General features: G+C 43.5%; 423 protein-coding genes, 1 tRNA gene, 2 pseudogenes, 3 riboswitches and 1 other annotated feature (2 of these 430 running past the window's edge). Of the genes and pseudogenes, 339 read left to right on the top strand and 87 right to left on the bottom strand.

Annotated features, from left to right (window positions below):
* Positions 1–653, bottom strand: the 5' portion of a protein-coding gene (locus MKY14_RS12245) for an ABC transporter substrate-binding protein (RefSeq protein ID WP_076281412.1). It extends 346 nt beyond the left edge of the window; 653 of the gene's 999 nt are visible here — the first part of the coding sequence; the start codon lies at positions 651–653; its stop codon lies off the left edge, out of view.
* Between the two features lie 213 nt (positions 654–866).
* Between MKY14_RS12245 and MKY14_RS12240 the strand changes: the two genes are divergently transcribed.
* The 9 genes from MKY14_RS12240 (at position 867) to MKY14_RS12200 (ending at position 12,739) form a co-directional block, all read left to right on the top strand.
* On the top strand, positions 867–1,925 hold the full coding sequence (locus MKY14_RS12240) for a FecCD family ABC transporter permease (RefSeq protein ID WP_076129506.1): 1,059 nt from the start codon (positions 867–869) through the stop codon (positions 1,923–1,925).
* A gap of 62 nt (positions 1,926–1,987) precedes the next feature.
* Positions 1,988–2,962 carry a FecCD family ABC transporter permease gene (locus tag MKY14_RS12235; RefSeq protein ID WP_370510750.1) on the top strand — a complete coding sequence of 325 codons (975 nt, stop codon included), beginning with the start codon at positions 1,988–1,990 and terminating at the stop codon, positions 2,960–2,962.
* A gap of 42 nt (positions 2,963–3,004) precedes the next feature.
* Positions 3,005–4,720 carry an ABC transporter ATP-binding protein gene (locus MKY14_RS12230; RefSeq protein ID WP_076179717.1) on the top strand — a complete coding sequence of 572 codons (1,716 nt, stop codon included), beginning with the start codon at positions 3,005–3,007 and terminating at the stop codon, positions 4,718–4,720.
* Positions 4,721–4,762: 42 nt separating this feature from the next.
* Positions 4,763–5,803 carry an NAD(P)/FAD-dependent oxidoreductase gene (locus tag MKY14_RS12225; RefSeq protein ID WP_076129508.1) on the top strand — a complete coding sequence of 347 codons (1,041 nt, stop codon included), beginning with the start codon at positions 4,763–4,765 and terminating at the stop codon, positions 5,801–5,803.
* A 144-nt stretch (positions 5,804–5,947) separates the two neighbouring features.
* A complete protein-coding gene (locus tag MKY14_RS12220; protein ID WP_340976531.1) occupies positions 5,948–7,573 on the top strand; it encodes an AraC family transcriptional regulator in 1,626 nt (541 codons plus the stop codon).
* 132 nt (positions 7,574–7,705) lie between these two features.
* Complete coding sequence (locus MKY14_RS12215; protein ID WP_340976529.1) at positions 7,706–8,731, top strand: iron-hydroxamate ABC transporter substrate-binding protein; 1,026 nt, start codon at positions 7,706–7,708, stop codon at positions 8,729–8,731.
* Between the two features lie 159 nt (positions 8,732–8,890).
* The gene (locus MKY14_RS12210) at positions 8,891–10,402 is read left to right on the top strand and encodes a spore germination protein (protein WP_340976527.1); all 1,512 of its coding nucleotides are present in this window, start codon (positions 8,891–8,893) and stop codon (positions 10,400–10,402) included.
* On the top strand, positions 10,399–11,604 hold the full coding sequence (locus MKY14_RS12205; protein WP_339168922.1) for a Ger(x)C family spore germination protein: 1,206 nt from the start codon (positions 10,399–10,401) through the stop codon (positions 11,602–11,604). The genes MKY14_RS12210 and MKY14_RS12205 overlap by 4 nt, the downstream gene beginning before the upstream one ends.
* A gap of 37 nt (positions 11,605–11,641) precedes the next feature.
* A complete protein-coding gene (locus MKY14_RS12200; RefSeq protein WP_076281415.1) occupies positions 11,642–12,739 on the top strand; it encodes a GerAB/ArcD/ProY family transporter in 1,098 nt (365 codons plus the stop codon).
* A 6-nt stretch (positions 12,740–12,745) separates the two neighbouring features.
* On the opposite strand, the gene MKY14_RS12195 is transcribed toward MKY14_RS12200, so the two are convergent.
* The 3 genes from MKY14_RS12195 to MKY14_RS12185 form a co-directional block, all read right to left on the bottom strand.
* Positions 12,746–12,976 (bottom strand): hypothetical protein, encoded by a 231-nt coding sequence (locus MKY14_RS12195; RefSeq protein ID WP_076220622.1) that lies wholly within the window; start codon positions 12,974–12,976, stop codon positions 12,746–12,748.
* 142 nt (positions 12,977–13,118) lie between these two features.
* Positions 13,119–14,078 carry an ABC transporter substrate-binding protein gene (locus tag MKY14_RS12190; RefSeq protein WP_445254057.1) on the bottom strand — a complete coding sequence of 320 codons (960 nt, stop codon included), beginning with the start codon at positions 14,076–14,078 and terminating at the stop codon, positions 13,119–13,121.
* A 160-nt stretch (positions 14,079–14,238) separates the two neighbouring features.
* Complete coding sequence (locus MKY14_RS12185) at positions 14,239–15,825, bottom strand: AraC family transcriptional regulator (RefSeq protein WP_339168915.1); 1,587 nt, start codon at positions 15,823–15,825, stop codon at positions 14,239–14,241.
* Between the two features lie 149 nt (positions 15,826–15,974).
* Here MKY14_RS12185 and MKY14_RS12180 point away from each other — a divergent pair, with 149 nt between their 5' ends.
* From MKY14_RS12180 to MKY14_RS12165, 4 genes are all read left to right on the top strand, one after another.
* Positions 15,975–16,334, top strand: a complete 360-nt coding sequence (locus MKY14_RS12180; protein ID WP_340010768.1) for a (2Fe-2S) ferredoxin domain-containing protein — start codon at positions 15,975–15,977, stop codon at positions 16,332–16,334.
* A 243-nt stretch (positions 16,335–16,577) separates the two neighbouring features.
* The gene (locus MKY14_RS12175) at positions 16,578–17,732 is read left to right on the top strand and encodes an AI-2E family transporter (RefSeq protein WP_076127413.1); all 1,155 of its coding nucleotides are present in this window, start codon (positions 16,578–16,580) and stop codon (positions 17,730–17,732) included.
* A gap of 19 nt (positions 17,733–17,751) precedes the next feature.
* Positions 17,752–19,224, top strand: coding sequence for a carboxylesterase/lipase family protein (locus MKY14_RS12170; RefSeq protein ID WP_340976524.1), 1,473 nt, complete (start codon positions 17,752–17,754; stop codon positions 19,222–19,224).
* Between the two features lie 23 nt (positions 19,225–19,247).
* On the top strand, positions 19,248–19,652 hold the full coding sequence (locus MKY14_RS12165) for a VOC family protein (protein ID WP_076127416.1): 405 nt from the start codon (positions 19,248–19,250) through the stop codon (positions 19,650–19,652).
* Between the two features lie 48 nt (positions 19,653–19,700).
* Here the strand turns inward: MKY14_RS12165 and MKY14_RS12160 are convergent, their stop codons facing one another.
* Positions 19,701–21,203: an N-acetylmuramoyl-L-alanine amidase family protein gene (locus MKY14_RS12160; RefSeq protein WP_076192328.1), complete on the bottom strand. Its 1,503-nt coding sequence runs from the start codon at positions 21,201–21,203 to the stop codon at positions 19,701–19,703.
* 207 nt (positions 21,204–21,410) lie between these two features.
* On the bottom strand, positions 21,411–22,583 hold the full coding sequence (locus tag MKY14_RS12155) for a PstS family phosphate ABC transporter substrate-binding protein (RefSeq protein ID WP_076278361.1): 1,173 nt from the start codon (positions 22,581–22,583) through the stop codon (positions 21,411–21,413).
* 209 nt (positions 22,584–22,792) lie between these two features.
* A riboswitch (FMN riboswitch) is annotated at positions 22,793–22,941 on the top strand.
* Between the two features lie 126 nt (positions 22,942–23,067).
* Here MKY14_RS12155 and MKY14_RS12150 point away from each other — a divergent pair.
* The 13 genes from MKY14_RS12150 (at position 23,068) to MKY14_RS12090 (ending at position 41,969) form a co-directional block, all read left to right on the top strand.
* Positions 23,068–24,024, top strand: coding sequence for a DMT family transporter (locus MKY14_RS12150; protein ID WP_076104422.1), 957 nt, complete (start codon positions 23,068–23,070; stop codon positions 24,022–24,024).
* Positions 24,025–24,268: 244 nt separating this feature from the next.
* Positions 24,269–27,826: a glycosyl hydrolase 53 family protein gene (locus MKY14_RS12145; RefSeq protein WP_340976522.1), complete on the top strand. Its 3,558-nt coding sequence runs from the start codon at positions 24,269–24,271 to the stop codon at positions 27,824–27,826.
* 139 nt (positions 27,827–27,965) lie between these two features.
* The gene (locus MKY14_RS12140) at positions 27,966–29,711 is read left to right on the top strand and encodes a sensor histidine kinase (RefSeq protein WP_076127421.1); all 1,746 of its coding nucleotides are present in this window, start codon (positions 27,966–27,968) and stop codon (positions 29,709–29,711) included.
* Positions 29,712–29,729: 18 nt separating this feature from the next.
* Positions 29,730–31,370 carry a response regulator gene (locus tag MKY14_RS12135; protein WP_076127424.1) on the top strand — a complete coding sequence of 547 codons (1,641 nt, stop codon included), beginning with the start codon at positions 29,730–29,732 and terminating at the stop codon, positions 31,368–31,370.
* A 107-nt stretch (positions 31,371–31,477) separates the two neighbouring features.
* On the top strand, positions 31,478–33,196 hold the full coding sequence (locus tag MKY14_RS12130) for an extracellular solute-binding protein (protein ID WP_076127426.1): 1,719 nt from the start codon (positions 31,478–31,480) through the stop codon (positions 33,194–33,196).
* Between the two features lie 234 nt (positions 33,197–33,430).
* Positions 33,431–34,321: an ABC transporter permease gene (locus MKY14_RS12125; protein WP_036676126.1), complete on the top strand. Its 891-nt coding sequence runs from the start codon at positions 33,431–33,433 to the stop codon at positions 34,319–34,321.
* A gap of 27 nt (positions 34,322–34,348) precedes the next feature.
* Positions 34,349–35,227: a carbohydrate ABC transporter permease gene (locus tag MKY14_RS12120; RefSeq protein WP_036676128.1), complete on the top strand. Its 879-nt coding sequence runs from the start codon at positions 34,349–34,351 to the stop codon at positions 35,225–35,227.
* Between the two features lie 2 nt (positions 35,228–35,229).
* The gene (locus MKY14_RS12115; protein ID WP_340033350.1) at positions 35,230–36,276 is read left to right on the top strand and encodes a glycoside hydrolase family 53 protein; all 1,047 of its coding nucleotides are present in this window, start codon (positions 35,230–35,232) and stop codon (positions 36,274–36,276) included.
* Positions 36,277–36,500: 224 nt separating this feature from the next.
* The gene (locus MKY14_RS12110; protein WP_076127430.1) at positions 36,501–37,157 is read left to right on the top strand and encodes a stage V sporulation protein AA; all 657 of its coding nucleotides are present in this window, start codon (positions 36,501–36,503) and stop codon (positions 37,155–37,157) included.
* Between the two features lie 2 nt (positions 37,158–37,159).
* Complete coding sequence (locus MKY14_RS12105; RefSeq protein ID WP_036676132.1) at positions 37,160–37,585, top strand: stage V sporulation protein AB; 426 nt, start codon at positions 37,160–37,162, stop codon at positions 37,583–37,585.
* A 645-nt stretch (positions 37,586–38,230) separates the two neighbouring features.
* Positions 38,231–39,931, top strand: a complete 1,701-nt coding sequence (locus MKY14_RS12100) for a spore germination protein (protein ID WP_076127621.1) — start codon at positions 38,231–38,233, stop codon at positions 39,929–39,931.
* A 126-nt stretch (positions 39,932–40,057) separates the two neighbouring features.
* Positions 40,058–41,392, top strand: a complete 1,335-nt coding sequence (lysA, locus tag MKY14_RS12095; protein ID WP_076127432.1) for a diaminopimelate decarboxylase — start codon at positions 40,058–40,060, stop codon at positions 41,390–41,392.
* A 145-nt stretch (positions 41,393–41,537) separates the two neighbouring features.
* Positions 41,538–41,969 (top strand): peptidylprolyl isomerase, encoded by a 432-nt coding sequence (locus tag MKY14_RS12090; RefSeq protein ID WP_036676135.1) that lies wholly within the window; start codon positions 41,538–41,540, stop codon positions 41,967–41,969.
* A 54-nt stretch (positions 41,970–42,023) separates the two neighbouring features.
* Here MKY14_RS12090 and MKY14_RS12085 read toward each other — a convergent pair whose 3' ends face one another.
* Positions 42,024–42,779: a YwaF family protein gene (locus tag MKY14_RS12085; protein ID WP_076127434.1), complete on the bottom strand. Its 756-nt coding sequence runs from the start codon at positions 42,777–42,779 to the stop codon at positions 42,024–42,026.
* 243 nt (positions 42,780–43,022) lie between these two features.
* On the opposite strand from MKY14_RS12085, the gene MKY14_RS12080 reads away from it, so the two are divergent.
* Positions 43,023–46,490, top strand: a complete 3,468-nt coding sequence (locus MKY14_RS12080; RefSeq protein WP_340976520.1) for a collagen binding domain-containing protein — start codon at positions 43,023–43,025, stop codon at positions 46,488–46,490.
* Between the two features lie 114 nt (positions 46,491–46,604).
* Here the strand turns inward: MKY14_RS12080 and MKY14_RS12075 are convergent, their stop codons facing one another.
* From MKY14_RS12075 to MKY14_RS12060, 4 genes are all read right to left on the bottom strand, one after another.
* On the bottom strand, positions 46,605–48,077 hold the full coding sequence (locus MKY14_RS12075) for a stalk domain-containing protein (protein WP_340976519.1): 1,473 nt from the start codon (positions 48,075–48,077) through the stop codon (positions 46,605–46,607).
* A gap of 14 nt (positions 48,078–48,091) precedes the next feature.
* Positions 48,092–49,471 carry an MBOAT family O-acyltransferase gene (locus MKY14_RS12070; RefSeq protein ID WP_340976518.1) on the bottom strand — a complete coding sequence of 460 codons (1,380 nt, stop codon included), beginning with the start codon at positions 49,469–49,471 and terminating at the stop codon, positions 48,092–48,094.
* Between the two features lie 127 nt (positions 49,472–49,598).
* The gene (locus MKY14_RS12065) at positions 49,599–50,702 is read right to left on the bottom strand and encodes a sensor histidine kinase (RefSeq protein WP_076192231.1); all 1,104 of its coding nucleotides are present in this window, start codon (positions 50,700–50,702) and stop codon (positions 49,599–49,601) included.
* On the bottom strand, positions 50,699–51,409 hold the full coding sequence (locus MKY14_RS12060; protein ID WP_076219853.1) for a response regulator transcription factor: 711 nt from the start codon (positions 51,407–51,409) through the stop codon (positions 50,699–50,701). The genes MKY14_RS12065 and MKY14_RS12060 overlap by 4 nt, the downstream gene beginning before the upstream one ends.
* A 418-nt stretch (positions 51,410–51,827) precedes the next feature.
* Here MKY14_RS12060 and mscL point away from each other — a divergent pair, with 418 nt between their 5' ends.
* The 21 genes from mscL to MKY14_RS11955 all read left to right on the top strand — a co-directional run bounded on the left by mscL (position 51,828) and on the right by MKY14_RS11955 (position 70,945).
* Positions 51,828–52,223: a large-conductance mechanosensitive channel protein MscL gene (gene mscL, locus MKY14_RS12055; RefSeq protein ID WP_076127447.1), complete on the top strand. Its 396-nt coding sequence runs from the start codon at positions 51,828–51,830 to the stop codon at positions 52,221–52,223.
* Between the two features lie 188 nt (positions 52,224–52,411).
* Positions 52,412–52,585, top strand: a riboswitch (FMN riboswitch).
* A gap of 218 nt (positions 52,586–52,803) precedes the next feature.
* Positions 52,804–53,904 (top strand): bifunctional diaminohydroxyphosphoribosylaminopyrimidine deaminase/5-amino-6-(5-phosphoribosylamino)uracil reductase RibD, encoded by a 1,101-nt coding sequence (gene ribD / locus MKY14_RS12050; protein ID WP_340976516.1) that lies wholly within the window; start codon positions 52,804–52,806, stop codon positions 53,902–53,904.
* A 54-nt stretch (positions 53,905–53,958) separates the two neighbouring features.
* The gene (ribE, locus tag MKY14_RS12045) at positions 53,959–54,627 is read left to right on the top strand and encodes a riboflavin synthase (protein WP_076127451.1); all 669 of its coding nucleotides are present in this window, start codon (positions 53,959–53,961) and stop codon (positions 54,625–54,627) included.
* A gap of 62 nt (positions 54,628–54,689) precedes the next feature.
* Positions 54,690–55,943, top strand: a complete 1,254-nt coding sequence (locus MKY14_RS12040) for a bifunctional 3,4-dihydroxy-2-butanone-4-phosphate synthase/GTP cyclohydrolase II (protein ID WP_076127453.1) — start codon at positions 54,690–54,692, stop codon at positions 55,941–55,943.
* A 36-nt stretch (positions 55,944–55,979) separates the two neighbouring features.
* Positions 55,980–56,447, top strand: coding sequence for a 6,7-dimethyl-8-ribityllumazine synthase (gene ribH / locus MKY14_RS12035; protein WP_036676377.1), 468 nt, complete (start codon positions 55,980–55,982; stop codon positions 56,445–56,447).
* A 136-nt stretch (positions 56,448–56,583) separates the two neighbouring features.
* The gene (locus tag MKY14_RS12030) at positions 56,584–57,375 is read left to right on the top strand and encodes a segregation and condensation protein A (protein ID WP_036676147.1); all 792 of its coding nucleotides are present in this window, start codon (positions 56,584–56,586) and stop codon (positions 57,373–57,375) included.
* Positions 57,344–57,946 (top strand): SMC-Scp complex subunit ScpB, encoded by a 603-nt coding sequence (scpB, locus tag MKY14_RS12025; protein ID WP_076127457.1) that lies wholly within the window; start codon positions 57,344–57,346, stop codon positions 57,944–57,946. The genes MKY14_RS12030 and scpB overlap by 32 nt, the downstream gene beginning before the upstream one ends.
* A 181-nt stretch (positions 57,947–58,127) precedes the next feature.
* On the top strand, positions 58,128–58,835 hold the full coding sequence (locus MKY14_RS12020) for a DUF2953 domain-containing protein (RefSeq protein ID WP_076127459.1): 708 nt from the start codon (positions 58,128–58,130) through the stop codon (positions 58,833–58,835).
* Between the two features lie 89 nt (positions 58,836–58,924).
* Positions 58,925–59,413, top strand: a complete 489-nt coding sequence (ytfJ, locus tag MKY14_RS12015) for a GerW family sporulation protein (RefSeq protein ID WP_076127461.1) — start codon at positions 58,925–58,927, stop codon at positions 59,411–59,413.
* Positions 59,414–59,654: 241 nt separating this feature from the next.
* Positions 59,655–60,860 carry a D-alanyl-D-alanine carboxypeptidase family protein gene (locus MKY14_RS12010; RefSeq protein WP_076192224.1) on the top strand — a complete coding sequence of 402 codons (1,206 nt, stop codon included), beginning with the start codon at positions 59,655–59,657 and terminating at the stop codon, positions 60,858–60,860.
* A 36-nt stretch (positions 60,861–60,896) separates the two neighbouring features.
* Positions 60,897–61,562 carry a nucleoside recognition domain-containing protein gene (locus MKY14_RS12005; protein WP_076127464.1) on the top strand — a complete coding sequence of 222 codons (666 nt, stop codon included), beginning with the start codon at positions 60,897–60,899 and terminating at the stop codon, positions 61,560–61,562.
* Positions 61,563–61,569: 7 nt separating this feature from the next.
* On the top strand, positions 61,570–62,103 hold the full coding sequence (locus tag MKY14_RS12000) for a spore maturation protein (protein ID WP_036676158.1): 534 nt from the start codon (positions 61,570–61,572) through the stop codon (positions 62,101–62,103).
* Between the two features lie 60 nt (positions 62,104–62,163).
* Positions 62,164–62,508 carry a peptidoglycan recognition protein family protein gene (locus tag MKY14_RS11995; protein WP_076306186.1) on the top strand — a complete coding sequence of 115 codons (345 nt, stop codon included), beginning with the start codon at positions 62,164–62,166 and terminating at the stop codon, positions 62,506–62,508.
* Between the two features lie 20 nt (positions 62,509–62,528).
* Positions 62,529–63,287: a pseudouridine synthase gene (locus tag MKY14_RS11990; protein WP_036676166.1), complete on the top strand. Its 759-nt coding sequence runs from the start codon at positions 62,529–62,531 to the stop codon at positions 63,285–63,287.
* Positions 63,288–63,407: 120 nt separating this feature from the next.
* Complete coding sequence (locus MKY14_RS11985; protein WP_038572444.1) at positions 63,408–63,929, top strand: redoxin domain-containing protein; 522 nt, start codon at positions 63,408–63,410, stop codon at positions 63,927–63,929.
* Positions 63,929–65,614 (top strand): cytochrome c biogenesis protein ResB, encoded by a 1,686-nt coding sequence (gene resB / locus MKY14_RS11980; RefSeq protein ID WP_076127467.1) that lies wholly within the window; start codon positions 63,929–63,931, stop codon positions 65,612–65,614. The genes MKY14_RS11985 and resB overlap by 1 nt, the downstream gene beginning before the upstream one ends.
* Positions 65,611–66,873, top strand: a complete 1,263-nt coding sequence (gene ccsA, locus MKY14_RS11975) for a cytochrome c biogenesis protein CcsA (protein ID WP_076184036.1) — start codon at positions 65,611–65,613, stop codon at positions 66,871–66,873. The genes resB and ccsA overlap by 4 nt, the downstream gene beginning before the upstream one ends.
* A 76-nt stretch (positions 66,874–66,949) precedes the next feature.
* Positions 66,950–67,666 carry a response regulator transcription factor gene (locus MKY14_RS11970; RefSeq protein WP_036676174.1) on the top strand — a complete coding sequence of 239 codons (717 nt, stop codon included), beginning with the start codon at positions 66,950–66,952 and terminating at the stop codon, positions 67,664–67,666.
* Positions 67,667–69,103 (top strand): ATP-binding protein, encoded by a 1,437-nt coding sequence (locus tag MKY14_RS11965; protein ID WP_076302768.1) that lies wholly within the window; start codon positions 67,667–67,669, stop codon positions 69,101–69,103.
* 118 nt (positions 69,104–69,221) lie between these two features.
* Entirely contained in the window at positions 69,222–70,715 is a 1,494-nt protein-coding gene (gene glpK / locus MKY14_RS11960; protein WP_076213562.1) for a glycerol kinase GlpK, read from the top strand.
* Between the two features lie 20 nt (positions 70,716–70,735).
* On the top strand, positions 70,736–70,945 hold the full coding sequence (locus MKY14_RS11955) for a DNA-binding protein (protein ID WP_076127474.1): 210 nt from the start codon (positions 70,736–70,738) through the stop codon (positions 70,943–70,945).
* Between the two features lie 76 nt (positions 70,946–71,021).
* On the opposite strand, the gene MKY14_RS11950 is transcribed toward MKY14_RS11955, so the two are convergent.
* The 6 genes from MKY14_RS11950 to MKY14_RS11925 form a co-directional block, all read right to left on the bottom strand.
* Entirely contained in the window at positions 71,022–72,014 is a 993-nt protein-coding gene (locus MKY14_RS11950; protein WP_076127476.1) for a ketoacyl-ACP synthase III, read from the bottom strand.
* A gap of 54 nt (positions 72,015–72,068) precedes the next feature.
* Positions 72,069–72,419, bottom strand: a complete 351-nt coding sequence (locus MKY14_RS11945; RefSeq protein WP_076127478.1) for a hypothetical protein — start codon at positions 72,417–72,419, stop codon at positions 72,069–72,071.
* A gap of 205 nt (positions 72,420–72,624) precedes the next feature.
* Positions 72,625–72,993 carry a carboxymuconolactone decarboxylase family protein gene (locus MKY14_RS11940; protein ID WP_036676184.1) on the bottom strand — a complete coding sequence of 123 codons (369 nt, stop codon included), beginning with the start codon at positions 72,991–72,993 and terminating at the stop codon, positions 72,625–72,627.
* A 10-nt stretch (positions 72,994–73,003) separates the two neighbouring features.
* Positions 73,004–74,644: a thiamine pyrophosphate-binding protein gene (locus MKY14_RS11935; protein WP_139329858.1), complete on the bottom strand. Its 1,641-nt coding sequence runs from the start codon at positions 74,642–74,644 to the stop codon at positions 73,004–73,006.
* Between the two features lie 155 nt (positions 74,645–74,799).
* A riboswitch (cyclic di-GMP riboswitch) is annotated at positions 74,800–74,896 on the bottom strand.
* A gap of 174 nt (positions 74,897–75,070) precedes the next feature.
* Positions 75,071–76,321: a methyl-accepting chemotaxis protein gene (locus tag MKY14_RS11930; RefSeq protein ID WP_340976513.1), complete on the bottom strand. Its 1,251-nt coding sequence runs from the start codon at positions 76,319–76,321 to the stop codon at positions 75,071–75,073.
* Between the two features lie 121 nt (positions 76,322–76,442).
* Complete coding sequence (locus MKY14_RS11925) at positions 76,443–77,399, bottom strand: helix-turn-helix transcriptional regulator (RefSeq protein WP_076127480.1); 957 nt, start codon at positions 77,397–77,399, stop codon at positions 76,443–76,445.
* A 154-nt stretch (positions 77,400–77,553) separates the two neighbouring features.
* Between MKY14_RS11925 and MKY14_RS11920 the strand changes: the two genes are divergently transcribed.
* Positions 77,554–78,387: an SDR family NAD(P)-dependent oxidoreductase gene (locus MKY14_RS11920; protein WP_076127482.1), complete on the top strand. Its 834-nt coding sequence runs from the start codon at positions 77,554–77,556 to the stop codon at positions 78,385–78,387.
* 375 nt (positions 78,388–78,762) lie between these two features.
* Here MKY14_RS11920 and serA read toward each other — a convergent pair whose 3' ends face one another.
* Positions 78,763–80,355 (bottom strand): phosphoglycerate dehydrogenase, encoded by a 1,593-nt coding sequence (serA, locus tag MKY14_RS11915; protein ID WP_036676193.1) that lies wholly within the window; start codon positions 80,353–80,355, stop codon positions 78,763–78,765.
* A gap of 242 nt (positions 80,356–80,597) precedes the next feature.
* Positions 80,598–80,828 (bottom strand) — a binding site (T-box leader).
* Positions 80,829–80,938: 110 nt separating this feature from the next.
* The gene (locus tag MKY14_RS11910; RefSeq protein ID WP_076127483.1) at positions 80,939–81,844 is read right to left on the bottom strand and encodes a hypothetical protein; all 906 of its coding nucleotides are present in this window, start codon (positions 81,842–81,844) and stop codon (positions 80,939–80,941) included.
* Positions 81,845–81,959: 115 nt separating this feature from the next.
* Here MKY14_RS11910 and MKY14_RS11905 point away from each other — a divergent pair, with 115 nt between their 5' ends.
* Genes MKY14_RS11905 through MKY14_RS11895 form a run of 3 tightly spaced genes read left to right on the top strand, consistent with a single transcriptional unit; the run spans position 81,960 to position 83,790 of the window.
* Positions 81,960–82,553 (top strand): CPBP family intramembrane glutamic endopeptidase, encoded by a 594-nt coding sequence (locus MKY14_RS11905; RefSeq protein WP_036676197.1) that lies wholly within the window; start codon positions 81,960–81,962, stop codon positions 82,551–82,553.
* Positions 82,550–82,954 carry a hypothetical protein gene (locus MKY14_RS11900; RefSeq protein WP_340976511.1) on the top strand — a complete coding sequence of 135 codons (405 nt, stop codon included), beginning with the start codon at positions 82,550–82,552 and terminating at the stop codon, positions 82,952–82,954. Before MKY14_RS11905 ends, MKY14_RS11900 begins: the two co-directional genes overlap by 4 nt.
* Before the next feature lie 17 nt (positions 82,955–82,971).
* Positions 82,972–83,790: a metallophosphoesterase gene (locus MKY14_RS11895; RefSeq protein WP_340976510.1), complete on the top strand. Its 819-nt coding sequence runs from the start codon at positions 82,972–82,974 to the stop codon at positions 83,788–83,790.
* A gap of 149 nt (positions 83,791–83,939) precedes the next feature.
* Here the strand turns inward: MKY14_RS11895 and MKY14_RS11890 are convergent, their stop codons facing one another.
* The gene (locus MKY14_RS11890) at positions 83,940–84,827 is read right to left on the bottom strand and encodes a polysaccharide deacetylase family protein (protein ID WP_282579788.1); all 888 of its coding nucleotides are present in this window, start codon (positions 84,825–84,827) and stop codon (positions 83,940–83,942) included.
* Between the two features lie 103 nt (positions 84,828–84,930).
* On the opposite strand from MKY14_RS11890, the gene MKY14_RS11885 reads away from it, so the two are divergent.
* The 39 genes from MKY14_RS11885 (at position 84,931) to MKY14_RS11695 (ending at position 119,504) form a co-directional block, all read left to right on the top strand.
* Positions 84,931–85,302, top strand: coding sequence for a hypothetical protein (locus MKY14_RS11885; protein WP_076127486.1), 372 nt, complete (start codon positions 84,931–84,933; stop codon positions 85,300–85,302).
* 234 nt (positions 85,303–85,536) lie between these two features.
* Positions 85,537–86,151: a genetic competence negative regulator gene (locus MKY14_RS11880; RefSeq protein ID WP_036676203.1), complete on the top strand. Its 615-nt coding sequence runs from the start codon at positions 85,537–85,539 to the stop codon at positions 86,149–86,151.
* A gap of 152 nt (positions 86,152–86,303) precedes the next feature.
* On the top strand, positions 86,304–86,999 hold the full coding sequence (gene prsW, locus MKY14_RS11875) for a glutamic-type intramembrane protease PrsW (protein WP_076127488.1): 696 nt from the start codon (positions 86,304–86,306) through the stop codon (positions 86,997–86,999).
* 322 nt (positions 87,000–87,321) lie between these two features.
* On the top strand, positions 87,322–88,680 hold the full coding sequence (ypeB, locus tag MKY14_RS11870) for a germination protein YpeB (RefSeq protein WP_076127490.1): 1,359 nt from the start codon (positions 87,322–87,324) through the stop codon (positions 88,678–88,680).
* A 134-nt stretch (positions 88,681–88,814) separates the two neighbouring features.
* Positions 88,815–89,468, top strand: a complete 654-nt coding sequence (locus tag MKY14_RS11865; protein WP_036676209.1) for a flagellar brake protein — start codon at positions 88,815–88,817, stop codon at positions 89,466–89,468.
* 207 nt (positions 89,469–89,675) lie between these two features.
* Positions 89,676–90,386: a (d)CMP kinase gene (gene cmk / locus MKY14_RS11860; protein ID WP_254848699.1), complete on the top strand. Its 711-nt coding sequence runs from the start codon at positions 89,676–89,678 to the stop codon at positions 90,384–90,386.
* A complete protein-coding gene (locus tag MKY14_RS11855) occupies positions 90,383–90,970 on the top strand; it encodes a lysophospholipid acyltransferase family protein (protein WP_036676211.1) in 588 nt (195 codons plus the stop codon). Before cmk ends, MKY14_RS11855 begins: the two co-directional genes overlap by 4 nt.
* Positions 90,971–91,144: 174 nt before the next feature.
* Entirely contained in the window at positions 91,145–92,467 is a 1,323-nt protein-coding gene (rpsA, locus tag MKY14_RS11850) for a 30S ribosomal protein S1 (protein ID WP_170914203.1), read from the top strand.
* A 176-nt stretch (positions 92,468–92,643) separates the two neighbouring features.
* The gene (gene der, locus MKY14_RS11845; RefSeq protein WP_036676212.1) at positions 92,644–93,969 is read left to right on the top strand and encodes a ribosome biogenesis GTPase Der; all 1,326 of its coding nucleotides are present in this window, start codon (positions 92,644–92,646) and stop codon (positions 93,967–93,969) included.
* A gap of 12 nt (positions 93,970–93,981) precedes the next feature.
* Positions 93,982–94,599: a glycerol-3-phosphate 1-O-acyltransferase PlsY gene (gene plsY / locus MKY14_RS11840; RefSeq protein ID WP_036676213.1), complete on the top strand. Its 618-nt coding sequence runs from the start codon at positions 93,982–93,984 to the stop codon at positions 94,597–94,599.
* Positions 94,592–95,632: an NAD(P)H-dependent glycerol-3-phosphate dehydrogenase gene (locus MKY14_RS11835; RefSeq protein ID WP_076127494.1), complete on the top strand. Its 1,041-nt coding sequence runs from the start codon at positions 94,592–94,594 to the stop codon at positions 95,630–95,632. Before plsY ends, MKY14_RS11835 begins: the two co-directional genes overlap by 8 nt.
* Before the next feature lie 66 nt (positions 95,633–95,698).
* On the top strand, positions 95,699–95,974 hold the full coding sequence (locus MKY14_RS11830) for a stage VI sporulation protein F (RefSeq protein WP_038572437.1): 276 nt from the start codon (positions 95,699–95,701) through the stop codon (positions 95,972–95,974).
* A 197-nt stretch (positions 95,975–96,171) separates the two neighbouring features.
* A complete protein-coding gene (locus MKY14_RS11825) occupies positions 96,172–96,351 on the top strand; it encodes a DUF2768 family protein (RefSeq protein ID WP_036676218.1) in 180 nt (59 codons plus the stop codon).
* Positions 96,352–96,385: 34 nt separating this feature from the next.
* On the top strand, positions 96,386–96,754 hold the full coding sequence (locus MKY14_RS11820; RefSeq protein WP_076127495.1) for a 2Fe-2S iron-sulfur cluster-binding protein: 369 nt from the start codon (positions 96,386–96,388) through the stop codon (positions 96,752–96,754).
* A gap of 30 nt (positions 96,755–96,784) precedes the next feature.
* Positions 96,785–97,531 carry a DUF3939 domain-containing protein gene (locus tag MKY14_RS11815; RefSeq protein WP_254847661.1) on the top strand — a complete coding sequence of 249 codons (747 nt, stop codon included), beginning with the start codon at positions 96,785–96,787 and terminating at the stop codon, positions 97,529–97,531.
* 437 nt (positions 97,532–97,968) lie between these two features.
* Positions 97,969–99,447, top strand: coding sequence for a stage IV sporulation protein A (gene spoIVA / locus MKY14_RS11810; protein WP_036676222.1), 1,479 nt, complete (start codon positions 97,969–97,971; stop codon positions 99,445–99,447).
* A gap of 377 nt (positions 99,448–99,824) precedes the next feature.
* Positions 99,825–100,097, top strand: coding sequence for an HU family DNA-binding protein (locus tag MKY14_RS11805; protein WP_036676223.1), 273 nt, complete (start codon positions 99,825–99,827; stop codon positions 100,095–100,097).
* A gap of 116 nt (positions 100,098–100,213) precedes the next feature.
* Positions 100,214–100,462 carry a trp RNA-binding attenuation protein MtrB gene (gene mtrB / locus MKY14_RS11800; RefSeq protein WP_051490908.1) on the top strand — a complete coding sequence of 83 codons (249 nt, stop codon included), beginning with the start codon at positions 100,214–100,216 and terminating at the stop codon, positions 100,460–100,462.
* Positions 100,463–100,556: 94 nt separating this feature from the next.
* Complete coding sequence (locus MKY14_RS11795) at positions 100,557–101,099, top strand: hypothetical protein (RefSeq protein ID WP_076127497.1); 543 nt, start codon at positions 100,557–100,559, stop codon at positions 101,097–101,099.
* A gap of 91 nt (positions 101,100–101,190) precedes the next feature.
* Positions 101,191–102,084 (top strand): heptaprenyl diphosphate synthase component 1, encoded by an 894-nt coding sequence (locus tag MKY14_RS11790; RefSeq protein WP_232061419.1) that lies wholly within the window; start codon positions 101,191–101,193, stop codon positions 102,082–102,084.
* A gap of 9 nt (positions 102,085–102,093) precedes the next feature.
* Positions 102,094–102,840, top strand: a complete 747-nt coding sequence (locus MKY14_RS11785) for a demethylmenaquinone methyltransferase (RefSeq protein ID WP_076127632.1) — start codon at positions 102,094–102,096, stop codon at positions 102,838–102,840.
* The gene (locus MKY14_RS11780) at positions 102,833–103,705 is read left to right on the top strand and encodes a UbiA-like polyprenyltransferase (RefSeq protein ID WP_076127498.1); all 873 of its coding nucleotides are present in this window, start codon (positions 102,833–102,835) and stop codon (positions 103,703–103,705) included. Before MKY14_RS11785 ends, MKY14_RS11780 begins: the two co-directional genes overlap by 8 nt.
* Positions 103,705–104,307, top strand: coding sequence for a UbiX family flavin prenyltransferase (locus MKY14_RS11775; RefSeq protein ID WP_036676229.1), 603 nt, complete (start codon positions 103,705–103,707; stop codon positions 104,305–104,307). Before MKY14_RS11780 ends, MKY14_RS11775 begins: the two co-directional genes overlap by 1 nt.
* 4 nt (positions 104,308–104,311) lie before the next feature.
* Positions 104,312–105,172 (top strand): menaquinone biosynthetic enzyme MqnA/MqnD family protein, encoded by an 861-nt coding sequence (locus tag MKY14_RS11770; RefSeq protein WP_076127500.1) that lies wholly within the window; start codon positions 104,312–104,314, stop codon positions 105,170–105,172.
* The gene (locus tag MKY14_RS11765) at positions 105,169–106,137 is read left to right on the top strand and encodes a polyprenyl synthetase family protein (protein ID WP_076127501.1); all 969 of its coding nucleotides are present in this window, start codon (positions 105,169–105,171) and stop codon (positions 106,135–106,137) included. Before MKY14_RS11770 ends, MKY14_RS11765 begins: the two co-directional genes overlap by 4 nt.
* 99 nt (positions 106,138–106,236) lie before the next feature.
* Positions 106,237–106,680, top strand: coding sequence for a nucleoside-diphosphate kinase (gene ndk / locus MKY14_RS11760; RefSeq protein ID WP_076127503.1), 444 nt, complete (start codon positions 106,237–106,239; stop codon positions 106,678–106,680).
* A 27-nt stretch (positions 106,681–106,707) separates the two neighbouring features.
* Complete coding sequence (locus MKY14_RS11755) at positions 106,708–107,511, top strand: CheR family methyltransferase (protein ID WP_036676236.1); 804 nt, start codon at positions 106,708–106,710, stop codon at positions 107,509–107,511.
* Between the two features lie 110 nt (positions 107,512–107,621).
* On the top strand, positions 107,622–107,783 hold the full coding sequence (locus tag MKY14_RS11750; RefSeq protein WP_179088774.1) for a hypothetical protein: 162 nt from the start codon (positions 107,622–107,624) through the stop codon (positions 107,781–107,783).
* 192 nt (positions 107,784–107,975) lie between these two features.
* Positions 107,976–109,145, top strand: a complete 1,170-nt coding sequence (gene aroC, locus MKY14_RS11745; RefSeq protein WP_076127505.1) for a chorismate synthase — start codon at positions 107,976–107,978, stop codon at positions 109,143–109,145.
* Between the two features lie 2 nt (positions 109,146–109,147).
* On the top strand, positions 109,148–110,251 hold the full coding sequence (gene aroB, locus MKY14_RS11740) for a 3-dehydroquinate synthase (protein ID WP_076127506.1): 1,104 nt from the start codon (positions 109,148–109,150) through the stop codon (positions 110,249–110,251).
* Positions 110,245–110,619, top strand: coding sequence for a chorismate mutase (gene aroH / locus MKY14_RS11735; protein WP_076127508.1), 375 nt, complete (start codon positions 110,245–110,247; stop codon positions 110,617–110,619). Before aroB ends, aroH begins: the two co-directional genes overlap by 7 nt.
* 432 nt (positions 110,620–111,051) lie before the next feature.
* Positions 111,052–112,617 (top strand): anthranilate synthase component I, encoded by a 1,566-nt coding sequence (trpE, locus tag MKY14_RS11730; protein ID WP_076127509.1) that lies wholly within the window; start codon positions 111,052–111,054, stop codon positions 112,615–112,617.
* A 40-nt stretch (positions 112,618–112,657) separates the two neighbouring features.
* Entirely contained in the window at positions 112,658–113,698 is a 1,041-nt protein-coding gene (gene trpD, locus MKY14_RS11725) for an anthranilate phosphoribosyltransferase (RefSeq protein WP_179086816.1), read from the top strand.
* Positions 113,688–114,518 carry an indole-3-glycerol phosphate synthase TrpC gene (trpC, locus tag MKY14_RS11720; RefSeq protein ID WP_076127512.1) on the top strand — a complete coding sequence of 277 codons (831 nt, stop codon included), beginning with the start codon at positions 113,688–113,690 and terminating at the stop codon, positions 114,516–114,518. Before trpD ends, trpC begins: the two co-directional genes overlap by 11 nt.
* The gene (locus MKY14_RS11715) at positions 114,511–115,188 is read left to right on the top strand and encodes a phosphoribosylanthranilate isomerase (RefSeq protein WP_076127514.1); all 678 of its coding nucleotides are present in this window, start codon (positions 114,511–114,513) and stop codon (positions 115,186–115,188) included. Before trpC ends, MKY14_RS11715 begins: the two co-directional genes overlap by 8 nt.
* Positions 115,185–116,384 (top strand): tryptophan synthase subunit beta, encoded by a 1,200-nt coding sequence (gene trpB, locus MKY14_RS11710; RefSeq protein WP_076127515.1) that lies wholly within the window; start codon positions 115,185–115,187, stop codon positions 116,382–116,384. Before MKY14_RS11715 ends, trpB begins: the two co-directional genes overlap by 4 nt.
* Positions 116,381–117,205, top strand: coding sequence for a tryptophan synthase subunit alpha (trpA, locus tag MKY14_RS11705; protein ID WP_076127517.1), 825 nt, complete (start codon positions 116,381–116,383; stop codon positions 117,203–117,205). Before trpB ends, trpA begins: the two co-directional genes overlap by 4 nt.
* A gap of 60 nt (positions 117,206–117,265) precedes the next feature.
* Complete coding sequence (gene hisC, locus MKY14_RS11700; RefSeq protein ID WP_340976506.1) at positions 117,266–118,363, top strand: histidinol-phosphate transaminase; 1,098 nt, start codon at positions 117,266–117,268, stop codon at positions 118,361–118,363.
* 46 nt (positions 118,364–118,409) lie between these two features.
* The gene (locus tag MKY14_RS11695; RefSeq protein ID WP_036676253.1) at positions 118,410–119,504 is read left to right on the top strand and encodes a prephenate dehydrogenase; all 1,095 of its coding nucleotides are present in this window, start codon (positions 118,410–118,412) and stop codon (positions 119,502–119,504) included.
* A gap of 464 nt (positions 119,505–119,968) precedes the next feature.
* On the opposite strand, the gene MKY14_RS11690 is transcribed toward MKY14_RS11695, so the two are convergent.
* Entirely contained in the window at positions 119,969–121,273 is a 1,305-nt protein-coding gene (locus MKY14_RS11690) for a CynX/NimT family MFS transporter (protein WP_081393605.1), read from the bottom strand.
* 217 nt (positions 121,274–121,490) lie between these two features.
* Positions 121,491–122,057, bottom strand: coding sequence for a helix-turn-helix domain-containing protein (locus tag MKY14_RS11685; RefSeq protein WP_038572428.1), 567 nt, complete (start codon positions 122,055–122,057; stop codon positions 121,491–121,493).
* Positions 122,058–122,250: 193 nt separating this feature from the next.
* On the opposite strand from MKY14_RS11685, the gene MKY14_RS11680 reads away from it, so the two are divergent.
* The 12 genes from MKY14_RS11680 to MKY14_RS11625 all read left to right on the top strand — a co-directional run bounded on the left by MKY14_RS11680 (position 122,251) and on the right by MKY14_RS11625 (position 131,305).
* Positions 122,251–122,430, top strand: coding sequence for a hypothetical protein (locus tag MKY14_RS11680; RefSeq protein ID WP_076127519.1), 180 nt, complete (start codon positions 122,251–122,253; stop codon positions 122,428–122,430).
* Between the two features lie 551 nt (positions 122,431–122,981).
* Positions 122,982–123,569 (top strand): RNA polymerase sigma factor, encoded by a 588-nt coding sequence (locus MKY14_RS11675; protein WP_036676255.1) that lies wholly within the window; start codon positions 122,982–122,984, stop codon positions 123,567–123,569.
* A gap of 152 nt (positions 123,570–123,721) precedes the next feature.
* Positions 123,722–124,168 carry a hypothetical protein gene (locus MKY14_RS11670; RefSeq protein ID WP_051490909.1) on the top strand — a complete coding sequence of 149 codons (447 nt, stop codon included), beginning with the start codon at positions 123,722–123,724 and terminating at the stop codon, positions 124,166–124,168.
* Positions 124,169–124,346: 178 nt separating this feature from the next.
* Entirely contained in the window at positions 124,347–124,934 is a 588-nt protein-coding gene (locus MKY14_RS11665; protein ID WP_076127520.1) for a histidine phosphatase family protein, read from the top strand.
* Between the two features lie 89 nt (positions 124,935–125,023).
* A complete protein-coding gene (locus tag MKY14_RS11660; RefSeq protein WP_076101463.1) occupies positions 125,024–126,109 on the top strand; it encodes a hypothetical protein in 1,086 nt (361 codons plus the stop codon).
* A gap of 245 nt (positions 126,110–126,354) precedes the next feature.
* Positions 126,355–126,534 carry an IDEAL domain-containing protein gene (locus MKY14_RS11655; protein WP_036676261.1) on the top strand — a complete coding sequence of 60 codons (180 nt, stop codon included), beginning with the start codon at positions 126,355–126,357 and terminating at the stop codon, positions 126,532–126,534.
* A 184-nt stretch (positions 126,535–126,718) separates the two neighbouring features.
* Positions 126,719–127,138: a DUF2487 family protein gene (locus tag MKY14_RS11650; RefSeq protein ID WP_076127523.1), complete on the top strand. Its 420-nt coding sequence runs from the start codon at positions 126,719–126,721 to the stop codon at positions 127,136–127,138.
* Between the two features lie 239 nt (positions 127,139–127,377).
* On the top strand, positions 127,378–127,932 hold the full coding sequence (locus MKY14_RS11645; protein ID WP_076127525.1) for a QcrA and Rieske domain-containing protein: 555 nt from the start codon (positions 127,378–127,380) through the stop codon (positions 127,930–127,932).
* A 5-nt stretch (positions 127,933–127,937) separates the two neighbouring features.
* Positions 127,938–128,609: a menaquinol-cytochrome c reductase cytochrome b subunit gene (gene qcrB, locus MKY14_RS11640; RefSeq protein WP_036676266.1), complete on the top strand. Its 672-nt coding sequence runs from the start codon at positions 127,938–127,940 to the stop codon at positions 128,607–128,609.
* A gap of 26 nt (positions 128,610–128,635) precedes the next feature.
* Positions 128,636–129,508 (top strand): menaquinol-cytochrome c reductase cytochrome b/c subunit, encoded by an 873-nt coding sequence (locus tag MKY14_RS11635; protein WP_076127526.1) that lies wholly within the window; start codon positions 128,636–128,638, stop codon positions 129,506–129,508.
* A 91-nt stretch (positions 129,509–129,599) separates the two neighbouring features.
* Positions 129,600–130,247, top strand: coding sequence for a DUF1405 domain-containing protein (locus MKY14_RS11630; protein WP_076127528.1), 648 nt, complete (start codon positions 129,600–129,602; stop codon positions 130,245–130,247).
* Positions 130,248–130,402: 155 nt separating this feature from the next.
* Positions 130,403–131,305, top strand: coding sequence for a sporulation protein YpjB (locus MKY14_RS11625; RefSeq protein WP_076127530.1), 903 nt, complete (start codon positions 130,403–130,405; stop codon positions 131,303–131,305).
* Positions 131,306–131,365: 60 nt separating this feature from the next.
* Here the strand turns inward: MKY14_RS11625 and MKY14_RS11620 are convergent, their stop codons facing one another.
* Complete coding sequence (locus MKY14_RS11620) at positions 131,366–132,235, bottom strand: YitT family protein (protein ID WP_076127532.1); 870 nt, start codon at positions 132,233–132,235, stop codon at positions 131,366–131,368.
* 167 nt (positions 132,236–132,402) lie between these two features.
* On the opposite strand from MKY14_RS11620, the gene MKY14_RS11615 reads away from it, so the two are divergent.
* The 26 genes from MKY14_RS11615 to MKY14_RS11490 all read left to right on the top strand — a co-directional run bounded on the left by MKY14_RS11615 (position 132,403) and on the right by MKY14_RS11490 (position 157,576).
* Positions 132,403–132,732, top strand: a complete 330-nt coding sequence (locus MKY14_RS11615) for a nucleotide pyrophosphohydrolase (RefSeq protein ID WP_036676271.1) — start codon at positions 132,403–132,405, stop codon at positions 132,730–132,732.
* A gap of 59 nt (positions 132,733–132,791) precedes the next feature.
* Positions 132,792–133,313 (top strand): tetratricopeptide repeat protein, encoded by a 522-nt coding sequence (locus MKY14_RS11610; RefSeq protein WP_036676272.1) that lies wholly within the window; start codon positions 132,792–132,794, stop codon positions 133,311–133,313.
* 34 nt (positions 133,314–133,347) lie between these two features.
* Positions 133,348–134,151, top strand: coding sequence for a 4-hydroxy-tetrahydrodipicolinate reductase (gene dapB / locus MKY14_RS11605; protein ID WP_036676273.1), 804 nt, complete (start codon positions 133,348–133,350; stop codon positions 134,149–134,151).
* 15 nt (positions 134,152–134,166) lie between these two features.
* Positions 134,167–134,589, top strand: a complete 423-nt coding sequence (gene mgsA / locus MKY14_RS11600; RefSeq protein ID WP_036676275.1) for a methylglyoxal synthase — start codon at positions 134,167–134,169, stop codon at positions 134,587–134,589.
* Positions 134,586–135,278: a bacillithiol biosynthesis deacetylase BshB1 gene (gene bshB1 / locus MKY14_RS11595; RefSeq protein WP_076127533.1), complete on the top strand. Its 693-nt coding sequence runs from the start codon at positions 134,586–134,588 to the stop codon at positions 135,276–135,278. Before mgsA ends, bshB1 begins: the two co-directional genes overlap by 4 nt.
* Positions 135,279–135,514: 236 nt before the next feature.
* Positions 135,515–136,675, top strand: coding sequence for an N-acetyl-alpha-D-glucosaminyl L-malate synthase BshA (gene bshA / locus MKY14_RS11590; RefSeq protein WP_076127535.1), 1,161 nt, complete (start codon positions 135,515–135,517; stop codon positions 136,673–136,675).
* Between the two features lie 10 nt (positions 136,676–136,685).
* Positions 136,686–138,035 carry a CCA tRNA nucleotidyltransferase gene (locus tag MKY14_RS11585; protein ID WP_340976505.1) on the top strand — a complete coding sequence of 450 codons (1,350 nt, stop codon included), beginning with the start codon at positions 136,686–136,688 and terminating at the stop codon, positions 138,033–138,035.
* Positions 138,025–138,825: a biotin--[acetyl-CoA-carboxylase] ligase gene (locus MKY14_RS11580; protein WP_340976504.1), complete on the top strand. Its 801-nt coding sequence runs from the start codon at positions 138,025–138,027 to the stop codon at positions 138,823–138,825. Before MKY14_RS11585 ends, MKY14_RS11580 begins: the two co-directional genes overlap by 11 nt.
* A 336-nt stretch (positions 138,826–139,161) precedes the next feature.
* On the top strand, positions 139,162–140,028 hold the full coding sequence (gene panB, locus MKY14_RS11575) for a 3-methyl-2-oxobutanoate hydroxymethyltransferase (protein WP_076127540.1): 867 nt from the start codon (positions 139,162–139,164) through the stop codon (positions 140,026–140,028).
* On the top strand, positions 140,029–140,919 hold the full coding sequence (panC, locus tag MKY14_RS11570; RefSeq protein WP_076306198.1) for a pantoate--beta-alanine ligase: 891 nt from the start codon (positions 140,029–140,031) through the stop codon (positions 140,917–140,919). It begins immediately after the preceding gene.
* On the top strand, positions 140,912–141,295 hold the full coding sequence (gene panD / locus MKY14_RS11565; protein ID WP_036676288.1) for an aspartate 1-decarboxylase: 384 nt from the start codon (positions 140,912–140,914) through the stop codon (positions 141,293–141,295). Before panC ends, panD begins: the two co-directional genes overlap by 8 nt.
* 112 nt (positions 141,296–141,407) lie before the next feature.
* Complete coding sequence (locus MKY14_RS11560; RefSeq protein ID WP_076127543.1) at positions 141,408–142,049, top strand: tetratricopeptide repeat protein; 642 nt, start codon at positions 141,408–141,410, stop codon at positions 142,047–142,049.
* Between the two features lie 126 nt (positions 142,050–142,175).
* Positions 142,176–145,037, top strand: a complete 2,862-nt coding sequence (gene dinG / locus MKY14_RS11555) for an ATP-dependent DNA helicase DinG (protein WP_076127545.1) — start codon at positions 142,176–142,178, stop codon at positions 145,035–145,037.
* 130 nt (positions 145,038–145,167) lie between these two features.
* A complete protein-coding gene (locus MKY14_RS11550) occupies positions 145,168–145,821 on the top strand; it encodes a redox-sensing transcriptional repressor Rex (protein WP_036676294.1) in 654 nt (217 codons plus the stop codon).
* On the top strand, positions 145,808–147,109 hold the full coding sequence (locus tag MKY14_RS11545; RefSeq protein WP_076183988.1) for an amidohydrolase: 1,302 nt from the start codon (positions 145,808–145,810) through the stop codon (positions 147,107–147,109). The genes MKY14_RS11550 and MKY14_RS11545 overlap by 14 nt, the downstream gene beginning before the upstream one ends.
* A 172-nt stretch (positions 147,110–147,281) precedes the next feature.
* Positions 147,282–147,800, top strand: a complete 519-nt coding sequence (locus MKY14_RS11540; RefSeq protein ID WP_076278333.1) for a cell wall elongation regulator TseB-like domain-containing protein — start codon at positions 147,282–147,284, stop codon at positions 147,798–147,800.
* Between the two features lie 411 nt (positions 147,801–148,211).
* Entirely contained in the window at positions 148,212–148,754 is a 543-nt protein-coding gene (locus MKY14_RS11535; RefSeq protein WP_076127549.1) for a hypothetical protein, read from the top strand.
* Entirely contained in the window at positions 148,747–150,249 is a 1,503-nt protein-coding gene (locus tag MKY14_RS11530; protein ID WP_076127550.1) for an AAA family ATPase, read from the top strand. Before MKY14_RS11535 ends, MKY14_RS11530 begins: the two co-directional genes overlap by 8 nt.
* A gap of 133 nt (positions 150,250–150,382) precedes the next feature.
* Positions 150,383–151,255, top strand: a complete 873-nt coding sequence (locus tag MKY14_RS11525; protein ID WP_036676304.1) for a 3-hydroxyacyl-CoA dehydrogenase family protein — start codon at positions 150,383–150,385, stop codon at positions 151,253–151,255.
* Positions 151,252–152,460, top strand: coding sequence for an acetate/propionate family kinase (locus tag MKY14_RS11520; protein ID WP_036676305.1), 1,209 nt, complete (start codon positions 151,252–151,254; stop codon positions 152,458–152,460). Before MKY14_RS11525 ends, MKY14_RS11520 begins: the two co-directional genes overlap by 4 nt.
* A 21-nt stretch (positions 152,461–152,481) precedes the next feature.
* Positions 152,482–153,780 (top strand): asparagine--tRNA ligase, encoded by a 1,299-nt coding sequence (gene asnS / locus MKY14_RS11515; protein WP_036676308.1) that lies wholly within the window; start codon positions 152,482–152,484, stop codon positions 153,778–153,780.
* Between the two features lie 31 nt (positions 153,781–153,811).
* The gene (locus MKY14_RS11510; RefSeq protein ID WP_076302747.1) at positions 153,812–154,564 is read left to right on the top strand and encodes a DnaD domain-containing protein; all 753 of its coding nucleotides are present in this window, start codon (positions 153,812–153,814) and stop codon (positions 154,562–154,564) included.
* Positions 154,565–154,635: 71 nt separating this feature from the next.
* The gene (locus tag MKY14_RS11505; protein ID WP_305954008.1) at positions 154,636–155,244 is read left to right on the top strand and encodes an RNA polymerase sigma factor; all 609 of its coding nucleotides are present in this window, start codon (positions 154,636–154,638) and stop codon (positions 155,242–155,244) included.
* Complete coding sequence (locus tag MKY14_RS11500; protein ID WP_339187817.1) at positions 155,235–155,732, top strand: hypothetical protein; 498 nt, start codon at positions 155,235–155,237, stop codon at positions 155,730–155,732. The genes MKY14_RS11505 and MKY14_RS11500 overlap by 10 nt, the downstream gene beginning before the upstream one ends.
* Before the next feature lie 15 nt (positions 155,733–155,747).
* On the top strand, positions 155,748–156,854 hold the full coding sequence (locus MKY14_RS11495; protein ID WP_076127557.1) for a hypothetical protein: 1,107 nt from the start codon (positions 155,748–155,750) through the stop codon (positions 156,852–156,854).
* On the top strand, positions 156,851–157,576 hold the full coding sequence (locus MKY14_RS11490; RefSeq protein WP_081388300.1) for a hypothetical protein: 726 nt from the start codon (positions 156,851–156,853) through the stop codon (positions 157,574–157,576). The genes MKY14_RS11495 and MKY14_RS11490 overlap by 4 nt, the downstream gene beginning before the upstream one ends.
* Before the next feature lie 50 nt (positions 157,577–157,626).
* On the opposite strand, the gene proC is transcribed toward MKY14_RS11490, so the two are convergent.
* Genes proC through proB form a run of 3 tightly spaced genes read right to left on the bottom strand, consistent with a single transcriptional unit; the run spans position 157,627 to position 160,933 of the window.
* Positions 157,627–158,496 carry a pyrroline-5-carboxylate reductase gene (proC, locus tag MKY14_RS11485; RefSeq protein ID WP_076308388.1) on the bottom strand — a complete coding sequence of 290 codons (870 nt, stop codon included), beginning with the start codon at positions 158,494–158,496 and terminating at the stop codon, positions 157,627–157,629.
* 49 nt (positions 158,497–158,545) lie between these two features.
* Entirely contained in the window at positions 158,546–159,793 is a 1,248-nt protein-coding gene (locus MKY14_RS11480; RefSeq protein ID WP_076192177.1) for a glutamate-5-semialdehyde dehydrogenase, read from the bottom strand.
* A 36-nt stretch (positions 159,794–159,829) separates the two neighbouring features.
* A complete protein-coding gene (gene proB, locus MKY14_RS11475; RefSeq protein ID WP_076308387.1) occupies positions 159,830–160,933 on the bottom strand; it encodes a glutamate 5-kinase in 1,104 nt (367 codons plus the stop codon).
* 432 nt (positions 160,934–161,365) lie between these two features.
* Here proB and MKY14_RS11470 point away from each other — a divergent pair, with 432 nt between their 5' ends.
* On the top strand, positions 161,366–161,563 hold the full coding sequence (locus MKY14_RS11470) for a hypothetical protein (RefSeq protein WP_076308386.1): 198 nt from the start codon (positions 161,366–161,368) through the stop codon (positions 161,561–161,563).
* Positions 161,564–161,648: 85 nt separating this feature from the next.
* Here the strand turns inward: MKY14_RS11470 and MKY14_RS11465 are convergent, their stop codons facing one another.
* On the bottom strand, positions 161,649–162,560 hold the full coding sequence (locus tag MKY14_RS11465) for a LysR family transcriptional regulator (RefSeq protein WP_076101451.1): 912 nt from the start codon (positions 162,558–162,560) through the stop codon (positions 161,649–161,651).
* Positions 162,561–163,229: 669 nt separating this feature from the next.
* On the opposite strand from MKY14_RS11465, the gene leuC reads away from it, so the two are divergent.
* The 18 genes from leuC to mglC all read left to right on the top strand — a co-directional run bounded on the left by leuC (position 163,230) and on the right by mglC (position 188,096).
* Positions 163,230–164,654 (top strand): 3-isopropylmalate dehydratase large subunit, encoded by a 1,425-nt coding sequence (gene leuC / locus MKY14_RS11460; protein ID WP_076127568.1) that lies wholly within the window; start codon positions 163,230–163,232, stop codon positions 164,652–164,654.
* Positions 164,655–164,683: 29 nt separating this feature from the next.
* The gene (gene leuD, locus MKY14_RS11455) at positions 164,684–165,286 is read left to right on the top strand and encodes a 3-isopropylmalate dehydratase small subunit (protein WP_076127570.1); all 603 of its coding nucleotides are present in this window, start codon (positions 164,684–164,686) and stop codon (positions 165,284–165,286) included.
* 186 nt (positions 165,287–165,472) lie between these two features.
* Positions 165,473–167,065, top strand: a complete 1,593-nt coding sequence (locus MKY14_RS11450) for an N-acetylmuramoyl-L-alanine amidase family protein (RefSeq protein ID WP_081391820.1) — start codon at positions 165,473–165,475, stop codon at positions 167,063–167,065.
* A gap of 150 nt (positions 167,066–167,215) precedes the next feature.
* A complete protein-coding gene (locus tag MKY14_RS11445) occupies positions 167,216–168,658 on the top strand; it encodes an N-acetylmuramoyl-L-alanine amidase family protein (protein WP_076127574.1) in 1,443 nt (480 codons plus the stop codon).
* Positions 168,659–168,774: 116 nt separating this feature from the next.
* On the top strand, positions 168,775–169,434 hold the full coding sequence (locus tag MKY14_RS11440; RefSeq protein ID WP_076281440.1) for a GerMN domain-containing protein: 660 nt from the start codon (positions 168,775–168,777) through the stop codon (positions 169,432–169,434).
* Positions 169,435–169,521: 87 nt separating this feature from the next.
* On the top strand, positions 169,522–172,254 hold the full coding sequence (locus MKY14_RS11435; RefSeq protein WP_340976502.1) for an S-layer homology domain-containing protein: 2,733 nt from the start codon (positions 169,522–169,524) through the stop codon (positions 172,252–172,254).
* A 313-nt stretch (positions 172,255–172,567) separates the two neighbouring features.
* On the top strand, positions 172,568–173,248 hold the full coding sequence (gene nth / locus MKY14_RS11430; RefSeq protein WP_036676333.1) for an endonuclease III: 681 nt from the start codon (positions 172,568–172,570) through the stop codon (positions 173,246–173,248).
* 32 nt (positions 173,249–173,280) lie between these two features.
* Entirely contained in the window at positions 173,281–173,547 is a 267-nt protein-coding gene (locus MKY14_RS11425) for a hypothetical protein (protein ID WP_036676334.1), read from the top strand.
* Positions 173,548–173,891: 344 nt separating this feature from the next.
* Complete coding sequence (locus MKY14_RS11420; RefSeq protein ID WP_340976500.1) at positions 173,892–175,958, top strand: dynamin family protein; 2,067 nt, start codon at positions 173,892–173,894, stop codon at positions 175,956–175,958.
* On the top strand, positions 175,853–177,577 hold the full coding sequence (locus MKY14_RS11415; protein WP_340977044.1) for a dynamin family protein: 1,725 nt from the start codon (positions 175,853–175,855) through the stop codon (positions 177,575–177,577). The genes MKY14_RS11420 and MKY14_RS11415 overlap by 106 nt, the downstream gene beginning before the upstream one ends.
* Positions 177,578–177,726: 149 nt before the next feature.
* Positions 177,727–178,917 (top strand): formate-dependent phosphoribosylglycinamide formyltransferase, encoded by a 1,191-nt coding sequence (purT, locus tag MKY14_RS11410; protein ID WP_076192169.1) that lies wholly within the window; start codon positions 177,727–177,729, stop codon positions 178,915–178,917.
* A complete protein-coding gene (locus MKY14_RS11405) occupies positions 178,907–179,371 on the top strand; it encodes a GNAT family N-acetyltransferase (RefSeq protein ID WP_232061416.1) in 465 nt (154 codons plus the stop codon). The genes purT and MKY14_RS11405 overlap by 11 nt, the downstream gene beginning before the upstream one ends.
* 194 nt (positions 179,372–179,565) lie before the next feature.
* Entirely contained in the window at positions 179,566–181,218 is a 1,653-nt protein-coding gene (locus MKY14_RS11400) for a response regulator (protein ID WP_076183962.1), read from the top strand.
* Positions 181,219–181,220: 2 nt separating this feature from the next.
* Complete coding sequence (locus MKY14_RS11395) at positions 181,221–183,050, top strand: sensor histidine kinase (protein ID WP_081387836.1); 1,830 nt, start codon at positions 181,221–181,223, stop codon at positions 183,048–183,050.
* A complete protein-coding gene (locus MKY14_RS11390; RefSeq protein WP_076127584.1) occupies positions 183,047–184,069 on the top strand; it encodes a substrate-binding domain-containing protein in 1,023 nt (340 codons plus the stop codon). The genes MKY14_RS11395 and MKY14_RS11390 overlap by 4 nt, the downstream gene beginning before the upstream one ends.
* A gap of 197 nt (positions 184,070–184,266) precedes the next feature.
* Positions 184,267–185,337, top strand: a complete 1,071-nt coding sequence (locus MKY14_RS11385; RefSeq protein WP_340976499.1) for a galactose ABC transporter substrate-binding protein — start codon at positions 184,267–184,269, stop codon at positions 185,335–185,337.
* Positions 185,338–185,483: 146 nt separating this feature from the next.
* Entirely contained in the window at positions 185,484–186,995 is a 1,512-nt protein-coding gene (locus MKY14_RS11380; RefSeq protein WP_076101437.1) for a sugar ABC transporter ATP-binding protein, read from the top strand.
* A 93-nt stretch (positions 186,996–187,088) separates the two neighbouring features.
* Positions 187,089–188,096 (top strand): galactose/methyl galactoside ABC transporter permease MglC, encoded by a 1,008-nt coding sequence (gene mglC / locus MKY14_RS11375; RefSeq protein ID WP_076127586.1) that lies wholly within the window; start codon positions 187,089–187,091, stop codon positions 188,094–188,096.
* A gap of 408 nt (positions 188,097–188,504) precedes the next feature.
* Here mglC and MKY14_RS11370 read toward each other — a convergent pair whose 3' ends face one another.
* A complete protein-coding gene (locus MKY14_RS11370; RefSeq protein WP_340010700.1) occupies positions 188,505–188,681 on the bottom strand; it encodes a hypothetical protein in 177 nt (58 codons plus the stop codon).
* A 500-nt stretch (positions 188,682–189,181) separates the two neighbouring features.
* Between MKY14_RS11370 and MKY14_RS11365 the strand changes: the two genes are divergently transcribed.
* The 3 genes from MKY14_RS11365 to MKY14_RS11355 all read left to right on the top strand — a co-directional run bounded on the left by MKY14_RS11365 (position 189,182) and on the right by MKY14_RS11355 (position 192,550).
* Positions 189,182–189,457 carry a hypothetical protein gene (locus tag MKY14_RS11365; RefSeq protein ID WP_340010698.1) on the top strand — a complete coding sequence of 92 codons (276 nt, stop codon included), beginning with the start codon at positions 189,182–189,184 and terminating at the stop codon, positions 189,455–189,457.
* Positions 189,458–189,556: 99 nt separating this feature from the next.
* Positions 189,557–191,521, top strand: coding sequence for a WG repeat-containing protein (locus MKY14_RS11360; protein ID WP_340976498.1), 1,965 nt, complete (start codon positions 189,557–189,559; stop codon positions 191,519–191,521).
* Between the two features lie 312 nt (positions 191,522–191,833).
* Entirely contained in the window at positions 191,834–192,550 is a 717-nt protein-coding gene (locus tag MKY14_RS11355; RefSeq protein ID WP_036685704.1) for a CAP domain-containing protein, read from the top strand.
* 133 nt (positions 192,551–192,683) lie between these two features.
* On the opposite strand, the gene MKY14_RS11350 is transcribed toward MKY14_RS11355, so the two are convergent.
* Positions 192,684–192,756 (bottom strand) — tRNA-Lys (locus MKY14_RS11350).
* Between the two features lie 239 nt (positions 192,757–192,995).
* Between MKY14_RS11350 and MKY14_RS11345 the strand changes: the two genes are divergently transcribed.
* The 7 genes from MKY14_RS11345 to MKY14_RS11315 all read left to right on the top strand — a co-directional run bounded on the left by MKY14_RS11345 (position 192,996) and on the right by MKY14_RS11315 (position 201,838).
* Positions 192,996–193,835, top strand: coding sequence for a GDSL-type esterase/lipase family protein (locus MKY14_RS11345; protein WP_076127595.1), 840 nt, complete (start codon positions 192,996–192,998; stop codon positions 193,833–193,835).
* 102 nt (positions 193,836–193,937) lie between these two features.
* Entirely contained in the window at positions 193,938–194,918 is a 981-nt protein-coding gene (locus MKY14_RS11340; RefSeq protein ID WP_036685707.1) for an ABC transporter ATP-binding protein, read from the top strand.
* The gene (locus tag MKY14_RS11335) at positions 194,911–195,900 is read left to right on the top strand and encodes an ABC transporter permease (protein ID WP_036685819.1); all 990 of its coding nucleotides are present in this window, start codon (positions 194,911–194,913) and stop codon (positions 195,898–195,900) included. Before MKY14_RS11340 ends, MKY14_RS11335 begins: the two co-directional genes overlap by 8 nt.
* 169 nt (positions 195,901–196,069) lie before the next feature.
* Complete coding sequence (gene parE, locus MKY14_RS11330) at positions 196,070–198,052, top strand: DNA topoisomerase IV subunit B (protein WP_076127597.1); 1,983 nt, start codon at positions 196,070–196,072, stop codon at positions 198,050–198,052.
* Positions 198,053–198,230: 178 nt separating this feature from the next.
* Positions 198,231–200,672 carry a DNA gyrase subunit A gene (gyrA, locus tag MKY14_RS11325; RefSeq protein WP_076127599.1) on the top strand — a complete coding sequence of 814 codons (2,442 nt, stop codon included), beginning with the start codon at positions 198,231–198,233 and terminating at the stop codon, positions 200,670–200,672.
* 192 nt (positions 200,673–200,864) lie between these two features.
* Positions 200,865–201,296 carry a MarR family winged helix-turn-helix transcriptional regulator gene (locus tag MKY14_RS11320; RefSeq protein WP_076127601.1) on the top strand — a complete coding sequence of 144 codons (432 nt, stop codon included), beginning with the start codon at positions 200,865–200,867 and terminating at the stop codon, positions 201,294–201,296.
* A complete protein-coding gene (locus MKY14_RS11315; protein WP_305954006.1) occupies positions 201,293–201,838 on the top strand; it encodes a hypothetical protein in 546 nt (181 codons plus the stop codon). The genes MKY14_RS11320 and MKY14_RS11315 overlap by 4 nt, the downstream gene beginning before the upstream one ends.
* An 842-nt stretch (positions 201,839–202,680) precedes the next feature.
* Here MKY14_RS11315 and MKY14_RS11310 read toward each other — a convergent pair.
* Both MKY14_RS11310 and MKY14_RS11305 read right to left on the bottom strand, forming a co-directional pair.
* Positions 202,681–203,427, bottom strand: coding sequence for an RluA family pseudouridine synthase (locus MKY14_RS11310; protein WP_076219226.1), 747 nt, complete (start codon positions 203,425–203,427; stop codon positions 202,681–202,683).
* A gap of 3 nt (positions 203,428–203,430) precedes the next feature.
* Positions 203,431–204,294 (bottom strand): class I SAM-dependent methyltransferase, encoded by an 864-nt coding sequence (locus MKY14_RS11305; protein WP_340010694.1) that lies wholly within the window; start codon positions 204,292–204,294, stop codon positions 203,431–203,433.
* A gap of 231 nt (positions 204,295–204,525) precedes the next feature.
* Here MKY14_RS11305 and MKY14_RS11300 point away from each other — a divergent pair, with 231 nt between their 5' ends.
* The 4 genes from MKY14_RS11300 (at position 204,526) to MKY14_RS11285 (ending at position 207,200) form a co-directional block, all read left to right on the top strand.
* Entirely contained in the window at positions 204,526–205,356 is an 831-nt protein-coding gene (locus MKY14_RS11300) for an AraC family transcriptional regulator (protein ID WP_340976496.1), read from the top strand.
* Positions 205,357–205,441: 85 nt separating this feature from the next.
* A complete protein-coding gene (locus tag MKY14_RS11295) occupies positions 205,442–205,807 on the top strand; it encodes a VOC family protein (protein ID WP_076127607.1) in 366 nt (121 codons plus the stop codon).
* A 171-nt stretch (positions 205,808–205,978) separates the two neighbouring features.
* Entirely contained in the window at positions 205,979–206,431 is a 453-nt protein-coding gene (locus MKY14_RS11290) for a flavodoxin (RefSeq protein ID WP_076127609.1), read from the top strand.
* Between the two features lies 1 nt (position 206,432).
* Positions 206,433–207,200, top strand: coding sequence for a hypothetical protein (locus MKY14_RS11285; protein ID WP_340010690.1), 768 nt, complete (start codon positions 206,433–206,435; stop codon positions 207,198–207,200).
* 94 nt (positions 207,201–207,294) lie between these two features.
* Here MKY14_RS11285 and MKY14_RS11280 read toward each other — a convergent pair whose 3' ends face one another.
* Together MKY14_RS11280 and MKY14_RS11275 are read right to left on the bottom strand one after the other, a co-directional pair.
* On the bottom strand, positions 207,295–208,140 hold the full coding sequence (locus MKY14_RS11280) for a GNAT family N-acetyltransferase (protein WP_340010689.1): 846 nt from the start codon (positions 208,138–208,140) through the stop codon (positions 207,295–207,297).
* Positions 208,141–208,221: 81 nt separating this feature from the next.
* Positions 208,222–208,515 (bottom strand): GNAT family N-acetyltransferase, encoded by a 294-nt coding sequence (locus MKY14_RS11275; RefSeq protein ID WP_076308376.1) that lies wholly within the window; start codon positions 208,513–208,515, stop codon positions 208,222–208,224.
* Between the two features lie 1,354 nt (positions 208,516–209,869).
* Here MKY14_RS11275 and MKY14_RS11270 point away from each other — a divergent pair.
* From MKY14_RS11270 to MKY14_RS11185, 18 genes are all read left to right on the top strand, one after another.
* On the top strand, positions 209,870–210,772 hold the full coding sequence (locus tag MKY14_RS11270) for an ArsR/SmtB family transcription factor (RefSeq protein ID WP_076281450.1): 903 nt from the start codon (positions 209,870–209,872) through the stop codon (positions 210,770–210,772).
* Between the two features lie 234 nt (positions 210,773–211,006).
* Positions 211,007–212,755, top strand: coding sequence for an ABC transporter substrate-binding protein (locus MKY14_RS11265; RefSeq protein WP_076281451.1), 1,749 nt, complete (start codon positions 211,007–211,009; stop codon positions 212,753–212,755).
* A gap of 64 nt (positions 212,756–212,819) precedes the next feature.
* Positions 212,820–213,773 (top strand): ABC transporter permease, encoded by a 954-nt coding sequence (locus tag MKY14_RS11260; RefSeq protein ID WP_076130810.1) that lies wholly within the window; start codon positions 212,820–212,822, stop codon positions 213,771–213,773.
* Positions 213,774–213,789: 16 nt separating this feature from the next.
* Positions 213,790–214,713 (top strand): oligopeptide ABC transporter permease, encoded by a 924-nt coding sequence (gene opp4C / locus MKY14_RS11255; RefSeq protein ID WP_036685740.1) that lies wholly within the window; start codon positions 213,790–213,792, stop codon positions 214,711–214,713.
* Positions 214,714–214,724: 11 nt separating this feature from the next.
* Positions 214,725–215,708: an ABC transporter ATP-binding protein gene (locus MKY14_RS11250; protein WP_076281452.1), complete on the top strand. Its 984-nt coding sequence runs from the start codon at positions 214,725–214,727 to the stop codon at positions 215,706–215,708.
* A complete protein-coding gene (locus tag MKY14_RS11245) occupies positions 215,701–216,666 on the top strand; it encodes an ABC transporter ATP-binding protein (protein WP_036685744.1) in 966 nt (321 codons plus the stop codon). Before MKY14_RS11250 ends, MKY14_RS11245 begins: the two co-directional genes overlap by 8 nt.
* 210 nt (positions 216,667–216,876) lie before the next feature.
* The gene (locus tag MKY14_RS11240; RefSeq protein WP_076278770.1) at positions 216,877–217,485 is read left to right on the top strand and encodes a 50S ribosomal protein L25; all 609 of its coding nucleotides are present in this window, start codon (positions 216,877–216,879) and stop codon (positions 217,483–217,485) included.
* A gap of 324 nt (positions 217,486–217,809) precedes the next feature.
* Positions 217,810–219,657, top strand: a complete 1,848-nt coding sequence (locus MKY14_RS11235) for a fibronectin type III domain-containing protein (RefSeq protein WP_081386409.1) — start codon at positions 217,810–217,812, stop codon at positions 219,655–219,657.
* A gap of 270 nt (positions 219,658–219,927) precedes the next feature.
* Positions 219,928–220,572, top strand: coding sequence for a YhbD family protein (locus tag MKY14_RS11230; protein WP_076301777.1), 645 nt, complete (start codon positions 219,928–219,930; stop codon positions 220,570–220,572).
* Between the two features lie 12 nt (positions 220,573–220,584).
* Positions 220,585–221,271 carry a hypothetical protein gene (locus MKY14_RS11225; RefSeq protein WP_076130804.1) on the top strand — a complete coding sequence of 229 codons (687 nt, stop codon included), beginning with the start codon at positions 220,585–220,587 and terminating at the stop codon, positions 221,269–221,271.
* On the top strand, positions 221,264–221,935 hold the full coding sequence (locus tag MKY14_RS11220; RefSeq protein ID WP_076305541.1) for a hypothetical protein: 672 nt from the start codon (positions 221,264–221,266) through the stop codon (positions 221,933–221,935). Before MKY14_RS11225 ends, MKY14_RS11220 begins: the two co-directional genes overlap by 8 nt.
* 40 nt (positions 221,936–221,975) lie before the next feature.
* Positions 221,976–223,523, top strand: a complete 1,548-nt coding sequence (locus MKY14_RS11215; RefSeq protein WP_340976494.1) for an MDR family MFS transporter — start codon at positions 221,976–221,978, stop codon at positions 223,521–223,523.
* Positions 223,524–225,504: 1,981 nt separating this feature from the next.
* A complete protein-coding gene (locus tag MKY14_RS11210; RefSeq protein ID WP_076130774.1) occupies positions 225,505–226,464 on the top strand; it encodes an ABC transporter permease in 960 nt (319 codons plus the stop codon).
* Between the two features lie 17 nt (positions 226,465–226,481).
* Complete coding sequence (locus MKY14_RS11205) at positions 226,482–227,378, top strand: carbohydrate ABC transporter permease (protein ID WP_036685756.1); 897 nt, start codon at positions 226,482–226,484, stop codon at positions 227,376–227,378.
* 91 nt (positions 227,379–227,469) lie between these two features.
* Positions 227,470–229,305 carry an ABC transporter substrate-binding protein gene (locus MKY14_RS11200; protein ID WP_076301774.1) on the top strand — a complete coding sequence of 612 codons (1,836 nt, stop codon included), beginning with the start codon at positions 227,470–227,472 and terminating at the stop codon, positions 229,303–229,305.
* Between the two features lie 133 nt (positions 229,306–229,438).
* Entirely contained in the window at positions 229,439–231,184 is a 1,746-nt protein-coding gene (locus MKY14_RS11195) for a sensor histidine kinase (RefSeq protein WP_076276063.1), read from the top strand.
* Positions 231,177–232,583 (top strand): response regulator transcription factor, encoded by a 1,407-nt coding sequence (locus tag MKY14_RS11190; protein WP_076278767.1) that lies wholly within the window; start codon positions 231,177–231,179, stop codon positions 232,581–232,583. The genes MKY14_RS11195 and MKY14_RS11190 overlap by 8 nt, the downstream gene beginning before the upstream one ends.
* Positions 232,580–234,247, top strand: a complete 1,668-nt coding sequence (locus tag MKY14_RS11185; RefSeq protein ID WP_076278766.1) for an extracellular solute-binding protein — start codon at positions 232,580–232,582, stop codon at positions 234,245–234,247. The genes MKY14_RS11190 and MKY14_RS11185 overlap by 4 nt, the downstream gene beginning before the upstream one ends.
* 53 nt (positions 234,248–234,300) lie before the next feature.
* Here MKY14_RS11185 and MKY14_RS11180 read toward each other — a convergent pair whose 3' ends face one another.
* Positions 234,301–234,720 carry a MarR family winged helix-turn-helix transcriptional regulator gene (locus MKY14_RS11180; protein ID WP_076130769.1) on the bottom strand — a complete coding sequence of 140 codons (420 nt, stop codon included), beginning with the start codon at positions 234,718–234,720 and terminating at the stop codon, positions 234,301–234,303.
* A gap of 164 nt (positions 234,721–234,884) precedes the next feature.
* Here MKY14_RS11180 and MKY14_RS11175 point away from each other — a divergent pair, with 164 nt between their 5' ends.
* Positions 234,885–236,345: an MFS transporter gene (locus tag MKY14_RS11175; protein WP_340976491.1), complete on the top strand. Its 1,461-nt coding sequence runs from the start codon at positions 234,885–234,887 to the stop codon at positions 236,343–236,345.
* A gap of 33 nt (positions 236,346–236,378) precedes the next feature.
* Here the strand turns inward: MKY14_RS11175 and MKY14_RS11170 are convergent, their stop codons facing one another.
* Both MKY14_RS11170 and MKY14_RS11165 read right to left on the bottom strand, forming a co-directional pair.
* Positions 236,379–237,446 carry a glycosyltransferase WbsX family protein gene (locus MKY14_RS11170; RefSeq protein ID WP_340976490.1) on the bottom strand — a complete coding sequence of 356 codons (1,068 nt, stop codon included), beginning with the start codon at positions 237,444–237,446 and terminating at the stop codon, positions 236,379–236,381.
* A gap of 13 nt (positions 237,447–237,459) precedes the next feature.
* On the bottom strand, positions 237,460–238,497 hold the full coding sequence (locus MKY14_RS11165; RefSeq protein ID WP_312151270.1) for a glycosyltransferase family protein: 1,038 nt from the start codon (positions 238,495–238,497) through the stop codon (positions 237,460–237,462).
* Positions 238,498–238,704: 207 nt separating this feature from the next.
* Here MKY14_RS11165 and MKY14_RS11160 point away from each other — a divergent pair, with 207 nt between their 5' ends.
* Positions 238,705–239,115, top strand: a complete 411-nt coding sequence (locus MKY14_RS11160) for a hypothetical protein (RefSeq protein WP_248548519.1) — start codon at positions 238,705–238,707, stop codon at positions 239,113–239,115.
* A gap of 89 nt (positions 239,116–239,204) precedes the next feature.
* On the opposite strand, the gene MKY14_RS11155 is transcribed toward MKY14_RS11160, so the two are convergent.
* Together MKY14_RS11155 and MKY14_RS11150 are read right to left on the bottom strand one after the other, a co-directional pair.
* Positions 239,205–240,560 (bottom strand): PFL family protein, encoded by a 1,356-nt coding sequence (locus tag MKY14_RS11155; RefSeq protein ID WP_248548616.1) that lies wholly within the window; start codon positions 240,558–240,560, stop codon positions 239,205–239,207.
* 17 nt (positions 240,561–240,577) lie between these two features.
* Positions 240,578–240,847 carry an ACT domain-containing protein gene (locus MKY14_RS11150; protein ID WP_036685776.1) on the bottom strand — a complete coding sequence of 90 codons (270 nt, stop codon included), beginning with the start codon at positions 240,845–240,847 and terminating at the stop codon, positions 240,578–240,580.
* Positions 240,848–241,064: 217 nt separating this feature from the next.
* On the opposite strand from MKY14_RS11150, the gene MKY14_RS11145 reads away from it, so the two are divergent.
* The 5 genes from MKY14_RS11145 to cysI all read left to right on the top strand — a co-directional run bounded on the left by MKY14_RS11145 (position 241,065) and on the right by cysI (position 250,238).
* The gene (locus tag MKY14_RS11145; RefSeq protein WP_076130764.1) at positions 241,065–242,696 is read left to right on the top strand and encodes a diguanylate cyclase; all 1,632 of its coding nucleotides are present in this window, start codon (positions 241,065–241,067) and stop codon (positions 242,694–242,696) included.
* A gap of 61 nt (positions 242,697–242,757) precedes the next feature.
* A complete protein-coding gene (locus MKY14_RS11140) occupies positions 242,758–243,129 on the top strand; it encodes a response regulator (protein ID WP_076130763.1) in 372 nt (123 codons plus the stop codon).
* Complete coding sequence (locus tag MKY14_RS11135) at positions 243,116–246,376, top strand: ATP-binding protein (protein ID WP_340976487.1); 3,261 nt, start codon at positions 243,116–243,118, stop codon at positions 246,374–246,376. Before MKY14_RS11140 ends, MKY14_RS11135 begins: the two co-directional genes overlap by 14 nt.
* A 234-nt stretch (positions 246,377–246,610) precedes the next feature.
* Complete coding sequence (locus tag MKY14_RS11130; RefSeq protein ID WP_340977042.1) at positions 246,611–248,467, top strand: assimilatory sulfite reductase (NADPH) flavoprotein subunit; 1,857 nt, start codon at positions 246,611–246,613, stop codon at positions 248,465–248,467.
* 46 nt (positions 248,468–248,513) lie between these two features.
* Positions 248,514–250,238: an assimilatory sulfite reductase (NADPH) hemoprotein subunit gene (cysI, locus tag MKY14_RS11125; protein ID WP_076276070.1), complete on the top strand. Its 1,725-nt coding sequence runs from the start codon at positions 248,514–248,516 to the stop codon at positions 250,236–250,238.
* A gap of 1,244 nt (positions 250,239–251,482) precedes the next feature.
* On the opposite strand, the gene MKY14_RS11120 is transcribed toward cysI, so the two are convergent.
* The gene (locus tag MKY14_RS11120) at positions 251,483–253,156 is read right to left on the bottom strand and encodes a cellulase family glycosylhydrolase (protein WP_340976484.1); all 1,674 of its coding nucleotides are present in this window, start codon (positions 253,154–253,156) and stop codon (positions 251,483–251,485) included.
* 399 nt (positions 253,157–253,555) lie between these two features.
* On the opposite strand from MKY14_RS11120, the gene map reads away from it, so the two are divergent.
* Positions 253,556–254,302 (top strand): type I methionyl aminopeptidase, encoded by a 747-nt coding sequence (gene map, locus MKY14_RS11115; RefSeq protein WP_036685786.1) that lies wholly within the window; start codon positions 253,556–253,558, stop codon positions 254,300–254,302.
* Between the two features lie 54 nt (positions 254,303–254,356).
* Here map and MKY14_RS11110 read toward each other — a convergent pair whose 3' ends face one another.
* Entirely contained in the window at positions 254,357–254,761 is a 405-nt protein-coding gene (locus MKY14_RS11110) for a CBS domain-containing protein (RefSeq protein WP_038572361.1), read from the bottom strand.
* 178 nt (positions 254,762–254,939) lie between these two features.
* Here MKY14_RS11110 and MKY14_RS11105 point away from each other — a divergent pair, with 178 nt between their 5' ends.
* The 6 genes from MKY14_RS11105 to MKY14_RS11080 all read left to right on the top strand — a co-directional run bounded on the left by MKY14_RS11105 (position 254,940) and on the right by MKY14_RS11080 (position 260,874).
* Entirely contained in the window at positions 254,940–257,048 is a 2,109-nt protein-coding gene (locus tag MKY14_RS11105) for a methyl-accepting chemotaxis protein (protein WP_076129908.1), read from the top strand.
* 684 nt (positions 257,049–257,732) lie between these two features.
* A complete protein-coding gene (locus tag MKY14_RS11100; protein ID WP_036685790.1) occupies positions 257,733–257,933 on the top strand; it encodes a cold-shock protein in 201 nt (66 codons plus the stop codon).
* Between the two features lie 64 nt (positions 257,934–257,997).
* Entirely contained in the window at positions 257,998–258,225 is a 228-nt protein-coding gene (locus tag MKY14_RS11095; RefSeq protein WP_038572358.1) for a hypothetical protein, read from the top strand.
* A 207-nt stretch (positions 258,226–258,432) separates the two neighbouring features.
* Positions 258,433–259,242, top strand: coding sequence for a GNAT family N-acetyltransferase (locus tag MKY14_RS11090; protein WP_076129907.1), 810 nt, complete (start codon positions 258,433–258,435; stop codon positions 259,240–259,242).
* Between the two features lie 8 nt (positions 259,243–259,250).
* Positions 259,251–260,354, top strand: coding sequence for an LCP family protein (locus MKY14_RS11085; RefSeq protein WP_081386408.1), 1,104 nt, complete (start codon positions 259,251–259,253; stop codon positions 260,352–260,354).
* 37 nt (positions 260,355–260,391) lie between these two features.
* Positions 260,392–260,874, top strand: a complete 483-nt coding sequence (locus MKY14_RS11080) for a DinB family protein (protein ID WP_179086268.1) — start codon at positions 260,392–260,394, stop codon at positions 260,872–260,874.
* On the opposite strand, the gene MKY14_RS11075 is transcribed toward MKY14_RS11080, so the two are convergent.
* Positions 260,871–261,080 carry a hypothetical protein gene (locus tag MKY14_RS11075; protein ID WP_076100132.1) on the bottom strand — a complete coding sequence of 70 codons (210 nt, stop codon included), beginning with the start codon at positions 261,078–261,080 and terminating at the stop codon, positions 260,871–260,873. The two genes, MKY14_RS11080 and MKY14_RS11075, sit on opposite strands and share 4 nt — an antisense overlap.
* Before the next feature lie 279 nt (positions 261,081–261,359).
* Between MKY14_RS11075 and MKY14_RS11070 the strand changes: the two genes are divergently transcribed.
* On the top strand, positions 261,360–261,719 hold the full coding sequence (locus MKY14_RS11070; RefSeq protein ID WP_076129905.1) for a hypothetical protein: 360 nt from the start codon (positions 261,360–261,362) through the stop codon (positions 261,717–261,719).
* Between the two features lie 39 nt (positions 261,720–261,758).
* Here the strand turns inward: MKY14_RS11070 and MKY14_RS11065 are convergent, their stop codons facing one another.
* A complete protein-coding gene (locus MKY14_RS11065) occupies positions 261,759–263,030 on the bottom strand; it encodes a serine hydrolase domain-containing protein (RefSeq protein ID WP_340394130.1) in 1,272 nt (423 codons plus the stop codon).
* Between the two features lie 66 nt (positions 263,031–263,096).
* Here MKY14_RS11065 and MKY14_RS11060 point away from each other — a divergent pair, with 66 nt between their 5' ends.
* From MKY14_RS11060 to MKY14_RS11045, 4 genes are all read left to right on the top strand, one after another.
* Entirely contained in the window at positions 263,097–263,780 is a 684-nt protein-coding gene (locus tag MKY14_RS11060; RefSeq protein ID WP_076183131.1) for a response regulator transcription factor, read from the top strand.
* 2 nt (positions 263,781–263,782) lie between these two features.
* A complete protein-coding gene (locus tag MKY14_RS11055; protein ID WP_076304844.1) occupies positions 263,783–265,057 on the top strand; it encodes a HAMP domain-containing sensor histidine kinase in 1,275 nt (424 codons plus the stop codon).
* A 159-nt stretch (positions 265,058–265,216) separates the two neighbouring features.
* Positions 265,217–265,990 carry an ABC transporter ATP-binding protein gene (locus MKY14_RS11050; protein ID WP_076183127.1) on the top strand — a complete coding sequence of 258 codons (774 nt, stop codon included), beginning with the start codon at positions 265,217–265,219 and terminating at the stop codon, positions 265,988–265,990.
* 2 nt (positions 265,991–265,992) lie between these two features.
* Positions 265,993–268,335: an ABC transporter permease gene (locus tag MKY14_RS11045; RefSeq protein WP_340976481.1), complete on the top strand. Its 2,343-nt coding sequence runs from the start codon at positions 265,993–265,995 to the stop codon at positions 268,333–268,335.
* Between the two features lie 64 nt (positions 268,336–268,399).
* Here the strand turns inward: MKY14_RS11045 and MKY14_RS11040 are convergent, their stop codons facing one another.
* On the bottom strand, positions 268,400–268,828 hold the full coding sequence (locus MKY14_RS11040) for a VOC family protein (RefSeq protein ID WP_076281467.1): 429 nt from the start codon (positions 268,826–268,828) through the stop codon (positions 268,400–268,402).
* A 408-nt stretch (positions 268,829–269,236) separates the two neighbouring features.
* Between MKY14_RS11040 and MKY14_RS11035 the strand changes: the two genes are divergently transcribed.
* On the top strand, positions 269,237–271,930 hold the full coding sequence (locus MKY14_RS11035) for a glycoside hydrolase family 6 protein (protein WP_445669866.1): 2,694 nt from the start codon (positions 269,237–269,239) through the stop codon (positions 271,928–271,930).
* A 57-nt stretch (positions 271,931–271,987) separates the two neighbouring features.
* On the opposite strand, the gene MKY14_RS11030 is transcribed toward MKY14_RS11035, so the two are convergent.
* Positions 271,988–272,383, bottom strand: coding sequence for a DUF2871 domain-containing protein (locus tag MKY14_RS11030; protein WP_076129897.1), 396 nt, complete (start codon positions 272,381–272,383; stop codon positions 271,988–271,990).
* Positions 272,384–272,569: 186 nt separating this feature from the next.
* On the opposite strand from MKY14_RS11030, the gene MKY14_RS11025 reads away from it, so the two are divergent.
* From MKY14_RS11025 to MKY14_RS10965, 13 genes are all read left to right on the top strand, one after another.
* Positions 272,570–273,124 (top strand): GNAT family N-acetyltransferase, encoded by a 555-nt coding sequence (locus MKY14_RS11025; RefSeq protein ID WP_081387118.1) that lies wholly within the window; start codon positions 272,570–272,572, stop codon positions 273,122–273,124.
* Between the two features lie 147 nt (positions 273,125–273,271).
* On the top strand, positions 273,272–273,934 hold the full coding sequence (locus MKY14_RS11020) for an MgtC/SapB family protein (RefSeq protein WP_094903188.1): 663 nt from the start codon (positions 273,272–273,274) through the stop codon (positions 273,932–273,934).
* Between the two features lie 465 nt (positions 273,935–274,399).
* Positions 274,400–275,557, top strand: coding sequence for an ROK family transcriptional regulator (locus MKY14_RS11015; RefSeq protein WP_340976480.1), 1,158 nt, complete (start codon positions 274,400–274,402; stop codon positions 275,555–275,557).
* 28 nt (positions 275,558–275,585) lie between these two features.
* Positions 275,586–276,590, top strand: coding sequence for an asparaginase (locus MKY14_RS11010; RefSeq protein ID WP_340976479.1), 1,005 nt, complete (start codon positions 275,586–275,588; stop codon positions 276,588–276,590).
* An 89-nt stretch (positions 276,591–276,679) separates the two neighbouring features.
* The gene (locus MKY14_RS11005) at positions 276,680–278,284 is read left to right on the top strand and encodes a glutathione ABC transporter substrate-binding protein (protein ID WP_340976478.1); all 1,605 of its coding nucleotides are present in this window, start codon (positions 276,680–276,682) and stop codon (positions 278,282–278,284) included.
* A gap of 112 nt (positions 278,285–278,396) precedes the next feature.
* Complete coding sequence (locus tag MKY14_RS11000) at positions 278,397–279,320, top strand: ABC transporter permease subunit (RefSeq protein WP_036689023.1); 924 nt, start codon at positions 278,397–278,399, stop codon at positions 279,318–279,320.
* A 147-nt stretch (positions 279,321–279,467) separates the two neighbouring features.
* The gene (locus tag MKY14_RS10995; protein WP_438357062.1) at positions 279,468–280,298 is read left to right on the top strand and encodes an ABC transporter permease; all 831 of its coding nucleotides are present in this window, start codon (positions 279,468–279,470) and stop codon (positions 280,296–280,298) included.
* Positions 280,299–280,311: 13 nt separating this feature from the next.
* Positions 280,312–281,313 carry an ABC transporter ATP-binding protein gene (locus tag MKY14_RS10990; protein ID WP_076278748.1) on the top strand — a complete coding sequence of 334 codons (1,002 nt, stop codon included), beginning with the start codon at positions 280,312–280,314 and terminating at the stop codon, positions 281,311–281,313.
* Positions 281,310–282,302, top strand: a complete 993-nt coding sequence (locus MKY14_RS10985) for an ABC transporter ATP-binding protein (RefSeq protein ID WP_094903192.1) — start codon at positions 281,310–281,312, stop codon at positions 282,300–282,302. Before MKY14_RS10990 ends, MKY14_RS10985 begins: the two co-directional genes overlap by 4 nt.
* A 41-nt stretch (positions 282,303–282,343) precedes the next feature.
* A complete protein-coding gene (locus MKY14_RS10980) occupies positions 282,344–283,783 on the top strand; it encodes a leucyl aminopeptidase family protein (RefSeq protein WP_076307630.1) in 1,440 nt (479 codons plus the stop codon).
* 24 nt (positions 283,784–283,807) lie between these two features.
* Positions 283,808–284,500 (top strand): copper homeostasis protein CutC, encoded by a 693-nt coding sequence (locus MKY14_RS10975; RefSeq protein WP_076307631.1) that lies wholly within the window; start codon positions 283,808–283,810, stop codon positions 284,498–284,500.
* A gap of 28 nt (positions 284,501–284,528) precedes the next feature.
* Complete coding sequence (locus MKY14_RS10970; protein ID WP_076307632.1) at positions 284,529–285,479, top strand: ROK family protein; 951 nt, start codon at positions 284,529–284,531, stop codon at positions 285,477–285,479.
* Between the two features lie 49 nt (positions 285,480–285,528).
* Positions 285,529–286,806 (top strand): alpha-L-fucosidase, encoded by a 1,278-nt coding sequence (locus MKY14_RS10965; protein ID WP_076307753.1) that lies wholly within the window; start codon positions 285,529–285,531, stop codon positions 286,804–286,806.
* Between the two features lie 392 nt (positions 286,807–287,198).
* Here MKY14_RS10965 and MKY14_RS10960 read toward each other — a convergent pair whose 3' ends face one another.
* Entirely contained in the window at positions 287,199–288,194 is a 996-nt protein-coding gene (locus tag MKY14_RS10960; RefSeq protein ID WP_076129887.1) for an HAAS signaling domain-containing protein, read from the bottom strand.
* Positions 288,181–288,528, bottom strand: a complete 348-nt coding sequence (locus tag MKY14_RS10955; protein WP_076129886.1) for a PadR family transcriptional regulator — start codon at positions 288,526–288,528, stop codon at positions 288,181–288,183. Before MKY14_RS10955 ends, MKY14_RS10960 begins: the two co-directional genes overlap by 14 nt.
* A 265-nt stretch (positions 288,529–288,793) precedes the next feature.
* On the opposite strand from MKY14_RS10955, the gene MKY14_RS10950 reads away from it, so the two are divergent.
* The 8 genes and pseudogenes from MKY14_RS10950 to MKY14_RS30815 form a co-directional block, all read left to right on the top strand.
* Entirely contained in the window at positions 288,794–288,958 is a 165-nt protein-coding gene (locus MKY14_RS10950; RefSeq protein WP_175617275.1) for a hypothetical protein, read from the top strand.
* 126 nt (positions 288,959–289,084) lie between these two features.
* Entirely contained in the window at positions 289,085–289,780 is a 696-nt protein-coding gene (locus tag MKY14_RS10945) for a response regulator transcription factor (RefSeq protein WP_076105240.1), read from the top strand.
* Between the two features lies 1 nt (position 289,781).
* A complete protein-coding gene (locus MKY14_RS10940) occupies positions 289,782–291,122 on the top strand; it encodes a sensor histidine kinase (protein WP_340010656.1) in 1,341 nt (446 codons plus the stop codon).
* Positions 291,123–291,220: 98 nt separating this feature from the next.
* Positions 291,221–291,934: a CPBP family intramembrane glutamic endopeptidase gene (locus tag MKY14_RS10935; RefSeq protein WP_340010654.1), complete on the top strand. Its 714-nt coding sequence runs from the start codon at positions 291,221–291,223 to the stop codon at positions 291,932–291,934.
* 80 nt (positions 291,935–292,014) lie between these two features.
* The gene (locus tag MKY14_RS10930; protein WP_076190567.1) at positions 292,015–292,482 is read left to right on the top strand and encodes a MarR family winged helix-turn-helix transcriptional regulator; all 468 of its coding nucleotides are present in this window, start codon (positions 292,015–292,017) and stop codon (positions 292,480–292,482) included.
* A gap of 87 nt (positions 292,483–292,569) precedes the next feature.
* Entirely contained in the window at positions 292,570–293,541 is a 972-nt protein-coding gene (locus MKY14_RS10925) for a ring-cleaving dioxygenase (RefSeq protein ID WP_076190569.1), read from the top strand.
* Between the two features lie 26 nt (positions 293,542–293,567).
* On the top strand, positions 293,568–294,629 hold the full coding sequence (locus MKY14_RS10920) for an LLM class flavin-dependent oxidoreductase (protein WP_340010652.1): 1,062 nt from the start codon (positions 293,568–293,570) through the stop codon (positions 294,627–294,629).
* Positions 294,630–294,723: 94 nt separating this feature from the next.
* Positions 294,724–295,260, top strand: a pseudogene (locus MKY14_RS30815) (DNA glycosylase AlkZ-like family protein); the annotation flags it as partial.
* 48 nt (positions 295,261–295,308) lie between these two features.
* On the opposite strand, the gene MKY14_RS30810 reads toward MKY14_RS30815, so the two are convergent.
* Both MKY14_RS30810 and MKY14_RS10910 read right to left on the bottom strand, forming a co-directional pair.
* Positions 295,309–296,172: an IS3 family transposase gene (locus tag MKY14_RS30810; protein ID WP_256715073.1), complete on the bottom strand. Its 864-nt coding sequence runs from the start codon at positions 296,170–296,172 to the stop codon at positions 295,309–295,311.
* Positions 296,173–296,183: 11 nt separating this feature from the next.
* Complete coding sequence (locus tag MKY14_RS10910) at positions 296,184–296,501, bottom strand: transposase (RefSeq protein ID WP_340976474.1); 318 nt, start codon at positions 296,499–296,501, stop codon at positions 296,184–296,186.
* A gap of 86 nt (positions 296,502–296,587) precedes the next feature.
* On the opposite strand from MKY14_RS10910, the gene MKY14_RS10905 reads away from it, so the two are divergent.
* Positions 296,588–297,073 (top strand): winged helix DNA-binding domain-containing protein, encoded by a 486-nt coding sequence (locus MKY14_RS10905; RefSeq protein WP_340976473.1) that lies wholly within the window; start codon positions 296,588–296,590, stop codon positions 297,071–297,073.
* A 507-nt stretch (positions 297,074–297,580) separates the two neighbouring features.
* Here MKY14_RS10905 and baiCD read toward each other — a convergent pair.
* Positions 297,581–299,506: a bile acid Fe-S flavoenzyme BaiCD gene (gene baiCD / locus MKY14_RS10900; protein ID WP_340976471.1), complete on the bottom strand. Its 1,926-nt coding sequence runs from the start codon at positions 299,504–299,506 to the stop codon at positions 297,581–297,583.
* Positions 299,507–299,687: 181 nt separating this feature from the next.
* On the opposite strand from baiCD, the gene MKY14_RS10895 reads away from it, so the two are divergent.
* Both MKY14_RS10895 and MKY14_RS10890 read left to right on the top strand, forming a co-directional pair.
* Positions 299,688–300,209: a PadR family transcriptional regulator gene (locus MKY14_RS10895; protein WP_036688994.1), complete on the top strand. Its 522-nt coding sequence runs from the start codon at positions 299,688–299,690 to the stop codon at positions 300,207–300,209.
* A gap of 213 nt (positions 300,210–300,422) precedes the next feature.
* Complete coding sequence (locus tag MKY14_RS10890) at positions 300,423–300,701, top strand: hypothetical protein (RefSeq protein ID WP_076278739.1); 279 nt, start codon at positions 300,423–300,425, stop codon at positions 300,699–300,701.
* Positions 300,702–300,767: 66 nt separating this feature from the next.
* Here the strand turns inward: MKY14_RS10890 and MKY14_RS10885 are convergent, their stop codons facing one another.
* Complete coding sequence (locus MKY14_RS10885) at positions 300,768–302,036, bottom strand: alkaline phosphatase (protein ID WP_076129878.1); 1,269 nt, start codon at positions 302,034–302,036, stop codon at positions 300,768–300,770.
* Positions 302,037–302,163: 127 nt separating this feature from the next.
* On the bottom strand, positions 302,164–302,772 hold the full coding sequence (locus MKY14_RS10880) for a methyltransferase family protein (protein WP_076190577.1): 609 nt from the start codon (positions 302,770–302,772) through the stop codon (positions 302,164–302,166).
* Between the two features lie 107 nt (positions 302,773–302,879).
* Here MKY14_RS10880 and MKY14_RS10875 point away from each other — a divergent pair, with 107 nt between their 5' ends.
* Positions 302,880–303,410, top strand: a complete 531-nt coding sequence (locus MKY14_RS10875) for a hypothetical protein (protein WP_076190579.1) — start codon at positions 302,880–302,882, stop codon at positions 303,408–303,410.
* Here MKY14_RS10875 and MKY14_RS10870 read toward each other — a convergent pair.
* Positions 303,380–303,928 carry a MepB family protein gene (locus MKY14_RS10870; RefSeq protein ID WP_340976470.1) on the bottom strand — a complete coding sequence of 183 codons (549 nt, stop codon included), beginning with the start codon at positions 303,926–303,928 and terminating at the stop codon, positions 303,380–303,382. The genes MKY14_RS10875 and MKY14_RS10870 overlap by 31 nt on opposite strands.
* Positions 303,929–304,092: 164 nt before the next feature.
* On the opposite strand from MKY14_RS10870, the gene MKY14_RS10865 reads away from it, so the two are divergent.
* From MKY14_RS10865 to MKY14_RS10825, 9 genes are all read left to right on the top strand, one after another.
* Positions 304,093–304,284 (top strand): cysteine-rich CWC family protein, encoded by a 192-nt coding sequence (locus MKY14_RS10865; protein WP_076129911.1) that lies wholly within the window; start codon positions 304,093–304,095, stop codon positions 304,282–304,284.
* A gap of 85 nt (positions 304,285–304,369) precedes the next feature.
* Positions 304,370–304,939 carry a 5' nucleotidase, NT5C type gene (locus MKY14_RS10860; protein WP_076129874.1) on the top strand — a complete coding sequence of 190 codons (570 nt, stop codon included), beginning with the start codon at positions 304,370–304,372 and terminating at the stop codon, positions 304,937–304,939.
* A gap of 219 nt (positions 304,940–305,158) precedes the next feature.
* Complete coding sequence (locus MKY14_RS10855) at positions 305,159–306,859, top strand: molecular chaperone HscC (RefSeq protein WP_340976469.1); 1,701 nt, start codon at positions 305,159–305,161, stop codon at positions 306,857–306,859.
* Entirely contained in the window at positions 306,856–308,340 is a 1,485-nt protein-coding gene (locus MKY14_RS10850; RefSeq protein WP_340976467.1) for a J domain-containing protein, read from the top strand. Before MKY14_RS10855 ends, MKY14_RS10850 begins: the two co-directional genes overlap by 4 nt.
* Before the next feature lie 16 nt (positions 308,341–308,356).
* A complete protein-coding gene (locus MKY14_RS10845) occupies positions 308,357–309,034 on the top strand; it encodes a DUF1266 domain-containing protein (protein ID WP_051491590.1) in 678 nt (225 codons plus the stop codon).
* Between the two features lie 689 nt (positions 309,035–309,723).
* Positions 309,724–310,347: a TetR/AcrR family transcriptional regulator gene (locus MKY14_RS10840; RefSeq protein ID WP_076129871.1), complete on the top strand. Its 624-nt coding sequence runs from the start codon at positions 309,724–309,726 to the stop codon at positions 310,345–310,347.
* A 42-nt stretch (positions 310,348–310,389) separates the two neighbouring features.
* Complete coding sequence (locus MKY14_RS10835; RefSeq protein ID WP_179088350.1) at positions 310,390–311,637, top strand: MFS transporter; 1,248 nt, start codon at positions 310,390–310,392, stop codon at positions 311,635–311,637.
* A 34-nt stretch (positions 311,638–311,671) separates the two neighbouring features.
* Positions 311,672–314,011: an ABC transporter permease gene (locus MKY14_RS10830; protein WP_340976466.1), complete on the top strand. Its 2,340-nt coding sequence runs from the start codon at positions 311,672–311,674 to the stop codon at positions 314,009–314,011.
* A gap of 14 nt (positions 314,012–314,025) precedes the next feature.
* Positions 314,026–314,790, top strand: coding sequence for an ABC transporter ATP-binding protein (locus MKY14_RS10825; RefSeq protein ID WP_076304866.1), 765 nt, complete (start codon positions 314,026–314,028; stop codon positions 314,788–314,790).
* Positions 314,791–315,033: 243 nt separating this feature from the next.
* Here MKY14_RS10825 and MKY14_RS10820 read toward each other — a convergent pair whose 3' ends face one another.
* Positions 315,034–316,896 carry a rhamnogalacturonan lyase gene (locus MKY14_RS10820; RefSeq protein ID WP_340976465.1) on the bottom strand — a complete coding sequence of 621 codons (1,863 nt, stop codon included), beginning with the start codon at positions 316,894–316,896 and terminating at the stop codon, positions 315,034–315,036.
* Between the two features lie 156 nt (positions 316,897–317,052).
* Here MKY14_RS10820 and MKY14_RS10815 point away from each other — a divergent pair, with 156 nt between their 5' ends.
* Together MKY14_RS10815 and MKY14_RS10810 are read left to right on the top strand one after the other, a co-directional pair.
* Positions 317,053–318,096 carry a phosphotransferase gene (locus MKY14_RS10815; RefSeq protein ID WP_340976464.1) on the top strand — a complete coding sequence of 348 codons (1,044 nt, stop codon included), beginning with the start codon at positions 317,053–317,055 and terminating at the stop codon, positions 318,094–318,096.
* 136 nt (positions 318,097–318,232) lie between these two features.
* A complete protein-coding gene (locus MKY14_RS10810; protein WP_076281488.1) occupies positions 318,233–318,985 on the top strand; it encodes a hypothetical protein in 753 nt (250 codons plus the stop codon).
* A 23-nt stretch (positions 318,986–319,008) separates the two neighbouring features.
* On the opposite strand, the gene MKY14_RS10805 is transcribed toward MKY14_RS10810, so the two are convergent.
* Both MKY14_RS10805 and MKY14_RS10800 read right to left on the bottom strand, forming a co-directional pair.
* Positions 319,009–320,274 (bottom strand): MFS transporter, encoded by a 1,266-nt coding sequence (locus tag MKY14_RS10805; RefSeq protein ID WP_076218184.1) that lies wholly within the window; start codon positions 320,272–320,274, stop codon positions 319,009–319,011.
* A 47-nt stretch (positions 320,275–320,321) separates the two neighbouring features.
* The gene (locus MKY14_RS10800; RefSeq protein WP_340976463.1) at positions 320,322–321,233 is read right to left on the bottom strand and encodes a LacI family DNA-binding transcriptional regulator; all 912 of its coding nucleotides are present in this window, start codon (positions 321,231–321,233) and stop codon (positions 320,322–320,324) included.
* A 641-nt stretch (positions 321,234–321,874) separates the two neighbouring features.
* On the opposite strand from MKY14_RS10800, the gene MKY14_RS10795 reads away from it, so the two are divergent.
* A complete protein-coding gene (locus tag MKY14_RS10795) occupies positions 321,875–322,426 on the top strand; it encodes a polymer-forming cytoskeletal protein (RefSeq protein ID WP_076183054.1) in 552 nt (183 codons plus the stop codon).
* Between the two features lie 620 nt (positions 322,427–323,046).
* On the top strand, positions 323,047–323,292 hold the full coding sequence (locus tag MKY14_RS10790) for a hypothetical protein (RefSeq protein WP_036688955.1): 246 nt from the start codon (positions 323,047–323,049) through the stop codon (positions 323,290–323,292).
* Positions 323,293–323,354: 62 nt separating this feature from the next.
* Here the strand turns inward: MKY14_RS10790 and MKY14_RS10785 are convergent, their stop codons facing one another.
* Positions 323,355–323,972 carry a histidine phosphatase family protein gene (locus tag MKY14_RS10785; RefSeq protein ID WP_340976462.1) on the bottom strand — a complete coding sequence of 206 codons (618 nt, stop codon included), beginning with the start codon at positions 323,970–323,972 and terminating at the stop codon, positions 323,355–323,357.
* A 158-nt stretch (positions 323,973–324,130) separates the two neighbouring features.
* Here MKY14_RS10785 and MKY14_RS10780 point away from each other — a divergent pair, with 158 nt between their 5' ends.
* The 8 genes from MKY14_RS10780 to rbsB all read left to right on the top strand — a co-directional run bounded on the left by MKY14_RS10780 (position 324,131) and on the right by rbsB (position 331,406).
* Entirely contained in the window at positions 324,131–325,033 is a 903-nt protein-coding gene (locus MKY14_RS10780) for a LysR family transcriptional regulator (RefSeq protein ID WP_312148331.1), read from the top strand.
* A 62-nt stretch (positions 325,034–325,095) separates the two neighbouring features.
* Entirely contained in the window at positions 325,096–325,563 is a 468-nt protein-coding gene (locus tag MKY14_RS10775; RefSeq protein WP_076127369.1) for a DinB family protein, read from the top strand.
* Positions 325,564–325,710: 147 nt separating this feature from the next.
* Positions 325,711–326,691, top strand: a complete 981-nt coding sequence (locus tag MKY14_RS10770; RefSeq protein WP_076127368.1) for a LacI family DNA-binding transcriptional regulator — start codon at positions 325,711–325,713, stop codon at positions 326,689–326,691.
* A gap of 27 nt (positions 326,692–326,718) precedes the next feature.
* Entirely contained in the window at positions 326,719–327,597 is an 879-nt protein-coding gene (rbsK, locus tag MKY14_RS10765) for a ribokinase (protein ID WP_340976461.1), read from the top strand.
* A 2-nt stretch (positions 327,598–327,599) separates the two neighbouring features.
* The gene (rbsD, locus tag MKY14_RS10760; protein ID WP_340976460.1) at positions 327,600–327,995 is read left to right on the top strand and encodes a D-ribose pyranase; all 396 of its coding nucleotides are present in this window, start codon (positions 327,600–327,602) and stop codon (positions 327,993–327,995) included.
* Between the two features lie 21 nt (positions 327,996–328,016).
* Positions 328,017–329,498 (top strand): sugar ABC transporter ATP-binding protein, encoded by a 1,482-nt coding sequence (locus tag MKY14_RS10755; protein ID WP_076190602.1) that lies wholly within the window; start codon positions 328,017–328,019, stop codon positions 329,496–329,498.
* Positions 329,499–329,500: 2 nt separating this feature from the next.
* Positions 329,501–330,469 (top strand): ABC transporter permease subunit, encoded by a 969-nt coding sequence (locus MKY14_RS10750; RefSeq protein WP_340976458.1) that lies wholly within the window; start codon positions 329,501–329,503, stop codon positions 330,467–330,469.
* A gap of 13 nt (positions 330,470–330,482) precedes the next feature.
* A complete protein-coding gene (gene rbsB / locus MKY14_RS10745; RefSeq protein ID WP_076183044.1) occupies positions 330,483–331,406 on the top strand; it encodes a ribose ABC transporter substrate-binding protein RbsB in 924 nt (307 codons plus the stop codon).
* A 69-nt stretch (positions 331,407–331,475) separates the two neighbouring features.
* Here the strand turns inward: rbsB and MKY14_RS10740 are convergent, their stop codons facing one another.
* Positions 331,476–333,341: an LTA synthase family protein gene (locus MKY14_RS10740; RefSeq protein WP_340976456.1), complete on the bottom strand. Its 1,866-nt coding sequence runs from the start codon at positions 333,339–333,341 to the stop codon at positions 331,476–331,478.
* 206 nt (positions 333,342–333,547) lie between these two features.
* Here MKY14_RS10740 and MKY14_RS10735 point away from each other — a divergent pair, with 206 nt between their 5' ends.
* A complete protein-coding gene (locus MKY14_RS10735) occupies positions 333,548–334,096 on the top strand; it encodes a sigma-70 family RNA polymerase sigma factor (RefSeq protein ID WP_340976455.1) in 549 nt (182 codons plus the stop codon).
* Entirely contained in the window at positions 334,086–335,378 is a 1,293-nt protein-coding gene (locus tag MKY14_RS10730; protein WP_340976454.1) for a DUF4179 domain-containing protein, read from the top strand. Before MKY14_RS10735 ends, MKY14_RS10730 begins: the two co-directional genes overlap by 11 nt.
* A 620-nt stretch (positions 335,379–335,998) precedes the next feature.
* On the opposite strand, the gene MKY14_RS10725 is transcribed toward MKY14_RS10730, so the two are convergent.
* Together MKY14_RS10725 and MKY14_RS10720 are read right to left on the bottom strand one after the other, a co-directional pair.
* Positions 335,999–336,370: a hypothetical protein gene (locus MKY14_RS10725; RefSeq protein ID WP_340976452.1), complete on the bottom strand. Its 372-nt coding sequence runs from the start codon at positions 336,368–336,370 to the stop codon at positions 335,999–336,001.
* Positions 336,371–336,629: 259 nt separating this feature from the next.
* The gene (locus tag MKY14_RS10720) at positions 336,630–337,034 is read right to left on the bottom strand and encodes a hypothetical protein (RefSeq protein WP_340976451.1); all 405 of its coding nucleotides are present in this window, start codon (positions 337,032–337,034) and stop codon (positions 336,630–336,632) included.
* A gap of 480 nt (positions 337,035–337,514) precedes the next feature.
* Between MKY14_RS10720 and MKY14_RS10715 the strand changes: the two genes are divergently transcribed.
* The 3 genes from MKY14_RS10715 to MKY14_RS10705 all read left to right on the top strand — a co-directional run bounded on the left by MKY14_RS10715 (position 337,515) and on the right by MKY14_RS10705 (position 339,251).
* The gene (locus tag MKY14_RS10715) at positions 337,515–338,030 is read left to right on the top strand and encodes a GNAT family N-acetyltransferase (RefSeq protein WP_076127348.1); all 516 of its coding nucleotides are present in this window, start codon (positions 337,515–337,517) and stop codon (positions 338,028–338,030) included.
* Positions 338,031–338,078: 48 nt separating this feature from the next.
* On the top strand, positions 338,079–338,567 hold the full coding sequence (locus MKY14_RS10710) for an LURP-one-related/scramblase family protein (protein WP_076183031.1): 489 nt from the start codon (positions 338,079–338,081) through the stop codon (positions 338,565–338,567).
* Positions 338,568–338,825: 258 nt separating this feature from the next.
* Positions 338,826–339,251, top strand: coding sequence for a collagen-like protein (locus MKY14_RS10705; protein WP_340976449.1), 426 nt, complete (start codon positions 338,826–338,828; stop codon positions 339,249–339,251).
* A gap of 200 nt (positions 339,252–339,451) precedes the next feature.
* Here the strand turns inward: MKY14_RS10705 and MKY14_RS10700 are convergent, their stop codons facing one another.
* Positions 339,452–340,351, bottom strand: a complete 900-nt coding sequence (locus MKY14_RS10700) for a LysR family transcriptional regulator (RefSeq protein WP_340976448.1) — start codon at positions 340,349–340,351, stop codon at positions 339,452–339,454.
* Between the two features lie 136 nt (positions 340,352–340,487).
* Between MKY14_RS10700 and MKY14_RS10695 the strand changes: the two genes are divergently transcribed.
* The 4 genes from MKY14_RS10695 to MKY14_RS10680 all read left to right on the top strand — a co-directional run bounded on the left by MKY14_RS10695 (position 340,488) and on the right by MKY14_RS10680 (position 342,667).
* Entirely contained in the window at positions 340,488–340,799 is a 312-nt protein-coding gene (locus MKY14_RS10695; RefSeq protein ID WP_340010623.1) for an antibiotic biosynthesis monooxygenase family protein, read from the top strand.
* Positions 340,800–340,953: 154 nt separating this feature from the next.
* Entirely contained in the window at positions 340,954–341,439 is a 486-nt protein-coding gene (locus MKY14_RS10690) for a GNAT family N-acetyltransferase (RefSeq protein WP_076127339.1), read from the top strand.
* Positions 341,440–341,630: 191 nt separating this feature from the next.
* Positions 341,631–342,071, top strand: a complete 441-nt coding sequence (gene fabZ / locus MKY14_RS10685; protein ID WP_340976446.1) for a 3-hydroxyacyl-ACP dehydratase FabZ — start codon at positions 341,631–341,633, stop codon at positions 342,069–342,071.
* Positions 342,068–342,667, top strand: a complete 600-nt coding sequence (locus MKY14_RS10680; RefSeq protein ID WP_076218168.1) for a chorismate mutase — start codon at positions 342,068–342,070, stop codon at positions 342,665–342,667. Before fabZ ends, MKY14_RS10680 begins: the two co-directional genes overlap by 4 nt.
* Before the next feature lie 171 nt (positions 342,668–342,838).
* Here the strand turns inward: MKY14_RS10680 and MKY14_RS10675 are convergent, their stop codons facing one another.
* A complete protein-coding gene (locus tag MKY14_RS10675; RefSeq protein WP_076127333.1) occupies positions 342,839–343,258 on the bottom strand; it encodes a hypothetical protein in 420 nt (139 codons plus the stop codon).
* 324 nt (positions 343,259–343,582) lie between these two features.
* On the opposite strand from MKY14_RS10675, the gene MKY14_RS10670 reads away from it, so the two are divergent.
* The 4 genes from MKY14_RS10670 to MKY14_RS10655 all read left to right on the top strand — a co-directional run bounded on the left by MKY14_RS10670 (position 343,583) and on the right by MKY14_RS10655 (position 346,475).
* The gene (locus tag MKY14_RS10670; protein WP_076127331.1) at positions 343,583–344,821 is read left to right on the top strand and encodes an ATP-binding protein; all 1,239 of its coding nucleotides are present in this window, start codon (positions 343,583–343,585) and stop codon (positions 344,819–344,821) included.
* 122 nt (positions 344,822–344,943) lie between these two features.
* Positions 344,944–345,597: a DUF421 domain-containing protein gene (locus tag MKY14_RS10665; protein WP_076190621.1), complete on the top strand. Its 654-nt coding sequence runs from the start codon at positions 344,944–344,946 to the stop codon at positions 345,595–345,597.
* A gap of 94 nt (positions 345,598–345,691) precedes the next feature.
* The gene (locus MKY14_RS10660; RefSeq protein WP_340976445.1) at positions 345,692–345,961 is read left to right on the top strand and encodes a hypothetical protein; all 270 of its coding nucleotides are present in this window, start codon (positions 345,692–345,694) and stop codon (positions 345,959–345,961) included.
* A gap of 40 nt (positions 345,962–346,001) precedes the next feature.
* A complete protein-coding gene (locus MKY14_RS10655) occupies positions 346,002–346,475 on the top strand; it encodes a GNAT family N-acetyltransferase (protein ID WP_340976444.1) in 474 nt (157 codons plus the stop codon).
* Positions 346,476–346,543: 68 nt separating this feature from the next.
* On the opposite strand, the gene MKY14_RS10650 is transcribed toward MKY14_RS10655, so the two are convergent.
* Both MKY14_RS10650 and MKY14_RS10645 read right to left on the bottom strand, forming a co-directional pair.
* The gene (locus tag MKY14_RS10650) at positions 346,544–347,959 is read right to left on the bottom strand and encodes an MDR family MFS transporter (protein WP_143759977.1); all 1,416 of its coding nucleotides are present in this window, start codon (positions 347,957–347,959) and stop codon (positions 346,544–346,546) included.
* Positions 347,960–348,041: 82 nt separating this feature from the next.
* Positions 348,042–348,467, bottom strand: coding sequence for a MarR family winged helix-turn-helix transcriptional regulator (locus MKY14_RS10645; protein ID WP_076218165.1), 426 nt, complete (start codon positions 348,465–348,467; stop codon positions 348,042–348,044).
* 271 nt (positions 348,468–348,738) lie between these two features.
* Here MKY14_RS10645 and MKY14_RS10640 point away from each other — a divergent pair, with 271 nt between their 5' ends.
* Positions 348,739–348,819, top strand: coding sequence for a YjcZ family sporulation protein (locus tag MKY14_RS10640; RefSeq protein WP_232061537.1), 81 nt, complete (start codon positions 348,739–348,741; stop codon positions 348,817–348,819).
* A 96-nt stretch (positions 348,820–348,915) separates the two neighbouring features.
* Here MKY14_RS10640 and MKY14_RS10635 read toward each other — a convergent pair whose 3' ends face one another.
* Both MKY14_RS10635 and MKY14_RS10630 read right to left on the bottom strand, forming a co-directional pair.
* The gene (locus MKY14_RS10635; protein ID WP_076278718.1) at positions 348,916–349,971 is read right to left on the bottom strand and encodes an ankyrin repeat domain-containing protein; all 1,056 of its coding nucleotides are present in this window, start codon (positions 349,969–349,971) and stop codon (positions 348,916–348,918) included.
* A 295-nt stretch (positions 349,972–350,266) separates the two neighbouring features.
* Positions 350,267–351,157, bottom strand: coding sequence for an AraC family transcriptional regulator (locus MKY14_RS10630; RefSeq protein WP_076276114.1), 891 nt, complete (start codon positions 351,155–351,157; stop codon positions 350,267–350,269).
* Positions 351,158–351,305: 148 nt separating this feature from the next.
* Between MKY14_RS10630 and MKY14_RS10625 the strand changes: the two genes are divergently transcribed.
* Genes MKY14_RS10625 through MKY14_RS10610 form a run of 4 tightly spaced genes read left to right on the top strand, consistent with a single transcriptional unit; the run spans position 351,306 to position 353,229 of the window.
* On the top strand, positions 351,306–351,914 hold the full coding sequence (locus tag MKY14_RS10625; protein WP_254848725.1) for a DMT family transporter: 609 nt from the start codon (positions 351,306–351,308) through the stop codon (positions 351,912–351,914).
* Positions 351,896–352,210 (top strand): DMT family transporter, encoded by a 315-nt coding sequence (locus MKY14_RS10620; protein ID WP_254848724.1) that lies wholly within the window; start codon positions 351,896–351,898, stop codon positions 352,208–352,210. Before MKY14_RS10625 ends, MKY14_RS10620 begins: the two co-directional genes overlap by 19 nt.
* Before the next feature lie 43 nt (positions 352,211–352,253).
* Positions 352,254–352,586: a chaperone CsaA gene (csaA, locus tag MKY14_RS10615; protein WP_076127315.1), complete on the top strand. Its 333-nt coding sequence runs from the start codon at positions 352,254–352,256 to the stop codon at positions 352,584–352,586.
* Between the two features lie 49 nt (positions 352,587–352,635).
* The gene (locus MKY14_RS10610; RefSeq protein WP_076276116.1) at positions 352,636–353,229 is read left to right on the top strand and encodes a hydrolase; all 594 of its coding nucleotides are present in this window, start codon (positions 352,636–352,638) and stop codon (positions 353,227–353,229) included.
* A gap of 70 nt (positions 353,230–353,299) precedes the next feature.
* On the opposite strand, the gene MKY14_RS10605 is transcribed toward MKY14_RS10610, so the two are convergent.
* The gene (locus tag MKY14_RS10605; protein WP_036688882.1) at positions 353,300–354,112 is read right to left on the bottom strand and encodes an undecaprenyl-diphosphate phosphatase; all 813 of its coding nucleotides are present in this window, start codon (positions 354,110–354,112) and stop codon (positions 353,300–353,302) included.
* Positions 354,113–354,660: 548 nt separating this feature from the next.
* Here MKY14_RS10605 and MKY14_RS10600 point away from each other — a divergent pair.
* The 4 genes from MKY14_RS10600 (at position 354,661) to MKY14_RS10585 (ending at position 362,017) form a co-directional block, all read left to right on the top strand.
* Positions 354,661–354,897, top strand: a complete 237-nt coding sequence (locus tag MKY14_RS10600; protein ID WP_340976442.1) for a hypothetical protein — start codon at positions 354,661–354,663, stop codon at positions 354,895–354,897.
* Positions 354,898–355,269: 372 nt separating this feature from the next.
* The gene (locus MKY14_RS10595) at positions 355,270–356,778 is read left to right on the top strand and encodes a hypothetical protein (protein ID WP_143766408.1); all 1,509 of its coding nucleotides are present in this window, start codon (positions 355,270–355,272) and stop codon (positions 356,776–356,778) included.
* 12 nt (positions 356,779–356,790) lie between these two features.
* Entirely contained in the window at positions 356,791–357,549 is a 759-nt protein-coding gene (locus MKY14_RS10590; RefSeq protein ID WP_076190642.1) for a DUF6063 family protein, read from the top strand.
* Complete coding sequence (locus MKY14_RS10585) at positions 357,536–362,017, top strand: hypothetical protein (RefSeq protein ID WP_340976441.1); 4,482 nt, start codon at positions 357,536–357,538, stop codon at positions 362,015–362,017. Before MKY14_RS10590 ends, MKY14_RS10585 begins: the two co-directional genes overlap by 14 nt.
* 81 nt (positions 362,018–362,098) lie before the next feature.
* On the opposite strand, the gene MKY14_RS10580 is transcribed toward MKY14_RS10585, so the two are convergent.
* The 3 genes from MKY14_RS10580 to MKY14_RS10570 form a co-directional block, all read right to left on the bottom strand.
* A complete protein-coding gene (locus tag MKY14_RS10580; protein WP_256717183.1) occupies positions 362,099–362,983 on the bottom strand; it encodes a DMT family transporter in 885 nt (294 codons plus the stop codon).
* A complete protein-coding gene (locus tag MKY14_RS10575; protein WP_076190650.1) occupies positions 362,983–363,834 on the bottom strand; it encodes an AraC family ligand binding domain-containing protein in 852 nt (283 codons plus the stop codon). Before MKY14_RS10575 ends, MKY14_RS10580 begins: the two co-directional genes overlap by 1 nt.
* An 85-nt stretch (positions 363,835–363,919) precedes the next feature.
* Positions 363,920–365,383: an ATP-binding protein gene (locus MKY14_RS10570; protein ID WP_340976440.1), complete on the bottom strand. Its 1,464-nt coding sequence runs from the start codon at positions 365,381–365,383 to the stop codon at positions 363,920–363,922.
* A 197-nt stretch (positions 365,384–365,580) separates the two neighbouring features.
* Between MKY14_RS10570 and MKY14_RS10565 the strand changes: the two genes are divergently transcribed.
* On the top strand, positions 365,581–366,303 hold the full coding sequence (locus tag MKY14_RS10565; RefSeq protein WP_076281544.1) for an MOSC domain-containing protein: 723 nt from the start codon (positions 365,581–365,583) through the stop codon (positions 366,301–366,303).
* Between the two features lie 92 nt (positions 366,304–366,395).
* On the top strand, positions 366,396–368,468 hold the full coding sequence (locus MKY14_RS10560; RefSeq protein WP_340396912.1) for a serine hydrolase domain-containing protein: 2,073 nt from the start codon (positions 366,396–366,398) through the stop codon (positions 368,466–368,468).
* Positions 368,469–368,524: 56 nt separating this feature from the next.
* Here MKY14_RS10560 and MKY14_RS10555 read toward each other — a convergent pair whose 3' ends face one another.
* A complete protein-coding gene (locus MKY14_RS10555) occupies positions 368,525–368,956 on the bottom strand; it encodes a flavodoxin domain-containing protein (protein ID WP_076127296.1) in 432 nt (143 codons plus the stop codon).
* Positions 368,957–369,382: 426 nt separating this feature from the next.
* On the opposite strand from MKY14_RS10555, the gene MKY14_RS10550 reads away from it, so the two are divergent.
* Positions 369,383–369,724, top strand: a complete 342-nt coding sequence (locus MKY14_RS10550; protein ID WP_076127294.1) for a DUF4181 domain-containing protein — start codon at positions 369,383–369,385, stop codon at positions 369,722–369,724.
* Positions 369,725–370,025: 301 nt separating this feature from the next.
* Here the strand turns inward: MKY14_RS10550 and MKY14_RS10545 are convergent, their stop codons facing one another.
* Positions 370,026–370,835, bottom strand: a complete 810-nt coding sequence (locus tag MKY14_RS10545) for a lipase family protein (RefSeq protein ID WP_340976439.1) — start codon at positions 370,833–370,835, stop codon at positions 370,026–370,028.
* 133 nt (positions 370,836–370,968) lie between these two features.
* Between MKY14_RS10545 and MKY14_RS10540 the strand changes: the two genes are divergently transcribed.
* The 5 genes from MKY14_RS10540 to nagA all read left to right on the top strand — a co-directional run bounded on the left by MKY14_RS10540 (position 370,969) and on the right by nagA (position 376,577).
* On the top strand, positions 370,969–372,258 hold the full coding sequence (locus MKY14_RS10540; RefSeq protein WP_076218429.1) for an L-cysteine desulfidase family protein: 1,290 nt from the start codon (positions 370,969–370,971) through the stop codon (positions 372,256–372,258).
* Positions 372,259–372,457: 199 nt separating this feature from the next.
* The gene (locus MKY14_RS10535) at positions 372,458–373,924 is read left to right on the top strand and encodes a protein adenylyltransferase SelO (protein ID WP_076190660.1); all 1,467 of its coding nucleotides are present in this window, start codon (positions 372,458–372,460) and stop codon (positions 373,922–373,924) included.
* A gap of 38 nt (positions 373,925–373,962) precedes the next feature.
* The gene (locus MKY14_RS10530) at positions 373,963–374,445 is read left to right on the top strand and encodes a DinB family protein (RefSeq protein WP_076190662.1); all 483 of its coding nucleotides are present in this window, start codon (positions 373,963–373,965) and stop codon (positions 374,443–374,445) included.
* A gap of 175 nt (positions 374,446–374,620) precedes the next feature.
* Positions 374,621–375,406, top strand: a complete 786-nt coding sequence (locus MKY14_RS10525; protein WP_076218423.1) for a DeoR/GlpR family DNA-binding transcription regulator — start codon at positions 374,621–374,623, stop codon at positions 375,404–375,406.
* Positions 375,407–375,428: 22 nt separating this feature from the next.
* Positions 375,429–376,577, top strand: coding sequence for an N-acetylglucosamine-6-phosphate deacetylase (gene nagA / locus MKY14_RS10520; protein WP_339168591.1), 1,149 nt, complete (start codon positions 375,429–375,431; stop codon positions 376,575–376,577).
* On the opposite strand, the gene MKY14_RS10515 is transcribed toward nagA, so the two are convergent.
* On the bottom strand, positions 376,566–377,336 hold the full coding sequence (locus tag MKY14_RS10515) for an AraC family transcriptional regulator (protein ID WP_076127284.1): 771 nt from the start codon (positions 377,334–377,336) through the stop codon (positions 376,566–376,568). The two genes, nagA and MKY14_RS10515, sit on opposite strands and share 12 nt — an antisense overlap.
* Positions 377,337–377,355: 19 nt before the next feature.
* On the bottom strand, positions 377,356–377,937 hold the full coding sequence (locus MKY14_RS10510) for a LysE family translocator (RefSeq protein WP_076278710.1): 582 nt from the start codon (positions 377,935–377,937) through the stop codon (positions 377,356–377,358).
* Positions 377,938–378,053: 116 nt separating this feature from the next.
* Here MKY14_RS10510 and MKY14_RS10505 point away from each other — a divergent pair, with 116 nt between their 5' ends.
* The 14 genes from MKY14_RS10505 (at position 378,054) to MKY14_RS10440 (ending at position 393,691) form a co-directional block, all read left to right on the top strand.
* Entirely contained in the window at positions 378,054–378,608 is a 555-nt protein-coding gene (locus tag MKY14_RS10505) for a GNAT family N-acetyltransferase (protein ID WP_076281548.1), read from the top strand.
* Positions 378,609–378,797: 189 nt separating this feature from the next.
* On the top strand, positions 378,798–379,277 hold the full coding sequence (locus MKY14_RS10500) for a DUF6530 family protein (protein WP_038572158.1): 480 nt from the start codon (positions 378,798–378,800) through the stop codon (positions 379,275–379,277).
* Positions 379,278–379,319: 42 nt separating this feature from the next.
* A complete protein-coding gene (locus tag MKY14_RS10495; RefSeq protein WP_340010599.1) occupies positions 379,320–379,679 on the top strand; it encodes a GIY-YIG nuclease family protein in 360 nt (119 codons plus the stop codon).
* 189 nt (positions 379,680–379,868) lie between these two features.
* Positions 379,869–380,867 carry a Gfo/Idh/MocA family protein gene (locus MKY14_RS10490; protein WP_076281549.1) on the top strand — a complete coding sequence of 333 codons (999 nt, stop codon included), beginning with the start codon at positions 379,869–379,871 and terminating at the stop codon, positions 380,865–380,867.
* Positions 380,868–380,869: 2 nt separating this feature from the next.
* On the top strand, positions 380,870–381,787 hold the full coding sequence (locus MKY14_RS10485) for an AraC family transcriptional regulator (RefSeq protein ID WP_248548564.1): 918 nt from the start codon (positions 380,870–380,872) through the stop codon (positions 381,785–381,787).
* Positions 381,788–381,804: 17 nt separating this feature from the next.
* Complete coding sequence (locus MKY14_RS10480; RefSeq protein ID WP_340976436.1) at positions 381,805–382,887, top strand: Gfo/Idh/MocA family protein; 1,083 nt, start codon at positions 381,805–381,807, stop codon at positions 382,885–382,887.
* 137 nt (positions 382,888–383,024) lie between these two features.
* A complete protein-coding gene (locus tag MKY14_RS10475) occupies positions 383,025–383,729 on the top strand; it encodes a response regulator transcription factor (RefSeq protein ID WP_076127275.1) in 705 nt (234 codons plus the stop codon).
* 3 nt (positions 383,730–383,732) lie between these two features.
* A complete protein-coding gene (locus MKY14_RS10470) occupies positions 383,733–385,118 on the top strand; it encodes a sensor histidine kinase (RefSeq protein ID WP_340976435.1) in 1,386 nt (461 codons plus the stop codon).
* A 90-nt stretch (positions 385,119–385,208) separates the two neighbouring features.
* Positions 385,209–385,742, top strand: coding sequence for a hypothetical protein (locus tag MKY14_RS10465; protein ID WP_076182931.1), 534 nt, complete (start codon positions 385,209–385,211; stop codon positions 385,740–385,742).
* 138 nt (positions 385,743–385,880) lie between these two features.
* Complete coding sequence (locus MKY14_RS10460) at positions 385,881–387,002, top strand: FtsW/RodA/SpoVE family cell cycle protein (RefSeq protein ID WP_340976434.1); 1,122 nt, start codon at positions 385,881–385,883, stop codon at positions 387,000–387,002.
* 30 nt (positions 387,003–387,032) lie between these two features.
* A complete protein-coding gene (locus MKY14_RS10455; protein ID WP_248548567.1) occupies positions 387,033–388,052 on the top strand; it encodes an LCP family protein in 1,020 nt (339 codons plus the stop codon).
* 178 nt (positions 388,053–388,230) lie between these two features.
* A complete protein-coding gene (locus tag MKY14_RS10450) occupies positions 388,231–389,406 on the top strand; it encodes an MFS transporter (protein WP_076276134.1) in 1,176 nt (391 codons plus the stop codon).
* A 252-nt stretch (positions 389,407–389,658) separates the two neighbouring features.
* The gene (locus MKY14_RS10445) at positions 389,659–392,829 is read left to right on the top strand and encodes a GNAT family N-acetyltransferase (protein WP_340976433.1); all 3,171 of its coding nucleotides are present in this window, start codon (positions 389,659–389,661) and stop codon (positions 392,827–392,829) included.
* Positions 392,816–393,691 carry an amidohydrolase family protein gene (locus tag MKY14_RS10440; protein WP_076104960.1) on the top strand — a complete coding sequence of 292 codons (876 nt, stop codon included), beginning with the start codon at positions 392,816–392,818 and terminating at the stop codon, positions 393,689–393,691. Before MKY14_RS10445 ends, MKY14_RS10440 begins: the two co-directional genes overlap by 14 nt.
* Positions 393,692–393,828: 137 nt before the next feature.
* On the opposite strand, the gene MKY14_RS10435 is transcribed toward MKY14_RS10440, so the two are convergent.
* Positions 393,829–394,218, bottom strand: a complete 390-nt coding sequence (locus MKY14_RS10435; protein WP_076127262.1) for a hypothetical protein — start codon at positions 394,216–394,218, stop codon at positions 393,829–393,831.
* Between the two features lie 273 nt (positions 394,219–394,491).
* On the opposite strand from MKY14_RS10435, the gene MKY14_RS10430 reads away from it, so the two are divergent.
* Together MKY14_RS10430 and MKY14_RS10425 are read left to right on the top strand one after the other, a co-directional pair.
* A complete protein-coding gene (locus MKY14_RS10430) occupies positions 394,492–394,881 on the top strand; it encodes a BlaI/MecI/CopY family transcriptional regulator (RefSeq protein ID WP_076143756.1) in 390 nt (129 codons plus the stop codon).
* Entirely contained in the window at positions 394,881–396,710 is a 1,830-nt protein-coding gene (locus MKY14_RS10425) for a M56 family metallopeptidase (protein ID WP_340976432.1), read from the top strand. Before MKY14_RS10430 ends, MKY14_RS10425 begins: the two co-directional genes overlap by 1 nt.
* Before the next feature lie 667 nt (positions 396,711–397,377).
* Here MKY14_RS10425 and MKY14_RS10420 read toward each other — a convergent pair.
* Positions 397,378–398,004: a glycoside hydrolase domain-containing protein gene (locus MKY14_RS10420; RefSeq protein ID WP_340976431.1), complete on the bottom strand. Its 627-nt coding sequence runs from the start codon at positions 398,002–398,004 to the stop codon at positions 397,378–397,380.
* A 254-nt stretch (positions 398,005–398,258) separates the two neighbouring features.
* On the opposite strand from MKY14_RS10420, the gene MKY14_RS10415 reads away from it, so the two are divergent.
* Entirely contained in the window at positions 398,259–399,377 is a 1,119-nt protein-coding gene (locus MKY14_RS10415; protein ID WP_175617282.1) for a copper amine oxidase N-terminal domain-containing protein, read from the top strand.
* A gap of 77 nt (positions 399,378–399,454) precedes the next feature.
* Here MKY14_RS10415 and MKY14_RS10410 read toward each other — a convergent pair whose 3' ends face one another.
* On the bottom strand, positions 399,455–400,009 hold the full coding sequence (locus tag MKY14_RS10410) for a helix-turn-helix domain-containing protein (RefSeq protein WP_076127257.1): 555 nt from the start codon (positions 400,007–400,009) through the stop codon (positions 399,455–399,457).
* A gap of 114 nt (positions 400,010–400,123) precedes the next feature.
* Between MKY14_RS10410 and MKY14_RS10405 the strand changes: the two genes are divergently transcribed.
* The gene (locus MKY14_RS10405) at positions 400,124–400,705 is read left to right on the top strand and encodes a LysE family transporter (protein WP_076127255.1); all 582 of its coding nucleotides are present in this window, start codon (positions 400,124–400,126) and stop codon (positions 400,703–400,705) included.
* Positions 400,706–400,722: 17 nt separating this feature from the next.
* On the opposite strand, the gene MKY14_RS10400 is transcribed toward MKY14_RS10405, so the two are convergent.
* Entirely contained in the window at positions 400,723–401,712 is a 990-nt protein-coding gene (locus MKY14_RS10400; RefSeq protein ID WP_076127253.1) for a ketoacyl-ACP synthase III, read from the bottom strand.
* Positions 401,713–401,961: 249 nt separating this feature from the next.
* Between MKY14_RS10400 and MKY14_RS10395 the strand changes: the two genes are divergently transcribed.
* A complete protein-coding gene (locus MKY14_RS10395; protein ID WP_340976429.1) occupies positions 401,962–402,813 on the top strand; it encodes a CAP domain-containing protein in 852 nt (283 codons plus the stop codon).
* A gap of 425 nt (positions 402,814–403,238) precedes the next feature.
* Here MKY14_RS10395 and MKY14_RS10390 read toward each other — a convergent pair whose 3' ends face one another.
* The 3 genes from MKY14_RS10390 to MKY14_RS10380 all read right to left on the bottom strand — a co-directional run bounded on the left by MKY14_RS10390 (position 403,239) and on the right by MKY14_RS10380 (position 407,369).
* Complete coding sequence (locus MKY14_RS10390) at positions 403,239–404,345, bottom strand: GerAB/ArcD/ProY family transporter (RefSeq protein ID WP_076127252.1); 1,107 nt, start codon at positions 404,343–404,345, stop codon at positions 403,239–403,241.
* Between the two features lie 268 nt (positions 404,346–404,613).
* Positions 404,614–405,783: a Ger(x)C family spore germination protein gene (locus MKY14_RS10385; RefSeq protein ID WP_179088771.1), complete on the bottom strand. Its 1,170-nt coding sequence runs from the start codon at positions 405,781–405,783 to the stop codon at positions 404,614–404,616.
* A 5-nt stretch (positions 405,784–405,788) separates the two neighbouring features.
* A complete protein-coding gene (locus tag MKY14_RS10380; protein WP_256715792.1) occupies positions 405,789–407,369 on the bottom strand; it encodes a spore germination protein in 1,581 nt (526 codons plus the stop codon).
* A gap of 336 nt (positions 407,370–407,705) precedes the next feature.
* Here MKY14_RS10380 and MKY14_RS10375 point away from each other — a divergent pair, with 336 nt between their 5' ends.
* The 7 genes from MKY14_RS10375 to hcp all read left to right on the top strand — a co-directional run bounded on the left by MKY14_RS10375 (position 407,706) and on the right by hcp (position 415,549).
* Positions 407,706–408,920, top strand: coding sequence for an MFS transporter (locus MKY14_RS10375; protein ID WP_340976428.1), 1,215 nt, complete (start codon positions 407,706–407,708; stop codon positions 408,918–408,920).
* 129 nt (positions 408,921–409,049) lie between these two features.
* Positions 409,050–409,775, top strand: coding sequence for a LytR/AlgR family response regulator transcription factor (locus MKY14_RS10370; protein WP_076190714.1), 726 nt, complete (start codon positions 409,050–409,052; stop codon positions 409,773–409,775).
* The gene (locus MKY14_RS10365; protein ID WP_340976427.1) at positions 409,776–411,098 is read left to right on the top strand and encodes a GHKL domain-containing protein; all 1,323 of its coding nucleotides are present in this window, start codon (positions 409,776–409,778) and stop codon (positions 411,096–411,098) included.
* A gap of 110 nt (positions 411,099–411,208) precedes the next feature.
* On the top strand, positions 411,209–411,817 hold the full coding sequence (locus MKY14_RS10360) for a CPBP family intramembrane glutamic endopeptidase (RefSeq protein WP_076306918.1): 609 nt from the start codon (positions 411,209–411,211) through the stop codon (positions 411,815–411,817).
* Positions 411,818–412,016: 199 nt separating this feature from the next.
* Positions 412,017–412,574, top strand: coding sequence for a cysteine hydrolase family protein (locus MKY14_RS10355; protein ID WP_076127240.1), 558 nt, complete (start codon positions 412,017–412,019; stop codon positions 412,572–412,574).
* A 188-nt stretch (positions 412,575–412,762) separates the two neighbouring features.
* The gene (locus tag MKY14_RS10350) at positions 412,763–414,163 is read left to right on the top strand and encodes an MFS transporter (protein WP_340976426.1); all 1,401 of its coding nucleotides are present in this window, start codon (positions 412,763–412,765) and stop codon (positions 414,161–414,163) included.
* 93 nt (positions 414,164–414,256) lie between these two features.
* Positions 414,257–415,549 carry a hydroxylamine reductase gene (gene hcp / locus MKY14_RS10345; protein WP_076127238.1) on the top strand — a complete coding sequence of 431 codons (1,293 nt, stop codon included), beginning with the start codon at positions 414,257–414,259 and terminating at the stop codon, positions 415,547–415,549.
* A gap of 137 nt (positions 415,550–415,686) precedes the next feature.
* On the opposite strand, the gene MKY14_RS10340 is transcribed toward hcp, so the two are convergent.
* Positions 415,687–416,445, bottom strand: a complete 759-nt coding sequence (locus MKY14_RS10340) for an SDR family NAD(P)-dependent oxidoreductase (RefSeq protein WP_076127236.1) — start codon at positions 416,443–416,445, stop codon at positions 415,687–415,689.
* Positions 416,446–416,580: 135 nt separating this feature from the next.
* On the opposite strand from MKY14_RS10340, the gene MKY14_RS10335 reads away from it, so the two are divergent.
* The 9 genes from MKY14_RS10335 (at position 416,581) to MKY14_RS10295 (ending at position 425,689) form a co-directional block, all read left to right on the top strand.
* Positions 416,581–416,952, top strand: a complete 372-nt coding sequence (locus MKY14_RS10335) for a MerR family transcriptional regulator (RefSeq protein ID WP_076127234.1) — start codon at positions 416,581–416,583, stop codon at positions 416,950–416,952.
* Between the two features lie 288 nt (positions 416,953–417,240).
* Positions 417,241–419,172, top strand: coding sequence for an AraC family transcriptional regulator (locus MKY14_RS10330; protein ID WP_076127233.1), 1,932 nt, complete (start codon positions 417,241–417,243; stop codon positions 419,170–419,172).
* Between the two features lie 410 nt (positions 419,173–419,582).
* Entirely contained in the window at positions 419,583–420,155 is a 573-nt protein-coding gene (locus MKY14_RS10325; protein WP_340976425.1) for a hypothetical protein, read from the top strand.
* A 68-nt stretch (positions 420,156–420,223) separates the two neighbouring features.
* On the top strand, positions 420,224–420,841 hold the full coding sequence (locus MKY14_RS10320; protein WP_076304557.1) for a hypothetical protein: 618 nt from the start codon (positions 420,224–420,226) through the stop codon (positions 420,839–420,841).
* A gap of 180 nt (positions 420,842–421,021) precedes the next feature.
* Positions 421,022–421,771 carry a hypothetical protein gene (locus MKY14_RS10315; RefSeq protein ID WP_076190734.1) on the top strand — a complete coding sequence of 250 codons (750 nt, stop codon included), beginning with the start codon at positions 421,022–421,024 and terminating at the stop codon, positions 421,769–421,771.
* A gap of 37 nt (positions 421,772–421,808) precedes the next feature.
* On the top strand, positions 421,809–422,375 hold the full coding sequence (locus tag MKY14_RS10310; RefSeq protein ID WP_076127226.1) for a hypothetical protein: 567 nt from the start codon (positions 421,809–421,811) through the stop codon (positions 422,373–422,375).
* A 63-nt stretch (positions 422,376–422,438) separates the two neighbouring features.
* The gene (locus MKY14_RS10305) at positions 422,439–422,990 is read left to right on the top strand and encodes a DUF4303 domain-containing protein (protein ID WP_340976423.1); all 552 of its coding nucleotides are present in this window, start codon (positions 422,439–422,441) and stop codon (positions 422,988–422,990) included.
* Between the two features lie 61 nt (positions 422,991–423,051).
* A complete protein-coding gene (locus MKY14_RS10300) occupies positions 423,052–424,446 on the top strand; it encodes a hypothetical protein (RefSeq protein ID WP_340976421.1) in 1,395 nt (464 codons plus the stop codon).
* 34 nt (positions 424,447–424,480) lie between these two features.
* The gene (locus MKY14_RS10295) at positions 424,481–425,689 is read left to right on the top strand and encodes a hypothetical protein (RefSeq protein ID WP_340976420.1); all 1,209 of its coding nucleotides are present in this window, start codon (positions 424,481–424,483) and stop codon (positions 425,687–425,689) included.
* A gap of 102 nt (positions 425,690–425,791) precedes the next feature.
* Here the strand turns inward: MKY14_RS10295 and MKY14_RS10290 are convergent, their stop codons facing one another.
* On the bottom strand, positions 425,792–426,265 hold the full coding sequence (locus MKY14_RS10290; protein WP_340976419.1) for a hypothetical protein: 474 nt from the start codon (positions 426,263–426,265) through the stop codon (positions 425,792–425,794).
* Positions 426,266–426,532: 267 nt separating this feature from the next.
* Here MKY14_RS10290 and MKY14_RS10285 point away from each other — a divergent pair, with 267 nt between their 5' ends.
* The 3 genes from MKY14_RS10285 (at position 426,533) to MKY14_RS10275 (ending at position 429,423) form a co-directional block, all read left to right on the top strand.
* Positions 426,533–427,801, top strand: a complete 1,269-nt coding sequence (locus MKY14_RS10285) for a hypothetical protein (protein WP_340976418.1) — start codon at positions 426,533–426,535, stop codon at positions 427,799–427,801.
* Between the two features lie 287 nt (positions 427,802–428,088).
* A complete protein-coding gene (locus MKY14_RS10280) occupies positions 428,089–428,694 on the top strand; it encodes a YkoP family protein (protein WP_339281159.1) in 606 nt (201 codons plus the stop codon).
* A gap of 78 nt (positions 428,695–428,772) precedes the next feature.
* Positions 428,773–429,423 (top strand): polysaccharide deacetylase family protein, encoded by a 651-nt coding sequence (locus MKY14_RS10275; RefSeq protein ID WP_175617280.1) that lies wholly within the window; start codon positions 428,773–428,775, stop codon positions 429,421–429,423.
* 20 nt (positions 429,424–429,443) lie between these two features.
* Here the strand turns inward: MKY14_RS10275 and MKY14_RS10270 are convergent, their stop codons facing one another.
* Positions 429,444–430,283 carry an AraC family transcriptional regulator gene (locus tag MKY14_RS10270; protein WP_076190747.1) on the bottom strand — a complete coding sequence of 280 codons (840 nt, stop codon included), beginning with the start codon at positions 430,281–430,283 and terminating at the stop codon, positions 429,444–429,446.
* Positions 430,284–430,554: 271 nt separating this feature from the next.
* Between MKY14_RS10270 and MKY14_RS10265 the strand changes: the two genes are divergently transcribed.
* From MKY14_RS10265 to MKY14_RS10240, 6 genes are all read left to right on the top strand, one after another.
* Positions 430,555–431,427 (top strand): chitosanase, encoded by an 873-nt coding sequence (locus MKY14_RS10265; protein ID WP_076127377.1) that lies wholly within the window; start codon positions 430,555–430,557, stop codon positions 431,425–431,427.
* Positions 431,428–431,512: 85 nt separating this feature from the next.
* On the top strand, positions 431,513–433,552 hold the full coding sequence (locus MKY14_RS10260; protein ID WP_340976416.1) for a metallophosphoesterase: 2,040 nt from the start codon (positions 431,513–431,515) through the stop codon (positions 433,550–433,552).
* Complete coding sequence (locus tag MKY14_RS10255) at positions 433,530–434,102, top strand: fibronectin type III domain-containing protein (RefSeq protein ID WP_340976415.1); 573 nt, start codon at positions 433,530–433,532, stop codon at positions 434,100–434,102. Before MKY14_RS10260 ends, MKY14_RS10255 begins: the two co-directional genes overlap by 23 nt.
* Before the next feature lie 528 nt (positions 434,103–434,630).
* Positions 434,631–435,005 carry a hypothetical protein gene (locus MKY14_RS10250; RefSeq protein WP_076182861.1) on the top strand — a complete coding sequence of 125 codons (375 nt, stop codon included), beginning with the start codon at positions 434,631–434,633 and terminating at the stop codon, positions 435,003–435,005.
* Between the two features lie 172 nt (positions 435,006–435,177).
* On the top strand, positions 435,178–436,329 hold the full coding sequence (locus MKY14_RS10245; RefSeq protein WP_340976414.1) for an alkaline phosphatase: 1,152 nt from the start codon (positions 435,178–435,180) through the stop codon (positions 436,327–436,329).
* A 24-nt stretch (positions 436,330–436,353) separates the two neighbouring features.
* Positions 436,354–436,809, top strand: coding sequence for a stalk domain-containing protein (locus MKY14_RS10240; protein WP_340977040.1), 456 nt, complete (start codon positions 436,354–436,356; stop codon positions 436,807–436,809).
* 131 nt (positions 436,810–436,940) lie between these two features.
* On the opposite strand, the gene MKY14_RS10235 is transcribed toward MKY14_RS10240, so the two are convergent.
* Entirely contained in the window at positions 436,941–437,987 is a 1,047-nt protein-coding gene (locus tag MKY14_RS10235; RefSeq protein WP_076182853.1) for a DUF418 domain-containing protein, read from the bottom strand.
* Between the two features lie 184 nt (positions 437,988–438,171).
* Between MKY14_RS10235 and MKY14_RS10230 the strand changes: the two genes are divergently transcribed.
* The 4 genes from MKY14_RS10230 to MKY14_RS10215 all read left to right on the top strand — a co-directional run bounded on the left by MKY14_RS10230 (position 438,172) and on the right by MKY14_RS10215 (position 442,506).
* Complete coding sequence (locus tag MKY14_RS10230) at positions 438,172–439,320, top strand: VanZ family protein (protein ID WP_076127204.1); 1,149 nt, start codon at positions 438,172–438,174, stop codon at positions 439,318–439,320.
* A gap of 153 nt (positions 439,321–439,473) precedes the next feature.
* Positions 439,474–440,241, top strand: a complete 768-nt coding sequence (locus MKY14_RS10225; protein WP_038572078.1) for an ABC transporter ATP-binding protein — start codon at positions 439,474–439,476, stop codon at positions 440,239–440,241.
* Positions 440,228–442,147, top strand: coding sequence for an ABC transporter permease (locus tag MKY14_RS10220; protein WP_340976413.1), 1,920 nt, complete (start codon positions 440,228–440,230; stop codon positions 442,145–442,147). The genes MKY14_RS10225 and MKY14_RS10220 overlap by 14 nt, the downstream gene beginning before the upstream one ends.
* A gap of 5 nt (positions 442,148–442,152) precedes the next feature.
* Positions 442,153–442,506 carry a YxeA family protein gene (locus tag MKY14_RS10215; RefSeq protein WP_076278684.1) on the top strand — a complete coding sequence of 118 codons (354 nt, stop codon included), beginning with the start codon at positions 442,153–442,155 and terminating at the stop codon, positions 442,504–442,506.
* 82 nt (positions 442,507–442,588) lie between these two features.
* On the opposite strand, the gene MKY14_RS10210 is transcribed toward MKY14_RS10215, so the two are convergent.
* Both MKY14_RS10210 and MKY14_RS10205 read right to left on the bottom strand, forming a co-directional pair.
* Positions 442,589–443,983: a sensor histidine kinase gene (locus tag MKY14_RS10210; protein ID WP_340396856.1), complete on the bottom strand. Its 1,395-nt coding sequence runs from the start codon at positions 443,981–443,983 to the stop codon at positions 442,589–442,591.
* A gap of 6 nt (positions 443,984–443,989) precedes the next feature.
* Entirely contained in the window at positions 443,990–444,691 is a 702-nt protein-coding gene (locus tag MKY14_RS10205; RefSeq protein ID WP_076127196.1) for a response regulator transcription factor, read from the bottom strand.
* Here MKY14_RS10205 and MKY14_RS30805 point away from each other — a divergent pair.
* The 13 genes and pseudogenes from MKY14_RS30805 to MKY14_RS10140 all read left to right on the top strand — a co-directional run bounded on the left by MKY14_RS30805 (position 444,663) and on the right by MKY14_RS10140 (position 458,262).
* Positions 444,663–444,929 (top strand): hypothetical protein, encoded by a 267-nt coding sequence (locus MKY14_RS30805; protein ID WP_445669865.1) that lies wholly within the window; start codon positions 444,663–444,665, stop codon positions 444,927–444,929. The genes MKY14_RS10205 and MKY14_RS30805 overlap by 29 nt on opposite strands.
* Before the next feature lie 96 nt (positions 444,930–445,025).
* A pseudogene (locus MKY14_RS30800) lies at positions 445,026–445,525 on the top strand (MMPL family transporter); the annotation flags it as partial.
* 327 nt (positions 445,526–445,852) lie between these two features.
* The gene (locus MKY14_RS10190; protein WP_042129113.1) at positions 445,853–446,716 is read left to right on the top strand and encodes a MurR/RpiR family transcriptional regulator; all 864 of its coding nucleotides are present in this window, start codon (positions 445,853–445,855) and stop codon (positions 446,714–446,716) included.
* Between the two features lie 573 nt (positions 446,717–447,289).
* The gene (gene murQ, locus MKY14_RS10185; protein WP_076278682.1) at positions 447,290–448,195 is read left to right on the top strand and encodes an N-acetylmuramic acid 6-phosphate etherase; all 906 of its coding nucleotides are present in this window, start codon (positions 447,290–447,292) and stop codon (positions 448,193–448,195) included.
* 57 nt (positions 448,196–448,252) lie between these two features.
* Entirely contained in the window at positions 448,253–449,707 is a 1,455-nt protein-coding gene (locus MKY14_RS10180) for an ABC transporter substrate-binding protein (protein ID WP_340976407.1), read from the top strand.
* 104 nt (positions 449,708–449,811) lie between these two features.
* Positions 449,812–450,714 carry a carbohydrate ABC transporter permease gene (locus MKY14_RS10175; protein WP_060622964.1) on the top strand — a complete coding sequence of 301 codons (903 nt, stop codon included), beginning with the start codon at positions 449,812–449,814 and terminating at the stop codon, positions 450,712–450,714.
* A gap of 18 nt (positions 450,715–450,732) precedes the next feature.
* A complete protein-coding gene (locus MKY14_RS10170) occupies positions 450,733–451,593 on the top strand; it encodes a carbohydrate ABC transporter permease (protein ID WP_340976406.1) in 861 nt (286 codons plus the stop codon).
* The gene (locus MKY14_RS10165; protein ID WP_076278681.1) at positions 451,593–452,813 is read left to right on the top strand and encodes an anhydro-N-acetylmuramic acid kinase; all 1,221 of its coding nucleotides are present in this window, start codon (positions 451,593–451,595) and stop codon (positions 452,811–452,813) included. Before MKY14_RS10170 ends, MKY14_RS10165 begins: the two co-directional genes overlap by 1 nt.
* A complete protein-coding gene (locus MKY14_RS10160) occupies positions 452,814–453,785 on the top strand; it encodes a GNAT family N-acetyltransferase (protein WP_076278680.1) in 972 nt (323 codons plus the stop codon).
* 2 nt (positions 453,786–453,787) lie between these two features.
* On the top strand, positions 453,788–454,495 hold the full coding sequence (locus tag MKY14_RS10155; RefSeq protein WP_076106428.1) for a PIG-L deacetylase family protein: 708 nt from the start codon (positions 453,788–453,790) through the stop codon (positions 454,493–454,495).
* A 98-nt stretch (positions 454,496–454,593) separates the two neighbouring features.
* Entirely contained in the window at positions 454,594–455,736 is a 1,143-nt protein-coding gene (locus tag MKY14_RS10150; RefSeq protein ID WP_340976405.1) for an exo-beta-N-acetylmuramidase NamZ family protein, read from the top strand.
* A gap of 17 nt (positions 455,737–455,753) precedes the next feature.
* Positions 455,754–457,316 (top strand): glycoside hydrolase family 3 protein, encoded by a 1,563-nt coding sequence (locus MKY14_RS10145; protein WP_340976404.1) that lies wholly within the window; start codon positions 455,754–455,756, stop codon positions 457,314–457,316.
* A gap of 28 nt (positions 457,317–457,344) precedes the next feature.
* A complete protein-coding gene (locus tag MKY14_RS10140; protein ID WP_076220044.1) occupies positions 457,345–458,262 on the top strand; it encodes an N-acetylglucosamine kinase in 918 nt (305 codons plus the stop codon).
* Positions 458,263–458,358: 96 nt separating this feature from the next.
* On the opposite strand, the gene MKY14_RS10135 is transcribed toward MKY14_RS10140, so the two are convergent.
* Positions 458,359–459,567, bottom strand: coding sequence for a GNAT family N-acetyltransferase (locus MKY14_RS10135; RefSeq protein WP_340010565.1), 1,209 nt, complete (start codon positions 459,565–459,567; stop codon positions 458,359–458,361).
* Between the two features lie 342 nt (positions 459,568–459,909).
* On the opposite strand from MKY14_RS10135, the gene MKY14_RS10125 reads away from it, so the two are divergent.
* Complete coding sequence (locus MKY14_RS10125; protein ID WP_143762392.1) at positions 459,910–460,050, top strand: hypothetical protein; 141 nt, start codon at positions 459,910–459,912, stop codon at positions 460,048–460,050.
* A 348-nt stretch (positions 460,051–460,398) separates the two neighbouring features.
* A protein-coding gene (locus tag MKY14_RS10120; protein WP_340976403.1) for a DUF1648 domain-containing protein crosses the window boundary here: on the top strand, positions 460,399–461,373 show its 5' portion. Its footprint extends 114 nt past the window's final position; 975 of the gene's 1,089 nt are visible here — the first part of the coding sequence; its start codon is at positions 460,399–460,401; its stop codon lies off the right edge, out of view.

Genomic DNA, 461,373 nt, shown 5'->3' with positions numbered 1-461,373 from the left:
GTCCATAGCTCCCCTTTATCAGTCAGCTCATAGATTCCAAAAGTATCATTTTCATTTACGACACCTTTAAGCTTCTCGCGGCCTTCAGCAGCCTTTTTCTCAAAGTCAGCAATAAATTGTTCAGCTTTGTCAGGCACACCTACAATGTCACCGAACAGTTTAACAGTTTCATAGATATTTGTAGCGGTTCCGTATGGAATATGAATGGTTGGAGCAATTTTGGATAAAGCATCGTAGTTATCATCGTACATAACGACGATCAGGTCAGGTGTAAGTTCCAGAGCTTTCTCGGCGTTAACCGGAGCACCGACATCTTGTGTGTTTGTGAGCAGGTCTTTCAAGAAGGGATTATCAAAGGTACTAGGTTCGACACCTACAACATTTGCTCCTACGGAGAGCAACTCCCCACCATAATAATCTGTAATAATCCGCTGTGGTTTTACAGGTATCTGTACAGTACCTTTAGTGGTTTCATAGCTACGCATTTCAGCTGCTGAAGCCTCAGGAGCAGCCGTTGGCTCAGTGCTTGGTGCTTTAGTTGCTTCTGTTGTCTTATTAGATGAAGCGTTGTTCGTTCCCCCGCAAGCTGTCACAAATACAGACAATAACATTATGAGTGCCAGGATGGGGAAGAGGGTCTTTCTTTTTAGCATGATAAACCTCCCTATATATATGTACCAACAAATAATAATGAGAATCATTATCACTATTATTTTCAATTTGAACTTTATCAAATCCTAGAATTCCTGTCAATGCAATAAAATAAATGCCTCCTATTAAATCTATCTATTGCCAAACCTAGGAAGGCTCATTTACAATAGCATAGTGATAATGAGAATCAATTTCATAGAAATAGGGTGGCATTCATGAATCAACAGATATCTTCCAAGATTAGACCTAATAAAGGGTCAGCCATACAAGAGTTCCGTTCACGTCCTTGGGCTGCCACGTTAATCTTGGTTGGCGGTCTGGTACTATTAGCACTAGGTATCGCTGTTTCAGTCTCCTTCGGAGCGGCTGATATTAAGCTTTCTGTGGTGTGGGCAGCCGTGTTTCACTTTAATCCGGAGATCATGGATCATCAGATTATTAGAGAATTACGATTACCCCGTGTACTTGGCGGGGCCATGATAGGGGCAAGCTTTGCAGTTGCGGGTGCCATTATGCAGGGGATGACCCGAAATCCACTCGCAGATTCAGGTTTGATGGGCATTAACTCAGGCGCAGGATTTGCGCTGGCGCTTTGTTTTGCATTTTTCCCGAATTTATCGTTTATGTATTTGATCCTATATTCCTTCGTTGGTGCCGGAGTAGGGGCTGGGGTTGTGTATGGGGTCGGATCATTGGCCAAGGGAGGGCTGACTCCTGCTCGTCTGGTGCTGGCGGGTGCTGCTTTTAGTGCACTGCTGTCAGCGCTGAGTGAAGGGGTAGCTTTATATTTTCATATTGGGCAAGATTTGGCTTTCTGGTATGCGGGAGGCGTGGCTGGGACGAAATGGATTCAGCTTAAAGTCATGTTCCCTTGGATAGGAGCGGCGTTAATTGGGGCTATGGTATTATCCCGGTCGATCACAATGCTCAGCCTAGGTGACGATGTTGCTAAAGGGCTTGGCCAGCGCACAGGGCTTGTTAAGCTGGCAGGGACTTTAATTGTATTGATTCTGGCTGGATCATCAGTTGCCGTAGTAGGAGCCGTTGGGTTCATTGGACTAATTATTCCCCATTTGACCCGTTTTTTTGTAGGTGTGGATTACAGATGGATCATTCCATGTTCAGCTATTCTAGGCAGTCTGCTTGCAGTATTTGCAGATTTAACAGCGCGGATGATTAATCCCCCTAATGAAACGCCGCTGGGAGCCATTATTGCACTGATCGGTGTACCGTTCTTCCTTTATCTTGCACGTAAAGAAAGGAGGGAACTGTAATGATAGAGAAAACTTCATTCGATTCCTTCCAAGCCGCCAAAAATAAACGTGGCTTAGTTATAATGATTATTTTAGCTGTACTGATTGTTATTGCTTTTATTATTAGTATGAATACAGGATACATACGTTTGACACCTATGGAGCTGCTTAATACGTTATTCGGTAAAGGGACGGATAAGCAAGAGTTAATCTTGTTTCAATTTCGGTTACCGCGTATTGTGATCTCCGTTCTGATAGGCGCAGGTTTGGCTGTATCCGGAGCTGTGATGCAGGGCGTCTTTCGTAATGCTTTGGCCGACCCCGGCATCTTAGGGATTAACGCTGGCGCAGGAATTATGGTTATGCTGTTAATTTCTTTTTACCCAACGGCAACCGCGGCTCCGGTGTATCTGCTGCCTATGGTAGCGTTTGTTGGTGCGGCAATTACTGCTGCCTTGATTTATGTCTTAGCTTATAAACGGCATGAAGGAATAAAACCCATGCGCCTGTTGCTGACTGGTGTAGCGGTTGCAGCTGGAATGAGTGCAGCGATGATCGTGCTGACTCTTCGGCTGGATCCGGAGAAGTATCAGTTTGTGGCTACTTGGCTTGCCGGGAGTATTTGGGGCACAAGCTGGAAGTTTGTACTTTCTTTACTTCCGTGGATCGTAATTCTCGTGCCGTATGTCATCTATAAAGCAAGGGTAATGAACGTCCTTAATTTGGGTGAACAGACAGCCGTAGGACTTGGGGCTGCTGTAACCAAAGAACAATTCCGGCTTCTTGCGGCTGCGGTTGGTCTAGCTGCGGCAAGTGTTGCTGTGAGTGGCGGGATTGGCTTTGTCGGCCTTGTCGGCCCCCATTTGGCGCGACGGCTAGTTGGACCCAAACATCAGCTCATGCTGCCAACCTCAGCGCTGCTCGGCTCACTGCTAGTCATTATAGCGGATACCATTGGACGCTGGATCTTACAGCCATCTGAGATCCCCACTGGAATCGTTGTTGCTGTAATTGGAGCGCCATACTTTTTGTATTTGCTAGCCCGTACTAAATCTTGATGAAAGAAGATGGTCACTCACCGGAAGGAGCGAATTTTTACAATGTTGCGTCGTTTTTTTGCTTACTATAGACCCTATAAGGGATTGTTTATTCTTGACTTCTCCTGTGCTATTGCTGCTGCACTGCTGGAACTAGTCTTCCCGTTGGCCGTTAACCGGGTAGTGGATGATATGCTGCCAAGTGGGAATTGGAAATGGATTCTCTATTCTTGCCTCGGTTTGCTGGGGATCTATATCGTCAGCGCCTTTATGCATTTTGTCGTCACTTATTGGGGGCATAAGCTGGGGATTAATATCGAGTCGGATATGAGAAAAAAGCTGTTTGATCGTGTACAGAAGCTCTCTTTCAACTTCTTCGATAATAATAAAACAGGCCATTTGGTCTCACGGATGACAAATGATCTGATGGACATCGGTGAGATTGCCCACCATGGTCCTGAAGATTTATTCATAGCAGTGATGACGCTGCTGGGTGTATTCGGTATCATGCTTAGCATTAATTGGAAATTAGCGATTCTGACCTTTGTAATTGTCCCGCTGATGATTTATTTATCCATGTACTTCAGTCGCAAAATGTCCAAAGCGTTCCACATTATGTTCGCGGACATTGCTGACTATAACGCACGCGTAGAGAACAATGTAAGCGGGATCCGTGTTGTGCAAGCTTTTGCTAATGAGAATCATGAAATTTCCCGCTTTGCGGTTAATAACGAACGCTTCCGTATTACGAAGCTAATGACCTACCGAATTATGGCTTGGAATTCATCCTTTAGCTTTGTGCTCATGAAGCTGGTCTCGTTATTCGTTCTTGTGTGCGGAACCTATTTTGTAATCCAGAAGCAGATGACCTACGGTGAATTTATTGCCTTTGTGATGTTGTCTAATGTCTTCTTAGGACCTTTGCAACAGATTAATTCGGTCATTGAGACCTATCCTAAAGGGATCGCTGGTTTCAAACGTTATCTTGAACTGCTGGAGACGGAGCCAGATGTTGATGACGCAAAAGACGCTAAGCCAGTGTCTCATCTGTCAGGGAATATAACCTTCCAGGATGTAGCTTTTGCTTATAGTGATAAGGAAAAGGTGCTAACCAATGTGAACTTATCGATTTCAGCAGGAGAGACCGTTGCGCTTGTGGGTCCATCCGGTGCTGGTAAGACAACACTTTGCAGCTTGCTGCCACGCTTTTACGATGTAAGCGAAGGCAACATCTCTATTGATGGAATAGATATTCGCTCCATGACGTTAGAATCACTTCGTTCCCATATCGGGATTGTACAACAAGATGTATTCCTGTTTGACGGAACTATCCGTGAGAACATTGCTTACGGCAGATTGGGAGCTTCCGATGAAGAAATCTGGGAGGCTGCTGGGCGCGCTCAGCTGGAAGAACTGATTAAATCTCAGCCCGCCGGGCTGGATACAATGATCGGAGAGAGAGGCGTCAAGCTTTCTGGCGGCCAGAAGCAGAGGTTGTCCATCGCCCGGATGTTCTTGAAGAATCCGACGATTCTCATTCTGGACGAAGCTACATCTGCACTGGATACTGAAACGGAGTCCGCTATACAAGAGGCGCTCGCAGAGTTGTCTGAGGGACGCACAACACTTGTTATTGCTCATCGCCTTGCAACGATCAGAAATGCGGACCGGATTGTTGTCGTTGCGGAAGGTGGCATCGCAGAACAAGGTAAGCATGAGGAACTGCTGCAGACTGCCGGAATTTACAGCCGATTGCATGAAGCGCAGTTTGGAGCTTAAGTAGCTGAAGGGATCACTAGAATATAATTTTGGAGGGACACAATGAATAAACAACTGGAATTATACGATGTAACCATTATTGGTGGCGGACCTGCTGGGATGTATACAGCTTTTTATAGCGGAATGAGAGACTTGAAGACAAAGCTAATTGAAGCGAAGGATGAGCTCGGAGGAAGAATGCTTATCTATCCCGAAAAAATGATCTGGGATGTAGGAGGCGTAACCCCAACTCTTTGTCATCAACTAATCGGTCAGCTCAAGGAGCAGGCTCAAACCTTCGATCCGACTATTGTGCTGGGTCAGCAAATTATGAATCAAGAGAGACAAGAGGATGGAACGTACATCCTGACCTCTTCTACTGGGGAACAACATTGGACCCGCACAGTCATTTTGGCCATTGGTTACGGAATTCTGCAGATGGCAAAGCTTGAAATTGAAGGTGCAGATCGTTATGAGGTGACAAATCTTCATTATACCGTTCAAGAGCTGGAGCCGTTCCGCGGTAAAAGAGTGCTAATCTCCGGTGGAGGCAACTCCGCAGTAGATTGGGCGAATGAATTGGAGCCTATCGCTGCAAGTGTGACGATTGCACATCGCCGTGAACAGTTTGGCGGGCATGAGAAAAACATTGTACGGATGAAGGAATCCTCAGTCAATGTCCGTGCGCCATATGCAGTAAGCCAATTACACAGCAGTAATGGTGAAACGATAGATCAGGTTACGATCAGTCATATAGAGACAGGTGAAACAGAGCAGTTTGAAGTGGATGCTGTCATTGTGAATCATGGTCTGAAAAGCGATTTTGGTCCGTTAAAAGAATGGGGCCTTGATATGGGCGAATGGTGTGCGAATGTAACTGATAAGCTAGAGACTAATCTTCCGGGTATATTCGCAGCAGGTGACTTTGTGGATTATGCAAGCAAGGTTCGTTTGATCGCAGGTACTTTCACTGATGCGGCTCTGGCGCTTAATAGCGCTAAGCTGTACATAGACCCAACCGCGGCCAAAGTCGCTTACGTATCTTCTCACAATGAACGGTTCAAAGAGAAGAATAAAGCGCTTGGAGTCGTTGACGACCACTAAGGATAGAGGCTTTTCAAACCATAAAATCTGAAGTTTTATATAAGGCGTATAGGGGATCTTATCCATTTCGAGCGGAGAGGAACCTTATACGCTTGCTTTATATTTTATGAGTTATTAAGTCTAGAAGTCTGGAAGGGAGCAGGAATGAAGCTATCTAATAATAACCCGGTTCATAGAATTTATCTGTTAAAAGAGGCAGGAAAACGCCAATGCGGCGGCGGTCACATTAGTAAACCCCAGATTGCCCAGTCCCCACTCTTCCTGACACCAATAGAAGCTATCGTTCAAATAACCATAGAAGGAGAGACAGTAGCTCTTAAAAATGGTGAAATTCTTTTTCTAAGCGCAGGTGCGACTTATCAAATTAATGCTCCATTAGAGACCGTTATCTCTGTTCTAGCAATCTCCTATGAGGTATATGGGCTAAGTAATAGCACGGAGCAAGAATTGGTCTATGGACTTTGCCGTGAAATTTTTCCGGTCAATGGGATTTTACCTATACGTACGACAAATAAAATAACCCGCTTATTCAGCGAATTGGAAGACGTTGCTGCCAATAATTTAGAAACACAGGCAGATAGAATTCAATCCTTGCTGCATCAGCTACATCAATTGGTCGTAGAGGCTGATGCTGAAGCAGACATTACGGATAGTTCATATTTCAGAATGCTCTCTTTTATCCACCAGAATTTGCAAAGGGAGATTACGCGGGAGATGATGTCTCGAATGATGGGCTTCAATCCTCGTTATTTCTCAGTATGGTTCCGCAAGCAGACGGGTTGGAGCTTCACCGAATATGTAGCGCATTTAAGAGTAAATAAAGCGAAAAAACACTTGATGTCCAGCAAAGCAACCATACAGGAAATTTCGCAAAAAGTAGGCTATACAGATGGACTATATCTGAGCCGCAAATTCAAGCAAGTCACCGGGATGACCCCAACAGAGTTCCGTTTGCGTCCCAAACCAAAGCGGATAGTAGCGTTGCAATTTTTAGGGGATTTACTTGCGCTGGGTGTGAAGCCTGTCGCGGTTGAAGAAGATGTGATGAATTACTCCTTGCTTTTGCTGCCGGAACTGGCGGGTGTACGATCATTTGAGTTGCAGGGATGTCCGGAGGAAGCAGAATGGCCTGGGCTGGAAGCCGATTTAGTTATTGCACCAACCTATCTGAGCCCCCGTCAGCTTAAATGCATGGAGAGGTTGGGTCCACTAGTTACGGTAGAGTGTGATAAAATGGACCGCTTGGAACAGATTCGTTTATTCGGCAGACTGCTGGGAGAAGAGGAGCGGGCAGAGGCATGGATAAGGCACTATCATTTGAAAATAGATTTGGCCAAGCAGCGCTTGTCCTCACTAATTGAATCTGGTGAAACGGTAGCGGTGTATGAGATCAGGCAAGATAACAGTATTTATATCTGGAATCATACAGCCCGCGGGGTGTACAATCTGTATCCAATGCTGGGGTTAACTCCACCGGACAAGGTAAGGTCAGATGTTCTGGAGCGGAATGATCATTTATGCATCTCACTGTCGGAATTACCAATATACGCGGCTGACCATATGTTTGTGGTTGTATCAGGACAAGAGGACTGGATGTCGAGGACACGTAAACGGATTAGTAAAAGTGCGGTTTGGCGCAATCTTCCAGCATTCAGGAATGAACGCATATATTACCTGAAGCTTGAGGAATTTTGGGGCAGCGAAGGGCTTGCGCTCGAACGCCAATTGGAGATACAGACAGATTTGTTAACCGGCCATAATTTAAGCTGACAATCGTCCATAGCAAAATTGATGTATTAGCGTGTATATATGTTTTCCCGCGGAGACGGTATATTAAACAAAGATCTAAATGATATTGATTATCAATATCATAATAATATAAAGTCTCAAGGGGGATTTTCATTGTACAAAATAATATCGTTAGGAAAAACAAGCATGATAGCCGTTATGCTTACGCTGGTGCTGCTGTTGAGCGCATGCGGACAAGCAGCTAATCAGGGGAATGCTCCAGCTAGCACGTCGGCTGAAGTGGCTAAAAGCACTAATGATTCTGTAGTTGCCAGCTCGGAGCCGGCTGCTGATGTAGAGTACTGGACATACGAAAGCGATAAAGGCCCGGTGCAGATTCCACGCAATCCACAAAGAGTTGTGATCCCGGTACAAGACTTTATTGGTGATCTTCTGACGCTTGGCGTGACGCCCATTGCCGTTGCCGGGAATGACATCTTGAACCATCCATATTTCAAAGAGGCACTGACCGGTGTTGAAGTAGTAGGCGATGACATGACGGTGTCCCTGGAGAAAATAACGAGCCTCGAACCGGACTTGATTATCACCTATCAGGAAGATACCTATGAGCAAATCTCTAAGATTGCTCCAACGGTCTTTATTCCTTGGGGCAAATACGACTATAAAGAACGATTGATCGAGATCGGGAAAATCTTGAACAAGGAGCAGCAGGCTGTAAAGTGGGTGGCGGATTTCAATCAGAAGCTGGAAGCGAAGAAAGCGGAATTGGCTGATCTGATCGCAGCTGATAAAAAAGTGGCGATCTTTGAAATTGCCGGTAAAGAGCTGTATTTATACGGTTCGTCATATGGGCGTGGTGGAGAGATTATATACAACGGATTGGGGCTGCATGCACCTGATCTTGTCCAAGAGGCAGCCTTTAAAGAAGGCTGGGCTTCCCTCTCACTCGAAGCGTTGCCCGAGTACTTAGGTGAAGCTGATTATATCTTCCAAGGCTTCAGCCGTGGTGTGGAGCAGGATAAGCTGGACATTCTGGACAGTGTCTTCTGGCAAAGCCTACCTGCTGTTAAGGCGGGTCATGTATTCACCTACGATCTTAAAACTTATTATCTCTCCGATGCTTATGCGCTGGACAAGCAGCTGGATGAGATAGTTACGTTGCTGAAGTCTCTTCAATAAGTTAATTTCAAAAGAGTAAAAGGGGATGTTCGCGGAGCTATAGTAGCTCAGGGACATCCCTTTTGCGTATTCATTTTTCAATCTAAGGCAGATTACAAATTCCATTAGTTGCATAAAAAAGCAATCAAGAACAAATAGTATGGGCAGGAGGTGTTGATTATGGAACCCTTGAACTCTACTATTTTGGACGATAATCTTAAAGAGCTTCAAGAAAGACTTGGCCATAGCCCTGATATTGTTATTCGTAGAATTAAATCCACCACCACACAGGTTGAGGTAGCTGCTGTATATATTGAGGGGTTAATAGAAAAATTGATGGTCAATGAGTTCGTGGAGCATGCGATGTCGTTTGATAAACTAAGTGAAGAACACCCGGTGGTAAAATCCGCTGAAGATATCTTTTTGTATATGAAAGAAGTGGCGAGAGGAATCGGAGAAGAACAGACGCTTGAAGATTGGGATGTGCTTTTTGAGGCTTTATTCTCTGGAGATACCATTCTTTGGGTCAACGGGATAAGGGAAGCTATCAGAGGGAATACAAGCGGCGGTGAGGTTAGAACGGTATCGGACGCTACAACTCAAGTAGCCATTCGTGGCTCCAAGGAAGGTTTCACAGAATCTATTGGGACGAATATCTCTCTAGTGCGCAGGAAAATAAAAAGCCCTAATCTCTGGGTAGAGTCGATGAAGATAGGTGACGTCACGCAAACGAATGTATCTATTATGTATATTCATGGAATCGTCAATGATAATACCTTACAGGAGCTCAGAACTAAGCTGCAAAGCATTGATATAGACGGGATTCTGGAATCTGGATACATTGAGCAATTTTTAGAAGACACTCCCTTTTCCCCATTCCCAACATTATATAATACGGAACGTCCTGACAGTGTTGCAGGAAATCTTTTAGAAGGACGAGTTGCTATTTTTGTGGACGGGACCCCGTTTGTGCTGATTGCACCTACAACCTTTTTTATGTTTTTACATGCCGTAGAAGATTATTACCAGCGTTATGATATTACGACTTTGATCCGATTATTGAGATTTATTTGCCTTGTTATTTCGTTATTTGGCCCAGCACTCTTTATTGCGATTCTAAATTTTCATCAAGAAATGATCCCAACAGCCCTACTTATTAACTTTGCTTCGCAAAGGGAGGGGGTTCCATTTCCGGCTTTTATTGAGGCTATGCTGATGGAATTTACTTTTGAGATTATACGTGAAGCAGGAATTCGTATGCCATCCCCTATAGGTCAAACTGTATCGATCATTGGGGGCTTAGTGTTAGGACAGGCAGCCGTACAAGCCGGTATTGTCTCTCCTGCAATGGTTATTGTAGTTTCACTTACAGGAATATCCAGCTTTGCTACTCCTGCTTTTAATATGGCTCTTTCCATACGCATCTTGCGTTTCATCATTATGTTTATCGCAGCCTTTATGGGGCTTTATGGAATAACGATCTTTACTTTTATTTTGGTTGCTCATATGTGCAGCTTGAAATCGTTGGGTTTTCCATATATGTCTCCGTTTGGTCCTTTTATCGCTGAGAATCAGAAGGACGCGATCTTGCGTGTGCCCTTGAAATATATGAAAACTCGGCCGCGTCTTATTAGCCAAAAAAATAATACTCGACTTAAGGTGAATGATGGAAAGCCGGGGAGTGGCAAATGAAGGTCGGATGGATGATGCGTTCATTTATTTGTATATGCTGCTTAATGTTGCTGACAAGCTGCTGGAACAGTCGGGAGTTAAACAATTTAGGCATTGTGACCGGTATAGGTGTGGATAAAGTGCCGAATAAAGAGGAATATCATGTTACTTTTCAGATTGTGAATCCATCCTCAACAGCCACAAGTGCAGGAGCTAGCACCGGACAACCCACGGTCACTATTTATTCTTCTACGGACCGTACGATCTTTGGTGCTTTTCGCAAGACTTCAAAAAAGGCGGCAAGACAGATGTTTTTTGCACACACGCAGCTATTAGTTTTAGGCGAATCTACAGTGAAGAGCGGTATTGATGGGATTTTTGACATCTTTGAAAGGTCCCATGAGCTGCGGCTCAACACGAATGTTATTGTAGCCAGAGATACGGAAGCATCCTCTATTCTGAAACTATTGCTTCCCGTAGAAAGCCTGCCTGCAATTGGGATTATTAAAAAGAGTAAAAATACCGCTAGAATATATGGAGAAAGCCGGGATATCAATGTTTTTGAGCTAATTAATGGTATCAGTGGGGAAGGGTCAGTGGTGATATCCGGAGCCAGAATTCTTGGAGACGCTGAAGAAGGAACTAAAAAATCCGGGATGGAGCAAACTCAAGTAAAAGCACTTGTCACAATGAGCGGGCTAAGCGTATTGAAAAAAGGGGTTCTTCAGGGATGGCTGGATGGACCTCTTGCCCGGGGGGCACTGTGGGTACAGAACGAGATTAATGAAACCAGTATTAATGTAGATTCAGATGAGGCTAAAGATTCGATAGCTGTGAACATTAATTATTCAAAAACAAAAATTAAGATTGAACTCCGCAATAAAATACCCGTCATTCATGTGAATGTTGTGGAAGAGGGGACACTTAATGAGACTCAGAGTTATATTGAGCTAAGTGATAGAGAGGTAATCGTTCAATTGGAACAACAAGTGGCTCTTAAAACTAAACAGGAAATAACCCAAGCCTTACAGGCTGCTCAAACTATGAAATGCGATATTTTCAATTTTGGGAATGAACTGAAGCGCACAAATCCAAAAGCATGGGAGACTGTTAAGGACGATTGGGAGTCAGTGTTCGCGGAAGCGGAAGTCGACGTTTCTGTGGAGGCATATATTCGCAGTGTAGGAATGAGATTAGAGCCGCAATTGTTAAAGGAAAAATGACAGGGTTTAGTTGAGAAAGGTGGGAGAAGGCCACTTTATGAAAAAAGAAACCATCAGCGCGAGTCAATTATTTGCTTTGATTTTTTTGTTTGAATTGGGAACGGCCCTTGTGGTACCGATTGGACTTGAAAGTGGCCATGCTGTCTGGATTGCTATTCTGTTAGCTTTGCCCGGTGGACTTCTTTTGTATTTGATTTATGTTTATTTATACCGGCAATATCCGGGCATGATTATTAGCGGGTATACAAGAAAGATACTGGGCAATGTTATAGGCTGGCCGTTAAGCTTAACATACATTCCAATCCTTCTCTTCAATGGCTCCCGAAATCTGCATGAATCAGGTGAGTTGTTAATAGCTGCTTCTTACGACAGAACACCCGTGTTCATCATTTATGCAATGATGGTTGTTGCGGTAATTTACATCTTAAACAAGGGGATTGAGGTGTTTGCGCGGACAGCTGAGATTTATATGCTGATTATAATATTGTTGGGCTTGACCAGTTGCTTTTTGGTTATTGCCGCCGGACTTGTAAAACTAGATAACTTGTTTCCGTTACAGGCCTCGGATTGGAAGAATGCATTAAAATCAGCCTATCTGAATATATGGCTATTTCCGTTCGGGGAGATGGTATGTTTCACTACGATTTTACCTCATATCAAAAAAACCAAGGTAGCAAAAAGAACCGGAATCATCGCAATGACTTTATGCGGATTATTACTCAGTTTTACCCATGCCATCGAAATATCCGTTCTAGGAACAGAAATCTACAGTAGAGCCAATTTTCCGATGTTCACTACGATAACGTTAGTAAACCTGGCTAATTTCATTCAACGTTTGGACGCGCTTGTGCTCTTAACCTTAATCATTGGAGTATTTTTTAAAATGTCAGTATATTGCTATGCTGCAATGGTAGTCACTGCAGATCTATTCAAGGTGCAAGACAGCAGGAAGCTCGCTGTTCCCGTTGGTATTGTTGTTTTGTTCGGGGCTTTTATTAGTTCAGCGAATTATCCGATACATATGGACGAAGGAAGGATATTTCTGAAATATATTTTGCCGTATTTCTGTGCCGCTGTACCTATTCTCTTGTGTATCGTTCATTACATCCGCAGAAAATTAGGAAGCATAGGTTAGTTTATTTTATTTGATGGATTTATTGCTCCTATTTCGGATAGAGGATGTAATTGTATTAACAAAAGGTAAGGAGATAAAAACGAGCATAGTTATTGATTCCTGTATGCTTGTAGCTGCAAAGGAGTCATAGATCGTCCGCATTGAAGTGGTGAGGGTTTCTCCTGATAAAAGGTCGATGATTACTGCCATCAGCAACCCCATAAAAGCAAGCATGAAATATAGTGATAGTAATTTCATAATGATCAACTCCATTTGCTAGATTAATCTTAGGCTAAATGTATTATTACCTCTTGAGTGTTTTTGTAGTCAAAAGAAATAACAAATCCCCTACAGCTCCAACGTTGTTGGAAGCAGTAGGGGATTCTAATTTAAGCGCATTTTATTGTGTAAGCCAAGCAGCCAGCTCTTCGGTCTGGGATAACACGGCAATTGGATCATAGTACCAGGACCGTTCTTCTTTCCATACATAGAGATGGCCATTTTTGACAGCGGGTAGGCTACTCCAGATTGGATCAGCTTTGTAATCAGCTTCTGTACGGTTATTGGAAGTTAAGATAATATAATCTCCTGCGTATTTAGCGAGTGCCTCTGTAGAGATTTCCGCCCATTGCTTCTCCATAATTTCTGCGGCCACAGCTGTAGGGGGCTTGCGACCCAGCGCCTGATAGACAGGCTGTCCGCCTCGGCCAAAGTTATCGCCATAGGCCCAAATGGATTTGCCGCCGTCTTCCATGATGGAAAACGTTGCATCTGCAGGGAGTACTTTGTCTACTTTGGCTTTAGCTTCAGCTATCCGTTTGTCGTAATCTGCAAGCCAGCTTTTGGCTTCCTCTTCTTTACCAAGGAGTTCTCCGAAATAGGTTAATTCGGCATGAGCATCTTTCAGATCACCATATGGCACAACGATGGTTGGAGCAATTTTGCTTAGTGCTTCATAGCTTTCAGCTTGTCCAGAAATAATCAAATCAGGATTAAGTGCGATGATTTTTTCAGGTGACATTTTGCCGTAAGTTCCAGTGTCTGCAACTCCAGTAAGTGCCTCCTTAAAATACATATTCTCCAGTGTTAATCCGGGAGCACCAACAGGGATGGTATCTAGCGCAATCAGACTGCCCAGATATTCCTCAGCGACAATCCTTTTAGGTTGAACAGGAATTTCAATATCACCATTTATAGTAGTGACCTTTTTTAGAGCAGCTGTTTCCGTAGTTTCTGTTGGTTGACTAGTTTCGGTAGGTGCTGTAGTAGCCGATGATGTGTTGCTGGTGTTACTGCCAGTATTCCCCACAGAATTATTGGAATTCCCGCAAGCTGATACGACTAGAATTAATGCCAGCATGAGGGGAAAAAGAAGCCAATGGGATTGTTTGGTGCTATTTTTTCCTGGATTATGCAATTTGTTGTTCCTCCTATGTATATTGATTATCATTCTCAATAAGAACTTTACAAGCTTCACCGGGTATTTACTATGGACGGATATGATCTCAGCTTATGCAAATTTATGATGTCATTACCCGTAGCAATTCTTGAAGCTGTGCCTGTGAGGACAGTGGGTCAAATCCGTAGAACATATCACCTTGGTTCAGAATATATACCCGTCCGTTACGTACTGCATCTAATTGCTTCCAGGCTTTAGAATGTAGTAGGCGAGTAAAACGTTGTCTTCCCTCAGATGATGAAGGGATGCTGGTGATAATAATATGGTCAGCAGGGAACGATACGATATCCTCAATGGATGCCTCTAAGTACCCGGAATCTGTGATCCCTTTTTCAATAATTACGGAGGGGGGCTTGAAGCCAAGATCACCGTATAGAATTTGGCAACCTCTGCCGAAGCTGCTACTGAAACAGTAGGCGGATCGGGAGCTAACCTCCCACACGATAGCCGTACCTCTCTCCATTCCTATTGCATGGTTTAATAACCCGTTGGCGGTAAGACAAAGTCTGTCATAATGACTTAACCATTGTTCAGCACGCTGTCGTCGATTCACAACCTCGGCAATCAGAGCAAATTGCTCTCGCCAACTCATTTGCATAAAGGGCAGCTCAATAACCGGAGCAACAGGAGTCAGAATCTTATTGTCGGGTAGACTGTAGCCGATAATGACGTCTGGTTTTACCGCAGCTACTGAGTCATAGAGTAATGAAAATTTACCTTCGCTCATTTGAAGCTGCTTGGAAGCGGGAACTTGTTCCAAGCTATGCTGCCATTCGGAATAAACCCCGAGTTGAGGCATGATTTCCAGTACTCGCAGGCTAGCGGTGTGATTATAGTTCAAGGCAACGACCCGTTTATTCTTATTCTGGTAGGCTTTAGGTGAAACGCCAACAAGCTGCTTGAATTTTCGGCTCAAATAAGTTCCCTCTTCGTAACCAACCTCATGTGCCAAAGTAGTCAGATTGGGGGAACTGGTGAGAATTCGTTGCTGGGCTTTTCGGATTCTTAATAGTGTAATATAAGCACTGAAGGATAGACCTATTGATTTGCGAAAGGCTCGCGAAAAGTGCTCAGGGCTCACTTCAGCTAAAGCAGCCATTTGATCCCGTGTGATATCTTCATTGTAATGAGCTTCTATATACTCCGTCACTTGCTCCATCCAACTGCTTGATCTTTCTTTACGGGATGTCAGTTCACTATGAAGCTCCACTAGGAACTGGGTGAATAGCTGCTGGACCCTAAACGGCTTTTGCTTATCAGCGTCTATCCAAGCACTGTAAAGCTCACCTGCCAAGGCTGTCAAACGTGTAGAGGCATGGTGGACAGGGGAGTTGTCATTTATAAAAATGTCCTCATCTTTACTCTGGGGTATACAGGAATACTCCATCCATATCCCCTTTAACTGTAATTCAGGTTCCATCTTCAATAAAGAAGAACTACTAAGGGCTATTAAGCTTCCGGCCATGACCTTGTGTAGCTTACCGTCTATTTCAAGAAAACCTTTCCCATCCCAGATCATCATAAGGCTGGAATTAGTAGAAGAAATGTTTGAGGCTGTGTAGTTGGTTATTCCCGATAAGCTGATGACCCGAAGGGGCATATAAAAAGGATGGGATGAATAAGGCATCCCGTCGGATTGGATCTGCATGTAGTAATCCCCTTCTTTTCATTGATAATCATTCTCATTTATAGTATAACAGTCTTTCTTACTATTGACTATAATGATGCTTATGATAGTGTTTAAAATAATCCACGAACGGAATAGGGTTAGCTGATAAGAAGGGGTTGAAGTCATCCATGACGACCTGGAATTTACAAGGAACTGTAAGTCACTTATTAATATGTACCGGTAGCAGCTGCAAGAAACACAAAGGTGAAGAGGTAGCTGAAGCGATAGAAGATGAGATTGAGAAGCAGGGCGCACAAAGTCTTATACATACGACTGTGACCCGTTGTAATGGAAGATGTTCAGATGCTTGTGTGGTGATCGCTTATCCCGAAGGTGTGTGGTACAAAGAGATTACACCTAAGCTGGCGAAATCATTAGTGCGGAAACATTTGCAGGGGGAGAAGCTTGAAGATCACGTGTTATACACCTATGATGGACAATTGATTGCTTCAAATGAAAAGGACGCTAAAGGGAAAAAGAAAAAATAGCAAGGCTTGGGAGTACCTTTTAGTTGCGGTTCTAACCCTGTACAGAGGAATATCTCGTGCAGGGTTATTTATTTATAAACAGGGGAGGATTATGATTGAATCGGATCATGACCAGACTCGTAATAGGACTGTGTGCTTAATTAAGGACATCAAATTTGACTTGCAGGGCTAACGTTGACTATGCTATTAAAAAGTGAATGAAATAACACAGTATATATGATGGTTTATAGGGGAGAGGGTACGATGGAGAGGCTGCAGGTGTGGCCAGAGAAGTTCAAAAAATTTTTTCTGAATAATAAATTTGTAGTAGTGCTGCTCATTATGCTGCTGGTTGGAATTAATATTCTGGTATTCTCCAAAATACCGTTTATTTTTAAGCCGATATCAGTATTGCTGCACACCGTGGCCGCACCATTATTACTGGCAGGTATAGCTTATTATTTGCTGAATCCGTTGGTAGATCGGATGGAGAAAAGATCCCGAATAAAACGTGTATATGCAATAATCATCCTATATTTGTTGATTGCTGGTATCATCACGCTGGTTTTGTTTATGGTCATTCCAATTATACGGACTCAGCTATCAGGATTGATCGACAATTTTCCAAGGTATAGTGAATTAATTCAAGAACGGTTTATGGATCTGACCGGAACGGAGTTCTTTGGGCAAGTTCAAGACAGTATCGGAACGAACCTTAGTGAGATAACATCTAAGATAACAGCGTGGGGCAGTTCTTTTCTGAATAATGCCTTGACGGGTGTTGGCAGCTTTGTAGGAGCCCTTACAGAGATTGTCTTGGCGGTTGTAACGACGCCATTTATTTTGTTCTACTTGCTTCGCGATGGGAAAAAATTGCCGGATTATATTCTGAAGTTTGTACCTACTTCTCTGCAGCCGCAGACTCGTATGGTCATGTCGGAGATGAACAGTCAGGTATCCTCTTACATACGCGGGCAAATTATTGTCAGCTGCTGTATTGGTCTGCTGCTCTATATTGGCTATTTAATCATTGGTTTGGAGTACTCTCTCGTTCTGGCTATTGCTGCTGCTTGTACAGCAGTTGTTCCTTATCTGGGCCCGGCAATCGCGATTACACCTGCCCTAATTGTGGCGATGGTCACTTCTCCATTTATGCTGCTGAAGATGATTATCGTGTGGACGGCTGTTCAGCTGATTGAAGGAAAATTCATCTCACCACAGATCATGGGCAAGACGTTGAAGATTCATCCGATAACCATTATTTTTGTAATTATATTCGCAGGTAAAATGTTTGGGATTCTGGGGATTATCCTTGCAGTTCCGGGTTATGCGGTACTTAAGGTGGTATTTACACATCTTTTTGAATGGTTCCGGTTTCGATCCGGCTTATATAAACAGATTGAAGAGAATAAGGAATAATGTGAAAGGGTGAAATGTAATGGGAGGACCAATAGCAGTAACCTCTTACGGTAAGCTTCAAGGAATACAGGAGGGGGACGTGAACATTTGGCGCGGGATCCCTTTTGCAGCCCCACCTGTTGGAGAACTTCGGTTTCGTGCACCACAGCCACCAGAGGCCTGGGATGGGATTAGAGATGCTTCTGAATTTGGTCCAGTTAGTCATCAGCCAGCGGATACGAGAGGTACTCGGTTCGGTGGCAAGACGCCGCTTCATTCCGAGGATTGTCTGTATTTAAATATTTGGGCGCCAGCAGTTCATGATGAGCCCCTGCCTGTTATGTTCTGGATTCACGGGGGGACGTTTGTGACCGGGGCTGGAAGTCAGCCGCAGTTTGACGGCACAAGCTTCGCTGAGCGAGGCAAAGTAATTTTAGTGACCATTAACTATCGGCTGGGTCCATTTGGATTCATGAATTTGTTTCCATTTGGCCATGGGCTTGCTTCTAATCAAGGATTATTGGATCAAATTGCTGCGCTGGAATGGGTAAAACTGAATATTGCTGCTTTTGGCGGGGACCCGCAGCGGGTAACTGTATTCGGAGAGTCAGCAGGGAGTATGAGTATCGCAGCCCTTTTGGCTATGCCAGCAGCGAAGGGGTTGTTCGCTGGCGCGATTATGCAAAGTGGGGCTGCTCAGACGCTGCCTAACGAGCAAGGAAAGTACATTGCAGCTGCACTGCTAGCTGAATTAGGGATTGCCCCAGATGGAGATGCCAGTCTTCTGCAAACATTTTCTTCTGAACAAATTATCGATGCAGCCGCAAGAATGACTAAAAAGTTAACGGGTGGCTCAATTGGCATGTTATTTCAGCCTGTCATTGATGGGGATATACTTCCTGTAGAACCTGCACAGGCTGTGGCAGAAGGATCGGCACATGGTATTCCGCTATTGATCGGAACCAATCGTGATGAGGGCAACTTGTTCTTCAGAGAAGAATCACCTGAGGCAGACTTTGACGAATCACTCAAGGCGCTGGAGCAGATGATGGGTACTGGGAGTCTGAAGGAAATTGCTAACCATTATTCTTCCACCTGGGAGGGACAAGCTGAAATTCTAACGGATCTTTACTTCTGGACAACCTCGGTGTCTCTGGCGGAAAACCAATTGAATTATGCACCAGTCTGGATGTACCGTTTTGACGGCACGATCCCAGGTCATCCTTTGTTAAATAAAGCTGTGCATAGTGCAGAAATCGTTTATGCCTTTAATAATCTATCTCATCTAACCCATCTTAGGGCAGAAATTAATCCAACGATGCAGAAGTTGGCTGAAGTTATGCATGACGCTTGGATTGCTTTCGCTCATCAAGGAAATCCGGCTACAGCAGAGAGGGTATGGCCGAAATACAATCTGGAGGAACGGGCTACCTTGATCTTTGATGAAGATACGCATGTAGCTTATGATCCTGAGTCAGTGAAACGCAAAAGAATTGTCACTATGCTGGCTTAAGAAGATTGAGAGGCTGAATAAAGATGCAGGTAGAAGGTTTTAACCATGTGACCGTAAATGTCAGTAATTTAGCAAATTCCCTGAATTTCTACACAGGAATTCTGGGCCTTCAGCTAGTTCATAGAGGTAAAACTGATGCTTATCTGGAATGGGGAAGTGCCTGGATATGTCTTCTTGAAAAGCCTGATTATATGTCGATTGCAAATAATGTGGTTGGGGTAGACCATATTGCTTTTAGTATTGCAGAGGAACATTTTGAGGAAGCCGTCCAAGGATTGCTAACCCAGAATGTGCCCATAATTAGAGGACCAATCAAACGGGGAATAGGCTGGACGGTCAATTTTCTAGATCCAGATGGTATACAGCTAGAGCTGCATACCTCGAATCTGCGGGAACGAATGAGTGTTTGGAACACTGCTACTGAATAAAAGATGGGTGTCCTATCAGCCTAAACGGCTAATGGGACACCCATTTTTTTAACGACCTAAATATTCTTTGATTCCTAAAACTACTGCTTCGGCTATTTTATTTTGGATGTCCGGGGTAAACAGCAATGCTTCATCCTTGGTATTGCTTAAGTAACCACATTCTAATAATATTGCTGGCATTTTGGTTTCTCTTGTTACATGATAGTTAGCTTGACGAACCCCTCGGTCCTGCAGTCCTGTAGCAACTGCGAGGTATTTGTGAACGGTTTGAGCGAATAATAAGCTATCATTGCGTGTGTAATAGGTCTCTGTGCCACTAGGGTTACTTTTACTGCCCGCCGGAATACTATTGGCATGAACAGAGATAAATAGATCGGCTTTTACATTGTTGGCGAGGTTAGATCTGTCCTGTAGAGTTGGGTATGTATCGCCACTGCGCGTGAGTATAACCTCGATATTTGGTTCTTTCTTTAGTAATTCTGCAATTTTCAGTGCTGTCGGTAAGGTGAAATCTTTCTCTTTAAGCTTGTTAACACTTGAACTCCCTGGATCTTTCCCACCATGTCCTGCATCGATGACGATTATCTTCTTGTCTGTGTTGCCGGTAGAAGGTGGAGGAGTTATAACCGGTACTTCTGGTAAGGTGGTTTCAGGAAGCGTAACGCTAGTCCCATTAAGATCCACAATAATAAGTCCATCATTAGCATTTATCAGACTGTAGCTATTAGCGCTGTTTAGATCAATTACGATCCGAATGGTAGATGGGGAACTGCTGAATAATGAATAGCGAACGGCAGAGACATTAGGATAGTCAGTAACCGTTAACTGTCCGCTTTGGTTCTTTCCTACGGACAGATTCTGATGGAAGTCGGTTCCAAAGCCAGTATTCGGTAAATCCACGACAATTCGGTCTTTGTCTGTCATAGTGAACACGGTAGGTTTTATACTGCCGTTCACTGCAATAACCAGCTGGTTATCGATGAAGCTTAGATTGGTGACTGTAGCTACTGAGCTATTCCCTTCATTTGCTGTATTCCCGTTTGATCCGTTGTCTGAAGGTGCTGTTGGAGTGGGTTGTGGAACCGTAATTTCCGGATCGCTTCCCCCAATCTCAGGTACTGGAGAGGTTAAATATACGGTTTTGGTTACATTGTCCCAACCGACAGTAGTTCCTGTCTGTTCCCCAACAAATCTTAAAGGAACAAGGGTTGTGCTGCCACTGAGAAACGGAGGATTGTCCAGTTTGACTTGTTTCCCTGAAGCTTCTGCCATCGTATTATCCACGATCAGCTTTAAAGTAGTTCCCTTTTGCTCAATGATCGCCGTCTTGGTCACATTATCCCATTTCACGGTATAACCAAGCTGTTCCGCAACAACACGAAGAGGAACCATTACACTGCCATTTACAATTTGTACCTGTGCCTCTTTTGAAATCTTAAGATCGTTGCCGTCTAGGTTGATGTGTGTTTCCGCAGAGCCGGCATAACCAGTTCCTGGATGAACCAGCACCAACAAAAGCAGCAGTAACGCCAAAAAACCAAACTTTTTCATCTGCAATCCCTACCATCCCCGTTTATTGGTCTCTAGCAATTCTTACTTTTTCTTCCTTTGATGCCGTTTAAGGCTCGTATAAAGTATAAACGACAATAGTTTCCAAAAGTTGCGCTCTACAACAGATAAAAAGGAAAATTTTCGGTATAAAAATAGAAAAAGAGCCTTCCCAAACATTTGGGATAGCTCTCATTTGCTAGAGAGATTTTATTTTAACGATGTATAACCTGTTTTCTCTACCAATTTCTGACCTTGAGCAGATTGAATCCAATCCAGAAAGGGCTGAATATTAGGGTTGTCGCTTCCCGCGGTCACTGCATAAAATACTGTTGCCAAAGGGTACTGTCCACTACGAATACTTTCCTTGTCTGGTTGGATACCATCGATGGCCAGCAGGGCTATTTCCCCGTTTCGATTCATTTCTGAGGCGTAAAATAAGAAGCTGTAGCCCAGTGCATTTTTATAGTTACGATAGCTGGAGGTTTGTTGAATGATACCGCTCATAATATCCGCTACGTCTTCTTGAGGCGGCTTCATGAGTGGAGTGTCCTTCATAAACTTTTGCAACATCGTCTGGCTTCCGCTATCTTCAGGCCGTTGAAAAGCACGGATTCGGTTATTAGCTCCGCCTACATCTTTCCAATTTGTGACCTTGCCTGCGTAAATATCTTTAAGTTGAGCGGTGGACAGTCCGGTTACGTCGTTTCGTTTGTTTACAAAAAATACGAAGGCCTCGCGGCCGATCGGCGTAAGCTTCAGTTCGACACCTTTTCTTTTAGCTTCTTTTTGTTGTGCAATTGACGGAGCCGCTACAAATATAATATCGGTTTCTCCTTCAATTAATCTCTTGTAAGCTTCAGGCGTGCTGCTGCAAATTACTTGACTTGTTTGAAAATCATACGGATTATAATAACCCTCAGGATAAGTAGATTGAACGAAAGCTGAATACAGTGGATAAAGTGCGGTTGCGCCGTCCAATCTTGGGAGATCGCTATCGATATGATAGGAAGAAGGTTCGTCCAGATTCACTGCTTTGGTCTTCTCAGCAAAGGGTTCATACTGTAGCAGATTAACCTCCCGATCATCGACCATGGCAATTCTGTTGACGTACGCTTGCTTGATTTCATATCCTGCGGTCGCGAGCAGACTAAGTCCGAGGATAGATAACAATACAATATTGCTTGTTCTTCGGGACAATACATTAAATATGATGAGTACAACATAGATGGCTAATACGATCGCTAAGATCGCCACAAGTGGGGTATAAAACAGCAGTCCTCCGTAAAGCGCAGTAATTATAGCACCTATGAATCCTAAAAAAGCTATTCCTCCAACGGCAAAAATGGAGAACAATAATTTCGTCCAGAATGCTTCTTTCATAACAACCTCCTCGACATGATTACTAAACTATGGAAAAATCAGCATAATTTCATTATACAGAAGTTTTTTGGATGAAGCAGTAGAACAATTACGAACAAACATGTAATAAAATGCTGCGAAACATGAAAGTAATGTGTACATTTTCATAAAGTACTGGACGAATGGCAAGAAGAGGTTTATTCTGAGATTGTGAAAAAAACAACGGAATACAAGATTCTCGGGGTAGGGTGAAATTCCCGACCGGCGGTAATGTTCAAAGCGAACTGAGCCCGCGACTCACTTGTTCTGCTTGCAGAGAAGTGACTGATCTGGTGTAAATCCAGAGCCGACGGTAAAGTCCGGATGGGAGAGGATCATAAGATAAAGACGCTAGGAGTCTATCCTTGTACGTCTTTATTGATAATGCCCCCGAGTTTACCTTTTTGGTAATTCGGGGGTTTTTGGTCTCTTATCGAGGGTTTGTATCGACAAGGAGAAGGAAATTATGAGTAATGTTACAGCTTCATCATCAACTAAGGTTGGCAGTACATCAGCGCTACGCAGTGGATTTTGGCTCGTTGTGATTGGTGCAGCATTATGGGGCGTTGATCCGCTCTTTCGTATCATCCTGTTAAAATCCTTAACCTCATCGCAAATTGTTCTTCTGGAGCATGTGGTGCTTTTCTTGGCTGCTTCACCTGTTCTTTGGCGTCACCGGGCGGAGCTTAAAGGAATTGGATTTCGCCAGATTGGTGCTTTATTGATTGTTTCATGGGGAGGCTCTGCCGGGGCGACGATTCTATTTACGATGGCACTTTCCAGTGGGGATTTGAATGCAGTGCTGTTACTGCAAAAGCTTCAGCCAATATTCGCTATCGGTCTCGCTGCTTTAATTCTTAAAGAACGTTTGCCAAAAAATTTCGGACCACTCATTGTGTTGGCGCTGGTAGGAACCTATCTGCTGACCTTTGGCTGGAGTATCCCTTTCGGACATGTGAATAACTTTATTGGGGTTAGCAGTCTGATGGCCTTGGGAGCAGCTGCACTGTGGGGGGGATCGACAGTCATGGGACGTTATCTGCTCGGTTCTATGAAATATGAGACAGTGACTTCGCTGCGGTTTATCCTTGCGCTTCCTTTACTTTTCGTTATTACTACGCTAGAAGGTGCTCCGTGGCAGATTCATGGCGGGTTTGGTGCATCGGCAGCTATTGCGGTTAATTTATTGCTGCAAGCTTTGCTGCCAGGACTTCTTAGTATGTTGTTGTATTACAAAGGACTTAGCACGACCAAAGCTTCCTTCGCCACATTGGCTGAACTCAGCTTTCCTATGACGGGAGTAATCATCAACTGGATTGTGTTCCAACAGCTGGTCACTATCCCGCAGATTCTCGGATTTGCCTTGATCTGGGTCGCTTTATTCTTTTTATCTAATCAACAGTCCAAACCACAAACGCTCTGAGCAGATTGAAGTGGAATGGTTCTACCTATATAAAGATGATTCGAAGCGGTATGGCTTTCGGATCATCTTTTTTTGTATGTGATTTTACTCCTTGCTTAGATCAAATCGACTGCAAAAACTGCTGAAATGTTTCTAACGTAACATATAGCAGAGTTAATAAAGCGTTTACAATTAGGGAGTGCACAAAATGACTGTGCTGCTGAGTACATAATCCATGATTAAATTATTTAGGAGGAAGCAGACATTGAAGAAATCATTTGTATTATTTATGATTCTGACCTTTCTTATTTCCCCTTTTACGTTTGGGCAGTCTGCTCAAGCGGCAGGAGATGAGAATATTGCCCTAGGAAAGCCTGCTATATCCGATAGTGAGCTTGCAGGATATGAAGCGGGTAACGCAGTAGATTCCGATGAATGGAACACACATTGGACGGCGAATGACGGGAGCTTTCCTCATTGGCTGGAAGTAGATTTGCAAGGTGCATATGATTTGTCAGGTGCAACCGTCATCTGGAATGCATGGAGTTACATTAATCAATATACGATTGAAGTATCACGTGATCATAAGGTATGGACAACAGTTGTGGACAAAAGTCAGAGCAGCAGTGTAGAGCAAACTCAGTACAATGCTTTTAAGCTGCGGAATGTTTCTTATGTAAGGGTCAACCTGACCGGCATCAACGGTGGAAAATGGGCAGCCATTAATGATCTGAAGGTCTGGGGTGTTCCCGCAGCCAGCGCGCCGCATGAGCCGGCACAGGGTGAAATACAAACTGTTCTGCCAGTACGGTTGGACACGGAAATTGGGCAAGCCCCTGAGCTTCCAAGTGTTGTAACTGTGGTATATAGCAATTCTGACACGGAGGATGCTCAGGTTGCTTGGGATGTGATCCCACCAGCAGAGTATTCCCGTCCCGGAACCTTTACAGTAAGCGGTTCTATCTCAGGTACTGTGCAGAAGGCAGTGGCGAAGGTAACAGTAGTAGGTGACAGCAGCACGCCTATTGTTGGATTTGAGAGTATAAATGTCAGCACAATTACGGATGTGCCTGCTTTATTGCCATCAGCGGTAACGGCTATATACGAAGATGGGTCAAGCAAACAGCTGCCTGTAACCTGGGATGACCTTACTGAAGCGGAGTACGCGGTTGAAGGAACTTACAGCGTAATGGGGAAAGTTGCAGGGACAGACCTACAACCCACAGCTGATATTCAGGTTACTCCGCTTGTGCTGCAATCCGGGTTCATAAAAGGTGCGGACATTTCCACACTGGAAGCGATTGAGGATGCCGGTGGAAAGTATTACGACAATGGAGTAGAAAAGGATTTGCTGGATATTCTTAAAAGCCGGGGTGTAAATTACATTCGGCTGCGTTTATGGAATGATCCTCAGGAAGCTGGCGGCTATAATGACCGTGAGCATGTTGTGGAAATGGCGCAGCGTGTCAAAGCCAAAGGCTTTAAGCTGTTGCTTGATTTCCACTACTCTGATTTCTGGGCTGATCCCGGAAAGCAAAACAAGCCGGGAGCATGGGCGGATTACTCCTATGATGAATTGAAGCAAGCGGTATATGACTATACCAAAGATGTTATGGATGAGCTAAAAGAAAAAGGAGCTTCACCCGATATGGTCCAAATCGGAAATGAGATTAATGGGGGCTTGTTATGGCCTGATGGCAAATCCTATGATCAAGAGAATGCTTTTGAGAAGGTTGTTCCGCTTCTGGAGAGCGGAGTGAAGGGAGTTAGAGACAGCGAGGGTGCAGGTCAGGATATCAAAATTATGATCCATCTTGCTGAAGGTGGCAAAAATGATATGTTTCGTTGGTTCTTTGACGAATTAACGCAGCGGAATCTTGATTATGATGTGATCGGCGCGTCCTTTTATCCGTATTGGAGCGGAACGATGGATAGCCTGCAGTTTAACTTGGACGATATCTCTAAACGATATGGTAAAGAAGTGATTGTGACGGAAACCGCGTATCCTTACACGCTGGAGGACGGCGACAATTTTGAGAATAACATCGCCCGCCAAGATCAGCTAGACGGCAGTGGCTTCCCAGCTACGGTTGCAGGTCAAATGGCTGAGGTCAAAACAGTAATGAATGTATTGTCCAAAGTACCCGATGGTAAAGGAACAGGCTTGTTCTATTGGGAACCAGCTTGGATTCCAGTGCAAGGTGTAGGCTGGAAGGTAGGCGAAGGAAATGCTTGGGAGAATCAGGCAATGTTCGATTTTGCAGGGAATGCACTCTCTTCATTAAATGTCTTCAAAACCCCGGTGGCCGGTGAGGGGGGCGAAGAGGAACCCGGAACGGGAGGGAATCCCGGCACTGGCGGGGAACCCGGAACGGGAGGGAATCCTGGCACTGGCGGGGAACCCGGAACGGGAGGGAATCCTGGCACTGGCGAGGAACCCGGAACGGGAGGGAATCCCGGCACTGGCGAGGAACCCGGAACGGGAGGAAATCCTGGCACTGGTGAAGAACCCGGAACGGGAGGAAATCCCGGCACTGGTGAGGAACCCGGAACGGGAGGGAATCCTGGCACTGGTGAAGAACCCGGAACAGGGGTTAATCCTGATCCTATCATCACCGTCAGAGATTCAAGCGTTGTAAATTCAGCAAATAAAGCAGTGGTCGAACATACAGCGGCAGGACAACTTCAGGTGAAGGCACAAGCAGGAATTTCCGGCATAGCTGAGATCACGCTAAGTATAGAGGATATCAATAAGGCGCTGTCGACGCTTCCGGCGGATGGAAAACTGGTTATTTCTGTTCTGCCATCGACGGGAGAGCTTAAGGGAGCAGTCGTTCATCTTCCGTTGAGTTCTATACTAGAGCAGGGCAAACATCCTCAAATAGTAATTGTATATGGGACGGCCTCTGTTACGGTTTCTACGGAAGCTAGTGCAGGAATTATTAAGACGGGAGCTAAGGAACTAACGCTCTCACTGGTTCAGGTAGCTACGCCAACCTTGCCTTCACCATTGGTAACTGGAGCAAAAGACTACCCGGCCTATAACATCCATGTGTCAGTAGACGGGACTTCTATCGATGTTTTCAAAAAAGGAGCAATATCGGTAGCCTTCCACTACAAGCTGAAGCTCGGGGAGCAGAGCCAGCGGATTGCTGTTTATTCGATACTTGCTGATGGAAAACTCGAAGTTATCAAAGCTGTGCGGTACAACCCAACCGCGGAACAGATTGTGTTTAATCCAAGTCATTTCAGCATTTATGCTGCGGGGTACGCAGAGGTGGGGTACACAGATTTAAAAGCAGCAGATTGGGCCACGTTAGCGATTGAATCCTTGACGGCTAAAGGGATCGTGCTAGGAATAGGAAACGGGATCTTTAATCCGCAAGGGGAGGTTACACGCGCTGAATTTGTCAGCATGCTGCTGTCCGCGCTGGAGTTAAATGCAGAAAGAGGAACAGGCAGTTTTAAAGATGTGAACCTTGATGCGTGGTATAGCTCTGCTGTGAATACTGCTGGGAAATTGGGTGTTGTACAAGGACATGCGGATGGCACTTTTGGCCCGAATGATAAATTGTCCCGTGAAGAAATGGCAGCTATTTCATACCGTGCGCTTAAGTTGGCGGAGAAAGTGAACGGTCAGACGGATGTGAACGTTATTTCTTTTAAAGATAAAGACCTGATCTCGTTGTATGCCAGTGAAGGGATAACAGCGCTTGCGCAGGCTGGGATTATCAATGGATTCGAAGATGGCAATTTCCGCCCGCAAGCCCATACAACACGCGCTGAAGCGGCTTACATCATACTCAATCTTTTGCAGCAATAATAGGCAGACAGGCAATAACTGTGCTCGAAAAGGCAGTTAGGGCCTGTCTTTACCACATTTTTTAGATATTTATCTTTTCGCAAGTAGGGATTGTTTGTACAATAGGGGCTATGACATTTGAGCCGGAGAGTGAAGGAACGTGTATAGATATAATTTATTTACCAAAATCGTGAGTATCATGGTCATTATGCTGATCCCGATAACCATCCTTTACTTCTATTCCAATAAAACGACCACGGATGTGCTGCGTACGGAGTTAAATACTTCGAATAATAATCAGCTTAGTTTTTTTCAGAATCAGGTAGAAAGTAATATGGAGTTATTGTCCTCGTGGCCGATTCTGCTGATCCATGATCCTGATATCCTCAGCCTTAAGGATACTTATCTGGAAAAAGGGCGTTTGAATCTGGATACGATAAACCTGATCAAACGGATTCAGACCAAAATCAGCATTCAAGAAAGCTCCTCCAATTGGAAGAGTAAGCTATATTTATACTCCCCGTCCATTCATCGTATGGTGTCTGAAAATGATGCGAAGTTATACGAAGATGAGGATCTGAAGCGGGAAGTGAAGTCGGGCTGGCATGTGGAGAAGATTGAAGGGCAGGAGGGTGACCGCTTCGTATTCTCATGGTTTTCTTTTACACCTTTTATGTCAGAATTCGCTCCGGAAAAAGTCAAAACGGTTATGAAGGTAGAGTTCGACAGCCGGAACATAGAGGATATGCTGGATAAATTCAAAAGTGATGGCAGAAGAGATCCTTTTTATTATAAGCAGGGAACAGGACTTATTTTTAACCGCAGTGCCGACAAGGTGTTAGCTAAAGAATTGGTAGACAGGCTGGAAGAGACCCAGCTGAAGCCTAGTGAGAATCGCACGGTCAAAATAGAAGGTGAATCCTACAGTGTAAATATCGTCTATTCGGACAAAATGGGCTGGTATTTGATCGACTATATGCCGCTGACTGAAATCCTACATCCGATCCTGACCTCTAATCGTTTATTTTATTTTGCGATCAGTGCTTTGTTGTTAATGAGCTGTCTCGTAGCCTATCTATTATATGTTCAAGTGCAGGTGCCTATAAGGTTATTGGTTGGAGGCTTTCAACGGTTGAAGCAAGGGGATTATTCTGCGCGAGTGGAGATTAAAGGGAAGAATGAATTCAGCTTCCTGTCCGGCCGGTTTAACAGTATGGTAGAACAGATTCAGATGCTGATCGAGAATGTGCTGATGGAGAAAATCCATGTTCGCGAAGCCCGCTTAAAGCAGCTTCAATCACAGATAAATCCACATTTTTTCTATAATTGCTTCTCTTTTATTACAAGTATGGCGAAGCTCGATAATATGGGGGCAGTCGTTGGGATGTCGCATAATTTGTCCCGATATTACAGATACACCACTCGTCAGGAACGTGATTTGGTTGCGCTGTCTGAAGAGGTGGAATTTGTGAATCATTATCTGGAGATCCAGAAGATGAGGATGAGCAGACTTCGTTATGAGATCAATATCCCACCGCAAATGCGCAAAAGAGAGCTTCCGCCGCTCGTACTGCAGCCTTTGGTGGAGAATGCGGTTATACATGGAATTGAGCCCGTCGCCAAAGAGGGACTGGTGCGGATTACGGGTTCCTGTGCAGGCAGAGAAATGACGCTTACGGTTGAGGATGATGGTCAGGGCATGACGCCAGAGAGAATTATAGAACTGGAAAATAAACTAAGCAGGGCGATGGATGAAGAAATGGGCTGCGGTTTATGGAATGTGCATCAGAGAATGCGGCTGCGTTTTGGGGAGACGTCTGGCTTGCGCATCTCGCCTTCTCCGCTTGGAGGATTACAGGTGACACTGCAGTGGTTGCTGCCCTACACAGACAATGAAATGGAATGACATCTAGGAGGGGAAAGAATGATAGAGCTGTTGTTAGTTGATGATGAGCCCTATGTTACGGAAAGTTTAGCTCGTACTATTCCATGGGCTGAAATCGGGGTAAAGCAGGTGCATCAAGCGGCATCGGGTGCTGAAGCTCTGCAAATTATGGAACAGCAGGCTATAGATATTATGGTTACGGATATTTCAATGCCAGGAATGACTGGCCTGCAATTAATTGAAGCCGTGAGCGAGAAATGGCCAAATATTCGGTCCATTTTATTGACAGGTTATTCCGATTTTCAATATGCGAAAAAAGCTATTCAACTGCAGGCATTTGATTATATTTTGAAGCCGGTAAGTGATGATGAGTTTATCAAAAGCGTATCCAGTGCGATTGAATCTTTGAAAGACGAATGGGAAGCTCATGATAGATATCATTTGCTGCTGTATAATCGCAAAGCCGATTACAGTGTTTTGCGGGCTAATCTGATGCACGAATTGCTTCTTGGCAGGGTGCTGTCTGAGCGGACGCTAGCCATTAAGCTGAAGGAATATGAAATCTCCTTCCAGCCGGATGCTGAAGCGGCGATGCTGCTGATTCAGCTGGGTAAACATTATGCCGCAATGGATCACCATTCGGTCTCTCTCATGGAATATGCGATCGGCAACATTGCCGAGGAGCTTTTTAAGGAACAGTTCCATGTCTGGTTCTGCAAAGCGCCGCATGATTGCTTGATTCTGCTTGTTGAATTAAAGCCGGCAGTACAGCAGGAATTGGAGCAAATGGCTAACTATGAAGCTGCAAGGCAGCAAATCCTAAAAGCGGTGATCGCGAATTTCCGAATTAGTGTAAGCAATTACCTCAAGGGTGAGATTTCACTGATTGTAACGGAGTGGTTCACCTTTCCAGAGGGGATGACGGCTGCCTATCGAAGCGGCCTTAGCTCGATGTATTTGGCAGCACATGATGAATCCAGCTCCGTGCTGTTTTTGGATGACCGCCAGCATCAGGAGACGATCAGCATCAAATCGCTCGAATGTCTTTATCGTCCACCTACACTCATTCATCTGTTGGAATCCAAACAATGGGATACAGCAAGGCAAAAAATTGCTGACGTGTTCCGGGATATGGAGAATGCACGGTTTTCCAGTGAACATCTGTACGAGGTCTTTCTATCGATAACGAATGCATTTATGTATATAGCGCATAAGAGTGGTCAGTTCATCTCCAAGATCGACCAATACGCTTTAGATCCGTTGTTGACGCAGAGTATTATTGTTTCTTTTGATAAGCTTAAAGATTGGGCGTTTGATATGCTCGATAAGCTTCAGAAGGAGCTATCCGAAAGCGATCAGAATACGAAAAGTTATATTATCAAGCAGGTGCATGAGCTGGTAGGAAACCATTCGGGGCATGAGCTGTCCGTCAAAACCATTGCCGATCATGTATATTTGCATCCAGTCTACTTGTCCAAGATTTATAAAGCTGAGACTGGGGAAGGACTAGGGGACTATATTATTCGGATGCGGATGGAACGGGCACTTTATCTGCTTAAAAATACGAATAAAAAAATCTATGAAATTACCTCTGAGCTTGGATATCAGAATCCGCAATATTTCAGTAAGATGTTCAAAAAACACTACAATATGACACCAAATGAATTCCGGGACGGATAGAGGTTGAGAAAGGTGCAGAAACCTTGTTTAAATGACGTATTCGGGCTCAGCGTCGTTCCCTATAATTAAAATGTAACCAACACTTATGGAATCCAAGGGGGAACAAAATGAGCGCGATGAAGAGAAAAAGATGGCTGCCGCTCCTGTGCATGAGCATGCTTTTGGCGGGTAGCCTTGCGGGCTGTTCAGGCAATAACGCTGCTAACAGTAAAGACACTGCTGGAGATAAAGCAGCTGGTGAAGCGACTGCAAATACAGCTTCCAATTCTGAAAACGCCTACAAGGATAAATACGATCCTGAGGTGACATTTACAACCGCATGGGGCGTGGACCCTGAGCTTAAATTCAAAAACGGTGAAAGCATTGAGAATAACGTGGCTACAAAATGGGCTAAAGAAAAATTCGGCATCAACATTAAGTCCCTTTGGTCCATCACAGATACGAACGGCGCATTTGGTACGAAGCTGCGTTTATCCATGTCTTCAGGTCAGGACATGCCTGATGTGGTAACCATCGGTACAGCCGACAACACGATTGCACAGGATTTGATCGATTCCGGCATGTATGCAGATGTAGGAACTTTGTTTGATAAATATGCTTCAGATACTTGGAAAGAAGCGATGGCACAGGATCCTAACGTTTGGAACCAATACAGCCGTGATGGCAAAAGAATGGGCCTGCCTGTTCTCGATTATGCATATAACCATGATTACATTCTGTGGATCCGCCAAGATTGGCTGGATAAGCTGAATATGCAAGCCCCTAAGACGATCGATGAGCTGGAAAAAGTGATGGATGCGTTCAAGAATCAGAACCCTGATGGTTTGGCACCAGACAAGGTAACTCCACTTAGTATCGGCTTCAAAACAACGATGAACACTTGGATGGGCGATCCATCTTGGATCTTTGGTGCTTACGGAACCTTGCCACAGCAATGGAATCTAGATGCTGATGGTAAACTAGAATACGGCTCAGTAAATGCTGGCATGAAGCAAGGGCTTGAAAAACTGAAGGAATGGTTGGCGAAAGGTTATATTCCTCAGGAAGCAGCTCTTTGGGATGAGAACAAAACTGCCGAACCAGCAGTTGCAGGTACAGCAGGGATTCTCCCGGGTCCTTACTGGATGAGCGGCTGGCCGCTTCAGGATACCGTGAAGAACTCTCCAGATGCAGTATGGGCTCCAATTGAAATTCCAGCGGGTCCAGATGGAAAGGTTATGCGTCATGGCACACAATTCACTAACGGTGTAACTTTGATCAGCACGAAAATGAAAAATCCAGAAGCCTTCTTTACTTATCAAAACTATCTGTTCGATAACTTTGCTAATCCAACGCCAGGCAGTGAACTGGATAACGGTCTTTTTGCAGGATATGACTATGAGCTAGACGCGAACGGCAAGATGATCGAAAATGATAAAATTGCTGGCGGTTATGTGAATAGTGTTCGTTATATGCTGGTTCGTGACGGTGCCCGGATCCCGGATGCCCAAATGAAAGCACTCCTTAACCTGGCAGATGGCGCAGAGCCAACAACCCGTCTGGAGAAGGACGTAGCTGTGAATTATGGTAAAGATACCCCTGCGGCTGCCAAAGTTCTGCTGGCGCAAGAGGATAAATCCTTTAAGAATATGTTCACAGGTCCTACGACCGAAACTATGAAATCGAAGATGGACTATCTGAACAAAATTGAGAACCAAACGTTTAATGAAATTATCTATGGCAACAAACCGCTGGATGCATTTGATTCCTTTGTAGCAACCTGGAAATCAGGTGGTGGCGATCAAATCACTAAAGAAGTTAACGAATGGTATGACAGCGTAAAATAAGGTTTGGATTTAGTTTGACTAGGTAAAAAGCAGTAAACGGGACCGTCTCTTCAGCCGTAGCATTAGGCTTTAGGGAGGGTCCCTGTTTGCGTTTGAAGTCTTCTTTTTTCAATGTGATAAAGAGATTGCTTTTGTACCATATATATTGGTTTTGCCCGCTATTTGAGGAATTCGGGCGTTGCTATAATTTGAGTATGGTTACAGAAGAACTTGACACGATATGGGGGACCAAGGATGAGAACACTAAAAAAAACATGGCCTTTTCACTTGATGTTATTGCCGGCGATGATATTCCTGATCATCTTCAGCTTTATTCCAATGGGCGGAATTGTGATGGCATTTCAGGATTATAAGCCATGGCTTAAAATTTCAGGCTCGGCATGGGTTGGATTGGACAATTTCCGTTATCTATTTGAACGTAATGACAGTATGCAGGTCATTTGGAATACATTGATTATTGCTGTTCTAAAAATGATTTTCAATCTGGCTGTACCGTTTGTATTCGCCATTTTGTTAAATGAGATTCGCAAGGTATACATACAGCGTACTATTCAGACACTGGTATACTTGCCTCACTTTTTATCTTGGGTTATTCTCGGCGGGATCTTGCTGGATTTGCTTGCTACAGATGGTTTTGTCAATCAGATCTTAGGCAGCATGGGCTTCAAACCAATCTTTTTCTTAGGCGATAACAACTGGTTCCGGTTCACAGTTATTCTCACAGATGTGTGGAAGGAATTTGGTTATAATACGATCGTTTTCTTAGCTGCTCTAGCAGGAATCAATCCATCATTATATGAAGCTGCTGAAATAGACGGCGCTAACCGCTGGAAGCAGACACGTTTTATCACAATGCCATCTCTATTGCCAATGGTTGTAGTGGTAGGTACCTTGGCTCTCGGAAATGTATTGAACGCAGGGTTTGACCAGATTTTTAACCTCTACAATCCACTGGTCTATCAGAAAGGCGATATTATTGATACCTTCGTGTACCGCACGGCTATTCTGAATGGTGAGATGGGCTTTGGTACGGCAATCGGACTGTTTAAGTCGGCCATTAGTATGATCCTAATTCTCGTCTCGTACAGTTTGGCTAAGAAGTGGGCAGGATATCGCATTTTCTAATCTACCAAAGGAAGAGGGAGACAACTTATGTATTACAAAACAAGAGGTTATCGTATATTCAACGTGTTTAATACTTGCTTTCTAATCCTGCTCGCACTGATGTGTATTGTACCTTTGATTCACGTGCTGGCTGTATCCTTTAGCGCGAAGTCGGCAGCGGATGCCAATTTGGTAGGATTATGGCCAAAGCAGTTCTCTCTGGAAGCTTATAAAAAGACAATAAACAATCCAATCTTTCTACACTCCATCTGGGTATCTGTTCAAAGAACCATACTCGGGACTGGACTTACACTTTTAATTACTTTTTTGGCAGCCTATCCGTTATCCAAAGAAAACTCAGCCTTCAAGGGCCGTAATGTTTACTCTTGGTTGTTCGTTTTCAGTATGGTGTTCAACGGCGGATTGATTCCATTTTACATTGTGATTCAAAAGATTGGTTTGATGGATTCCTTCTGGGTACTTGTTCTGCCAGGTGCGGTAAATACGTTCTTGGTGATTCTGATGCTGAACTTCTTCCGTGGTATTCCAAAAGATCTGGAGGAGGCCTCGCTAATAGACGGAGCCGGACATTTCCGTACGTTGTTCAGTATTTACTTGCCGATTTCTCTGCCGTCGATCGCTACGATTGCCTTGTTCAGCATGGTATTCCATTGGAACTCCTGGTTCGATGGACTATTGTATTTGAATAATTCCAAGCAATTTCCACTGGCGACATTCCTGCAGACGGTTATCATTCAACGGGATATGAGCTCCATGAGCATCAATCCAAAGGAAATGGAGCTGATCTCGCAGACGACGGTGAGAGCCGCGCAAATATTTATCGGAGCCGCTCCAATTTTGATCGTATATCCTTTCCTGCAAAAATATTTTGTTAAAGGGATGACACTTGGTTCTGTAAAGGAGTAGCAATGATGACAACCACATTTATCAATGGAATGGATATCTCGTTTCTGGATGAAATTGAGCAGGGTGGAGGAGCGTATTACAGCGGTGCTGAAGAGTCCGTTGAGAACGCTGAGGATTTGCTCTACATTCTGAAAGACAATGGCGTGAATGCCATCCGGCTGCGGATTTGGAATGATCCTCCGGGCGGCTTCTGCAATCTAGAACGTACGCTGATTATGGCTAAGCGAATTAAAGAAGCAGGACTTAACTTTCTGCTGGATTTTCATTATTCGGATAAATGGGCAGATCCTGCTAATCAATCGAAGCCAAAAGCTTGGGAGAACCTTGATTTTACGGGTTTAACATCAGCCGTGTATGAGTATACTCGTGAGGTTCTTGAGCTTTTGCAATCTCAAGGCACTATGCCCGACATGGTGCAGATCGGTAATGAGATTACTCCAGGCATGTTATGGAATGAAGGCAAGGTGGATGGTGAGTGGGATACTACGGAGCAGTGGGAACAGTTCATTACACTGGTTCAAGCAGGAATAGCGGGCGCAAAAGCTGTTGCTTCTGATTTGTCCGTCATGATCCATATTGACCGTGGTGCTGATCATCCAGCCAGCCGTAACTTTTATGATCGGTTTTTCGAGCATGGCGTAAATTTTGATGTGATCGGATTATCTTTTTATTCTTGGTGGCACGGCACGCTGGATGACTTGCGATCTAACCTGAATGAATTGGCGGTGCGGTACAATAAGGATATTATTGTTGTTGAAACAGCTTATCCTTGGACGCTGAATGCACCTGAAGGTTTCCCCTTAATAGTAAGTGAGGAAAAGCAGCTGCATGAAGGTTATCCGGCTACAGTAGAGGGACAGACTAAGTATATGAAAGATTTTATTAGTGTAATTGAGAATATACCTAACGGTAAAGGTATCGGGTTTTATTATTGGGAGCCAGCCTGGGTTCCTTCGCAAAAGGAATGGTCCGTGGGACATGAGAATGGATGGTCCAATCTGACCCTGTTTGATTTTGCGGGAGGGAAATTGGATTCGCTCGAATTCTGACGTATTTAGGATTGAAACAAGAAGACAGCTTAAGGTAATTACCTTGAGCTGTCTTCTTTTTAATTTCCAGAAGAAGGGTTAGCCTTTCCTGATACCTATAAACAAGCAACATTTCAGTATTTCAAGAAATTGATTCAGAGCAGCAAGAGTAAAAATAAGGCTTTACTCCCATACTACCGTTATCTTGGACCTGAGCTTCACCATAACCTTTAGGAGGAATGCGGATGAAACAACATTCTGCTCCCACCATCTATATACAGCTTAAAAATCGGGTGATGGTTCCCAAGGGTAAAGGTGTCACGTTGGGTGATATTGCTTTTTTGATAGCGGAGCCTGAGCTGAAAGAGTCGTTGGAGACAATTCTCTTAATGAAGCCGGAGCAAAGTGACGGCAATCTGATTTTGATTGATCTGTTGATGGTTATCCCCCGGATATATGAACTTATACCGAATGCGGACATTGAACCGATCGGTGAAGGGAGGACGATTGTGCAGATTGAGAGTCAGGTGGAGAGACGGAAACCTTCGGTGGCGATGTTTGTTTTAGTGTGGCTGCTGCTTTTCTTTGGGTCTGCTCTGACGATTATGAACTTTCATGCTGATGTAAATATGCTGGAGGTACAAATTCGAATTGTGGAGATGCTAACGGGTCATCGGGATGAGCATCCCTATATATTTCAGATTGCTTATTCTCTGGGCATCGGGTTTGGGATGGTCATTTTTTTCAACCATTTATTTAAAAAGAAGTGGAATGAGGAGCCTACTCCGCTGGAAGTGGAAATGTATCTGTATCAGAAGAACATCGACCAATATGTCATCAATGAGGAATACAGCAAGATGAGGCGCCGCAGTGAAAACCAATCTGAGAATAGGGAGGACTGAAGATGACGGCACCTATAGCACTGGGACTAAATTTGCTGCTGGGCATTGCGGGTGGTATTGCTGTAGGCGGTGGAGTGATCGCTCTATTTGTTGTGCTGGATATGGTGCCGCGTCTGGCGCAATTAACCTCTTCTTACGATAAAGTTCATTGGTATGAAGGCGCAATGGTTGGTGGATCTTTAGTAGGTACTGTTAGTGATTTTTGGAATTGGAAAATTACCTCAGGTCCTCTAGTTGAACTTGGTGTAGGACTATTTGATGGGATTTTTGTCGGGATGCTCGCTGCAGCATTGACCGAGGTATTAAATGTGCTGCCGATACTCGCTAAACGCTTAAATATGACACATTATCTATTCGGTCTGTTAATGGCGATGGTGAGTGGGAAGGTTGCGGGTTCTTTGTTCGACTGGTTTGTATACCGACAGTAAACAGGGGGTTAGGAAATGAGCAAGTTTATACACAGCGGTGATTCTGCACCGGAAGATGACCATCTGGAAGATAATGCTGCAGCTGCTGCAGCAATGAAGACAACTGCAGAGGATCTAGTTGCAGATCACACAGATCCTGAGGGCGCTTCAGCTATCGGTGAAAGTGAAGATTCAGCGGGAAATTCTACAACATCTGAAACTAGCCAGGACCAGCAGGATGCAGAGGCATCAGCCGAATTAGGTACTGAGCAGCAGGATGCAGAAGTGACTGCGGAGCAGGGAACAGAGCAGCAGGATGCAGATGCCACTGCGGAGCAGGGAACAGAGCAGCAGGATGCAGAAGCGACTGCGGAGCAGGGAACAGAGCAGCAGGATGCAGAAGCGACTGCGGAGCAGGGAACAGGGCAGCAGGATGCAGAAGCGACTGCAGAGCAGGGAACAGGGCAGCAAGATGTGGATGCGACTGCGAAGCAGGGAACAGAGCAACAGGATGCACAAGCGACTGCGGAGCAGGGAACAGAGCAACAGGATGCACAAGCGACTGCGGAGCAGGGAACAGAGCAGCAGGATGCAGAAGCATCGGATGAGCTCGGCAATCAGGAGCCAAGTGAGCCGAGTAAAGGTTTTTTTGCCAGGTTATTTGGTATGGATTCAGAGGATTCAGAATCAGATGATGAGGCACAGGATCAGAATGCTCAGGCAGCAGGCGGAACAGGTAACGATGCTGGTACTGGGGAGGAGTCTCAAGCTCAACCGAAGCCTTCAAAAAAGCAGGCGCAGCAGCAGTCTCAGAACAAAAGTAAAGATAAGCTACAAAACAAACGCGATAGTGAGCATTCTAACTCATTAAAGGAATCCGTTATTTATTGGCAAGGCAATGATCATATCCCAGGTTCTCTACAAGAAACAAAAAACACGCTGACCGAAGTGATGGGGCTGGGAACAAGTTTTGATGTGACGTTTAGAGAAATGTCCTTTGGGGGACATAAGACAGCTTTACTCTGCTTAAGCGGATTCACCAACGAAGATGTAACGGATGAAATTCTGAAACGACTAACCTACCTTTCTTCAGAAAATTTGTCCGCAGGTGTATTAGGTAGCTTTATGAACGAATACATCCCTCATATTCAAGTTGAAGAGGGTAGTGTATTAAGTGAATGTTTCGATAAAGTATTAAAAGGAATGAGCGCACTATTTATTGAGGGTGAGAACAAAGTTATCCTAATGGATACTAGATCTTACCCCATGCGAAGTCCTGATGAACCCTCGATTGATCGGGTGGTGCGTGGTGCGCGCGATGGTTTTACAGAAACCCTGCTTAGTAATATTTCACTTGTAAGAAGACGGATACGTGATCCGGGGCTGAAGCTTGAAATGTTTCAAGTAGGACGGCGGACACGGACAGATGTCTGTGTGGCTTACATTGATGATATCGTTGATAAAACGCAAGTAACGTCAGTCATCGATAAAATCAACAGCATCGATATCGATGGTATTCCACTGGCGGATAAGCAATTGGAGGAAGCGATTATCGGCGGAGGGTGGAACCCTTATCCTATGGTGCGTTATTCTGAACGCCCTGACGTTGTAGCCTCCAATTTATTAGAGGGACGGGTCATATTATTCGTGGATACCTCGCCCATTGTAATTGTTCTTCCGACTACCTTTTTTGATCTTTGCCAGCATGCGGAGGAGAATCGCCAGACTCCTTTTATGGGGACATATCTGCGGTGGGTCCGTTTCATCGGCATCTTCGCTTCCATGTTCCTGCTCCCATTATGGATGCTGCTTGTTATCCATCCTGAGTTAAAGCCTGCTATGCTGGATTTTATCGGGCCGCAAAAGACAGCGAGAATTCCTATTCTCGCTCAGTTTCTGATTGTAGAGCTTGGGGTTGATTTACTGCGGATGGCCGCCGTGCATACCCCAACACCTTTAGGCTCAGCGATGGGTCTGATTGCAGCCATATTGATTGGTGATATAGCGGTGCAGAGCGGTCTGTTTGTAAACGAAGTAGTACTGTATATGGCGGTAGCCTCAATCGGTATGTTTGCGACTCCGAGTTATGAGCTGGGTCTGGCGAATCGTATAGTCAGGCTTGTGTTATTAATTGCTGTAGCGGCGTTCCAGGTACCAGGCTTTATGATTGGCACGACGTTACTGACTATCTTCTTAACGACTCATCGGTCCTATAACTCCTCATATATGTGGCCGTTTATACCTTTTAATGCAAAGGCAATGAGTGAAATTCTATTGCGAAAACCGGTTTTAAGTTCGAAGGAAAGACCGTCTTTTAACAAAACCAGAGACAATACCAGAATGCCGCCATCTCAAGAGAATGAATAACAATCGTAGGAAAATACAAAACTACTGCAAATTAGTCCATTCAATGGAGTTCCCACTGTCTGTTATACTGAATACACTAAGACAGGGTGGAACCTTGATATTCCACAGAAATTGGAGGACTAAAGAATGTTTCTACACGGTACTAGCCGCATTAACGATGCTGGGCATTTGGAGATCGGCGGATGTGATGTAACTGAATTGAAAGCGGAATATGGAACCCCGCTATATATATTGGACGAGCAATTGGTTAGACAACGTTGCCGGGAATATATGGATGCTTTTAAAGCCTCCGGCCTTGGTTTCCAAGTAGCTTACGCAAGCAAGGCGTTTTCAGTAATGGCAATGGTTCGTTTGGCTGATGAAGAAGGTTTGTCACTGGATGTTGTATCTGACGGCGAACTATATACAGCTTTGCAAGCTGGCTTCCCGGCAGAACGTATTCATTTTCATGGCAACAATAAGACATCTGAAGAGATCGAAATGGCGATTGATGCCAAAATCGGCTGCTTTGTAGTCGATAATCTGGTAGAGCTTAACCTTTTGCAGTCCATTGCCGCACGTAAAGAAGTTAATGTGAACATCTTATTGCGGGTGACACCAGGTGTAGAAGCGCATACTCATGAATATACCGCAACGGGCCAGACAGATTCCAAATTCGGCTTTGATATCGGTAATGGATCGGCCTATGAAGCAGTGAAAGCAGCAGTCAGCAAAAAGAATATCACGCTGCTTGGTGTGCATTCCCATATTGGTTCGCAGATCTTTGAAACCGATGGTTTCCAGCTAGCTGTTGAGCGTGTGGCAACTTTTGCCCGCAGTGTTAAAGAAGGCTTGGAAGTGGACTTCCGTGTAGTCAATCTTGGCGGAGGTTTCGGCATTCGTTATGTCGAGGGAGATACCCCATTACATGTTTCTGAATATGTTGCAGCGATTACGGATGCAGTGAAGACTCATTTTGTTGGAATTTATAGTGCTTTGCCGGAAATTTGGGTGGAGCCGGGCCGTAGTATTGTTGGAGATGCAGGTACTACATTGTACACTGTAGGATCCAACAAGGACATTCCTGGCGTGCGTAAGTACGTTGCTGTTGATGGTGGAATGACCGACAATCCACGCCCTGCTTTGTATCAGTCTAAATACGAGGCATTGCTTGCTAACCGTGCTAACGAAGACGCAACTGAGACTGTCTCCATCGCTGGTAAATGCTGCGAGAGCGGAGATATGTTGATCTGGGATGTAGAGCTGCCGAAGGCTGAAAGCGGCGATTTGTTGGCTGTAGCCTGCACAGGTGCGTATAATTACTCCATGGCCAGCAACTATAACCGTCTTCGCCGTCCGGCTTTAGTATTCGTACAGAACGGACAAAGCGATCTTGTAGTGCGTCGTGAAAGCTATACGGATCTTATTGCCAACGATATTGTACCAGAGCGTATCGCCAAACAGACAGTTGTTGCTAAGTAATAGCCTGCTGCTGTAAGGTGGGTAAAGTTGAGCAGCATATAGAGCAAGCAGGAAAGTCTCCTGCTTGCTTTGCTTTGTGCGTGGTTTCATAGTAATATAATTGAGGTATTCTAAATTTGTTAATTTTGAAAGGGGTCATTTACATATGGCAAAGCAAGCGAAAATCACTCTAGAAAATGGCGGCGTAGTGCTGCTGGACTTGTTCGATCAAGATGCACCTAACACTGTAGCCAACTTTGAAAAGCTGGCAAAAGAAGGTTTCTACAACGGATTGACATTCCACCGTGTTATCCCTGGTTTCGTTGCTCAAGGCGGATGTCCTAACGGAACTGGCTCTGGCGGCCCAGGTTACACAATCAACTGCGAAATTAACCCAAACAAACATGAACGCGGAACACTTGCAATGGCACATGCAGGTAAGAACACAGGCGGAAGCCAGTTCTACATCTGCTACGCTCCACAACCACACTTGGATGGAGTACACACTGTGTTTGGTAAAGTAGTAGAAGGCATGGATCTTGTTGATGCTTTCAAAGGACGCGACAAAATGACTTCGGTAGAAATCATCGAAGCTTAAGATTTAATAGTTAAAAGCCAGTCTCCGAATATCGGGGCTGGCTTTTTTGTGTTGTTAAAGAATCCGCCTAACCTGTCTACGCCGTGAATTGCGCCGCTCTGGCAGCCAGAAGAATATCAAATACATAGCTAGAAACACAGTGAAGGCAAACAGCTCTTCAACAAGCAGGTAATAAGGATAAGGTCCAAAATAATCCAATACGGAATAGGTACTAGGTTTCTGGGATAGGAACATGTAGTTTGAGCCTAGGAAGTAATTAGCAGTCCAGATGCAGGCAGCCACAATATTGAGGCCGAGCATGGTGATGAGTAAAGATCTCCAAGTCGGCTTGTAGCCCTCAATCCAGGTCATGTAAAGAGACGCGAGAATAATAGAACCATGAGCTATAAAAAACAGGAGAAAGCGGAAATGAGGGAACGGATAAACTAGGTTAGGGGTGAGCAACGCAATAAATGCTCCGCCGATCCCGGCAAAGTAGAGAAAGGAATAAAGGGTTCGACTGCGTGAAATTAACATGATAATAGACAGCAGTAGAGTGATTCCACAGAGCTCGAACGGTAATGAGGAGCTGGAGCGCCAGATGTTCTGAGAGATGTACCACATTTGCAGCCCGGCTTCTGAGACTACAAGTAGTATGATTAGCAGCAAACGCACGCTTTGCCGAAGTCTTGAATCTGTACGAATTTCAAACCGTAACCCATAGAGCAGTAGACAACTTAACGTAATGATAGACAGCGCAACCCAATGCGAAGATGAGAACATGATGAAATCCTCCGCGTGCTGGCGATCAAAAAAAGATGAAAGCTGCATAGACGAACCTCCTTTGAACGTGAAAACATCCATCAAAAATAAAGTTTGAGAATTTTAATAATCTTGATTCTAGATATCCATAAAATGGGTATATATGTATATGTTCTGTCAACTCCACCACATAAGGAAGACTTTTCATTATATTAACATAAGATGGGGCGTAGGGCGCGGAATTACATATGAAGCTTTTGAACATGCAGGGGTGGAAAACAATTAGAACAAGAAAATGGAGGCAACAGGAACATGTTTAAGAAAAAAATAAGTGTAATGGTCATTATTTTGATGCTTGTGGCCCAATATGCCTATGGCATCGGATTTGCTCCGCAAGTAAAAGCGGCTGCGATTGATGACGAAAGAAATATCATCACCAGTGTTTCAATGGCTGTTTACGGGCCAGATGGAATCACGGTCACGAACAGCGTATACGAACGAGATGCTAATGTTACCTTGGATTATAATTGGTCTCTTCCTAAAAATCATAATTACAAGCAAGGTGACACTTTTACTTTTCAGCTTCCAGAACAGTTCCAGTTATTTAATGATTTTAACGGACCGTTGGTCTCTGAGGATGGAGATGTAGGGAGCTTTGAAGTCAGGCAAATTTCACATGAAGTGATAATGACTTTTAATGACTACATAGAAACGCATGATGACGTGCAGGGAACGCTGCGGTTAAATACTAAATTCGATAAACAGCAAATCTCGGGCAGTACTATACAGAATATTTTATTTCCCGTGAGCGGCGGTATTCAGACAGTGACAGTTAATTTTAAACCCAGTGTTGGATCGACTATAGAGAAGAGAGGTATTCCCGAAGGCTTCAATGCGAACCAAATATTATGGACTGTTGATGTCAATAAGTCTTTGGAAGCCGTGGGGAATGCCATTGTGACGGACCCCATCCCTTCAGGCTTATCATTAAATACTCCAGTCACAGTGAGCGTGTATCAACTGAGCATTCAATTGGATGGTTCAGTAACGGAAGGAGCATTGCTCGACACAAGCAAATACTCTGCAGAGCTCTCCGGAGGGTCATTGATTGTCCGTTTTACGGAGCCTGTGATTAAAGAGGCTTACCGTATTGTATATTCCACAGGGATTACTAATGACCATCAGCTAAGCTTCACCAATACTGCAACTTTTTCAGGAAATGGGCAAGAGCCTGCCAGCTCGACTGCCACAGTAAATGTAGAACGTGGAGGAAGCTTGAAAAAGTATTCTACGAGCTATGATGGGGGCAAACAGATCATTTCCTGGGCAATTGAATATAACTACAATGAAAAGAATATCCCGCAAGGAAACGCTGTGTTAACAGATTTGTTCGATGATTCTCAAGAGCTGGTAACCGATTCGCTAAAAGTATATGCTGTGCAGCTGGATTCTTCCGGTGGTGCAACGTTAGGCAAGGTTTTGACAAAGGATGTTGACTACACGGTTGTTTCCACGTCAGACGTTCATAAGTCTGGATTTGTATTGCAATTTGCACACGATGTTACTTCACCATATCGAATCGAATATAAGACAAAAGCGATAAAACGCGTGTTTGAGGATGCCACCATAACTAATACAGTATCTGATAGTACGTATAGTGATCAGGCTACCCGATTAATCCGGTCTTCCATTCTTTATAAGACTTTATCAACCGTAGATTATCAGAATAAAACATTGGGTTGGAAGGTCACATTGAATAGTGATAATTACCCGATGAGCCATGTTACAGTTACCGAATCCTTCCCATTTGGCGGCCTAAAGTTTATTCCAGAATCACTGGTGATTAGAAATCTGAATGGGAATGTTTTAAATCCAAATAACTATGATCTAGTGTACAACTCACCTGTCGAGCCTAATAAAGGCTTCAAGGTAGTGTTTAATTCACCGATATCTGGTCTTTATACGATTAGCTATTCTACAGAATTTAACAAGGATTGGATTTGGGCTAAAACTGAAAATTTCAATAACAAAGTTCGGTTAGACTGGATGGACACTACTGAAGCCTTACGCACGATAGAAGCAGAAGGGTTATTCATTCCTAGACCTGAGGCGAAAAGCAATGGATTTAAAGGGGGAGCCTACGATGCTTCAACTAAAAAAATTATTTGGACGATAGGCGCCAATTATAACGGCAAAACCCTCGAAGCTCCGGCGCTTGTTGATATTTTAAAATCAGGCCAGACCTTGGTTCCGGGTTCACTAAAAGTTTACACTATGAATATTGCAAAGAATGGTGAGCCTACCAAGGGTACAGAAGTGAATCCTAATAAATATAGCTATAGCGTAAATAGCGATAATGAATTAAACGTTATTTTTACAGATAAGATTAACTCCGCTTTCTACATTGAATTTAATACAAGTCTTGAAGGGCAAATAATAGGCACTACTGTTGATAATAAAGCTAATCTCTATGATGGAGCAAAAGTGGTTTCCAAAGATTTGACCGCCTCCGTAAAAATTCCTTTTGGAGAGGATTATGTGCTGAAGGACGGTACACAAAACGGGGATAAAATTGACTGGAGCCTGCAAATTAACCGGGGGCAGTCCACAATAAAGGATGCATTAATCAAAGATACTCCTAGTGCTAATCAAATTTTGCTGCAGAATTCATTCCATCTGTATCCTACGGCTGTAGCTGTGAACGGAGATATCACGAAAAGCGGTCCTGAACTGATTCAGGGTATTGATTATAGCGTTGTTATCACAACGGATGCCGATGGAAAACAATCCTTTGAGTTAAGCTTTGCCTATGAAATCAGCAGGGCTTACATTCTCGAATATCAATCCCTGATTGTGGCTAACACTGGAGACAAAGTAATAAATACTGTACATTTCAGTGGTTTTAACGGCAGCGAAATAAGTAAAGAAACCTCTAAAGAAATTATTGTCGGGGTCTCCAGCGGTTCTGGCACAGGCAGCGGGGGAAGAGGCACTCTCAATATTAAGAAGCTAGATGCTGAAGATAACATAAAGGCGCTTGGTGATGCGACTTTTGCATTGTATCGACTAAATGGCACGGAACGTGTACTGATTAACAGTCTAACTACAGATGCAGAGGGTACAGCTACATTTAATAAAATATGGCTGGGTAGCTATGTATTGGTGGAGACAGCAGCTCCAAATGGTTACGTGCTCGATACATCCGAGCATCCAGTGGAGATTCGTTCCTCGTCAGCGATTCAACTGGTGATTACGAATCAAAAAGCAGTGGAGCCCACGCCTACGGTAACGCCAGAACCAACCGATGCTCCAACAACAACACCAGAACCAACCGTAACACCTGCACCATCAACAACGCCAGCACCGACGGTTTCTCCATCACCAGAAGCGACTGCTGCACCTACACCCATCCCTACAAGCAGCACATCTGGAGGTTCGGTGGTACCCACGTCTACAAGCTCGCCCGTACCCGAAGTAATTATTAATGATCCAGCTGTTCCTGCTGGTCCTGGAAATGCGGCCGATCTAGGATCCGCGACATCAACCGATGAGGGAACTCCTGAGCAAGAGATTACCGAAGAAGAAATTCCATTAGGAGAAGTTGATATCGACGATGAAGAAGTACCAAAAGGTACAGTGAACAATAGCACTTCGGGTGCTCCTCAGCTGCCGAAGACAGGTGAGAACAGTCCTTTGCCTCTGTATCTGTCGGGAATAGGGTTGATAACCATAGGATTTGTTATGAACCGAGTATTTAGACGTAGAGGTAAAACAGAGTGATCGAGATTAGTGTGATTTGAGATTTTTATGCAAAAGCACCCAGCATGATAAATGCCGGGTGCTTTTGTGCTTTTTTTTTGGAAATTTTATGGCTGATTCTTAAGTGTACCGGCGTTATCTGAGGTTATACCGCAGCCATTCGCCTTCCTTTTCACTTGAGAGATTCCAGCCGAGCTGTTCCGCAACAAAGGCTAGCGGGACTAAAACTTTTCCTCCTGCCAGTAGCGGCGCAGCATCAATGGTGAGAGCTTTCCCGTTCACGAGTGCTTTGACACTGCCCACAGTCATAGTAACGGTGTTCTCGGCGGAAGTAAGCGATACAGTTTTAGTGGCCGCATCCCACGTTATGGATGCACCCAGGGCTGTCCCGATATCTTTGGCGGGCAGCCATAATTCTTTATTTCCTTGCACTAAACGGATGTTAAGTGCTAGTGGTAATCCATTTACTTTTACACTGCTGCGATAAACTTTTCCGTTATTATCCATAACGGCGCTTTCCGCCTGTGATTCCAGCGAGCTATTAAGCGCCTTTATGTTGCTGGAAGTTACCCGATATTTGGAATTGTCCTGTCCGATAGCTTCTGCTATCCACGTGTTAACCTCACCATTATGATGGCTTAAATCCTTATAGAGGTCTAGGTTGAATGTCCAATCCGCTTCGGCTTGGAAATCGTATAGCTTCACATTTGGAAACTGTTCAAATTGCTCGAATATCCATTGCCGCATGACAAGCTGATTGTTAAAGCGAACGGGATTGCTGGCAGACCAAGCGACCTGACGCATAACGCTGTAGGGTGGGTAGTAGAAATAAAACTGGACATCGGGATATTCCTCCAGCAGAGGACGGATATACGTATTAAAATAGCCCTTTACTTGCTCAATGCTTTCCTCGTTAGTACCGTAATCCAGCTCCTTGTCACAAGCCATTAGGTAAGATTCTGCAACGTATTGCTTGCCAAACACTACTTTGTTATCCCAGTTGTATAAATATTCCAAATTCTGTTTAGCTTCACCACTCAGGTTGTTTTTGATGCTGCTTATAAATTGTTTATATACAGATGAATTGAACCAGTATTTGTAGTCGGTCCATAGTTTGCCGTCATACAGATAGTCAGGGAAATCTTCCTCATCTTCGGCTGTGGCGAGTTTCAAAGAGAAATAATCCAAACCCCAGAGCACTTGTTTTACTTTGCCTGTCTCCAAGGCAAGTTTGGCAATTTTATAATGCTCATCGACTGTGGATCCTTCCATAGATAACTTTAAGGTTGTCCCACCTAAGCTGGCATCTACTTGAGAGGGAAGAAAGTTCTCTGTCATAGACGTGCCGATGATAATGTTGTCGTAGTCGTAATTTTTAGCTAAACCCGGATTCTGATAACGTTCTTCTTCTGACAAGAGTGGGGTATACCACGATGGACGGTGATAGAATTGTAATGGGTCGATAAAAGCAGTAATCAGCGCCGTTAGAAGCGCTAACAAGCTAAAACATAGCAGGAAATAACCTATGAAACGTTTCGATTTAGTATGAATCCCGGGGGATTTACGTGGGTTGTTATTATTCTGAAGCCGTGATGCAAGCATCATCATTCCTCCTTACAGTTCTAGAAGTTAAAGTATAAAAAGGTTGTAATTCGGTTGAAGAATAACAGCGAGAACATAATGATAAATGCCATCACAAATGCTGTTTTCCAGCTATACTGAAAATTACGTTTGTTCAACAGATGAAGGGGATTCCAGAGAATGATCGTCATTAAGATGAGAATCAGGATGATTGCCCATTTAAGCGATCCAATAGATTGCATAGATACCCCGTTAAGTCCACTCATCCCTTTCAACAAACGAAATGCCTGCGATATATGTTCTGCACGGAAAAATACCCATGTGATGTTCACAAATATGAAAGTCAGCAACCATGATAACCACTTGGGAAGGGAAAAGCCCCAGCGTCCCCAACATTTCTCTACAGCTTGTCCTACTCCATGCAAGAGCCCCCACAGGATGAACAGCCAACCCGCACCGTGCCAGAAACCACCGAGCAGAAAAGTAATAATGACATTTCGGATCGAAATCCAGAAGCTTTTCCGGTTGCCGCCAAGTGGAATGTAGATATAATCTCTAAGAAAATGGCTGAGCGTAATATGCCAGCGTCTCCAGAAATCGCGGATGCTTACGGCTCGGTAGGGTTCATTGAAATTTTGCGGCAGATGGATGTTGAACAGCAGTGCTATTCCAATCGCCATATCGGTATAGCCGCTGAAATCATAGTAGATTTGTAAGGTATAGGAAAGGATAGCCACCCATGAATCTACAAAATATGTTGCCGCTGCAAAACCGTTATCAGCATAACCAGCTAGGGTATCCGCTAGGATGACTTTTTTTCCTAATCCGATGCTGAAGAAGAGGGTCCCCTTCTGTATGTTGTTCCAATTCCAAACCTTATTTCGCAGTTTATCGAATTGGGGCATCATATCCTTGTGATGAAGGATAGGACCGGAGATCAGATGCGGGAAAAAATTCACAAATAGTGTGTAATTCAAAAGATTGTACTCACGCGCTTGGTTCCGGTAAACATCAACGAGGTAGGCGATTTGTGTAAAGGTAAAGAAACTTATGCCTAAAGGCAATATAAGATGGTGCAGAGAAAGGTTGCTTGCGGTTACCTCATTCCAATTTTCTATAAAAAAATCCGTGTATTTGTAATAGCTGAGTAATAGAATATTTGTGCTTAAGCTAAAGATTAGCAGCGGCCGGCGACGCTTAGCTGTTGTGGAATGAATGAAATGGCCCATAACATAGTTAAAAAAGATGGATAACAAGATTAGAGGAACATATTTTATGTTCCAATACCCGTAAAAAACTAAAGAGGCGAGGGTAAGCCATACCTTAGCACAGAGTGTGAGACGAAGACGATTCAGAATAAAATATCCGGCCAGCACGATAGGCAGAAAACCAAACATAAAGGGATACGAATTAAATAGCATAACAACAATCCTCACTTATAGCAGATTTAGTATGAAATCACTATAAGTCAGAGATCTTAAGGCTTTATGTTATGAATTCTTATCATTTTCTTAATGGTTGAGATTGTACAAAAAATCCCCGCAAGCATCATTCGCTCACAGGGAAAGAGGTTTCAAATTCAGTTTGTTTGCGTGTGCTTTTGGCTGTAATGGTTCCGCCGTGAAGCTCTGCAATACTCTTGGCTATGGCGAGCCCTAAGCCACTTCCGCCTGTCTCTCGGGAGCGGGATTTATCGACACGATAAAAGCGTTTAAATAAGTGGGGGAGGTCGGATGCAGGGATAGGAGTACCGTAATTCGTACACAGAGCAACTATTCTATCGTCTTTTCTAACAACAGAAATGTCTAGAATTTTCCCTTCCTTACCGTATCTTACGGCATTGGTAAATAGGTTCTCATACAATCGCACCAGCTCGTCCGCATCTCCGTTGATAATCAGAGGAGCTGTATCCGTATGAATGCGGTAGGTCATATCTGCTTGTTCCAGTACGGGTGCAAATTCTTCAATCAGCTGTTCGAGCAGCTTGCCGAGATCTACAGGCTCAATATTTAGCGGTAATCCGCTGCTGCTGACGCGAGTGTATTCAAATAAATCGTCGATTAGCTTTTTAAGAGTCAAAGATTTCTCATAGGCAATATTCACATAATAACGCAGCTCAACCTCGTTTTTATAACGATCCTTCTCCACATATTCAAGGAATCCGAGAACAGAGGTTAGTGGGGTTCGGAGGTCATGGGACACACCTGTGATTAGGTCGTTTTTGGCTTTTGCAGCGGCTCGTTCTTCCTCTATAGCAGATTTTAGCTTGCCAGCCATAGTGTTCATATTTTCAGCGAGCTTTCCGAGTTCATCCGTACCTGTTACCGGCACCGTGAAAGATAAATTGCCATCCGCAATGGCCTGAACTCCGCTCGTAATGTTATGAAGATTCTTAGTTGTATTTCTGGACAGCTTTAGGATGAAAAAAATAAATAAAGGAATCCCTATAAGAATCACAACTGGCGTTGATCCAATGGTATTGATCACCCAGAGAATGAGTCTGACTCCCCAAAAGGAGCGTGAAGGATTTAACCACAGCAATAGTGAAGTGCCATAATAGCCGCCCATTAAGATTAAAGCGGTGAGTGCTAGGCTCGTTAAGCTGAAGCCAACTATTTTCCAGGATAGGGTATCGAATCGTTTAAAGTTCAACTAGAAGGACCTCCTTTTTCCAGTTTGTAGCCAACGCCCCATACCGTTTTTAAGTATTGTGGTTTACGCGGATTTTCTTCTATTTTTTCTCTGATTTTACGAATATGCACCATAAGTGTATTGTTGCTTTCCAGGAATTGTTCTTTCCATACTTTGGCGTAGATCTGCTCCATGCTTAGGACTTGTCCCTTATTACGGGCGAGCAGCTCTAGAATCGCAAATTCTCGCGGGGTAAGCTTAACTGGGTGATCATCCACACTTACTTCATGCGTAACCGAATTAATAACCAAGCCATCAATGATGATTTCATCCTGTTTGGCGTTTAGATCTGCCATGTAATTTCGAGTTCTGCGCAGCTGGGATTTAACACGGGCAACTAACTCCAGCGGACTAAAAGGTTTCGTAACATAATCATCTGCACCTACGCTTAGTCCGGTGATTTTATCAAGTTCCTGCCCTTTAGCAGATAACATGATGATCGGAAATTTTTGCGTTTCACGAATTTTAATACAAGCCTCAATGCCGTCCATATTAGGCATCATGATATCAAGAACCATGAGGTCTATAATCTCTCTATTGATAATTTCGAGTGCTTCCAGCCCGTCTTTGGCAGTTAACAGCCGGTAACCCTCGTTCTCCAGATAGATCTGCATTAGTTTAATAATCTCGGCTTCGTCGTCCACCAATAGCAGCGTTGCGTTGTGCATTTCTCAGCGTCCTTTCTTGCTTGTAAAGCGCAATTCTTGCTATAAGAAGTATACAACATTTTCTTGTTTGGAAGCCTCATTTGAAGACCAGTGAAGGCAAAGATACTGTATAGCAGCTAATAAATTAGTGGAATAAAAGACCAAATCCGCCACAGCATTATGCCAGTTTGGTTTTTCCTTTTAGTTTGCTCTGATCGCTGTACCTCAATCCATGTGTTGATCTGTAGATAATACATTCTCAGCCATGGCTCTATCATGTAAGAAATAATTCTTATACTTTATTTAACAGGAAACTTCTTAACAGCGGTGGCAGATAAAAGTAAAGGGAAACTTAATAGTTTCTTAACAAGTCTTAAGAAATAGGAAGCTACTATGCTATAATAATTTCAAATTATATATGTTGGGGGTTATTTGGTATATGTGGAAAGAATTTAAAGCTTTTGCCTTAAAAGGAAATGTTCTTGATTTAGCGGTTGCGGTCATTATTGGAGCTGCATTCGGAAAGATTGTAACTTCATTAGTAAATGACATTATTATGCCAATTGCAGGTTTGCTTACGGGTGGTATAGATTTAAAGGACCGGGTGCTTGAAGTCACTACGGACCTGAAAATACCTTACGGACTATTTTTACAATCGGTTGTGGATTTCTTTATTATTTCGTTCTCCATCTTTCTGGTGATCAAGCTCGCCAATAAATTTCAGCGCAAAGAAGCCGTTAAAGTTGAAGTGGTAGAGACTCCAGCACCTGCAGAGGATATCGTGCTGCTTACGGAAATTCGTGATCTTTTGAAACAACAAGAACGTGGTTTGTAATCCTGAAATATAACCAAGAAGCGCCAGGAGTCCTTGTCCTGGCGCTTCTTGGTTTCCTTTTATAAACTCAGTACAATCTATAATCTAGTTACAAATATCAAGTAAATATAATAAACGCACTTGCATTTCGCTGGTGTAAGTGATAATTTTGTTAGTAAGGAAAACTTGAACCTCAATTAAATAAAGGATCAATCCTTCAGGGCAGGGTGTAATTCCCTACCGGCGGTGATGCTGTTGTAGAAGTAACTTATTCAGTTCATCTACAGTGCTCAGTCCGCTACCCGGCTCGCGTTGTTGACGCGAACGGTGGACCTGGTGAAATTCCGGGACCGACAGTATAGTCTGGATGGAAGAAGGAGAGGTTGACCGCTTGTCTGCAATGGACTGGCGGATCGCAGTGTTTTCATATAATCATGTGCGATATTTCACAATACCCGTCAATTGACGGCTGTTTAAGCACACTTTTATTTGGACTGCCGATGAACTCTCGCATAACCCATCTTGAACTCCTCCTGGAGAATGAGATGGGTTTTTCTGTTTTTTTAGCTTAGGAATTGACAGCAGTGGATAGGAGGAAGAGATGGACAACATGAATGATGAGTTTTATATGTCGCTAGCACTGGACATGGCCGAACGTGCCCAAGGACAGACGGGAATTAACCCTGTTGTTGGCTGCGTTGTGGTGAAGAATGGAGCAATGATTGGACTCGGAACTCATTTACAGCGAGGTACGGGGCATGCCGAGGTGCACGCCTTGAATATGGCAGTTGGGCAGGCACAGGGCAGTACGGCATATGTCACACTAGAACCGTGCAGCCATTATGGAAAAACTCCACCTTGCAGCCAAAGGCTGATCGATGAAGGGGTAGCTAGGGTTGTAGTTGCTTGTGAAGACCCGAACCCTCAGGTGGCAGGGCGCGGAATTCAAATGCTGCGTGATCAAGGGATTGAGGTCGAAGTAGGTTTGTTGCGTGATCGTGCGCTTCGATTGAATGAGCGTTTTATCAAATATATTTTGACAAAACAACCTTTTGTTACGCTGAAGAGTGCAAGTACACTTGATGGCAATCTAGCTACCAAATCTGGTGACAGTAAATGGATTTCGAATGGGGAAGCGCGGGAGATCGTACATACGCTGCGGCATCGGCATCAGGGTATCATGGTCGGTGTGAATACAGTGATTGCTGATAATCCCTCTCTGACAACAAGAACAGAAGTGCCTGGCATTAACCCGACGCGGATCATCATTGATTCCGGGCTACGTATTCCTCTGGATTCGGCAGTTGTATGTGATGGTCAAGCGCCTACACTTATTGTAACAACCGATGCTGCAGATCCTGCTAAAAAGGCTGCACTGCTGGAAGCAGGCGTTCAAATCGTTGTGTGCGGAGCAGGTCCAAGAGTGGATCTGAAGGCGGCAATGATATCCCTTGGCGAAATGGAGATAGGCTCTATTTTACTGGAAGGCGGGGGGACGCTGAATGGTGCGATGCTGGAGAGCGGGCTAGTGGATCGTGTGATTCTTTTCTTCGCTCCAAAAATTGTCGGCGGTGGTGCAGAAGCGAAAGGAACTTTCGTATTTCCGGGTGTAGAGCTGATGAAGGATGCGATCTCACTTGAAGGATTGGAAGTAAAAGTGCTAGGAGATAATGTATGTATCAGCGGTACTCCGGTACGCTAACAAAAGCTATGCAAGAAGTGAATTTAGGAAGTAATGCTTTTTAGGAGGGATATCATGTTCACCGGATTAATTGAAGAGGTTGGTGTTTTGCGCAGTGTCTCCGCCGGTGGGGAAATGATGGTGCTGAATATTGCCGCTTCGGTCATCATGGATGATCTAAAAATCGGTGACAGTGTGTCCGTCAATGGGGTTTGTCTCACGGCGACAACTTTGGGCGATCATTCCTTTACAGTGGATGTAATGCCGCAGACCTACCGGAATAGCAATCTGAAGGAGCTGAAGCCCGGCAGCCGGATGAATCTGGAACGAGCGATGGCAGCCGGCGGGCGTTTTGGAGGGCATATTGTTCAAGGACATGTTGATGGCACTGCCATTATTAAAAGTGTAAAACGTGATCAGAATGCTGTTGTATTCGAGATTGCACCGGATCGTAAATCACTATTTAAATATATTATCCCCAAGGGATCGATCACGATCGACGGCATTAGTTTAACTGTAGTGAAGACTACAGCCACATCGCTTGCAGTGTCCATTATTCCGCATACGTTAGGGGAAACAGTTCTGACGCACAAACGGGCCGGGGATAGTGTAAATATCGAGTGTGACGTACTTGGCAAATATGTAGATCATTTATTGCATTATGGCTCAGCCGCCCAAGATGAGGAAGGCGAGAGCCGCTCCGGGATTAGTCATGATTTTTTGGCGGCGAACGGGTTTGTTTAAATAAAGAGTTTGCTTACGAAGAAGGGAATAATCTTTCGTAAAGCTTTTAGGAGGATAGGATCATGAGCGAGCAATCGAAAAAGGAAAGTGTCTTGGATCCGATTGAAGAAGCAATATATGACTTAATGCGCGGTAAAGTCATCATTGTAGTGGATGATGAAGATCGTGAGAATGAAGGGGATTTTATAGCCCTTGCTGAACGTGCGACACCAGAGGTCATCAATTTTATGATTACTGAGGGACGTGGATTGGTTTGTATGCCTATTACCCAGGAGCGTGCGGCAGAACTTGAACTGCAAGCTATGGTAACCCACAATACCGATAATCACGGTACGGCTTTTACCGTATCTGTTGACCATAAAGATACAACCACTGGGATCTCTGCGGGGGAAAGATCTTTGACCGTTAAAGCCATGATCGATCCAAAAGCGAAACCTGCTGATTTCCGCAGACCGGGGCATATGTTCCCGCTGATTGCGAAAAAAGGTGGCGTTCTGCGCCGCTCCGGACATACGGAGGCTGCTGTTGATCTAGCGCGGATGTGTGGCGCTTATCCAGCCAGTGTCATTTGCGAGATTATCAAGGAAGATGGCTCAATGGCCCGCTTACCTGATCTAATCGAAATTGCCCGCAAGCATGATCTTAAGCTGATCAGTATCAAGGATCTTATTCATTATCGCAACGAAAAAGAACAACTCGTCACACGCGAAGTGTCTGTACGACTTCCTACCGATTTTGGAGATTTCCAGACCATTGCTTATACAAATGAAGTGGATGATAAAGAGCATGTAGCTTTGGTAAAAGGCGATATTTCCGGCGATGAGCCAGTGCTTGTACGTGTACATTCCGAATGCCTGACTGGTGATGTATTCCACTCCCATCGCTGTGATTGCGGCCCGCAATTTGAAGCTGCACTGCGGCAGATCGAAACTGCCGGTAGGGGCGTGTTACTCTATATGCGCCAAGAAGGCAGAGGCATTGGCCTTATCAATAAGCTTCGGGCTTACAAGCTGCAAGAGGAAGGTCTTGACACTGTAGATGCGAATCTAAAGCTTGGTTTTCCAGCAGATTTGCGTGACTATGGAATTGGAGCACAGATTCTGAAGGATCTGGGTGTGCGCCAAATCCGTCTGCTCACGAACAACCCGCGTAAGATCAAAGGGCTGGAGGGTTATGGGTTGGAAGTCGTTGAGCGCGTGCCGATACAAATGCCGGAGAACAAGGACAACACCAATTATCTCCACACGAAGCAAGCGAAGCTTGGACATATGCTGTCTTTTGACGATATTGAACAAAATGAGGATTCGAAAGCTTAACCATACATTATAAAAAACGAAGGGTAGATGATGGATATGCCAAAATATTTAGAAGGTCACTTAGTTTCTGAGGGGTTAAAATACGGAGTTGTTGTAGGACGTTTTAATGAATTTATTACCAGCAAGCTTTTGTCAGGTGCACTTGATGCCTTTAAACGCCATGGTGTTGGTGATGATGAAGTGGATGTTGCTTGGGTTCCAGGGGTATTTGAAATTCCGTTGATCGCGCAAAAAATGGCTGAAAGCGGCAAATACGACGCTGTAATCACCTTAGGAACGGTTATCCGTGGTTCCACTACACACTATGATTATGTATGTAATGAAGTTGCCAAAGGAGTAGCCGCTATCAATCTTAAGACCGGCGTGCCGACCATTTTTGGCGTAGTTACTACTGAAAATATTGAACAGGCCATCGAGCGTTCAGGAACCAAAGCAGGCAATAAAGGCTGGGATGCTGCGACTGCTGCGATTGAAATGGCGAATCTTAACAAGCTGTTTAAGTAAGTCAGCTATTGACGAATCAGTCGAATTCGTGCTTATTTATAGTATAAGAAGAAAGCATGGATTATAAGAGCCCTTTCTACTTGTGTAGCGTCCAGACGGGCGCTGCACTTTACTTTTTTTGGCGGGAGGATGCTTCGTGACTGTATTGTACAAGCTGGAGACGTTTGAAGGTCCGCTGGATCTGCTCTTGCATTTAATTGATAAGGCGGAAATCGACATCCAGGACATTCCGGTCGCCGAGATCACCGAACAGTATATGGAATACCTGCGTAGCATGCAGGAGCTTGAATTGGATATTACGAGTGAATTTCTCGTGATGGCCGCTACCCTTTTATCTATAAAGAGCAAGCTATTGCTGCCCAAACCACCGGTCATTGAGATCGATGATTTTGAATATTACGAAGAGGATGAATTTGATCCACGAGCTGAACTTGTTCAGCGACTGATTGAGTATCGTAAGTTCAAGAGTATTGCTGTACATTTAATGGATATGGAGAGCGAGCGGAGCTTGATTTTTACGAAGGAGCCTGAGGATTTGGGTCCATTCGTGCCAGAAGAGATTGATCAAACGCTAAAAGGACTACATACCTCAGACTTAATAGCCGCTTTTCGTAAAGCGCTAAGTAAGGCTGCCAGAAGGTCTTCTTACCAGCGGATCACCCGGGATGAAATATCGGTAAAAGATCGTATACGTGATGTATCAGATGCGCTGCAGCGCAGAGGAACAGGCGGTAAGCTGCATTTCTCGGCACTGCTTCACGATGAAATGGCACGGCACGAAATCGTAGTTACTTTTCTTGCGATTCTGGAACTGATGAAAATGAAGGCGATTTTTTGCTACCAAGAGAAATTGTTTGATGACATCGTAATGGAGTGGAGAGGAGGAGAACACTTCAATGGATTACAAAACGCTGAAATCGATTATTGAAGGCCTGCTGTTTCTATCAGGGGATGAAGGAATCTCCGTACGCCAAGTGGCTGAAATTACGGAACAGCGCCCAGAGCTTGCGGCTGGAGCATTAGAGGAACTAAAAGAAGATTATGTAACACAGGAGCGGGGCTTACAGGTAGTGCAAATTGCCGGGAATTATCGGCTGGCTACATTGCCTGATCATGCCCACTATTTTGAGCGTCTGGCCTATTCACCATCCAGATCAACCTTGTCTCAGGCTGCCTTAGAGACTCTCGCAATCGTGGCTTATCGCCAACCGATTACGCGGGTGGAGATTGAAGAGATCCGGGGTGTGAAGTCGGAACGCGCAATTCATACGCTGAATAACAAGGATTTGATTCATGAGGTTGGTCGTGCGGAAGCGGTAGGCCGGCCAATTTTGTACGGGACGACTAAATCCTTCTTGGAGAGCTTTGGTCTTGCCAGTCTAAAGGATCTGCCGGAACCGACAAATTTTGAGTCCACGGATAATTTGGAAGAAGAGACACAGCTATTGTTCAATAAGCTGGATACTCAAATGACTTTTGAGGATGTCGAGCTGCCTTAGTTCGTACGAGAACGCTAATAATTGTATTGAAGGGACTGCCCTTAAACCATTTATGTGGTTTGGGACAGTCCCTATTTTTATTTAAGCTCATATTTTTTATGCAAACCCCGAATTTTTTCCAGCTTAAATTGCCATACTAAACCAAAGGTTCCCATTATTAAGGTTTCTTGGAGGTAAATACGTGACGTTATGGCTTGCAATTCCCCTTGTTTTGCTTGTACTGGCACTGATCCTGGTCCTGTCTTCATCTATCGATTTCCGCATACGGTGTTATAAACATGGAAAAAATGACCTGCTCGAATTAGATGTTACCTCTCTTTTTGGTTTGATAAAGCTTCACTATGAACTTCCCCAATTGGTCTTTAAGGGATTGGAGCAGGGTGTGTGGGGAAAGTTTAAAGAGACAGGGACTGCGACGACAGGTGTAGATACCGTAAAAGAAGAGATATTTGATAAAGAAAGAGTAATGCACTGGCGCGCCAATGTTAACCAAGCTGTGAAATCTACACGCGGCTTGAAGGAATGGTTAAAAGAGACTGTAGCTCATGTCAAAATATCAAAGCTCGATTGGTCCACCGATTTCTCTCTTGGTGATGCAGCAGACACTGCGACCGCATCGGGAGCGGTTTGGGGCCTGAAATGGAGTATTGTTGGTTTTATTTCGCAGTGGGTGAAATTGCAGCAGCATCCTCGAATTTTTGTTAAGCCTGTTTTTGAAGATGAGCTTTGTTTTGCAATGGAGTTTGTCTGTAAGGGGAAAATGTCAGTCGGCTATACTTTGTATGCCTTAATGCGGCTATCTCGGCGTGTCTTGCGTGAAAAAGGCGGGATCGGCCATTGGAGAAATCTGCTGAAACAGATGCGTCAGGAGCCACACGGGAAAGTTTAAAATGAAAGTTACATACAAATGGGCGGATGTGGGGATGATATACGCTGTAGAAGAAAGAGAAATCGTACTCAATTAAAGGAGGAAACAATATGAGCGACCATCCTATTCAAGGCCTAATGCAAACAGCGATGGAAAATATCAAGGGTATGGTAGATGTGAATACCATTGTCGGTGATCCAGTACAAACCCCTGACGGCAGCATTATCCTGCCTATCAGTAAAGTTGCCTTTGGATTTGCTGCTGGTGGTAGTGATTATCGAGTAGAAGATTCTATAAGTGGTTCAAGCTCCCAAGGTGGAGTCAAAATGCTTCCATTTGGTGGAGGTAGCGGGGGAGGCGTCTCCATTCGACCGATCGCTTTTTTAGTGGTAGGTAAGGATGGAGTGAATATTGTCCCTCTGGACAATCAAACTCACCTATTCGAAAAAATCATCGATGCAACACCAGGGCTCATCGACAAAATTCAAACGATGTTCCAAACCGGCAATGCTGCAGCTCAAACGCCGCCAACACCTGCCACACCGGCAGCAGCACCTGTTAAAACCGATCCAAGTACATCTCAATCTTCAACTCATTAGGTACACATAATTCTACAAATAGCCTCGGGGATATCGCCATACACAGGCGGTGTCCCTTTTTTGACGTGCCAGAAAGTATATTTTGATCCCCAAATTACCTGAGAATGTATCGAAGCAAAGCCTCACGTTGTGGGGATATTTTGTGTGGAACATCCTAAGGAGTGGACATACCCTAAGGCTGGTCCGCATACACTTGTACAACATAAACACTTTTACTTAAGATCCGATAAGAAGCCGGAGGATGAACATGAAGACAATAACCCGTAAATGGCCATTCGCCTTAATATTGTGCCTTTCGCTGCTGCTTCTGGCGCCGCTATCTTCAATTCAGGCCGAGAACAGCTCTATCTCTACACATGCAAGAGCAGCGGCACTGATTGATGTGGAATCTGGGCGTATTTTGTACAGCAGCCGTGGGGATGAGCCTATGCTTATTGCCAGCTTGACCAAAATTATGACCGCCCTCGTCGCCATTGAGAATGGTGATTTAGCCTCTAAAGTCAAAGTAGGAAAAAATGCCTATGCGAAAGAAGGCTCTTCTATTTACTTGCAGCAGGGAGAAGAGATGACGCTGGAAAATATGCTGTATGGCCTGATGCTGCGCTCAGGGAATGATGCAGCAACGGCGATCGCTGAGCATATCGGTGGTTCTGAGGAAGGTTTTGTATACCTTATGAACGCTAAGGCTGAGGAGCTAGGGCTAACCCATACTCATTTTGCTAATCCCCATGGTCTTGACGCTGAAGGGCATTATTCAAGTGCTAACGACTTGGCTGTTCTGACCGCTTATGCTCTTCATAATCCTGTATTTAAAGAAATTGTGAAGACGCAGGAGAAAACTGCAGACAATCCAAATGAGAAATGGGATTACAAATGGAGAAACAAAAATAAGATGCTGTATTTATACGAGGGAGCGGACGGTGTAAAGACAGGTTATACCAAAAAAGCACTGCGCTGCCTTGTCAGCTCTGCCACCAGAAACGGCCAGCAGCTTGTCGCAGTTACTATAAATGACGGCGATGACTGGAATGATCATGCTTCCCTGCTAAACTTCGGGTTTAATCACTATCCGCTCAAAACACTGATCGAACGTGGTGATGCCGTGACGGGCTATAACTTTGTAACCTCCAAAACCTTTGCTTATCCACTTGGACAAGGTGAACAAAATAGAGTGATCACGAAACTTGTTTTAAATCAGAAGGAAAGTGCTTCAGCCGAAGCTACACGAGCGAATTTTGGATTGCAAGGGGCGCTTGTGCTGGAGCTGGGCGGAAAAGAAATAGGTCGCGTGCCGGTGTATACTCCTGAGAACCTGCCTCCTGAGCAATCTGCTTATATGAAAAAGTACAGTCCAACACTAGCACAGGCTTATCCGGCAAATAATTGGTTCCAGGCGCTGGGCAGTGCACTGAAGGCTCTATTTGAAATGGGAGCGAGTTCGAAATAAGAAAATGGGCTGATGAATGAAGAAGGAGGCGTATCCATGATTAACGGGATTTGGCTAGGAATGATCATCATCGGTTTTCTGTTCGCCGCCGTTAACGGCAGAATGGATGAGTTTACAGCCGCCGTATTCGACGGAGCCAAGAGTGGGGTAACGGTAAGTTTTGGCTTAATCAGTGTGCTTGTGTTCTGGCTTGGGATTATGAAGATAGCAGAAGATGCAGGTTTGCTTAAAAAGATTGCCAAGGTGCTTGGCCCTGTCGTAGCTTTTTTATTCCCTGATGTGCCGAAAGGGCATCCTGCCATAGGATATATTCTCTCCAATATGAGTGCTAATCTGCTCGGACTAGGCAATGCCGCAACGCCAATGGGCATCAAGGCGATGCAGGAGCTGCAAAAGCTCAACCCTGATAAAGAGACCGCGACACCAGCCATGTGTACTCTTCTAGCGCTTAACACAGCAAGCATTACGCTTATCCCGGCCACACTGATTGCCATCCGGTTAAACTATGGTTCAGCCGATCCCGCAGGCATAGTAGGTACAACACTTGCAGCAACGGCCGTGGCTACACTTGCAGCGATTGCGGCAGACCGGTTTTTCCGAAGGTTGACTTTATTGCGCAAACCGCCGAAGCCCCCTTCAGCAAAGTCCGGGGTTCCTCCTTTGGCGAAGACAACACTCCCTAATTCCTCATTGAAAGGGTGAACGTGATTTGTACCAGTTTATCAGTCTCATATCGGCATGGGCGATTCCGGTCATGATCACGTTCATCCCGCTCTATGCTTTTACGCGCAAAGTGCCAGTCTACGAATCCTTTGTTGAAGGTGCGAAAGATGGGTTTGGCACGGCCATTGCGATTATTCCCCATCTTGTGGGGATGCTGGTTGCGATCAGCGTTTTTCGCGCTTCCGGTGCGCTGGATTTTTTTATGGGCTTCATATCCCCAGCCCTGCGGGGGCTTGGTGTTCCGGCAGAAGTATTGCCGCTTGGTCTTCTGCGGCCGCTTACGGGGACTGGGTCGCTTGCTTACACTACGGATCTAATCCGTGTGCATGGCCCGGATTCTTTAATTGGTATGATTGCTTCCACCATACAGGGGAGCACAGATACTACGCTTTATGTTTTGACCGTTTACTTTGGAGCTGTAGGCGTACGGAATGGCCGTTATGCGCTTAAGGTTGGCCTGTTCTCCGATGTTGTCGGCTTTGTCGCCGCGATCGCTGTGTGTTTGCTATTATTTGGATAGTCACCCCATTGCCCCCCTGGACATATGCTATTGCAGCAATGTGGAGGGGGGCATTCCGCAATGAACTATAAAGGTTTTATTCTGCATCATTCTAGCTGCACATCCATTAACGGTAAAGGTTTTGACTTCTGGGTAGGAGTGGATGGCGCAATTTATGCAGCACCGCTACTGACAGATCCGGAGTATATTCATATTTGTTTGGAAGGTGATTTTGGTAAGAAAGTGGGCGATCCTCCAATATCCGGAAGGCAGGAGCAGCTTTTTGCAACGGCTAAACTCGTTTTAGAATTAGTAGAACGCTACCAAATCTCCCCTTTAATCATCGAACCCCACAATAATTCCTGCCCAGGAGCATCTTTTCCTTGGAATGAACTTGTGATTTATCCCTCTGATGGTTATCATTGATCTGAGGTGACTAGTCGAATATGGAAAGATTACAGAAAATTTTGGCGCAGGCCGGTGTGGCGTCCAGACGCAAGTGTGAAGAAATGATTTTGGCCGGTAAAGTGGAAGTCAACGGGGAACTCGTAACTACGCTTGGCACGAAGGTGGACCCCGCAACAGATATTATTAAAGTTTCCGGTAGACTGATCCGGGGCGAGAACAAAATCTATATTATGTTCAACAAACCTAAGGGAGTAATCACAAGCGCTTCCGATCCAAAGGGTCGTAAGGTTGTAACTGACTACCTAAAAGGAATTACTGAACGGGTTTACCCTGTAGGCCGGCTCGATTACGATACGGAAGGTTTGCTGCTGCTGACGAATGATGGGGACTTTGCTAACTTGCTGACTCATCCGAAGCATCATGTACCTAAGACGTATCATGCTACGGTCAAGGGTATACCGCATGGCACTGCATTGGACAAGCTGAAAGCTGGCATCAAGCTGGAAGATGGCATGACAGCGCCTGCGGAAGTAGAGTACAAGGATATTGATGAGGCAAATAAGGAAGCGGTTATCAGCATCACGATTCACGAGGGACGTAACCGTCAGGTACGACGCATGTTTGATGCGATTTCACACCCCGTACTCCGTCTGAAACGGATTTCATTCGGGGATATTATGCTGCAAAATCTCAAACGTGGCTCTTACCGTCATTTGACCAAGGATGAAATTAACCATCTGCAGCAAATTGCCAAAGCAGGATTGCTTAAAGAAAGAACTCCACGTAAAGAGTCATAAAGACACAGAATATTCACAATTAAACCCCCTAAAGCTGTGACGAAATTCGCTATAATGTTCATAGGATGTTCACACCTTACAACATAAGTATGAGTTGCGTCACAGAAGGGGGCTTTACGTGTGGGTAAAGCAAGAAAACCAATTCAAATCGTGATTCTGTTTCTAATTGTTATAGTGGGCGGTTATGCCATCGGTTCCTCTGTATTTGGGGGAAGCGGCAAACCAGAGGAAGGGAGCAAAGCACCTTCCTTTGATTTGCTTGGGCTTGACGGTCTGGCTCATACCCTAGACGAATATAAGGGCAAGACTATTGTGCTTAATTTCTGGGGCTCTTGGTGTGCACCTTGTGTCAAAGAAATGCCGGCTCTCCAAGCGCAATGGGAGAAATGGAAGGACAAAGACGTAGTGGTCTTAGGCATTAATGTGGGCGAAGACCGGATGACTGTCGAGAATTTTGTGAAGCAGGTAAACATCGATTTTCCGATTTTGATGGACACTGGACGTGATGCTGTACGAAGTTATGGTATTTCTCCGCTGCCAACTACCTTATTCATTAATTCCAAGGGTAAAATTGACAACATTCATATCGGCCAGCTTGATTTGAATTCACTTGATGATCAAATTGGGAAGCTGGTGGATTGATGAGTGAACGCGAGGCATTTATAACCAATACCAAATGTGAATGTGGTCACCAGAACCCTGTAGGTACTGTTTTATGCGAAGCATGCGGGAAGCCGTTGGGGAAGGAATCAGACTGGGGCGAGAATTTGGAAATGCGTTACGATGGCGTAGCTCGCCGATCTCAGCGCGTTAACCCGGGGATTATTGATCGGGTGTGGAACTTTTTCTCTTCCGTCAAAATAGCGATCTATCTGATCGTGTTGACACTTATAGGCTCTATGCTGGGGACGATTTTCCCGCAGGAGAGTACTTTTCTTAATATTGATGCCTCAGTTTATTACAAGCAAGAGTACGGAACAGCCGGATATATTTATCACAAACTTGGACTTTCACATACATACGAATCCTGGTGGTTTGTAACTCTACTCGTAATGATCGGCGCTTCACTTGTGATCTGTAGCTTGGATCGAGTACTTCCGCTCTATAAGGCCTTAACCAGACAAAAGATTCGGAAACATCGTCAGTTCTTAACTCGGCAAAAAGCTGTGTTAGTGACTGAAGTACAAGAGGAACCAGAAGCTTGGGTAGCCCGGGTAATTCAGCCTATGCGTAAAAAGGGCTATCGCGTGAAGACGGATGGAGGGGCTCTGCTGGCAGAGAAACATCGCTTCAGCCGCTGGGGACCTTATGTAATACATATTGGCTTAATTATTTTTTTACTTGCTGTATTAGCAAGAGGATTGCCGGGACTGAACATGGATCAGCATCTTGCTTTCCCGCAAGGGGAGATCACACAGATTCCGGACACCACCTATTATTTGAAAAATGAGAAATTTACCGTGGAGTTTTATACGGAGGAAGAGATGCCTGAGGAATTTCGCGGCAAAAAAATACTTCCAAAGCTATTCCAGACCCAAGCTGTGCTTTATGAATGCACCGCGGATTGTGGAGACCCTTCGAAGGAACCGCAGCTATCCGAGGTGACGAAACATGATATCCAAGTAAATTCACCTTTGGATTATAAAGGATTGAAAGCGTATCAGTTTGATTATGATCTGACCCCTGTGCTGCGTTCGGTACAGCCTGAGCTTAAGAATTCCACCACTGGCGAGGCGTACGGCAAATTTAAGCTGGACATGAAGAACCCTCAGCGGGCAATTCAGGCGGGTCCTTATACTTTAACTTTGAAAGAAAAGTATATGGATTTTGGTCTAAATGAGGAGGGTCAGCCGATTTCCAAATCACCTTATCCGAATGCACCTGCTTTTTTGTTCCTGATACAAGGTCCGGATCTCCCGGCGGAAGGGCAGCAGTATTTCTATTTTCCTAAACAGGTGGATAAGGCGCAGTTTCAACAGGCTGCCATTAACGATAAGCTTGGCGGGAGCAATAGATTTCTTGAGCTTGAAGTGGACAACATGAGCGACGTTGATTTTTCGGAATCGACTACTTACTTGAATATACGTATTGATCGTGCAATGCCGTTTGTATGGCTAGGTGCAGCAATCGTGATGCTGGGTTTAGTGCTTGGCTTCTACTGGCAGCATAGACGTATCTGGCTTACCGTTGCTAACGGGGAGCTTATCCTCGGAGGACATACGAACAAGAACTGGTTCGGGTTCCGCCGTGAGATCGTTTCTATTTTAGAAAAAGTAGATCTGGTAGTCGATGAAAAATCATTAGATAATGGAGGAGGCCTTTCATGAGCTTGCTCGACATCAGCAGCGCTGTCTTTATTGCCGCATTTTTATTATACAGCAGTTCGTTTATGTTATTCACTATCGCCATCATGGGTCGCAAGTGGTCAGGCCGCAAGCCGGAGGAACATACCGCACGTTGGGGCAAAATTGCTTTTATTTTCTCTTCAATAGGTCTTATCTTTCATCTTATTTATTTCTTTACACGCTGGGCGGGCTCAGGGCATATTCCGGTCAGCAACATGTATGAGTTCATGACTTTTTTATCGATGATGGTGATGGTTGCCTTTACTGTGATGTACGCTATTTATCGTAAGGTAATCTTGGGTCTTTTTGCAGTTCCAATCAGTATTATTGTGATGGCTTATGCCGCAGTATTTCCACAGGAAGTACAGCCGCTGATTCCATCTCTTCAATCGAACTACTTAAAGATCCACGTAACACTGGCTGCACTAGGTGAATCCTTCTTCGCAGTAGGGTTTGCGGCGGGACTGATGTATCTGCTGCGAACAGTCAATTTTTCCAGTAAAGAGAAGGCGGATCGCAAGCAACAGAGGCTGGTCGAATTTACTCTCTTTTCAATCATTGTTATAATTGGGTTTCTGGGTTCTGTTTTTGCATTCCGCGGAGCAGGCTATGAAACTGTTTTTGTCCGTCCGAACGTTACGATTGACAGCCCCGGGCAGGAAAATAGTACAATAGAGAAAGTGAGTTATCGAATGCCGCCGATTGTGGCACCTCACAATAGCGAAATTGAGAGCTTCCAGTCGTTTCTTGGCATAAAAGAACCACTCTTTGAGGCACCATCTTGGATGAATGGTGTAAATGCTGGACGGAAGTTTAATACTGTAATTTGGTCACTCCTTTCCGGATTAATCCTCTACGGAGTTCTTCGCTTGATCGTACGTAAACCGCTGGGCACTGCTTTACACCCAGTGATGGACGGAATTGATGAGGGCGATCTAGATGAGATTACGTATAGGGCGATAGCCATTGGCTTTCCTATTTTCACATTAGGCGCTTTGATCTTTGCAATGATATGGGCGCAAATCGCTTGGGGAAGATTCTGGGGATGGGATCCTAAGGAAGTATGGGCGCTTGTCACTTGGCTCTTCTATAGCGCTTATCTTCATTTACGTTTGGCTCGTGGATGGCAAGGAAGAAAATCTGCCTGGCTGGCTGTGCTTGGCTTCCTGGTCGTAATGTTTACTCTGGTTGGCGTTAATTTAGTCATCGCCGGACTTCATTCTTACGCGGGGACGGACTGAGCATAGTTTACCTGTTAACGTTGCACAATGGTTTAAAGGTTACGTTCTACTGTATTGATGAAGGGGTTGTAGTGAAATGGCAGATCATTTAAACAGAATTCTGGTAGTGGATGATGAGGAACGCATTCGCCGCCTGCTAAAGATGTATCTTGAAAAAGAAGGTTATGAAATCGATGAAGCGGAAGACGGAGAAATCGCTCTTCGTAAAGCAACAGCAAATGACTACGGTCTGATTTTGCTGGATGTTATGCTGCCTGGCATCGATGGGATGGAAGTGCTGACAAGACTCAGAGGAGTGAAGTCAACACCGGTCTTAATGCTTACAGCTAAAGGGGAAGAGATCAACCGTGTTCAAGGCTTTGAGATGGGCGCAGACGATTACGTTGTGAAGCCCTTCAGTCCACGTGAAGTCATTTACCGGGTGAAGGCTATTATGCGCCGTTCTTCGGCGACTGCTTTCTTGTCCAAGGAGAGCAATTCCAGCAATAACATTGTATTTACTCATCTTATTATTGAACATGATGCTCACCGTGTGACTGCTGGTGGTGAAGAAGTAAGTTTGACACCTAAAGAATATGAACTTCTGCATTATTTGGCTATTTCGCCTGATAAAGTATTTTCTCGTGAAGAACTGCTTAAGGATGTCTGGAATTATGAATTTTTCGGAGATTTGCGTACTGTAGATACTCACGTAAAACGTCTTCGTGAAAAACTGAATAAAGTATCACCGGAATCTGCAGCGATGATTACGACCGTATGGGGCGTAGGTTACAAACTAGAGGTACCTAAATAAGTGAACTTCTGGAGAAGTCTTGTCGGCAAACTGTGGGTTACGATCATCTGCCTGGTCGCTGTCGTGCTTATTACCTTGGGGTTATTTTTGCTTCCCTACATAGACAGTAACTTTGCCAATTCCGGAGATATCAAACGTTTATTTATGTATACTTGTATGATCGGATTTTCTTTGACGACATTTTTTGCGTTGTTTTTGTTTACCAAAATCACTCAGCCGATGCAGCGTGTCATTGAAGCTGCGAATAACATTCGACGGGGTGAATACGGAACAAGGCTTACGCTTGTCACAAGTGATGAAATTGGCCAGTTGGCTACTTCCTTTAACCATATGGCTGAGGAGCTTGAAGAGAACATTCGCAGTCTGCATCATGAGAAGGGGCATCTGTCTAGCGTACTGCGCAGTATGAGCGATGCTGTGATCACCTTTGACATTGAAGGGCAGATTATTTTGACCAATCCGCACGGCCAAGCTCTGCTAGAGAGCTGGAGCGATTTGCAGTGGGGACATGCGAGTGATGCTGAGCTCCATCCCGAAACGGCTGAGAGCAGTGTTCCTCCTCCCCTGCGTCCTTTATTTTTAAGCACCTTGAAGCAAGGTGGCGATGACCGCTCCAATGTACATGTACGGCAGGGCGTCTGGTCTGTTCATATGGCACCGTTATATTCTGAAGGCAGTATCCGGGGAGTAGTTGCTGTACTGCGGGATGTGACGGAAGAGGTGCGTCTGGAAAAGATGCGCAGAGACTTCGTAGCTAATGTCTCCCATGAAATCCGCACACCATTGTCGATGATGCAAGGGTACAGTGAGGCTTTATTGGACGGGATGGCTTCATCCCCTGAAGAAAGCAGTGAGCTGATCCAGGTCATTCATGACGAATCACTGCGTATGGGGCGTCTGGTTAAGGATTTGCTTGATCTTGCCCGAATGGAAGCCGGACATACGGATATGATGAAAGCTCAGGTGGACATGAACGAACTGCTGGAACGAGTCTACCGTAAATTTTCTGTACGTGCGAAAGAGCGCGATATCCATCTTCACTTACAGCAAGAGAGTGATATTGCTGTTCTGAAGGCGGCGGATGAGGATAAGCTGGAACAAGTCTTAACCAATTTACTCGATAATGCTTTTCGCCACACACAGGGTGGCAAAAAAATCACGGTTCATACAGGAACTTGTGTATTAGAAGGCCGTCGTTATCTTGAGATTAAAATTCAGGATGAAGGGGTTGGAATTCCACCAGAGGATCTGCCGTATATATTTGACCGCTTCTACAAAGCTGATAAGGCGCGTGTACGGGGAGAATCAGGTGGAACGGGACTTGGGCTTGCGATTGTTAAAAATATTGTAGAGTCGCATCACGGGACCATCTCAGCTTCAAGCAAACTAGGCGAAAGTACAACCTTTACGCTAAGACTTCCTGTCGAAAAACAGTAATTCCAAACACAATGTGTGATAGCGCCTCTGACAGCAGAGGTGCTTTTTGTTGAAACAAACACATTAATCTTGTTCATCGTGGAACATATCTTGTAGGTTTTGCTTGGGAGGGCATAGAATGATTTTATCTTTAGACCAAGGTACTACCAGCTCACGAGCCATATTGTTCGATACGGAGGCTAAATGGGTCTCACAAGGTCAATATGAAGTTAAACAATCCTTCCCCCATCCAGGCTGGGTAGAGCATGACCCTGAGCAAATCTGGGCGTCACAGCTCGCAGCGGCAAGAGATGCGATTGCGCGGGGTGGCATAGCAGTTGAGGAGATCTCTGCCATCGGAATAACCAATCAGAGAGAAACAGCTTTAATCTGGGATAAAATAACGGGCAAACCGATATACCCTGCGATTGTGTGGCAGGACAGGCGTACTGCAGAGCAATGTGAAGAACTTAAAAGTAAAGGGCTGGAGCAAGTTATTGCGAGCAAGACGGGCCTTGTTGTAGATGCTTATTTCTCAGCTACCAAAATCTCCTGGATACTGGATCATGTGGATGGCGCCCGAGAGCGGGCGAATCGAGGGGAACTTCTAGCGGGGACGATCGACAGCTGGTTAATTTGGAGACTTACTTGCGGAGCCGTACATGTCACGGATGTTACCAATGCCTCACGTACGATGCTGTTTAATCTTCATGAACGGTGCTGGGATGAAGAGCTAATGGAAGAGCTTCGTATTCCGCGTGCCATCCTGCCAGAAGTAAGAATGTCTGGCGGCGAATTTGGAGTAGCAGACAAACAGTGGTTCGGGGCAGACATTCCAATTCGCTCTGTACTTGGAGATCAACAGGCCGCATTGTTTGGACATACTTGTCTAGAACCCGGCAGTGCCAAAAACACCTATGGTACAGGCTGTTTTATTCTAATGAACACAGGCACAGAAGCTGTAGCCTCCAGTCATGGCTTGTTGACCACTGTAGCTTGGGGTATGGGAGATGAACTCTATTATGCCCTAGAGGGCAGTGTGTTCGTGGCCGGAGCGGCTGTTCAGTGGCTGCAGGAGGGTCTTGGTCTTATAGAGGAGCCAGCAGGCTCAGAAGATAAAGCACGGGAAGTAGAGGACAGTGAAGGGGTTATCGTTGTGCCTGCGTTTACCGGACTCGGGGCACCCTATTGGGATATGTATGCCCGTGGAGCCATATTTGGCCTTACTAGAGGCACTACCTCAGGACATCTGGTACGAGCTACATTGGAGTCCTTAGCCTTTCAATCTAGAGATGTAATAGGAGCTATGGAAAAAGACGCAGGCATGCCATTGACCGGCCTTCGTGTGGATGGCGGAGCTGTGCGTAACGATTTGCTGATGCAATTCCAGTCTGATATCCTGGGCAGTGAGGTTACTAGAACAACCTATGCGGAGACAACAGCTTTGGGTGCGGCGCTTCTGGCCGGGTTAACGTCCGGAGTCTGGACACGTGCTCAGCTAGAGAGCTTCAACAAGGCTGAGAGGGTCTTCTCGCCTGAGATGGGTATAACTGAGCGGGAAGGTCGTTACAACGCCTGGAAGGACGCTGTAGCGCGTACCATGGGTTGGGAGAAGCATGAAGGATATCAGTGATAAAGGAGCTGTATATATCTATGGTTAACGGAACCGAATCTGATCTGCCGGGCGGACTATCTAAGCCGGCGCTTCGAGCCCTGCATGGGGCTGGATATGTTCAGCTTCAACAATTCAGCAAGCTTACAGAAGCAGAGCTTCTGCAGCTACATGGATTGGGGCCAAAGGCGATCGTCCTATTACGGAGTGCTCTCGCGGAAAAGGGGCTCACCTTTGCAAGTAAGTCCTGATGTTGCGTTCATATTTATATTAAAAAACGGCAAGCTTAGGTGAATCCCTAGCTTGCCGCTTTTTGTTATACAGCTCCTAATATTCAATAACAAATGCTACATTTTGCCAACCGGCGCCCACTGTCCAGAACAGGACTTTATCACCACGTTCGATCTTTCCAGTAGTTACAGCTTTATGTAGAGCAATAAATGGGCTGCTGGTAGAGGTATATCCGAATTCATCCCCTATGTATACCGCTACATTGCGATCAATGCCGACTTTCTCACACATCTCTAAGATATTAGGCAATGAAAACTGTGAGAAGCAGGCTGCTTTAATGGCTTCAGGCGCGATATTGTTGTTAGACAGTAGAGTACGAATAGACTCAGAAGCAGCATCTATGCAAATGGAATTATCAAAAGGAATAAACTTCACATTAAACTCTCCAGCCGCTACACCTTGTTTACCCAGTTTAGCCAGGCCTGCGCACGGGAACTTGGAATTATCGCAAACACAAGGATCCGTTTGGTAGATAGAGTCAATGAAACCGACCACATCCTCAGCTTGTTCAAGAATGACTGCCGCCGCTGCATCACCGAAGTTAGCGTAATAGACTGGATCATTCTTATCGGCATGAGGGGTTACATAATCGGAGCCGATGACCAACGCTCGTTTAATCCTAGGATTCGCTTGCATCTGACGGCTAACCTGTTCCACAGAAGCCGTCATACCCGCACAATTAGCATTACTGTCAATGCAGATCGTATGGGATGCGCCTTTGATCAAACGGTGAATCATTAATGAGTTGGTAGGAAAGATATACTCAGGAGTTTGACTTGCATAGGCAATAAGGTCGATATCGGCACCTGTGAGACCACTTTTCTCCAGAACATTCCTGGCAGCCTCAAAAGCCATCGTAAGGGAATTCTCATCCGCATCCTTAATACTATACCGTGTAATACGACCTAATGCGGATAATAGACCTCGAATATCAATGCCTTTTTCGTCAAAATGCTTAATGAAAAAGTCGTTACCAACTATATTGCTGGGATGATAGATATCAATGCCTTTAATACGAATTCCGGTCATAATACGCCTCCAGGAAAGCAGTAAAATGTGGCCTACATATTAAGATTAAAAGATCTAGACTGTAACCGCAGAAATGATCTCGATGTTATCGAGTCCAGCTTTACGGCCAAGACGGGAAAGCTGCATTTTGAGGATCGGGTTATTTTCAAGCGTTAGATTTACTTTTACAAATCCATCATTCTTAAACATTACAAAGCAGCTTTCTAAAAGAGGTACAACATCTGGTGCAGTTACATTTAGCTTTCTGCAGTCGATTTTTAGTTCATAGTCAGCTGGAGTAATTGGATTGATAGTTTGTTGATAAGCTTGAATAGATTTTAGACCATCTTCTTCAGAAAATGTTCCATCTAACTCAATGTTAATAACCTTGTTTGTAGTGTCTGTCTTCAAAACGAAACTTCCCATGCCTAAATCTCTCCCATAGATTGAATTTGTCCAAAACAGTTCGACTGCAATATCCAGCCATGTATATCCATTTAGCTGTTTTATAAAAGTCAAAATTCGACACTATACAGCAAGTAATGGGATATTCCGACTCTATTATAGGCATATTTTTCAAGTGTATGCAATAATAAAGTCGAATTTTGTATATTGTTGTCGAACTGTTGAGTTATTGGATTTCTTCTATGGTTGCAAGCAGGATATTAAAAGCTGTGATGATTCTAGGTGCCCCTATAACGGGTACTAAGTGTAATAGAATACCTTTAAGCTGTTCTACGGTAACTCCAACACGAAGGGCCATGACATAATGAACGCCCAACTGTTCGAATTGACCCATTGAAATTAAAGATGAAATGACAGCGATTTCCTTCCAGTCAGGGGCTATAGTATTACGTTGAAAAATATCGCCATAGGCATTCCCCATAATAAATTCAGCCAAGTCAGGGAAGTGGTCTTTAATTGGAGCTAGTGCTTTTGCGCCATAGTCTCCTGATAGATTCGTGAAGTGGTTGAGACCACTGTTGATATTTTCCTTCATGGTTAGCCTCCTAGTTTAGGTTCAAAGTACGGTGTGCAGTCGGAGGGACTTCATCACGGTCTGTTAGTAGTTCAATAACGGCAACATGGTTTAGAGCTACCGCATCTTTAATTGCAGCTGTGAATTCATCCGCAGTCTCACATTTGTAGCCTTTAGCACCTAGAGATTCAGCGAATTTTACGGCGTCCATTGGTACTTCATATAGAGTTCCATCGATACGACCTGTGGTTTTCTCCATACCCTTAAGAGCCATATCTAGTTGCTTATTATTGACCACGATAAAGATGACAGGGATATCTTTGCAGACAGCGGTGTTAATCTCAGCGCCGAGCATCATGAAACAACCATCACCTGTAATGCAGAGGACAGTTTCTTCAGGAGCTGCAACCTTTGCACCAATAGCCATGCCGATCGAATTACCCATGCAAGCAAAATACGCATCAAAAACAAAGCTGCCCGGTTTCTTAACCTTGTACCATTTTGCAGCGTGGAATCCATGACTTCCATCATCAACGAAAATTGAATTATTATAAGGGATCAAATCACTTAAAGTGCTCATTACCGAAGCAAGGGAAAGATTCTTGAGGGTTGGAAGCTCTTCTGAATAATCCGCATCGGCCAAAGCCTCACGTTTGGTGATTGTGCTTGGGTCAATATGATTTAGGCAGTGCACCAAATTATCGCGCAGGTCCCCAGTGACCGGTATCGTTTTGGACAATAGTATTTTTCCGACAAAGGTTGGATCAATATCAAATTGAATTAAAGTTGCTGGATGATTCTCCCGTTTAAGATTACAGATGGTCATATCACTTAAACGTGATCCAAGCACTATAAATAAATCGCTTTTATTCAATAAATCGTCCCCGTGGGTCGAACCGCCAACGCCAATAGGACCATGATAGAGTGGGTGATCCCAGACTATAGCCCCTTTTCCACCAGGAGATGTTACTACAGGAATATTAAAAGTTTCTGCGAGTTGAACAAGCTCTTTATGTGCTCCGGAGCGGTTAATTCCTTTACCCGCAATAATCAAAGGATTCTTAGCAGCTTGAATAGCATCGATGACTCTATCGATATTAGCTTGACTAATTAGAGACTCTCTTTCTGGGATTACTATATTGCATTCTTCCAATACTTCAGTTTGTACATCAAAAGGAATACAAAGATGAACAGGACCCCGTTTGGTCAGGGCCACAGAAATCGCATGATTAAAAATAGTACCAAAGTGATCCCCACGTTCAACCAATTTACTGAACAAGGTGGCAGGTCTGAACATATCAGCTAAATCAGCCAGAAAAGAGGTGGAGTCCTGACATTGAGGAATTCCAAGCTCTGTAATGGATTGGTGGCCGGTAATAAATAGGACAGGTAGGTTGTTAGCTTTCGCATGTGCTGCTGCTGTAAGCAGGTTAGTTCCCCCAGGACCCGAAGTACCAAATGCTACGCCTAGGTTACCCGTTTTCAGCGCATACCCTGCTGCTTCGAATCCGGAGCTTGCTTCATGTCTGCCGGGAATAAATTCAATACCGTAATCCACCATCTTTAGAACTATTGGACAAATGGATTTGCCAATGATCCCAAAAGAATGGGTGACTCCAAGGTTACGTAGTGCTTCCGCCATGTAATCTGCGACTGTCTTCAAAAGAAACACCTCACAAGTTTTTTGATATATATTAGTTATTAATCTACCGGATAGATACGATAGATCAATATACTCAAAAAGTAAAAACCTGTGCTCTATAGTAAGCACAGGTTGGTGGCATAAGGCGCCGCTAAGACTGAACAATAGTTCAGCCGTCCTGGTTCCTCTGCAACCTGGCAATCATGGCCTCAAACGAAAAAATGAGGCTGTAGATCCATGGTTTTGCGTCATCCTCTTTCGAGGATTTTGCCAATATTAATTTATAGTTGATAAGAATAATTTTCCTTTACAATATATTCCTCATTAATTTTTGTCAACATAATCCGCTAAAAAAACTCGAAATTTGACGAAAGTCTTGTCCAAGAGATGAAGTTTTGCCTCGCGAAAAAAACTGCCACCTAAGACTCAGCTTAGGTGGCAGTTGATAGTTTTGAACTAGAATTTAAAGATATGAATGGTTTTTTGCAGATTAAATACGGCCTGGGTCATTTTTTCCGTTTCTTCTGCAACAGACTGCAGGGCATTAATCTGTTCATTCATAGCCGCCGATACCTCTTCCGTGCCAGCAGCAGTTTCTTCGGTGATTGCTGAGATATTCTCAATTGCACTGGAAATTTTCAAGGCACTTTCTAGCATAAGATCACTCTCCGCAGAGAATGAAGAGATTTGCTCGGTAATGTACTGCACGCTTTGTACAATTTGTGCGAAAATATGGGCAGATTGAGTGATCATTTCATTCTGAACCTGCACAACCTCTTCATTGATGGCAATATTATCGATGGCTTGTTTAATATCTGACTCAATGCTGCGGACCAAGCCGAATACTTCTTTTGTGGATGCCGTAGATTCTTCAGCAAGCTTGCGGACCTCTTGAGCTACAACGGCAAAACCCCGACCATGCTCTCCGGCACGAGCAGCTTCGATGGAGGCATTCAGTGACAGCAGGTTGGTCTGCTCAGCGATCTCTGTGATGGTCTTGGTGATCATCGTAATCCCGCGGGCATTTTGTGAGAGAGCTTCAATAGTATCAGCCACTTTTTGTGTAGCCTCTATGTTTTTACGCATGCCTTCAGCCTGTGTATCTACGGATTGGCGCCCTTGCTCAACAAGTTCTAAGGTATGTATTGAACGTCTGTTCATTTCTTTGGTGGAGTTCGTATAATTGGATACTTTGGTCTCAATGTCTTTAATGGATTCTGTCATATCAGCGATATCCGTAGATATTTCATTTGCACCAAGAGCGAGCTCAGTAGAAGAAGAGGCTACTTGTGCCATGACAATTTTCAGCTTCTGGTTCTTATCTTCGATTCCGCGGCTTGCATCCATAACTTGACGGGTGATCTGCGATGCATCGGTCAGAATCTTCTTGAGCTTATCAATCATTGTGTTAAAGGAGCGGCTTACGTCACCCATTGAGCCATTTTCGTCCGCTCTGCTAGTGAAATCGCCCTTCGAAATACTGTGAGATACATTAGCAATATCATCAAAAGATGATGTAAGCGTTCTCTCCACGAAGCGAGCAACAGGTAAAGTCAGACCTGCAAGAACAACTACTAGTATAATTCCTACGAGAAATTGACCTAGAATCATTAACGTAACTAAGACAGGAATAGCAAACAGTGCGGCAACGAGGTAACATCCGGCAACAATTCTTTGTTTTAACGGAAGTTTGTGCATCCAGCTCATTGGTAAAATGTCCCCCTTATTAAATTTTATGTAATGGTGTTATTATAGGGGATTTATAGGTCATTGGTCTATAGAGAAGTGTCATAAATCTTCTTTAAGTAGTAGATATTTAGAATTCATGTCAAAATTCCTCATATATTGTGGAAATTGTTTTAATAGCAGACTTTACCATTCCTACTAGTTCGATAGGAGCTAAAACAATAACTGAAGGAGAGAAAGAGAGTACGATACGACAGGCAGATTCTATAGCATTAAACTCGGCCTCCACGTTCATCCACCCAGTATTAGCAGAGGGTTCTACTAAAGTTATAGTTACATATCTTTCACGTTGTAATTCTTTAAGAATAGACTCATTCACCTTTAAGTTCACTACATATTTTGGCAGTGCTGCTTTAAAAGCTAAAGTCGATTGTTCCCAGTAGCTTTTTAAATCAAAAGCCTCAGGTCTGACAAATGATTCATAAGTTGCGTCAGCTTGTATTAATCTCGACACGCGAAAAGTCCGCATTTCACCCTCGGTTCGTGCCACTACATACCAAACTCCACGTTTTGCGACTAACCCGAGAGGTTCAATGAAACGCTCCTTCATCTCGTCATTCCGTGGGTAAGTGATCTTTACTTTACGGTCTTCCCAAACAGCTTCCTGCAGGACAGATAGGAACGGATATGTCTCGTCGGAAGGGTGCCAGCTGGCACCATCTATATGAATGCGCTGGCTCAGGTAACTGGCTGGATTATTCGGCCTGGATGGGGAAGCAGCCTCCAGCTTAAGCACGGCAGAAGAGAAGTCGTTTTGTATACCCAGATCTTTTAAGATTGAGGAGTCTGCGGACAGCAGCAGAGTAGCAATTTCTGAGGGCTTCATACCCGTTAAGGAGGTCCGGTATCCTTCTGTGAGCATCCAACCCCCTTCGCGTCCCCGTTCGGCAAGAATCGGTATTCCCGCTGTACATAAGGCTTCCATATCTCTAAACACAGTTCGTTCAGACACTTCTAAGGTCTGGGCTAGCTCACGGGACGTCATCTTTCCACGATTTTGCAGCAAAAGTAAGATGGATAACAAACGATCGGCTCTCATTAAGGGAACATTCCTCCTCCTAATAAATGTTAGTTAGTTCTTAATTAATTATTATATATGTCAGTTGATGTCATATTAAAGAATTATACTTATATAAGGTAAGGATTAAATACAGAACATTTAGAGAAAAACAAGTGTAGAAAGGATTGAGAACATGACTTTAAAAGGAAAAGTAGCATTGGTCACCGGAGGCAGCAGAGGTGCTGGTAGAGGAATTGCATTGGAGCTGGCAAGGAAAGGTGCATTCGTTTATATTACGGGCAGAACGACAGAGGCTTCTGGCATAGAGCATAGCAAGCGGAGCATTGATAACGTACTTAGGGAAATAAAAGCGGAGGGAGGGTCCGGCAGCGCCATACGATGTGATCATACAAAAGATCAGGAGACAGAGGCGGTCATTCGCCAGATTGCTTCAGAGCAAGGAAAGCTTGATATTTTAGTCAATAATGTATGGGGCGGCAACGATTTACCTATTGAGCAGAAGTCTTTCTGGGAGCTTCCTACAGCGCATTGGGACAATATGTTTAATGCGGGTGTGAGGGCACAGTTGATAACAAATTATTATGCAATACCATTAATGCGTGAGGCAAAAGCTGGCGGTCTAATCATCCACACAACCTTTTGGGATCATTACAAATATCTTGGAAACTTCTATTATGATCTTTCTAAAAACTCACTTGTCCGCATGGCCTACGGGTTATCGAATGAGCTTAAAGAGGACAACATTGCAGTTATTCCGCTTACTCCGGGCTGGATGAGGACAGAGGCGGTGTTGGAGAGCATGAACACGGATGAGGAGCATTGGCATGAGGTTGAAGAATTGCAGATGACTGAATCCACAACCTATATCGGTAGAGCAGCCGCTGCTCTAGCAGCCGATCCTAAGGTCATGTCTATGACCGGACAACCGCAGCAGGTTGCTAAGCTGGCTGAAAAGTATGGATTTACAGACATCGATGGTCGGACTGTTCCCGCATTCTTAGTCTAAACAGCAAACTTGATCTGTTTGATCCCATATGTGCGTGTGAAGCAGTATAGGACACAGCTGATCTATAATGCAGTATTTTCGTATATTTAGAACGCTATCGGTCCCCATAGACGCTATTGATAGGGCAAAACACCTGATTTAGCTTTCTTCTTGAGGAATAGTGGCACTAGAGTCCGAAACCCTGCTTCAAAGGCGAAATTATTGCATATAGGGTCATCTGGGTCCGTAACCTCAAGGGTGTCCGTAAGCCTCCACGAGGGAACTCGATTCGATATTGTAAATGAAGCCGAAACGGGTCAACGATCAACAACAAAAGCAGCGAAACTCCTATAAGAGGAGAATCGCTGCTCTGTTGTTTGATTTCTATCGTATTGCTTACAGAAGAATGATTTCTTCGGCAGTGTTGATTTCTGGTAGACCAGCAAGCTTCACAAGCACATGAGTAGGTACAGCTTTATCAACGGTCAGCAGCATGATTGCTTCGCCACCAACGATTTTACGTCCCACTTGCATGGAGGCGATATTGACATCATTTTCGCCCAGCAATGTGCCCACAAGTCCGATAATCCCTGGTTTGTCGTTATGGGATACTACAATTTGATGTCCTTCAGGAGCGATATCAACCGGGAACTTGTTCACTTGAACAATTCTTTCTCCATAACCTTGCAGCAATGTTCCGGCTACGAGACGTTCTTGGTCGTGATCTGTTTTAAGGGTCACGGTAATCAGATTAGTGAAGCCTTTAGTTTTGGACGCTTTAGTTATTACTACATTAACGTCGCGTGTTTTTGCCAAGTGCATGGAGTTAACGATGTTAACATCCTCAGCGAAGTGGCGGGAGAGCACGCCTTTCACAATATAGCGGGTAAGTGGTTGGGTATCGACATCTGACAGATCACCCGCATACTCAACATGGATTTCACGAATAGCACTATCTGTAATCTGGGTAACAAAGCTGCCCAGCTTCTCACCAAGTGTGAAGTAAGGCTGGAGTTTGTTCATTACGCTTGGAGCAACTGGAGGAATATTTACAGCATTGATGAACGGTTCATTACGCAGAATATGCAGTACTTGTTCCGATACATCGATCGCTACATTCTCCTGAGCTTCAATTGTAGAAGCGCCCAAGTGAGGAGTCACGATAATTTTTGGATGCGACAAGAATGGGTGATCTGCTTGTGGCGGTTCTTTTTCGAATACGTCAAATGCAGCGCCAGCAACAATACCGCTATCAATAGCTTCTACTAACGCCATTTCATCAATTACACCACCACGGGCACAGTTGATGATGCGCATTCCCTTTTTCATCACTTCAAATTGCGGGCGGGAAATCATATGGCGTGTTTCCGGAGTAAGTGGAGTGTGCACAGTAATGAAGTCTGCTCCGCGGACTACATCGTCAACGGAAGCTAATTTTACTTCCAGTTTCTCAGCACGCTCAGCAGTTAAGAAAGGATCAAAAGCAAGGATTTCCATGCCGAAAGCTTTGGCACGTTTTGCCACTTCGCTACCGATTCTGCCCATTCCCAGTACACCTAATGTTTTGCCGCGAAGTTCTACACCCACGAAGGTTTTTCTATCCCAGGTTCCACCAATTGTTTTTGCATAAGCTTGTGGAATGTGACGGGCCAAAGCCATCATCATTGCAAAAGCATGCTCACAAGTTGTAATGGTATTTCCATCAGGAGCGTTGATAACAACAACCCCACGTTGAGTAGCAGCTTCCAGCTTGATATTATCTACACCCACACCTGCACGACCAATGACCTTTAAGTTTTTTCCAGCTTCGATAATTTTTTCAGTTACTGTAGTTTGACTGCGGACGAGTAGACCATCATATTCACCGATGATTGCAACGAGCTCATCTTCACTGAGACCTGTTTTTTTGTCTACAACTACATCTGTTGCGTCCATCAATTGCTGAATGCCCAAATCACTGATTGGATCCGATACTAATACTTTAAACATGGTTTCTTATCCCCCTTAAAGTTGAAAAGCTTTATATGTCGAGGACGCCCTGATGGGCAGTCCACAATACCAGAAGGTTCACGAACTAGTAGAGAAAAACATGTAATAATAGTAGATCAACGCGGTGTCGCACAAAAGAAACAGCGTGCAAGAGTACCGCGAAATCGGTAACTTTGGGCATAAGGTAGTATTTATGGGGATTAAGGAATTAAAAAAACTCCCAACCCCATACTACTGCCGTAGTAAGGGACGAGAGTTATCTTCGTGGTACCACCCTAATTCACTGCAACTTGGAAGAAGCAGCCTCATTGGCCTGCATAGGCCACACTGTTAACGGAGTTGATCCGATTGTACCTACTTTAAGGTTCGATACAATATCTCAGGAGCGCTAAAGATAGCTGTTCGTCACCGGTTTGCACCAACCACCGGCTCTCTGAAGACTTCCAGGATCTTTGTTCCATCATCGGTTTTGAATGATTAATTTTTTCATAATGTAACATGGTATGCAAGTTGTGTCAATAGGCTTTGCAAGCAGCGTTTCTTGAAGTGAACTTCATTTTTCGTTATGATTCAATAACTGGTTCTATTCAAAAAAGAACGGAAGCTGTGGAAGTGTCTCCCTGTTATAATACTGTTCCCGCCATTTTACAAAATCCTGTTCCTGCACAGCACCTGTAGAAATCAACAAGGTTACTGAGGACTGGATATCCGAAAGATTTAATGAGCTTGCAGTGCCTGAGTAAATCATATCGTCTATTTTAGCAGTGATGTCCTGAGGATCATAACCTGCAAAAATTCCGCGATTCAGCATCATGTCAGCGATAGAAGCATTCTTCAAAAGAAGCGGCATTTTTTTCCACTGGATGAAAGACATCGTTTTTAGTTCGCCAGGTGCAGAAGGTATTTTCTGGTTTGTCTTAGAGCCCCATTTTAGCATAGAATCATAGAAGTTCTTTTGTGCTAACAGACCGTACTTCACGGCGCCTGTTGTAAATTCATCATTTTTCAATAACTTGGCTGTCTCTGCACCAGAGGCACTGGTAGAGACTTTGCCGGAGGCCTTAGAAAATAAAGTTAAGCTTTTGAGTACATTGACCTGTGACTGATGTAATAGAGGAGAGTTAGTGAAAATTGAATCTTGATTAACTCTTTCATATTGCTGGTCTGCTAGAATACTTAGATTCTTCATTACTGCCGCATTCATACGAGCATCTGTGCTGCGCGCTAACTTATCTACTTGAATGTTCCAATTCCGCTTGAATTCCCGATAGGGCAAAAATACGTTATGATAGAAAGTAACAAGATCCTGCTGTTGATACGAGCCCGTGAATTCTACTAATCCATTCATGCTTGATTGATTGTCATATTTGGCTTCAGTTTTGTCTGCGCCAACCTTGACGCCAGTAAAAAATGCGGCGAAGGCGCAAACTAGGAAAAACAAAAAAACTAGCGTGTATAACATTTGATTGCGGGACTTACGTTTGCTCATAATAAATGCTCCTTTTTCTGGGGGGATTATCCTATGTATTATGTATTGATAGCAACACTATGGACGGTTTCTCTCTCGGAGCGGCCCGAAAAAAATAAAGAACAGGCAGGTCACGATGAAAAAATTCAAATTTGGCGAGATTAAGGTTAAAAAGGTAGAACCAGGCCAGTTGACAGACCGTCTTCTGCTGCTCAATCTCTATATCACTCAGGGGCTCACATTAATTATCGGTTTGATATGGATATTATTTCAGAAAAGAAATCCTTTTCAGCTATTAATTATTCCAGAAAAAGTACATTTTGTGGCATGGGGCCTTGGTCTTGCTGCTGCAATGCTAATAGTTGACTATTTATTGACACATATTGTCCCTGAGGAAAGCATGGATGATGGTGGAATAAACGACCTTTTATTTCGAAATCGCCCTGTGTGGCATATTATCGTCATAGCAGCAATTGTATCGGTATGTGAGGAGCTCTTATTCCGCGGAGCCATCCAATATTCCATTGGCCCTTATTGGACGAGTATAGTATTTGCTCTTATTCATGTCCGTTATTTACGTCACTTTGTACCTACCGGCTGGGTATTCTTAAGCAGTTATGGTCTTGGATATATTTACATTCAATCGGGCAGCCTCTGGGCCCCTATACTATGTCACTTCTTCATCGACCTGATCTCAGGTCTGGTGATCCGCTATAGGAGGGAATCATGAGTGAGGAATTAAGCCGGGTAAAGTCTCGACAAAAACAACACAAAAGTGAAAGCAAACATCCTGGCAAAGGTAAAAAAGAGAAGCGGACTTCGGAGGCTGTAAAAAAGGTTACTCCTGAAAAGAAGTCTACTCCTATAAAGAAAAATGCTACCGCTCGGGTTTCTACGGCAACTTTATCAAGAAAAGCTCGCCGCCCAGCAGGTTCTGCAAAGCGCTCTTCCACAGGAAGTAAAGAGAAGGACGAAGAATCTGTTCCTTCTCGTTCAGATACTTATTCTTCAGAAAAAGTTCGTTTAAGCAAGATGTTTGTAAATTCTTTGATTTTTACCTTTGTTATTTTGCTAATCGGGCTGCTTTGGTGGGGAATTGAAGGAGCGCCTCCGCTGAGTACATTATGGTGAGCACATGGGCATGGGGAATGGCTTTGGTCATTTTATTGATAGCTGCGGCCGTTGTCATAATCATGGTGATTAATGCTTTTAGAAACAGAATTATTACCGAGGAAATAATGCTAGATTCGCTACCTGAAGAGTTTGATGGATTTCGTATCTTGTTTATAACAGATATCCATCGCCGCCGCCTTCCTTCCGCGCTTCTGACACCATTAAAGGGTGGGGTAGATGTTGTTTTTCTGGGAGGAGATCTAACGGAAAAAGATAGTCCTTTAAATCGTCTTGTCGATAATATGACTCTAGTTACTTCTATTGCGTCTACCTATGTAGTGCATGGAAATCATGATTATCGGGCTAATATTTCAAGGGTAGATGAGATTATTCAGGACAGTGGTGCAAAACTGTTAATGGATGAAAATGTGGCTTTTGAACGTGAGGGAGCTAAACTTTGGTTAACCGGAATTGATTTTCCGAAAAATGGGGGCAAAACTCCATACGGTCCTTTTCCGCCATTAACCACAACCCCTTCTGCTGAAGACACGTGTCGTATTATTCTTGTACATGATCCGCTTTGGTTATCGAAGCGCCAGAGTGTGCCAGCGGACCTGATTCTGGCAGGTCATACGCATGGGGGGCAGGTGATCCTTCCATTTGTGGGTCAAAGACATGTAGAGCATTTCTATCATAAATATGACGCTGGAAAGTTTAGTTGGCCAAGAGGGGACGGTTCCGCAAAAAATGCCCTGCTGCTGATCAGCAGAGGGTTTGGAACAGCACATCTGCCACTTCGTTGGGGCAGTCCTGCTGAAATGCATGTGCTGACACTGCGTAAATCAACCCAATAGGGCTTACTCTTTCCAGTAAGGAAAATTGGTAGCGTAAAAAGAGGGTTCCAAAGCCATGCAAATGGCTTTTGGAACCCCCTTCTATTTTTGTTTGATTCGAAAACAATTGCACTGACGAAGCAACTATCGGACATGTAAAGATGAGAAGATCAACGCATTTTTAGCTCAATGCTGCGCGGATCAACAAAGCTGTAGCCTTTACCCTCAAGTGTAGTGAGCAAGGTATCCAGTCCCTCAACGGTCCATGGTAGCTCATGCATCAGGATATTACTGCCGGAATGCAGCTGATCGGTAACATTACTGATCAATTTTTCTGTCTTACCCGTTTCCTTTTCTTTCATTTCCCAGTCAAGTGAGCCTACAGACCAGGTCATGTATAACATTCCATTCTCAGCCGCGACCTTCTTGCCAACATCCCCGCCGGCACCATGTGGCGGACGGAAAAAGTGAGGAGCTTCTCCCAATGTTTCTTTGACAATATTTTGAACATCTTCGATTTGCTTTTTAACCTCAGTATAGGACTTGTCTTTCAATACAATATGATCCCAGCTGTGGTTGCCGATAATTCCACCGCGGTTATGTATTAACTCCAGAAGCTCAGGATGCTCCTTAACACGATAACCATTTACGAAAAAGATGGCTTTAGCTTGATGTTTGTCCAGAACATCCATCAAAGGGTTAATCATTGCAGCATCTTTAGGACCGTCGTCAAAAGTGAGCAGAACCACTTTTTTATTTGTAGCTTCCTCATTAGGGACGATGTCGTAATTTTTGTTCATATGGTACAGCAGTGGAATTTCAGCGGATGCTTCACCCTTACTGGCTGTACTATTTCCTGTAGTACCTCCATCTGCTGTTGCTTCAGGGGTAGGACTGGCTGTTGCTTCAGGTGCTGGCGCCGTAGTTTCTGCGCTTTGTGTAGCTGCCGCCGTGGGCGGATTGTTTGTGGTGTTTGTTTCCTTGGCTGTATTTCCATTTGCACCGCTGTTGCCACAGGCTGTAAGCAGCAAGGTAGCCAATAGGAGCACTGATGTCATTTTACCCACTTTTTTCAACTCGCTTTCTTGTTATTAGGTTGTATGAGCCGGAATCTTTCCGCGAACACTAAACATGATTTTACCATACAAGGAGGCTGGAAATATGAATACTTCGTCATTTTTATGCGGGGTGCTGATGGGCGCCGCAGCCAGTATGATTATGTCCAAAAAGCGGAATTCTTTAATGTCTTCGCTAGGGCAATCGGGTGGTTCCATGAGTGGGGCTGCAGATAAAGCAAAAGAAAAAATAATCGGTATGGCCACGACTGGTTTTGGTAACACTGCTGTTTCAAGCAGTAATGCTCAAAGTAACGGTTCAAGCAGCGCAACCTCTGATCATAAGACTGAATCACCAGTGAAGTCGAAGGAATCCAATCTTAAATTGTTAAAGGAATTCATTCGCAGCAATCCTGAAGTAAAGAGCGAAGTAGAGCAGATTCTTAAAGAAACGCATACAACCATACCGGGATTGTAACCGTAAAGGACTCCATCAGAATCATTTTGGGGATGAAATATTCCGCAGAATGATTCTTTTTTATTATTCAGGGCCTTGAAAATGGTTTATTCAATAGAGAGGATTTTATATATTTATTTACGTGCATTTATCTCGGCAAAATGATAACATACTTACATAGTAACCATTTTTGGCTCATTACTCGGGACTCATCATACATTATAATAAATGAGCTTGCAAAAGGAGGATCCTGTCATGAGAATAGAGCGATTAAGTCAAGATAAGATACGGATTTTCCTCACTTTTGACGACCTGAGCGAGCGGGGCATCCAGAAGGAAGACATGTGGCAGGAAGTTCCTAAGGTTCATGACCTGTTTACGGAGATGATGGATCAAGCATATAGTGAACTAGGTTTTGATGCCACGGGTCCGCTTGCCGTAGAAGTTTTCGCATTGCCCGCGCAAGGCATGGTCGTTATAGTGACCCGAGGAAAATATGATCACCATCAGTACGGTGCGTCCGGGGAAGAAGAATTGCCAGAAGAGATTTATGAAATGGAAGTTACTCTTGAACAAAGCGACTCCATTGTATATGCATTCCGCGATTTCGAGGTTCTGGTTGAAGCGGCTCATGTGCTCATCGGTAATATTACTTCCCAGGGGAAACTGTATTCTTATAACAATAAATGGTATCTGTATTTCGATCCAAAGGAATTTGAAGAAACGGCGTTGTCAGGTCTTGTTGGCGTACTTGCTGAGTTTGGAGATTCCTCACCGGTCACAGAAGCTGTTCTCGATGAATACGGGAAAACAGTGATGCCGGAGAATGCGGTCCAGTTATTGTGCACTCATTTTAAGCGTCAGGAGTAATTAGGCAAGACTAGGGGCTGATGACCATTGTTTAGGCCGATCAGCCCTAGTCTTGTTGTTGGTGATATGTCGGTCATTCTTGTATCAAAGTTATCATCTACCTTGCTGTGTAACGGCAGTAATAGGGTTTAGGGGTGTAGGGAGGTTATTCGGTGCTCGTGTTATCGGTCATTACGTCGGCAGTAGCGCCGGGACTTGCTCTGTTGACCTTTTTTTATCTGAAAGACAAGTATGATCAAGAACCGCTTCATGTAGTCATTAAAGTATTCTTGCTCGGCCTTCTGATTGTGTTTCCAGTAATGATCATTCAGAGAGGGCTGATGCTGGGACTAAATGGTGGTCCCTACGTGGAGTCGTTTCTCATATCCGCTGGCGTGGAAGAATGTCTAAAGTGGTTTGTGCTGTACCATATGATTTACAATCATACCGAATTTGACGAGCCATATGATGGGATACTATACGCTGTGGCGATTTCGCTCGGCTTCGCAACAATAGAAAATATAATGTACGCTTGGTATAGCAACGCTTCAATCGGATCAATGTTTCTAAGAGCACTTCTTCCGGTTTCTGGACACGCTATGTTTGGTGTGATCATGGGCTACCATATGGGAAGGGCGAAGTTCTCAAAAGGAGTTCATACCCGCAGAATTCTGGTGTTTTCTCTCCTGTTGCCATGGATGTGGCATGGGATATATGACTTTATTTTGAGTACGACAGCCAACTATTGGATATGGTTTATTGTGCCTCTGATGGCTATCCTATGGTATGGAGGTATGGGAAAGGTTGCTAGGGCCAACAGCCGTTCTCCTTTCCGCTTTCTGAAACGTGAAGAAGAGGTTAACCTATAATCGAGATGGACACACTTATATTCGAAGGGCAGTTCCTAGTAAGGAATTCCAGAGAGGAGAGAGGTGTCTTTTTTTGCGTATAAAAGTACGTATCGTTTGCAAACAGTGCGGTGAGACCTACATATTAAGAGGGATTAAAGAGCATGGTGTCATTCAAACCGGCTTTAAACAATGCCTTTGCAGTAATAGCAGTGGCTTTGAGATTGAAGAGAGAGCATGAACGGACGTTATAGTCACATTGTGTAGCAACTTCAGTGCATAAGACTCCTAGTTTATTGTCAAACTAACGCCAATAAGCTATCGAAAGGAGTCTTGTAGCCCTATGTACAAAAGATTAAGTGCTGTAATGTTCCCGCTGACCGCGCTGCTGCTGATTGGTGCGCTTGTGTGGGGTTATCAGGAGAATCAGGAGAAGAATTCAATACTAATTAAGGCGGAGAACCAATATCAACGCGCCTTTCATGATTTGTCCTATCATGTGGACCGTCTTCATGGTGAGCTTGGAAATACGCTTGCGGTTAACTCTGCTTCTAATGGGATGCACCGCAAAGGACTTGTGAATGTGTGGCGGATGACTAGTGAGGCCCAAAATGAGATTAACCAGCTGCCGCTGACCTTGCTGCCATTTAGCAAAACAGAGGAGTTTCTGTCCAAAATCTCCAACTTTTCTTATAAAGCCGGGATTCGTGACTTCACTAAAAAACCTCTGACAGATGGAGAGCTGAGCAATCTAAAAGCATTGTACAAGAACTCAGGAGAAATCTCTAAGGATTTGCAAGAGGTACAAAATAAAGTCATTGGCAATCGGCTGCGCTGGATGGATGTTGAAACGGCGTTGGCGACAGAAAATAAAGCGGAGGACAACACGATTATTGACGGCTTCAAAACGGTAGATAAACGTGTAGGGGCATACCCTGAGCTAGACTGGGGTCCTTCAGTAGCAAGCATCTACGATAAACGTTCCGTCAAAATGCTCGGAGGTACCCCCGTGACTGCCGAAGACATCAAACGTAAGGCGTTGAAGTTCGCGGATGCGGGTTCCAATGCTAAAGTGGATGTTAAAGAAAATGGGAAGAACACCGAATGGCCATCCTATACAGCAACTGTTAGCGCTTCGAATAAGAAGCACACCATTAGTATGGATTTCACCAAAAATGGCGGGTTGCTGATCTCTTATTATGACAACCGTGAGGTTGGCCCTGCCAAAGTTTCTATTAAAGAAGCAGTTACCAAAGCAGAGCAGTTTCTTGAGAAAAAAGGATATCCCCATATGACTGCAGTCAGCGCTGATCGTTACGATAATATCGGGAATTTGACCTTTGTAACCAAACAGAATGATGTATTGATTTATCCTGAAAAGATGACCATTCGTATGGGGCTGGATACAGGTGATACCATCGGTTTTGAGGCCAGCGAATACGTCAATGAGCACAAGGACAACCGGAAGCTTCCAAAACCAAAGCTTACCCTTGCAGAGGCGAGGAAATTTCTGAATTCTGATTTCAAGGAGCAATACAATCGCTTGTCCTGGATTAAAAATGATGATTCCGTCGAGGTCTTGACTTACGAGTTCGGTGGAGGAGTTAATGGCTCAAAGTATCGTATTTACATTAACGCCGAGGATGGCATTGAAGAGTCTGTGGAAGAAATCAGACCTTCTTCGGGGTCTGAGGCAAAATAAAGGGAGGGCGCATCCAGCAGTTGGGTGCGTCCCTTTTTTTTTGCAATATCTATAAAATATATCTGACTGGCTGATATTCCCATGCTATAATCAGGGGTAGTGATAATTACTAAACTGATGTGGCGGTGACATCTTTGTATCCTAAAATTAACGAATATCTATACATACAGGTTGCTTCCAGTGACGCTGCTGAAGCAGAAGTTGAATATAGATCAAGAATTGCAGAGACGGAAGAAGACGCATTCCTGATTGAAATTCCTATGCAGGAGAGCAATGGTCGTCTAAAAAGGCTCTTTATGGGGGACGAGCTTTCGGTTTATTTTTTAACTGAGGGTGGCATCAAAAATTACTTTAATACTTATGTACTGGGCTTTAAAGAAGATGTAATTCGTATGGTCCGGATTCAAAAGCCGGAGACAGATTCGATTTTTAAGATCCAGAGAAGAAGCTTTTTCCGAGTGAATGCAGATCTAGAGCTTGCTGTGAAGGATAGCCTTGGCAAACGGTTCCTGGTTCGTACAGATGATATTGGTGGTGGAGGAATCTCCTTTTTGGTGGATAACCAGGTTAAGCTGGAGGTTGGTAATAAATTGTCCTGCTGGGTACTGGTGCCTTATCGAAACGGAAGCACAGAGCATGTCAATTTTGAAGGTGAAGTAGTGCGCATTAAAAAGCTAGAGAATGGACGCCTTTTAGCGATGTTGAAATTTGTCGCTATTTCAGATTTGGAACGCCAGAAAATTATCCGTTATTGCTTCGAACGTCAGTTTGATTTCCGCAACAGATAAGCATTTTTTACAGCTCTATTAAGCTGTCTGATTTTGCACTGAAGTATAAACTGTGGTATAATTTTATAAGTCGCAGGCAATGCCTGCTTTTTTCTTGATAATATCATCAAGCATAACAATTTATGTGTGCTCCTTGATATTGCAGGAATAGTTTTCGTAACGCTAGATGCTTTTTTTATGAAAGAGTGTTTGAGGAGGAATGCCCCGTTGGATAGGCAGGGTACACATACTTATGACAGAATAAACGTCGCCATCGACGGACCTGCCGGGGCAGGCAAGAGCACTGTAGCCCGATTGGTAGCCCAGAAGTTGTCTTATATCTATGTCGATACTGGTGCAATGTACCGGGCAATCACCTGGTATATGATCCAAGAAGGCATTGAACCGGAAGATCAGCATCGAGTGAACGAGAAGGTTCGCGACATGGTGATTGAACTTATTCCGGAACGAGACATTCAGAAGGTGCTGATTAATGGGGAAGACGTGACCCCACATATTCGGAGCCTTCAGGTTAGCGGCCTTGTGTCGCAGTATGCGAAGATCGAGGATGTAAGATCCAGACTGAGTCAATTGCAGCGTCAGATGGCGCTTCGCAAAGGCGTGGTAATGGATGGCCGCGATATCGGTACAACCGTGCTGCCGGATGCCGAGGTAAAGATTTTTATGACGGCAAGTGTGGAAGAACGAGCTCTCCGTCGTTATAAGGAACTGAGAGACGCGGAATCGGTGACGCTTCAGCAGCTTGAACACGATATTGCAAAGCGGGACCGTCTGGATGAAGGACGGGAGATTTCACCGCTGCGCCGTGCAGAGGATGCTATTCTTCTGGATACGACCTTAATGAATATCGATCAAGTTGTGGAGGCCATTGTATCCCACTGTAGATCTCATGTTGACGGGGAGAGAAATCATTTATGATTTATGCAATTTGTGTTGGATTGCTTCGCTTGATTTACGCAATCCTTTTCCCACTTAAGATTGTGGGGAAAGAAAATGTGCCAAAGGAGGGCGGGGTACTGCTCTGCGCTAACCACATTAGTCTGCTTGATCCAATGACTATTGGAATTAAGCTGGACCGTCAGGTAAAGTATATGGCTAAGGCTGAACTGTTTGAGGTTCCGGTGCTTGGCTGGCTCATTAATAAATTGGGTGCTTTTCCGGTGAAACGTGGCGGCGTAAGCAAAGAATCCATAAAAACGGCCCTTAACACACTTCGTAATGGTAATGTCATGGGTATCTTCCCGGAGGGTACGCGTAACTCTGATGCCGGAGTGGCCAAGAAGGGTGCTGCTAGCTTTGCACTTCGAAGTGGCGCAGCAGTTATTCCAGCGGCTATTATCGGCCAGTATAAACCCTTTCGACGCATGGTCGTTGTCTATGGTGCTCCTGTAGACCTTAGTCAATTTGCCGGTGCGGGGAGCGAATCTCTCGAGGCTGTTACCGATGTCATTATGGATCGCATCCGTGAGATGAAAGAGACAGGTAAACCAAGTGCTAGTTAAGGGATGAGCAGAACAACAAATTTTGCTCAATGTTTTGATTAAATAACGGCATAGCCGCTATTTTTTGGAACATACTATCATCAAGTGTAAGTGAAATATTATGCATTGCTTGTTTTGAACTCTGCTATACGCAGGTTTAAATAAATGGGGTTTTGAATCGAGGAGGCTAATCACATGTCTGAAGAAATTAAAAATCAGGAAGCTGCGGAAAAGAATGAATCCGTAGAAGCGGTGGATTCCGCTGTGACAGAAAATAACGGAGCTGTAGAAGAAGTTGCTGCCGTTAACGAAGAAGAAGTGACTAACCAAGCTGACTTGGAAATCATTTCTCTGAAAAAAGGCGATACCGTGAAAGGAACAATCGTCAAAATCGAAGATAACCAAGCTTATGTAAGCATTGGATATAAATACGACGGTGTGATTCCAATTCGCGAATTGTCCGCAGTACAACTGGACAACGCTGCTGCAGCAGTAGAAGTTGGACAGGAAGTAGAATGTAAAGTTGTCAGCATCAACGACAACAAGGAAAGTCTTGTTCTTTCCAAACGTGCTGTTGATAGTGAAAAATCATGGGAAGATCTTGAGAAATACTTCGCTTCCCAAGAAGCTTTCGAAGTTACTGTGGCTGACGTTGTTAAAGGCGGCCTCGTAGCTGATGTTGGAGCTCGCGGATTTATCCCAGCTTCCATGGTAGAGCGTCACTTCGTTGAAGATTTCAGCGATTACAAAGGGCGTACCTTGCGCGTTAAAGTGAAAGAACTTGACCGTGAGAACAGCAAAGTAATCTTGTCTGCTAAAGAAGTTCTTGAAGAAGAATTCGAAGCTAACAAGCTGAAAATTATGGCTGAACTATCTGAAGGCCAAATCATCGAAGGTACAGTACAACGTCTGACTCAATTCGGCGCATTTGTTGATGTGGGCGGAGTTGACGGTCTTGTACACGTATCTGAAATCGCTTGGAGTCACGTAGAGAAACCTTCTGATGTAGTATCTGAAGGTGATAAAGTACGTGTTAAAGTATTGAAGGTTGATCCTGAAAAAGGAAAAATCAGCCTGAGCATCAAAGCTGCTGCTCCAGGTCCTTGGGACTCTGCTGCTGGCGAAATCAACATCGGTGATGTTGTAACAGGCGTTGTAAAACGTCTTGTGAACTTCGGAGCATTCGTAGAATTGCTTCCGGGTGTGGAAGGTCTTGTGCATATCTCACAAATCTCCCACAAACACATCGCTACTCCACACGAAGTATTGAAAGAAGGACAAGAAGTTCAAGTGAAAGTTCTGGACTTCAATCCATCCGAGAAACGTGTTAGCCTGAGCATCAAAGAAACTGAAGAAGCTCCAGCTCCATCTGCTAGACCTGAACGCAGCAATAGCAGAGACAGAGCTCCTAAAGAAGTTCTGAACAACCCTAACGTTTCCCTTAGCAACGAAGGCCTTAGCTTTACGCTTGCTGAACGTTTTGGTGACAAGCTGGACAAATTTAAGGGTAATAACTAATCCCTAAACGAGCTTTTGAATATACGGGTAAAGTAATCGGCGAGCCCTCGATACGGGGGTTCGCCGATTGTCTTTTTTTCGGAACTGGTCGGATTGATGAGAGTTAACATGATTGTTAGCCAATTTAAATGTTTTTTGCTATGATGAGTAACGTAAGGATGACAGGAGGAATGAATATGGCAAGACCCGTTGTGGCAATCGTTGGGAGGCCTAACGTCGGAAAATCGACGATATTTAATCGGCTGATTGGCGATAGATTAGCCATTGTAGAAGATAAGCCGGGGATTACACGTGACCGGATTTATGGTATTTCAGATTGGAACGGTAAGTCGTTCAGTGTGATTGATACCGGAGGTATTGAAATTGATGGAGAAGATACAATTCTGAAATCAATCCGTGTTCAAGCGGAGCTGGCGATTGAAGAAGCGGATGTTATTGTATTTATGTGTGAGGCGAAGAGTGGTGTGACGAATTCAGATGAAGAGGTAGCTCAGATTCTGTTCCGTTCAGGTAAACCAGTCGTTCTTGCCATCAACAAAGTGGATAATATGAAGCGTGCGGATGATATTTATGAGTTCTATAGCCTTGGTTTTGGCGATCCAATCGGAATTTCTGGTAGTCACGGAACCGGACTCGGCGACTTGCTAGATGCTGTAGTTGAGCGCCTACCTGAGAAAATAGATGATGAATACGATGAGGATGTCATTCGTGTAGCTTTGATTGGCCGTCCGAATGTAGGTAAATCCTCTCTGGTTAACGCGATTTTGGGCGAAGAACGTGTTATCGTCAGCGATATTGCAGGGACAACAAGAGATGCTATCGATACTCCTTTTGAACGTGATGGGCAACGTTATGTGCTTATCGATACGGCAGGTATGCGTAAAAAAGGCAAGGTATACGAGAACATTGAAAAATACAGTGTTATGCGTGCTATGCGTGCGATTGAACGGGCTGATGTGGTCCTCGTTGTAATTAACGGCGAAGAGGGCATCATCGATCAGGACAAGCATATTGCTGGTTATGCACATGAAGCTGGTAAAGCATCTATTTTTGTTGTCAACAAATGGGATGCCATTGTGAAAGACGATAAGACTATGCAGAACTTCGAGACGAAGATTCGTGACCATTTCTTGTTTATGAGTTACGCACCGGTTGTCTTTTTGTCGGCTTTAACCAAACAGCGTTTGCAAAAACTGCTGCCTGTTGTACAGCATGTATCTCAACAGCACGCACTGCGCATTACTACACATTTGGTGAACGACGTTGTATCTGATGCAATCGCGATTAACCCTCCACCAACTGACAAAGGCCGTCGCTTGCGTATTAACTATGTAACGCAGGTTGCGGTTAAGCCGCCTACGATTGTGGTGTTCGTGAATGATCCGTCGCTGATGCATTTCTCCTATGAACGTTATCTGGAGAATAAAATTCGCGCAGCATTTAATTTCGAAGGAACACCAATCCGTCTCTTTACACGGCGCAAATCCGAAAACGAAGGTTAGGGGAGAAGAAGTGTGGCGCTTGAACTTCTGGTTATCGTTGTAAGCTATTTGCTTGGTTCTGTCAGCTTTAGTGTACTGCTTGCAAAGTTGCTAAAGGGAATTGATATCCGTCAATACGGAAGCGGAAATGCGGGAGCTACCAATACACTGCGTGTATTGGGTAAAGGTCCTGCAATACTAGTGCTGTTGCTGGATGTGCTGAAAGGGGTGGCCGCTGTATGGTTAGGAACCTGGGTCGGCGGTTGGGGAACCTGGGTTCCGGCTCTTTGCGGAATCGCTGCCATCATCGGACATAATTGGCCGCTCTATTTTCGTTTTCGTGGGGGGAAAGGCATTGCTACTACGATCGGTGTTATGGCTACGCTTTGTTTATGGCCAGCGCTGCTCGCCGGTATCATCGCCATCCTGTCTATCTTTATCACACGTTACGTGTCCCTTGGCTCATTAATTTTTGTAGCACTGACACCAGTGGCTTTATTGTTGACAGGATTTACACAACCTGTGCTCTGGACCAGTATTATTATTGCGGTCTTCGCCTTCTGGCGGCACCGGACGAATATTGTAAAGATCGTAGAAGGCCGTGAGAACAAGATAGGCTCAAAAGTTAAAGGAGGGAATCGTGTTGTCTGATAAAGTTACCGTACTTGTAGCGGGGAGCTGGGGAACTGCGCTGGCTAGTGTGCTGGCTGCAAACCACTCGGAAGTTTATCTGTGGACACGCAACTCTGATCAAGCTGCCGAGATCAATGGCTCTCATACGAATAATAAGTATCTGCCTGGCATCGCATTGCCAGCTAACATTATTGCAACTACGGATATGGAAACGGCAGTGTCCGGTTCTAAGGCGGTTGTAATTGTAGCTCCGTCTTCAGGAATGCGGCAGGTTGCTCGCAGTCTGAAGCCATTCTGGAAGGATGACATGTTATGTGTTCATGCTACGAAGGGCTTTGAGTCGGAGAGCAATAAGCGGATGTCCATCGTAATTGCAGAGGAACTAGGCTGTGACGAAGGGCAGATCGTCGTCCTCTCCGGTCCAAGTCATGCAGAGGAAGTTGTACGCCGGTGTCCTACAACTGTTGTAGTTGCTTCACCTGATGACAAACGTAGCGCCGAAGCGCAGGAATTGTTCATCAACAACGATTTCCGTGTATATACGAATCGTGATCAGGTAGGGGTAGAGCTTGCCGGAGCTCTTAAGAATATTATTGCCCTTGGTGCAGGTCTATCCGATGGCCTTGGATATGGGGACAATGCTAAAGCAGCGCTTTTGACCCGTGGACTCGCCGAGATATCTCGGGTGGGAGTTGAGCTTGGAGCCAATCCTTTGACCTTTGCCGGCCTTGCCGGAATTGGCGACCTTGTTGTGACGGCTACTAGTCAGCACAGCCGTAACTGGCGCGCTGGGTCCATGCTTGGTCAAGGCAAGCCGCTGGCCGAGGTGCTGGAATCCATGGGGATGGTAGTCGAAGGTATACGTACTACCGAAGCAGCTTATGCAATTTCGCTCAAGCTGGGTGTGCAGATGCCGATTACGGATCAGATTTATCATGTGCTCTTTCAAGGAAGAAGCCCACGCAGTGCGGTTGAAGCCTTGATGGGTCGTGATCGTAAGCCTGAGCTTGAGTCGATCTCCCAGGAAACTTGGGAGCAGTGGCATTCCTGATCCTGTTCACCTTTTTCCGCAAATTCTCATATGTTGTAATGGGGATTGACGGAGGAGGGATGAAAAGTGAGCAGAGATTTTTCCAAGGATGCATTGAACGCCATTAACAAAAAGGCGGGCAAGAACATTACGGAAAGTGCCGTCAAAAAGCTAGCCAGTACGGTAAAGCCAGGAACTACGCAGAATGAAGCCCAGCTCCGCCAGTTAATTAAGCAGGTGTCATCAATGGCGAAAGTGCCGGTCAGTGAAGCTACTGTGCAGGAGATTATCAATGCCGTTAAAAAAGGCGGTGCAGGTTCCAGCACAATGGAGTCTTTAATGAAAATGATGCTTAAAAAATAGCTTTAAGTTGGGTGAGCAAAAGAAAACGGATCAATGAACGATTCCGTCGTCTTTTGCTTTTTTTTATATTCCTGATAATTTTCACGAAGCGTAATTTATTTAAAATAATACATAAAAAATGATGTTTTTTTACAGAAAAGGATAAGGTCATGATATAATAGTCCCTAATAAATTACAGGCGAATGGGGGCTTTGACCATGGATCCGATGACGAAAATGTGGTTATCCCTGATTGCGATGCTGATTATGGGATTATCAGTATTTCTTATAACTTTTGCTCGGAGCAAAACCAAGGGATTGCTTAAGGCTGTACTGTCTATACTTGCTTTTGTCATCATGTTAGTGGGCCTATTGGGCGGAGTTGTTTCAATTATGTAAGCAGTTACATAGTGTTGAGGAAGGAAGTAACATCATGAAATCACAAAAAGGAGTTACCGTTGTATTTCAACCAGAAGGTCGTAAAGCTGTTGTGAACCGTGGCATTTCGTTATTAGAGGCCGCTCGTAAAGCAGGAGTGCCAATTACAACTAGATGCGGAGGCAAAGCAGGCTGCCTGATGTGCAAGGTTACAGTCGCGAAGGAAGAGGCTGCTGCAGTAAGGCCTCCCGGAGAGATTGAGCGGCGTAAGCTTGGATCGGCCTTAGAAGAAGGAACGCGTCTGGCCTGTCAGGCTGCCGTATGGAGCGACGTAACCGTTCAGGTGCCGGAAGATCCACTGAAGGCTGCGGTGCGCCGTAAGCTTGAAGCAGCGCGGCGTGGGGAAGAAGATGAACTGTGGTAGCGTAAGAATGTCACCGTGGGAGGGACTCGGTTGGAGTTTATAGGATATAAAATGAAACTGAAGGCAGGGGCCAAGCTTTTGCTAGGGATGGTATCGCTCGCGCTTACGCTTTCGGGCTGTCTATACCCAGGTGAAGAGAAGCGGGCTAGTGTTAATTATCGGGAAAGTGTTAAACGGATACAAGCAGCCGTTGATGATTATCAACAGGAGGAAGGGGTACTGCCCATTCTTAATGCGGATGAAACTACTCCAAGGTATGAGAAGTTTCGTATTGACCTGGGGAAGTTGAATAATAAGGGATATTTGGATGATATACCGGCTACCGCTTTTGAGCAGGGTGGAAGTGCTTATTTTCTTATTTTGAATGAGGAAATTGATCCTGTGGTGAAGGTGATGGACCTTGTTACGGTTCAAAAGGTGAATGACGTGCAACGACAGGTTAACCGCTATAAATCAGCTCATGGCGGCAACCTGCCTGTGCTTGATGAGCTATACCCCGGATTGTATACCATTGATCATAAGCAGGCGGGTACAAGCTCTATAACCTTAACTAGCGTCTATTCCGGTCAAGTTCTTGACTTTATCATGGATAAGGATGGAACTGTCTACGTAGATTATGTTTTTGATATCATGGCTGCCGTCGATAAGAAGGGTGGAGAGCACGACAAGAATCAGGACTTGCGACTGGATCTGGAGGAAGCTTCATATTACGTTCCCGTAAAGTCTTTGCCGTATCTATGGATTAATAATCAGCCGATCCCACAGCCTCCAAGTTAGAGTTATAGTTTAAAAGCGTCTAAGCTTCGGTTTTATCCGGGGCATTAGGCGTTTTTTGTTAATAACCTTTTAATCTCAGCATCCACTAAAAATAGTTCTATCAACGAATCCTACCTCATAAGATGGATGAGTAAGCTTCCGGGCGTCAGACGCCTTGCGGCGCGCAGACTTAACTTTTTTTGAAATTACATTGTGAAATGCGCGAATATGGGTCATAAATTCGTTCCGGATACATATGATGATACTAGTCCAAATGCATGTCCGAGCATTCGGAGTTTAGCGCGGGGCAAGTACGTCCCGGTCGAAAGCAGCTAGGCTTCGGGCGGGCATACGATAAGTCCGGTTGATGTCCTGCAAGGGTCAGATTACCGGCGGAACGCGAAGTCGATGCTCTTCAGGCATTTTTTCTTCGGAGTAATATGAGGAGGGGATCTCTTTTGGAAAAAGTGGATATTTTCAAGGACATTGCCGAGCGTACCGGCGGAGACATTTATCTTGGCGTCGTCGGCGCGGTTCGCACGGGGAAATCGACATTTATCAAGCGCTTCATGGAAACCATTGTCCTGCCAAACATCACGAATGAGGCTGATCGAGTAAGAGCTGTGGATGAGCTTCCGCAAAGCGCAGCAGGCAAAACGATTATGACGACAGAACCGAAGTTTGTGCCAAACAACGCAGTCCAAATCAAGGTTGCGGAAGGGCTTGAGGTTAATGTTCGTCTGGTAGACTGTGTGGGTTACGCTGTAGAGGGTGCAAAAGGTTACGAGGATGAAAATGGACCACGAATGATCTCTACACCTTGGTTTGAAGAGCCCATTCCTTTTCAGGAAGCGGCAGAAATCGGGACACGTAAGGTTATTCAGGAGCATTCAACACTAGGTGTAGTGGTAACAACAGATGGTACGATTGCAGAAATTCCGCGGAACTCGTACGTGGACTCTGAAGAGCGCGTCATTGCAGAGCTGAAGGAAGTGGGTAAGCCGTTTGTGCTTGTCATTAACTCCACCCGGCCACGCAGTGAGGAAGCGCAGCAGCTCCGTAACGAGCTAGCCATCAAATACGATATCCCAGTTATGACGCTAAGCGCCGCAAACATGAGCGAAGATGACGTAACTGGTGTGCTGCGGGAAGTGCTTTATGAATTCCCAGTGCATGAAGTAAATGTAAATCTGCCAAGCTGGGTTATGGTGCTTGGAGAAAACCACTGGCTGCGTAGTAGTTATGAGAACTCCGTTCGCGATACTGTAAAAGACATTCGCCGCCTGCGGGATGTTGACCGCCTCGTATCTCAGTTCACCGAATATGACTTTATTGATAAAGCTGGCCTAAGTGGTATGAACATGGGTCAGGGTGTAGCAGAGATCGACCTGTATGCTCCAGAAGAGCTGTACGATCAAGTTCTGATGGAAGTGGTGGGGGTTGAGATCCGCGGTAAGGATCATCTGCTCCAGCTTATGCAGGAGTTCTCACATGCGAAACGAGAATACGACCGATTCTCAGAAGCTTTGGAAATGGTCAAGACTACTGGCTATGGTATCGCGGCTCCATCTTTAGCCGAAATGGCACTCGACGAGCCAGAACTGATTCGTCAGGGCTCTCGCTTCGGGGTTCGCTTAAAGGCTACGGCACCATCCATTCATATGATTCGGGTGGATGTGGAGTCTGAATTCTCGCCAATCATCGGAACGGAAAAGCAAAGCGAAGAGCTGGTTCGTTATCTGATGCAGGACTTTGAGAATGATCCTATTAAGATTTGGGAATCCGATATTTTTGGCCGCTCCCTGCACTCCATTGTAAGAGAAGGAATTCAAGGCAAGATAGCTATGATGCCGGATAATGCGCGCTACAAACTGCAAGAAACGCTTGGCCGCATTATAAATGAGGGTTCCGGCGGACTTATTGCAATTATTCTCTAAGCTGAATATAAATAAATTCAAAGAGTGGGAGAAATCCTGCTCTTTTTATTTGTATATATCCTAAAACTTGATACCTAGTTCCTATAATAACGGTGAATCTGACTCAATTATTCTGATGAAATAAAGACCTTAACTGCTCCTATAGGTCTAACAAATTAGATTGAATTTAGATAAATATGCAAGTATAGATGATAATTTCTGCTCCTTTTTTGAGTAACAGCTTGAATTTATGGATGGGCTGTATTACTATAAGTTTGTTGCGCTTCAAGGTCTAAGGGCGCCAAAGTTAAGTTTTAAACGGGATTATCACGTATATTTTACGTTGAAACGGAAACAGTGTATGATACCGGAGAATTTACTCAGGGAGGTGAGAAAACATGAATAAATCAGATTTGATCAATGTAGTTACAGAAGCAACTGAACTTCCCAAGAAGGATGCTACTAAAGCTGTAGATGCGGTTTTCGAAGCAATTACAGAAGCACTGCAAAGCGGTGATAAAGTACAACTGGTTGGATTCGGAAACTTTGAAGTGCGTGAGCGTTCTGCACGTAAAGGCCGTAACCCGCAAACTGGTGAAGAAATCGAAATTCCTGCAAGCAAGGTACCGGCATTCAAACCCGGTAAGGCGCTGAAAGACGGAATCAAATAAAGATTTCTACATACCTATCCCATAGTCTTTTTAAGAACAACTATGCCGCCCTCCAAGGCGGCATTTGTTTTTTGAAATACTATGAACTGTATAATAGGTTTAGAGGAGGATGAGTGATGATGGATAAAAATACGGGTACTACTCCGCTTCCAACGGGCAGCGACTATATTGTGGTTAAGGCTAAAGATAATGGCGTTCAGGTCATTGGGTTAACCAGAGGTACAGATACACGTTTTCATCATACAGAGAAGCTGGATAAGGGCGAGGTATTGATTGCCCAGTTTACTGATCATACCTCAGCGATGAAGATCCGCGGTAAGGCTGAAATATGGACAAAGCACGGACAATTGGAAAGTGAAAGCTGAAAAGCAGGCATAGCCTGCTTTTTTTCAAAATATAGTAAAGATAAATGATCGTATTCCGCTAAGAGTGGGAATTATGGATAAGGGGGGCGTGTTCATGAACAAGGCCTGGTGGGTTGGAGCCGTATTACTCTTGACTGCAACCTCTGCTGTAATATTGCCCAAAGTGGCAGATATGGATTCAACCCTACAGCAGCGAAATGGTGCAGTGGAGACTTTTACTGGCGGCCATAACACGGTGCTAGACAACGATAATCTTGTTGATGTTCTTGGCGCACTTCCATTGACCTTACCCATTGATAGCGTAGACTGGGAGGATCACGTTCTGTCTCTGGATTTAAAAGTGAGCGGAAATGATCATGAACCCCAGGAGCTTTATCGAAATATGGCACAGACTATTTCTTTTGCTTTTCAAGAAACCTTGAATGTGGATCAGCTCCTGCTGCGCATCGTGGTCATGGATAAATGGCTGGATAGCCGCCGGCTGCTGCTAGCAGGGGATATCAGACGCGCGGAGTGGTCCGTTGAACTCCAGAATGAACTTCAGTCTGCGGGTAATTCCCCCATTTCCGAGCGTCTCAAGACGGGCTTCCGTATTAGTGAGACTGAGCTCTGGAAGAAGCAGTTCATTTATCCTTGAGAAGAATAAAAGAAACTCAGTTGTATCACAGTGCGTGACAAAAAAACATGTGATATAATAGACAAGATTGTGAACAAAGGAATTAATATAAATGTCAATGGCTTCGGAGGCTGAAATGAAACCGTACTGCATACCGCAACTGGCAAAACCCTACACCGACTACGACATGATTCAGAAGCATACGGATTTGCCGCCGTTTTCTGATGGCCGGGGTCATTTGTTATATATTTTTCTAAACCATGGATCTTCTGTAAAAGGAAGTACTGGTGAGTTGTATACGCTCGTAACCGCACTTATTCAACTTGGACTAGATACACATGAGGTAATTGACCGCTCGAATGATAGACGCGGTGGAGATCCTATGCGTTCCCGTCAATTAAAGGTATTGGCTGGTGATTATTTTAGTAGCTGGTTTTACCATCTGCTTGCAAAGAGTGATCAGATTGAGATGGTTGGAATCTTGAGTAAGGCGATTGCTGATTTCAATGTCTTGAAAGCGAACCTCTATGTGAAGATGAGAGGAATCCGTCTTTCGGCTGAACAATACTTGCGGCACATGGTACAGCTCAATATGCGGCTGTTCCTTTCTTTTACGCCCATGATCGAGAATTCCTTAGTGGAATTGTGGGAGAAGTTATTGACAGAGTTCAGTCAGTGCGAAACGGTTGCCATAGAGCTTCAGCGTTGTGATAACCTTGAGAATGCAAGCAATGGTTATTGCTACTGGAAGATGCTGGAGTCAGCGACAGAGGAAGAACGCAAACAGCTTCAAGACCAGAACCTTGATCAGAAGGACTGGAAGATGCTGAAGATGAAATATAAATGTGATTCTCTGCTGACGGACAAGCTCCATCAGTCGATTCAGTCGATTCAGGGACTATTACAAAGCGTTAAAGACGAAAGCCTGCTTAGAGAGCTTGAGATAGCGCTGGATCGTATTCTCCTGCAGATGAAAGTCTCAGGACAAGCAGCCGTGGAGGGTTAGTGGATGACTATGGACAAAACTACAACTGCTGTGGGTGATAACAGCAAGCCGAAGGAACAGTTTGTGCACTCGGTGTTTGAGAGTATTGCAGGTAAATATGATTTGATGAATGACATCTTAAGCTTTCGTCGGCATAAGGCTTGGCGTAAGTTCACGATGAAGAAGATGGGTATGAAGCGCGGGGATTCAGCTGTAGACTTATGCTGCGGCACTTGCGATTGGAGCATTGCCTTGGCCGAAGCCTCACAGACAGGGAATGTGATAGGGCTCGACTTCAGTGCAGGCATGCTTGAAGTGGGGCGCCGTAAGGTGGAGGAGCGCAAGCTTCAGGACCGGATCTCTCTCGTACAGGGCAACGCTATGGAGTTGCCTTTTGAAGACAACGCATTTGATTATGCAACGATTGGTTTTGGACTCCGCAACGTACCGGATCTTGTTCAAGTGCTGAACGAGATGAAACGGGTGGTGAAGCCCGGAGGAATGGTGGTCTGCCTGGAGCTTTCCAAGCCGATGAAACAACCGTTTAAAGGTATCTATTTCTTTTATTTTCAGCGTGTACTCCCATTGCTGGGCAAGTTATTCGCTAAAAGGTATGAGCAATACAAATGGTTGCCAGAATCGCTGGCGCTGTTCCCTGACCGGGAGCAATTAGCTGCTATTTTCCGTGAAACCGGACTGCAAAAAGTGGAATCCTTCCCCTTGACCGGAGGCATCGCGGCATTACATATTGGGCTCAAGGAGAACGGGAATGTTTAAGAAAATCGGTATCTTTTTACAAATGATCAAGTTTGAACATACGGTATTTGCTTTACCTTTTGCTTTTATGGGCGCTTTACTTGGTTCCGTTGTCATGTTTGGCACGCTACCTACCTGGAGCCAGATTGGTTGGATCGTAGTGGCTATGTTTGGGGCACGGAGCGCTGCTATGGGGCTGAATCGACTGATTGACCGGATAAGTGATGCTAAGAATCCACGCACAGCGGGAAGAGCTATTCCTGCAGGATTATTGAAGATCGGTGAAGTCGTCATTTTTATCGGCATTTCGTTTTTCTTACTCTTTTGGGCAGCCTTTAAGCTGAATCCTTTGTCAGCCAAGCTCTTGCCAATCGCAGTTTTCCTTCTTGTCATTTATTCATTTACTAAGCGCTTTACATGGGCCTGCCATCTTATCCTCGGTCTGACCATTGCGCTTGCACCTTTAGGCGGTTGGGTAGCTGTAACTGGTAGTGTGAATTGGACTTCAATGGTATTTTATTTCACTATTGTGTTTTGGACTGCAGGTTTTGATGTAATTTATTCTTGTCAGGATGTTGAGTTTGATCTAAAAGAGGGCTTGAAGTCCATTCCGGTTCGGTTCGGGGTTCAAGGTGCACTCTTTATTGCCCGCGTATTTCACATTCTCACGGCGATTGGATTCGTATCGTTGCTGTTTATGACGGATTTAAGCTGGTGGTATGTAGCAGGCATGATCATCGCATATATCATTCTCTTTTATGAGCACTACATTGTATCTCCGAGTGACCTGAGCCGTCTGCAGACTGCTTTTTTCACTATGAACGGCGTATTGAGCATCGTGGTGTTCTCTTTCACTTTGATTGACTTGGTGGTGCAGTTCTACTAATGACGCTTACTAAACCGAAAAACATCGTGGTTGGAATTACAGGAGCAAGCGGTGCGATATATGGTGTTCGTCTAACTGAAACCTTGCTGTCACTGGGCTACTCCGTGCATTTGGTAGTTAGTAATGCGGGCTGGCGCGTATTTAAAGAAGAACTTGGCTATATCGCATCAGACCGGGAGGGCTTTTTGAACGAAAGGTTCAAAGGCTATCCCGGTTCTCTGCTTTATCATCCTGTTGCGGATATCGGCGCATCCATTGCAAGTGGTTCGTTTCGTGTGGAAGGGATGATTATTATGCCTTGCTCTATGGGAACATTATCCGCGGTAGCGAATGGGACCTCTGATAATCTGATGACACGTGCTGCTGACGTTATGCTCAAGGAAGGCCGCCCACTGGTGCTTGTACCTCGTGAGACTCCACTGCATGCTATTCATCTAGAGAATATGTTGAAGCTGTCCCGTCTGGGAGTTCGGATGATTCCCGCAATGCCGGCTTTTTATTTTGGGCCGCAAAGTATGGATGATCTGATTAATTTCATGGTGGGCAAAGTGCTTGACAGCTTTAATATTGAACACAATTTATTTCGAAGATGGGGGGATTGAAAGGATGGACAATAACAGCCACACCATCATTGGCAAAATCAGCTATACCAACTCATGGCCGGTATTTCACAATTTTCATCCCTCTGCACTGAAATATCCTGCAGAGATGGTGAGTGAGGTACCTGCCATTCTTAATCAGGGGATGAGCCGTGGAACTATTCATGTAGGTGCTTTATCCTCCTTTGCTTATGCTGAGGCCAGTGACAAATTATTACTTCTACCTGATTTATCGGTTAGCGCGGACGGTCCTGTGAGATCAATATTCCTTTTTTCCAGGGTGCCATTTGCTCAGATTGGCAGCGGTAAGATCGCTGTTACGAATACTTCTGCAACCTCAGTAAATTTGCTGAAAATTTTAATGGAAAAAGCTTTTGGCAATAAACCGGAGTATATTAGCGCTAATCCTGATTTGGATGACATGATGCATGAAGCGGATGCCTGTTTATTAATTGGTGATAATGCTATTAAGGCCTCATGGCAGGATCAAGGTTATATCGTTACTGATCTAGCTGAGGTTTGGAAGGAATGGACGGGCTTAGGGATGACCTTTGCGGTCTGGGCAGTGAATCGAAAGGCTGCGGAGGACAAACCGGAAGCTATTTCTGAGATTGCAGAGGCTTTTGCCGAGAGTAAAATGCGGGGATTGAGAGATTTAGATCCTATTGTACAAGCAGCTTGTTCTAACATTGGAGGAACAAAGTCTTATTGGGAAGGGTACTTCCGCAATTTATGTTATGATTTTGGAGAAAGGCAGCAGCAAGGTTTGAACCTCTATTTCCGCTATGCCTATGAGATGGGCCTGCTGCCGCAGGAAGTGAAGATGGAGATTTGGAGCCATAAACTGTTGACACGGGTGAAAGAATGAAACGACTGCAAATATTCGGATTACTGAACAGAGATATGGATCAGATTGAAAAAGAGCTGTACCGCAGTGTACAGGGGGATGACGATCTGCTTACAGAAACCTCCCTGCATTTATTAAAGGCAGGCGGCAAAAGATTACGTCCCGTATTTGTCCTAATGGGCGGGAAATTCGGTAAGTATGATCTGGAAAAACTGAAACGGGTGGCGATACCGTTAGAGTTGATCCATAGCGCTTCACTGGTCCATGATGATGTGATCGACGATGCAGAATTGCGCCGTGGTGAACTCACCGTGAAAGCAAAATGGGGCGATAAAATTGCCATGTACACTGGTGACTACATATATGCAAAAGCGCTGGTTATGACTACGGAGCTGAAGAATCCACGAATTCATCAAATTCTGTCTAAGGCGATGATCGAAATGTCGATCGGAGAGATGGAGCAGATTCGTGACTTTTTCAACAGTGAGCAAAGTGTACGTCATTATCTACGGCGTATCCGCCGCAAAACAGCCCTGCTGATTGCAGTTAGCTGCCAACTCGGCGCTCTTGCTGCTGAGGCAGATCCAGAAGTAGCTCGTCTGCTTTATAATTATGGATATAACGTGGGTATGGCGTTCCAGATTCGTGATGATTTACTGGATCTCTCAGGCACAGAGAAACAGATCGGTAAACCTCCGGGCAGTGATATGCGGCAAGGAAACATTACACTTCCAGTGATTTATAGTCTTGAGGATGAGCGACTGCGCGAGTCATTGCTTGAGGAACTGAAGTCTATACGTGAGGGACATAGCACGGTAGGACATGCGATTGATCTCATTCTTTCCGGAGACGGAATCGCCCGTTCTGAGGAGCTCGCTTCACGTTATATCGACAAGGCGCTGGCGGCGCTGGAACAATTGCCTAACAATAAGACTAAGCGCAATCTGCGCGATATTGCGTATTTTATAACAGGAAGAAGTTATTGATCTTCTGGTGAGATTGAAATTAAACGTTTCCAGAAAGCAATGTTTCTGTTAAGATAGCGTCAAAACAACCCTTCAAATGGGAAAATGGAGAGTGCTTCTATGGAAAAGACGTATCTGATGGTCAAGCCTGATGGAGTTCAACGTGGATTAATAGGGCGTATTGTTGCCCGCTTTGAGGATAAGGGGTTTAAATTGGTCGCTGCTAAACTGATTACAGTGAGTGAGGATCAAGCGAAAAGACATTATGCTGAGCATGCAGGCAAAGACTTTTTTTCAGAGCTGGTCTCTTTCATCACTTCAGGTCCAGTGTTTGCAATGGTATGGGAAGGCGATGATGTCGTAACTTTATCCCGGACACTCATAGGCAAAACAAAAGTTGGAGAAGCTCTGCCAGGCACGATTCGTGGCGACTTTGCCAGCCATACACCACTTAATTTAATTCATGGATCAGACTCGCCTGAAAGTGCAGAACGGGAAATTGCTAATTTCTTTGCTCCAGATGAACTGAATCAGTATAACAAAGACATCGCAGTCTGGATGTAAGGTCCAGGTGGGAGGCAGGGGATTAACATGTCTGATCGTAATGTTGCAGCATTAACAACAGATCCAGATTATAGCGGATTTATTCACAACGTTAAACAAAGCACCGGAATTGATCTGGCTCAATATAAAGAAGCGCAGATGAAGCGGCGTTTGACGACTCTTCGGATGAAGAATGGGTATCATACCTTCAGTGATTTTTTTGCAGCGATGATGAAAAATAAGGACTTATTTTATGAATTTTTAGATCGAATGACGATCAATGTCTCTGAGTTCTGGCGGAATCCGAATCGCTGGGAAGTTTTGCGGGATATTATCCTCCCTGACCTCCAGCAGTCGGGCCGCAAATTAAAGCTGTGGAGCGCGGCATGCTCCACAGGCGAAGAGCCTTACACGCTGGCTATGATTTTGTCGGACAAGAATATATTGGCGCAGACAGGTATTCTTGCCACTGACATTGATGATGGCGCTTTATCCAAAGCAAAGCAGGGTCTTTATTTGGAACGTTCTTTAAAGGATGTGCCGAAAGACGTGGCAGCACGTTATTTTACGCCGGAAGGCCCTGTCTTCAAGGTCAGCGATTCACTTAAGAAAAACATAGATTTCCGCAAACAAAATTTGCTCTTGGACAAGTTCGACGAAGGTTTCGATCTTATTATTTGTCGCAATGTAATGATCTATTTTACTGAAGAGGCGAAGAACAAGCTCTATCATAAGTTTTCGGCTAGCTTACGTCCGGGTGGTTATTTGTTTGTGGGCAGCACAGAGCAAATCTTTACACCGGCTCAATATGGCTTTGAATCGACGGAAACTTTTTTCTATCGTAAAAAATAAATACTTTTTGCTCCTTCGCCATTAACTTCAAAGGTATACTTTCGCAAAAGTTCAGTGATACTGGATAGTAGAATCTGTACGCTAAGTGAAAGGAAAGGAAAGTTAAACCGATGGACAAAAGCAAGGTCATTGCCGCGTACAAACGAGGCTTTATCACCGTTCGTGAGTGCGGGCAAATTCTCGGTGTGGAGGAAATGCAATTGGAGCGCCTTCTGCAGCTGGAAGAGCGTAAGTCTACATTCCCTTCACCAAGCCAGCGGCTCGGCAGCTAACAAGCTGAGGACCGAGCCGAGGAGCGCCATTCATACTCTTAAGGGTATGGATGGCGCTTTTTATTTCGGTATACATACAGTGTTTCTAGGGAGATCCCTTTCTTGTCAAAGCGGATTCCCTATACTATAATGAGCAAAGATCATAGGATTTTAGCGGTTTACAGTTTAAAAGTATAAAAGGGGGAAGACATCATGAGTTTACGCTATTTAACAGCGGGGGAAACGCACGGCCCCCAGCTAACGGCTATTATTGAGGGATTGCCAAGTAATTTAACTTTGGATTTTGAAGAGCTTAACTTTCAATTGCATCGTCGACAAAAGGGATACGGACGTGGACGTCGCATGCAGATTGAGAAAGATACGGCACAGATTGTAGGTGGAGTACGTCACGGCTATACTACGGGTGCTCCGGTAGCCTTGGTAGTAGAGAACAAGGATTGGACTCACTGGAAGAACATTATGAATATTGAACCTATTCCAGGCAGTGATGAAGAAAAACGCCGGGTAAATCGGCCGCGTCCTGGACATGCAGATTTGAATGGTGGATTGAAGTACAATCATACGGATCTTCGCAACGTTCTGGAGCGCTCCAGTGCCCGCGAAACCGCAGCCAGAGTCGCATGTGGCGCTGTAGCCAGACAGCTGCTGGCAGCTTTTGGTGTGAAAGTAGCAGGTCAAGTCATTCGCATTGGTGAAATTGAGGCACCTGCAAATGATCTGCCTATCGATGAGCTGATTGAACGGACAGAACAGTCTTCTGTCAGAGTTGTCGACAAAGAAACAGAACAGAAAATGGAGGCTTACATAGATCAGATCAAGGAAGAGGGCGACTCCATCGGTGGAATCGTTGAATGTATCGTCGAAGGACTGCCCATTGGACTTGGCAGCTATGTACAGTCAGACCGGAAGCTGGACGGGGCGATCGCTGGGGCAGTGATGTCGATTAATGCCTTCAAAGGCGTTGAAATCGGCATTGGATTTGAAGCAGGAAAATTGCGTGGATCGCAAGTCCATGATGAAATTATGTATGAAGCTTCTAAAGGATACTATCGCGCAAGCAATCGTTTAGGCGGTTTTGAAGGCGGGATGACGAATGGCATGCCGGTAGTGGTTCGTGGTGTTATGAAGCCTATTCCTACCTTGTATAAGCCACTTCAAAGTGTAGATATCGATACGAAAGAACCTTTTACTGCTCAAGTAGAACGTTCGGATGCATGTGCAGTTCCAGCGGCATGTGTGGTTCTGGAAAGCGTAGTGGCATGGGAAGTTGCTAAAGCATTTCTTGATAAATTCGGCGGGGATTCTCTCGAAGAAATTAAAGCGAATTATGGAAACTATCTTGCACAATTGGAGAGTTATTAATCATGCGTACAATCAATGTAGATTTGGGAGATCGTTCTTATCCAATCCACATCGGTAGTGGTCTGCTGCAGAACATTGCCCAGTACTGTGCTGAGGCTGGACTGTCCACTCGTAGCCCGCTACTGGTTGTGAGTGATAGTGAAGTAGCTCCACGGTATTTACCGACGCTTGAAGAAGCTCTACGTCAGCAAGGTTATACCGTAGTAAGCCATATTATGCCGGCAGGGGAAGCATCCAAATCATTAACCGTGTATGAAGAGGTTATGACGACCGCGATTCAAGCGGGACTGGATCGCAACTCAGCGGTGTTTGCTTTAGGTGGCGGGGTTGTTGGTGATTTAGCTGGTTTTGTAGCAGCTACCTACATGCGCGGAATAGGATTTCTACAAATTCCAACGACGATTCTAGCCCATGACAGCAGCGTAGGCGGCAAAGTGGCTGTCAATCATCCACTAGCCAAAAATATGGTTGGTGCGTTCTATCAACCTTCGCTGGTGCTTTACGATTTGGATACCCTTCGCACGCTTCCGCCGCGCCAAGTCTCTTCTGGCTTAGCTGAAGTAGTGAAGCATGGTCTGATTATGGACAAAGAATTCGCATATTGGTGCCGTGAACATGCTGATGAGCTGCTTGCTCTGAATGCTGAAGCCCTGGGTTATGCCCTTGAGCGCGGTTGTGCGATCAAAGCTCATGTCGTGGCGAACGATGAACGTGAGCATGGACTTCGGGCGATCCTAAATTTAGGCCATACGATCGGCCATGCTATTGAAGCGGTTGGCGGATATGGTGTGTTTTTGCACGGTGAAGCGATTGCGATTGGTATGGCGGGTTCGGCGCTGCTGGCTGTAAAGCTTGGACGTGACCGATCCATTTATGAGGATACAGTATCTATGTTATCTGCCCTTTCACTGCCTATACAGCTTCCTTCTGAATATGATGAAGAGGAGCTAATGGAAGCGATGATGCATGATAAGAAATTCAAAGAAGGCAGAATGACTTTTATTGTGCCTGATGCCATAGGAGCCGTTAGTATTGTAAACGATGTACAGGAATCGCTTGTGCGAGAGGTTCTCGCAGAGCTTAAAAAGGAGGGGAAACCGTGGTAAATCGAGGGATTCGCGGAGCAACTACCGTGATTAATAACGAAGAAACAGAGATTTTGCGTGAAACCGTTGTGCTGCTGCGGGAGATCGTTGAACGCAATAATGTTATAGCTGAGGATATTAGCAATGTATGGATTACGATGACCAATGATCTGGATGCTACTTTTCCGGCAAGAGCCATACGTGAGATTGAGGGCTGGGAAATGGTGCCGCTTATGTGTTCTACGGAGATCCCGGTCAAAGGCAGCCTGCCGATGTGTATCCGGTTAATGGTGCAGTTTAATACGGATAAATCACAGCGTGAGATCCGCCATGTGTATCTGAATGAAGCTCAGAAGCTTCGTCCGGATTTGTCGCAGAGTAAGTCTTAAATTTGAGTTGTGGGTTGTCAATGACCCTTGTCATCATGTATAGTGTAATTAGCCGAGTATAGAAGAGTTTAGTTGAGTTGAGATGAGTATAGTTGAGCAGAGTGCAAGAAATTTTTGCGAATATAAGAAAGTATAAGCTTTGTTCTATACATTCTTATATTTCACGCATATACGCTTACCGTCCTTATAAGGACGCTGAAGACGTTTATGCTTGATTAGCAGTTTTTGTGTACGCAGAGTCTTTATTTTGATATGTACGGGAGTGATATTTCACATCTCTGATGTATCTTATTTAGAGATAAGTCTGTAGGCACAATATAACGATGCTGATCATTGCTCAAAAACATATACTTACTTACACAAACCCTCTACTTTGGTAGAGGGTTTTTCTGTGTTTCGGAAAGATTTATATAACTAAGGGGGCATCTAAAAATGACGAATCCGAGTGTTCAAGAGGTGGTAAAGCTGTCGCAGGATTATAATCTGATTCCTGTTGTGAAGCGGCTGCTGGCTGATATGGAAACACCTATCCGGTTATTCCAACGTTTTGCTGAACGTGACCGCGCGTTCTTACTAGAAAGTGTAGAGGGTGGCAAACAATGGGCCCGGTATTCGTTCATCGGCAGCGATCCCTTTTTAATGATATCGGGAAAAAAGGGTGCGATTAACGTAGAGATCGACGGTAAGAAAAAACAGCTGCATGGAAAGCCGATTGAGGAGCTTAAGGCGCTGCTTCGTTCATACCGTAGCCCTAAGCTGGATGAGATGCCGCCTTTTACTGGAGGAGCTATCGGATTTTTTGGATATGATCTGCTGCAATATTATGAGAAGCTGCCTGAGCATCCAGTAGATGATCTCCAAATGGATGATATCCGGTTTATGTTCTGTGATCGCATCATTGTTTTTGATCATGTGAAACAACAAATTCTCCTAGTTGGTAACCTGCATGTTAAAGACGGTGATACGGACTCAGATATCAAATCCAATTACGAAAGCTTAAGTCGTAAGCTTGAGGATATGGCCGAAGAGCTGCAGAAGGAAGGGCCTAAGGAAAATGTGAACCGCCGCAGTATTCCGCAGGATATTGAGCTGGGTGAGATTCATTCCAACCTGACTAAAGAACAATATATCAACAACGTAGAACAAGCGAAGGAATACATTCGGGCTGGCGATATTTTTCAAGTGGTGTTGTCGCAGCGCCTGCATATTGAAACGGAAGTTTCTCCACTGCATGTATACCGGATGCTCAGGACGCTTAACCCATCTCCATATATGTATTATTTGAAAATGGATGAAGAGATTATTGTTGGAACCTCACCGGAAGCGCTCGTAAAGGTAGATGGAAATCGTGTGGAGACACGGCCGATTGCCGGAACAAGACCAAGAGGTGAAAGTGAAGCTTCGGATCGTGCTTACGCCGCGGAGCTGCTGGAGGATGAAAAAGAACGTGCAGAGCATTTGATGCTAGTTGATCTAGGTCGTAATGATTTAGGAAGAGTGTCCAAATTCGGTTCTGTAAAATGTGATTCCTTTATGGAAATTGAAAGATACTCTCATGTCATGCATATGGTTTCGAATGTGTCAGGCACGCTTAGCGAGGATAAAGATTTCTTTGATGCCTTTCTCTCCTGTCTGCCAGCCGGTACTGTCTCAGGAGCACCTAAGCTACGGGCAATGGAGATTATTGCTGAATTGGAGCGAGAAGCCCGTGGTGCTTATGCGGGGGCGATTGGATATTTGGGATTCTCGGGAAATATGGATTCATGTATCACCATCCGTACAATCATCTTCCGTAAGGGCAGAGCATATGTGCAGGCTGGGGCGGGTATCGTTTGGGACTCGGTTCCGGAGAAAGAGTATGAAGAGACGGTGAATAAAGCGAAGGGCATGCTAAAAGCTATTCGTATGGCAGAGGCTATGTTCCCACCCGAGATAAAAGAGAAACAAGTCATCAATCAAGATTACATGTACGCATATACCCCTGAACAGGTGGTTTGATTAATAAAAAAGATTACATTAAGGCTGGAGGATGAACATTATGGATGCAACAAAATTGATACAATCAGGAATCGCTGGACTAATCGAAGGCAAAAGTCTGACACGTGTAGAAGCACGGGATATAATGGGTGCAATCATGCTGGGAGAGGCTTCACAGGCGCAAATCGGATCACTGCTGACCGCTTTACGGATTAAGGGAGAGACCGTGGAGGAGATTACGGGGTTTGCGGAAGCCATGAGAGGTTTCGGCACACCTGTCCTTACTGAAAAAGCGCGTCTGCTAGATACATGTGGTACGGGCGGTTCCGGCATCCATAAGTTTAATATTTCTACCGCCTCAGCGATTATTTCATCAGCGGCTTCGGTACGAGTTGCCAAACATGGCAACCGCTCAGCTTCCGGTAGAGCAGGAAGTGCAGATGTACTTGAAGCTTTGGGCGTCAACATTCATCTGAATGCGGATCAGGCCCGGGAATGCTTGGATCGAATCGGCATTTGTTTTTTATTCGCGCAAATCTATCATCCTTCGATGCGGCATGCGGCGGCACCGCGTAAAGAGCTTGGAGTGCGGACGATTTTTAATATGCTTGGTCCGCTTACGAATCCCGCTGGTGCTGACCGTCAGCTGCTGGGGATTTATGATCGGAATAAGACAGAGACGGTGGCTAATGTACTGAAGGAGCTGGGGTCCAAGCGTGCGATGGTTGTTAGCAGCTTGGATGGTCTGGATGAAATCAGCATCTCGGCCCCTACATTAGTGTCTGAGCTAAAAGAGGGCATCGTAACCACGTATGAGGTAACGCCAGAGGCATTAGGTCTTAACAGACATCCACTGGAGACTGTGCTGGGTGGAGATGCAGCTGAAAATGCGGCGATTATTACCTCGGTCCTTCAAGGGCAGATGAATCCTTATCGCGATATCGTTCTTGCTAACGCCGGAGCCTGTATATATGTTGCTGGTCTGGCAGATACCATGGCCGGAGGCGTAGAGAGAGCAAAAGATGTAGTGGATTCAGGCAAGGCACTATCCAAGCTTAATCAGCTTGTAGCTATGACGGAGGAACTTAATTATGTATCTTGATAAAATTGTCGCGACTAAGATTAAAGAGGTTGAACTGCTCAGTAAAAACTTTTCGCTGGCACAAGCAGAGCGTGATATTGCGCTTCTTCCGGCAACAAGAGGCTTTCGTAAGGCTCTGACCCAAGGGAAGAACAGAGATATGGGCTTGATCGCTGAGGTGAAGAAGGCTTCTCCTTCCAAAGGGTTGATCCGTGAAGATTTTGATCCTGTTTCCATTGCAAAAGGGTATGAAGCTGGAGGTGCAGATTGCTTATCTGTTCTGACGGACACAGAATATTTCCAGGGCAGCGCAGCTTATCTGCAGCAAGTGAAGGAAGCTGTAAATCTGCCGCTGCTTCGCAAAGATTTTATTATCGATGAGAAGCAGATCTACGAAGCACGTCTTCTCGGAGCGGATGCGGTGTTGTTGATCGTCGCTATTTTGACACCGGCACAACTGTCTCATTTTATAGATATAGCTTCAGAGCTTGGATTGGATATCTTGATTGAGGTGCATGACCAAAATGAACTGGCGGTTGTACTGAGCACAGAAAAGATAACCCAACCTAACGTTCTTCTTGGAATTAATAACCGTAATCTACGTACCTTTGAGACCTCTTTGGAGACAACAGCCGAGCTGGCAGCTCTTGTGCCGCAAGGTGTTCCAGTGATCAGCGAAAGCGGAATTTCCGGGTCAACAGACATCGACTACCTAAGAACTACTGGTGCTCACGGAGTGCTCGTTGGGGAGTATCTAATGCGTCAAGCTAACGTAGAGGATGCGGTTAACGGTTTGCTCGGGGAGCTTCCTAACGGAAAGGACCGTGTCCGGCATGGCTGAGACATTAGTAAAAATCTGTGGACTTCAGGACGTTGAAGTGCTAAAATCTATGTTGCACTTACCACTAGATTATATCGGATTTGTTTTTGCACCTAGCCGCCGGAAGGTGTCCATAGAGCGTGCTGCCGAACTGATTGCAGAGCTTCCAAATTGGAAGACTGGTCAAATCCCTAAGGCTGCCGGGGTTTTCGTTAATCCGAAGCTGGATGAGTTGAACGAATTGCTGTCTGTGGTGCATTTAGATGTAATTCAGCTTCATGGACAGGAGAGTCCAGCTTTTTGCCAGCAGGTTCGCCGAGCTTATCCACAGGTTCAGGTATGGAAGGCACTGTCCGTTGCGGATCAAGAGCGGGATAAAGCTGAAAATGAATATAGCTTGGAAGATTACGCAGCTGCAGTAGATGCGGTTTTATTAGATACTTATGATCCATTGCAGAGCGGCGGCTCTGGCCGAACCTTCGCATGGAACAAATTACCTGCTTACCAAGAAATTGCAGTACAACATGACTTGCCCTTGTTTGTGGCTGGAGGGCTTCATTCAGATAATGTTGGTGAATTGCTTGATACCTATGCCCCGTATGGGGTAGACGTGTCGAGTGGAGTAGAGACTGACGGCATTAAGGATATTCAAAAAATGACAGCTTTTGTGGAAAGGGTGAAGCAATCATGATACAAGTACCGGACCAGCATGGACGTTTCGGTTCATTCGGAGGCCGCTTCGTGCCCGAGACTTTGATGAATGCATTGATTGAGTTGGAGGAGGCTTACCGTAAGTTTTCGGCAGATCCAGCTTTTCAGGAAGAAATAGATTATCTATTAAAGCAGTATTCCGGACGGGAGACCCCGCTGTATTATGCGGAGCGTCTGAGCAAACATCTGGGAGAAGCTAAAATATATCTGAAGCGTGAAGATTTGAATCATACAGGTGCCCATAAGATTAACAATGCGATTGGTCAAGGGATTCTGGCCAAAATGATGGGAAAAACGAAGGTAATCGCTGAGACGGGTGCGGGTCAACATGGTGTAGCCACAGCTACAGTTGCAGCTTTGCTAGGAATGGAATGTAAGGTGTTTATGGGGGAAGAGGATACACGTCGCCAGGCCCTTAACGTATTCCGGATGAAGCTGCTTGGTGCAGAAGTGATTCCCGTTACTTCCGGATCTCGTACTTTAAAAGATGCCGGCAACGAAGCGCTTCGCTACTGGGTTAGCAATGTAGATGATACCTTCTATATATTGGGTTCAGCTGTAGGACCACATCCTTATCCGATGATGGTTCGTAACTTTCAGCGGGTTATTGGGGATGAAACACGGCGCCAGATTCTGGAGGCTGAAGGAAGGCTGCCGGATGTGCTCGTAGCTGCTGTAGGCGGTGGCAGTAATGCCATCGGTATGTTCTATCCATTTGTTGAGGATGAAAATGTCGGTATGATTGGTGTAGAGGCGGCTGGTAAAGGCATTGATACCCCTTTTCATGCGGCAACAATGAGTAAAGGAACTCATGGCGTATTCCAGGGATCGATGAGTTATCTCCTGCAGGATGAGCATGGACAAGTAACAGAAGCACATTCCATCTCCGCAGGCCTGGATTATCCTGGTGTGGGTCCTGAACACTCCTATCTAAAAGATATCGAACGCGCAAAATATGTCCCGATTACAGATGCAGAGGCGCTAGATGCACTGAAGCTGCTATGCGTAACGGAAGGCATTATTCCAGCGTTAGAATCGGCGCATGCGATAGCACATGTTGTAAAAATGGGTCCAACCCTTACTAAGGATGATATTGTTGTCATCTGCCTGTCAGGCCGGGGAGACAAAGACGTAGAATCCATTATGGCGTATACAGAAGGGAAGGGAACTGAATGACAACCCAAACTACAAACCGGATGGATTTGGTATTCCGGAAGCTTAAAGCTGAGAACCGGACCGCATTGATTCCTTTTCTGACTGTTGGAGATCCAGATTTGGAGACTACTCTTGCCATCATCACTGAACTGGAGACAGCAGGGGCAGATATTCTGGAGCTAGGAGTACCATACTCTGATCCGCTTGCAGACGGCCCTGTAATTCAGCGAGCATCTGCCCGGGCACTGCGGGGTGAAGTTCACCTGCGCACTTGCATGGAGACCGCGTTAAAGGCTCGTGAAGCCGGCAGCAGTTTGCCATTTATCTTGTTTTCTTATTACAATCCTATCCTGCAAATGGGTCTAGATACGTTTTTTGCTGATCTGAACAAGCATGAAATTAGCGGACTTATTATCCCGGATCTTCCCGTTGAGGAATCAGCGGAGATGCGGCGCCGTAGTGATGAAGTTGGAGTCAACCTCATTCCTTTAGTTGCACCCACCTCAAGCGAACGTATTGCAAAGATTGTATCCGGTGCGAGCGGGTTTATCTATTGTGTCTCTTCATTAGGGGTGACTGGAGAAAGATCCTCTTTCCATGCGGATGTAGAAGCCTTTATTGATTCCGTTCGTCAAGCTACGGATCTGCCAGTGGCTGTAGGATTTGGGATCTCTACTGGCGAACAGGTTGCCCGTTTTGCTCAGATTTGCGATGGTGTTGTAGTAGGGAGTGCCATTGTCCGCAAAATAGAAGAGGTAATTCCGTTGCTCGATCATCCTGCTACGCGGAATGAGGGACTGTTGCAAATTCGAGAATTTGTGGCACAATTAAAAAGACCATAACAGTGTCATTCTGACCTGTGTATAGTGGAGTAATCAACTATGGAGAGCGAGGACTATTGTATGAATCCAAAACCGAATATAGTTAATCTCCCTGTCTACAAACCAGGGAAACCTATAGACGAAGTCAAGAAGGAGCTTGGCTTAAGTGAGGTTATTAAGCTTGCATCCAATGAGAACCCTTATGGAGCTTCACCGAGTGCAAAAGAAGCAATTCTAGCAGAACTTGAGAATCTTTATCTTTATCCGGACGGCTCAGCCGTTGAATTGACTTCAGCACTTTCCAGCCGTCTTGGCGTGAATAACGACAATATTATTTTTGGCTGTGGCTCAGATGAGATTATTGCACTTATTGCTCGTGCCTTTTTCTTACCGGGTGATGAGACAATCATGGCGGACCAAACCTTCTCCGTGTATAAGAGTAACGCAGACATCGAAAGTGCGGTATCTATTGAGGTGCCACTTGTAAAAGGTACACATGATCTGGATGGGATGCTGGCCCGTATAACGGACCGCACTAAGGTTATCTGGATCTGTAATCCGAATAACCCAACAGGTACGATTGTTCCAGAGGAAGCTTTGCTTTCTTTCCTGGATGCTGTGCCTTCCAATGTAATGGTTGTCCTTGATGAGGCATACTGTGAGTATGTAACAGATCTTTCATACTCCAATGGTATCCAGTTACTGACTCGTTACAAGAATCTGGTTGTGCTTCGCACATTCTCCAAAATTTATGGCTTAGCTGCATTGCGTATTGGATACGGTGTTGCGAGTCCTGAGATCATTTCGTTGATCAACAAGGTACGTGAGCCTTTTAATACCTCACGACTTGCTCAAGCTGCAGCTCTTGCTGCTTTGAATGATCAAGATTACGTACAGGAATGCCGTCGTCTTAATAGCGCGGGTATTGTCCAATTGCAAGGTGAATTCAAACGTCTGGGTCTAGAATCCTTCCCGGCACACGGGAACTTCATCATGGTAGATGTTCGTAAGCCTGCTACAGAGGTCTTTGATGCTTTGATGCGTAAAGGAATCATCGTAAGAGCGGGTCATCAGGTTTATCCGACTTATATTCGGGTTACTGTAGGCTCGGCTGAGCAGAATACAGCTTTTATCACCGCGCTGGAACAAACTCTTATAGAGAGTGGAGTACGCGCTTAGTAATAACAGCAAGTCAAGACTAAAGAAGGCAGGTAGTTCAAAGAACATGACGACAAAAATAGCAATATTCGGTGTCGGTCTGATCGGAGGCTCACTGGCCCTTTGCTTTAAAGGCAAGGAGGGCCTGACCGTCGTTGGCCATGCCCACCGTCCTGAATCCGCGAGTAAGTATATTAGCAGAGGTGTGGTCGATAGTGCCACATTGTCTGTGGAGGAAGCGGCAATCGATGCCGATTTCATTTTTTTATGTGTGCCGGTGGGTATGCTAGAGGATTATTTGCAGCAGTTAAGCAAATTGCCGCTCAAGCCCGGCTGCATCATTACAGATGTTGGAAGTACGAAAGCTAGTATTGCCGCATGCGCGGTCTCTTTGGATATTCCTGGAGTACATTTTATCGGCGGTCACCCTATGGCAGGATCAGAGCGTTCAGGTGTTGAGGCAGCTTCATCGCTGTTGTTTGAGAATGCCTATTACGTATTAACGCCTCCACCGGGAGTGCCAGACGAGGCTTATCATGCGTTGGAGTCCTTACTCCACCTTACTAGAGCGCAGATTGTACGCCTTAATCCAGAACGTCATGATGAGATTGTAGGCGCCATTAGTCATTTGCCACATATTATTGCCGTTGCGCTGGTAAATCAGATTAAAGCTTATGATGATACTGACTCCTTGTATAGTACGTTAGCTGCAGGGGGCTTTCGGGATATTACACGGATTGCGTCCAGTGATCCAATTATTTGGCGTGATATCTTGTTAAACAATCGTTCAGTGATGCTTCGTTTATTGAAGGATTGGAACGAGGAAGTTTCTTCTTTTGTTCGTTTGCTGGAAAGTGAAGATGGTGTAGGGATTGAAGAGGCATTTCATGAAGCCAATGGCTTCCGTAGTCAATTGCCTGAACGGCGTAAAGGTATGATAGCACCTTTATTTGACCTACATATTGATGTACCGGATCATCCGGGGATTATCGGTCGTATTGCTACAGAGCTGGGGGATCAAGGAATTAACCTTAGCAACGTACAAATTATCGAAAGCCGTGAAGATGTTCCGGGGATTATGCGTCTCTCTTTCCGTCAGGAGAACGATATGGAGCGGGCGAAGATCCTGTTGCAGCATCATGATTATACGGTATACGTGTAGTATTAAGGTTAGTTCGGGTTCATTTTTAAATCATAAAAAACAGTAAAATAGCGATTCTCATGTGAATAGAGAATCGCTATTTTTTTGTTTTTTGGGTTATTGGTTGCTTATTTCAACATGCCGTCAGTATCGTCATCGGCATCGGTACCACCATAAGTACCAGTATAAGTACCAGTATAAGTACCACCTAGTACTTACGGACCCTAATGACGTTATTTGCTCGTTTTTTGCCTTTGAAGCAGTCTTTCGGACTCCACAGACGCTATTTCACATAAAGAGACTTATATTGGGTGTTTTTCGTGCCAATAGCTACTATGCGGTCCGTTAGCATCCCAAATGTGGATTAATGCTGCGTTTAAGGTCAACTGTGTCCGATAGCGTCTTCGTACAAGCTAAATGTTTTTTGATCAACGAAGCAAAGAAAGGAGTGCCGCAAAATGCTTCCGGATTAATACCCGAAGACTCTAATTTAGGTTTGGTTTGTTGCAACTGTTCCCCAACTCGCTTTCTTCATTTCGATCAGTATTTCTTCCAAGAAATTCTCTGGTACTTGAGTTTGTTTCTTCGTAACTAGCTTGGTTACCTACAAAACGATTTCTTGCTGCTCCTAGACCGACAATAAAGAGTAAGACCGAAGCTCCAAGCAGTATGAAAAGTGGCACGTTCCAACTATTTGTCGTGTCATGCAAATATCCTATAAGGGCAGGACCAATTGCGGCAAGCAGATATCCGATCGATTGCGCCATACCAGACAGTTCCGCTGCTTGATGCGCATTTTTAGTACGTAAACCGAAAAACATCATGGACAAGCTAAAGGCACAGCCTCCACCAATTCCGAGTATGATGATCCACAACAGAATGATGTTGGAGCTTCCGTAAAGCAGTCCGAGCGTTCCCGTCAAAAGCAAAATGGTTGTAATGAACACTAACGAACGTTGATTTGACATTCGCCCTGCAATAACGGGGACAATAAAGGTAAATGGAAGCAGTGCTAACTGCATTATTGAGAGGTACCATCCTGATTGGCTTGAGTCAATGCCTTGCTGTTTTAAAATTTCAGGCAACCATGCGATCAGCACATAGAAAATCATAGACTGCATCCCCATAAACAAGGTTACTTGCCAGGCAAGAGGGGAACGCCAAACATTCACATCATTGCCGGTCATCTGTTGACTCGTCGAGGCTGTTTGCTTCGTACGCTTCCTTAATTGAGGCAACCAGCAGAGGATCGATACAAAGCTTAGGATCCCCCAAATTCCCAATGCACCCTGCCATTTTAAACCTGCGTTTGCAGCTAGCGGTACACTGATTCCCGAGGCGATCGCTCCAGATAAACTCATTGAAATTGCAAATACACCAGTCATGGCACCGATTTTATTAGGGAAATCACGTTTGATTAAACTTGGCATTAATACATTACAAACGGCAATTGCAAATCCAAGAATTGCAGTTCCAATATACAGATTTGCAGCCCCAGATAAAGAACGTATTACAATTCCAACAGTCAAAAAGATCAGGGCAAACAAAATTAAAAGTTCAACTCCATACCTACGTCCTAGTTTTGGTACTAGAGGCGATAATAAAGCAAAGGTAAGTAAAGGTACCGTTGTGATCAAGCCTGCTAAAGTATTGGAAATATGAACGTCATCCCTTATGAGACCCACTAAAGGACCGACCGAGGTTAAGGGAGCACGTAAATTTGCGGCAATAATAATAATGCCGAGTAGTAGCAGCCCTAAAGATGATGGTACGAATTTTTTATTCGGCATTCTTCATTTTCCCTCCCAGAATTAATGCGTACTAATATCCGCGCGGACAATGAAAGTATAGTATAGTATATTAAATTTAACAATAAGTATTTTAAAGTTTACTTTATTGAGATAGTTCTATAACTTGAAATGCTTATATTAGATAAAAAAATACAACTCAGAGTTTCCATTTAGAATGGAATACTGAGTTGCATGTAATAGGTGAAATTTTCGACTTTTAGAAACCATATTTTAAGGAGATATGGAGCACTGTTTCGCTATTCGTATGATTGGTATAAGAGTGAGGGCGATCTGCACGAAAACTGATCGTATCATATTGATTTAATGTGTACATTTCTCCATCGACTCGTATTTCAATGGAACCAGTCATTACTGTCGCAATTTCAGTTGTATTCACATGATGACCTTCAGGGTGATACGAACTATTTGGCTGTAAGTAAGCCCGACACATTTCAATATCGTTGCTTACATTTTTAAAGACGGGTTCTATGATCCAATTCTTTTGATCATTAGAAAACCGAAGACCTTCGCCTGCTCGATACAAACTAACAGGGTCTTCAGATTTGAACAAAGCTAATAGGGGCAAAGATATGCCTTTTGAAATTTTCCATATTATCGCCAAAGTTGGATTTGTCTCGCCACGTTCGATATTCCCCAGAGTAAGTTTACTTACGCCCGTTAATTCCGCTAAGTCGTCTAAGCTCATGTTTTTTTCTTTTCTGTACTTTTTCAAGGCACCGCCGATTTGTAGTACCAGTTGTTTTGATTCATCGATTTCATCCATTTCAAATTCACCTCAACAAATAACTTTATAGCTAGTATATTGTTTATCCTGACTCTTTTCCATACGATTAGGATTAGAGGGTGGATTACACACGCAGCTATGCAAATGACGTCTATGTAACGAACCTGCCCGTAGGCTTATCACCTTCCCCGGTTTAATCCTTTATTTTTGCAAAAGGAGGGATACCAATGGGGTGAGCGCAGAGGAGTCTATATTTGTAGGTGATCATCCAATGAATGACGTACAAGCGAGCCGTAACGCAGGGCTGCAAGCCATTGGGAAACGTAATGAGCAGATATCTCTTCAAGTGGACGTAGACGGGGTAATAGATGATTGTGGGGATTTGTGGAAGCTAATTCGCTCGCTATATTAAAAATAATCTAATATAGATCATCTAAAAAAAAGGTAGAGCGCTTTCAGGACAAAAAAAGACCGCTTACAAAGTAAGCGGCTACAGTTCACAATAAATTGGAACCGTTAAGTATTGGATAGGAGTGGAGAGAAACCATACTGTACTTTTATTATATGTATACGTTTACATTTTGTCAACAGTTTTTAAAAATTGATAAATGTGTTATTTTTAAAGCCGGATTCTAAGTCAGAAATCCAATGTCGGGTCTTGCTGGCGAGTCGACCTATCTAAAGTCTATTAATGTCATCCTATGAGAATATGTGGTACAATAGAGCAGGTATGTTTCTAGATTCGTTTCTATATTTATGTAAAATTAGAAGTATGCCTTATTTCTTTTTGTCTTCTTCATATACATCATGCCTTAATTATCGGGTAGTTGAATATACATAGGTGTATTTCATAAAAAAACTAAAAATTTGCAGTAACACCGCAACTTTTAAAGCCCAAACCGGTATAATAAGTACGGACCGGATGGGAAAAGACGTGCAAGGGCGAGGAGGGCCAATCTCACCATGACGGATTCCCAGTTGATCCAGCAAATCAAACAAGGAAACACGGAATTATATTCAGAATTAATGCGTCGCTATCAACGTAAAATACTAGCATTTGTATATCATATGCTTAGAAATTCACATATGGAGCTTATCGCAGAGGACCTTTGTTCGGAGACCTTCTACAAGGCATTTCGTAGCTTGCATTCCTTTCGAGAGGTAGATGCTTCATTCTCAACATGGCTGTACACTATCGCCCGCAACACTGTTCTAAGTGAGCTTCGCAAGAACCGTGCCGGTAATGTATCTCTGGAAGAGAGTGGATATACACCAGTAGCACCGTTTGAAGTTGCACCCGAGCAGGCTGCATTGCGCAATGAACGGATGAATTTGGTCCGTGAGGCGATAAATAATCTTCCCGAAAAACAACGCTCTGCACTTATCCTACGTGAATATGATCAAATGGACTATCAAGAAATCGCAGAAATTTTAGATCAGAGTGTAAGCTCAGTGAAATCATTATTGTTTCGTGCCAGGAGTAGTGTGAAGCTTCAACTCGAATCCTATTTCAATGAGCCTGAAGTTGAAGAGCAGGTTGAGAGGGTGTAAGGCGAATGAATTGCAGGGAAGCGCAAGAATGTATTCCGCTCTTGTGGGACGCTCCCCCCACACATCCTAGGCGGATTTTACTTGAAAGACATATTGAAACTTGTCCTTACTGCGCTGCAGAATGGGCTCTATGGCAAGAGAGCAGCCTGCTTATGCAAGATTTGAGGGAAGAGATCAGTGAAGAGCGTGCTGAAGCCATAAATGTTAAGGTCATGGAGCGGATTTATTTAGAGAGTCCATGGTTGATGCCCGGTGACGGGAAATCTGCTGGGACCTCTGCTATTGTTCGCCATCGGCTTAGCTTATGGATCGCATGCTTTCTGGCAATATTTCTGTCCAGCGTTCTTTATTTTACGATGTTCAGAACTCCAGGTGATGCAGTTGTTGCTCAGAGTGGAATTGTGGAGACAGGTGTCGCTGGATCCTCGATGGAATGGCAATCAACGTATCCAATTTTGGGCTCTGAAGGTGGGATCATTGAACCCCTTGTAGTAAGTATGGGACCCACTCATCCTCAATACTGGATGATGTTATCAATGTTAGGTGTAGGCTTTGCAGTATTTTCATTAACTAGGCTGAATCGTTATCGCCGATCATAGAGGGTTATTAGACGTATGTCTTTGCTTCCGTTGTTTATAATATTCAGAACATTGAATGAGTCCCTTTACTTAATGTAATGAGGGGCTTTTTGCATTGTAAAACTCATAAAAAGAAGACTTTTTATTTCATCCATGTTACATTAAGAGACAAATACTTTGCTGAAAAGGGGGAGGCAACATGCTAATCGGCTTGATACGCCATGGATTGACGGACTGGAACGCGATAGGGAAAATACAGGGACAAAGTGATATTCCACTTAATGATGAAGGACGGATGCAAGCTGCAATGCTTGCTGACCGCTTATTACAGGAACCGTACAGCTGGGACTGCTGCGTTACTAGTAATCTTTCCCGCGCTGCTGAGACCGGTAAGATTATTGCTGACAAGTTAGGGATTCCGCTATTAGAACCTGATCAGCGTATCCGGGAACGTGCTTATGGGCAGGTAGAAGGGCTTACTGCCGCAGAACGTGAAGAGAAGTGGGGGAAGGAATGGAGCCAGCTCTCCCTCGGTCAAGAAACCGACGAACAGCTTCAGGCTCGGGCTCTTGCTTTTATGGAAGATATTTCTGCATTGCATCCCAATCGGAATATACTCGTCATATCCCATGGAGGATTTCTTGCTCAGCTGTATACTGCTCTTTACAAGGATAAGTATTCTGAACGAATTGGCAATCTATCCTTGACGATTCTGGAGAAGAAAGAGCGGGAATGGAACCCTATTTTATATAATTGTACTCGCCATATCCTGCAAAATCAGCATTAACCCGGGCTTCGGGTTATTTTTTTTGCAATAAAGGGAATAAAATAGGCAGTATTCCCCATAATGGTAGTAAAACGGTGAGGCGATAAAACATGAATCTGGCGGATATGCTTACTTATGCAGATATTGGACAGCTGACCGCCATAGCGGGCCGCTACCGGTGTGAATGCAAACAGAATTCCAAACACGACTTGATCCAAAGTATTTTGATTATGCTTGGAAGCAGAAGTTTTATGGAGTCTCATATCCGGGAATGCGCTCCGGAGGATTTACGGTTTTTGAATACATTGCTTTTTGATGAACGCACCTACTTTAGTCTTGAGGATTTATTGGCTGTGGCAAGGCAAGCATCTTTTGATGCACCTGAAGGAAAAACTGGAGGTTTCCGGGAGATGGTCTCACGCTTCAAAAGTGGAGGCTGGCTCTTTAGTGGTTCCTCGCAGCAGACCAGATATTTGTACCAGGTACCCAAAGATTTAAAAGAGCGTTTTCGGGAGACGATGAGTGCACATATCAAAGAGAGCATCGCAACTAGCCCTGAACCTGTGATGTATCGCAGTGAAGGAGAATTAATGATCAGTGATCTGGTAATGCTGCTGAGATATATTAAGGACAATGAGCCAGAACTGAATCAGGAAGGGGCAATGTATAGGCGTTATCAGCAAGGTGTGATGAACGCGCTTCATATTCCGGAGGAGCTTCTTAGCAAAGGCGGTTGGAGGTTTGGTTATGGGAGAGCTTGTGAGCATTATCCTCCAAGATTTGCGCTTTTGTATGACTATATTCGTCACCGCCGCTGGATCTCTGAGGAAGGCTTCCGGCTAAGGCTTACTGCGACCGGTGAGGCTGTGTTAAACGATGGAAAATGTGATTCGTTGATGCAGATATTCTCTTTTTGGTTAAGACTATATAAAGGGGCTGTGCCAAATCTACCTTCACTTGTGTATTGGATAAGCATCAGCGCCGGTAATTGGGTGACAGTACCTTCTTTAGTGGATGGTGTGGGGTGGCTAATTAAACCGTTTTATTATGACAGTGCTGCTTCTATTCTAGAGCAACGTATAATACGGATGATGGTGCACCTAGGGATGCTTAAATTGGGCGAGACTTCTGGTGGACTCGCTGTGATGATGACGCCATGGGGGATAGAGACAGCCGTGCCTAAGTATCTTCGGTAGAGGTGCGTGTGCGAAATGCTTATGGGGATTACATACGCAGATGTAGGAATCCGTTATTGTTGCTGATGGGTACAATAGAGGAAGTATTGAGCGGAATGGGCAAATATGTAGAACGAAGACAGGATTGATGAATATGCTTTAGTAGGTGCCGATTCTCTTGAAACCGAAAACATAATCATCTTGATGGATATCAAAATATCAAATAACAAGAAAAAAGGATCTCTTAAACAGCGGAGGTGTATCGAATGGACAAAATGAAGGCTACGTATGAAGTGATGCTAGGACTTGCGGCAGAAATGGTGTGGGATGAAGCGCTGCGAAAGCGTCGCTCCGACATCTTGCACCGTGAGATTGACACGGCGCTGGCTACCGGAGATGAGATGGCTTTCCGAAATCTTACTGAGGAACTTAAAAGTTTGGCATAAAGAAATGCGCTTAGCGCATTTCTTTTTTTGCTTATAATCTACTCAATTTGCTTAATCGAACGAAAATATAAAATCTAAATCTGGACGTTCCTCCTCCTCCTTCAATATAATGGGTTCTATAACTTCAGGAAGCTTTGCGAAAGAACGGAAAAATTAACAATTATACATAGGGAGATGAATGGGAATGAAATTCAGCGATTTTGAAGTGGACACTTGGGAAGAAAATCAAAAATTCTATGATACATGTCTCATACCTTTTACAGGATTAAGTGGACTTGAGAGTCCTCCTGAGACCGTTCAGGCACTCGAAAGATTACGTAATTTCATGGATATGGTGGAAATACCGTTCAAAGGGCGGATCGTGACTTACCCAGCCATTCAGTACGCTGGAGAGGGCTATGTGAATTTAATTAATGAGATTTGCCAAAAAGTCAAATCCAGTGGTTTCCAGCATGTAGTGGTGTTGACAGCGGATGTACCTCTCCAAGAAAGCCAAATCTATGAAAGCGATTTAGTTCTCTCTCTGCCTATCATTGAGGCTTCTCAAGAAGGGAGGAATAACAGTGAAATTAGTATGAAAATTCAAGACATGTGGCGGGGATGAACTCCTTATAAATGTGACAGAAAATCAACAATTATAGGTTGAAACCGCTTTTTAGCCTGTCACAAATTAGACAATATTCTTGACGGGTTTTGGAGCCTAAGCTATTATTAGGTTGAATCCAAATGGTATGTGATGTATTTCATTGAAAAGATTTGAAAACGGATTATTTATATTGAGACATCTCTGATCGGACACCACAGATACTTTCTTATATCTTGAGAAGGGGGTTATATAACAGTATGAGCAGCCATAATGAACAACAGGAGACATGGCCTGAACAACCACCCAGCCGTAAAGAGATGTCGCGCAGGCAATTTTTGACCTACACGCTTGGTGGCGCCACTGCTTTTATGGGGGCGGGTACAATTCTCCCCATGGTCCGTTTTGTCGTGGATCCGATATTACATAAGAAGGGTGCTGGAGATTTTATCAAGGTTGCTGAGATAAGCAAAATCACCGAAGAGCCCCAGGAATTTACTTTTGAATTGAAACAGAAGGACGGATGGTACGACAGTACAGCGACACTCACTGCGTGGATCCGGAAAGACGCGAAGGGTGATATTTATGCGCTTTCACCGATTTGTAAACATTTGGGATGTACGGTCGGGTGGAACAACGATAAAGCTCATCCGGACGAATATCACTGCCCTTGCCATGGTGCACGTTATACAAAGCTTGGCAAAAATCTCGAAGTTGCTCCTAAGCCGCTTGACCAGTATAAAACGAAATTCGATAACGGGTGGGTGCTTTTGGGAGACATTGTGCCAAATACAGTAGCTCGTGAGGAGGCGTAGTTCTGATGTTTAAAAATGTCTATAACTGGATTGACGAACGTCTGGATGTTACGCCGATTTGGAGAGACGTGGCCGATCACGAGGTTCCTGAGCATGTTAATCCGGCCCATCATTTCTCTGCGTTCGTGTATTGCTTTGGCGGACTGACCTTTTTTATTACAGTCATACAGATTTTATCAGGTATGTTCTTAACGATGTATTATGTTCCGGACATTATTAATGCTTATGCTAGTGTTGAGTATTTGCAGACAAGTGTTGCATTTGGACAGATTGTCCGCGGGATGCATCACTGGGGCGCAAGTCTAGTAATTGTTATGATGTTCCTTCATACAATGCGCGTCTTCTTTACAGGCTCTTACAAAGCGCCGCGCGAGATGAACTGGGTAGTTGGAATGCTGATTTTCTTCGTAATGTTGGGACTTGGTTTAACAGGTTACTTGTTGCCTTGGGATAATAAAGCTTATTTCGCAACAAAGGTAACTCTTGAAATAGCCAATTCTGTTCCAGTGATGGGGCCGGTGCTGAAGGAACTGATGCAAGGTGGAACGATTGTTGGTGCCGAAACCTTAACTCGTTTTTTCGCATTACATGTATTCTTCCTCCCAGCGGTGCTTCTTAGTCTGCTCGTAGGACACTTTATTATGATCCGCAGACAAGGGATTTCCGGACCGTTGTAAGTTAATCTGAGAGAGGAGGAATACGGATGGCGCATGGAAACAATTCTAAGGAAAAGGTTGTATATGTCGGTGATTCCAGAGTTCGCAGAGGGAACGGATTTATCACACCTCCGGACTACACGGCTTACCCCGGCAAATCGGAAGCCTTTATCCCTAACTTTCTACTGAAGGAATGGATGGTCGGAGTCGTTGTACTTGTAGGAATATTAGTCCTTACTATTTCAGAGCCAGCTCCGCTAGGGTTTCCAGCAAATGCTAGTGCTACGGTTATCCCGATTCCTGACTGGTATTTCTTGTTCCTCTATCAGTATTTGAAGCTCCCATATGCTTCGGGCGATTATATCGTTCTGGGTACACTAGGAGTTACTGGTGTAGCTTTTGGTTCACTTCTGTTGGCTCCTTTTCTGGATACGGGTAGAGAGCGTCGCTTTTACCGTAGGCCGATTGCTTCATCTTTAATGTTCTTGTCACTTGCAGCAATTGTTTATTTGACCAATACAGCCTGGACTGAATACAAACATGAAATGGCTGAAACGGATCAGATTCCTGAAGATGTTCAAAGGGAAGAAAAGGCGGCGGAGAACAGGGCAAAGGGTCTTCCGACCTCCAGTGCCGTTAAGCCAAAAGAAGTAGCGATTGTGGACAAGGATGATCCTGCTATGGGGCTCTTCAAGCAAGCCACTTGTATCTCCTGTCACGCAGCGGATTTGAAAGGGGCGGGCGGACCTTCACTTCGTGGAGTTGGAGACACTCATGACAAAGAAGCAATCCTTACTATTATAAAAGAGGGTCAAGGGCAGATGCCGAAAATGTACGATACCGCCTTGGGAGCAGGTCTATCAGAAGCGGATATTGATACCTTGGCCGGCTGGCTTGCCAAACAAAAAAGCGAACAGTAAAATAATGATAACGCAACCTGATCGTGCATGCGGTCAGGTTTTTGTATGTCTAAATGCAAAGTGCCATTACTTGGGGAGGTTAATAATCTGTATGCCAGTTCATTGGTTTAACAAACTGTTTAAGAACCGGGGAATTATTTGGTTGTTATTTATCGTAAATTTCCTGGGTACAATTTATGGTTACATATGGTATGGCAATCAACTGGAGTTCACTGCGGCTAATTATCCACACTGGCTGCTTCCATTTGTTCCGGATAGTCCAACCGCAAGTTTGTTTTTTACCTTGGCTCTGTTGCTGATGCTCTTCCCTCCAAAAAGCTACACAGGAAACAATGTAAGGGAACTTATTGAGGCTTTGGCGGTCGTTACGTCAGTGAAGTACGGGATATGGGCAGTGAGTATTATTTTTGCCGGGGGTTATCACGGTGATGTTTTGGTTTGGAAAGATTGGATGCTGGTAATCTCCCATACGGGGATGGCAGTTGAAGCATTGATTTATGCGAGGTTTTTTTCTTTCCGCAAAATGATCCCATTAGCCCTGCTTTGGACACTCGCCAACGATATGCTGGATTATTCTTACGGAATCTATCCGTGGTTACCTTCTGTTTTGAACGATTATGTTATACAGGTACAGTACTTTACAATGGTGCTTACGCTGCTTAGTGTTGCAGCTGCTTGGTTGTTTAGTAGAAGACAAAGACCGGTAGAGTCAATCTATCAGTTCAAGAATAGACGTTAGTAAGCAGTTCTATCCCTTGTCCCCCTGCCATACATTTAGAATTATAAGAAGTATAAGTTTTATACTATGCTTTATCCTTATAATTTTACGAGAAACGAATATCGTCTTTAAAAGACGACAACGTCGTTTCTTCTTAAGTAGGAGGGGGATGTCTCATGCTCCGCGGGAGATATTATGTAGTGGTTGTTCTAGTATTCTGCTGGCTGCTGTCCAGTATGGATGTTGTGAAGGCTTCAGCAGCGCTAGGGGATGCTGGTGAAGGGTCTGGCAAAGCTTCGAAGCAAAGCGCCGACATTAGTTCGGGCAACGGTTTGGCAGTAATGAGCGGAAAGACTGGAGCGCAGCAGCTGGAACAAGCTGCTGAGGCATTGTATGGGTATGTTTTGGAAGGAGATGTAATGAAGGTCCGACAGGAGACCGAAGCGATCTCCAAGATCTTTGTGTCCTCATCCTTTGAAGGAATGACCTCTGTGGAGGGTATTAATGCATTGTCAGGGGTCATTATGGACCTGAAGGCTACCGTGGCAGGCGCGAAAATAAATCCACAGCAATGGGAAGCGGCAGCCGCCAAGCTACGTCTAGCTGCCAACAGTCTTAATCATCCGCGCCAGCCTATTTGGCTTCAGTACTACAAGCTGATTCGCGAGGATTTAAATGCGATGGAGCAAAGTGCGGTTGCAAATGATTTGGCGGGCTGGAAAACAGCTCTGGAAAGACTGCAGGGCAGGTATGATAACATCCGGCCGGCAGTGATTGTCTCCCGCCAGCCTGAAGTTGTGAATGCTTTTGATTCCTGGCTCTCATATGCGGCCGGCATTCCTTCGTCCTCACAAAAGGTTGAACGTGCCCGCCTGCTTGAAATTGTATCTTATGGTCAGGATGCGGTAAGAGTAATGTTCGGAAAAGAGAAGGATGAACCTGCTTTGTCCTTGCCGCTGGCATCGCAAGAATTTGGGATTTGGGGAGGGTTAGCCGCAAGCTTCATTATAGCTGCGTTAGCCTATGTAGCCTATCGCAAGTACCGAGGTCAGAATCAGAATTGGAAGCCGATTCCGTAGGATGAAATTATAAACAGCAAAAAGGAGTGTGGGCTTGAAATGGCCTACACTCCTTTTTATTTAGGTTTCTCGAAAGCCTTCTCCATGTACGTCGTGTACATCACTAATAATTACGAAGGCGCGTGGATCAACGGATTTGACCAGCAGACTTAGCCGGCGGATTTCTTGCCTTGAGACTACACAGTACACCATATATTTGGCTTGCTTGGAATAAGCACCAATGGCAGGGATGAGGGTTACACCACGGTCCATTTCGGCTGTAATCAGATCGGCAATTTGTGGTGCTTCATCACTGATAATTGTAAATGCCTTGGCAGCATAGGCGCCTTCTTGGATAAAATCTATCACTCGTGATGAGATAAAAACTGCGACGAGTGTGTAAAGTATTTTTTCTTTAGGAATGTAGAGGATGGAAGAGCCAATAATAATAATGTCGATGGCCAAAATAATCTGCCCCATGCTCCAGCCAAAATTCCGTCCCAGAATTCTTGCGACAATATCAACACCACCTGTTGTACCCCCAAATCGGAATACAAGCCCAAGCCCCGTTCCAAGCGTTACTCCTGCGTACAGTGCCGCAAGAATAAAGTCGTGTTCGGTACTGAAGGGGATAATCCATCCCGCAGTAATCATTCGTTCGAAAACCCACAGGAAAAAGGTCAACGCCCCGATCCCTACACCTGTATACACAATTTGCCGCCCGCCTAGGACTTTCCAGCCCAGCAGAAACAAAGGAAGGTTGATCAGCAGTGTGGATAAAAAGATGGGAATACTAAAGGCATAATTAAGGAGAAGTGTGATCCCGGTTACGCCGCCTTCCATCAACTGATTAGGAATGATGAAATACAGTAGCCCGAAGGCATATACTGCGGCTCCGAGCAAGATGGGAGCGACTGTCTTGCTGATTGTAATTACCTTTTTTGAATTCATGAAATCCCTCGTTAGGCCTTTTGTAGGCAGTTTTTCTTTTCCTATAATAAGTATACCTTTTCTTGCGTGTGTTAAAATATTCAAAAAAGATTGTCTTCAAAACGTCTTTACGATAACATAGGGGCAAACAGAAGGCAAGATATACAGAGGGGGAGAAGTTACATTTTATGGACAAAAGTCTTGGTGACATACAGCGTGAAGTAGACGCTTATATATCGCAGTTTAAGGAAGGGTACTTCAGTCCACTCTCTATGCTGGCCCGCATGTCCGAGGAAGTCGGAGAACTGGCTAGAGAGGTCAATCACGAGTTCGGCGAGAAGCCTAAGAAGTCTGATGAAGCTGAGAATTCCATTGAACTTGAACTGGGAGATATTCTGTTTATTACCGTTTGTTTTGCAAATTCTCTCGGGATAGACCTGACGGAAGCGCATAATAAGGTAATGCATAAATTTAATACCCGTGATGCGGGACGTTGGACACCGAAAGACACCGATTAGGCCTCTATAACATATGCTGTACCAAACGAACGGGATTTAGCCGTGAGGATGGTGTGTATATGGATCATAAGGATTATGTAAGAGAGGCCTACCGCTCGATATTGCGCAGTGACTTTGCCGAAGCTATTGTTTGCTTCGAGTCTGCAATTGCAGCAAGCCCTGCTGATGCCGAGGTTAGATATCGTTGTTCCATAACGTATGCCCGCAGTGGTATGCTAGATAAAGCTTTAGTTCATGCTCAGGCTGCTGTAAAGCTGGACACCAGCAAACCTGAGTATAGTCTGCATCTGCAGCATTTGCAGGCTATGATGCATGTACAAGAAGCCAAACGGTTGATAGAAGATGAAGATAACAAAACTCGCAACCCTTATCATCCGATTACACTGCTCAAAGAGGCTATTACCCTTGATCCATTATATGGGGATGCTTATGTATGGCTTGCTATCGCGCATAGCCGAGTGAATGAACATTTACAGGCTATGACTGCCTTAAAAGAAGTGATTTCGTTACATCCGGATGATTCTGGCTTGCGGGAATTGATGAGAGACCTTCAGAAATCCATACAATCGTATATGCAATAACTATATAACTAGTGAGAGCGAGGATGGAAAAAATATGAATAACAAGATCAGGGTCGTTGTATCCGGCGCAGGCGGAAGAATGGGTAAAGAGGTTGTTAAACTTGTATTGCAGGACGAAGAGCTGGAGTTAGCAGCAGCAGTAGATCGTTCTTCGGGCGATATTGATGCAGGGCGTCTGGTAGGTCTGGAAGACTCAGGCGTTATTGTAACTTCTGATCTTGAGGCCGCCCTCGCGGGAAGCAACGGAGATGTCCTTGTCGATTTCACTACACCGCAGTCAGCGTATACGAATACAGCGCTAGCTATTAAGTACGGAGTGCGTCCGGTTATCGGTACAACCGGATTCACACCGGAGCAGATGGTGGAACTGGACAAGCAGTGTCAAGAACAGGGGATTGGCGGACTTATTGCTCCGAATTTCTCCATTGGAGCTATTCTATTGATGAAATTTGCGGCACAAGCTTCAAAGTACTTCCCGCATCTGGAAATTATAGAGTATCATGGTGACCAGAAACTGGATGCTCCATCTGGAACTGCGGTCAAAACCGCAGAGATGATTTCGGAAGTTCGTGAGGAACTTCGTCAAGGTAATCCTAAAGAGGAAGAAACCATTGAAGGTGCCCGTGGTGGTTACTATAACGGATTCCGGATACATAGTGTCCGTCTTCCTGGTGTGTTTGCTCAAGAAGAAGTGATTTTTGGTGGATTCGGACAATCTTTGAAGATTCGCCATGATTCTTATGAGCGTGCAGGATATATGCCAGGCGTTAAGATGGGTATTGAAAAGGTAATGGGATATACAGGCTTGATCTATGGATTCGAGCACTTTATAGAATAGACAGGAGAGAACACCATGTTAAAGATCGCATTTATTGCCCACGATCGTAAAAAAGATGAAATCGTAAATTTTGTATTAGCTTATGAACATGTATTTGAAGGTCATGAACTATTTTCTACAGGGACTACTGGCCAACGGATTATGGATGTAACTAACTTAAAAATTCATCGTTACATGTCTGGTCCATTAGGTGGAGATCAGCAAATCGGTGCCATGGTAGCACAGGATGAACTGGATCTTATTATTTTCATGCGGGATCCATTAATGGCGCAGCCACATGAACCTGATATTTCAGCTCTGCTTCGTCTGTGTGACGTATACGGGATACCGGTAGCTACGAATATTGCCACAGCGGAGGTTCTTGTGAAGGCGATTGATCGTGGTGATTTTGCTTGGCGTGCACTGGTTCACAAATACAAACCGGGTGTTGATGAATGAAGCTGGACATTCTTGTATTTGGTGCGCATGCAGATGATGCGGAGATTGGTATGGCAGGAACAATTGCAAAACATACCGCTGCGGGACTTAAGGTGGGACTTTGCGATTTAACAGCCGCGGAAATGTCATCGAACGGTACAGTAGAACTTCGCAAGCAAGAAGCGCAGCAAGCTGCAGACCTTCTCGGAGCATCCGTGCGGACAAACCTGGGTCTGCCAGATAGAGGGCTTTTTATTACAGCAGAGCATGTGGCGGCTGTGACTGCTGAAATTCGCCGCTTTTCTCCTACGATAGTTTTTGCTCCTTATTGGGAGGATCGTCATCCCGATCATATCGCCTGTAGCAAGCTGGTGGAAGAGGCTGTTTTTAATGCCAAGCTACGTAAATATATGCCGGACAAGCCGGCAATTCCTGCTCCACAGCTGTACTTCTATTTTATCAATGATTTAGGACGTACCGATCTTATTGTTGATGTTACTGAACAATATGGCTTGAAGGAGCAGGCATTGTCCTGCTATCGCTCCCAGTTCACCAAACCTCCGGGTGCGGATACTGTATCCACACCGTTAACGGAAGGCTACATTGAACGAGTCCGTTCGAGAGATATGCTGCTTGGCCAGCGCAGACTGATTCCTTATGCAGAAGGGTTTGCAACCAAGGTACCTCATACGGTGGAATTGTTTACTTAAGAAACGGATATAACGAAGTTTGTATGATAATATAATAAGCTGATTATGATTGATCCAGGAGCGCTTGGAATGAATACCCCATTGCGCTCCTGAGAGCTTTTTTTGAACAGCTTAGAGAAATGAAGTCCTGTGTGATTTTGAAAGAAACGGTGTTCGCTTCGCTTTTTTGAAAGCGGCCGACAAACAATAGATGATTCATTACACGAATCAATACTGGAGAAGAAGGAGACAGGAAGATGGAACGTATGCTAAAAATAGGAATTACCTGTTATCCGTCTCTTGGCGGTTCAGGCGTAGTTGCGACTGAATTAGGTAAACTCTTGGCCGAGAAGGGTCATGAAGTTCATTTTATTACACATAGTATCCCGTTCCGATTGGGAACGTTTCAGAAAAATATTTTTTACCATGAGGTAGAAGTAAACGATTATTATGTATTCCGCTATCCTCCGTACGATCTAGCGCTTGCTACGAAGATGGCTCAGGTTGCCAAAATGCAAAATCTGGATCTTCTCCATGTTCACTATGCAGTGCCACACGCAGTGTGTGCTTTCCTTGCAAAGCAAATGCTTGGGAACGATATGAAGGTTGTAACGACTTTGCATGGTACGGATATAACGGTGCTTGGTCAGGATGAATCGCTTAAAGATTTGATTCGTCTGGGGATTAATGAAAGTGATGCCGTTACGGCGGTCTCTCAGGATCTTATTAGAGAAACAAGGGACGTACTCGATATTACCCGCGACATTGATCTCACTTATAACTTCGTGGATCATCGGGTCTATTATCCGCGTGATGTAACGGATCTGCGGGGAGATTTCGCAGCGCCTGATGAGAAGATTTTGATGCATATCAGTAATTTCCGTCCTGTAAAAAGAGTCAGCGATGTTGTTGACGTTTTTGCAAAAGTGAATCGTGAACTGCCTTCACGCCTGCTGCTTGTAGGTGAAGGTCCGGATCTTCCCAAAATTCAAGCCAAAATTAGCGAAATGGGTCTGGAAGATAAAGTTCGTTTTCTGGGAAGGCAGGATGAAATCGCTCAGGTGATCTCTTTAGCTGATCTGCTTCTGCTACCTTCCGAGAAGGAAAGCTTTGGTCTGGTTGCTCTGGAAGCAATGGCTTGCGGCGTACCGACGATTGGCTCGCAAACCGGAGGCATCCCTGAGCTTATAGAGCATGGAAAGACTGGATTCCTTGCACCGATTGGCGATACAACGGCTATGGCTAAATATGCAGTTAAACTCCTGTCGGATGAACGTATGGTGCAACAGTTCAGAGAAGCTTGTCTACAAACAGCCTGCAAAGATTTCTGTAAGGATTCGATAACGAAACAATATGAAGATATTTATTACCGGGTGCTGGGGCGCAAGGTACTTGGACTGGACCCGGTTCGGGGGTAAGGAGTCATATATGGAATGGACAATGGCACCTTCTGCGATGGCAATTGCAGCGGAGATTGTAATTTCCGAGTTAACCCAAAATGGTCACGAGGCTTATTGGGTTGGAGGATGTATTCGCGATGAGCTATTGGGTAGGCCAGTGCATGATATGGATATTACAACCTCAGCACTGCCAGAGGAAGTGATAGCTATCTTTGCGCGCAGTGTGCCAACAGGATTAGCTCATGGTACGGTCACCGTGATACAGGATGGTTGTGGGTTTGAAGTGACGACATACCGGACAGAGAGTGGTTATGTAGACCACCGTCGTCCTGAGCATGTTTATTTCGTCAACGATGTGAAGGAGGATCTTCGTCGTCGTGATTTCACGATCAACGCGATTTGCTGTGGATTAAATGGGGAACTTATTGATCCTTTTGAGGGTGAGAAGGATCTACAGCTGCAGGTGATTCGCTGTGTAGGCGATGCGGAGGAGCGGTTTGACGAAGATGCGCTTCGCATGCTTCGCTGCATTCGTTTTGCAGCGGTGCTGGATTTCTCCATCGCGAAGAACACGTGGAGGGGCCTGATGCGCCAGCGGGATAAGCTGGCGCATATTGCTGTGGAGCGTGTCCGCGCGGAGCTGGACCGCATCGTCGAGGGGCCGCATCCTCTGCGCGGCCTCGGCATGCTAGCGCGCTGCGAGCTGCTGGCGCGCGGCAAAGCCCCGTTCCCCTGGACCGGAACCGATATGGCGGCTGCTGCCGCCTTAACGGCCGGGATCGGGGAACTGGAGAGCGCCCGCCTGCGGTGGGCGCTTCTCCTCCATGCCCTGAAGCAATCGGCCCAAGAGGCCGATGTGCTGCTGCGGGCATGGACGTTCTCGGGGACGACGCGGAGCGGCGTCGTCCAGGTGCTGCGGGTCCGCGAAGCTTGGACCGCTGCGATAGAGGCCCTGCCGCCGGGTACGGGCGGCAGGGAAGGTCTGCGGCGGCAATGGATCGCCGCCGTGCTGGCCTTCGGCGTGGAAGCTGCCGAAGGGTGGCTCTCGCTGCTGGCGATCCTGCCAGCAGCCGCACCTGCACTTCCTACTGCGGCCTCTTCTGCCTGTTGCGTCGTGGAATCGACAGAGGCCTCAACAACACCTGCCGCTGTAAATGTACAAGCGGCAAGAGAATGGATCGCTCAAATGCCGCTAACCAGCCTTTCAGAGCTTGAGATTACAGGCAATGAGCTGGTGGAGGCTTTGGACAAACGTCCGGGACCATGGCTAGGCAAAATGTTAAATGGACTCCTGCAAGCGGTCGCTTCAGGTGATTTACCTAACGATAAACAATTATTACTGCTTGAAGCAAAAAGGATGGATGGACATGAGCGATGATAAAGCGCTGTCGCTAACTGAGCTGAAGCGAGAGACCTCCGCTTCGAATTGGGTAGGCGACATTCAGTTGCTGGAATCTGTGGTGTCCACTCAAGAAGAAGCTAAGTTTTTAGCGGAAAACGGCGCGCCGGAAGGGACAACTGTCATCGCGGAAGAACAGACGGGCGCCCGAGGCCGAATGGGAAGAAAGTGGTTTTCTCCCCGTGGCAAGGGCATTTGGATGAGTATTGTGTTACGGCCCCGATTACCCTTGTCGGAGACTCCGCAGCTGACATTGCTGGCTGGGGTTGCCGTCTGTAAGGCAATTCGACGGGTAACAGGTGTAGATGCCGGCATCAAATGGCCGAATGATCTGCTCGCAGGCGGTCGTAAGATTTGTGGGATTTTACTGGAATCTTCTCTAAGAGAAGGGGAGCTTCATTATTGCATTGCTGGAATTGGCATTTCCGCGAACATGACAGAGGAAGATTATCCTGATCATCTGCAGGAGGTCGCGACTTCACTTCGGATTGAGCGGGGGGGTGCTCCAGTTGACCGTTCTGAGCTGGTAAAAGCAGTTTTGGACGAGCTGGAGATGCATTACAATTTGTACATGAAGCAAGGTTTTAAACCCATCAAAGAACTATGGGAGTCCATGTCAGTGACTTTGGGCCGCCAGATCGCACTGAATAGCCCTCAGGGGCGTTCCGAAGGTGTGGTAGTGGGTTTGGATGAAATAGGTGGTCTGCTGCTTAAAAACAGCTTAGGAGAGATCTCTAACGTATGCTCAGGTGAAATTGAACTTTTATAATATTTTTTATATGACAAGGGTATCATCCCTTGTCATATTTTTTTCGTGTAATTCCGAGTTTTTTTTGTTATACTATGGGTCGGAGGCGGTATCGTTTAACGAACTGTACTCTTGAACTGAAGAACTTTTTTATATTTTTATTATTGGAAATACCTTCATAACTGCGTTTGACGGTTACGTTGGATTCTGCTCTGAGCCGTAAGGACCGAGACAGAAGGGACGATCGCAAGTGACTCTTTTTTGCCCTTCGGACCTTTTTAGCAAATGATTGCTAAAAGGTTTTTTTGTTGCGATTTTTACGGGCAGGTTACTTAAAAAAGGAGGACGAAAAGAGAAATGGCAAACAAACAAGCGCTAAATATTGTAAAAATGAAAAAAATGAAAGCAGAAGGTGTGCCACTGAGCATGCTGACCGCTTATGATTATCCGTCTGCAGTTCTTGCAGAAGAAGCAGGTATCGACCTTATTTTGGTTGGTGACTCTCTTGGGAATGTAGTCCTTGGATACGATACAACTTTACCGGTAACGATTGAAGATATGGTGTACCATACCCGCTCGGTAACTCGAGGAGCACAAAGCACCTTTATCGTGGCGGATATGCCATTTATGACTTATCACGGAAGTGTAGATGAAACTCTGCGGGGAGTGCGCAGATTAATGCAGGAAGGGCGGGCTCATGCCGTCAAAATGGAAGGTGGACTCGAGATTTGTGAGACTGTAGCTACGGTGGTAGCTGCGGGAGTCCCTGTACTGGGACATATCGGGCTTACTCCGCAATCCGTGAATATGATTGGTGGCTACCGGATTCAAGGCAAAGATGCCAAAGATGCGCAACGCCTGATGGATGAAGCTAAGGCGCTTGAGGCCGCAGGTGCTTTTGCAATCGTTCTGGAGCTGGTAACGGAAGAAGTAGCCCAAGCGATCTCTGAAGCGCTTAGCATCCCAACCATTGGGATCGGTGCAGGCCGTTACTGTGATGGACAGGTATTGGTTTTCCATGATTTGCTGCGGTATGCCTCACCTTACCGTGAGAAACGTTTTGTCAAAACCTATGCGGATGTGGGTAATGTAATCCGTGAGGGCATCAGCCAATATGTGAAGGAAGTGAAGGAACGTTCCTTCCCAGATGAAAGTCACGTTTTTAATGCAGATGAAACGGTTTTGGAATCTTTATATGGCGCTGCAAGAAAGGAAGGGAAATAAATGAGAGTCGTCAGAAGCATGGAGCAGCTGCGCGAAGCTTTGGAGTATATGAGACAAGGCGGGCACGCCCCGATTGGGTTCGTTCCTACGATGGGATACTTGCATGACGGACATGCCAGTCTGCTTCGCCGGGCTGGAGAAATGAGCAACACAGTGGTAATGAGCATTTTTGTGAATCCTTTGCAATTCGGGCCAAACGAGGATTATGATTCCTATCCGCGTGACGAGCGTCGTGATTTGGAGCTCGCTGAACGTGAGGGAGTAGATATTGTATTTATCCCCAGTGTGGAAGAAATGTATCCGCAGCCTACTCGGACTACGGTCTCGGTATCGGAGCTTACTACCCGGCTTTGTGGGGCATCCCGCCCTGGGCATTTTGATGGTGTAACCACAGTGGTTAATAAATTCTTCAATATCGTACAGCCGGATTATGCTTTCTTTGGGCTGAAGGATGCTCAACAAGTTGCTGTGCTTCGCCGAATGGTGTCCGATCTTAATATGAATATCGAAATTATTCCTTGTCCGATCGTTCGTGAAGGGGATGGACTTGCACTCAGCTCACGTAACGTATTCTTGTCTCCAGAGGAGCGTAGTCAGGCATTGGTGTTATCTCGATCCTTACGTGAAGCACGTCAGTCTATTGAAGAAGGAAAAGTAACAACCGTTGCTGAAGTGCGGGAATTGTTGACATCGGTTATTTCCAGCTCCCCTCTAGCGGTGATTGATTATGCGGAGATCTTAACATTCCCTGATCTTGAAGGATTAGAGGATGAAGCTCTTTTATCAGAAGTGGATGGGGAAATTATAATAGCGCTCGCCGTGAAGTTTGGCAGAACACGCTTGATTGATAATAATGTATTTATTCCAAAGGAGGTTGCTGCACTTGTTTAGACATATGATGAAATCCAAAATTCACCGCGCAACAGTAACGGAAGCGAATTTGAACTATGTAGGCAGTATTACCATTGATGAGAGCTTGATGGAAGCCGCGGACATTCTTGAGAATGAAAAAGTTCAAATTGTGGATAACAATAATGGTTCGCGACTGGAAACCTATGTAATCCCTGGACCGCGTGGAAGCGGAGTGATCTGTCTTAATGGTGCCGCAGCTCGTCTTGTTCAGCCGGGCGATACAGTAATTATCATTTCGTATGCGATGTTGTCCTCAGAAGAATTGGAGTCACATAAGCCAACGGTGGTATTCGTGGATGAGAATAACAAACCAGTGAAGCTGGCTGATCATGAATTGCATGCTACAATCGCTTAATGTATGGACTTACGCCATGTAATGAATGGCAGGGATGAAAGACCCCGATCTCGCAGAAAATGAAGTCAGGCAAGCTGAACTGATTTCATCTTCAGTAAGGGGGGGATCGCCCATGTTTCAACATTTGTTTGCTGAAATGAACAAGGTGCTTCAGGAGATCGTAACAGATTACCCTACAGCGGAGGGTGCCCGCCGGAACGAGCTTTTATGCAATTATAATATGCTGCATAGACTGAGCGACAAAGTGATGGATGAATGGCTCGCTTTTGCTGAGAAGCTTAGTTCCTTTCGCGAAAGTGCGGATTTTACAGCAGTGGTCGAAGAGGAAGTGCCGGAACAGGAAGCACCAGAGCTATGTATGGATTCCTTTGTAAGAGGTCAGGGGTATTATAAGCTGCTGATGTATGGAAAGTGTATTGATCAGTTTAAAGAAGTTATTGCGCAATACCCGGATAGCTTGGCTGCTCGATTATATTTAGCCATCTCTTATCTGCAGGAAGGTGACGGTGAGGCCGCTTGGAGTCATCTGAACCATATGCTGGGCTTGATACGGGAAACCAAGCTGAAAGCCATGGTTTATAATGCTTTAGGCTGCATACGAGCCTCACAGGAACGTTTCAATGAAGCGCAGGAATTGTTTGATCTTGCTTTGCAACATGACCCTGCGCTTCCGGAACCAAACGTTAACTTAGAGGTATGCCGCCGTCGTGGAGGGAAGCTGCATTTTGGAAATCAGCTGGTTTCCCTTTTGTAAAAGAATAACGGTTTTGGAAATTTCCATTCAAGCGATGCATCCCCTGAACCAGTGGTGTGCATCGCCTTTTTTCGCAACTTCTGTTATGCTGATTAAGAGTCTCAATTGAAAGGGAATAGAATTATAATGAAATTTGCCGTGCTTGATTTTGAAACAACAGGAACCCAATCCGTGGGTGAAATTATCCAGGTTGGCCTTGCAATTATAGAAGAAGACCGGTCCATCTCCCGGGTATATGGTTCCTATGTCAAGCCCGGAACGCCGATTCCTCCTTTTATAACAGGTCTGACGGGGATTACCGATGATGATGTTAAGGATGCGCCTGAGCTGGATGAGATGATGATGGAGCTTGTTCCGCTCTTGGATGATGTTGTGCTTGTAGGGCATAATGTCGCTTTCGACTTCCATTTTTTACAAAATGCTTTAGATCGTTGTGGTTATTTGCCATTTCAAGGGCGGATTTTGGATACGATTGATTTTCTGAAAATTTGCTTTCCTTCGCTCACATCTTATCAACTAGGCTCTGTCAGTGCTCATTTTGGAGTGACACATGATCGTCCGCATCAGGCAGATAGTGATGCACTTGCGACTGCTTTAGTGCTGCTGAAATGTCTGGAGGAGCTCTACGAGCTGCCGCTGCTTACGATCCAGAGACTCTGTGAGCTGTTTACCGAAGAGGATAGTGATCTGGGCTGGTACTTTGATGGTCTGCTGCGAGAGCGGGAAGCGGAAACGCTACAGCCCGAAGGTGATCTGACTTTCTATCGTCAATTAGCGCTTGCAGTAGGAGATTGGACGGAGTTAGCGCCACCTAGAGATGAGCATGCTGAGAATCCGCTAGCGAATTTATCTTTTACTGATTATATGGACGAAGTAACCAAACGACTTAAAGACACATTACCGCAGTATGAAAGCCGGGAAGCTCAGGATATTATGATCAATGAGGTGATGACGGCACTTGCCGAAGACAAACACCTACTGATCGAAGCGGGCACAGGAACCGGTAAATCGCTCGGTTATTTGTTGCCTGCCATTTATCAAAGCGTTCGCACCAATGAAAAAGTCATGGTCAGCACTCATACCATTAATCTGCAGGACCAATTGCGCGAGCGGGATATCCCTTTGTTAACGCAGGTAGTTCCTTTTCCGTTTAAAGCTGCTATTTTTAAGGGAAGAGGGCATTATTTGTGTCTGCGTAAGTTTGAGCATAAAATTAATAAAAAGGACTTTATAAGCCCAAGGGAAGATGCGCTTACTGCCGCTCAGATGATTGTATGGCTCACTCAAAGTGAATCAGGGGATGATGAAGAGCTGAATTTAAGCGGCCGGGGCGGTGATTTCTGGGAGACGGTGGCAAGCGATACCGATTCCTGTCTGGGCCGTTCTTGTCCTTGGTTCCGCAAATGTTATTATCATAGGGCCAAGCATGAAGCTGGGATTGCTGACGTGGTTATTACGAACCACTCCAAGCTATTCGCAGATGTTAAGGCTGGGCACCAGCTGCTTCCGGCTTACGAGCATCTTGTCATTGATGAAGCACATCATTTAGAAGATGTGGCTGGTAAACATCTTGGCATGCATATGAAGCATTTCACTGTGGCACACACATTATCGCGGCTGTATAAAGATAGCCGAAACGGACAGCTTCCTGCTCTTCGTCAAATATTACAGTCGTCAGGCAGTGAAGAGGCTTCAGAATGGAGCGGAGTCATCGATCGGATCTACCCGGATCTGCTTACCGTCAAAGAAACCTGGGATGCACTCAGCGACAAGCTGTTCAGCCTTTTGCCGGAACGCAGTGATGCAGGGGCAGGGGAAGCGGGACAACTGGTTATGCGGTTGATTCCCGCCCGTAAGCCGAAGGATTGGGATGAATTGGTTGCGCTAGAGAACACTATGAATCTGACGTTAAGCGACATCATCCGTAAGGGTGATAAAATGCTTAACGAGATGCGCGACCAGGAAAGCCAATCTTCAGCAGACAGTCTTGTTACTGATATTAGCGGTTTATTTAAGGATTTGGCTTCCATCCGTGAGCAAGTAAGATTCTTTATGGGGCTGAATGACGATAATGTAGTATATTGGCTGGAGGCAAATGGAAATTACCGCAGCAAATCACTGCAGATGTATGCCGTCCCTGTGGATGTTAGCAGCCAGCTTAAAGAGTTGTTCTTCGATAAGAAAAAAAGCATCGTGCTTACCTCGGCGACGCTGTCTGTAGATAAGTCTTTTCAATTTATGATTGATAATCTCGGACTTAACGAAGCTGCAGAAGAGGGACGTCTAATGACCTCACTCCTTCCATCTCCCTTTAAGTATCGCGAGCAGGCACTGCTAGTTATACCGCGTGATTTTCCTAGTGTGAAGGGGAGTGTGGGCGATGCTCGATTTGTCGATACACTCGTACAGTCATTATCGGAAGCTGCTAAAACAACACGTGGGCGGATGCTGGTTCTGTTTACTTCTTATAAAATGCTGCGTCAGGTATATGATCCGCTTAAAGAGGCTTTGGCCTCACAAGAGATTACGGTGCTTGGTCAAGGCGTGGAAGGTGGCAGCCGGAGCAAGCTGATCCGCCGCTTTCAGGACAGTGCAGCATCCGTATTGCTGGGGACGAGCAGCTTCTGGGAAGGTGTAGATATTCCAGGTGAAGCACTGACTTGCCTGGCCATCGTGAGACTTCCATTTCAACCGCCGAATCACCCGTTGGCGGAAGCGAAGTCGGAGTTATTACAGGCCCAGAAGAAGAATCCGTTCATGAAATTATCTGTTCCTCAAGCGGTTATTCGTTTTAAGCAGGGATTCGGAAGACTGGTTCGCACGGCGCAGGATCGCGGAATAGTTATTGTTTATGATACAAGGGTTATTGAATCTCATTACGGGAAGTATTTCCTTTATTCATTGCCTGGTCCCAAAATGGAGCATATGCTTACTGATCAAATGGTCCCACGCATAGCGGAATGGCTAGAGGATGGCGGCGCTTCTTAAAACGCTCGTCTTCAGTTTAGCTCCTCCTTATCCTTAAGGGCGGTGTGTTACAGTACCGTCCTTAATAAGGAGAGGTAGACGTTTGAATATGGATTTTCACAAGAACATTACTATTTTTAGGAGGAAAAATATGAAATCGGATAAAATATCAGAAGCCGTTGTTCGCAGACTGCCTGTGTACTTGCGTTTTTTGAATGATCTCCAGAATCGCGAAATATTAACAGTTTCCTCTCAGGAACTTGGACAAAAGCTTGATCTTAATCCCGCACAGATTCGTAAGGATTTAGCATATTTTGGTGACTTCGGCAGAAAAGGTATCGGCTATGATGTAACGTATCTTATTGAGAAAATCCGTCATATCCTGAAGCTGGATCAACAGCTTAATGTAGCTTTAGTTGGAGCAGGTAATCTCGGACATGCCTTGTCTAATTACAATGCATATCTTAAAGATACTATGAAAATCACGGCTATATTTGATTCGTACGCTCCTAAGGTTGGACGTAAGATCAACTCCCTTACTGTGCAACCGATGGATGAACTAGGCAGCACGATTCGTGAGCAAGGTATTCGCATTGCCATTATTACCGTACCTGATTCAGAAGCTCAAAATGTAGCAGATATTCTCATTTCTTCTGGGATTGAAGCGATTTTGAACTTTGCCCCTGTGATTCTGAAGACACCACCGAATATCCGGGTGCATGCAGCTGATTTTACAACTGATCTGCAAAGTCTTGCTTATTACTTGCGGGATGGAAAGGAAGAAAGCGAACATGAACAACAATAAAACGATAATTAAGGGCGGGTATTTTCTGACTCCGGGAACGGATGAGCCGGTTCTGAGTGGATATATGACTATTGAAGATGATTTAATCACTTACATAGGAAAAGAAGAGCCTCAGATGGAAGCTGGAGTGCAAGTGGTTGATGGCAGCCGTCTGCTGTTCATGCCTGGACTTGTAAACACACATGGTCATGCGGCGATGTCTTTGCTGCGTGGATATGGAGATGATTTAGCGCTACAAGTGTGGCTTCAGGAGAAGATGTGGCCGATGGAGGAAAAGTTCACCGGTGATGATGTATACTGGGGAACCTCCTTATCTGTATTGGAAATGCTGAAGGGTGGAACTACGACCTTCCTCGATATGTATGATCATATGGACCGAGTAGCCGAGGTAGCTGAGTTATCAGGTATCCGTTCCGTATTGATGCGTGGTGTGATCGGGTTATGTCCAGAGGATGTACAGAATCACAAGCTTGCGGAAGCGATTTCTTTTGCCCGTAACTGGCATGGAAAGGCTGAAGGTAGAATTACTACTATGATCTCGCCGCACGCCCCTTATACTTGCCCTCCGGACTTCCTGGTTAAGTTCGTGCAGGCAGCGCATGATCTGGATTTACCGATGCATACGCATATGTCCGAAACGAAACGTGAAGTGGAACAAAATGTGGCGGATTACGGGTTGCGTCCTGTAGCTCACTTAGAGAAGCTTGGCATGTTCACACGTCCATCGATAGTTGCACATGGTGTTCATTTAAATGATGAAGAGATTGAGATCTTGGCTCGCCATAATGTGGGTGTATCTCATAATCCGGGCAGTAATTTGAAGCTGGCTAGCGGAGTGGCTCGGGTTACTGATCTTCTAAAAGCTGGTGTGAAGGTGTCTCTTGGCACGGATGGCGCGGCAAGCAACAATAACTTGGATATGTTTGAAGAGATGCGGCTTGCAGCTCTCATTCATAAGGGTGTCAGCGGTGATCCAACGGCTGTTCCAGCTCCAGAGGCTCTGCGTATGGCTACAGAATATGGCGCGCAGTCCATCTTTTTAAATAATGTAGGCAGACTTGCTGTAGGGATGAAAGCAGATTTCATTGCTATTGATATCGATCAGCCGCATTTGCTGCCACACACAGATCTGTTGTCTCATGCAGTTTACTCTGCTAGCGCTAAGGATGTTGAGCATGTGTGGGTGAATGGTAAACAGGTCATCAAGCATGGACAATGCTTAACCCTGGATGAGGAAGCTATCCGGCGTAAAGCGCAAGAAGCCTTCGAAGGTTTATTGAAGCGTTAAGTCTGGAGAATAACGAATAAATAATAGGCTGCGACTTTTTGCTTTTAGCAAAAGTTGCGGCCTTTTGTGTATTTTTAAGGCTGGGAAAGCTAGAAAATTATGAAATTTTGGATAAACACGCGGGTGTGTTATATAATCAAAAAAGATATATTACTAGAAAGGGAGCTGTACCTTGAAGAAAAGGAAAAAATGGATCCTCCTGGGGTCAGTTCTGATTCTGCTCCTGGGGTTTGGACTTATCCAGTTCTATGCCTATATTATGAAAGATCAATGGAACGAGCGTGATATCGCTAAGGATGTTGCCAAAACCAGAGCGGGTCTAACAGAGGTAACCAAAGCACAAAAATCGGTTTGGGATGAAAATGCAGTGTACTGGGTATTAACTGGGAAAAATGAAGCCGGGACTGCTCTTATGGTCTGGGTCCGCTTTACGGTAGATGGAAAATTTGCTGAAGGCGACGACGCAGTGTTTGCTGAGGAACTAAGTAAAGGAACCTCGGAAGCCCAAATACGCGGCATTATCAAAGCTGATCTTCCGGACATAACGATTGAACGCTTGCTGCCGGGAGTATATAACGGAGAGTATGCTTGGCAGCTTTTTTATAATCAGAGCGGTCGGTATTATTATCAATTTTATCGCTTTTCGGATGGGTCCCGAATGGGCGAAGGTTACAGTTTACCTAAAAGTTAAGCTGAACATAAGGAAATTAAGGGTGGCATAGTAAACAAGCGAACTTATTATAAGTTCGCTTGTTTACATTTATTTGATGTACAAAAGTGATATACTAAGTGATATACTGAATGGGTAGTTATCACCGAATATTCTCTTAAATTCACATACGAAAATAGGCCGATTGATTAAAAATCAAGGCCAGTTTTGTCGAAAGTGAGGAATTTATTTGGTATTGATGTAAATATTTAAAAAATTAAATTTTAAATATATTCACATTTATTTTGAAATTAGTATATACACCTGTGATATACTACTACTTGTAATTAGGAACAGCAATAAGAGACTTCAGTCTCTCTGATGAGCTCTCAAGTAGCTATAAATTATTATAATGAGCTTTATATTTTGTCATCTTTGAGAGGAGGACGTTTCTTGAAATTACGTCTTGTACCTGTGCTGATAACGTCTCTACTGTCGGCTACTCTATTGTTTGGTGGCTTCTTTTTGTATCGTCAGTTTGCAATGCAGGAACCACTTCAGAAGATTGTATCTCAATATGAGGGCGTCAATAATTCTCATATCAGTATTAACCGCAATGAGGTCACTTTGAAACTTGATCTCCAGCCAGGCACGAAATTACGTGAACTGGTTCAGTACGTCTCCCAAGAAGGAAAATCGATGATTGATGGACGTACACTAAAACTTGATGTAGAACAGAACTCCAGTGAACTGCTGGATGAATACTGGGATAAAGCGATGTTCTCTGTAGCCGAAGCTATGGAGAGCCGTAAATATACACTTATACCCACAGAACTTGATGGACTCAAAGCGCAATATCCACAATATAAAAATGTGATAGCCTCAACAGAAATTGATGACAATAATGTCTATGTAAGCTTGAGTAATGGAAAAGAAAGCAAATTTATTATTTTGCCGCGTAAACCTGCGACATTGGGGGTATGGAATAATGCCTAAATACCTTAAAGAAATTCTAATCGGATTTATTCCTGTCTTGTTTATTTTTATGGCTTTTCTAGGCATTAATATATTCCCGATTGTAATTGCTGCTGGGATGCTCACGGCTTTACTTATCATTGCTCATTTAAGAGGCGGACTTGCGGTAAATGCAGGTGCCGGGAAGAAACGCAAGAAGGATGGACCTTCAAAGCTTACTTTTGAAGAAATTGGCGGGCAAGACAATGCAAAACAGGAGCTTCGTGAAGCGTTGGATTTTTTGATCCGGCATGAGGAAATCAGCAAATTCGGGATTCGGCCTTTGAAAGGGATTCTGCTTACAGGCCCTCCAGGAACAGGTAAGACCCTTATGGCTAGAGCAGCAGCACATTATACAAACTCTGTATTTGTGGCAGCATCAGGCAGTGAGTTTGTAGAAATGTACGTAGGTGTCGGTGCCGGCCGTATCCGCGATTTGTTTAAGGATGCCCGTACCCGCGCCCTTAAGGAAAACAAGCAAAGCGCTATTATTTTCATAGATGAAATTGACGTAATTGGCGGTAAGCGTGAGGGCGGACAGCAGCGAGAATATGATCAGACCTTGAATCAGCTGTTGACTGAGATGGACGGGATCTATAACAACGAAACACCACGCATTCTACTGGTAGCAGCCACTAACCGTAAAGAAATGCTTGATTCAGCATTGCTGCGTCCTGGCCGGTTTGACCGTCATATTCAAGTGGACATGCCTGATAAAAAAGGCCGCAGATCGATTCTCGAATTGCATGCCAAAAATAAGCCGCTTCATGCCAATGTGAACCTCGACAAAATTTCCGAAGAAGCCTATGGTTTCTCCGGTGCTCAGCTCGAAAGTGTTATGAATGAGGCAGCAATTTATATGATGCGTGAGGAATTGACAGAGGTTGAGCAGCGGCATCTGTCGATGGCGATTGACAAGGTTATGATGGGGGAAAAAACGGACAGAGAAACTAACCACGAAGAGAAAAAACGTGTGGCGATCCACGAATTGGGACATGCCATTATGGCAGAACTGCTTCGTCCGGGAAGTGTCAGTCAGGTTACGCTGACTCCGCGGGGGCAAGCCCTTGGTTATGTACGTCACAATCCTCAGCAAGAGCAGTATCTGTACACCAAAGATTATCTCGAAGATCAGATTATGATCGCACTTGGTGGAGCGGCTGCAGAAGAAATGTATTATGGCGGACGAAGCACAGGTTCACGTGGCGATTTTGATCAGGCCCTGAATATTGTCGAAACCATGATGAAATCCGGATTGACTTCGTTGGGTATTGCCAAGCTGGAAATGGTTACCACTGAAGAGCTTATGAAGGAAAACAGTAAAATATTGGACGAGTTGATGGTACGTACTCACGACCACCTTGAAAAGCAACGAAATGTATTTGATTACTCCCTTGACATTTTAATGAAGGAAGAAGTGCTCTCTGGAGAGCAATTTCGATGTCAATTTCGTGACAGCGTGCGTTTACCAGCATAAATATTTATGCTGGTTATTTTTTTTTACTTTTCAGGCATGCTAAGATATCATTATATGTCGGGCTTTATAAATTTTTGCGACAGACAAGGTACAATACAAAAGTATAGATACCTGAAAGGATGGAGACTTTTTTATGAATTTCAAGAAAATTGGTGTCATCGGCGGTGGCACAATGGGACAAGGGATTGCCGAAATGCTGGCAGCCAAGGGCCTGGATGTATTGCTGGTGGAGAAAACCCCTGAGAAACTGGACTACTCCTACGAAATGATCGAGACAAGTCTAGATAAGCAACTGGAGAAATGGGCGATCACTCAAGCTGAGAAGAAGCTGATTCTTAGCCGTATTCAAAAAGTGACACATTTCGCAGAGCTGAGCTCTTGTGACATGGTTATCGAAACAATCGTTGAGGATTTAGAAGAAAAGAAAAAAATATTGAATCAACTGGATCAAGTATGTCCAAACCACATTATTCTTGCCAGCAATACGTCAACACTTAGCTTGACTGAACTTGCAAGTTCTACAATGTATCCGGAACGCGTGATCGGAATGCATTTCATATACCCTGTAGCTAAAGTGGATCTTGTTGAAATTGTACGCGGTCTGAAAACTTCAGATGCTACTTTTGAAGATACAAAATCCTTTGTTGATGAAATTGTTGAGAAAAAAGGTGTAATGATTTATGAATCCCCAGGATTTGTAACATCACGCCTCATTTGCTTGTTTATCAACGAAGCTATGCATGTACTGCAAGAGGGCGTTGCCTCCGCACAGGATATTGACGATGCTATGCGTATTGGTTATCAATTCCAATATGGACCGCTTGAAATGGCTGACAGATTTGGTCTGGATTCGGTTCTTGCTGCACTCGAAAATATGTTCCGTGAATATGGTGAGCTGAAATATCGTCCTTCCACGATCCTTAAGAAGATGGTGCGTGCAGGACAATTAGGTATGAAATCAGGCGAAGGCTTCTTCCAGTACGACAAGGATGGTGACCGTATATGAATATTCTAGTAATTAACTCCGGTAGTTCTTCTTTAAAATATCAATTGTACAATATGGCTGATGAATCCGTTTTGGCTAAAGGTTTGGTGGAACGTATCGGGATGGATTCCTCCATTCTGAACCATAAACCTACTGGTAAAGCTGAAGTAACAGAAGTAAGTGAAATTTTGGAGCATAACACAGCGATTCGTAAAGTTCTAGCTTGCCTAACGGATAAAGAGCATGGCGTTATTGAATCCATTAAAGAAATCAATGCTGTGGGTCACCGTGTAGTACATGGTGGTGAATTCTTCAAAGCTTCCGCACTTGTGGACGCTGATGCCAAGACTAAAATTCGTCAGTTGTTTGACCTTGCACCCCTGCATAACCCAGCAGCAATGATGGGGATTACGGCTTCTGAAGTAAATATGCCGGGTGTACCGCAGGTTGTTGTATTCGATACTGCATTCCACCAAACAATGCCTGAAAAAGCTTATATGTACGCGATTCCTAGAGTACTGTACAATAAATATAAAGTTCGTCGTTATGGCGCACACGGTACATCACACGACTTCGTAAGCAAAGCTGCTGCGGAGTACTTGGAGCGTCCGTTGGAAGATCTGAAGATCATTACTTGTCATATCGGTAACGGAGGTAGTGTAACTGCAGTTCAAGATGGAGTGTCTGTGGATACTTCGATGGGTATGACTCCTCTGGAAGGTTTGATGATGGGGACTCGCAGTGGTGATCTTGATCCAGCAATTGTTCCTTACGTGATGAACAAGGAAGAATTGTCCGTAGGCGAAGTTAACTCCATGTTGAACAAACATAGTGGACTCCTAGCTATTTCGGGCGTAAGCAGTGATATGCGTGATATTATTGAGGGTATGGAAAAAGGTGAGCCTAATTCCACGCTAGCTTTTGAAATGTATGAGTACCGCTTGCGCAAGTATATCGGTTCTTATGCGGCTGCTATGAACGGTGTAGATGCTATCGTATTCACTGCTGGTGTTGGTGAAAATGCTTCATTGCTACGTGAGAAACTGCTAAATAACCTTACGTTCCTGGGTATTGAGTTGGATGTTGAAGCTAATAAAGTTCGCTCCGGCGACCCGCGTCGTATCTCTACGGTAGATTCCAAAGTGCAGGTGCTTGTAGTTCCGACTAACGAAGAGCTTGTCATCGCACGTGATACAAACCGTATTGTGCAAGGAATTAACGGCTAAATTAGAGGAGAGATTGAAGGCATGGCTAACAAGAGTGTAATCAAGAACGTGAATGAACATGTTGGAGAAAGTGTTGTTATCGGTTGTTGGGTAAACAACAAGCGCTCCAGTGGTAAAATTCAGTTCCTGCAGCTTCGCGATGGTACAGGTTATATTCAGGGAGTTGTAGTGAAATCAGAAGTGCCTGAAGAGGTATGGGATGCAGCTAAGAGCCTCACACAGGAAAGCTCATTGTATGTGACCGGTATTATTCGTGAGGAGCCTCGCAGTCAATCCGGTTTTGAAATGACTGTTACCGGAATTGAAGTTCTGCACCTTACAGAGAATTATCCAATTACTCCGAAAGAGCATGGCGTTGATTTCTTGATGGATCACCGTCACCTCTGGCTCCGTGCCTCGAAGCAGCGGGCTGTTCTGGTTATTCGTGCGGAGATTATCCGGGCAATCCAACAGTTCTTCAACGAGAGCGGATTTACAAAGGTGGATCCTCCGATTCTGACGCCAACGTCAGCAGAGGGAACTACTAACTTGTTCCACACGAAATACTTCGATGAGGATGCTTACCTGACCCAAAGCGGACAGTTATACATGGAAGCTGCAGCTATGGCACTGGGCCGTGTATATTCCTTTGGACCCACCTTCCGTGCGGAGAAATCTAAGACTCGTCGCCACTTGATCGAGTTCTGGATGATCGAGCCTGAAATGGCCTTCACAGATCATGAAGAAAGCTTGAAGGTTCAGGAAGAGTTTATTAGCTTCGTAGTACAATCCGTATTGAAGAATTGCCGTGCGGAGTTGGAAGCGGTAGGCCGCGATATTTCCAAGCTGGAGAATATCAAAGCACCATTCCCACGCATTACTTATGACGATGCGATCAAGTTCTTGAATGATAAAGGCTTTGAAGATATTGCTTGGGGTGATGATTTTGGTGCACCTCATGAAACAGCAATCGCTGAAGCATACGATAAACCTGTATTTATTACTCATTATCCTGCTTCATTCAAAGCGTTCTACATGAAGCCGGATCCAAATCGTCCTGAAGTCGTACTGTGTGCTGATATGATCGCTCCTGAAGGTTATGGAGAGATTATTGGGGGTTCACAGCGGATCGATGATCCTGCGCTGCTTGAAGAGCGTTATAAAGAGCACAATCTTTCGATGGATTCTTATAAATGGTACATGGATCTGCGTACTTACGGATCTGTACCTCACTCCGGTTTTGGACTTGGGCTTGAGCGTACTGTAGCTTGGATCTGTGGTCTTGACCATGTACGTGAGACTATTCCATTCCCACGTACACTGTACCGCCTCTACCCATAAGTTCTTAGGATTTGAACAAAGGGGGAAGCACATGGACGGCAAGACATGGAGTACCTGGAGCGAAGGCGTCTCCTTCGGTCTGGAGAACGGAATGGCCGTCATACCTTACGCTTTACTGAAGTATTACCGGAAGCTGAATTTAAGCGGAAGTGAAGCGATGCTGCTGATTCATCTGCTCTCCTTCAGGCAAGTGGAAGGGATTGAGTTCCCTTCTCTGGAGGAGCTTCAGGTCGTAACTGGTCGTAGCATTTCCGTTCTGGCCGGAGAATTGCAGAAGCTCATGAAGGAGGGTTTCATTAGCATCGATGGAGACAACGATGAGCTAAGAGATATCCATTATGAACGCTACAATTTCTCAGGGCTATATGGAAAGCTAGGTGCTTATCTTGCGACAGCTGTACAAGAAAATGAGCAAGATAAGGACAAAGGGGCATATGCAACATCAGCTCCCCGGGCTGCTGCGTCAGGTGGAGGATTCGGAACTCCCCCCACATCTCCTTCTTCACTTGGAGATAAAGAGGAGAGCCGGAATCTATTCAGTATTTTCGAGAAGGAATTCGGGCGCCCGCTGTCTCCAATGGAATGTGAGACGATTTCCAGCTGGGTGGATCAAGACCGATATCCTGAGGAGCTGATTCTGTTAGCACTCAAGGAATCCGTATTTGCGGGGAAGGTTCATTTTCGTTATATCGACCGGATATTGCTGGAATGGGCCCGTAACCGGGTCAAGAACGCTCAGGATGTTAAGACGTATACACAAAAATTCCGCAATGGTGGAAGATAGATCGTTTAGGAGAGAACCGTATTGCTTTAGCTATTGCTAGAGTCTGTACGGTTCTTTTTTTATTTTTTTAGATAAGTGCAGGGGGAGGCGAAGATCTCAGCGTCTATTGCTGTGGGAAGGAGGGGAGAGTCATTGAGGAAGAGCTATTAATCAAGCGGATTTGCCAAGGAGACGAAGATGCGTTTCGCCAGTTTGTAAATACATACAGTCAGCACATATACAAAATCACCTATTCTGTATTACGTGAAGTCAAAGGGGCTGAAGACGCTGCTCAGGAAGCTTTTCTTCAGATGTATAAATCTCTCCCTGACTACCGTTATCAAGGCTTAAAATCATGGATTACGCGGATCGCCTTAAATAAGGCTATTGATGCCAAACGTAAACGTGATCGGCTACGAGAGTTACCTGTTGACTATGAGCTTGTGCTGAGCCAGACACCTTCTAATGAGGAGGATGTACTAGCCACTGTTGTCCGTCGTGACCGGATGAATCGTCTGTCGGGTGAGATCAACAATTTACCGGAGGGTCATCGGGAAATTATGGTGGCTTATTATCTGGAAAATAAAAAATATGAGCAAATTGCTGCTGAAAATGAAATTACTTTGAAGACGGTGGAGTCCAGACTATATAGGGCGAGACAATGGATGCGAAAACATTGGAAGGAGGACGAATGGCTATGATGAAGAGTGGAGAAAACTTAATTCGCCGCGAGCAGGCAAAAGCTTATCTTGAAGGGCAAGAAGATAGTATAGAGCGAGATGAATGGGAACAATTGCTGCTCAAGGATGAAGACACATTTGTTTCATACATAGAGATGCTGGATGAGCTAAAGGAGGATCTGCCTTCATTGGAGAATTCGTCTGCTTTTACTGAGAGAGTTATGGGAGATTGGGTGGCTACGGTGAGATCTTCAGTAGTCATAGAAGAAGTAGCGGGGCAAGAAGAAGGATCACGGCGTTATCGCTGGTATGATAAAACAATCTTTCATTATGCCGTTGCTGCTTCGTTAACGCTGTTGATTATGTCTTCCGGGATGTTTGATAAGTTACTCACGGGTGAAATGGAGCTTATTGTCCCTAAGAAAGATAATTCGCCATCTTATAGCGAACAATTCATGCAAGCCACCAGCGGATGGTTGAGCCGGATTATGGACGGAAGACAGAAATGAGAGGAGAAATGAACAATGCAACAGCAGCGTAATAAAATTAAGGGTCTTTTTCTTAATATGATTCCTGGAGCAGGTCATTATTATATGGGAAGACGACCACAAGGGATTGTTTATTTTTTGCTAAGCTTTGGTGTGTTATTTATGTCATTCTTAATCGCTATGGCTGAAGGGGATGAGGGGATTCTGGCATTGGGCGTGATCGGATTCTTACTTCTATGGATTCTTTCGATGATTCATCTGGTGATTAAATTACTGCAAATGCCCACTCCAATTGTAGCGCCTGATGGATCAATGCTGGATTTTAGTTCTACTATGCCCGTAAAGACGGAGGATAATGAACGTGTGCATGTCATCTTATTGTCTTTCATTCCTGGATTGGGTCATTTTCATATGGGGCTGATGCAGCGTGGACTATCCTTTCTGATTTCATTTTTCGGATTCATGACCGTTATGTTATTCTTGGCTGGAATTACTTCGAGTGATGCATTTTTGCTGCTGTTTGGAGTATTGCCAGTAATTTGGCTGTATTGCATGTTTGATGCAGTTCAGTTGATCCATCGTAAACAAGCAGGAGAAATGCTTGTTGACCGCACATTATTCGAAGAGATGGAGGCTGGACGTGAGGAAGGACGACGCAGCAAAGTATTAGCGACATTACTATCCGCATTTCCTGGCGCTGGACAGATGTATCTGGGACTGCAAAAAAGAGGGCTCCAGCTCATGCTTCTTTTCTTAGGAAGTATCTATGTCATGGATCTATTGCGGTTAACATTGCTCTTTTTCCTTATCCCGGTCATTTGGTTCTATAGCTTATTCGATGGCTTACAGTTAGTTAGCCGATATGGACGTGAACCTTTGCAGGATAAGCCGGTTATCGAAGGTTTCTTAAATCATCAAGGCTGGCTCGGAGCAGTCCTGATGTGTCTCGGATTATACTTTATTGTTGTGAATGTCGCAGTTCCTGCCATCGATATCAGATTTCCAGAATGGCGGCTGGAATATCGCGTAAATGAATATTTTAAGACCATTGTCGTCTCCGTGTTATTGATTGGTGGTGGGGTGAAGCTGATGACTGGAAGTAAGAATAATAAAGGTAGAAAAGGGGCGGGGGGTCAATCTTGAATAATCCAGTAGAAGTAGAGCCGGGAGTCATGGTAACTAGCGAGTTTCCAGTGAACGAAGGGAAATCTAGAAGTTGGCGTGTAGGTACGTTGTCGATGGGACTGAGCCTTTTATTTCTCGGGGCATTAATAATGGTCTCGCAGTGGAAAGGAGCGGATGTGTTCGAGACAACACTTGCTTGGTGGCCGCTCATTTTTATCTTACTTGGTTTAGAAATTGTAATTTACACCTTATGGTTCCGTGGTAAAGGGAAAATGTACTATGATGTGCTAAGTGTTCTGTTCGTCGGATTTCTGGCAGTGTGCTGTTTAGTATTCGCAGGAGTCAGCTCTTTAGGATTAACACAGGAACTTAGACATGTGATCTCCTCTACGGAGGAGAATTATTCCTTGCCGGAATGGAAGGGGAATGTTCCACAGGGTGTAGGCACACTTATAATCCAGGCTGCCGAACCTTATGGAATTATGGTTGATCGAACGGCTGGGAACGAGTTGAATGTATTTGGGAGTTATTCCACGGCAGAAGGGCAACTCAAGCAAGAGCAAGAGAAGCGGCTGTTGCAAACTAAGCAAGTTGGAGACACATTTTACGTCATCTTAGGAGACATACCTAGACATCTAGTATTCGATAACTCCAGGAATGCATTGAACGTGACCGTTGCGGCTCCTGTAAATCTAAAGGTAATCGTAAGAGATAATTATGGAAATGTTGTAACAAGGTAAAAAAAGATCGCTTCCCACCCGATGAGGGGATGGGCTGCGATCTTTTTTGGTTAAGAACGAAGCTCTTTCTCTAGGGCAGCACCCATTTCACGTGAGCGCTCGGCACATCGGTTAACGGCAGCAATCACAGTTTCAAAGAATTCCCCTCGTTCAAGCACTTCTATAGCTGCTTGTGTTGATCCGTTAGGGGAAGTAACCTTCTTACGAAGTGCTGCGGGTTCTTCTCCCGTCTGTTGTACCATTCGGGCAGCTCCCAGCACAGTTTGAACAGTTAATTCGGTGCTTTGATCAAGTGGTAGCCCACCACGGATACCAGCGGCGATCATGGCTTCCATCATGTAATAGATATACGCAGGCCCGCTGCCTGAAATTCCGGTCAAGGTTTCCATACGTTCCTCATCAATGACTGTTGTAAGCCCGACAGCCTCAAAGATATTAAGAGCAAGGCGACGGCCTCTTTCGTCTACTTCTTTGGAGAAGGCTAGACCAGTGGCACCCAGACCGATGGAACTGGAGGTGTTAGGCATTGTGCGAACAATAGGCTGTGCTTTGCCAAGTAGACCTTGAATGGTTCGAATAGATAGACCTGCAATGACAGAAACTACGATTTGATCCGGAGAAAGAAGCGGGCCTAGTCCGCGTAAGGATTCGGCAGCATCTTTAGGTTTCATTGCCAGTACTATTACTGGTGCGTTCCGTAAGTATTCTACTTTTTGTTCGGGATCATTTGTGCCTATTACACCATAACGGCTTTTTAATTCTGCCAGACGTTCACTGCTGCTGCGATTGAGCATGATGACATTATCGGGCTTTACGATATTGCGGCTAATCATCCCGCGAACGATGGCTTCTGCCATGGAGCCTGCGCCATAAAAAACAATATTATGATTCATGAGTGGAACTGAAGGTTGCTGACACATGGCTAAAATCCTCCTAAAAGTTGTGTGATAGAATACTTAAACGTGTATACTAACCCCGAATTTGTCCCGTTCCGTAGATCTTATATTTGGTTGAAGTTAGTGCAGGCAGACCCATCGGGCCACGTGCGTGGAGTTTCTGGGTACTAATACCAATCTCTGCACCGAATCCAAATTCAAAGCCATCCGTGAAGCGGGTTGAGGCATTGTGATAAACAGCGGCAGCATCCACTTCTTGTAAAAAGCGTGTGGCGTTCTCCTGATCTTCCGTTACGATACATTCCGAATGTTTCGTGCCATACTGGGCGATATGCTGCATAGCTTCTTCCATATCACTGACGATTCTAATATTAAGGATATAATCATTGTATTCTGTAGCATAGTCTTCTACGGTTGCAGGTAATACCCATGGGACATGAGAGATGGTTTGTTGACAGCCACGAAGTTCTACATGAACCTCACGGAATGCTTCGGCTAAGGATAACAGATATTTGCTCGCGTAATCCTGATGAACGAGTAGTGTTTCCATAGAGTTACATACCGAAGGGCGCTGAGCTTTGGCATTTAAACTAATGTCCTGTGCCATTTCTGGCAAGGCAGTTGCGTCGAGATAAGTATGGCAGATGCCTGCTCCAGTTTCAATTACGGGAACGGTTGCGTTAAGGACTACATTTTGAATAAGAGAGCTGCCTCCGCGCGGGATAATCACATCTAAAAGTCCGTTCAGCTTTAGCATTTCATCTACTGAAGAACGATTTGGGTCTTCAATCAGCTGAAGCGCGTTAGGCGGCATTGAGGTTTCAGCAAGAGCATTGTGCAGAACCTCGACAATTTTACGGTTGGAGGACAGGGCAGAGGAGCCCCCGCGCAGCACAACAGCGTTGCCGGTTTTGAGACATAGACCCGCAGCATCAACAGTCACATTGGGACGTGCTTCGTAGATGATGCCGATCACACCAAGCGGAACGCGCAGCTTCTGGATGTTGAGGCCGTTAGGACGTTCAATGCTTTCTAGCGTGTCACCGATAGGGTCCGGTAATACAGCGATTTGTTGCAAGCCTTCGGCAATGCTGTTAATCCGGTCAACATCTAATGCCAGCCGGTCGAGCATGGATTCCGGAGTTCCATTAAGTCTTCCTCGTTCCAAATCCTCCGCGTTGGCGGTGATAATGGCGGGAGCTTCGCGGCGAAGTGCATCGGCCATGACCAGCAGTGCTTCATTCTTCTGGCCAGTTGTTAAGCTTGCTAGAACTCCTGTTGTCTCCTTGGCTAATTTACTCTTATTAATAACTTCACTCATGACGTTTCCTCCCTATATTTGAATTGAAAAAAATGCTTATCTCAGTGTAATCCATTCGTCACGGTGAATGACCTCAAGCCGGTGTACTTCTCCCAGCTTCGGTACAATTTCACGGCTTGGCAGACCTTGAATGCTGCGCAGCTGAGCATCATCGTAATTTACAATCCCACGTCCAAGCAATTTGGAGTCGGGTCCAAGGACTTCTACAACATCTCCTGCGTGAAAACTACCTTCTGTCTGTTTGACGCCTACAGGCAACAGGCTGTGTCCGCCATGTAGCAAAGCTTCTACAGCCCCTTCGTCCACGTATAGGGAGCCGAGAGGGGTAGACATAAAGCCTAGCCATTGTTTTTTGACGGGAAGAGAGGATAGCTTCGTTGCAAAATAAGTGCCCCTGCCTTCTCCCGTTGCAGCAAGCTGTAAATCACCAGGTTCGGTGGCTCTCCCGACAAAGACAGGAACACCACCCCGAGTAGCAATCTTGGCCGCATCGATTTTGGATCGCATACCGCCTGTTCCAACACTAGAGCCAGCTCCACCAGCAATAGCATATATCTCTGGTGTAATGTCATCTACGAACTGATAACGGACAGCATCCGGATGCTTGCGGGGATCTCCACTGTATAAACCATCCATGTCGGTTAAAACAAGCAGTCTAGAGGCTTTTAACAGGTTAGCTACGAGCGCAGAGAGGGTATCATTATCGCCAAATTTCAGTTCATCTACGGAGACAGTGTCATTCTCGTTAAATACGGGCACCGCTCCTTGACGAAGTAGCTCTTCTACAGTCATCATAGCGTTATTCATGGCTCTGCGGCTGCAGAAATCGGTGCGAGTCAGCAATATTTGCGCGGTAGTAATTCCATGCTGGGCAAAAGCTTCCTGATAAGCCTGCATCAGCAGTACCTGACCCACAGCCGCAGCGGCCTGCTTCTCATGCAGCAGCTTCGGACGTGCTGGATAACCGATACTGCGGAAGCCGGCGGCTACCGCACCAGAGGTTACTAACAACACCTCACAGCCGTTTTTCTTCAACTCGGCAATCTCTGAGGCAAAAAAGGAGACTGCTTCACGATTCAAGCCGCCCTCGGGTCCGGTCAGCGAGCTGCTGCCTATTTTGACCACGATTCGCGTCATCATTTCTATCCACATCCTCTTCGTTTATTAAGTCCTGAAAACAACAAAAAGCCCCCATCCTTAGACTTAGCAAAGGACGAAAGCTTATAAACTTCCGCGGTACCACCTTTATTGATGAGGGATCATCCGACTTCATTCTCATAACGGGAGGATCCGTCCTGTTAGACACAGGCCGCTCGGGGGTAGGATTCGGAACGAAAACCGCGGTAAATTCTTTCAGCCTGTCGGAATCTACTCTCTAGGCGCGGTTAGACTCATTCTTACTGGTCCCGTCTGCACGTTTCACTTATTTTCAATAGAATACCATGGAGCTGGTTGCATTGCAAAGGGAAAACGTAGGATATATTTCTTCATGCAGAAAGCTCTATATATTATGTTTAACCTCAAAGAGAAGGGGTAAAGAACTTATAATCTGTTACCAGGAGGTGGATTAAATTGACTAAAGACAACAATGCCGAGCAGGGACAGAATCAAGATTCAAACGAAGTAGCAGAGCTTCAGAATAGTGTGACTCGTGAATTTGTGGAAGAGCACACCGGGGCTCCAATTGATAAGGGATTGGCTGATTCAAGTAAAGCACGTGTGTCGGATGATCAGAACCGCCTGATTACACAGCGTAATTTGCGTAAATAATCTAGTACTGTTAAAAGAGGTTTACCTGAAAAAGTGCCCCGGCAACCACGCGAATGGTTACTGGGGCACTTTATTTGTATATATTCTATTCTTCCGTTAATTCAGACACGGTTGATTTGAATGTTTCTACAAAAGCCTTTGCGGCCTTGGATAAATATCGTCCGCGTCGATATGCTACAACTAGCGTACGACTAGGCACCGGATCAGCGAGCGGTAAGTAGACTGGAACAAATTCACTCCGCGGTGCACGAGCGATAAAACGAGGAACAAGAGTCACGCCCATACCTGTTGCCACTAGGGATTGAACGGTTTCCATATTATTGCTCTCGAAAACGATTCGTGGCTCGAATCCGGCTTTCCGGCACAGCTCCACAGTCATTTTGCGGAAGCCCTGACCTTCCTTAAGTACGATGAAAGGTTCGTCCTTAAGCTCTTCAAGTGAGGTCCGTGTTCCATCTAAGATTCGTTTAGCGAGCGGATGTTCAGGAGGGACGGCAAGATCAATTCTTTCCTCTCCAAGCTCTTCATAAGCTAGAGCAGGAATTTCGAGGGGTAAGGAGAGCAGGCTTAAATCGGTCTGACCACTTGCCGTGAGCTTCTCTAGGTTCATCGACGAGTCTTCTAGCAGCGTAATTTCTACCTCAGGATAATTTTGTTTGAAAACTGGAAGCACATGCGGCAGAAGATGTGCTCCTGTAATCGGCATACTGCCCACAACTACACGTCCAGTGCGCAGTTCTGATATGTCGGACATCTCTTGTCGCAGCAGCTCCACTGCGTCAATGATAATCTGGGCTTGTTCAACGAATTTAGAACCTGCGTAGGTCAGCTCAACTGAGCTGGTATTACGCTGAAAAAGCATTACGCCGAGCTCTTTTTCCAGTTTGGAAAGCTGCTGGCTGAGCGAGGGCTGGGCAATATGCAGCTTGTCCGCTGCACGTGAGAAGTTTTTTTCGGCTGCGATTTGCAGCACATACTGCAGTTGTCTCAGTTCCATATATGGACTCCTTAGGGAAATGATTTACTTATAAGTATATCCTATTGGATTATAGTTTTGTATAGGCAACCCGAAGGAGCATTCACTTCTTCGCTCCCCAGAATTTGCCGGGCCTGTTTTCAAGAATTATCCCTACTACACTGATCGAAGTATCCGATATCCTCTCACAATATATTTATTGCGCCGGATCTTGAGAGTATCTATGAGATAACTGCATTCTGTGCAGCTATTTCGTATGCAAAAGGGATGATTTTGGTTTTAAGTGTATTCTATACAACTAAAAACCAGAGTTCCCAGCTATAGGGCGATAATTCAAGAAAATAGCTGCACAAAATACACTTATATTCATTAACGAATGATTCACAGGAATATAGCTGTACAAAATACAACTAAACGCTCCTACACATCCCGGTTGCGCAACGCTCCTACACATCAAGCTTGCGCATCGCTCTTACACATCAAGCTTGCGCCTCGCTCCTATACATCCCGGTTGTGCATCGCACCTACATATTGCGCCTCAACACACCCTAACTCAGCTTATAGGTTCAGACTATCACTTTTATAGATATCATATCTTGGAATTATAAAGACAGGGGTGTTATATTTAGATCATTCAAGAGAGACTCCACGCTCTCTTCCAATGAACGATTCTATTAATGAGGTGAAATTATGAGCAACAAGACAATGTTTGAAAAGATTTGGGAGAATCACGTTATTCATCAAGAGGAAGGCAAACCTAGCATTATTTATATTGATCTGCATTTGGTTCATGAAGTTACTTCTCCGCAGGCTTTTGAAGGGCTTCGCCTCAGCAACCGGAAGGTTCGCCGTCCTGAGCTGACTTTCGCAACGATGGATCATAACGTACCAACTAAAGATCGTTTTAACATTAAAGATCCAATCTCCAAACAACAAATTGATACCCTTTCTAAGAACTGTGCTGATTTTGGTGTAAGACTGTTCGATCTGAACGATATTGATCAAGGCGTTGTACACGTAATGGGTCCTGAAATCGGCTTGACACATCCTGGAAAAACTATCGTTTGCGGCGACAGCCATACCTCCACGCATGGTGCATTCGGCGCGCTGGCATTCGGTATCGGAACTAGTGAAGTTGAACATGTAATGGCTACCCAATGTTTGCAGCAATCCAAAGCTAAGACTATGGAAGTACGCTTTACAGGCAAACGTAACCCTGGCGTAACAGCAAAAGATATGATCCTGGGTGTTATTGCTAAATACGGTACTGATTTTGCCACAGGTTATGTAATTGAGTATACAGGCGAAGCTATTCGTGAATTGTCGATGGAAGAACGTATGACTGTCTGCAATATGTCGATCGAAGGCGGAGCAAGAGCTGGCTTGATTGCCCCTGATGAAACTACTTTTAATTATCTGCGTGGACGTCAATACGTACCGCAAGGCGAAGCTTATGATGCTGCTGTAGAAGCATGGAAGAGTCTTGTAAGTGACGAGGGCGCCCAGTACGATACGGTTGTTGAATTTGATGTGGAAACATTGATTCCACAAGTGACCTGGGGGACTAGCCCGGGCATGGGAACTGACATCAACTCCAGCGTTCCGAATCCGGCGGACTTCACCACTGAAAATGAACGTAAAGCTGCTGAAAAAGCGCTTGAATATATGGATTTGACTCCTGGAACACCTATTTCCGAAATTCCGATTGATTATGTATTTATCGGTTCCTGCACTAACGGGCGGATCGAAGATTTGAGAGCTGCAGCAGTGGTAGCTAAAGGTCATAAGGTGTCTGAAAAGGTTACTGCCATTGTTGTTCCAGGCTCGGGCCGTGTTAAGATGCAGGCTGAGAAAGAAGGACTTGATAAAGTCTTTACTGACGCTGGCTTTGAATGGCGTGAAGCGGGATGCAGCATGTGCTTGGCCATGAACCCGGATGTTCTGCAGCCTGGACAACGCTGTGCATCTACCTCGAACCGTAACTTTGAAGGACGCCAAGGACGCGGAGGACGTACACATCTTGTATCTCCAGCTATGGCAGCCGCAGCTGCGATCAAAGGTCGTTTCACTGATGTACGTGATTGGAATTATAAGACGGAAGCCGTCAGCTCATAGAACTAGAGAGAACACGGGAGGATAAAACTATGGATGCTTTTAAAAAATTAACAGGAATTGTTGCACCAGTTGACCGGGTAAATGTAGATACGGATGCGATTATTCCAAAACAGTTTTTGAAACGGATTGAACGGACGGGATTTGGACAGTTTTTGTTCTATGAATGGCGTTTTGATGAAGAAGGTAACGATAATCCAGCCTTCGAAATGAATAAACCACGTTATCAAGGGGCTTCTGTTCTGATCTCACGCGCTAACTTTGGCTGTGGATCCTCTCGGGAGCATGCACCATGGGCGATTATGGATTACGGGTTCAGAGTTGTAATTGCACCTTCTTATGCGGATATCTTCTACAATAACTGCTTTAAGAACGGCATTCTGCCGATTAAGCTTTCGGAAGAGCAAGTGGATGAATTGTTCAAACGGACAGCTGAGCATGAGGACTACAAGCTGACAGTTGATCTTGAGAACAATGCTTTACAAGATGAATTCGGACTGAGCATCAGCTTTGATCTGGATGAGCACCGTCGTCAATTCCTGCTGCAAGGCTTGGATGATATCGGTTTGACCCTTCAACATGCAGATGAAATTGCTGCTTATGAAGAGCGTCATGCTGCAAAGCTATTCTCTTAAAAAGAGGATATAACTGGTCTGATTCTTAAACTTTACAAAAAATACGCAAAACTTCTATTTCCGGGTGTCGGAAATAGAAGTTTTTTTGCTATAATCGATATATTCATTGGTCATTAAGGAAACATTTGGTGATTTCTGTCGTCTAAATACTTATCTAGGATCTATTACTTGCAGAAGGAGCGGAAAATGAGAATGAGAAGAGCTGGGCTTCGTGTATTGCTGCTTTTGTTACTGCCTTTATTATTTTTAACATCCACCGGACAAGAAGCTGCCGCAGCTGGTAGCAGCACAGGCAGAATTATTATGGACAATCAGGAACTTGCTTTGCCAAAAGGAATTAAACTCGAAAATGTAAATGGTAGCGTTATGATTCCGGTCAGAGTGGTAGTAGAGAATCTTGGATTCGAGGTGTTATGGGAGCAGCAGACCCGGAAAGTAACCGTTCACCAGGATGGTAAAAGCATTGAGCTGGCGGTAGGACGGAAAACAGCTGATGCAGATGGGGTGACATTTGATTTAAATGCAGCTCCTAAGCAGAGTGGCGGCACAGTACTTGTTCCAATTCGTTTCGTAAGCGAGCAGTTCGGCTTAAAGGTGGGCTGGGATAATGTTGATAAAACCGTCTATTTGACAGGTGGACAAGTTAGCAATCCTGCAATGACACCTGAGGGGAATACTACCAATCCAACAGCAACTAATACACCTGCTCCAACTCCAAGTGCTACGCCGGGAAGTGACAACGGGACAACTGCTGGCAGTGTAGTAACTTCACCCAGCCCGACACCAGTTCCACAAACAACTACGGCACCGGGAAGCACAGCAGGAATTCCAACAGGCCCTCTAGTAAACGGGGCAGTATTCACTGAGAACCGACTTATTATCGCTGTGTCGGGGGCTACTAAGCCAAACGTTACAAAAATGAGCAACCCTGATCGAATCGTCGTAGATTTTCCGGGTGCTGCGTTCGATCCGAATTTCATTGGAAGTCTTACGGGTGTTACCACCACTGGCGGTCCACAGGGGAAGCTGGACGTTGCCGGCTACCCGCTCGTTTCTGAGATCCGTTATGCACTGTTCAGTGTGAGTCCGTCCACTGTCAGATTCGTAATTCAAACGGTTGGAAATCAACCGTACCAGCTTAGTACGGATGAAAGCACCGGGCTGGTTACGATTGATTTGAATGTAACTAACAGCGGAGGCAACACCACAGGGGCTAATGGAACGTTAGGTAAGCCAATTGTAGTTCTAGATGCGGGTCATGGCGGAACTCAATCAGGTGCTGTCAGTCTCACAGGTAAGCTGGAAAAAGACTTCAATCTGGCCGTCATCCGCAAAGTACAAACGCTGTTAACGCAGGAAGCATTAGTTGACGTGGTGTTTACTCGAACTGACGATGCTACATTGGGGCTTCAGGATCGCGTGAAAATTGCGGAGGCTGCTAAAGCGAATCTCTTTATTTCAGTGCACGCGAATTCGCTAGAGGTTGGATATCCAAATAGAGATAAAATAAATGGCAGTGAAACCTATTATTCTCGCAGTGATAGTCTGCCTCTTGCTCAGATTATGCATAAGCATTTATTAGCCGCTACTGGTTTTAAAGACAACGGGATTCGTACGAAAAGCCTTCATGTTACACGGGAAACCACAATGCCAGCAGTCTTGCTAGAGGTAGGATATCTTACAAATTCAGGAAATGAATCGGCGATGTATAGTGAGCAGCTTCAAGAGAAATTAGCGAGAGAAATTGTTGCCGGAATTAAGGAATATCTGGGGCTTTAACACTTGCGGTTGGTGAGATTTCTCAATTTTTATGGAATATATTCGCAACCTTTATAGATTACCAGCGTCTAATAGAGGTCTGAGGTTGACGGAGACAGGGGCACCACGATCGCCATTCACAGGCGAATACTAGATTCTTAGAGGTGAAGAATGAAGAAATTCAGTTTGATGTTGTTATTGTTGCTCTTTGTGTTGGTTTTGCCTGAGCATGGACATGCTGCTGCCGCGAATAGCAAGATTTATCTGGACGGCAAAGAGATTACTGCAGGGCAAAAAGTACCGGTTGAAAATGTGAATGATACTATCATGGTACCGTTGAGATTGATCTCCGAGAGTCTTGGTTATACCGTGGGCTGGGATCAAAAAAGCAAAACGGTGACGATTGAACAGCAAGGGAAGGTCATCAAACTTATTGTTAATCAAAAGACAGCTTCGGTTGATGACAAAACAGTACAGCTTACCACTGCGCCTGTCCTGCGGAGTGATACGACACTTGTACCTATACGGTTCATAAGTGAGCAGTTTGGTCTCACCGTCACTTGGGATAATGCGAAGAAGATCGTGTATCTTATTACCCCAGGATCCTCAAATGAAAACGGCAGTTCTGATGGGAACTCTGGAAATGGTGGATCTGAAGTTGTTGTTCCGCCGGTAGATCCTACTAAAAATTTAACCATGATAAATGGTTTGAGCTTTAGTGAGAATCGTTTAAGCATTGCGATGGAAGGTAATTCCGAGCCAAAAGTAAGTGTAATGACAGGGCCGGATCGGTTAGTTATTGATTTTCCTAATGCCACTTTCTCAGATCTGTTTGGTACGGGACAAGTTCTTGATCCTGATCTGAATGGTAAACTGGAAGTGAAGGATTATCCTGATGTATCAGGTGTCCGGTATTCGCTTTATAGCTCCAATCCTTATACTGTACGTTTTGTAATTGATTTGAATTATCCTAAGAATTATAACATCAGCGTATCTGGGACGGATTCTAAGTTGGTTATCATTGACCTGAATGCAGAAAGTACGGATGATACTTCAACACAGCCAGGTAATGATGGCAAGAAGCTCGTAGTACTGGATGCGGGGCACGGAGCCAAAGATTCTGGTGCAGTAGGAGTAACAGGAAAATACGAAAAGAATTTTAATTTAGCTATAGTACTTAAGACAGCAGCATTGCTGAAAAAAGAAAGTAATATCGATGTCGTACTGACACGCAGTGACGATACATTCTTGGAGCTCAAGGATAGAGCGGCTATGGCTAATAATTTAAAAGCAGATCTATTCATTTCTGTACATGCTAACAGTTCCGCATCTTCTGCGGCAAGCGGGACAGAAACGTATTATCAGCGGGAAGCCAGTAAGGCCTTAGCGAAAGTAATGCATAAGTATCTTGTTGAGGCTACAGGGCTTAGTGATCGCGGTGTACGATACGGAAATTTCCATGTCATTCGTGAAACGAAAATGCCTGCTGTTCTACTTGAAGTAGGATACCTTAGCAATAAGAAGGATGAGACATTGCTCTTTACGGAAGCATTACAAAATAAAGTTGCTGCTTCAATAGTGAGTGGGATCAAGGAATATTTGGGTATAAAATAACAGACCAGTGGCAGACGAGCGCCGCAAAGTCAGCTTTCTGCTTTTATCAATAAAAAGGCAAGAAGTGGTTTTGCGGTACCTGTCTGCCCGTATTCATCTAGAGGAGGCGTTTATTAATGTTTAAACAAAAATGGACTATGGTTGGGGTTGCTGCGCTACTTCTACTAGTGATAGCTGGCTGTGGAGATAAGCCTACTGCAGCTCCTGCTAATGGAGTGGAGCAAGATACTACAAACGTTGTAAGTGGTGCGGGAGAAAGTACCCCAGCTCCATCTGATGATCAGGAAACCGAAGTGGCTAGCACTCCGCAACCGACAGCAGATAATACTAATGCAGAAACTCAGCCATCTTCGAAGCCGGTAGAAAATGAGACACAAAAGCAAAGCCAGAGTATTGAAGTTTATTACACTGATTCGCAAATTATGGATTTAGTGCCTGCTAAGACTACGATTAACTACTCTGACGATGTTGAGAAATATACAGAGACGTTCAAAGCACTGCAAAGTAGTGAGAATACAGATCTTGTACCTTTGTGGGGGAAAATTGAACTGAAATCATTAAAATTCGTAGAGGGTCAAATCGTAATGGATATTCATAAACCAGATGAAGCTCAGCTTGGTGCGGGTGGAGAATCCTTTGCCATTACTTCACTTGCCAAAACTTATTTTCAATTTGCGGAAGTAAAGAGTATCGAAGTTTTAGTTGATGGTGAAAAGGTAGAAAGTCTAATGGGCCATGTGGATCTATTGCATCCTATGACTAGAGATAATTCTTAATTGGTTATGCAACAAAGGAATTAGGTATCTAGCTGACGAATTTTTAAACATACTATTTATTTGAGTCATAGAGAGGGGAATAATCTATTGTCCGCGCAAAAAAGGTCAAAACGTCCATTGAAGGCTTATTCTAATAAAGCAGTGTCGGCTGTTATGGCTGGCGTTATGGTTTTTGGTGGTGCAAGTGCAGTGTTTGCAGACACAGCTGCCACTACACCGACATCAACCACTACACAATCTGTAGGGATTTTTAGCGATGTAAAGACAGGCTTCTGGGCTGAAAAACATATTTATAAACTCGCTTCACAAGGAATTGTGGTTGGAAATAATGGATTGTTCCGTCCGGGTGATTCTGTAACTCAGCAGGAAGCATTGCTTATGGCCCTGCGGTTTATGAAGCTGCAGGATAAAGTGGATGCTTCTTCTGCGGTAGCGTTGCCTACCGATTTTAAAGTTACGAATTATTACAAGGATTATGTTGTGTTAGCTTTTCAACAAGGATTACTCGATAAAGCAACCGAAATGGCTCCAGATAATCTGAAGACTTCTTGGGGAGAGCGTAAAGCATCCCGGGAATGGATTGCGGAGCTGTTAATCCGCTCCCTTGGAAAAAGCGCAGATGCAGCAGGGGCCGCTAGTGAGCCAACAGGCTTTGCGGATGATACCAAAGTGTCTGCCAACAAACGTGGTTACATCAACGTTGCCGTTGATTTAGGCCTAGCAAACGGACTTGATGGCAATCGTTTTGATCCGCAAGGTGCTGTAACACGTGCGCAATTGGCGACTTTTTTCAGTCGTGCTGAAGCTCACAATACGGTTGAATACGACAACGCGGTATCAGGAACGATCAGTCAATTAGCTGATGGGAAACTATCCGTCTATAACAACGGAAAGACTTCTACATATACCCTGGGAGCAAGCACTGCTTATTACACAAGTGCCTCTGAAAGCAGAATCAATCTAAGTGATGTCCAACCCTACACTAAGGTTACTGTAATTGGTGCGACATATAACGCGGCTTATGTTGAAGTGACTGACCCTACACAACAAGTAGAGACTCTGTCAGGAAACTTCGCCATGGTAGCTCCAGGTAATAAGCTTTGGTTAAAGTCACCAACAGGGTTCACTGAATACTACTACGATGAGACTACTTCCTTTGTAGATGTAAATGGAGCTGGAATTGAACCTGCTTCGCTGGTAACAGACAGTGTAGTTTCACTGCAACGTGAAACGTACAGTGGTTCGCATAAAGTAGTGAAGGTTCAGGTGACTTCAGGGGTCATTAACAAAACAACAACAGGCACCATTCAAAGTGTAGATCTTACTGGCAAAAGCATTACTTTCAAAAATACCGCGGGTACAGTAGAAACTTTTAAATGGGAAGATGGAACTTCATTATTCAGCTCCCAAGCATCAGTGCTGAAACCTGCAGATTTGAAGACAGGTAATGCGGTGAAATATACGATTCAAGATAATGTGATCCGCACTGTAGAAGTGACGGAAGGTGTTGAACGGACAGTTGAGGGGGTACTTACCGAGCTGACTAGTTCCACAGTTGTTTACAAAAAAGCAGACGGAAATCGTGAGGTTAAACTGCTTGGCACTAAACCGACGATTGTTATTCCGAACATGAGTGGAGCAGTAGCTGATGATCTTATTGCTGATGCAGTAGGTGGGGACAAGATTCAGGTTACCTTAAACAGCAGCGATCAAGTCACCAAAATTGAAGTGTTAAGCCGCCAAATTGAGCAGTATAGTGGAGCAACAATTGTGGATTACAATAGCAAAACACAGCTCCTTACAGTTATGGACAGCAGCAAAAAAGCCCATGTGGTTCAGTTGGATGAGAAAACAAAGCTGATTTATGAAGGTGCATTGCCTAACTTAACTAATATGGGTGCGAAACTTATCGAGAACCGCAAAGTTAATCTGAAGGCAATAGGACAGCGGGCTTTGTCTTTGGAAATTGTCACAAAGTACGAAGGAACTTTAACAGCTGTTAATTCTACGTCGAAAACTCTTGTTTTGAAGCTTAATGATGGACAAAGTTTAACGATGCCTTATCCGCAACTTGTTGATCTCTTTGGTAAGACTAGTCCTTCCCTAAGTGATATTCCTATTGGAAGCAATGTAACGGCTTCACTGACTACAGGTCAGGATCTGATAGCGGTATTGAAAGTGAAGACTGTGCTGCAAGTTGAAGCGGCAACCGTGAATTCTGGAACCAACCGTTTGGGCATCAAATGGAATGGGGGAACCAGTGATATTAATACTTTGGCAATCCCGTTGACCAATGAAGCTGGTGAGAGCATTAAGCTAACGGATTTAAAAGCGGGAGATTATCTTAATGTGACCTTTGATGGTAGCTCACCGCTGGCTATTCAAGCAGTTAAGCTCACAACAGGTCAGGTAAGTTCTGTAGATGCCGCTGGGAATAGCGTAGTCGTGAAGGATTATGCTGGAGCTGCACAGACCTTAGCGGTAAGTGGAGGAGTCAAAATCATTCGTGACGGCTCGACAACGACTGCTCTTAGCAACTTGACGGCAGGGGACAGAGTAGAGATTCGCAAGGATCCGGATGGATCTACAACGATTCGTATTATGTCTCAGCTCAGTAGAACATTCTCACGTTATGAGAGTGCAACAAACTCATTGGTGACGAAGAGACCTAATTTGAACGATAAATATCAATTCTTTGTTCCTGCTAATGTTTATATTCATCAGGGAGATTCGACTTTATCCGTGCAATCTTTGAAAGAAAATGATAATATTATAATGTATTTCAATAATGATATTTTGGTTGAAATTGTGAAACAATAGTTGCAATGGTGGATTTCTGAGTGAATCACCGTCTTGACACAGGGGGCTTTACCTGCGTCAAGACGTTTTTTTTGAAATATAAGAAAGTATAAGTATTGCTCCTATACTGTATGTCTTATATTTCTCGCTTAAACGCTTACTGTTCTTATTAGGACAATCCAGGCGTTAATACTTGAAATATAATGCCAGTATCGTATCTGTTGAAATGTATGAATCCATACGTTATAATACATACTTTGCTTATATTTCTAACATTTGAGGTGAGACGCTCGATAGAATTTTCTGAGCGTTTTTGCTCCGTGGAGGGGACACTATGAAAGCTGCAGACGTCCGCCACATTTTGGATACGATTGGAGATTTGTTTCCGGATGCACATTGCGAGCTGAATCACAGTAACGCTTTTGAATTGACAATAGCGGTGCTGCTGTCAGCCCAATGTACGGATGCAACGGTGAACAAAGTGACCGAGGACCTGTTCCAAAAGTACAAAGCCCCCATCGATTATATTTCTGTGCCGCTGGAGGAATTGGAGGGCGATATCCGGCGCATCGGCTTATATCGCAACAAAGCTAAGCATATCCAAAGCCTGTGCTCTATACTCATAGAACAGTATGGCGGAGAAGTGCCTGAGGCACATGACTTGCTTGTAACGTTGCCAGGAGTAGGTCGTAAAACCGCTAACGTAGTAGTATCCAACGCATTTGGAGTTCCTGCCATTGCTGTGGACACTCATGTGGAGCGGGTTGCTAAACGACTTGCATTGGCAGGCTGGAAAGATTCTGTCCTGGAAGTGGAGAAAAAGCTGATGAAGGCTGTGCCACGTGATGAATGGACGCTCACGCATCACCGGCTAATCTTTTTCGGACGATATCACTGTAAGGCTCAGAATCCAAAATGTCAGGTTTGTCCGCTCCTTGATGTATGTCGAGAGGGCAAAAAACGTATGAAAACGGCTGTCGTCAGGAAAGCTAAAGATCATACGCCAAAAAGTTAAAAGTTAGAGTTGAAGAAGAGGATGGGATAGAGATGAAATGCATTTCTGTATACACAGATAATTTTGAGGTATTCTCGGATATTTTTGACCGCGTAGTGGAAAGCCCGCTGGAAGAAAATGAAGAGCAAGAAGTAGAGGGCATTACGATCAGTCATTCCGGTGATGTGCCTGAGCACTATCTGGAGCGTATGTCTGTAAAACCAGAGGTTGTCGTAATGAGAGACAAATCTCGTGGATTGACTATTCTGCAGCACGGAAAAGTTTTTGAAATTCTGTTGCCTGTTTTGGAAACTGCATAATTGAGAAGTGACCTGAAATGGAGTCGGCCCTTGGGGCTGGCTCCTTTTTTTATTGAATATCCATATATTTCTACGAGAAACGACTGTTGGCTTTACAGGACGACAACCACGCTTCTTTTTTGGTATCATTTCGTAGGAGATGATAGGTTATTTTGTAAGTAGTGTGTATTTAATTTGTGTCAAACTGGTGATAAACTGTAATTATTATTTATAAAAAATGTTCCGCGCTAAAGTTCAGAAATTGCACCTATATAAGTTTTGCATAAAAAAGAGCTTAAATCAGTATTCATGAATGGATTAAGATCAGTGCATGATTAGAAGGTAACTGTGGAGGTGGAATGTCTGTGGGAGCGGAACAGGTTAGAACTCAGAGAGAAACATTAAGTGAAACAGCATCGCAGCTTTCCCGGCTGAAAGATTTAATGCGCCACTGGGGCGATGAGAGTGCTGAACGAATATATGAAGATTTACAAAATAAAGAGGGTGGGAATGAACTGACCCTTGCTTTTTGTGGGCATTTCTCGGCAGGGAAATCCAGCATGATTAATCTTTTATGCGGCAGCTCAGTGTTGCCTTCCGGACCTGTGCCGACTAGTGCCAATATTGTTTCTATTCGTAGCGGGGCTCCACGAGTGCTTATCTATCCAAGGGTTGAGGGAAGTGAAAATGAATCTACCCCTGTAGAGACAACACCAGAAAGATTACAGGAATATTGTCGAAATGGCGGAGAATATTCCGCGATTGAAGTCTGGAATGAGATTCCTCTTCTAGGGAAGCATGGTGTTCTATTGGATACGCCTGGCGTGGATTCGACGGATGATGGCCACCAGGCAGCCACTCGTTCCGCGCTGCATTTAGCTGATGTCGTCTTTTATGTTATGGATTATAACCATGTTCAGTCAGAGAATAATTTGGCTTTTGCCAAAAATCTCAGTGACTGGGGCAAACCGCTCTATCTTATTGTTAATCAGATAGACAAGCACAGAGAACAAGAAATTTCCATTGAAGAATATAAACGCCAGCTTGAAAATGCTTTTGAGCAGTGGGGGATTCATTGTGCGGGGATTCTGTTTACCTCACTCAAAATGAAAGAGCATCCACTGAATCATTGGGATAATCTGCTGAACCTTATAACAGAGCTGTTGGAGCACAGGGAACAATTGCTTCAATATAGCTTGTCACGTTCCATTCATCATACAGCAGATTCTTCGCTAACCGCGTTCCGTGAAGACCAGCAGGAGGAACGGGAAACTTTTTTAGCTGAGCTAGAGGGTGCAGAGGTTACAGTTGTGATGGAAGAGCTGAAATCGCTGGAAGAAGAGAAGGCACTGCTTGAGGAGCTGCCTCAGCAATCACGAGCTAGCCTGCGAAGTGATCTTGATGCCTTACTCAATAATGCTAACTTAATGCCTGCGGATGTTAGAGAGGCGGCAGGGAGCTATGTGGAGAGTGTCAGCCCAGGCTTCCGCTTAGGTTTGTTCTCTACAGCCGGACGGCGGGAGAAGGAACAAGGCAAACGACTGGATGCCTGGCAAGGATTACTGGTCCGAGAGGTTTCCGCTCAGCTGGAATGGCATCTGATTCAGCTGGTACGTCAATGGGCGGAGAATCTCGGACTGTGGGCAGAGGAGGCAGAGACGACTCTGAAGCAAGGGTTCCCGGCGGTGAGCCAAGAATGGCTGGCGGCTGCAGTTAAGCCGGGAACGGGGAATAGCGGCGAGGCGCTGCTCAATTTCTGCCGCACACTTGCGGCAGATCTGAAGAGCCAATTCCGCCGCGCTGCGCTGTTAGTTGGCGATGAGCTGCTGGCGAAGCTGCCATCGCTTATCGAGGAGCAGCGCGCGGAACTCCAGCGCCGCGAACAGGCCCTTACGCGGCAGGCGAGCGCTGCCCGCGCGCTAGCCGCCCTGGACCGCGCGGCTGACGCCCGCGCGCACGAGCTAGCGGCGCTGCTGCCGCCGCGCCGGACCCTCACACCCGGCATCCTGCCGGAGGTGAGGGTCACCCCGCGTGCGGCTGCGCAGAGCGCCGCACCGCGGGCGACCCAGCCGCGCGAACGCGCCGCGGCTGGAAGTGCCGCCGCCGCAAGCTGGGCGGCGGGAACGGCTTCGCCGGCGGGCGGCCGCCGCCGGCTCTCGGCGCCGCTGACGCGCTGGCGGGCGCGGCAGAGCTGCTGCGCCGCGAGCCAGCGATGGCATCGGCGGCTCGCAGTCTGGCCGCGCGGGCGGAGGATCTCGCCGGCGGCCGCTTTACCCTTGCGCTGTTCGGTGCGTTCAGCGCAGGCAAATCTTCCTTCGCCAACGCTTTGCTCGGCGAAGAAGTGCTGCCCGTATCGCCACACCCTGCCACGGCCGCAGTTAACCGCATATTGGCGCCGGAAGGAGACTTCCGCCATGCCAGCGCGGTTGTAACGATGAAGAGCATGGCGGATTTCTGGGATGACATCTGCCATTCCTTCAGCGTGCTGCAGCTTGGAGAGCCGCAACAGGATACGTGGACAGCAGTACTTGCGAGCCTGCCAACACGGGGAATTCACCCCTCTGCGCTGCCGCATGCAGGATTTCTAAGAGCCGCAGCATCCGGTTGGGCTGAAGCTGAGCCGCTATTAGGAACGGTACGGACGGTTGATTTGGATGAATATCGAAACCTAGTTGCGGAAGAGACCCGGGCTTGCTTCGTGCAAGGGATTGACCTGTATTATGCCTGTCCTTTGACGGAGAGCGGGATTGTGCTCGTAGATACACCAGGAGCAGATTCACTGCATGCACGCCACACTGGCGTAACCTTTAGTTACATGAAAAATGCGGATGCGATCTGTTTTGTGACCTATTATAACCACGCCTTTTCGAAGGCGGATCGCGGCCTCTTGGCCCAGCTGGGCCGCATTAAAGACAGCTTTGCTCTCGATAAAATGTTCTTTATTATCAATGCTTCTGATCTCGCTTCAAGCGAAGAAGAACTAGATGAGGTTAAAGCACATGTCGTTCAAAATCTGCGTGCCGGAGGTTTGCGGTCTCCGAGAATCTATGCTTTGTCCAGCTTGCTTGCTCTAGAAGCTAAAACTCAACATAATCACGATCTTTATGAAACCTCCCGCTTCAATGAATTTGAGCAAGCATTATCCAGCTTTGCTGGTGATGAGCTTCCACAGCTTTCACTTAACGCAGCTGCTGAGAGCATCGCATCGGTTCGGCGCCGGGCTGAGGAATGGCAGAATCTGGCTTCCAAGGCGGCGAGCGAGCGTGAAGCCGGGTTAAAAGAACTGCAGGAACGGCGGCAGTTCGCCATGAAGCGGTTATCTCTTTTGGAGACTGAGGAACGTCCTAGCAGAGATCTTATTCATGAAAGTGAAGAACTGATCTATCATGTGTGCCAGCGGATTAGCTTCTCCTTCAACAGAAATTTTCAGGAATCTTTTCATCCCTCCTTACTGCGTGAGGATGCAGGGAATTTAAAAGCCATTTTCTCTGCCTGTGGTGCCGAACTAATGCGTACTACTCAGCGCGAGCTTGAGCAAGAGCTATGGGCAACAACGCTGCGGCTAGAGAGCACGGGACGCAGGCTTGTACATGAAGCTGCTGAAGCGGCAGCTACAGAGCTACTCTTTTCCACGGAGGAATTTCATCTTATGGAGAATGAGGAGCAGGCTTGGCCATCTCCTAAGGATCTGGAATGCCAGCTTCAGCCTGTGCAGTGGTCCGCTTTATGGGGCCATTTCAAATCCCCGCGTTATTTCTTTGAGGGAACTGGGCGGGAATTAGTCAAAGGTGCGGCAGAGCCGCTTTTGAAAGAAGCGGTTAATCTTGCAGCGGCAGTGCAGAAGGAAAAATTAATTGCTCATTACGTCGAGAATATCAGCAGAGAATTAAAATCTGCTGCCGAAAGCCTGCAAGAAGGGCTTGCGGAGCAAGAGAAAGCGATGTTAGATCTCCTTAAAGGGGGTGAGACTGCAGATCATTGGGGCCAAATAAGCCACCAATTATCACGTCTAGAACAAACTTTCGTTGATAAAGTCGACAAAGTTCTGTGAAGTTTGTAGGAAAATGTCGAAGAACACTTGCAATCTGACGTATGATGGATGAAAATAAAGAAGCCTGAAAATATACAATGAAACTGTTACGTTTTCTGAAATTCATAAAAACGAGACAGTCAATTTGCCGAAAGAGGTTGGAATCGACAATGTGGGGAGCTCCTTTTTCAGCTCAAAGCCGCAAGCTGTTGCTGCTGGGCAGCGGGGAACTGGGTAAGGAAGTCATAATTGAAGCTCAACGCCTTGGCGTAGAGACCGTAGCTGTAGACCGTTATACCGATGCACCGGCGATGGGTGTAGCTCATCGTTCACATGTAATTGATATGCTGGATGCAGAGGCGCTGAAAGCGCTGATTCGCTCTGAGAAACCGGATGTCATTGTTCCGGAGATTGAGGCAATTGCGACTCATGCTCTTCAAGAGCTTGAAGAAGAAGGCTTTTTCGTTGTTCCGACGGCGCGGGCGGCTCGGCTGACCATGGACAGAGAAGGGATTCGTCGTCTTGCGGCTGAAGACCTTGGACTGCCAACTGCTGATTACCGTTTTGCGGATAGTCTGGAAGAGCTGCAACAAGCTATAGCCGAGTTAGGCACTCCTTGTGTCATTAAGCCGATTATGAGTTCTTCTGGCAAGGGTCAGAGCGTATGCAAAAGACCTGAAGATGCAGAAAACTGCTGGAACACTGCTTTGGATGGAGCGAGAGCTAAAGGAACACGGGTTATCGTGGAGGCTTTTGTTACTTTTGAGAGCGAGATTACTCTTTTGACGGTGCGATCTGTGTCTGGTACGGTATTTTGTCCACCTATTGGACATATTCAGAAGGATGGAGATTACGTGGAATCCTGGCAGCCTCACTTTATGAAGCCAGAGCTGCTTGAAGAAGCGCAATCTATTGCAAAAGCAGTAACGGATCAGCTCGGAGGTTTCGGTATTTTTGGAGTGGAACTTTTTTTGACAGATCGAGGCGTATTGTTCAGTGAAGTGTCACCTAGACCCCATGATACGGGGATGGTCACGATGGCGACGCAGGATTTATCTCAATTTGCAGTGCATGTCAGAGCTATTCTTGGTTTTCCTGTCCAGTCAGTACAATTGCTGACACCTGGTGCCTCAGCTACGCTGAAGGCTGATGGAGAAGGACGAGCCTTTGCTGTGACCGGAATTGGTGAAGCTTTGGAACTGCCTAGGACTCAGGTTCGCGTATTTGGTAAACCGGAAGTTCGTCCTGGTCGGCGGATGGCAGTAGCGTTAAGTGCGGCGGAAGATGTGGAAATCGCGCGGACGATAGCCAAGCAGGCGGCGTCTATGCTAAAAGTGGAGGTATATGAGGATGAACAGTAGTACCATGGCACCTGTACTGGAAATTCGCAAATGCGGCTTGAATGATCTGGAGAGAGTTACAGCGCTTCTGCGGGAATTCGGCTATCCAACAACGCTAAGCGTGATGAAAGAGAGACTGGAAAGCATGGAGAACAGCAATCTCCAATGCACACTTGTAGCAGAGCTGAACAATGAAGTTGTGGGTATGATCGGCCTTAGACAGGTAAGCTCGTATTACAAACAGACAGATTGTATCACTGAGATTACTGCACTTATCGTATCAGAAGAACTCAGAGGAAACGGACTCGGTAAAAGACTTGTGGCCGCAGCAGAAGAATGGGCACGTGAGCAAGGTTGCTGTCAGCTTTTCCTTAGAAGTGGCAACCGCGTAGAACGCGCACCGGCACATGCTTTTTATCGTCATATCGGTTTCGAAAAGACAGCAGGCTATCGCTTTAACAAAGCGTTGCTATAATACTTATAGGTTACCGATCATCCCCATCCCAGCTACGGCGGGATGGTTTTTTTTTGCTCTGGAACTCTTTTTTTATATGTATTTAATATATTAATACCTAAAACTATTTAAATAACTTAACCATAGATGGATTGGTTTGAATCATATACAATAAAATTTATGACATCTAAAACGTTTCCAAAGAGGGATGAGACATGTATAAGCTAGTTCTTGCTGAAGATGAAGAAGACGTTAGGGAAGGCGTTATCGGGCAGATTGACTGGGAGCGTTACGGATTTGAGATTGTCGAGCAGGCGGAGAATGGACGGGAAGCTGCGGATGCCATAGACCGTTTGCTGCCGGATGTGGTAGTTACCGATATCCAAATGCCTTTTATGAATGGACTTCAGCTGGCTGAATGGATTCGTAGTCATCATCCTAACACTAAGATTATCATTTTGACTGGGTATGATGAATTTGAATATGCTCAGAAGGCGATAAAATTGCAAATTGATGAGTATATTTTGAAACCGTTCTCTTCACAGGAATTAATTGAAGTATTGCTTAAGGTTAGAGCCACTATCGAGGCTGAAATTGCAGAAAAAGAAAATGTATTTGTACTCAGTGAGCATTACCGGAAAAGTCTGCCTGTGTTAAGGGAGCAATTTTTATCGTCCCTTATTTCGCGTAGATTGCGTACGGATGAAATTGCTGAGAAAAGCACTGAATATGGCATAAAATTAACGGGACGGTGGTTTCAGGCTTCGGTAATTAGTGTGGATTATATTCGTCCTGAGCGGGAATCTGCTGGGGGTGCAACAGGCGGACAAATTTCTTTACGAGACACTGGTGAAAAGAATTTACAGCTATTCGCTGTGCTGAATATTGCTGAAGAAATATGCTCGAAGCATGGTTTTGGAAGGGTGTTTATTCATCGTGATGAGGTCGTATTGCTCACAATCCATGAAGAAGGGGAAGAAACTGATATTACTGGAAAGACATTTGAGCTTCTTGAAGAAATCCGCCAGAACGTACAGCGTTTTCTGAAGCTGACGGTCACGGCAGGCTCCGGAACGGTCTGTTCATCGCCTGCTTTGTTATTTAATTCTTTTGGGGATGCCTTGCAGGCATTAGATTATCGGCTTATTCTCGGCAATAACCGGGTGATCTGGATTGAGGACGTTGAGTCACGTTCCAGCACACTGCTAACCTATGATGAACTAACCCAGCAATCCTTAATCCGGACGATTAAACTAGGTACGGTGCAAGAACTCAAAGAGGTTGTTGAGGATTTATTTGCCGGTCTTGACGCAGAGCAGGTGTCTACACAGGATTATCAGATTTTTTTGCTGGAGATTTTTACATCTATCCTGCGAGTGGCTAAAGAATCCGGCAGTGAGGCTGCAAAGTATATTGGTTCTGGCATTTCGTCGCTAACTGCCATCAATAAATTTAATAGTATGGCCGAAGCCAAGCAATGGATTATTGCAGTCTGTAGCGGTTTAATGGATACGATTGCATTAGAACGTCAATCCTCCTATAAGCTGCTTATTGATGAAGCTAAAGAATATATACGCAGCCACTATGTTGAATCTGATATTTCCATCGGCAAGGTTTGTCAGCATTTACATATAAGTACCGGCTATTTTAGCAGTATTTTCAAGAAGGAAATGAAAATGACGTTCGTTAGTTATCTTTTGCAAATTAGGTTAGAAGCAGCCAAGGAACTTTTGCGGTCCACGGAGCTGAAGGCCTTTGAAATTGCAGAAAAAATAGGTTTTGCCGATCCTAACTATTTCAGCTTTTGTTTCCGCAAAAAATATGGCCAATCTCCTAAAGAGTATAAAAACAGCTCCAGAGGAGGGTAAAGATGCTGAAGGATAAACCATATTCCTTTCCTCTAAGACCGCAGCATCCCAAAGGTGGAAAACGTCGGTTGTCCTCCAAGCTCCGAAGCATTCAAGTTACGATTACACTCACTTTTACATCTGTTGCCGTGCTAGTAGCTGTAGTTGTAAGTCTTATGCTGTACAACAAGTTTGCCAAGACCGCAGAAGAGAATGCCAATATGAATATGCAGCAGATCATTGAGCAAGTGAATTACAATCTAGGTCTTTATGTTAAGGGAATGCGCAATATTTTTGAGACAGCGGAGGAGCAGATTACGAATAGCCCTTCCGTGGATTCCGCTTTATTGACGGAAAGAATGGCTATGCTAATGGGGAGCAGAGAGGATCTGGTCTCGGCGGCTGTTTTTACCCCACAGGGGAAATATGTCGTGGGAACACCCGGTCAGAAGCTGCGCAGTAACACACAGCTGGAGACTCAGAGCTGGTTTACGACGGCGCAAAGAACATCAGAGCTCTCCTATTCCGCACCTCATATTCAGAATTTGTTCAAAGGTCAATATATCTGGGTTGTGTCTATCAGCAAATTAATTCAATATAAGGAGAACGGAGTCTTAAAAACCGGCATCCTGCTGATGGATTTTAACTTTCGAACCATTGATGAGCTGAGCAAGCAGGTTAAGCTTGGCAAAAGAGGATACGCTTACATCCTCGATCAGCTAGGAAATATTGTGTACCATCCCCAGCAGCAGCTGATTTACGCTGGCTTAAAATATGAGAATGTGGAGCCAGTACTGGAATATGCTTTTCGTAGCTATTTGGATGAGTCTACGGGTGAAAAACGTTTTATCACCGTAAGGACACTGGAACAGACAGGCTGGAAGATCGTGGGCGTGGCTTATTACGATGAGATTGTAACCACCAAACGTGATCTAAACACTTTTTTATCCTGGTTTTTAGCGGTAGTCATTTTATGCGTAATTATTGTATCCGTCTTTTTGTCTGCACGTATTGCCCGCCCTATCCGCAAGCTGGAACGGACGCTTCAGCAGGTGGGCGAAGGGGATCTCAACACCCGAATAGATGTCAGTGGGGCGTATGAGGTGGAACAGCTGTCCAAACGGTTTAACCTTATGCTGCAACGTATCCGTCAACTGATGGATCAGATTATTTATGAACAGGAAACCAAACGTAAAGGTGAGCTTGAAGTACTGCAATCCCAGATCAATCCGCACTTTCTGTACAATACCTTGAATTCTGTGATCCGGCTCGCTGAACGCGGCAAGACTGAGGAGGTAGTCACGATGATTCAGTCCTTATCGAAGTTTTTCCGGATTAGCCTTAGTAAAGGGAATAATATGATTACCGTGCAGGAAGAGCTTGATCATGTTCGTCATTACCTTGTGATTCAGAGCTTTCGGTTCAAAAATAAGTTCCGCTACGAGATCGAGGCTCAGGATGAAGTGCTGCAGTGTCAGACGATTAAGCTAATTTTACAACCTATTGTGGAGAATGCCCTGTATCACGGGATTGAAATGATGCCTGATGAAGGTTTTATTTCGATCCAAGCGGAGCTGAAGGATGATCTTGTCATCATCCGCATTCGTGATAATGGACTGGGAATGTCCGAGGAGACTATGAAGGTTCTTTTGACTGGCGGCAGTAAGAGTATGCATGGCTCCGGGGTAGGCGTTAGAAATGTTAACGAGCGTATTGAGCTGTATTATGGGCGTGATTATGGTCTTTCTTTTGAAAGTGAAATTGAAGAAGGCACTACGGTTACTCTTATCTTCCCGGCACTCACAGCAGGCGAGGGCAATCCTGGACATGAGGAGGATGAGACATCGGTATGAGAATCGTTCGTTTTTGGCTAACCCTGCTGGTATGTGTGATGTTATGGACAACCATCACCTCTTGTTTTAATTCGGCACCTAATTATATCAACACGAACAAAACCCGCAATATTCATCTTATTGTAAAAATGAACAAAGGCGACTATTGGAATACAGTTAGATTGGGGGCAGAAGCCGCGGCACAGGAATTTAATGTGAAACTAACGTTCAAAGCTCCGAATGCTGAGAGTGATATTGCGGAACAGGTCAGAATGGTTGAGGACTCCATTAAAGAAAAAGCGGACGTTATTATTTTAGCTGCCAGTAGCTATATGGGACTTGCACAAGTGGTTGATCGGGCGGCATATTCCAAGATTCCCGTATTGTCTGTGGATGCAGAAGTCGGTTCGGCCAGAGTAAGAGCCTATGTGGGTTCAAACGGCTATGAAGCGGGACAAAAGTCTGCAGAAAGACTCATTCAGCTGCTAAATGGATACGGGGAGGTTGGCATCATTAACTTCACAAATTCATCTTTGGGGGCGGAGCAGGAGTCTTCAAACGGCATTGAATATGGTGCTAGGGACGCGGAGGAGCGGGAAAAGGGATTTTTAAATTACGCTGCCCGATATCCGAACATACAGGTAGTAGAGATTTCTTATACCACGTCGAGTATTAGTGATGCTGAAGAGCTGACACGGTTAATGCTGCTGAAACATCCAAATCTTCGCGGGATCGCCAGCTTGAATGAGACAGCTTCACAGGGGGCGGCAAAAGCTATCCAGAGCCGAGGGCTGCATAATATTAAAATGGTTGCGTTCGACAGCTCCCCGTCAATGATGGAGTTGCTGCAGGAGGGTACGGTTCAAGCGACCGTAATCCAAAATCCTTTTAGTAACGGGTATTTAGCCGTAAAACATGCCGTTGAGGTAATCGAAGGAATGGATGTTCCTGAACGTGTCGATACGGGCACTAAACTCATTGATTTGGACAATATGCTGTGGCCTGAGAATCAGAAATTATTATTTCCCTTCGTCAGATAGTGGACGGTTTATTTTTGAAAAGACGAATGCCATCCTTAAAATGGGAGGTATTCGTTTTTTGGGTTCAGTAGAATTTTTATAAAAGTGAGTAGGATTTTATATTCGAAACCGTTTTCACCTAAGGCATAATATGGATGTGCCCGAGAGAATTCAGGGTTAAACCAAAAAAAGAAGTATAAACAGGAGGTCAATGAATAATGAAAAAAATCACTTCCGTTCTTTTAGCAAGCGCAATACTGGGTGCCGCCCTGGCAGGCTGTGGCAATAGCAACAATAATGCAGACAGTGGTAAAGCTACCAACGCTCCAAAAACTGAAAATGCGGGCTCTTCCACTGAAACGCCAAAAGTAGGGGTAGCCATTTACAAATTTGACGATACCTTCATGACAGGTGTTCGTAACGCAATCGACACTGCTGCCAAAGGCATTGCTACTGTAGATATCGTAGATAGCCAAAATTCTCAACCCACACAAAATGACAAAGTTGACTTGTTCATCACCAAAAAATATAAAGGCATGCTGATCAATCCGGTTGACCGTACTGCGGCTGGCGTTATTATCGAAAAAGCAAAAGCGGCAAATATTCCGGTGGTTTTCCTGAACCGCGAGCCGCTGCCAGAAGATATGAAGAAATGGGATAAGGTTTATTATGTAGGCGCTAAAGCGGAAGAATCCGGAACTATGTCCGGTCAACTGATCGTGGACTACTGGAAGGCACATCCTGAAGCAGATAAAAACGGCGACGGTGTCCTCCAATACGTAATGCTAAAAGGCGAACCGGGGCACCAAGACGCTGAGCTTCGTACTACTTACTCCATCCAAGCAATTGAAGATGCCGGCATCAAGGTAGAAAAGCTGGCTGAAGATACTGCGATGTGGGACCGCGTAAAAGGGCAAGAAAAAATGGCAGCGTTCCTTGGCTCCCATGGCGACAAAATTGAAGCTGTGCTTGCGAACAATGACGATATGGCTCTCGGTGCCATCGAAGCTCTGAAAGCTTCAGGTTACTTCACGGGTGATAAATTCATGCCGGTAGTAGGTGTAGATGCTACTGCTCCTGCGATTCAAGCGCTGCAAGATGGAACGATGCTTGGTACCGTGCTGAATGATGCGAACAACCAAGGTAAAGCTGCGATCACAGTTGCTGCTCTGCTTGCTAAAGGAGAAACACCTACAAAAGATAACGTAGGCTTTGATATCACAGACAACCAATACGTGTGGATTTCCTATAAAAAGATCACCAAAGAGAATATCGATGACGCCAAATAATAACGCTCTAATCTAGATGGAATTCATGATCATATGGCAGCAACGGGGAGCGGATATTCGCTCCTCGGATTTCTTTCAGGCAGGGAACAGGATGAAACCGCTGTGCCTCTCATGAAAAAAGAAAAAAGCGTAGGGGGCGTAACAACATGGAAAAAGCTGAGTTTTTGCTAGAAATGAATGATATTACTAAAGAATTCCCCGGCGTCAAAGCGCTGGATGCAGTTAGTTTAAAGGTCAGACCAGGTTCGGTGCATGCCCTTATGGGCGAGAATGGTGCGGGTAAGTCCACTTTAATGAAATGTCTCTTTGGTATTTATTCACCGGATGCCGGTGAGATTTTTTTGGAGGGTGAGAAGACCTCTATCGGAAGCTCAAATGACGCTTTGAAAAATGGGATCTCCATGATTCACCAAGAGCTGCATCCCGTGCCGTTCCGAAGTGTGATGGAGAATATCTGGTTAGGACGTTTCCCAACCAAAGGGATTGGACCTTTTCAGTTTATTGACCATAAGAAAATGTACACTGACACGGAGAATTTGTTTAAAGATCTGGATATCGATCTGAATCCCGAGACATTAGTGGGTAAGCTGTCTGTATCCAAAATCCAATCCATTGAAATTGCGAAGGCTGTCTCTTTTCACTCCCGCGTTATTGTAATGGATGAACCTACTTCCTCCCTGACCAGTGTGGAGGTGGAGCATTTATTTCGGATCATACGGGACCTTAGGAGTAGAGGCGTAGCTATTATTTATATATCTCACAAAATGGAAGAGATTCTCGAAATTTCTGACGAGGTTACCATTATGCGGGACGGTAAAAAAATCGGAACCTGGCCAGCGGCGGAATTGACTACAGATCTTATCATTTCCAAAATGGTCGGCCGCGACTTGACCAATCGATTCCCAGAACGTTTTAACGTGCCTGGCGAAGTATATATGAAGGTTGAAGGATTAACCTCCCCTGAAGAAAGATCGTTTAAAGATGTTTCTTTTGAATTAAGACGAGGTGAGGTTTTAGGGATTGGTGGTCTGGTAGGCGCTCAGAGAACAGAGGTTATTGAGGCATTATTCGGCCTGAGGGCTATCAAATCGGGGACGATTTCTATCGATGGTAAGCGCATTCATATCCAATCTCCCAAGGATGCTAAGAAACACGGAATGGCTTTGCTTACGGAGGAACGGCGTGTCACCGGTATTTTTCCAGTCTTGTCTGTTCATGAAAATGGCGCAATCGCTAATCTGCATCGATACCAGAAACTACTACTTCTACTAGATGGAAAAAAGAAAAAAGAAGAAGTCGATAAAATGATTGAAAAATTACGGACCAAAACTCCAACAACCAAAACGCTGATCATGAATCTTTCTGGTGGGAATCAGCAAAAAGTGCTGCTCGCCAGATGGCTTCTAACCGAGCCCGAAATCCTGCTTCTGGACGAGCCGACTCGCGGTATCGACGTAGGGGCTAAATTCGAGATTTATTCGATTATTGCCGACTTGGCGCAGCAAGGGAAAAGCATCATTATGATCTCCTCAGAAATGCCGGAGCTGCTCGGAATGTCTGACCGTGTAATGGTCATGTCGGAGGGTAGGCTTACCGGAATACTAGAAGGCGAGCAAGCTACGGAAACCGAAGTTATGCGGCTCGCTGCACAGCATTAGGATAGGATTTCAATGATAGTTTTGCTGGGCGAAACTAGATTTGGTTTACGAAGAGAAGTACTCTTCGCGTAACTTTAAGGAGGAACACTACTAATGAACGCTAAACGAGCCCAATCTTTTATTACTCAAAATGCTATTTATATTGTCTTGGTAATTCTAATTATGGGTATTGCCTTATATGAGCCGGCCTTTATCTCTGTAAATACTTTACGGGACATTCTAATTCAGTCGTCAACACGGATTATCATCGCGCTTGGTGTTGCCTTCATCCTTATCACAGCTGGGACGGACTTGTCTGCTGGACGTGTGGTTGGTTTTACAGCGGTAATCTCTGCTTCGATGCTGCAAATTCCGGATTATTCCCGGCGCTTTTTTCCTGATCTGCCGCAGGTGCAAGTGTGGCTTCCGATCCTTATAGCTATTATCGCTGGCCTTCTCTGCGGACTAGTCAATGGTATTGTCGTCTCCAAGCTGAACGTCCCGCCGTTTATCGCAACACTGGGTACGATGGTTATCGTCTACGGCTTGAATTCCTTGTACTTTGACATGGACCCCAACCAATCACAGCCGATTGGCGGTCTGCGTCCAGATTTCACTACAATCGGTTCTGGGTTTATCGGCAAGGGGCAATATTCAATCCCGTATATCGTGCTGATAGCCTTGGGTGTCGCCGCCATCGTATGGGTGGTGTTCAATAAAACTAAGCTGGGCAAGAACATGTACGCTATCGGCGGTAACATGCAGGCAGCTAAAGTATCTGGCATCGATGTTTCCAAGAACTTGATCTACATCTATGCGATTGCTGGAGCCCTTTATGGTTTGGCGGGTGTGCTGGAGGCTGCCAGAACAGGTGGCGCAACCAATAACTATGGTAACATGTATGAGCTCGATGCGATTGCTGCTTGCGTCGTGGGCGGGGTGTCCACAACCGGTGGTATCGGAACAGTGCCAGGTGTTCTGGTCGGTGTTATTATCTTTACCTTAATCAACTACGGCCTGACCTTTATCGGCATCAGCCCTTACTATCAGTTGATTATCAAAGGTCTGATCATCATCGCCGCGGTCGCGTTTGATATGCGGAAGTATTCTTCGAAGAAGTAGTTGTGTGGGGAATGTATGGTGATTATAGCGTTTGCTATTTATGGCAAACGCTTTTTGGTTTGTCCATTTTCGCTTGCGGATATAAGCAACTCGTAAGAATCAGTTCATAAGTACCAATTCATAAGTACTGAACGTCGCCCCCTTGCTCCTCGCATAGGAAAACTACGCACGAGCACGAAAACTACCCACTAAAATGCCACCACGACCAAATAGTGTCACCACCACTAACACACAGATCATCAATGGCTACTACCAACATGAAACAAACATACCACTAAAACTACCCGCCAAAATGCCACCACGACTAAACAGCGCCAGCAACACTAACATCAACATTACTTACCACCACCAACTTCAATCAACATTGCCACCCCTGCTCCATCAAATCTAATATTCCACCAATAGGACTTACTCCACCCAATAGTTGCACCATAACCGCCACGGTACTACTACAGCATCATTACCATCACCAATTAATATCATCAATACAAACACGGCTATTAAACTCCACTCAACATCATCAGGATCAACACCGCTATCACCGCCACAAATCAATATCAGCAGCAATAACACTACCATCGCCATCAGGAGCACCACGAAAACACATCATATTCATCATAGCTCACCAACAATATCAACAAACTAATATTAGTAACAGAACAGAAGCACCATGAGTGAAAGAACGGTATAAATCCCGTAGAATTGGCTGAAACGAGCTACGTGGGGCGAAAGAACGGTATAAATCCCGTAGAACTAGCCGACCTGAGCTATGTGAGGTGAAAGAACGGTATAAATCCCGTAGAATTGGCTGAAACGAGCTACGTGGGGCGAAAGAACGGTATAAATCCCGCAGAATTAGTTGAAATGAGCCACGTGGGCCGAATGAACGGTATAAATCCCGTAGAATTGGCTGAAACGAGCTACGTGGGGCGAAAGAACGGTATAAATCCCGTAGAATTGGCTGAAACGAGCTATGTGTGGCGAAAGAACAGTATAAATCCCGTAGAACTAGCGACCTGAGCTATGTGAGGAGAAAGAACGGTATAAATCCCGCAGAATTAGCTGAAATGAGCTAACGTGAAAGAATGAGAGGCAAAAATGCCTTAGAATACGCCGAACCGAGCGACGGAGGAGGAAAGAGAGGCATTAATGCCCTAAAGTACGCCGAAACGAGCTACAGTGGAGGAAAGAGAGTCATTAATGCCCTAGAATACGCCGAAACGAGCTACGGAGGAGGAAAGAGAGGCATTAATGCTCTAAAGTACGCCAAAACGAGCTACAGTGGAGGAAAGAGAGGCAAAAATGCCCTAGAATTCGCCGAAACGAGCAACTATGGAGGAAACACGGTATTTTTATCCTAGAATGCTCCTCTCCCCCTAACCCCAAAGATCAAAAAGCACATAAACCAACGTTCTCCCATATTCTATAGGCAAATGCCTTTGTTAAAGGGGAGCGACTGGATGTTAAGGATTAGGTTGAATGAGCTGGGGAAAGGGAATGACAATGGTCTGATACAGGCGGATGTATGGAAATGGGATGGCATTGGCTGGAACGAATATATTACTCAGCAGGATGAGGATTTCATACGCACGGAAGAGGAGTTGTTCGTCACGATTCCGGCAGAAGCGGGATTATATCGTGTAGATTACTCTAATAAGCCTTTTGAGGCGCCATACTTATTGCCGGAGTGGGTGGGGGACGATCTGCGGACCACGGGTCTCCATCCGGCGCCGTTTAATCTCAAAGAGGGCACACTTTGGGGATATATTAATGACGAAGGCCGTGTTCAGATTGAACCCCGGTACGAATATGCTGAGGATTTTCAGAAGAACGGTCTTGCCGTAGTTCAGCGAAAAAATAGCAGCGGGCTCATTGACAGCACTGGAAGAGAACGAGTGAAGCCGATCTATTCATTTATTGCGCCTTTTTCGGAAGAGCGCGCCGTAGTGTCGGATGCTAAGGGGTACACTTTTATTGATGAAAAAGGCAAAGAAGTGACGTCCGCCCGGTATGATTATTTGAACTCATTACATGAGGGGCGTGCACTATTTTCAAAACAAAATACGACCGGCGGCCAATCGCTATATGGATATGTGGACGCGCAAGGCAAAGAGGTGCTGCCCGCGATTTATGTAGATGCCAATGATTTTATGAACGGCGTGGCTTTGGTTAAAATCAAAGAAGGAGAGTATGCGCTCATCGATCCGGATGGGAACATTCTGCATACGTATAACCATCCTTTCGTTGGAAGTCCGGGAGAAGGTTTACTAGCCTATCAAGCGACTGAAAACGGTAAATATGGCTATTTAAATACGGATGGTTCTGTAGCCATTCAACCGCAATTCACCTCTGCTTTACCTTTTTCAGAGGGACGCGCGGTGGTGAATACCGCTGAGAATTATGGCAACGCCTACGGACTGATTGATAAACAAGGAAAAATGATCATCCCGGCAAAATATTATGAAGTATTGCAGCTAGGTGAAGGCAGAGTAGCCATAGGAACGCCTGTATTCCCCAGCCAGCCTTATCGCGGATCACGTTACGTAATTGCAGATGCGGAAACGGGAGCGGTCCTGAGCAATCACACCCTGCTTGGCGTGAACAATTACCAGGAGGGATTGGCGTCTGTATTTGATGCTAAAGATACCTATTTTATCGATAGAAGTGGAAAAAAGGCAGCCCAGCCCCCAGTTATTCCAGGGGCAGGAACACTCACCCTTAGCGGACGTTTGATAAGAGCAGATGTAGATCAACGCACATCTTATTATGATCGGCAGGGAAAGCAGGTTTGGCGCCAAAATGGAGTCATTCCGCTGAGACCTCCCTATTCCGTAGTGGAGAAGAAATACAAACCGAACAGGGATTATCTGGTGTATTATCCGGTCGTTGAGGGGATTGCAAGTGCGGAAGTTTCGCGAGAGGTTAACGATAAGCTGCGCAAGCTATCCCTTGCTGAAGACGTTGGGAGTGGAGGGGTTTCCCAGGACTTTAGTTATAATGGTGATTTTTCAGTCTCTTTCTTCCGTAAAAACCTGCTGGTGCTGGAGCTGACCGGTTATCGTTTTCCTTTTGGAGCAGCACATGGAATGCCTACCAAAATCTATCCGCATATTAATTTGCGCAGCGGCAGGTTCTATAAGCTGGGGGATTTGTTCAAGCCAGGCAGCAGATATGTGGAGAAGCTCAGTAAAATTGTGGGCAAACAGATCGAGAACGATCCACAATATTCATATGTTTTTCCGGATACGTATAAAGGAATTACCTCGGATCAGCCCTTCTTTGTAGATAATGAAGCGTTGTATCTATATTTCGCACCTTATGAGATCGCTCCGTATTCTGCAGGTTTTCCAACCTTCCGGATTCCTTATGCGGAAATCATGGGATTGATCTCTACGGAGGGCGAGTTCTGGCAATCGTTCCATTAATCGTCAGGTATCCATAGGTTTGCTGAAGTTGCCGTCCTTTCGGGGAGGGCGACTTTTTTTGCTTTTTCTCGCTTTTTTTCGCGAATAACAGGTGAAATGGTATTTTTAGGCAGGAAAACAGCGGAAGAAAGCGAATGTATCTAGGAATCGGAAATCTTACAGTCAAGACTATTATATGTAAAAAATTAGAAGCGCACATTTGAGAGATTTATGCTACAATGACTGAGGAACAAATTACAACTTTGTAACATTTGTAGATGGTCACTCTAGGCAGAAGCATATATTACACGCAAGAAAAAAGGAGATGGCAGATTGAAGAACAAGACATTAAAAGCAATCATCGGTGGTAGCGTGGCAGCTGTTATGGCACTTAGTATTTCTCTTCCATTGGAAGCAAATGCGGCATCGAATGAATCGACAGTAACAATAAAAGGCACAAGTTATGAGCAAATATTACAATATTTTAAACAAGCTAATCTTGAGGGATTCCCTTTTTCGAATAGCACAATCGTGGTGACTAAGCCGCAAACTGGAACAGTACCAAACAAAGACAACACGACCACAACTACAACTACAAAACCGGTTACAAAGCCAGCAGACACAACTACTGTAACTAAGCCAACAGATAATACAACTACAACAGGTGCTGTGAGCAATAAAGGAACCTATGTTCAGCAAATCGTAACGCTGGTAAACAAAGAACGTGCAGCAGCTGGTTTGTCACCTGTAGCTGGATTGGACAGCCTGCACAAAGTTGCCGCTACAAAAGCTACAGATATGCGTTCGAATAACTATTTCTCACATACTTCACCTACGTATGGTTCACCTTTTGATATGATGAAATCCTTTGGCATCACTTATAAAGCCGCAGGTGAGAATATCGCAATGGGACAAAAAACACCAGAGGAAGTAATGAAGGCATGGATGAATAGTCCAGGTCACCGCGCTAATATTTTGAATGCTAACTTCAATTATATCGGTGTAGGTTATGATAATAATTACTGGGTTCAAGAGTTTATTGGTAAATAATACGAGTAGATGCTTCAGGAAGAAATCGTTCTCCGATGTAAGTCGGGGAGCGGTTTTTTTTGTGTGGTGAAGATTAAAAATGCAACAAAAAAAGAAGCAAGGAACTTGTCCTTACTTCTTCTGTCTAGCTCTATGGGTTATGCAGGGGTCGAACCTGCGACCTGCCGATTAAGAGTCGGCTGCTCTACCAGCTAAGCTAATAACCCGTAATGTCTAAAGAGTCAACGGTAAATATTATATAATGGCATTAATTAAAAAGCCAGTATTTTTTTATTTTCAAAAAAGTCCACACTCGTTCCTCGGCAAAAACACTGTAGCAGCGGGATTTTTTTCTTTGCTAGACATTTGCAAAACTTGTATGGAAGAATTATGTTTATGTAACATAGTTAAGATCTTTGTAAATTGTGGAACAATACATAATAGAACGGCATACGGAGGGATAGCTTTGAAGGATTCGAAATGGACATGGCGCAGCGTCAGCTTGATTTCCATAGTAACAACTATAGTTTTGATGGTTGGTTTAGTTTATGCGGTTAAAGATATTATCTATCCGGTCGGAGAGGTTACCGAGAGCAGCTTGCCTCAGCAAACAGCCGCACCGGTGACGGAGACTGTCAAGCTCCTCAAAATTGTTGCGCTCGGGGATTCGCTTACCAAGGGGACCGGTGATAACACCGGAGAAGGGTTTGTTAAGCGTACGGTTACTGGTTTATCTGCAAAAGGTGTCACAGTAGACTTTTTAGGCAATATGGGGATTAACGGGTTGACTACTGCGGGGCTGTTAAGCAAACTGAACGAAGATGGTGTGGAGTATGCCTTGCGCATGTCGAATGTTGTTTTGCTATCCGTCGGAGGAAATGATCTGTTTAAGGATTCGGATATTCTTGAGAATAATGGGGCGCAACAGGGCAACACAACTTCATCAACCTCTGGGCAGGAGCTGACTCCAGAGTCTTTATTAGCCGCTCTGCCAGAAGCAGCAGCTAGACTGGAGAAGATTCTCGATAAAATCTCACAGATCAATCCGAATGCGCAAGTTTACTATATGGGGCTGTATAATCCCTTTGGCGATATTCCAGAATTACTGGCACCAGGCAATCAAGCGGTAACGAAGTGGAATAATACGGCAATGGATATTATTAATGAGCATAGCAACATGACCTTGGTTCCTACGTTTGACTTGTTTAACAGACATTTGGACAAGTATCTATCCACCGATCATTTTCATCCTAATGGTGATGGCTATCAGCGAATCGGAGAACGGTTCATACAGGCTGTGCAGTAGTATATAGGTGAGTGTTAAATTTTGCAGTAAGATCATGTAGGTAAATGCCCTTTGAGCAAGTACAAACCGAGAAAATGACAGTCACAAGGAGCTAAATTAAATATGACAAAAGCGAATAGTGAAGACTCCGGCACAGTCGTCTTGTCTGTGGACGGGGTACGTAAAAAAATAGGACGAAAATGGATTATAGATGATGTCACTTTCGATGTGAGAAAAGGGGAGATTTTCGGCTTTCTCGGGCCTAATGGGGCTGGGAAGACGACCACGATCCGCATGCTTGTGGATTTGATTCGACCTACTGAGGGCAAGATTACAGTATGTGGGTACAATGTGAACCGAAATCCGGAAAAAGCATTGCAATATGTAGGCTCTATCGTTGAGAATCCTGAGGTATATACCTATTTGACCGGGTGGGAGAATTTGCAGCATTTTGCCCGGATGCAGCCTGGCGTAGACAATGAACGTATTAGCGAAGTGGTAGATATTGTTCGATTAGATCAGCGGATACATGATAAGGTAAGTACATACTCGCTTGGGATGAGACAACGATTAGGCATTGCGCAGGCGCTGTTGGGACGTCCACGGCTGCTTATTTTGGACGAGCCGACGAATGGACTTGACCCTAAAGGCATTAAAGAGCTGCGAGAATTCATTCGCAAGCTGGCGGATGAAGGGCTGGCGGTGTTCGTATCGAGCCATCTGCTTAGTGAAATTCAGCTTCTTTGCGACCGTGTAGCGATTATTAGTAAAGGGCGTGTATTGGCAGTAGGTGCGGTAGATGAGCTGATCGCTCGTAATTCGCCGTATGTACTTTGGGAGCTGGAGCCTTTTGCTGAGGCCCGGGAAATGCTGGCTGATCGTTCAGATATTCAAATTCAGAAACTGGAAGACGTCACATTAGATGACTCAATTATTGCCGGGATGGGCCCCAATTCTTTAATAACGATCATGGATCAGGATCTGATCCCCGAGATTGTGGCCGTAATGGTTACTGCTGAAATTGAGGTGAGAGCTGTGCATAAAATTAATCCGACACTGGAACAGCTATTCTTGAAACTAACGGAGGGTGAGAATGTTGAGTAACTTGCTTCCGCTAATCCGTAATGAGTGCTTGAAGATTATAAAAAAGAAACGGTTTTATGTTATACTGCTGATTCTGATTGTACTGGTGCCTATGTTCACCTATGCACAGATGCGTTCAGCCGAACGGAGTCGGGAGAAATTTAATTCCGATTGGCGGCTTGAGATCCAGCAGCAGATTATCGATAATCAAAATTCACTGGGCAGTGACCGGATTCCAGAGGAATGGAAGACTTATCGGCGAATATTTGTACAACAGCTTCAGTATTATCTTCACCATGACGTTAATCCGAATGAACCTAGCGGGGTTACCTTTACCCGTGAATTTATGGATAATTCGGTTACATTATTTATTCCGTTGCTCATTATGGCGGTGGCCTCAGATTTGGTCTCGGCCGAAAGGACAACCGGAACTATCAAAATGCTGTTGACTAGGCCGGTCAAGCGTTGGAAGGTGCTTTTTAGCAAAATGACAGCACTGCTAATGTTTGTTTCGCTTATCGTACTTTCCACATTTGCAATCAGTTACTTTATCTCTGGTCTCGCCTTTGGTTTTAAAGGTTTTAACATTCCTGTTTTTACAGGCTTTAAAATCAGTGGTGATTCGCTAGATATGTCTACTGTACATGCAGTGCCCCAGTGGAAATATATGCTTATGCAAGGTGGTTTGATTTGGTTCGTCAGCGTAGTGGTTGCACTGCTCGCGTTCATGATCTCGGTGCTTGTTCGCAGTACTGCGGCGAGTATAGTAGTTATGATGGCAGCGCTGATTGCAGGTAGTATACTGACCAATATGGCCTCTGCCTGGACAACAGCAAAATATTTATTTATGGTAAATCTTGGACTGACCAGCTATTTGTCTGGTACTCCCGCCCCCATTGAAGGGATGTCCTTGTCATTTTCCATGGCTGTGCTGGCTGTATGGGGGGCCGCTTCGGTGATCATTTCATTCGCCGTCTTTACGAAAAGGGATATTTTGAATTAGAATGAACAAAGTGACCAAAACGTTTGTTTGCATTTCTTAGAAATATAGGAGAGTATAATTTCACGTTATATTCTATCCTTAGGTTTTTGGCAGTAACGGATACCGTTCTTAACATAAAGGACGGCCAAGCCGTTTCTTCTTAGTATAGAGAAAAGAAGGAGGAGCATGAATGCTCGAACAGATCGATATGTTTGCTGAAGTTTCTAATAACGGCGAGAATGGCCGTACTGGATACGATGCTGACGACATTCAAGTGCTCGAAGGTCTGGTTGCAGTACGCAAACGACCTGGCATGTATATCGGCAGTACGAGTTCTTCAGGACTACATCATTTAGTATGGGAAATCGTAGATAATGCCGTAGATGAGCATTTAGCCAAGTATTGTACAAAGATTGACATACTGCTTCGCAAGGATGGCTCGGTAACCGTTAGCGATAATGGACGGGGGATCCCAACTGGAATGCATAAGACAGGGGTACCTACCCCGCAAGTTGTATTTACAATTTTGCATGCGGGCGGTAAGTTCGGTGGATCGGGTTATAAAAAATCAGGCGGTTTGCATGGCGTAGGGGCTTCTGTCACAAACGCTTTGTCTGAATGGCTCGAAGTAGAGATTTATCGTGAGGGCAAAATCCATCGGCAGCGGTTTGAGTACTGGGTGGACAAGAAGGGCAAGGAGCATGTTGGCGAACCTGTAACTGGTCTTGAAGTTCTGGGTAACACCAATAAAACGGGTTCGAAAATTACTTTCAAGCCAGATATTCGTGTCTTCCCAAATGGAATTGCTCTGAATTATGACACGCTGGCAGAGCGGGTTCAGGAGATTGCTTTTCTGAATTCCGGTTTGCGTATTACACTGCAAGATGAGCGGAGCAACCGTCAGGATGAGTTCTTTTATGAAGGTGGAGCCAGTCAATTTGTGCAGTTCCTCAACGAAGGTAAGGATGTTCTCCATGATGTTATCCATTTCAGTGCAGAAAAGGATGATATCGAGGTAGAAGTAGCTCTGCAATACAACGGAGGCTACACAGAAACCTTGGCTTCCTTCGTAAACTCCATTCCAACTCGCAGCGGAGGCACACATGAGACCGGCTTTAAAACTGCGTACACTCGTGTATTAAATGAATATGCCCGCCGCACGCAATTGCTTAAAGAAAAAGATAAAAACCTGGAAGGTAATGATCTGCGGGAAGGCATGATGGCTGTTATCAGTGTAAAAATGTCCGAGGTTGAATTTGTTGGACAGACGAAGGATCAGCTTGGCAGTGCTTCCGCCCGTAGTGCAGTAGATTATATCGTTTCTGAAAATATGGCGCGTTTCTTGGAAGAGAATCCACAAGTTGCGCAGAGCCTGCTGAAGAAATCGATTCAAGCGTCGAAAGCGCGGGAAGCGGCACGTAAAGCCCGCGATGAGATCCGCACAGGCAAGAAACGCAGCGAAAGCTCGAATCTTGGCGGTAAGCTGTCTCCTGCACAATCAAAGGACGTTACACGTACGGAGCTGTTCATCGTGGAAGGTGATTCCGCCGGTGGTTCGGCTAAGCAAGGCCGTGACTCTAAGATTCAAGCGATATTGCCGCTAAAAGGTAAGCCGATGAATCCGGAGAAAGCTAAGCTGCTGGACATCCTGAAGAACGACGAGTATAAAGCAATTATTTCTACAATAGGTGCTGGAATTGGTCCGGATTTCACCGTCGAAGACAGCAATTATTCTAAAATTATCATTATGACCGATGCCGATACCGACGGAGCGCATATTCAGGTACTGCTGCTGACATTTTTCTATCGTTATATGAAGCCTTTATTAGATGCAGGTAAGGTCTTTATCGCTCAGCCTCCACTTTATAAGTTGACCCGCAAAACGGGTAAGCTGGAGACTGTAAGGTATGCCTGGAGTGATGAAGAGCTGCAAAATTACTTAAAGGAATTCGGCAAAAACTTCGAGCTTCAGCGTTATAAAGGATTGGGCGAGATGAACCCCGATCAGCTGTGGGAGACAACGATGAATCCAGAGTCGCGTACGCTGCTTCAGGTACAGATTGAGGATGCCGCTAAGGCGGAGCGCCGTGTTTCAACACTTATGGGTGACAAAGTCGATCCACGTAAACGCTGGATTGTTGAAAATGTCGATTTCACCGAAATTGTAGAGTAATGTCAGTGCTGCAAGTGACGATAATCCCGATTTTCTAAGAGCTTGGTGATTTATGGGACCTAGGGGGATTTTGGAACTGTAGGAGCGATAATGCCCGGAATTCCAAAAAGCTCTGAAGTACCTGAGAATCACCATACTATTTTAAAACGGGCAGTTTGAGGAACAGAAGGTGAGCAAAGTGAGTAGTTTATCAGAACAATTTTTGCCGGCATTTCTGGAAGAGGTCGTCGGTGACCGCTTTGGTCGGTATTCCAAATATATTATTCAGGACCGGGCAATCCCCGATGTCCGTGATGGACTTAAACCCGTGCAGCGCCGGATTCTTTATGCGATGTACGACTCCGGCAACACCCCTGACAAGCCATACCGCAAGTCAGCCAAAACTGTCGGAGATGTAATGGGTAATTACCATCCACATGGTGACTCCTCTATTTACGATGGTATGGTACGTATGGCACAGCCTTGGAAGATGGGGCATGTGCTAGTTGACGGTCACGGCAACTGGGGCTCTATGGACGATGACCCAGCAGCGGCAATGCGTTATACAGAAGCACGGCTGTCTCCCATTGCAATGGAGATGATGCGTGATATCGAGAAGCGGACGGTCTTGTTTAAAGATAACTTTGACAATACCGCCAAAGAGCCTGTTGTGGTTCCTTCCCGGTATCCGAATCTGCTCGTAAATGGCACGAGTGGGATTTCTGCTGGTTTTGCCACTGAAATTCCGCCACATAATCTGCGTGAAGTAATTGACGCTTGTATCGCAGTGATGCAGAAACCAAATATTGAGCTGGAAGAAATTATGACCTTCATGAAAGGTCCGGATTTCCCTACAGGCGGCACAATCATGGGCGGAGACGGCATCATGGATGCTTACCGCACAGGTAAAGGCCGTATTTACCTGCGCTCCAAAACAGAGATTGAGAATATGCGGGGCGGCAAGCAGCAAATCGTGATCACGGAAGTTCCATTCCAGATTGTAAAATCACGGTTGGTTACTTCCATGGAGAATATTCGGCTGGAGAAAAAGATCGATGGCATTGCCGAGGTTCGTGATGAGAGCGGTCGTGAGGGACTGCGGATTGTAGTCGAACTCAAAAAAGAGGCTGATGCTCAAGGCGTGTTGGCGTATCTGCTCAAAAAAACCGATCTTCAAATCACCTATAACTTCAATATGGTTGCTATTGTTAACAAAGCACCTCAGCAGCTTGGTCTAAAAGCCATCCTGGAAGCTTATATCGCGCATCAGCGTGAAGTTGTGACTCATCGCACCCAGTTCGATCTGGAACGCGCTGAAGACCGTGCTCATGTCTTAGAGGGCTTAGTTAAAGCACTAAACATTCTGGATGAGGTTATCGCTGCGATCAAAGCGTCGAAAAATCGTCAGGATGCTCAGAACAATCTCGTATGGATGTTCGGCTTCAGTGAACGCCAAGCCGATTCGATTCTTACTTTGCAATTGTATCGTCTGACCAATCTGGAGATCACTTCACTCCAGAAAGAGTTAGATGAAATGATGGCAAAGATTACACATCTGCGCGGCATTTTGGATAGCGACAAAAAGCTAGTTGCTGTAATTCGTAAGGAACTGCTGGAGATTCGCGACAAATACGGCATTGATCGCCGTTCTCTGATCCAAGGCGAAGTCGAGGAGCTCAAGGTTAGCCTTGAAGCGCTGGTCAACGCGGAGGATGTGCTCGTTGCTCTTTCAGCAGATGGATATATTAAGCGGACTAGTATGCTTTCCTTCACCCGTTCTGGTGGGGAGCGTCATACCTCAGGCGTCAAAGAAGGCGATCATATCGTCAGGCTGCTGGATGTAAATACCCGTGACAGTCTGCTGGTATTTACCCGCAAGGGGCAATACTTCTTGCTTCCTGTGCACCAGATTCCGGAGTTTAAATGGAAAGAGCCTGGTACAGCGATTGTGAATGTTATTGGATTGTCTAAGGGAGATGGAATCGTTAGTGTGATTCCGGTGAATAATCTAGATGATCCGCAGCAGAGCCTTGTGTTTGTCACCCGTCGGGGTCAGGTGAAGCGTACAGAGCTCAAGGAATACTCTACAAGCCGTTCTGGAGCTGTAGCGGCCTGTAAGGTAGCCGAGGGTGATGAGATCATTACAGTGGCTTCTAGTACGAATGACAAGGACATTGTGCTGGTCACCCGTGAGGGAATGAGTATCCGATTCCATGAGAATGAGGTTAACCCTATGGGTCGCGTTGCATCCGGTGTAAGAGGAATTCAGCTGCGCGAGGGCGACGAGGTGATTTCCTGCTTCTGGGTCAGCGAAGATGAAGGCGAAATCCTTGCTATTTCTGATATTGGTTATGCGAAACGTTCATTACTTGTGGATTATCCATCACAAAGCCGTGGTGGCAAAGGAATGCCAACCTTCGAATTCAAGGAAGGCAAACGAATACGTCCAAATGGCAGCAGGTTAGCAGGGGCTTTCTATTGCAAGGAGCCGTTGGAACTGAATGCCGTTACCCGTGAGAATGCCCACCATACGTTCTCCTCTGAATCAGCGCCGCTGGGCGAGCGTCGTTCTACAGGCAAACAGATTGTAGCTGTGGAGAAAAAGGATGAGATCATAAATCTTTTCCCATCAGTTCATTAAAACTAGCGATTAACAAGTGATTTTATAACGGCGTTTAGTCCGCTCTTTTGGAGGGTTGACTAAGCGTCGTTTTTTATTTTTTTATGCTGAAGGTCCGGCAGATTTATTTTTTCTTCGTTTGCAGGAAATGGAAGTTGTTTCGCGAAAATGTAGATATACCGGATAGAACCGCGAGGAAAGGAAGGAATAAGTGTGCATGCTTCTGAATTCAGTAAAATTTGGCATAAGATTTTAAAAGATTATAAATTACATATGGACAGTAATCTTGCTCCAACGCTGACGGATGCCCAACTTACTGTACTTGAACTGCTTCAGGAACGCGACGCCATGAAGCCTTCTGATCTGGCTCCACATTTGGCGACCAGTCCTGCAGCGGTTACGATGTTACTTGATCGGATGGAGAAACATGAGCTTATTGTGCGGGAAAGAGATGCTTCGGACCGGCGGATTGTATGGGTAAGCATAACGGAGACTGGAATGGAAGAAACTGCACGGGGTCTAAAGATCCGCAGTGATTTTTTTGCGGAAGCGCTTGATCCGATCTCCTCTCATAACCAACAGTTACTGCTCTACTTAATGGGCAAAATGGTTGTTACAACTACACCGGAGGGTTCTACACCTTGAAGCAAATAGCTTGGCTGTATCACTACTATGATGAATCTACAGGTCCATTTCAAAATCTGTCTGATCTGCCATCCCAAGAAGCGGAACAGGTTCTGAATGATCTACGTCAGCGTAATAAAGGTTTTGCGAGTAAGCGTTCAGCAGATTATCTAGATATTCGCCGGGGTCTTGAAGCAAAGGCCAGGGAATTATTTATAATAAAAGGTGGTAAGCCTTCTAGAGCCTGTCCGCATTATATGACGCTGGGAGAATGTCCGTGGTTATTAGACTGGTATCCTAGAGGTAAAAGCCTGCAAATTACTATTGAGCAGTTTGATCCTGCTTCGATCAGTTTCACTTACGGGGATTTGTTTCCTACTATGAGATATAAAGATGGCAAACCTTATCGCAATCAAGTTTATACATGGGACGAGATTATAGATGTAATCGATAAATTCGGTATGCCACAGGAATGGAATGCCAATGGTGACAAGGGACCTGAACGATATATTGAGGTTCAAATTTGGGATGATAAGCCTTTAATAAATATGATAGGGTATTAGATTTGGATCTACACCCCATTTAGAATATATGTATAAAGAGCCGATGGAAGCAATGCGGAAAATGTTGAAGAAGATAGAGGCGTTTAGAAGAATTAGATGAATGTAGAAATATATAGAAATATATAGATATATATAGAAGTATATAGAAGTATATAGAAACATTTAGAAGCGTTTGAAAGTATATATAGGTATTTAGTGGCATCTAGAAGTAAGAGAAACATGTAGAGGTATCTAAATGTATTTAGTTGTATTTTGTACAGCTATTATTTGTAAATTACTCGAGCATTGAGATATAACTGTATTTTATACAACTATTTTCTTGATTTACTTCTCTTTTTACAGTTTCCCTGATTTTTAGTTGTAAAGAGTACACTTAAAATCCGACCTACTGTTTTTTTATTCGGAATAAGTGTATAGAGTGCAGTTATCTTACTTTCATTTCAGATTCCAACTAGGATCCACTACTGTACCACTACTGTACCACTGCTGATCCATCGCTAAACAGAGCGGTGGACCGTTAGCTAAGTTCAGGCTGGAAGGTGGAAAGGATGTTTAATCTCTCAAAATGATGTTTAATCTCAAAGGGATGTTTAATCTCGAAGGGATGTTTAATCTCGAAGGGATGTTTAATCTCAAAGGGATATTCCATGCCCGGCTGGAATAATCGGACTAAGCATTCGTGCGGAGCTAGGAAGAACACTCCAACGTGGACCCTCTTCCCATAGTCTCTGATCAAGTAGCAGACGCAGAACCAAAAACAAGGCAGTGATTCTCCACTAACCGGAGAATCACTGCCTTGTTTTAAATAACAGGGTTTGTTTCATTGCCTAAAAAGGGCTGCTTCAGGACAGCCCTTCTTGTAGTGTTTCACGCGGCCACAGATCCCAAGGATGGGTTTGTGGGGGCAGAGAGATGAGTTCCACTTCTTCTTTAGTAACAGGGTGAGGGAATCCTACAAGTGCTGACCATAACGCAATTTGTTGCCCCGGTCTGTTCACTGAAGCCCCGTACTTCTGATCACCGTATAATGGACAGCCGATCGAACTCAGCTGCACCCGAATTTGGTGGGAACGCCCTGTAAGTAAATCAATCTTAAGCAGGCTGTATCCTTCTGCACTGTCAAGCACTGTGTAATCCAGAATTGCTTCCTTGCCGCCGGGAGTTCCTTTTCGAACCACAGTGACGGTGTTACTCTTTGCGTCTTTAAGCAGCGTATCTGTAAGACGGCCACGAGTGGCTGGCGGTTTACCATGCACGACTGTTAAATACACCTTATGAAAGCCGTGAGTACGGACACTCTCGGATAGTCTTGAAGCCGCTTTGGAAGTCTTGGCAAAAATCATTGCTCCCCCAACCGGTCGATCCAAACGGTGGACCAGACCGATATAGACGTTGCCGGGTTTGTTGAAACGTTCCTTCACATCTTCTTTCAGCAGGTTCAGCAGGTCAGGATCTCCTGTTGCATCCTCCTGAACAGGAATATTCACGGGTTTTACAATCCCCAGAAGATGGTTGTCTTCGTACAAGACTTCAAAGCGTTGCGATCCGCCGCTTACAGCCTCATTGTTGCCGGAACTATGCTGTGTCATGGCTTACGCCTCCCAGCGACCCAGGATACCACATGGCAGATTCATGCCGGAGGCGGTGATCGGAAGACCGATTTCGCCGGAGGTAAGTTTTCCGCCATAACGTTTGCCCATGGTCATAGACAACATGTTGCGCAGTACAGTTGGAGAAATTCCTGTGGTGTAGGAATTAATGAGCATGAACAAAGGGTTGTCGCTCATAATCTCCATACAGCTCTCAAGGAAAGGATACAAGCTTGATTCAAGCTTCCACATTTCTCCACCAGGTCCTCTTCCGTAAGAAGGAGGGTCCATAATAATCGCGTCATATTTACTGCCGCGGCGTTGTTCACGTTGTACGAACTTGAATACATCATCCGTGATAAAGCGGACTGGACGTTCTCCAAGACCAGACAGCTGAACGTTTTCTTTCGCCCACTGCACCATACCTTTGGCTGCATCCACGTGAACGACAGACGCACCGGCACTCGCCGCTGCCACAGTAGCTCCACCTGTGTAAGCAAAAAGATTCAGCACTGAGATTGGACGGTTAGCCGCTGCAATCTTGTCCATCATCCAGCTCCAGTTGGCTGCTTGTTCCGGGAATAGTCCTGTATGCTTGAAGTTTGTAGGACGTAAGTGGAATTTTAATTTACCATAGCTAATCTTCCAATCGTCCGGAATGGTTTTTTTCATTTCCCATTGTCCGCCACCAGCGGAGGAACGGTGATAATGTCCGTGCACATCACGCCATTTAGCGGTCTCATTATTTAGAGGCCAAATAATCTGTGGATCAGGACGACGCAAGATAATATCGCCCCAGCGTTCGAGCTTCTCTCCACCGCCTGTATCAATTACTTCATAGTCTTTCCAATCGCTCGCTATATACATGATTTAATCCATCCTTCAAAAAAATTCATTTAGCCTTTATTGTACAACATTTCACCTGATTGCTACAAACAAATTACGCCTCAGCCAGCTTCACCAATTATTTTGTCCAATGCTAATGAGGTGTATAATATTCCCATACTTATGCGGCTTTTCAACTGGTGCTTCATGACTTGATTGTGTATGATCAGATAGTAGAGTTCTTACCCTATTTACGATCGGAGAACTAAAGCTATGTTTAATCTCTCACCGCTGTATTTCCCTATAACTGCAAAACCCAACCACACTAGTGAGTTTCTGCCCAGCCATGCCTTGCAGCCGTTTATTCGCTGTTTTTGGGGTTCTGTAGATGTGGAGTCTATACAACAACCTGAGACGGAGACAATAATTCCGGACACCTGTATGGATATTATTTGGGATTTGGATAGAGAATCAGGCAATACAAACACTTTTTTCTCCGGCATTAATGACACTCCATTTGAAGTCTCTTCAGACAGAAAGTCAGGGGGGAGTTCAACCTTTGGTATCCGATTTCATTTCTGGGCGGTTCATTTTTTTGCAGATGATCATCTGCGGAATGTCTTGAACGTACATGTCGATGTAGAACAATATTTTGGCACTTTTAAAAAAGAGCTTGGTCATCTATTGGAGAAAGTAAACTCGATGGACGAAAGGATTGCGGCCGCTGAAGCCTATCTGCTTCGTCGTCTTGAGCGTAGAGGGCGGACTAACGATCGGATGATGAACGCAGTCTATACTATGGTTAAACAAAAAGGGATTGTGACCGCAGAGGATTTGGAGACCAGTTCTAATTTAAGCAGACGACAACTTGAACGGCTTTTTCAAGAATATATAGGTGTATCGCCCAAAAAAACAGCAGATCTCGTGCGGTTTCAGAATGTATGGCGGGAGATGTGTCATTTACCTGGGCAGACAAAGAATATGCAGGATCTTATTTTCGCGTATGGTTACAGTCACCAGTCCCATTTTATCAATAATTTCAAAAAATATGCAGGAAGAACCCCACTTGAAGCCTTGGTCTATGCAGGCCGAAGAATGTCGTGATTTTGCAATACAAAGCGTGTCAACCTTGTTAGACTAAACCCAAGTAAGAAATGAGACATATTATGAGAATGAGAGGGGACAAGTTATGATTTCGTCTTTTGAAGGGACTAACATTTACACTAAAGATACTGCGGTGTCAGCTAAATTTTATACGGAGGTACTAGGAATTCCTATGCCTTTCGAAGGTTACGGTAATTTCGACGGGGCAAAGCTTGGCTTTGGCAAGAAACAGCCGGGAATTATTATTTGGGATGCTGCAAAGTGGGAAAATCTTACGACAGGTTTTGTTAATTTAGTATTCGGCTGTGATAATCTGGATGAGACATACGAGCAGTTGAAAGCTAAGGGACTGGATTGTCAGCCACCTGTTACGATGGAATATGGCGGTAAAGAAATGAATTTTCGTGATCCTGATGGGAATCACATAACCTTGCTGGAAGGTGCTTATTAAGCTTCTTTTTAAGAAAAATGAGACGGAGCGCAAACCTCAACCGTGTGTAATAACGGGGAGTTTGCGTTTTTTTAACTTTATTTATTGACAATGATAATCATTATCAAATAGAATGAGGTGAAGCGTATATGATTTAAATTTAAGGTGTTAGTAGGGGAGGAACAGGAGTTTATGGCTAAAGTGCTTGTGGCATATGCTAGTTTAACTGGCAACACTGAGGAAATGGCTGAATTGATTGTAGAAGGAATACGCCAAGCAGGCGGTGAGGCTGTTTTGAAGTCGGTCACTGAATGTAATGCGATTGAGATAAAATCATATGAAGGCGTTCTGCTAGGGGCATACACTTGGGGAGACGGAGAGTTGCCGGATGAATCTCTTGATTTCTATGAGGAGATGGATGAACTTGATTTGACTGCTATGAAGTCAGCAGTTTTTGGTAGTGGAGATACAGGCTACGCCATTTATTGTGGGGCAGTGGATGTTATCGAGGAGAAGCTAAAGGAGCGTGGAGCAGTCATTTTGCAAGATAGCCTAAAGATTGAGTATGGCCCTAATGCTGCCGAAAAAGAAGCCTGCCGTCAATTCGGACGTCAATTCATTGAAGCCTGTATGGCGGTAACCTAAGATGGGTGGGCCAGTGGGAAGTTGGTTTAACAAACCAAGGGATGTACATATCCCTCCGTATAAACGGCTGCACGATTATCGCATGGAGCATATTATGCTGGGCGGGACTGAGAATTTAGCTAGCGGAGCTCCAGCGACGGGGCTCCCACGCTGGCGTCAGCAGGTTCAATATGCTGTGGGGCATACACTTAATGACTTCTATAGTCTGTTGCCGGAAGTGCGAAGAGAGACACCTATACAATTTCTGTTAGAACGCCGATGGCCTCCTAGGGGAGATGCTTTTCCCTCCCTTTTGCAATATTGGGATATCAAAACGAGTGTAGCTGATGAGCTTATGCGTATCGTTTCAAGCAATCATCTACAGGAGATTCCAGTGATGTTATATGAACAGTGGCATGTCCCAGTTCCAGCGCTGAAATTGGAGTTATCGATGATTACGCAGCTGGCTTGGAACTCTTCAAAAAGTGGCCGAAGCGTGAACATTCAGAAATTTATGGTTAATGGCAATGAGGATATCATCACTGGATTTATGCATATGGCCAATGTTTTTTGCCATCATGCTTATGGTGAGCCAGCGGAGACCGTGGAAGTTTTCTCGCTGCTGGATGGACGTAAATACTGCTTTGATGGAGAGGCAATCTCGATTATGGAGTCACTGGATTATGTGCGTCTGTTATCCGTATATCTTGAGCGGGAAGTGTTAGCTGACGGTTCCTTAAGCTGCAGCGATCGTAGAAATGAGAGAGGCGAAGCGAATTATTTACTATAATAAATAGACCTCCTTATCTGCAGGTTAGAACACCAGCAAGTAAGGAGGTCTTATTGTGACTGCTTTATTAAAATCTCAAGAGTAGGTCTGGGGATTAGTCGATATATCGGTAATAATCCTGTTTATTCTGAATGACAAAGCCGCAGCTCTCATACAGCTTAAGTGCATTGGGATTATCCAGTGCGACCTCCAGATTTACACCATTATAATTTTTGCGCTCTCGTTCGATGGTCTGAAGAAGGGCGCTGCGGCCAATGCCAAGCCCACGTAGCCTTTTGTCGACTGTAAATCCATAGATCCAGGATTCATTATCTTCAGTCCACACTCGCATTTTCCCAACAGGCCTGCCGTCCATCTCGATCATAATATTCTCTTGCATACCTTCCTGTTTGTGCAACTCATACTGCTCTGCAGCATCTTCTGTCTTCATATCAAAACCTCCACAATCCAGTTCGACCAGAATGTGTGCCTCTTCTTCACGAGCTGGCCGTAAGACGACAGTCCCTGTTGCTGAGCTGACATCAGATGACACCATGGAATTGCCATCCCATTTCATTTGATATTCAGCGTGATTGAACTGCAGAGGCAAGGTTTGCAGGAAAGCAGTTCCAGATGAAGAAGCGGCGGGTGCATTTAGAAGAAGAGTAGAGACTTTATTGCGCTTGATTATGGTTTGTGCTCGGTTCCACAGAGAGGTGAAGATTCCGCGTCGACGGTAGCCTGGCCGAACCATGCCACAGACCTCCATATCGCTTCCAAAACCATAGAGTCCCAAGAAACCGACCAGTAATTCGTCCTCATAAGTCACGAGCCATTCCGTATCACCTGCGCTTGATGGCTGGCGGAGCATATCCCAATTCAGTTTTAATGAAATTCCTTCATATTGCTCACAGCGTTGTTGTAATTCCTCAATATTCTTAAAAGTGTCGGCAGTCGTCAAACCCGTTTCCCCCTAAAGTGTATTTGAACTATTATAAGTTCGCATAGTTACTAAAAAAGCTTCGCGGAAACGGGAGCAGGTTTAAGCTCTCCCGCCAGTATTCCCGCTCAGCACGTCTTTGTACTCCGGGTGCTTCTCGAATTGATGCGCAGCATAGGAGCATACGGGTACAATTTTTAAATTCTCATTCCGAGCCTTGTCCACAACAGCACGTACAAGCTCTTGTCCAGTACCTTGCCCGCGCAGTTCTTCGGAGACACGAGTGTGGTCAATGACCAATTCCCCGGTTCCTTTATCCAAACTGTATGTGATTTCGGCAAGGTCCTTACCGTCATTAGCAACAAAAAAACGTCCGTTTTCATTTTGAATTTGCATCTTATGGCTTCACTCCTAATTAGTTATTGCCTATATTTTACTACCATGAATTGCAAAAAGCGAGGAGCGAACCAGATTGATTGTTCTTCGGGCTGATTGTTGTTTTCCTTGTTACCCGAGGATCGCTGCACTGCATTTTTGTTCATGTGGGCAACATGGCTATAGCAGAATATGAGCAAGTGAGAGTTAACTAACCTCGAGTATTTGTTTTGGTAAGCTGAAAACTGGGAACGCTGGGAACACTGGGAATGCTGGGAATGCTGGGAACGCTGGGAACGCTGGGAACGCTGGGAACGCTGGAACCCCGGAACCCCGGAACCCCGGAACCTCGGAACCTCAGAACGCTGGATCCATGGAACCCCGAACCCCGAACTCTCGGTTGTCCTAACCCTCTGCGGAATCTAACGGACCCAATTGACGCTATTTGCACATTTTTAGTCATTTGAGCAAAGTTTCGGACCCCAGTGCAGCTATTCCTTTGGAATAGGCACGAAATAGGCCTATTTTATGCCCATAGCGCCTATGGAGTCCGATAGCATGCTGAAAAGAGGATAATACTGCAAATAAGGTCAACTGTGTCCGATGGAAGAGTATCCTAATCTCCCGCAGGAGCTTACGGACCCAATAGACGTTATTTGCACAAGGTCAACTGACCGATGGAACAAAATCCTAAACCTCCGTAGAACCTCTCGGACCCAGCAGACGCTATTCGCACATATTTAGCCTTTTGAGTAAAGTTTCGGACCCCAGTGCAGCTATTCCTTTGGAATAGGCACGAAATAGGCATTTATAGTGTCAATAGCGCCTATGGAGTCCGATAGCACACAAAAAAGGGGATAATACTGCGAATAAGGTCAACTGTGTCCGATAGTGCAGAGTTTTGATCTCCCGCTGGAGATTACGGACCCAGCAGACGCTATTAGCACAAGGTCCACTGAGTCCGATAGAGCAGAGTCTTGATCTCCCGTTGGAGATTACGGACCCAGCAGACGCTATTAGCACAAGGTCAACTGAGTCCGATAGTGCAGAGTCTTGATCTCGCGCTGGAGCTTAAGGATCGAGCAGACGCTATTAGCACAAGGTCAATTGTGTCCGATAGCGCAGAGTCCTGATCTCCCGCTGAAGCCTACGGCAGACGCTATTAGCACAAGCTCTACAGAGTCCGATAGCGTCCACGCTAACGGAAATAACAGCTAAACCACCGTGCAATAAAAAAAAATTTGGCGCTGAAATAACAGCTAATGAATTTTTATGCACTCCCGTTTATAGAGTAGCTTGCGTATTCTCAGGATAATACAATAAGATTAAGAGAATATCTCACTACTGAAAAGAACCGCTAGCAGGAGGAATCATTGTGGAATACAAGGTTGAGGTTGAATTTGGATCGATTTATGAATTGTTGAACAGCTTACATACTTATCTCTGCAAAAAATCCTATAAGAAGATTGATTTAGGGGTAGCGTGGGCTAATGAAATTGAAAGCACGCTCAGTGAAGAGCTGTTATCCCGTCTGAAAGAAACCGAACTAAACAATGAGTGGAAAATGTTGAATCTGCTCATTTACTGTTGTCCATTTAAAGATGAAGTAGACAGTGTGTTGAACTGGATTGAAGGGTTATCGGTTGGTGAGTTATATGAGACCTTATCAAAGTATGTAAAGGTATTTCCAAGCCATATGGAGGATTACCGTAACCGCGTAGTATTTTTACTCTCCGAGTGGAACCGCCAGTACTTTAGCCAATGCAATCCTGCGATTTTGAGAAAACTGCAGCAGCATGCGGATGCCAAGAACATGGAGCTTAATGGACTGGACACTGCGGATTTCGTGAACAAGACGACCAACGGATTTTACTTCATGCCTACGGATGGGCTTAAGAAGCTCGTACTGATTCCACAGTATCATTTTCAGCCTGCTAATATTATCTATTGCTACGGTGAATTAACGATCTGCCATTATGCGGCGTGGATATCGATGGAGAATGAGGAAATCTCCCCTTTTATGTACAGAGCGATCCGTAGTCTGAGTGAAAAAAGCCGGCTAAAAATCCTCCAAGCCCTGAGTGGTGGCCGTAAGACGTTTACCGAAATTGTTAAGCATGCGGGGATCTCGAAGGGGATTGTGCATGATCATATTTTTAATCTTCGTTGTGCAGGTTTACTTCATGCCTATATTGAAGGGGAGAATGTCACCGGATACAGTCTGCGTCTTGAAGGCATTCATCGGATGAATGAGCAGCTATTCGAGTATTTGAAATAATGATTTTTTAAAAATATAACCGCCTGAAAGCCAGGACTTCTCTTATGCAGAGAGGGTTTTGGCTTTTTTTATTTGTTTTAATTATCGCCTAATTCTGTTTATGGAGAATTTTTTTGAAGTTCTCTCTTTACAGAACTAAAAAACCTTTCTATAATGAACATCAGATGTTATTCATACTTAACGGGTAGGAATTATAGTTATTATTCTATTCAGAGAGAAAAGGGAGATAGGTACATGAGAAAAAATGCGATTGTAATCACTTCATTACTGCTTACGGGGTCACTGTTACTTTCTGCTTGCGCTAACAACAGTAATAACGAATCCTCATCCGCAAACAATGCGGCTGCAGTCTCCAATTCAACCAATGTGGAAGCAACCACTGCACCAGAGATCGTTCCTGCGGGTGCTCTAAGCGAACCTTTTACTGCCACGGATTTATCCAAACTTCCAGCGGTGGCCCAGAAACGTACAGATACCATTATCGTCGGGCTTACGGACCCAAGCGGAGCGTTCACTCCTTATTTTCAACAAAGTGGTTATGATGGCAATGTCTCTTCACTGCTATACGCTTCTCTCGTAACTGTTGATGACAAAGGCGTTCCAACGCCGGAACTTGCGGAGAGCTGGGATGTTTCGGATGATCAGCTTACATACACTTTCCACTTGAGAAAAGATTTGAAATTCAGCGACGGTTCACCGTTAACAGCGGATGATGTGGCATTTACATGGACGATCCAATACGACAAATCGTATGATGGTAGCTCCCAGCTTCCATCGCTAAATGTTAAAGGCGGCAAAGCCTATAAGGAAGGTACATCCCCTACAGTTGAGGGCATTAAAGTAATTGATCCACAGACGATCTCAGCAACCCTTGAGCAACCAAACGCAACGGCGCTGGTACAGCTCGGCTCGAATGTACTGTCGAAAGCTTACTATGGCAAGGACTATAAAATTGGAAATCTTGAATACATTAAAAAGCTGCATGAGAAGCCACTTGGCGATGGACCTTACAAGCTGGAAAAATTTATTCCAGGTCAAGAAGTGCGTTTTGTAGCAAATGAGAATTATTTCAAAGGTAAACCAAAGACGGAGCATTTCATCTACAAAACTACGGAAGGCGACGTATGGCAGTTCGTAGAAACTGGTGAAGTGGACTACGCTTCCTTTAGTGCGACAGACGAGAATATCGAGAAGCTGAAAGCACTCGGTTTTGTGAATATTATTCCTTACACTCCAAGCACCTATGGTTACTTGCAAGTTAACCTGAAGCATGAGCAGCTCAAGGATAAGCTTGTACGTCAAGCTATTGTGTACGGTTTGGATCGTCAGAGTATTTATGTGGATGCAGCACAAGGTGCAGGGTCTATTGCCAACATCCCGGCATCGCCGATTTCCTGGTCTTACACTGAGGAAGGTATTAATCCTTACAAATATGATCCGGAAAAAGCAAAACAATTACTCGATGAAGCTGGGTGGACGGTAGGCGCGGGGGGAATCCGTGAAAAAGATGGCAAACCGCTGTCCATCCATTACCTCGGTTCGAAGAGTAAAAACACAGATATTTTCATCGCTGTAGCTAAAGAGAATTTTGAAGCGCTGGGTATCGAATTCCAGCCTGAGGTTTTCGCAGACTTTAACTCACTGGTATCGAAAGTAGAAGGTGGGGACTACGATCTCGTATCCTTCTCCACAAGCATGTTGACTGATCCGTCTGACGGGTTCATGCAATTCTTCGATGGAGAAATCACAGATTATGAAAATCCGAAATTCCTGGAGCTGTACAACAAAGCCTTGGCCACTACTGATATTGAGGCGCGCAAAGCGGTATATAAAGAGCTGTATCAGCTTTTCAATGATGAACTGCCTATTATTTTTACAAGTTATAAAAAGACAGTATACGCCTATAACGGACGTATTGAGAATCTATCGGTCAGCCCGTTCATCGGTCTTGCTGGCAGTCTGCCAACTTGGAGCCTGAAATAAATAAACCAGTGTCCCCTGCCCTGACTGGATTCAAGGGCAGGGGACGAATCATAAGGAGTCTGTCATGAGCGCTTATTTATCGAAAAGACTGTTGTACATGGTCATCATCTTATTTGCGGCATCATTATTGATCTTCTGTCTGTATGCTTCAACTCCCGGTGACTTCATAACCGGAAATATTAAATTGACCGCTGAACGCAAAGCTGAGCTGCGTGAAATCTACGGCTTAAATAAGCCTGTGCTTGAACGGTATGGGATCTGGATGAAGAATGCGCTGCATGGTGATTTCGGGTATTCCTTAGCCCAACAAAAGCCTGTGCTGCAGCTTTTTAATGATTATATTTGGAATTCCTTTCTGCTGGCTGCCGTATCTACGTTTCTGACGTGGGTGATTGCGGTCATTATTGGCGTCATCTCGGCCTATAAGCAATATTCCTGGTTCGATACACTCGTGATGATCGCTATATTCGCAGCCATGTCGCTACCGTCATTTTTTATAGGCTTATTCCTGATCAAAATCCTGGCCGTCGATCTCAAGTGGCTGCCTCCAGGTGGAATAATCACCACGGGTAGTAATGCTACGGGTTTGGCTTACTTTAAGGAGATCGTAACGCACATGACCCTTCCGGTTGTGGTTATGACCCTTCTGGGATTAGGTTCGCTCACTCGTTATTTCCGCAGCAATATGATCGATGTCTTAAAACAGGATTATATCCGTACGGCACGCGCCAAAGGCCTGAAAGAACGCAAGGTGCTCTTTACACACGCCTTACGTAATGCCTTGCTGCCCGCAATTACACTGGTTGGTTTTGAGCTTCCGGCACTATTTGGCGGATCACTTATTATTGAGAAAATATTCAATTGGCCTGGGATTGGCCAACTGTATATGCAGTCCTTCGGACTAAGGGACTATCCTTTGCTGATGGGCTTTACGATGTTTATTGCCATACTTACCGTCATAGGAACGTTGCTTTCGGATGTTTTGTACCGGATTGCCGATCCTAGAGTTCGGCTATAGAGAGGAGGAAGCTGACGTGGCAGTTCAAAGTAATGTAGCTGGGATTGCGAAGCCGCAGACCACCAAAGGAAAATCCTCTTTATTCCGGCAATCCATGCGGAGGTTGCTGAAGAACAAGCTGGCGGTATCCGGATTTGTGGTGGTGATCTTTATGTTTGCGCTTTGTTTTATTGGTCCGCTGTTCTCACCCTATACGGATAACAAAATTAATATGGCTATGATGAACAAGGCGCCCAATATGAAGCATTGGCTGGGCACTGATGCATTGGGCAGAGATATTCTGACCCGGGTAATGCAGGCGGGGCGCATTTCACTGACCGTGGGACTAGCGTCAATGGTTCTTTCGGTGTTTATCGGTGCTCTTTTGGGGGCTATTGCTGGGTATTACCGCGGTATTGCCGATCAAATCATAATGCGGATTGCGGATCTTCTGTTGACGGTTCCGAGTCTGCCACTGCTCTTTATTTTTGGTGCGTTATTATCGGAGTGGAAGATCCCAACGGATTATCGGATGTATATCGTTATGCTGATGCTTAGTATTGTTAGCTGGCCGGGTATGGCACGTATGGTACGGGGGCAAATGCTTAGTCTGCGTGAACGTGAGTTTATGCAGGCGGCGGTAGTATTAGGCCTCCGTGACCGGCGTAAATTGTTTAATCATTTGCTGCCGAATATCGTTCCGTTGCTGATTGTTATGGCTACCCTTAACATCGGTGGTGCTATATTGAGTGAATCGGTTCTTAGCTTTTTTGGACTAGGTGTTATGCCGCCAACTCCAACCTGGGGCAATATGATTGATGCTGCGAATAATATGATCGACTTTCAGGATCGGCCGTGGTTGTGGATTCCACCAGGGTTATCGATCTTTGCGACAGTGATCGCGATCAATATCTTTGGGGACGGACTCCGGGACGTGCTTGATCCTAAACAGAAGAGGTAGGTGACCCTCAGATGAGTGATTTAATGAATATAGACGGTCTAAGTACATACTTCTTCACGGAAGAAGGAAAAGTGAAAGCCGTTGATGATGTAAGCTTCCGTGTTCGCGAGGGAGAGACGGTATGTATCGTTGGAGAATCGGGCTGCGGCAAAAGCGTGACCGCGATGTCCATCATGGGGCTTGTTGAGGAACCCGGGGGCAAGGTAGCCCAAGGGAAAATTGATTTTCAGAGTGAAGATTTGTTGAAAATGGACAAAAACACACTGCGGACCATCCGCGGGAATGAGATCGCGATGATCTTTCAGGAGCCCATGTCCTCCCTTAATCCTGTAATCAAGATCGGTGAGCAAATCATGGAGCCGCTGATTGTACATTTGAAGATGAACAAGAAACAGGCGCGCATCCGGGCGATTGAACTGATTAAGCAGGTAGGCATATCACGACCAGAGCAAATTGCTGATAGTTACCCGCATGAATTAAGTGGAGGTATGCTGCAGCGGATTATGATTGCTATTGCCATTGCCTGCAGTCCAAAGCTATTGATTGCTGATGAACCGACTACGGCGCTGGATGTAACGATTCAAGCGCAAATTCTGGATATGCTGCGTGAAATTAAAGATAGCTCGGGCATGTCCATTCTACTAATCACCCATGATCTTGGCGTAGTGGCAGAGATGGCCGATTATGTGATTGTTATGTATTCCGGAAAGATTGTGGAGGAGGGTGAAGTTGTTGAATTGTTCAACAACCCCAAACATCCCTATACAAAAGGGCTGCTCAAATCGAAGCCGGTAATCAATCAGCGACAGGATGAGCTGTATTCCATACCAGGTCAAGTGCCAAATCCGCTTGAGCTGGTGCCGTCTTGTTATTTTCATGACCGCTGTGAGCATTGCATGCCTGTATGTGTCAGCCAGCAGCCCCAGCTTAAAGAGGTGGCCAGCAGACAAAAGGTAGCTTGCTGGTTGTATGAGGAGGCGGTTGTTCATGCCTGAAGCACTGCTTGAGGTCAATCATTTAAAGAAATATTTTCCTGTTACTAAGGGGCTGCTTAACCGAACCGTTGGGCATGTAAAGGCTGTTGACGATATTAGCATCACACTTCAACCTGGGGAAACGTTTGGGCTTGTAGGGGAATCTGGGAGCGGCAAAAGTACAGTCGGACGGACGATTTTACGGCTAACGGATAAAACGGCAGGTGAGATCAAGTTCAAAGGGATAGACATTCACTCCCTGTCGCCCGCTGAATTGCGCAATATTAGACCCCAAATGCAGTTGATCTTCCAAGATCCTTATAGCTCACTTAACCCACGGGTTCGTATAGGTGATGCCATTGGTGAAGCTTTACTGGATCATGGTTTATGCTCAAGATCCGAGGTGCGAGATCTGGTGCTTGAAGCCCTAGCGGCTTGCGGGTTATCTTCTTATCATATTGATCGCTTTCCGCATGAATTCTCCGGGGGGCAGCGGCAGCGGATCGGGATCGCCCGTGCGCTTGTTTTGAATCCTGAGCTGATCATTGCAGACGAACCAGTTTCAGCACTGGATGTTTCCATCCAAGCACAGATTATTAATTTATTCAGTAAGCTCCAGCAGAGTCGAGGGTTAACGTATTTGTTTATCTCCCATGACTTGAGTGTTGTGGAGCATTTGTGTTCAAGAATCGGTGTCATGTACCTGGGCTCTATGATGGAGACGGCTTCAAGAGATGAACTGTTTAAGAATCCGCTCCACCCGTATACCAAAGCGCTGCTGTCGGCTGTTCCGATTCCTATTCCAAAGCTGAAAAGGGAAAGAATTGTACTTAAGGGAGATATTCCGAGTCCGGTAAACCCGCCTTCTGGCTGTAAATTCCATACCCGTTGTCCCTTTGCGCAAGAGGTTTGCAGATCTGAAATCCCGGTATTTCGTGATGTTGGCAGTAACCATTTTGTAGCTTGTCATTTAGTTTAATCGTTGTCACAAATATAGCAATGATTTACTCCTAAGACATGAATAATTAATGTTGAATTGTATAATAATACAATTTGACCTTATTTTTGCCTGGGCTCAAAAGTCGTGAGAGGTTTCAAAGCCAGGTCAATGGGGTAATTAGAGAGTGGTTAGGTTAGGCGTACATATCTAATCGGTCTAGTATAAAATCCCTACTTAGGAGGAATCATCGTGAATACAACAGTACGTTTGACAGAAAGATCCGGCTCCACTTCTTCACAGCGCAGAAAAGGCTTTGTACCGGTAGTCGTGTACGGTGCAGGTTCAGATAGCCAGTCCTTTACAGCGGATGCTAAGACAATTTCAGGTATTTTAGCCAGCAACCCACGGGCTGTTCTTACTTTGGAATTGCCAGACTCGGGCAAAAAGAACGTGGTTATTCAAGAAATCCAACGTCAGCCAATTTCCAAACAACTGCTGCACATTGATTTTCAGCAGATTGATATGAAGGCCAAATTGGATACAAAAGTAGCGTTCCACTTTACAGGTGAACCGGTAGGTGTGAAGAGCGGCGGCGTGCAACAAATCGAATTGCATGAGCTGGATATTCGCACACTTCCAGATAAAATAGCTGCATCCTTTGAAGTGGATATCAGTGGACTAGATATTGGTGATCAATTGCTGGTATCTGATTTGCCGAAGCATGAAGGCTGGGAAGTATTGACGCCTGAGGACACATTGATTGTCCGTATTTCACCTCCAGCAGCGCAAGAGCCAACAGAAGAAGATACTGCTGAACCCGCTGTAGCTGAAACTTCTGGCGAAGATAAAGCAGAATAGTATAGAGATAAATAGTAAAGAGCAGATAGAATCCTTGTAAAGGAGCTGTCTGCTCTTTTTGTTTTGTCTTCATAAATATGAATTCATAAAAATGATGCTGGTCTTTCGTATGATTTCTCAAATGGCAATTTTGGTTGTTTCGCCTCATTTAGTTAAAAATTTACATAAAATCGTTGACGAATGGGTTTCTAAGCCTGAAAATGAGGACAATTACCATGGTAAAATATTCAAAAGTCCCTGTTATTGCTGTTTGAAAACGCTTTAGTTTTTATGCTTCAAAGAACTCTTATTGCCTAGTTCATCATGATTAAGAGGAGGAAAGTTATGAAGATGAGGAAGCTGTTTTCGATCTTAATGACAAGTTTGCTGGTGCTTGGGGTAGCTCTACCCTTTGGTGGAAAAGCGAATGCAGATGCTGCAAGTGACGCTTCAAATCGTGCTTTAATCTGGCTGAAGGCCCAGCAGGATGCAACAGCGGGGTATGCTTTTGAGGGACTGGTAGATAGCTTTGAAGATTTCTGGGGACCAAACAACCCCAAACAGATTGTATACACATATGATCAAGCGGTTGCAGCTATCGCCTTTATTGTAAAGGGTGAACGGACGCGGGCAGAGCAGGTTTTGAACAAAATGCGGGACATTCAAGATCCATCAGGCTTCTGGCTGAATTCTTATTGGTATAACAACGGCTTCGGAGAAGAAATCCGTAAACATGTGGGACCCGTTGTATGGATGGCAATGGCTGCTATGGCTTATGAGAAGCAATATAATGATTCACGGTATCGTCCAATGGCGCTCAAAGCACTAGATTGGAGTTTACAGTATAAAAAGGCTAATGGCAGTATCGCAGGGGGATGGAGTGGTTGGAGTAATTCCGATGAGCCTTGGAGCTCAACCGAGCACAATATCGATATTTACCGGGTATTGCAGTATTATGCTTCGGTGGATTCCTCAAAGGCAGCTACTTATAACAGTGCGGCTTCTGGAGTCAAAACCTTCCTGGATAATTATGTGTGGGATGACACAGTCAAACGTTTCAAGGGGGGCTGGAAAAACGATACAAATCTGATCGACCCCAAAATACCTTTAGACGTGAATCCTTGGGGAGTATTAGCTTTAGGCGTATCCGGAACACATAACTACGGCGCAAGCTTAACCTATGTGGAAAATGCCTCCGGCACCCCGGGAACACTTGCGAATCCGCGTTACAAGCAGACGCTTACTTACAATGATGCTGGGAATACGCTCACCGGATATGATTTTGACTGGACAGATGAAGTATTGCCAGCGTATGACGATAACGGAAATCAAATTGGCAATACGGGTGCTGACGTATGGTTTGAAGGAAGCGCATTCATGTCGCTCGCTTATTATCTGCAAGGCAATGCCTCAAAGGCAGACGCTATTAATACAGAGATTATTAAAAAACAAGGCACAAGCGGTGCTTCGCTTGGGGGTATTCCCTACTCGCTGAAAGGGTCCAGCAACAGTTATTGGGTGATGGCGCAGCAAAACTGTGTTTCCAGCACAGGTTGGTTAATAATGTCCCTGCACCGGTTTAATCCATTCACAGGTCAATATTTGACGGGTGGTGGTAATACTGGGGATACAACCGCGCCAACCGCTCCCGTTAATCTAACGGTAACCAGTAAGACGGATACAGGAGTTAGCTTAAGCTGGTCCGCTTCTACCGATAATGTTGGCGTTACAGGTTATATTGTTTATCGCGGAACACAGCAGGTGTCCACTGTGGGGGGAACTACAGCTACTGTTAGTGGACTTACTCCAAGCACAGCCTATACGTTTACAGTAAAAGCCACGGATGCAGCAGGTAATTTATCCTCCGCTAGTAATACCGCAACAGTTACTACTAATCCCACTGGAGGCAGCGGAGGCGGTGATCATGTGACGGCTGACTTTACAGCAGGGGTAACGAGACTTTCTGCTACAGAGGCGAGTATCTATATTACACCTGTAACCAGTGCCCTTTATGTAGATGTGCATTACAAGATTAACGGGGGTTCCCAGCTTAATTACAGGATGACTAATAACTCAGGAACATGGAAGCAGACGGTGAGTGGATTAAGCGCTGGCAGCAGTATTGAGTACTGGTTCACTTACGAAAAATCCGGCCCGCAATATGATTCAGCACATTATACTTTTGTTCAGTAAGATTAGCAGATCGTAAAAATCATTCTAAGAGAAGGCTGTTCCATGCTGCTATTTAAAGCGGCGGGGGCAGTCTTTTTTTGTGGAAAAAATAGTGAATGACCGTTAAATCCTTCTCAAGACGGAGGTCTGCTCTTAAGGTATGCTTTAAAATCTTTGGGGGAGACGTTAGGACACGATGGTTACTAGCGTAGATAGGTATGAGGGGAGTTTAATTTATTGGTTTTACAACGTAACAGTGTTATGTTACGATGGCTTCAAGGAGTGATAAGCATGGAAGAGGATTTGATCTCAAAGAAGCAGCTATTGGATTTAACCGGTATATCTTATGGGCAATTGTACCGCTGGAAGCGGAAGCAGTTGATTCCAGAGGAATGGTTTATCCGTAAATCTACGTTTACTGGACAGGAGACTTTTTTTCCAAAAGACATGATTTTGTCCCGTATCGATAATATTGTGAATATGAAAGATGGACTTTCTTTGGATGAAATGGCTGATAAGCTATCAGATAAGGCTTCTTTTGACAGAGTAAGTGTATCTGCTGCGGAAATTATAGAACGTAACATTGTTTCGTCGATGACGCTGGCGAAATTTGGAGAGAGGCTCGGTGTCAAGAATGGATATAGCTTCGATCAACTCACTTATTTATTGGCTGTAGATCGCCTGCTTAGTGCAGGGGAGATGAGTATGGAGGAAGCAGAGCTGCTGTTTCGAACCTTAATGGATAAAGCCTCCAATCTTGAGAGTGGCAGCTGGGAGTTATTTTTTATCCGCAAAATGGGGGTGTCATCCTTTATTCTGGCTCAGGCACCAGCGGAGTTATGGTTCGATGAAGGGGTAAAGCTGGTCAGTAAAATACTAAGTGCAGATGTAATAGAACAATTGAAAGGTAAGCTTGCTTTTAAGCTTGTTGAATAGGGGGTTAGTGTAATGGACAAACGAGAGCTGCCGGATCTGATTATAAACGGAGTCAGCGGGGGGGCAGGAGGTACTTATAACAGCGTGCGAATCGATGGTGTAGGCAAAGTAACGGGACCTATCGTGACGCGAATTTTTAAAGGAAACGGGCATATGAATTTGAAGAATGATCTCTCGGCGGAAGAAGCGGAATGCAATGGAACGATGAAAGTGCTGGGCCATTTGCGTTTTAACTCCCTAAAAGTGGACGGAATGATTACTGTCGGGGAGAGCATTCGGGGAGAAAGCTGCACACTTCATGGAATGCTGAATATCAAGGGTGATTGTGAGCTTGAGGATTTTGCGGGGGAAGGAAGCTTTAGTGTCGGAGGTTTACTTAGTGCAGGACATGTAGACTTCAAACTGCAAGGGCAGGGAAAGGCGCATGAAATTGGTGTGGAGAGTCTAGTGATCCGGCAAACGAATAGTGGAGTCTGGAGCAAAATGTTAAGTGGAATCATCCCTAAATTAAGATCGGAGCTGCGGGCTCGGACTATTGAAGGAGATTTTATTGATTTGGAATATACAACGGCTGATGTTATCAGGGGCAATATTGTGATTGTAGGTCCAGGCTGTACTGTCGAACGGATAGAGTATCGTGATCAGATCACAGTACATCCTGAAGCAAAGGTTGGAAAGGTGGAGAAGATCGGTGACTGAAGAAACAATTCGGAGTAATTTGAAAATAATGGGCACAACGACCTCAGCGGGAGGCTTTTTTCGGGATATTAAGGTTACTGGGGAAGGTCATTTTGCAGGGGATGTAGATTGTGAGAAGCTGAGCCTGACTGGAAATGCCAGGGTAGATGGAAACCTGCTAATGACCAAAATGAAAATAACCGGTGAGATGACACTTATGGGTAATCTTGAAGGTGATTCCTTGCGGGGGCAGGGGGAAATTAAAGCAGCCTCCGTAAAAATCGACGATATTCATCTTAACGGTAATTTGGAGGTTAATGGTAATTGTGAAGGTGAACATCTGCGTATTTCAGGCGCTCTCAATGTGGCAGGACTGCTAAGTGCGGAGCAACTGGAGATCAATTTATATGGTCTAAGTAGAGCGAAAGAGGTTGGAGGCAGTGCTTTAACGATCAAAAAAAGCAAGACCGGAAAATTCCTGCATTTGATGAAGCAGAATCCTAAAGTGCTTTTTGAGGCTGGGCTCATTGAAGGCGATACGATAGAGCTGAATAATACAAAAGCAAATATTGTCAGAGGAGATCGGGTAATCATCGGTGTGGACTGTGAGATTGATACTGTGGAATACCGTAGTGCTTTGGAGATTCACAAGAATGCAATAGTGAGGCATCAAGTAAAGCTGTAACACATAGTTATAGATCTTTTGACAATGGGGAGTGGAATAAATGAGTGCTGCCAAAGCGCCCAATCTGGGCATTGTAATCGCAGGTCTGCTGTTGGGAATACTGATGGCCTCCATGGACAGCACCATCGTTGCTACAGCAATGGGCAATATTGTTGGGGAACTAGGCGGTATGGACAAATTTGTCTGGGTAACATCAGCTTATCTCGTAGCTGAGATGGCGGGGATGCCTATCTTTGGCAAGCTGTCTGATATGTATGGGCGTAAAAAGTTTTTTGTTTTTGGGATTATTGTATTTATGGCGGGTTCAGCGCTTTGCGGGACGGCAGATACGATTACTCAGCTGGCTGCTTATCGGGCGATTCAGGGAATTGGAGGCGGCGCGCTAGTGCCGATTGCTTTTGCCATAATGTTCGACGCCGTACCGCTGGAGACACGGGGCAAGCTGGGCGGTGCATTTGGTGCGGTATTTGGATTATCAAGTATTTTTGGTCCATTGCTAGGCGCGTATATCACCGATCATATTGCTTGGCAGTGGATATTTTATATTAACTTACCGCTTGGACTGTTGGCTTTTGTGATGGTCGTTTTCTTTTATAAAGAGTCACATGAGCATTCCAAACAACCTATTGATTGGCTGGGTGCGGGCACATTGCTGGGCTCTGTCATCTGCTTAATGTTTGCGTTGGAGCTGGGTGGAAAAGAATACGCTTGGGGCTCATCGATGATCCTCGGCTTATTTGCAGCTTTTGCTATATTGGCGGCAGTGTTCCTTTTTGTAGAGACGAGAGCGAAAGAGCCGATCATTTCCTTTGCGTTATTCAAAAAAAGACTGTACGCCGTCAGCATTCTGTGCGCGCTATTTAGTGGTGCTGCATTTATCGTGGCTTCCGTATATATCCCGATCTTTATCCAAGGTGTATTAGGGGGTTCGGCTACCAATTCGGGACTTGTCCTGCTGCCGATGATGGTCGGCTCAGTAATTACCGCCACAACGGGAGGATTCCTGATGGCAAAAACCAGTTACCGCAATCTGCTGATTCCTACGTTTGTACTTTTGGTGATCGGCACAGGACTGGTAGCAACGCTTACTCCGGAAGCTTCACGTCTCTTGGTTACCTTGTATATGATTTTAATCGGATTAGGCATTGGCGCTTCCTTCTCTGTGTTAAGCACGGCAGCCATTCATGGTCTGACTGCGCAGCAACGCGGCTCCGCCAGCGCAACACTGAATTTCATTCGTTCGCTTGGCATGACCATCGGAATAACCACATTTGGCATTATTCAAAGCCATTATTTCTCGGGCAGTCTAACTAAGTTGCTCACAGCAAATGGAGGAGGAGCTGCTTCTGCGGGGGCTGCTGGGGTTATGGATTTTAAAGATCCGCATTCCCTGCTGTCGCCTGAGACTAGAGCACTGATTCCACCGGAAATTTTGAGCAAAATTACAGAGGGACTTTCCTCTTCCATTGCGAACACCTTCGCTTGGGCGGTTATTCCTGCTGCGTTAGCTTTGCTGGCCTCCTTTTTTATGGGGCGCCAGAAAATGGATGCCTCCGCGGAGGGGAAAGATCAGACGCCCGGGCATTAGGCTGTGGCGAAAGGCGCGGGCATTCGAATGACGAGCGGAATGTAGTGCGCATTATGCGGAATGCAGTGAATTGGTTGTAAACAAACTAGGGTTGTAAAGTGATGGAGCAGCTTCTCATTTGAGAGGCTGCTTTTTTATGTGTGGTTGGGAGTACAAATGAGCATGAACCCTCGAAGTAAAGGAGCTGAGTTCGAAGGTTGAGTAAATGCGATGAATCCGGAAAATAAGAGCATCTGAGTCCGATAGCATGAGGGAATGTCATGGATTCAAGAATGAGTCAGACTGCATGAGGGAATGCGATGAATTCTTGATAGAAGTGCGCCTAAGAATGATGCGTGGAGTGTTGCGGACCGTATAGTCGCTATTGCTGATTTTTTAGCTACTTTGCCGTAGTTTCGGACTGTATAGCTCTTATCGGTATGCATATGCTCGTATTTGGGCTATATTTGTGTGGATAGCTGCACCTGAGTCCGATAGCGTGAGCAAATTTGATGGATCCAAGAATGAGTCCGACAGCGTGAGGGAAAGCGATGGATCTCCGAAATAAGTGTATCTGGATCCGACAGCGTGAGCAAATGTGATGGATACGTGATAGTAGGGTGCCCAAGAATGATGGATGGAGTGTAGCGGACCGTATAGTCACTATTACTGATTTTTGAGCTACTTTGCCGTAGTTTCGGACTGTATAGCTCTTATCGGCATGAATTTGCTCACATTTGGACTATATTTGAGTGAATAGCTGCACCTGAGTCCGATAGCACGAGGAAAAGCGCTGAATTCCGGAAATAAGTGCATCTGGGTCCGATAGCGTGAGCAAATGTGATGGATCCAAGAATGAGTCAGACAGTATGAGGGAATGCGATGTATTCTCGTTAGAAGAGTTCCTGATTTAGCTGCATGAAGTGTGTTGCGGACCGTATAGTCACTATTGCTGATTTTTGAGCTACTTTGCCGTAGTTTCGGACTGTATAGCTCTTATTGCCACGGATTTGCTCGCAGTTGGACTATATTTGTGTGAATAGCTGCACCTGAGTCCGACAGCACGAGAAAAAGTGTTGAATTCCGGAAATAGCTGCACCTGAGTCCGATAGCGTGATCAAATGTGATGGATCCAAGAATGAGTCCGACAGCATGAGGGAAAGCGATGGATCTCCGAAATAAGTGTATCTGGATCCGACAGCGTGAGCAAATGTGATGGATACGTGATAGCAGGGTGCCCAAGAATGATGGATGGAGTGTAGCGGACCGTATAGTCACTATTACTGATTTTTGAGCTACTTTGCCGTAGTTTCGGACTGTATAGCTCTTATCGGCATGAATTTGCTCATATTTGGACTATATTTGAGTGAATAGCTGCACCTGAGTCCGATAGCACGAGGAAAAGCGCTGAATTCCGGAAATAAGTGCATCTGGGTCCGATGCCAAAACTATGAAGTGTGAAAGACCATAACAAATGAAGAGGACAAAGCGCACCATAGTTGATGTAGCGGACGAAGAGGACAAAGCGCACCATAGTTGATGTAGCGGACGAAGAGGACAAAGCGCACCATAGTTGATGTAGCGGACGAAGAGGACAAAGCGCACCATAGTTGATGTAGCGGACGAAGAGGACAAAGCGCACCATAGTTGATGTAGCGGACGAAGAGGACAAAGCGCACCATAGTTGATGTAGCGGACGAAGAGGACAAAGCGCACCATAGTTGATGTAGCAGACATAGCGACCCTTAACAAAGCATATCCATCAGCGGCAGGATGACGGAAATTTCCGTCATCCTGCCGCTTTTTATAAGCCCAAAGGCATGTAGGCTCTCCATCACTAGACCCATAGCGATTAGGTAGAAAATGGTCGAAATAGATGCGAATTTGGTTCACAAGCATCAGACGGTTCTCCAGTGAGGCCGTTCTGTGATCTATCTCGTCATACGTAAAGGTTCTGATACTATGAAAACGTAATCAAAATCTGGGTATAGGAGATTCCGACATGGGGGTACCTTCTGGTGAATTACTTCCCAGCGTCGATCCGGTTCATCGATCCCGCTGGAAGATGAAGAACAAACATAAGTTGTTCTTCATGGCTTTTCCGTTTCTTGTTGTCACCTTTATTTTCTATTATCTGCCGATCAGCGGATGGATTTATGCATTTTATGATTTCATTCCCGGAATACCGTTGTCTGACACGCCATATGTCGGGTTGAAATGGTTCAAGACGATTGTATCCAATCCAACACAGACCGCAGAGGTTGTGCGCGTGCTGAAGAACACTCTTGCCATGAGTTCACTTGGACTAATTACCTCGATATTTCCAGTGATCTTTGCGATTTTCCTGACCGAAATTAAGTCAGGCTGGTATCGCAAGATGGTGCAGACGCTAACCACGATTCCGAACTTTATCAGCTGGATTCTGGTATATGCATTGGCCTTCTCGTTGTTTTCCGTTGATAACGGGGTCATCACACACATTTTAGTGCAGCTTGGAATCGTTGATGAGGGTTATAACTTTTTAGCCTCCAGCTCAAATATTTGGGTCACGATGATCATTTGGTATTGGTGGAAATCGTTAGGCTGGGGTGCCATTCTCTATCTTGCTGCAATCGCAGGCATTGATCAGGAGTTGTATGAAGCCGTAGAGGTGGATGGTGCAAGCCGGTTCCGTAAAATCTGGCATATTACCATTCCGGGTCTTATCCCAACCTTCTTTGTCCTACTGCTGCTCTCCATAGGTAACCTGGTCAATAACGGGATGGAGCAGTACTTTGCCTTTCAAAATGCGATGAATAAAGATTCCATAGAAGTGCTGGATCTTTATGTATACAATATTGCGTTCGCTAACAACTTTCCGTTTGCCACAGCTGTCAGTATGCTGAAGTCGGTCGTTAGTGTAATTCTACTGTTCGCGGCAAACACATTATCCAAGATGGTGCGTGACGAATCTATCATTTAAGGCAGGGGTGATCCCATTTGAGAAAGAAAAAACTAACTTCTGGAGAATTAATCTTTCAAATTATTATCTACACACTCTTTGGATTGTTCACCCTGTCATGCATTTATCCATTCTACTATTTGTTCATTAATACGATCAGTTCGAATGATCTTAGCGCAGCAGGGTATATCAAATTTTATCCAAGGCAGATCCATTTTGATAACTATAGTAAGGTTCTAAGAATCAGTGGTTTAGGTCATGCGGCTACAGTCTCTATTTATAGAACAGTTGTTGGTACTTTGCTCACCGTTGGATCTTCGGCATTTCTTGGGTACTTGTTCACCAAAAAGGAAATGTGGGGCCGGAGTATTTGGTACCGCAGTGTTGTAGTTACGATGTATTTCAGCGCAGGGCTGATCCCATGGTATATCACCATGCATAACTTGCATCTGACTAATAATTACCTGGCTTATATTTTGCCAACCATTATTACTCCTTTTAATATCATTTTGGTCAAAACCTTCGTCGAGGCTATTCCTCCCTCACTTGAGGAGTCGGCGTCAATGGATGGAGCAGGTTACTTCCGGGTGTTCTGGAGTATCATTGTTCCTCTTACGACACCAATCTTGGCTACGATTACGATTTTCTCAGCGGTGAATCAGTGGAATGCCTTTATTGATACGGCGTTTCTGATGACAGATACGAAATACTTTACGCTCCAGTTCTTATTATGGCGTTATTTGAACGAATCCAGCTCGCTCGCAGCCTTAATTCGTAATTCGCCAGATATGGCCGCTAGTGCAGCGAATATGCAGACTCCAACCTCTGTGCGGATGACTGTAACGATGATCGTCGTATTGCCGATTTTGATCGTGTATCCGTTCTTCCAACGCTTTTTCGTCAAAGGAATTATGATCGGTGCGGTTAAAGGCTGATGGGTTGCCGCTCTGGACCAGAACTGGGTTTTCCTCTGCAATAAGCAGAGTTGAACTATAAGTGAAGAGATGAAAGGGAGGGTATAAAGCAATGAGAATAAGAAGAGCATCGCTTGTCATGCTATCCGTAATCCTGGTCTTCGTTCTTGCAGCATGTGGCGGGGGGAATAATACGGCTAACTCGGGCAAAAACACGAGCACAGAGAAACCTACGTCGGCTGCCACGAATGCCCCGGCGGAAGAGACAGCAGCACCGGATGACGGAGCGCTTGATCATTCCAAGCCGCTGAAGCTGACTGTATTCTCAACAACCGCTAACTATGCCGGTCCACAGACCGGATGGTTTGCAAAAATTATCAAGGATAAGTTCAACATCGAAATGGACATTGTAGCTTCAAACCTGACTGGTGGAGATACCAAAATCTCTGCAATGATGGCTTCCGGAGATCTTGGAGATATCATCATTTTCGGTGACGACAAGAACCACTATCCAAACGCCATCAAAGGAAAGCTGCTCTTGGACTGGACACAGGACGGTCTTTTGGACAAATACGGAAAAGACATTTCCAGCACTTTTCCAAAAGCTATTGAGAAAGCAAAGGTAGCTTTTGGCGGTGGATCATCAGTCTTTGGTATGGGGAACAGCGTAGCTTCTAACCCATCCGGACCTTCTGAAGGAAAAGATATGACTTGGGGTCCAGACCTGCGCTTTGATCTTTACCAACAAATTGGAGCGCCAGAAATTACAAAGATTGAAGATTATCTGCCTGTGCTGAAAAAAATGCAAGAGCTCGAGCCTAAGAATGAACAAGGCAAAAAAACCTATGCTTTCTCGATGTGGTCTGATTGGGATGGCAACTATAAAATGACATTGGCTAAACAGTTCGCAAACATGATGGGCTATGACGAAATTCCTGATACTGCTGTGTATGTTAAGGCAGATGAAGAAAAGTATTATGACTTCTTATCCGAAGATAGCTGGTACATGAAATCGCTCAAACTGTATTTTGAAGCTAACCAGATGGGGCTGGTTGATCCGGACTCTATGACGCAAAAATTTGACGATGTTGTTGCGAAATACAAAGATGGTCGTCTATTGTTCTCTTGGTTCCCATGGCTTGGAGCTGCTAACTACAATACACCAGAAAGAACAGCCGAAGGTAAAGGTTTTGCGCTGGTTCCGTTCAAAGATGAATTGATGTATTCCACAGGCTTCAATGTTTACGGTGGTAACGGTATTATTGCAATCGGCGCAAAAGCTAAGGAGCCTGCTAGAATTATGGAATTCATTAACTGGATGTACACACCGGAAGGTGCAATGATTTCTGCAGGAAGTGGTACAGCAGTACCTAACGGACCTCAAGGTCTGACTTGGGATATTGATGCAAACGGCAAACCTGCAGTGACTGATTTTGGTTGGAAAGCTTATACTGATCAACAGAATACTCAAGTTCCTGCTGAATACGGCGGGGGTGACTACTACTATGGCTCCAATCAAATGAACTTCTCGTTTGTGGTTCCGGCGATGGTGAATCCAGAGAATAGTGAGCCATTCGATCATAATCTGTGGACAACAACCCTAGAGCGTAACCCATCCAAGCTTGATAGTGACTGGAGAGCGAAAATGGGCGTCCTGACTCCTAAGGAGTATTTTGAGAAAAACAATCTATTGGCTGTAGCACCACAAGGCTTCACTGGCAAAGAACCATTAACCATGGATAAAACAGTGGAACAAAAGAATAAACAAATCGGTACGGTTATTCAACAGATTTCCTGGAAAATGGTCTTTGCTAAAGATCAAGCGGAATACGATAAGTTGAATAAAGAAATGCATGATAAGGTAAATGGTCTTGGGTATTCCGAAGTTATGGATTTCTCGATTAAAAAGGCTGAGGAATTGTTCGAGGCCCGTAAAAGCGTTAAATAAACACGGCTAGTAACTATAAATAAGGCGGGGCGGCGTGGAGGCTGTTCTGCCTTATTCTATTCAATTAAGGATAAATGTGGTATTCTCACATTAATATAAAACGCTTTCAGATAGAAAGAAGAGGATAATCCAGATGGTAAGAGTACCCCTGCGGAGTCATACTCCAGCTGTCAAATCCTTACGTAATACCTTATTTATCTATCTAGTAATCGGAACACTACTTCCGCTTCTCTTAGTAGGATTCGTAACCTACACCTCTATTTACTCCATCCTTTCAGGTAAAATTGGCAACGGGATCAGCGCTAGTCTGAGACAGGAAGCCTCAAGCCTGGAGAATGCCATCGACAATATGGATTTTGCCTCCAAACAGTTTGCTCTGGACGGTCAGATTGTGCAGGAGATGTCCTCATTTATTCAGGAAAAACAGATTTTTCGCAAATCGCAAATGATGAATTCCATCAACCAGAAGATCAATCTAGTCAATTTTACGAACCCTTATATTGGACTTACAGCCTACATTATGCCGGACAGCGATGATCCCGTTCTGTTCACCAACATGAGCGCACGCAGAAATTTTGATATCAGTACATTGCCGTCTTTTATGCGATATAACGGGGCTGACTATTATGGACCACATCCCACTATGTACGCTGTTGGTGATAATCTCGTATTCTCGGAGCAGCGGATTGTCCGTGTGCCGGGCCAGCATAAGCTTTATATTTATTTGGAGACGAATTATAGTTTGTTTCGCAAAATCTTCAATCAGGAGTCCTACGGGATGAAAGTAAATCATCTGCTGGTCAATCAGCAAGGTAATAGTACAAAAGTGATCGATGGCAAACTTCCGCTAAGTATTATTAAAGCTGCGGGAAGCAACTCCAATCTCACCCATGAAACGCTAAGCGGATATCATCTTTTTCGTTACGCGAGTCCTCAGGGCTGGAAACTTATTGCTGTTGTGAAAAAATCAGAATTCAACAGTGAAATTTACTCTTGGTTTTATAAAATGATCTTACTTGCCTTCTCCACCCTTCTTTTTGCCGGATTTCTGGCTTGGATCATCTGGAGGAAAATTTATGGTCCGTTGCGTAAGGTCAACCTTGAAATCAACCGAATGGCGGAAAATGTTACCGCTCCGGTAGCCTATACGAATGTGGAAGAATTTGATTTCGTGCTTACCAACTTTCAGCAGATGAAAAAACAGGTGAATGAGCTGATTGTTGCGGTTGCCCATAATGAGAAACAGAAAAGCCAATTTGAGATTGAGAAGTTGCTCAGCCAGATCAATCCTCATTTTTTGCATAATACCTTAAATACGGTACAGTGGATGGCCCGGCTAAACGGCCAGAAGGAGATCGACAAGCTGGTCACTCTTCTTGTAAAGGTGCTGCATTATAATCTGGGAAAGCAAAGCATCATTGTTACCATTGGCGAGGAAATTGAAGCGATTCGAAATTATATGGAGCTGCAGCGTATTCGTTATGATTATGAATTTGAATTTAACGTTGAAGCTGATGAGGATGTATTGTCTGTGGCTGTCCCGAGATTTTTGCTTCAGCCTCTGGTGGAGAACTCGATTTATCATGGATTAAGCGATAATGGCAAGGTAGATGTTGAGATAACGAAACATGGTGAAGGAGAAGTTCAGTTATGTGTAAAAGATAACGGCGCTGGGATGGATGCAGATACATTAGATCAGCTGTTGTCTGATGATGGAGCGAAAAAACGGGGACTTGGAATTGGTTTTTCATATGTGAACCGGATGCTTAGAACCTATTATGGAGAACAAATGAAACTAGAGATGTTCAGTAAGCCAGGAGAAGGTACGGTTGTATCCATTGTGATTCCGAGGAAAGGTAAGGAGGACTTCGATGATTAAGGCTGTAGTTGTCGATGACGAGAGACTCGTGCGAAAAGGCTTCATTTCCCTGATCGACTGGTCATCCTTAGGGATTGTTATAGTTGGGGAGGCAGGTGATGGTAAATCTGCTTTGGAGCTGCTTCAACAGCAGGAAGTAGATTTATTATTTGTGGATTTGACCATGCCAGGCATTTCAGGCTTCGAGCTTATTAAAATGGTTAGACAACGGTTCGCAGGCATTCGCTGTGTTGTCCTTACTTGTCATCATGAATTTGACTATGTTCAGGAGGCTATGCGTTTAGGAGCCGTTGACTATATTGTAAAAACACTGCTTGAGATGGAAAATGCGGATGAAACCATCAGACGTCTTGTCGATCGTATTAAATGGGAGGACAATACACGGGATGCTCTGGTTCGTGGGGAAAGTAAACGTATGGCTGCTGATAAGGCTCTGCTGTATTTGCCCCTAAATCATCAGTGCAATGAAGAAGAATTATTTCAGCTGTCCAGCGTGAAAAATAATCCGCTTATTACTTTTCATGAAATGTGGATGTCGCCCTTATTGCATCGTTTCTCAATAGATGAGAGCAAACGTGAACTAAAGATCCAGCTATCCGGACGATGGCAGACCGCGCTGATCAGTGGATTGAGAGATCAACCGTTACAGGAATTAGAGGAACAGCTCACTGCGAAATTACGCCGTATTCTATTTTATCATCCTGAACCTGAGGATTTGACCTCATTGAAATATGAAGACATAAAGAAGGAACCAGGGGCTCCCTACTCAAAACAAGAGGCGGATAATCTGCTGGAGCAAGCACAGAATCTAAAGTGGACAATTGATGGAAATGAGTGGGAGAAATTTGTAGCAAACATACTTCAGCAGAAACCCCGTTCTGATCAGTTTCTGGCGTTTGCACACTCTCTAATACAAAGCTGGAGTTCTTTACTATTAAAGCCTGAAGATGCTGCTCAACTGGAAAGGGACATCTCCCATAATCTGAACTGGTGCCATTGGAAGAACTGGCTGCGGCGATTTTCTGATCATGTGGGACGAAGAATGCTGGAACTTGGATTAACTAAAGAGGTTATGTCCTGTCTTATTCGTGCAGTTCGTTATATGCAGAGCCATGCAGGTGACAAAATCAATCAGAGCGACGTAGCAGCCGTCATTAATATGAGCCGTGGTTATTTCAGCCAATGTTTCGCTCGTTTTGCCGGAGAGACATTTGGTGAATGTTTACGGGGAATGCGGCTGGAGCTTGCCAAATCACTGCTGCTGGAGACTACACTTCCCGTCTGTGAGATTGCTTCGCGGTCCGGTTTTGAGGATGATCGTTACTTCAGCAGATTGTTCAGAGAACGTATTGGTAAATTACCAAGTGAATTCCGTGCGGAGGGGAAAAACCAAATATGAAATTTTGGAAATCTATCCTCCTAGTGTTTATGGTCATTGGAATGACATCATGTCGTGACAATATTGGCATTGTAGATTCGGTTGCAAGCCCTCAGGCAGGGGATGAAGCTACTTCTATCGCTTATAGCAAATATGAGGATCCGATTGTGATCCGAGTAGGGTTTAAGGTTCCCGACTCGCGGCTTAATACAGGTGACAGCAACGATAACAATCCAATCACCCGTTATTTAGAGAGCATTACGAATATCAAAGTGGTTCACTCCTGGGAAGCGAAGGGTGAGGATGCTTTTACGCAAAAGGTACAGCTTGCCATTGATAGCAACGATTTGCCTGATGCCATGGTTGTGGATCGGGATCAACTGAAGAAATTAATTGATAATGATATGATTGAAGATTTGACAGAGACTTATAAAATATATGGATCTGAACTTATCAAGGATATGTACAATTCTACAAAGGGGGAGGCATTAGAGGACGCTTCCCGCGATGGTAAACTATATGGATTACCGAATGTAGCTATTGATGCTGACTCTCCCGTGCTGCTCTGGGTACGTCAGGATTGGCTGGAGAAGCTGGAGCTGCAGCCTCCTCAAACTTTTGAAGACATCGAGAAAATTGCCAAAGCTTTTATTGAAAAAGACCCTGATGGAAATGGAAAAAGAGATACCGTCGGTCTAAGCGGCTACAAAAATATCGTATATGGAACTAAACCATTAGTTAATGGTCTGGATGCTGTGTTTAGTGCATTTCACGCTTTCCCCACGAATTGGATTAAGGATAACAACGGCAATATCGTGTATGGCTCCATTACACCAGAGACCAAACAAGCGCTTGCTAAACTTGCTGATTGGTATAAACGCGGGTTGCTGGATCCGGACTTTGCACTATATAAGGAAACTCAGGAGCCTATTATTACAGGTAAATCCGGGATGTTTTTTGGTCCTTGGTGGATGCCTTATTATCCTTTATCAGAGGCAGTGGCTTTGGATACGAAGGCAGAATGGAGAGCATATGCAGCTCCAGTTGACGATTCCGGTAAGTTTGTCGCTCATTTAGCGCCGGTAACAGATCGATATCTTGTTGTGCGTAAAGGGTTTGAACATCCTGAGGCTGTAATCAAGCAATTAAACGTGTTTACAAGACTCGAAAGAAGACAGGATCCTAATCAAGAGGAGGTAAAAAAGCTGGGTGATTTCTCTGCGCAGACAGGCATTCAGCTGCGTGCATATTATCCGTTCGATCTTCTGATAGATTATAGGGATGCGATTGAGAAACATTATGCTGATATCCAGCAGGCTTTGCACGGAAAGATAGACCCGGATACATTAAATTCTGATACCCGGCTCATTTATGATCAATGGGTAGCAGAAACAGAGCAGCCCAAAAAAGATCTTGAAGGCTGGAAAGCAGCAAATGCGTATAAATACGGAGTAGCTGTGTTAACCTCAACTGCTATAGAGGGAGTGCGTGGGGTCTTTTATGGGAACACCCGACTTATGAAGACTAAATGGCCGGAACTGCAGAATCTGGAGAATGAGACGTTCTTAAATATCATTGTGGGTGATTCACCGCTTAGTGATTTTGATGCGTTTGTAGCTAAATGGAAGAGTATGGGCGGAGAAGAGATTACGGAAGAAGTTACTGAGCTCGTAAAGCAAAAGTAAACGTGGGATGCCTCAACAGCCTAATGGCTGTGGGACATCCTTTTTCTTATGTTCTATTCTTCGTTTTTGCTGATTTTTTGCAGCAGGAAATGTAGTTGCTCTACTTCTTCATCGGTTAAATGGCCCACAAGGCTTTTATTAAATTCATCTAAGATGGACTGTAAAACTGGGAAGAAATCGATGGCTTTTGGGGTAGGATATAGAAGGTGAGAGCGTCGATCATTAGGATCGTCTTTGCGCTCGATATATCCCGAATTCTCTAATTGCTTCACAGAACGTGCTGTAGTTGCTTTATCGAACTTCAATTCGGCAGTTAACTGATCCTGAGTAATGCCTGGCCGAGAGAGAATCAATTTAAGAAAGCTATGCTGTCCACCACTACCGATTCCATAGGGGACAAATTGCTTAACCAGTTTCTTTTGATTTTGACGGTGAAGATGGGAAATTAGCTTCCCGATAGGCTCTCTTGCCAATATAGACACCTCTTTGGGTTATATGTTCGTTCATTTGTTGCCTTGAAATAAAGTGTACAATAAAGTCGTTGCGCACGCAACTAAATTGTTGTACACTGGGTATGGCGAGTTTGGTTGCGTGCGCAACTAAACAGTGATTATTAATATTTAATGAGGTGTTAGTTATGAGTTCTGTAAGTGCAACCTATCAGGAGGATAAAGAAATTCAGAAGAAGCGCTGGATGATCTTAATTGTTCTGAATATTTTTACGTTTATGTCCACCCTTGATGGTAGTATTGTCAATATTGCTCTGCCTGAGCTATCCAAACAACTGAAGCTGCCCATGGCGCAAATCGAATGGGTAACAACAGGATATTTAATGGCGATCTGTGCGGCGATCCTTTTCTTCGGCAAGCTTGGAGATATCGTAGGAAAGATTCGAATTTTTAAGATTGGCACGATTGTATTTGTTATTGGATCTATGCTGTGTGGGCTTAGTGTAAGCTTACCAGCCTTAATTGCTTCGCGCGTAATTCAAGCCTTAGGTGCTTCGATGACCATGGCGAACAGTCAGGGAATTGTTACGGATATCTTTCCTGCCACGGAGCGTGGTAAAGCCCTTGGTTTCATTGGTACATTCGTGTCTCTGGGAAGTATAGCCGGTCCAAGTCTAGGCGGGATTATGGTTTCCACCTTAGGCTGGGAGTATATCTTTTGGGTAAACGTCCCTATTGGCCTGATCGCTATATTTTTTGGCTGGAAGGTATTGCCTAAGGATTTAACGAGAGTGAAATCTTCGATTGATGTGCCGGGCAGTTTACTGTTCGCTGTCTTTATCATTACTTTGTTCGCAGGATTATTACTAGGTCAACAGCTTGGATATGGTAACAGCTTAATTGTTACATCAATAATTGTTGCAGTAGTCAGCTTCGTTGCTTTCATATGGATGGAGCTTCGCAGAAAAGAACCGCTGTTGCAGCTGTCATTATTTAAGAATCCGTTGTTTTCTTTAAGTATCTTATGTGGTTTTCTCGTATTTACAGCGAATTTCTGCTTCAATATTATCGCGCCGTTTTATGCACAGAACATGCTTAATTTATCGCCATTCTATGCAGGCTTTTTGTTAATGCTGCTGCCGATATGTATGGTAGTCGTGGCTCCAATGAGTGGAGCGCTATCGGATAAAATAGGCTCGGAATTTTTGACTTTTGCAGGGCTGGTGGTCATGGTTATTGCGCAGTTCGGATTAGCACAGCTTCATGTAGGAAGCTCTGTTGTGCTGGTAGGTGTGTGGATCGCTATGCTGGGGATAGGAAGTGGTCTATTTCAATCGCCGAACAATTCGCTTGTCATGTCTAAGGTACCAAGAACACAGCTTGGTTCTGCGGGTAGTGTCAATTCGTTAGTTCGTAATGTGGGTATGGTTGTCGGCATAACAATTGCTACTACAATACTTTTTCAAGTGATGAGCAGTAAAGCCGGCTATAGGGTGACAGGGCTAGTTCCTGGTCGGCCAGAGTTATTTATCGAGGGCATGCATGTAGTGTTTGTAACCTCGGCATCGATATGTCTAGTGGCTGCTTTATTAACTGGCTGGAGATTGGTGAGTGCAAGAAGTGCCAAAGTGCAGTCATCTGAAAGATAACATAAAATGAAAAAGATCCTTCTGGCGCTACGGCTAAGAAGGATCTTCTTTGTGATGAAACTGTAAGGCTTCCTTAACGGCTTGCAAGTATTGATATTGATAACGTACATCCGGTTCTAGGTAGGCCCCTTCAGCCCATTCATTCCAGGCGTTGATAAAAATATATTCACTTTTGAACATTTTTTTGGCGCGCTCAATTTGTCGTGAAAGGTATTGGCCGAATTTTTGAGGATTAGCGCCTAAGGTGCTTTGTCCGGCAGGGCCTTTACGTGGTGTGTTATCCCAGTTGACAAAGGCTCCCGGATATATGATTTCTCCGTCTCTATGGGGTGTCCGCTCCAACATGGATTCCCATAACTCATCATAATCAATTACGATATGCCTCTGATCCTCCACCTGCTTTGAGCTCCATAAATGCTTAACCCCGCCATGTGCGAATGTGTAATGCGGCTCAAATTCCAGACTGGCATCGAATCCTTGCTCTTTCTTTAGGGGGAAACCGCCCAGTGTCCGGACCAGATGAAGTCCTTTAAGTCCGTTCTGCAGAGCCAATTCGCGCCAATATTGAAGCATTTCTTCACAGTGCGGGATACTAGCAGACCGATAAATGATAAAGACAGGCTTATCCTCCACCCGGATATAACGATCATCTTTGAAGGCTTCCAGTAAAGCATAAAAGTGCATTCGCCAATCCCGTTCTTCTCCGTATTCCTGTGGCATCAGGACATCCTCTTCGGTGCCATCCCAGCTACGTGTCCAGGGTTCGTTAGCCCAAGAAAGGCAAAAGGGGAAGTCAGGCTCTTTGCTCGCAAGAATCTGCTGAACCGGTTGTTCCAGCAGTCGCCTGCCATTAAACCAATAGTGATAATAACAAAAACCGTAAATGCCATGAGCCCTTGCGGTCTCTGCCTGCCATTGTTTCACTTTAGGATCCGTTAAATCATAGTAGTTATTATTTAATGGCTTCTTGGGCTGATCATGTTCAGGATAAAGGGCTGCAGCCTTCCTGACATTTGTCCATTCTGTAAAACCCTCACCCCACCAGGAATCGTTCTCTGAGATCTGATGAAACTGAGGCAATACAAAAGCAATGCATTTCAAGTCAGGTCACCCCCTATGGTTCCTTGAATATTTTTCTCAGCAGTAACTTTCCTTGCTGGATATAAGAATGGTTATATTTAAGTTCCTTTAGGGCACGAGAGGCAGAAATTCTTCTTTCTTCACTATGTGAAAAATAGTGCTTAAAGCTATCGGAGAGCTCTTTGAAGTTCTGGAAACGAATGAGATCTTCTTCTGCAATTCGGTAATTATGAAGATGGGGATGATCCTCCACTAACTGAAATACACCGCAAGCGGTGACCTCCATAATCTGCTGCACAGAACCAGTGCAATTGATGACGATTTTTGCTCCATTATAATAGCTGGACATATCTTTACTATGGGTGATATCAATGAAATTTCTGGGGGGTTCCCAACCACGCCCGTCGATCATTACCTTAAGGCCTTGAAGTAGGTCTGAATACGCCAACGTGTAAAGCACACTATCGATTTGAAAATCGCCCAGAATGAGTACATCACTCTTATAACAGTCCTCCACACGTCTTGGATAATAGAGATCCGTATCCGCAGCATATGGGAGATAGCTGGAGTGTTTGCCCCATAAACCCTGGTAATAGATCAGATTAGCTATGTTCTGTGTGAAAATATAATCGAATAACAATGCCAGATTACGTTCTGTTGGAGTAAGACAAGCGGCATCTGCCATCCATACCGCTTTGGGAACATTGGAAGCTTTCAGAGCAGGGAGGTTCTCCTCCGGAAATAGGGTCTCCGATCCTAGAGCTAATATTAGATCAGGTTGAAAATGGGCTAAATATTCCTCCAGATTATGCTGGAATTTAATAGCAAGTACTTCTTTGACCAGATGCCTTAGTTGATCTTTAAAAAGTCGTACATTAGGCATTTTACCGCTTGCCTCTGTAGGAACCAGCAGCAATATTCTTAATTGTTTGAGTTCCCGTTGCAAAGGCTCTGCTCTATAAGAGTTCATCTCTAGGATGAGGTTATGGTGTTGCGATGGATTAACTTGGCTGATGGTGACTTCGTGACTTGAAGGCCTTTCAGGAGTGAGCCTATTAGCTGTCTTCTTCATAATTCCTCCTGTGTTCTGTGGAGCCAGTCGTCCGCTCTAGCACCGAGTCTTGCTAATCATTATATGTGTAGGGGGTTATTTTGACTTTAGGTATAAGACCATTAATCAGAGTCTCGAAGATAAAAAGCGGATTTAGTGAAAGCTGTATATCTATCTATGACAGGGCTGGCTTGTTTAACATAAGATATACTATAAAACCTGAAAGGGATGATCGCCTTGCCAACCTTCGATAGCGTTCTAGTTACAGGAAGTCAGACCATTCAAAATGATCTGCACGTTAATGGAAATGAGACTATCGATTCGAATCTGCATTTGAATGGTAGTCAGACTATAATGGGAAGCCTAAATGTGAACGGCAGTGAATCCATACTCGGTCATCTGGGGGTTACCGGTGAAATTAGCGGGGCAGGCACCATCAGAGCTGCAACCCGGTTGATCGCTACGAACCAAGCAACATTGCCACCAGGCGCTCCTACCAGCCTGCAACAGGTTCGATACTTTTCTGTAGGTGCTGTAGGTCAGACGGGTCTCGTGCTGAAGGGCACAGATGGAAATGATTATGTATTATTTATCGATTTGACTGGCGGAACGCCTAATATCGGCATTCAACGGGCTTAATCAAGATAAACTAATATTCTAAGCTTTAGAATATAAAAAAACAGCAAGTCTCCTAAGTACAAATAGGGACTTGCTGTTAGAGGTTTCTATTAATTCTTAAAGCTATGAATTGGTGCAGGGATTCGTCCGCCACGATTAACGAAATTCGCGCAGTTGAAGCCATTCACTGCCATAACTGGTGCATATCCGAGCAGGCCGCCAAATTCGACCATTTCACCAACGTCCTTGCCGATTACTGGAATCACGCGAACCGCAGTGGTTTTGTTATTCACCATGCCGATTGCAGCTTCATCCGCGATGATGCCGGAAATGGTCTCCTTGGTAGTGCTTCCTGGGATAGCGATCATATCCAGTCCTACGGAACACACACAGGTCATAGCTTCCAGCTTCTCTAGTGTAAGGGCACCCCGCTGAACCGCTTGAATCATGCCATGATCTTCACTGACCGGAATAAAGGCTCCACTAAGTCCACCTACATAGGAGGAGGCCATTACGCCACCTTTTTTAACATTGTCATTTAGGATCGCCAGAGCAGCGGTTGTTCCCGGAGCGCCAGCTTCCTCCAGACCCATGACTTGAAAGATTTCGGCAATGGAATCTCCGATTTCTGGAGTAGGAGCTAAGGATAGATCGATAATCCCAAAAGGAACATTCATCCGTTTGGAAGCCTCTTGAGCAACTAGCTGACCGACACGTGTGACTTTGAAGGCTGTCCGTTTAATGGTTTCACATAAGGTTTCAAAATCCTGCCCTCTAACCTCTTCAAGCGCACGTTTGATGACACCAGGACCGCTGACGCCAACGTTGATGACACATTCCCGCTCTCCAACCCCGTGAAATGCTCCGGCCATAAAAGGGTTGTCCTCAACGGCATTACAGAAGACTACCAGCTTGGCGCAGCCGATGGAATCCCGATCCTTGGTGCGTTCCGCAGTTTGGATAATGATATCACCCATTAATTTCACAGCATCCATGTTGATTCCACTTCTGGAGGAACCGACATTGACCGAGGAGCAGACTCTTTCAGTGACTGCCAATGCTTCTGGAATACTGTCGATCAGAATACGATCGCCTTTGGTGCAGCCTTTTTGTACAAGTGCAGAGAAGCCGCCGATAAAGTTAACGCCTACCTCTTTTGCAGCCTTGTCCAGGATTTCAGCAACAGGTACATAGGTATCTGTCTTCACCGCACCAGCGGCAATAGCGATGGGTGTGACAGAAATCCGTTTGTTAACGATAGGAACCCCAAATTGTCTTTCCAGATCTTCACCCGTCTTTACGAGCTTTTCAGCGGATCTGGTGATTTTGTCATATACATTTTGATTAAAGGTGCGCATATCCGTGTGGGCACAATCCATGAGGCTGATCCCCATCGTTATGGTACGCACATCCAGATTCATTTCACGAATCATCTTATTCGTTTCTTGTACTTCCACTAGTGATATCATGGTCAGCCATCCTCCTAGATTCGGTGCATAATATTAAAAATATCCTCATGCTGAAGCTTGATTTCCACGCCAATCGATTCGCCAAGCAAATGTAATTCCTCTACAATATTCTCAAAAGCTTTAGTTGAGCTAGAAATGTCTACAATCATCATCATGTTAAAATAATCTTGAACAATCGTCTGCGAAATATCCAGAATGTTCAAATTGTGTTCGGCTAGATATGTACATACTTTAGCGATAATCCCTACTTTATCTTTTCCTAATACAGTAATAATCCCCTTCATGAATACAGCCTCCCTTTGTATTTGTTGATTTCACCGTGTATACGGAATGAACCATTCCAACTATTATTGCAAATGATGAAACAAGCTTCAACCAAAGGTTTTTTGTCAGTTTGATTAAATATTTGTTTTGGCAGCTGAAATTATAGAAAATTCATTTGACAGCCTATAAAAAATGTGATGAACTGAGAGTTTGATATGATAGTCTGAAGGAGTAAATATGACTACACAAAAATATAAAGACATGGTTGAGCAAAGAACGAAGATGACCCTCCAGGAATGGACGGAACAGGCGGAAGTGAAGGAAAAGGACATTTATCGTTTCTTGCATAATTTAAAAGGCACTGCTGGAACTGTCGGATTACCAGATGTCGAACAATTTGCCGAGGATACGCTGCCCTATTTCATGGAAAGCAGTCTTAAGAGTTGGTCAGTCGAGGAATGGGGGGATTATTTATATCCACTGATTCCATTGTTTAATGTCCATTCATTGGCAGCTTCAAGCTCTGTCAAAGCATTGGATAAAAAGGGACCTGCTGAGACACTCACGCAGAATGATATTCTTCTTATCGACGATGATGTAGAGTTAGTTGCTTATCTGAAAGAGTCGTTGGAGAGGCAGAATTACTATGTAAGCATTGCCTTATCTGCTGAACGGGGACTCAAAATCTTTTATGAAACGAAACCAGATCTCATTCTGCTGGATATTCTTTTACCGGATAAAAGCGGGATTGAGGTGTTGAACCAAATTATCGGCAAGGCTAAAAAAGAACGAATTCCCATTATTATTATAAGTGGGGAGTACTCCAAAGCGACGCAAATGCAGGCGTATTCGCTGGGGGTGATGGATTTTTTACCGAAGCCTGTAGATATTGATTTATTTCTGGTATTGATCAAAAATCGCTTTCAGCTCAAAAGAGAATGGCAGGAGTCCATCATCGTCGATGATTTGACCGGCGCATTTAATCGCAAACACTTCAATCAAGTCATGAAGCAGCTGATTGGTGATTTTAAGCGGACCAACCGCGTATTTTCGTTAGCGCTGATTGATTTGGATTATTTTAAAAACGTTAATGATACATATGGTCACCTAATCGGAGACGAAGTGCTGCAGGGCTTTTCCGAGCTTGTGAAGAATTCCATCCGTCTGGAGGATACCTTTTGCCGTTATGGGGGAGAAGAGTTTGCAGTATTTTTACCTCACACGGATGCGGAATCTGCAATGTTGGTTATACAACGTATTCAAGAGCGGTTTGCGGCGACTGACTTTTTTGCGAAAAATGAAATCTTTCATGTGACTATCTCTAGCGGGATTTCTGAGGTAACAGATGCCGAGAATATAGCCGATAAATTGATTGAGGAAGCAGATCAGGCTCTTTATGCCAGTAAGCATGCTGGAAGGAATCAGACAACGCTTTATTCGGACCATTTATCCACTACTAAAAAGCATTCGGTTCTGAATGTGATTGTTGTGGATGATGATACGCTAATTCGGAGAATTGTGACCAGTCAGTTCGCCATTTGGGAGCCGGAGAATATTGCTGAGGTGAAGGTTAGCAGCTATGCGAATGGGCTTGATTTCCTGCAATCGGATTGGTATGCCGTGGATGAGAAGTATATTATTTTGCTGGATGGTGTGATGCCTGATCTGGATGGAGTAGAAGTTCTGGAAAGAATCCGCAAAACGTATCCGGAAGTAAATATATTAGTGATCATGTTGACGGGAAGAAACAATCAGGCGGATATTGTACATGCCCTGCAGATGGGTGCCGATGATTATGTAGTCAAACCGGTCCATATGCCTGAGTTATTGTCGAGGATAGAGCGGTTGGCTCATAGATTTTTGTTCTAATTGGGTTCTGAATATGTTGTGAGCACCAGGAGAGATCTAAAGCGGAGGGAACTAGGCAGCTATGCAAAAGGTAATGGTAGTGGATGATGAAGAAGTATTACGAATGTTAATCGTAGACACCTTAGAAGATTTGGAAGACGTGGAGATCCACACTGCCGAGAACGGATTAGAGGCGCTTTCAAAATTGTCACAGGATCATTATGATTTGGTGATATTGGATTATATGATGCCTGAAATGACAGGGATTGAAGTCCTAGGTCAACTGGATGATGAGAAAAAGAAGGCTACAGCTATTTTAATGTTAACAGCCAAAGCCCAAGATGTAGATCGTCTTCGAGCGGTAGATGCAGGCGCACGTTATTTTATGCCAAAACCTTTTAGTCCGATGGAACTCTTGCAGATTGTGGAGGGGATCCTAAGTGACAAAGGGTAGCAGCTCTAATCACAGTATTAAAAATAGATATTTTCGTATCATTGCCTTGGTTTTTTCGTTAATCATTCTTATGGGATCTGTATTTTTGTTTTTCATAAACAATGAGCAGAACAAATTAAGTAGAGACCGTGAAGTTCTGCAAAATAAGGCGGACACGATTAACGAATTGGCGACTGCGTTAAATGAGGTTTTTTTCCGAGCGAGGGGATTCAGCGCACTTAAGAGTGACAATGAATTAGAGCTCTTAAACTTAGGACTTGTTAACTTTGATAAGATTCTGGATACCTATTCTAATCTCAATTTATCTCCGGAAGAAGCCTTGTTTAGAGATGGTTTGAAAGCATTTTATGTTCAGTACAAAACTAAAGTTTTGCCGGAAGCGATTCGGTTTGTCGAGGCAGACGATTATGTGTCTTTGAGAGCTCTATCCGCAGATGGCAACACGAAATCAGTAAATGATTTTTTAATGTATACAAAAGAGTACAAGCAACGATCCGATGCCGCATTAAATACTATGGCTATGGATTACATCAAACGTGCCAATGAGTTTACCTTTATCGCATTCTTTTTCAGCACGATTATTCTGCTAATCTTCACCTTTATGATCTGGCGGATTCTGAAGAACCTAATAGATCCTATTCTGAAGCTGGAAGGGGCAACCCATTCCCTGGCTGCAGGAGAAGAAATTCTTCTGGGCAAGCTTAAGAATCAAGATGAAATTGGCCGACTTTATGATGCTTTTCTAAATATGGCTAGAAGTATTCAAGATAAAGAAGAAGAATTGATGATGCAGAATGAAGAGCTGCATGCGCAGCAGGATGAACTTCAGGATCAGCAATATAGGCTGCAGCGCTCGCTTAGTGAAATTGAGAGTATGATGAAAGCCTTGGATCAATCGTCTGCGGTGGGGATCCTTACTGCTAAAGGTGTCTTTACCTACGCGAATGATAATTTAAGTGGATATACCCGCTATAAAAAGTCTGAGATTATCGGTTACACCTATAAGTTATTTGAACTTTATAATCTCTCTGATGAGGGTTATCAGAAAATCTTTAACAAATTAAATACAGGCGGAGTGTGGAACAATGAGCTGCAGATTCTAGCCAAAGACGGATTGCCCATCTGGCTGCATCTGACGATTGTGCCTTACCTGAATGAAGAGGGTGTGATTTATCAATACATCCTTATTGCGAACGATATCACCTCAATGAAAAGCGTGCAGCAGGAGCTAGCCGAAACGTTAAAAAACACAGAACAGACCAAGATGATGCTAGAGCTAAATAATCAGCTGAATCATGATATTACTTATACTTTGGATAAACATGAATTTGCCGATAAGTTTATTGAGTTTATGCATCGCCTGTATGCCTTTGATTCGAGTTTCTTCCTGCTTGTGAAAGATAATATCGCGGCTGTGAAAGGCATTCCCCAGGAGAATGTGGAGCGTTATCTTGATCATGAGAATAATGAGATGTTATATCGCTTGCAAGCGGAAAAAACGTACCTAATCAAGCGCCTGGCCACACAATCAGAGCAAGGGATTTCTGCGAGTGAGGTCTATGTTTACGACTTCTACACTACTGTTGTGAACGCAGAGGATGAGATTCTTGCAGTGTTCTGTGGCAGCCGGATTGGTCATTCCTTCAGCAAAGAAGAGATTAATGAGGTTCAAGGGATGATGAACCGCGTAGCGCTGGCGATTGAACGTTTATTCATGTATGAAGAGATTGAACATGGACGAAAGCTGAATCGGGACATCGTAAATAATGTGAACGAGGGCATACAATTTGTGAATACAGAAGGTATGCTCCTGCAGATGAATAAAGCGTTGAGCAACATTTTTAATTATGAGTGGACAGAAGGAGCTTTGATTCCCCGTCAGAAATGGATGGATTATTTCATTGAGCACTCGAATGAGAATCATGAACTTCGGATGTTTTTTGAAAAAGCGATTGCTGAGGATGCTCTGGAATCCAGCAGCATGCAATACTCCATTGGAACTGAATCGATGAAGCATATTGATGTGTATGCGATCCCTGTATTCCGTCGCGAGCTGCGTATTGGTACATTGTTTGTTTACAGAGATATCACTAGAGAATATGAGCTGGACCTTATGAAATCTGATCTTGTCAGTACGGTAAGTCATGAGCTAAGAACACCGCTATCGAGTGTACTTGGTTTCACAGAACTGTTATTATCTAAGACCATGAAGCCTGAGAAGCAGCTTAAATATCTGGAGACGATTCATAAAGAAGCTAAACGACTGACGGAGCTCATTAATGATTTTCTTGATTTGCAGAGAATGGAGTCAGGTAAGCAGCAATATATCACGGAGCATTTGAATCTCAGTGAAATTGTATTAGGCGTAATTGATCAATATAAACTGAGCAGTACCCATCATGTACTCCTAGTGGATGAGGCTTTGAATGCGGATGTTGACGTGGACAAGGATAAGATTGTCCAAGTTCTGACGAATCTGTTAAGTAATGCGATTAAATTCTCGCCTGATAACAATGAAGTTAAAGTACTGCTGCATAACGAGTCGGATAGAATTATTGTACGTATCCAGGATAATGGTCTTGGCATTCCTAAGGATCAAATAGGACAGCTATTCCAAAAATTCAGAAGAGTGGATAATAGCGCCTCTAAAAGAATTGGAGGAACAGGACTCGGGCTTGCCATCTGTAAGGAGATCATTGAGAAGCAAAAGGGAAATATCGGTATAGATTCCGTTGAAGGAGAGGGCACTACCGTCTGGTTTAGCCTTCCTATTCTCCATGCGGAAGCGAGCCGGCAACAGGATGAGCTTAATAAATGGAGCACCGATAAAGAGCACAAGCCTAATGTGATGATCGTTGAAGATGATTACAGTCTATCGTTGCTTTTATCAGAAGAGCTTAAAGGGAAGGGCTTCCGTGTTACCCATCATTACCATCCACAGCAAGCTTTTGATCAGGCCTTGAAAACACCATTTGTGGCGATTGTGGTAGATTTGATGTTGGGTGAAGAGCTGGATGGCTGGGATTTGATCCGAATGCTTAAAGAAGATCCAAGAACTGAAAATATACCTATCGTTATTTCTTCTGCTCTGGATCAATCGGATAAGAATCAATTAAACGATGTAATTCAAAAATATTTAACTAAACCTTATCCACCCGGCGAGCTGTCGAATACGCTTGAGGAGATAGTGAAGATTAAGACGGGGAGCGGCGAGGTGTTATTTCCCGAAAGTAAGCAAAAATTATAGCTTTTATTTATCACAATATTTTATAAATAGTATCACTTTTTATAATGAAACCGATCAAAACAGGTTAAATCATACTGTTTTGATCGGTTTTTACGTACTTTATAGATGATTTTTCAATAAAATACAATTATTAGGGTAAATCGACATCATTGATCGTTTACAATTATTGTGATAGCCTGATTTCATGAGGTACGGATCATCAGAAGATTTCATGTTTAGGAGAGGTGGATATTGTTGCAACTACAGGTAACGAACAGTCCTTTTAACGAGAGCCAAGTCGAGCTACTCAATCGTCTTCTACCATCCTTAACGGAGACACAGCAAATATGGCTTAGCGGTTATTTGTCAGCCATGGGCTTTACTACTGCACCATCGGCAAGTGCCGGGGTTCAAGCAGTACAATCAAATACGATAGGAAATGTGGAAGGTAGTACCGTTAGTCAACCTGCAGTTTCACGTGAAGTGACCGTGTTGTTTGGGTCCCAGACAGGGAACTGCCAACGGCTGGCTGGGAGCTTGTCCCGCAAGCTGGAGGAGCAAGGATTTCAGGTCACACTCGCTGCGATGAACAGCTTTAAGCCCAATGCGCTTAAGAAGGTTGAGAACCTCCTATTGCTGGTCAGTACACATGGTGAAGGCGAGCCGCCAGATAATGCACGGATGTTCCATGAATTTCTCTATAGCAAAAGAGCTCCTCAATTAGAGAATCTGAAGTTCTCAGTGCTGGCACTGGGGGATACCTCCTATGAATTCTTTTGTCAGACCGGCAAGGACTTCGATCAGCGGCTTGAGGAACTTGGCGGCAAGCGGTTAAGTCCGCGTGTGGATTGTGATCTTGATTATGATGATTCGGTTACCGAGTGGTTTGAAGGCGTCATTAGTGCTTTAAATGCACATTTAAATGCTCCGGCCATTGCGGCAAAAGCGGTTCAAGCTGCAGAAGACGCAGATTCTCAGGAGCCTTTGTATACCCGCAACCATCCTTTTAAAGCGGAAGTATTGGAGAATCTAAATCTGAACGGACGTGGTTCTGACCGTGAGACCCGCCATTTGGAGCTATCCCTAGAAGGTTCTAACATACAATTTGAGCCAGGGGATGCGCTGGGTGTCTATCCGGAGAATCATCCTGAATTGGTAGACGCTATTATTCATACTATGGGCTGGAATCCTAATGATATTGTTCCATTTAATAAAAAAGGGGAAGACGGCACCTTACGTGAGGCCCTTCTTCACCACTATGAAATCACTGTATTGACCAAACCGTTACTTGAACAAGCGGCGAAGTTATCTTCTTCTAACCAATTAAGTGATCTATTGTCGCCAGAACGTGCGCAACAGCTTAAGGAATATATTCAAGGCCGCGATCTGCTCGATTTGGTTCAGGACTTCTCTCCATGGGAGGGTTCGGCCAGTAGCTTTGTGACTATTTTGCGCAAGCTTCCGGCACGACTCTATTCAATTGCCAGCAGCTATAAAGCTAATCCAGATGAGGTTCATTTAACGGTTAGAGCTGTACGTTATGAGGCACATGGCCGTGAGCGTTATGGGGTCTGCTCGGTACATTGTGCTGAAAGAGTCCAGCCGGGAGATACGTTGCCCATCTACATTCAACATAATCCGAACTTTAAGCTTCCGACGAATCCTGATGCACCGATCATTATGATTGGACCGGGCACAGGTGTTGCACCCTTCCGCTCTTTCCTGGAGGAACGTGGTGAGCTTGGGGCGGAAGGTAAATCATGGCTGTTCTACGGAGATCGGCATTTTGTGACGGACTTCCTCTATCAGACGGACTGGCAGAGAATGCTTAAAGACGGCTTGTTAACTAAGCTGGATGTTGCTTTCTCCCGTGATACCGAAGAGAAAGTATATGTTCAGCACCGCATTCTGGAAAAGAGCCGCGAGGTCTACGAATGGCTGCAAGCGGGAGCTCATATTTACATTTGCGGAGACGAGAAGCATATGGCACATGATGTTCATTCTGCTCTGATTACTGTCATCCAGCATGAGGGTGGTTTGAGTCCTGAAGAAGCGGCAGCTTATTTGGATAATATGCAGCAGGCGCAGCGCTACCAACGTGATGTTTACTAATGGATAGAGGAAAGTTATCGAATGACTTCGGGGGGAGATAACAACAATGGCAAACAATGAAAAGGTTAAGCCGATCGGCGGGCCTCCAAGCGATGTTGAGCACATTAAGCAAGAGAGTAACTATCTGCGGGGCGCGCTTGTTGAGACATTAAGCAATCCAATTACCGGAGGCTTGCCGGAAGATGATAATCGGCTGCTGAAATTTCACGGAAGCTATATGCAGGACGATCGGGATTTACGCAACGAGCGCGAACGGCAAAAGCTGGAGCCTGCATTCCAGTTCATGCTTCGTGTAGTTGCCCCAGGCGGGGTAGCGACACCAGAGCAGTGGCTAGTGATGGATGATCTGGCACAAAAATACGGCAATGGAACCTTACGTCTGACTACCAGACAGGCGTTTCAAATGCATGGGGTACTCAAATGGAATCTTAAGAAAACCATTCGCAGCATTAATGATACGCTGATGACGACGCTGGCAGCTTGCGGCGATGTTAACCGTAACGTAATGAGTAATCCGAATCCTTACCAGTCAGAGGTGCATGCAGAGGTCTACGAATGGGCGCGCAAAGTAAGTGATCACTTATCACCACGTACGCCTGCTTACCATGAAATCTGGTTGGACGGTGAGAAGGTAGTAGATAGCTTAGGCGAACGTGCGGAAGTAGAACCGATCTATGGTCCGGTATATTTACCGCGTAAATTCAAGATTGGTCTAGCGGTGCCCCCTTCTAATGATGTGGATGTATTCTCGCAAGATCTGGGTTTTATCGCTATTCTGGAAAATGAGAAGCTAGTCGGCTTCAACGTTTCTGTAGGCGGCGGTATGGGGATGACTCATGGCGATACCAGTACTTATCCTCAGTTGGGACGTATTATTGGTTTTTGCCGTCCGGAACAGTTGATTGATGTGGCAGAAAAGACCGTAACAATCCAGCGGGATTATGGCAATCGCTCTGTCCGCAAAAATGCACGGTTCAAATATACAATTGACCGCCATGGTCTGGAATGGTTCGTAGACGAACTGCATGAAAGACTCGGATGGCAGCTTGAAGCAGCACGTGATTATCATTTTGATCACAACGGAGACCGTTACGGCTGGGTGAAGGGTACCAACGGAAAATGGAATCTGACACTTTATATCCAAAGCGGACGGATTCATGACCAAGAAGGATACACCTTGATGAGTGGCTTGCGGGAGATTGCTAAGATTCATACTGGAGATTTCCGGCTAACGCCGAATCAGAATCTAACGATTGCCAACGTCACTACTGCCAAAAAACGCAAAGTAGCTGAGCTGGCTAAACAGCATGGACTAACAGATGGAGCACATCTTTCTGCATTGCGACGCAGCTCCATGTCCTGTGTAGCACTGCCAACCTGCGGACTTGCGATGGCTGAAGCGGAACGCTATCTGCCTTCGTTGATAGATAAGCTGGAGCTTGTTATAGATAAGGCTGGTTTGCGTGACGAGGAAATTGTGATCCGAATGACCGGCTGCCCTAATGGCTGTGCTAGACCGGCGCTGGGTGAAATCTCGTTTATCGGCAAGGCTCCTGGCAGATACAATATGTATTTAGGAGCAGGCTTTACGGGTGATCGCCTCAATAAAATGTATAAAGAAAACATAGATGAGAAGGAGATCCTAGAGACGCTTGAACCTATTCTTCACCGATATGCCAAAGAACGTCAACAAGGCGAGCATTTTGGAGATTTCGTGATCCGTGCAGATTATGTTAAAGCCGTTACCTCTGGACTTAATTTCCATGACTAAATGAAAGTAGATTTAAAAATGTCCCGGGGCCAGTTGATGGCTGCCGGGATTTTTGTGGTTTGGTCGTAGTTAGATGCGCGGGGTGTCGTGTCGTACACATAATGCTCCAGAGGTAAAGAACGGTAGGTGAGTGCAGACGAATAGAAGATGAGTAGTAGATGAGGGGCAGATGAGCGCAGACGAGTATTAGATGAGCGATAGTAGAGCAGTAGATGAGCAGTAGATGAGCAGTAGATGAGCGCAACGAGCGGCAGTAGACTAACAAGGTGACGGACTCAGGAGCCCTTATTTCCTGAAATCTTGCCAATTTGCCGAGTATTCGGACCCCAGCGCCGTTATGGGGATGAAAAGAGACAGGAACCGGCCTTTTTCAGAGGAATAGCGTCTCTCCAGTCCGAAAGTTGCTCAAAACGGCTTAAATCGCACAAATAGCGTCATCTGAGTCCGAAAATCATGACAAAGCGCTCCAAAGGTAAAGAACGGCAGATGAGCAGCAGATGAGTGCAGAAGAGAAGTAGAAGAGTTGTAGAAGAGTAGTAGAAGAGTAGTAGATGAGCAATAGTAGAGCAGTAGATGAGCGCAACGAGCGGCAGTAGACTAACAAGGTGACGGACTCAGGAGCCCTTATTTCCTGAAATCTTGCCAATTTGCCGAGTGTTCGGACACCAGCGCCGTTATGGGGATGAAAAGAGACAGGAACAGGCCTTTTTCAGAGGAATAGCACCTCTCCAGTCCGAAAGTTGCTCAAAACGGCTTAAATCGCACAAATAGCGTCATCTGAGTCCGAAAATCACAACAAAGCGCTCCAAAGGTAAAGAACGGCAGATGAGCGCAGACGAGCGGCAGTAGACTAATATCAGAGTAGTGAAAGGGTTGAATTAGATAGTGGGACAGAGTGAAATTAGCGCAGTAGGAGCAATTGTAGAGTAATACGCAGAACAGCAGGAGCAATAGTGAAGTAACGCAGAACAGCCAAATAAAAGAGCAGCAAACGACTAGCGGAACAATAGACGAGCGACAGTAGACTAACATCAAAGTAGTAACAGTCCAGCGGTAGACTAACATCAGAGTAGTAACATTCCGGGAGCAGGCTAACAGCAGTAGATCACCGTTGACTGACAAATCTAGCAGCTGCTTTTATTTGATCTACAATAATCTAGTAAGATCCCAACATCTGCGCTACAACAGATTCAATTTAAAAACCAGCAAGTCTCCAATTCCGGGAGGCTCGCTGGTTTGTGTTTTTAAGGAGCGATGCCAGAGATCAGTACATCGTTTTGATACAGGGTTACTTTGTTCCAAGTGCTGAAGGAAACTTTGGTTGGATCGAACGAATAGTCATTTGCTTCATTGAAGTTAGACCAGTCGCTTTTGTGCACGCGTAATTGGATTTCTCCTGATTGTCCACCGGCAGGTATGGAGCCCGCGCTAGCATTGAAAGTAAGCTCAACGTAAGAGTCGGCGTTCGTCCCACTTGTGGACCCGAGGGCAACCGATATATTAGAAGCACCGACCTGCGCCCAATCGATTACTCCATTGAGAGAGGCGCTTCCATCTTTAGTAAAGTAATAACGAATTTTCAGTCCATTTAAATTGACTGCCGTTGTTCCGTTGTTATAGATGTTGAAGTAGGGCTTGATTGAGTTATCAGTAGCATTGGTATCTGCTGCACGGTAGTAAAGTGCCAGATTACTGGATGGCGAGCCGGTAGGAGTGGCTGTAGGTGTAGGTGTTACTGTAGGTGTAGGTGTAGGTGTAGGTGTAGGTGTAGGTGTAGCTGTTGGTGTAGCTGTTGGTGTTGGTGTAGGTGTAGGTGTAGGTGTAGGTGTAGGTGTAGGTGTAGGTGTAGGTGTTGGTGTTGGTGTTGGTGTTGGTGTAGTGCCACCATCCGGCACAGGTTGGTAACCAGGTGTTGTGTAAATTTTATTAAGCACGGAGGTTGCTAAGGTTCCGTTTGCTCCATTAACGACTGTATTTCCCCAGTTGCTGAGTGTTCCTGCTGGACCGCTGGCTAGATCCAGATATTCAACGCCTCCGCCATTACCATACCAGGACCAGGCGAGCCAGCCCACCTTTTTTTCCTTAGTGTAGCTCATAATGGTGGCTTCATCGACATCTCCACCCGTGTGCTTGTCACCGAATTCGCCGATAATCACAGGGGCTCCAATAGCCAAGGCACTATCGATATTACTCTTAACTGTAGCAGCATTACCTCCAGCATATTCGTACATATGAATTGAGAAAATAGTGTTTTTTAAGGTATCTGAATTAAATACAGCCTGACCACTAGTGAAGATAGATTGTGGGTATTGACCCCATCCCGCTGCATCTACAACTAAAGTGTTCTTAATGCCCGCATTTCTTAACGCAGGAATTGCCGCTTGGTATCCACTAGCCCATGTTGCAGTGTTCCAAGAACCGTACCATTCATTAGCAATATTCACAATGACACGATCTTCTTTACCGATCAAAGCATCCTTGATGCTGATCCAATAGTTTACTGCAGCGTTAAGATCAGAGGTGTTGTCTGAGCCCGTAGCATCATGCACTTCCAGCATGGCAATCATTTTATACTGATCACAAAGCTTTAGAATATTTTGGACATCAGCTAAAGTATCGAGAGACCACTTGCTGCCATTAGAAAGTACAATTCTGACGGTATTGGAGCCAGTCGCTGCGATGGCCGGTATTGCAGTAGCCAGATCGTTTTTGTACCAAGTGTGTGCATGATTCACCCCGCGCATTACAAAAGGACTGCCGGTGGCATCGTATAAATTGGTACCGCTTACATAAAAACCTTTAACAGAAGTGTTTGCTGCCGCTGCCTGCTGTTGAGGTAAAGAAATAGAAAGAGTAAGGATACTAATTAATACTAACAAACTGATTTTCCGGAACGAAAAATGCTTTCTGAATTTCATCAACATTTCCTCCTTAATCAAATAGGGTTGCTTCTTTGATTATGCGTATCCTCCAGGTGGTTGCAGTAAATGCACTCAATTACAGGCATGTATCACCTCCTCAGTTATTTTGAATATAACATATAAAGGAATTTTTAGGAATAATAAATAATTTAACGATAACAATAACTTTATGTTTTATTAGAAAGATAAGAGAAATTGCTGATAAGGCACTCGTCTTTCATCTAACATTCTCATAAGAAATGATGTTATTTTTAGATTCAGGAAGGAAAATATAATTTTTTTTGCCTAATGATTTGGATTTCTCGCGATTTTCTTTCATAATATAAAGGGTAAACTAAATACAAAAGAAGAACCGTTGCCCGAGAGCGATGTGTTCTGTACAGAAGAGGCGATATTATGATTATCATGAAAACGATGGAAGAGATCGAAAAAATGCGTGCGGCGGGAAAAATTCTCGCTGAATGTCATCGTCAAATTGCGCAAATTTTGCAGCCTGGTATTACGACCTGGGAAATTGATGAATTTGCAGAAAAATTTATATTGTCTCAAGGAGCTACTCCTGAGCAAAAAGGATATAATGGGTACCCGTACGCAACCTGTGCATCTGTAAATGATGTAATATGCCACGGATTCCCGAAAAAAGAGCCGCTAAAAGACGGGGATATCGTAACCATTGACATGGTTGTTAACTTAAACGGCTGGTTGGCAGATTCGGCCTGGTCTTACGGGATTGGCAATATTAGTGAACAGGCGACCAAACTTCTAGACACTACTAAGGAATCTTTATTCCGTGGAATCGAGCAGGCGGTTGCAGGCAACCGTATTGGCGATGTTGCGCATGCCATCCAAGTTTATGCAGAGTCTAACGGGTTTTCTGTAGTGCGTGATTTTATTGGCCACGGGATCGGTTCAGAAATGCATGAAGCTCCGGAAGTACCTCACTATGGTCCAGCAGGGAGAGGGCCTCGTCTTAAAGAGGGGATGGTATTTACCATTGAGCCCATGCTGAACACAGGCAGTTACAGAACAAAAATTGATGCGGATGGTTGGACTGCGCGTACCATTGACGGCGGATTGTCAGCACAATATGAGCATACTTTAGCGATTACCCCACAAGGAACGATTATCCTGACTGAACTGTAATTTTGATGAAAAATAAAATGACCAGTCTCCGTAATGGAGATTGGTCATTTTTTATTAATCTGTAATGTTGCGAGTGTAATATTCAATGATATCTTTTCTCCTAATAATTCCAACAAATACACCCTCATTATCAATCACAGGAACGAAATTCTGATCCGCAGCAAGCGTCAGCATATCCTCCATTTCTGCATTAATGAGAACACTTTCGTTATGAACATGCTTTTGGATGTCGCTTACTGGAACTTCCCCTATATTGTCAAAGGTTAAATCTGCTGTGTTTTTCAGCTTCCACAATAGATCACCCTCCGAAAGTGTTCCTACATATTTTCCTTCATTATCAATAATAGGGATAGCCGTGTAATGGTGCTGTTCTAATTGTTCTAAGGCTTCCAGCATGGATAGTGAGTTAGTGATATAGGCGACTTGATCTTTTGGCAACAAAAAAGAGGATATTTCCATCGGCATGAACTCCTTTGTATTATGTTATTTTTTGATTAGGCTACTTTTATTTAAACATACTTTTGGAATGGATAGAATTTTAAATTTTCACCCCTTGAATTATAGGTAATAAGTCCTATTGAATAGAGGTCGTATTTTGTCGATTAAAGATATATTATCCTAGAGTGGAGTTGTTCAGATGGCATTGTATCGAAGGCTTTCATTAACGTTTAAATTTGTTATGGTGGTAAGTTTAGTAATTATTGTGATCTTTTTCTTTAGTTTAGTCGCAAACCTGGCTAATCTGCGTAGTGTGAGCATATCCAACGGTGAACTTCAGGCAGAGGTCGCAGGAAAAAGTTATGCGGAGACCATTCAGAATAGAATGATAGACATTCAGTCGACGGGTGAAGCGCTCGCTGAAGTACTCCTTGAATCAAGAGAACGTCAAACCTTGGACCGTGAAGATGTTGTTTCTACAATGAAAACTATGCTTGAGCACAGACCAGAAATTTTTGGGATGAGCATATTATGGGAACCCAATGCTTTTGATCAGAACGATCAGGCTAATATAAATAAGATGCCATATGATGATGGTACGGGGCGTTTTATTCCTTATGTCTTTAGAAATCAAGGTGCAATAAAGGTTGAACCCTTAAAGAATTATGATGTAGAAGGTGCGGGTGATTATTACCTTTTACCAAAAAAAGAGAAAAAACCGGTATATATTGAACCCTACTCCTATGAGACGACTGGTGGAGCTATAGAGATGATTTCGGTCATGCTACCAATTTTGGATAAAACGGGTGCATTTCTGGGGACTGTAGGGTTCGATGTTTCGTTAACCCAATTGCAGGAAGAAGCCGTTAACTATAAACCTCTGGGAGGTTATGTTTCTTTAATCACTGGTAATGGCAAATATGCAGCCAACCCAAATGATCCTCAAAGTGTACTCAAAGAATTTGGTGATACAGAAGATAAAACAGTACTGTGGAAGCGTGTGAAGAATGGGGAGGCCAAACTGGGATACACGATAAATTCCAAGGGAGAAGACGTGCTGCGGACTTTTGTTCCGATACCAATGCCTGGAAGTGACCAGGTCTGGTACACACAGACAGCGATCTCTAAGGATGTTATCATGGCTGATTATGAACAAGCTAAAACAGAATTTTTTATCATTATGATTATTGGGATTTTGATTTTAGCTGTTATTGTTGGTCTTCAACTATGGTTAATGGTAGTTAAACCGCTTCGTTTGTTATCTGAGAAATTGCAGCTGATGTCTCAGGGGGATTTGACTCAAACCCTGCAGGTTCGAAATGATGATGAATTCGGCAAAATGGCTACACATTTTAATCATATGACCCATAAGCTTCGAGAAATGTTTGGACTTGTCGCTGATCTATCAATGTCCGTGGGAGCTACCTCTGAAGAGCTGACAGCTAACGCTGAGCAGACTGGGAAAGCTGCTGAACAAATTGCTGTGGCAATTGGACGAGTAGCCGAAGGAGCGCAGCTGCAGAATGATTATGCGGGTGATTCTTCAATGGCGATGAGCGAGCTGAATGTTGGAGTGCAACGGATCGCTGACTCTTCGTCATCGGTGTCTGCGTCTGCAGATGAAGTTACCGATCAGACGAAAAAGGGCAGTGCCCAGCTGCAAATGGCAGTGAATCAAATGTCGGAGTTAAAGCTGTCTGTAGATGAGACAAGTCTGGCGATTGAACGTTTAGGCGAACGATCTGCTCAGATCAGCGGGATTATCGGCTTGATTTCGAACATAAGTAAACAGACCAATCTGTTGGCACTAAATGCGGCTATTGAGGCGTCCAGAGTGGGTGAACATGGCCGAGGTTTTGCGGTGGTGGCCTCAGAAATTCGCATGCTGGCAGATCAGACTAAAAAAGCTGCCGAACAAGTTACTGCTTTGGTTGAAGATGTGGTGCAAGATACTAATCAAGCTTCACAAGCGATGGCTGTCGGCAATGAAAAAGTAATTCTTGGTGTGCAGAGTGTATCTGATAGTGATCTTTTATTTACGTCGATTCTGACAGAGATGACACAGGTAACCGATCAGATCCAAGAGGTCTCAGCAGCTGCACAGCAGATGACCGCGGGGACGGAGCAAATTTCAGTTACCGTTAAACAATTAGCCGATCTTGCTTCGGAAGCTTCCTCGGACTCCCAAAGTGTGGCAGCAGCCTCTGAGGAGCAGCTTGCTTCTATGGAAGAGATCTCAGCCTCGTCGGAGTCACTCAGCTCAATGGTGCAAGACCTGTTGGATAAATTATCTTACTTTAAAATTTAGATTGCCTTTTCAGATATATAGAGAAGGGCTGGCACCTAAAACTATGAAAATGACTGCTGTGTCGAAAGCACATGCTTAGTCACTGGAAAATACGCTTAGTAACCTGCTAACGGACACAGTGGTCCTTAAACGTACGATTATCCGATATTTGGAATGTTATCGGACTCCAGTGCAGCTATTGGCCTAAAAAATGCTTATTATGAGCCTCTTTCCAAGGAATAGCGTCACTGGAGTCCGAAATCTAGCGGTAAAGAATTAAAACATGTAATAACGTCTACCGAGTCCGAAAGCCCCGTAGGATAATGAATGTGTAGTCGTAGTAGGCCGCGAATGACCAAAAAACGCCGAACAGCGATTCTTCGATAACAGAAGAATCGCTGTTTTGTTGATTTTAGGATTTTGAAAGTGAGGAGGTCAGTCTCCGCTCGTAGAATCAATTATGGCACAGCTCCTTCTTACCTCCCATTTTCTTCATAATGCAGTAGAGTATCTATTTGGTGTTAGCTGTGTTATAATCAATCTATCGAAAGTATTTACCTGGCGAATTCACATAGCGTAGAGGGTTATTCTTTAGACGTTAATAACCTTGTACCATATGTGAATTTTTATTTTTTTAGAGATTTTGCAAGAGATTTTTTGAGGATAAGAATAACATGTAAATAAAAATAAGGTGGTAATTATATTATGCAAACAGGAACAGTGAAATGGTTTAACGCAGACAAAGGTTTTGGTTTTATCGAGGTTGAAGGTGGAGAAGATGTATTCGTACATTTCAGCGCAATTACTGGTGACGGATTCAAGTCCCTGGATGAAGGACAACGTGTAGAATTTAACGTAGTTCAAGGTAATCGTGGTCAACAAGCTGAGAATGTTGTAAAACTGTAAGTAGTAAAATGAATCCCCAAACGTCTCGTTTGGGGATTTTTTTATAGAAAGGTGGCGGATGTAAATGCAGGTGTTTGAAGACTGGAATTTAAAAGTTAAGAAAACCTTTAACGCTACAAGTAACAAAGAAGTATTGACGGTGTCTGAAGCGGGAAGCTTGCTCGGGCTGTCTAAAGACCAAATGAAAAGTTATGTAGATCAGCATAAGTTGACTAAAGTTCCGATCATGAGAAGTGTCGTCAGATATCTTTTACTCAAGAGTGAGATCGATATGATTGTGAAAAAAACCTAAGATCATCATTAATAAATAGGGTAGACCAATCCTTGATAGGATATGGTCTTTTTTTGTCTCACAAATTTCTTATAAATAGAAACTTATCGACCCTAAGATCGTCTATAATAATGGGATATTTTAGGTAACAGTGTCATCCAGCAAAAAATACCCTCACATACTGTTGGTTATCTATCAAAACATTACGTGAGATCTAAGGAGAAAATTATGAAACGACTAGAGCGTAAAGATTATTACAAAGCTATTGAGCCTTTAGGAAAAGTGAAAATAAATACGATGTTTGCTGAGTCCGTGGTTAAACAAGTCATACCTGGCAGCGTATATGTTGACGATATCGTTAACCCGCGTGCTTTTTACATTGCTCACCCTTGTGGAATGTCTTTATTAATTGGAGAGTCGGATAATGAAGAGTTTAAGCGCGATCTTTTTGATTACATAACCAATAAAAATATGATTCGGCATCATCAAGAGTTGCTGCAGGCTGATCCAGCGGGAGGCTGGCCGGAAGTTATCGCTCATTGGAGTGAACAGGAAATGCTCCATAGAAATACAAGGGTCAACTTCAGCTTTAACCGCGAGAAATATCTGAAACAGAAAGCTTCTTATCTTAACCAAGACCTTGAAGTGGTGCGAATGAACAAAGAACGGTTTTTGGCGGCAACAGGAGGTGTCAATCCTAAGGCGTTTTGGAGGAATGAAGAGCAATTTCTTGCTGAGGGGCTGGGCTTCAATATTCTTGACGCTGGGGAAATTGCCTCTACGGCATTTTCGGGTTTTGTTAATGAGCATCAACTGGAAATTGGCATAGAAACTTCAGAAGCACATCGGGGGAAGGGCTATGCCTACGCGGTCTGTTCAGCCTTAATAGAATACTGTCTAGAACATCAGCTTGAGCCGGTGTGGGCGTGTCGTCTGGATAACGAGGGTTCTTTCAACTTAGCGCATAGATTAGGCTTTGAGACAACCTACATGATTCCCTATTATCGGCTGGTAGAATCCGTCATCAGGAAGGGTTAAGGATCCGAATGAAAAATAAACAGACTACCCATTCAGCTTCTTCATTTTCTTTAAGTAGAATTGAGAAAAAAAAGGTGAAGAAGAAAACTAAGACCAGCAAGAAAAAAAAGATCTGGTTATTTACGCTTGCTATCGTACTTATTGCTGGGCTAGGATCTTATGTTTTTCGTAAAGAACTGCTGATTTTCGGATTTAATAATGTTGTGGCTCCGACTATTGAACACACGCTTGATGGATCATACGTTCCTTTAGAAAATAATGAAAACGCTGAAGCTCCTGGATTACAACCAACGGCGGATAACAAGGATCGTCCATTTTCTATCCTCCTACTGGGTACTGATCAGCGGGGAAAAGAGAACGGGCTTTCTGATTCGATTATATATACTGTGATCCGGCCAGTTGATCATAAAGTATTGTTCGTGTCGATCCCTCGTGATTCCTATGCAGAAATTATCGGAGCGGAAAAGGTTAAAGGAGCTAGGAAAGAAACCAAGATTAATGCAGCTCATTCCTATGGCGGTCCTCAGATGAGTGTAGACACCGTTAAAAATTTATTAAACGCGCCTATCGAATATTACGCTACTATTAATTTTAACGGTCTTGTGGGCGTTACAGATGCTCTAGGGGGTGTTGAACTTCCGATTACCAAGGTGATTGAGAACAAGAGCCCGGATCATGAGAAATTAAGAATTGAACCGAACAAACCGATTTATTCTGGCGCTGAAGCATTAATGTATGTAAGATACCGCGAGGATTCTGATTTTAAACGAACGGAGCGGCAGCGGATCTTTTTGAAATCTGCGCTTGAACGGATGAAGAGAGTAGATAATATCCTTAATATACAGAAAATCATCGAAATAGCAGGCAGTAATTTCCAAACCAATATGAAGTCAGACTTTATTCTTGATTTGGCGAAAAGAGTAATTCTTGAAGGGGGTACTCCTGAGATCACAAGCCATATGTTGCAGGGTGAGGGCAGACGGAAGGATCAATGGTATTACATCCTTGACGAAAATGATGTGAAGCGTACCCATGAGTTGATTGAGATTTGGCTGAATCCTGACTCTACCGATACGGATCTGGCCGCAGCTTCTGCGGATGACGCAGCATAGATGTTGTGACTGAATTATTTTATTTTTCATGTGGAGGTTGATCTCTCTGGCTGCAAAAACAAATGAGCAAATGTTACTCGAATTTAAGTCCCTCATCCCGTTCGTAGAATCTTTAGGTGAAGTATCAGCTAAACATTGGAATCAGCCTATTGCAGCTGGTAAATGGACTTTAAAGGATATCATCTGTCATCTCATGTTATGGGATAAATATTTTTATGAAGGTGCGATTAAGAAAATAATTCTCCGGGAACCGATCACAACCAAGCAGTTGGATTTTAACGAGTTTAATGCTAACGCTGTAGAATATGCTAAATTATTATCTGAACAAACATTAATTGAACAATTTGTACGTTATAGAACTAAAATCATAGATGCAGCTGTAGGCTTAACGGAAGAGGAATTCAATCAGGAATATAAGGATGGAGATCGCAAAAAATTCAGCGTTCGCAAGTACTTGAGAAGTTTTATCCCACATGATAAGCATCATAAAAAACAGATTGAGCAGTTCTTAAAACCTTAAAACTTGGCGCGATTTTGAACTAACTTCATGGATTGGCGTATGAGGATAGGACCAAACATGCTTCCGGCAGAGGCGGCAATTAAGGAATGGAAGGGGAATTTTATAGCAAAATAAAAGACCCATCCAGCAACAATATCAATAAGGATGAACTTCTTGATCTCGGATAATGGTATGGTCACGAAGACAATGGATTGTTTGTTTCTCACAGCAATGACCTCCTAATTTTAAGAAAACATCTTATAAATCCACTGTTCATTCTATTTTGGAACTAAGATGTCCCATTCCGTCTAAATCTACAATCGCATCGTAAAAAAAGGAAGTATGCCTTGCGGATCTTTTTCGCAAAGTGTACTTCCTTTTTTGTATGTGAGGATATTATCTGACTAATATTTGGCAGGGTATGGAAAGTCACAGAAGATATATTCAATCACTAGTACAATGTAAGCGTTATCTTTCGCGAAATTATATCCTAAAGGAGCTAAGCTATGAGAGTGAAGAGACTATCTTTTAACCAGCTTGTGTTTATCTGTTTAGGTTTTCAATACTTGTTAATGCGTTTGTTCTCTGCCGGCGAGGCGATCGTTATCACATCGATAGAGCTAGTAATATATATTGTTTATACTGTCGCCACCCTTGCCGGATTGTTTCTCCGGAGCAGACGAATTGATAGTGAAGCTGTATCCGGGTTGTCGTCGTTATTTTTCAGCGTGTTATGGACGGTATCTTTGTTCTCACAGTTTCGGAAAGAAAGTTATCCAAATGCTTTAACAATCATTAATTCGCTGGGGGTGTCTGCAGCGGTAATCGTGATGCTCACACAATTTATTATTTTGGCTAAGGCTTAGGCTTTAGCTGAAAAAAAGGCGGGTGCCCCAGCAGCCATTTCATGGCTTATGCGGCACTCGTTTGTTTTTTTTCATCCCCAGAAATGAAAGCTCACCCTGTTCATTCCGTTTAAATTCAAATTCACTGTCATGCTTGGTATGATGGAATCTTTTTTCAGAGATAGGATAGAACGGTGTAACCTCATCATCATTCCAGACAAAATAATATTCCTGGCCCCTACGCTCCACGCTCGCTTTGCAGCCAAATCCCTCATAGGTCCCCATATATTCAGCATACATGCTATCATCAAGTGGAAAGGCTCGCGGGAATATCGGCATTTCGGCAGGCTCACCGAATACTAATCCAGATAGAGATTCCGTTAACTTGGTAATGGGGACACAATCATAATTGGTCAACATGATGACGGTTGTCTGCTCTTCTGGATATCTGTGCATTTCACTTCGGAAGCCGCGATAAGCGCCACCATGATACATTCTTTTGCGATCATATCGTTCGTCCAAAAACCAACCAAATCGATATTTGAGATTACTTGAATGAAAAGCCATCTCCAGAGTATCGTGGGATACTAATTGATCGGAGTATAACGCTTGGTCCCACAGGAAAAGATCAGCAGCCGTCGAATACATGGCACCCGCTGACAGGATAGAGCTCATATGTATGTATTCACCCTGAGTATACTCTCCCCATGAGGAATGATAAGGTGAGGCTAATTTTGAAATGATTTGCTGATTGTTATAAACTCCTGTATTTACCATGCCAAGAGGCTGTAATATAAAAGTAGTGATATAATCTTCAAATGTCATGCCAGTAATCTTTTCAATGATCATTCCTAATAAATAATAACCCGAATTATTATAGGAAAACGATGTGCCGGGCATAAATGCAGGCGGTTGACTCACAAATAGCTGTAACATCTCCAAGGGAGTCAGCTTCAGTTTATTTAATTTTTGATTATATTCGGGTAGAGAAGTGTAGTTGGCTATACCCGAGGTATGTCCCAGCAGATGAAGGATGGTCATCCCCTCGAATGCATGCTGTTCAGGAAGATATTTTAAGATCGGATCTTCCAGTCGCAGACGTTTTTGTTCTTTTAGCATCAGAATCGCCATGCCAGTGAATGACTTGGTTAGCGACCAGATCCGGAATTTGGTATCTATAGCGTTCGGGACCTGATGTTCAAGATTCGCATACCCATATGCTTTTTGTAGCTTGATTTCTCCATGCTGAGCTATCAAGACTGTGCCGCTCAATGGCCAGCTTTGTTCGTATTTATCTAAAAATTGCTCCAGACGCTGGGATTGTTTATCCACAGGTAACCCCTCCTTAAAGGCATATTCTAACATAATACTAAATTCTGTTGAAGCGGAGAGAAATCCATGAGATATGATTGTTTAATTATTGATGATGAAACTGAACTTGCGGAGACCACCTGCGAATATTTTAATTTGTTCGATGTTCAAACCGCGTTTGTTACAAGCGCTGATGCCTGTCGAAGCTTTTTACGTGAGCATCAGGTCTCAATGTTACTGCTAGATATTAATTTAGGCGGTGAATCCGGCTTCCAGTTATGCAAAGAGCTGCGTCAGACGATGGGGATTCCTATCTTGTTTATTAGTGCCCGCTCGAGTGAAGATGATGTATTGATTGCTCTTGATATCGGAGGAGATGACTATATTCATAAGCCGTATACCCTGCGAGTGCTGCTCGCAAAAGTGAAGGCGGTGCTTAAACGCCACAATAACGAAGTTATAGCTGAGGCAGCTATCCTCCAAGCCGGCCCTATCCAGATAGACCCCGAACTTAGGAGGGTAAGCCTTAATGGCGTAGCTCTCAAGCTGAAAACGATGGAATATAAATTGCTCAGCTATTTGATTCAGCAGAAAAATAGGGTAATCCCCAAAGAGGAGTTATTTACTGAGGTATGGGGAGATGTTTTTGCGGGGGATGGCACCTTAAATGTACATATCCGTCATCTACGTGAGAAGATTGAGCAGAATCCTAATGATCCTCAGTACATCCGTACAGTATGGGGCATCGGTTATGCTTTTGAGGACAAATAGTTATGACAAAAAAACTGCTGTTGGCCCTTCTGCTTACTATATTTGCCGCAAGTTTAGCGCTCACCTTCCTAATTCTTAATTTGCAGGTGGAGACAGGAACAGATAGAGTGGCGATCAATACCATTGTGAAGCTCACGGAACAGAACTGGGACAAGCTTGATCCGAAGCTGTACAAGGAAAGTCCTTATGAATTTGCCATTATAGATACCACGGGAGTACTTAAATATCAGACGGGAAATGCGATTTCCGTTACTGTTAACGAAGCCATCAATAATCGGGATACTCTAGTGGACGTTTTTGTTCAGGATAAGATGGTGGGGAAGGTGATTATTAATAATGATTACCGTGCGATCTTTATACATATGAAAAAACAATTTATACAAGTTTCTATTGTGATGCTGCTTCTGCTTACGGTTCTAGGCGTTCTCTATATTTGGTTCCTGAATCGATCGGTTCTCCGTCCGTTCCGCAAAATGCAGCAATTCGCGAAGCATATCGCGAGAGGTGATCTGGAAGTGCCGCTGGAGATGGATCGTAATCATCTGTTTGGTGCTTTTACCGAAAGCTTTGATATGATGCGGGAAGAGCTTGCAGCGGCTAGACACAGCGAATATTTGGCGAATAAAAGTAAAAAGGAACTGGTTGCTAGTCTCAGTCATGACATTAAAACACCCGTTGCTTCGTTAAAGGCGATCACGGAACTGATGTTATTAAGCGCAAGGGATGAGAAGACCGGCAGACAGCTTAACACTTTGTACTCCAAAGCAGATCAGATTGATCGTCTGGTGACTGATATGTTCCATTCGACCTTGGAGGAACTAAATGAACTTAAAGTCAGCTTAACGGAAGAGCAAAGCCACCTGCTGATCCAAATTATAAATAATGTGAATTTCTATGAACGGATTTCAGCAGCATCTGTGCCTGACTGTCTCATTACGGTGGACCCCTTGCGGTTGCAGCAGGTGATCGATAATGTTGTGAATAATTCCTACAAATATGCCTACACAGACACACCCATAGATATTAAGTTCGAGATCACGGATCATTATCTGGAGGTAGATATTCTGGACTATGGTCCCGGGGTTCCTGAAGAGGAGCTGCCTTTAGTATTCAATAAATTTTTTCGGGGCAGTCTGGCCGTGAGCCAGAATGGTGCAGGTCTAGGCCTGTACATTTCCCGTTATATGATGCAAAAAATGCAAGGCGACATTCTGTGCTCCAATCGGGAGGACGGATTTACAGTCAAACTGCTAATTCCTTTAGTAGGACAGAATTAAGAATTAGCTAAGGATTGCACAAAGACATGTTAAGAACATTTAACGTACGATAGGGTTGCAATTACGAATGAGCTTGTGATTGCAGCCATTATATTTCGCGTAGAGCTATGATTTTTTTTAGCGCAATTAATGAGCATGAATGTAAATGGAGTGTTCAACATGAGCGAAGTGAATAATAAAGTGCTGATGCAGACTAATAAGCTTGGAAAAACCTTCTCCCATGGAGGAACTCAGCAGCATGTTTTGAAAAATCTGGATCTGACCTTATATCATGGTGATTTTACGATTATCATGGGCAGCTCTGGTTCTGGTAAATCAACACTGCTGTATGCCATTTCGGGTATGGATAAGCCAACACTTGGAGAGGTTCTATTTGAAGGTCAGGATATCACAGCCATGAGTAATGATCAGCTTGCGATATTCCGGCGGAAGAATTGTGGGTTCGTGTTTCAGCAGATTCATCTGCTGGATACGATGAGTGTCCTCGACAATGTATTATCAAGTGCTTTTCTTGTACAAAAGGATAGAGCAGGGGCTGTAAAAAAAGCCAAAAAGCTACTCTCTGATGTAGGTCTGGATGACTCTGTCTGGGGCAAGTTTCCGGCGCAAATCTCAGGTGGCGAAGCTCAGCGGGCGGGGATTATCCGGGCATTGATCAACAGTCCAAAAGCGGTTTTCGCCGATGAGCCGACGGGTGCGTTAAATAGTTCAGCAGGAATAGGTGTACTGCGCGTCCTTACTGAGGTGAATAGACAAGGGCAAAGTATAATTATGGTTACTCATGATCTTAAAACCGCGTTGCGTGGAAATCGGATATTGTATTTGCGGGATGGAGTCATCGTGGGAGATTTGCGTCTTACCCCTTATAGCGAAGATAACGGACCTGAACGGCAGCAGCAATTACAGTCCTTTCTAACCGAATTGGGGTGGTAGGGATGAGCAGCCTAATAGGAAAATTAGCTTGGTCCAATATTCGTAAAAGAAAAAGTGCTACGGTTACGCTCTTCATTCTTATCATGATAGCTGTGCTGCTGCTGAACATTGGTCTTACGGTCATTTTGAAGCTCAATTCCTTCCAGCAAGAAAAAATGACTGAATTAAGGACTCCAGAAATAAGTGCATATTTTCCAAAAGATGATTATCTAGAAGAGTATGAGGAGCTTGTGGATAGTTATTCATATACAGAATCCTGGGAGAATGAAGCAGCAATTCTGTTAGCAGATGCTAAAATGAAGTACGGACAAACGGACACTACGGTAGCTTTTATAATTCTTAACATGGATACACCGCGGACCAAGGGACTGTTCAAGACAACGACTCCACTAGGATCTAAGGATGCGAATATGATCTATCTGCCTTATTTGTTCCATGTTGGATCGGGGTATAACCTTGGGGATACTTTTACTTTTGTATACGATAATAACTCATTTTCTTATACCATAGGTGGCTTTATTGAGGAGCCGTTGCTAGGGACGTTAACTAATGGAGCTTTAAAAGTATTTTTGAATGATGAAGGTTATAAACAGTTGGAGGAACGTCTTGGAACTGAAGCTCAGTACAGCTTTCTATCAGCAGATTTAACCGATCCTTCAAAGGATGTAAAGCTGGAGCAAATGCTTAGTGAGCGGATTTTTGCCTCAGGAAGTACGGATCAATTTCAAGTCATGCGGGCAGAGGTTGGGCTCGAAGGGAACCGTGTTTTTGTTAATCTTTTAGCAGCCATTTTAATCGTATTTGCACTGATTATGGTTCTAATCTCGCTTATTGTCATCAGGTTTCAAATATTGGGGCATATTGAAGACAATTTAACGAACATCGGTATTTTAAAAGCTAACGGTTATACTTCATGGCAGATTAAAAATGCGCTTCTGCTACAGTTTACCTCAGTTTCCATCATTGCAGCTATACCGGGAGGCGGGTTATCTGGGCTGGTTATGCCGTTGGTAGGGAATATGATTTCGTCTTCAATCGGACTTCTGTGGCCAATATCCTTTGAAGGGGTCAGTGCAGTACTTAGTTTGGTTATTGTCTCTGGACTAGTGCTACTTGTTACCTATCTGTCGAGCCGGCGAATTCGGAACATTACTCCGATTACAGCTCTGCAGAGCGGAATCCTCACTCACAATTTCAAGCGGAACCCAATGCCACTGGAAACATCCCGAATGAATCTGCAATTCAGCTTAAGCCTTAAAGCTTTAGTAAGGCAGGCGAAACAGAATATGATGATCGTATTGATCGTTGCCGGATTAACCTTTTCTAGTATTTTTTGCTCTATATTGAATTTCAACTTTAAGGGAGACACCTCAGCAGTTATAGAACTGGTAGGTATAGAACGCAGCGACTTTTTGTTATTGCCGAAAAACGGTGACCTACAGCAGGGGAAGTTTACAGAATTAGAAGCCATGCCAGGGGTTGAAAAGTTGACTGTATTGGATAGCATGGTCGCTTCCATTAAGAACACCAGCTTTATGCTCCGGGTATCTGACGATTATAGCAAGCTGGAGACACAAACCATATACAAAGGGCGAGAGCCAATTTATGATAATGAAATTGTGATTTCCGGTGTTATTGCTAAGTTGGAAAATTCAGAAATAGGGGACGAGGTCCCGATCACTTTTAATGGTGTGACGGAGAATTATTTGGTTACTGGCTTAAGCCAGCAGATTAGCCAACTTGGAATGGTGGCGAGTATGACCGGTGATGGAATGAGAAGACTTCAACCGGAGTACACCCCTCTGTCCATCAATGTGTATCTGAAAGAGGGGGGAGATGCGCAAGCTTTTGTGAAGGATCTGGAAGCACGCTTCCCTAAGCAATGGAACATTACTAACATTCGAGAAACGGTTGATAGTACGCTCAGTACATTCACTGCTGCAGTATCTTCTATGACAGCAGTCATCACTGTGGTGACGATTATAGTAGTCAGTCTGATTTTGTATTTAGTGATTAAGACTTTGATTCTGAAGCGGAAACGTGAGTTCGGCATTCTTAAAGGAATGGGTTATACCACTTTTAATCTGATGACGCAGATTACCTTTAGTCTGTTTCCGGTGATTGTGGTGGGAGTAGCTTTGGGGAGCGTAGGGGGGTATTTTTTCTCAGACTCAGCGTTTGTACTATTGCTCTCGAGTTTAGGGATTTATAATGTCCAACTGGCGGTTAGTTTGCCTCAAGTATTGCTATTGTGTGCAGCCATTCTAGTAGTTGCTTATGCGGTGTCTATGCTTGTTGCCTGGCGAATTCGGAAGGTTAGTGTGTACGATTTGATTATGGACTAATTTAAGCGAAAAACAAAAAAACAACGAGCAGGAGGTTAGTTACTCCATGCCCGTTGTTTTTTTATTACATATTTATTCGTCCGTCATCATAATTGAATTGCCAGTCGATGCCGAATTTATCTTTTAGACTACCATAACAAGAGCTCCAGAAGGTTTCTTGCAGTTCCATAACTACTTTACCGCCCTCTTGAAGCTTATCGAAATATTTCTTTATGTTATCTAAATCCTTACTAACTACGGAAAGACTAATATTGTTTCCTTCGATAAAAGGCATGCCTGGAAAAACATCAGAAAACATTACATTACTGCCTTCGATATTCAAGCGGGTGTGCATAACCAAATCTTTAGCTTCCTCAGGAAGAGTGAAATTGGGATCGGGTGGTGTTTCACCAAAGGTCATGATTTGTGGACGTTCAGTGCCAAACACCTCTGCGTAAAACTCTGCTGCGTTACGACAATTCCCATTGAAATTAAGATAAACATCGATGGACATTTTTTTCACTCCTTAAAGGTTTGTTAGCGTTACTTCGAAAATACTTAAAATTCAAAATACCTTGTCACTTCCACATTGTATCATTTACCAGTTTATAAACAAATATTCTTATAGTCTCATTATTAAACTTTTATTTCATCTACTATCTTCTAATTAAAAATAGGATATGGTAGTATTCAAGAAAAGGGATAATTTTCTATAAATTAAATAAAATTATATTTATGTTAAATAGTTAGAGGATTTAGGCTCTTGTTAGATCTTTAAAACGGAGGGGAGGTGATGATGAGTGCGGGTAAGGCATAGAGGAGGTGACCATTCTTTAAAGGAGTGAATACTGCAATTGTAGCATCGCGTGGCTATTAATAAATTATTTGCAAATTTATTTAATTGTCGAAAGGAGAATAATAAATGACAAAAGCACTAAGGAAGCAAATGTTGTTATTGCTTACGATCATGGCTTTAGTTATCACCGGATATGCTCCTTCTACCACGTATGCCAGTGAGGCGCATGTTGACAATCCGTTTGTAGGAGCTACAGCATATGTTAATCCTGATTATGCCGCACTGATTGATACCTCTATTGCTCAGGTTACCGATAGTACTTTAGTTTCCAAGATGGAGACCATTAAAAAATATCCGACAGCCGTATGGCTGGATCGAATTGCTGCAATTTATGGCGGGACAGAAAACGGAGGCAGAAAAAGTCTTGAGGAAACATTAGATTCCGTACTCGCGCAAAAGCAACCAAACACACCGATTACAGCCACATTTGTAATTTATGATATGCCAGGGCGGGATTGCCACGCTTTGGCCTCCAATGGCGAGCTGCCACTGACAGCAGCGGGTTTGACAACCTACAAATCAGATTATGTTGACGTAATCGCCAGTATTTTTGCAAAGCCCAAATATAGTGACATTCGGATAGTGACTATCGTAGAGCCGGATTCGCTTCCGAATCTAGTTACCAATCTCAGCACACCACAGTGTGCTCAAGCTAACTCCACGAATATTTACCGTGATGCTACACGTTACACTTTAAATGCTCTCCATGCCATTCCAAATGTGTATACTTACATGGATATTGGTCACTCCGGCTGGCTCGGATGGGATACTAACCGTGGCCCCGCTATCGACCTCTTTACTTCGGTTGTGTCAGGCACTACAGCTGGACTTGCTAGTGTCGATGGATTCATTACGAATACAGCCAATACCACTCCACTAGTAGAACCTAATCTTCCAGATCCGAATCTTACGATAGGCAGCCAGCAGCTTCGTTCTGCAAGTTATTATGAATGGAATCCGTATTTTGATGAAGCTGATTTCACAGCAGCTTTGTATTCAGGTTTTGTAGCAAAAGGTTGGCCTTCCACGATCGGCTTCCTTATTGATACTTCCCGTAACGGGTGGGGAGGACCTAATCGTCCGACTAGTGCAAGCGGAACAACCGTTAACGCTTATGCGGATTCCGGTCGGATTGATAAACGTCTCCATCGCGGCAATTGGTGTAATGCCAGCGGTGCCGGAATTGGAGAAGTTCCACAAGCAGCACCCGCAGGTTATGCAGCCTCACATTTGGATGCATTCGTCTGGGTGAAACCTCCGGGAGAATCTGACGGCTCCAGCAGTGCCATTCCAAATAATGAGGGCAAGGGCTTTGACAGAATGTGTGATCCGACTTATACCAGCTCAAGCGGCACACTGACCGGTGCATTACCTAATGCGCCTGTATCAGGCCACTGGTTCCATGATCAATTTGTTCAGCTGGTACAGAATGCTTACCCTGTAATTCCTCTGAGTAACGGAGGGGGCACTGTAGTTCCAGCGGCACCCACTAACTTGGTAGCGACAGCGGGAGATGCAAAAGTAAGCCTGAGCTGGACGGCATCCAGCAGTGCGATTAGTTACACCGTAAAACGAGCGACCACAAGCGGAGGGCCGTACACCACTGTAGCAACCGGGCTAACGTCAACGAGCTACACCAACACCGCCCTAACGAACGGAACAACCTATCACTATGTTGTAAGCGCAACCAATAGTGTAGGAGAGAGTGTGAATTCGGGACAAGCGAGTGCGACCCCAGCAGCAGTGGCGACTGTTCCGACGGCACCCACTAACTTGGTAGCGACAGCGGGAGATGCAAAAGTAAACCTGAGCTGGAGCGCATCCAATGGTGCGACTAGCTACACTGTGAAAAGTGCAACCACAAGCGGAGGCCCGTACACCACTGTAGCAGCAGGGCTAACGATCACGAGCTACACTAACACCGCCCTAACGAACGGAACAACCTATTACTATGTTGTAAGCGCAACCAATAGTGTGGGAGAGAGTGCGGATTCTACACAAGCGAGTGCGGCTCCAGCAGCAGTGGCGACTGTTCCCGCGGCGCCAACCAATTTGGTAGCGACAGCAGGAGATGCAAAAGTAAACCTGAGCTGGAGTGCATCCAGTGGTGCGACTAGTTACACTGTGAAAAGTGCGACCACAAGCGGAGGGCCGTACACCACTGTAGCAACAGGGCTAACGGCAACGAGCTACATCAACACGGGCTTAACGAACGGAACAACCTATTACTATGTTGTAAGCGCAACCAATAGTACAGGAGAGAGTGTGAATTCGGCACAAGCGAGTGCTGTTCCACAAGTTCCGGCAGCAATTAGTCTGACGTTGCAGTATCGGGCGGGAGATACTAATGCGACAGACAATCAGATCAAACCTTATTTTAATATTAAAAATAACGGCACAACCGCAGTGAACTTAAGCGATCTTAAAATCCGTTATTATTTCACTAAAGATAGTAATCAGACGTTAAATGGCACAATTGATTGGGCACAGATCGGCAATAATAATGTTCAAGTCGCCTTTGCAGACTACACTGGCACGAATGCAGACACTTACGTTGAACTTTCGTTTGCTTCTTCGTCTGGTTCCATTCCAGCTGGAGGCCAGTCCGGAGATATTCAACTCAGAATATATAAATCAGATTGGACTAATTTTAACGAAGTCAATGACTACTCCTATGATGCTACTAAAACTGCTTATACTAACTGGGATAAAGTGACGCTTTATCAAAGTGATGCTCTCGTATGGGGAATTGCTCCGTAACGGAAGCAGGGGATATTTAAAAGAGCCGCTGGAGTGATCCTGGCGGCTCTTTCTGTATTATTTAATTCGTTTACCGAGTAGCACAAGCAGCCATATGATTCCAGCCCCAACAATGGCGTGACCAAGCCCCGCAATATGGGGCAGGAAGCTAATATCACTGCCGTTAATTTGCAGCATTCCACGTGTAGCCATTGCACCAATCGTGATTAGAAGACCAATGTTATAGACAATGTACCATGCACCAAAAGATTTAGCCTCATGGATATTAAATAACTTGTCTAAGATCATAGCAATAATAAAGAAAAAGAATCCTAAGACTAGAATGTGAGTGTGAAGCGCAACTAATATAGTATCTCCTGTGAAATCATTCATTTTAGTAATTTCGCGATAGGCCACTCCGGCTATCAAACCAAGAATTGCATAGAAAAAAGACGTGTAATACAATTTTTTCATAAGAATATCTCCTTTGTAGTTATCGTTATGATTGAAGTGTATCAAGCAATTAAGAACGCAATATGAACAAATGATTACAAGGTGAAAAAAATCACTAGTTTATAAAATACATTATATCCTAAAGGAAGTTTCACTTTCCACGACGAACTGTACTACTAGAGAAATGAGAGGAGACTTAAGGAAAATATGATCGATAACGTTGAGGGATTTCCTGTGCTCGAAACAGACCGCTTTATTTTGAGAAGAATTACACTGGATGATGCTAAAGAAATATATAATTATTTTTCAAAAGATGAAGTGACCCAGTATTATGATCTGGATAGCTTTACCGATATACAGCAAGCGATCAACCTTATCGAAAGATGGGATGAACGTTTCAAAGGCAAACAAAGTATTCGCTGGGGAATAGCCAGGCGTGAGGATAATATAATGATGGGTTCATGCGGATATCATAACTGGGCGCACAGAAATTTCAAAGCAGAGATTGGGTATGAATTATCTCCACTTTATTGGCGGCAGGGTGTGATGACAGAAGTCCTGACAGCGATTATTGCGTATGGCTTTGAGCATATGAAGCTCCATCGAATTGAGGCGTTTTATGATCCGGCTAATATTGCCTCCAAGAAGTCTCTTTTGAAAGCGGGCTTTAAGTATGAGGGATTGTTGCGCGAATCTTTTTTTGAAAAAGGTAGATTTGTAGATGCGGAGATTTGCTCTTTGTTAGCTTCCGATACGAACTAAGAAGTATAAAATTTAAAAAAAGCGAGTTAACCATAATGCGAGAGGACGTATTATGGTTTTTTGTTTGTGATACAATAAATAGATTATCGACTTTATCCTACGTGGTACTAATCCAACATACATATCATGATGAAAGAAGGTGAAGGTATGGAGTTTGAGTATTTGCTTCGTGTAATTGGCGCGGGAATTTGTGGCGTATTAGTTGGATATGAACGCAAAAGCCGGATGAAAGAAGCTGGAGTTAGAACACATTTTGTTGTGGCCTTAGGTGCTGCACTTATGATGGTCATCTCCAAATATGGGTTTCAGGATCAAGCGGATTGGCCTAATCTTTCTCTTGATCCCGCTCGGATAGCTGCTCAGGTAGTAAGCGGAGTAGGTTTTTTGGGCGCAGGAATGATTTTTATGCAAAGACACACAGTCAAAGGGCTCACTACTGCTGCAGGGATTTGGGCAACAGCCGGAGTGGGCATGGCTATAGGGTCTGGTCTTTATATTCTTGGCGTAGGAGCAACGATAATCATTTTACTTGGGCAAAAGATCTTACACAGTCGTAATAGCTGGCTGGCCGCACCAAAAACCCAACAGCTCGTTATAAGTCTAGCTAACACAGAAGGCGCTATGGGCCGAATTCAAGAGTTGCTTAAAGAACACAAAATCGCTGTTCTAAGTTTTCATGCTGAAAATAACAGTGTAGAATCCGAATTAAACGTAGAAATCGTTGTAAGATTGCCTGAATCATTTAATCCAGTACAATTGTTATCGATGATCCAAGAGGACGCAGCGGTTAAGACCGTTGAGTTTCAATGATTTTAGCACCTTCGATGTAACTAACTCACTTCGCATCAAAAGCTACCTCCTTTTTGAGAGTTTCCTTTTGATGCGAGTGTTACCTTCAATTTACCATCGATTCACACACCCTCACATTAATCCAAGCAAAATACCACTTTCAGTCTTTCTATTCCAATTAATAGGTTCAAGATTCAAATTAAATGCTAATTCACGGGCTTATATGTTATGTCTGTGTTATATATTGAGTGGTTTTTGTGTTGGTTATCTTTCGTTAACCGCTTACATTTATTTTTAAATAAAAAATATGTCATTTATATTGACACATAAACCATGACCCTTTATTATTAATCCCATCACTGGAGAAACTAAATTAAAATTTAAATCAAAGAATACATTATCAGCGCTTTATTTGCAAATAATTTCTTGTTTTTGTGGTTTATTAATCCAATTAATGCACTGGAGAAAATAATTAGGAGAATGCCCGTGAAAAAGCACGATCAGGATTTTATGAAGCGACAAAATCGTTTAACGGTTTTCGAAATTATAAAAAATCAACAACCGATTTCTCGCGCTTCTATTGCTAAACAGACTGGTATGAGTCCTACGACTGTAAGTCGAATTGTCGGAGAGTTGACGGAGGAAGGATATTTACTCGATTCAGAGCAGGTATCATCAGGATTAGGTCGGAAATCAACGTTAATAGGTATGATGGACGCTTCTGTATTATCGGTTGGCGTTGAACTGGATCGCAGTCTTATGTCTATTGGAATTGTGGACTTACAAGGACAGCTTATCTGCAGTAGTCAATTTCCCCGTACACCAGACGAAAGCCCGGATCGAACGCTGGAACGGATTCATGAAGCCATTGAGCAATTGTTCCAGCAGCATGTGATTGACAGAACACGCATCGTGGGTATTGGCGTTGGACTTCCTGGCATTGTGAATAACGAAGACGGAATTGTTGTCTTCTCTGTTCAGCTAGGATGGAAAAATGTGCCGTTAGCCAAACGCTTGAAAGAGCTGACAGGTTTTGAAATCGCTGTGGACAATGAGCTGAAGGTAAGGGCTCTTGCTGAACATCTTAAAGGAGCCGCAGTCGGCTCCAGCCGTACGACATTATTGGGTTTCGGTCAAGGCGTGGGCTCTGCGATGATTCTCGAGGGAGAGATTTATCGAGGGGTGATGAACAGTGCGGGTGAAATTGGGCACACGACAGTGGATCCTAACGGAATGATGTGTGAGTGCGGCAAAGCGGGCTGTTTACAGACCTATATAAATATCAGTTCTTTATTATCTGAAGCTAATCGGATTCGCCCGATCCGTACGATTGAGGAGTTATTCGCAGCAAAACATGCACGAGAACAATGGGCGATTCACTTGATCGACCGTGCACTCATGTATATGGCCATCACCATTAATAATGTCGTATGCATGTATAACCCCGACAGCGTGATTTTAAGTGGAGAACTCGTGGACAAATTCCCGGATATATACGAAGAAGTTGAGCAGCTGTACCTCTCGCGCTTTACCTGGGAGCCGCTTCGTGGTTCCTTTACGATTCATCGCTCGTTGCTAAATGAGAAGGGTGTAATTATCGGATCGGGACTTTTATCGCAGAATCGATTTTTTGCCTTAGATTAAATTAACTACTGCTGGGGAGGTTGTACAGATGGGATTTACAACATTGGTAGAAGAATATCGTGGTGGCCTGCTGGAGAATGTGCATTATGGTGCAGTTAGTGTAGTTGATGAGAAGGGCAACATTTTGTACAAAGCAGGCGATCCGGAGCATATGACTTATCTTCGCTCTGCTGCTAAGCCATTCCAAGCTTTGCCGGTAATGAAACGCCGGATCGATGAAGTATATGGTTTGACAAGTAAAGAAGCTTCGCTGTTTACCGCTTCACACCGGGGAGAAGCCTTCCATATTGAAGCGCTTGAAGCTCTTTTTCAGAAAATGGGATTAAAAGAAGAGTCACTATATTGCTGCTCTACATACCCGCTGAATGAAGAAGCCAAAGCAGAACGTCACCGGGCAAATGAACCCACTCGTAAAATCTTTCATAACTGCTCAGGCAAACATGCAGGGTTAATGGGCCTTAGCAAATATATGGGTTGGGATATAAACACTTATTACGATCCTAACCATCCTGTACAACAGGAGATTCTTGAGATGATGGCTTATATCGCTGAAGTTCCCAAAGCGTCCATCCCGCAAGGTATTGATGGCTGTGGACTTCCTATCTTCGCACTTCCGCTTCATAAAATCGCTTATTCCTATCTAAAGCTAGCGTGTCCCGATTTAATTGAGGATACGGATATACGTAACGCAGCCGCTGCCATTGCAAAACTTATGAACGATAACCCGGTTATGATTGCTGACACGAAATTTGTATGCTCAGAGCTCCTGAAGGATGACAATCTGACGGCTAAGGGTGGAGCAAAAGGGGTATACGGTATCGGACTCCGTAAGGAACGAATGGGTATATCACTGAAAGTATCCGACGGATCAGAACAAGTCTGGCCATGTATTATCGCATCGATTCTAGAACGTATTGGTTACAGCAATCAAGACACAATTGATCGCCTATATGCACTCGTGCCTAACACGATTGTTAATGATGGCGGTACTGTAGTCGGCGAACGCCGTGCTGTATTTCAATGGGAGATCTAGAGCATAAGGTCAAGAATAATCTTCAAGTTTGGTGATTAATCGGACTAGAAGCTTTTCTAATACATCGTTTGAATAGGGGAGTGTAAAAAATGAAAGCAAAAGGAAAAGTATGGTCAATGTTCATGCTGCTGCTTATTACAGTAGTAGTGACTGCAGGGTGCGGCAACAAAGCGAGCAACGAGGGACAAAACGGCAATACTGCTGGTGGAACTGAAACTAGCACCCCAACTACAAAGAATGATAAAGACATTGTAATTGCCATCAATTCTAACTTTATTACGCTGGACCCTCATAACGCAAGCGATACGCATTCAATCAGCGCTGCCAGAACGATGTACGAAGGTCTGATGGGTTTTGACGAGAATATGAACGTGGTTCCTGTTCTTGCCGCAAGCCATTCCATAAGTGAAGACGGGTTGGTCTACACGTTCACGCTGCAAGAGAATGTTAAATTCCAAGACGGTACTGACTTTAATGCTGAAGCGGTTAAAGTAAACATCGCCCGTATTCAAGATGAGAAGAACAATCTGAGACTGCGCAAAAGCTTCGCAAAGGTAGCGAAAGTGGAGACTCCTGATGCTAAAACCGTGGTTATTACACTCAGTGAGCCGTACAACGCATTTTTAAATAAAGTAGCTATGGCACCTATTATTAGTCCGAAAGCTTTAGAAGAAAATGGCACCGATATTTCGAAAAATCCTGTAGGGACGGGACCATTTAAGTTCAAAGAATGGGTGCAAGGCGACCGCTTGGTTGTCGTTAAGAACCCTGATTACTGGCAAGCGGGCTTGCCAAAAGTGGATAGTGTGACCTTTAGACCTGTGCCAGAGAATGGATCACGGATAGCCATGCTAAAAACCAGCGAGGCAGATTTTATTTATCCAATGCCAACGGAGCAAGTATCTGAGGTTGAAGGTCTTGAAGGAATTACTGTAGATACCATCGATTCGACAATTGTCCGTTATGTAACGTTAAATACGATGAAAAAACCTTTTGATGATGTGAAGGTACGTCAAGCCATTAACTATGCTATCAATAAAGAAGCTTATATCAAAGTTGTGAAATCGGGTCTTGGTGCTAAGCTTGATTCCACGATGTCTTCCAAAACACAATACTATTCCCCGCAAACAGGTTATGACTATGACATTGAAAAAGCTAAACAATTGCTTGCTGAAGCAGGTTATCCTGATGGATTCGAAACCGAAATTTGGGGTGAAAATGAATCCGAAACTATGAAGGGTATGCAATTTATTCAGCAACAGCTAGCACTTGTAGGGATTAAGGTAGACGTGAAATCCATGGAAGGAGGCACATTGTCCGACCAAATTAACTCTGCTAAGACACCAGAAGAAGCAAAAATTCAAATGTGGTATGTCAGCTGGTCTCCGTCTTCAGGTGATGCAGATGGTGCAACCAGAGGGTTGTTCAGTAGTGAAATGTTCCCGCCTGCTGGCTCAAATACAGCCTATTACAAAAATGAAAATGTAGACAAATGGATCGCTGAGGCGAATAAATCTGTTGATCCAGAAGCGGCTAAATCCATCTATGGCAATATTCAAAAAACAATTTGGGAAGATGCTCCATGGGCATTCATGGGCGTCGACCAAATCATCTCAGGCAAAAGATCGTATCTGGAAGGAGTTAAGGTCTTCCCGGATGGTTCCATTAATGTCCTGAATGCAGAAGTGAAATAATGCTAAACAAACGTTAGGTTTAATATCCCAAGAAATGAACGAGGCCGCTTCTGTAGTATGGTGGGAAGCGGCCTCACTAAATCATTTGTCGATACTGAAGGGGGCTTATGAGTTGGGTAGATATGCTTTACAAAGACTCCTCGGGGTTATTCCGCTGTTGTTCATTGTATCGGTGCTTGTCTTTTTGTTTATTCACTTAATCCCAGGCGATCCAGCCCGACTTATTGCCGGTAAAGATGCCACGCTTGAAGAGATTCGTGGAATTCAGGAGCAGCTGGGTCTCAATCTGCCTTTGTGGAAGCAATACATAAACTACATGGGTGATCTGCTAAGTGGGAATCTGGGCAATTCGATCCGTTCAGGGATCCCGGTTACTGACATGCTGGAAAGCAGAGTAATGCCTACGTTGTGGCTGACTTTTCTTAGTATGGCCTGGGCTCTAATTATTGGTCTTCTAATTGGCGTGGTTTCAGCCGTTTATCGCAATCGGTGGCCGGATCATTTAGGGACGTTGACAGCCATTTCAGGGATGTCTATTCCTGGATTTTGGTTAGGCTTGGTACTCATTCAAATTTTCTCGGTAGAGCTTGGTTGGTTTCCAACGGGTGGTGTTGATTCCTGGAAGTCCTATATTCTTCCTTCCATTACACTCGGGATGGGAATTATGTCTATGTTGGCCCGTTATTCTAGGTCATCTATGCTGGAGACCCTTCGGGAGGATTATATCCGTACAGGACGTGCAAAAGGCTTACGCGAGTATGTTGTTATCGGCAGGCATGCGCTGCGCAACTCTTTGATTCAGGTGGTTACCGTAGCTGGACTTCAGTTTGGGTTCCTGCTCGGCGGCTCTGTAATGGTTGAGACGGTATTCAGTATTCCGGGTCTTGGCAGGCTGCTAGTAGACTCCATTTTGTTCCGGGATTATACAGTCATTCAAGCCTTACTGCTTCTGTTTGCTACACAATTTATTCTTATCAATCTATTAGTAGATTTATTGTATGGCGTACTTAATCCGAAAATAAGGTTTTCTCAGTAGCTAATGCGACTAAGAAGCAGAATTTCAATAGATTTATAGGGTGAATTTAGGATCAGGAGGGATATCATGAGTGACAATTCGGCGGTGATGGGAGCAAAATCTCCATTACCCGGAGAGGTACTGGCCCCGGAGAAAACAAAAGGCCGTATGGGTGTTTTTTTACGTAAGTTCAGTAAACAAAAGATGCCCCTTGTGGCCGCATTTTTTATTATATTGCTATTCCTAATTGCAATTTTCGGGCCATTTTTCACCCCGTATAATCCTGATGAACCAAACTACGATGCTCTTATGGCAGGTCCTTCTGCTGCACATTGGGCCGGGACAGACGAATATGGCCGTGATATTCTAAGCCGTCTGATTGATGGTACTCGCTTAACCTTAGCGGTCAGTCTCAGTTCCGTCTTAATCGCAGGTGTACTTGGAACTATCCTAGGTCTGTTAAGCGGATATTATGGCGGTTGGCTAGATCGGATAATTATGCGTGGCAGTGATGTACTATTTTCTTTTCCTGACTTGCTGCTTGCCATTGGGATCGTCGCCATTCTCGGTCCGGGTCTATCCAACGTTGTTATCGCAGTTGCAGTCTTTGGTACTCCATCGTTCGCCCGAATTATTCGGAGCGTAACGCTGTCTGCGAAAGAAACATTGTTTGTGGAAGCGGCTCGTTCCATGGGAGCGAAGCATCGCCGGATTATTTGGCGTCATATTTTTCCTGAGACCGTGCCCAGCATTATCGTTAATCTATCCATGAAGATTGGCGGAGCGATCTTGGCCGCTGCTTCATTGAGCTTTCTCGGAATGGGTGCAAAAACAACAGAGCCCGATTGGGGCGCAATGTTAAGTATGGGACGGGATTATTTAAGTATTGCTCCACATATCGTTTATTTTCCGGGGATAGCCATCTTTTTAACAGTACTTGCATTTAACCTGGTCGGGGACGGACTGCGTGATGCTCTTGATCCCAAAATGAAAAACTAAGGAGGGACAAGACATGACTCAACATTTGTTGGATGTACAAGGGCTGAAAACGGAGTTCAAACGCGGCGATGGAAGTATAACTGCGGTTGCGGGGGTAGACTTTGCTATTAAAAAAGGCGAAGTGTTAGGCCTGGTTGGTGAATCTGGTTGTGGCAAAAGTGTAACCTCATTATCGATCATGCGGTTGCTTAAAGATACGCCGGGCAGAATTTCTGAAGGTTCTGTGCGTTTTGAAGGAAAGGACTTGACGAAGATTTCTGAGAAGGAGATGCGCCAAATCCGGGGAAATGATCTGGCAATGATTTTTCAGGAGCCGATGACCTCTCTTAATCCAGTGCTGCGGATTGGGCTGCAATTAACAGAGCCGATTAGACTGCATTTGGGTTATGGACGCAAGAAGGCTCGTGAGCATGCGATTCATATGTTGCGGCTTGTAGGTATCCCTCGCGCAGAGGAATTAATCGATGAATATCCGCATCAACTATCCGGCGGGATGAGACAGCGGGTTATGATTGCAATGGCCATGTCTTGTCATCCAAAGCTGTTGATTGCCGATGAACCCACGACCGCACTCGATGTAACGATTCAAGCGCAAATTCTTGATCTGATGAAGCAGTTGAAAGATGAACAGGATATGGGAATGCTGCTCATTACCCATGATCTTGGAGTAGTTGCCGAATTATGTGACCGGGTAGTTGTTATGTATGCAGGTCGTGTGGTGGAAGAAGCCTCTGTTCAGGAGCTGTTCGCCAGACCGCAACATCCGTATACCAGGGGATTGATTCAATCGGTACCTAAGCTGCGCCAGAATGTACATCGCTTGGAGTCTATAAAAGGGAATGTGCCAGACCTTTCACAAATGCCTGCCGGCTGTAAGTTTGCGCCACGCTGCGAATTTGCCATGGAGCGTTGTCTGTCGCAAGAACCTGAGCTACTTCCGATTGAGGGGCTAGAGCGCAAAAGCCGTTGTTGGCTTACACAGCAGGAGGACACGGAAGGAGCGGGATGTTTATGAAAGAGACTCCATTAATTGAGGTTAAGGGTTTGAAGAAGTTGTTTTCTGTGAAGAAGGGCTTCTTCGGAACGACTAAATATTTACACGCCGTTGATGGGATTTCATTCGCCATTCGTAAGGGAGAAACGTTCAGCCTTGTAGGTGAAAGTGGCTGTGGGAAATCGACTACGGGCAGGCTAGTGACTCGCTTACTGGAACCCAATCATGGAGAAGTGTGGTTTAAGGGACAAAATATTAGCCATATCTCAGACAACCAGATGCGGCCTCTGCGCAAAGATATGCAGATGGTGTTTCAAGACCCTTATGCTTCACTTAATCCCCGCATGAAGGTGAAGGATCTTGTCGCCGAACCCCTGCTTATTCATACGAAGCTGTCCTCTAAAGAACGGGATAAGCTAGCTTGCGAACTGCTAGAGACCGTTGGATTGAACAGTCTCCACGCCGAGCGATTCGCGTTTGAGTTCAGCGGTGGACAGCGGCAACGGATTGGGATTGCCCGGGCTCTGTCAGTACGCCCTAGTCTAATCGTGGCGGATGAACCCGTGTCAGCACTGGATGTATCGATTCAGTCCCAAGTGTTGAATTTGTTACAGGACTTGCAGGAAGAATATGGCCTGACCTATTTATTCATCTCTCATGATCTCAGTGTGGTCGAGCATATTAGTGATCGAATTGGGGTCATGTATCTGGGTTCCCTTGTGGAGACGGCTGATAAGGATACATTGTATGACCGTCCCTTGCATCCTTACACCCAAGCGCTGCTATCTTCAGTTCCCGTGCCCGATCCAAGCTTGAAGAAGGAACGCATTATTCTAAAAGGGGATCTTCCAAGTCCAGTTGATCCGCCGACGGGCTGTCGTTTTCATACAAGATGCCCTTCCTGTATGGAAATCTGTAAGCAACATGTGCCTGTATTCCGGGAAGTTGAACCAGGTCATGAGCTCGCTTGTCATCTGTTTGATGAAGAAATGTTGAAACTAGAACGATAATTTTAAATGTGAGTACACTTTACGGAAAAGAAGGGACAGCTATGAATATCTTGTTCGATTCCGCTAATGGGGCGGATACGCTTATCTACTTAGCCTATGAAGAGGAGCCTTTTCCTCTTCGGCTGGGAGAAGCTCACAAACAGAGTGGCAGTGTGACATGGTTATATGCTCGCTCTGAGGAAGAGTCCGATGTGATAGCTATCGGAATGGGAAAACGCCGGGCTCTTACGCTTGAGAAAGTTCGCCGAGCAGCGGGCTCTGCCGCCCGTACAGCCCTAAGAGAAGGACGAAATTCAGCTTCATTTGTTCGTAGGACAGCAGAAAGTGATATTTCCGCTGCGGATGAGCTGCAAGCATGGATTGAAGGCTGGCTTCTCGGATTATATCGTTTTCAAACCTATCGTGGTGTTACTAAAATAGACATTTCAGTTGATTTGCTGCTCCAGACAGCCGATTGGCCTGAACTGACTAAGCTTGAACTGGAAGTTGTACTAAGTACTGGCCGCATGCGCGCTGAAGGAGCAGTGGTTGCTCGCGATCTGGTGAATGAGGTGCCCGGGACTCTAAATCCGGATCGGTTCGCAGAATGGATGGTCGAATATTTCGAGCGTGATAACGCAGCAGTGAAAGTTCATGTCTACCGGGGGCAGGAGCTGGTTGACCTACAGATGAATGGGTTGCTGGCGGTTGGAGCAGGCAGTAAACACTCCCCAGCCCTCGTTGAAATTCGCTATGAGAGTAACCCTGAATTGCCAATGCTGGCATTGGTGGGTAAAGGTGTTACCTTCGATTTGGGTGGGATGAATGTTAAGACCGCAAGTGATATTAGCGATGCACGTATGGACATGGGTGGCGCAGCAGCTGTTCTTGGGGCGCTGGATATTTTAGTGCGGAATCAAGCTCATGTAAATGTGACCGCGTTGATCCCAGTTGTTGATAACGTACCAGATGCTGAAGCAGTGCTGCCATCGTCTGTTATACGCTATCCTAATGGGCTGACGGTTCAGGTTGCAAATACGGATGGCGAAGGGCGGCTTATTATCGCGGATGCTCTTATTCATGCAGCAAATATCGGGGCAACTAAGGTCATTGATATTGCAACACTTACTGGAAATGTTGGCGCAGCGTTAGGATTAGGTATCGCCGGCATATGGGGTGATGGAGAGATGACGCAGAGCCTCGTCGAAATCGGTGAGCGCAATGGAGAACGACTGTGGCCCATGCCGCTTATGGATGAATACGAAGTCGATCTTCGAAGCAATTACGCTGATCTGCGCAACGTTAGTACTTCACCTTTTGCAGGTGCGATTACAGCAGCGCTTTTTATACGGCGCTTTGTAGCGGAATCGCTGAGCTGGGTCCATATTGATATGGCTGGGACGGTTCAGTACAAACAGGATGTGGGGTATTCAGAAGCTGGAGCAACGGGCTATGGTGCTCGACTGCTCGCTGATTATGTTATGAAACAGGCACAACAATAACAACCGGAAGAGTGGAGGAAAGTTATGAGATTGGAAGTCATCGCTACTTGTATGGACGATGCTTTTACAGCCGAAGCGAATGGGGCTGACCGCCTGGAGCTCATTACTGCGATTACGGAAGGCGGATTAACACCAGGGATAGGATTGGTGCAACAAGTTGCCAAATCGGTTAACATTCCTGCGTTTGTTATGGTTCGCCCGCATAGCCGTTCTTTTTGCTATTCAAAGTATGACATTTTGACCATGGCAGCAGAGATAAAGCAAATTGCAGCCAGCGGTGCGGCGGGGATTGTGCTTGGTGCGTTAACTCCAGAAGGGACTATCGACGAGCGAGCGCTTGAAACATTATTGCCGTTGACCGAGGGATTGCAAGTAACCTTCCACCGTGCTTTTGATGAGTTGAAGGATCAAATAGAAGGTTATCGAACGCTTTGTAAGTATCCGCAAATTACGCGTGTGCTCACTTCTGCCGGGCCAGGTCCGGCACCTGAAGCTATTCCTGCTATGCGGAAGCTAGTCGAGGAATCAAGGGGGAAATCGGTAAGTATACTGGCTGGAAGCGGTCTGAAGCCGGAAGGTATTACTTCATTTATACATCAGACTGGAGTAACAGAAGTACATTTTGGGTCGGCTGTACGTTATGACAAAGACGCTTTGTCGCCAATCGATCCAGCAGCCTTACGGGCGTTAGCGGAGAGTATTCATTCTAACGGCTAATAATAGATAGTGAAAAGGTGAATGGGTTATGCAGAAGGTTGATAGCTACGTAGTTGGAATCGATTTAGGAGGCACAAAAATTGCCGCAGCATTGTTTGATTCAAAGGGGACCGTATTGAAACGGGAATTGATGGAAACGGCTGGGGCACGTACCGCTAAAGAAGTGGTGCAGCGAATGATCGATATGATCCGCTCCGTATCCGAAGGGCGACCACTCACAGGAGTGGGTCTGGCTTCTCCCGGAGCTGTAAATAGCCAGGACGGGATCGTTATTCACGGCACCAATCTTCCGGAGTGGGACAATGTTCCACTGAAGCACTGGATGGAGTTGGAGCTAGGCGTTGAAGTAAAGGTAGTGAATGATGCGAACGCTGCGGCTTGGGGCGAGTATGTCCGAGGTGCTGGCAAAGGTGCAGACAACATGGTTTATGTTACCTTTAGCACAGGGATTGGAGCAGGTATCGTCATTGACGGCAAGCTGCTTCTTGGCAAAAATTCATTTGCTGGTGAACTAGGTCATAATATTATTGACCCGAACGGAACGGAATGCAGCTGTGGAAGATTCGGCTGCTGGGAAGTTTTCGCTTCGGGCACAGCGATTCGGGATATGGCGCTGCGAAGTATGGAGAGCAGACCGTCGATGATTACGGAACTGGCTAATATAAATGGAGAAAAAATTACTTCGCGGCACGTATTTGAAGCCATGGCACTTAACGATCCCGTGGCCGTCGAGGTTATTGACCGGAGTATTCATTATATGGCACTAGGTCTAGCCAATGCAGTACATACGTTCAATCCTGATCGGATCGTGATCGGTGGAGGCGTGAGTAAGGCTGGAGATTTGTTATTCCCTGCACTGGTGGAGAAGACGGAGCTATTTATCATGGATCCTTATAAGGGTACTTTTACAATTGAACCTGCCGCGCTCAAAGACGATGTAGGCCTAATTGGAGCAGCTGCATTATTTCATACCGCTTAGGTGGAGTGAATGATTGATCACAGCTTTCATTAACGGAGGAGTTGGAGAGATGGGTACAAGAGAAGAAAGAACGAAATGGTTCTTACAGGATAGGTTCGGGATGTTTATCCATTGGGGATTATATTCAATTCCTGCTAGAGGGGAATGGATACGCGGCAACGAGCGGATGAGTAGAGAGCATTACATGACGTATTTCGATGAATTTGACGCCTCTCGATATGACCCGAAGAAATGGGCAAGTGCAGCCAAAGCTGCGGGTCAGAAATATGCTGTGCTTACGACCAAACATCATGACGGGTTCTGTCTGTTCGATAGTAAGCTGACTGATTTCAAAGCGACTAATACGCCCGCTGGACGTGATCTAGTGCGGGAATATGTAGACGCTTTCCGTGCTGAAGGGATTGCAGTAGGTCTATATTACTCTATCATAGACTGGCACCATGAGGATTATCCCGGTTATGGAGATAAGGCACATCCTGATCGGGATAACGAAGCGGTCAAAGATAAGCCGATTGATTTCGATAGATACTTGGAGTATATGCATGGGCAAGTAAAGGAACTGCTCACCAATTACGGTAAAATCGACATTATGTGGTTTGACTTCTCCTACGATAATATGACAGGGGAGAAGTGGAAGGCGACGGAGCTTATCCGGATGATTCGTTCCATACAACCTGATATTATTATCGACAATCGATTAGGTGGCAATATTCGTGCGGCAGAACCTGAGGAGTATGCTGGTGATTTCTTCTCCCCCGAGCAGATCATTCCGCCTGGCGGCATTGTTGACGTAAACGGCCAATCCATCCCTTGGGAAGCCTGCATTACCCTGAATGACAACTGGGGTTATCATTCCGAGGATAAGAATTATAAATCGACCAAGCAAGTCATCCGTACGATGGTCGAATGTATCAGTAAGAATGGTAACCTGCTCCTCAATGTTGGACCAGATGCCAAAGGTGAAATGACGCGGGAATCCCTGGTTATCCTTGACGAAGTTGGGGAGTGGATGCGCCTTAATGGAGATAGTATTTATGGATGCGGGAAGTCTTTGCTACCTAAGCCGGAGTGGGGACGTTATACGCAAAAGGGCAATAAATTGTATGCGCATGTCTACGACCGTGGAATTGGCCCGATCTATTTCCAAGGTCTGAAAGGGAAGATTAAAAAGGCAAGATTACTACGTGATGGTACCGAGCTAAAGGTGGAGGTGCCGTGGATGGCTGAGGAATATTCGGATGTTGACGGTGGAGCTTTTATTACATTAAAAGGCGCGATGTTACCTGATGAGATGGATACGGTTATCGAGCTTGAACTATTTAATTAAATCAGAAGGAGTTGTCCCATATGCCCTGAATGGCTGCTGAGACAACTCCTTTTTTTCGTATTCTTCGCCCACATTTGCACATACGAAACACCTATCGGACACAGATGTCTCTAAACCCAGAAATATCGCACTTTTGGGATGCCAACGGACCGCATAGCCGCTATTGCCTTGAAACACCCCCGATTTGGAGCTGATTCTAGGGAATAGCGTCATTGGAGTCCGAAGCCCTGTTCCAAAGGCAGAAAATGTGCAAATAACGTCATCTGGGTCCGCAACTCTCAGAGGGAGGTGACAATGTTGAAGTTGTTGAAGCATTTGAAGCAGGCATTCAACGAGTCAGAAAACAAAGCGGCGATTCTCCAAATAACAGGAGAATCGCCGTTCTGTGAATACTAAAGGCGAGCCTTGCGGAAGCCCTCATATATATTGAGGACCGCGACTAAAATCAAGATTGCTATTCCTCCACCTACTAGTCCCGTTTCAAATTGGTTAGCTGTAGTGTTTAATAAATTAGACATGTAATTAATAAATTCTTGGTTGAATACACTCGGATTTATAAGGATAACAGCGAATACAATAAGTACAATGAGCTCAAGGACCGTATTACATAATGCTAATTCTCTAGTCCATTGTCTCTTGATTAATTTATATATAGTTAATGCGACTTCTAATCCGATCACAATAAGAATAATAGGCCAATAATCAAGTAACACATGCTGATTAAAAGCTGGGGCTACGAAGTTAAGTGCGCCTTCACCGCCTCTATAGACTCTGATCAGGTGTTCAGCATTAAAATAAACAGTAGCCCAAATGGCAGTCCACAGTAAACTTCCGAACACTTCGAAGCTTGTAATTGCTTTTTTCTTATGGACAAGCGCGATATCCTTCAAATCATCAGGAGTCCATTTCCTTAATTTTGTAGTAAGAGGATGACCTTCCTTTCCTTTATCTGCCCGTTCGATAATAGCGAACACAACAGTTATCCAAAAAAAGACTTGGATGCCTACTTCAAGAAAGGTTCCAATTCCTGTACTTATAACTGCAGTAACAATATCCGCAACTGTTTTATCGCCGCTGTAGCCAATCAAGTAATCAGCAACCAGAGCGATTAAAGAAACAACTACAGCGATGGGTATAATCATTTTTAATAACGTAACATATAAATCAAAATAGCGTGGGCCGATGAGATACATGGGCTGATCGCGGTACTCACTAGCTAAAATAGCTGGATTGCCCAATTTTGCAAGGACGGCTTTTACCTCTTTTTCGTCATAATCATCCGGTAACATATCCTCGATGGTTGATCGTAATTCTAATGCGATGTCTTCCCGATTTTGTTCTGGTAACCTCCGAGTAACTTCATGAATGTAAATCTCAATCAGCTTCATGGTCATCCTCCCCTTGTAATAGGCCATAGAGTTCTTTCGAATTCTTAAGCCATTCTTCCTTTAGCTGTAAAAAAATCTCTACGCCATAGTCACTTAGAACATAATACTTACGGGGTCTGCTCTCGGATGTGTCCCAGCTGCTCGTCACTAATTCCTGTTTCTCTAGTCGGCGAAGTAATGGATATAGGGTGCTTTGATCGATGATGATGCTGGATTCCTCCAACAATTGAACGAGCGAATATCCATACTGGGGTGTTCGTAATTGACTTAAAACGGCTAGCGTTAACGTACCTCTTCTAAGCTCTGTGATTAAAGAATTTAATAAAGTACTCATTCACCCACCTCATTATTTAAAATATAAGGATTTATAATCTCTTATAAATTGTAAATTGTTCTTATATTTTTGGTTTAAACGCTTGCTGTCCTTAAGAGGACGTCGAAGTCGTTTATACTTACTATGTGTCATACAGTATTCGATCTATACTATGCATCATACACTATTGTTGTTCCAACATCAATTGAATAAAATAATCTTCTGAGAAATAAATAAGAAAATTTTTCTATTTTGTGAAGCAGTTTGATTAAAAGGAGGTCGTGAAATGATTCCATTTTTTAGTGACATTCCGAATGCTTCTACATGGGAGGTAGTTGAACCGGTTCATAAGGGCTGGTCAAAGGATAGATTTGATTATGGTGATCCTTGGGAGGAATTTAATCGCATTCCTTGGTGTGCACTAACGAGTCCAGAGTTCGCATCAGGTTGAATCCATGGGTATTTTAATCATGATGTTCCAGATGTATTCTTTAGGCTTTATATACCGAAGTGGTATTGGCAAGTTATACTGAGTGAAAAGACTCAGCTATTTGAGAATAGTTAGGGGAATTAAGCGATGAATATACTGATTGCTGAAGATGAAACTGATATAAGAAAACTAGTGAAAATACATTTAGAAGATCGATCCTATCGAGTATTCGAAGCCAAGGATGGCATTGAGGCTTTAGAGGTTGTTAATCAACATGAAATAAATCTTGCCATTCTGGATATTGTAATGCCCAAGCTTGATGGGCTTAATCTGCTGCGACAGATAAGAGAGAAAAGCCATATTCCGGTTATCTTGTTAACTGCCCGCGGTGAAGAAATTGATAAGATAGTGGGCTTAGGCCTTGGAGCAGACGATTATATGGTGAAGCCATTTAGTGCTTCAGAGCTTGTGGCTAGGGTTGAGGCGCAGCTGAGACGAAGAAATGTATACGATCTTAGCCAATCGATAACTGAAGAAACAATCCAACATAGAGAATTGAAGCTGAATTTAAAGGAATGTATGTTGTACATAAATGAAAGTCCAGTTCTTCTAAATGCCAAGGAATATAAGGTATTACAATGTCTGATGCAGAGTCCTAATCAAATTTTTACGCCCAAAAAGTTATATGCAGCGGCGTGGGAAGAAGATTTCTATAGTGATAATAATACGATTATGGTTACCATCAGCCGTCTAAGGAATAAGATCGAACGGGACCCACACCATCCCGAATATATCGTTACAGTGCGTGGACTAGGTTACAAATTCTACAACCCAGGTAAATAAGATGAGAAAACAAAATATATCCTATCAATTGTTAAAAAACTATATCGCGATCTTTCTTATAACAACGGTTATAACGATATTGGTGATTGTTGCTTTGTTTTGCATGAACAGGCTGGGATCTAAGGACATTATTTATAATCAGTTAACGGCTGCTAAGCTTATGCAAAATGACTATCAAAGAATTGACACTAGTGTTGTTAATGATGTCGGGGGCAGTTTACAGGTTGTGAATTCCAATTACGAAGTCATACACTCCATTGGCAACAATCCATTTACGTCCAAGCAGATTAGTGTCAAAGAATTTACGGATTTTCTAATGAATACTGGCGCTAACAAAGATATGATCACTGTTGAATATAATGAGCAGGAACAATTTTGGCTGATCGTCTCTTTACCTATACAAGTGAAAATGACAGGCAGTTTCCATTGGAATTCAGATTCACCTATGCAGGATCATACCCTTCAAATGCTTGGGTTTATTGGGTTAGGTTATTTGTTGATTCTGATTCTAAGCACGATGATTTATGCGAGAATTACGGCGGTTAGTTTCATTAAACCCTTAGACCAGTTGTCCGCTGCTGTTAAAAAGGTTAAGAATGGGGATTATTCAGCAAGAGTGCAGGTAGGCGGGAATCGGGAGTTTAGTCAACTGGAGCAGGCTTTTAATCATATGGCAGAAGTGATTCAGATCCAGACCTCGTTAAAAGAACAGAGTGAAAACAATCGAAAAAATCTAATATTGGATATATCCCATGATTTAAAAAATCCATTAACAAGTATTATGGGTTACGCAGAGCTTGAACTAAAAGAACAGGTGAGCGGTCGGATAGAACATTTGGAATTTGCCAAAATAATATACGAAAATAGTATCCGTGCCAATGTATTGATTCAGGATTTGTTCGAATTATCGAGAATGGAAAGTCCCGAATTCCGCTTGGATGTTACAACAGATGATTTCTCAGAATACTTGAGAGAAGAAATGATACATATGTTGCCCGAGCTTGAGGCTGCGGGTCTGATCCCTGATTTTGTAATCGAGCCAGAAGAAATAAATCTACAGTTTGATAAAAAAAGAATGAATCGAGTATTCTCAAACCTGCTTTATAATGCCATCGCTTATCAGGAGCAAGGTTCTACGTTTCAAGTTGTGCTGGAAAAGGTGAATGATGGAGCCAAGCTTACTTTTATTAATTACGGCCAACCATCAGCATTGAACCCGGCAGGTTCTGGATTAGGGCTACTCATTGTTCAAAAAATAATAGCTGCTCATGGAGGGACTGTTCAGCTGAATACGCAAGATAACCAGTTTGAAATTATAATTGAGCTGAACCGGCAAATTTAAGGTCTATGTAAGATTACATTAAGTCGTATGAAATTTCCCAATGCTAAAATGGTTGATATTCAGTCTATTAACAATTTTACTTGGGGGAATAGATTATAATGATTGATGAAAAATCAAGTAAAAGGCAATTGATCTTCGGCGTTATATTAGCAGTAATGTACTTTTTAGGATTGTTCTCCAATCTCTTGATCAGGCCGGTTATGGGGATTCTTAACCATGTTTTTATTTGGCAGCCAGAACAACAAAATCGAATGGCCTTAATGTTGAATAGTCTGATCTACATAGGAGTGATTATAGGTTTTAGGGGATTCTATAAACAAGCTATTCATGATTTCAGACAATACTGGGTCCGTAATATGTTATGGATGGTTTGGGGACTTTGTTTGATTATTATCATCGGAAGTATGTTGATTCCCACACTAATTTCCATTTTTCATCCTATTACAAAGTCTGTTAATGAGGTGGATTTACGGGCAATGTTGTCCTCGTATCCATTTATTTTTACAGTGAACGTGGTATGGATTGGCCCCGTGATTGAAGAATTAGTATATCGGGTTACCATTTTTAGAACGATCCGCAGGAAGAGTCGTCTTCTGGCTTATCTGATATCCTCCTTTTTATTTGGCTTCCAGCATGTCTATAGAGCCGTGGTGTTCCAGAGCAACTATAATGAAATGTGGAATATCTTCTCCTATATGGCTGCTGGATTAATCTTTGCCTACCTATATGAGAAGAGAAAAAATATATTAGTGCCTATAGGCGCGCACATGTTTAGTAATGGTTTATCTGTGCTTCTCTATTTCTTAAGTTAATACGAAATTTGACTTCACATCAGATTACTAGTAAACTGATAATCAAATAGATCCAATTCCAAAGCAATGGATGTGGTATAATGCGAGACAATGGATTCACTGAAGACAACAAACTAAGCTTATTGATCTGGCTGCGGCTGGTAAGAGTTTATGACAATAGTAACGATCTTTCCAATGAGTTCTTGAAGCAGTTTGATTTAACGGTTAGCCAGTTTGATGCGTTAGTACAAATACTATTACATCAGCCTGTGACACAGATGGAAATGGCCGAGCATTTAACCATTACTAAAGGTGGAGTATCACATATGCTTGGCAGATTAGAAAAAGAAGGATGGATTGAACGCAAGCAGGATTGGAAGGTGAAGTATATTTCTTTAACTGAAAAGGGCCAGGCGCTTATCGAGAAGGTGCTTCCTTTGCAATCGGATTTCCAAGCTTCGTTATTCGATCCACTGACGGACGACGAGAAGAAAGTATTTTACAGCATGCTTAAGAAGATTCACCGTCATAGCCTGAATGAGAATCGGATTCCACGAGGAGTTCAGTAGTATTGTAAAAGCTTTATTCTGAATAAAGCTTCCTTTTTTCAGCATCAGTTTACTAGTAAACCATAATTATATTAGGAGGAAATTAAAATGAGCCAACCACAAATAACCGGACAACATCATGTATCAATGATTACTAAAGACGCTAAACAAAACCTATGGTTTTATACAGAAGTACTGGGACTAAGACTTGTCAAAAAAACCGTAAATCAGGACGATCCAACCATGTACCATTTATTCTATGGCAACTCTAATGGCGCTCCAGGCACCGAGGTATCCTTTTTTGAAATGCCAAATGCAGGCCAGACCCGGAAAGGAACGAACAGTATTTCTGCAATCTCTCTTCTCGTTCCTAGCGATGAGGCTTTAGTATATTGGGCTAGCAGATTAGATACATTTGAAGTCGCTCATGAAGCTATCGTAAGTATAGAGGAGCGCAATTCGCTTACTTTTCAGGATAGTGATGAATTAACGGTTCATCTGGTGTCCGCAGAAAAAGATAATGTGACTCAGCTGGTAGAACCTTGGATTACTGATGATATTCCACCACAATATGCCATTGTTGGATTGGGTCCCGTTGAATTGACTGTTCGTGAGGCTAGCCGTACAAAGGCTGTTTTGGAGGATATTTTAGGCTATACACAAGTTCGTAGAGTGCCATCCATGGGTGACCCGAAGGTAATGGTGGATATTTATGAAACAGCTAAAGGCGGCTTGTACACTGAACTTCAGCTCAAAGAAGTTAATGATCAAGACCGGGAAAGACCGGGAAGAGGGAGTATCCATCATGTGGCTATAAGAGTGAAGGATCTGGAAGAATTAACCGCATGGGCTGCTAAAATCACAGCTGCAGGGTTCAAGAACACAGGGGTCATTGATCGTTATTACTTCCATTCCTTGTATTTCCGTGATCCGAACCATATTCTTTTCGAGCTTGCTACAGATGGTCCAGGGTTTGAGATTGATGAATCTTTTGACACATTGGGCGAGAATTTGACCTTGCCTTCTTTTCTGGAAGAACGCCGGGAAGAGATTGCATCGAAGCTTCATCCTATCCAATAATACAGCGAAGAAAGTAGGACATCATCATGATGGAACAATATAGAATCGACGAGAATAAGGGTTTAGAAATAGGTTTATACACATTAGGTGATCATGTTGCAGATGCCTTAACAGGTAAATCAATCAGTGAACGACAACGGATTCAAGAGATCATTGCTGCCGCCAAATTAGCAGAGGATGCTGGATTAGATGTGTTTGGAGTGGGGGAGAGTCATCAGCCGAAATTTATTACTTCAGCAGCATCGGTCGTACTTGGAGCTATAGCAAACGCAACGGAACGAATCAAACTCATCAGTTCAGCGACTGTATTGAGCACAGCGGATCCTATACGTGTACATGAAGAATTTTCGACATTGGATTTGTTATCCGGAGGCAGAGCAGAGATTGTTGCTGGACGTGGATCACGATTAGGAGCTTATGAACTGTTCGGATATGACGTGAGGGATTATGAAGAATTGTTCGAAGAGAAGATTGAATTGCTTATGAAAATAAATAACGAAAAAAGAATTACTTGGGAAGGGCAATTCCGTCCTGCTCTAAATGATATGGAGATTTTTCCGAAGCCACTGAGTGGTAAACTGCCCATCTGGAGAGCGGTTGGAGGACCTCCGGCAAGTGCAGTTAAGGCAGGAAGAATGGGCATCCCGATGATGCTGGCTGTTTTAGGTGGACCTGCTTCAGCGTTCAAGACCTCTGTGAATATGTATCGTCAAGTTGCCGCACAATCAGGTTTTAATCCGGCTGAGCTGCCGGTGGGTACAACCACCCTTTTATATATCGATAAAGATTCACAGCAAGCGTTCCGTAACTATTACCCTTATTTAAATCACATGATGAAAGAGCTTCGTGGATCAGCGTACCCTAAAGACCAATTTGCTGAAGCCATGAGTGTGAGAAATGCGCTGCTCGTAGGCAGCCCACAACAGGTTATTGAAAAAATCCTTTATCAACATGAGCTGTACGGACACAATCGTTTTCTGGCTCAGATTGATATTGGTGGTTTACCTTATGCTCAGGTTGAGCAAATCATTGATTTGTTGGGATCGGTAGTCGCACCAGCCGTAAGACGGGCCACAGCTAAGAAATAAGAAAAACTATGAGATTGGAAAAAATTATATTAAAATTATTCCAATAAGATGGTTTGAGAAGGATCACTTAAGGAGGCAAAGTGTGACGAATAAAATGTTAGCTGCGCAACGTTTATATAACCAGAAGATCGTTGATTCCAAGCTAATCAAGCCCGAACAGGTCGTTAAAGAATTAGGGGCAGTACAGGCGCAGGATTACATGCAGGCGATGTGGGCGATCGGGTTACGTACTCCATCTTCGAGTTTAGCTGATATAGAGCGTGCTATCGCTGATCGCAAGATGATTCTGAATTGGACGCTGCGAGGTACGCTTCATTTTGTCCCCCCGGAAGATGTAAAGTGGATGCATCAGCTATCTGTGCCGCGTTTAGCAGGACAAACAAAGCGGCGGAATGCAGAGCTTGGGCTAGATGATCAGACACTAGAACGTTGTAGACATATTATAGTTAATGCTTTACAAGGTGGAATGCAGCTAGATCGTGCTCTTTTACTTCAGCTAATAGAAGAAGAAGGTATTCACACGGGGAACCAGCGTGGTTATCATATGTTGTGGAATGTTGCGTACCAAGGGTTGATTTGTTTCGGACCGATGAATGGTAAGCAGCAAACGATTGTTTTGTTAGAGGAATGGGTGCCACAGTTTCGAGAACTTTTGGACCTCTGTCAAGAAAGTGGACAGTCACGCAACAGACATTCTAGTCAATTGCTCAGCAAAACGAACTGGAGAAAGATACCCCAGCGCGCCATGCATTCGCTTGCGGTTATAGTAAAACTCAATATATTGAAAAAGTGTCTGGTAGGCTTGCTCCTTAGTTTTGAATCGCGGATTACAATAAATGAGCTCCTTTTTCAAAATGCTGTGCCACGACTCGATACAGGCGTTATCATAACAGTTACCTCTGCGGCTCATGCTGGACTCCATGCCATACGCTTTCAACTGCTTCGTGTATTCATGAGAAGTATATTGAGAACCTCTATCGGAGTGATGTAATAGACCTTTTTCCGGTTGTTTAGCTTCGTAAGCATCTTGTAAAGCGCCCGAAATCAAGCTAGTTTCCATATGGTTCTCCAAGCGCCACCCCACGATTTCGCGCGTGCAAAGGTCCATCACACTTGCCAGGTACAAGCGCCCTCCCCGGCAAGGAATGTACGTAATGTCGGTAACCCATACTGAATTGGGTTTGAGTATTTTAAATTGCTGGTTCAGCGTATTCGGGGCAATTGGATGGTCATGATTGGAGTCAGTGGTCTGTACGCGATACGTTTTGGAGACAATGGAGCGAAGCTTCATATGTCGCATATACACACTCACCGTGCGTTCGGTAACGGTATAACCTTCTTGATGTAACAGGCGGGTGATCTTCGGACTCCCATACCGCTTTTGATGGTCTGCAAAATGATACTGAATTCGCTTCATTATCGCAGCCTTACGAAGCATATGCGTACTGGTTTTTTCTGTCCGCCACTTGTAGTACCCGCTCCGTGACACATGTAGGGTCATGCACATCTTCTCCAAGAGAAACTCGGAGCGATGTTTTTCAATAAACTGGAATCTCAGTTCCTTGGTTTGCTGAAGATGTGCACTGCTTTTTTTACGATCGCTAATTCCTCTTCCACATTGGCAATCTTGTTATCTTTTTCTTGAAGTTGACGGCTCATTTCTTTCAACTGTGCCTCGAGTTCCCGTACTCGATCCATGCTAGCCGCCGGTTCATTCTTTAGTTCTCGATACTGGCTCATCCATTGATGCAGGGTACTTTTTGGGATGTTGAGCTCTTCCGCCAAGTCGCCCACTGTCTTTGTTTGCTCTTGAATGAACTGCACTGTCTGTTTTTTAAATTCTTCGTTATACCGTTGTCGATGTTCTCCCATGTGAACACACCTCCGTGGACTCATTATCGCCAGTCTGTTAACTACTGTCCACTTTTTATTCTAGCTTCATTTCTTACGATGAGTCATTGTATGAACTCGCTCGGAGATATTTCACTGGACATGGTTTTGCAACTGTTCAGGATTTTGCTTGGTGGGCAGGCATAACCCTTACCGATGCTAGAAGAGGTCTGGAAGCGGCCAAAAGTCAACTGCAATCAGAGGTTATTGATGGCAGTGAGTATTGGATGTCCTCTCATCGGCTAGAGCCAGCTGCTGAGGACTCGGGCGTTCATCTGCTTCCGGGTTTTGATGAGTACATTCTGGGTTATAAAGACCGAAGTGCCGTTCTAGAGCCCGACGTTGCTCCTTTAATAGTTCCGGGGAATAATGGTGTTTTTCTTCCGACGATTGTTGTGGAGGGTCAGGTGGTGGGTACATGGAAAAGAACCCTAAAGACCAAGGGGATTGAGATTATGATCCATCCTTTTGCCGAGCTGGGCGATACGGAAAAGTTGGTACTTAAAGAAGCTGAGCGATATGCCGCATTTATTGGGTGCCAATACTCAAAATGAATGTGAGTGGTTCATTGAGATGAGTATTTCACTATTCTCACCAATCTGATCATTCTTGACATTCTCACCATTTTCATCTTTCTTACCATACTTTTGTGCGCATCTCTCTCGCTAACGGACACCGTTGCACTTATTAGCACCTAAATGCTGATTTGCTGAGCTTTTCGGACTCCAATGCAGTTATTCCCGTCGCAGCACCTCTTTTGACCCCTATTTTTGCGGAATAGCGGCATCTGGGTCCGATAGATTCGTAAAAAGGCTATTTTTAGCTCAATAGCGTCTCCTGAGTCCGAACGGCATAATGGGTGAAGGGTGAAGGGTGAAGGGTGAAGGGTGAAGGGTGAAGGGTGAAGGGTGAAGGGTGAAGGGTGAAGGGTGAAGGGTGAAGGGTGAATGGGGAGTGGATACCGATTACCGAATAGCCCCTCACGAATGCACTCTGAGTAAAAAATAACCCGGCAGGGCGGACCTGCCGGGTTATTTTCATGAAGCATATAGTTAGCTTAATTAGATTCGTCTAGCTAATTCAGCGCCTTCCCAAATCGCATTCAGCGCTCTACGCGCTTGCACCGCATCGCCAATTACATGATAAGGGATGGAGCTTTCCTCCAAGAAGTCCTGAAGGGGTTGTTTGTTGAGGGCGCGTGAACCTACAGCAATTACTACATAATCAGCAGGTAGGCTGTGACGTTCGCCGTCTTTTTCAACAATTACGCTATCCCCTTGAATCGCCATACATTTGCTGTTGGTCATTAATTCAACGCCATGTCCATATAGACTTTCCATGACACAGATTTTACGCAGAAGCCCTAGATCATTAGCAACATCAGCTTGCATTTCAACTACAGTGATTTGATGTCCGCGCTCTACAAGCAGTTCTGCGACCTCAAGCCCCACTAAACCACCGCCGATAATAACGACTCTTCCTTCTGGATGAACCGTTCCCCATAACACATCATGTGAATTGACCACATGTGAACTGTCGATGCCTTCCACAGGCGGAATAATAGGAGAAGATCCGATTGCAAGAATGACCTCATCTGGCGCAATTTCTTGGATTAATTCAGGTGTAACCTCTGTATTCATTCGAATGTCTACACCTTCACGTTTAGCGGTTTCTCCCATATTCAGAGCGGCTGCAGCCATTTCCTCTTTACGTGGTGCGGCACCGGCAATATAAAGCTGTCCGCCCAGAATGTCATTTTTTTCGCATAATATTGGATGATGCCCACGTCGTTTCAGGGTGACAGCTGCTTCTAATCCGCCAGGGCCACCACCAGCAATAAGTACTTTTTTGGGGATACCCGTTTGCTGCAATTCATATTCACTTTCACGACCGGTTGCAGGATTAAACACACAGCTGATAAATGGAACATTAGGATTCACGAATCCATCGAAGCAGCCTTGATCGCAACCCACACATTTAACGATCGTGTCTGCACGTCCGGCTAAAGCTTTATTGCAGAATTCCGGATCTGCCAGCTGCGCACGCCCAATGGCTACAAAATCAGCCAAACCCTCCGCAATAATCCGGTCTGCAATTGCTGGATCATTAATACGGCCTACGGCAATAACAGGGATGTTAACCACAGATTTAATTTGTGCTGCGTTATCTACATTGAAGCCTACAGGTAAATCGATCGGTGGTACTTCATATTTAATTGCAGCGCCAGCAGGGACCCCACGAGATACATTAATAGCATCAATTCCAGCTTCTTCAGCGAGCTTTGAGAAGAGCTTCATATCTTCCAGCGTAAGTCCGCCCGGTAGATCCTCAATCGCAGAGATTCTCATCAAGATAGGGAACCCAGGTCCAACCGCTTTCCGGATAGCCCGGATACAAGCCAGCGGGAAGCGGCAGCGATTCTCCCAAGAACCGCCGTACTCATCCTGACGAAAATTCATTGCAGGACTTAGAAATTGTTGGGGCAAATAACCATGTCCGGCATGGAATTCCACACTGTCAAATCCGGCTTTCTTCGCACGTAATGCTGTATCTGCGTAAGCTTGAACCATCTCGCCGACTTCATGATGCGTTAGTTCACGTGGTATATGAGTCACGCCTTCAAACGGAACAGGTGAAGAGGAAACCTGAATTAGGTTGGGAGTTACTTTACCTCCATGCCATAACTGCAGACAGCTTTTGCCTCCTGCCTCTCGAATAGCTAATGCTAATTGAGCCATACCTGGAATGAATTTATCATCATAAAGGGCAGGAGCATCATCGGAGGCCGCCGTTGGGTGAATAGTTGTTACTTCTACAGTATTTAAGCCGTTGCCGCCTTTAGCTCGTGCTACATGGTAATCAATCAGACGATCACTGACGTATCCACCCGGCGCGTTCATTTTCGTGCCCATCGCTGGTAAAATGACCCGGTTCCTAAGCTCCATATTTCCGATTGTGCCCTTGCTAAATAGATGTGTGAATTCCATACGATAACTTCCTCTCTACATATAGGTTAAAAATAAATAGGTTATTTTAACCTATATTAGCGAAAGATCAGGGTGAAAGTATGTGCAAAAAATCACGAGTGATTTGGCAGGAATGTAGTAATTGAGGTAATATAAGAAAATGATGAACCGGATACGTATTCCGGAAGCCCGGAGGATGATTATGGATATTGAAGTTTTGATTCTGGCCCAATTAATGAAAGGGGCCAAACATGGTTATGAAATTAAAAAAAACATTATTTTTGTAATGGGCAATGATAAAATCGTAAACAATAACTCGCTTTATCCAAAGCTGAAATTATTTGAAAAGCGAAAATGGGTAATCAAAAAAACGGAAATTCAGGAACGCCGGCCTAAACGTTATGTATATTCTATAACTACTGAGGGTGAGGAGCGGTTTAACACCTGCTTAACAGAATTTACGCTGGAGACTATTCGAATTGATAATGAATGGTCTATTCGTCTTGCTTATTATGAGCTTTTGGATCAGGAGACACGTAGAAGATTGCTTGATTACAGAGAGACTTATATGAACGAAAAGCTGGACCATTTACAGCAGTTATCCAAAGTAGTTGGCAATAGTGAAGATATGGATTACTCTGAGGAGCTCTATTTTTACACCCGAAGTATGGTTTTACGAGAGATCGAGTTAATTAAGGAGCTGTCACGTAAATTAGAAGCATAAGGAAACCGTTGAATTAGCTATAAAAATAGAATTTTATAAACACACCTCGCTGTAATCGTTAATTAACGGTATATTTGTAAAATCGATTCATAGTTTAGCTTTAGGTTTTCCGCTTGTGATTGGTATCATCATCTTTATTTTGGGTTTGATCATATTGGGAATCGAATATTTCACATCAGATTTGTTGAACAATGGGAAGAAGGGGGAGTCTTCTTGAAAAGAATATACATCGCAGTCCTAAGTTTTGTACTTCTGCTTGTATTAACCATTTGTGATCGTGAGGAAGTCAGCAGCACGGCGATGCCAGAGATAACCATTCATATGGATGGAAAAGTGATTCAATCTCAAACCCTCTCCAGAGAGGTGGGCATAGAACTGGATGATGAGAGTGCGCTTGAGCCTGGAGCAACGATCAGAGGATTTCATCTGACAGGTAAATGGGCGGATCAGACTAAGGATATCCTTTTTGTTGTGCGAACAGATGCTAAGTAAATACTGTATTTTAAAATAAAAAAGACTACCCAGAAAAAAATCTGGCTAGTCTTTTATTATTTGCTTTTATTTTTTGGCTTTAAAACCTGATGCTTGCATAAGCTTGGTGAATACTTCGGTGTTTTCGTAGATTCCAGTAAATAATTGTGCATTTTTGCCCATAGCTGTAATTGGAATATCAACCGCAGTATGGCCTGAGGTCGTCCAGTCCACTACAAAATTGTGTTTGGAATTGGCGATGGCGAATGGACCGTCTTCTTTGGATATGCCGTCACCGGACTCATCATCTGCGTCAACTGCTTCAATAGAAAATCCGCCGGTCTCATGGTCGGCAAGCACTAGAACCAGTGTATCTGGATTCTTTTTGGCGAAGTCTTTGGCTACTTGCACGGATTTGTCCAGTTCTTGACCTGATTTAATCGTCATTTTAGCGTTGTTTTGATGTGCAAATTCGTCAGTGCCTTCTTCTTCCACCATAAGGAAAAATCCTTTTTTATTTGTTGCTAGCGTATCTATAGCTTTCTTAGTCATCTCGGGCAGCGATACCACCGGATTATAAATATCTCCTTCACCCTCAGGCTTTTGCTGGAACATTTCCTCGTTTGCGAATATTCCAAGCAGCTTGCCGTCTTTTGCTTTTTGCATATCCGCTTTGTTCGTTACATAGGTGTAGCCCAATTGTTTAGCTTTATCCACAAGGTTACCTTGCGTTCCTTTGCTTTTTTCTGAAGGATCTTCAGCGGGTTCATCTGGGAATTTGCCGGGATTGCCTGCCGGGTACCAGAAATCCTCACCCCCACCGAGCAGAACATCAACCTTGCTCTTTGTCAGAAGCTGAAGAGCGATATCACTTTGCTTTGAGCGGTCTTCAACGTGAGCACCAAATGCGGCGCCAGTCGCGTCTGTAATCTGACTAGTGGTAACGACACCTGTTGATTTCCCGGCATCTTTAGCATATTCCATAATGGTCTTAACACTTTTTTTATCGGCATCCATTCCGATAGCACCATTATAAGTCTTCACACCGCTCGCATAAGCAGAAGCAGAAGCAGCCGAATCTGTAACAGGGACAGTGGAGCTTGTATGAATTAATCCAACGTATGGCATGGAATCCATTGCTAGATTTCCTTTTTCACCTACGGTGGCAAGCCGGATGGCATCACGCTGAGCAGCACCCATTCCGTCTCCAATAAACAGAATTACATTTCTTGTGTTCGAAGATGCTGCGTCTGCTTGATTAGGTGCATTTGTAGTGACTATGCTGGATACAAAAAGAGCAGTTGCCGCTGTCGCTACAATTGCTGTTCTGACGCCATACTTTTTCGGTGATTTCATAATTTCCCTCCTAATGTATGTTTACAGTCTCATATTATAGTAGTTACATTAAGAGAATGTTTTCTGGACTTGTAAAAAATGTAAAATGGTATAGTGAATATAAATTATCGGAGCTTGATAAAAGATTTTAAAATAAAAAATATCTGGGTGTATTATTGGCATATTGGATATATTCGTCTCCGAATACGGACTTTAAATGTTGCTCTTCTTGAAGAATTAGTAAATGAATCGCGGCAATGTTAAGAATGAATATTAGGAGTGTTAACAGATTGGGGTACATCAGATACAATCCCAAAAACATGAGATCAAACCCGACAAATGCAGCGTTTCTACTATATTTATAAATACCGTGTGTGATGAGTTTGGTTACAGTAGTCTTATCAATCCCAACTCTCCATGAAGTGCGCATAGCAATCATAGCTTGAATGAAAATGGAACATCCGAGGGCAGCTACACCAACACCGCTAAAGTGAATTACAGGAATATCAAACGTTTTGCCTACAAGTGTAACCATAAAGGACTCTGCTACGGAAAAAACAAACCATGCTGCGCCCCATAAAAAAGTAGAGGTTTTTACCAATAGCTCGGTATAATGGATCTTAGATAGTTTAGCGCCTTTAGCCAGAACGTTTCCTTTAATGTGGTTTTTCTTGTAAAGTATAAGGAGCTTTAATAGATAAGAAATTAGGAAGATGCAGAAAAGAAGTAGAGATAGGATATTTTTAAGATCGCTCATTTTAATTTCCTCCTCACTAATACATATGAATGATTGCTCATATGTTTGTTTATATCTTATTTCCTAATATTGTACATGTCAACTAATTATTGATTTAGGGGGATATCGTGAAAATAAGAGTATACAAAAAACGGTGGCTATGGGTGTTGGTTATCGCGGTTATTGTACTTGCAGGTACTGTAATCGGTATGCTGGTTACGCAAACTGGGCTTGCAACCTTTACTTCCAATGCTTATGGAGTCTCTTTGAAGTATCCAACGGAATGGGTCTTAGATTCAGCAGATGATGAGAAGGGTCAGGGGGAGGATGGTTTTTTTCAATTATCCGCTATGTCTGGAGAGGGACAATCAATAGATGAAGTAGCTGAAATCATTGCCTCCCATCAGCTGAAGCCTTATGGCTCCAATCCGCAAATCACTGAACTGACATTAGAGGGGTTAAAAGAGGAAGAGAAGGCAAAGTTGATTATGCCTTCTGCTGACCAAGGGGAGGAATGGAATCATCAAGCGGCGCTTATAATTAAATATCCCGAAGCGGTGAAAATAGGAGATGATGTATACTATTATTTTATTTTGCAGGGCGATAAGGAACATGTGGAGGAGATAGGTCAGACCGTAAGATTTACGGGTAAACCGTAAAGTGCTTGCGCACGAAGGTAGTCTACGGGTTTATTTGCAGGGATATCCAAGAAATATTCCGACTGCCATGTTTGCGTTTTTTGAGCTTGGCGACTCGTGGGAATGTCCCAAGGCGGGTAGACTCGAAAAGCTCTTTTTCTACCTTCACCTTTATCAGATAGAATATCTTGTTCTCTTAGGACAGCTTTTGGAAAAATAAATTGGCCAAAGTGATTCCCATTTCGTGTACTTATAACGAAGAGATCAGCAGGATCTGAGATGTCATAGGGTTGGATGGGATGATCTCCAATTCGCTCCCATAGTGTCACAAAACGCCCGACTTTAGTGGGTGTGATTTTAGCCACCCGGAATCTAATGGCCAGTGCATTTAAGGTAAAGATATATGCTCCGTATTCTGCATTTTGCGGTTCAAGAATTGGGTCGGAGCAATCAAACCTGCAAGGATTATATACTTCTTCCATGGTAGCAAGTAAGTCACTATGTAGGGTATCTAAAAAGCTCAGCTTCTTATCATTCATCTGTTATTCTCCCATTTGAGTTCGTAATGTTCACTATCTTAATGCAAGTGAACCGAGTTCACAAGTGTAGGAATAATAGAGAAATTGAAGTTGGATTTATTTTATTGATATGGTTTTCCAAAGAAAAATAGTTTGTGATTTTTGGGGGAGTAGAAATTTTGGATATGATGAACATACTGGTTGAAGAACGCCATTGTCCTTTATGTAAAGAATTGAATCGTTGTGGCGCTGAAGGCGGTGACTGTTGGTGTTTCCATACAGAAATTCCACTCGAATTGCAAGAACAGATCCCGGAAGAACTGAGAGGGAAAGCTTGTATCTGCCAAAAATGCGTAGAAGCATTTAATAAACATTAACCGGGATTTTAATTAACTCTCGACGAAAACCGTAATTTCATTGTATATAATTAAAGTGTAATCTAAAAAAATAATGGAGGCGCAGATGAGGAAGCCAATAATTGCAGTAGATATGGATGATACAATTTGCCATCTAGTGAAGCGAGCCATATACCATAATAATAATGATTTTCCCACGCATCTGCTGCGGTATGAGGAAATGCTTGATTGGAATACGGATCATTTACGTCATCCGGATTGTACACAAGAGATTTTCTATGGGCGGCCCGGTCTGTATGAAGAGCTTGAACTGTTTGACGAACATGTCGTAGGAGAAATGGAGAAACTGCATAACGCTTATGATGTAATTATTGTTACGGCAGCCCAACCCCAGTCGGTGGTGGAAAAATGGAACTGGCTGCAGAAGCATATGCCGTTTATTCCGATTGAAAATTTCTTTACCTGTAAGCGAAAAAATCTTATTAACTACGATCTATTGATCGATGACGGGGTGCATAACCTGGTTCCGGCATTGCAGGAGGGAAGAAAAGTGCTTTGTATTCCGCATCCATGGAATTTGCGGGCCCGTGAACAATATGCTTTTCCATTATTGACCTCATGGGAAGGTGCAAAAGAGAAGATAGATCAGATGTTAGGACGTCCAGAGAACGAATGAGACTGTTTTTTTATAGATGATGTACAGAAAAATATCCTCCGCCAAAAAATGAAGGTATCCCATTAGCCATTGTGGCTTTTGAGATACCTTTTTTATGTCTATTGCAAAAGCGCAATTTCATTATTATGCTCTGGATGTAAATATGTTGAATTAGTGACATTTCGATTCTTGGACTCTTTTCTTTGTATATTATTGTATATAAAAGGAGTGGAGATAGTAGTGAGAACAATCGGAATTGATTTAGGAACGACCTATAGTCTTGCTGCTTATTGGGACGGCAGTCAGGCTGTAATTATTCCCAATGTACTCGGGGAGCATGTAACACCCTCGATTGTTAGTGTAGATGCAGGGGGAGAAGTATTGGTTGGAAGAATCGCACAGGAACGACTGATTACACATCCACAGTTAACCGCCTCGACTTTTAAGCGCTTTATGGGATCAGCAAAGAAATACAAACTAGGTACGATGACTTTTACTCCTGAAGAGTTATCTTCTTTTGTTCTGCGGTCACTGAAAGAGGATGCGGAAAATCATCTAGGTGAGTCCGTAACGAAAGCTATAATCAGTGTTCCGGCTTATTTCAATGATGTTCAGCGGAAAGCAACTAAGAAAGCAGCTGAGCTGGCTGGTTTACAAGTAGAGCGGCTTATTAGTGAACCTACGGCGGCAGCACTCGCTTATGGCCTGCATCAGAATCAGGAGACTTCATTTCTTGTTTTTGATTTGGGTGGAGGAACCTTTGATGTGTCTATCCTGGAGCTTTTCGAAGGGGTAATGGATGTTAAGTCGATTGCCGGAGATAACTATCTTGGCGGGGAAGATTTCACAGAGATACTAGTGGCCTATTTTATCCAAAAGAATAAGCTGGACGCTGAATCGTTAACACCAATGACGAGGTCGATGTTGTATAAGCAGGCTGAGCAGAGTAAACGAATTCTTGGTACAGAGTCTGCTGCGACTATGCGGATAGTTATTAAAGAGGAAGAATACGTGCTGACTATAGAACGCTCAGAGCTTGAGCAATTGGTACAACCATTACTAATACGTCTAAGACAGCCGATAGAAAGAGCATTGCGGGATGCTTCTCTGCAGCCTTCCGATCTGGATGGGATTGTGATGATTGGGGGTGCGACTAAAATGCCTCTGATTAAGCAAATTATCAGCCGTATGTTCGGGAAAATGCCTTATGCGAATATCAGCCCAGATGAGACCGTCGCACTGGGAGCTGCGGTTCAGGTGGCGCTGAAGCAGCGTGATCAAGCGCTGGATGAAATGATTTTGACGGACGTTTGCCCCTATACATTAGGAACCAGTGTTCTGCGAAGAGGTTCAAGCGGACAAACGTCATCTGGACATTACTTTCCGATCATTGAACGTAACACTCCGATTCCTGTTAGCCGGGTAGAACGTCTATATACAGCCGCAGATAATCAAAAGATCATAAGTGTGGATGTGTATCAGGGGGAGAGTCCTCGCGTTGAAAATAATCTTTTCCTGGGAGAAATGGAGTTTCAGATTCCGCAAGCACCTCGGGGAGAAGAAAGTATAGATGTCAGATATACATATGATGTGAATGGGATTCTTGAGGTGGAGGTTACAACCGTTTCAACAGGTCAGAAGCATCAGATGATCATTGAGCAAAATGCTGGTGCAATGACGAAAAAGCAAATTGAAGCTCGTTTACTGGAACTGCGGAGTATCAAAATTCATCCGCGTGAGCGTACCGAGAACAGGCTTCTGCTTGCTAGAGGTGAGCGTTTATATGAAGAGGTGCTTGGGGACCAACGGAAATTTATCGCACAGTGTCTGAAAGTATTCGAAGATGCTTTATATACTCAGAACGAGAAAGTGATTGAAAAAGCGGCACAAGCTTTCAATGAGCAATTGGCGGAAATTGAAGGGTGGTCATACTTCACATGACAATCTGGAGTATGTTGGAGATTGAACCCACAGATGAACTAGCTATCATCAAGAAAGCCTATGCCAAAAAACTGAAATCGCATCACCCCGAAGATGACCCTGAAGGATACCAACAGCTTAGAGAAGCTTATGATACAGCTGTGATATGGGCCCGCTCCGGGCAGCGTATAGCAAGTACTGTCCCTTCATTTATAGGTGAGGATAAGAAAGAAATAGCAGAAGCAATATCAAAAGAAATAGAAAAAATGGTGATACAAGCAGAAACAGTAATACGAGTAGATGAAGCTGAGGAGGAAGAAAGCGAGGAGGAAGAACAAGAAGTTGCGGAGGAAGACACCGAGGAAGAAGTAGAAGGGGCTACTACTATACCGCATGAAAACGAGTGGGCGCTGTTTCGCCCACTTCCCATTCAACTTGATGCTGATCTTCAAGAACAGCCAGCAGATATTTTTGACAGACAAATTAGGGAACTGTATGCGGACTTCTCGCGCCGGATTCAACAAGCTTCGTGGCATTCACTTTTGAATGAAGATTTCATGTGGAGTATAGAGCATCGCGATCGGCTAAGGGATAAGCTTATGTTGTTCCTTGATCAGCATCGGAATTTGCCTCATGCCGTATGGGAGGCGTTGGATTCATTTTTTCATTTTCGTGAGGACAAGGAAATATTTCTTCAACGTTATGATAATAAGTTAGTCGAGTACATACTGGGGCAGGTCGACGGAAGCATGGAGATGCGTTATGAGTGTTTCCTTTTGCAGGAGTCTCTTGAGTTTGACATAGAACACTATCTAAATCTGAGGCAATCCGCTCAATTCATGCTGATGGAGGATAAACATACTGAAGCGGGTCAACTGCTCGACGAAGCAAATAAGCTGTTTCAGAATGATCCGGATCTGCAATTATTGCGAGCTAAGAATTGTCTGGATACTGCTGATTATATGGAAGCGCTGGTGTGTTTGGACCAAGTAACCGCTATGTGGCCTAACGAAAGAGACGGTTACTTATTAAGAGGCCGGCTTCTCTACTATTTGCAGCGTTATGAGGAAGCGATGAAGGATTGTGAATATTTGCTGCAAGAGGATGCTGGAAATAGAGATGTGCAATGTTTAATTCTGGAATGTAAGATTGCATGTTCTCAAATTGAGGAAGCTCTTACACAAACGGAGACTAATGAGCCTAAAAAGGACGAGTTCATTCATTTTCGTTACCTTGCGAATAAGTTCATGTTGAAGAACAAAAAAATGTATCCACAACGTCTTCGTATCTCTTCGCTCGTAAGCATTGGAAAGAGCATTATAGGGTCTATATTATTCTATCTATTGGTTTTCCTGAAATTAAGCTGGTTCTATATTTTGGTATATACCATATATTATTTTTCAGTATCTGAGCTTCCCCCGCTTGTCAATGCGGTGTTCATTCTTATTTTTCTATGGAAAATCAGGAAGATTTGCAAAACAGCATACCTATTCTCGAACTAATATCAGGAGGCTCTACATGCTGAAGGAATACAATGTTAAGCAAAGAAAACGATTGGAAATGTATTTCCGCTGTCTTTCCTCTACCTGCATACGTGGTCTCTTAGGGAGATACTATGTGGTTTATGAGTTTGATTTCAGTAATGTCTTCTTCAAAAGAGGATTAATCAAAAATGCTTGTGAAAGATGGAATATCGAGGATGCTAACTCCTTTCATCGCCAGATTCGCTGGCTTCTAGAAGATGGCAACCGTGCAGAATATAGATCTTTACATGCTCGTTTAGCCACACTTTCCGAAACCTCACGCAGTAAATATCTTGAGGCACATAAGGATCATGAGGATTTTGTTAATCTGAAGGTTGTTGCACAAGGTATACATCAGTTGCCTTCTGGTGACATTTCTGCTTTTGGATTAGCTTGGGTAATTTATCTGAGCCGGATTGGTTATGTTGAGGATTATTTGAAGAAGGAAGAAGCCTGGGAATACAAAATAGAAGCCGCAAGGCAGCTACAAGAACGTTATAGCAGTTGGGCGGATTATTATATAGCCTATTCCTTGGGCAGCAAATTTTCATTAGTACAATCCGGCGGATTAGATAATCTATTTGAGACGGGATTGCAGAAGCTCATGCGAAATAGCAGCATTCTATACAGGGAAGCCGTTTGGGGGCAAAATCTCCAGCCGGAAGCCACTTAGTCCGAACTTAGGTAATTAATACCTATTGATTACCTATTGAATCCCTATCCCGTGTTGCTTAAGGACCCAGAGGTCGCTATTTGCAGATTTATAGCTCTTTGAGCCGGTTTTCGGACTCCAGTGCAGCTATTCCTTGAGGAAGCGGTCTTTTGTGGTGTTTTTGATGCCAATAGGTGCTATGCGGTCCGTTAGGAATCCAAATGGGGGATAATGCAGCGTATAAGGTCAGCTGTGTCCGATAAGCTGCGTCGTAAGTGCAAATGTGATCCAAGCAAACGAAGTTTAGTAGTTTAGTGTTACAACGCGAGCAAAGGTATCTCCATGGATCAGATCAAAGAGCAAGCTAAAAATAAGATGCAGCAGTAAAACCAAACAGTAAAACCAAACAGTAAAACCAAACAGTAAAACCAAACAGTAAAACCCAACAGTAAAACCAAAAGTAAAACCCAACAGTAAAGAATAAGACTAAACAGTAAATAGTAAGACTAAAACTCAACAGCAAGACCAAACAGTAAAACCAAACAGTAAAACTCAACAGTATATCCCAAAACGAGGGAGTTCCAGCTGCTATAACGTAGCTTTTGGAATTCTCTCTTTTTTGTGATGCCGGATTAATCTTGACAGGATCTAATATTTGTATATAATTGGAATAGACCGACGGTCGGTCAATAGAATGGAGGACGTTTCAGATGAGAATTTCCAAAGAAGCGGAAGAACGTAGAAATGAAATATTGGATACAGCAGAAATGCTGTTTTTTACGAAAGGGTATACCAAAACGACAGTGAATGATGTCTTGCAGGCTATAGGTATCGCGAAGGGAACCTTTTACTATTATTTTAAATCGAAGGAAGAGGTCATGGATGCTGTTGTGCTGCGATTTATTGATGCTGGTGTAGCAGCTGCTAAGCAAATTGCTGCAGATCCTAAGCTGACCGTTCATGAAAAGCTGCTGCAAATCATTATGGCGCAAAAGCCGGATACGGACAGAAAAAGCCAAATGATTGAGCAGTTCCATCAGGCTGATAATGCACAGCTGCACCAGAAAAGCTTGGTGGAAACCATTTTGCGGCTAACTCCTGTTTTGACAGAGGTCATTGAGCAGGGCATAGAGGAGGGACTGTTTCACAATCCGTATCCCCGGGAGACGATGGAATTTCTATTGATTACCTCTCAATTTCTTTTTGATGAAGGGATATTCAAGTGGCAGCCTGAGGAAATCATCCAGAAGATAAGAGCTTTTATCTATACGATGGAAATTACGCTGGGGGCGGAGAAGGGCAGCTTCGACTATGTGTTTCAAATGTTTGAATAGGGGAGAGGGAATATTCTGAACAACAAATCCTTCGGAAATTTTATGATCATTTGGATGGGGGAGTGGATATCCAGTATTGGCAGCGGGTTGACGGCTTTCACCTTAGGGGTCTATGTGTTCCAGATGACGCAGACCGCCTCTAGTGTGGCACTTTTAACCTTATGTGCTTTTCTCCCTTCCATTGTGCTCAGTCCTTTTGGCGGCGTGTTAGCGGATCGGTTTGATCGGCGATTGATGATGATAGCAGGGGATTTGTTGTCTGCTTTTGGACTTGTATATGTTCTCATCATCATGCTGCTGGGTGAACCTCATTTATGGCAGATTTGTCTGGGCGTGACGTTTAGTTCGATTTTTGTATCCTTGCTTGAACCTGCCTACAAGGCTACCATTACAGATTTATTAACAGAGGAGCAATTTGCCAAGGCCAGTGGTTTAGTTCAGCTTGCTGCGTCCTCAAAATATCTTCTTTCCCCTATCCTTGCCGGGATTTTGCTTAGCTTTATGGATATAAAAACTATCCTGCTTATAGATATCTCAACCTTTCTAGTTACAGTTCTTGCAGTGATGGCTGTTCGCAGGAATCTACAGACTGAACACAGAGTTCCAACGAATCAGTCGTTTGTAAAAGATTTGAAGGAGGGCTGGGATGCTCTTATTTACACGAAAGGTGTACTGCAGCTTACGATCATTTTGTCTGTCGTTACTTTTTATGTGGGTTTTCTCCAAACCTTATATACGCCTATGCTTTTACCCTTTACGGATACGAAAACTCTAGGCACGGTATTATCTGTAAGTGCTATAGGGATGTTGCTCGGCAGTCTGATTATTGGAGTTTTTAGCATCGATCGTAAATATATCAAAGTATTAGCGCTCGGCCTAGGATTCGCCGGACTGTTTTTTTCTTTGGTGGGTCTGACCACGAATGTTGCTTTTATTACAGCTGCTGGCTTTTTATTTTTTGCAACGTTGCCTTTTGTTAATACCAGTGCTGACGTTATGATTCGCAACCATATCCCAAATGACACACAGGGGCGGGCATGGGGGATCATTGGCATTTTATCACAACTTGGTTATGTGGCTGCGTATGCTTTTGCTGGCATATTGGCTGATCAAGTGTTTAATCCTCTTTTACGAGAGGGAGGTCTGCTTGCTTCATCAGTAGGTAAGGTGATAGGCACAGGGGAAGGACGGGGAATCGGCTTATTATTTATCATCTCTGGTTTGCTCATCATTATTATGGCATTTGTGATCCCCCGAATGAAATCAATTCGCTGCCTTGAACGTGAATAATTGAATTCCGTATTAGAGAGGAGAAGGCCCGTCAATGCTGCTACGAATTGTAAAAAGAGACCTTCAACGCAATAAAATCATTACCTTCGGATTATTTGTGTTTATCATGTTATCGGCTTTGCTTGTTGCTTCAGCGTCGCAAGTGATTATAGAATTGTCGGGGTCCTTGAATCAGCTATTGATTAAATCTAAAGCCCCTCATTTCGTGCAGATGCACGCAGGACAAATCGACAGCTCAGCAATCGAGAGCTTTACAGCCGCTAATCCACTGGTGAAAGATCAACAAACCGTAGAGATGCTTAACTTGGATGGATCTAACGTTTATCTAGGCAGTAACCAAGGCTCGGAAGCAAACAGCGTGATGGATATCGGCTTTGTAGAGCAGAACCCTTCGTTTGATTTGCTGCTGAATTTAGAGAACAAGGTGATTGAGGTATCGGCAGGAGAAATCGCTGTCCCCATTTATTATATGAAGCAAAAGAATCTGAAAGTCGGCGACATAGTTAGCGTTCTAGGTGAACAGTTCGATAAAAAGTTTGTGATTACTGATTTTGTAAGGGATGTCCAAATGAATCCAGCCATGGTCAGCTCCAAACGTTTTGTCGTAAATGCTGCTGACTTTACAGCGCTTAAACAACAGCTCGGCGAACCTGAATACCTGATTGAATTTCAGCTTACAGATCTATCTAAGCTCAATGATTTCCGCAATGAGTATCAATCCTCAAATCTGCCCAATAAAGGCCCCTCCATTGACTATCCTTTATTTAAAACGCTAAATGCACTGACGGACGGGATTATCGCAGTTGTTATTATTTTGGTAAGTGTTCTGCTGATGCTGATTGCTATTTTATGTCTCAGATTTACGATGATCGCTACCTTGGAAGAGGATTACAGAGAGATAGGTGTCATGAAAGCGATTGGGATCACGCAGCAAGATATTCGCAGCATTTATTTAGCAAAATATATCGTGATGGCAGCCGTCGCCTCTGTATGTGGATATTTACTGTCTTTAGGTGTGGTTCGTTTGTTTACAGCTAATATTACTTTGTATTTGGGCGTTGCTCCTGCCAGTATCCTTCATTATTTTGTTCCTGTCCTGGCGGTAGGTTTGATCTTTGGAGTTGTTGTATTCTTTTGCCGGATGATTCTTAGACGCTTTAATCGCATCACGGTTGTAGAAGCTTTACGGTCAGGTACGAGGGGTGAAGCAAGGATGAACACAAGCAGATTTTCACTTAGCAAGCGTAAATTTGTTAACGTGAATGCTTTTCTCGGGGGAAAAGATGTTTACGGGCGCTTCACCATGTACGGATTATTGTTCTTCGTATTTGTGATCAGTTTGTTTATCGTTCTAGTGCCAGTGAATATATTGAATACTCTTCAGTCTCCCCGGTTTGTTTCTTATATGGGCGTCGGTCAGAGCGATATTCGCATTGATTTGCAGCAATCGAACCAAATAGAGAAGCGTTTTAATGAGATGATAACCAAGCTTGAAAATGACCCGGACATCTCTAAATTTTCTCCACTGATTACTTCTAGATTTAAGGTATTAGGTAGTGATGGTGTATGGGAATCGCTAAATGTTGAAACCGGTGACTTTACTATTTTTCCGCTCTCGTATGTTCATGGAGGAACTCCTAGAAGTGCAAATGAGATCGCTCTTTCTGACCTGAACGCCAAGGAACTGAATAAAAAGATGGGGGATATCGTTCATTTAGAGGTTGCTGGGGTGGCAAGAAAATTGACCGTTAGCGGGATCTATCAGGATATAACTAATGGTGGCCGAACCGCAAAAGCGCAATTGCCATATGATTCGAAGACGGTTCTCTGGTATGTAGTAGCTTTGGATGTGAATCCGGGAATTTCCGTCCAGGCAAAAATGGATCAGTACACCAAATTATTTTATCCAGCAAAAATCACTCATCTGCAAAGCTATTTAGCTCAGACATTAGGAAATACAATTCGCCAATTGAAGCTGGTTACAGGCTTATCCATCGTTATCGCATTTTCGATTTCGATATTGATTACCTCTTTATTTCTGAAAATGCTGCTTGCCAAGGATTCTTCGCAAACCGCTATTTTGAGAAGTGTTGGCTTTACGTTAGGAGATATTCGTAGGCAGTATCTGGTAAGGATGCTGATAATATCAGGGCTGGGCGTCATTCTTGGTACTTTTGCGGCTAACACTCTCGGGCAAAAAATTGCTCAAATGCTAGGCTCTTTCATGGGGGCTTCTAAGATACAGTTTGTAGTCAATCCGGCGGTAGCCTATCTTATGCTTCCTCTACTTGTCATGCTGATTGTAGCGCTCACCACCGTAACAAGCACGATCTCAATCAGAAAATCCAGTATAGCCAAACTAATTGCCGAATGATAGGAGGTGGCAGAATGTTCATATTAGAGACGAAAGGGTTAATAAAAAGTTATTCAACAGGGCAAGGAACTCCGCAGTCGATATTAAAGGATGTTCAGCTTCAGGTGTCTCAGGGGGAATTCATAGCTGTCATGGGACCTTCTGGTTCAGGAAAATCAACATTGCTGTATACGATCAGCGGGATGGATAAGTTGACAGAGGGAAGTGTTATTTTTAAAGGGCAGGAGATCAGCGGAGTTTCAGAGAACGAATTAGCCGGTCTGCGCTTAAAGCATATGGGCTTTATTTTTCAGCAAATGCATCTGTTAAAAAACTTGAATATCCGCGACAATATCATCCTGTCTGCTTATCGGGCGAGAACCAGCAGCCGTAGAACTATCAATAAAAGAGCAGCTGAGTTAATGAACAAAACAGGAATATCTGCGCTGGCTGAACGTGATATTACACAGGTGTCAGGAGGACAATTACAAAGAGCAGCAATCTGCAGAGCACTCATTAATCAGCCTGATATATTATTTGGCGATGAGCCAACCGGGGCGCTTAACTCAAAAGCAGCTAGTGAAATCATGGACATATTAGCAGATATTAATCAATCAGGAACAACGCTTATAATCGCCACACATGATGCTAAAGTCGCTGCTCAAGCTGAGCGTGTCTTGTATATGCTAGATGGCAGCATTGCAGCTGAGCAACGGCTTGGAAAATATAATCGCGTAGATGGGGAATTGAAAAGGCGGGAGGAGAAGCTTGCGGCTTGGCTATTAAAGCTGGGGTTCTAATTGGGGATCTAGCGCTGTACGAATGTCAAACAACGTTTTGCAGTTTAATATCTGCCCAGCACTAAAACCTATCCTATATGCAATAATAACCACTCAATGCGAAGGCATTAAACAATTAAAAAAACTATTAACGCACCTCGATCATTGCTGATGCTGGTATAAACCGAACAAAAAAGCAGTTGCCCCGGCACATCCGGATAACAGCAATTGCTTTTTTGTTCACTTACTGATTCTTTAGAAAGCTTACGGCACTACGTAGATATTGGGTTTAGACACAGTGGCCATACCGTTGCCTAGGAAAAATCCTGTGTGCGGAGGTTGATTGTAAGCTGTATTCTGCCAGACAATGCTTAACCGATATACTGGATCATGCATTAAGGTATATATTTTATTAGTGGTGATGTTCGTAGTTGTATAGATTCGTAGAGCCGAGTTATCGGACTTTCTCCAGATAGCCTCTTCGCGCCAGTCTCCAAGCAGGTCGGCCTGTAGGCTTGGCGTTGCTTTGGTACTATTGTTGGATGCTACGCTCGCTCCGGTTAATAAATTGGTAACGGAGTTGCTTGCAGGGTTCCATTTATCAATCTTGACACCATCCAGCAGTTCGCGGGACAAGTCGCCATCCCACCAGATCCCAAAATTCACAGAAGGCATTGAGCTGCTTATTTTGGTGCCTGTAATGGAGTATAGGCCAACGCCGTGAGCCCATACCTCTTCCCCGGGATAATTGGGATCAATATCGGCAGCCATCCCCCGGCCGGTATCTTTTCCCGTGTATACACCCCATAAGACCGTCCCGTTTGCAGCATCCCATACCGCAGCGCCATAGGGAGAACTAGTATTTTCCATGACTTTAAAAACTTCGAGACCGGGGCGGTTCGGATTTAAATCACCTACATGCAGCGCGTCTCCATGACCCAGCCCTGTATTGTATAAGGTCGCACCGTTATTATCAATGGTTAAGGCACCATAAATGATCTCATCCTTACCATCGTTATCCACATCGGCTACACTTAAGCTATGATTACCTTGACCGGCGGTTCCAGCATTGGTGGAGCTATTGCTATCAAAGGTCCATTTACGGGTCAAAGCACTGCCATTCCAGTCAAAAGCTACAACGACTGTGCGTGTATAATAACCACGTGCCATAATGATGCTTGGATGTACTCCATCCAGATAGGCTACACCTGCTAAAAAGCGGTCTACTCGATTGCCGTAATTGTCACCCCAACTGGATACGGTTCCTCTGGCAGGAACATAATCAATCGTGGTTAAGGTTTTGCCCGTTTGTCCGGAAAATACACTCAGATATTCAGGCCCGGTCAGGATATATCCACTGGAGTTGCGATAATCTGCACTTGTGTTTCCAAGGGTTACGCCAACTCCGTCAACTGTACCGTCTGCTGTTTTGCAGACTACTTCGGCTTTACCATCACCATTGAAATCATAGACTAGAAATTGAGTATAATGTGCGCCAGCCCGGATATTTTTACCCAGATCAATTCGCCATATCCGAGTTCCATTCAGCTTATAGGCATCCAGATAGACGTTGCCTGTATAGCCACTTTGCGAGTTGTCTTTGGAATTGGAAGGATCCCACTTCAACACGATTTCATATTCCCCGTCACCGTCTAAGTCGCCCACGCTGGCATCATTGGCACTATAGGTATAACTTACGCCATCTGGCGTAGTGCCACCTGCCGGAATCTGAATCGGAACGTCCAAATAATTGTTGGCCCATACATTTGCTGCTGGGGAATCAGATTGCTCAATACCGCCGACGATTGCTCGAACTGTATAGCTAGACGAAGTTGTGCCGGCGTTATCCTGATAATTCGTGCTGTCCGTGATTGGGGTAACGTTTACTTTTGTACCATTGCGGTATAAATTAAAAGAAACCGACAGTTCTTCTGTTCCGAGTAGCCGCCAGCTCACAAATACACCGCTGGATACCTTCACTGCTACTAGTCCCCGATTTAGCTTTTCCGCTTGCCGGGCAGATGCTGCCGACACAGAGGAAAGAGAGCCAAAAGCTGCCGTCCCTAAGGTAAAGACTAAAAACCAAATGATTACAAGATACCCTGATTGATGTAACCGCTTACTCATTAACGAAGCCTCCTTTTCATTTTTGGTTCACGAGGGTTACACAGGATGTCATAGTGAACAGTACATAATATTTCATAAAGATAAAAATATGTTTTAAATTTACTTGAACCATTTTAAATGAGTACGACTTTACTCACACAGAAAGGAATACATAACATGGAAAATATAAGCTATAATTTAAAATTCGCTACACTTTGTGCCAAATATAATCTGGGTCTGTTGATGAATGAACCTGAACCGATAACAGGCGGACTCTTGCACAGAATGTATCGCCTGCAAACGGATAAAGCGCAATACGCAGTAAAGGCCTTAAATCCTCAAATTATGCAACGAGATACAGCAATGTCCAATTATATTTTTTCTGAAATGGTTGCGAATCTGGCTTATCAAAAGGGAATCCATGCTGTTCCGGCAATCGTATCTAATGGCAGTGGTATGCACGAGGTTGAAGGGCAATTTTATTTATTGTTTCCATGGGTTCAGGGGAAGGCATTACCTTTAGATGAAATAGATTTAGATTGTTGTAAAAAGATTGGAGCAATTCTTGCGCAGCTCCACATCATCGATTTCTCACAGGGAACGGATGATCATCACATTGAAACGCTTAAAGCGTCTAATGCTGAGGTTGCCAATTGGAAAGAGCTTGCTCTCAAAGGAGAGCAGCAGGGTGCAGAATGGTCAAGCTTGCTAGCAGATCACCTGCATAAGATAGAGAATTGGGAGTCATTGATTCATTCTTCAGCGAGTCTATTGACGAATCATTATGTTATCAGCCATCGGGATTTAGACCCCAAAAATGTCTTGTGGGATGAGCAGAAAGTTCCGATAATAATCGATTGGGAAGCAGCAGGACCTATTCATCCTACGTTAGAGCTGATAGATGTAGCTTTATATTGGTCAGGTTCTGAATCGGGAGATTTAAGCAAAAAGGCATTCTCAAATTTGATTAACAGCTATCTGGAGCATGGAGGAGAGATTTATGCGGATTGGCAGGTTGTGCTCAACTATGGCTTTTTGGGAAAATTAGAATGGTTAGCTTACAATATCAGACGTTCGCTAGGACTGGAGAGCTCAGATGATGCAGAACGGGAGCTGGGTACTCGTGAGGTAATCCGTACGATTAATGCATTACACGACTACGCTGATTTTATTCCACAATGTTTATTATGGTTGGGAGATTTAGAGGAAGGTAGTGCCTAATCTATTAAAGGAGAACTTATTTATGAATGTTATTAACGCTACGATGGAAGATATAAATGGATGAGTGTGTTCCGATGGACCGGAAGGGGGTTCACGCCAAAAGTTTAAACTGACTGTACGTTAAAAAGGAGGACTTATGAAGAAGTTTATAGTTATATCTGGCGTCTCGCTATTTTTGTTGGCGATTTCTTTTAACCCATTGTTCAACTATATACGTGAGTACATAATCTCTGATCAAATTAATCAGCGTTATGAGATAAAGCATGCTGAAAAAGAATATAACCCAATAAACGTACAAGAGATAACGGTTGATGATAAGAATATTAAAATCAGGGAAGAAAAAACAGGCAGGAAAGCAGATTTGACCCCATGGGATGAAGAGGAGAAGGTCCCGCCTGGTGATATTGTCAAAGTTCAGTTCTTATTAAATGATCAAAAAATCTCCACCCCTGATGAAATATGGCTATCCAATCGGGACAGAGGCAGCCGATATTTTTCGTGGATAGATATTCTCACAGTAAAGGACCGAAAGACTGGTGAGAATCAAATAAATATAGTCCAAAGACTGACCGACGATAGTCAACCCATGGAAACAAGAAAATGGAAAATCATCACGATTGCACAAGACGGAGAAGTAGACGAAGAGGTTCTCAGCTATGCGCAAAGAAGCAACAATCATTTAGGCGTCAAGCTAATCGAGTTCTCCGGTACCTCCCTTATGGGTATGGGCTATTATTCAGATGTTACTAAGGCCTATCCTAGTATTTTCTTCCCACTCCTATTTCCGTTTCTAACTGGAATAGCGGGTCTCCTGTTATTGATTTTTCTGGTTGTTCTATTACTGTTTGAGCTTCATCTTAGACGCGTTATTAGAAAAAGAGGGCGATAAAGAACACAGGATACGTTCTGAAATTACTTGTAGTTTCGAATTACCTTTAATTTAGTGATAGTTGATAAGGCAAACAGCAGCAGTAAGACTCCGATTGAACCCATGACAGGACCAGGGCTGAAGAGATCAGACAAGGATGAGACAGCAGTAAGACCAATGGATGGGGCTACACTCATGATAGAACCTAATACACCGAACACCCTACCCTGGATGTCTTCTGAAACTTCCAGCCTAAGGATTGTATTAATCAGCAAAGTGCAGAATGAGAACATGAAGCCAATCACAAGAATGATAGGAATGGCAATCGCAGCGGAAGTGACGAATGATAACAGGAGGTACAGGGGACCGAGACATAGCAGTCCAGTCATAATAAGGAAACCTCTGTTTTTCAATTTGGAGCCAAGCAGTAAGATCAGACCGGATCCGATCATATAACCAAGTGGAATACAGGCTTCAATAAGTCCAAACTGAAAGGGAGTGGAATCCCATACGTTGACGGCCATAACCTGGGTTAACATCAGAGAGGGGACAAAAAATAAGGTTAAGGTAGGAAGCATAATCATAACGGCGCGTGCAAAAGGGTACCTCCAAATATAGCGAATTCCATCGATCAAATCCTGTGTGAATTTCCGTTCTTTCTTGGGCACGTTATTTAATTGAGTTGGCAAAGGAAGGGAACGGACCGCTAACACGAGCAGAAAGGAGAGGAAGAATGTAGCTCCATCAAATAAAATAGCGTCGGCTGCTCCAAAACTCGCTACGAAAATCCCACCGGCGGAATAACCAATAGTCCGGCAGATGTTTTCAGACAAGTTCAACAGTCCTACCGCTTTTTGTAGATGTTCTTTACCAACAACAGTAGTGATAGAAGCTTGGTATGCCGGGGACTGGAATAAAGCTGAAATGGTCGTAAGACCCGTCAGTATGGCGACGATAATGAACGAAGTAGAGGGCAGGGAAATGGCTAAAGCTAGCGTCACTACGAGTCCGCAACTTATCAGATCTGTGATCAGCATGAGGGTTCGACGATTGACCCTATCCGCAAAAGTTCCCCCTATCGATCCGAGCAAAGAACTAAGCAATAAATTGATTATCGTGATGATGGCAATCATTTTGGCGCTGCCGGTCGTTTGCAGTACCCATAAACTTAAAGCAATACTATGAAAAGTGTTACCGAATAAGGAAATGGAGTACGAACTGAGTAGCAGCAGGAATCTCCGATTTCCCCAAAGAGAGGGATGAGCTTGAACAGCAGAGGGAACTTGTTTCACTAATACAGGACCAGGCATAGTTATGCTCCTTTCAACTTAAACGCTTAAGTGAATAGCCAAAAAAATTATTCTACAAAATAACAATTATTTTCTTGTGCGGAGTAGTCAGAATGATGCAATAATTTGTCCATGAGTTCAAATGCAGTAGCCGCTTTATCCCCTGTGAAAATGAATTTATGAACGTCATCGCCTAATATTTCCGGACAATTGCAGGTGCAAAGAACAGAGAGTTGTTCGAACCTCCCGTTTTTTTCAACGTAACTTCCAATAAACTCATTAATGACAATGGCCTCTTTATAGCCCCCCTCCTGTAAGAATGTATTTAATTCCTCCAAATTGACAACGGTGAATATCGCTTCTTGAGGTAATGGAAGACTGTCCTGAATAAAGCGGGTGAGGAAAGAGTTATTGAAGCTCTCCATAATTAAACATACCTGTGAAAGGTCCTGTGGTTTTACCTTGTGCAGAGCTGCTCGATAGTTGAAAAGGACCTGCTTAAAGAGTTTATCTTCAATCATGCTGTCGATCCGAATCAAAGGAATTCCTTCTACAAAATGCTTGGAGATCGAATAAAAGGCTTCCTCGCGCACATCGATCAGAAATACAGCCTCCAGCTTTCTTTCTACGATAATATCCAAAGAAGGCTGGTCAACATCAAGTGAATATAGCAGCGTATGGTAACCAGCATTTGTTAACCGTTGTTCCAAGGCATGTATAAATGAGAACTGGGCATGGAGCTTCCAGTGTGGGGTATGGGCTGCTGTGTTAACAAGCACACCGACCAATCCTGTTTTCTGATTCGCAAGTGAACGTGCTGCCAGATTCGGTATGTAATGCAGTTCCTCGGCAAGCTGAAGAATCTGCTGGCGCGTTTTCTCAGGAATGGTTTGGTTGCCGACACGATTCAGAACATAGCTCACTGTTGCGACGGAGACATTGGCACGAAGTGCGATGTCCTTCATGGTTGTCTTTTTCACCAGTAAATAGCTCCCTTATCCTTGTGATATTTTCTAAAGATTAACATTCTGATTCTAAAGCGTCAATGGGGGGTGAGAGAGCAGTCAGATGACCCTGTTAATTAGCTAGAAATGGAAGAATGTAGCCCTTGAGATTCAACTCTGGGAAGATCTGCTTGATAATCGTCTTAAGCTAAATTATACGAAACAAGCTTTATGCAAAAGCTGAAAAAATGCTCATTGACCAAATGGTCATCCTTCCGCTGTATTATTTTAATGCTGGAGTTTTGCATAAACCTAACATTAAAAAAGTAAGTGTAGAGTATGATGGTTCCATATCTTTTTCAAGAGGATATCTAATCTAAAGATTTATAGTAATAAAGATTATGAGGATACTTCCGCAGTTGTTGGGAGTGTCCTTTTTGTGTGGAATTAAGCACCTTTGTGACCTTTCTTAAAATTTGGGTAAATAAGTATTAAGATCTATGAACTTAAAACGGGCAGCGAGATGAGGTGTTACTTATGGATACGATTCCGGATGGAAAGGAGTGATCTTTGTGAAACCGCTTCAGATAACGACACAATATTGTGAAAATTTTCACCTGTTTATTAAAAATTTTAATATATAATTAATTTATAATCAAAAACAAGGGGGATTTCAAATGAAGTTATTTAAAATGATGTTAGTAGCAGGCGTCTCGGTTGCAGTCTTGTCTGGTTGTGGTGCGAATAATAATAATGCGACTAATTCGGCGGCTACTACGGCTCCAACTACAGAGCAAACGGATGCAGTTACTACAGCTTCAATCGTAAATCAAGCAGATGCGTTTACCAAGGCTGTAAGTAAAGATGGAAATTGGATTATTGCCATTCTAAATGATGTGACGATTGCCCAAGATGTTGTTGTTGAAGGCGAATTCCATGATAAAGGGGCCGCAGACGGCGACATCTACCGTAAGATTGCTCTTTATGCCCAAGACGCTGATCACAAAGTTACTGCCAATTACACACTCACTGTACCTAAGTTAACTGTACAAAGTGAAAATTTACGAGTTCAAGGCGGAACCATTAAAGGTGATGTTTATGTAGAAGCGAACGGATTTAATCTGCATGAAACCTCGACTATTGATGGAAATCTTTACTTCGCAAACGAAGATGTGAAAGCAACTGCAGGGATTGAAGGTAAAGTGACTGGGGCAACTGAAGTTAAATAAGTTAGTGATGTTTTCGATTAGTTAGATGTAGAAGTTGAAGGACTAAATAGATAGAATTATTCGGATAGGTTCAGGAAAAAGGAATCAGTATGAATGGGCAAACTCATAATGGACTACACCCCATCTAGTTACCATATGAGAGCCGACGGAAGCTTTGAAGTAACAAGTAATGGAGTATTGAAGTGTACAGTAGATGGTTTTAACTGTATTTTGTACAACTAAAATGCTCAAAATGCTCGGCCAATGAAAATAGCTGTATTTAGTACATCTATTTTCTTGATTTAATACTCTACAGGCTATTTCTCTAGTTTTTAATTGTATAGAATACACTTAAAGTTAGAATTAGCCCTTGTGGATATGGAATAAGTGTATAGAATGCAGTTATCTTACAAATTTCAACAAGATAGTGCGTTACAACGGAGTGGGTATCCGAAAGCTACGAATGATTAAGCTTAGCTCGTAACCTACTCAAGCAAACCACCGCAGACCCAAAACACCAGGCAGTGAACCTCCAACGGAGAATCGCTGCCTGGTTGTTTTTTGTGGATGAATATATGAACTATTGTTGATTTTCTTCATATTGACTTATAATATTACTACCACTACTAGGAGGAACACATATGTCTAAGGAGTATTCGCGCACATATATTGAGAGCGTAAAGCTTGAAATGTTAAATAGGTTGGGATTAAAGCAGGTGTTCTTCAAGGAGCAAATAGGGGATAGCCTAATTTTTGAAGCTGTGGGCTTTGATAAAGGGGCAAAACATCGCTTTTGCGTTAGACCAAAGACGAAAACGATTGATGAATTCATTTCAGGCAAATGGATGAAGGTCCGCAGTTTTATAATCAAAAGTGTGGATATTTAATGTTGAACCCTATAAAGGTAGCCCCGTTAATCGGAGTTACCTTTTTATTTTTTGACCCATAGTCATTGATAATGTGAAGTATCTCCATACAGATCAATGGTTGTATTGTTATCAGTTAGGGTTACTTTACATAATGCTGTAGAGAGAATATCCGGTAACTCCCCAATTTCCTGCAATGATTTATTGAGAAAATAAGCCATAATGACTTTTAAAGTCATCCGATGCGTGACGATGAGCACTTCTAGCCCTACGTTATCGTTTATGATGCGCTCCATTGTCGGCACTACTCTTTGTTCAAGCTGCTTGTAAGTTTCACCTGAGGTTAGAGGAATATATAGATCGGGTCTGGTGAAAAAATGGGAATATTGTAAAGGGGATTCTAGTTGTATCTGATCCGTATTCATTCCTTCCCAGCTCCCCATGTTAATTTCCATTAAAGAAACTTGCTGATGAATAGGTAAACTCCGCTTTCCCCGTAAAATCTGCGCAGTATGCAATGCTCTTGGACTAGTACTAGAATAAATTGCGCCTAAGTTTTCTACTTCCAAACGATCTCTTAACCATTTCGCCTGCTGTTCGCCCAAGGCTGTAAGCGCAGAATTTTGATGCCCTTGCATTCGTTTTTGTAAATTCCATTCTGTTTGCCCGTGGCGGGTTAAGTAGAATACTGTTTTTGTCATTAACGTGACCTCCCTTATGAATAGTTGTAAGTATAAGATAAATAAATATAAATAAACAATATATAATAGTTAACATCCATAATGTATAGTTATAATAAAATGGCTGAGGATAAGCGGCGAATACAGATATTATTTTATAAAGTGAGGAAGAGTTGACGATGAACTATCATGTATTAAAATTGTTTTATTACGTTGCGATCACAGGTAGTGTGACCAAAGCCTCTGAACGTTTGCATATCAGTCAACCCGCTATATCAGCGCAAATCCGTAAGTTTGAACGGGAGAATCATATTTTATTATTTGAAATTAAAGGAAAGAGGATGGTGCTCACCCCTTTAGGAAAAAGGTTAATCGAACCTCTTGAAAAGTTTTTTGCCATGGGTGATCAAGTCCAGCAAATCATTGAAGACTATCACAAATTTCCTGAGGGGAATCTGCGGATTGCAGGTAATTATTTAGCGACAAGCATCCTCATTCCCCGGTGGGCGTCATTATTCAAACAATCTTTTCCGGAAGTTAACATTCAGATCACTACTACTAATTCTCATGGTGTCATGGAAAAATTAAATAATTTTGAAGCAGACGTGGCGATTTACAGTGATATGGAGTTTCCTTCGCATAATACAGGAGTGTTCGAACATCGGGAGTTATATAGGGACGAGTATGTATTCGTGGTTTCTTCCCATCACCCTATTGCCAATCAGCAGGCTAGCTTTGAAGAAGTAATGTCTGAAGCATTTATTATGAGGGAAGAGGGCAGTGCAGCCAGAGAGCGGCTTGTCCGGTTGTGTGAAGAAAGAAGTGTACAGCAGCCAACGATTGGGCTTCAATTTAATGGAGTGAATGAAGTTATTCAAGCTGTCATTGCCGGTTATGGAATTAGTTATGTATCCGCTTTGTTGGCGAAACCTTATCTTGATCAGGGAACATTAGCTAAAATAGCAGTAGAAAATGTAGTCTCCAAGCATTCGATATGGATGGGCTACAGAAAGAAGGAACTTCAAGAAAGTTATATGCAGTCGTTTATTACGCTCGTTATGAAACAATTAAGTATAAAATAATTTTAGGAAATTAAAGATAATCTCATGGTAAACTATGGATGAAAATATTAGGAGGGGTCATAATGGATCAAATTGTATTCAAACAAATTAAGTTTGTGCGAAGTGTTACTGTGCGTGCTGTCGAGGGACTATCTGAGGGAACTTTGAATAGCATTCCAGAAGGGTTTAATAACAATATCCGATGGAATTTGGGACATATTTATTTGGTGCAAGAGAAGTTTGCCTTTCATTCTGCTCGGGAGCTTATGCAATTGCCGGCAAGCTTTGAACGCTTATTTGCGAAAGGGACTAAACCAGCCGAGTGGAATGAGGAACCGCCAACGCTTGAAGTTTTACTTGAGATGCTTACGGAGCAACCCAAACGGATCCAGGAAGCTTTTCACAATCGCTTAAGTGAGCAAGTAACCCCTCTTACAACAGGAAGTGGATTAACCTTAAATTCAATCGGTGAATTCATAAATTTCACACTTTACCATGAAGGTATGCATTTCAATACAATAAAATTATTAAATCGCTTTGCAGATAAATAAATTCAAATAACAAAAGATATCGATATATAGTTGGTATCTTTTGTTAGCTTTATGATCGAAAAAAAGATTTGTAAATGAAAAGGTTATGTGATAATCTAATTTATGTAATACATGTAACCGGTTACACATTGGGGGATGAATGAAAGAATGATGACGATCAAAGATGTCGCAAAAATAGCTGGAGTTTCGGTAGCAACAGTCTCACGGGTTATAAATGAATCTGGATATGTGAATATCGATACTCGCAAAAAGGTTGAGGCAGCGATCAAAGAAATGAATTATACCCCTAATGAGGTTGCAAGATCATTATACAAGCGGAAATCTAAATTAATCGGGCTGCTCTTGCCTGATATTACTAACCCGTTCTTCCCGCAGTTAGCGCGGGGGATAGAGGATCGGATGCAGGAGCAAGGTTATCGGATCATCTTTGGCAATAGTGATGAGAACGAGGACAAAGAGATGGATTATATTCAAACCTTTATCCAAAACAATGTCATTGGCATGATATCGTCAACCAATTTCCCTGAGAGTGACGTTTATTCTAACTTGAAGATTCCGGTTGTATTTCTGGACCGTACTTCTAATGATAGCCCTTCCGTATACGCAGATGGCAAAAAGGGCGGACGTCTTGCAGCACAGGAGATTATCGCACGGGGAAGCAAAAAAATTACAGTGATACAAGGACCGGCGCATATCAAACCTGCACAAGATCGATTTCTTGGGGCGATTGAAGTCCTTAATGAAATGGGAATCAGCTATAATGTGATCGAAACTTCATCCTTCTCCCATACAGTAGCAGAACAATGGGCTGTGGAGTTATTTGATAAATATATAGATACGGATGGCGTAATTGCCAGTAATGATATTGTGGCGACGGCAGTCATTCATGAAGCACATCGTTTAGGTAAAAGAGTGCCGCAGGATCTGCAAATCATCGGATTTGATGATATCCCGCTCAGCAGCTTGTTGTCACCTGCTTTATCCACCATTCGCCAGCCGGCACATGATATGGGTAGAGAAGCAGCGGGTTTACTTATTAAGCTAATTGAGCAAGATAAGGTGGAAGAGAAGATTATTCAACTACCCGTTAGCTTTGTGGAGCGGGAAACTACAAGAAGTAAAGAATAGATGACAACATGAGAAAGGTTGATGAATATGGCTAAGATATGTGTAATTGGCAGCTGTTCAATGGATTTAGTAGTGACTTCGAATAAGCGGCCTCACGCGGGTGAGACTGTGCTTGGAGAACAATTCTCCACCGTTCCGGGCGGTAAGGGTGCGAACCAAGCCGTCGCTGCTGCCCGTCTAGGAGCAGAAGTTACGATGGTTGGTTGTGTAGGTGATGATTTCTATGGTACCGCTATCATGGATAATCTGAAAAAGAATCGCGTTTTTACCGCCAATGTGGAACCGGTTACACATGTCGAAAGTGGAACAGCTCACATCATTTTAGCGGAAGGCGATAACAGCATTATCGTTGTAAAAGGAGCCAATGATTTAGTTACTCCTGCATTGGTTGAACGGGCACTTGAGAATATTAAAGGCTCTGACATGGTATTAATCCAACAAGAAATTCCGGAAGAGACGGTGTCTTATGTAAGTGAGATTTGCCATAAATTCAATGTGCCTATGTTGCTTAACCCAGCACCTGCTCGGCCTATCAGTGAAACGATTATAAACAATGCCACCTATTTAACACCTAATGAACATGAATGTGCAATATTATTTCCTGAGATGAGTACTGCCGAAGCTTTACGCAAATACCCCAATAAGTTATTTATAACCGAAGGCAGCAATGGTGTGCGTTATTACGATGGTAAACAGGAAGTTTTAGTTCCCACCTATAAAGTGAATGCTATAGATACCACTGGAGCAGGAGATACTTTTAATGCGGCATTTGCTGTTGCTCTAGCTGAAGGCAAGTCTATTCGAACTAGTGTAAAGTTTGCCAATCGCGCCGCTTCTTTATCCGTCACAAAATTTGGTGCCCAAGGTGGCATGCCAACAAGAGTAGAGGTGGAGGTGAGTCTTTAATTATGAAAAAACAAGGAATCTTAAACAGTCATATTTCCAAAGTGCTTACTGACTTAGGCCACACCGATACGATTGTCATTGCTGATATTGGATTACCCGTTCCATCTGGTGTTCCAAAGATTGATTTAGCGCTTAAATTGGGAGTTCCCAGCTTTCAAGAGATTGTCGAAATCATATCAGAGGATATGGTCGTAGAGAAAGTTATCGTGGCAGAGGAATTAGCAGCAAAAAATAAAGACACTTCTGAATACTTGAATGACAAATTTAAGGAAATACCTATAGAGGCGATTTCACATGAACAATTTAAATTGTTAACCCAGCATGCGAAGGTCATCATTCGTACGGGGGAAGCTAAGCCGTATGCAAATTGTATTTTACAAGCCGGGGTCTATTTTTGATAAAAAGGGGGTTCAAAGCATATGCACATTACGATGAAGGATATTTATAAATCTTTTGGGGCTAACCGTGTGTTGACGGGTGTGGATTTTGAGCTGAAGGATGGTGAAGTTCATGCCCTAATGGGAGAGAATGGTGCAGGAAAGTCTACTCTGATGAACATTTTGATTGGACTGCATCAGCGTGATCAAGGAACCATTAGTATAGATGGTCAGGAAACATACTTTAACAATCCCAAAGAGGCTGAACGTTATGGGATCGCTTTTATCCATCAGGAGTTGAATGTGTGGCCGGATATGACAGTTCTAGATAATCTGTTTATTGGTAAGGAACGAACCTCCAAACTAGGGATCTTAAATATGAAAGAAATGAAAGCGTTAGCAAATGAACAGTTTCGTAAGCTCTCCGTAACGATTCCCTTAAATCAAGAGGCGGGGGAATGTTCGGTAGGGGAGAAACAGATGATTGAGATTGCAAAAGCGCTTATGACTCATGCAAAAGTTATCGTCATGGACGAACCGACAGCGGCATTAACCGAACGGGAAATCCAGAAATTGTTCGAAGTCATAACTTCCCTTAAAAAGGAAGGCGTCTCCATCGTGTATATTTCGCACCGGATGGAAGAGATTTTTACGATATGTGACCGAATAACGGTCATGCGAGATGGGAAAACAGTAGACACGAAGCCCATTCCAGAGACTAACTTCGATGATGTAGTTCGGAAGATGGTAGGGCGTGAATTAACCGACCGGTTTCCTGAGCGTACCTCCAAACCCGGAGAGGTTGTTCTTGAAGTTAAAAATGCCACGAAAAAAGGGCAATTTAAAGATGTTAATTTCTCCGTTCGTTCGGGTGAGATCTTAGGTTTCTCGGGATTAATGGGATCTGGACGAACAGAAATGATGAGAACCTTATTCGGATTGGAATCGTTAGACCGTGGTGAGATTATGGTGCGAGGAGAAAAGGTCACGATTCGAAATCCCAATGATGCGATGAAGGCGGGGATAGGATTCGTTACGGAGGACCGTAAAGATGAAGGGTTAGTGCTTGATTTCTCTATTCGAGACAATATGGTGCTTACAAATTTATATAGCTTCGCTCCTAAGGGTGTAATCAATGATAAAAAAGAACAAGAATTTGTAGACATACTTATCAAGCGGCTGCACATCAAGACACAGTCTTCCTCCACTTTAGTCCGGAATTTATCCGGGGGGAATCAACAAAAGGTGGTCATCGCCAAATGGATTGGGATCGGCTTAAGTGTGCTTATCCTCGATGAACCTACCCGTGGAGTGGACGTAGGAGCTAAACGGGAGATCTATCAGCTCATGAACGAATTAACAGAGCGTGGAGTCGCCATTATCATGGTATCCTCAGAGCTTCCTGAAGTCTTAGGAATGAGCGACCGGATCGTAGTGGTTCATGAAGGGGAAATTAGTGGAGAGCTATCACAACAAGAAGCTACGCAAGAAAAAATCATGACGTTAGCTACAGGGGGGCAATAGTAATGACAACTATCAAAGGTGAGAGAGAAAATAAAGGTTTTCAAATCGGGCAAATTACACAGAAGCTAGGTCCATTACTAGGGCTGATTATTCTAATTGTTATCGTTACGGTGTTGAACCCAAGCTTTATGGAGCCCCTTAATATCCTGAACTTGCTTAGACAAGTTGCCATAAATGCGCTTATCGCTTTTGGGATGACCTTTGTTATTCTAACGGGTGGTATCGATTTATCGGTGGGTTCTATTCTAGCCCTATCCAGTGCCTTCACCGCTAACCTGATGTTGTCTGGTTGGGATCCTGTCTTAGCCATTATTGTAGGTTGTTTAGCGGGTGGCGTGATGGGGATGGTTAACGGACTGATGATTACAAAAGGTAAAATGGCGCCATTTATCGCTACGTTGGCGACCATGACGATTTTCCGGGGATTAACACTTGTATACACAGACGGTAATCCGATCACAGGTCTCGGAGACAGCATGACCTTCCAATTGTTTGGCCGTGGATATTTACTGGGAATACCTGTACCTGCTATAACAATGATCATCGTCTTCGCAGTCTTATGGGGTGTATTGCACAAAACTCCATTTGGTCGTAAAACCTATGCCATTGGTGGTAATGAAAAAGCATCTATTATTTCAGGGATTAAAGTCGACCGCATTAAAATAATGATCTATTCATTGACCGGTATGTTGTCCGCATTGGCAGGAGCGATCCTGACTTCCAGATTGAACTCAGCGCAACCCACAGCAGGCACATCTTATGAGTTGGATGCTATCGCAGCTGTAGTATTAGGCGGTACGAGCTTAACTGGTGGTCGTGGACGTATCGTGGGCACATTGATTGGTGCATTGATTATCGGGATTTTGAACAATGGATTGAACTTGCTCGGCGTATCCTCTTTTTACCAAATGGTGGTCAAAGGGATCGTTATTGCTATTGCCGTACTCATAGACCGTAAGAAAGCCGTATAAGGGGGATTCCAACATGAAAAAGTTAACTTTGATTCTTACTTCCTTACTATTAATTCTCATGACAGGTTGTTCCTTGGAGCCTCCAGAGTGGGCTAAGCCTAGCAGTGGTGGAAGCATGGAGAATATGAAGATTGGATTATCCATATCTACTTTAAATAACCCCTTCTTTGTATCCGTTAAAGATGGTGTTTTGGCCGAGGCTAAGAAGCAAGGCTTGGAAGTCCTTGTCATTGATGCCCAAAATGATTCTGCTAAACAAAGTAATGACGTCGAAGATTTGATGCAAAAAGGTGTAAATGCGTTATTGATCAATCCAGTGGATTCATCAGCGATCTCGACAGTAGTGCAAACAGCTAACAGTTTAAATATTCCCGTCGTTACGTTGGACCGTTCCGCAGATCAAGGGGATATCAAAGCTCTTGTTGCCTCTGATAATGTAAAGGGTGGCTCTATGGCGGCACAATATATTGTAGAGCAGCTTGGGAAAGGTGCAAAGGTCATCGAGCTAGAAGGATCCCCAGGAGCTTCAGCGACTCGGGAACGCGGTAAGGGATTCCATGAGATTGCGGACAGCCAGCTAGAGGTCATTGCTAAGCAAACGGCTGATTTCGACCGTACGAAAGGGCTGACCGTTATGGAGAACCTTCTACAAGGAAATCCTGGCGTACAAGCAGTTTTCGCTCATAATGATGAAATGGCGCTAGGTGCTATTGAAGCGATTCAAAGTTCAGGCAAGAATATCCCTGTGATTGGTTTTGATGGAAATGAAGATGCACTTAAATCCATCGAAGCTGGTAAATTAACAGGAACCGTTGCGCAGCAGCCTGAATTAATTGGCCAACTAGCCATTCAAGCCGCTAAGGATGTATTAGAAGGCAAAACCGTAGAGAAGCTGATTGCGGCACCGCTTAAACTAGTTGTTAAAGAGTCAAAATAATAATCATTATAGAAAAAGACTGCGCTCACCGATTTGGTGAGCACAGTCTTTTTTGCTATACATTGCAGCTTATTCTTCAATAACTCTATCCGGTAGCTGTGTAACATAGCTGTCTGACAAATGGAGCAGCTGTAAGGCACGCTCGAATTCATCTTCTGTGGATTGCAGAGGTTGGTTGCCGTTACCAGATAAAGTATAATGCTGGCCATCCTCGAAGCCACTGCCGGATAAGAAGAGCTCTTCGTTATTTACGAAAGATCCTGTAGGCAAGTAATACCGTTGTGGTAGTAAGTTATAAGTTGGTTGATTCAAGAGATCTTGTCCGAAATGAATATGATCTGCAAGAGAGACACCCAATAAATTAGATACGGTAGGTAAAATATCCACTTGCCCGCCTAGTTGTTCTTTTACACTAGGAGTTGTAATCCCTGTCGCTGACATGATCAACGGAATATTAATCAATTCACGTTCCGAATATTCATGGCCGAGAATCTCTTCCAGTAGGAGATGATCATCCTCTTTTAGAGAGAAGATAGGCAGTCCACGATGATCCCCGTACAATACGATCAAGCTGTTATCCCACACACCGTTTTGTTTGAGCTCATCGATAAAAAGTCCCAGCGCATAATCAGCATAATTCTGAGCCCGAATATAATCGCCAACAAGCGTTCCTTCGAATCGCTCTGGAAGTGTCATTTTGTATTTATCCTCTGGGATGGAGAACGGATTATGAGATGACATCGAAATTACATGGGAGTAGAAAGGTTGCTCATTCTGATCCATTCTTGCCAGCTCTGCAGCTGTTTTTTCATACAAAACTTCATCAGAAGCGCCATAGAATACAGTGTCTTCTTCCCCGAAGTAAGTTTTATCATAATAACGATTGAATCCCAAAGCACTATAAAGCTCACCACGGTTCCAAAAGTCGACTTCGTTCGTATGGAATGTTGCCGTATCGTAACCTTGTGCTTGCAACAGCTTGGGTAAGCTTGGTAGCTCTTTAGGAGCGTACATTTGGGTAGCTGGACCATCAGGGGGTACATAAAAAGAAGTGTTCACAATAAACTCTGCATCTGAAGTGTTGCCTTGTCCAACCTGCTGGTAGAAACGCGGGAAGTAGAAGCTGCTGGCGGCAAGCTTGTTCATATTTGGTGTGATTTCTTGTCCATCAATCTTTAGATTGATTAAGAAGTTCTGGAAAGACTCCATTTGCAGAATGATTAGATTTTTTCCTTTGGCGGCTCCAAATAAAACCGGATTAGATCTAGCTTGAATTCCTTTAGTTTTATCAATAGTGGATTGCGTAATCTCAGAAACGTCAATTTGTTCTTCCTCTTGATCAGCTAGCAGAGAGTAGGCTTCATAATTAAGAATGCCCATTTGTTCCGCTTTAATCGTTTCGTTCATACTGGCACGGTTTGGAAAAATATTCATTGCACAAATGATGATGGAAATACAGAACAGGACTGCCACCGCTTTACGGTTACTTTTGCGCGACATAGCTTTTTTCCAATCCAGCGCTTTCTGTTTTCTAAACATAACCAAGCTGATGACAATGATATCCACAAAGATAAGCATATATTGAGGACGAAGGACCGAAAATATACTTTTCTTTACGGCTCCCACTTGTTTGACCTGATCTAATACTTGCGAAGTAGCAATGATGCCAAAATGATTATGATATACAATTAATGAGAAAAATAGAGTAGTAATCAATACATTGACAAGCATGTAAATTGCAATTTTTCGTTTCGTAGCGAACCATTCAATCAAGCAAAAGACTAGAAGTACAAAAGGGATTTCTTTAAGCCAAGTGGTCCAAGTAGGGCCATCTTCAAATAGAAAGTACCAGGCAAAATAGCTTTTTACAAGCATAATGAGAGAGAAGAATAGCAGAGATCTTTTACTAAGTGTACGAGGTTCTTTAAACGGCATTGCTTATGCCCATCCTTTTCTTTTTAGATTAGTTCATTCTATTACATTGAAGCGTTTAAAATCAACTAGATTTGGGTATGTCTGAGTGAAATTTTCCTGAATATTACAGTTTAGGTGGATTGAATAGTTCACGATATATAAAAATTTTTTATGAAGATGAACTTTTTACAGTGCTCCTGACTCATATAGGGGAGAGAGGTGAAGGCATGGATGTTGTTCGATTGGTGAAAAAAGCTAAAAAGGGAAATAAAGAAGTTTTGCTGCAATTAATCATGTATGAAAAAGATATTTTTTATAGGCTTGCGTACAGCTATATGGGAAATGCGCATGATGCTATGGATGCCATGGAGGAAATGATAGTTACGTTATACGAGAAGATTGACCAACTTAAGAAAGAGGAGTCTTTTTACAGCTGGAGTAAGACGATTTTGGTAAACGGCTGTAAAAGGCAACTTCATAAGCGAAGCAAGCTGGTGTTATTAGAGGACTGGAGCATCACTGACGAGAAGGAAAAAGCCGATGTTGCATCAGGCGATCCTTATCATAAAAGTGAACAGCAAATGGATATGCAGGCGTTATTGTTACATGTGAATGAGCAGCAAAGAGAAGCAATTCAATTGAAATATTTTCATGATCTCGATTATCAAACGATAGCTGAGATCACACAGGTCTCGATCGGAACTGTTAAATCAAGGATCTACAATGGATTACAAACGCTGAAAAATCATTACAGAGGTGATGTTGATGAACAATAACGTCGAACAACGATTAGTGGATGAGAAGAGGAACTTAGAGTCCATAACTGCACCTGAGGGTTTAGAAATGAGATTAAGAAATGCTTTAGACTCGGCACCTCCAAAAAGAATAAAAAGAAAAAGCTCGCCCCTCTGGAAGATTGCAGCCGTCATTATATTAGTGATAGTAGTTTCTGGAAACAGCTATAATGCCTTCGCTTATTATGGAAAAAAGTTATTTGGTTTTGATGAGGTGTTAGAGGGAACTTTACAACAACTCAATGAACAAGGAATGGGACAAAGCATAGACAAAAAGACGACGTTAGCAGATGGAACAGAACTTACGATTAACGGAATTATGGCAGATGCCAATCAATTTATTGTATATTACACGTTAAACAATCCTAAGGGACTAGAGGAGACGGGAGATCATTTTAGTCCTTCAAAAATAGAAGGGTTTCTCACGAATTCCAACATAAGAAGTGGCGTATCTTTAATCAACGACGAACATACAGAAATAAAAGGCACGATGACATTTGATAGCGTAAGCCCATTCTCGAAAAAACTGACACTTCATTACTGGGGACCTCCACAGAAAGGGCAGATGAGTGAAGGGAGCATAACGTTTTCTTATAATCCAAATCAAGCGATGGTGACTCAGATCAAACAGTCGATTAATAAAAAGGTCAAAGCCGACAAAGGATCAATTACCTTCAAGTCGATCACGGCCACACCCACCATGACTGTGATTAAAGGGAGTATGAATGTCGAGAATTTCGATCGAATAAGATTAGGGTTAGAAGGCATTCAATTAATTGCCAATGGAAAGCCTGTAGAAATATTAGGTAGTAGCAATAAAACCTCGCTGGGTGGGAGATCATTTGATATTCGTTATGACACCTTGCCAAAAGAATTACATTCATTGCAGCTGGTTGTTAAAGAGTTTGTTGGATATCAGAAGCTGGAAGAGAAGTATCCTCTAAATGCTGATAGTAATGAGCCGATTCTACTAGGGGATAAAGAATTATGGATTAAAGATTTGACCAAGACCGCTCAAGGGATTGAAGTAACTATTGCTACAGATGAGGATGTAATGCTGGATGGTGTGTCTATAGAAAATGCTAACGAAAACACGGCTTTAAAAACAACAATTAATCAAAAAGAGTCAGAACAAACGAACGGTAAACTCATGAAGGAACGCACCTTATTATTTGATACACAAACGAAACCTGAAAGTATTCTGATAGAAGGAATACATTATATGAAGGAATATAACAAGGTGATTGAGATTCCTGTGGATTAAAAAGAAGTGCCATATCCATAATTTATGAAATATAGTAAGCTATAATAGTCTGAGAAAGTGAGGGTGTTATGGAAAATATAGGTGCTTATAAGGTGAGTCGTCCGTCGTTAATGTCGCTTCTGTTTTCTATGATTTTTTCAAGTGGCATACTATTGTTAAATACCAGAAATAATACGGAGTTTAAAGTATTACTTTATTTTGGTTATATATGGTCGACCTTCTGTCTGATTGTTGTAATCATATTGCTCTATAGGATCATTACGATTAGAAAGTTCATTGAGGTTCGGATTCTTCCGGACTCTATAATAGTAGAAAACAAAGAAATTCAAGCGAATCAAATTGAGAATATTTATGTAAAGGGCTATTTCATACCCGTAATAGGCATTAAACCTGTAGATCACAAATTTCCTCCCTATAAATTATGTTTTAGTTTTCTTGACGAAGAATACAAGGGAATGAAAGAACTAACCGCATGGGCCGAAAGTAATCAGATTAAACTATCTAAAAAAAGATTTATGAGATGGCTTTAACCGGGCTCTTACCAGTCCACCATACCGCGCTTTATGCGCACAGCGGAGAGGTTGGGTGTCCTAAAAGCCGAAAATGGCTGCTGGGGCACCTCATTTTTTTGCTCCATCATCGTCCCCCAAACGTCGCTCGTTTCCTCCATCCGCGAATCCTGAAACTTCGTTTGCTTCCTCCATCATCAAGAACCCTCTACTTTTGTCACCTCCGCTATCCCCCAAAAAAACTACACTTTCTTCGATCACATTTGCACACCCGGAAGCATCTATCGGACTCAGATGACCCTTAGACGCGTCATATCCCACTTTTGGAATTCTAACGGACCGCATAGTCGCTATTGGCCTGAAAAACACCCCGAAAGCAGCCTTTTCAGGGGAATAACTGCACTGGAGTCCGAAACCTTGCTCCAAAGCCGAAATGTTCGCAAATAACGTCATCTGGGTCCGAAAGTAACCATCTTCCATCATCGAATCCCCAAACCTCGCTCGTTTCCACTATCCGCGAATCCTCAAACTTCGTTTGCTACTGCTATCACCGGTTTTCCAAACCCCGCTGACTTTCTCCATCGTAGACCCGCAAATCTCGCTGACATTCTCATCACCAACGCTCAAATTTTGTTCACTTCGCTATCCCCCAAGTCACCTTTCTTTAATCACAATTACGCGCCCGGAAGCCTCAATCGGACTCAGATGACCCTTAGACGCGCCATATCCCACTTTTGGAATCCTAACGGACCGCATAGCCGCTATTGGCCTGAAAAACACCCCGAAAGCAGCCTTTTCGAGGGAATAGCTGCACTGGGGTCCGAAACTTTGCTCCAAAGCCGAAATATTCACAAATAACGTCAACTGGGTCCGAAAGTAACCATCTTCCATCATCGAATTCCCAAGCCACACTTTCTTCGATCACGTTTGCGCGCCCGGAAGCATCTAACGGACTCAGATGACCCTTAGACGCGCCATATCCCACTTTTGGAACCCTAACGGACCGCATAGTCGCTATTGGCCTGAAAAACACCCCAAAAGAAGCCTTTTCGAGGGAATAGCTGCACTGGGGTCCGAAACCTTGCTCCAAAGCCGAAATCTTCGCAAATAACGTCATCTGGGTCCGAAAGTAACCATCTTCCATCATCGAATCCCCAAGCCACACATTCTTGGATCACGTTTACGCGCCCGGAAGCATAAATCGGACTCAGATGACCCTTAGACGCGTCATATCTCACTTTTTGAATCCTAACGGACCGCATAGCCGTTATTGGCCTGAAAAACACCCCGAAAGCAGCCTTTTCGGGGGAATAACTGCACTGGGGTCCGAAACCTTGCTCCAAAGGCGAAATATTCGAAAATAACGTCAACTGGGTCCGAAAGTAACCGTCATCCATCATCGAATCCCCAAACCACGCTCGCTTCCTTTTGGAGTTCTGACTGCCGTAGAGAGACTGATTACCCCAATACGCTAATAGGTAGAATGAATGGTAAATCCTTAGTTTTTTTGTTGCAAATACAACAATTATGTTATACTATTTTCCTGTCACATCTGCATAACACCATATAATTAGAGCTCAAAATAAGAGTTTATTTGTAAATTGATATTTTAAAAGGAGAAAACAATATGGCTATCAATATAAAAAAGTGCACGGTCGAAGATCTAGGTTCACTTCAAGGAATTAGTGTTGAAACATTTAATGAGACATTTAGTAATCAAAATTCACCTGAAAATATGAAGGCCTACCTGGATAGAGCATTTAACTTAAAACAATTAGAAAAAGAATTGTCGGATAGCTCATCAGAATTCTATTTTATTTATTTTAATGAAGAAATCGCTGGGTATTTAAAGGTTAACACCGAGGATGCTCAATCTGAAGTAATGGGTAACGATTCACTTGAAGTCGAGAGGATCTATATTAGAAAAAAATTTCATAAACAGGGGCTTGGGAAATATCTAATAAATAAAGCTATAGAAATAGCGGTACAATGTAATAAAGAGAAGATTTGGTTAGGGGTTTGGGAAAAGAATAAGAACGCTATTAGCTTTTATGAAAAAATGAAGTTTGTTCATACAGGAACTCATTCTTTTTATATGGGTGAAGAAGAACAAATAGATTTTATTATGACAAAACAACTATAACATTTGTCTAAAATGATGTTAACTAAGAGGATCGATAGGAGGCTTAGAATGAAGCAACTTTATATAAAACAAAAGGTATTCAGTCTAAGTGGTAAATTCACGGTAAAGAATCAGCAGGAGCAAGATGTCTATTACGTAGAGGGCAGTTTTATGCAAATTCCCAAGACATTCTCCATCATGAATACAACAAGAGATGAAGTCGCACTTATTACGAAAAAAGTGTTCAGTTTTTTACCAAAGTTTTTTGTAGAAGTAGATGGTCGAGAGGTATTGACGATTAAGAAGGAGTTTTCTTTCTTTAAAGCACGTTATACGATTGATGCGGCTGACATTGAGGTACATGGTAACTGGTGGGACATGGATTTTCAGGTTTTACAGCATGGTGTAGTCATCGGTAAAGTGAACAAGGAATGGTTCACTTGGGGGGATAGCTATAAGGTTCAAATATTGAAGGATGAGATGGAGACGCTCATGATTGCATTCGTTGTCGCTATTGATTGTGTGAAGGCTGACCAGGCATCTACATCACATCAGTGAAGATTCAATATTAAAGTTAAAAACTTAGTAAGGTGATGTGGACGGAATAAATTCAGCAGGTAAAGCTGAGTGTAATTGGTCAGTTTATCTATGATGCGCTGAACGTACCATAAGTAGAGGCAAGTTAGGTTTCTGATAGTGCCTATGTTAGATCTTATTGTTGATTTTCATTTTTTGAAAAAACGCCTATTGCGCCCAAACGCTCTCTCCGCGAATGCATATGATGATTATGCCTACTCATGAAAGGAGCGATCACATATGGGATTTTTTCCAACACCGGGTGCCGGCGGGGGATTTCCAGGATTCCCAGGCGGACCTGGCGGACCTGGCGGACCTGGCATGCCGGGAGGACCAGGAGGACCAGGAGGACCAGGGGGACCAGGGTTTCCGGGTGGAACCCCCGGACAATTTCCGGGGGGTGCACCGGGAGGCGTTCAAGCGCCGACGGCTCCTCCACCGCAATTCGTGCCACAAATGTCGTCTACCACATTTGCCATTGATCCCGGCGGGATCAGACGCTGCCTGTTCCGCAACACATACATTTGGCTGAACAACGGCGAGCAATTCTGGTTCTTTCCGGTATTCGTCGGACGTAATTCTATTGCAGGGTTCAGATGGAATGGTTTTTTCTGGTCGTACTTCGGCATTGATTTGAATCGGATTAGCTCGTTCACGTGCTTCTAAGGTAGACAGCGATAGAGAACAGCCAGCAGGCTGTTCTCTATGTTGTGCAAATTATCGTGTCCCCGGAGTTGTGAATTACGCAAAAGATACATAGTGAAGAATCGTTTCCCCTGACGCTAACGTTAATGCTGGAAAAAAAAGGACTACTCTGCGAAGGATAGCCTTAAAGCTTGCCGTTACAGACAGCGCGTTGAGCCATCTCATAAATCACGGTAATGCGGAGGGATGGGCACGTTGGTGATCCATTGTGTTATGAATTCAATTAGTTTTTTTGCCGCTGGAGAGGCATTTTTAATGGAGGCGGCTGCAATACCAATAGAACGATAATACTCGCCTTCCAATGGGCGATAACATACATTGTCGGGGAGATGTGACAAAATCATTTCTGGGAGAATACTTAACCCTAAACCATTTTGTACCATGGCTATTATGGCATGATCATCTTCTAATTCATATTTGATCGTGGGTGTGAGTTTATTTTGCGAGAAAATTCGCTTTACATCGGTGTCACAACCCGCAATGGGCATGATAAAAGGTTCATCAATCAATTGCTCAAGGCGGATGGTTGATTGGCGCTCGAGAGGATGATTCTGCCACATAATGCAGACCATCCTATCTTTTTGAAGAGGGACCACATGAAAAGCATCTCGAGTAGGCAGATTAACAAATCCCAAGTCAGCGGTTCCATCGGCAATCCATTCTTCTATTTCAGAGTAGTTACCATCTTGTAGTTTTATTTCAATATGTGGAAACTGATTTTGAAATTGTTTAATGATTTGGAGCATCCATTGGATCGATACACTAGAGAAAGTACCTATTTTCACAGTGCCGATTTCGACACCCTTTAATGCAGCTACTTCTTGATTGAGTTTTTCATTAAGTTGGAGGATTTCTCTGATATGTGGGATTAAACGTTCGCCATCGTTGGTTAACCGGATACCCGATCTGTTTCTTATGAGAAGACACAGTCCGAATTCAGCTTCTAAGCTAGAAAGCGCATGACTGATGGCTGATTGTGTTAAATTTAATATCTCTCCTGTTTTGGTAATGCTGCCGATCTCAACTACCTTACTGAAAATTTGATATTTTAAAAGATTCATAATGATTTCTCTCCTCAATAATGTATGAAAAAAATTCATTAAACTAACAATTAATATTCATTATTTTTATCTTAATTATAATAGTATAATCTGTTTTATATAAAAACATCTACGATTAAAGGGGAGTTTGAGCGGAATGGTTCATGAATCAAACGGATCTTATTATGCAGTCATATTTTCAAGTCAACGTACGGAGGGGGATAACGGATATAACATTATGGCTGAAAAAATGGAGCAGCTTGCGTCCGGGCAACCTGGGTTTTTAGGAGTGGAAAGTGTCAGGGATTCTTCAGGAGCAGGTATTACGATTTCTTATTGGGAGAGCTTGGACGCGATTAGGAACTGGAAACAGCATCAATCTCACAAAGTTGCTCAGGAGAAAGGTAAGAAAGAATGGTACCAAAATTACAAAGTGAAAATTTGTAAAGTTGAAAGAGAGTATTCTTGAGTGGTGAAATATTACTGAAAAGTAATTGGGAAACAATCCATTGAAGCGTACAACAACAATCATTTTATTTCAAAAGGATGCGAAGAAACTTATCCGAGAAAATAGAAGAGTCCGTTACTAATTAGATAAAATATAGATATGGGATGGTTTTTAGATGAACTATCAAATTAAAAGGGCGACCCTTGAAGAAAAAGAAATCCTCAACAACCTAATGCAATTTTATATGTATGATTTCTCCGAGTATATGGATTTGCACCTTGAAGAAAACGGAAAATTTAATGATTATCCTCTCAACGATTACTGGACAGAAGAATCGAATTTCCCATATCTGTTAACTCTGAATGGGAAAAATGCTGGATTCGTTTTAGTCAAAATAAAAAATAGAGATGATGATTTATACTTTTCCATTGCAGAGTTTTTTATTATAAAAAAGTATCGGAGAGTAGGATTAGGTAGACTAGTTGCAAAAGATATTTTTAATATACATAAGGGGCAATGGGAAGTTTACCAAATAGATAATAACGAGCCCGCACAACGCTTTTGGAAAAAGGTGATAGAGGAATACACTGGCGGAAAATTCACTGAACGAATTGAAGCAGGGAGAAAGACACAGGTGTTTGTTAATCGAGTTGAATCTTAAGCTAGGGTACAATAGATCAATAAAAAGCGGCAGTCGTGGACTTTATTTTCTAGTCCAGGGTTGCCGTTGTTTTTTTAGGATCTCCAGAAGTGATGTTATAGGCCAGTTGTCCGGGTATTTTTGAGTAGTACAAAATCACTTCTGATGTTAAAATTACCCAAAAAGTATTTTAGGAGGCTAAGACGGGAATTATGCTAAATATACAGCAGATTGTAGAACTTATTCCTCATCGGTATCCGTTTATTTTAGTGGACAGAATTATAGAGTTGGAGGAGAACAAAAGAGCAGTAGGTATTAAAAATGTATCCATTAATGAACCGTTTTTTAGCGGCCATTTTCCTGAGCATCCTGTTATGCCGGGTGTTTTAATTGTGGAGGCATTAGCCCAGGTAGGCGGAATCACAATGTGCAAAAACGAGAAGCTGATGGGCAAGATAGGGTTATTAGTTGGCATTGATAATGCCCGTTTTAAGCGCCAAGTAACGCCTGGGGATCAGCTTCTTCTCGGATTCGAAGTCAATCGGATGAAAGGTGAAATTGTAAAAGGCAAAGGCACCGCAACAGTAAATAGTGAGCTTGTATGTGAAGCTGAGATTTCTTTTGCATTTGTGCAAAAAGGAGGTTCAAAATGAAAAGGATGCCCTTTGTACGACCAACCGAACATTACGATCTGCAAATTAAGGATATTGACGAGCAAATATGTGCATTGATCAAGCAACGAAAGAAAATCTCGAATAATAATCCAGGATTCCCACCGTTTGAATCTATCTCTAAATGGGCAGAAAATTATGAGCTCTATGAGGATTTTTTGAAAGCGGTATTTGGGACGTTGCTAAGTGAAGATCATTTTAAACCGATGGTTGAGCCAATTGATTTTAGAAAACATATTGCAGTTCTTAAATCAATTGAGAAAGATGGATTTTTTTATACACTGACCTCTATACGCCAATATAGTAATGCTAGTGTGGTCACCCTTAATATAGATTGGGACATGACAACTGAGCTTCCAACAAATTCTCATAACCATAGCTTTTTCGAGCTGTTTATAGGAGAAGAATATGATAGTCGAATGATGAATGGCGGAAGTTCAACCGGACAAGCTTCTTATAATTACGTAATTTCTCCACCGCTTTCTGACGATCCTTCAGGTGTTATATTAGAGTTCAGGGAACATGGTAAACCCTTCAAGAACAATGAGACAGGAAATCAAATTGTTTTTAGGCTGTAGTACTTATTTCTTCTCCGGAAAATATTGCTTATAGCTGTCTCCATTGCTATTATCAAAAGTGGAGATCCGAGCGAAGTTAGTTTGACTCCGCTCTATATCACAGTTAACGGATTTTTAGTGAAATAAAAACTGGCCATCCTGAGGGGATGGCTGTTTTCTGTGAAAGACAACTTAATGATTCATTTCCGAATGCGTTCCTTCCTCAGGAGATTTGCCTTCTGGTGGGATCCAAACGATTTGATGAATATTATTGTCTGCTACTAAATAGGTATAAGCCCAGCCCGCTTCATTTTTAAATCTAACCGTTAAATGATAAGGATTATATTGTCTACCTTCTGGCCGGCTAATCTCCCACTCTTGATAAGGGTATTTTTTCTCCAGATATTGATTAAGTTGTTCTGTTTTTTTAGAAACTTGAAACTCAATCCAAACGGGACGAATCGCAAAGGATAAAAGCAAAAGTAATGTTAATATAGAGGCTACGATTAAACCGAGTTTTCTAATCCTCGTAGGTGAAACTAATACTATAACAAAAATGACAAGGACAAACCCAACCGACGTTACAATTTCGATTACGGTTATGGGATGCAATGAAATCCTCTCCTTCTCTCAGATACAGAAAGGTGGCAGCTCTAGATTTATGAGCCCTTAAAAACTACAAGGTACAGTTTACAATTTAGATATTCAGGAATACGAAAATTGATGACCCCAAACAGACTTCAGATGTCTGTATTTTTTTGCTAATTGTGGTTCTATAGTATGATTTTTTGGGATTATTTGAAAAATGGTTGAGAAATACATAGTGTATAGTCAATACTGTGACTTATAATGTTAGCTTAGGTAATGATCTAAAACTCTTAATATAACCTTGAATATATTCATTTACGCAGCAAAAGGCTGAAAGGAAGTCATCTCTTGTTTGAAACCCTACTTTTAAATTTTTTGTTTTTGCTTTTTCCAGTATTAACATTTCTAATATTCTTTGAGAATCGGGCCTATTCCTACAATAGATTGATTCTCGTTTTTATGTCTGCAGTGACCATGAGTCTCTGTATTGCAAAACCTATCAGACTTGAAATTGGCTATATTTTTGATTTAAGGTACATTCCGTTTATTATTGTGGCACTGTTTGGAGGATATAGGAACGTTCTTCCTCTATATATTATTTTGAATGCTTACAGATTCTATGTGGGTGGAGGTGGAGTATTTTATTCGTTTCTATTTGCGACAGCGATTCTGATTTTGGTGCCGTTATATAAAAATAGATTTTTAAAATTACCATCGAAGGGCCGTGTGATTGCGGCAAGTCTGATTGCTTTGCTAATTATGGGGGTTTATCTGTTAATTTTAGGTTTTGTTCAGGATTCCTTAGACAGGCAATTTTGGATTCTTTCATTAAATGCGTTGACAACTCATGTTGGGGTGATGAGTGTCATTATGATTTTGATTGAGAAAATTATCTCCAATATTAAAAATCGGGAACGGATTGTCCAATCGGAAAGATTAAATGTCGTCAGCGAGCTAGCGGCAAGTGTATCCCATGAGATCAGAAATCCACTTACAGTGACTAGTGGTTTTTTGCAGCTATTAAATAAATCTAAAACGATGACGCCAGAGGAAAAGGGCTTTGTAGAGTTATCTCTACAAGAGCTACAGCGAGCAGAAAAAATTGTAAGTGATTATCTCTCCTTTGCCAAGCCACAATCTGAAAACATGGTTTACTCCAATATGAAGGCAGAATCAGAATATACTAAAAATATCATAATGCCTTATGCCACTATGCACAAAGTAGATGTCCAATTTAGTTTTAATAATTCGTTAAATAAAAACTATGACCGAAACCAGATTCAGCAGTGTCTAATTAATTTATATAAAAATGGTATAGAAGCGATGAAGGAAACCGATGGCGGTACGCTATTTATCGATATATTTGAAAAAAAACAAAATATTATGATCAGTATTAAAGATAACGGAGTCGGCATGACTAAAGATGAAATATCGCGACTCGGTAAGCCGTATTATTCGACTAAAGCAGAAGGAACGGGGCTGGGTATGCTTATGGTCTACAGTACCGTCGATAAAGTGAAAGGAACTATTGAAGTCGATAGTGAAAAAGGCAAAGGGACAACGTTCCTTATAACTATCCCAACATAGGCAAGTTGCAGAGAGTATCTTTTGCTGTTTATACCCCACTAGGAGTGTGTAATACCTCTCATGAATGGATTTCGTGTAAAAAGGGCAATGAGCCTGTACGAGTCCCATCTGGAGGTGCAGCAATGGAGATATTTGTATCTATAGGCGTCAAATTGGTCATCAGCTTTTTTGGTTTGTGGATCATTACCTTTATTACCGGCCGCAAGACGCTTAGTCAATTGACACCACTCGATTTTCTGTCTTCATTGATTTTAAGTGAAATTGTCGGCAATACGATATATGATGATGAGGTGAAGATCTGGCATCTGCTGTTTGCTCTTTTTATTTGGACCGCATTATCTTATCTGTTCGAAAAGGTGACCACCCATTTTGTGAAATTCGGGAACATGGCGGAAGGCCGGACAGTGCTGCTAATTGACGATGGCAAAGTGAATCAGGATTTGTTGGAGAAATACGATATTGAGTATACCCAACTGCTGTTCATGCTGAGGCAACAAAATATCTTCTCCCTAAGTGAAGTACGGTATGCTCTGCTTGAAACGAACGGCTCTCTATCGGTTATGCGCAAGTCTGAAGCTGAGCAGTCTTCTGCTTTTTCCATAACAGTTATTGATAAAGGCAGGGTACTGGAAGAGTCCATGCGGGGCAGATCGATGAACAAGGAGCAGATTCAGGAACGCGTCAGAGAGTCTGGTTATAATTGCATTGAGGATATTGCCTATGCTGAATATAAAGAAGACGGAACACTCTATATCCTTCCCAAAAACAAACCATAAATCAACATGATGAGACGCTGGAGCCGGGAGGCTCAAGTGTCTTTATTTGAAATCAGGAGTGCCTAGTGGATAATAAATTTTAATGGAGGTATGGATGATTAGTTTAGGATTATGGATTTTAACCGCTCTAATTGTGCTAGTTGTTGTAATGTTTCACGCAGGAGCATTATTAGATTTTATCCGGCCTAGTGTGCTACAAACTCAACTTTTTGGTCTTCACATTACATTGTTTGGAGTAGTTGTGATATTGGCCTATGAGGGTGGTCGCGGAATAGGCGTTTTTATTGGATTAATTGGACTGTTTACGGGGGTCTTGGGCTCTTTTAGAGATTCCTCTAAACCGGTGGATAAAAAGAATATCTGACAGCTTATATATTTACTAACTTTCGGAGGGGGATAACTTTATGGAGATTTCTTTATCTAAAGCAGACGCGAGCGACGCACCGTTTATTCATGAAATGCAAGTCAAAGCCTTTATGCCATTGCTGGAGAAATATAAAGATTATGAAACCAGCCCAGCCAATGAATCTGTGGAACAAATCAGGGATCGAATTAATCAGTCTTTTGCAGATTATTATATGATTAAGTATTTTGATATTGCTGTGGGCGGTGTCCGTATCGTTAAAAAGGATAATAAAGCTTATCGGGTCAGCATCATCTTTATATTGCCAGAACACCATGGAAAGGGGATTGCCCAGCAGGTTTTTGCAATCATTGAACAGAGATATAAAGATGCAAAGAAATGGGAGCTGGATAGTATTATACAGGAGCAAAGAAATTGCTATTTATATGAAAAGTTAGGGTATAGAAGCACGGGGGAAACCAAAAAAATAAATGACAACTTAACATTAGTTTTTTATGAAAAACATATGAGTTAAAGCCTTAGGGTTATACTTTAAAAAAAGACAGCGGGCAGTTCATGTCCACTGTCTTTTTCACATACAAATCAATACACTCGAATACGCTTCACAAATAACGATATAATCAATCCAATACCTGCAATTGCTGCGATAAATAAGTAAGCATGTGTAATTCCAGCGGTTAATATTTCAGGCTGTGCAGCGGTTGGATGTGTGTTTGCGAATCGTGTTTGTCCGCTAGACATTAGCGTAACAGCGAACGTTGTACCAAGAGCACCTGCAATTTGCTGAAGTGTACTCATAACAGCAGCCCCATCCGGATAGTATTTCACGGGTAATTGATTTAACCCATTGGTTTGAGCGGGCATAATGACCATAGCTAATCCGATAAACATTGCGCAGTGTATTAAAATAAAGGTTAGGCTACTGGTTTCAGTAGAGTTTCTTGTAAATAGAAAACCAGCAATGGTTGCGATAAAAAATCCAAGCGGCAGCAATAATTTCGGACCGTATTTATCGAATACTCTACCCGTAACTGGAGCCATAGCCCCGTTGATAACACTGCCTGGAAGAAGTAGAGTACCAGCCATTGTGGCCGATAACAATAAACCTCCTTTTAAATATAAAGGTAATAAAATTGCAGAAGATAAAATGATCATCATCCCTAAAAAGAGCATTATAAGACCTATCGTAAACATAGGATATTTAAATACCCGTAAATTCAGCATTGGGGTTTCCAATTTAAATTGCCGTAATACAAACAAAATCAAGCTGATGAAACCAATAATAAGAGGCAGCAAAACAATGATTTCACTCAAAGAATGATCAGCAAAGTTACTAAAACCAAAGACGATTCCACCAAATCCAAGAGTAGAAAGCAAGATGGATAAAACATCTATTTTAGGTTTTGTGATGTTGGCTACATTTTTGATGAATGTTAATCCGAAACCTAATGTAAATAACAATAAAGGTAAGCTTATCCAAAAGATATACTCCCAGCCCAAATGATCTACAATTAAACCAGATAGAGTAGGTCCAAGGGCCGGTGCACACATAATAACGAGTCCCATCATTCCCATGACAGTTCCGCGTTTATGTGCAGGGAAAATAATAAGAATAATATTGGTCATTAATGGAAGCAATAAGCCTGTCCCTAAGGCTTGCACTAATCGTGCAATTAATAATGAGGTGAAATTGGGCGAGAGGGCAGCAATTAATGTGCCGACGATAGATAATAGTAAAGAAGCTGTGAATAATTGTCTAGTGGTAAACCATTGCATTAATAGGGCGGATATTGGAACGAGGATTCCTAATACAAGTAAATATCCTGTGGTTAGCCACTGAACCGTTGAGGCGTTGATTGAAAATTCATCCATTAAATTTGTAAAAGCCATGTTTAAGGCGGTTTCACTGAATAGCCCGACGAATGCACCTAGCATAAGCGAGAAGGCCATAAGAGCGGGACGTTTAACTTGAACAGTTGATGTTGATTCCATGATAATGATGAACCTCTTTTCAGAATTTTGATTCGGATTATTTTTGCATGATAGATGATATATCAACTATAAGGGAGAGAGAAATGCTTTAAGCATCTCTTACATTATCCTGCACACGAGTTAACAAAGTCTTAAGTGTTGAATAATCCGCAGGAGATAGTCCTGTTGCGATAACTTCGTTTAATTTAATAGTCACCTCATTTATTGTAGACTCTAATTTTCTGCCTTCGTCTGTGACAAAAACATTTACTGAACGACGATCCTGCGTACTTGTTATTTTGCGTATATAACCTTTGCTCTCTAAGCTGGCGATCATTCGGGCAACACTGGCTTTGTCCTTCCCGAGTTTATTAGCAATCTCATTCTGAGATAAACCTTCTTTCTCAAGCAACAAAGCCATAAGTAAATGTTGTTCAGGCGCAAGTCGAACAGGGGCAAGCAATTTTGTTAAATAATTTGCTATTTCCAAATGTAAATCGCGAATAACTAAACCTAGCGGGTCTTTGGAATCCATATGATCTCTCCTAATAGAAGAATAGATGATATATCAACGTTATTGATTTGTCTATATTAGCATAAAGTAACAGATGCTTGTCAAGGTAAAGAAAATGAATAGAGTCATAGGCTTAGATACAAGCGACAAAGTTATTTAATGCCCAATCACTTGATGATACATAGTCATATGCTGTTGTGAAATTGAAATTAAAAAAAGTTATTAGGGAGGGATTAAAATGGGATATAATTGTGTTGGAGGCGTTCAAGAACAAAAAAAGGCTCCAGTTTGTATTAATCCTTGGACATCAACGGGTACAATTCTTGTGCTTTACATTCTTCTCGTCATTATCCTTAAAACTTGTTGGATCTAGAATATATGCAAATTGACGCCCCAAAGTTTTTTCTTCGGGGCGTTTCTTTGTTTTCTTTAGTTAGCTAATAGACAACGTTAAGGATTCTGGATAGACTTAACGGGAATAATCGGGTTGTGTCATAGAAATAGGCTGAGGATTGGCAAGTACCCATCGCACCGCCAGCTCGCATAATCTGGCCGGTTGCTCATTGCCAGCGATGTTGCGGAACCGTTTGGCGAGTGATGTTGCCTCTTGAAGAAGGACGGGCTCTAAAGGCGTTCCCGTGCTAAAATGCCGTATCAGTGCATCCAGCATTTTACGGTAATCGGCATCCCAGTTTCCTCCGCCATTATTAAGGATTTCATGAGACACCCGCCCTGTGATGCGGATAACCTCACCCTGCACCGTTGTCGCGTGTCCTGAAGCAGGGACGAGAAAATCCCACAGCTCTTGGTGCTGTGCGGGCCATGCGGCTTCCGTTACCTCGATAGGAGAGATTCCATCATGTCTCTGCAGTTTCGCTATAGGCTCGACATCAAATTGCCGGTACAGCTCCAGGAGAGCATTTGCAGTTTCATCCAGTCGATCTTTATTGTAATTTGTTCTGACGAATTCAAAATCCTTGCCGATACGCCGCACGGATTCCTTCATCTCCGGCGTGATTACTGCTCCTGCATCCAGCATAATTCGCGAGATTTCTGCCATGTGAACTATATCGATATTCCGGCATTGTAATAATCCTTTGGCGAGAGGTGTGTTTTTTCGGTTATTTTCTGCATGGACATTTGCGCCGCGTACCACCAGATCACGCACTACTTTTGTTTTGTAAGAAGCAGCTGCTGAGTGCAGCGGTGTCTCATTCTGGTAATCCAGAGCTTCCATATCTGCACCTAGTTCAAGGAGTAAGGGGACATTTCCGGACCAGGTTGCAGCCTGAGCATGAAGAGGGGTACGCTTATAGTTGTCGGCAGCGTTGATGTCAGCACCCTGCTCCACAAGCCAGGAAACCATCTCATCCGGTATTTGCCGGAAGCTGAGGGCGGTACCTTTGCTGTAACCCCCACGGGCATCCCATTCGCATAGCTCAAATACCTCTTTTAAGGCAGATATATCATTCGTTTTAACCAGCTCGGCAAAATTGGCGGGTAATGTTTTTTTCTTTTTGCCCATCTCATTTTTCCGCTCCTTTAGTAATAGATAAATAGCAGATAACTTCTTGCAAGTTTATCATATAGTAGAATTGAACACTAATTCATGCAGGACGAAAAGGTTGAAGATATAAACGTAACTTTATTGGAAAAGAGTGGGATATCGTTTATATGGCGATCCCGAAATCATAGACTATTAGAAAATGAAAACATTAAGCTTGTGTCTTGGAAATATATTCGGGATTTACGAAGGACATCGAAATTACGCTAACACAAGGCAATCAGACAAAGTGATCGACTCTGCCTTTTTTGATTTTTTAAGTTCGTTCATTTCTAATTTTTCTGAACTCCTTAGGAGTTATGTTTAAGTGTTTTTTAAAAGACTGGATAAAGTGATTTGCGTTATTGAAACCAACTCGCTGTGCGATTTCAGTTATCGTGTAGTCAGTTGCTATTAACAAATCACAGCTTTTATTAATGCGATATTTAATTAAGTAGAAATACGGAGTCATATGGATACTTTTCTTAAAACCTCGAGTGCACTCCGATACACTTAGATGTGCTGTATCTGCTATTTCCTTCAATGTCAAATTATTAGAATAGTTTTTGTGAATAAAACTAAGCATTAATTGTAGTCTCTCTTGCTGGAGTCTGTTATATTTAGACGATTCCTCAGAGGATAGAGAAAAATTTGATATAAGGATTAACCATAACTGGACTGTTTTGATAGAAACTTCGTACTCCCATCCCCATTTTTTTTTCGATTCAAATTCTTTTTTCATATCCCAAAGAATTTGTAGGATTTGATTATGCCAGTCCTTATCTCCTTTGATTTCTAAACTTAACAAGAATGAATTGGTATACGGAAGTACATACTTTTTTTCCATTGCACTATCAGAATAAAAGGCAAGTAACTTCTCTGGGAAGTTAAAACTAACATATTCACCCTCTTGGTTAAGGTACGTAACAATATGAAGTACGCTCTTATTAATAAAGATGGCCTGACCTGCTTCTAAATCATAATTGATTCCGTTGACTTGTATGGTTAGTTTCCCTTTGGTCACTAAAGTAATTTGTAGTTCTTGGTGCCAATGTAGATCGTTAACCCCTCTGCCATTAGGAATAGATTCATAATTGGTATGAGTGTACATGATGTATGGAAATGCATCATCAGGAAATTGAATGGATTCGTGCAATTGCTTTTTCAAAGTGCTTATTCTCCTTATTTGACGATATTTCCATATAAATTAAAGATATAGTTGCACAATATAGACCATGACGGTGATATTATTATATCCAGCCTAGACTTATCATACAATTCTGTGCACAGGGATTGTCACACATTTTGGAGGAACTATGGTTAGTTCAAATAAACCGTCTATACTATTTCATCCGTTTATTCTGTTATTTATCAGTATCTTGTCCGTTTCTATCTCTTCAATCATGATTAAACTTTCAGATACACCTACTTCAGTGGCTGGGATGTATAGATTGTTTATTTCTGTAATCATCATGCTCTGTTTTACATCTGGGAAAATGGCTCGTTCTACTGAGATGAATAAAAAAGATTGGGTCATCGTTATTTTATCCGGCCTATTTCTAGGGTTACACTTTTTATTCTGGATGGAATCATTGGTCTATACTTCAGTTGCAAGCTCCATGGTGATCTTATCGTTACAGCCGCTATTTGTTATGATGGGGTCTTACTTTTTATTCAAAGAACATGTTAACCTGCTAACCGTTTTTTGCCTGATTGTTGCTCTTTTAGGTTCGATTGTTATTGCATGGGGAGACATATGGGTTTCGAAAGATGCACTAATCGGCGATGGTTTATCGTTAATTGGCACATTCTTTGCTTCAGTCTATCTGTTGGCCGGGCAAAAAGTAAGCGGCAAAATCAATGCAAGTCTATACAGCATTTTCGTCTTTTTATTGGTGGTACTGTTATGCTCGTGTACAATTTGATAAATAATGTCTCATTAATTAATTATGCTTCATCAGATTGGATTTATTTTTTGCTTCTTGCAATAATTCCAACTATTTTTGGTCAATACATCTTTAACCTTTTGTTAAAGTCGATTGGAGCAACTACTGTCTCGGTTGGGATTATTGGTGAGCCTGTTCTTGCTATAGTCCTTGCATATCTATTATTAGGGGAAACTATATCGTTATTCCAGTTTATAGGTGGCATAATAACCTTATTCGGTATGGGAATGTATTTTTGGGCGAAATCTTTAAAGTACAACATTCAAAATAAGTAAATAAGCAATCGGAAAATATTTTAGCTAAATAGGGGGTTGGCAAATGGTAACTATTGATGATTTTTTAAAACTTGATGTTCGTGTTGGAACAATTATTAATGCGGAGTTTTTTGCAAAAGCAAAAATACCTGCGATTAAACTCCTAATTGATTTTGGACCAGATATCGGAAGCAAAACATCAAGTGCACAGATTACTAAACGATATAAGGCCGAAGAGATTGTAGGGCAACAAATCATTGGGGTAGTTAACTTTCCTGCTCGAAATATTGCGGGTTTCCAATCAGAAGTATTAGTTCTTGGAGGAATACCGGATAAAGGGGATGTGGTTCTCTTGAAGCCAGATATTAAATTACCTAATGGGACACCTATTGGGTAATATAGGGTAATTGTAGTATACAAAATTGATAGTAATCGGAGAGAAGACAATGGAAGAATTAACAAGCTTAGCATCTGAAAGTATTGAGGCAAGTAAAACGGTGCTAGTCGTGATCGACTTGCAGCAAGGAATTGTCCACAGTCCAAAGCAGGGGCCGCATACAAGTGCTCAGGTGGTTGAGAATGCCAGCAAATTAGCCCAATCCTTTACCGAGAAAGGAGGATTTGTTGTTCTGGTGAGGGTGTCATGGCTAGATGGGCAAGATATGCTTAAACCTAAAACTGATTTGAAAATGAATTCCGTGACCTATCCAGAAGGTTGGGACGACATCGTACCAGAATTAGCGAATATCAAAAATGCACATCTGATTACCAAACGGCAGTGGGGGGCATTTTTCGGTACAGATCTTGATTTGCAGTTACGACGCCGCGGAATAGACACGATCGTATTATGTGGTATTTCTACCTCGATTGGTGTGGATACTACTGCTAGAGAAGCTTATCAGCTTGGTTATCATCAAGTTTTTGTAGAAGATGCTATGACCGCGATGGCTAAAGAAGAGCATGATTATGTATGCAAAACTATCTTCCCTCGCATAGGTAAGATCCGGTCGAGCGATGAAGTAATATCCATGTTGAAATAATATAAAAAAACCTCATGCTCTCTCTGTGATCTCAGAGATTGTCATGAGGTTTTTTAATTGAAATTATGTCTTACATAAAGATGAGGAGAAGTATCCCAGCTAAGAAGCAGTAATAAGAGAAATACTTCAAATTACCTTTAGCCATAATCCCCATAAACCAGCGCATGGAGAAATAAGTAACGATAAGTGTAGTAATAAATGCAATCAAGTATGGAATGGCTAGCTGCGAGCGGTTAGGATCGTGGGCAATATCAGATGCGCCCATAACGAGTCCGCCCAAACTGACAGGAATATAAAGCATAAAAGAAAAGCGTAAAGCAGTTTCTTGCTTCATTCCCACAGCGATGGAAGAGATGACAGTTGCACCAGAACGGCTTATCCCAGGAATAAGGGCGACTGCTTGGGCAAGTCCGACTATAACTGCATCCTTCGCTTTTAAGTCACCATCTTGTTTACGTCCGCGAAGGTTACGGATCAACCATAAAGCTACCCCTGTAACAAGCAAGGCGATGGATACGGTATGAACCGACGAGAAGATATCCTCAATCTGATCCTTGAAGAGTAAGGCAACAATTACCGCAGGCAAGGTACCGATGATGATGTACAAAGAGAAGAGGAAATCCGACTTATATTCCTCTTTGCGGGTCAGAATAAATTGAACGAATCCAGTGATCAATCTTCCGATATCTTTGCGGAAAATAAAACAAATCGCAATTAGTGAAGCCGTATTTGTTAAAATTTCAAATGATAGCCCATTTTGTTTTAAGCCTAGCAATTTCTGTGCGATGATCAAATGGCCGCTCGAAGAGACGGGGATTGGCTCAGTTGCCCCTTGAACAAACCCTAGAAACAAGTATTTAAGCCACAGTATAATATCTTCCATTTTACCTCCCAGTATTTTTGTAATCTTTTCAATCATATCGTATTCAATAAAGAAATGACAATAGAACCATCGTGCCATATTCAATTGGACGAGTTATACTAATTCATAAGACTATTAAATGAGGTGGAACTATTTGTAGTACATTACTAAAAATTCAGCAGCATGATATTCCAAGAGCAGCCAGTGTTCTGGCCGAAGCATTTGCCAAAAATGATCCGTTATATCAGCATATCTTGCCTGATGAATCAACCCGATTACGCGTGTTGAATATTTTTTTTCATCGTTACATTGAGATGTTGTATCCATATTCGGATTTACTAACGACTTCTACTAACTTTGAAGCAGTGGCTTTAGTGTTCCATTCGGAGCGTCAGACAGGGACAGTGATTTCGAACGTCAGGTATATGAAACAGATAGTCCTTGCGATAATTAAGTCATTACCGATTTGCCGAATCATTGGGGTGCGAGGATTTATACGTGGTTTATCTATTTTGCGTAGTATGAGTTCCTTGTGGTTATCAATGTTTGGGGATCAGAAGTATAAACATTTGGATATGCTTGCAGTGCAGGATCAATATCGAGGTCAAGGATATGTATCAAAAATCATGACACCGCTACTCGCGGAATGTCGTATGAGCAATACGTTATGTACATTAGAGACACAGACACCGAGCAATTTGCCCATTTATGAGCATTATCAGTTCCGTACGGTTAAGGTCATTCCTCTACCTAATAGCACACTTGAGCAGTATTGTATGGCGTTTACGCCAGGAGTTGCCGAGTAGTTAATAAAAAAGGGCGGTCCCATTCAGCCATTTCATGGTTTTTGGGGCAGTCTTTTTTTTGCGGAGTCTATAAGGGCTAATGAAGCTTCAACAGAAAAATCAGGGAATTTCTCCCTGTAATTCTGCGATCTTTTGTCATCCGGCTAGAATCAATTATTTTGTTTAACAAAAATAGCATAACCTTTGTAGGATTGTTATAATAGAAACATATATTCCCGTGCTTCAGAACCCTATACAGGATGTATAGGGGTTTTATTTCTTTTAGTGAGGGTGATCGAGAACAAGTATGGGGTTGTCCGTACAGGGAAAAAAGGATCGGAGAGTTCCGCAGGAAATTTTAAATTATGAAGTGATGGCGAGGTTAGCAGAAAGATGAATTGGTCGGATTTTGGCGAACGAAACAAACGATTGAATCCCCTGTGGAATTTGGGGGCTGGCATGAACCTTGGCGAAATCCAACCTTACAAAGAAATGGTATCTTTAAGCGTTCTGCTGCAAGTCTATTATCTGGAGCTAGAATCGAATGAGAGAAGATCCAAAGAGGATATTATTGAGCTTACTTGGACTGCGCTGGAACGTTTTAATATCGCCAATCTTGGGACTACCGAATCCGTAGAGCGTCTCGTGGACGGTTTATTGTGGAGCGGGAATGGTGGGGATTTCGAATCCTTTTTCTATGATGATGTGACCCGGCAAATGTCCGTGCAGAAATATAAGTATTTCACAGTGGACGAGGATGCGACTCGCAGCAGTTGGGAAGAGAACGGCAGAACCATCTATCGTCTCTCTGAATATGCAATGGAGCTCATTTTTATGAGCCATGAGATTATTGATGAATTTCAGATCAGCATCAAACTGCTCGAGATTCAAATGCATATTAAGCATGGGCGCGTAACTCGGGCTCTTCAGGATGTTAATGAACTGATCTCCCGTGTCCGTAAGATGACTCAGCAACAGCAAGAATACCGCAATGCGTTACGCCGCAATCCGAAGCATATTTTTAGTGAATTCGGAGTGGCTCGGCATCAGCGACTCGAAGAGATTCATCATCAGTTCGAGGAGGAACGCAAACATTTTGACAGTATTCACCGTTCTCTGGCCCGGCTGGCCAATGATGAGAAAGACGTGATCGACTTCAATGAGATCCGTATTCTCTCTGAACGAGTCGAGCTTTCTAGGCGTGTACACGATGAGCTGGCTGAGGTAGTGTTGAATATTTTTGAGATGGAGACCAATTTAAGATTGAACTTCCCTGAATTATTCTGGGGAGCAGCCGGGTTTAACTTTCGTACTCACGTATGGGAGGAATGGGTGAAAGAAGAGGGTCTGCCAAGCGGTGACAGTCTTGAACTGCTGCTCAGCGGATTATTCGCTCCGAATCAGGACTTCGTTTATCCGCTTCCTTGGGCTTGGGAGGAACAAGAGGTAGGGTTTATCCCCGACTTAGTGATGGATGATTTCGAAGATGAGGTGGACACAGAGCCTGTTCAATATATTCCTAAAGGTATTCCATGGGCAAAAGTAGTAGAGCTGTGGCAGCCGGTTTTTGCTGCCTTGGCTGAGCAGGGAAGCTTTACCTTTACTGCAGACGCTTTTTCCGCCGAAGAACTAACAGGGTGGGCAAACACACCGGATGCTGTTGATCTGTGGGTGCAGTTTTTTCATACAGATATTTTAGTGCAGGAACAGGCACCAGAAGGTGGTAGCGGCGTTTCTGATGAATGCCAACAGCTAATCCAATATGTACTTGCAGAAGATCTTCTGTTGGAGAGTTTACGCGGCAAAACGCTGCGGACGAGCATTGCTCCAGAACCAGCCTCAGGGGTACGGTGTTCTGGTCTGGATATGAGTCCATATATGATTACGATCGTGGAGAGGTGAGAAGTTACTAACATGAGTTATACATTAGAACAGGTACAGCAAGCTTCGCGGCTATTTTTTGAATTGCTCCGTAAAAAAGTAATTCCTCTCGATGACCCTGCAGCGGCAGAATGCCTTCAGGATGCAGGAACTTATGATGCACTTCAGTACGTTGCTAAAGAAGGGGGCTGTCGGGTGATGAATTCCGGGCACCGTCTCCATCTGCTAGTTAATCCGCTGGGGTCAGTGTTTGCAACCAATTTCACCCAGTTGAAGAACAAATATTCACGTGTTGAGCGTAAAACTCACTTACATATTATCAATATTATTATTCTGGTTTTTCTGGCCGAAATGGATCAGGATGAGACTCATTTTAAGTCGGGGCAGGACAGTATGTCCTATATTCAAATTGCTGATCAGGTGTCCTCTCTCTTTCAGACGTGGATTCAGATGGATGAGGAAGGACGATTCAGCCAGCAGTGGCAGCTTGATATCCAAGCGATGTTTAAGGTATGGACCAGTCTTTACATGCAGACTAAGAGTCAGGAAGAGAGTGATCTTCTGACCAGAGGCGCAGGCTCACGAATTGGGCTGATTCATGAAGGCATGAAACTTCTGGAGGAGGAGAAGCTCGTATTCATCTCTGAGACAGAGAAGCGTATCTTTCCTCGGGAAGAGCTTTATGAGAGAATGCGTTATTTATATCATGATGTCGATCGATACCAGGAATTAAAGAGCCTCATTGGAAGAACTTTAGCTGAGAAAGACGGTGCTACCTATGCCGCGGATTGAACGCATACGAATTACAGGACTTAAATACGAGAAGATGCTCAAGAAATACGACGACATGATTCTGGACCTCTGTAACGAAGAGGGACCCGCTAATACGCTTATTACGCTCATGAATGGCGGTGGAAAGGGCGTACTGCTGCAATCTATTTTCCAGCTATTGATGCCCAAAACACCATGGGGCAAAGACGGTGAGAACCAGGTTGAGGCTTTTTTTCATAATCATAAAAAACAACTTAAACCGTACACTTTTCACGTAGCTATCGAATGGCATCTCGACAACAATGAGCGCAATGAGTATATGACCACGGGAATCGCTATGACGGCACATAATTCGCTTGATCATCAGGATATCAAAGTGGATTACTTGCTGTACGCACTTACAGATTACGGTGAAGCGGCTGAACTTACGCTATCAACGTTGCCGTTATTTGACGAGGTGACTGCTGAACCTACGAGTTTTGAAACGATCCAGCAATTTGTGCGCGATCGGCGGGGAGAGATTGTACCTTTTGGCAGCCATAGCTCGGATTTGAAAAGATATTATGACTACCTGGCTACCCGGGATATCCATATCGCCGAGTGGCGTAATATGCGGCGGATCAATGGTGAAGAGGGCGGTATCAAAGGTTATTTTAAAAAAAATGATGCCTTCACCAATCATAACTTGTTCGAAAAGCTGATTATTCCTGAAATCGGATCTAGTCTGAATGAAGGATTAAAGGAAGACGACAATACGCTGCAGCGGATGTTTATCGATACAGCAACAGTGGCTCAGCGCTTGCCGATGCTTGAACAGCGGGAGCAGGTCTATACAGAGTTTCTTAGTATGGCTGCACCACTTTATGAGCTGGTAAAACTAGGCGTGGAAGCAGAAAACGTAGTTCAAGAAACTGAATTACGTGGACGCCAAATCTATACGGTTATCTATGAAGAGCAGAGAAATGCAGAAGCTGAGCGAAGTAAGATTGCTGATGAACTGGCTGGACGTTATCAGGATGCGAAGCAATTGCGCTTTGAGACAGACAATCTTAAATACTTACGCAGTAAGGAAGAAACGGAACTGAAGCAAGAAGAGTTTAAGAAGCTCAGTGATGATCAGAGCCGTGCGCGTGGTCGGCTGGAGGATTCCAAAGCGCAAGAGAAGAAGCTTGAAGTAGCTTATTTTCTGGCTAAACGGTTGCTCCATACCCGGCAAATTGAGCAGTGGCAAAAAGAAATTCAAGCTATCGAAGGTTCTCTGGAGATGAAAGAACGGCAAGAGGTCATTCAGGCAGCCAAGGAACAGCTGCGGAAACAGTGGGATGTGGTGTTTAATCTCTGGCAGCAAACGATCAGAGAGTTTGGGACAGCACAGCAAGACCTAACGGTGGAAGAGAGAAGATTGCGCAAGGAAAGGGAAAGTTTCTTGGTGGAGCTGGCCGGGCTGGATAATCAGATCAATGATTTGACCTTATCTATTCGGCAATACACGGAAGAACTCGGAGCATTCGCAGCCCAATATGGGCAGGATGCCGCCCATTCTCCGGCAGCTGCCCTGCAGCGTACGATCTCAGCGGCCAAAACGATTCTTCAAGACATTGGAGACTTGGAAGAACAGCACAAGCAGGAAGAGATTCGGAAGCTGGCACTGCATAAGAGTCATGCTGAGCTGAGTGAGAAACGGCGTTCTTATGAGCGTGAAGCGGACGAGCTTGGGGTTCTGCTTGAGTCACAGACTCAGAAAGAATCCCAGTTATGGTCACAGCTCGTTGTCCTGCTGGAAATGTATGAGGAGCATAATCGTTTAGGAGCTACCGGCCTTTTTGAAGAACAAGATGTTATCCCGGCACGTTTTATCCGAAAAATAGATGAAGTAGAGCAACAGACTAAACGTTCCAGAAGGGATTACTATAATCAGCTCATGGATGTGGAACTTCAGAACCAATCCTACTGGCTACCCAATTCAGATATTCTGACGGTCAAAGATACACTCGATTCGTTAAAGATTCAATCAACGCTAGGTAGTTCCTACTTAAATGACCGTCCGTATCTTGAACGTGAGGAAGAACTGGAGCAATATCCGTTACTTCCATATAGTTTGATTATGACCCGGCGCGAAGCTGATAAAATTCAGCCGGAACTGATGAAGGACACCTTGCTTAAATCAGCGGTGCCGATCTTTATCCGTGAAGAGATGGCAGCTTCGCATCAAGCATCCTTCATGCTTTTTGCGAATCAAGGGCCGCAAATGGTGTTGCAGCCGGATCGTTTCCAGGATTGGAAGAGCAGTATTCAGGGGAAGCTCAAAGAACAGGAGCAGATCCTTCAGGACTCTGAAGCTTATTTATCTAAGTTAAAATCGGTGCGTCAAGAATATGACCGTTTATTCCAAACTGAGAATACCATGACGCTTACAGCCAAGCATGATGCCCTTATTAAACTGCAGGCTGAACTTCAGCAGAGCATTAACAATCTGAGCAATGAGATGGATGAGAACGAAGGGACGCTTACCCGGATCGGACGGGAGCTCGCTGAGAACAAAGTTCTAAGTGTGGAGCATGAGCAGAGAGCGGGGGTTCTGCAAGCTTGGATTGAACGGACGAAGAAACAGGAACAAGATTATAAGGAAAAACAAAAAATAATCGAACGAAAGAATCTGGTGAGCAAAGAGTTAGCAGGTAAAGATCAGCAGCTTGAACACCTAAAGGTGCAAATGGAAAGCTTGAGTGGACAACGCAATAAATGGACGAGAGAAACCGAATATGCGATGTTCCCTAGACTGCAACGATGGTTTCCTGAGATTGTTTTCCCAACAGATCCCCAGCTTTCTGATGAAGGAGAAGTCATACCTGTAGATCCTGTAGAGCAGAATCTTCTATTGCAGCAGCTTAGTACCGTGGAAAGTCTACAGCAATCATTAACTGAAAATGAACTGGAAGTTCGGACAAGAGCTGCACAGATTAAAGCAGCAAGCGAGAATCTGGCTGAGCTTGAATCCAGCCTGAATCAAGTGGATGTGAATTGGCGGAAGGCGACCGAACCTACGGAAACGTCCGAGACCATTATGGCTGCAAGAAATCGCCAAAAGACGGATACTACTTCGTTGGAGGAAGACTATCAGATTGTTCACGACGGTTACATCCGCTGCCAGACTGAATTGGAGAACTTGCAGAAAGAGTTGCGCAAAGTAGAGAAGGGGATCAAAGAGAAACATGAACGTGCCGTGGAGCTTTGGAATGAGGCGCTAGGGGTTAAGGAGACAGAAATTCAGGAGCGCTGCCAAGCGAATGAGCTTATGCTTAATCAGTGTAAAAGATCCTTGGACCGAATCGATGTCCTCCTTCAGACTTTATCCAATCAAATCAAAATAATGAACGCGCATGTTGAGGATCGCGTCAACCTACGGAGTGTGCCAGAAGAAATAACGCTGAGGGTTAGAGAAAGCTGCGAGCCTCTAGTAGCCGACTGGCTTCTCCGCATTAAGGATAGCCGGATTAGACAGGATGAGATCTCCAAAAAGGTGAAGGAAGAGAAAAATTCCTTAACCGAAAAACTTGCGAAAAATGAACGGAATTCCGAACTGGAGACCAAGATTCTAGATCGATTGAATACGGTCCATTGGGATAATTTCGCCATTGCACTGCAAGTCCTAGATTCCATGCTACGCAGTTCGCGCGATCAGATCGAGAGCATTCAAAGCGATAAGGAAGGCATGGATCTCTCCCGCAAGATGTGGGTTGGCCGGGCATCTCTACGAGTGGTACAAATCATTGATATTATGAAGCGAATGGAACGCCGGATGATTATTCATAACGAGAATAATTATGCCTTCCCGCTGGTACGTCTGAATTACAAGAATATCAATGTGCCAAGAACAAGCGATGAGGTAGAGCCGATGGTGAGTGACTACTTCAATCAATGCATCAATGAATTGCTCAAAAAGTATCCAAAGATAGAACAAGTGCCGGCGCTGGTAATCAAAGAGGTTATTAATGACGGACGAATTGTCTATGCGGCGCTGCAGAACCGCTTTCCGATACTTCAAGTGTATAAACCGGTAACGGAGAATTATTTCCTCTACGCCGCACCGGAAGATTATCATTATTCGGACTGGGAGATTATTAATCGCGGCGCACTGGATGAAGCAGTCGGCAGTGGTGGGCAACGTCAATCTGTACAGCTGCTGGTCGCAATGATGATCATGACGCATAAACGGGTGAATCGTGAGAATAAAGGCTGGACGGTCTTTTTATATGACAATCCTTTCGGAGAAATGGTCTCCAATAACGTGCTTGACCCCGTCTTCGAAATTTCCAAGGCGCTCAAATTCCAATGGCTGATTGTTACGCCGCCGGAGCTGGTGAAGAATGATGTCAGCGTGCGTTTTGGCGTATATTGGCAGCTTTATTTTGGAGGCGTCAAAGGGGACATGCTGGAATCGACCCTGATTAAGGGAGGAAGAAAGCTTATTCCTGTCTCGTTGTTCTGAGTATGGAATGAAACTTAAAGAAGCTCCAGTAAGCATCACGCTGCTGGGGCTTCTTTTTATTAAATGTTAAAGATGGTGTGGTTATTTAGGTTTGCGTTCGGAAATATATGAACCGGTGAGCGTTAAAAAAGTTCCCGTCAGGATTGCCCAGGTGATCTTTTCATTCAGAACAAGGGCGGAAGCTGCCACTGTAATTACAGGCACAATATAGATGTATACACTTGTTTTTACAGCCCCTAGAATCCCTACAGCTTTATTCCAAGTCAAAAAACACAGTGCCGAGGCACCCAGACCTAAGAAAAGCAGGTGAGCTACATTTGAAATCTCTTTGAATCTACTCAGACCCAGCTGGAAATCAAACAGAAACAGAGGAGGCAGCATAAACAGCAGACCATAGAAAAATACTCTGCGGGTAGCCCCTATAGTATGAACCTTTAGTAGGCTTATTTTTCGCATCAACACTGAATATATTGCCCAAACCACAGGTGCCAGCAATGCCAGCAAGTCGCCGATGGGGTTCAGTTGGAGAAGAAAACTCCCGTTCAGCCCAATTAATATAATTCCTGCCAAGGCTATCAAAAATCCTATAAAAAACTGCCTGTGAAATTTCTCTTCTTCTAAAAAGAAGTGAGCGATAACCGCCGTGAAAAATGGAGCGATGGAGACAATCACGCCTACATTGGATGCAAGGGTATAGACTAGGGCAATATTTTCTATAAGAAAATATAACGTGACTCCACAAAGACCTGCTGAGATAAAGAGTAATTCCTCTTTAAAGGATGTAGTTCGGATTGGACGTGAATAGATCAGTAACAGTACAAAGTACCCAATAAGAAAACGGAAGAACAAAATTTCCACAGGCGTAAAGTCTTTTAACAGTATTTTTGTGGAGATAAAGGTGGTTCCCCAGATTAAAATCGTAAGCAATGCCAGCAGATGTCCTGTGTTAATCTTGCGTTGATTTATCATTTCGTAAGTTCCATTGATGACTTTACTCCCGTTTGTTGAACAAATATACGCATATATTGCTTAGGGGTTAAGCCTATGAGTCTTTTAAAAAAATTTGTGAAATGGCTCTGATCACTGAATCCGGTTAGAGAGGCCACTTCTATTGGCAATATTCCTTGTTCTAAAAGCCTTTTGGCGTGGTTGATGCGAATAGTTTCCAAGTAACGGTAAGGTGATATTCCTTTCTGTCTGGTAAATAAACGCAGCAAGTGATATTTACTTAAGCCGCTCAATTCACTTAGCTGGTTCAGCGTAATGTTCTGCGCATAATGTAACTCTATGTATTCGCAAATGATTTTAATTTCAGAAGTAGGCTCTTGAGCGGGACAGAGGGTTTCTGTCTCCGTGTATTCTCTCAAAAGCTGCTCAAGGAGAAATAGAAATAACTCTTCTTTTTGAAAATCGGATTGATCCTCTAATATCATTTGGTGCAGATCGTGTAAAGGGCTCGACAGTTCACTTTGGTAGAGAACATTGTGTGTGAACCGCGGTAAGTAGTCTATGCCGGTAATTTCTAGCACATACTCACGCATGACTTCCGGCTGAATATTGATGCAGCGATAGTCAAGCGTTCTCCCGTCTATCTGTTCACAGGCATGGGGATCCGCCGGATTAAAGATGACCACATCTCCGCTGTTAAGAATATGCTCTTCTTGGTTACATAGCAGATGTCTCTTTCCTTGTTCAATAAAACCTATGACATAATAGTCATGAAAATGGTTGGGAAACTTCTGCATAATACCTTCGAATCGATAGGCCTCAAATTTTAAGTCACGATCGAAAACTACTGTTCGAACTTCACGAGTCATTGCTGCACCTTCTTTTCCAATTATGTATAACCATTATAATGTGAAAATTAGGGGCATTCTTGCATGATGTTGCGATACCTCACTTCTACATGATAGGTTCCTCAGGTGTAATGATCGTTGGAATACTCACAGTAAAAGTTGTTCCTTGCTCCAGAATACTTTCTACAGAGATCGCTCCGCCATGATTATGTATAATATTTTGTGTGATCATATAACCTAAGCCTGTTCCTGTTTCTTTGGTCGTATAAAATGGTTTGCCGAGGGCATTGATCTGTTCCTCTGTCATCCCACAGCCTTCATCCTGCACACTGATTCGGGCTTCTCTGTCATAGGTTTGCACATGAATATAGATGTTTCCCCCATGATTCATTGCTTCCATCGCATTTTTAAGTAAGTTAATAAATACCTGCTTAAGCTGATAAGCCTCACCATTGATCCAAATGGAATGATCAGTACAGACAGGGAGGATCTTGAGATTTTTTAGGGCAGCTTGTCCATTCATTAGTGTGGTGACTTGTTCCAGCAAAGACAATAAATCCACTGGTTTACTAATATGAGTGGTTTGGGGTTTAGATAAGACAAGCAGTTCGTTGACGATGAACTCGATGCGTTTCAATTCTGACTCAATAATGGAAATATATTTATCATTCATCCGCTCGGAAGAGCGCAGTAGCTTCATAAAACCATTAATGGCTGTAAGAGGATTCCGTATTTCATGAGCGATTCCAGCTGCTAACTGTCCTGCTGTGGATAATTTCTCGGACTGAATCAGTCGTTCATCTTCCAATACTTGCTCGGATATATCTTTAAATATGCCAATGTACGCTTCGTTTCCATCAAAGATAATCGGCAATGTAATTCCATCCACATATTTCTGCTGGTTATTTAAACAATTAATCAGGTAGCAGACAGAACCTGTTGTTCTATCAGTGTTGAATTTCTTTCTTCGTTCTGAGAGAATTTCATAATTAGAGTAGTCGACAATATCCATAGTCGATAGACCAAGCACTTGATCTAGGCTTTCTGCATGGATTAATTGTAAACCTGCCGAATTTGCATACAGAACGATCCCTTCCCTAGTGATAAGCACGGGCTGAGGAAGTTCCTCCAGCAGCTGTAGAAAAGAGCTCTCTTTTTCAAGTAGATGGGTCTTCACAACCTGAAGCTGAGTCTCCATTTCCCTGATCAGGGTCTTATTCTCGAATTGAGTAAAATAAAATATGGGTTTACCAATGTCATCCGAAAGGATAGATATGGAGACTTTTAAAGATAACCGGTATCCGGTGGGATGGAAATAATCTACTTCGAGTCTCTGCGGATCAGTACTCGTAGATGGAAGAGAGCTTCCTAGTGAAATGAATTTATGAATCTGATCTAGAAGGGTACGGACGGTTGGAGAGGGTGTAGTTAATTCGGTTTCATCATACCCCAAGAGGTCGCATAATGCTGAATTCAGTTTTAGGAACGTTCCATCAAGCGAAATAAGGGCCATACCCATCACGGCTTGAGTAAAAACAAAGTCAAAACCTTGAAAATCATTTGTCCGCACAGCAGGTTACCTCTCTTCTTTATGGGGGAGTGAGTGTTATTTCAAAATGCAATATGTCTAACAGTCATAGTATAAAACATATAACTCAATAAAACATATAAAATTTCTGGGTTATTAGATATTCATACAACAGTTAAATAAAATCAGGTAGAATAGGAAGATACGTTGCATTTTAAGACAAGTGGAGGCGTTGTATTATGTTATCAGTTGTTGGTGAAATTCAAGGAATTAATCGTTACCCGGTCAAGTCATTTGCGGGTGAAAAATTAGAAAGCTGTATGATTGAACCCTATGGAATGCTTGGTGACCGTTTTTGCTCCTTTTACGATGAGTCAAAAGAGGGCTGGCGAAGATATATCACCGCTAGAAATATACCGAATATGCTTACCTATCAAGCGCAATTTATAGATGGACAAATCCATGTAACGGCATCAGACGGGCGAACCTTTGGATGGGATGATAATCTATTGGAAGAAATCCAAAGCCAAACCAAAACTCCAATCACTATGTCTGGTCTAAAAGCTGCACATCCACAGCCAGAACATCCGCAGCTCCTATCCGTGGATGGCGCTAGTATTCTACTCATTACGGATGCCAGCTTAAAAAAACTGGAGGCAACCTGGGGGCATTCCTTGGATCAACGGCGTTTTCGCGGGAATTTTGTTATCGCGCTGAATGATGATTCTCTTTTTGAAGGAGATTGGATTGGACGCCGGCTCAACATTGGGGATGTACAGCTACAGGTAGATAGTTTTTGTGAGAGATGTGTTGTGATTACGATGGACCCGGATAGTCTTCAGAAGGACCCAGTGCTTTTGAAAAAATTACATAAAGAGTTTGATTTGCATTTCGGAGTCTATGCCTCAGTAATCAAAACAGGGGGAATTCGAATCGGAGATAGAGTAGAAATAGTAGATTAGATATATAATCCCAATAGTATAAACTTCCTTTACATTACTCCATGGATAAATTATCCTTTAAAGGATGACGATTTCATATCGGGAGGTTATGTATGAAGAAAAATTTGGCATCCTTATTAGTTGCATTGCTTCTATTGGTGTATGTCCCTACTAGTGTTTTAGCAGCGGATAGCAGCAAAGGGCAAACGTATGTGAACACTCAGAAAGTGGCAGCAGAGAAGGCGGCGTTCTTAACGGAGAAGCTGGGGACGACTAGTCTCCAATATGCTCTTATTGATGGCGATAATATCGTTGTGAGCGGTCAATCTGGATTTAGCCATGTGGAGAGTAAGACAGCACCAAGCGTCACAACGATGTATGGTATTGGCTCGACGAGTAAAATGTATACAACAGCTTCTATTATGAAGCTTGTTGAGCAAGGAAAAGTAGATTTGGACGGTTCAGTCGTATCTTATTTGAATAATTTTACGATGGAAGATTCTCGTTATAAGCAAATCACTGTACGGATGCTGTTGAATCATTCATCAGGTCTTGCTGGCTCGAACTTATCCAATTCTTTCTTATTTAATGATTCCGATCCTATTGCAAAAGATAGTTTGCTAGAGACTTTGTCAACACAACGTCTGAAGGCCGATCCAGGCGCCTACTCAGTATATTGTAATGATGGATTTACGTTGGCTGAGTTGATTGTTGAAAAGGTCAGTGGCACGGACTTTACCACATTCATTCATCAAAATTTCACAGAACCTCTAGGGCTTGAACATACGAAAACGCCTGTAGATTCTGTAGCTTCTTCTCAGCTGGCTAGTGTCTATAATGCTACCTACTCAGCAGCTTTACCCAAAGAAACCATTAACGTGATTGGAACAGGTGGTATCTATTCCACTGCTGAGGATTTGGTGCGTTTTGCAACTATTTTTACAGGCCAATCGACTGGCATTTTGTCAGAAAAGTCTGTAAAAGCGATGGAACAAGAGGAATATAAGCGTGGAATATGGCCTAAAGGAGCCGATAATTCGTTAGCTTATGGATTAGGCTGGGACAGTGTGAACTTATATCCATTTAATCAGTACGAAATCAAGGCTTTGACAAAGGGTGGAGATACAGGTCTGTATCATACCTCATTAGTTGTATTGCCCGAGCAGCGGATGGCAGCAGCAGTAATATCTTCTGGCGGATCAAGTACAACGGACCAGATGCTTGCCAACGAAATTTTACTCAGCGCTTTACAGGAAAAGGGAGCTATTAAGGAACTGAAAGCTACACCAACATTTAAAACTTCGAACAAAGAAGATATGCCGCAAGAATTGTTAAACTATGCGGGTGTCTATGGTGATTCTACGCAACTAATGAAGATAGAGGTTAGTAAAGCTGGGGAATTGAGTATATCTTCAATTATAGCTCCTACAATGCCGGCGCAGAAATTTTCCTATAATTCGAACGGTGAATTCTTAGATGCAGAGGGTACAAGTAAAGTTAGCTTTGTGAAGGAGAGCAATGGCCGTATCTATCTTTGGAGTCAAGGGTATGGGGTGATTCCAGGACTTGGTGAAACTGCCGTTACCCAATATGCAGCTGAGAAGCTTGAACCTAATGCCCTATCTCAAGAGGTCACTACTGCATGGCAGCAGCGCCAAGGGAAATTGTATTTTGATGTCAGCGAGAAGTACAGCTCACAATATTACATGAGTATGCCGGTAGCTGGAATCGCTATGTTCCCTGACGCACCTGGTTATATGGGCTCGAATAAAATAACTGGGCCTAATAAAGCAGAAATGACCGTGCAAATCCCAACCATCGCTGGACGCGATCTTGCGGATCTTATTTTTGAAGAGAAAAATGGCGTGGAGTATTTAAAGATTGGCAATCAATTGTTTATACATCAAGATGCGGTTAAACCTATTTATGCAGGCCCGCAATCTATGGTAACTATCCAATCAGATGGATATGCTAGATGGTATGGAGTTCCTGAAACGGCAACAGGTAAGATAATGACAGTAGAGCTGCCAACCAAAAGTTCCTTTGCCGTCTATGATGAGAATGGTGTATGTGTGAATTACTTCACCATTAGCGGTCTTAAACAAGTCAAACTTCCTAACAACGGCAAAATTGTATTTGTTGGTGATGTCGGTGCGAAGTTTGAAGTGACCCTCAAGGCGCAATAAACGTATATAAAAAAAGAATCCTGTTATCAAGATTTTCGTCTTGGTAACAGGATTTTTTATTTGAAATTTTGTGAGAATTCTCTTATTTTATCTACCAAAATCCCTTTTAGCTGATCAGTACCTTCCATTGGAGCCTTATAGGCCTTATAACCTCCAAAAGATTCAATACAAATCGCAGCTTCTTTCAGATCATCAGGGAAATTTTTCTCTATTAATTCTTCGGTTTTCTTAGGTTTCTCGTTGCAAATGTAGTAGCCCATCTTCTTAGTCAGTAACTCATCTTTATTTTTTTTGATAAAGTCACGAATGGCTTTATATATTTTTTCATCTCTTACTCCTGCCCCTAAAATAATGCTATCAAATGCCTCGATATCTGGCTTTTCTAGTTCGATATTGCAAATTTTGCTCTGAGGTAGCTCTTCTGATAATACTTTTGCACATTGTTCTGTTGCTCCAGATTTTGTAGCGTATAGAATAAGTACTGCCATTGTGTTCCCTCTTTTCAGTTAAGATTAATCGCGTTCCCGCATAGAAAAAATCTCGCCTATCAATTATCTTGATTATCAAGATATATTATATTTTATCGAATATACTGATCATTTGTCAAGCCAACGGCAAGCTCCTGAGTGTTAATTAGATATCCTTATTATGGTATCATGGGAATAATATTAATCTAATGCTAACTATATCTTTAATGAAATATACAAAAATAAGAGGAGTGAACGTGAATTGGGGATCATCGTAATGCTAATCATCTATTTGTTGCTTGGAATATTTGTGATTAAAGTAGGTATCGATAACTCTAGAAGTACACAACTATCAAAAGAAATATTAAATGAGTTAAGAGAAATCAAAGAACTAATGATCAGAAATAAATACGAATGAATTCTATATAAGAGTGGAGGTGAACGAAAGTGAAAATTGGACTTATACTTATAATCCTTGCTTTTTCTAACCTATTTCTAAGGATATGGATTGTTGGCCCGGATAAAGAAAAACTTCCTGAGGACGGTTATGAGCTTAATATAAAAGGGAAGCTTATACTTGCACTTGTGGGATTAATTACGGGGATTGTGATAATAATTGCCGATGGCCCAGAGGGTACGGTTATGAAGTGGTTTTGGATTGTAGTTATAATAGTAGCAATAGGATTTCAGTCGTTTATCGACTGGAAATTTCTAAAACATACGAAACAGCACATAGTTTCACTTATTCTGTTAGTCCTAGGTGTGGTATTAGTTTATTTTATATTCTGATCTAGTTTCATTCGTACCGGTATCGGACCCAGATGATGTTAATTGCTAAATAATCGCCTTTTGGGCAGCGTTTCGGACTCCAGTGCAGCTATTCGTTAGAAAGTGACTTATATTACGGGTTTTTATGCCAATAGTGGCCATGGGGTCCGATGGAATTCTTAAAGTGGAAATATACTGCTGTTAGTGTCGATGGAGTCCGTTAGTGACTTTGTGACTGCTGATGGTTTCGAATCATACGAAGAAAAGAGGTGTTCCGGCAGCCAGCATATGGCTTGTTGGGCACCTCCTTTTTGTGTTCACATTATACTTCTGCTTTCGTAGCCACGAGTGGACAGAATCCAGGGTTCGTTATACATAATTCTTGAGCGAATTCCGGTTGGAGCTTGGAGAGCTCGGCGAAATAGCTGCTGATTACGTGATTACCACTTGTAGATCCATTCTGGAAAGACAGTGAGTTAAAAGTATGGACATGATTGTAATAATACTTTTTTTCCCGTTTGGGGAGCTTATAGACATGTGGAGGTGCGTAGGTTACAACATCAAAAAGATTGGCATACCGGTAGCTCTTCGGCACATATTGTTTGAAAATATTAACGAAGTCCGGATCGCCTACACGTGGGGAACCATAAGTATATAGGTTAGGTGAGGTGTAAGAGGTATTTGCCGCAATATCTGAGGTACATAAGGTGGCGAGCGCTCCACCGAGGCTGTGGCCCGTAATGTATAAGGTCTTGTCAGGAGATAGCTTGGAGAGCGCAGAGAAGATGCCGTCCCGAGCTGAAGAATAAATGTTGGTGAAGCCACGATGGGTGAGAGAGTCTTCTTTAAGATATTTGAACCGTTCCTGTGAAGCGAGGACGTTGGATATCCAATTGGTCGTCGTACTGGTTCCCCGAAAAGCGATAATAATCTCTTGTGGAGACTCCAAAATAAAGCCGAAACGTTCCCATACATTATTGAAGGATTGTGCTTCAATGGGATGACATAGCTGATAATCTAATGGAATGACGAAAACTCCATCTATATTTGAAAATTGTGTATAGGTTTGCCCGCAGACTGCAGCTAGAAAGATCGCCCTTTGCTCTTGCTCATCCCTCTTACTCACGTACATCCCGCCTTTCTTTCCTACACTATATTAGGGGGATGAAGGAGTGATTCCTAAGAAAAAGGATTCCCTGAAACTTCTCTCTGAGTTACTATATATAAATAAGTCCAACAGCGAGAGAAAAGGGGGAAATGCATACATGAGCAACTTATTGGAAATTTTACACAAGGAAGTCGTGCCGGCAGAAGGCTGTACGGAGCCGATTGCAGTTGCGTATGCCGTCTCCTTGGCGGCAGAGCTTCTCGAGGAAGAAATTACGGGGATTCAGCTGCATCTCAGCGGTAATATTATCAAAAATGCAATGGGAGTGGGCATTCCCGGGACAGGCCAGACAGGCCTGCCCATCGCAGCAGCCCTTGGAGCGGTGGTCGGCCGTTCTCACAAGGAGCTGGAAATTCTGTCAGGTCTGACGCAGGCTGAGTTGAAGATGGCAAATGACCTGCTGGATAGAAAGCTGCTAAAAGTGGAGATAAAGGACACTCCTGAGAAATTATATATTGAAGCCCAATTGTTTACGCAGAACCATACGGCGACTGCCATTATTGCCAGAGAGCACACCCATATAGAATATTTGGCTCTGGACGGGGAGAAAATAACACCCCGGAATTCAAAAGCCGACTGTGGCAAGCCTGGTCTTTCCGACACGGAAGAGTATGCGGGCTCAGTTGACCAGATATTCGAGTTTATCTGTACCGCTCCTTTTTCAGACCTTAGCTTTCTCTTGGAAGGGGCGCGGATGAACAAAGCGATCTCTGATGAGGGATTGCGAGGCGATTATGGCTTGCAAGTAGGTAAGAAAATGAATCAGCAATCTGCGGTGAATCTGTTCGGCAATGATGTAGCGAACAGAATTATCGCGGCTACCGCAGCGGCTTCAGATGCTCGAATGGATGGCAGTGCAATGCCTGTGATGACAACTGCGGGCAGTGGCAATCAAGGCATCGCCTGTACGCTTCCCGTTATAGCTCTGGCGGAATTGCTGGACAAAGATGAAGAAATGCTAGCTCGGGCGCTTGCACTGAGCAATCTGGTCACTGTGCACATCAAACATTATATCGGGCGTTTGTCCCCATTATGTGGTTCAGGGATTGCAGGGGGAGTAGGAGCAAATAGCGGGATCATTTATCTCATGGGCGGCAGTCTTGAGCAGATCAAGCATGGAATACAGAATACGATAGCTTCTTTGTCAGGCATGATCTGTGACGGTGCGAATTCTACCTGTGCGCTGAAGATTTCCACCTCCACCAATACGGCGATCCAGGCAGCCACTCTGGCTATGAACAACATTGCTCCTACAACCAAGGATGGTGTGATTTTCGAAGAGGTGGAAGATACCATCCGCAACATGGAGCGTTTGGTTCAGGAAGGGCTGGCGGATACTGACAAGACCATTCTCAATATTATGCTCTCCAAAGGCGGAGCGAATTAGCTTCCAAATAATTTGAAAACAAGATAGAACATCATAATTAAGACCGCCCGGTTCCCTGCATAAAATGGCAGGAAGCCGGGCGGTCTTTGTAACACTTCGGCAAAAACATAGGTCTGCGAGAAGATTTGCATTAAATTTTAACATAACTTATTCTGAGTTAATAAAGGCATAGAGACTGAGGGTATAAAAAGGAGATAATATGACAGAGAAAATAGATATAGGCTGGAATTTTGCGAACAGTTATACTCAACTGCCGGAATCAATGTTTACAAGGATTAAGCCAACGCCTGTGGGTAAACCGGAACTGATTATTTTTAATGAACCATTGGCTGCTACTCTTGGGCTGAATAGCACCGCACTACAGAGTAAGGAGGGTCTTGGGATTCTTGCCGGCAACGAAGTTCCTGAAGGTACCCTGTCGCTTGCGCAAGCTTATGCTGGACATCAATTCGGACATTTTACCATGTTGGGAGACGGTCGAGCAGTGCTGCTGGGCGAACAGATCACCCCTCAAGGTGATCGTGTGGATATTCAATTGAAGGGTGCGGGAAGAACCCCATACTCTCGTGGTGGCGATGGCCGGGCAGCGCTTGGACCGATGTTACGCGAATATATCATTAGTGAAGCTATGCATGGACTTGGGATTCCTACGACTCGCAGCTTGGCGGTGGTAGCTACAGGGGAGTCGCTAATTCGGGAAACGGAACAGCCGGGGGCGGTTCTGACCCGGATTGCTGCCAGTCATTTGCGTGTTGGAACCTTCCAATATGTTGCTGCATGGGGGACTGTGGAGGATCTGCGTATTCTGGCTGATTACACGTTGCAAAGACATTATCCAGAAGCTCCTGTGGAAGATAATCCATATCTTGTTCTGCTTCGGGAAGTAATGGAACGTCAAGCAGCGCTAATTGCTAAATGGCAGCTTGTAGGTTTTATTCACGGAGTGATGAATACTGATAATATGGCCCTTAGCGGAGAAACGATTGATTATGGTCCATGTGCCTTCATGGATGTGTATAATCCTGAGACAGTATTTAGTTCCATAGACCAGCAGGGTCGTTATGCTTACCACAATCAGCCCGGGATTGGCGCATGGAATCTCGCCAGATTTGCCGAGACTCTCTTGCCATTGCTGGCTGACGATCAGGCACAGGCGATTAAGCTGGCTGAGGAGGCAATTTCAGATTTTTCGGAGCGGTCCTATCAATATTGGCTAACGGGAATGAGAGCGAAGCTGGGAATCTTTAACGAAGAGTTAGAGGATGTTGCTCTGATTGATACCCTCCTTGAACTGATGCAAAAATATCGGGCTGACTACACTAATACATTTCGGTCCTTAACTTTAGGCGTAACGGAAGATGCTGATCTGTTTGGCACCCCTGAATTTAAGCAATGGAATGAGCTATGGCAGGCGCGGCTTAGCAGGCAGCAGGAATCACAATCCTCTTCACAGAAGCTGATGCATAGCAGCAATCCTGCGATTATTCCGCGGAACCATCGTGTAGAAGAAGCGCTTGAGGCTGCGGTAGAGCGGGAAGATTACGATGTGATGGAGAGGTTACTTCAAGCTTTGACTAACCCATACGCCTACTCCTCTGAACAAGAGGAATACTCGGCACTTCCTGAGGAATCCGCATGTCCATATCGTACATTCTGCGGTACTTGATTTGCATATAATTTATCTGGAAAATGGGGGAAGGAAGAATGTTTCATGCTTATGATGTTCTAGCCAACCAGTTGCTGGCCAATGCGAATGATCCGAGTTGGTATGTGCCCTTTGAAGTGGCGGTTAAAGACTTAAGTGAAGAAGAAGCTTTTTGGAAGGTAACGGAAGAAAGCAATAGTATTGCTGAGATTGTGCAGCATCTGCTTTACTGGAATGAAACTTGGCAAACAAGGTATAAAGAAGCCAGTGTTCAGGCGGTTCCTCCAGTGGATAGTAATAATAATACCTTTGTCGTTGCAGAAGGGAAAACGTTCGAAGCGCTGCAAAAACAACTTTTAGAGGTTCTTTTACACTGGCAGGAATTGATTAAGAAAGAACAATTGGAAGCTGATGTTCAAGGATTTCCAGACAGTAAATGGTGGGAAGTTCTCGGAAATGTAACAACACATAATGCTTATCATGTGGGCCAAATTGTTTATATTCGAAAGATACAGAAGAGCTGGAACCGCGATGTGAAGTGACATTGTGAAGTGAATCCTAAAGAATAGACATTTTAAAGGCGTTAGCGGATGCACATGCATCTGGCTTTCGTCTTTTTTTACGCATTAATACTTATATATACTTAATTATTAACTTATAAATGCTTGTAAATACTTATAAAATGACTTATGATGACTTTAGGAGGTGAATTTCATTATGTATCAAGAGGAACGATTATTAAAAATACTCGAATATTTGAAACAACACCAATCGATGAGTGTTCAAGATATCTGTACGCAATTTGAAGTCTCAAGAGATACTGCCCGACGGGATATTGTTAGGTTAGTACAAGAGGGCGTCGTTGTTCGGACGCATGGCGGTCTAGCGTTACCTGAATTGCAAAAAGAATTATTATCTTATCAGGATCGTTTGATCGATGAATCCGAGAGTAAGCAGAGAATAGGGAAGATCGCGGCCGGGCTTATCCAAGATCGTGAGACTGTGATTTTAGATGTATCGACCACTGTACAGTTTGTTGCAGAACAAATTAGTGCGCAGGATATTACGGTTGTCACGCACTCGATAGATAATGTAGGGATTTTATCCCATCGCGAGGATCTGCTAATTTATGTACTTGGTGGTTACTTGAATGTGAAAAACCGCTTGTTATATGGTTCTTCCATTATCGATAAACTTAGTGAAATTCGTGCGGATAAAGCCTTTATTGGAGCATCGGCGATCTGTGCTGATGGACTCTATTATCCTTATGAAGAAGATGCGCGGGTAAAAAGAGAAATGGCTCGAAGATCTGATCAAGTGATTTTAGTAGCGGATCACACCAAATTTAATGCTAAATCCTTTTATCGGCTAGACTTTGATTTCGTTGATATTTTAGTTACAAATCGAGAGCTTCCAATCGAGATCAGAGAAGTTCTAGATCAGAAGAACATCACAGTTATTGAGTGCTTAGATGAAGTTGAAGAGGTTCGAAATCAAGAGTGATAACGACTGGAGGAGAATGTTTATGACTTATATTTTGCAAAATGTACAAGTAGTGCTTCAGAATAGTATAGTTTCAGCGGCCAATGTATGGATTTCTGAAGGAAAGGTGATGAGGATAGACTCAGGAGATATTTCTATCCCAGAGGGTGAGTATGAACGGATTGATGGCGGAGGGCATTTGTTAGTGCCCGGAATGATAGATGTGCATATTCATGGCGCTAACGGGTTTGATATGATGGACGGTACTGAAGAGAGTATTCAAGAAGTATCGAAGGCTTGTGCAGCTTCTGGTTGCACCTCATTTCTGGCTACCTCTGTGAGTTCTACGATGGAGGATCTTTTAGAGATGATTCGTAGTGTCAAACGTGTAATTGGGCATGAAGTGGGAGCAAAGATCGCAGGCATTCACTTAGAGGGACCTTATCTAAACCCCAAGAGAAAAGGAATGCAAAATGAAAAGTATCTGCGGCATCCTAACTTAGAGGAAATGAAGCTCATTTTCCAAGAAGCTGGATCACTCATAAAAATGGTTACGATTGCTCCTGAGCTGCCGGGAGGCATGGAGCTTCTTTCCTTTTTGAAAGAACGGGGAGTGGTGATAGCGATTGCTCATTCGGATGCCACATATGAGGAAGCCAAACAAGCTTTTGCCGCTGGGGCAAGTCATGTTACGCATTGTTTTAATGGCATGCGGCCGATCCATCATCGAGATCCGGGGATTGTGGTTGCCGCTTTCGAAGAGAGGCATGTGAGCCTGCAAGCTATTGTTGATAATGTCCATCTGCATCCTGCAATTATCCGCTTGATGCATACCATGAAAGGACCGGAAGGAATGGTCTTGATCACAGATGCCTTACAGGCAATGGGGTTAGGGGATGGAAATTATATATTTGGAGGACATCAGGTTACGGTATCTGGTGGCATAGCGCGATTGGAAGATGGCACGCTGGCCTCCAGTACAGTTACCATGAATGAAGCCTTACGTTATACTGTCGAAACTGGAATTTCGCTCACAGATGCCGTGCAAATGGCTTCAACTACACCGGCCAATATTCTTGAACTTCAACAAAAGGGGACGATCACCTCTGGCTTGGATGCTGACCTGGTTCTCTTGGATGATGAATTCAAAGTGCTCTGGACAATGGTAGGCGGGCAGATCTTACAGCTGTGACCGGTATTCATGTGCGGTTATTCCGAACACGCTTTTAAAATGCCTGTTCAGATGAGTTAGATCCACAAATCCGCAATCTACAACAGCTGCATAGATATCCTTGGTTCTCTCTATGGACTGCTTGGCACGCTCTACCTTGCAATTTAAGAAAAATTGATAGGGTGATATTCCTGTATGTGTCTTAAACTCGCGAATAAACTGATATTTGGATAGACCAAACTCTGTGCAGAGATCGTCCAGCTTCAGCACATGGTCTAAACTGCAGTACATCATTTCCTTTGCTTTTTTGAGAAATTTATTATTCGTTCTACGATCGGTAACTATTTCAGTATTAGAGACTAAATGAACCAGAGTGAATAGCAGTTCACTGCACAAAGACTCCTCTTTGCCATTCTGAATGGCATGGTTTAGGGCTAATATGCACTGCGCCAATTTGTCATCGTATAAGATAGGAGTGGCGAAGCGGAGTTCTTTTTTTCTTAATATCTCTAACATTAGGGTTGGCTTAATATAAAGCATGACATAATCAATGCCACCTTTATCATACGCATTGCCATCATGCGTTTGTTCCGGATTAAACAACATTACGCCATTTTTATGAGAGGATTGCAAACTACCGTCAAGATTATATTGCTGAATGCCACGAAGGGTCACACCGAGTGCATATTCCTCATGGCAATGTTTTTTATAGGTGAAATCAGTAAGGCTGGCGGATAAGGACAGGATCTCTGCTGACTTTTTATAGTTAAATTTCTCCACGTTCTTAACCTCCACGACTTTATAGGATTCCCGATATCATAATGGCCGAGTATACTAAAAACAGTGCCATCACGGTATTTAGAACTTTTTGATGATTTTTCATAAATGTTCTGAAGATTGTCCCAAATACAACCCATGTCGTAAATGCAAAAAATCCGATCACAGTTATAATTATAACAAATATAAACAAGGCAAGCGAAGAGGTATAGAATGGCATTACGTAGTTGGGAATAACCGTTAGTGTAAATACTAGCACTTTAGGATTCACAAGCTGCATAAGCACGCCTGAGCGGAAATTGGCATTGGGGTCAGGCTGGTCTTCCATTGAACCCATTTTAAAGATTTTATAAGCAAGGTAGAGCATATATAAACTCCCAATGATTTGCATAATGATCAGGATATTTGGGATGATTTCTACTAGAATACGGTTCAGCAGAGTAGAAAGGATAAGTAATAAGCCAAAAGCCAGCGTGGATCCGTATACATACCCCATTGATTTTTTAGCCCCGGAATGCTGCACGGAAGAAAGAATAACAATATTGGTAGGACCGGGTGTAAATGTAGCGACAACGCAATAGATCAGAAAGGACAATATATTCATGATGACCTCCAGTAAAGTAGTTCTATGAATATAAACCTTTCAGTCTGAATGCTGATAGTATATTATTGCAGGGTTTTTAAGAATTCCGGCCGGGAATAGAAGAGGTGTCCGAATCAATGAATAAGAGTAATCAAATGACCATAAGCACGCTTTCTCCAGCTGATTTTGAATCCACATGCTCTGTTTTTGAAACTTCAATCCAAGATGCCTTTGAAAAAGAAGGGCTTGATCATTTACAAGACGATATCCAAAGTGAAATAGATCATAAAAAGCAAATGGTGATGACTTCACTGGATACTACGACCGGAGAGCCTTACTTCCTTCTTGCAAAAATAGAAGAGCAGGTTGTCGGTACGATTTCCTTTGGACCTTGTGGCGAAGATATTCAAACCTGCACGGACCATCAGTTAGATGAAATAGGGGAATTGGGCAGTTTATACATTATGCCAAGTTATCAGGGTCAAGGTGTGGGTTCAGCCTTAATTAAGGAAATGATGATATTTCTAAAAAAGCAAGGGGTAGAGCAGTTTTGTCTGGACAGCGGTTATAAACGTGCACAGGTCAGGTGGCAACGTAAATTTGGGCAGCCTTATAAAGTAGTAGAAGACTATTGGGGACCTGATTCTGTCCATATGGTTTGGTTTTGTAATGTGAATGATCATTTAAGCTAGAGATATATTTTACATGAAAATAACAGTCCCTTTGCTACGCGCAGAGGGATTTTTTGTTTTGTTGGATAAAACGGGTGTAATGTCGTTTGACAGATGATCTTTTGCCGGGTAATATGAATCTTAGATTTAGTAAATTAGTAATTTAGTAAATGAGTAAATTAGTAAATCATAAAATGGAGAGTGACTAACATGAAAATTCCAACAACTCTAAAACATAAACCTGTAGTCGTGTCAGAAAATTACGAGCAGGTTGATGGCCGCTACGCCGGGGACACAGATGCAAAAGGTCTGTCCCTTGGATTAGCACAATGGAACGATAGAGGAAAGGTCGACATCTCAGCAAAGGTATGGAGACATACAGGGGACAAATGGTCGAGACAGTCCGAAGAGCTGCCAATGCACCGTGTGCTTGACCTGGCAATTTTGATTTGCAGAAGTAGTTTGTATTTTCAAGAGGCCTATCGTTTTCCGAAAATGTATGATCCCGAGAGCCCTATGATTGATCGTATTGGACTGCAGGGAGATGCAATGAGTGTATCTGTATGTGCAGATAATCCCATGATTGATAATGATATTAAGCTGTTCGCTCAGGCGCTTAGTGATGATGGTGAAATGATCGGAGAACGACTTTCGGTATTGTCCCGTTTATTAAAAGAAATGGGGTACTGAAATTTAGCAGAATGGCCTGTGAAAGGAGAATCATAAATTATAATGGACAAAAGTAAACGTAAAGAACTTCAGGAGCAATATAAGCAGCTCAAGACGTACATGGGTGCTATTCAAATTACAAACAAAAGAAGCGGGAAAATATTCGTTGACAGCTATCCCAACCTGAAGAATAAATGGATGACTATACAGATGCAATTAGATATGGGCAGATTTGCGAATGCAGAGCTGCAAAAGGACTGGAAGGAACTTGGAGCAGAAGCCTTCGGCTATGAGGTGTTAGAGCAGAAGGAGTCAGAAGACGTAACCGACGTGCGCTGGGAGCTTAAACTATTGAAAAAGAAGTGGTTCGAGAAACTGCAGCCCTTTGATGACAAAGGATATAATAAGCCACTAACCCATTAAGCCAAGTATAAAGAAACCTTTAGCTTTTATAGCAAGGGTTTCTTTTTTTAGGGATCGTATTTCACTCCGGATTTTATGTGTCGTAATATTATATATGTTTTGTCGCATTTTCCTACTAAAAAAGCTGTTTATTATGTGTTATTTTTATAGCAGATGTCAGAATAACATATATACGGGAGGCACAAGTAAATGACCATTAGAATTGGTAAGCTCAGCTATTGGCATGTGCATGCATGGGATTATACCAAGCAAGCTCAGGAGCATGAAGATACCGTATTAGCTGCAGTTTGGGACGAAAACGTAGAGCGTGGGAACAAAGCTGCGGAAAGCTTGAATATTCCTTTTTTTGAATCACTGGATGATCTGCTTGCGCAAGAGGATATAGATGCCGTTATCGTGGATGCACCAACGAATATGCATAGAGACGTAATCGTGGCTGCGGCCAAGGCGGGCAAACATATTTTCACAGAAAAAGTTATTGCCCCAACGTTAAAAGAAGTTAACGCAATTATCGCAGAAGTTAACGAGAACAAAGTGAAGCTAACGGTCTCCTTGCCTCGTTTAAATGACGGCTATACATTAACTATTCAAGAGATTCTAAGTCAGGAACTGCTCGGCAAGATTACTTACGTTAGAGTTCGCTTATCCCATAACGGAGCAACGGAAAGCTGGCTTCCTGATCATTTCTTTAGCTTGGAGCAATGTGGAGGCGGAGCTTTGATTGATCTGGGCTGTCATCCCATGTATTTGGCGAAGCTTTTCTTAGATCAAGATGTGACTGGGGTTAGTGCTAATTTTGGGTATGTAACCGGTAAAGAAGTGGAAGATAATGCTGTAGTGACATTATTTGCGGATTCAGGAGCAATTGGTGTGGTGGAGGCTGGTTTCGTGAATAGTCATTCGCCGTTTACTATCGAGGTGCATGGAACTGAAGGAACGCTGCTTTACGGAACACCAGAGAATAAGCTTCTTCTTAGAACGAACAAATCCACGGATAAAGAAGAAGGCTGGAAAGAAGTAGCCCTGCAAAGCAATCGTGAAAGCGCCTTCCATCAATGGGTTGATCATATTCAAAATAATACACTCGCCACTCACAATGTTGAAATGGCAGTTGAGCTTACCAGATTAATGGAGGCGGCGAACCGCTCGGCTAAAGAAGGCTGTGTAATTCCGATTGGGAGGACTTAACGTTGAGCAGCTTTCCCTATGAGATGATGTTTGAGAAGCAGGACATGCTTGAAAGATTGGATATCACGATTCTATGGGGACATTACGAGATTACAGTGTTTAGATTTCATTTGACATCTTTTCCACCGGGCAGAGTAGTCGAGTTCCATAATCATTCTGAATTTGAGTTTCATTTCATTCCGCGCGGGAAGGGAGAAGTCATTCTTGGGGATCAAAAGTATCCTCTGTCAGAGGGAATGTTCTATCTAACCGGACCAGGTGTTATGCATCGTCAAGAGGCAGCTGCAGATGAATCCATGGAAGAGCTATGCCTGCATGTTGACATCAAGAAGAGGATCCGGGATGATGCTGATCTTTGGGAGGTTGCGGAAGCTGAGACCTGTGTGGAGAAGCTGAAGTGTTTACCCTTGGTCCCAGCACAAGATTATCACGGGGCTATGAAGTGTTTTCGAGAAGCATACGAAGCATGCGATGGGAAGTTGACCGGATATTATACTTCAATTAAGCATCTCGTGATTAGTATTTTATTAAAGGCCGTTAGAGCGTATGATTCAGGCGGGATCCGCACGGAGGCGCCGGTTAGAGATATGCTGACTTACCGGTATCAATACGCAATGCAATATATGGAAGCGAATTATTCAGGAACGGTTACCTTAGAAAATGTTGCGGAAAAGCTGAATATTAGTTCAAGGCAGCTGCAGCGGGTGTTTAAGCAAGTAAATGCAGAACAATCATTCAGTAGGGCGCTTGAGGACATCCGATTGCAAGCGGTCTGCCGCAAGCTTGAAGAAAGCAATTATCCGATAGAACAAATCGCACAGTCGGAAGGGTTTACCAATGCTACCTATTTGCATATTGTCTTCCGCAAGCGGTTAGGCATGACACCGGCAACTTATCGAAACAGCAAACAAATCCATTAGAGGTGAGGGTGAAGGATATGAGTAAGGTTTTTCGTGTAGGGATTATTGGATGTGGTGGTATTGCGAATGGCAAACATCTTCCAAGCTTGAGCAGACAAAGTAAGGTTGAGATCGTGGCTTTTTGTGACATTATTAAAGAACGTGCTGAAGAAGCAGCGGAGAAATACGGAAATAATAAAGCTACTGTCTATACGGATTACACTGAACTATTAAAAGATCAATCCATTGATATTATTCATGTGCTTACGCCTAATGATGTTCATGCGGAAATATCAATCGCTGCACTAGAAGCCGGAAAACATGTGATGTGCGAAAAACCAATGGCTAAGACAGCGGCAGATGCCAAACGAATGGTTGAAGCAGCGAAACGTACAGGCAAGAAGCTGACTATTGGATATGACAACCGATATAGAGAAGACAGCTTATATTTGAAAAAAGCCTGTGAGTCCGGAGAGCTTGGTCATATCTATTTTGCAAAAGCACATGCCATCAGACGGAGAGCCGTACCGACCTGGGGAGTATTTCTTGATGAAGAGAAACAAGGCGGCGGTCCGCTGATCGATATCGGAACTCATGCGCTGGACCTAACCCTTTGGATGATGGATAACTATAAACCTAAAGTCGTGCTTGGCACTAAATATCATGAACTTTCACAAAAAGAAGAAGCTGCCAACGCATGGGGACCGTGGGACCCTAGAAAGTTCACCGTGGAGGACTCAGCCTTTGGAATGGTCGTAATGGAGAATGGCGCAACAATCATGCTGGAAGCGAGCTGGGCTCTGAATTCACTAGACGTACATGAAGCGAAATGCAGCTTAAGTGGGACGGAAGCAGGCGCAGATATGAAGGACGGACTTAGAATTAACGGTGAGAAATTCAGCAAGCTGTACACTAATAAAATTGAGCTTGGGGCAGGCGGCGTTGCCTATTATGAAGGAAAAGCTGAAAGTGCTCCGGATATAGAATTAAGAAAGTGGATTGAAGCGATTGAACAGGATAAGGACCCGGTTGTAACTCCTGAACAGGCTTTTGTTGTTTCGCAAATATTGGAAGCTATTTATGAATCGGCGCAGACCGGCAAGGCTGTGTATCTGGATTAGATTTTGACAACTATAGCGATTTAGAGTAATATCCACTTGTGATTTAATTATAGAGATCTGAGACAAGACTCTCTCTTTACCGGGAGAGTTTTTTTGTTTTTTACTTGTTTAGACTCTGGGTAATAGGGGTGGAAATCGTGGATACTATTGATCGCAATCATGTGCTTATTGTGGAAGATGACGATAATATTAGACGTTTTATATCTATAAATTTAACGAATAACGGGTTTGTGGTTAGTGAAGCTGCTTGTGGAGAAGAAGCCTTGCAGAGCTTTGAGGTGAGCCGTCCAGATGTTCTGGTTCTGGATATCATGTTGCCTGATTCTAATGGGTTCGAAATATGCCGAAAGCTAAGAGAGAAAGACGCTGGGGTCATCATCATTTTCTTAACCGCTCGTGGACAGGATATGGACAAAATCAATGGCCTTGAAATGGGTGCTGACGATTACATTGTTAAACCTTTTAATCCATTAGAATTGGTAGCACGTATTAAAGCGATTTTGCGCCGTACAGAATCAGCTCTCAAGCCGCAAAAAACGATACTTCAAGCTGGACCGATTCGGCTGGATCTGAATGCAAACAAGATGTTTAAGCAGGATGACAGCATTGAATTAACTCCGAAGGAATTTCAGATGATGAAGACCTTTCTGGAGCATCCGGATACAGCACTCTCTAGGAATGAATTAATGAATCTTGTCTGGGGAGAGGATTATATTGGAGATCCTAAGACGGTAGATGTTCATGTGCGTAAGTTAAGAGAGAAAATTGAGGTTGATCCTTCTAATCCGCTTTGGATTGAGACGGTATGGGGGCTCGGATACCGCTTTAGAAAGGATGGTTGAAGAATGGGGATTCAGAAAAGATTAGTAGGAAGCTATTTTGTAGTCATCTGTCTTACTGTGCTCATTCTTGAAATCATTCTTAATGTATCTGTGCGATATTATTATTTTCATAACATAGAGGAAACCCTGATGAATCAAGCAGAGCTATCGGCTTCTTTTTTTCAGCAATACTTTGGGGACCAGGATCTGGAGGAACAATCGGATAGGTTACTGAAGGGTTTTGCGAGTCATTCCGATGCACAGGTACAGATTATTAATGTTGAAGGCCGGCTGTTGCAGGATTCAAATGGACTTCAAGGCGATCTTACTATGACTGAGTACATAGATGTGCAAGCAGCAATAAAAGGGCAGCCCGGCAGTTGGAAAGGTGCGGACCCTAACACAGAGGAAGCGATTTACGCGGTATCCTATCCTTTACAAGCGAATGGAAACATCGTGGGGGGAGTCAGATTTATCACGTCCTTAACGGAAACTATACATACAGTTAAACAGATTACGGTTTTACTGTTCGGGGTGGGGATCATCGTCATTGGCATTGTCACCTTACTTGGATTATTACTGTCTTGGACCATAACCAGATCCATTAAAGATTTGAAGCAGGCAGCAGACCAGATGACCGAAGGTGATTTCAGCATCAGAGTGCATAAGCGCTATCAAGATGAGCTTGGTTCATTGGCGGATACGTTAAATATGATGGCAAGCCGAATCTCCAAGAGTGAACAGCTTAAGAATGATTTTATCGCTTCCGTATCCCATGAACTGCGAACACCCTTGACCTCGATCAAAGGTTGGGCAATTACCTTAAAGGCGAGTGAGGTGAGTAATCAACCTCTGTTTTATGATGGGCTTGATATTATTGAATCCGAAAGTGACAGGTTAACTCATATTGTGGATGAATTGTTGGATTTCTCCAAGTTGGATAACGGAAGAATCGCCGTTCACTTCACATCTGTGGATCTAACAGAACTACTGCAGCATATCGGCAGACAACTTACCCCTAGAGCGACCCGACAAGGCATCTCACTAGATGTAAAAATAGAAGAACATCTGCCAGTGATTCAAGCTGACGAGAATCGTGTGAAGCAAGTCATGATTAATCTCATTGATAATTCACTCAAATTTACTGGTTCATCAGGTCGAATCTTTATCACCGCTCATACGGTTCCAGGGAAAGTCGTGATTTCTGTAGAGGATACAGGCTCAGGCATCGCTGAGACGGATTTAGAGAATGTGCGGCAAAAATTCTACAAAGGGGATCAACAGGCTTCGGGCAGCGGCTTGGGATTATCCATCTCGGAACAGATCATTAAATTGCATCATGGAGAGCTGCGAATAAGCAGCACTTTAGGCAAAGGAACGATTGTCCAATTTGACTTACCGATAGAATAAGAATTCAAATTTAACTATTTCATAACCACTTTCATCTCTTTCACAGATAAAATACTATATATGCGGACAAGCGAGGAGTCGATGATCCAAATGCCGAGCAAATTCATAAAAATAGGTACCCTGTTGACAACTTTATTTTTGCTCGGAGGATGCGGAGTCCCGGCGACACCCGGAGAGCTGATTAAACCTCCATCATCAGAAGCAAATCTGCAGCGAGACAAAACGAGCCAGGAATTTATTAAGTGGCTTCCAGACAAAGCTCAATTGATAACTCCGATGAAGGGACAAGAAGATAATGCCATCTCCTTTGGCGATATGGATGGAGACGGAATCGACGAAGCTGTAGTTGTGTATGAGTACAGTAAAAACAAAGGATACACTATAAAAGCAATGTTGTTGAGGCAGGAAAATGAAGCTTGGCAGAAGATTTCCGAGGTTGAGGGGTTTGGGTATGGTCTAGATTATGCCGGATTCTTTGATGTTGATGAAGATGGCCATAACGAGCTTGCACTGGGCTGGTCATTGGGTGAGGCAGGTAATGGTATGGATATTTATACGCTAAGTGAAGATAAACTTAAGCTGTTATCGAAGAAGGCGTATCAGGGCAAATATGATCTGAGGTAATCATTTAACCTAATCATCCGCAGCGCTTCATTGAGAAAAAAGAAGTAAAAGTGCTCAGCGGATTATTTATAATGCCCATTTTCATGTATATATCCCGTACACAACAAGAAAACTACAGAAATTAAATAGAGGTTGTAAATGCTTATCTCTACCAAAATTGCAAAGTTGGACAGATCCGTACTTTTCCTCACCACCTGCTTAGTTGGCATGGGTACTGTTGCTATTTATGAAGCGACTACGGATACGCGGTTAGACGGTCTTTACATAAGTTATTTGTATTTATTTGCTTTATTTTGCCTACCCATGTTATTCATTGCTTTGATAGATTATAAGTTTCTATTAGGCAGGTTAGCCTATCTCTTTTATGGCGTGGGCATAGGTTTACTAGTACTAGTCAAGCTGGTTGGAGAAAACCTCAATGGTGCTGTGCGTTGGTTAAGTATTGGGAGCTTTCAGCTTCAGCCCTCCGAGCTGGCTAAAATATGTACGGTGCTGCTCATTGCTCATCTATTAGGTACACGAGAGGGCCAGCGGCTGCGATTTTTTCAAGATTTAGTGCCGGTCTGTTTCGTTTTTTTAATTCCTTTCATTTTAATAATGGATCAGCCCGATTTGGGTACAGCACTCGTATTTGCTGGCATATTACTTAGTATGCTGTGGATTGGTAACATCCGTGCTCTATATATGATTCTGATCCTTGGTGTTGTGATTATTTCGATCGGCACGATACTATGCCTGTATTATGCTAACTTCGACTTGTTATCCAAGATTGTCGAGCCCCATCAACTGTCACGAATCCAAGCCTTTTTGGACCCGCAGAGCGATCCTGATAAATCTTGGCATGTAAAAAACGCAATGATAGCCATTGGCTCCGGGGGATTATCGGGCAGTGAAGGTATTTTTTTGCGAAAAGGATATATTCCATATGCGTATTCCGATTCGATCTATGTAGTCATCGGGGGAAAATACGGTTTTATAGGTTCATCCGTGCTGTTGATGCTTTATTTGCTGCTCGTGTACCGAATGATCTTTATTGCACTGGATAGTAGGGACCGTGCGGGTACCTATATTGTCACCGGGTTTATCGCTATGTTCATCTTTCAAGTTTCCGTTAATCTTGGGATGCATATTGGGTTACTGCCCCTAACGGGGATTTCATTGCCTTTTATTAGTTATGGAGGCAGCTCGTTGCTAACTAATATGATAGCGATTGGCATAGTGCTAAGTGTTAAAGTTCATAAGGATGAAAGTGCTGATTGAATAAGCTATTGGAACTGAGTGGAGGAAATTATGTCTAACAAACGCAAGTGGACAACAACCCGTAAAATTCTGACGAGCATTGGTCTTGTCTTAGGCGCAACTATTATAGGGATTGGAGTATATGTAGGGTATTTATACAAAAAGACGGATGATGCGATACAGCGTATGGCAGCCCCAGTCACCATCCAACCCACTACTGCTCCAGAGGAAAAAAAGGAGACCGTATCGGTTGAACCTATGATTTTTCTGCTTGCCGGGGTAGATAGCCGGGACGGTGGCGGTGGGGTAATGAATACCGATGTTCTGATGCTTGTCAGCTTTAATCCGGACACGAAGTCGACGAGTTTCTTATCTTTACCCAGGGATTTGTTGTTAAAACCTAAATCGTTACCTTCCCGTAAAGCCAATTATTATTATGCTTATCATTACATAAAAGACAAAACAGAGGCTATTCCGAATACAAAAGAGTTTTTCAGCAATTTGCTCGGTCTGCCGATTGATCACATGGTTGTGGTGAATTTTGATGTGTTGCAGGAGACCGTGGATTTGCTTGGCGGACTGACTATAGATGTCGATATGGATATGAAATATACCGATACGGCAGATGGTACACACATCGATTTAAAGAAAGGCTTGCAGAAGCTGGATGGCCAACAAGTTCTTGATTTTGTGCGGTACCGTAAATCGAATCAAGGAACGGCTGAATCCTCCGATTTCCAGCGCAATGATCGGCAGCAGCAAGTAATCAAGCAGATTCTGGATAAGCTAGGAAATTTCCAAGGCGTGTCCCAATGGGGAAATGTATTGGATATCATTGGTGAAAATGTGAAGACGGATATTCCTCAAGCAGATCTGCAGCAGTGGTTATTCAACTTTCCTAAACTTAAACCAGAGCATATTAATTCCTTACATGTGGAATCTCTTTGGAAGAGTCCGTATGTCTATGTGAATAAAGAGGATCTAAAACAAGCACTTACTACTCTGAGTACGGAAGCAGGCGTCAGCTCCGAAAGCTCATTACACTTGGAGAATGTTGGGACGGTGGATTAACATCTATAACCCTGCTCTTAAGAGCAGGTTTTTTTGTTTGTTCTACTATAAATCCCGCTAACCAGTAAAGTAATCCGCCAAGAGGTAGAGGCCTGACTTCCAGCATAGTACCATAAACACAGCGATTATAACGAATCGTATATTGTTTCTGGTTTACTTGAGAGGAGAAGGGAATTTTATGAAATACAGACGGGGTATTATGTTTCTAATCGTACTTACAGGAATGATCTCAATAGCTGCTTTTAATCCGATTATTGGTCCGCTTGCGCGAAATTTGGGGCTGAGTGATTTTCAATCAGGATGTTTAGTATCGGTGGCGGGGTTATGTTGGCTGCTCGGAGGATATTTCTGGGAAAAACAAACGTTTATGAGCCGAAAGTGGCTGCTTGCTTCGATTATGTTCGTCTATATGGCGACACTCATCATTTTTGCACTATTGGCTGATTATGCAGTAAATGCACAGAGTAAAGAGAGTCTGTTTTGGAGTTTCTTTTTACTTCGCGCAATCGCTGGCTTTTTCTTTGGAGGAATTCCGGCATTAGCACAAGCTTATGTTATGGGCTGGAGTACAAAAGAAACCCGTACACAAGGAATGGCATTATTCGGAGCGGCCAACGGTCTTGGTTTCGTAGTAGGACCCGCAATGAGTGGAGGAATGGCTTCACTGGGCCTGACCTCACCAATGTACGCGGCCGCTATTTTATTGTTCACCTTGGCTATATTGTTTCTGGTGTTTATTCCTAAAGAAAAGAATATTGAGATTGAGCGGCAGGCGATTTCACTTTCCCCCAATGATCGACGTATACGCCTCTATTTGTGGATTGGACTTTTGCTTTCGTTTGCTCTGAATATCGTGCAGGTTACTATCGGATTTTTTGTGCAGGATAGCTTGGGTTACAGTACTCAGCAAGCCACTCAGTTAATTGGAATGGGGCTGGCGATCTCGGGAATAATGGTAGTGCTCTCGCAAATTGTAATCAGTAAGTATCTCAAATGGCATCCTAAAAAAGTGCTGCTCGTAGGACTCTTATTTGTTGCCTTAGGCTTGCTGGGATTGTTATTGTTCATCAGATTTGCGTATGTAGACTTTACATTCTTGGGTATTGGCATCGGCTTTACACTGCTCGGCTACAGTGCGGGTGCTTCAATGGCGGTTCAAGACCATGAGCAAAGAAGCGTTGCTTCCTTTATTGCGGCCCTGCAAGGTGGCGGGTCATTCATAGGGCCAGTTATAGGTACGGCCTTATACACCGTTAATATGGCGCTTCCTTATTCTATCTGCGTACTGTTGATATGTATTGTAGGTCTCGCTAATATGAAGAAAAAAGCGGCGGATCGTGTGGAGAGTTGTTAAAGAAGAAAGGCTGCTCTTAGGAGCAGCTTCAGGCTGTCGAGGGTGACTCGACAGCTTTTTTTGTAGCTTTCTGCTGGCAGTGAGTTTATGTAGAAAATAAGGAGAAAGAGTTTTTTACCTCGTATTGAGCTTCCAGTTAATAGTATAATAAGAACTCGTAGGAGTTATTTCAATATGTTGTAGAGAGGTTATCCACAATAACTTTATACGAATACATACTCATATTTTTTTGAGGAATAAGGAGATGAAAGCATGACTGTAAATACTACAGCGGAACAAATCCGCATTATCGAATACGATTCTTCTTATGCTGGGGCAGTCGCAGAAATGTGGAACCGCAGCAACGAAAGCTGGGGCGGAGGCACCAATCAAAGAACTGAGGACAGTGTGCGCCGTGAGATGGAGATCTCGTCCAATCTTAATGCCTTTCTTGCCGTTGATGGCAAAGAGGTAGTCGGCTTCTGCAGCTTCGCCCACTACCGTCAAGATGAAGGGGCTTTGTATGTCCCGCTATTGAATGTACGCCCCGATTATCACGGATACAAGGTTGGCCGCAATCTGATTCTGAACGCTGTTCGCCAAACAATAGAAGCGGGCTGGCCACGTCTTGATCTGTTCACCTGGGCAGGTAATACGAAAGCCGTACCGATGTATAAGAAATGCGGATTTTTTTGGGAGAAAAATGAAGATTACGTCCATCTGATGAATTTCATTCCAACAGTACTGCAAACGGAAGCACTTGCTCCTTATTTTGAAGAACTGGATTGGTATGCAGACAGTACCCGTGAACTTCCCATCCAGCCAGATGGCCGCCAGGAGCGTGGCTTTGACTTCTTTGATTACACTTGGCAAAAGGGAAAACTCTCCTTGCGGGCGGAATTCGAGAAGACTGGCCGCGGTCTGACCGCTCTTGATACACCAGACTATGAAATCTCTACGGAAATTGATGATCATGATCTTGTGTTTGGTTCGACCTACAAGATTCGCTATCGCATCAAGAATCGTTCGACGTCTGAGCTGGCCATTGAGATCGAAGGCCAGAACGATAAAAATATCCGTTTTGCTCTATCTGCTGCGCGAATACTCGCTCCAGGTGAAACGGTTATCGTGGAAGGTGATTTTGAGCTTGATTCAGTTCGGGAAGAACAGAACGATAAGAAGACACACCCCGTTGTTATGAGCAAGTGGATCATCGGTGGCAAGCGTGCGGAATTCCGCATTGGCGTTGCTCCTAAATTTCCACTCAAAATGAAGATAGCGCTGCCACACCGGGAATTGTATCTTGGTCTTCCTTCGGAACTGTACCTTAATGTGGAGAATAATTTTGCTGCAGAAGCAGAATTTTCTTTTGATTTGCCCGAAGACGAATTCCTCGTATGGGCGGACCGTACAGTAAGCTTTACTGTTCCAGCTAAGAGTAAGGCTTCTATTCAAGTACCCTTTACCCTAAATTCATACGGTCTTTATTCACAGGCTATTGAGGTAACGGCCGTTCCGGTTGGAGAGAAGGCAGTCACCTTCATAAGCAAACTATCCGTTCTAATGAAGGGAACGCATGGCCGCTTTGGCGGGGAAAACGGGGATCAGTGGGTGGCTGTGAATGGCGCTTACTCTATTCATCTTAATAATACCGACAATGGAATGTGGATTGAATATCCCGGCTCGAGCCATAATTTCTGGTTGACCCATCCGAAGTTAGGCAAGCCATTCGCAGAAGAATTCTCTAAGAAACAGGCCAAAGAAGTAAAGATCTATTCTGAAGGGGAGAGCCAGGTTCTCGAATCTCTTTACGAGTCGGAAGAATTCCCGGGTCTTGAGATAAAAAGAGTGGCTAAGCTATTTGCCAACGGAATCGCTGAGTTTTATAGTGAGGTCTGCAATACCAATAGTGATATCCTGGAAGAAGACATGTATCTGTTGACGAATTTCGGCTTTTTCGGTAAACAGCTCATCTTGCCATATCAGGGCCAATACGTGGACATGGGCGATGCTTACTCAGGCGATCCAAGTCTTTGGGACAGTGCACAAATTACGGAGAACTGGTTGTTCTGCAAGGAAGAGAACATCACATGCGGAATCTGCTGGGATCCTTCGCTAAAATTGCTTCGTCCGGAATATCCGCTTGGGCTGGAGCATAATCTTGGCCGAATCTCCGCTGGAGATGTCGTACGGACAAAAACTATGGTGTTTGCTCTTAACACCTTCCTTAAGTGGTCGGAATTCCGCGCCTTTGCCCTAAAACAGGAGAATTCGGTCATACCGGTGTTGGATGACCATCTTGAGCTAACGCTCGGCGGTGGAAATCCTTTTGCGGCAGGGGCACTTCATGCCGAGCTAATCGAACGAAAGATGACACCGCTTGATGGAAGCCTTGAATTGTATGTACAGGCTGATGGAGAAGAGGAGCGAAGTGTCGCTGAGATGGAGTTGCAAAGAGGACAAAATTTGCACTCCGCTGGTTTTGAACTCTCTACTGAGGATACAGAATCACCAGAACACAACGAATCTGGCCGTAAGGTCCGGGTCGTCTATCGTGGTGAGGATCGCATTCAAGAGCGAACAGGCCTCTGGTTTCCACAAACGGAAACAAGCGTTGTTTGTGGGATAGAAGAAGGACCTGCGGGTCCCATTTACACAGTGAGCAACGGAGTTCTATCTATTGCAGCTGCTCCTGATTTCGGCAGCGTTGTGCATTCCTTGAAGCACCAAGGAGAAGAGTGGCTGGACAGCACCTTTCCCAAAGCTGAACCACGTTCCTGGTGGAATCCTTGGCATGGTGGACTCGGTGTGGGTATTTCTGGCATAGGCGGATTTAGCCGGTTGCAGGAGCCAAGAAGCGCAGCTTGGACGGAGCAGATGGATGATCACGGCAACGTCTGGAAGGGATTGAGACTGACCACTTCGATGGAGAAGCAGGAAGCAAACCGGGGGATCACGATCAATCAGCATTACCTTATGCTGCCCGGAGTCCCTGTGCTCTGTGTGTTGATTTCAGTAACCAATGAAAGTGGAATGACGCTACCGCATTATTCGCTATCCGAGGATAGTTACTTTAAGCCTTCACCAATCTATTCGGAAGGCTGGATGGAGCTCCCAGAGGAAGGCAACTTCCCTATCGGGAAGGTCGAAGCCCATCTGGAATCCAAGGGGCTTATCCGAATCGGTGCAACTTCGCGTAAAGACATGCTGCATGTGGTGCATAGTTATCCTAATCAGAGAGCTATGTCTTACGTGAACAATAAGGTATTCACATATGGTGTGAATCACCATCTACTACTTCTGAACGGAGAAACCGCTTGGACACAGCCGACCTTCATGATCATGGGAGAGCTCGCTCTGGATCCAGAGGCAGTTCGTAATCTTATGAAGGTGACCTTTGCTAGTGCTTCTGACAAAAAGGAGACTATAAATGCCAATCATTGATATTCACATTCATCTGTCGGACATCGATAGCTTTCATCAGACAGCACTGGACCTCTCCAAAGTTGATTACACAGCTGCTGGGCTCAAAGCGGAGTTTGACAAGAACGACGTTGTTCTCGGCATTGGAATGGGGGTCACGGAGCAGACGAAGGGAGCCTTCCCTGACTCTGCCTCTCCCAATCCGATGGGACTCGACTTGGAAGCCAGTGTGCCGCCATTCTTAATGGAATGCGTGGGCATTAATCCGAATATGCTCGGAGGAAAGGATGCTTTGGATGAGCTGGACCGAATTGAGGCACGGCTGCAAGCTCCTGAGGTAGCTGGTATTAAGCTCTATGCCGGGTACTATCATCATTACGTTTATGACAAAATCTACTCGCCGATCTATGAGCTGGCAGCCAAGTACGGCACGCCTGTGGTTATTCATACCGGTGATACGTATTCGATGAATGGATTGCTTAAGTATGCGCATCCGCTTACCGTGGACGAACTGGCGTTCCAACGGCGCGACGTGAACTTTATGATCTGCCATCTAGGCGATCCCTGGGTGATGGATGCTGCCGAAGTGGTCGCCAAGAATCCGAACGTCTATGCCGATTTGTCTGGTCTCGTTGTTGGTGATCGGCCTCATTTTGAGCGGTTCATGAATGAACCCCTGTTTATGGATCATTTTCGCCGGGCGTTGGTGTACTCTGATCACTATGAAAAAATGTTGTTCGGTACCGATTGGCCACTCGCGCCTATTGACCTGTATGCGGAGTTCGTCCGCCGGCTTGTGCCTGAGCAGCACCACGAGAAAGTATTTTATGAGAATGCCTTTGCATTATTCCCACGCATCCAGCAGAGAATTGCAGCGCTCTGAGCGGAGCGGGACAGTATATCTGAAGCGCAGGAAAATAATATAATTACGAACAAGCCATCCTTAGTTAGTACTAAAGGATGGCTTGTTTTTACATTTGTATGATGACCATGCCTATTTTTAGATTGAGTTTCCAAATTTTAATCTTCCTTTTCTTTACTTAACAGATCAGCTAGCTCAACCGAATTCTTATTTCTTAAATCCAGCATCTTTTCGCTATTGCTAGCTTTAATCAGGAAACCATCTTTCGTTTTAAAATCCATATAAAGGCTGAATCCGGCCACCTTTGAATTAGCGTAAGTAACAGTCATTCGATAAGTCGGTTCACCCACATCAACAGACCCGCGTACTTTTTTTACAGTTCTTATAGCATCTTCGAAGATTTGAAGGCTTTCACGGTCAGTATAAGTAATTTCTGTTGTTTCGGATGCAAGATTGACACTTACGATCTTTTGCGTGGGTCTGACTAATACAAATAATAAAATTAGTAAAATTATCAGTGAAAATGATAGAATACTAAATTTTTTCATAACCTACCTCCTTACTTAAGAATAATGCAGACCAATCACTTAGTTTCCAAAATAGTTATAAATTTCAGCTGAGTGTGCGTTGGTTATCATTGTTGGAATCTTATAAAAATTCCTAGGGTTCTATTTATTATTTGCTACTGGACTTGTGAAACCTTTATTAAAATAATAAACGTCTAAGAATGTATACATATTTTAGAAATAATGTGCTTGCTTTTTAATTACACGTTTGTATAATGAATGTATTACACAAATGTATAACAAGGAGAAATATGGATGAATAACAAAATCAAACGCTTGCCAGATGCTGAACTGGAAATTATGCTGGTGATTTGGAGAGCCGAGAGTTGGGTTAGCTCCTCTTATATTTTGAATCAACTGGGGGATAAACGTAAGTGGGCGCTTGCTACTTTGATGACAGTGCTGTCACGGCTGGTTGAAAAGGGCTTTCTATCTTGCGAAAAAGAAGGGCGGAGCAACCGTTATCTCGCTGCAATTTCTGAGACAGATTATAAAGAGAGCGAAGGGAAGTCTACGCTTGAAAAGCTGTTTGGCAACTCTGTGCAGGATATGGTGATGTCCTTATACAACGGGAAGGCGATTGATAAAAGCGATCTTGCTGAGTTGCGGGAACTGCTCGATAGAGTAGATAAGGAGGAATCCTGATGATAACAGGTCTTTTTACAGATTTTCTGGTTATTTCTGTGACCCTTAGTTTAGTTATTATCGGCTTAATCACATTAACTCCCTTGTTAAGAAAACATTATTCGGCTAAGTTGAGCTATTGGATATGGTTGATCCTAACCTTGCGATTATTGTTGCCATTCAACTTTTCCTTTACTAATCCTCCTGTGGCGATTCAGCTACCCGAAGGTCAGGCCATAGCAACTGTCTTTCAAAGCTCAGTATCCCAGAATTTGCAGGCGGATACGCCAGTAATCTCTCAGCCGGTCCAGACAGGGGATGTAAGCCATATCCCTTCTATAATTAATATTTTAGCTTACATCTGGGTTACTGGCGCTGTGCTTTTTTTAGGGTATCATTTGCTGAGTTATTTCTTTTTCAGGAAACAGGTGTTACGTTGGAGCAGCCCTCTTCAGAGAGAGGATATGTTCTCCAAGCTCAAACAAGTCGCTAAAGAAATGCATGTAACAACCACCATTGCGGTTCTGATAAGCAGTAAAGTTCCGAATCCGATGCTAATGGGTTTTTACAAGCCAACACTATTCTTGCCGCATGATCAATATAGTGACGAAGAGCTGGAGTTTATCTTAAAACATGAGCTGGTCCATTACAAAAGGCATGACATCATATATAAGCTACTGCTACTGATTGTGCAGGCACTGCATTGGTTTAATCCATTGGTCTGGTTCATGGCACGCGAAGCTGTCCGCGAAATTGAAATTTATTGTGATGACACCGTTGTACGTAAGCAAAATGCGGCATATCGAAAGAAATACTGCGAAGCCATTTTATCGGTTATGCAAAGTAATGCTACACGGCATGTAGCTTTATCAACGAATTTTGCAGGAGGAAAACACTCGATGAAGCAGAGATTTGGCAGTATTTTAAATATGAAAGAAAAACGAAATGGAGTAGGCGCATTTCTTGCGGTCTTAATGGTGGTTAGTGTAACAGCAGTGCTAGCAGCCTGTACCAACCTAACCGGCCAATCTACAGATACGGCGGCGCTCAAACCAGGTACTATTTATTCCTACAGCTCTAGTGGCGAACAAGTTGTTGTGCATGACGCTGGGAATGCGTATTCCATGGACGAGGATGGTAAGGTCTCTGTCTCCTATCGGAAAGGGGAGATCCAAGCGCAAACGCCTTTAAAACTTGATACGACTGGAACAGAAATGGGGATGGGGAGAGCGGATACCGGATTTTATATCTCCGAGGACAAAACTGCAATTGTATATGGATTTGCGGATGGTAAAGAATCCCCTCTACATGTATTAATCAGTGATGACATGGGGAAATCGTGGAATAACTACAACATTGCAGGTGCAAAGGGTTATGACGCCAAGTTCATCGGGTTTACTGACAAACAAAATGGATGGATCGTCTCCGGAGGTTCTGCAGGCGTGGGACGCTCATTAAATTATGTATACCAGACCTCTGACGGCGGGAAGACATGGACGGAGCTTGGAAATCCTAACGATTTATACGCGGAAAGTTTAGCCGGGGCAGGGTTTTCTAACAAGGATATCGGATTCTTAGGGTTCAGATATTATGAAGATAATGGGCCTGTTATTTATTGGACCAAAGATAAGGGACAGTCATGGGAAAAACTCGTGGTATCCCTTCCGGAAACCTTTAATGAATATCAAAAAACGCCGCTTTCACCTATTTTTAATGGAAAAGAAGGATTGTATCCTATTCTGCTCAGCAAAGAGGGCAACACTGTAGGTACCATCTATCTGTCGAGTAAGGACAACGGCCTGAAGTGGACGTATGATCCAGCATATGATCAAATAGGCGATTCTAAATAGGAGCAAGTGGAGCAGGGGGTGATCTACAAAGATCTCGCCCCTTTTTTATATGGAGAGCGGACGAATTTAATATGTAGCGGCTTTTAATTGTATTTTGTACAGCTATTTTCGCTCGAAAAACTCGCTCATGAAGATAGTTGTATTTTGTACACCTATTTTTTAGTTTTTTGCCGCTAAATTTGATAACTGTGATTTTTAATTGTATAGAATACAGTTAGAGTGAGAAGTTAGCCTTTTACAGACGAAATAAGTGTATAAAGTGCAGTTATCTCATAGGTTGCATAAAGTTACAGCGATAAAATATACGGGGAGAGGATAGCGGAAGCAAGCTGCTGTTAGTGAGGAAAGCAAGTTCTGTTAGTGAAGAAAGCAAGCGGCTGTCAGTGCGAAATGGATGCTCGATCGTAATTCGGCTGGGAATTGGAAAATTCTGCGAATTTTTCTCCGCGGGTTGCCCAAAGAAGACATTAAAATCGGATAGCTACGATTTATGATTATCTGCTTAAACAAACCGCTACAAACCAAAAACACCAGGCAGAGCTTCTCCATTAATCGGATAATCCATGCCTGGTTGTCTTTTTACTATTTTTATAATAACGAGACTTTATTTGAATCTATCATAATCTGCTTTCGTACGACGCCTCGTCACCGATAAAAGAGGAATAAATTACTTTTTCCAGCCTCCACCGCTATGTGAGGAGGACTCTACATAGTCTACGTTGATTTTGCCAGTGCTTGTTCCTACCTCAGTGTTGAAATTATATTGTCGCAGGTTCCAATCCTCGAAGGTTCCCTGCCAGTCATTATCTACGATGAAGGTGTAACGTGTTGTGGCGGAATTAGTGCCTCGAATATGAGAGCAGACTGCTCGTGATCCGTAGATACCCATTTTATAGCTTTTGGAATTTTTAGTACTGCTGTCTAGCACTGATTTTATGCCTTGAAAATAAGGTACTATATTGTTTGTGATTTCGGTAGAGGTCATATCGCGGTCTATCGCAAAATAAATCGGAGTGCTGCTGGTTTGTCCCAAATCACTTGCTAATCCTACAGCCGTTTCAGCATCTTTAACCCCATTGGCTTTCGTAAAATGATCGAGCGATTTGCTGATTTGATAAAGGGATATGATATATAATCCCCCATCTGAAATCCGTGTAATCTCAGCTGAGGTGAGACCATCCTGGTATCCTTCGACGCGATTCAAATATCGGCAAACGAATGTGAATTTATTATTTTTAAGTGTAGTTAATCTTGCTGCTGTTACATTTGTAGCTGTATCACAACCTAAAGCCATTGTAATTGCCTTCTTTCAATTTTTTTGTTTAAGGTTTGGCGCCAACCTCCCTATCAATATATGAGAAAATTTTCACAGATTCTTGGGGGAACAACGAAATGGGAGAAAAAGAGGCAGATGAGAGGATGAATAGAAGGAGAGACTTTGAACTTAGAATTTACTATTATTGTTAACTTATAGGAACCTTTGGAATTAAACTGCGTCTATACCCTATGAAGAATTTATGATTTTCTAACATGGAGGTTGATCAAGATATGGATAAAAGATGGTTGCTAGCTCCAATACTTGTTGCATCATTGCTTGCTGCTCCAGTTGCGAATGCGGCATTGCCCGCTTACTTCACTTTCATTATGGATGGAGGCGGGAAAGGTACGAGCGCTGCACTAGTAAAGGATGGGATTACTTATGTTTCAGCCAGTCACTGGGAAGCGGCAGGACTTAAGGTTGTATGGGATAAATCGCATCAAAGAGCGGAGTTTACTGGATGGGGAAAAAAGATAGCCGTTCGTATTGGAAGTAAACAGGGGGTCCTTGATGGTAAATTGGTAAGTGTAGAAGGTGTTCCTTTTGAAATTAATGGTCAACTCTATGTACCTGCCCGTTTTCTTGTAAATTCATTAGGAGGAACAACGGTCAGCTGGGATGCGACGAAGAGGATATATACAGCAACTGGGCTATTGAACTATGCTAGTGCCAGCGCACAATTTGCTGGATCTACTTATACAGTGGATAAAAAAACAGGGGGTTTATATCTAACAGATTCCGCAGGACAAACTCGCTTGCTAACGAACCTTGGTTCGCAGTTATTCGATGCTGTTCAATTCGATTTTCAGAAGACGCCGAAAGGTCTAATCTATCTAACCGTAACAGATGTTTACGGAGAACCACATATCAATAATAAATGGTATACGATGATTATTAAGGATGGAATGGTCATTCGCCACGCAAGTGTAGGATACCATCTTCGTTATGGTGACAATGTGAAAATAGCTGGCGATCAGCTCCTGCTTACCGATGGGAAAATATTACGATTAATTGAAGATGGAACAGGGAACGTAACGGAGACGATTAATCTGAACACCCTAGGTGGTAATTCGGATAATTATTTAGTGGAGGGAATGGACGAGGATTTTCTGCTGATTCGGTCCAATCAGCAAGGTTTCCTCATGATGATAGATCGTAAAACAGGTGCCAAAACATTGTTGTACAAGGCACTTCTTGACGTAGAGCAGCAAAAATATGCCGAAACAAACGACCTTCCTTTTTTTGGAGACAATCTGAAATTCCTGAAAAGAGAAGGGGATGCCCTGCTTTTTAATAATGAATATGCAAAAGACGGTAAGGTTTATAAGTTAATGCTGGACGGTTCATAATGGGGAGGCTGAGCGTTATCTCCGCAGGTTATCATAGTAAGATTTGATCCCAAGGTTTAAGAACCTTGGTTTTTTTGCTAACTAGAATAATATAAGATCATGCTTAAACGGGTCAATGATTGTCCTGGATTATAATATACATGGGGTTTGTCTGCGTTAAACGTGATAGAATCACCAGATTTTAATAGATATTCATTATCATTGACACGCAAAGACAATTCACCATCAAATACAGTGATTAATTCTTCAGTTCCTTCCATATGTGGATTGGCATCAAGGTATCCACCTTTGTCTATCTCAACTGTATAACCCTCAAATCGTTTGCTTTCATCAAATGGGAAAGATGGGTACACCCGATATTTTCCGTTGTCTTCAAGCAGTGGTTGAATTTCATTTCTTAATACGACTCTTGTGTCAGGCTTTGGGTAATCTATCAGCGCAGAAAATGAAGTTTTTAATCCATTGGCGATCTTCCAAATGGTTGTAATGGTAGGTGCCGATTCGCCTCTTTCGATTTGACCAATCATTGTTTTGCTTACTCCTGTTAATTCTGCCACCTTTTCCAGGCTTAAATCTTTACTTCTTCTAATCTTTTTTATATTCTCCGCAATGATTTGATTTATCTCTTCCACGGTAATTCTCCTATTCCTATTTACTTTATAACGACCAGGATATACAATAAAACGCACATAAGGACGTTATAGCGTCTGATAAATACATTATAACATACAACGAGGTGGAATTCAGTGATTGTTTCTTTGTTTTTATATGCATTTGTTGCTAGCTTTACTCCGGGACCCAATAACATTATGGCAATGACTTTTGCAAACCAGTTTGGTTTACGAAAAACAATGAGATTTTGTTTAGGAGTGGGCACAGGTTTTTTCGTGATTATATTGTTATGTTGCTATTTTAATATACTTCTGATCAATTTTATCCCTAAGATTGAATCTATTATGGCTGTGATAGGCGGAGTCTACATGTTTTATTTAGCATTTAAAATTATTACAAGTAAACATCAAGAAAGTGATGGAAGTGGCGATAAACACAACAGTTTTATTGCGGGTATGCTTTTACAATTTATTAATCCTAAAGGGATATTATATGGAATCACAGTTACATCTACATTTATTCTTACCTCTAATTCTTCCTATTATAGCTTATTGAGTTACTCTATAGTCTTAGCATTCATCGGTTTTATGGGCACTTTTAGTTGGTGTTTATGTGGTTCTCTTTTCAAAAAAATGATATCTAAATATAGAAGTCAATTTAATATACTGATGGGATTGTTGTTGGTGTATTGTGGAGTTTCGATAGTGATAGGATGAATGAATGGAGCCTCATGTCAATAACGCCATAACATTGAACCGGCTTGATAACCTGACCCCAATGTCCAAAATAATAAGTTGTCGCCACGTTTGATCAAACCATGTTCAATAGCACAATATAAGGCCAGAAAGGGACTGCTTGTGCCTGTATAGCCATATTCGTCGGCTACATAAATAATTTTATGTTGATCCAGGTTCAGCTTAGCTTGAAGTAATTTAATATTAGCCAATGTAAATTGTGAAAAACAAAAAACTTGTATATCCTCGAATGTTAGGTGATGTTTGTTTAATAATTCAACAATAGATGCTTCCGCAAATCGTACACTGTCTATTCCGCTGAATCTCCCCCAGTGTAAGTAGCGGTGTTCAGCCCCATCACGCAAAGACTTAGCCAATCCTTGAGCGGGGTACACAATTTCTTCTGTAAAACGGCTGTCCGAAAGATACCTTACGTCAATTAATCCACTCTCTGAATGATCTTTTTCTAAAATGAGGGCTACGGCGGCATCGCCAAAAATTGAATATGTTATTGGATGTGAAGGATCAGCCCATAAATTTAAAAAATCCGAACCGATAACCAACGCTCTATCTCTATCAGGATCATCGTATAAAGTACGAGCAGCCTGTTCAACCGCAATAAACATTCCTATACAATTACCATTTAAGTCATAGCAAAGCGTATCATCTTTACCTTTGATAGCTTTGTGAATAAGCAATGAATTCGTAGGTGATAAATATTCCGGAGTTGAGCTGGAAAAAAGAATCAGGTCTATATCTGCAGATTTCAATGATGCAGCATCAATTGCCTGTTGAGCGGCATTAATCGCCATCGTCAACGAGTTCTCCTTCGTTCCTTCAATAACATGGCGGTTTTTTCTGCCTGTCTTTTTAAGAATCCGCTTAATATCTATACCTTGCTTTTGAAAATGGTCAATAAAATATTGGTTGTTAATCACTCTTTCAGGACAATAAATGGAGACTTGTTTTATCGAGATACCTTCTAACATAGCATGATCACTCCTTGTAATAATTTTGCAATCACATTACATTAAGTAATCTAAAAGTATCTATTTACCTAACAAAGCCTGCTTATTTCTATAAGCTTGTTTGTCCAAATCTTATTTGATGTTATACTTTATGATCTTAACAAAGCATAACATTAATTAGTAAAAAATTCTATAAATTACTATAAATGTAACTATATCGACGCATCTAAAATATCCACTAAGATTAAGTCCACAGCAACCATGTTGCGAGTGGACTTTTTTGCTTTTTATATTTTTGAATTAGAGATGAATAAATCAGGGGTACTTTACAAAAACTTTATTCGATTAAGTCACTACTTTGCCAAATCAGGAGGGGTTCTAATTAAACCATTTATCGTAATAGTAGCGCTATTACTCGTTACTGCTTGTTCGGGTAATAACTCGGCCAACAACCAAATGACAACTCAACAAACGAAGGTTGACAATCATGCTCGTAAAACTATCTCAAGTTCAACTTTAACGCAAGCATCTTCCATTTCCACGGAGAATGCAGGGAATACAACAATTAAGACTAAACAAGTTCCTGGCGATGTAACGAAATGGCTGGATGGGTTCATCCGTACCAATCCACCTACAGGAAGCACAACAGATCAAACAACGTATCCGCAGCAGTCGGCGAAACCACAATATTCTGCAAATCCGCAACATTCTGCTGTCCCACAGAAGTCTGCAAATCCACAACCATCCACCAATACATCCCAATCGGTACAGCAAGTATTGGATTTGGTGAATAAAGAAAGAACGAATGCAGGCTTGAAGCCTCTTAGCTTAAATAGCGAACTTTCGAAAATGGCTTTGGCTAAAGCGCAGGATATGTATGACAATAACTATTTTGATCATCAGTCTCCTACGTATGGATCTCCGTTTGATATGATGAAAGCATTCGGGATCTCATACAATTCAGCAGGGGAAAATATCGCCAAAGGTCAGTCGAGCGCAGAAGAAGTAATGAACCAATGGATGAACAGTCCTGGTCATCGTGCCAATATCCTGAATAGTAGCTTTACAGAAATTGGAATAGGTTACTATAACAGCGAGTGGGTTCAAGAATTTATTGGTTAGAGCGAGTAACGTAATAAACTTAACAGGGGTGTCCTAATAAGCTAAAAGTGGCTGTTGGGCATCCCTACTTTGCTTCGTTTGATCCAATAACACTTGCACAGACCAAGCCCATCGGACACAGCTGACCTTAAACGTGTCATGGGTCTACATTTTGCATCCTAGCGGACTGTATAGCAGCTATTCCCATAAAAAAACACTCAATATGAGTCTTTTTATATGAGATAGCGTCAGTGGAGTCCTAAACTCTGCTCCACAGGCCAAAAAATTGCAAATAACGTCCTCTGGGTCCGGAAATCTCAGAATCTTCAATCGCGATGGCAAGCAATTATGTTGAGCAATACTTTTGCTGGCGGGCTGGATCCAAGAAAAGAAGAAGCTGAAGTCTGCGAAATGAGATAGGGGATATTGAATCCGTTTAGAATGGGTTATTTTTTGTGTTGATTTATATGATAACGAATAAAAGTGACCAATAGAATTAGAAGAAACGGCAGGATGTAAGCTAGGTTAGTGATCAAGGGCCATGTAGTATTCACGATTTTCTCAAGCTCAGACTCCTGTGTGTAAGTCGTTACAGATAACAGCAGGCAGACAAAAGCAAGTGGGAAAACAATTAAACGTTCATCCTTCAATCTCAGAAGCTCCTTTAGTACTTTAATAAGAATAAGCAGCAGGATAGAAGCCTTGAAATAGAAGCCGATAATGAGTGAAAAACCAATCACGGATTCGATTCTTTCAATGGTTTCCTGAAAATAAATGAGTCTCGCCAACTGATATAATGAATATTTCAAGCTGCCGGACAGTGGTCCCAATACCATAATACTGCTAATGACAGAAGCAATTAACGTCAGGGCATTGATGATGAGTGCAAGATACATCTGTTTTCCCAGTTTAGAATTGTCTTCTTTACGCACGAACGGTAAAATCATCGAAAAAACGATAAGCTCGGAATAGGGGAAGCCATAGACTACATATGCAGCGCTTAGGATAGGCCTAAATCCATCAGGCATGATGGGCAGTAGGTACTCGGGATGATACAACCCTGCTACGAGTATCCAGACTAAGATGATAAATCCGAACATTAGTGACATTAGGACGGCTGCCATGCGTGCAATTACTTCGATTCCAGCTAGAGCTGTCATCGCAATCGTTATAAAAAACATGGTATTTACCGCGTAAGTGGGCGTTTCTTTTAACATCGTACTTTTGAAAAAGGTTCCGATCTCAATTACAATTCCTGCGACATTCCAAAACAGCACACAAGTGAAAGGAATCAGGAGGACGAGGGTCAGTCCGTTTCCAAGTACGGAGCGGCTTTGTTCCACAAGCGAAAGATCTGGCGCTCGTCGGTTCAAATATAGAATACCGGAAAGCAGAGCCATTCCTATGGCAGAGGCGATTAAGAGGGATATCCAGGCTCCGTTGCCAGCAAAGTTAGTTAGTGACGCAGGGACGATAACGATTGAGGAACCGGTCATAAAGAAGAGAAACAGCATGGACATTTGGATCGAACTAACACGTTCTTGCTTATTCATACGTTCCTCCTCATTCTTTAAGCTTATGAAATGGCAGGGTTGATCCAATGGACGATGTGCTCAGCTGGAGCCGTGAATAAATTGAAGATGGAATCTAAATTGGGCCATGGCTTAGCTGCAATAAAGATAAATCCGAGATAAAGTACGGGTAGTAATAATACTCCATAAACTACTCGATCGCGGATGGAGGCTTGTCTAAACCTTGGGATGTCATGGGCTAGCATAGCGGAAGCTAATAAGAGAACGCAGATTATTTTTCCCACCATAGCTACTTCTCCTTTGTTCCAAATATTGTGCCTGAGTTCATTCCAGTGCTTAACACTTTGACATCAACGTTGATATCGAACTGAGTCTGGGCGAATGTATCCTTCCATTGAGGCTCTAGTTGTTTCCACAGCTGCGGATTTTTCCGGTAAATCTGATTGCCAATTCCGAGTGCGTCGATCTTTTTTGTTTTCAAAAACTTGGTTGCGTGCTCAACCTGTTGTTCAACCTGAGTTATGATACGCTGCTCAAAAAGCTTCATGTCCTTATTGTTTTTTAAATGTGAGCAACGTAATTCTCCGATCATTCCTTCAATAGCAATTTTTACACCGACGGACACAGAACCATTTTTTACGATTGGAGTAAGCGTACTGTTGAAGGTAAGCACTTCAAGCGTTTCTTTTTTCCGAAGCGGTACTTCGGTCTCATCCGGGCAAGGAAATTCTAGTACTCCATAGATATATCTATCCGTCAGCATCATGAATGCTTCGGTATCCTTCTCCTTTAGAATGTCAATCATTTTACCGTCATGAATTACAGCCAGCCCAGATATCAATGGTTTATGATCCAAACTGGTCTTATGCAGGTAAGGGATGATGGAAGTATTGGAGGGGCTACACATTTGTATAGCCAGCTCATAGAGAGGAATCTTGGAAGTTTTTGCGGCATATAGAGCACCGCTCGTCTCCATTCTCTTATACTGTTGACCAATGGTCTGCTCGATAAACGGGTTGATATCTAAAAATGGTGCCGCAGATTGCTCAGCGATGAGAGGAAGAACGGTACCACGCGGTTCTTGATCCCTGGAGAAAAAATCAAGTACCTCCCGGATGTTCGTGGTTCTGGCTAGTTGCTCCCCGATTAATATGACACGCATATGATCCCATTTGGCTTTTCGACCAAATTTTGCCGGGATCTCCCTTATTGCTTCAAAAAAGGTTTCTCCACTCGTAACGATATTAATTCCCTTGGACGCTGGATCCCCTGCTTGTCCCATTTCTATTTTGGTGGAAGGATTATAGAAATGTGTCGTGATTACAATCCGATTGTCTTCGCTTTGGTCAATGGCGACCGCCTGCACATACCCATACTCGTCCAATTCTTTATTATCCCAGCATCCGCTAGTTAGAGTGAGTACAAGAAGGGAAATTAGTATGGTAGTAAGCCGCTTCACTATATCTACTTCCTTCCCGAAGTCTTTTTATATAGGTGTCGATTCCGTGGTGAATGAAGCAGCAGTCTTCTCGGAAGTAGAAAAATAGAATCACGTACTCTTTTAAGATCTAACGGAGCTAACGAGTCTAAATACGGTTCTCCTAAAGAGCGCAAGGTAGCCAGATGGAGATAAATTAGAATAAAACCGACCATGATGCCAAGTCCTCCGAATGTTGCCGCGAGAATCATTAAGGGAAACCGTAAAATCCGCAGCGCAATTGCCATATTGTATTGTGGTAGCGCAAATGAGGCAATGCCCGTCAAAGCGACGACAATGACCATGACCGGAGAGGCAATCTGCGATTGAATAGCAGCTTGTCCAATGACCAAAGCCCCAACGATACTGACGGCCGATCCAATCGGTCTGGGTAAGCGTATGCCCGCCTCTCTCAATAGCTCAAAGAAAAACTCCATGATCAAAGCTTCAACCATAGCCGGAAAGGGGATTCCTTCGCGTGTGTTTAGAATAGCAAGCAGCAGAACCGTGGGAATTAGTTCGGAATGGAAGTTGGATAAGGCAATATAGGTACTGGGTAACAGCAGGGCGATGATGAAGGCAGCGACCCTAATCAGTCTTATCAATGATGAAAAAATAGTCCGGTAGTAATAATCTTCGCTATTCGTAAAAAACTCCATGAAATTCCCGGGACAGATCAGAATGGAAGGACTTCCGTTAACCATAGCAATAATCTTCCCGTCTAGCAGAGCTGTTATAGCTGTATCCGGTCGTTCTGTATAGCGGACTTGTGGAAATGGTGAGTAGAGCGAATCACCGATCCACTCTTCGAGATAGGAGACGTCAAGAATTTCTTCCTGATCAATACTTGCTATCCGTTGTTTGAATTGATTTAATGTTTCTGCTTTGACTACTCCATCCAGATAACCATAGGACAACGTTCTTTGAACCTGCTTACCAGAGGTAAAGAACTCGAACTTAAGATTAGTAGATTTCAGCAAACTACGAATAACACCTACATTACGCTCCAAGCTTTCTATAAAGCTGACGTGGGGACCTTGAACAGTAGGCTCTGAAATGGGCTCAGAGGTTTGGCGCTGTTCTACATCGAAGGCATAATAGGCAACGGCTTTTTGCCAACCTGTAAAGAAAAGGACAACTTTCCCATCAAGAATCCCCTTAATGGCTTGACCGATATTGTCCATTAATTCAAGCAGCGGTGATGAAACACCATTTTTTTCAAAATAGGAGATGACATCTTCAACGGTTACGTCCAAGGTGGGACCCAACTCATGCGGAACTAAATTCTGCAAGACATCTTTAAAATAATTTGTAGGGTCAGACTTAGTAAGTGTATTGAAATAGACGGATGAGGCTTCATACTTAAGATCCGGGCCATAATGCCATGGAATAACCTTTAGGTCCGAACAATTGGCAAAACATTTATTAATAATCTGTAAGTTGTCTTCGAGAGACGCAGAGATAGCATGGGAAAAAAGATCCTTCATTGAAAGCTCATTTTCGGCTTCCAATTGAGGGTGCACCTTAGGATTAGACGGAGGTGTCTTGGCGTTAAAAAATTTCCGCATGCAATTCTCCTTAAATAAATGAGATGTTAAGTGATTTTTATCTTCTCCCTTATTTAGGAATTTATTCGGAAGATAGAGATAGATCAAATTTTTCGTAAAAAGAACAATTGGAACTGGCTCAGGGAAGAGATGCGATGTTATAATGAACATAATTTTTTCCAGGAGGTGCTCCTTGTGACCCATTCCATTCGTTTATGGTAATCAGTGGTGCAAGACAAGTGGACTCATTCATTTTTTTGAGATATGGAAATGAGTTTATTTGTGATGTGCCTGTTTCAGTGTGCCTATGCTCATGGAATGAGTTTATTTAAGTTTTTAATCAAAGGAGATGACCTTATGCAAATACAATGGAAAAAAGCCTTCGCCCTTATTTTTAGCGGACAGATTTTCTCGATTCTCACGAGTTCGATGGTTCAATTCGCGGTGATCTGGCACTTGACGGAATCGACAGGGTCAGCGGCAGTTTTGATGATTGCTGGGTTGGCAGCGTTTTTGCCGCAAGCGGTCTTGGGTCCTTTTGTAGGGGTCTGGCTGGACCGTTGGAATCGTAAAATAACGATGATTATTGCTGATAGCGCAATTGCGCTCTTCAGTCTGATATTAGGTTTTTATTTCATGTGGGGGGAACCGGGACTTGGCTTTGTGTATGTCATTCTGAGCCTGCGTTCGGCGGCATCAGCCTTTCATGCTCCGGCATTTCAGGCGGCTGTTCCGTTGATTGCTCCTGAAGAAGAATTGACAAGAGTCGCGGGCTGGCAGCAGATGGTGTTCTCTTTCTCGAATGTAATTGGTCCTGCACTTGGGATAGCGGTTTACTCGGCAACTTCGCTCGGGGCAGTATTACTACTCGATGTGGCCGGGGCTTTGATTGCGAATCTGATGCTGTTCATGGTGAAGATCCATCAGCCTAAAGTGCAGTCTTCAGCTGCGCCGTCTTTCGTTCAAGAATTCCGTTTGGGTTGGAACGCACTCATTCAAGCGAAACCCATTGTGTTGATTACGGGGGCTACTGCGGTGTTTAGTATCGCATTTATGCCGTTAGCGACACTGTTTCCTTATATGACATTGTCTCATTTTGGCCGTGGAGGATACAGTGCCAGCCTGGTGGAAGCGGTGTTCAGCATCGGGATGATTTTAGGCGGTCTGCTATTGTCGATGTTCTCATCTAAATGGAGCGACATTAGCTATATGAGCGTAGGTCTGCTAGTCATCGGTCTTACCTGTGTGATCAGTGGTTTGATTGGTCCGAATGCATTTGTGATCTTTGCCATTCTCTCGTTCTTGATGGGCAGTGCGGCACCCTTCTTCAACGGTCCCTTCATGGCGATGATCCAACGTTCTTTTGAACCCGAGATGCTTGGGCGTGTCATTTCACTCGTGACCAGCATTATGATGTTGTCTTCGCCAATTGGGCTGCTGTTGGCAGGACCTGTGGTGGATCGATACGGTGTGCAGCTATGGTTCCTCGGTTCAGGAATTGTGGTGATGCTGACCGCTCTGTTTATTTTCATCCAGTTTCGGCGGCTGGCGTCCGCTCTTCCGATGAATTGACTAGGGTAGAAACTTCCCTGTAAAAAAGAGTTTATAGGCCGGTCCGAGAGGATCGGCTTATTGGCGGTTCTTCATATTTTTTCAAATTATAATATGATAGAATTACGTTCACTTGGAGGGATACATAATATGAATCTTCACATTGCAATCTGTGACGATCAGAGGCAAGATGCCTCGCGATTGGAAGAATTACTCATGAAGCAGATAACCAGCCTGCAAGGGATGACTGCCTCTATTGAGATTTTTGAATCAGGCCAAACCCTGCTTCAGGCAATGACGACTACCGCATACGATATAGTTTATCTGGATATGGAGATGCCCGAGTATAACGGTATAGAAGTCGCAGAGAAGATCCGGCTCAAAGATGCCAGGGTATTAATTATCTATGTCACCAGCCATACAAGTTATATGAGAAGAAGCTTTGCGGTTCATCCCTTTCGCTATTTACTGAAACCCATTGATGAACATGAACTGCAGACCGCCACAGTCAAAGCCATTCAGCAATGCATGCAAAGAAACAACGTGCTGTCATTCTCAATCCATCATATGAGCTATAATTTAAGGGTAGATGATATTATGTATATCACGGTAGAACGAGGCAAAAAATTGGTCCTTTGTACTGAACAAGGGACTTACTCGTATTATGGCAAACTGAGAGAGTTGGAAGGACAGCTGGGATCACATGATTTTTGTCGCGTACATACGGGATTCCTGGTAAATTGGCTGTATGTTCGTTCTTTAAGCAAAGAACTTATTCAGCTGAAGAACGGGGTGGAGCTTCCCGTCAGCCGCAGTAGAAGCTCTGATTCTTTACGGTCATACCATGCCTTTATAGAAAAGAGGCTCTTAAGATAAATGTCTTTCATCCGGGAGATTAGTCCTTACTTTTTTGGTGTATTTATGCTCGTCCTTATATATGTCCCGCAAGGGGTCACATTTTATATTTTTCTCAAGAAATTCCTGATCCTGAGCAGGAGCAAACAGTCATTTATAGGTTGTCTTATTATCTTTTATATAATTAAATCGCTTACCGCTGCTAGCTTACCTCTAGTTGATTCGGTCATCCTTCACCTGCTTGTGTATAGTCTGATTACTATTTTTTATTTCCGCGGCAGTGTGCTACAAAAGCTGTTCTTTAGCAGTTTCTATACAGTGTTTACGGTGGTTATTGAGATGCTGGTATGGTCTGGGATTCAGCATATCCCACTCAATGCCGAGGGAATAGATACAGTTAATTTCTGGTGGTTATCTTTTGCTTTCCTATTTGTTGTTTTGCTAAGCATCATGTTATGTCTGCTATTGCTGCGGTTGTTCAAAGTGGATACCACAACGTTACTGTCGAATCAGGATTGGGCTGTGCTGAATCTTGTTTCTGCGGGTTCTTTGCTTATTATTATTGTGAATCTGAGAAATTCCAGTGATAAACCTTTTGATATTCCGTTTGATTTTGTATTCATCCTGCTTGGGATTCTTGTAATTAATGTGGCTGTAATGTTTATATATCAAAAGTTAATGAAACGGATGCAAATAGAATTGCATAATCATGTGCTTCAGCAGCAAGTGAAGGATTACACGAGTAAACTGAAAGATAATCAGGAAGCACAGCGTTTGCGGCATGATCTGAACCATGTGTTGATCCTTATTCATTCTCTGCTGGATGAAGGAGCTGTACAAGAAGCCAAGCGATATATTGCGGAGCTTGCTTCGACACAGGAGGCAGGAGAAAAGTATATTTCTTCTGGAAATATAGCTATTGATGCCATCTATAATGAGAAGTTCGCCAAAGCCGAGCTACATCAAGTTACAATGAAATCTCATTTTCGCATCCCGCAGGACCTGTCACTTGCAGGCAAAGAGGTTGAAATTGCAATTATTTTAGGCAATGCATTAGATAATGCAATCGAAGGGGTTCAGAGATTACCAGAGTCAGAGCAGAATGTTATTGGGCTGGAAGTGATTTATTGCGACGGGTTATTGGTGATTTCTTTAAAGAATCCTGCATCTCTGCTTACAGAGGACGGGCAGGGCTCTTTTTTGTCCAGCAAGCGGAACTTTGGGCGTAGAGGGTTCGGAATCGAAAGCATTGAGTATGCGGTTCAACAGCTTCAAGGAAGCGTCAGTTTCAGATATGAGAATGGGCAGTTCATGATGTTGGCGGTATTACCACTGCCTGAGTAGCAATCCGCAACCAACTACTCCACCTAACCTGCAAGTTACGGTCTCTTCCCGCTGGTAAGCAGCGGTCCATGATATATTGAGGCTGTTCTTATTAAAGGGAGGGTATTCCGTTGACATTGTCATTGCTCATCAGTGCAGTCCTTCAGCTCATCTTATTCAGCATCATTCCCTATACATACTGGTTTTTTACAAGCAGAACAACTTCATCCTTTGCCATGTGGATTGGCTGGAAGAAACCCCACTTGCTTTCTAGGAAGCAGTTCATACTATGGTTTATACTTACCATGACTATATTCACCAGCCTGGGAATGCTTACAGCAATCTATATGCTGGATAAGAATACTTTGGCCAGCTCACAGTTTTATGGTACAGGTCTTAAAGGTTTGATTCCGGCATTGATTTATTCTTGGTTACAGACTAGCTTGTCCGAAGAGATTCTGTTCCGCGGCTTCATTGGTAAACGGTTAAGTTCGAAATTCGGATTCGGAATTGGAAACTGTGCTCAAGCTTTATTATTTGGTGTCGTACATGCTGTGCTGTTATACAGCAGTTCCGGATTATTGAATTCTGCTGTTGTAATGATTCTTACAGGTTTTGTGGGTTGGAGCATCGGAATGTTGGATGAGAAATTATCCGGCGGTTCGATCATTCCAGGTTGGGTTCTGCACGGGCTGACTAATCTGATTTCCACCATTTTTATGATGTATCAATGGATGTAGCAATCAAAGTTTTTAGAGAGTACATTTTAAAAATATGGTAAACTAAAAAAGTCTTAAATTATAAGATTAAAGTTTATATACCATTTTTATTGGGAGGTAGATATTATGAAAAACAATGTCAGCTTGCAAAATGATATGGGGATAACGTTTAACTGATCAAGCGTTGACGTTTCCCCACCATTCGAAAGGGGAAAATCATTTGAATCAGGTATTATTAATCATCGATGCACAACAAGAATTAATGGATGGAAACGAAAAGGAAAGTGCAGTATTCAATAAAGAGCAGCTTATCCGGAATATTAATAAAGTGATTGAACAAGCAAAAGAAGCCGATGTCGAAGTTGTGTTCGTTAGGGATCTAGATGTCGCTGAAGGAACAGGTACAGGCTTTCAAGTTCACAATGAAATCAACAGGTCTGCAAATGCCAAAATCTTTGATAAGCTGGCAACGAATTCTTTTCACGGAACTGAGCTGCTACAATATCTGAAAGATCAGCAGATTGAGCATGTGGTGATTATGGGATGTAAAACTCAACACTGCATCGATACTGCGGTTCGGACGGCTACGGTTAGCGGCATGGATGTTACATTGGTCGGAGATGGTCATTCTACAACGGACAATGATGTTTTAAGTGCAGAACAAATCATCAAGCATCACAATAAAACATTACATGGGCACTACAATGTCGAACATTTTTCTATGGTCAGAAGTTCCGAAGAAGATTTGTTTCGCCCAACGCATGACTCTTATAGATAATAATTCAGTGGCGGCACTTAAATGTGCCGCTTTTTGCTGTTTCGCAGGACCTCTGATTTTCCTCACCTATACTGATAGACATATTCGCCTAAACCATTTCCATCCCATCTTTATGGGATTGTTCTTGCAAGGGATCTACTTATAATTGTTAGTAATTCTTAAACAATATGAGTAGGGACGGGATCAACATGATGGCAGCAAAAGATATAGAGTTTAAAAGCACACACGGGCAGCGGCTGGGAATGATGGCGGCTATTTGTATGGGGGCGTTTATTTCCCATTTTACAGCTGGAATTGTGAATGTGTCGCTTCCTTTTATTGTGAATTATTTTCAGACAGAGCTTGGGAAGGGATTATGGATCACAACAGGTTATCTGCTAGTGATTACGGCTCTTCTTCCTGTTATGGGGAAACTAGGCGACCGTTATGGTTTTCGCCGGATTCACAATCTTGGATTTATTATTTTTACTGTTGGTTCTGTCCTAGTCGCTTTTTCACCTAATCTGCCAATATTGCTAACGCTCAGAGTTGTACAAGGAGTAGGAGCTGCAATGTTTCAAGCAACTAATATTGCACTCATTACCATTCATATGCCGAAAGAGCAAAGAGGTCGTGCACTCGGAATTTTAAGTACAGCTGTCGCGCTGGGCGGGATGACGGGACCTATAGCGGGAGGTTTGATTGCAGAGTGGCTGAGCTGGAAATGGTTGTTTTTAATCCATGTTCCTGTGGCGATTGTGGCTACAATTATGGCATATCGGTACATACCGAACCGTGTGCAAGAGCGCAAGCCGGGTGCTGTCAGCTTCGTGGGGGCCAGCTTGTTTATGGCATTCATCACCTTGGTCCTTCTCGTAATAACAAATGGGAGCAAATGGGGCTGGGTGTCCGTGTGGACAATGACAAGTTTGGTGGGGGTTTCCTTGTTGTTGATTACTTTTCTATTCTGGGAGCGGAAGCAAAAGACTCCTTTTCTACCCTTACAAGCATTGAAAATTCCAACTGTAGCGGGAGGCTTGATCGTTAGCTGTGCCACTTTTATTTTATCTAACACATTGCTTGTCCTCATTCCATTTTATTTGATGGGGGTGTCGGCTCCGTTCTCGTCATCTACGACAGGATATATTATGGCGGCTTATCCCATTGCCTTGGCGTTTGCAGGCCCTCTCGCAGGCTACTGCTCCGACCGTTATGGCTCTCATCGTCTGATGCTTATGGGACTGAGCTGCATGGGAAGCGGGTTTATCTTGTTACTGGTGTATTTAGATCATATACCGATTTATGGAATCGCGGCGATTCTATCTCTTATTGGCCTTGGTATGGGGCTCATTGCCTCTCCTAATAATAGCTTCATTATGCAGCAGACACCTCGGGAACACGTGGGTTCGATTGGCGGATTAATTGCTTTAACAAGAAATGCGGGTATGGTCTTTGGCTCAGCACTTGGACTTGGTGTGATGAGTGGAGAGACAGGACAAGGGAGTCAGTTGCAGGCGTTCAAATTGGTTTTTGAGATTAATATTTTCATTTGTTTAAGCGTTATTGTATTAATGGTTGTTATAAATAGAAGGACATTTAAATCTGCTTGATCTAAAAAAATGTGTGTGTAATCACAACTCAAGCTTTGGTGTTCTGTTACGTTGGAAGCAACGAATGATTATCTAGATATGGAGGATAACGATATGTTTTGTTACCAATGTGAACAGACACCGAATGGCGGATGCACCGTTGTAGGGGTATGTGGCAAAAATGAAACCATTGCGAGTTTGCAGGATACGATGATTTTTGCATTAAAAGGAATTGCAGCGTATGCGACACATGCCCGGCAGCTAGGATATAGCGATCCCGAGGTGGATCGTATCACCCACGAAGCTTTGTATATGACGTTGACCAATTCCAACTTTAATACACAGGAACATTTAGAGATGGCGATGAAGGTCGGGGATGCGGCGGTTCGCATCATGGATGTACTGGATCGTGCGCATACGGACCGCTTTGGCATTCCGCAACCGATCACAGTCAGTCAGAACAAAATTGAAGGTCAATGTATTGTTGTAACAGGACATAATTTATATGCGCTGGAGGAATTACTGCGGCAGACAGAGGGGAAAGGCATCAACATTTATACCCACTCAGAAATGCTGCCTGCGCATGGATATCCTGCACTCAAAAAGTATAAGCATCTGAAAGGCAACATCGGCAAAGCATGGTATGATCAGCGTAGATTGTTCGAGAAGTTTCCCGGTGCAATTCTTGCTACCACAAACTGTGTAATGCCGATTAAAGGCACGTATGCAGACCGCTTTTTCTCATATGAAGTAGCGGGGCTGGAAGGTGTAGAGAAAATAACGGGCGACGATTTCTCCCCATTAATTAATCGTGCGTTGTCCCTACCTGCGGCTGATGTAGAGTCAGATCTGGTACTTACGACCGGATATCATCATGAAACTGTAATCGGGTTAGCACCAGAGATCATTCAAGCTGTCAAAGACGGGCATATCCGCCGGTTTTTCGTCATTGCTGGCTGTGATGCGCCAGGTACTGGCGGGAATTACTACCGTGAGTTGGCGACTTCCTTACCGAACGATACTGTCATTTTAACTACTTCTTGCGGAAAGTTCCGTTTCAATGACGTAGATTATGGCACCGTTGGAGACACTGGTATTCCGCGTTACATTGACCTTGGGCAATGTAATAATTCCGGTTCTACAGTGAAGATTGCCATGGCTCTGGCTGAGGCATTTGAGTGTACGGTGAACGAGCTGCCTGTCAGCATCGTGTTGTCTTGGTTTGAGCAAAAAGCAGTAGCCATTCTGCTAGGCTTGTTCAGTCTCGGCATTCAGGACATTCGTATCGGACCAAAGCCACCCGAGTTCATTTCACCAGGTGTACTGGATGTTCTGGTAGAGCTTTTTGGATTGAAGCTAATTACTACTGCTGAAGAAGATATGAACGCGATGTTGGCATTGTCGTAGACTGAAAATCAAAGGTTGCCGCCCGGAAGGGATTGGCAGCCTTTTTTTGATAGGGGATTTAGGTGATACATCATTGTCGAAGCATGGCGATCCGTAATGGATGGTCATGCTTCTTAACTTGCCATTACAAGATGAGCTTATCGCGTGCTCGCCACATAATTATAGAGGGTATCTCTCAACTCGAACTCGTACGTCAAACCATTAACAATCCCCACAACATGATCGTTATCATACAGGTCAAGCATGAATCCAGCCATTTCCTTCGCGGTATGATATTTCGGCACAGTCCCATGATATTCGAATTCGGGGATATCGAAAGAAAGCTTCGCGAATTCTGTTTCTGTTGCGGCAGGTGCTAGCACTTTAGCCTGCATAAGTGCACCTTGACTCTTCAACTCATGAGAGAGTCCTTCAGTAAAGGCACTCACATAGAACTTAGTCGCACAGTACGTAATGGCATTTCCCACAATCGTATAGCCGCCACCGGATGAAACGTTGATTAATTGTGTTCCTTCAACATTGGAATAATCACGAACGAATAGAGAGGAAAGGATCGTCAACGATTCAATGTTCAGATGCAGCATTGCAGAAATTTTATCTAAATCTTGCTTGGCCACTGAAGCGAAATTTCCAAACCCCGCATTGTTGATCCAAGTTTCGATTTCGAACCCTTGTAGATCCTCATAAAGCTTATAAGCATTACTAGAAACGGATAAGTCAGTTACTCGAATAACGACATCTACATCGGGGGAGTTATGATTGATTTCAGATTTTAGCTCCTCCAGTTGCTCCCTTCTGCGGGCTGTAACAATTAAGTTTTTACCGCGAGCCGCAAAGGCTAGAGCGGTTTCAAAACCTATACCTGAACTGGCGCCTGTAATTACAGTATATTGCATGTGAATTCCTCCGTTTTTACAAGAATATTTAGTGTTTCAACAACGATGTAATCATAAAGCTTAGAGTTTACTCTAAGTCAAATATTTTTTATAATTATGGGGACTCTTAAAATCAACATAGATTCGGGGGCTTGTATGTATACGATCAGCGATGTAGCCAAATTACTAGGGATTACCGCATATACACTGAGATATTATGAAAAGGAAAAGATTATTGCTCCGATACGGAATGCGAATGGAGAAAGAATATATGATGACTCCAATCTTGCTTGGCTGCGATTTGTGATGAGGTTGAAACAAACCCAAATGCCGATCTCACAAATTAGAGAATATGCGCAGTTATATTTAGAAGGAGAGCATACGGCCCAAGCCCGCTTGAACCTTCTTGAGAATCATAGTAACTCTATACAGAGCCAAATCAGAAACTTAACAGCCACAGAGAAGATGTTGAAAGACAAAATTGCAGCCTACAAAAATTCCCTTGCGAAAGAGACAGGCATTTACTAAGCAGGCGACATAAAAGTATGCCAATGATTAAGATAATTGTGAGATCAAAAAAAGGGCCCTCACGATTCATTGATAGACGCTAGTTCCGCATGTGTGTTTGCGGATCAGCGTCTTTTGCTTTTGGGCTAGACTCCGGCAAAATAGCCGTATGCCTCGCTATTCGCATCCTCGTCTCATGCGGCAACACCTTATTGACAGCGCTAGACGTATTCGTTATTGTGTTTAGTAACATGATTCAATTGAGAATGATTATCTCTTGAGAATTTAAAGGGAGTTTGCGAATCAGTTATGGACGTTCTGAAACTTATACAAATATGGAACCAGGTGATTATGAGTGTGCTGGACGTACGGCTAAAGCAGGCCGGAAACGACAACGATTTGAATCAATACCGTTTGCCGGCAAGCGCATTTTTATTCGCTTTTCAAGGACAAGGCGAGTTGTGGGTTGACGATGAGGTATGGCTGTGCGATCGTTTCCATGTACTGCACGCCGGCAAAGGCTCTCTGGTGACGGTTCGGAGCCGAGAAGCGCTGAATGTATATATTGTACTCTACAAAGCGTTTCTCCCCGCTTCGGCCTCGCGCGAATTTCATATGATGATGGAGGAATCCGACCCGTTTCTGGAAAGCTGGGGGTTCCCGCCTGGCGAACCGCTGGCCATGCTTGAGCTGCTTCAAACGATACGCGACGGTTGGCTTAAATATGACGACGGATTGACACGGCTGTCGGCCAAGGGAGACTTTATCCGCTTCGTTCACGCTGTCCTGAGGGAGCGTCTGTTCGGAGCCGGCGAGCCATCTTTATCGGAGCAAGTTATTCGACATTTGTCCAGGAATTATCGCCAGCCGATCTCGTTTGAGGAGCTTGCTCGGCAATTGAATTACAGCCAACAATACATATCGCGAAAATTTAAAGAACAGACAGGGCTCAGTCCGCTGGACTACGTCATTCGTTTCCGAATGGAAGATGCGAAGGCTCTGCTGGCCGGCACGATAGCAACACAACAGGAAATAGCATCACATGTCGGTTATCCGGACCTCATTTATTTCAGCCGTATGTTCAAAAAGCATGCCGGCATGACGCCAGGTCAATATCGTAAACGATACGGCCAGTTCGTTTCAGATTATGCAAGGAATAGGTCACAATCGTCCGTTGTTCTAAGCCGGTCATTAAGCTATCCTTTTTATGTGAGTGATATTGATTATCAATTTCAACAGGATGGGGCGAATAAAATGACTAGAGCAACCCGAAGTTTTTATGCAGTGATGCTGTTATGTTTGACCGTGATGTTAACAGCTTGTGGTGGGTCGGTGAACAACGGAGGTGCAACGAACAGCCAGGTTGCCGTCAGCGCTTCTCCAACCATGATCACTCAAGAGTCAGAGGTTTTGGCATCTTCTGAGATCAAGGTAGTCAAGACCGCTTTCGGCGATGTCGAAGTTCCTGCACACCCTCAGCGCGTAGCGGCAATTTCTTATCTCGGCACCGTACTTGCTCTGGAAGTCCAGCCGATCGCAGCCGAATCGTTCTTGATGTCGAGTCCTTATCTCGAGGGAATGCTGGACGTCGTGACGGATGTAGGCGACTCGTTAGAGAAGCTGCTGGAACTCAATCCGGATTTAATCATAACGCATAATCCACAGCCTGAGGTAGTCGAGAAATATCAGATGATCGCACCTACGGTATCGGTTCCTTACAATCAGTTTGTATCCATTCAGGAAGAAATGCTGTATTTTGGCGAGTTGCTGGATAGACGTGAGGAAGCGGAGAAATGGAACGAACAATTCGAGAAGGAAATTGCAGACATTCGGGAGAAAGTCCAACAAGCCGTTCCCAAAGGAGAGACGCTTTCGATTATGCAAGAGTACGATGGAAACGTGAGCCTTTTTGGTCCGAAATCGGGACGAGGCGGCCGGCTGATGTATGAAATAATGGGGCTGAAGCCGCCGACGACGGTTCCAGAATTTATGCTGAAGGAATCCTACTATGAATTTTCGCTGGAGAAACTTTCGGAGTACATGGGTGATTATTTGATTCTGACGACGGAAGCCAGCTTGGAATCGCTGCAGGCTGATCCAATCTGGGGGTCGCTAGAGCCGATTCGCAACAATCGGGTATTTTTATGGACGGAGAACCAATCCTGGTACCGCGACCCAATCGCCGTGAAAAGACAAATCAACGATTTGACCGACTGGATCATCGAGGCAGCGAGTCGGTAACTGCCTAGAGTAAGGATTGATCGAACGGTAATATAAAATCAGAACTTGCCGTTACAGCCAGCGCGCTGATCCTTACCATAAGTGACGACGAAAAAATTTTGTTTTGGAAAGATGAAGAGTGTTGTGGGGATGCGGAATAGCTCGACAGAGGGTGTCCTAAACGTCATAAAATGGCAGAGGGATACCCTCCTTTTTTTAAGAGCGGAGTGGGGAAGGGACTAGAGATTGTGCTGAACGGTCAAGTTTATAATTCTTTTTGTGCAAAGGTTATTTCTAAAATCCAGGTGAAAAGTAGGTAGACTCAGGACAAGCGATCACTATAATGGAAATATGAGACATTCACAGAACCGATCAATAGGATATAAATAAGAATCCGGCTGATTAAAAAAGCGATTAGAGGAGGCCATTTCGTGGGAAGATCATTTGCAAATTTGCATATCAAGTCGAATAACCTTGAGAAGACTGTCGAAGCATTAAGAGAGCTAAGCGAAGCGCATGCCAAAGTATTAGGCAAGAAAAATCATGAAGCTCCAGAGAGCAAAGTTGTCATGTATGTAAGCAAAAGCAACGAAAACTGGATCAGCGTGCTCCACGATTATTTTGTATGGGGTACGGTGAAGAAGGCCGGTAAAACGTTGTCCCAGCTTACCGGGGAGCCAGTGATGACCGCCGGATATATGAATGAGGAAATATTCGAGTTGTCGTTGTTCGAGAATGGAGACATTCAAGCCGAAAAGATCTTTTGTGAGCAGTGGACGAGGGATGAATATGAACAACTCCGGGAAGAGCGTCTCAATGATGATTACTTGCGAAAAGCGTTGGATATCCGTAATGAGGATTTTGACGGCTTCATTGGCATTACGAGTCCGGGCCTAGCCGTAGATAAGCTGTCAGAAATCGTAAGCATGTCTTTATGGAGTGACTGGGAGTGGATCCCGTACGAAGAAGCTCTCAAAAATCGATTTGTGAAATATGAATTTTGAAAATACACGAGTAAATGGCTAAGGACCTCTGAGATGACATTTTAATACATGGCGGTGAGCGAAAAGAAATGGATAAATTAAAGAACAGCGGATTTTATAAACTTAGATTCTTCATCAGGCCGGAAGAGTTTGAAAGCGTTTTGAAGCGTTTTGAACATAAGCAAGCGCAATTTCATCTAACCAATTATGCCCAGACAGAGCATGATCTGAAACAGGTGTATGAAGCATATCAGACCTTTTATCATTATTTTACGGCAGAGAAAAAAAGGAATGAGGGTCCCCCTTTCTTTGTTTATTCCATTTCTGTTACGTCTGATAATGAAAGCTCCGGATTTTTCGCGAGAAATGAGAGTGTCTATTTTCCATATTACGGACAATGGGCAGAGGATGAACTGCCGTGTATCTTGCTATCATTTCCTAAAGGCTTTCAAATAGATTTGGAAGATGAAAAAGGGAAGTATTATATCTATGAGGATATTCGGGATCATAAGCCGTTAACATATACGTTTTTCGATGAAATAACGGGTGCTATTAAAAAAATGACAAAGCCGCTTCGCTTCTCGGCGCATGATGCAGATGCTATGAAGGAGCAAAAGCCTTCTGTGCGTATAAGCCATGGTGCGATTCACGATTTGAGCAAATCGTGGATTTTCAATAAATATGGGCTTGTGATGGGTGGCAAATAGTCCAGGGCAAATTACACCGAGGCATTGGCCAAGCTGGAGAATTCAAAAATTGGGGATTGATATGTTGCACTCTCTAAAATTTCAGTATTATCTTGGATAAAAAAGCTGCTCAACCTGCAATATTTTAAAGAATTCTCTATCTGGAAGAGTTGCATGTTGGGGGCAGCAGGAGGAGTATTTATGTACATCGTATCTCGGCCAAAACCGCTGTCTGATGGTCAAAACCAAGCACTTGCAAAGGAAGACGCCACTGTTTATCCACCGGGCTACCTCCGTTTTTTGCGGCGATTCGGCGAAGGGACTTACAGAGGGTGGCTGAATGTTCAGTTTCCGGATGCGGAGGTGCTTAAACCTTTTGCAGAGTACGGATTATGGGAGCATGACGAGAATAGCCCCATTACTGAGCAACAGATCGGTGAGTGTATCGTTATAGGTACAACGGTGGACGGAGATTTTCTGGCAATACATCCCCAGACAGCTGGGCTGCTTTGGCTACCTCGGCATGCGGAGCACGTAAAGGCGATTTCCCTGCAAGCAGGGGAGCAGGAAGACGAAGGGTTGTACGCCTTGGTGCTGGACGAAATTTATCGTCAGGTGTATGGAATCAGTCAAGGGGAGAGCGTCTATTATGAACCGTGGACGGGCACTCGCAGCCATCGCTTTTTGCGTTTGCCACAAGGGCAGGACCAGCTTACGCTACCCGAACTGGCTGGATTGTGCCAACATGAATTTCCGCCGGATTTGTTTATTGAGAATGCCTATGTTTGTTTCCTCTTCTACCGGCAGCTGGGAGGCTATGTACGGTTGAATTATGCCTACCAGCAAGAGGTGGCCATCTTCTATGAACAGGATATGGGGCAGGCGTTTGCCGTAATGGAGCAGTGGCTCTTGTCGAAAGGCTGCGAAGCGATTTCAGAAAATAACAGCTAATCTGGGGGCTCCATAAGTCTGGGAGAGGGAGGTATGCATGAAACTAGTTTTTACTTTGGATACACATGGAACGTGTGTGGGTCAATTGAGAGATGAACTGCTGCCCTTAGAGGAATTAGCAAATACATGGGAGTTTCCCTATGATATCTTTTTTGTGTTGCGTGTTTTACCTGAAGGTTATGGTCGAAAAACATCCAGACGGTTTGATAGCAGGGATCATACCCTCGAATTAGATATCAGCATAAGTTATGAACAGTACCAACGGATGTCCAAGCATGAGCAACGTGAGGGATTAGGTATTCACCTTTTTAACTATTTGTCAGAGTCAGTTGCTAAATATAATAAGCATGCAGTTAAGGAAAACCAAAATCAACTACTGGACCTAGTGAAAAAATGGATGCTCGAAAACAATTGGCTAAATGGAAAGTTAAATCAAGCACGGGACCTACTTTCGCAAGACATGGATCTTTATGAAGTCAGCCAGAAATTGCAGATGCCATTAGAAGAGATTGAGTATATCCTTCTCCGTATGAATGACTATGAGCCAACTGATGTTCATCCTGATAACCTTGTAGTAGAAAAAGCACCGCCATATCATTTCTAGAAGGCTGGAGCAAATAGAAGACATCCTGCCTGAACGGATCCACTAACGGAAAGGAGGAAGCCGATGCAAGAAATAGAGAGGCTGGCGATAGAGATCGCCGATGCTGCTAGAACGTCTTTTCGCGCTCTTTTTGAAAATGGCGAATGTTACTATTACTGTACCCTTTACACTACTGGCGAGGGACATGCGCCAAGTATCTCCGCCTGGTCGTGGGAAGCTTTGGAGGTTGAAGCAGCCAGGCAAGGCGTCGAAAGTGACACACCGGGATCGACGATTGCGGAACTTATCAAATGGTCTTATGCGGATTCGCCCTATTGTTGTTTCGGCGATGAGAACTTTGATAATGTTAAACAACGATTTACCGATCGTTCTTTCATTGCGGTTCTTGAGGATGACGAAGGGAATCGCGAGTTTGATTTGAGGCTGAAGGCCATGGAGCTGGCGATGAAAATACTCGATGATGAAGGTGTGTTTGCCTTGAATCAACTGCGAGAGTCAGTATGCGTCCTTGTCGAAGTCATGCCGCCGGATGAGATCAATACTGAAATCGCCCTCCGTTTGAATCGGGCAGAATCTCCAGCTATGCAAGTATGGTTGGAGGAAGCGGCGGAGTAGAAGCCTCCGCTTTCGGAAATCGTCTACTATATTCGGATTTAAAATGAGAGGAAAATAATTTATGAGCAATCTTTTCAGATTCATTCCTATTAGCCAACTAGCAAATAAATTTCCCGAAGGATCTTGGTGGGCGAAGTTTTACCAAGATTTTAGTGACGAGCAACTTGCCGCTTACTATGAAGGGGATTTGACGCTGCCTTCTCTTAATCTAGATTGGGAGCAACCTTTCCCGCAACAAAAAGAGGTAATCATCATTTTTATAGAAGGAAATTTTACTGTAGACAATCTTTATAATAAAGAAACGGATGGTGCCATAGGGCTTTTGGTGACCGGTAATATGAGTGCGAAAAATATAGCTGTAGGCGGTCAGGAAATTTATGTTTCGGGCAACCTGATGATTGAGGAAATATTATGCGGCTCCTACAATCATGGGGAAACGATTGTTAAAGGTGATCTCAGCGCTGCGGTTTTGGTTCAGGATGACGAGTACAGTTTCAAAGTGGACGGACATAAATCGATCGCCTGCTTAGTAAATGTGTGGGAGGGGGACGGCGTATTTCAGGAGCTTCCGGTAGACATTCATGAAGTGTTGATTGATGAAGTTTTTTTGGATATGGAAGAGGATGAGGAGGACTTTTCCTTTGGCACACTGGTGAACGTAATTAAAGAAGGCCGTTCTGCTCTAAAAAAAATAAAGGAATCCCCCGCTAGCAAGAAAGCTATTCATTTATATTTCACCCATAACACAATCAATGAAGAAAATATATTGAAGTTGACGCAGTGTATTTTAATGCCAAGTGACAAGCCTTCTTTTAATTTTCGGGAGCAAGACGTTTTTTTCAAAGTTCAACTGGAGCATATTGATGCTGACGGGGATGAGCGAGATCTTAGCGTTTATATGAATGATAACCGGCATCACTATTATATTTGGCTGGAGCAAGATCATTCTGTCGGTTTGTTGAAGAGAACCATAGAAGAAGGGTCTGAGTGGGAGGACATTACAGAAGAGTCTCAGGAACAACTAGCAGAGATTAGCGATTGCTGGACGATGTTGCTGACCTGCGTTAATATGGCTGAGCTTTATTTACGAAACATTGAGGTACAGTATGTGCAAGACATTTTGCAACACACTGTAATTCGGGAATTATATTCGGAAGTGGAGGAGAATGGCGGGTTCTGGGACGGCTCTAAATGTTACAGCTTCCGTCAAACGCATACGGACGAGGACGGAGACCTCCTACATGGTCGGATTGAAATCAGGACTCCAGATGAAGCGTATTATTTTTATACAGTGGACAATGGAACTTATGTTTCCCGGCATTATCAGCCGCCCGATCAATATGGCAAGCAGGACATGTCCTATTTGGATCTTAGGCGCTGGGAAGCATCAGAGCGGTATTTTACAAGATTCAAACAATTTATTACAGAGAAGATAGAGTCAGGTGTGAATAGTTAGATCTTGATATGCATTAGAGGAAAGGATGATAGAAATGCCAAATGATAGCCAAGCTGGTCCTTCAGCTGGTTCTGTTAGAGAAGTTGGTAGTTATCCTATCAACCTGACAGGTCCACGTAGTCATACTCTTGTCCTTAAGCCCGGTGTGGGCAGTCTATCCATGGGTCCGTCGCAATTGGGGAAAAAGGTTGACCTTCATGTCGCGTCTGATGCGCCTATCGATTGGACCGTATTCGATGTCTTTGCCACACCGGCTGGCTCTCCCTGGCCGCGATTTCTGCATTATACAGGCAGTGATTCAGGCTTCTTTGACTGGGCACAGAAACGTCCCATTGAAGAGATGACATGGACTCCGATCCTATCTGCGGACACGGTGGCGGACGCCAGTCAGTCCAATTTGCATGGCTTGCATGTCGAGTTGGAAGCATCCGGGAGGTCCCTTAGCCTAATACTTCCGAAGCAGCCTTTCCGCCTGAGTGTGTCCGGCGATCTATCACGCTTCTCGGCCACAGGTGATATGCCATCTTCTCTTACACTAGCACCGCGCACCGGCCGACGTAAGAATGATCCCCCTTTTTTGCTGCCCGATATGGGGGAGCTGCACCAGGTAACGAGCTTGACGCTACATAACGCACCGCTGGGACAGCCCATCTCGCTAGAGTGTCTAAACCGGTACCCAAACCTTAACTCACTGAGTTTGTGGGGAAACTTCTGCGACCTGAATTTATTAGCTCATCATACCCAGTTAACGAATCTGGAGCTGCGCTTCATGCCTGATCTGGGGGACTTGCCGACCTTGAACGAGTGGCCGTTGCTTGACAGATTCATCGCCTACAATGTCGAAGAAAGCGCTGGCAAGCGTCTAAAAAAGCAAATGAAAACTCGCGCTGAAACCCGTCCTTGGACCGACCATGCTTCAGTGAGCCAATTACGAAAGCCAGAGTGGTGGACGACCGAGTTTGGCCGCCCATTCTCCTCCTGGGCTAAACGTCTAGCCAAGCTGGCTAATGAAGCTTACAACGTTGCACAGGTAACCTTGTCCGAAGCCCGTAGCTTTGCTGAAGCCGAGGCCGCCATTACCGCTTTCACCGTACGCTTCAACAATCTTAAGGGCATCGAAACCACCGAACGAGAAGACCTTGGTGAAGCAGTATGGCAACTTAGCCAGTCTGACCACCTGATTGGCCAGCCTATCACAGAGGAGATGGCTCAACGCTGGTTCGATGCAGCACGCGATTACTAAATGAATTGAAAGTCACACCCCTAGAATAGAAATCGGAATGACCCAGAGGTTTGTCCAATGTCTATTCTAAGGGGTGCACTTCACTATACTGACGGGGTTTTGTTATACGATCATCCCCATTTCTCGGAGTCTATCTTTAATTTTCTTTAAACGAGCTTCTTTTTCGGTGTCTTCAGTTAATACCTCTACAGATGTTTCGTTATACTTCTTAATGATCCTCTTTAAAGTTAATTCTTTCATTTCCTTTTTACTGTGGATGGTAACATGAGGGACAGCTGTATAGGTTTCTATAGTCTTGGGATCTGCAGAAATTCGTTCTAGTAAACTAAGTAGAAGCACCAGTCTTTGCTGGCCCAACCTCGGAACTTGATATAGTTTTTTCCATGTGGAATTTAATAGATGTTCAAGATCTGTATATCCCTTCGAGTATAGAGCATTTATGAGGCCTGTTAAATTTGGACCCCGTTCTTCTGCATGCGCCACAGCAACAATACAAGCAATATTCTTAGAATAAAGATGCAACGGAAGTGGAGAAAAATGTATTAATGCCGCATTTCCGTCAATGATGTCAATCATGATGATATACCTCCAATAAAATATGTGTTCACTATACATGTTTAGTATTCTGGCAAGGTTTGAGTCAGCAGGGTGAATCTTCCTGACTTGTACAATCGATTGATTCACTCTGCATTATTAAACCCCAAGCTACTGATCATTTTCTGAACACCAGCAAAACCCATTACATAAGATCGTAGAATATGTAGCAGATATGATTCGCTTTGCTTCATAATCATTGCTAAGTAATGATATGATATAGGTATCAATTTTGTGGGGTGCACTGATATGGATTTCCGAATCAAAGAACTAGTTAATGCTACACAGCAAACCTATGGACTGGACAACTACTACTTACATACAAAAGAAATTTATCGCGAAGTTACGATGCTGGGAGAAACCGACTATTTGCTTAGTATGGAATGGTTTCCTTTTCACATTAAGGAATGGAAGGAAGATTATAATCCGGAAGGAACTGCAGTCATTACACTTGACTTGCTATCCTGTAACTATAAAAGTGTTATTTTTGTTGGAGGGAAATCTTATGCAAATCGAACACCATTCCATAACATTGAATTAAATGGCGTTATTCAGTGGATGGAAGCTGAAGTAGGGCTTGAATATGTTAAACAATTCTACCTATTGAAGGAAGAAAGAGGAGAATATTATTTTGCCGAATGTATAGACGGTATACCTATCTCTCCCGGCGGGCGAATGGAGTTACGCTTCGATGTGGAAGGTAGGATTATTTTTTATAGTGTCTATCGCCAGTTTCCTTCCAGTTCCCTTGTGCAAAAAGAGGATTATTCTCTCACGCTTCAAGCGGTAGAGGCACTGGCGAAAAACCAACTACAGCTTATAGAATATCCAGTGTACGAGATGAAGCATCTCCTGCCGATCTATGGGATAGAAGAAATCTACATTACAAATGATGGAACAACCACAATTCCATTTGAGATGATATCAGGAACGAGAGCACGACTGAATATTGATCAAGTAATGCAGTGGGAGCAAGCGGACACGAAACAGTTCGCAAGGATGGAGATCCGTCTGCAAGAAGTGGTTACAATCGAACAGGCAATAGCACGTGAGCCGCATCCAGATTCATTTTCAATCACAGACATAGAACAAGCCCAATGTATAACCGCAGTCGAAGTTGGTTTAAGCCAGCTCTATCCGGATGAGTCCGGACAATGGATATTGAAGACTTTACATCGGGAAAGAGGACATATTCAAGCGACATTGAGGATGAATGCGTCAAGTAATCGTATTTTTCAGCGTAAGCTTTTCCTGTTCATCGATACGAACAATTATAAGGTTATAAATTATATGGATAACAAGCTAATGCTCGATATGTTTGATGAATTCAAGAGCGAAGGTGAAATTGCTGTGAGCCATGACGAAGCTTATGATAAGCTCAAGGGATGGTTCGAATTAACACCCGTCTATGTATATGATCCTGGGCAGACGAAGTATGTGCTGTGCGGGAAGCTGGATTGTGATTATGCAGTGAAGGCTACTAGCGGAGATGTGGTAGAGTTGGGTAGTTTGGAATGATAGTGAAACCAGATTGATTTAGTCAAAAGATAACATCCGAAACTCATGTCCAAGAGACATGGGTTTTTCTTTATATAGTTGGATTTTCTTGCAGAAGGTGACTAATTTAAGACTTACTAAATTTTGTCCTTTTTTTAGGTCAGAAAGCTTTTTAACTAGATGCCAAAAATTTAGATTTACACGCAGAGAAATTCCGGTGAATAGCGTCAAATAGAAGTAGACGTTAGGAAAAAAGAAAGTTTCGTTAGGTACAATGGATGAAATGAGAGACAATAACCGTTTTAAGGATGGTGAAAAAGTTGGGTTTCAAAATACGTAAAAACACGGTGCAGTCTGTCTGGATGATGTGGGAAAAAGCTTTTGCGTTGCTTTCACATTTTCGAGGATCGCATAAGTCACGCTTTGGTATATGTACCGTGATGCTAAAAAAGCACCGGGGACAGCCTATTGTATGCCAAGACGCCACGGTCATCAATCAGGGAGAGTGGGTGGGAGAACTCCACCTCGACAATGAAAGAATCCTGAAGTTGATCCGGTCCGAAGGATCGGATCGTGCCGCACTGCAAACGGCTCGCATGCTGCGCAAATCAATGCAGCAAATCAACGAAGCCTTCGAATCGCAGTCCGAGTTCAGGCAGGTCAAGGCTTTATTGGGGATTACACTGCTCCATCGGGGATTAACGCACGGACTTGGCTTTGAACAACAAAATATAAAGTCCGGCGTTTTCGAACGCATCACCACCATCTATCTTCGATTGCTGCTGTCTGCCATGCATCCTGAAGGGAGACAAAGAATCAATCGGCGAACAGAGCAACTGGTCCCGATGTTACTGATCCATTCACGCGCCTCACTGAAAAATCGATTTTCACCCGGACAGAACTACTCTGGATAGGTCTTATGCTTGTTATAAGGAGGTGTAATCATACTTACATATCTGATAGGAGGAATACTATGTGCCGCTACTCTTTACATGTTTATTCCAAGTTTGATTACGCGAGTGAGCGGCTTTGGTGTTTTTCGCAAAGGAACGGTAGAAAAACAGGTGGCATTCACTTTTGATGATGGGCCACATCCGAAATATACGCCGGAATTGCTGGATTTATTGAAGTTACATCAAGTGAAGGCTACTTTTTTCGTGCTTGGAGCGCGAGCGGAGCAGTATCCAGATCTGATCAGAAGGATGGATCGGGAAGGCCATCAGATTGGCATCCATAATTACTGCCATACCTCTAATTGGCTGATGCTGCCCAGTACAATTAGGCGAGAACATCTGGAACGCTCCGCTGATATTATAGAGTCTATTGTCGGAATCAGACCCAATCATTACCGTCCACCCTGGGGATTAATCAATCTATTTGATTTCTTTCGGCACAAGCAGTATCGAATTGTTCTATGGTCGCTGAAGGCGAGTGACTGGAACATCCGGGCCTGTCAAACCCGGATGCAGGCCATTTTATTAGGTGGAATCACCGATGGCTCCGTTGTTTTACTTCACGACAGCGGAGAGACTGCGGGCGCGGACCGGCATGCTCCTTATTTTATGCTGCAAGCTTTAGAAGAAGTGCTAAACCAACTACAGGCAAGAAACTTGCAATTTGTTAGGCTTGATGAAATGTCTTGACGTATTCCAGTGATTTGTTATTAAGACTTAAATTGTTTGCGGAAGCAGAGCGGCGAGATGCCCATTATTAATTTGAAGGTTCGTCCAAAGTGGGAAGTGTTATCGAACCCAACCATTCCCGCAATTTCAGTAACATTAAAAGAAGAGCCAACCAGCAAATCACGCGCTTTTTTAATGCGGATGTTATTGATATATTCAATGAAGCTGAACCCGGTGGATTCTTTAAAAGTACGGCAAAGGTAGGAAGAGCTTATTTCGAATTGCCGTGAAATCTCACAGAGCTTAAGCGGTTCCATATAATGTTGATTTACATAATTAACGATGTCCAGGACTTTCTTATGTGTACGATTGGATTCTACAAATGAAGCTACGCGGCTGTCAAATAGTTTACGATTAAGATAGAGAAGCAGCTCCACCAATAATATTTGTTGGTACTGTTCATATCCGCGGGCTTGCTTCTTCCCCTCCTGGATCATTTTCTGAAAAAGCTGTTCGATGAAATATTGATCCATCCCGGTCATCTTCAAAGCGCGGTAATCACTTTTGAACAATTCGAGCAGTTCCTCACATTGACTGCCGGTGCAGAAATGCTGCAGGAATTCTTTTTTAAACAGGAGTGTAACCCGTTCATACATATTGCAGCCGGAATTGACCAGTTTGTGCATTTCGTGAATATCCATAAATAGCAGTGTTCCGCCCGCAACCTGGTAAGTTCTGTCCCCTATAAAATAATAAAAATCCCCGGATATTAAATACAGAATCTCATATGCATCATGATAGTGTCTTGAAGGCATGCTGGTGTATACCTGTTTCTTGCGGCTGATGTCAAAAAGAGTAGACTCATAAAATACCGGTTTCATTCAGCACCTCCTAAGAGGATTGTAGACTTAATCTATGGTTTGTAGCAACATATGTATAAAAATTAATATTTACAAGAAAATACGTGCTGTTTGGACAAAGTTTTTGAGATAAGCTTAAATTGAATTACCAAGTGTTGGAAAAAGGAGGGCTGTCATGCTCAGATAGGTTAGGGATAAGGTTCACTGCCACTAAAAGTTAAAGCGCTTAAACTATTCAATTAAAGGAGAGATTGCTGTGCTAAATTCAACGAAGAGTAAGGTTTCCAAGAAGATGAAATTTTCATTGATGATTCTGCTCAGTTTTTCAATGATTTTTTCTTATGGCTGTCTGTCCAAAACATCTCAACAGAAAAGTTATGCGGCAGGGAACCCTGATTCTAATTTCTCACCGGCAACACTTCAATTCTTGCGTGACAACACAGGTCTGGATGGTGAGCAGTGGAACAATATTATGATGCTTGTCAACAAACCGGAGCAGGACGATCTGAACTGGATCAATTTTTACGGATATTGTGAAGATATTGATGATGACCGCGGGTATACGATTGGAATATTCGGTGCGACTACAGGCGGCTCAAATGATACCGGTCCCGACGGTCCGGATCTGTTCAAGGCATATGACGCTGCCAAAGGCGCGAGTAATCCTTCGGTTAAAGGCGCATTGGCCCGGATCGGTGTTAAGGGTTCGATGAAAGGGAAGATCCTCGAAATCAATGAAAGCGAAGAGAGCTTTTGTAGAAAAATCGGCAATTTGCAAAATGATCCCGAGTGGAGAGAGGCTATGTGGAAAACGTTCTACAATATCTATATTAAATACAGTGTGGAGCAGGCCCGCAAACGCGGCTTTAACTCGGCATTAACTATTGGTTCCTTCGTGGATGCAGCGCTGAACCATGGAGCTACCGGCGGCTCCGAGACCCTTCAAGGGCTTTTGGGTAAATCCGGAAGCAGCACGGATGAGAAGACTTTTATGACCAAATTTTATAAAGAACGGACCAAGATTGTGGATACTAATGAGTACAACTCTCCGCCTAACGGCAAGAACCGTGTGAAGCAGTGGAGCAATTTGCTGAACATGGGAGAGACAGACCTGAAGGGTGCAGATTCGGCAATCCTTCAAGTCACTGACTGGGAACTCCAATAACCGGAAGGTAAGGGCAGAACCGCCGTTCTTCTCGGAGACGGCGGTTCGATGATAAGTGAGATTAAGGAAGAGGGAGATGGGCTGAATGGATAACAACCAATCTTATCTCAAAAATAGATTTTACAAGGTAATCAGTCTAATGGTTATAGGTTTGCTGCTTGCCGTGGAATTGACCGGTTTTGTCTCAGCAGGAAGGGAAGAAATTGAGGAAGACCTTGTAAGTGAAGCAACTGCAGTTCAGGAAACGATTGCCCAGTGGATTTTTAAAGACAAAGGCGAAAACGGTGTATTTCCGGCTACCGGCGGGGTATATCAGACGTCTTCATCCATTCGTGATGTAGGAACTAATACGGATGCGTACACCTATGAGTCAAGTGAGAACAGCGTACGCAACCAGGGCTGGCATGAAGGAACGGGCCTAAAATACTGGCTTGCCACGCTTTCTACCCAAGGCTTCGAAGGGATCTTCCTCTCTTCACAGCAAACCTCTTCAAGTACAGGACCTAGGGATTTCAAGGTGCAATACAGTAAAGATCAACAGGAATGGATAGATGTTACGGGCGGCAACCTTGTTCTAGCCCAGAACAATTTTAATTGTTCCAATAATTCCTGCAAATTAACTAACCTCGCTTTGCCTGCCGGAACAAACAATCAAGATGTACTCTATATCCGCTGGGTGGTAAACTCTGCGAAAAGCGTAAGCGGGGGAACGGTGTCCAGCTCAGGCTCAAGCAGAATCAAAGATGTGATAATTAAAGGAACACGCAGCAGCGGCGAACCTGGGGACACTCCCACACTTGAGGTAAGCAAAACTCCCGCTTCAGGGGCTGCAGATGTTCCCCTTAACGCAGAGATCACCGTGAAGTTTAACAAAGCCATCAGTCTCGACAGTAGTTATCAAGTTGTAATCACAGAAAACAATCTTCCTCTTACCAACATTTCTGCTTCACTCCTCGGTCAAGACACAGTCAAAGTCAGCCACCCTAATTTCACTGCCGGCAAAACTTACAACGTGACCGTCCCTAAAGAGCTTGTTAAGGGGACTACGGATGGCCGTACACCTGAGAACGATATTACCTGGAGCTTTAAGACGAAGTCTCCGGATACCGGCATCAAAACTCCAACGCTGCTGAACATGACTTTTAATGGAGACCCGAAGACAAGTATTGCCTTTGACTGGTATACAGCTGAAACCGTCAGAGGTACAGTAGTGCAAGTAGTGGAGGCCGCCAATGTGGGAGGAAGCGAGTTCCCGGAACAACTGGCAGCTTCTTATGAGGGCAGCGCAACAGTTATTGAAACCTTAATGACATCAGGAGACAGAAGCTCCAAAAAGTATAAAAAGTTCGCCAGCCACAAGGTTATTGCAAGCGGTCTTAAGCCTGGAACTAAGTATATCTACCGGGCCGGTAACGGTGATGCGGACGGCTGGAGCGAGGCGGGTTCTTTTACCACGGACAAGGCGGATAATCAGGATTTCCATTTCCTCTATGTAACCGACACCCAAGGCTCAAGTAAATCGAATTTCGATCTGTGGCAGGATACTTTTAAGAAAGCTATTGAGAAAACGGTAGATCCCAAGTTTGTTCTTCTTACAGGGGATCTAACGGATGACGGTGATCTGGAGCAGCTGTGGCAGTGGTTCTTAGGTGTGCCGAAAAAAGAATTTGCCAATGTGCCATTTGCACCGATTATCGGCAACCATGAGATAGAGGATTATCCGAATAACAACTTCTATAACCATTTTAATCTTCCAAAAGATGTCGGGACGGGCGCTCATGACGGGTCGGTATATGCTTTCGAATACGGCGATGCCCTGTTTATGCAGATCAATTCCCAGTACGAAGGGGAGGTCAAGCCGTATAAAGCGGATATTCAGTTCACGAAGCAATTGGAATGGATGCGGAATCAAGTGGCAAAGACCGACAAGAAGTGGAAATTCGTCTCGATGCATAAGGGAGCGTATTCTTCAGGGGATAATGCTTCAGCAGAAAGCGACCGGGTAGAATTTTACCGGAAATATCTAATTCCTGTATTTGATGAGCTGGGTGTGGATATGGTGTTTGAGGGACATGACCATAATGTATATGAGGTCTTTTCAAATGCTGAACAACGTTCCGATTAAGAATGTTATTACCGATGAGCAAGGAAATGTGCTGAATCCCAAAGGGACCGTGTATCTGATGGGCAACTCGGCCGCTTCGAAATTTTATGCCATTAATCCAGATGCAGACACTTTTTTTGCAGCAAAAAACGACCAGCCCAATAAGAAAATGTTCGTGGATGTTTCCATTACAAGCGACGTGCTGAAATTCACATCCTACACAGCTGTTAAAGATAAACCTCTTGCCGTCTATGATGCTTACAGTATTAAACGGACTGACGTCAAACCCGGCATTGTAGAAAATCCAAGTGCAGTAAGACAGTCAGGGAACCGTGCAGTTCTTTCGTGGAAAGCGCCAGCAAATAGCTCTGAGCCTGTGCGAGGTTACCGGATTTACGAGAATAATGATAAAGTCAGCACAAATTGGAGCGTGTATGTGCCGACGGTAAGCGGTCAGACGAGTTACAGTTATACATTAAACGGCATAGATTCTGCTAAAGCCTACAATTTCGTGATTAAAGCAGTGGGGACAAGAAATAACTCGCTTCCAGCAGAGGCAGGAATGCAATGAATGGATAGAGGAGGCGTTGACGGAGCTTAGGCATCCGTTAACGTCTTTTTTCATAGTTGTTGAAGCTGTCCATTCCTCCTAGGGTAACTCCTCCAAAAGATAGCTTCACTTTTTACCAGATCATGAGCAGAATCGGCAAGAGGGTTTGGGGTGGGTCCTACGAAACCTAGAATTGGGATGATAAATTTAAGTGCCATCCATACATAGACACCAGGTAAGCCGTGAATCAAAAATACGCAGATCCATGACAGTAAAGCTGTAGCCAACATTGTACTACCTAAATACCCGAATGTTTGAGTTATTTTTTTCATATTCGCTCCTAACGTATAAGAAAGCGTCTAATAGGTAGATGAATATAACTGGAAAATCACTTCGGCTGCTAACATATCCGAGGCTCGACTCGGTGATTTAGATAATACCACCGTAGGGAAATCTGAAAAACAATCATTTGTGCAACTGTATTTGTCTTGTACCGTTCTTTGAAGTTAGTAATAGACTATATCAATCTCAGAGAAGGAGTTGATTTAGTTGGCTAACAGTGATATACGTCTTACTCTTTGGTCGGGTACTAATTTTACCAATCGCCGGATTCGATTCAGACGTGGGGGAGTTGCGGTTCGTGATCTTGGAGCGTTTCGGTTTAACAACGTTCTCTCGAGTTTCCGTCTCAGAAATGTTGTGCAGAGCTCTCAAGTAACGCTTGTACTATTTTCGCGAATTAACTTTCAGGGATCGTTCCGTGTATTCCGTGGCAGCCAAAACGTAGCGAACTTGAATAATTTTAACTTTAACAATGTCACATCTTCGTTGATATTGGTAGGCCGTATCCTTACAAGCTCCGAAATTTCCCAAATTCAAAGCACGGGTAGAGCGCCTCGAGATGTCCTCGTAATAAGACAATAATAATGCAAAGGGTGCCCCTAGGGCGCCCCTTTTTTACAAATATCAGTAGCACAGGTCAAGACAAAATATGCATAGAATTTAATATAAAATAAGAGAATAGGTGCTGCTCCCGCAAACAATCCTCCTTTAAACTAGTAACGTACTTAACAAAATCTGCTAGAGGAGGATTCAAATGCGCAAAAAGGTTACCGGGAGAATTTGCAGTACAGTTATGGTTTGCAGTCTGCTTGCAGCAGGCAACGGAACATCCTACGCCAATAACTCTGATGCTCCTACCAACAAATCGGTCAAAAACGTAATCCTGTTTATTACGGATGGGATGAGCTTATCCGATGTGAACTTGGCCAGATGGTATCAGGGAGGTCAGGCGCTTGCGATGGATAAGTATTTCAGCGGGCTGGTGAGAACCTATTCTACGGATTCACTGACCACAGATTCCGCTGCCGGAGCTACGGCTTATGCCACAGGCCATAAGGTTAAGAGTGAGACGGTATCCATACTTCCAGACCGAATAACGATGCCTTTCGTAAGCGCAGTTAAACCAGAGGACATGAACAAACCTCTGCCTACCCTTATGGATGCAGCGAGAATGGCAGGGAAAAGTACAGGAACGGTATTCACTTGTGAATTAACGGATGCGACACCGGCTACATTTTTAAGTCATGCATACACGCGTGACAATGCGCAGTCTATTGCAGAACAGATGGTCTATAGTGGTGTAGATGTTCTACTTGGGGGCGGTTCCGGGTATTTGGTACCCGGCAAAGAAGACATTAACCGCAAGGACGGAGAAGATTTAACCAAAATCCTGAAATCAAATGGGTATGAATACGTAACGGATAAAGCAGGTTTAATGAATTCTAAAACGAATAAAATCTGGGGACTATTCAACCCCGAAGCACTGGATGCTGATTTTGACCTGAACCCGCAAAAGCAACCGAGCCTTGCCGAAATGACCAATGTAGCGATAGAGAAGTTGTCACAGAACGAGAATGGTTTTATTCTGATGGTCGAAGCAAGCCAGATTGACTGGTATGGTCATGATAACGATCCAGTGGGGATTATGAGTGAGACCTTAGCGTTTGATAAAGCCTTCAAAGCCGCTGTTGATTTTGCAGAAAAGGACGGGAATACAGCAGTCTTATCGGTTTCGGATCATGCTACCGGCGGGCTCAATATGACGAACTATGATTCTACCAAAGATCTAATCTCCGTGCTGAAGAAAGCGAAGCACACCAGTTATTACATTGAAGGCAGTATTAATGAGAGCAATTTCAAAAAGGTCCTTGCGGATAATTATGGACTTAGTGATCTAACCAAATAAGAAGCGGATCAAGTCAGATTGGGAATGCAGGATAACCTTTCGCCAGTCATCGGTAAAATTTTGGGGGATAAAATAGGTGTAACCTTCTCTACGGATGATCACACATCGGAAGAAGTTGGATTGTTCGCCTACCATCCGGCTAATTTTAAACCGACCGATTTCATGAACAGCGGTGTAATCCAGAATACGGATGTGAATAAGTATATTCAAGAAGTGACCGGACTCAATCTGGCGCAGCTTCAGGATACACTGTACGTATCCAGTGATAAATTCAAGGCCAAAGGAGCTACGATTACCCTAGATAAGACCGATAAGACTAATCCGGTGGTTGTAGTGAAAAAAGCAGGCCAAGTTCTCAAGCTGCCTATAGATAAAAATATCGCCATTCAGGATGGCAAAACAACGAAACTAAATGTGCTGACAGTAATGATTAAAGATAAAGTGTGGATTTCGCAGGATGCTTTGGACTTAATTCTCTAATTCTTAAAGTTCATGTTGTGATCTGTCGCCTAAAAGTTAAAGCGCTTAAACTTGAGAACCCCTTTTTAAAAGGGGTTTTTGGGTTTAGATAAGAAATTTCGACTTGAATTGAGGCGAGGAAAGCGAAGCTTTTATCGTTTTATTGCAGGCTTTGTTCCATAGGTCATCAAGCGCCAAACCTTTTCTAAAGGGCCCATGGAAAAAAACTTGAACCAAATGGTGCTAAAAATGATTTGAATCATATAAATCAGAACTGCGATGTAGAGAATATCTTTTGGTGAAACGACTTCGAGACCTATCATTGAAATGATTGCCGTCCCTATAATGCTTTGTGCTACATAATTTGTAAACGCCATTTGACCCACCCGTGATATGGGTTTCAGGAATTTCACCATTTGTTTATTTTCTAATAGTAGAAATAATGTTGTTAAGTAGAACAAAGTGGTTGGGAGAGATCCTAAGCCCGTAACTGAATCTACATTGCTGTTCCCATTTTGAGAAGCGTTCCAAATCCATAGTGAAAAACCAATGAACAACAGAAATGATACCATTTGAATCCATCTAATGGGTCTTGTTAATTCTTGTATGTGTGTCAGCCAACCTGACTTTGCGGTTAAAAAACCAGCTAAAAACATAATAAAGATTTGTATAGCGTCATTAGAAAAAATATCAAGAATAGATGAGATTGCCCCTTGAGAAGGCAGGAATATTTTTACCACTAAGGAAATGATGTAAATGGATGTCATACCCATAAGCCACTTTTTAAGTGTAGAAACCGTTGTGTGATAAAAAGGGATCAGAAACAATCCGATAATGGCATATGCGGGCAGAATGGTTCCCCAAAAGATAAATACATGAATGATTCCCAGCAGCAAAAGGATTAGTAAACGTCTAGCCATACGCCATCTGGGTTTATCTCCCCGGCTTTCGGCTCTTGAGGCGAAAATGTATAGACCTACACCAAATAGGAATGAAAAAATAGAAAAGAACTTTTTTTGTACGAAGATGATTATCAAGCTATGGATGATTCCATTAATGCCACTATAGTCTGGTAAGGGATCTCCTTCCATAATAACTTTAAAGGCTCCAACATTTATAAGCAGAATGCCAAAAAGAGCAAGTCCGCGAATGATGTCGAGTGAAATGATTCTTTCTTTTTGCGAGATGGAGGGATTCATTAATAGTGCTCCTTTGAAAATATTTTTATTTGCCTAGGAGTCAGTATAAGTTGCGAACCTTACATTAAATTGATGCCAACATTACAGGATCCTTAAATTTGATAAAATGTTCCAACTCCAGTTGAATTAGAATCAGTTTTATGGTTAATATGAATACTAAATCATTTTGGGGTGTGAACTAGAAATGTCAGCATATACTCAACCGATCTTTGTGGCAGCGATCTTTTTTGTGGTTTTAGCATTTGCCTTATTTATCCCATGGCTCATTTATACCTATAGAAAATATAATTACCTTCCCTTTTCTACCACGTTAATTTCGTTTTCGTTTATCTTTTACTTTCTAGCAGCGTTATTTTTAGTATTGTTGCCGTTGCCGGAAATACGTAACACTTGTTCTCTTCAAAAACCGGGTACACAACATTATTCACTTATGCCATTTCAATTTATAGTGGGCACCTTTGGAAATAGTGGCATCGTGTTATCACAGCCTGCAACTTATAGGCTATTATTTAGCCAACCCTCATTCTATCAAGCGTTTTTTAATTTCTTACTATTATTACCTTTTGGTGTTTATCTGCGATACTTTTTTCAAGATAAGAAATATTGGAAGAAAGCTCTAGGCTTCACGTTCTTATTAACTTTATTTTATGAGATAACACAGGTAACCGGCATTTACGGGATTTATAATTGCCCTTATCGTATTTTTGATGTGGATGATTTATTGTTAAATACTACTGGCGGTGTACTGGGGTTCTTTATTGCTCCAGCTGTGTTGGCGTTATTCCCGTCAAAAAAGAAAATTAAGGAGAAAGCGGAAAGATTATTAGCGCTTGATGAAGTAAGAGGGATGTCTGTGTTACTGGCTGTTATTATTGATCTATTTATCAGCAACCTAGTAGTTAAAGTTGTGTTGAGTATGACCAACGTTAATATGGTTAGTGAATTTATTGCGAGCACCATTACACTTTCTGTAACCTTTTTTATTATTCCGATGATTTGGAATGGATCGACAATCGGTACGAAAATAATGCGTTATCGCTATGACAGTAAAATAAGTCGAGTGGAAACGAACAAGCGATTATTTAAACGCTTTGGTGCCATTTACGCGATGTACTTCATAACAGTCATTGCGAAAACGTTGAATAATGTGGAAATATCAATGGATTCTCCATTTTATAAGGCATCTATATTCTTAACGCTAGGTGCTGGATTGACCTCTCTCATTTTAACGATCGTATTGTTCGTTCATGTTATATTAGTCGTGTTTGGCAAACAAAAACGCCGCTTTTACTTTGATGAAGCTTCTGATTTATATACAACCAGAAAAAAATGAATGCTATTCAATAGCAAAGGGATACTCCGTAGTCTTAAATGGCTACAGGGTATCTTTTTTTTGTAGATTTAAGCTTGTTGTAAGGTTGGCATGAATTTGCTGTAAGGTTCGGTGCCTATAGTATAAGTATCAGCAAATTATGAGGTGAAATGAATGGAACCATTATTAAAAGTAGAAAACGTAAAAAAAGTGTACGGGAAGTTAAGTGCTGCTTACACAGCGTTGGAAAACGTGTCTTTTGACATTCATGAAGGTGAGTTTGTAGGGATTATGGGACCTTCCGGAGCGGGAAAATCAACCTTGCTAAATTTGTTAGCAACCATAGATTCTCCAACAGAAGGAAAGATATATATGAAGAACAAGAGTATTCATGATCTGAAGGAAGCAGCTTTGTCAGACTTCCGGCGTGAACATCTCGGGTTCATCTTTCAAGATTACAATTTACTCGATTCCTTGACGGTAAAGGAGAACATATTGCTTCCCCTGGCGATTGCTAAAATTCCAGCGAAGAAAATTAATCACCTTGTGACTCAGATCTCTAAAGTATTTGGGATTGAAGATTTACTGGGGAAATATCCTTACCAAATCTCTGGGGGTCAAAAGCAAAGAACCGCTGCGGCTAGAGCGCTCGTGACAGAGCCAGCACTGATTTTGGCTGATGAACCAACAGGTGCACTTGACTCTAAATCAGCAACAGATTTATTGGAAAGCTTAAGTACTTTAAATGAAAATAACAATTCGACCATTATGATGGTGACCCATGATGCCTTTGCCGCAAGCTTCTGCCGCCGGATCATTTTCATCAAGGATGGTTCATTTTCAACAGAAATCTATCGTCGTGATCAGACACGCAAAGCCTTCTTCCAAGAGATCTTAGATGTTCATGCGGCCATTGGGGGTGAGGTAGATGACGTTATTTAGTCTAGCAAGAAAAAATATAGCCAGAAACTTCTCGCAATATTTTTTATACATCGCATCGATGGTGTTTAGTATCATCATTTACTTTACATTTGTGACCTTAAAATATAGTGATACGATAGCAGAACAGACGGCTTCATCCCAAAAACTGGGTTCCCTAATGAGTGGGGCGGCAGTCATTCTTATCTTTTTCGTGTTCATATTTATAGCTTATTCCAATTCTTTTTTTATGAAAAAACGTAAAAAAGAAGTCGCACTGTATGCGTTGCTAGGGGTACGTAATCGTCAAATAGGCTTTATGCTCTTTTTCGAAAATTTATTGTTAGGATTATTCTCTTTAGTAGTAGGAATTGTACTTGGGTTCCTATGTTCAAAAGGATTTATGACGATTTTAATTCATTTAATGGGTTATGACGTTGTAGCACCCTTTACATTTTCAGCGGCGGCAGCGATGAACACGGCTATCGTATTTCTAGTTATATTCTTAGTAACATCGTTTCAAGGCTATCGCTTGATCTATCAATTTAAGCTGATTGATTTATTTCATGCTTCCAAAAAGGGAGAAGTGGCGCCTAAACCATCTATGATAGTAGCTGTTCTTGGAGTGTTACTCATTGTCTTGGGCTATTGGCTTGCAATGCAGGACCTTTTCACTTCTAAGGTATGGGCAAAAATCGGATTTCTCATGACCGTATTAATTATTTTAACAACGGTAATTGTGGGTACATTTTTATTGTTCCACAGTGTGACTGGCTTTGTGTTAGCAATGATTAAGAAAAATGAAAGGTGGCTTTGGAAAGGCCTTCATGTCATTACTATTTCGCAGCTGCTCTATCGTATTCGTGGGAACGCACGTACATTAACTGTGATTGCCGTGTTGAGTGCTACGACAGTAACTGCCGGTGGAGCGGTCTATGGCCTTTATTACAATACGAATGACTCGGCGAAAACGATTAATCCGAATACCTTTATGTATCAATTAACAGATGCAGAAATGGATAAACAAGTAAGTGCTGTACTGCCAGCTACAAAATACGATGAAAATATCGAAACGCTATCCATTACGTTTCATACGAAAGAATTAAACTCGCCATCCTCGTTCGATAGCTCTGATAAAAGAGGGTATACAGTTATCAATGAAAAAACATACAACAACTTAGCAAATGTACAGCATAAAGAAAAATTAAATGTAAAGGATGGCTACGCGGTTATTTTAGATATCGGATATAACAAAAGGTTCTCACCTATGTATACAGGAAAAACTATAACAACAGGCAACGGCCATCCACTCACATTCCAAAGCTTTAAAACACAAACCGTATTAAATGCAGGTACAGCAGGTATAACAGTTGTAGTCTCGGATGAACAGTATAAAGTATTACGGAATGATGGAGAAGTGCTACGCTATCGTGTTCTTGGGGTAGAGGATGCCTCTGTGGATTTATCTGCAAAAATTGCAAACCAATTACCTGAAGAAGCGCTATTTTCAAGCAGGCCTCAAGATTACCAAACAAGCTTGGAAAGTGTGGGTTCTCTACTTTTTATAGGAAGTTTCCTTGGACTCGTATTTCTGGCTGCAACAGGCAGTATCATTTACTTTAAAGTTTTAACTGAGGCAGAAGAAGATAAAGCACAGTACAATATGCTGCATAAAATGGGTGTCAGTGCAAAAGAAATGCGGAAATCCATTGCGTCACAGGTATTCGTTATCTTTGTTGTACCGCTTATAGTAGGGTTATTGCATAGTGTAGTGGCTTTAAAAGCATTCTCTAGTCTACTGATGATAGATTTAGCAAAGCCAGTGTTGCTCTGGATGATTGCTTATACCGTAATTTACGGGTTGTATTATTTCTTAACCGTAGCTTCATACAATCGTATTATCACACTAAATAATAGAACAGAAGGATGATTGAGATGAGAAAATTTCTAATTACTATGGGTATTTTGTTTGTTATTGGGGTTGTAGGTGTCTTTGCTCTAGCAAAGATTGATTTCAATCGCATGAATGCCGAAAATTACTATTTACAAATTACAGAGGATGGGAAACCCCATGAATATAAACTGAGTGATGGTACAGTGATGACTTCCTATTCCTATACACTAGAAGCTACAAATGCCAAAGGTAATACAATTCCACTGGAATTTAATGCACAAAAAAATCTTCGTAAAGGCGCCTACTTAAAAATGTATGTAAAAAAAGGTGATCAAGTCTCCTCATATGATGAAGTGAAGGTAGAGGATATTCCGCTAAAAGCAATAAAAAACTAATAAATTGAAGAAGGGCTGTCTCCAATAAAGGTAATGGAGCACAGCCCTTTTCTCTGCCTAATGAGTAAGTAAGGCATTTGTATTATAAAAGTATAGTAATGGTGGTTCCGGTATTCTCAATGCTCGTCATATCGAGTTTCCCCTCATGAGCCCAAATAATGTCTCTTGCGATGGCCATTCCTAAACCAGTACCATGCTTACTCGTTGTGTTTGTACCCCGATAGTAGCGTTCGAAAATCTGTTCCAGATCTTTAGCTGGAATTCCATGACCATTATCAGAAATCAAAATTCGGGTATGAGATTCTGGACCTGTATCCACTCGAATCTTCACCACGACATTTTCATCGTTATGCACCAGCGCGTTGTAGATCAAGTTAAGGATCGCTCGTTTTAGTAACTTCTTATCTACTTTATGCATTGCTTTAGCCACATTCGCCTCAAACTCTATCTGCCGTTCACCAAAGGTCGGGTCATTTAAAAGTTCAATCGTCATTTCTCGTAGAAACTGAACGAGATTCACCTCTTCAAATTGCAGGGATAGCTGGTGATTACGCAAACGTGTCGTTAAATTGAGGTCATCTAACAGATCTTTCATATACATCGATTTACTCTTGATAATTGACGTGTATTCCTGTAATTCTTGGGCTGTTAAATCTGTGGCACTGTCGTTAATAAATTCTGCATAACCTTGAATAGAAGCAAGTGGTGTCTTCATGTCATGTGAAACATTGCTAATCCATTCCTCACGCATTTGATCGAGACGTTTACGTTCCTCTTCATGTCGATCGAGCTTTTCAGATAGTTCATTCATATTACGAAAAACATCTTCATAAACACCTTTGGGAGTAGGCATTTTCTTAAAACGTCGTTCCCTGAGCTGTTGAATACCCTCTATTAATGTATGAAGGGGTGCAGTTAACTTTTTCCCAAATAGAAATCCAATGAGGATTACAATAAGCACATCAACGATTAAAAAAATGAAAAGAAAAACATTAACATCTTTGAAAATTTTAGCGTAGTCATAGGTCATTACGTACCGGCCTATTTTTGGATTATTAATCCCTAAAAAGTAACTGAAATTTTGGGCTTCGCTGACAAAAACCGTCGTGCGTGCATCTAATTCTTTATATTTATACATTTGTACAATTTCAATAGGAGAATACTCTGTTTTCAATTCTTCAGGGGTATAAAAGGCAGCTGCTTGCTCCCCTTGGTCATTCAAGAATTGTACCCAGGCGCTCATTTCTTGTAGTTTTTTGAGACCTTCTTCATTCACAACAGGTTTGCCGGCCTGTAATTCTACGTATTGTGAAAAGGTCCGGCTAAAGGTTTCTGCAGATGCTTCTTCAGTGCCAAAGTTATTATTATTTACCTTTATAACGAATAAGGAAAGGAACAAAATCGCGTTTACAATACCAACGATCACAACAATAGTCATAACCGATCTTAAAAAGCGGAGTGTCAATTTCCATTTCAACTAGTCTCACTCCTTGGTATTTAATTTATAACCTAACCCTTTAACCGTCAAAATAAAGGAAGGATTTGAAGGGTCGGCCTCAATTTTTTCGCGTAAGCGCCGAATATGTACCATCACTGTATTATCGGAACCAAAAAAGTCCTCACCCCACGCCTGTCCAAACAAGGTTTCTTTGCTTAGAATCTGATTGGGATGATGCATAAAACAGCTCATTAAACCGACTTCTTTGGCGGTTAGCACGAGGACCTCGCCATTCTTTTTTAATTCTGTCTCATTGGCACTAAGCTCAAAGGGGCCAGCTTGTAAGCTTTTCGGAGCTTTTTTTTCTTCTGTAAAGCCAGCTCTTCTCAGTTGTGCCTTTACCCGATAAGCGACTTCTTTCGGACTGAACGGTTTAGTAATATAATCATCGCCACCTATCGCCAGTCCTAACAGCTTATTAATTTCCTCGTCTTTTGCAGACATAAATAAGATGGGTGCATTTGATGTTTCCCGAATTTTTCTGCATAAGTCATATCCTTCTCCATCTGGGAGCATAATATCTAGCAATATAAGCTCAGGATTATACTCCTGAAACTTGTCCCAACCCTCTGCAACGGTCCCGGCAGTTACAACGTCTGGAACACCTTCTTTATGTAAAACAGCCTTCATCAGACGCGCTAAATCATCTTCATCGTCTATGATTAATACCCATTTACGACTTGCCATTTATTTCCCTCCAAATCCGTCTTTATGTACATTATTACATTATAAAGAACTCTTTATTTCTTGCGCAAAAAAATCGCAAAAGAAAGGCTTGCATGAAGATGGATATTACTTAGACGAACATAGCAAAGCAATATTCGGTCATTTATTAAAATTCATTCTAGATATAGTCAAATCAGGTAAGGAGGAGAAATTGTTACGCCCCCTGCCTTCCATGGCATTGATCTGCATGGCCCTTTGAAGATGTTCGCTAAAATGATGGAAGAAGGTGAGTTACTGTATTCGCTTGAGCTCGAAGAAGAACTTGCAGACAGCTTTTGGAATGCCATTAGATTGCAGCGACTTGCAAGGAGTGCAAGCAGCCTTAACAGGAACAACTGCAACCAATGCTGATTTGCAGAATATTTCACAGGATGACTTTGTACGTACAGCCGTGATTATGCTGGTCAGAATCATAATTGTGCTAATAGTCATTACGCGCTCTGTGTCCAGTTCTCTGTTCATTATTGCTTCCTTGGTGCTAGTGTACTTACTTCTCTTGGAATCAGTGAAATCTTGAGCGGGATCGTTTCATTTTTCAGCTTCATTATGATTGCAGCCCTGGGCGTTGATTACAGCATATTCCTGATGATGCGGTATAACGAGCTTGAAGGGGATGTTGGATCACCTGCGCCGCGTTGATTCCTTCGGGTAACGACACTTATACAGGTAGCATTCGTATTAATCATTGCACTATTATTACTAAGTGTAGCGGCCATGCCGGTGTTCTTGACTACATTAAAGCAGCTTGCTAGCAAATTAAATGGTTCAAGTACGGTGCTACATCACAGGATGTAGTTGACAAATTGAGTCATATTTAGACGGCAGTGAAATTTAAAAATACATGCGTATTACGTATGCTGAGAACAATAGAAAGAATCTTCGGGGACCTTTGTGGTCCCTTGTTTCACCATATCAGAAAGTATATAATTATCGACTATACCTTACAACTTTATTACGCTATAATCAACGTAAAGTCACCAGATGTCCTAAGAGTAGGATGATTTTAATAGATTAATTAATATTAGCTTTGATATGCCGAAACGTATTTTGTTATTGAAATAGGTTGTTTATATTGTTTATGATATTAATAAAGGTGTTAATTAAATCTAGAGTAGGTAGATTATGAGTCTAAATGACAACGTATTAATTAAAATTCGTGATATGCGAGAGAGTTTTACACCAGTTGAACGATTGGTTGGAGATTACATTTTAGAAAATACGGAAGAGATCCCTCATTTGTCGATTAAGGAATTGGCTCAATCGAGTAAGACAAGCGATGCATCTGTCCTTCGTTTCTGTAAGACGATGGGTTACAGCGGATACCGCAATTTTATTGTGAGTATATCGGCATCTTTGGGTTCTCGTGATGAGGATTCAAAGGCTCAATATACAGATATTCAGCCAGGTGATGATCTCTCGACAATTATATCAAATATTTCATTGAATAATTGCAAGTCCATTGAGGATACGCTTAGTGTTATTGATCGAAAAGAAATTACAAGAGCTGTAGAATTACTATGTCATAGTAAGCGAATTGTTTTCTTTGGAATAGGTGCTTCGGGACTCGTTTGTATGGACGGGGAACAGAAGTTCTCGCGAATTAATAAGATGTGTCATGCCTATACAGATGGTCATAGTCAGCTCACGGCAGCAACTTTACTTGAGAAAGATGATGTTGCCATTTTCATTTCTAACTCTGGAGCAACTAGTGATATTATTGATGCACTGGAAATTGCCCAAAAGAATAGAGCGAAATGTATTGCGATTACGAAGTACAATAAAAGTGAGCTTGCGGAGCGGGCGGATATTGTACTGAGCATATCCACACCTGAAATAACAATCCGCAGTGGGGCTATGGGCTCGCGTATTGCGATGCTTACGATCATCGACATATTATTTGCTGGTGTCGCAAGTGCAGAATATGAAGAAGTAAAAACCTACTTAACAAAAACACATAATATATTAAAGAAAAAACTTAGAAATTAGGTTCTGATAGAATGAATGTGAAGGAAAGCGTTGATCATGGATCAATGCTTTCCTTTTTTTGTATTCCATTCGCTTATTCGTGTACTAAAATGTACTACATATCAATCCATGTTAGATTATCTACATGATGAATACGTCGATCTAATGAATATAATAAGTAGTTTAATTCAATAATTAATAGCTTGGCACACAATAATGAGGAAGAAAATGAATGGAATCGAAGACGAAACATCATCCGGTTGAACGCGGATGATGTAACTTTATGTTTCGTTTGGAGCGGTAATCAGCAAATAATACATTTTTTTAAATCGCTTTAACCTTAGAGCCATAGCGATCAAAGCAATTGGTAAAAATTTAAATTGTATCTTGTAAGCGCTTTATAAATGTGGTATAACATAGTATGTAAGAAATGAAATAAAACATCAGAATTTAATTTCTTTATGAAATTATATTTCAAAATCTATTGACGAAGCGATGGTGTTGTATTAGTATAAGAGCATAATAATTGTAAGTTAATATAACACGTTTTGTTAACTAGGTGACAGATTGAGACTGGGAAGAAGGAGGATGGCTATGAATGACTACCTTGCGGGATTGACAACAGAGGCTGTGAATCCAGACACATTAATGATTGATGAATGTACTACGGAAGAAATGATCCAGTTAATGAATCAACAAGATGCACTGGTCCCCAGAGCTATAACTGAGGAGATTCCGCAGATTGCAAAGGCGGTAGATATTCTACATCATAGGTTGTCTAATGGTGGAAGAATGTTTTACATAGGAGCTGGCTCATCAGGAAGATTAGGTGTTCTGGATGCTTCCGAATGTCCTCCTACCTTTGGTACAGATCCTTCCTTGGTGCAGGGCTATATCGCTGGTGGTGATATTGCTTTGCGTACTGCGGTTGAAGGCTGTGAAGACGATATGGATGAAGGGATCGCATTAATCGAAAGCATTGGTGTAACAAACAAAGATGTACTAATTGGGATTTCGGCAAGTGGTAGTGCAAACTACGTTATTGCAGCTTTAGCGAAAGCAAAGGAACTTGGAGCAGCCACTATCGGTGTTTGTAACAACAGAGGCTCAAAGTTCGAACCCATTGTAGATGTTTGTATAACACCTGTTGTAGGACCTGAGGTCATTAGCGGTTCGACTCGATTAAAGGCAGGAACTGCTCAGAAGTTGGTGCTTAATATGCTGACAACATGCACAATGGTCAAGTTAGGAAAAACGTACAACAACTTGATGGTTGATCTGAAGGCTAGTAATTTTAAGCTCGTAGATCGCTCGATTCGTATCATCATGAACACGACTGGTGTAGATACATCAACCGCCGCAGAAACACTTGAAAAAGCATCTATGAACTGTAAGTTGGCAATTATGATGATTAAATCGGGGTTAGATGCAAAAGAAGCAGAACAAGTACTTAACGCAAACGGAGGACGCTTGAAACAGGCAATCGCATCAATGGTTTAGGTGTGAAAAGTGGAATAACAGGATGGATGCTATTAATAATTGAGGAGGCTGTTTTCGATGAAAAAAAGATCACGTGGATTAACTCTGTTTTTGTCAGGAATCATGATGGTATCACTATTATCGGCTTGCGGTGGAAACGGAAATAACGCTACAACTTCTATAGATTCCGGTAATACAGGAACTAGTAACGGTGGTTCTGAGCCTAAAAAGGATACGATTACAGCACTTTTACCTCCGATATCAGCGAACTATCAAACACGTTTTGCTGATATGGAAAAAGAATTTAATACACTACATCCTAACTTGACTTTGAAAATCGAACCAGCGAGCTGGGAAGATATGACGCAAAAACTTGATACTCAAGTAAATGCAGGTTCTCCTCCAGATATTGCTTTTATCGGTGCTTCAGGAATTTCGAAATATGCAGCACTTAATGTACTAATCGACCTTAACGGTGCCCTTTCTGATGAAGCCAAGGCCGATTATGACGAAGTTCCATTGAAATATTTCCAACTAGGTGACGCTCAATACGGCCTACCAGCATATATGGAAATCCACACTATCGGTGGTAACAAACAATTCCTTGAAGAAGCCGGAATTGATTGGAAAAGCATTCAACAAAACGGTTGGACTTATGAAGAGTTCCGTAATGCAATTTCTAAAGGCGTAGTGAAAAATGATAAAGGTGAAACTACTCGTTATGGTTTCGTGTTCGCAACATCTGGTGTAGCATCTAAAGACTATCTAGCTATTCTTGCTAAAACTGCAGGCTTACCAGATTACTTCGATAAAGATCTTAAATATACGTATACAAGCAAAAACTTCTTGGGGCTACTTACATCTATTCGCGAAATGATCAACGATGGTTCTATGCCTAAAGAGCTAAGCTCTATCGATGCTGGCAAACGGTGGAACATGTTCCTAACGGGCCAAACGATGATCACAGGTAAAGGTTTATCTGCATTTGAAAACTCTGCTCGTCTAAACAATGAGAAGATTAAAGCGAACGATGGTTCAGCTGTTGCAGATTCTATTGAAGTTGATTATATTTCACTTCCAGTCCCAACATTCAACGGTGCCGATTATGTCCCTACTTCAATCGTTGATGGTTATATCGCACTTCGTGGTAAAAAAGCTCCATCTGAAGAGCACATCAAAAATATTGCCCTAGCAACGAATTTCTTGTCTTCTGGTTCAATTGCTGCTAACTACAGTAATGAGCTGTTCTTATCACCAATTACTGAATCTGCACGTAATGCAGAAGTACTTGAAAAATTCCCTCGTAACGAAGATAACGTTGCTGCAGGTAAAGCTATGATGGCAAAAGCGCTTCCGGCTCGTACAGATATTCCTACTGATCTGGCTGCTGAAGCATTAAAAATTGAAACAGAAGTTATTATTCCTAAACTACAAGCCTTACTTGCAAATGAGATTGCTCCACAAGAAATGTATGATGCAGTTAAAGCAGCTGCAATTAAATCTTTCGGTAAAGATGGTATTGTAGTTGACTAGTCTGTCGTAGGCTGACATGTGAAAGCTGTGCGTAGCTAGAACGTACAGCTTTCCTTCTAAATTAGCTAGAGCTTGTACTGTTTTTAGAAGAGAGGTGCGACCCAATGAATCAAACGTTGACTAAAAGAAAAAAATTGAAGCTCGAAAGTGACTCAGGTTGGGGATACGCGTTTATCGCAGTAGCACTTATTGCGTTTTCTTTATTTACCGCATATCCAGTCATCAATGCTTTTATTATCAGCTTACAAAAATATGGTCCATTAGGATCCACTTTTGTCGGCATGGATAACTTCGTTAACTCGTTTTCAGATGAACTTTTCTGGAAAGCGCTGAAAAACACGTTAGTATATACGCTATTAACTGTTCCGTTTAATATTCTTCTGTCATTTTTAATTTCAATTTTGATTATTCCTTTCAAGAAAAAAACACAAACGATCTTTAAAGCACTATATTACTTGCCAGCCGTAGCATCTGGTGTAGCGCTTTCTGTTGTGTGGCTGTGGATCTTCGATCCTTTAAAATCAGGTATTGCCAATAAGCTCGTGAGTTTTTTAGGTATTGAAAATCAAAACTGGCTTGGTTCCAGTGCAACTGCAATGTTCTCACTTGTGTTAATGTCATGGTTATCAAGTCATGGTACAGCAATTATTATTTATATAGCCGCATTACTCGCTATTGATAACAGCTATTATGAAGCAGCTGAAATTGATGGCGCGTCTTTCCTGCAAAAGCTTTGGTTTATCGTTGTCCCTTTCCTTAAGCCAACAACGCTATTCCTACTTGTTACGGGTGTTATCGGTTCCTTCCAAGTATTCCAAAACGCTTATCTTATGACAGGCGGTGGACCAGACCATGCAACAACAATGGTAGGTTTGTTAATCTTTAACAATGCGTTCACATATTTTGAGTTTGGTGAGGCAGCGGCACAATCATTAGTTCTAGCAGCGATTATCGGATTTATCTCATTCCTTCAATTCAAGTTTATAGGTAAAGATGTAGAATACTAGGAAAAGGAGCAGAATACTATGGGTTTGTACAACAATAGCTTAAGAAGCAAAGGGTATCTGTTTATACGTAATGGTGCAAACATTACGTTCCTTATCCTATTCGCCGCAGCTACCATATTCCCGATATACTTTATGGTCATTTCCTCGTTCGGTGATCCGGTAGAAGCTGGTGCAATGAGCTATTCTATCCTACCAAAGAAGATTTCATTTGAATCTTATAAATTCTTTTTTAACTTTAGCCCACATACATGGGACTGGTTATTGAACTCTTTTATAGTGGCAGCGTGTATCACGGTATCTAACGTATTTTTTGCTACTCTTGCTGGATATGCTTTTGCAAAAATGAAATTTAAAGGGAAAAACATTTTGTTCGCTATTTTGCTGGGATCTATGATGATTCCTGTTCAAGTTACTCAGGTTCCACTATATATTTTGATCGTAAATATTTTTGAATTACAAAATACGTACACTGCGTTGATTATGCCGAGCATAGTAACGGTATACAATATCTTCTTGGTTAAGCAGTTCATGTCTTCCATTCCAGGTGAAATTATTGAATCTGCTAAAATCGAAGGTTGTTCCCAGCCTAAAATCTTCTGGTATATCATTATGCCTCTATCTAAAACAATTATGGCAGTACTAGCAATCCTAACGTTCATGGCGGCATGGAATGACTTTTTCTGGCCGTTCCTAGTAACGAATACGATGGATATGCAAACCATTCAGGTCGGCTTGAAAAACTTTCGCTTTGCGAATACAACTTACTTTGCACCGATGATGGCGGGGGCAACCATTTCAGCAATTCCAATGTTTATTTTATTCTTCAGTTTACAAAAATACTTCCTTGAAGGGGTAACAGTTGGAGCGGTGAAAGGTTAATGGACAAACAATCAAAAGTGGATGCAACATACTTTGTTGGCTTGATGTCAGGTACATCAGTAGATGGTATTGATGCAGCAGTAGTTAAGCTTTTCCCATCAGCCGAAAAAGAGCATGGAGTAGAGATTGAATTACTGGCTTTTGAAAACACTCCTTTTGAGGTGCAAGTTAGAAACTCCATATTTGAGCTTTTTGATCCCGCTAGCGCTACGATTGATAAGGTTGGCGCAATGAATATGTGGCTTGGCGAATTATACGCCCAAGCCACATTATCCGTTATAGGGAAATGCGGCCTTTCGCCTTCGCAAATATTCGCAGTAGGATCGCATGGTCAAACAATCTATCATGCTCCGGAAGAGAATGTTATGGGCGGCTATAATCTGCATTGTACCGTTCAGATTGGGGATGGTGCAGTTATCGCCAATCGCACAGGAATTCCTTGCGTATCAGACTTTCGAGTTGCTGACATGGCAATGGGTGGACAAGGAGCTCCGTTAGTACCATTTACCGAATACTTATTGTTTAACAATCCAAAGAAAACACTTCTGATGCAAAATATTGGCGGAATAGGCAATGTGACTGTTTTGCCTGTAAATGCCTCACCGGATGAGGTATTTGCTTTTGATACGGGTCCTGGAAATATGATTATTGATGGCCTTGTATCGCAATTATTTATACCAATGACAATGGATGTTAATGGCGAAATTGGTGCGGGCGGTCAAGTGATTGATGAGCTATTGAAATGGATGCAGCAGGATAAATATTATACGATGCCGTTACCAAAATCGACGGGCAGAGAACGGTTTGGCCAACAATACGTGGCACAAATTATTGAAATGATGAAGGTTAATCACTGGAAAGCAGAAGATGTTGTTGCAACAGCTACGTTTTTAACTGCCTGGAGCATCGTCGATAGCTATGAACGGTATATTGCACCGCAGCATCAGGCTGAGCAATTGCTAATTGGCGGCGGTGGAAGCTATAACAAGACGCTTTTGCGTGATTTACAGCACTTATTTGCACCGCATAACGTGCAGGTGCTGACGCAGGAGGATATCGGTGGTAATAGTGATGCTAAGGAAGCGATTGCTTTTGCTCTGCTAGCGTATTACACGATGGAGCGCTTACCCAACAATATCCCGCTAGTAACTGGAGCTTCACAGCCAGTAGTAATGGGCAAAATTTCCTGGCCCTATATTGGACGTTCACAGGAGGCTTAAATGTTGCAAATCAGACCCTTTTCAATTGAAGATCACTCTGCAGTTGTAGAGCTTTGGAATCGTGAGGCTACAAAATATGATTATAAGCCATTTACAGAGCGAGAGTTTCAAGATACATTCATCGACCATCCTTATTTTGACGCTGACTGTATATGGGTAGGCTGTGACGAAAAAGGGATTGTTGGTTTTGCAGCTGGCTGCTGCGGTGACGATCTCCCTCTTGGAGATGTGGCGGGTTATATTACGAGTGTTATTATAGATAACCATGTGGCTTCTCTGGAGCTTTACGATGCTTTTCTATTGCGTTTAGAAAAAAGATTCCAAGAACTTGGGAAAAGACAAGCGGATGTATTGTTTTTCAACCCTGTTAAGCTGAAGTGGAGTATACCAAGTGCACCTCAGCATGAGCATAATAATGCCCCGGGCATCAGTAAGGATCAGCCATTATATGAAGCTTTAATGGCTAGAGGCTACGAAGATCGAGCGACGCAATGCGGCATGTATTTAAAACTCGGAAGCTTTATAGTTCCCGAAGATATTATAGATAAGGAAACCAATGCAAATAGCAAGGACTATTACATTACGTCCTATGTCCCTGATTTACATACAGGGCTTGAAGCAACGCTTGCTGCCCTGCAAAATCCGCAGTGGAAGAAGGATGTTGTTACTTATGTGAAGGTTGGCGCACCACTTGTAGTAGCTGTGTACGGCAACGAGGTTGTGGGCTTTGCAGGTCCAATTATTTCGCAGCCTGATGGAAGAGCATTTTTTTGCGGTATCGGAGTGCACCCAGAGCATGAGGGTCATGGTCTTGGCAGTGTATTATTTTTCCGAATGGTTGAAGCTTTTCAAAATGTGGGCTGTCAATATATCTCTCTATTCACTGGAAATAATAATCCGGCTCTTCGAATCTATCAAAAAGCGGGCTTTACTATTGAAAAACAATTTTCTATATTGCGGAGGGAACTTTAAAGATGAGCGAAAAATTCACAGTATTAGCAATTGGAGCGCATGTTGGTGATGTGGAGCTAGCTTCTGGTGGCGTACTCGCTAGTCATAGTTTAAAGGGAGATCGCATTGTGACATTAGCGTTAACTGCGGGTGAACGAGGGGTCCCGGCAGGACAGGATATGAAGGAATATCGTCAGCAAAAAGTGAAAGAGGCACAGGTTTTTGCGGATATGCTAGGTGGTGAAGCCATTGTATTCGATGATTATTGTGACGGAGAGTTGCCTGACAATCAAGAAATTCGTATGGAGGTTTGTGATGTAATTCGTCGCGTGAAGCCTAACATTATTATTACACACTGGAAAAACAGTATGCATAAGGACCATGCGCTAACGCATCATATCGTAAATGATGCCCGTTTCTTCGCAAGTCTATCATCCTTTGAACGAGCGCTCCCCGCGCACTTTGCAGCAAGATTATATTACTCCGAAAACTGGGAGGATGCGGTTGATTATGTCCCTTACGTATATGTGGATTTCGATCAAGCGGCATTTGATCTATGGATAGATGCTTTAAGCAAGCATTGGTTTGTGACGAATAGCAAATCTTTCAAATACATGGATTACTATAAAGCACTAGCAGTTGTTCGCGGCTGTGAAGCAAGAAAGACATATGCAGAAGCATTTATGGTGCCTGCTGAAACGGTGAAGGTTAGGCAGTCTAGTCTTTGGTAACTATTCAACTAGCTAAGAGGGAGTGTTTCTATGTATAGCAGGAAACATTCCCTTGTTCTATCCATTTATGCGAAAAAGCAGCTAGGAGGCAGCTTCATATGGTGTTAAATGGGATTGATTCTATAACGAATTATCGTTATTTGTTCGAAGGTAAGCGCGTAGGATTGATTACAGCGCCGACAGGTCTTACGAAGGATTTTGCATCAACGATTACTATATTACATGAAAATTTTAATCTTGCTGCGATGTTTTCACCTGAGCATGGCGTTCGCGGAGATTTGGATGCAGGGGCAGTAGTAGACACTTACATGGATCCTTTTACGAATGTTCCAGTCTATAGCTTGTACCGTAAAGACTCCAAGCGTTTAACAAAAGAAATGCTGAATGAAGTAGACATCATTGTATACGATATTCAAGATGTTGGTTTACGCTATTACACATTTATTTATACGATGCTGTATGCACTTGAAGATTGTGCAAATGCAGGTGTAGAATTTGTTGTTCTTGATCGTGTTAATCCGCTTAACGGGGTAACGGTAGAAGGGAATGTCTTGAAGCCCGGCTTCAAATCATTTGTTGGAAATTACGAGCTAGCCGTGCGATACGGCTTAACAGCAGGTGAGGTAGCAACGATGGCAAATGATCAAATGAATTGGAATGCATCGCTGCATGTCGTTCGTTTGGAAGGCTGGGAACGGAGCATGTCCTTCCCGGATACAGGATTAACTTGGGTTCATCCTTCACTTGGAATGCCACGATATGAAACAGCGTTATTATATACAGGAACATGTTTATTTGAAGGCACGAACTGCTCGGAAGGACGAGGCACAACGTTCCCGTTTGAAATGATTGGTGCTCCGTTCATTCAAGCGCAGCAATTGGCAGATGAGATGAATGCAAAAGGTATCCCGGGTGTGCTTTTTCGTCCAGTTCATTTCAAGCCAACGTCATCTAAACATTGTGGCGAGCTATGCGGCGGGGTACAAATTTACATTACAGATCTCCAAGTGCTGAGGCCTTTAGAAGTTGGGGTAACCTTATTATTTACGATAAGAGATTTGTACGAGCAATTTTCATTCCTGCCTCCTGTGAAGGAGGGCTCTCGTCCATTTATCGATTTGCTGGGGGGAGACAACATGTATCGTACGGACAATATTCAAGCCAAGCAGCTGCTTGAACAGTTTGCAGCGGAAAGCAAGCAATTTGCAGAAATAACACAGCAGTATCATTTATATCGCTAGAGGAAGGTGAATAATTGATGAGAACAATAGAACATATGAGCCTGCGCGAAAAGATTGGACAAATGTTCGTAACAGGCTTACCTTCAACCGAGATCACTCCTGAGCTAAAGGAAGTTATTGAGCATTATAAAGTCGGCAATATTATTTTATTCTCACATAATATCGACAATAAATATCAATTAGGCGAGCTTGTTACTGAGCTGCAGCAATGGTACACGACACATACTGGTATCCCGGGCTTTATTACGATCGACCAAGAAGGCGGTCGAGTCACTCGTATGCCTAAAGACGCGACCAATGTTGCTGGAGCCATGGCAATTGCTTCTTCAGGACGACCTGAAAATGCGTATGCAGCAGGCAGAATGACTGCCAGAGAATTGAAAGCATTAGGTATTAATTTTAATCTAGCTCCAGTTATGGACGTTAACAATAATGCATTGAATCCAGTCATAAATGTTCGTTCCTATGGTGATTCTGTTGCAACAGTATCCCAGTATGGAATTCAAATGATGAAGGGATTGCTCGATGGAGGCGTCATGTCCTCACTTAAGCATTTTCCAGGTCATGGTGATACAAATGTCGATTCACATATTGGCTTGCCTACCATTGAAAAAACACTTGAGGAATTAGAGCAGCTTGAGCTGCTGCCGTTTAAGGCCGCAATTGAGCAAGGCGCTCAAGCGATTATGAGTGCACATATTTTATTTCCGAAAATTGAAAAATCCGGTGTGCCCGGAACTATGTCTCATACCATTATTACAGAGATATTAAAAGGAAAATTAGGATATAAAGGGTTAGTTGTATCAGATTGTTTAGAAATGGACGCGATCAAACGATACTATGGTACGGCAAAAGGAGCGTTAGGAGCTGTTAAAGCAGGTATTGATTTGGTATTCATTAGTCATACTCCTGAGACAGTGAAGGAAGCGATTCATTTGATCGAAGAAGCTGTAGCCACCGGTGATTTGGATGAAGCGCTGATTGATGCAGCTGTTACAAAAATTTTAGCTTATAAAGCACAATATGCGACGATTGAGGAGCTAGATTATGAACTAGTTGGCTGCGATGTACATCGCCGAGCAAATGAGCTAATGCGTACGGAAACGATCTGCCTCATGAAAGGTGAGCTCCAGCCCATTCATACCGGTGACGAGCAAGTGTTATTTATGGGTTCCTATTCATACCGCACCGATCTTGCGTCCAGCAGCTTGAATCAAGCTCTTAGCTTTCCGCAATATATGGGGGAGCATTTTAATACAGCTTATGAGATTATCGACATTGACCCGAGCGAGGAGCAAATCAACGCTGCGCTGCCAAAGGTACAAGGCTACAAGCATATTGTTATCGGCTTGTTCAATGCGCGTGAAAACAAAGGTCAGCTTGCGCTTGTTCAGAAGCTGCTGGCAGCAGGCTGCAAAGTAACGGCCATTACATTAGGTCGCCCGTATGATTTACCGTTAATCGAAGGCGAGTTCTGCGGAATTGCGGCATTTGAGTATACACTTGATGCATTCAAATCACTCCTTCCAATCCTAAATGGTGAGGTTGTACCCACCGCCAATATTACGATACAGATGTAGATAAAAAGTACAACAAGGGGACATAGGTATGGCATTTATCGTTGGAATTGATGGGGGTGGCACGAAAACAGCTGTCACCATTACGCATGACCAGGAAGACTCTTTATTCACCTTTACTGTAGGGCCTATTAATTATAACGGTGGTGATGCTGATGCTATTGCCGCCTCCTTTGAGGAAATTTTTAGTCAAACGAAGCTCTACTGCGGTAATTTACAAGAAGTTGCCCATATATGTATAGGTGCGGCAGGAATAAGTAATCCGCTGGTCATCAATTTTTTGGAGCAGCATGTGAGAAATAACGGTTATATCGGGCCATTAACGATTACAGGCGATCAAGAAACCGCATTATACGGGGCACAAAATGCGATGCAAGGCATCATTCTCATTGCCGGTACAGGATCGATTTGCTTCGGGATGAATGAAAAAGGAGAGCAGCATCGCACAGGAGGCTTTGGTCATTTGATTGATGACGAGGGAAGCGGTTATAGCATTGGGCGCGATCTATTATCCGCATTAGTTCAAGTAGAGGACGGAAGAATAACCGATACGGTCATCCCAGCGATGGTATATGAGCGGCTTGGCTTAAGTACTGTGAAAGAGATTATTGGTTTTGTTTATGATAAAAATACGACGAAAAAAGATATTGCGCAGCTCGCACCGATTATGACGACCGCATGCGAGAAGGGCGATGCACATGCACTAGCGTTAGCGGAGAAATGTGCAGCCAATCTATATGAGCTTGTTGTGCCTGTTATTGAACGGCTTAAGCTATATGAAAGTCCGATTGCGATTGCAGGAAGTGTGCTGCAAAAGTCTCGCTTTGTGAAAGAAGCCTTGGAGCGAAAGCTCGCACAGAGCTACCCGCAAACAAAGCTGATTTTGCCGATTAAGGATGCAGCCTACGGTGCTGTCCTGTTAGGAAGATCAAAAATGAACAACGACTAGTTTTTATCGCTATGGAAAAATAAGGGTGTGTCATAAGTCCGAGCAGTTGGACTTGCGACACACCCTTATTTTAAAATGGTAGGAATCAAAAATGGCTTAAAATTTATCGGTCAAATAAAACACGGCTTGTTGTTTCGGAAATAGAGCTTGAAGGATGTTAGCGTCCTCCGTACTGTCCTTTGCTGCGCCTGCTTCATTATAGCCGAACATGATATAAGTCATTAGCTCGCGTTCATCTACTTCTATTGAAGTATAGGGATTGGTATGATTACTAGCATCCGAAACAGAAAGCTGCTTTTGCTTATAATCCAAGTAGATACAGTCCTCATTGCTGCGAAGTGCAATATGCAGCTCCTGGCCTGCAATTATGTTGCTACGGTTTAGGCGATCTTCTAATTCAGGCTGAAGCTTATGGAAAGTTGAACTGAGATTGATCATTTTCCACATCGCCATATTGATTTGAATTGAATTTGCTTGATGCTGTTGGTAATAGGAATATAGCTTATGGTCCTCTGGGAGCATCGCTAATATTTGCTTTGCATTTTGGCGCAGCTGACATAAGGCATGAAACAAAGCTTCAACGCCGTTTTCGGCTTCGTTCAAATACAATAATTCATTAATAAATACTTGTTCAGTATCTTTCTTTTCAATGATGCCATAAGCGACGATTTTCCCATTTCTGCGAAGGAGCAAGCAGTCAACTTTCTTCCATTCCGGCCAGGTCAATAAATCATTCCAATACGTTTTACTTCGGATCACGGTGTAGGTACGATTCTTATTAAATTGTTCATAGATGAAACGGATATCATCGAGATAACAGGCTTCAAAAGGAATGATTTCATCACTGCTTTGCTGCTGCTCCAAACTTGCTGGTTTTTCAATTGCGAAAGCAGTCTCGGGAATAAGTCTCCAGCCAGCTTTTTCATAAAACGCATGCTTACTAGCCAAAAGCAAGCTTATATCATAATCGGTTTCTTTCATATAGTTGGTCTGCGCATGAAGAATTTTGTGTGCAAGCCCCAGCCCGCGGTAATTTAGATCTGTACCGACACTCCCCATTGCACCCGTTTTCAAGATCGCTTGACCGACTCTAATATGAAACGGAAAAATTTGTACATTAGATGCAATCTTATCGTCAACCATCGCAAACCATGTTGTATCTGGATCATATGTGGTGTCTAGGTCTAATCTTTCTTGGAAATAAGCTCGGCCTACGGAAAAGCATTCATCTAAAATATCGTAAATCTTTTCAAGTTGCTCTCTAGTTGGATGGTTCATTACGATGATGTTTGGTGTCGTCGTCATCTTTCATTTCCTCCTGCGCCGTAATGTTGGGATAAATTTAATAAATGAAAAAAACGGTTTTTTTTGAAATTTAATTTCTTAACTTATAGTTTAATGTTGAAATAAAATTTCGTCAATAATGGAACGTGTGGAATCATAGAAGTGATACAAAATTTAGATTGCTCAATATAGTCTAAATGAGGATTAGGAAAATAGCGACTTCGGTTGAGCAATTACAAGCACAAAGTGCACAAATGAAGGCGCAGCTTAAAAAGAAGAATGATAAACCGTTCAAGAACTTTTTGCGAAAAATCGGAAATATTTTCATACCAATGATTCCTGCATTTGTTGGAGCGGGTTTAATTGCGGGGAAGTATGATTTCGCAAATTGAGCTAGACTTAAATGAATTGCCAGAATCAGAGAAAAAAGTAGCGGAGTACATTCTTGTAAATGCTAAAGAAGTGCTGCATATGACCATACATGAGTTAATGGAACAAACCTGAGCAAGTACTATATTAAGCATGGATGGACTTATTTATACTCTGACGCAGTGATCCGCACCATTGCAGATACGAGGCGAGTCCTTTACCTACACAGAATTTCAAACAGATGTACTTGCCATAATTCAGTTTTCAGATGAGTAGCTCTGCGTAGCAAAAAAACTGGATAAATTGTTAATTTCACCCCTACAGTCACTAAAATCGATTATAATAAAATTTATGTTCAAGTCGATCACCTATCCTAAGTTAATAGGATCATCATACGCAAAAAGGCATAGCGCTGAATCGCCTATGCTATAAGGGTTATAGAGTTTTTAAATACACACTTATGTATAAGAGGAGGCGAATGATATGACGATAATGCCTGTTATAGTAATGATCTTTGTATTTGTACCTACCATTGTACTCATGGTAAGCATGCCTTATTTAACAAGAGAGACGATTAGTTTTGGGGTCACCGTCAGCCCTGTACAATTCCATAGTGAGCCTCTGCGCCAGATGCGGAAGTCATATGCTAGGATTAGTGCTACCGTGCATACCATCCTATTCATGGTTTGTATCCTCTGTCTAATATACGGTGATGAACATTCCAAGCAACAAAGTTGGATCATTGTCACTTATTCACTCGCCATGGTCGTAATCTCCCTAGTCATAAACATTAGCTATCATTTCAAAATGAAAAGTTTACTACCTATGCTGCCTATTGCTCTGGAACCATCGATCATGGCAGTGGACACTGGATTTCGGAAAAGAAACATTGGCTTGTCTAATAATTGGTTCCTCATTCATGTTTTAATTACTGTTGTTAGTATTGTAACTGTGCTGCGCAACTACGATCTGATTCCTGATCAGATTCCGATCCATTACAACAGCAGTTGGAACGTAGACCGCTATGCAGCTAAATCTTTTAGTTCTGTGTTTATGCCTACGATCATGCAAGTGTTCATAACACTTTTGTTCATATTTGAGAATTGGAGTATTCGCAGAGTAAAGCAGCAGGTTCAACCCAATGATCCTAACCGTTCCATCAGACAAGACGCAGCTTACCGCCGTACTTGGTCATATTTTATGCTTACAGCAAGCTTCTTAATAGTTATCCTGTTTTCCGTCGTGCAACTAAACATGATATCTCTGCTTAACATGAGTTTCGCTATCCCTATTATCCTAATCATAATAGTCCTTGTCATCCTATACGCCTTGGCCTTAACGTTCTGGGCTGGTCAGGGCGAAAGCCGCTTGGAGCGATCTGCCGATAGCTCCAATGTCAGACCTGTCCATGACGATGATAAATGGCGATTAGGTATGATTTATTTCAATCGCAAAGAT

Origin of the sequence: Paenibacillus sp. FSL R5-0887 (genome assembly GCF_038002305.1) — a bacterium.
GTDB classification, from domain to species: Bacteria; Bacillota; Bacilli; order Paenibacillales; family Paenibacillaceae; genus Paenibacillus_AQ; species Paenibacillus_AQ odorifer.
This window is presented reverse-complemented; position numbering and strand designations above follow the sequence as displayed.

Excerpts from the sequence above, each read along its gene's own strand:
- MKY14_RS12240 (WP_076129506.1), top strand. The coding sequence starts at position 867 with ATGAATCAACAGATATCTTCCAAGATTAGACCTAATAAAGGGTCAGCC.
- MKY14_RS12235 (WP_370510750.1), top strand. The coding sequence starts at position 1,988 with ATGATTATTTTAGCTGTACTGATTGTTATTGCTTTTATTATTAGTATG.
- MKY14_RS12230 (WP_076179717.1), top strand. The coding sequence starts at position 3,005 with ATGTTGCGTCGTTTTTTTGCTTACTATAGACCCTATAAGGGATTGTTT.
- MKY14_RS12225 (WP_076129508.1), top strand. The coding sequence starts at position 4,763 with ATGAATAAACAACTGGAATTATACGATGTAACCATTATTGGTGGCGGA.
- MKY14_RS12220 (WP_340976531.1), top strand. The coding sequence starts at position 5,948 with ATGAAGCTATCTAATAATAACCCGGTTCATAGAATTTATCTGTTAAAA.
- MKY14_RS12210 (WP_340976527.1), top strand. The coding sequence starts at position 8,891 with ATGGAACCCTTGAACTCTACTATTTTGGACGATAATCTTAAAGAGCTT.
- MKY14_RS12205 (WP_339168922.1), top strand. The coding sequence starts at position 10,399 with ATGAAGGTCGGATGGATGATGCGTTCATTTATTTGTATATGCTGCTTA.
- MKY14_RS12200 (WP_076281415.1), top strand. The coding sequence starts at position 11,642 with ATGAAAAAAGAAACCATCAGCGCGAGTCAATTATTTGCTTTGATTTTT.
- MKY14_RS12195 (WP_076220622.1), bottom strand. The coding sequence starts at position 12,976 with ATGAAATTACTATCACTATATTTCATGCTTGCTTTTATGGGGTTGCTG.
- MKY14_RS12190 (WP_445254057.1), bottom strand. The coding sequence starts at position 14,078 with ATGCTGGCATTAATTCTAGTCGTATCAGCTTGCGGGAATTCCAATAAT.
- MKY14_RS12185 (WP_339168915.1), bottom strand. The coding sequence starts at position 15,825 with ATGCAGATCCAATCCGACGGGATGCCTTATTCATCCCATCCTTTTTAT.
- MKY14_RS12180 (WP_340010768.1), top strand. The coding sequence starts at position 15,975 with ATGACGACCTGGAATTTACAAGGAACTGTAAGTCACTTATTAATATGT.
- MKY14_RS12175 (WP_076127413.1), top strand. The coding sequence starts at position 16,578 with ATGGAGAGGCTGCAGGTGTGGCCAGAGAAGTTCAAAAAATTTTTTCTG.
- MKY14_RS12170 (WP_340976524.1), top strand. The coding sequence starts at position 17,752 with ATGGGAGGACCAATAGCAGTAACCTCTTACGGTAAGCTTCAAGGAATA.
- MKY14_RS12165 (WP_076127416.1), top strand. The coding sequence starts at position 19,248 with ATGCAGGTAGAAGGTTTTAACCATGTGACCGTAAATGTCAGTAATTTA.
- MKY14_RS12160 (WP_076192328.1), bottom strand. The coding sequence starts at position 21,203 with ATGAAAAAGTTTGGTTTTTTGGCGTTACTGCTGCTTTTGTTGGTGCTG.
- MKY14_RS12155 (WP_076278361.1), bottom strand. The coding sequence starts at position 22,583 with ATGAAAGAAGCATTCTGGACGAAATTATTGTTCTCCATTTTTGCCGTT.
- MKY14_RS12150 (WP_076104422.1), top strand. The coding sequence starts at position 23,068 with ATGAGTAATGTTACAGCTTCATCATCAACTAAGGTTGGCAGTACATCA.
- MKY14_RS12135 (WP_076127424.1), top strand. The coding sequence starts at position 29,730 with ATGATAGAGCTGTTGTTAGTTGATGATGAGCCCTATGTTACGGAAAGT.
- MKY14_RS12130 (WP_076127426.1), top strand. The coding sequence starts at position 31,478 with ATGAGCGCGATGAAGAGAAAAAGATGGCTGCCGCTCCTGTGCATGAGC.
- MKY14_RS12125 (WP_036676126.1), top strand. The coding sequence starts at position 33,431 with ATGAGAACACTAAAAAAAACATGGCCTTTTCACTTGATGTTATTGCCG.
- MKY14_RS12120 (WP_036676128.1), top strand. The coding sequence starts at position 34,349 with ATGTATTACAAAACAAGAGGTTATCGTATATTCAACGTGTTTAATACT.
- MKY14_RS12115 (WP_340033350.1), top strand. The coding sequence starts at position 35,230 with ATGATGACAACCACATTTATCAATGGAATGGATATCTCGTTTCTGGAT.
- MKY14_RS12110 (WP_076127430.1), top strand. The coding sequence starts at position 36,501 with ATGAAACAACATTCTGCTCCCACCATCTATATACAGCTTAAAAATCGG.
- MKY14_RS12105 (WP_036676132.1), top strand. The coding sequence starts at position 37,160 with ATGACGGCACCTATAGCACTGGGACTAAATTTGCTGCTGGGCATTGCG.
- MKY14_RS12100 (WP_076127621.1), top strand. The coding sequence starts at position 38,231 with ATGGATTCAGAGGATTCAGAATCAGATGATGAGGCACAGGATCAGAAT.
- lysA (WP_076127432.1), top strand. The coding sequence starts at position 40,058 with ATGTTTCTACACGGTACTAGCCGCATTAACGATGCTGGGCATTTGGAG.
- MKY14_RS12090 (WP_036676135.1), top strand. The coding sequence starts at position 41,538 with ATGGCAAAGCAAGCGAAAATCACTCTAGAAAATGGCGGCGTAGTGCTG.
- MKY14_RS12085 (WP_076127434.1), bottom strand. The coding sequence starts at position 42,779 with ATGCAGCTTTCATCTTTTTTTGATCGCCAGCACGCGGAGGATTTCATC.
- MKY14_RS12080 (WP_340976520.1), top strand. The coding sequence starts at position 43,023 with ATGTTTAAGAAAAAAATAAGTGTAATGGTCATTATTTTGATGCTTGTG.
- MKY14_RS12075 (WP_340976519.1), bottom strand. The coding sequence starts at position 48,077 with ATGATGATGCTTGCATCACGGCTTCAGAATAATAACAACCCACGTAAA.
- MKY14_RS12070 (WP_340976518.1), bottom strand. The coding sequence starts at position 49,471 with ATGCTATTTAATTCGTATCCCTTTATGTTTGGTTTTCTGCCTATCGTG.
- MKY14_RS12060 (WP_076219853.1), bottom strand. The coding sequence starts at position 51,409 with ATGCACAACGCAACGCTGCTATTGGTGGACGACGAAGCCGAGATTATT.
- mscL (WP_076127447.1), top strand. The coding sequence starts at position 51,828 with ATGTGGAAAGAATTTAAAGCTTTTGCCTTAAAAGGAAATGTTCTTGAT.
- ribD (WP_340976516.1), top strand. The coding sequence starts at position 52,804 with ATGGACAACATGAATGATGAGTTTTATATGTCGCTAGCACTGGACATG.
- ribE (WP_076127451.1), top strand. The coding sequence starts at position 53,959 with ATGTTCACCGGATTAATTGAAGAGGTTGGTGTTTTGCGCAGTGTCTCC.
- MKY14_RS12040 (WP_076127453.1), top strand. The coding sequence starts at position 54,690 with ATGAGCGAGCAATCGAAAAAGGAAAGTGTCTTGGATCCGATTGAAGAA.
- ribH (WP_036676377.1), top strand. The coding sequence starts at position 55,980 with ATGCCAAAATATTTAGAAGGTCACTTAGTTTCTGAGGGGTTAAAATAC.
- scpB (WP_076127457.1), top strand. The coding sequence starts at position 57,344 with ATGGATTACAAAACGCTGAAATCGATTATTGAAGGCCTGCTGTTTCTA.
- ytfJ (WP_076127461.1), top strand. The coding sequence starts at position 58,925 with ATGAGCGACCATCCTATTCAAGGCCTAATGCAAACAGCGATGGAAAAT.
- MKY14_RS12010 (WP_076192224.1), top strand. The coding sequence starts at position 59,655 with ATGAACATGAAGACAATAACCCGTAAATGGCCATTCGCCTTAATATTG.
- MKY14_RS12005 (WP_076127464.1), top strand. The coding sequence starts at position 60,897 with ATGATTAACGGGATTTGGCTAGGAATGATCATCATCGGTTTTCTGTTC.
- MKY14_RS11995 (WP_076306186.1), top strand. The coding sequence starts at position 62,164 with ATGAACTATAAAGGTTTTATTCTGCATCATTCTAGCTGCACATCCATT.
- MKY14_RS11990 (WP_036676166.1), top strand. The coding sequence starts at position 62,529 with ATGGAAAGATTACAGAAAATTTTGGCGCAGGCCGGTGTGGCGTCCAGA.
- resB (WP_076127467.1), top strand. The coding sequence starts at position 63,929 with ATGAGTGAACGCGAGGCATTTATAACCAATACCAAATGTGAATGTGGT.
- ccsA (WP_076184036.1), top strand. The coding sequence starts at position 65,611 with ATGAGCTTGCTCGACATCAGCAGCGCTGTCTTTATTGCCGCATTTTTA.
- MKY14_RS11970 (WP_036676174.1), top strand. The coding sequence starts at position 66,950 with ATGGCAGATCATTTAAACAGAATTCTGGTAGTGGATGATGAGGAACGC.
- glpK (WP_076213562.1), top strand. The coding sequence starts at position 69,222 with ATGATTTTATCTTTAGACCAAGGTACTACCAGCTCACGAGCCATATTG.
- MKY14_RS11955 (WP_076127474.1), top strand. The coding sequence starts at position 70,736 with ATGGTTAACGGAACCGAATCTGATCTGCCGGGCGGACTATCTAAGCCG.
- MKY14_RS11950 (WP_076127476.1), bottom strand. The coding sequence starts at position 72,014 with ATGACCGGAATTCGTATTAAAGGCATTGATATCTATCATCCCAGCAAT.
- MKY14_RS11945 (WP_076127478.1), bottom strand. The coding sequence starts at position 72,419 with ATGGGAAGTTTCGTTTTGAAGACAGACACTACAAACAAGGTTATTAAC.
- MKY14_RS11940 (WP_036676184.1), bottom strand. The coding sequence starts at position 72,993 with ATGAAGGAAAATATCAACAGTGGTCTCAACCACTTCACGAATCTATCA.
- MKY14_RS11930 (WP_340976513.1), bottom strand. The coding sequence starts at position 76,321 with ATGAGCTGGATGCACAAACTTCCGTTAAAACAAAGAATTGTTGCCGGA.
- MKY14_RS11925 (WP_076127480.1), bottom strand. The coding sequence starts at position 77,399 with ATGAGAGCCGATCGTTTGTTATCCATCTTACTTTTGCTGCAAAATCGT.
- MKY14_RS11920 (WP_076127482.1), top strand. The coding sequence starts at position 77,554 with ATGACTTTAAAAGGAAAAGTAGCATTGGTCACCGGAGGCAGCAGAGGT.
- serA (WP_036676193.1), bottom strand. The coding sequence starts at position 80,355 with ATGTTTAAAGTATTAGTATCGGATCCAATCAGTGATTTGGGCATTCAG.
- MKY14_RS11910 (WP_076127483.1), bottom strand. The coding sequence starts at position 81,844 with ATGAGCAAACGTAAGTCCCGCAATCAAATGTTATACACGCTAGTTTTT.
- MKY14_RS11905 (WP_036676197.1), top strand. The coding sequence starts at position 81,960 with ATGAAAAAATTCAAATTTGGCGAGATTAAGGTTAAAAAGGTAGAACCA.
- MKY14_RS11900 (WP_340976511.1), top strand. The coding sequence starts at position 82,550 with ATGAGTGAGGAATTAAGCCGGGTAAAGTCTCGACAAAAACAACACAAA.
- MKY14_RS11895 (WP_340976510.1), top strand. The coding sequence starts at position 82,972 with ATGGCTTTGGTCATTTTATTGATAGCTGCGGCCGTTGTCATAATCATG.
- MKY14_RS11890 (WP_282579788.1), bottom strand. The coding sequence starts at position 84,827 with ATGACATCAGTGCTCCTATTGGCTACCTTGCTGCTTACAGCCTGTGGC.
- MKY14_RS11885 (WP_076127486.1), top strand. The coding sequence starts at position 84,931 with ATGAATACTTCGTCATTTTTATGCGGGGTGCTGATGGGCGCCGCAGCC.
- MKY14_RS11880 (WP_036676203.1), top strand. The coding sequence starts at position 85,537 with ATGAGAATAGAGCGATTAAGTCAAGATAAGATACGGATTTTCCTCACT.
- ypeB (WP_076127490.1), top strand. The coding sequence starts at position 87,322 with ATGTACAAAAGATTAAGTGCTGTAATGTTCCCGCTGACCGCGCTGCTG.
- MKY14_RS11855 (WP_036676211.1), top strand. The coding sequence starts at position 90,383 with ATGATTTATGCAATTTGTGTTGGATTGCTTCGCTTGATTTACGCAATC.
- rpsA (WP_170914203.1), top strand. The coding sequence starts at position 91,145 with ATGTCTGAAGAAATTAAAAATCAGGAAGCTGCGGAAAAGAATGAATCC.
- der (WP_036676212.1), top strand. The coding sequence starts at position 92,644 with ATGGCAAGACCCGTTGTGGCAATCGTTGGGAGGCCTAACGTCGGAAAA.
- MKY14_RS11825 (WP_036676218.1), top strand. The coding sequence starts at position 96,172 with ATGGATCCGATGACGAAAATGTGGTTATCCCTGATTGCGATGCTGATT.
- MKY14_RS11820 (WP_076127495.1), top strand. The coding sequence starts at position 96,386 with ATGAAATCACAAAAAGGAGTTACCGTTGTATTTCAACCAGAAGGTCGT.
- MKY14_RS11805 (WP_036676223.1), top strand. The coding sequence starts at position 99,825 with ATGAATAAATCAGATTTGATCAATGTAGTTACAGAAGCAACTGAACTT.
- mtrB (WP_051490908.1), top strand. The coding sequence starts at position 100,214 with ATGATGGATAAAAATACGGGTACTACTCCGCTTCCAACGGGCAGCGAC.
- MKY14_RS11795 (WP_076127497.1), top strand. The coding sequence starts at position 100,557 with ATGAACAAGGCCTGGTGGGTTGGAGCCGTATTACTCTTGACTGCAACC.
- MKY14_RS11790 (WP_232061419.1), top strand. The coding sequence starts at position 101,191 with ATGTCAATGGCTTCGGAGGCTGAAATGAAACCGTACTGCATACCGCAA.
- MKY14_RS11785 (WP_076127632.1), top strand. The coding sequence starts at position 102,094 with ATGGACAAAACTACAACTGCTGTGGGTGATAACAGCAAGCCGAAGGAA.
- MKY14_RS11780 (WP_076127498.1), top strand. The coding sequence starts at position 102,833 with ATGTTTAAGAAAATCGGTATCTTTTTACAAATGATCAAGTTTGAACAT.
- MKY14_RS11775 (WP_036676229.1), top strand. The coding sequence starts at position 103,705 with ATGACGCTTACTAAACCGAAAAACATCGTGGTTGGAATTACAGGAGCA.
- MKY14_RS11770 (WP_076127500.1), top strand. The coding sequence starts at position 104,312 with ATGGACAATAACAGCCACACCATCATTGGCAAAATCAGCTATACCAAC.
- MKY14_RS11765 (WP_076127501.1), top strand. The coding sequence starts at position 105,169 with ATGAAACGACTGCAAATATTCGGATTACTGAACAGAGATATGGATCAG.
- ndk (WP_076127503.1), top strand. The coding sequence starts at position 106,237 with ATGGAAAAGACGTATCTGATGGTCAAGCCTGATGGAGTTCAACGTGGA.
- MKY14_RS11755 (WP_036676236.1), top strand. The coding sequence starts at position 106,708 with ATGTCTGATCGTAATGTTGCAGCATTAACAACAGATCCAGATTATAGC.
- MKY14_RS11750 (WP_179088774.1), top strand. The coding sequence starts at position 107,622 with ATGGACAAAAGCAAGGTCATTGCCGCGTACAAACGAGGCTTTATCACC.
- aroC (WP_076127505.1), top strand. The coding sequence starts at position 107,976 with ATGAGTTTACGCTATTTAACAGCGGGGGAAACGCACGGCCCCCAGCTA.
- aroB (WP_076127506.1), top strand. The coding sequence starts at position 109,148 with ATGCGTACAATCAATGTAGATTTGGGAGATCGTTCTTATCCAATCCAC.
- trpE (WP_076127509.1), top strand. The coding sequence starts at position 111,052 with ATGACGAATCCGAGTGTTCAAGAGGTGGTAAAGCTGTCGCAGGATTAT.
- trpD (WP_179086816.1), top strand. The coding sequence starts at position 112,658 with ATGGATGCAACAAAATTGATACAATCAGGAATCGCTGGACTAATCGAA.
- trpC (WP_076127512.1), top strand. The coding sequence starts at position 113,688 with ATGTATCTTGATAAAATTGTCGCGACTAAGATTAAAGAGGTTGAACTG.
- MKY14_RS11715 (WP_076127514.1), top strand. The coding sequence starts at position 114,511 with ATGGCTGAGACATTAGTAAAAATCTGTGGACTTCAGGACGTTGAAGTG.
- trpB (WP_076127515.1), top strand. The coding sequence starts at position 115,185 with ATGATACAAGTACCGGACCAGCATGGACGTTTCGGTTCATTCGGAGGC.
- trpA (WP_076127517.1), top strand. The coding sequence starts at position 116,381 with ATGACAACCCAAACTACAAACCGGATGGATTTGGTATTCCGGAAGCTT.
- hisC (WP_340976506.1), top strand. The coding sequence starts at position 117,266 with ATGAATCCAAAACCGAATATAGTTAATCTCCCTGTCTACAAACCAGGG.
- MKY14_RS11695 (WP_036676253.1), top strand. The coding sequence starts at position 118,410 with ATGACGACAAAAATAGCAATATTCGGTGTCGGTCTGATCGGAGGCTCA.
- MKY14_RS11690 (WP_081393605.1), bottom strand. The coding sequence starts at position 121,273 with ATGCCGAATAAAAAATTCGTACCATCATCTTTAGGGCTGCTACTACTC.
- MKY14_RS11685 (WP_038572428.1), bottom strand. The coding sequence starts at position 122,057 with ATGGATGAAATCGATGAATCAAAACAACTGGTACTACAAATCGGCGGT.
- MKY14_RS11675 (WP_036676255.1), top strand. The coding sequence starts at position 122,982 with ATGACGGATTCCCAGTTGATCCAGCAAATCAAACAAGGAAACACGGAA.
- MKY14_RS11670 (WP_051490909.1), top strand. The coding sequence starts at position 123,722 with ATGCAAGATTTGAGGGAAGAGATCAGTGAAGAGCGTGCTGAAGCCATA.
- MKY14_RS11665 (WP_076127520.1), top strand. The coding sequence starts at position 124,347 with ATGCTAATCGGCTTGATACGCCATGGATTGACGGACTGGAACGCGATA.
- MKY14_RS11660 (WP_076101463.1), top strand. The coding sequence starts at position 125,024 with ATGAATCTGGCGGATATGCTTACTTATGCAGATATTGGACAGCTGACC.
- MKY14_RS11655 (WP_036676261.1), top strand. The coding sequence starts at position 126,355 with ATGGACAAAATGAAGGCTACGTATGAAGTGATGCTAGGACTTGCGGCA.
- MKY14_RS11650 (WP_076127523.1), top strand. The coding sequence starts at position 126,719 with ATGAAATTCAGCGATTTTGAAGTGGACACTTGGGAAGAAAATCAAAAA.
- MKY14_RS11645 (WP_076127525.1), top strand. The coding sequence starts at position 127,378 with ATGAGCAGCCATAATGAACAACAGGAGACATGGCCTGAACAACCACCC.
- qcrB (WP_036676266.1), top strand. The coding sequence starts at position 127,938 with ATGTTTAAAAATGTCTATAACTGGATTGACGAACGTCTGGATGTTACG.
- MKY14_RS11635 (WP_076127526.1), top strand. The coding sequence starts at position 128,636 with ATGGCGCATGGAAACAATTCTAAGGAAAAGGTTGTATATGTCGGTGAT.
- MKY14_RS11630 (WP_076127528.1), top strand. The coding sequence starts at position 129,600 with ATGCCAGTTCATTGGTTTAACAAACTGTTTAAGAACCGGGGAATTATT.
- MKY14_RS11625 (WP_076127530.1), top strand. The coding sequence starts at position 130,403 with ATGCTCCGCGGGAGATATTATGTAGTGGTTGTTCTAGTATTCTGCTGG.
- MKY14_RS11620 (WP_076127532.1), bottom strand. The coding sequence starts at position 132,235 with ATGAATTCAAAAAAGGTAATTACAATCAGCAAGACAGTCGCTCCCATC.
- MKY14_RS11615 (WP_036676271.1), top strand. The coding sequence starts at position 132,403 with ATGGACAAAAGTCTTGGTGACATACAGCGTGAAGTAGACGCTTATATA.
- MKY14_RS11610 (WP_036676272.1), top strand. The coding sequence starts at position 132,792 with ATGGATCATAAGGATTATGTAAGAGAGGCCTACCGCTCGATATTGCGC.
- dapB (WP_036676273.1), top strand. The coding sequence starts at position 133,348 with ATGAATAACAAGATCAGGGTCGTTGTATCCGGCGCAGGCGGAAGAATG.
- mgsA (WP_036676275.1), top strand. The coding sequence starts at position 134,167 with ATGTTAAAGATCGCATTTATTGCCCACGATCGTAAAAAAGATGAAATC.
- bshB1 (WP_076127533.1), top strand. The coding sequence starts at position 134,586 with ATGAAGCTGGACATTCTTGTATTTGGTGCGCATGCAGATGATGCGGAG.
- bshA (WP_076127535.1), top strand. The coding sequence starts at position 135,515 with ATGGAACGTATGCTAAAAATAGGAATTACCTGTTATCCGTCTCTTGGC.
- MKY14_RS11585 (WP_340976505.1), top strand. The coding sequence starts at position 136,686 with ATGGAATGGACAATGGCACCTTCTGCGATGGCAATTGCAGCGGAGATT.
- MKY14_RS11580 (WP_340976504.1), top strand. The coding sequence starts at position 138,025 with ATGAGCGATGATAAAGCGCTGTCGCTAACTGAGCTGAAGCGAGAGACC.
- panB (WP_076127540.1), top strand. The coding sequence starts at position 139,162 with ATGGCAAACAAACAAGCGCTAAATATTGTAAAAATGAAAAAAATGAAA.
- panC (WP_076306198.1), top strand. The coding sequence starts at position 140,029 with ATGAGAGTCGTCAGAAGCATGGAGCAGCTGCGCGAAGCTTTGGAGTAT.
- MKY14_RS11560 (WP_076127543.1), top strand. The coding sequence starts at position 141,408 with ATGTTTCAACATTTGTTTGCTGAAATGAACAAGGTGCTTCAGGAGATC.
- dinG (WP_076127545.1), top strand. The coding sequence starts at position 142,176 with ATGAAATTTGCCGTGCTTGATTTTGAAACAACAGGAACCCAATCCGTG.
- MKY14_RS11550 (WP_036676294.1), top strand. The coding sequence starts at position 145,168 with ATGAAATCGGATAAAATATCAGAAGCCGTTGTTCGCAGACTGCCTGTG.
- MKY14_RS11545 (WP_076183988.1), top strand. The coding sequence starts at position 145,808 with ATGAACAACAATAAAACGATAATTAAGGGCGGGTATTTTCTGACTCCG.
- MKY14_RS11530 (WP_076127550.1), top strand. The coding sequence starts at position 148,747 with ATGCCTAAATACCTTAAAGAAATTCTAATCGGATTTATTCCTGTCTTG.
- MKY14_RS11525 (WP_036676304.1), top strand. The coding sequence starts at position 150,383 with ATGAATTTCAAGAAAATTGGTGTCATCGGCGGTGGCACAATGGGACAA.
- MKY14_RS11520 (WP_036676305.1), top strand. The coding sequence starts at position 151,252 with ATGAATATTCTAGTAATTAACTCCGGTAGTTCTTCTTTAAAATATCAA.
- asnS (WP_036676308.1), top strand. The coding sequence starts at position 152,482 with ATGGCTAACAAGAGTGTAATCAAGAACGTGAATGAACATGTTGGAGAA.
- MKY14_RS11510 (WP_076302747.1), top strand. The coding sequence starts at position 153,812 with ATGGACGGCAAGACATGGAGTACCTGGAGCGAAGGCGTCTCCTTCGGT.
- MKY14_RS11500 (WP_339187817.1), top strand. The coding sequence starts at position 155,235 with ATGGCTATGATGAAGAGTGGAGAAAACTTAATTCGCCGCGAGCAGGCA.
- MKY14_RS11495 (WP_076127557.1), top strand. The coding sequence starts at position 155,748 with ATGCAACAGCAGCGTAATAAAATTAAGGGTCTTTTTCTTAATATGATT.
- proC (WP_076308388.1), bottom strand. The coding sequence starts at position 158,496 with ATGTGTCAGCAACCTTCAGTTCCACTCATGAATCATAATATTGTTTTT.
- MKY14_RS11480 (WP_076192177.1), bottom strand. The coding sequence starts at position 159,793 with ATGAGTGAAGTTATTAATAAGAGTAAATTAGCCAAGGAGACAACAGGA.
- proB (WP_076308387.1), bottom strand. The coding sequence starts at position 160,933 with ATGATGACGCGAATCGTGGTCAAAATAGGCAGCAGCTCGCTGACCGGA.
- MKY14_RS11465 (WP_076101451.1), bottom strand. The coding sequence starts at position 162,560 with ATGGAACTGAGACAACTGCAGTATGTGCTGCAAATCGCAGCCGAAAAA.
- leuC (WP_076127568.1), top strand. The coding sequence starts at position 163,230 with ATGAGCAACAAGACAATGTTTGAAAAGATTTGGGAGAATCACGTTATT.
- leuD (WP_076127570.1), top strand. The coding sequence starts at position 164,684 with ATGGATGCTTTTAAAAAATTAACAGGAATTGTTGCACCAGTTGACCGG.
- MKY14_RS11450 (WP_081391820.1), top strand. The coding sequence starts at position 165,473 with ATGAGAATGAGAAGAGCTGGGCTTCGTGTATTGCTGCTTTTGTTACTG.
- MKY14_RS11445 (WP_076127574.1), top strand. The coding sequence starts at position 167,216 with ATGAAGAAATTCAGTTTGATGTTGTTATTGTTGCTCTTTGTGTTGGTT.
- MKY14_RS11440 (WP_076281440.1), top strand. The coding sequence starts at position 168,775 with ATGTTTAAACAAAAATGGACTATGGTTGGGGTTGCTGCGCTACTTCTA.
- nth (WP_036676333.1), top strand. The coding sequence starts at position 172,568 with ATGAAAGCTGCAGACGTCCGCCACATTTTGGATACGATTGGAGATTTG.
- MKY14_RS11425 (WP_036676334.1), top strand. The coding sequence starts at position 173,281 with ATGAAATGCATTTCTGTATACACAGATAATTTTGAGGTATTCTCGGAT.
- purT (WP_076192169.1), top strand. The coding sequence starts at position 177,727 with ATGTGGGGAGCTCCTTTTTCAGCTCAAAGCCGCAAGCTGTTGCTGCTG.
- MKY14_RS11405 (WP_232061416.1), top strand. The coding sequence starts at position 178,907 with ATGAACAGTAGTACCATGGCACCTGTACTGGAAATTCGCAAATGCGGC.
- MKY14_RS11400 (WP_076183962.1), top strand. The coding sequence starts at position 179,566 with ATGTATAAGCTAGTTCTTGCTGAAGATGAAGAAGACGTTAGGGAAGGC.
- MKY14_RS11395 (WP_081387836.1), top strand. The coding sequence starts at position 181,221 with ATGCTGAAGGATAAACCATATTCCTTTCCTCTAAGACCGCAGCATCCC.
- MKY14_RS11390 (WP_076127584.1), top strand. The coding sequence starts at position 183,047 with ATGAGAATCGTTCGTTTTTGGCTAACCCTGCTGGTATGTGTGATGTTA.
- MKY14_RS11385 (WP_340976499.1), top strand. The coding sequence starts at position 184,267 with ATGAAAAAAATCACTTCCGTTCTTTTAGCAAGCGCAATACTGGGTGCC.
- MKY14_RS11380 (WP_076101437.1), top strand. The coding sequence starts at position 185,484 with ATGGAAAAAGCTGAGTTTTTGCTAGAAATGAATGATATTACTAAAGAA.
- mglC (WP_076127586.1), top strand. The coding sequence starts at position 187,089 with ATGAACGCTAAACGAGCCCAATCTTTTATTACTCAAAATGCTATTTAT.
- MKY14_RS11370 (WP_340010700.1), bottom strand. The coding sequence starts at position 188,681 with ATGGCGATGGTAGTGTTATTGCTGCTGATATTGATTTGTGGCGGTGAT.
- MKY14_RS11365 (WP_340010698.1), top strand. The coding sequence starts at position 189,182 with ATGAGAGGCAAAAATGCCTTAGAATACGCCGAACCGAGCGACGGAGGA.
- MKY14_RS11360 (WP_340976498.1), top strand. The coding sequence starts at position 189,557 with ATGTTAAGGATTAGGTTGAATGAGCTGGGGAAAGGGAATGACAATGGT.
- MKY14_RS11340 (WP_036685707.1), top strand. The coding sequence starts at position 193,938 with ATGACAAAAGCGAATAGTGAAGACTCCGGCACAGTCGTCTTGTCTGTG.
- parE (WP_076127597.1), top strand. The coding sequence starts at position 196,070 with ATGCTCGAACAGATCGATATGTTTGCTGAAGTTTCTAATAACGGCGAG.
- MKY14_RS11310 (WP_076219226.1), bottom strand. The coding sequence starts at position 203,427 with ATGACACAGCATAGTTCCGGCAACAATGAGGCTGTAAGCGGCGGATCG.
- MKY14_RS11305 (WP_340010694.1), bottom strand. The coding sequence starts at position 204,294 with ATGTATATAGCGAGCGATTGGAAAGACTATGAAGTAATTGATACAGGC.
- MKY14_RS11300 (WP_340976496.1), top strand. The coding sequence starts at position 204,526 with ATGTTTAATCTCTCACCGCTGTATTTCCCTATAACTGCAAAACCCAAC.
- MKY14_RS11295 (WP_076127607.1), top strand. The coding sequence starts at position 205,442 with ATGATTTCGTCTTTTGAAGGGACTAACATTTACACTAAAGATACTGCG.
- MKY14_RS11290 (WP_076127609.1), top strand. The coding sequence starts at position 205,979 with ATGGCTAAAGTGCTTGTGGCATATGCTAGTTTAACTGGCAACACTGAG.
- MKY14_RS11285 (WP_340010690.1), top strand. The coding sequence starts at position 206,433 with ATGGGTGGGCCAGTGGGAAGTTGGTTTAACAAACCAAGGGATGTACAT.
- MKY14_RS11275 (WP_076308376.1), bottom strand. The coding sequence starts at position 208,515 with ATGCAAATTCAAAATGAAAACGGACGTTTTTTTGTTGCTAATGACGGT.
- MKY14_RS11265 (WP_076281451.1), top strand. The coding sequence starts at position 211,007 with ATGAGAAAAAATGCGATTGTAATCACTTCATTACTGCTTACGGGGTCA.
- MKY14_RS11260 (WP_076130810.1), top strand. The coding sequence starts at position 212,820 with ATGAGCGCTTATTTATCGAAAAGACTGTTGTACATGGTCATCATCTTA.
- MKY14_RS11250 (WP_076281452.1), top strand. The coding sequence starts at position 214,725 with ATGAGTGATTTAATGAATATAGACGGTCTAAGTACATACTTCTTCACG.
- MKY14_RS11245 (WP_036685744.1), top strand. The coding sequence starts at position 215,701 with ATGCCTGAAGCACTGCTTGAGGTCAATCATTTAAAGAAATATTTTCCT.
- MKY14_RS11235 (WP_081386409.1), top strand. The coding sequence starts at position 217,810 with ATGAAGATGAGGAAGCTGTTTTCGATCTTAATGACAAGTTTGCTGGTG.
- MKY14_RS11230 (WP_076301777.1), top strand. The coding sequence starts at position 219,928 with ATGGAAGAGGATTTGATCTCAAAGAAGCAGCTATTGGATTTAACCGGT.
- MKY14_RS11225 (WP_076130804.1), top strand. The coding sequence starts at position 220,585 with ATGGACAAACGAGAGCTGCCGGATCTGATTATAAACGGAGTCAGCGGG.
- MKY14_RS11215 (WP_340976494.1), top strand. The coding sequence starts at position 221,976 with ATGAGTGCTGCCAAAGCGCCCAATCTGGGCATTGTAATCGCAGGTCTG.
- MKY14_RS11210 (WP_076130774.1), top strand. The coding sequence starts at position 225,505 with ATGGGGGTACCTTCTGGTGAATTACTTCCCAGCGTCGATCCGGTTCAT.
- MKY14_RS11200 (WP_076301774.1), top strand. The coding sequence starts at position 227,470 with ATGAGAATAAGAAGAGCATCGCTTGTCATGCTATCCGTAATCCTGGTC.
- MKY14_RS11195 (WP_076276063.1), top strand. The coding sequence starts at position 229,439 with ATGGTAAGAGTACCCCTGCGGAGTCATACTCCAGCTGTCAAATCCTTA.
- MKY14_RS11190 (WP_076278767.1), top strand. The coding sequence starts at position 231,177 with ATGATTAAGGCTGTAGTTGTCGATGACGAGAGACTCGTGCGAAAAGGC.
- MKY14_RS11185 (WP_076278766.1), top strand. The coding sequence starts at position 232,580 with ATGAAATTTTGGAAATCTATCCTCCTAGTGTTTATGGTCATTGGAATG.
- MKY14_RS11175 (WP_340976491.1), top strand. The coding sequence starts at position 234,885 with ATGAGTTCTGTAAGTGCAACCTATCAGGAGGATAAAGAAATTCAGAAG.
- MKY14_RS11165 (WP_312151270.1), bottom strand. The coding sequence starts at position 238,497 with ATGAAGAAGACAGCTAATAGGCTCACTCCTGAAAGGCCTTCAAGTCAC.
- MKY14_RS11160 (WP_248548519.1), top strand. The coding sequence starts at position 238,705 with ATGATCGCCTTGCCAACCTTCGATAGCGTTCTAGTTACAGGAAGTCAG.
- MKY14_RS11150 (WP_036685776.1), bottom strand. The coding sequence starts at position 240,847 with ATGAAGGGGATTATTACTGTATTAGGAAAAGATAAAGTAGGGATTATC.
- MKY14_RS11145 (WP_076130764.1), top strand. The coding sequence starts at position 241,065 with ATGACTACACAAAAATATAAAGACATGGTTGAGCAAAGAACGAAGATG.
- MKY14_RS11140 (WP_076130763.1), top strand. The coding sequence starts at position 242,758 with ATGCAAAAGGTAATGGTAGTGGATGATGAAGAAGTATTACGAATGTTA.
- cysI (WP_076276070.1), top strand. The coding sequence starts at position 248,514 with ATGGCAAACAATGAAAAGGTTAAGCCGATCGGCGGGCCTCCAAGCGAT.
- MKY14_RS11120 (WP_340976484.1), bottom strand. The coding sequence starts at position 253,156 with ATGAAATTCAGAAAGCATTTTTCGTTCCGGAAAATCAGTTTGTTAGTA.
- map (WP_036685786.1), top strand. The coding sequence starts at position 253,556 with ATGATTATCATGAAAACGATGGAAGAGATCGAAAAAATGCGTGCGGCG.
- MKY14_RS11110 (WP_038572361.1), bottom strand. The coding sequence starts at position 254,761 with ATGGAAATATCCTCTTTTTTGTTGCCAAAAGATCAAGTCGCCTATATC.
- MKY14_RS11105 (WP_076129908.1), top strand. The coding sequence starts at position 254,940 with ATGGCATTGTATCGAAGGCTTTCATTAACGTTTAAATTTGTTATGGTG.
- MKY14_RS11100 (WP_036685790.1), top strand. The coding sequence starts at position 257,733 with ATGCAAACAGGAACAGTGAAATGGTTTAACGCAGACAAAGGTTTTGGT.
- MKY14_RS11095 (WP_038572358.1), top strand. The coding sequence starts at position 257,998 with ATGCAGGTGTTTGAAGACTGGAATTTAAAAGTTAAGAAAACCTTTAAC.
- MKY14_RS11090 (WP_076129907.1), top strand. The coding sequence starts at position 258,433 with ATGAAACGACTAGAGCGTAAAGATTATTACAAAGCTATTGAGCCTTTA.
- MKY14_RS11085 (WP_081386408.1), top strand. The coding sequence starts at position 259,251 with ATGAAAAATAAACAGACTACCCATTCAGCTTCTTCATTTTCTTTAAGT.
- MKY14_RS11070 (WP_076129905.1), top strand. The coding sequence starts at position 261,360 with ATGAGAGTGAAGAGACTATCTTTTAACCAGCTTGTGTTTATCTGTTTA.
- MKY14_RS11060 (WP_076183131.1), top strand. The coding sequence starts at position 263,097 with ATGAGATATGATTGTTTAATTATTGATGATGAAACTGAACTTGCGGAG.
- MKY14_RS11055 (WP_076304844.1), top strand. The coding sequence starts at position 263,783 with ATGACAAAAAAACTGCTGTTGGCCCTTCTGCTTACTATATTTGCCGCA.
- MKY14_RS11050 (WP_076183127.1), top strand. The coding sequence starts at position 265,217 with ATGAGCGAAGTGAATAATAAAGTGCTGATGCAGACTAATAAGCTTGGA.
- MKY14_RS11045 (WP_340976481.1), top strand. The coding sequence starts at position 265,993 with ATGAGCAGCCTAATAGGAAAATTAGCTTGGTCCAATATTCGTAAAAGA.
- MKY14_RS11040 (WP_076281467.1), bottom strand. The coding sequence starts at position 268,828 with ATGTCCATCGATGTTTATCTTAATTTCAATGGGAATTGTCGTAACGCA.
- MKY14_RS11035 (WP_445669866.1), top strand. The coding sequence starts at position 269,237 with ATGACAAAAGCACTAAGGAAGCAAATGTTGTTATTGCTTACGATCATG.
- MKY14_RS11030 (WP_076129897.1), bottom strand. The coding sequence starts at position 272,383 with ATGAAAAAATTGTATTACACGTCTTTTTTCTATGCAATTCTTGGTTTG.
- MKY14_RS11025 (WP_081387118.1), top strand. The coding sequence starts at position 272,570 with ATGATCGATAACGTTGAGGGATTTCCTGTGCTCGAAACAGACCGCTTT.
- MKY14_RS11020 (WP_094903188.1), top strand. The coding sequence starts at position 273,272 with ATGGAGTTTGAGTATTTGCTTCGTGTAATTGGCGCGGGAATTTGTGGC.
- MKY14_RS11010 (WP_340976479.1), top strand. The coding sequence starts at position 275,586 with ATGGGATTTACAACATTGGTAGAAGAATATCGTGGTGGCCTGCTGGAG.
- MKY14_RS11005 (WP_340976478.1), top strand. The coding sequence starts at position 276,680 with ATGAAAGCAAAAGGAAAAGTATGGTCAATGTTCATGCTGCTGCTTATT.
- MKY14_RS10995 (WP_438357062.1), top strand. The coding sequence starts at position 279,468 with ATGGGTGTTTTTTTACGTAAGTTCAGTAAACAAAAGATGCCCCTTGTG.
- MKY14_RS10990 (WP_076278748.1), top strand. The coding sequence starts at position 280,312 with ATGACTCAACATTTGTTGGATGTACAAGGGCTGAAAACGGAGTTCAAA.
- MKY14_RS10985 (WP_094903192.1), top strand. The coding sequence starts at position 281,310 with ATGAAAGAGACTCCATTAATTGAGGTTAAGGGTTTGAAGAAGTTGTTT.
- MKY14_RS10980 (WP_076307630.1), top strand. The coding sequence starts at position 282,344 with ATGAATATCTTGTTCGATTCCGCTAATGGGGCGGATACGCTTATCTAC.
- MKY14_RS10975 (WP_076307631.1), top strand. The coding sequence starts at position 283,808 with ATGAGATTGGAAGTCATCGCTACTTGTATGGACGATGCTTTTACAGCC.
- MKY14_RS10970 (WP_076307632.1), top strand. The coding sequence starts at position 284,529 with ATGCAGAAGGTTGATAGCTACGTAGTTGGAATCGATTTAGGAGGCACA.
- MKY14_RS10965 (WP_076307753.1), top strand. The coding sequence starts at position 285,529 with ATGGGTACAAGAGAAGAAAGAACGAAATGGTTCTTACAGGATAGGTTC.
- MKY14_RS10960 (WP_076129887.1), bottom strand. The coding sequence starts at position 288,194 with ATGAAGCTGATTGAGATTTACATTCATGAAGTTACTCGGAGGTTACCA.
- MKY14_RS10955 (WP_076129886.1), bottom strand. The coding sequence starts at position 288,528 with ATGAGTACTTTATTAAATTCTTTAATCACAGAGCTTAGAAGAGGTACG.
- MKY14_RS10950 (WP_175617275.1), top strand. The coding sequence starts at position 288,794 with ATGATTCCATTTTTTAGTGACATTCCGAATGCTTCTACATGGGAGGTA.
- MKY14_RS10945 (WP_076105240.1), top strand. The coding sequence starts at position 289,085 with ATGAATATACTGATTGCTGAAGATGAAACTGATATAAGAAAACTAGTG.
- MKY14_RS10940 (WP_340010656.1), top strand. The coding sequence starts at position 289,782 with ATGAGAAAACAAAATATATCCTATCAATTGTTAAAAAACTATATCGCG.
- MKY14_RS10935 (WP_340010654.1), top strand. The coding sequence starts at position 291,221 with ATGATTGATGAAAAATCAAGTAAAAGGCAATTGATCTTCGGCGTTATA.
- MKY14_RS10930 (WP_076190567.1), top strand. The coding sequence starts at position 292,015 with ATGCGAGACAATGGATTCACTGAAGACAACAAACTAAGCTTATTGATC.
- MKY14_RS10925 (WP_076190569.1), top strand. The coding sequence starts at position 292,570 with ATGAGCCAACCACAAATAACCGGACAACATCATGTATCAATGATTACT.
- MKY14_RS10920 (WP_340010652.1), top strand. The coding sequence starts at position 293,568 with ATGATGGAACAATATAGAATCGACGAGAATAAGGGTTTAGAAATAGGT.
- MKY14_RS10910 (WP_340976474.1), bottom strand. The coding sequence starts at position 296,501 with ATGGGAGAACATCGACAACGGTATAACGAAGAATTTAAAAAACAGACA.
- baiCD (WP_340976471.1), bottom strand. The coding sequence starts at position 299,506 with ATGGAATTCACACATCTATTTAGCAAGGGCACAATCGGAAATATGGAG.
- MKY14_RS10895 (WP_036688994.1), top strand. The coding sequence starts at position 299,688 with ATGGATATTGAAGTTTTGATTCTGGCCCAATTAATGAAAGGGGCCAAA.
- MKY14_RS10885 (WP_076129878.1), bottom strand. The coding sequence starts at position 302,036 with ATGAAATCACCGAAAAAGTATGGCGTCAGAACAGCAATTGTAGCGACA.
- MKY14_RS10880 (WP_076190577.1), bottom strand. The coding sequence starts at position 302,772 with ATGAGCGATCTTAAAAATATCCTATCTCTACTTCTTTTCTGCATCTTC.
- MKY14_RS10870 (WP_340976470.1), bottom strand. The coding sequence starts at position 303,928 with ATGAATGATAAGAAGCTGAGCTTTTTAGATACCCTACATAGTGACTTA.
- MKY14_RS10865 (WP_076129911.1), top strand. The coding sequence starts at position 304,093 with ATGATGAACATACTGGTTGAAGAACGCCATTGTCCTTTATGTAAAGAA.
- MKY14_RS10860 (WP_076129874.1), top strand. The coding sequence starts at position 304,370 with ATGAGGAAGCCAATAATTGCAGTAGATATGGATGATACAATTTGCCAT.
- MKY14_RS10850 (WP_340976467.1), top strand. The coding sequence starts at position 306,856 with ATGACAATCTGGAGTATGTTGGAGATTGAACCCACAGATGAACTAGCT.
- MKY14_RS10845 (WP_051491590.1), top strand. The coding sequence starts at position 308,357 with ATGCTGAAGGAATACAATGTTAAGCAAAGAAAACGATTGGAAATGTAT.
- MKY14_RS10840 (WP_076129871.1), top strand. The coding sequence starts at position 309,724 with ATGAGAATTTCCAAAGAAGCGGAAGAACGTAGAAATGAAATATTGGAT.
- MKY14_RS10835 (WP_179088350.1), top strand. The coding sequence starts at position 310,390 with ATGATCATTTGGATGGGGGAGTGGATATCCAGTATTGGCAGCGGGTTG.
- MKY14_RS10830 (WP_340976466.1), top strand. The coding sequence starts at position 311,672 with ATGCTGCTACGAATTGTAAAAAGAGACCTTCAACGCAATAAAATCATT.
- MKY14_RS10825 (WP_076304866.1), top strand. The coding sequence starts at position 314,026 with ATGTTCATATTAGAGACGAAAGGGTTAATAAAAAGTTATTCAACAGGG.
- MKY14_RS10820 (WP_340976465.1), bottom strand. The coding sequence starts at position 316,896 with ATGAGTAAGCGGTTACATCAATCAGGGTATCTTGTAATCATTTGGTTT.
- MKY14_RS10815 (WP_340976464.1), top strand. The coding sequence starts at position 317,053 with ATGGAAAATATAAGCTATAATTTAAAATTCGCTACACTTTGTGCCAAA.
- MKY14_RS10810 (WP_076281488.1), top strand. The coding sequence starts at position 318,233 with ATGAAGAAGTTTATAGTTATATCTGGCGTCTCGCTATTTTTGTTGGCG.
- MKY14_RS10805 (WP_076218184.1), bottom strand. The coding sequence starts at position 320,274 with ATGCCTGGTCCTGTATTAGTGAAACAAGTTCCCTCTGCTGTTCAAGCT.
- MKY14_RS10795 (WP_076183054.1), top strand. The coding sequence starts at position 321,875 with ATGAAGTTATTTAAAATGATGTTAGTAGCAGGCGTCTCGGTTGCAGTC.
- MKY14_RS10790 (WP_036688955.1), top strand. The coding sequence starts at position 323,047 with ATGTCTAAGGAGTATTCGCGCACATATATTGAGAGCGTAAAGCTTGAA.
- MKY14_RS10785 (WP_340976462.1), bottom strand. The coding sequence starts at position 323,972 with ATGACAAAAACAGTATTCTACTTAACCCGCCACGGGCAAACAGAATGG.
- MKY14_RS10780 (WP_312148331.1), top strand. The coding sequence starts at position 324,131 with ATGAACTATCATGTATTAAAATTGTTTTATTACGTTGCGATCACAGGT.
- MKY14_RS10775 (WP_076127369.1), top strand. The coding sequence starts at position 325,096 with ATGGATCAAATTGTATTCAAACAAATTAAGTTTGTGCGAAGTGTTACT.
- MKY14_RS10770 (WP_076127368.1), top strand. The coding sequence starts at position 325,711 with ATGATGACGATCAAAGATGTCGCAAAAATAGCTGGAGTTTCGGTAGCA.
- rbsK (WP_340976461.1), top strand. The coding sequence starts at position 326,719 with ATGGCTAAGATATGTGTAATTGGCAGCTGTTCAATGGATTTAGTAGTG.
- rbsD (WP_340976460.1), top strand. The coding sequence starts at position 327,600 with ATGAAAAAACAAGGAATCTTAAACAGTCATATTTCCAAAGTGCTTACT.
- MKY14_RS10755 (WP_076190602.1), top strand. The coding sequence starts at position 328,017 with ATGCACATTACGATGAAGGATATTTATAAATCTTTTGGGGCTAACCGT.
- MKY14_RS10750 (WP_340976458.1), top strand. The coding sequence starts at position 329,501 with ATGACAACTATCAAAGGTGAGAGAGAAAATAAAGGTTTTCAAATCGGG.
- rbsB (WP_076183044.1), top strand. The coding sequence starts at position 330,483 with ATGAAAAAGTTAACTTTGATTCTTACTTCCTTACTATTAATTCTCATG.
- MKY14_RS10740 (WP_340976456.1), bottom strand. The coding sequence starts at position 333,341 with ATGCCGTTTAAAGAACCTCGTACACTTAGTAAAAGATCTCTGCTATTC.
- MKY14_RS10735 (WP_340976455.1), top strand. The coding sequence starts at position 333,548 with ATGGATGTTGTTCGATTGGTGAAAAAAGCTAAAAAGGGAAATAAAGAA.
- MKY14_RS10730 (WP_340976454.1), top strand. The coding sequence starts at position 334,086 with ATGAACAATAACGTCGAACAACGATTAGTGGATGAGAAGAGGAACTTA.
- MKY14_RS10725 (WP_340976452.1), bottom strand. The coding sequence starts at position 336,370 with ATGATGGAAGATGGTTACTTTCGGACCCAGATGACGTTATTTGCGAAC.
- MKY14_RS10720 (WP_340976451.1), bottom strand. The coding sequence starts at position 337,034 with ATGATGGAAGATGGTTACTTTCGGACCCAGATGACGTTATTTGCGAAG.
- MKY14_RS10715 (WP_076127348.1), top strand. The coding sequence starts at position 337,515 with ATGGCTATCAATATAAAAAAGTGCACGGTCGAAGATCTAGGTTCACTT.
- MKY14_RS10710 (WP_076183031.1), top strand. The coding sequence starts at position 338,079 with ATGAAGCAACTTTATATAAAACAAAAGGTATTCAGTCTAAGTGGTAAA.
- MKY14_RS10705 (WP_340976449.1), top strand. The coding sequence starts at position 338,826 with ATGGGATTTTTTCCAACACCGGGTGCCGGCGGGGGATTTCCAGGATTC.
- MKY14_RS10700 (WP_340976448.1), bottom strand. The coding sequence starts at position 340,351 with ATGAATCTTTTAAAATATCAAATTTTCAGTAAGGTAGTTGAGATCGGC.
- MKY14_RS10695 (WP_340010623.1), top strand. The coding sequence starts at position 340,488 with ATGGTTCATGAATCAAACGGATCTTATTATGCAGTCATATTTTCAAGT.
- MKY14_RS10690 (WP_076127339.1), top strand. The coding sequence starts at position 340,954 with ATGAACTATCAAATTAAAAGGGCGACCCTTGAAGAAAAAGAAATCCTC.
- fabZ (WP_340976446.1), top strand. The coding sequence starts at position 341,631 with ATGCTAAATATACAGCAGATTGTAGAACTTATTCCTCATCGGTATCCG.
- MKY14_RS10680 (WP_076218168.1), top strand. The coding sequence starts at position 342,068 with ATGAAAAGGATGCCCTTTGTACGACCAACCGAACATTACGATCTGCAA.
- MKY14_RS10665 (WP_076190621.1), top strand. The coding sequence starts at position 344,944 with ATGGAGATATTTGTATCTATAGGCGTCAAATTGGTCATCAGCTTTTTT.
- MKY14_RS10660 (WP_340976445.1), top strand. The coding sequence starts at position 345,692 with ATGATTAGTTTAGGATTATGGATTTTAACCGCTCTAATTGTGCTAGTT.
- MKY14_RS10655 (WP_340976444.1), top strand. The coding sequence starts at position 346,002 with ATGGAGATTTCTTTATCTAAAGCAGACGCGAGCGACGCACCGTTTATT.
- MKY14_RS10645 (WP_076218165.1), bottom strand. The coding sequence starts at position 348,467 with ATGGATTCCAAAGACCCGCTAGGTTTAGTTATTCGCGATTTACATTTG.
- MKY14_RS10635 (WP_076278718.1), bottom strand. The coding sequence starts at position 349,971 with ATGGGCAAAAAGAAAAAAACATTACCCGCCAATTTTGCCGAGCTGGTT.
- MKY14_RS10625 (WP_254848725.1), top strand. The coding sequence starts at position 351,306 with ATGGTTAGTTCAAATAAACCGTCTATACTATTTCATCCGTTTATTCTG.
- MKY14_RS10620 (WP_254848724.1), top strand. The coding sequence starts at position 351,896 with ATGCTCGTGTACAATTTGATAAATAATGTCTCATTAATTAATTATGCT.
- csaA (WP_076127315.1), top strand. The coding sequence starts at position 352,254 with ATGGTAACTATTGATGATTTTTTAAAACTTGATGTTCGTGTTGGAACA.
- MKY14_RS10610 (WP_076276116.1), top strand. The coding sequence starts at position 352,636 with ATGGAAGAATTAACAAGCTTAGCATCTGAAAGTATTGAGGCAAGTAAA.
- MKY14_RS10605 (WP_036688882.1), bottom strand. The coding sequence starts at position 354,112 with ATGGAAGATATTATACTGTGGCTTAAATACTTGTTTCTAGGGTTTGTT.
- MKY14_RS10595 (WP_143766408.1), top strand. The coding sequence starts at position 355,270 with ATGAATTGGTCGGATTTTGGCGAACGAAACAAACGATTGAATCCCCTG.
- MKY14_RS10590 (WP_076190642.1), top strand. The coding sequence starts at position 356,791 with ATGAGTTATACATTAGAACAGGTACAGCAAGCTTCGCGGCTATTTTTT.
- MKY14_RS10585 (WP_340976441.1), top strand. The coding sequence starts at position 357,536 with ATGCCGCGGATTGAACGCATACGAATTACAGGACTTAAATACGAGAAG.
- MKY14_RS10575 (WP_076190650.1), bottom strand. The coding sequence starts at position 363,834 with ATGACTCGTGAAGTTCGAACAGTAGTTTTCGATCGTGACTTAAAATTT.
- MKY14_RS10565 (WP_076281544.1), top strand. The coding sequence starts at position 365,581 with ATGTTATCAGTTGTTGGTGAAATTCAAGGAATTAATCGTTACCCGGTC.
- MKY14_RS10560 (WP_340396912.1), top strand. The coding sequence starts at position 366,396 with ATGAAGAAAAATTTGGCATCCTTATTAGTTGCATTGCTTCTATTGGTG.
- MKY14_RS10555 (WP_076127296.1), bottom strand. The coding sequence starts at position 368,956 with ATGGCAGTACTTATTCTATACGCTACAAAATCTGGAGCAACAGAACAA.
- MKY14_RS10545 (WP_340976439.1), bottom strand. The coding sequence starts at position 370,835 with ATGTACGTGAGTAAGAGGGATGAGCAAGAGCAAAGGGCGATCTTTCTA.
- MKY14_RS10540 (WP_076218429.1), top strand. The coding sequence starts at position 370,969 with ATGAGCAACTTATTGGAAATTTTACACAAGGAAGTCGTGCCGGCAGAA.
- MKY14_RS10535 (WP_076190660.1), top strand. The coding sequence starts at position 372,458 with ATGACAGAGAAAATAGATATAGGCTGGAATTTTGCGAACAGTTATACT.
- MKY14_RS10530 (WP_076190662.1), top strand. The coding sequence starts at position 373,963 with ATGTTTCATGCTTATGATGTTCTAGCCAACCAGTTGCTGGCCAATGCG.
- MKY14_RS10525 (WP_076218423.1), top strand. The coding sequence starts at position 374,621 with ATGTATCAAGAGGAACGATTATTAAAAATACTCGAATATTTGAAACAA.
- nagA (WP_339168591.1), top strand. The coding sequence starts at position 375,429 with ATGACTTATATTTTGCAAAATGTACAAGTAGTGCTTCAGAATAGTATA.
- MKY14_RS10510 (WP_076278710.1), bottom strand. The coding sequence starts at position 377,937 with ATGAATATATTGTCCTTTCTGATCTATTGCGTTGTCGCTACATTTACA.
- MKY14_RS10505 (WP_076281548.1), top strand. The coding sequence starts at position 378,054 with ATGAATAAGAGTAATCAAATGACCATAAGCACGCTTTCTCCAGCTGAT.
- MKY14_RS10500 (WP_038572158.1), top strand. The coding sequence starts at position 378,798 with ATGAAAATTCCAACAACTCTAAAACATAAACCTGTAGTCGTGTCAGAA.
- MKY14_RS10495 (WP_340010599.1), top strand. The coding sequence starts at position 379,320 with ATGGACAAAAGTAAACGTAAAGAACTTCAGGAGCAATATAAGCAGCTC.
- MKY14_RS10490 (WP_076281549.1), top strand. The coding sequence starts at position 379,869 with ATGACCATTAGAATTGGTAAGCTCAGCTATTGGCATGTGCATGCATGG.
- MKY14_RS10480 (WP_340976436.1), top strand. The coding sequence starts at position 381,805 with ATGAGTAAGGTTTTTCGTGTAGGGATTATTGGATGTGGTGGTATTGCG.
- MKY14_RS10470 (WP_340976435.1), top strand. The coding sequence starts at position 383,733 with ATGGGGATTCAGAAAAGATTAGTAGGAAGCTATTTTGTAGTCATCTGT.
- MKY14_RS10465 (WP_076182931.1), top strand. The coding sequence starts at position 385,209 with ATGCCGAGCAAATTCATAAAAATAGGTACCCTGTTGACAACTTTATTT.
- MKY14_RS10460 (WP_340976434.1), top strand. The coding sequence starts at position 385,881 with ATGCTTATCTCTACCAAAATTGCAAAGTTGGACAGATCCGTACTTTTC.
- MKY14_RS10455 (WP_248548567.1), top strand. The coding sequence starts at position 387,033 with ATGTCTAACAAACGCAAGTGGACAACAACCCGTAAAATTCTGACGAGC.
- MKY14_RS10450 (WP_076276134.1), top strand. The coding sequence starts at position 388,231 with ATGAAATACAGACGGGGTATTATGTTTCTAATCGTACTTACAGGAATG.
- MKY14_RS10445 (WP_340976433.1), top strand. The coding sequence starts at position 389,659 with ATGACTGTAAATACTACAGCGGAACAAATCCGCATTATCGAATACGAT.
- MKY14_RS10440 (WP_076104960.1), top strand. The coding sequence starts at position 392,816 with ATGCCAATCATTGATATTCACATTCATCTGTCGGACATCGATAGCTTT.
- MKY14_RS10435 (WP_076127262.1), bottom strand. The coding sequence starts at position 394,218 with ATGAAAAAATTTAGTATTCTATCATTTTCACTGATAATTTTACTAATT.
- MKY14_RS10430 (WP_076143756.1), top strand. The coding sequence starts at position 394,492 with ATGAATAACAAAATCAAACGCTTGCCAGATGCTGAACTGGAAATTATG.
- MKY14_RS10425 (WP_340976432.1), top strand. The coding sequence starts at position 394,881 with ATGATAACAGGTCTTTTTACAGATTTTCTGGTTATTTCTGTGACCCTT.
- MKY14_RS10420 (WP_340976431.1), bottom strand. The coding sequence starts at position 398,004 with ATGGCTTTAGGTTGTGATACAGCTACAAATGTAACAGCAGCAAGATTA.
- MKY14_RS10415 (WP_175617282.1), top strand. The coding sequence starts at position 398,259 with ATGGATAAAAGATGGTTGCTAGCTCCAATACTTGTTGCATCATTGCTT.
- MKY14_RS10400 (WP_076127253.1), bottom strand. The coding sequence starts at position 401,712 with ATGTTAGAAGGTATCTCGATAAAACAAGTCTCCATTTATTGTCCTGAA.
- MKY14_RS10390 (WP_076127252.1), bottom strand. The coding sequence starts at position 404,345 with ATGAATAAGCAAGAACGTGTTAGTTCGATCCAAATGTCCATGCTGTTT.
- MKY14_RS10380 (WP_256715792.1), bottom strand. The coding sequence starts at position 407,369 with ATGCGGAAATTTTTTAACGCCAAGACACCTCCGTCTAATCCTAAGGTG.
- MKY14_RS10375 (WP_340976428.1), top strand. The coding sequence starts at position 407,706 with ATGCAAATACAATGGAAAAAAGCCTTCGCCCTTATTTTTAGCGGACAG.
- MKY14_RS10370 (WP_076190714.1), top strand. The coding sequence starts at position 409,050 with ATGAATCTTCACATTGCAATCTGTGACGATCAGAGGCAAGATGCCTCG.
- MKY14_RS10365 (WP_340976427.1), top strand. The coding sequence starts at position 409,776 with ATGTCTTTCATCCGGGAGATTAGTCCTTACTTTTTTGGTGTATTTATG.
- MKY14_RS10350 (WP_340976426.1), top strand. The coding sequence starts at position 412,763 with ATGATGGCAGCAAAAGATATAGAGTTTAAAAGCACACACGGGCAGCGG.
- hcp (WP_076127238.1), top strand. The coding sequence starts at position 414,257 with ATGTTTTGTTACCAATGTGAACAGACACCGAATGGCGGATGCACCGTT.
- MKY14_RS10340 (WP_076127236.1), bottom strand. The coding sequence starts at position 416,445 with ATGCAATATACTGTAATTACAGGCGCCAGTTCAGGTATAGGTTTTGAA.
- MKY14_RS10335 (WP_076127234.1), top strand. The coding sequence starts at position 416,581 with ATGTATACGATCAGCGATGTAGCCAAATTACTAGGGATTACCGCATAT.
- MKY14_RS10330 (WP_076127233.1), top strand. The coding sequence starts at position 417,241 with ATGGACGTTCTGAAACTTATACAAATATGGAACCAGGTGATTATGAGT.
- MKY14_RS10320 (WP_076304557.1), top strand. The coding sequence starts at position 420,224 with ATGGATAAATTAAAGAACAGCGGATTTTATAAACTTAGATTCTTCATC.
- MKY14_RS10315 (WP_076190734.1), top strand. The coding sequence starts at position 421,022 with ATGTACATCGTATCTCGGCCAAAACCGCTGTCTGATGGTCAAAACCAA.
- MKY14_RS10310 (WP_076127226.1), top strand. The coding sequence starts at position 421,809 with ATGAAACTAGTTTTTACTTTGGATACACATGGAACGTGTGTGGGTCAA.
- MKY14_RS10305 (WP_340976423.1), top strand. The coding sequence starts at position 422,439 with ATGCAAGAAATAGAGAGGCTGGCGATAGAGATCGCCGATGCTGCTAGA.
- MKY14_RS10300 (WP_340976421.1), top strand. The coding sequence starts at position 423,052 with ATGAGCAATCTTTTCAGATTCATTCCTATTAGCCAACTAGCAAATAAA.
- MKY14_RS10295 (WP_340976420.1), top strand. The coding sequence starts at position 424,481 with ATGCCAAATGATAGCCAAGCTGGTCCTTCAGCTGGTTCTGTTAGAGAA.
- MKY14_RS10290 (WP_340976419.1), bottom strand. The coding sequence starts at position 426,265 with ATGATTGACATCATTGACGGAAATGCGGCATTAATACATTTTTCTCCA.
- MKY14_RS10285 (WP_340976418.1), top strand. The coding sequence starts at position 426,533 with ATGGATTTCCGAATCAAAGAACTAGTTAATGCTACACAGCAAACCTAT.
- MKY14_RS10280 (WP_339281159.1), top strand. The coding sequence starts at position 428,089 with ATGGTGAAAAAGTTGGGTTTCAAAATACGTAAAAACACGGTGCAGTCT.
- MKY14_RS10275 (WP_175617280.1), top strand. The coding sequence starts at position 428,773 with ATGTTTATTCCAAGTTTGATTACGCGAGTGAGCGGCTTTGGTGTTTTT.
- MKY14_RS10270 (WP_076190747.1), bottom strand. The coding sequence starts at position 430,283 with ATGAAACCGGTATTTTATGAGTCTACTCTTTTTGACATCAGCCGCAAG.
- MKY14_RS10265 (WP_076127377.1), top strand. The coding sequence starts at position 430,555 with ATGAAATTTTCATTGATGATTCTGCTCAGTTTTTCAATGATTTTTTCT.
- MKY14_RS10260 (WP_340976416.1), top strand. The coding sequence starts at position 431,513 with ATGGATAACAACCAATCTTATCTCAAAAATAGATTTTACAAGGTAATC.
- MKY14_RS10255 (WP_340976415.1), top strand. The coding sequence starts at position 433,530 with ATGCTGAACAACGTTCCGATTAAGAATGTTATTACCGATGAGCAAGGA.
- MKY14_RS10245 (WP_340976414.1), top strand. The coding sequence starts at position 435,178 with ATGCGCAAAAAGGTTACCGGGAGAATTTGCAGTACAGTTATGGTTTGC.
- MKY14_RS10240 (WP_340977040.1), top strand. The coding sequence starts at position 436,354 with ATGCAGGATAACCTTTCGCCAGTCATCGGTAAAATTTTGGGGGATAAA.
- MKY14_RS10235 (WP_076182853.1), bottom strand. The coding sequence starts at position 437,987 with ATGAATCCCTCCATCTCGCAAAAAGAAAGAATCATTTCACTCGACATC.
- MKY14_RS10230 (WP_076127204.1), top strand. The coding sequence starts at position 438,172 with ATGTCAGCATATACTCAACCGATCTTTGTGGCAGCGATCTTTTTTGTG.
- MKY14_RS10225 (WP_038572078.1), top strand. The coding sequence starts at position 439,474 with ATGGAACCATTATTAAAAGTAGAAAACGTAAAAAAAGTGTACGGGAAG.
- MKY14_RS10220 (WP_340976413.1), top strand. The coding sequence starts at position 440,228 with ATGACGTTATTTAGTCTAGCAAGAAAAAATATAGCCAGAAACTTCTCG.
- MKY14_RS10215 (WP_076278684.1), top strand. The coding sequence starts at position 442,153 with ATGAGAAAATTTCTAATTACTATGGGTATTTTGTTTGTTATTGGGGTT.
- MKY14_RS30805 (WP_445669865.1), top strand. The coding sequence starts at position 444,663 with ATGATTAATACCCATTTACGACTTGCCATTTATTTCCCTCCAAATCCG.
- MKY14_RS10205 (WP_076127196.1), bottom strand. The coding sequence starts at position 444,691 with ATGGCAAGTCGTAAATGGGTATTAATCATAGACGATGAAGATGATTTA.
- MKY14_RS10190 (WP_042129113.1), top strand. The coding sequence starts at position 445,853 with ATGAGTCTAAATGACAACGTATTAATTAAAATTCGTGATATGCGAGAG.
- murQ (WP_076278682.1), top strand. The coding sequence starts at position 447,290 with ATGAATGACTACCTTGCGGGATTGACAACAGAGGCTGTGAATCCAGAC.
- MKY14_RS10180 (WP_340976407.1), top strand. The coding sequence starts at position 448,253 with ATGAAAAAAAGATCACGTGGATTAACTCTGTTTTTGTCAGGAATCATG.
- MKY14_RS10175 (WP_060622964.1), top strand. The coding sequence starts at position 449,812 with ATGAATCAAACGTTGACTAAAAGAAAAAAATTGAAGCTCGAAAGTGAC.
- MKY14_RS10170 (WP_340976406.1), top strand. The coding sequence starts at position 450,733 with ATGGGTTTGTACAACAATAGCTTAAGAAGCAAAGGGTATCTGTTTATA.
- MKY14_RS10165 (WP_076278681.1), top strand. The coding sequence starts at position 451,593 with ATGGACAAACAATCAAAAGTGGATGCAACATACTTTGTTGGCTTGATG.
- MKY14_RS10160 (WP_076278680.1), top strand. The coding sequence starts at position 452,814 with ATGTTGCAAATCAGACCCTTTTCAATTGAAGATCACTCTGCAGTTGTA.
- MKY14_RS10155 (WP_076106428.1), top strand. The coding sequence starts at position 453,788 with ATGAGCGAAAAATTCACAGTATTAGCAATTGGAGCGCATGTTGGTGAT.
- MKY14_RS10150 (WP_340976405.1), top strand. The coding sequence starts at position 454,594 with ATGGTGTTAAATGGGATTGATTCTATAACGAATTATCGTTATTTGTTC.
- MKY14_RS10145 (WP_340976404.1), top strand. The coding sequence starts at position 455,754 with ATGAGAACAATAGAACATATGAGCCTGCGCGAAAAGATTGGACAAATG.
- MKY14_RS10140 (WP_076220044.1), top strand. The coding sequence starts at position 457,345 with ATGGCATTTATCGTTGGAATTGATGGGGGTGGCACGAAAACAGCTGTC.
- MKY14_RS10135 (WP_340010565.1), bottom strand. The coding sequence starts at position 459,567 with ATGACGACGACACCAAACATCATCGTAATGAACCATCCAACTAGAGAG.